The sequence below is a fragment of the Hydrogenovibrio thermophilus genome (genome assembly GCF_004028275.1).
Classification (GTDB): domain Bacteria; phylum Pseudomonadota; class Gammaproteobacteria; order Thiomicrospirales; family Thiomicrospiraceae; genus Hydrogenovibrio; species Hydrogenovibrio thermophilus.
Window position 1 is genome coordinate 1 of sequence record NZ_CP035033.1, and the last position, 461,373, is coordinate 461,373.

The 461,373-nt window shown below is 50.8% G+C and carries 422 protein-coding genes, 4 tRNA genes, 5 pseudogenes and 1 riboswitch (1 of these 432 only partly in view); of the genes and pseudogenes, 252 read left to right on the plus strand and 179 right to left on the minus strand.

The window, feature by feature from the left end; all coding sequences use genetic code 11:
* The first annotated feature begins 453 nt into the window (after positions 1 to 453).
* The 14 genes from dnaA (at position 454) to EPV75_RS00070 (ending at position 18,913) form a co-directional block, all read left to right on the plus strand.
* Positions 454 to 1,854, plus strand: coding sequence for a chromosomal replication initiator protein DnaA (dnaA, locus tag EPV75_RS00005; protein ID WP_029939211.1), 1,401 nt, complete (start codon positions 454 to 456; stop codon positions 1,852 to 1,854).
* Positions 1,855 to 2,006: 152 nt separating this feature from the next.
* A complete protein-coding gene (gene dnaN / locus EPV75_RS00010; protein ID WP_029939212.1) occupies positions 2,007 to 3,113 on the plus strand; it encodes a DNA polymerase III subunit beta in 1,107 nt (368 codons plus the stop codon).
* A gap of 83 nt (positions 3,114 to 3,196) precedes the next feature.
* Entirely contained in the window at positions 3,197 to 4,291 is a 1,095-nt protein-coding gene (recF, locus tag EPV75_RS00015) for a DNA replication/repair protein RecF (RefSeq protein WP_128384030.1), read from the plus strand.
* A 150-nt stretch (positions 4,292 to 4,441) separates the two neighbouring features.
* A complete protein-coding gene (locus tag EPV75_RS00020; protein ID WP_127119035.1) occupies positions 4,442 to 5,116 on the plus strand; it encodes a response regulator transcription factor in 675 nt (224 codons plus the stop codon).
* Positions 5,113 to 6,432, plus strand: coding sequence for a sensor histidine kinase (locus EPV75_RS00025; protein WP_128384031.1), 1,320 nt, complete (start codon positions 5,113 to 5,115; stop codon positions 6,430 to 6,432). The genes EPV75_RS00020 and EPV75_RS00025 overlap by 4 nt, the downstream gene beginning before the upstream one ends.
* An 87-nt stretch (positions 6,433 to 6,519) precedes the next feature.
* On the plus strand, positions 6,520 to 7,398 hold the full coding sequence (locus EPV75_RS00030) for an HDOD domain-containing protein (RefSeq protein ID WP_051673480.1): 879 nt from the start codon (positions 6,520 to 6,522) through the stop codon (positions 7,396 to 7,398).
* Between the two features lie 174 nt (positions 7,399 to 7,572).
* Positions 7,573 to 8,766: a TolC family protein gene (locus EPV75_RS00035; protein ID WP_128384032.1), complete on the plus strand. Its 1,194-nt coding sequence runs from the start codon at positions 7,573 to 7,575 to the stop codon at positions 8,764 to 8,766.
* The gene (locus EPV75_RS00040) at positions 8,763 to 9,905 is read left to right on the plus strand and encodes an efflux RND transporter periplasmic adaptor subunit (RefSeq protein WP_128384033.1); all 1,143 of its coding nucleotides are present in this window, start codon (positions 8,763 to 8,765) and stop codon (positions 9,903 to 9,905) included. The genes EPV75_RS00035 and EPV75_RS00040 overlap by 4 nt, the downstream gene beginning before the upstream one ends.
* Entirely contained in the window at positions 9,906 to 12,989 is a 3,084-nt protein-coding gene (locus EPV75_RS00045; protein ID WP_128384034.1) for an efflux RND transporter permease subunit, read from the plus strand.
* Positions 12,986 to 13,315, plus strand: coding sequence for a DUF3240 family protein (locus tag EPV75_RS00050; protein ID WP_128384035.1), 330 nt, complete (start codon positions 12,986 to 12,988; stop codon positions 13,313 to 13,315). Before EPV75_RS00045 ends, EPV75_RS00050 begins: the two co-directional genes overlap by 4 nt.
* 173 nt (positions 13,316 to 13,488) lie before the next feature.
* A complete protein-coding gene (locus EPV75_RS00055; RefSeq protein WP_128384036.1) occupies positions 13,489 to 14,055 on the plus strand; it encodes a lipid-binding SYLF domain-containing protein in 567 nt (188 codons plus the stop codon).
* Between the two features lie 7 nt (positions 14,056 to 14,062).
* Positions 14,063 to 15,094 (plus strand): ChaN family lipoprotein, encoded by a 1,032-nt coding sequence (locus tag EPV75_RS00060; protein WP_128384037.1) that lies wholly within the window; start codon positions 14,063 to 14,065, stop codon positions 15,092 to 15,094.
* A 275-nt stretch (positions 15,095 to 15,369) separates the two neighbouring features.
* Complete coding sequence (gene gyrB, locus EPV75_RS00065) at positions 15,370 to 17,814, plus strand: DNA topoisomerase (ATP-hydrolyzing) subunit B (protein ID WP_128384038.1); 2,445 nt, start codon at positions 15,370 to 15,372, stop codon at positions 17,812 to 17,814.
* Between the two features lie 157 nt (positions 17,815 to 17,971).
* Entirely contained in the window at positions 17,972 to 18,913 is a 942-nt protein-coding gene (locus tag EPV75_RS00070) for a phosphoribulokinase (RefSeq protein WP_029939224.1), read from the plus strand.
* Positions 18,914 to 18,967: 54 nt separating this feature from the next.
* Here EPV75_RS00070 and EPV75_RS00075 read toward each other — a convergent pair whose 3' ends face one another.
* Positions 18,968 to 20,845 carry a DUF389 domain-containing protein gene (locus tag EPV75_RS00075; protein WP_128384039.1) on the minus strand — a complete coding sequence of 626 codons (1,878 nt, stop codon included), beginning with the start codon at positions 20,843 to 20,845 and terminating at the stop codon, positions 18,968 to 18,970.
* A gap of 115 nt (positions 20,846 to 20,960) precedes the next feature.
* On the opposite strand from EPV75_RS00075, the gene EPV75_RS00080 reads away from it, so the two are divergent.
* The 16 genes from EPV75_RS00080 to EPV75_RS00155 all read left to right on the plus strand — a co-directional run bounded on the left by EPV75_RS00080 (position 20,961) and on the right by EPV75_RS00155 (position 34,981).
* Entirely contained in the window at positions 20,961 to 21,806 is an 846-nt protein-coding gene (locus tag EPV75_RS00080; protein WP_128384040.1) for a MipA/OmpV family protein, read from the plus strand.
* Entirely contained in the window at positions 21,807 to 22,310 is a 504-nt protein-coding gene (locus EPV75_RS00085) for a COG4648 family protein (protein WP_029939227.1), read from the plus strand. It abuts the gene before it with no gap.
* 112 nt (positions 22,311 to 22,422) lie between these two features.
* Positions 22,423 to 23,646: a beta-ketoacyl-[acyl-carrier-protein] synthase family protein gene (locus EPV75_RS00090; RefSeq protein WP_128384041.1), complete on the plus strand. Its 1,224-nt coding sequence runs from the start codon at positions 22,423 to 22,425 to the stop codon at positions 23,644 to 23,646.
* The gene (locus EPV75_RS00095) at positions 23,643 to 24,431 is read left to right on the plus strand and encodes a beta-ketoacyl synthase chain length factor (protein WP_128384042.1); all 789 of its coding nucleotides are present in this window, start codon (positions 23,643 to 23,645) and stop codon (positions 24,429 to 24,431) included. Before EPV75_RS00090 ends, EPV75_RS00095 begins: the two co-directional genes overlap by 4 nt.
* Before the next feature lie 10 nt (positions 24,432 to 24,441).
* Positions 24,442 to 24,906: an ApeP family dehydratase gene (locus EPV75_RS00100; RefSeq protein WP_128384043.1), complete on the plus strand. Its 465-nt coding sequence runs from the start codon at positions 24,442 to 24,444 to the stop codon at positions 24,904 to 24,906.
* Positions 24,907 to 24,909: 3 nt separating this feature from the next.
* Complete coding sequence (gene fabG / locus EPV75_RS00105) at positions 24,910 to 25,638, plus strand: 3-oxoacyl-ACP reductase FabG (RefSeq protein WP_128384044.1); 729 nt, start codon at positions 24,910 to 24,912, stop codon at positions 25,636 to 25,638.
* 153 nt (positions 25,639 to 25,791) lie between these two features.
* Entirely contained in the window at positions 25,792 to 26,196 is a 405-nt protein-coding gene (locus EPV75_RS00110; RefSeq protein WP_128384045.1) for a hypothetical protein, read from the plus strand.
* A 9-nt stretch (positions 26,197 to 26,205) separates the two neighbouring features.
* Entirely contained in the window at positions 26,206 to 26,883 is a 678-nt protein-coding gene (locus EPV75_RS00115) for a YdcF family protein (RefSeq protein ID WP_128384046.1), read from the plus strand.
* A gap of 5 nt (positions 26,884 to 26,888) precedes the next feature.
* Positions 26,889 to 27,644, plus strand: coding sequence for a glycosyltransferase family 2 protein (locus EPV75_RS00120; RefSeq protein WP_128384047.1), 756 nt, complete (start codon positions 26,889 to 26,891; stop codon positions 27,642 to 27,644).
* Positions 27,645 to 27,745: 101 nt separating this feature from the next.
* On the plus strand, positions 27,746 to 28,693 hold the full coding sequence (locus EPV75_RS00125) for a dialkylrecorsinol condensing enzyme (RefSeq protein WP_128384048.1): 948 nt from the start codon (positions 27,746 to 27,748) through the stop codon (positions 28,691 to 28,693).
* A complete protein-coding gene (locus tag EPV75_RS00130) occupies positions 28,684 to 29,859 on the plus strand; it encodes a beta-ketoacyl-ACP synthase III (RefSeq protein WP_128384049.1) in 1,176 nt (391 codons plus the stop codon). The genes EPV75_RS00125 and EPV75_RS00130 overlap by 10 nt, the downstream gene beginning before the upstream one ends.
* A gap of 17 nt (positions 29,860 to 29,876) precedes the next feature.
* Positions 29,877 to 30,302 (plus strand): hypothetical protein, encoded by a 426-nt coding sequence (locus EPV75_RS00135; RefSeq protein WP_128384050.1) that lies wholly within the window; start codon positions 29,877 to 29,879, stop codon positions 30,300 to 30,302.
* Between the two features lie 23 nt (positions 30,303 to 30,325).
* Positions 30,326 to 31,339, plus strand: a complete 1,014-nt coding sequence (locus EPV75_RS00140; RefSeq protein ID WP_128384051.1) for a BtrH N-terminal domain-containing protein — start codon at positions 30,326 to 30,328, stop codon at positions 31,337 to 31,339.
* 127 nt (positions 31,340 to 31,466) lie between these two features.
* On the plus strand, positions 31,467 to 32,105 hold the full coding sequence (locus EPV75_RS00145) for a LysE family translocator (protein WP_128384052.1): 639 nt from the start codon (positions 31,467 to 31,469) through the stop codon (positions 32,103 to 32,105).
* A complete protein-coding gene (locus tag EPV75_RS00150) occupies positions 32,102 to 32,782 on the plus strand; it encodes a class I SAM-dependent methyltransferase (protein ID WP_128384053.1) in 681 nt (226 codons plus the stop codon). Before EPV75_RS00145 ends, EPV75_RS00150 begins: the two co-directional genes overlap by 4 nt.
* Positions 32,783 to 32,965: 183 nt before the next feature.
* A complete protein-coding gene (locus tag EPV75_RS00155; protein ID WP_128384054.1) occupies positions 32,966 to 34,981 on the plus strand; it encodes an NHL repeat-containing protein in 2,016 nt (671 codons plus the stop codon).
* Here the strand turns inward: EPV75_RS00155 and EPV75_RS00160 are convergent.
* On the minus strand, positions 34,975 to 36,222 hold the full coding sequence (locus EPV75_RS00160) for an ABC transporter permease (RefSeq protein ID WP_128384055.1): 1,248 nt from the start codon (positions 36,220 to 36,222) through the stop codon (positions 34,975 to 34,977). The two genes, EPV75_RS00155 and EPV75_RS00160, sit on opposite strands and share 7 nt — an antisense overlap.
* Entirely contained in the window at positions 36,215 to 37,216 is a 1,002-nt protein-coding gene (locus EPV75_RS00165) for an ABC transporter ATP-binding protein (protein ID WP_128384056.1), read from the minus strand. The genes EPV75_RS00160 and EPV75_RS00165 overlap by 8 nt, the downstream gene beginning before the upstream one ends.
* Before the next feature lie 122 nt (positions 37,217 to 37,338).
* Here EPV75_RS00165 and EPV75_RS00170 point away from each other — a divergent pair, with 122 nt between their 5' ends.
* On the plus strand, positions 37,339 to 38,568 hold the full coding sequence (locus EPV75_RS00170) for an NAD(P)/FAD-dependent oxidoreductase (RefSeq protein WP_128384057.1): 1,230 nt from the start codon (positions 37,339 to 37,341) through the stop codon (positions 38,566 to 38,568).
* Positions 38,569 to 38,782: 214 nt separating this feature from the next.
* Here the strand turns inward: EPV75_RS00170 and EPV75_RS00175 are convergent, their stop codons facing one another.
* The 8 genes from EPV75_RS00175 to hemF form a co-directional block, all read right to left on the minus strand.
* Positions 38,783 to 41,140, minus strand: coding sequence for an MMPL family transporter (locus tag EPV75_RS00175; protein WP_128384058.1), 2,358 nt, complete (start codon positions 41,138 to 41,140; stop codon positions 38,783 to 38,785).
* Between the two features lie 3 nt (positions 41,141 to 41,143).
* Positions 41,144 to 41,740: a LolA-related protein gene (locus EPV75_RS00180; protein WP_128384059.1), complete on the minus strand. Its 597-nt coding sequence runs from the start codon at positions 41,738 to 41,740 to the stop codon at positions 41,144 to 41,146.
* A gap of 5 nt (positions 41,741 to 41,745) precedes the next feature.
* On the minus strand, positions 41,746 to 42,645 hold the full coding sequence (locus EPV75_RS00185) for an LpxL/LpxP family acyltransferase (protein WP_128384060.1): 900 nt from the start codon (positions 42,643 to 42,645) through the stop codon (positions 41,746 to 41,748).
* Positions 42,642 to 43,013: an ACP dehydratase gene (locus EPV75_RS00190; RefSeq protein ID WP_128384061.1), complete on the minus strand. Its 372-nt coding sequence runs from the start codon at positions 43,011 to 43,013 to the stop codon at positions 42,642 to 42,644. The genes EPV75_RS00185 and EPV75_RS00190 overlap by 4 nt, the downstream gene beginning before the upstream one ends.
* Positions 43,000 to 44,388, minus strand: a complete 1,389-nt coding sequence (locus EPV75_RS00195; RefSeq protein ID WP_128384062.1) for an AMP-binding protein — start codon at positions 44,386 to 44,388, stop codon at positions 43,000 to 43,002. The genes EPV75_RS00190 and EPV75_RS00195 overlap by 14 nt, the downstream gene beginning before the upstream one ends.
* Before the next feature lie 3 nt (positions 44,389 to 44,391).
* Positions 44,392 to 44,652: a phosphopantetheine-binding protein gene (locus EPV75_RS00200; RefSeq protein ID WP_029939249.1), complete on the minus strand. Its 261-nt coding sequence runs from the start codon at positions 44,650 to 44,652 to the stop codon at positions 44,392 to 44,394.
* A gap of 128 nt (positions 44,653 to 44,780) precedes the next feature.
* A complete protein-coding gene (locus EPV75_RS00205) occupies positions 44,781 to 45,155 on the minus strand; it encodes an RNA-binding S4 domain-containing protein (protein ID WP_068646694.1) in 375 nt (124 codons plus the stop codon).
* 2 nt (positions 45,156 to 45,157) lie between these two features.
* On the minus strand, positions 45,158 to 46,126 hold the full coding sequence (gene hemF / locus EPV75_RS00210; RefSeq protein ID WP_128384063.1) for an oxygen-dependent coproporphyrinogen oxidase: 969 nt from the start codon (positions 46,124 to 46,126) through the stop codon (positions 45,158 to 45,160).
* 100 nt (positions 46,127 to 46,226) lie between these two features.
* Here hemF and EPV75_RS00215 point away from each other — a divergent pair, with 100 nt between their 5' ends.
* Positions 46,227 to 47,084: a M48 family metallopeptidase gene (locus EPV75_RS00215; RefSeq protein WP_128384064.1), complete on the plus strand. Its 858-nt coding sequence runs from the start codon at positions 46,227 to 46,229 to the stop codon at positions 47,082 to 47,084.
* A gap of 10 nt (positions 47,085 to 47,094) precedes the next feature.
* Here EPV75_RS00215 and EPV75_RS00220 read toward each other — a convergent pair whose 3' ends face one another.
* Positions 47,095 to 47,652, minus strand: a complete 558-nt coding sequence (locus tag EPV75_RS00220) for an L-threonylcarbamoyladenylate synthase (protein WP_128384065.1) — start codon at positions 47,650 to 47,652, stop codon at positions 47,095 to 47,097.
* A gap of 222 nt (positions 47,653 to 47,874) precedes the next feature.
* Between EPV75_RS00220 and EPV75_RS00225 the strand changes: the two genes are divergently transcribed.
* The 11 genes from EPV75_RS00225 (at position 47,875) to EPV75_RS00275 (ending at position 60,187) form a co-directional block, all read left to right on the plus strand.
* Positions 47,875 to 48,918, plus strand: coding sequence for an HlyD family efflux transporter periplasmic adaptor subunit (locus tag EPV75_RS00225; protein ID WP_225972436.1), 1,044 nt, complete (start codon positions 47,875 to 47,877; stop codon positions 48,916 to 48,918).
* A 5-nt stretch (positions 48,919 to 48,923) separates the two neighbouring features.
* Positions 48,924 to 50,726, plus strand: a complete 1,803-nt coding sequence (locus tag EPV75_RS00230; RefSeq protein WP_225972340.1) for an ATP-binding cassette domain-containing protein — start codon at positions 48,924 to 48,926, stop codon at positions 50,724 to 50,726.
* Positions 50,723 to 51,859, plus strand: a complete 1,137-nt coding sequence (locus EPV75_RS00235; protein WP_225972341.1) for an ABC transporter permease — start codon at positions 50,723 to 50,725, stop codon at positions 51,857 to 51,859. The genes EPV75_RS00230 and EPV75_RS00235 overlap by 4 nt, the downstream gene beginning before the upstream one ends.
* Positions 51,859 to 52,980, plus strand: a complete 1,122-nt coding sequence (locus EPV75_RS00240; protein ID WP_128384067.1) for an ABC transporter permease — start codon at positions 51,859 to 51,861, stop codon at positions 52,978 to 52,980. The genes EPV75_RS00235 and EPV75_RS00240 overlap by 1 nt, the downstream gene beginning before the upstream one ends.
* Positions 52,981 to 53,125: 145 nt before the next feature.
* Positions 53,126 to 54,289, plus strand: a complete 1,164-nt coding sequence (locus tag EPV75_RS00245; protein ID WP_128384068.1) for a polysaccharide deacetylase family protein — start codon at positions 53,126 to 53,128, stop codon at positions 54,287 to 54,289.
* Positions 54,290 to 54,382: 93 nt separating this feature from the next.
* Complete coding sequence (locus EPV75_RS00250) at positions 54,383 to 55,642, plus strand: diguanylate cyclase (protein WP_127118995.1); 1,260 nt, start codon at positions 54,383 to 54,385, stop codon at positions 55,640 to 55,642.
* Positions 55,643 to 55,647: 5 nt separating this feature from the next.
* Complete coding sequence (locus EPV75_RS00255) at positions 55,648 to 56,331, plus strand: LysE family translocator (protein WP_225972342.1); 684 nt, start codon at positions 55,648 to 55,650, stop codon at positions 56,329 to 56,331.
* A gap of 67 nt (positions 56,332 to 56,398) precedes the next feature.
* Entirely contained in the window at positions 56,399 to 57,802 is a 1,404-nt protein-coding gene (locus tag EPV75_RS00260; RefSeq protein WP_127118994.1) for an MBL fold metallo-hydrolase RNA specificity domain-containing protein, read from the plus strand.
* A gap of 12 nt (positions 57,803 to 57,814) precedes the next feature.
* A complete protein-coding gene (locus EPV75_RS00265; RefSeq protein WP_128384069.1) occupies positions 57,815 to 58,033 on the plus strand; it encodes a lipopolysaccharide assembly protein LapA domain-containing protein in 219 nt (72 codons plus the stop codon).
* 46 nt (positions 58,034 to 58,079) lie between these two features.
* Complete coding sequence (locus EPV75_RS00270; protein ID WP_225972343.1) at positions 58,080 to 58,814, plus strand: VIT1/CCC1 transporter family protein; 735 nt, start codon at positions 58,080 to 58,082, stop codon at positions 58,812 to 58,814.
* Positions 58,815 to 58,870: 56 nt separating this feature from the next.
* Entirely contained in the window at positions 58,871 to 60,187 is a 1,317-nt protein-coding gene (locus EPV75_RS00275; protein ID WP_128384070.1) for an MFS transporter, read from the plus strand.
* Between the two features lie 7 nt (positions 60,188 to 60,194).
* Here the strand turns inward: EPV75_RS00275 and EPV75_RS00280 are convergent, their stop codons facing one another.
* Complete coding sequence (locus EPV75_RS00280) at positions 60,195 to 60,848, minus strand: tRNA-uridine aminocarboxypropyltransferase (RefSeq protein ID WP_128384071.1); 654 nt, start codon at positions 60,846 to 60,848, stop codon at positions 60,195 to 60,197.
* Here EPV75_RS00280 and EPV75_RS00285 point away from each other — a divergent pair.
* A complete protein-coding gene (locus EPV75_RS00285; protein ID WP_164730705.1) occupies positions 60,848 to 61,291 on the plus strand; it encodes a GNAT family N-acetyltransferase in 444 nt (147 codons plus the stop codon). The two genes, EPV75_RS00280 and EPV75_RS00285, sit on opposite strands and share 1 nt — an antisense overlap.
* 56 nt (positions 61,292 to 61,347) lie before the next feature.
* Here EPV75_RS00285 and EPV75_RS00290 read toward each other — a convergent pair whose 3' ends face one another.
* The 3 genes from EPV75_RS00290 to EPV75_RS00300 all read right to left on the minus strand — a co-directional run bounded on the left by EPV75_RS00290 (position 61,348) and on the right by EPV75_RS00300 (position 66,675).
* Positions 61,348 to 64,182: a sensor domain-containing protein gene (locus tag EPV75_RS00290; protein ID WP_128384072.1), complete on the minus strand. Its 2,835-nt coding sequence runs from the start codon at positions 64,180 to 64,182 to the stop codon at positions 61,348 to 61,350.
* Between the two features lie 69 nt (positions 64,183 to 64,251).
* The gene (locus EPV75_RS00295; protein ID WP_192894004.1) at positions 64,252 to 66,450 is read right to left on the minus strand and encodes a methyl-accepting chemotaxis protein; all 2,199 of its coding nucleotides are present in this window, start codon (positions 66,448 to 66,450) and stop codon (positions 64,252 to 64,254) included.
* 39 nt (positions 66,451 to 66,489) lie between these two features.
* Entirely contained in the window at positions 66,490 to 66,675 is a 186-nt protein-coding gene (locus tag EPV75_RS00300) for a hypothetical protein (RefSeq protein WP_128384074.1), read from the minus strand.
* Between the two features lie 170 nt (positions 66,676 to 66,845).
* Here EPV75_RS00300 and EPV75_RS00305 point away from each other — a divergent pair, with 170 nt between their 5' ends.
* The 5 genes from EPV75_RS00305 to EPV75_RS00325 all read left to right on the plus strand — a co-directional run bounded on the left by EPV75_RS00305 (position 66,846) and on the right by EPV75_RS00325 (position 72,832).
* Complete coding sequence (locus EPV75_RS00305) at positions 66,846 to 68,198, plus strand: SLC13 family permease (protein ID WP_225972344.1); 1,353 nt, start codon at positions 66,846 to 66,848, stop codon at positions 68,196 to 68,198.
* Between the two features lie 218 nt (positions 68,199 to 68,416).
* Positions 68,417 to 69,661, plus strand: a complete 1,245-nt coding sequence (locus tag EPV75_RS00310) for a hypothetical protein (protein ID WP_128384075.1) — start codon at positions 68,417 to 68,419, stop codon at positions 69,659 to 69,661.
* A 270-nt stretch (positions 69,662 to 69,931) separates the two neighbouring features.
* Entirely contained in the window at positions 69,932 to 70,720 is a 789-nt protein-coding gene (locus EPV75_RS00315; protein ID WP_029939270.1) for an ABC transporter ATP-binding protein, read from the plus strand.
* A gap of 28 nt (positions 70,721 to 70,748) precedes the next feature.
* Complete coding sequence (locus tag EPV75_RS00320; protein ID WP_029939271.1) at positions 70,749 to 72,005, plus strand: ABC transporter substrate-binding protein; 1,257 nt, start codon at positions 70,749 to 70,751, stop codon at positions 72,003 to 72,005.
* A complete protein-coding gene (locus EPV75_RS00325; protein ID WP_128384076.1) occupies positions 72,002 to 72,832 on the plus strand; it encodes an ABC transporter permease in 831 nt (276 codons plus the stop codon). The genes EPV75_RS00320 and EPV75_RS00325 overlap by 4 nt, the downstream gene beginning before the upstream one ends.
* A 40-nt stretch (positions 72,833 to 72,872) precedes the next feature.
* On the opposite strand, the gene EPV75_RS00330 is transcribed toward EPV75_RS00325, so the two are convergent.
* Positions 72,873 to 73,106, minus strand: a complete 234-nt coding sequence (locus tag EPV75_RS00330; RefSeq protein WP_128384077.1) for a Rho-binding antiterminator — start codon at positions 73,104 to 73,106, stop codon at positions 72,873 to 72,875.
* Between the two features lie 66 nt (positions 73,107 to 73,172).
* On the opposite strand from EPV75_RS00330, the gene EPV75_RS00335 reads away from it, so the two are divergent.
* The 3 genes from EPV75_RS00335 to EPV75_RS00345 all read left to right on the plus strand — a co-directional run bounded on the left by EPV75_RS00335 (position 73,173) and on the right by EPV75_RS00345 (position 76,633).
* Positions 73,173 to 74,861: a sigma-54 interaction domain-containing protein gene (locus EPV75_RS00335; protein ID WP_128384078.1), complete on the plus strand. Its 1,689-nt coding sequence runs from the start codon at positions 73,173 to 73,175 to the stop codon at positions 74,859 to 74,861.
* Positions 74,862 to 74,940: 79 nt separating this feature from the next.
* Complete coding sequence (locus EPV75_RS00340; protein WP_128384079.1) at positions 74,941 to 75,594, plus strand: histidine phosphatase family protein; 654 nt, start codon at positions 74,941 to 74,943, stop codon at positions 75,592 to 75,594.
* Positions 75,595 to 75,688: 94 nt separating this feature from the next.
* Positions 75,689 to 76,633 (plus strand): AEC family transporter, encoded by a 945-nt coding sequence (locus EPV75_RS00345; protein ID WP_128384080.1) that lies wholly within the window; start codon positions 75,689 to 75,691, stop codon positions 76,631 to 76,633.
* 74 nt (positions 76,634 to 76,707) lie between these two features.
* Here EPV75_RS00345 and rsgA read toward each other — a convergent pair whose 3' ends face one another.
* The 6 genes from rsgA to EPV75_RS00375 all read right to left on the minus strand — a co-directional run bounded on the left by rsgA (position 76,708) and on the right by EPV75_RS00375 (position 82,300).
* Positions 76,708 to 77,739 (minus strand): ribosome small subunit-dependent GTPase A, encoded by a 1,032-nt coding sequence (rsgA, locus tag EPV75_RS00350; RefSeq protein ID WP_225972345.1) that lies wholly within the window; start codon positions 77,737 to 77,739, stop codon positions 76,708 to 76,710.
* A gap of 335 nt (positions 77,740 to 78,074) precedes the next feature.
* Positions 78,075 to 78,488: a hypothetical protein gene (locus tag EPV75_RS00355; RefSeq protein ID WP_128384081.1), complete on the minus strand. Its 414-nt coding sequence runs from the start codon at positions 78,486 to 78,488 to the stop codon at positions 78,075 to 78,077.
* A 42-nt stretch (positions 78,489 to 78,530) separates the two neighbouring features.
* On the minus strand, positions 78,531 to 78,995 hold the full coding sequence (locus EPV75_RS00360) for a hypothetical protein (protein ID WP_128384082.1): 465 nt from the start codon (positions 78,993 to 78,995) through the stop codon (positions 78,531 to 78,533).
* A 246-nt stretch (positions 78,996 to 79,241) separates the two neighbouring features.
* Complete coding sequence (locus tag EPV75_RS00365; RefSeq protein WP_128384083.1) at positions 79,242 to 80,609, minus strand: FAD-dependent oxidoreductase; 1,368 nt, start codon at positions 80,607 to 80,609, stop codon at positions 79,242 to 79,244.
* A 9-nt stretch (positions 80,610 to 80,618) separates the two neighbouring features.
* The gene (locus tag EPV75_RS00370) at positions 80,619 to 81,701 is read right to left on the minus strand and encodes an acyl-CoA dehydrogenase family protein (RefSeq protein WP_128384084.1); all 1,083 of its coding nucleotides are present in this window, start codon (positions 81,699 to 81,701) and stop codon (positions 80,619 to 80,621) included.
* A gap of 59 nt (positions 81,702 to 81,760) precedes the next feature.
* Positions 81,761 to 82,300, minus strand: coding sequence for an OsmC family protein (locus EPV75_RS00375; RefSeq protein ID WP_128384085.1), 540 nt, complete (start codon positions 82,298 to 82,300; stop codon positions 81,761 to 81,763).
* A 508-nt stretch (positions 82,301 to 82,808) separates the two neighbouring features.
* Between EPV75_RS00375 and cynS the strand changes: the two genes are divergently transcribed.
* On the plus strand, positions 82,809 to 83,252 hold the full coding sequence (gene cynS / locus EPV75_RS00380) for a cyanase (protein ID WP_068646751.1): 444 nt from the start codon (positions 82,809 to 82,811) through the stop codon (positions 83,250 to 83,252).
* A gap of 154 nt (positions 83,253 to 83,406) precedes the next feature.
* On the plus strand, positions 83,407 to 84,051 hold the full coding sequence (locus EPV75_RS00385; protein ID WP_128384086.1) for a 2OG-Fe(II) oxygenase: 645 nt from the start codon (positions 83,407 to 83,409) through the stop codon (positions 84,049 to 84,051).
* Between the two features lie 84 nt (positions 84,052 to 84,135).
* Here EPV75_RS00385 and EPV75_RS00390 read toward each other — a convergent pair whose 3' ends face one another.
* Positions 84,136 to 84,885 carry a DUF4395 domain-containing protein gene (locus EPV75_RS00390; protein WP_128384087.1) on the minus strand — a complete coding sequence of 250 codons (750 nt, stop codon included), beginning with the start codon at positions 84,883 to 84,885 and terminating at the stop codon, positions 84,136 to 84,138.
* A 218-nt stretch (positions 84,886 to 85,103) separates the two neighbouring features.
* Entirely contained in the window at positions 85,104 to 86,027 is a 924-nt protein-coding gene (locus tag EPV75_RS00395) for a homoserine kinase (protein ID WP_128384088.1), read from the minus strand.
* A 109-nt stretch (positions 86,028 to 86,136) separates the two neighbouring features.
* Between EPV75_RS00395 and polA the strand changes: the two genes are divergently transcribed.
* The 3 genes from polA to EPV75_RS00410 all read left to right on the plus strand — a co-directional run bounded on the left by polA (position 86,137) and on the right by EPV75_RS00410 (position 91,209).
* Entirely contained in the window at positions 86,137 to 88,977 is a 2,841-nt protein-coding gene (gene polA, locus EPV75_RS00400; protein ID WP_128384089.1) for a DNA polymerase I, read from the plus strand.
* Between the two features lie 128 nt (positions 88,978 to 89,105).
* Positions 89,106 to 90,386, plus strand: coding sequence for a conjugal transfer protein TraF (gene traF / locus EPV75_RS00405; RefSeq protein WP_128384090.1), 1,281 nt, complete (start codon positions 89,106 to 89,108; stop codon positions 90,384 to 90,386).
* Between the two features lie 94 nt (positions 90,387 to 90,480).
* Positions 90,481 to 91,209 (plus strand): hypothetical protein, encoded by a 729-nt coding sequence (locus tag EPV75_RS00410; RefSeq protein WP_128384091.1) that lies wholly within the window; start codon positions 90,481 to 90,483, stop codon positions 91,207 to 91,209.
* Positions 91,210 to 91,271: 62 nt separating this feature from the next.
* Here the strand turns inward: EPV75_RS00410 and yihA are convergent, their stop codons facing one another.
* Positions 91,272 to 91,904 (minus strand): ribosome biogenesis GTP-binding protein YihA/YsxC, encoded by a 633-nt coding sequence (yihA, locus tag EPV75_RS00415; protein ID WP_128384092.1) that lies wholly within the window; start codon positions 91,902 to 91,904, stop codon positions 91,272 to 91,274.
* A gap of 181 nt (positions 91,905 to 92,085) precedes the next feature.
* Here yihA and EPV75_RS00420 point away from each other — a divergent pair, with 181 nt between their 5' ends.
* The 5 genes from EPV75_RS00420 to EPV75_RS00440 all read left to right on the plus strand — a co-directional run bounded on the left by EPV75_RS00420 (position 92,086) and on the right by EPV75_RS00440 (position 98,052).
* Positions 92,086 to 94,005 (plus strand): cytochrome c biogenesis protein ResB, encoded by a 1,920-nt coding sequence (locus EPV75_RS00420; protein ID WP_225972346.1) that lies wholly within the window; start codon positions 92,086 to 92,088, stop codon positions 94,003 to 94,005.
* Positions 94,002 to 95,177: a c-type cytochrome biogenesis protein CcsB gene (gene ccsB, locus EPV75_RS00425; protein WP_128384094.1), complete on the plus strand. Its 1,176-nt coding sequence runs from the start codon at positions 94,002 to 94,004 to the stop codon at positions 95,175 to 95,177. The genes EPV75_RS00420 and ccsB overlap by 4 nt, the downstream gene beginning before the upstream one ends.
* A 12-nt stretch (positions 95,178 to 95,189) precedes the next feature.
* Positions 95,190 to 95,813, plus strand: a complete 624-nt coding sequence (locus EPV75_RS00430; protein WP_128384095.1) for a thiol:disulfide interchange protein DsbA/DsbL — start codon at positions 95,190 to 95,192, stop codon at positions 95,811 to 95,813.
* A gap of 163 nt (positions 95,814 to 95,976) precedes the next feature.
* Positions 95,977 to 97,620, plus strand: coding sequence for an acetolactate synthase large subunit (locus tag EPV75_RS00435; protein WP_128384096.1), 1,644 nt, complete (start codon positions 95,977 to 95,979; stop codon positions 97,618 to 97,620).
* 93 nt (positions 97,621 to 97,713) lie between these two features.
* Positions 97,714 to 98,052: a hypothetical protein gene (locus EPV75_RS00440; RefSeq protein WP_029939295.1), complete on the plus strand. Its 339-nt coding sequence runs from the start codon at positions 97,714 to 97,716 to the stop codon at positions 98,050 to 98,052.
* A gap of 20 nt (positions 98,053 to 98,072) precedes the next feature.
* Here the strand turns inward: EPV75_RS00440 and EPV75_RS00445 are convergent, their stop codons facing one another.
* Entirely contained in the window at positions 98,073 to 98,639 is a 567-nt protein-coding gene (locus EPV75_RS00445; protein ID WP_128384097.1) for a nitroreductase family protein, read from the minus strand.
* A gap of 281 nt (positions 98,640 to 98,920) precedes the next feature.
* On the opposite strand from EPV75_RS00445, the gene EPV75_RS00450 reads away from it, so the two are divergent.
* The 4 genes from EPV75_RS00450 to EPV75_RS00465 are packed head-to-tail and all read left to right on the plus strand — an operon-like array spanning position 98,921 to position 104,771.
* Complete coding sequence (locus EPV75_RS00450; protein ID WP_128384098.1) at positions 98,921 to 99,847, plus strand: hydrogen peroxide-inducible genes activator; 927 nt, start codon at positions 98,921 to 98,923, stop codon at positions 99,845 to 99,847.
* Between the two features lie 50 nt (positions 99,848 to 99,897).
* Entirely contained in the window at positions 99,898 to 100,617 is a 720-nt protein-coding gene (locus EPV75_RS00455) for an MlaA family lipoprotein (protein WP_128384099.1), read from the plus strand.
* A gap of 13 nt (positions 100,618 to 100,630) precedes the next feature.
* Positions 100,631 to 101,707 carry an efflux RND transporter periplasmic adaptor subunit gene (locus EPV75_RS00460; protein ID WP_029939299.1) on the plus strand — a complete coding sequence of 359 codons (1,077 nt, stop codon included), beginning with the start codon at positions 100,631 to 100,633 and terminating at the stop codon, positions 101,705 to 101,707.
* 10 nt (positions 101,708 to 101,717) lie between these two features.
* Complete coding sequence (locus EPV75_RS00465; RefSeq protein WP_128384100.1) at positions 101,718 to 104,771, plus strand: efflux RND transporter permease subunit; 3,054 nt, start codon at positions 101,718 to 101,720, stop codon at positions 104,769 to 104,771.
* Between the two features lie 69 nt (positions 104,772 to 104,840).
* Here the strand turns inward: EPV75_RS00465 and EPV75_RS00470 are convergent, their stop codons facing one another.
* The 6 genes from EPV75_RS00470 to EPV75_RS00495 are packed head-to-tail and all read right to left on the minus strand — an operon-like array spanning position 104,841 to position 110,712.
* On the minus strand, positions 104,841 to 105,158 hold the full coding sequence (locus EPV75_RS00470) for a Na+/H+ antiporter subunit G (protein WP_128384101.1): 318 nt from the start codon (positions 105,156 to 105,158) through the stop codon (positions 104,841 to 104,843).
* Positions 105,159 to 105,168: 10 nt separating this feature from the next.
* Positions 105,169 to 105,438 carry a K+/H+ antiporter subunit F gene (locus tag EPV75_RS00475; RefSeq protein WP_029939302.1) on the minus strand — a complete coding sequence of 90 codons (270 nt, stop codon included), beginning with the start codon at positions 105,436 to 105,438 and terminating at the stop codon, positions 105,169 to 105,171.
* A complete protein-coding gene (locus EPV75_RS00480) occupies positions 105,432 to 105,929 on the minus strand; it encodes a Na+/H+ antiporter subunit E (protein ID WP_128384102.1) in 498 nt (165 codons plus the stop codon). The genes EPV75_RS00475 and EPV75_RS00480 overlap by 7 nt, the downstream gene beginning before the upstream one ends.
* Before the next feature lie 12 nt (positions 105,930 to 105,941).
* Positions 105,942 to 107,459, minus strand: a complete 1,518-nt coding sequence (locus EPV75_RS00485; RefSeq protein WP_128384103.1) for a monovalent cation/H+ antiporter subunit D — start codon at positions 107,457 to 107,459, stop codon at positions 105,942 to 105,944.
* The gene (locus EPV75_RS00490) at positions 107,456 to 107,872 is read right to left on the minus strand and encodes a Na+/H+ antiporter subunit C (protein WP_029939305.1); all 417 of its coding nucleotides are present in this window, start codon (positions 107,870 to 107,872) and stop codon (positions 107,456 to 107,458) included. Before EPV75_RS00490 ends, EPV75_RS00485 begins: the two co-directional genes overlap by 4 nt.
* Positions 107,872 to 110,712, minus strand: coding sequence for a monovalent cation/H+ antiporter subunit A (locus tag EPV75_RS00495; protein ID WP_128384104.1), 2,841 nt, complete (start codon positions 110,710 to 110,712; stop codon positions 107,872 to 107,874). The genes EPV75_RS00490 and EPV75_RS00495 overlap by 1 nt, the downstream gene beginning before the upstream one ends.
* Before the next feature lie 196 nt (positions 110,713 to 110,908).
* Between EPV75_RS00495 and EPV75_RS00500 the strand changes: the two genes are divergently transcribed.
* Positions 110,909 to 112,699, plus strand: coding sequence for a Na/Pi cotransporter family protein (locus EPV75_RS00500; protein WP_051673604.1), 1,791 nt, complete (start codon positions 110,909 to 110,911; stop codon positions 112,697 to 112,699).
* A gap of 29 nt (positions 112,700 to 112,728) precedes the next feature.
* Positions 112,729 to 112,977 (plus strand): hypothetical protein, encoded by a 249-nt coding sequence (locus tag EPV75_RS00505; protein WP_128384105.1) that lies wholly within the window; start codon positions 112,729 to 112,731, stop codon positions 112,975 to 112,977.
* A gap of 7 nt (positions 112,978 to 112,984) precedes the next feature.
* On the opposite strand, the gene EPV75_RS00510 is transcribed toward EPV75_RS00505, so the two are convergent.
* Both EPV75_RS00510 and EPV75_RS00515 read right to left on the minus strand, forming a co-directional pair.
* Entirely contained in the window at positions 112,985 to 113,221 is a 237-nt protein-coding gene (locus EPV75_RS00510) for a hypothetical protein (RefSeq protein WP_128384106.1), read from the minus strand.
* A gap of 5 nt (positions 113,222 to 113,226) precedes the next feature.
* On the minus strand, positions 113,227 to 113,646 hold the full coding sequence (locus tag EPV75_RS00515) for a secondary thiamine-phosphate synthase enzyme YjbQ (protein ID WP_128384107.1): 420 nt from the start codon (positions 113,644 to 113,646) through the stop codon (positions 113,227 to 113,229).
* Between the two features lie 153 nt (positions 113,647 to 113,799).
* On the opposite strand from EPV75_RS00515, the gene EPV75_RS00520 reads away from it, so the two are divergent.
* Both EPV75_RS00520 and EPV75_RS00525 read left to right on the plus strand, forming a co-directional pair.
* Positions 113,800 to 115,839 carry a M3 family metallopeptidase gene (locus EPV75_RS00520; RefSeq protein WP_128384108.1) on the plus strand — a complete coding sequence of 680 codons (2,040 nt, stop codon included), beginning with the start codon at positions 113,800 to 113,802 and terminating at the stop codon, positions 115,837 to 115,839.
* Between the two features lie 62 nt (positions 115,840 to 115,901).
* Entirely contained in the window at positions 115,902 to 116,108 is a 207-nt protein-coding gene (locus EPV75_RS00525) for a DUF2905 domain-containing protein (protein WP_128384109.1), read from the plus strand.
* Positions 116,109 to 116,149: 41 nt separating this feature from the next.
* Here the strand turns inward: EPV75_RS00525 and EPV75_RS00530 are convergent, their stop codons facing one another.
* From EPV75_RS00530 to EPV75_RS00550, 5 genes are all read right to left on the minus strand, one after another.
* On the minus strand, positions 116,150 to 118,564 hold the full coding sequence (locus tag EPV75_RS00530; RefSeq protein ID WP_128384110.1) for a PepSY domain-containing protein: 2,415 nt from the start codon (positions 118,562 to 118,564) through the stop codon (positions 116,150 to 116,152).
* Between the two features lie 47 nt (positions 118,565 to 118,611).
* Positions 118,612 to 119,274 carry a DUF4198 domain-containing protein gene (locus EPV75_RS00535; RefSeq protein ID WP_128384111.1) on the minus strand — a complete coding sequence of 221 codons (663 nt, stop codon included), beginning with the start codon at positions 119,272 to 119,274 and terminating at the stop codon, positions 118,612 to 118,614.
* A 101-nt stretch (positions 119,275 to 119,375) separates the two neighbouring features.
* Positions 119,376 to 121,655 (minus strand): TonB-dependent receptor, encoded by a 2,280-nt coding sequence (locus EPV75_RS00540; protein WP_128384112.1) that lies wholly within the window; start codon positions 121,653 to 121,655, stop codon positions 119,376 to 119,378.
* Positions 121,656 to 121,756: 101 nt separating this feature from the next.
* Positions 121,757 to 122,722 (minus strand): FecR domain-containing protein, encoded by a 966-nt coding sequence (locus EPV75_RS00545; protein ID WP_128384113.1) that lies wholly within the window; start codon positions 122,720 to 122,722, stop codon positions 121,757 to 121,759.
* Positions 122,715 to 123,236: a sigma-70 family RNA polymerase sigma factor gene (locus EPV75_RS00550; protein WP_128384114.1), complete on the minus strand. Its 522-nt coding sequence runs from the start codon at positions 123,234 to 123,236 to the stop codon at positions 122,715 to 122,717. The genes EPV75_RS00545 and EPV75_RS00550 overlap by 8 nt, the downstream gene beginning before the upstream one ends.
* A 248-nt stretch (positions 123,237 to 123,484) precedes the next feature.
* Here EPV75_RS00550 and EPV75_RS00555 point away from each other — a divergent pair, with 248 nt between their 5' ends.
* The gene (locus tag EPV75_RS00555) at positions 123,485 to 125,620 is read left to right on the plus strand and encodes a TonB-dependent receptor (protein ID WP_192894005.1); all 2,136 of its coding nucleotides are present in this window, start codon (positions 123,485 to 123,487) and stop codon (positions 125,618 to 125,620) included.
* A gap of 11 nt (positions 125,621 to 125,631) precedes the next feature.
* Positions 125,632 to 126,987, plus strand: a complete 1,356-nt coding sequence (locus EPV75_RS00560; protein WP_128384116.1) for a 4Fe-4S binding protein — start codon at positions 125,632 to 125,634, stop codon at positions 126,985 to 126,987.
* Positions 126,988 to 127,014: 27 nt separating this feature from the next.
* On the opposite strand, the gene EPV75_RS00565 is transcribed toward EPV75_RS00560, so the two are convergent.
* The 5 genes from EPV75_RS00565 to EPV75_RS00585 form a co-directional block, all read right to left on the minus strand.
* Complete coding sequence (locus tag EPV75_RS00565; protein ID WP_128384117.1) at positions 127,015 to 127,578, minus strand: response regulator transcription factor; 564 nt, start codon at positions 127,576 to 127,578, stop codon at positions 127,015 to 127,017.
* Positions 127,571 to 128,845, minus strand: coding sequence for a sensor histidine kinase (locus tag EPV75_RS00570; protein WP_128384118.1), 1,275 nt, complete (start codon positions 128,843 to 128,845; stop codon positions 127,571 to 127,573). Before EPV75_RS00570 ends, EPV75_RS00565 begins: the two co-directional genes overlap by 8 nt.
* Positions 128,846 to 128,990: 145 nt before the next feature.
* Positions 128,991 to 130,259, minus strand: a complete 1,269-nt coding sequence (locus EPV75_RS00575) for an anaerobic sulfatase maturase (RefSeq protein ID WP_128384119.1) — start codon at positions 130,257 to 130,259, stop codon at positions 128,991 to 128,993.
* Between the two features lie 153 nt (positions 130,260 to 130,412).
* Complete coding sequence (locus EPV75_RS00580) at positions 130,413 to 132,071, minus strand: arylsulfatase (protein WP_029939332.1); 1,659 nt, start codon at positions 132,069 to 132,071, stop codon at positions 130,413 to 130,415.
* Between the two features lie 74 nt (positions 132,072 to 132,145).
* Positions 132,146 to 133,153, minus strand: coding sequence for an HAD family hydrolase (locus tag EPV75_RS00585; RefSeq protein ID WP_128384120.1), 1,008 nt, complete (start codon positions 133,151 to 133,153; stop codon positions 132,146 to 132,148).
* Positions 133,154 to 133,560: 407 nt separating this feature from the next.
* Here EPV75_RS00585 and EPV75_RS00590 point away from each other — a divergent pair, with 407 nt between their 5' ends.
* Together EPV75_RS00590 and EPV75_RS00595 are read left to right on the plus strand one after the other, a co-directional pair.
* Positions 133,561 to 134,850 (plus strand): MFS transporter, encoded by a 1,290-nt coding sequence (locus tag EPV75_RS00590; protein WP_128384121.1) that lies wholly within the window; start codon positions 133,561 to 133,563, stop codon positions 134,848 to 134,850.
* Between the two features lie 49 nt (positions 134,851 to 134,899).
* Entirely contained in the window at positions 134,900 to 137,056 is a 2,157-nt protein-coding gene (locus tag EPV75_RS00595) for an AMP-binding protein (RefSeq protein WP_192894006.1), read from the plus strand.
* Positions 137,057 to 137,083: 27 nt separating this feature from the next.
* Here EPV75_RS00595 and EPV75_RS00600 read toward each other — a convergent pair whose 3' ends face one another.
* From EPV75_RS00600 to EPV75_RS00665, 14 genes are all read right to left on the minus strand, one after another.
* Complete coding sequence (locus EPV75_RS00600; RefSeq protein ID WP_128384122.1) at positions 137,084 to 138,763, minus strand: BatD family protein; 1,680 nt, start codon at positions 138,761 to 138,763, stop codon at positions 137,084 to 137,086.
* Between the two features lie 34 nt (positions 138,764 to 138,797).
* Complete coding sequence (locus tag EPV75_RS00605; RefSeq protein ID WP_192894007.1) at positions 138,798 to 140,810, minus strand: VWA domain-containing protein; 2,013 nt, start codon at positions 140,808 to 140,810, stop codon at positions 138,798 to 138,800.
* Entirely contained in the window at positions 140,810 to 141,880 is a 1,071-nt protein-coding gene (locus tag EPV75_RS00610) for a VWA domain-containing protein (protein WP_127118943.1), read from the minus strand. Before EPV75_RS00610 ends, EPV75_RS00605 begins: the two co-directional genes overlap by 1 nt.
* Positions 141,877 to 142,356 (minus strand): DUF4381 domain-containing protein, encoded by a 480-nt coding sequence (locus EPV75_RS00615; RefSeq protein ID WP_128384124.1) that lies wholly within the window; start codon positions 142,354 to 142,356, stop codon positions 141,877 to 141,879. The genes EPV75_RS00610 and EPV75_RS00615 overlap by 4 nt, the downstream gene beginning before the upstream one ends.
* Positions 142,356 to 143,270, minus strand: a complete 915-nt coding sequence (locus tag EPV75_RS00620) for a DUF58 domain-containing protein (RefSeq protein ID WP_128384125.1) — start codon at positions 143,268 to 143,270, stop codon at positions 142,356 to 142,358. The genes EPV75_RS00615 and EPV75_RS00620 overlap by 1 nt, the downstream gene beginning before the upstream one ends.
* Positions 143,271 to 143,290: 20 nt before the next feature.
* Positions 143,291 to 144,274, minus strand: a complete 984-nt coding sequence (locus EPV75_RS00625) for an AAA family ATPase (protein ID WP_449768857.1) — start codon at positions 144,272 to 144,274, stop codon at positions 143,291 to 143,293.
* A 238-nt stretch (positions 144,275 to 144,512) separates the two neighbouring features.
* Complete coding sequence (locus tag EPV75_RS00630; protein ID WP_128384126.1) at positions 144,513 to 146,804, minus strand: hybrid sensor histidine kinase/response regulator; 2,292 nt, start codon at positions 146,802 to 146,804, stop codon at positions 144,513 to 144,515.
* A complete protein-coding gene (locus EPV75_RS00635) occupies positions 146,801 to 147,706 on the minus strand; it encodes a substrate-binding domain-containing protein (protein WP_128384127.1) in 906 nt (301 codons plus the stop codon). The genes EPV75_RS00630 and EPV75_RS00635 overlap by 4 nt, the downstream gene beginning before the upstream one ends.
* A gap of 34 nt (positions 147,707 to 147,740) precedes the next feature.
* Entirely contained in the window at positions 147,741 to 148,739 is a 999-nt protein-coding gene (cmoB, locus tag EPV75_RS00640) for a tRNA 5-methoxyuridine(34)/uridine 5-oxyacetic acid(34) synthase CmoB (protein ID WP_128384128.1), read from the minus strand.
* Positions 148,740 to 148,774: 35 nt separating this feature from the next.
* Positions 148,775 to 149,500, minus strand: coding sequence for a carboxy-S-adenosyl-L-methionine synthase CmoA (gene cmoA / locus EPV75_RS00645; protein ID WP_128384129.1), 726 nt, complete (start codon positions 149,498 to 149,500; stop codon positions 148,775 to 148,777).
* 213 nt (positions 149,501 to 149,713) lie between these two features.
* Positions 149,714 to 150,541, minus strand: coding sequence for a TIGR02391 family protein (locus tag EPV75_RS00650; RefSeq protein ID WP_128384130.1), 828 nt, complete (start codon positions 150,539 to 150,541; stop codon positions 149,714 to 149,716).
* 133 nt (positions 150,542 to 150,674) lie between these two features.
* Entirely contained in the window at positions 150,675 to 151,808 is a 1,134-nt protein-coding gene (locus EPV75_RS00655; protein ID WP_128384131.1) for a transglycosylase SLT domain-containing protein, read from the minus strand.
* 31 nt (positions 151,809 to 151,839) lie between these two features.
* Positions 151,840 to 152,760 carry a DNA/RNA non-specific endonuclease gene (locus EPV75_RS00660; protein ID WP_128384132.1) on the minus strand — a complete coding sequence of 307 codons (921 nt, stop codon included), beginning with the start codon at positions 152,758 to 152,760 and terminating at the stop codon, positions 151,840 to 151,842.
* Positions 152,757 to 153,596 carry a methyltransferase domain-containing protein gene (locus tag EPV75_RS00665; protein ID WP_128384133.1) on the minus strand — a complete coding sequence of 280 codons (840 nt, stop codon included), beginning with the start codon at positions 153,594 to 153,596 and terminating at the stop codon, positions 152,757 to 152,759. Before EPV75_RS00665 ends, EPV75_RS00660 begins: the two co-directional genes overlap by 4 nt.
* 158 nt (positions 153,597 to 153,754) lie before the next feature.
* Between EPV75_RS00665 and EPV75_RS00670 the strand changes: the two genes are divergently transcribed.
* The gene (locus EPV75_RS00670) at positions 153,755 to 155,062 is read left to right on the plus strand and encodes a sensor domain-containing diguanylate cyclase (protein WP_225972347.1); all 1,308 of its coding nucleotides are present in this window, start codon (positions 153,755 to 153,757) and stop codon (positions 155,060 to 155,062) included.
* 92 nt (positions 155,063 to 155,154) lie between these two features.
* Here EPV75_RS00670 and EPV75_RS00675 read toward each other — a convergent pair whose 3' ends face one another.
* Together EPV75_RS00675 and EPV75_RS00680 are read right to left on the minus strand one after the other, a co-directional pair.
* Positions 155,155 to 156,078, minus strand: coding sequence for an alpha/beta hydrolase (locus EPV75_RS00675; RefSeq protein ID WP_128384134.1), 924 nt, complete (start codon positions 156,076 to 156,078; stop codon positions 155,155 to 155,157).
* 282 nt (positions 156,079 to 156,360) lie between these two features.
* Entirely contained in the window at positions 156,361 to 157,035 is a 675-nt protein-coding gene (locus EPV75_RS00680) for an ArsR/SmtB family transcription factor (protein WP_029939353.1), read from the minus strand.
* A gap of 224 nt (positions 157,036 to 157,259) precedes the next feature.
* On the opposite strand from EPV75_RS00680, the gene EPV75_RS00685 reads away from it, so the two are divergent.
* The 7 genes from EPV75_RS00685 to EPV75_RS00715 all read left to right on the plus strand — a co-directional run bounded on the left by EPV75_RS00685 (position 157,260) and on the right by EPV75_RS00715 (position 165,781).
* Positions 157,260 to 158,558 carry an MFS transporter gene (locus EPV75_RS00685; protein WP_128384135.1) on the plus strand — a complete coding sequence of 433 codons (1,299 nt, stop codon included), beginning with the start codon at positions 157,260 to 157,262 and terminating at the stop codon, positions 158,556 to 158,558.
* Positions 158,559 to 158,702: 144 nt separating this feature from the next.
* Complete coding sequence (locus EPV75_RS00690; RefSeq protein WP_029939355.1) at positions 158,703 to 159,704, plus strand: AAA family ATPase; 1,002 nt, start codon at positions 158,703 to 158,705, stop codon at positions 159,702 to 159,704.
* Between the two features lie 10 nt (positions 159,705 to 159,714).
* Positions 159,715 to 160,701 carry a DUF58 domain-containing protein gene (locus EPV75_RS00695; protein WP_225972348.1) on the plus strand — a complete coding sequence of 329 codons (987 nt, stop codon included), beginning with the start codon at positions 159,715 to 159,717 and terminating at the stop codon, positions 160,699 to 160,701.
* Positions 160,694 to 161,221 (plus strand): hypothetical protein, encoded by a 528-nt coding sequence (locus EPV75_RS00700; protein ID WP_128384136.1) that lies wholly within the window; start codon positions 160,694 to 160,696, stop codon positions 161,219 to 161,221. The genes EPV75_RS00695 and EPV75_RS00700 overlap by 8 nt, the downstream gene beginning before the upstream one ends.
* On the plus strand, positions 161,218 to 162,309 hold the full coding sequence (locus EPV75_RS00705; RefSeq protein WP_128384137.1) for a vWA domain-containing protein: 1,092 nt from the start codon (positions 161,218 to 161,220) through the stop codon (positions 162,307 to 162,309). Before EPV75_RS00700 ends, EPV75_RS00705 begins: the two co-directional genes overlap by 4 nt.
* Positions 162,309 to 164,303: a vWA domain-containing protein gene (locus EPV75_RS00710; protein WP_029939359.1), complete on the plus strand. Its 1,995-nt coding sequence runs from the start codon at positions 162,309 to 162,311 to the stop codon at positions 164,301 to 164,303. Before EPV75_RS00705 ends, EPV75_RS00710 begins: the two co-directional genes overlap by 1 nt.
* On the plus strand, positions 164,297 to 165,781 hold the full coding sequence (locus EPV75_RS00715) for a BatD family protein (RefSeq protein ID WP_128384139.1): 1,485 nt from the start codon (positions 164,297 to 164,299) through the stop codon (positions 165,779 to 165,781). Before EPV75_RS00710 ends, EPV75_RS00715 begins: the two co-directional genes overlap by 7 nt.
* On the opposite strand, the gene EPV75_RS00720 is transcribed toward EPV75_RS00715, so the two are convergent.
* The 4 genes from EPV75_RS00720 to EPV75_RS00735 all read right to left on the minus strand — a co-directional run bounded on the left by EPV75_RS00720 (position 165,759) and on the right by EPV75_RS00735 (position 167,669).
* On the minus strand, positions 165,759 to 166,016 hold the full coding sequence (locus EPV75_RS00720; RefSeq protein WP_029939361.1) for a hypothetical protein: 258 nt from the start codon (positions 166,014 to 166,016) through the stop codon (positions 165,759 to 165,761). The two genes, EPV75_RS00715 and EPV75_RS00720, sit on opposite strands and share 23 nt — an antisense overlap.
* 33 nt (positions 166,017 to 166,049) lie before the next feature.
* Positions 166,050 to 166,472 (minus strand): thioredoxin TrxC, encoded by a 423-nt coding sequence (gene trxC / locus EPV75_RS00725; protein WP_128384140.1) that lies wholly within the window; start codon positions 166,470 to 166,472, stop codon positions 166,050 to 166,052.
* 89 nt (positions 166,473 to 166,561) lie between these two features.
* A complete protein-coding gene (locus tag EPV75_RS00730) occupies positions 166,562 to 167,017 on the minus strand; it encodes a hypothetical protein (protein ID WP_128384141.1) in 456 nt (151 codons plus the stop codon).
* A 316-nt stretch (positions 167,018 to 167,333) separates the two neighbouring features.
* Positions 167,334 to 167,669 (minus strand): hypothetical protein, encoded by a 336-nt coding sequence (locus EPV75_RS00735; RefSeq protein WP_127118922.1) that lies wholly within the window; start codon positions 167,667 to 167,669, stop codon positions 167,334 to 167,336.
* A 218-nt stretch (positions 167,670 to 167,887) separates the two neighbouring features.
* Between EPV75_RS00735 and EPV75_RS12360 the strand changes: the two are divergent.
* From EPV75_RS12360 to EPV75_RS00765, 6 genes and pseudogenes are all read left to right on the plus strand, one after another.
* Positions 167,888 to 169,768 (plus strand): annotated as a pseudogene (locus EPV75_RS12360) (retention module-containing protein); the annotation flags it as partial.
* An 89-nt stretch (positions 169,769 to 169,857) separates the two neighbouring features.
* Entirely contained in the window at positions 169,858 to 172,581 is a 2,724-nt protein-coding gene (locus EPV75_RS12365; protein WP_128384143.1) for a cadherin-like domain-containing protein, read from the plus strand.
* A complete protein-coding gene (locus EPV75_RS12370; protein WP_128384144.1) occupies positions 172,496 to 173,551 on the plus strand; it encodes a cadherin-like domain-containing protein in 1,056 nt (351 codons plus the stop codon). The genes EPV75_RS12365 and EPV75_RS12370 overlap by 86 nt, the downstream gene beginning before the upstream one ends.
* A pseudogene (locus EPV75_RS12375) lies at positions 173,493 to 173,807 on the plus strand (cadherin-like domain-containing protein); the annotation flags it as partial. The gene EPV75_RS12370 and the pseudogene EPV75_RS12375, both read left to right, overlap by 59 nt.
* Positions 173,808 to 173,893: 86 nt before the next feature.
* Positions 173,894 to 182,599: a cadherin-like domain-containing protein gene (locus tag EPV75_RS12380; protein ID WP_128384146.1), complete on the plus strand. Its 8,706-nt coding sequence runs from the start codon at positions 173,894 to 173,896 to the stop codon at positions 182,597 to 182,599.
* Between the two features lie 126 nt (positions 182,600 to 182,725).
* The gene (locus EPV75_RS00765; RefSeq protein ID WP_127120335.1) at positions 182,726 to 184,099 is read left to right on the plus strand and encodes a Sel1-like repeat-containing protein kinase family protein; all 1,374 of its coding nucleotides are present in this window, start codon (positions 182,726 to 182,728) and stop codon (positions 184,097 to 184,099) included.
* A 2-nt stretch (positions 184,100 to 184,101) separates the two neighbouring features.
* Here the strand turns inward: EPV75_RS00765 and EPV75_RS00770 are convergent, their stop codons facing one another.
* Entirely contained in the window at positions 184,102 to 184,560 is a 459-nt protein-coding gene (locus EPV75_RS00770; protein WP_128384147.1) for a hypothetical protein, read from the minus strand.
* Between the two features lie 139 nt (positions 184,561 to 184,699).
* Between EPV75_RS00770 and EPV75_RS00775 the strand changes: the two genes are divergently transcribed.
* Positions 184,700 to 185,218 (plus strand): adenine phosphoribosyltransferase, encoded by a 519-nt coding sequence (locus EPV75_RS00775; protein ID WP_029939369.1) that lies wholly within the window; start codon positions 184,700 to 184,702, stop codon positions 185,216 to 185,218.
* Between the two features lie 117 nt (positions 185,219 to 185,335).
* Here EPV75_RS00775 and argH read toward each other — a convergent pair whose 3' ends face one another.
* Positions 185,336 to 186,724, minus strand: a complete 1,389-nt coding sequence (argH, locus tag EPV75_RS00780) for an argininosuccinate lyase (protein WP_128384148.1) — start codon at positions 186,722 to 186,724, stop codon at positions 185,336 to 185,338.
* Between the two features lie 207 nt (positions 186,725 to 186,931).
* Entirely contained in the window at positions 186,932 to 187,462 is a 531-nt protein-coding gene (locus EPV75_RS00785) for a thioredoxin family protein (RefSeq protein WP_225972349.1), read from the minus strand.
* A gap of 178 nt (positions 187,463 to 187,640) precedes the next feature.
* On the opposite strand from EPV75_RS00785, the gene hemC reads away from it, so the two are divergent.
* Genes hemC through EPV75_RS00805 form a run of 4 tightly spaced genes read left to right on the plus strand, consistent with a single transcriptional unit; the run spans position 187,641 to position 191,961 of the window.
* Positions 187,641 to 188,570, plus strand: a complete 930-nt coding sequence (gene hemC / locus EPV75_RS00790; protein ID WP_127120332.1) for a hydroxymethylbilane synthase — start codon at positions 187,641 to 187,643, stop codon at positions 188,568 to 188,570.
* Positions 188,557 to 189,363, plus strand: coding sequence for a uroporphyrinogen-III synthase (locus tag EPV75_RS00795; RefSeq protein WP_128384149.1), 807 nt, complete (start codon positions 188,557 to 188,559; stop codon positions 189,361 to 189,363). Before hemC ends, EPV75_RS00795 begins: the two co-directional genes overlap by 14 nt.
* A gap of 27 nt (positions 189,364 to 189,390) precedes the next feature.
* The gene (locus EPV75_RS00800; protein WP_128384150.1) at positions 189,391 to 190,779 is read left to right on the plus strand and encodes a hypothetical protein; all 1,389 of its coding nucleotides are present in this window, start codon (positions 189,391 to 189,393) and stop codon (positions 190,777 to 190,779) included.
* A gap of 3 nt (positions 190,780 to 190,782) precedes the next feature.
* Positions 190,783 to 191,961: a heme biosynthesis HemY N-terminal domain-containing protein gene (locus EPV75_RS00805; RefSeq protein WP_225972350.1), complete on the plus strand. Its 1,179-nt coding sequence runs from the start codon at positions 190,783 to 190,785 to the stop codon at positions 191,959 to 191,961.
* Here EPV75_RS00805 and EPV75_RS00810 read toward each other — a convergent pair whose 3' ends face one another.
* Positions 191,962 to 193,245 (minus strand): GGDEF domain-containing protein, encoded by a 1,284-nt coding sequence (locus tag EPV75_RS00810; protein WP_128384151.1) that lies wholly within the window; start codon positions 193,243 to 193,245, stop codon positions 191,962 to 191,964.
* A 121-nt stretch (positions 193,246 to 193,366) separates the two neighbouring features.
* On the opposite strand from EPV75_RS00810, the gene EPV75_RS00815 reads away from it, so the two are divergent.
* From EPV75_RS00815 to EPV75_RS00825, 3 genes are all read left to right on the plus strand, one after another.
* Complete coding sequence (locus EPV75_RS00815; protein ID WP_192894008.1) at positions 193,367 to 195,688, plus strand: fatty acid cis/trans isomerase; 2,322 nt, start codon at positions 193,367 to 193,369, stop codon at positions 195,686 to 195,688.
* A gap of 14 nt (positions 195,689 to 195,702) precedes the next feature.
* Positions 195,703 to 197,580, plus strand: a complete 1,878-nt coding sequence (locus EPV75_RS00820; RefSeq protein ID WP_128384153.1) for a hypothetical protein — start codon at positions 195,703 to 195,705, stop codon at positions 197,578 to 197,580.
* 87 nt (positions 197,581 to 197,667) lie between these two features.
* Positions 197,668 to 197,877, plus strand: a complete 210-nt coding sequence (locus EPV75_RS00825; RefSeq protein ID WP_128384154.1) for a YjfB family protein — start codon at positions 197,668 to 197,670, stop codon at positions 197,875 to 197,877.
* A gap of 77 nt (positions 197,878 to 197,954) precedes the next feature.
* On the opposite strand, the gene EPV75_RS00830 is transcribed toward EPV75_RS00825, so the two are convergent.
* From EPV75_RS00830 to pta, 4 genes are all read right to left on the minus strand, one after another.
* Complete coding sequence (locus EPV75_RS00830; protein WP_128384155.1) at positions 197,955 to 198,911, minus strand: HlyD family secretion protein; 957 nt, start codon at positions 198,909 to 198,911, stop codon at positions 197,955 to 197,957.
* Positions 198,911 to 199,273, minus strand: coding sequence for a DUF3302 domain-containing protein (locus EPV75_RS00835; protein ID WP_029939380.1), 363 nt, complete (start codon positions 199,271 to 199,273; stop codon positions 198,911 to 198,913). The genes EPV75_RS00830 and EPV75_RS00835 overlap by 1 nt, the downstream gene beginning before the upstream one ends.
* 144 nt (positions 199,274 to 199,417) lie before the next feature.
* Entirely contained in the window at positions 199,418 to 200,557 is a 1,140-nt protein-coding gene (locus tag EPV75_RS00840) for an acetate/propionate family kinase (RefSeq protein WP_128384156.1), read from the minus strand.
* Positions 200,558 to 200,567: 10 nt separating this feature from the next.
* Positions 200,568 to 202,655, minus strand: a complete 2,088-nt coding sequence (pta, locus tag EPV75_RS00845) for a phosphate acetyltransferase (protein ID WP_029939382.1) — start codon at positions 202,653 to 202,655, stop codon at positions 200,568 to 200,570.
* A gap of 105 nt (positions 202,656 to 202,760) precedes the next feature.
* On the opposite strand from pta, the gene hemW reads away from it, so the two are divergent.
* Together hemW and EPV75_RS00855 are read left to right on the plus strand one after the other, a co-directional pair.
* Positions 202,761 to 203,906, plus strand: a complete 1,146-nt coding sequence (gene hemW, locus EPV75_RS00850) for a radical SAM family heme chaperone HemW (RefSeq protein WP_225972351.1) — start codon at positions 202,761 to 202,763, stop codon at positions 203,904 to 203,906.
* Positions 203,907 to 203,939: 33 nt separating this feature from the next.
* Positions 203,940 to 206,207 carry an AsmA family protein gene (locus tag EPV75_RS00855; RefSeq protein ID WP_128384158.1) on the plus strand — a complete coding sequence of 756 codons (2,268 nt, stop codon included), beginning with the start codon at positions 203,940 to 203,942 and terminating at the stop codon, positions 206,205 to 206,207.
* An 82-nt stretch (positions 206,208 to 206,289) separates the two neighbouring features.
* On the opposite strand, the gene trmB is transcribed toward EPV75_RS00855, so the two are convergent.
* Positions 206,290 to 207,033 (minus strand): tRNA (guanosine(46)-N7)-methyltransferase TrmB, encoded by a 744-nt coding sequence (trmB, locus tag EPV75_RS00860; RefSeq protein ID WP_128384159.1) that lies wholly within the window; start codon positions 207,031 to 207,033, stop codon positions 206,290 to 206,292.
* 73 nt (positions 207,034 to 207,106) lie between these two features.
* Between trmB and mutY the strand changes: the two genes are divergently transcribed.
* The 3 genes from mutY to EPV75_RS00875 all read left to right on the plus strand — a co-directional run bounded on the left by mutY (position 207,107) and on the right by EPV75_RS00875 (position 209,823).
* The gene (gene mutY, locus EPV75_RS00865) at positions 207,107 to 208,165 is read left to right on the plus strand and encodes an A/G-specific adenine glycosylase (protein ID WP_128384160.1); all 1,059 of its coding nucleotides are present in this window, start codon (positions 207,107 to 207,109) and stop codon (positions 208,163 to 208,165) included.
* Positions 208,149 to 208,421, plus strand: a complete 273-nt coding sequence (locus EPV75_RS00870) for an oxidative damage protection protein (RefSeq protein WP_128384161.1) — start codon at positions 208,149 to 208,151, stop codon at positions 208,419 to 208,421. Before mutY ends, EPV75_RS00870 begins: the two co-directional genes overlap by 17 nt.
* A gap of 199 nt (positions 208,422 to 208,620) precedes the next feature.
* Positions 208,621 to 209,823 carry an EAL and HDOD domain-containing protein gene (locus EPV75_RS00875; protein WP_029939388.1) on the plus strand — a complete coding sequence of 401 codons (1,203 nt, stop codon included), beginning with the start codon at positions 208,621 to 208,623 and terminating at the stop codon, positions 209,821 to 209,823.
* A 74-nt stretch (positions 209,824 to 209,897) separates the two neighbouring features.
* Here the strand turns inward: EPV75_RS00875 and EPV75_RS00880 are convergent, their stop codons facing one another.
* The 6 genes from EPV75_RS00880 to trxA form a co-directional block, all read right to left on the minus strand.
* Positions 209,898 to 210,245 (minus strand): putative quinol monooxygenase, encoded by a 348-nt coding sequence (locus EPV75_RS00880; RefSeq protein ID WP_128384162.1) that lies wholly within the window; start codon positions 210,243 to 210,245, stop codon positions 209,898 to 209,900.
* Between the two features lie 31 nt (positions 210,246 to 210,276).
* Positions 210,277 to 211,341, minus strand: coding sequence for a uroporphyrinogen decarboxylase (hemE, locus tag EPV75_RS00885; protein ID WP_128384163.1), 1,065 nt, complete (start codon positions 211,339 to 211,341; stop codon positions 210,277 to 210,279).
* Positions 211,342 to 211,510: 169 nt separating this feature from the next.
* A complete protein-coding gene (locus EPV75_RS00890; protein WP_225972352.1) occupies positions 211,511 to 212,344 on the minus strand; it encodes a thermonuclease family protein in 834 nt (277 codons plus the stop codon).
* A gap of 170 nt (positions 212,345 to 212,514) precedes the next feature.
* Positions 212,515 to 212,766 (minus strand): type B 50S ribosomal protein L31, encoded by a 252-nt coding sequence (locus EPV75_RS00895; RefSeq protein WP_011369547.1) that lies wholly within the window; start codon positions 212,764 to 212,766, stop codon positions 212,515 to 212,517.
* 254 nt (positions 212,767 to 213,020) lie between these two features.
* A complete protein-coding gene (gene rho / locus EPV75_RS00900) occupies positions 213,021 to 214,280 on the minus strand; it encodes a transcription termination factor Rho (RefSeq protein WP_029939392.1) in 1,260 nt (419 codons plus the stop codon).
* 131 nt (positions 214,281 to 214,411) lie between these two features.
* On the minus strand, positions 214,412 to 214,738 hold the full coding sequence (gene trxA, locus EPV75_RS00905; protein WP_011369549.1) for a thioredoxin TrxA: 327 nt from the start codon (positions 214,736 to 214,738) through the stop codon (positions 214,412 to 214,414).
* Between the two features lie 365 nt (positions 214,739 to 215,103).
* Between trxA and uvrD the strand changes: the two genes are divergently transcribed.
* Positions 215,104 to 217,317 (plus strand): DNA helicase II, encoded by a 2,214-nt coding sequence (gene uvrD / locus EPV75_RS00910; RefSeq protein WP_128384164.1) that lies wholly within the window; start codon positions 215,104 to 215,106, stop codon positions 217,315 to 217,317.
* Positions 217,317 to 217,928 (plus strand): ABC transporter ATP-binding protein, encoded by a 612-nt coding sequence (locus tag EPV75_RS00915; RefSeq protein WP_128384165.1) that lies wholly within the window; start codon positions 217,317 to 217,319, stop codon positions 217,926 to 217,928. Before uvrD ends, EPV75_RS00915 begins: the two co-directional genes overlap by 1 nt.
* Here EPV75_RS00915 and EPV75_RS00920 read toward each other — a convergent pair.
* Positions 217,925 to 218,305, minus strand: coding sequence for a carboxymuconolactone decarboxylase family protein (locus EPV75_RS00920; protein ID WP_128384166.1), 381 nt, complete (start codon positions 218,303 to 218,305; stop codon positions 217,925 to 217,927). The two genes, EPV75_RS00915 and EPV75_RS00920, sit on opposite strands and share 4 nt — an antisense overlap.
* 227 nt (positions 218,306 to 218,532) lie before the next feature.
* On the opposite strand from EPV75_RS00920, the gene mnmC reads away from it, so the two are divergent.
* The 12 genes from mnmC (at position 218,533) to dmeF (ending at position 232,306) form a co-directional block, all read left to right on the plus strand.
* Positions 218,533 to 220,524 carry a bifunctional tRNA (5-methylaminomethyl-2-thiouridine)(34)-methyltransferase MnmD/FAD-dependent 5-carboxymethylaminomethyl-2-thiouridine(34) oxidoreductase MnmC gene (gene mnmC, locus EPV75_RS00925; RefSeq protein ID WP_128384167.1) on the plus strand — a complete coding sequence of 664 codons (1,992 nt, stop codon included), beginning with the start codon at positions 218,533 to 218,535 and terminating at the stop codon, positions 220,522 to 220,524.
* A gap of 92 nt (positions 220,525 to 220,616) precedes the next feature.
* A complete protein-coding gene (locus EPV75_RS00930; protein WP_128384168.1) occupies positions 220,617 to 221,666 on the plus strand; it encodes a hypothetical protein in 1,050 nt (349 codons plus the stop codon).
* Between the two features lie 12 nt (positions 221,667 to 221,678).
* Complete coding sequence (locus tag EPV75_RS00935) at positions 221,679 to 221,876, plus strand: hypothetical protein (protein ID WP_029939398.1); 198 nt, start codon at positions 221,679 to 221,681, stop codon at positions 221,874 to 221,876.
* Positions 221,877 to 222,476 carry a YfaZ family outer membrane protein gene (locus tag EPV75_RS00940; RefSeq protein ID WP_128384169.1) on the plus strand — a complete coding sequence of 200 codons (600 nt, stop codon included), beginning with the start codon at positions 221,877 to 221,879 and terminating at the stop codon, positions 222,474 to 222,476.
* Between the two features lie 145 nt (positions 222,477 to 222,621).
* The gene (locus tag EPV75_RS00945; RefSeq protein WP_128384170.1) at positions 222,622 to 225,420 is read left to right on the plus strand and encodes a PAS domain S-box protein; all 2,799 of its coding nucleotides are present in this window, start codon (positions 222,622 to 222,624) and stop codon (positions 225,418 to 225,420) included.
* A gap of 33 nt (positions 225,421 to 225,453) precedes the next feature.
* Positions 225,454 to 226,218 carry a competence/damage-inducible protein A gene (locus EPV75_RS00950; protein ID WP_128384171.1) on the plus strand — a complete coding sequence of 255 codons (765 nt, stop codon included), beginning with the start codon at positions 225,454 to 225,456 and terminating at the stop codon, positions 226,216 to 226,218.
* Complete coding sequence (locus EPV75_RS00955; protein ID WP_029939402.1) at positions 226,215 to 227,414, plus strand: BaiN/RdsA family NAD(P)/FAD-dependent oxidoreductase; 1,200 nt, start codon at positions 226,215 to 226,217, stop codon at positions 227,412 to 227,414. The genes EPV75_RS00950 and EPV75_RS00955 overlap by 4 nt, the downstream gene beginning before the upstream one ends.
* Before the next feature lie 68 nt (positions 227,415 to 227,482).
* Positions 227,483 to 227,932, plus strand: coding sequence for a hypothetical protein (locus tag EPV75_RS00960; protein ID WP_029939403.1), 450 nt, complete (start codon positions 227,483 to 227,485; stop codon positions 227,930 to 227,932).
* Positions 227,933 to 228,041: 109 nt separating this feature from the next.
* Positions 228,042 to 228,701, plus strand: coding sequence for an OmpA family protein (locus EPV75_RS00965; protein WP_029939404.1), 660 nt, complete (start codon positions 228,042 to 228,044; stop codon positions 228,699 to 228,701).
* A 209-nt stretch (positions 228,702 to 228,910) separates the two neighbouring features.
* Positions 228,911 to 229,654 (plus strand): glutathione peroxidase, encoded by a 744-nt coding sequence (locus tag EPV75_RS00970; protein ID WP_029939405.1) that lies wholly within the window; start codon positions 228,911 to 228,913, stop codon positions 229,652 to 229,654.
* Between the two features lie 147 nt (positions 229,655 to 229,801).
* Positions 229,802 to 231,172: a glutathione-disulfide reductase gene (gene gorA / locus EPV75_RS00975; RefSeq protein WP_128384172.1), complete on the plus strand. Its 1,371-nt coding sequence runs from the start codon at positions 229,802 to 229,804 to the stop codon at positions 231,170 to 231,172.
* A gap of 159 nt (positions 231,173 to 231,331) precedes the next feature.
* Positions 231,332 to 232,306, plus strand: a complete 975-nt coding sequence (gene dmeF, locus EPV75_RS00980) for a CDF family Co(II)/Ni(II) efflux transporter DmeF (RefSeq protein ID WP_128384173.1) — start codon at positions 231,332 to 231,334, stop codon at positions 232,304 to 232,306.
* A gap of 18 nt (positions 232,307 to 232,324) precedes the next feature.
* Here dmeF and EPV75_RS12310 read toward each other — a convergent pair whose 3' ends face one another.
* From EPV75_RS12310 to EPV75_RS00995, 3 genes are all read right to left on the minus strand, one after another.
* A complete protein-coding gene (locus EPV75_RS12310) occupies positions 232,325 to 232,687 on the minus strand; it encodes a hypothetical protein (protein ID WP_225972353.1) in 363 nt (120 codons plus the stop codon).
* A 1-nt stretch (position 232,688) separates the two neighbouring features.
* The gene (locus EPV75_RS00990) at positions 232,689 to 233,210 is read right to left on the minus strand and encodes a DsrE family protein (RefSeq protein ID WP_128384174.1); all 522 of its coding nucleotides are present in this window, start codon (positions 233,208 to 233,210) and stop codon (positions 232,689 to 232,691) included.
* Positions 233,211 to 233,325: 115 nt separating this feature from the next.
* The gene (locus EPV75_RS00995; RefSeq protein WP_128384175.1) at positions 233,326 to 234,087 is read right to left on the minus strand and encodes a TIGR01458 family HAD-type hydrolase; all 762 of its coding nucleotides are present in this window, start codon (positions 234,085 to 234,087) and stop codon (positions 233,326 to 233,328) included.
* 257 nt (positions 234,088 to 234,344) lie between these two features.
* Here EPV75_RS00995 and cfa point away from each other — a divergent pair, with 257 nt between their 5' ends.
* Entirely contained in the window at positions 234,345 to 235,526 is a 1,182-nt protein-coding gene (gene cfa, locus EPV75_RS01000; RefSeq protein WP_128384176.1) for a cyclopropane fatty acyl phospholipid synthase, read from the plus strand.
* Between the two features lie 24 nt (positions 235,527 to 235,550).
* Here cfa and thiD read toward each other — a convergent pair whose 3' ends face one another.
* From thiD to EPV75_RS12195, 7 genes are all read right to left on the minus strand, one after another.
* On the minus strand, positions 235,551 to 236,435 hold the full coding sequence (gene thiD / locus EPV75_RS01005; protein ID WP_225972354.1) for a bifunctional hydroxymethylpyrimidine kinase/phosphomethylpyrimidine kinase: 885 nt from the start codon (positions 236,433 to 236,435) through the stop codon (positions 235,551 to 235,553).
* Complete coding sequence (gene thiE, locus EPV75_RS01010) at positions 236,413 to 237,108, minus strand: thiamine phosphate synthase (RefSeq protein ID WP_225972355.1); 696 nt, start codon at positions 237,106 to 237,108, stop codon at positions 236,413 to 236,415. The genes thiD and thiE overlap by 23 nt, the downstream gene beginning before the upstream one ends.
* Positions 237,109 to 237,140: 32 nt before the next feature.
* On the minus strand, positions 237,141 to 237,983 hold the full coding sequence (locus EPV75_RS01015; RefSeq protein ID WP_225972356.1) for a thiazole synthase: 843 nt from the start codon (positions 237,981 to 237,983) through the stop codon (positions 237,141 to 237,143).
* Positions 237,984 to 237,985: 2 nt separating this feature from the next.
* Positions 237,986 to 238,186, minus strand: coding sequence for a sulfur carrier protein ThiS (gene thiS / locus EPV75_RS01020; RefSeq protein ID WP_029939415.1), 201 nt, complete (start codon positions 238,184 to 238,186; stop codon positions 237,986 to 237,988).
* Between the two features lie 39 nt (positions 238,187 to 238,225).
* The gene (locus EPV75_RS01025) at positions 238,226 to 239,308 is read right to left on the minus strand and encodes an FAD-dependent oxidoreductase (protein ID WP_128384177.1); all 1,083 of its coding nucleotides are present in this window, start codon (positions 239,306 to 239,308) and stop codon (positions 238,226 to 238,228) included.
* A gap of 12 nt (positions 239,309 to 239,320) precedes the next feature.
* Positions 239,321 to 241,210, minus strand: coding sequence for a phosphomethylpyrimidine synthase ThiC (gene thiC, locus EPV75_RS01030; RefSeq protein WP_128384178.1), 1,890 nt, complete (start codon positions 241,208 to 241,210; stop codon positions 239,321 to 239,323).
* A 79-nt stretch (positions 241,211 to 241,289) separates the two neighbouring features.
* A complete protein-coding gene (locus EPV75_RS12195; RefSeq protein ID WP_185748152.1) occupies positions 241,290 to 241,451 on the minus strand; it encodes a hypothetical protein in 162 nt (53 codons plus the stop codon).
* Positions 241,448 to 241,578: riboswitch (TPP riboswitch) on the minus strand. (Overlaps the previous gene by 4 nt.)
* Positions 241,579 to 241,736: 158 nt before the next feature.
* On the opposite strand from EPV75_RS12195, the gene EPV75_RS01035 reads away from it, so the two are divergent.
* The 3 genes from EPV75_RS01035 (at position 241,737) to EPV75_RS01045 (ending at position 244,850) form a co-directional block, all read left to right on the plus strand.
* Positions 241,737 to 242,201 carry a CopD family protein gene (locus tag EPV75_RS01035; RefSeq protein WP_029939418.1) on the plus strand — a complete coding sequence of 155 codons (465 nt, stop codon included), beginning with the start codon at positions 241,737 to 241,739 and terminating at the stop codon, positions 242,199 to 242,201.
* Between the two features lie 186 nt (positions 242,202 to 242,387).
* Positions 242,388 to 242,930, plus strand: coding sequence for a gamma carbonic anhydrase family protein (locus EPV75_RS01040; protein WP_128384179.1), 543 nt, complete (start codon positions 242,388 to 242,390; stop codon positions 242,928 to 242,930).
* 3 nt (positions 242,931 to 242,933) lie between these two features.
* On the plus strand, positions 242,934 to 244,850 hold the full coding sequence (locus EPV75_RS01045) for a putative bifunctional diguanylate cyclase/phosphodiesterase (protein ID WP_127120295.1): 1,917 nt from the start codon (positions 242,934 to 242,936) through the stop codon (positions 244,848 to 244,850).
* On the opposite strand, the gene aroE is transcribed toward EPV75_RS01045, so the two are convergent.
* Positions 244,847 to 245,686 carry a shikimate dehydrogenase gene (gene aroE / locus EPV75_RS01050; RefSeq protein ID WP_128384180.1) on the minus strand — a complete coding sequence of 280 codons (840 nt, stop codon included), beginning with the start codon at positions 245,684 to 245,686 and terminating at the stop codon, positions 244,847 to 244,849. The two genes, EPV75_RS01045 and aroE, sit on opposite strands and share 4 nt — an antisense overlap.
* Before the next feature lie 36 nt (positions 245,687 to 245,722).
* Positions 245,723 to 246,724: a porphobilinogen synthase gene (gene hemB / locus EPV75_RS01055; protein WP_127120293.1), complete on the minus strand. Its 1,002-nt coding sequence runs from the start codon at positions 246,722 to 246,724 to the stop codon at positions 245,723 to 245,725.
* 114 nt (positions 246,725 to 246,838) lie between these two features.
* On the opposite strand from hemB, the gene EPV75_RS01060 reads away from it, so the two are divergent.
* The 8 genes from EPV75_RS01060 (at position 246,839) to moaC (ending at position 253,668) form a co-directional block, all read left to right on the plus strand.
* Positions 246,839 to 247,285: a hypothetical protein gene (locus EPV75_RS01060; RefSeq protein WP_128384181.1), complete on the plus strand. Its 447-nt coding sequence runs from the start codon at positions 246,839 to 246,841 to the stop codon at positions 247,283 to 247,285.
* A 231-nt stretch (positions 247,286 to 247,516) separates the two neighbouring features.
* Positions 247,517 to 248,878 carry a sulfite dehydrogenase gene (gene soxC, locus EPV75_RS01065; protein WP_029939424.1) on the plus strand — a complete coding sequence of 454 codons (1,362 nt, stop codon included), beginning with the start codon at positions 247,517 to 247,519 and terminating at the stop codon, positions 248,876 to 248,878.
* On the plus strand, positions 248,865 to 249,947 hold the full coding sequence (locus EPV75_RS01070) for a c-type cytochrome (protein WP_029939425.1): 1,083 nt from the start codon (positions 248,865 to 248,867) through the stop codon (positions 249,945 to 249,947). Before soxC ends, EPV75_RS01070 begins: the two co-directional genes overlap by 14 nt.
* Positions 249,948 to 250,141: 194 nt before the next feature.
* Entirely contained in the window at positions 250,142 to 251,137 is a 996-nt protein-coding gene (gene moaA, locus EPV75_RS01075) for a GTP 3',8-cyclase MoaA (protein WP_127120290.1), read from the plus strand.
* A gap of 27 nt (positions 251,138 to 251,164) precedes the next feature.
* Positions 251,165 to 251,416: a molybdopterin converting factor subunit 1 gene (moaD, locus tag EPV75_RS01080; RefSeq protein WP_029939427.1), complete on the plus strand. Its 252-nt coding sequence runs from the start codon at positions 251,165 to 251,167 to the stop codon at positions 251,414 to 251,416.
* Between the two features lies 1 nt (position 251,417).
* Complete coding sequence (gene moaE / locus EPV75_RS01085) at positions 251,418 to 251,885, plus strand: molybdopterin synthase catalytic subunit MoaE (RefSeq protein WP_128384182.1); 468 nt, start codon at positions 251,418 to 251,420, stop codon at positions 251,883 to 251,885.
* 70 nt (positions 251,886 to 251,955) lie between these two features.
* Positions 251,956 to 253,161 carry a molybdopterin molybdotransferase MoeA gene (locus EPV75_RS01090; RefSeq protein WP_128384183.1) on the plus strand — a complete coding sequence of 402 codons (1,206 nt, stop codon included), beginning with the start codon at positions 251,956 to 251,958 and terminating at the stop codon, positions 253,159 to 253,161.
* 18 nt (positions 253,162 to 253,179) lie between these two features.
* Complete coding sequence (moaC, locus tag EPV75_RS01095; RefSeq protein WP_029939430.1) at positions 253,180 to 253,668, plus strand: cyclic pyranopterin monophosphate synthase MoaC; 489 nt, start codon at positions 253,180 to 253,182, stop codon at positions 253,666 to 253,668.
* A 27-nt stretch (positions 253,669 to 253,695) separates the two neighbouring features.
* Here moaC and EPV75_RS01100 read toward each other — a convergent pair whose 3' ends face one another.
* The 11 genes from EPV75_RS01100 to EPV75_RS01150 form a co-directional block, all read right to left on the minus strand.
* Positions 253,696 to 254,343 carry a hypothetical protein gene (locus tag EPV75_RS01100; protein WP_128384184.1) on the minus strand — a complete coding sequence of 216 codons (648 nt, stop codon included), beginning with the start codon at positions 254,341 to 254,343 and terminating at the stop codon, positions 253,696 to 253,698.
* The gene (locus EPV75_RS01105; protein ID WP_029939432.1) at positions 254,340 to 254,951 is read right to left on the minus strand and encodes a hypothetical protein; all 612 of its coding nucleotides are present in this window, start codon (positions 254,949 to 254,951) and stop codon (positions 254,340 to 254,342) included. Before EPV75_RS01105 ends, EPV75_RS01100 begins: the two co-directional genes overlap by 4 nt.
* A 55-nt stretch (positions 254,952 to 255,006) precedes the next feature.
* A complete protein-coding gene (locus EPV75_RS01110; RefSeq protein WP_128384185.1) occupies positions 255,007 to 255,351 on the minus strand; it encodes an Hpt domain-containing protein in 345 nt (114 codons plus the stop codon).
* A gap of 35 nt (positions 255,352 to 255,386) precedes the next feature.
* Positions 255,387 to 257,477: a two-component system response regulator gene (locus EPV75_RS01115; protein WP_128384186.1), complete on the minus strand. Its 2,091-nt coding sequence runs from the start codon at positions 257,475 to 257,477 to the stop codon at positions 255,387 to 255,389.
* 118 nt (positions 257,478 to 257,595) lie between these two features.
* On the minus strand, positions 257,596 to 258,045 hold the full coding sequence (gene dtd, locus EPV75_RS01120) for a D-aminoacyl-tRNA deacylase (RefSeq protein WP_128384187.1): 450 nt from the start codon (positions 258,043 to 258,045) through the stop codon (positions 257,596 to 257,598).
* A gap of 18 nt (positions 258,046 to 258,063) precedes the next feature.
* Positions 258,064 to 259,032 (minus strand): prolyl aminopeptidase, encoded by a 969-nt coding sequence (gene pip / locus EPV75_RS01125; protein WP_128384188.1) that lies wholly within the window; start codon positions 259,030 to 259,032, stop codon positions 258,064 to 258,066.
* A gap of 192 nt (positions 259,033 to 259,224) precedes the next feature.
* Positions 259,225 to 261,048 (minus strand): translational GTPase TypA, encoded by a 1,824-nt coding sequence (gene typA / locus EPV75_RS01130; RefSeq protein ID WP_128384189.1) that lies wholly within the window; start codon positions 261,046 to 261,048, stop codon positions 259,225 to 259,227.
* A 196-nt stretch (positions 261,049 to 261,244) separates the two neighbouring features.
* Positions 261,245 to 261,763, minus strand: coding sequence for a DUF6691 family protein (locus EPV75_RS01135; protein WP_225972357.1), 519 nt, complete (start codon positions 261,761 to 261,763; stop codon positions 261,245 to 261,247).
* A 22-nt stretch (positions 261,764 to 261,785) separates the two neighbouring features.
* A complete protein-coding gene (locus EPV75_RS01140; RefSeq protein ID WP_029939440.1) occupies positions 261,786 to 262,274 on the minus strand; it encodes a YeeE/YedE family protein in 489 nt (162 codons plus the stop codon).
* A gap of 196 nt (positions 262,275 to 262,470) precedes the next feature.
* Positions 262,471 to 263,736, minus strand: a complete 1,266-nt coding sequence (locus tag EPV75_RS01145; RefSeq protein ID WP_128384190.1) for a sensor domain-containing diguanylate cyclase — start codon at positions 263,734 to 263,736, stop codon at positions 262,471 to 262,473.
* Between the two features lie 244 nt (positions 263,737 to 263,980).
* Positions 263,981 to 264,586 (minus strand): DNA-3-methyladenine glycosylase I, encoded by a 606-nt coding sequence (locus EPV75_RS01150; protein ID WP_128384191.1) that lies wholly within the window; start codon positions 264,584 to 264,586, stop codon positions 263,981 to 263,983.
* 120 nt (positions 264,587 to 264,706) lie between these two features.
* On the opposite strand from EPV75_RS01150, the gene EPV75_RS01155 reads away from it, so the two are divergent.
* The 3 genes from EPV75_RS01155 (at position 264,707) to EPV75_RS01165 (ending at position 266,455) form a co-directional block, all read left to right on the plus strand.
* Positions 264,707 to 265,300, plus strand: coding sequence for a cytochrome b (locus EPV75_RS01155; RefSeq protein WP_128384192.1), 594 nt, complete (start codon positions 264,707 to 264,709; stop codon positions 265,298 to 265,300).
* Between the two features lie 114 nt (positions 265,301 to 265,414).
* The gene (locus EPV75_RS01160) at positions 265,415 to 265,771 is read left to right on the plus strand and encodes a MerR family transcriptional regulator (RefSeq protein ID WP_029939443.1); all 357 of its coding nucleotides are present in this window, start codon (positions 265,415 to 265,417) and stop codon (positions 265,769 to 265,771) included.
* 273 nt (positions 265,772 to 266,044) lie between these two features.
* Positions 266,045 to 266,455 carry a carboxymuconolactone decarboxylase family protein gene (locus tag EPV75_RS01165; protein ID WP_128384193.1) on the plus strand — a complete coding sequence of 137 codons (411 nt, stop codon included), beginning with the start codon at positions 266,045 to 266,047 and terminating at the stop codon, positions 266,453 to 266,455.
* A 27-nt stretch (positions 266,456 to 266,482) separates the two neighbouring features.
* Here the strand turns inward: EPV75_RS01165 and EPV75_RS01170 are convergent, their stop codons facing one another.
* From EPV75_RS01170 to metH, 5 genes are all read right to left on the minus strand, one after another.
* Positions 266,483 to 267,583, minus strand: coding sequence for an acyl-CoA dehydrogenase family protein (locus tag EPV75_RS01170; protein WP_128384194.1), 1,101 nt, complete (start codon positions 267,581 to 267,583; stop codon positions 266,483 to 266,485).
* A gap of 60 nt (positions 267,584 to 267,643) precedes the next feature.
* A complete protein-coding gene (locus tag EPV75_RS01175; protein ID WP_029939446.1) occupies positions 267,644 to 267,940 on the minus strand; it encodes a hypothetical protein in 297 nt (98 codons plus the stop codon).
* Positions 267,941 to 268,033: 93 nt separating this feature from the next.
* Entirely contained in the window at positions 268,034 to 268,312 is a 279-nt protein-coding gene (locus EPV75_RS01180; RefSeq protein ID WP_068646993.1) for a hypothetical protein, read from the minus strand.
* A gap of 107 nt (positions 268,313 to 268,419) precedes the next feature.
* Positions 268,420 to 269,166: a hypothetical protein gene (locus tag EPV75_RS01185; protein ID WP_128384195.1), complete on the minus strand. Its 747-nt coding sequence runs from the start codon at positions 269,164 to 269,166 to the stop codon at positions 268,420 to 268,422.
* Positions 269,167 to 269,316: 150 nt separating this feature from the next.
* Positions 269,317 to 273,027, minus strand: a complete 3,711-nt coding sequence (gene metH / locus EPV75_RS01190) for a methionine synthase (RefSeq protein WP_128384196.1) — start codon at positions 273,025 to 273,027, stop codon at positions 269,317 to 269,319.
* A gap of 200 nt (positions 273,028 to 273,227) precedes the next feature.
* Here metH and gluQRS point away from each other — a divergent pair, with 200 nt between their 5' ends.
* Positions 273,228 to 274,187, plus strand: coding sequence for a tRNA glutamyl-Q(34) synthetase GluQRS (gene gluQRS / locus EPV75_RS01195; RefSeq protein ID WP_225972358.1), 960 nt, complete (start codon positions 273,228 to 273,230; stop codon positions 274,185 to 274,187).
* A 54-nt stretch (positions 274,188 to 274,241) separates the two neighbouring features.
* Here the strand turns inward: gluQRS and EPV75_RS01200 are convergent, their stop codons facing one another.
* Positions 274,242 to 275,486, minus strand: coding sequence for a diguanylate cyclase (locus tag EPV75_RS01200; protein ID WP_128384197.1), 1,245 nt, complete (start codon positions 275,484 to 275,486; stop codon positions 274,242 to 274,244).
* A gap of 259 nt (positions 275,487 to 275,745) precedes the next feature.
* On the opposite strand from EPV75_RS01200, the gene trmA reads away from it, so the two are divergent.
* The 3 genes from trmA (at position 275,746) to EPV75_RS01215 (ending at position 278,741) form a co-directional block, all read left to right on the plus strand.
* Complete coding sequence (gene trmA, locus EPV75_RS01205) at positions 275,746 to 276,873, plus strand: tRNA (uridine(54)-C5)-methyltransferase TrmA (RefSeq protein WP_128384198.1); 1,128 nt, start codon at positions 275,746 to 275,748, stop codon at positions 276,871 to 276,873.
* Positions 276,870 to 277,634, plus strand: a complete 765-nt coding sequence (locus EPV75_RS01210; RefSeq protein ID WP_128384199.1) for a sulfite exporter TauE/SafE family protein — start codon at positions 276,870 to 276,872, stop codon at positions 277,632 to 277,634. Before trmA ends, EPV75_RS01210 begins: the two co-directional genes overlap by 4 nt.
* Before the next feature lie 180 nt (positions 277,635 to 277,814).
* The gene (locus EPV75_RS01215; protein ID WP_128384200.1) at positions 277,815 to 278,741 is read left to right on the plus strand and encodes a lipid A deacylase LpxR family protein; all 927 of its coding nucleotides are present in this window, start codon (positions 277,815 to 277,817) and stop codon (positions 278,739 to 278,741) included.
* Between the two features lie 10 nt (positions 278,742 to 278,751).
* On the opposite strand, the gene EPV75_RS01220 is transcribed toward EPV75_RS01215, so the two are convergent.
* From EPV75_RS01220 to EPV75_RS01235, 4 genes are all read right to left on the minus strand, one after another.
* Positions 278,752 to 279,717 (minus strand): DUF3616 domain-containing protein, encoded by a 966-nt coding sequence (locus EPV75_RS01220; protein ID WP_128384201.1) that lies wholly within the window; start codon positions 279,715 to 279,717, stop codon positions 278,752 to 278,754.
* Positions 279,717 to 280,592, minus strand: coding sequence for a cupin-like domain-containing protein (locus tag EPV75_RS01225; RefSeq protein WP_128384202.1), 876 nt, complete (start codon positions 280,590 to 280,592; stop codon positions 279,717 to 279,719). The genes EPV75_RS01220 and EPV75_RS01225 overlap by 1 nt, the downstream gene beginning before the upstream one ends.
* 134 nt (positions 280,593 to 280,726) lie before the next feature.
* Positions 280,727 to 281,227 carry a ferritin gene (locus tag EPV75_RS01230; RefSeq protein WP_068647013.1) on the minus strand — a complete coding sequence of 167 codons (501 nt, stop codon included), beginning with the start codon at positions 281,225 to 281,227 and terminating at the stop codon, positions 280,727 to 280,729.
* A gap of 123 nt (positions 281,228 to 281,350) precedes the next feature.
* Entirely contained in the window at positions 281,351 to 281,890 is a 540-nt protein-coding gene (locus EPV75_RS01235; RefSeq protein WP_029939459.1) for a HugZ family pyridoxamine 5'-phosphate oxidase, read from the minus strand.
* 276 nt (positions 281,891 to 282,166) lie between these two features.
* Here EPV75_RS01235 and EPV75_RS01240 point away from each other — a divergent pair, with 276 nt between their 5' ends.
* The 6 genes from EPV75_RS01240 to EPV75_RS01265 are packed head-to-tail and all read left to right on the plus strand — an operon-like array spanning position 282,167 to position 289,182.
* Positions 282,167 to 284,125 (plus strand): TonB-dependent receptor plug domain-containing protein, encoded by a 1,959-nt coding sequence (locus EPV75_RS01240; RefSeq protein WP_192894009.1) that lies wholly within the window; start codon positions 282,167 to 282,169, stop codon positions 284,123 to 284,125.
* 40 nt (positions 284,126 to 284,165) lie between these two features.
* A complete protein-coding gene (locus EPV75_RS01245) occupies positions 284,166 to 285,359 on the plus strand; it encodes an HmuY family protein (RefSeq protein ID WP_128384204.1) in 1,194 nt (397 codons plus the stop codon).
* Entirely contained in the window at positions 285,359 to 286,396 is a 1,038-nt protein-coding gene (locus tag EPV75_RS01250; RefSeq protein ID WP_128384205.1) for a ChuX/HutX family heme-like substrate-binding protein, read from the plus strand. Before EPV75_RS01245 ends, EPV75_RS01250 begins: the two co-directional genes overlap by 1 nt.
* Complete coding sequence (locus EPV75_RS01255) at positions 286,393 to 287,322, plus strand: heme/hemin ABC transporter substrate-binding protein (RefSeq protein ID WP_128384206.1); 930 nt, start codon at positions 286,393 to 286,395, stop codon at positions 287,320 to 287,322. The genes EPV75_RS01250 and EPV75_RS01255 overlap by 4 nt, the downstream gene beginning before the upstream one ends.
* A 48-nt stretch (positions 287,323 to 287,370) precedes the next feature.
* Positions 287,371 to 288,402 (plus strand): FecCD family ABC transporter permease, encoded by a 1,032-nt coding sequence (locus EPV75_RS01260; RefSeq protein WP_068647026.1) that lies wholly within the window; start codon positions 287,371 to 287,373, stop codon positions 288,400 to 288,402.
* Between the two features lie 9 nt (positions 288,403 to 288,411).
* Positions 288,412 to 289,182: a heme ABC transporter ATP-binding protein gene (locus EPV75_RS01265; protein ID WP_225972359.1), complete on the plus strand. Its 771-nt coding sequence runs from the start codon at positions 288,412 to 288,414 to the stop codon at positions 289,180 to 289,182.
* Here EPV75_RS01265 and EPV75_RS01270 read toward each other — a convergent pair.
* The 3 genes from EPV75_RS01270 to EPV75_RS01280 are packed head-to-tail and all read right to left on the minus strand — an operon-like array spanning position 289,179 to position 291,951.
* On the minus strand, positions 289,179 to 290,426 hold the full coding sequence (locus tag EPV75_RS01270; protein ID WP_128384208.1) for an NnrS family protein: 1,248 nt from the start codon (positions 290,424 to 290,426) through the stop codon (positions 289,179 to 289,181). The two genes, EPV75_RS01265 and EPV75_RS01270, sit on opposite strands and share 4 nt — an antisense overlap.
* Positions 290,423 to 291,181, minus strand: a complete 759-nt coding sequence (locus EPV75_RS01275) for an ABC transporter ATP-binding protein (RefSeq protein WP_128384209.1) — start codon at positions 291,179 to 291,181, stop codon at positions 290,423 to 290,425. Before EPV75_RS01275 ends, EPV75_RS01270 begins: the two co-directional genes overlap by 4 nt.
* Complete coding sequence (locus EPV75_RS01280) at positions 291,169 to 291,951, minus strand: ABC transporter permease (RefSeq protein WP_128384210.1); 783 nt, start codon at positions 291,949 to 291,951, stop codon at positions 291,169 to 291,171. The genes EPV75_RS01275 and EPV75_RS01280 overlap by 13 nt, the downstream gene beginning before the upstream one ends.
* 278 nt (positions 291,952 to 292,229) lie before the next feature.
* Here EPV75_RS01280 and EPV75_RS01285 point away from each other — a divergent pair, with 278 nt between their 5' ends.
* Both EPV75_RS01285 and EPV75_RS01290 read left to right on the plus strand, forming a co-directional pair.
* Entirely contained in the window at positions 292,230 to 294,401 is a 2,172-nt protein-coding gene (locus EPV75_RS01285; RefSeq protein ID WP_192894010.1) for a TonB-dependent receptor plug domain-containing protein, read from the plus strand.
* A 66-nt stretch (positions 294,402 to 294,467) separates the two neighbouring features.
* Positions 294,468 to 295,475, plus strand: coding sequence for an ABC transporter substrate-binding protein (locus EPV75_RS01290; RefSeq protein WP_225972360.1), 1,008 nt, complete (start codon positions 294,468 to 294,470; stop codon positions 295,473 to 295,475).
* Between the two features lie 36 nt (positions 295,476 to 295,511).
* Here EPV75_RS01290 and EPV75_RS01295 read toward each other — a convergent pair whose 3' ends face one another.
* From EPV75_RS01295 to EPV75_RS01305, 3 genes are all read right to left on the minus strand, one after another.
* Complete coding sequence (locus tag EPV75_RS01295; protein ID WP_128384212.1) at positions 295,512 to 296,000, minus strand: hypothetical protein; 489 nt, start codon at positions 295,998 to 296,000, stop codon at positions 295,512 to 295,514.
* A gap of 251 nt (positions 296,001 to 296,251) precedes the next feature.
* Positions 296,252 to 296,695 carry a plastocyanin/azurin family copper-binding protein gene (locus EPV75_RS01300; protein WP_127120253.1) on the minus strand — a complete coding sequence of 148 codons (444 nt, stop codon included), beginning with the start codon at positions 296,693 to 296,695 and terminating at the stop codon, positions 296,252 to 296,254.
* Between the two features lie 220 nt (positions 296,696 to 296,915).
* Entirely contained in the window at positions 296,916 to 298,916 is a 2,001-nt protein-coding gene (locus tag EPV75_RS01305) for an EAL domain-containing protein (RefSeq protein ID WP_128384213.1), read from the minus strand.
* A 256-nt stretch (positions 298,917 to 299,172) separates the two neighbouring features.
* On the opposite strand from EPV75_RS01305, the gene EPV75_RS01310 reads away from it, so the two are divergent.
* The 3 genes from EPV75_RS01310 (at position 299,173) to thpR (ending at position 301,545) form a co-directional block, all read left to right on the plus strand.
* Entirely contained in the window at positions 299,173 to 299,991 is an 819-nt protein-coding gene (locus EPV75_RS01310; RefSeq protein ID WP_128384214.1) for a tRNA 2-thiocytidine biosynthesis TtcA family protein, read from the plus strand.
* 2 nt (positions 299,992 to 299,993) lie between these two features.
* Positions 299,994 to 300,902 carry a lysophospholipid acyltransferase family protein gene (locus EPV75_RS01315; RefSeq protein WP_128384215.1) on the plus strand — a complete coding sequence of 303 codons (909 nt, stop codon included), beginning with the start codon at positions 299,994 to 299,996 and terminating at the stop codon, positions 300,900 to 300,902.
* A gap of 85 nt (positions 300,903 to 300,987) precedes the next feature.
* The gene (thpR, locus tag EPV75_RS01320; RefSeq protein ID WP_192894011.1) at positions 300,988 to 301,545 is read left to right on the plus strand and encodes an RNA 2',3'-cyclic phosphodiesterase; all 558 of its coding nucleotides are present in this window, start codon (positions 300,988 to 300,990) and stop codon (positions 301,543 to 301,545) included.
* Between the two features lie 43 nt (positions 301,546 to 301,588).
* On the opposite strand, the gene EPV75_RS01325 is transcribed toward thpR, so the two are convergent.
* From EPV75_RS01325 to def, 10 genes are all read right to left on the minus strand, one after another.
* Positions 301,589 to 302,524 (minus strand): DMT family transporter, encoded by a 936-nt coding sequence (locus tag EPV75_RS01325; protein ID WP_128384217.1) that lies wholly within the window; start codon positions 302,522 to 302,524, stop codon positions 301,589 to 301,591.
* Positions 302,521 to 303,117, minus strand: a complete 597-nt coding sequence (locus tag EPV75_RS01330; protein ID WP_225972361.1) for a class I SAM-dependent methyltransferase — start codon at positions 303,115 to 303,117, stop codon at positions 302,521 to 302,523. The genes EPV75_RS01325 and EPV75_RS01330 overlap by 4 nt, the downstream gene beginning before the upstream one ends.
* Positions 303,114 to 304,565, minus strand: coding sequence for a TrkH family potassium uptake protein (locus EPV75_RS01335; RefSeq protein ID WP_128384218.1), 1,452 nt, complete (start codon positions 304,563 to 304,565; stop codon positions 303,114 to 303,116). Before EPV75_RS01335 ends, EPV75_RS01330 begins: the two co-directional genes overlap by 4 nt.
* A gap of 23 nt (positions 304,566 to 304,588) precedes the next feature.
* Positions 304,589 to 305,986: a Trk system potassium transporter TrkA gene (gene trkA, locus EPV75_RS01340; RefSeq protein ID WP_029939478.1), complete on the minus strand. Its 1,398-nt coding sequence runs from the start codon at positions 305,984 to 305,986 to the stop codon at positions 304,589 to 304,591.
* 168 nt (positions 305,987 to 306,154) lie between these two features.
* Positions 306,155 to 307,513 carry a sigma-54-dependent transcriptional regulator gene (locus EPV75_RS01345; protein ID WP_127120245.1) on the minus strand — a complete coding sequence of 453 codons (1,359 nt, stop codon included), beginning with the start codon at positions 307,511 to 307,513 and terminating at the stop codon, positions 306,155 to 306,157.
* 21 nt (positions 307,514 to 307,534) lie between these two features.
* Positions 307,535 to 309,760, minus strand: a complete 2,226-nt coding sequence (locus EPV75_RS01350; protein WP_128384219.1) for an ATP-binding protein — start codon at positions 309,758 to 309,760, stop codon at positions 307,535 to 307,537.
* Positions 309,761 to 309,799: 39 nt separating this feature from the next.
* Positions 309,800 to 310,396, minus strand: a complete 597-nt coding sequence (locus tag EPV75_RS01355) for a DUF4390 domain-containing protein (protein ID WP_051673526.1) — start codon at positions 310,394 to 310,396, stop codon at positions 309,800 to 309,802.
* A 26-nt stretch (positions 310,397 to 310,422) separates the two neighbouring features.
* Positions 310,423 to 311,742 carry a 16S rRNA (cytosine(967)-C(5))-methyltransferase RsmB gene (rsmB, locus tag EPV75_RS01360; RefSeq protein WP_128384220.1) on the minus strand — a complete coding sequence of 440 codons (1,320 nt, stop codon included), beginning with the start codon at positions 311,740 to 311,742 and terminating at the stop codon, positions 310,423 to 310,425.
* Between the two features lie 3 nt (positions 311,743 to 311,745).
* A complete protein-coding gene (gene fmt / locus EPV75_RS01365; protein ID WP_128384221.1) occupies positions 311,746 to 312,702 on the minus strand; it encodes a methionyl-tRNA formyltransferase in 957 nt (318 codons plus the stop codon).
* Positions 312,699 to 313,211, minus strand: coding sequence for a peptide deformylase (gene def, locus EPV75_RS01370; protein WP_029939484.1), 513 nt, complete (start codon positions 313,209 to 313,211; stop codon positions 312,699 to 312,701). Before def ends, fmt begins: the two co-directional genes overlap by 4 nt.
* 64 nt (positions 313,212 to 313,275) lie before the next feature.
* Between def and dprA the strand changes: the two genes are divergently transcribed.
* Positions 313,276 to 314,412, plus strand: a complete 1,137-nt coding sequence (gene dprA, locus EPV75_RS01375) for a DNA-processing protein DprA (protein WP_128384222.1) — start codon at positions 313,276 to 313,278, stop codon at positions 314,410 to 314,412.
* Here dprA and EPV75_RS01380 read toward each other — a convergent pair.
* Positions 314,409 to 315,317 carry a response regulator gene (locus EPV75_RS01380; protein WP_128384223.1) on the minus strand — a complete coding sequence of 303 codons (909 nt, stop codon included), beginning with the start codon at positions 315,315 to 315,317 and terminating at the stop codon, positions 314,409 to 314,411. The two genes, dprA and EPV75_RS01380, sit on opposite strands and share 4 nt — an antisense overlap.
* A 228-nt stretch (positions 315,318 to 315,545) precedes the next feature.
* On the opposite strand from EPV75_RS01380, the gene topA reads away from it, so the two are divergent.
* The 3 genes from topA (at position 315,546) to EPV75_RS01395 (ending at position 320,798) form a co-directional block, all read left to right on the plus strand.
* On the plus strand, positions 315,546 to 318,032 hold the full coding sequence (topA, locus tag EPV75_RS01385; RefSeq protein ID WP_128384224.1) for a type I DNA topoisomerase: 2,487 nt from the start codon (positions 315,546 to 315,548) through the stop codon (positions 318,030 to 318,032).
* A 250-nt stretch (positions 318,033 to 318,282) separates the two neighbouring features.
* Complete coding sequence (gene argS, locus EPV75_RS01390; protein WP_128384225.1) at positions 318,283 to 320,049, plus strand: arginine--tRNA ligase; 1,767 nt, start codon at positions 318,283 to 318,285, stop codon at positions 320,047 to 320,049.
* A gap of 44 nt (positions 320,050 to 320,093) precedes the next feature.
* On the plus strand, positions 320,094 to 320,798 hold the full coding sequence (locus EPV75_RS01395; protein ID WP_128384226.1) for an SPOR domain-containing protein: 705 nt from the start codon (positions 320,094 to 320,096) through the stop codon (positions 320,796 to 320,798).
* A 38-nt stretch (positions 320,799 to 320,836) separates the two neighbouring features.
* Here EPV75_RS01395 and EPV75_RS01400 read toward each other — a convergent pair whose 3' ends face one another.
* Entirely contained in the window at positions 320,837 to 321,892 is a 1,056-nt protein-coding gene (locus EPV75_RS01400) for a GGDEF domain-containing protein (protein WP_128384227.1), read from the minus strand.
* 160 nt (positions 321,893 to 322,052) lie between these two features.
* Between EPV75_RS01400 and EPV75_RS01405 the strand changes: the two genes are divergently transcribed.
* From EPV75_RS01405 to EPV75_RS01430, 5 genes are all read left to right on the plus strand, one after another.
* A complete protein-coding gene (locus EPV75_RS01405; protein ID WP_029939491.1) occupies positions 322,053 to 322,307 on the plus strand; it encodes an accessory factor UbiK family protein in 255 nt (84 codons plus the stop codon).
* Between the two features lie 4 nt (positions 322,308 to 322,311).
* On the plus strand, positions 322,312 to 323,262 hold the full coding sequence (locus tag EPV75_RS01410) for a YifB family Mg chelatase-like AAA ATPase (protein WP_128384228.1): 951 nt from the start codon (positions 322,312 to 322,314) through the stop codon (positions 323,260 to 323,262).
* A 134-nt stretch (positions 323,263 to 323,396) separates the two neighbouring features.
* Complete coding sequence (locus EPV75_RS01420; RefSeq protein WP_128384229.1) at positions 323,397 to 324,614, plus strand: MBL fold metallo-hydrolase; 1,218 nt, start codon at positions 323,397 to 323,399, stop codon at positions 324,612 to 324,614.
* A 217-nt stretch (positions 324,615 to 324,831) separates the two neighbouring features.
* Complete coding sequence (locus EPV75_RS01425; protein ID WP_128384230.1) at positions 324,832 to 326,490, plus strand: hypothetical protein; 1,659 nt, start codon at positions 324,832 to 324,834, stop codon at positions 326,488 to 326,490.
* A 695-nt stretch (positions 326,491 to 327,185) separates the two neighbouring features.
* A complete protein-coding gene (locus EPV75_RS01430; RefSeq protein ID WP_128384231.1) occupies positions 327,186 to 327,518 on the plus strand; it encodes a type II toxin-antitoxin system Phd/YefM family antitoxin in 333 nt (110 codons plus the stop codon).
* A 62-nt stretch (positions 327,519 to 327,580) separates the two neighbouring features.
* On the opposite strand, the gene fic is transcribed toward EPV75_RS01430, so the two are convergent.
* Positions 327,581 to 328,687, minus strand: coding sequence for a protein adenylyltransferase Fic (gene fic, locus EPV75_RS01435; protein ID WP_128384232.1), 1,107 nt, complete (start codon positions 328,685 to 328,687; stop codon positions 327,581 to 327,583).
* Between the two features lie 287 nt (positions 328,688 to 328,974).
* Here fic and EPV75_RS01440 point away from each other — a divergent pair.
* The 7 genes and pseudogenes from EPV75_RS01440 to EPV75_RS01465 all read left to right on the plus strand — a co-directional run.
* Positions 328,975 to 329,103: pseudogene (locus EPV75_RS01440) on the plus strand (Txe/YoeB family addiction module toxin); the annotation flags it as partial.
* Positions 329,104 to 329,555: 452 nt separating this feature from the next.
* Complete coding sequence (locus EPV75_RS01445) at positions 329,556 to 331,376, plus strand: hypothetical protein (RefSeq protein ID WP_128384233.1); 1,821 nt, start codon at positions 329,556 to 329,558, stop codon at positions 331,374 to 331,376.
* 21 nt (positions 331,377 to 331,397) lie between these two features.
* Entirely contained in the window at positions 331,398 to 331,709 is a 312-nt protein-coding gene (locus EPV75_RS01450) for a hypothetical protein (RefSeq protein ID WP_128384234.1), read from the plus strand.
* A 74-nt stretch (positions 331,710 to 331,783) separates the two neighbouring features.
* A pseudogene (locus tag EPV75_RS12420) lies at positions 331,784 to 331,906 on the plus strand (DUF2188 domain-containing protein); the annotation flags it as partial.
* A 67-nt stretch (positions 331,907 to 331,973) separates the two neighbouring features.
* The gene (locus tag EPV75_RS12200; protein ID WP_192894012.1) at positions 331,974 to 332,150 is read left to right on the plus strand and encodes a hypothetical protein; all 177 of its coding nucleotides are present in this window, start codon (positions 331,974 to 331,976) and stop codon (positions 332,148 to 332,150) included.
* 293 nt (positions 332,151 to 332,443) lie between these two features.
* Positions 332,444 to 333,451, plus strand: coding sequence for a nucleoid-associated protein (locus tag EPV75_RS01460; protein WP_128384235.1), 1,008 nt, complete (start codon positions 332,444 to 332,446; stop codon positions 333,449 to 333,451).
* Positions 333,452 to 333,458: 7 nt separating this feature from the next.
* On the plus strand, positions 333,459 to 334,664 hold the full coding sequence (locus EPV75_RS01465; RefSeq protein ID WP_128384236.1) for a hypothetical protein: 1,206 nt from the start codon (positions 333,459 to 333,461) through the stop codon (positions 334,662 to 334,664).
* 53 nt (positions 334,665 to 334,717) lie between these two features.
* Here the strand turns inward: EPV75_RS01465 and EPV75_RS01470 are convergent, their stop codons facing one another.
* Complete coding sequence (locus tag EPV75_RS01470; protein ID WP_128384237.1) at positions 334,718 to 335,527, minus strand: WYL domain-containing protein; 810 nt, start codon at positions 335,525 to 335,527, stop codon at positions 334,718 to 334,720.
* A gap of 81 nt (positions 335,528 to 335,608) precedes the next feature.
* Here EPV75_RS01470 and EPV75_RS01475 point away from each other — a divergent pair, with 81 nt between their 5' ends.
* Genes EPV75_RS01475 through EPV75_RS01490 form a run of 4 tightly spaced genes read left to right on the plus strand, consistent with a single transcriptional unit; the run spans position 335,609 to position 342,381 of the window.
* Positions 335,609 to 337,099 (plus strand): Wadjet anti-phage system protein JetA family protein, encoded by a 1,491-nt coding sequence (locus tag EPV75_RS01475; protein WP_128384238.1) that lies wholly within the window; start codon positions 335,609 to 335,611, stop codon positions 337,097 to 337,099.
* Entirely contained in the window at positions 337,089 to 337,727 is a 639-nt protein-coding gene (locus tag EPV75_RS01480) for a DUF4194 domain-containing protein (RefSeq protein WP_128384239.1), read from the plus strand. Before EPV75_RS01475 ends, EPV75_RS01480 begins: the two co-directional genes overlap by 11 nt.
* On the plus strand, positions 337,724 to 341,146 hold the full coding sequence (locus tag EPV75_RS01485; RefSeq protein WP_128384240.1) for an SbcC/MukB-like Walker B domain-containing protein: 3,423 nt from the start codon (positions 337,724 to 337,726) through the stop codon (positions 341,144 to 341,146). The genes EPV75_RS01480 and EPV75_RS01485 overlap by 4 nt, the downstream gene beginning before the upstream one ends.
* A gap of 35 nt (positions 341,147 to 341,181) precedes the next feature.
* The gene (locus tag EPV75_RS01490) at positions 341,182 to 342,381 is read left to right on the plus strand and encodes a Wadjet anti-phage system protein JetD domain-containing protein (RefSeq protein ID WP_225972362.1); all 1,200 of its coding nucleotides are present in this window, start codon (positions 341,182 to 341,184) and stop codon (positions 342,379 to 342,381) included.
* Between the two features lie 195 nt (positions 342,382 to 342,576).
* On the opposite strand, the gene EPV75_RS01495 is transcribed toward EPV75_RS01490, so the two are convergent.
* Positions 342,577 to 342,861, minus strand: a complete 285-nt coding sequence (locus EPV75_RS01495; RefSeq protein WP_128384241.1) for a hypothetical protein — start codon at positions 342,859 to 342,861, stop codon at positions 342,577 to 342,579.
* Positions 342,862 to 342,935: 74 nt separating this feature from the next.
* On the opposite strand from EPV75_RS01495, the pseudogene EPV75_RS01500 reads away from it, so the two are divergent.
* The 3 genes and pseudogenes from EPV75_RS01500 to EPV75_RS01510 all read left to right on the plus strand — a co-directional run.
* Positions 342,936 to 343,064, plus strand: a pseudogene (locus tag EPV75_RS01500) (transposase); the annotation flags it as partial.
* A gap of 475 nt (positions 343,065 to 343,539) precedes the next feature.
* A complete protein-coding gene (locus EPV75_RS01505) occupies positions 343,540 to 345,003 on the plus strand; it encodes an HAD-IA family hydrolase (RefSeq protein ID WP_128384242.1) in 1,464 nt (487 codons plus the stop codon).
* A 2-nt stretch (positions 345,004 to 345,005) separates the two neighbouring features.
* Positions 345,006 to 346,004, plus strand: coding sequence for a DNA-processing protein DprA (locus EPV75_RS01510; RefSeq protein ID WP_128384243.1), 999 nt, complete (start codon positions 345,006 to 345,008; stop codon positions 346,002 to 346,004).
* 58 nt (positions 346,005 to 346,062) lie between these two features.
* On the opposite strand, the gene EPV75_RS01515 is transcribed toward EPV75_RS01510, so the two are convergent.
* The 8 genes from EPV75_RS01515 to EPV75_RS01550 form a co-directional block, all read right to left on the minus strand.
* The gene (locus EPV75_RS01515; RefSeq protein ID WP_128384244.1) at positions 346,063 to 346,770 is read right to left on the minus strand and encodes a hypothetical protein; all 708 of its coding nucleotides are present in this window, start codon (positions 346,768 to 346,770) and stop codon (positions 346,063 to 346,065) included.
* Entirely contained in the window at positions 346,767 to 347,540 is a 774-nt protein-coding gene (locus EPV75_RS01520) for a hypothetical protein (protein ID WP_128384245.1), read from the minus strand. The genes EPV75_RS01515 and EPV75_RS01520 overlap by 4 nt, the downstream gene beginning before the upstream one ends.
* A gap of 170 nt (positions 347,541 to 347,710) precedes the next feature.
* Positions 347,711 to 348,544, minus strand: a complete 834-nt coding sequence (locus EPV75_RS01525; RefSeq protein ID WP_128384246.1) for a hypothetical protein — start codon at positions 348,542 to 348,544, stop codon at positions 347,711 to 347,713.
* 68 nt (positions 348,545 to 348,612) lie between these two features.
* Positions 348,613 to 349,059 (minus strand): hypothetical protein, encoded by a 447-nt coding sequence (locus tag EPV75_RS01530; RefSeq protein WP_128384247.1) that lies wholly within the window; start codon positions 349,057 to 349,059, stop codon positions 348,613 to 348,615.
* 87 nt (positions 349,060 to 349,146) lie between these two features.
* Positions 349,147 to 350,205 (minus strand): TniQ family protein, encoded by a 1,059-nt coding sequence (locus EPV75_RS01535; RefSeq protein WP_128384248.1) that lies wholly within the window; start codon positions 350,203 to 350,205, stop codon positions 349,147 to 349,149.
* Positions 350,198 to 351,127 (minus strand): TniB family NTP-binding protein, encoded by a 930-nt coding sequence (locus tag EPV75_RS01540; protein WP_225972363.1) that lies wholly within the window; start codon positions 351,125 to 351,127, stop codon positions 350,198 to 350,200. The genes EPV75_RS01535 and EPV75_RS01540 overlap by 8 nt, the downstream gene beginning before the upstream one ends.
* Positions 351,128 to 351,144: 17 nt before the next feature.
* Positions 351,145 to 353,016 carry a Mu transposase C-terminal domain-containing protein gene (locus EPV75_RS01545; protein ID WP_192894013.1) on the minus strand — a complete coding sequence of 624 codons (1,872 nt, stop codon included), beginning with the start codon at positions 353,014 to 353,016 and terminating at the stop codon, positions 351,145 to 351,147.
* The gene (locus tag EPV75_RS01550; protein ID WP_128384250.1) at positions 353,006 to 353,728 is read right to left on the minus strand and encodes a TnsA endonuclease N-terminal domain-containing protein; all 723 of its coding nucleotides are present in this window, start codon (positions 353,726 to 353,728) and stop codon (positions 353,006 to 353,008) included. The genes EPV75_RS01545 and EPV75_RS01550 overlap by 11 nt, the downstream gene beginning before the upstream one ends.
* A 133-nt stretch (positions 353,729 to 353,861) precedes the next feature.
* Between EPV75_RS01550 and EPV75_RS01555 the strand changes: the two genes are divergently transcribed.
* Both EPV75_RS01555 and EPV75_RS01560 read left to right on the plus strand, forming a co-directional pair.
* A complete protein-coding gene (locus tag EPV75_RS01555; protein ID WP_225972364.1) occupies positions 353,862 to 354,548 on the plus strand; it encodes an ATP-binding protein in 687 nt (228 codons plus the stop codon).
* Entirely contained in the window at positions 354,549 to 355,241 is a 693-nt protein-coding gene (locus EPV75_RS01560; protein ID WP_128384252.1) for a sulfite exporter TauE/SafE family protein, read from the plus strand.
* A gap of 69 nt (positions 355,242 to 355,310) precedes the next feature.
* On the opposite strand, the gene EPV75_RS01565 is transcribed toward EPV75_RS01560, so the two are convergent.
* From EPV75_RS01565 to rep, 9 genes are all read right to left on the minus strand, one after another.
* Complete coding sequence (locus EPV75_RS01565) at positions 355,311 to 356,591, minus strand: TolC family outer membrane protein (RefSeq protein WP_225972365.1); 1,281 nt, start codon at positions 356,589 to 356,591, stop codon at positions 355,311 to 355,313.
* A 98-nt stretch (positions 356,592 to 356,689) separates the two neighbouring features.
* The gene (locus tag EPV75_RS01570; RefSeq protein WP_192894014.1) at positions 356,690 to 357,298 is read right to left on the minus strand and encodes a response regulator transcription factor; all 609 of its coding nucleotides are present in this window, start codon (positions 357,296 to 357,298) and stop codon (positions 356,690 to 356,692) included.
* Between the two features lie 49 nt (positions 357,299 to 357,347).
* Positions 357,348 to 358,709 (minus strand): HlyD family type I secretion periplasmic adaptor subunit, encoded by a 1,362-nt coding sequence (locus EPV75_RS01575; RefSeq protein ID WP_029939496.1) that lies wholly within the window; start codon positions 358,707 to 358,709, stop codon positions 357,348 to 357,350.
* Between the two features lies 1 nt (position 358,710).
* Positions 358,711 to 360,930 (minus strand): type I secretion system permease/ATPase, encoded by a 2,220-nt coding sequence (locus tag EPV75_RS01580; RefSeq protein WP_225972366.1) that lies wholly within the window; start codon positions 360,928 to 360,930, stop codon positions 358,711 to 358,713.
* A gap of 105 nt (positions 360,931 to 361,035) precedes the next feature.
* Positions 361,036 to 362,973: a bifunctional diguanylate cyclase/phosphodiesterase gene (locus EPV75_RS01585; RefSeq protein ID WP_128384254.1), complete on the minus strand. Its 1,938-nt coding sequence runs from the start codon at positions 362,971 to 362,973 to the stop codon at positions 361,036 to 361,038.
* Positions 362,974 to 363,037: 64 nt separating this feature from the next.
* Positions 363,038 to 363,688: a transglutaminase-like cysteine peptidase gene (locus EPV75_RS01590; protein ID WP_029939499.1), complete on the minus strand. Its 651-nt coding sequence runs from the start codon at positions 363,686 to 363,688 to the stop codon at positions 363,038 to 363,040.
* 28 nt (positions 363,689 to 363,716) lie between these two features.
* Complete coding sequence (locus EPV75_RS01595) at positions 363,717 to 364,664, minus strand: OmpA family protein (RefSeq protein ID WP_128384255.1); 948 nt, start codon at positions 364,662 to 364,664, stop codon at positions 363,717 to 363,719.
* A 126-nt stretch (positions 364,665 to 364,790) separates the two neighbouring features.
* Positions 364,791 to 365,978, minus strand: a complete 1,188-nt coding sequence (locus EPV75_RS01600; protein WP_128384256.1) for an iron-containing alcohol dehydrogenase — start codon at positions 365,976 to 365,978, stop codon at positions 364,791 to 364,793.
* Positions 365,979 to 365,991: 13 nt separating this feature from the next.
* A complete protein-coding gene (gene rep, locus EPV75_RS01605; RefSeq protein WP_128384257.1) occupies positions 365,992 to 368,025 on the minus strand; it encodes a DNA helicase Rep in 2,034 nt (677 codons plus the stop codon).
* Between the two features lie 165 nt (positions 368,026 to 368,190).
* Between rep and EPV75_RS01610 the strand changes: the two genes are divergently transcribed.
* From EPV75_RS01610 to truD, 4 genes are all read left to right on the plus strand, one after another.
* Positions 368,191 to 368,772 (plus strand): class I SAM-dependent methyltransferase, encoded by a 582-nt coding sequence (locus EPV75_RS01610; protein WP_128384258.1) that lies wholly within the window; start codon positions 368,191 to 368,193, stop codon positions 368,770 to 368,772.
* A gap of 109 nt (positions 368,773 to 368,881) precedes the next feature.
* Positions 368,882 to 369,802, plus strand: a complete 921-nt coding sequence (locus EPV75_RS01615; protein WP_225972367.1) for a Tim44 domain-containing protein — start codon at positions 368,882 to 368,884, stop codon at positions 369,800 to 369,802.
* 96 nt (positions 369,803 to 369,898) lie between these two features.
* On the plus strand, positions 369,899 to 370,357 hold the full coding sequence (locus EPV75_RS01620) for a hypothetical protein (RefSeq protein WP_128384259.1): 459 nt from the start codon (positions 369,899 to 369,901) through the stop codon (positions 370,355 to 370,357).
* A gap of 102 nt (positions 370,358 to 370,459) precedes the next feature.
* On the plus strand, positions 370,460 to 371,515 hold the full coding sequence (truD, locus tag EPV75_RS01625) for a tRNA pseudouridine(13) synthase TruD (RefSeq protein ID WP_128384260.1): 1,056 nt from the start codon (positions 370,460 to 370,462) through the stop codon (positions 371,513 to 371,515).
* 35 nt (positions 371,516 to 371,550) lie between these two features.
* Here the strand turns inward: truD and hisI are convergent, their stop codons facing one another.
* Together hisI and EPV75_RS01635 are read right to left on the minus strand one after the other, a co-directional pair.
* Positions 371,551 to 372,012 carry a phosphoribosyl-AMP cyclohydrolase gene (hisI, locus tag EPV75_RS01630; protein WP_128384261.1) on the minus strand — a complete coding sequence of 154 codons (462 nt, stop codon included), beginning with the start codon at positions 372,010 to 372,012 and terminating at the stop codon, positions 371,551 to 371,553.
* A gap of 9 nt (positions 372,013 to 372,021) precedes the next feature.
* On the minus strand, positions 372,022 to 373,101 hold the full coding sequence (locus EPV75_RS01635) for a 3'-5' exonuclease (RefSeq protein ID WP_029939508.1): 1,080 nt from the start codon (positions 373,099 to 373,101) through the stop codon (positions 372,022 to 372,024).
* A gap of 342 nt (positions 373,102 to 373,443) precedes the next feature.
* Here EPV75_RS01635 and doeB2 point away from each other — a divergent pair, with 342 nt between their 5' ends.
* From doeB2 to EPV75_RS01655, 4 genes are all read left to right on the plus strand, one after another.
* On the plus strand, positions 373,444 to 374,616 hold the full coding sequence (gene doeB2 / locus EPV75_RS01640; protein ID WP_128384262.1) for a N(2)-acetyl-L-2,4-diaminobutanoate deacetylase DoeB2: 1,173 nt from the start codon (positions 373,444 to 373,446) through the stop codon (positions 374,614 to 374,616).
* Between the two features lie 82 nt (positions 374,617 to 374,698).
* Positions 374,699 to 375,958, plus strand: a complete 1,260-nt coding sequence (locus tag EPV75_RS01645) for an aspartate aminotransferase family protein (RefSeq protein ID WP_128384263.1) — start codon at positions 374,699 to 374,701, stop codon at positions 375,956 to 375,958.
* Positions 375,955 to 377,229, plus strand: a complete 1,275-nt coding sequence (gene doeA, locus EPV75_RS01650; protein WP_225972368.1) for an ectoine hydrolase — start codon at positions 375,955 to 375,957, stop codon at positions 377,227 to 377,229. The genes EPV75_RS01645 and doeA overlap by 4 nt, the downstream gene beginning before the upstream one ends.
* A gap of 11 nt (positions 377,230 to 377,240) precedes the next feature.
* Positions 377,241 to 378,614 (plus strand): NAD-dependent succinate-semialdehyde dehydrogenase, encoded by a 1,374-nt coding sequence (locus tag EPV75_RS01655; RefSeq protein WP_128384264.1) that lies wholly within the window; start codon positions 377,241 to 377,243, stop codon positions 378,612 to 378,614.
* A 12-nt stretch (positions 378,615 to 378,626) separates the two neighbouring features.
* On the opposite strand, the gene EPV75_RS01660 is transcribed toward EPV75_RS01655, so the two are convergent.
* Positions 378,627 to 379,790 (minus strand): GNAT family N-acetyltransferase, encoded by a 1,164-nt coding sequence (locus EPV75_RS01660; RefSeq protein WP_128384265.1) that lies wholly within the window; start codon positions 379,788 to 379,790, stop codon positions 378,627 to 378,629.
* Positions 379,790 to 381,046, minus strand: a complete 1,257-nt coding sequence (locus EPV75_RS01665; RefSeq protein ID WP_128384266.1) for a DUF3419 family protein — start codon at positions 381,044 to 381,046, stop codon at positions 379,790 to 379,792. Before EPV75_RS01665 ends, EPV75_RS01660 begins: the two co-directional genes overlap by 1 nt.
* A 295-nt stretch (positions 381,047 to 381,341) precedes the next feature.
* Between EPV75_RS01665 and EPV75_RS01670 the strand changes: the two genes are divergently transcribed.
* Positions 381,342 to 382,448 (plus strand): MBL fold metallo-hydrolase, encoded by a 1,107-nt coding sequence (locus EPV75_RS01670; protein ID WP_128384267.1) that lies wholly within the window; start codon positions 381,342 to 381,344, stop codon positions 382,446 to 382,448.
* Between the two features lie 157 nt (positions 382,449 to 382,605).
* Positions 382,606 to 382,785 (plus strand): hypothetical protein, encoded by a 180-nt coding sequence (locus EPV75_RS01675; protein ID WP_128384268.1) that lies wholly within the window; start codon positions 382,606 to 382,608, stop codon positions 382,783 to 382,785.
* Here the strand turns inward: EPV75_RS01675 and EPV75_RS01680 are convergent.
* The 6 genes from EPV75_RS01680 to EPV75_RS01705 form a co-directional block, all read right to left on the minus strand.
* Positions 382,740 to 383,171, minus strand: coding sequence for a YqaA family protein (locus EPV75_RS01680; protein WP_128384269.1), 432 nt, complete (start codon positions 383,169 to 383,171; stop codon positions 382,740 to 382,742). The genes EPV75_RS01675 and EPV75_RS01680 overlap by 46 nt on opposite strands.
* A gap of 14 nt (positions 383,172 to 383,185) precedes the next feature.
* The gene (locus EPV75_RS01685; protein ID WP_128384270.1) at positions 383,186 to 384,301 is read right to left on the minus strand and encodes a PQQ-dependent sugar dehydrogenase; all 1,116 of its coding nucleotides are present in this window, start codon (positions 384,299 to 384,301) and stop codon (positions 383,186 to 383,188) included.
* Between the two features lie 107 nt (positions 384,302 to 384,408).
* A complete protein-coding gene (locus EPV75_RS01690) occupies positions 384,409 to 384,843 on the minus strand; it encodes a methyltransferase (protein ID WP_128384271.1) in 435 nt (144 codons plus the stop codon).
* 1 nt (position 384,844) lies between these two features.
* Entirely contained in the window at positions 384,845 to 385,588 is a 744-nt protein-coding gene (locus tag EPV75_RS01695) for a GNAT family N-acetyltransferase (RefSeq protein WP_128384272.1), read from the minus strand.
* A 3-nt stretch (positions 385,589 to 385,591) separates the two neighbouring features.
* A complete protein-coding gene (locus EPV75_RS01700; RefSeq protein ID WP_029939520.1) occupies positions 385,592 to 386,035 on the minus strand; it encodes a DMT family transporter in 444 nt (147 codons plus the stop codon).
* A 60-nt stretch (positions 386,036 to 386,095) separates the two neighbouring features.
* Complete coding sequence (locus EPV75_RS01705) at positions 386,096 to 386,701, minus strand: Crp/Fnr family transcriptional regulator (protein WP_221173938.1); 606 nt, start codon at positions 386,699 to 386,701, stop codon at positions 386,096 to 386,098.
* 129 nt (positions 386,702 to 386,830) lie between these two features.
* Here EPV75_RS01705 and EPV75_RS01710 point away from each other — a divergent pair, with 129 nt between their 5' ends.
* Positions 386,831 to 387,298: a methylated-DNA--[protein]-cysteine S-methyltransferase gene (locus tag EPV75_RS01710; RefSeq protein WP_128384273.1), complete on the plus strand. Its 468-nt coding sequence runs from the start codon at positions 386,831 to 386,833 to the stop codon at positions 387,296 to 387,298.
* A 44-nt stretch (positions 387,299 to 387,342) separates the two neighbouring features.
* Here EPV75_RS01710 and EPV75_RS01715 read toward each other — a convergent pair whose 3' ends face one another.
* From EPV75_RS01715 to EPV75_RS01725, 3 genes are all read right to left on the minus strand, one after another.
* Positions 387,343 to 387,735 (minus strand): VOC family protein, encoded by a 393-nt coding sequence (locus EPV75_RS01715; RefSeq protein WP_127120205.1) that lies wholly within the window; start codon positions 387,733 to 387,735, stop codon positions 387,343 to 387,345.
* An 81-nt stretch (positions 387,736 to 387,816) separates the two neighbouring features.
* Entirely contained in the window at positions 387,817 to 388,530 is a 714-nt protein-coding gene (locus EPV75_RS01720) for a helix-turn-helix domain-containing protein (protein WP_128384274.1), read from the minus strand.
* 27 nt (positions 388,531 to 388,557) lie between these two features.
* Positions 388,558 to 389,115 (minus strand): thioredoxin family protein, encoded by a 558-nt coding sequence (locus EPV75_RS01725; RefSeq protein ID WP_029939525.1) that lies wholly within the window; start codon positions 389,113 to 389,115, stop codon positions 388,558 to 388,560.
* 189 nt (positions 389,116 to 389,304) lie between these two features.
* Between EPV75_RS01725 and EPV75_RS01730 the strand changes: the two genes are divergently transcribed.
* Positions 389,305 to 389,721, plus strand: coding sequence for a rhodanese-like domain-containing protein (locus tag EPV75_RS01730; protein WP_128384275.1), 417 nt, complete (start codon positions 389,305 to 389,307; stop codon positions 389,719 to 389,721).
* 161 nt (positions 389,722 to 389,882) lie between these two features.
* On the opposite strand, the gene EPV75_RS01735 is transcribed toward EPV75_RS01730, so the two are convergent.
* The 4 genes from EPV75_RS01735 to EPV75_RS01750 all read right to left on the minus strand — a co-directional run bounded on the left by EPV75_RS01735 (position 389,883) and on the right by EPV75_RS01750 (position 393,478).
* Entirely contained in the window at positions 389,883 to 391,340 is a 1,458-nt protein-coding gene (locus EPV75_RS01735; RefSeq protein ID WP_128384276.1) for a DUF5666 domain-containing protein, read from the minus strand.
* A complete protein-coding gene (locus tag EPV75_RS01740; RefSeq protein WP_128384277.1) occupies positions 391,337 to 392,146 on the minus strand; it encodes a DUF6502 family protein in 810 nt (269 codons plus the stop codon). Before EPV75_RS01740 ends, EPV75_RS01735 begins: the two co-directional genes overlap by 4 nt.
* A 218-nt stretch (positions 392,147 to 392,364) precedes the next feature.
* Positions 392,365 to 392,976: a superoxide dismutase gene (locus EPV75_RS01745; protein ID WP_128384278.1), complete on the minus strand. Its 612-nt coding sequence runs from the start codon at positions 392,974 to 392,976 to the stop codon at positions 392,365 to 392,367.
* 208 nt (positions 392,977 to 393,184) lie between these two features.
* On the minus strand, positions 393,185 to 393,478 hold the full coding sequence (locus EPV75_RS01750; protein WP_127120200.1) for a YcgL domain-containing protein: 294 nt from the start codon (positions 393,476 to 393,478) through the stop codon (positions 393,185 to 393,187).
* A gap of 432 nt (positions 393,479 to 393,910) precedes the next feature.
* On the opposite strand from EPV75_RS01750, the gene EPV75_RS01755 reads away from it, so the two are divergent.
* From EPV75_RS01755 to EPV75_RS01765, 3 genes are all read left to right on the plus strand, one after another.
* Positions 393,911 to 394,882, plus strand: a complete 972-nt coding sequence (locus EPV75_RS01755; RefSeq protein WP_128384279.1) for an NAD(P)H-binding protein — start codon at positions 393,911 to 393,913, stop codon at positions 394,880 to 394,882.
* Between the two features lie 88 nt (positions 394,883 to 394,970).
* On the plus strand, positions 394,971 to 396,224 hold the full coding sequence (locus EPV75_RS01760) for a multifunctional CCA addition/repair protein (protein ID WP_128384280.1): 1,254 nt from the start codon (positions 394,971 to 394,973) through the stop codon (positions 396,222 to 396,224).
* A 105-nt stretch (positions 396,225 to 396,329) separates the two neighbouring features.
* The gene (locus EPV75_RS01765; RefSeq protein ID WP_127120197.1) at positions 396,330 to 397,232 is read left to right on the plus strand and encodes a cation diffusion facilitator family transporter; all 903 of its coding nucleotides are present in this window, start codon (positions 396,330 to 396,332) and stop codon (positions 397,230 to 397,232) included.
* A 54-nt stretch (positions 397,233 to 397,286) separates the two neighbouring features.
* Here EPV75_RS01765 and EPV75_RS01770 read toward each other — a convergent pair whose 3' ends face one another.
* Complete coding sequence (locus EPV75_RS01770) at positions 397,287 to 397,844, minus strand: Tll0287-like domain-containing protein (protein ID WP_127120196.1); 558 nt, start codon at positions 397,842 to 397,844, stop codon at positions 397,287 to 397,289.
* A 254-nt stretch (positions 397,845 to 398,098) separates the two neighbouring features.
* Between EPV75_RS01770 and EPV75_RS01775 the strand changes: the two genes are divergently transcribed.
* The gene (locus EPV75_RS01775; RefSeq protein WP_128384281.1) at positions 398,099 to 399,343 is read left to right on the plus strand and encodes an efflux RND transporter periplasmic adaptor subunit; all 1,245 of its coding nucleotides are present in this window, start codon (positions 398,099 to 398,101) and stop codon (positions 399,341 to 399,343) included.
* Positions 399,344 to 402,514 carry an efflux RND transporter permease subunit gene (locus EPV75_RS01780; RefSeq protein ID WP_128384282.1) on the plus strand — a complete coding sequence of 1,057 codons (3,171 nt, stop codon included), beginning with the start codon at positions 399,344 to 399,346 and terminating at the stop codon, positions 402,512 to 402,514.
* Positions 402,515 to 402,537: 23 nt separating this feature from the next.
* Here EPV75_RS01780 and EPV75_RS01785 read toward each other — a convergent pair whose 3' ends face one another.
* Positions 402,538 to 402,978: a rhodanese-like domain-containing protein gene (locus EPV75_RS01785; protein WP_127120193.1), complete on the minus strand. Its 441-nt coding sequence runs from the start codon at positions 402,976 to 402,978 to the stop codon at positions 402,538 to 402,540.
* 372 nt (positions 402,979 to 403,350) lie between these two features.
* Here EPV75_RS01785 and tkt point away from each other — a divergent pair, with 372 nt between their 5' ends.
* The 6 genes from tkt to EPV75_RS01815 all read left to right on the plus strand — a co-directional run bounded on the left by tkt (position 403,351) and on the right by EPV75_RS01815 (position 410,901).
* Positions 403,351 to 405,339 (plus strand): transketolase, encoded by a 1,989-nt coding sequence (tkt, locus tag EPV75_RS01790; protein ID WP_127120192.1) that lies wholly within the window; start codon positions 403,351 to 403,353, stop codon positions 405,337 to 405,339.
* Between the two features lie 70 nt (positions 405,340 to 405,409).
* The gene (gene gap / locus EPV75_RS01795; RefSeq protein WP_029939539.1) at positions 405,410 to 406,411 is read left to right on the plus strand and encodes a type I glyceraldehyde-3-phosphate dehydrogenase; all 1,002 of its coding nucleotides are present in this window, start codon (positions 405,410 to 405,412) and stop codon (positions 406,409 to 406,411) included.
* A 161-nt stretch (positions 406,412 to 406,572) separates the two neighbouring features.
* Entirely contained in the window at positions 406,573 to 407,754 is a 1,182-nt protein-coding gene (locus EPV75_RS01800; RefSeq protein ID WP_029939540.1) for a phosphoglycerate kinase, read from the plus strand.
* Positions 407,755 to 407,966: 212 nt separating this feature from the next.
* Complete coding sequence (pyk, locus tag EPV75_RS01805) at positions 407,967 to 409,409, plus strand: pyruvate kinase (RefSeq protein ID WP_029939541.1); 1,443 nt, start codon at positions 407,967 to 407,969, stop codon at positions 409,407 to 409,409.
* 112 nt (positions 409,410 to 409,521) lie between these two features.
* Positions 409,522 to 410,586, plus strand: coding sequence for a class II fructose-bisphosphate aldolase (gene fba / locus EPV75_RS01810; RefSeq protein WP_127120191.1), 1,065 nt, complete (start codon positions 409,522 to 409,524; stop codon positions 410,584 to 410,586).
* An 84-nt stretch (positions 410,587 to 410,670) separates the two neighbouring features.
* Positions 410,671 to 410,901 carry a hypothetical protein gene (locus EPV75_RS01815; protein WP_128384283.1) on the plus strand — a complete coding sequence of 77 codons (231 nt, stop codon included), beginning with the start codon at positions 410,671 to 410,673 and terminating at the stop codon, positions 410,899 to 410,901.
* Here the strand turns inward: EPV75_RS01815 and bioD are convergent.
* The 3 genes from bioD to EPV75_RS01830 are packed head-to-tail and all read right to left on the minus strand — an operon-like array spanning position 410,898 to position 412,932.
* On the minus strand, positions 410,898 to 411,590 hold the full coding sequence (bioD, locus tag EPV75_RS01820; RefSeq protein WP_128384284.1) for a dethiobiotin synthase: 693 nt from the start codon (positions 411,588 to 411,590) through the stop codon (positions 410,898 to 410,900). The genes EPV75_RS01815 and bioD overlap by 4 nt on opposite strands.
* 16 nt (positions 411,591 to 411,606) lie before the next feature.
* Positions 411,607 to 412,494, minus strand: a complete 888-nt coding sequence (locus EPV75_RS01825; RefSeq protein WP_128384285.1) for a phosphoribosylaminoimidazolesuccinocarboxamide synthase — start codon at positions 412,492 to 412,494, stop codon at positions 411,607 to 411,609.
* Between the two features lie 15 nt (positions 412,495 to 412,509).
* On the minus strand, positions 412,510 to 412,932 hold the full coding sequence (locus EPV75_RS01830) for a phosphate-starvation-inducible PsiE family protein (protein ID WP_127120187.1): 423 nt from the start codon (positions 412,930 to 412,932) through the stop codon (positions 412,510 to 412,512).
* Between the two features lie 260 nt (positions 412,933 to 413,192).
* On the opposite strand from EPV75_RS01830, the gene rpe reads away from it, so the two are divergent.
* From rpe to EPV75_RS01880, 11 genes are all read left to right on the plus strand, one after another.
* Complete coding sequence (rpe, locus tag EPV75_RS01835; RefSeq protein ID WP_029939547.1) at positions 413,193 to 413,897, plus strand: ribulose-phosphate 3-epimerase; 705 nt, start codon at positions 413,193 to 413,195, stop codon at positions 413,895 to 413,897.
* Between the two features lie 145 nt (positions 413,898 to 414,042).
* A complete protein-coding gene (locus tag EPV75_RS01840) occupies positions 414,043 to 414,726 on the plus strand; it encodes a phosphoglycolate phosphatase (protein ID WP_029939548.1) in 684 nt (227 codons plus the stop codon).
* A gap of 25 nt (positions 414,727 to 414,751) precedes the next feature.
* Positions 414,752 to 414,916 carry a hypothetical protein gene (locus tag EPV75_RS12205; protein WP_192894015.1) on the plus strand — a complete coding sequence of 55 codons (165 nt, stop codon included), beginning with the start codon at positions 414,752 to 414,754 and terminating at the stop codon, positions 414,914 to 414,916.
* The gene (trpE, locus tag EPV75_RS01845; protein ID WP_068647210.1) at positions 414,909 to 416,414 is read left to right on the plus strand and encodes an anthranilate synthase component I; all 1,506 of its coding nucleotides are present in this window, start codon (positions 414,909 to 414,911) and stop codon (positions 416,412 to 416,414) included. The genes EPV75_RS12205 and trpE overlap by 8 nt, the downstream gene beginning before the upstream one ends.
* A 20-nt stretch (positions 416,415 to 416,434) precedes the next feature.
* Entirely contained in the window at positions 416,435 to 417,031 is a 597-nt protein-coding gene (locus EPV75_RS01850) for an anthranilate synthase component II (protein ID WP_128384286.1), read from the plus strand.
* Between the two features lie 25 nt (positions 417,032 to 417,056).
* Positions 417,057 to 418,079, plus strand: coding sequence for an anthranilate phosphoribosyltransferase (trpD, locus tag EPV75_RS01855; protein ID WP_128384287.1), 1,023 nt, complete (start codon positions 417,057 to 417,059; stop codon positions 418,077 to 418,079).
* A 127-nt stretch (positions 418,080 to 418,206) separates the two neighbouring features.
* Positions 418,207 to 419,010 (plus strand): indole-3-glycerol phosphate synthase TrpC, encoded by an 804-nt coding sequence (trpC, locus tag EPV75_RS01860; RefSeq protein ID WP_128384288.1) that lies wholly within the window; start codon positions 418,207 to 418,209, stop codon positions 419,008 to 419,010.
* 304 nt (positions 419,011 to 419,314) lie between these two features.
* Positions 419,315 to 419,809, plus strand: coding sequence for an adenosylmethionine decarboxylase (gene speD, locus EPV75_RS01865; protein ID WP_029939553.1), 495 nt, complete (start codon positions 419,315 to 419,317; stop codon positions 419,807 to 419,809).
* Positions 419,802 to 420,659: a polyamine aminopropyltransferase gene (speE, locus tag EPV75_RS01870; RefSeq protein WP_128384289.1), complete on the plus strand. Its 858-nt coding sequence runs from the start codon at positions 419,802 to 419,804 to the stop codon at positions 420,657 to 420,659. Before speD ends, speE begins: the two co-directional genes overlap by 8 nt.
* Before the next feature lie 58 nt (positions 420,660 to 420,717).
* Entirely contained in the window at positions 420,718 to 421,917 is a 1,200-nt protein-coding gene (locus EPV75_RS01875; protein WP_081836881.1) for a type III PLP-dependent enzyme, read from the plus strand.
* A 17-nt stretch (positions 421,918 to 421,934) separates the two neighbouring features.
* Entirely contained in the window at positions 421,935 to 422,351 is a 417-nt protein-coding gene (locus EPV75_RS01880) for an OsmC family protein (RefSeq protein WP_128384290.1), read from the plus strand.
* Between the two features lie 97 nt (positions 422,352 to 422,448).
* On the opposite strand, the gene EPV75_RS01885 is transcribed toward EPV75_RS01880, so the two are convergent.
* From EPV75_RS01885 to EPV75_RS01895, 3 genes are all read right to left on the minus strand, one after another.
* Positions 422,449 to 423,504 carry a peptidase M42 gene (locus EPV75_RS01885; RefSeq protein ID WP_128384291.1) on the minus strand — a complete coding sequence of 352 codons (1,056 nt, stop codon included), beginning with the start codon at positions 423,502 to 423,504 and terminating at the stop codon, positions 422,449 to 422,451.
* Between the two features lie 125 nt (positions 423,505 to 423,629).
* The gene (locus EPV75_RS01890) at positions 423,630 to 424,937 is read right to left on the minus strand and encodes an adenosylmethionine--8-amino-7-oxononanoate transaminase (RefSeq protein WP_128384292.1); all 1,308 of its coding nucleotides are present in this window, start codon (positions 424,935 to 424,937) and stop codon (positions 423,630 to 423,632) included.
* A gap of 131 nt (positions 424,938 to 425,068) precedes the next feature.
* Positions 425,069 to 425,848 (minus strand): pseudouridine synthase, encoded by a 780-nt coding sequence (locus tag EPV75_RS01895; RefSeq protein WP_225972369.1) that lies wholly within the window; start codon positions 425,846 to 425,848, stop codon positions 425,069 to 425,071.
* A 94-nt stretch (positions 425,849 to 425,942) separates the two neighbouring features.
* Between EPV75_RS01895 and EPV75_RS01900 the strand changes: the two genes are divergently transcribed.
* The 48 genes from EPV75_RS01900 (at position 425,943) to EPV75_RS02135 (ending at position 460,094) form a co-directional block, all read left to right on the plus strand.
* Positions 425,943 to 426,455, plus strand: coding sequence for a GlcG/HbpS family heme-binding protein (locus EPV75_RS01900; RefSeq protein WP_225972370.1), 513 nt, complete (start codon positions 425,943 to 425,945; stop codon positions 426,453 to 426,455).
* A gap of 51 nt (positions 426,456 to 426,506) precedes the next feature.
* Positions 426,507 to 426,923 carry a DUF302 domain-containing protein gene (locus tag EPV75_RS01905; RefSeq protein WP_192894016.1) on the plus strand — a complete coding sequence of 139 codons (417 nt, stop codon included), beginning with the start codon at positions 426,507 to 426,509 and terminating at the stop codon, positions 426,921 to 426,923.
* A 227-nt stretch (positions 426,924 to 427,150) separates the two neighbouring features.
* Positions 427,151 to 427,235, plus strand: a tRNA-Tyr gene (locus EPV75_RS01910).
* Positions 427,236 to 427,258: 23 nt separating this feature from the next.
* Positions 427,259 to 427,333, plus strand: a tRNA-Gly gene (locus tag EPV75_RS01915).
* A 64-nt stretch (positions 427,334 to 427,397) separates the two neighbouring features.
* Positions 427,398 to 427,473 (plus strand) — tRNA-Thr (locus EPV75_RS01920).
* A gap of 65 nt (positions 427,474 to 427,538) precedes the next feature.
* Positions 427,539 to 428,729, plus strand: a complete 1,191-nt coding sequence (tuf, locus tag EPV75_RS01925; protein WP_029939562.1) for an elongation factor Tu — start codon at positions 427,539 to 427,541, stop codon at positions 428,727 to 428,729.
* 84 nt (positions 428,730 to 428,813) lie between these two features.
* Positions 428,814 to 428,890: transfer RNA gene (locus EPV75_RS01930), tRNA-Trp, on the plus strand.
* A 60-nt stretch (positions 428,891 to 428,950) separates the two neighbouring features.
* Positions 428,951 to 429,334 carry a preprotein translocase subunit SecE gene (gene secE / locus EPV75_RS01935; RefSeq protein ID WP_029939563.1) on the plus strand — a complete coding sequence of 128 codons (384 nt, stop codon included), beginning with the start codon at positions 428,951 to 428,953 and terminating at the stop codon, positions 429,332 to 429,334.
* Between the two features lies 1 nt (position 429,335).
* Positions 429,336 to 429,869, plus strand: coding sequence for a transcription termination/antitermination protein NusG (gene nusG, locus EPV75_RS01940; RefSeq protein ID WP_029939564.1), 534 nt, complete (start codon positions 429,336 to 429,338; stop codon positions 429,867 to 429,869).
* 74 nt (positions 429,870 to 429,943) lie between these two features.
* The gene (gene rplK, locus EPV75_RS01945) at positions 429,944 to 430,372 is read left to right on the plus strand and encodes a 50S ribosomal protein L11 (RefSeq protein WP_029939565.1); all 429 of its coding nucleotides are present in this window, start codon (positions 429,944 to 429,946) and stop codon (positions 430,370 to 430,372) included.
* Between the two features lie 6 nt (positions 430,373 to 430,378).
* Complete coding sequence (gene rplA / locus EPV75_RS01950) at positions 430,379 to 431,068, plus strand: 50S ribosomal protein L1 (protein ID WP_128384294.1); 690 nt, start codon at positions 430,379 to 430,381, stop codon at positions 431,066 to 431,068.
* A 155-nt stretch (positions 431,069 to 431,223) separates the two neighbouring features.
* Positions 431,224 to 431,721 carry a 50S ribosomal protein L10 gene (gene rplJ / locus EPV75_RS01955; protein WP_029939567.1) on the plus strand — a complete coding sequence of 166 codons (498 nt, stop codon included), beginning with the start codon at positions 431,224 to 431,226 and terminating at the stop codon, positions 431,719 to 431,721.
* Positions 431,722 to 431,758: 37 nt separating this feature from the next.
* A complete protein-coding gene (gene rplL, locus EPV75_RS01960; RefSeq protein ID WP_029939568.1) occupies positions 431,759 to 432,130 on the plus strand; it encodes a 50S ribosomal protein L7/L12 in 372 nt (123 codons plus the stop codon).
* A gap of 185 nt (positions 432,131 to 432,315) precedes the next feature.
* A complete protein-coding gene (rpoB, locus tag EPV75_RS01965; RefSeq protein ID WP_128384295.1) occupies positions 432,316 to 436,374 on the plus strand; it encodes a DNA-directed RNA polymerase subunit beta in 4,059 nt (1,352 codons plus the stop codon).
* On the plus strand, positions 436,374 to 440,588 hold the full coding sequence (rpoC, locus tag EPV75_RS01970) for a DNA-directed RNA polymerase subunit beta' (RefSeq protein WP_128384296.1): 4,215 nt from the start codon (positions 436,374 to 436,376) through the stop codon (positions 440,586 to 440,588). The genes rpoB and rpoC overlap by 1 nt, the downstream gene beginning before the upstream one ends.
* Before the next feature lie 153 nt (positions 440,589 to 440,741).
* Complete coding sequence (gene rpsL, locus EPV75_RS01975) at positions 440,742 to 441,116, plus strand: 30S ribosomal protein S12 (protein WP_029939571.1); 375 nt, start codon at positions 440,742 to 440,744, stop codon at positions 441,114 to 441,116.
* Positions 441,117 to 441,173: 57 nt separating this feature from the next.
* Positions 441,174 to 441,647 carry a 30S ribosomal protein S7 gene (gene rpsG / locus EPV75_RS01980; RefSeq protein WP_128384297.1) on the plus strand — a complete coding sequence of 158 codons (474 nt, stop codon included), beginning with the start codon at positions 441,174 to 441,176 and terminating at the stop codon, positions 441,645 to 441,647.
* A 60-nt stretch (positions 441,648 to 441,707) separates the two neighbouring features.
* Positions 441,708 to 443,810: an elongation factor G gene (gene fusA / locus EPV75_RS01985; protein WP_128384298.1), complete on the plus strand. Its 2,103-nt coding sequence runs from the start codon at positions 441,708 to 441,710 to the stop codon at positions 443,808 to 443,810.
* A 32-nt stretch (positions 443,811 to 443,842) separates the two neighbouring features.
* Positions 443,843 to 445,033, plus strand: coding sequence for an elongation factor Tu (tuf, locus tag EPV75_RS01990; protein ID WP_029939562.1), 1,191 nt, complete (start codon positions 443,843 to 443,845; stop codon positions 445,031 to 445,033).
* 135 nt (positions 445,034 to 445,168) lie between these two features.
* Positions 445,169 to 445,480, plus strand: a complete 312-nt coding sequence (rpsJ, locus tag EPV75_RS01995) for a 30S ribosomal protein S10 (RefSeq protein ID WP_029939574.1) — start codon at positions 445,169 to 445,171, stop codon at positions 445,478 to 445,480.
* A 69-nt stretch (positions 445,481 to 445,549) separates the two neighbouring features.
* Positions 445,550 to 446,188, plus strand: a complete 639-nt coding sequence (rplC, locus tag EPV75_RS02000; RefSeq protein WP_029939575.1) for a 50S ribosomal protein L3 — start codon at positions 445,550 to 445,552, stop codon at positions 446,186 to 446,188.
* A 10-nt stretch (positions 446,189 to 446,198) separates the two neighbouring features.
* Positions 446,199 to 446,819, plus strand: coding sequence for a 50S ribosomal protein L4 (gene rplD, locus EPV75_RS02005; RefSeq protein ID WP_029939576.1), 621 nt, complete (start codon positions 446,199 to 446,201; stop codon positions 446,817 to 446,819).
* Positions 446,816 to 447,112 (plus strand): 50S ribosomal protein L23, encoded by a 297-nt coding sequence (gene rplW, locus EPV75_RS02010; RefSeq protein WP_029939577.1) that lies wholly within the window; start codon positions 446,816 to 446,818, stop codon positions 447,110 to 447,112. Before rplD ends, rplW begins: the two co-directional genes overlap by 4 nt.
* Before the next feature lie 11 nt (positions 447,113 to 447,123).
* Positions 447,124 to 447,951: a 50S ribosomal protein L2 gene (gene rplB, locus EPV75_RS02015; protein ID WP_029939578.1), complete on the plus strand. Its 828-nt coding sequence runs from the start codon at positions 447,124 to 447,126 to the stop codon at positions 447,949 to 447,951.
* 11 nt (positions 447,952 to 447,962) lie between these two features.
* On the plus strand, positions 447,963 to 448,235 hold the full coding sequence (rpsS, locus tag EPV75_RS02020; protein WP_029939579.1) for a 30S ribosomal protein S19: 273 nt from the start codon (positions 447,963 to 447,965) through the stop codon (positions 448,233 to 448,235).
* A gap of 11 nt (positions 448,236 to 448,246) precedes the next feature.
* On the plus strand, positions 448,247 to 448,579 hold the full coding sequence (gene rplV, locus EPV75_RS02025) for a 50S ribosomal protein L22 (protein WP_029939580.1): 333 nt from the start codon (positions 448,247 to 448,249) through the stop codon (positions 448,577 to 448,579).
* Positions 448,580 to 448,590: 11 nt separating this feature from the next.
* Entirely contained in the window at positions 448,591 to 449,277 is a 687-nt protein-coding gene (gene rpsC, locus EPV75_RS02030) for a 30S ribosomal protein S3 (protein ID WP_029939581.1), read from the plus strand.
* A 14-nt stretch (positions 449,278 to 449,291) separates the two neighbouring features.
* Positions 449,292 to 449,705 carry a 50S ribosomal protein L16 gene (gene rplP / locus EPV75_RS02035; protein WP_029939582.1) on the plus strand — a complete coding sequence of 138 codons (414 nt, stop codon included), beginning with the start codon at positions 449,292 to 449,294 and terminating at the stop codon, positions 449,703 to 449,705.
* Positions 449,706 to 449,707: 2 nt separating this feature from the next.
* Complete coding sequence (gene rpmC / locus EPV75_RS02040) at positions 449,708 to 449,896, plus strand: 50S ribosomal protein L29 (protein WP_029939583.1); 189 nt, start codon at positions 449,708 to 449,710, stop codon at positions 449,894 to 449,896.
* Positions 449,897 to 449,898: 2 nt separating this feature from the next.
* Entirely contained in the window at positions 449,899 to 450,162 is a 264-nt protein-coding gene (gene rpsQ / locus EPV75_RS02045; RefSeq protein ID WP_081836882.1) for a 30S ribosomal protein S17, read from the plus strand.
* 134 nt (positions 450,163 to 450,296) lie between these two features.
* A complete protein-coding gene (rplN, locus tag EPV75_RS02050; RefSeq protein WP_029939585.1) occupies positions 450,297 to 450,665 on the plus strand; it encodes a 50S ribosomal protein L14 in 369 nt (122 codons plus the stop codon).
* 10 nt (positions 450,666 to 450,675) lie between these two features.
* Positions 450,676 to 450,990: a 50S ribosomal protein L24 gene (gene rplX / locus EPV75_RS02055; RefSeq protein ID WP_029939586.1), complete on the plus strand. Its 315-nt coding sequence runs from the start codon at positions 450,676 to 450,678 to the stop codon at positions 450,988 to 450,990.
* 12 nt (positions 450,991 to 451,002) lie between these two features.
* Positions 451,003 to 451,542 carry a 50S ribosomal protein L5 gene (gene rplE, locus EPV75_RS02060; RefSeq protein WP_029939587.1) on the plus strand — a complete coding sequence of 180 codons (540 nt, stop codon included), beginning with the start codon at positions 451,003 to 451,005 and terminating at the stop codon, positions 451,540 to 451,542.
* Between the two features lie 14 nt (positions 451,543 to 451,556).
* Positions 451,557 to 451,862: a 30S ribosomal protein S14 gene (gene rpsN, locus EPV75_RS02065; RefSeq protein WP_029939588.1), complete on the plus strand. Its 306-nt coding sequence runs from the start codon at positions 451,557 to 451,559 to the stop codon at positions 451,860 to 451,862.
* Positions 451,863 to 451,874: 12 nt separating this feature from the next.
* The gene (rpsH, locus tag EPV75_RS02070) at positions 451,875 to 452,270 is read left to right on the plus strand and encodes a 30S ribosomal protein S8 (RefSeq protein WP_029939589.1); all 396 of its coding nucleotides are present in this window, start codon (positions 451,875 to 451,877) and stop codon (positions 452,268 to 452,270) included.
* 12 nt (positions 452,271 to 452,282) lie between these two features.
* A complete protein-coding gene (gene rplF, locus EPV75_RS02075; protein WP_029939590.1) occupies positions 452,283 to 452,816 on the plus strand; it encodes a 50S ribosomal protein L6 in 534 nt (177 codons plus the stop codon).
* A 15-nt stretch (positions 452,817 to 452,831) separates the two neighbouring features.
* Positions 452,832 to 453,185 (plus strand): 50S ribosomal protein L18, encoded by a 354-nt coding sequence (gene rplR / locus EPV75_RS02080; RefSeq protein WP_029939591.1) that lies wholly within the window; start codon positions 452,832 to 452,834, stop codon positions 453,183 to 453,185.
* 14 nt (positions 453,186 to 453,199) lie between these two features.
* Positions 453,200 to 453,709 (plus strand): 30S ribosomal protein S5, encoded by a 510-nt coding sequence (gene rpsE, locus EPV75_RS02085; protein WP_029939592.1) that lies wholly within the window; start codon positions 453,200 to 453,202, stop codon positions 453,707 to 453,709.
* 1 nt (position 453,710) lies between these two features.
* Positions 453,711 to 453,899 carry a 50S ribosomal protein L30 gene (gene rpmD / locus EPV75_RS02090; protein ID WP_029939593.1) on the plus strand — a complete coding sequence of 63 codons (189 nt, stop codon included), beginning with the start codon at positions 453,711 to 453,713 and terminating at the stop codon, positions 453,897 to 453,899.
* A gap of 1 nt (position 453,900) precedes the next feature.
* On the plus strand, positions 453,901 to 454,335 hold the full coding sequence (gene rplO / locus EPV75_RS02095) for a 50S ribosomal protein L15 (RefSeq protein WP_128384299.1): 435 nt from the start codon (positions 453,901 to 453,903) through the stop codon (positions 454,333 to 454,335).
* A gap of 2 nt (positions 454,336 to 454,337) precedes the next feature.
* Positions 454,338 to 455,651: a preprotein translocase subunit SecY gene (gene secY, locus EPV75_RS02100; RefSeq protein WP_128384300.1), complete on the plus strand. Its 1,314-nt coding sequence runs from the start codon at positions 454,338 to 454,340 to the stop codon at positions 455,649 to 455,651.
* 98 nt (positions 455,652 to 455,749) lie between these two features.
* On the plus strand, positions 455,750 to 456,106 hold the full coding sequence (gene rpsM, locus EPV75_RS02105; protein WP_029939596.1) for a 30S ribosomal protein S13: 357 nt from the start codon (positions 455,750 to 455,752) through the stop codon (positions 456,104 to 456,106).
* A 21-nt stretch (positions 456,107 to 456,127) separates the two neighbouring features.
* Positions 456,128 to 456,517: a 30S ribosomal protein S11 gene (rpsK, locus tag EPV75_RS02110; RefSeq protein WP_011369738.1), complete on the plus strand. Its 390-nt coding sequence runs from the start codon at positions 456,128 to 456,130 to the stop codon at positions 456,515 to 456,517.
* 16 nt (positions 456,518 to 456,533) lie between these two features.
* A complete protein-coding gene (gene rpsD, locus EPV75_RS02115; protein WP_029939597.1) occupies positions 456,534 to 457,154 on the plus strand; it encodes a 30S ribosomal protein S4 in 621 nt (206 codons plus the stop codon).
* 25 nt (positions 457,155 to 457,179) lie between these two features.
* Positions 457,180 to 458,169, plus strand: a complete 990-nt coding sequence (locus EPV75_RS02120) for a DNA-directed RNA polymerase subunit alpha (protein WP_029939598.1) — start codon at positions 457,180 to 457,182, stop codon at positions 458,167 to 458,169.
* Between the two features lie 17 nt (positions 458,170 to 458,186).
* Positions 458,187 to 458,576, plus strand: a complete 390-nt coding sequence (rplQ, locus tag EPV75_RS02125; RefSeq protein ID WP_029939599.1) for a 50S ribosomal protein L17 — start codon at positions 458,187 to 458,189, stop codon at positions 458,574 to 458,576.
* Between the two features lie 29 nt (positions 458,577 to 458,605).
* Positions 458,606 to 459,397, plus strand: a complete 792-nt coding sequence (locus EPV75_RS02130) for a TatD family hydrolase (RefSeq protein ID WP_128384301.1) — start codon at positions 458,606 to 458,608, stop codon at positions 459,395 to 459,397.
* Complete coding sequence (locus EPV75_RS02135) at positions 459,381 to 460,094, plus strand: tRNA threonylcarbamoyladenosine dehydratase (protein WP_128384302.1); 714 nt, start codon at positions 459,381 to 459,383, stop codon at positions 460,092 to 460,094. Before EPV75_RS02130 ends, EPV75_RS02135 begins: the two co-directional genes overlap by 17 nt.
* Here the strand turns inward: EPV75_RS02135 and EPV75_RS02140 are convergent.
* Both EPV75_RS02140 and uvrA read right to left on the minus strand, forming a co-directional pair.
* Positions 460,091 to 460,885, minus strand: coding sequence for a DUF2927 domain-containing protein (locus EPV75_RS02140; RefSeq protein ID WP_038151841.1), 795 nt, complete (start codon positions 460,883 to 460,885; stop codon positions 460,091 to 460,093). The two genes, EPV75_RS02135 and EPV75_RS02140, sit on opposite strands and share 4 nt — an antisense overlap.
* Before the next feature lie 48 nt (positions 460,886 to 460,933).
* Positions 460,934 to 461,373: the final stretch of an excinuclease ABC subunit UvrA gene (gene uvrA, locus EPV75_RS02145; protein WP_029939603.1), read on the minus strand. Its footprint extends 2,392 nt past the window's final position; the window shows 440 of its 2,832 coding nt (coding positions 2,393–2,832); its start codon lies off the right edge, out of view — the gene reads right to left on this strand; its stop codon occupies positions 460,934 to 460,936.

Below are 461,373 nucleotides of genomic sequence, written 5' to 3' on the forward strand. Positions count from 1 at the left end.
TGCGTTGCGAAGTTTTGCAAGGTCTAAACATTGCTTCAACTTCACGCCTTGATCTGACAAATTTGGCGTTGCCAGAATCCATCGTCGGTTAGTCGAGATGCCCTGACTTCGAATTTTTTTATTTAATTTTAAAAACCATAAAAAATTGAATTATTTCAATAAAATAATATCACTACAACCCGATTTATCCACACCCTTTCTCAACAAGTTATCCACAGGCAACGACTGTTTTTTAAAGTTATTCACAGGTATAATCGCCGTTAGTTTTTTGGCCGCCGAATGGGCGCGCTTTTGCCGCCGGTTTCGGTAAGGTTTCCAACCGGTCGGCCACACTTTCATGAACAAACGTTTTCCGAGCGTTTTAAATGAATCAACCATAATAATGAATAAAATCCGTCCGAGGAAAGGCTCCCCCTTTTTCCATTTTCCTCGGAACGGGGATGGGTACTCGTTTTGACAACACCGCTTTGGCCACAAGTCTTAAAACAACTGGAAGCTGTTCTGAACGAACAGCAGATGCAAACCTGGATCAGCCCGCTGGAAGCCATGGAAGACGCCCGACGTATTCGTCTGGTCGCGCCGTCCGGCTTCATTCTGGACTGGGTGAATAAAAAACTCTTCGGTGAAATCAAACAGGCCGTCGGCCTGGTCGCACCGGTCAATCCACCGGAAGTGACGCTGGAAGTCGGCGATTACGCCCTCGACAGTTTCGACGAACCGGAAGTGAGCTCGGTTCCACAGGCCCTGCGCGAAACCCCGGAAACCAAGCAAGACGTGGAACCGGCCGCCCAAGCCAAGAGCACCCAAGGCGACAGCGGCACCAAAAAATCCATCAAGCACAACCTCAACACCAATTTCACCTTCGACACTTTCGTAGAAGGTAAAGCCAACCAGCTGGCCGCCGCGGCCGCACGCCAAGTGGCCGACAACCCGGGCGGCAGCTACAACCCGTTTTTCATTTACGGCGGCGTAGGCCTGGGTAAAACCCACTTAATGCACGCCATCGGTAATGAATTGATTCGCCGCAACCCCGACTCCCGCGTGGTATATCTGCACTCCGAGCGTTTCGTGGCCGACATGGTCAATGCCTTGCGCCACAATAAAATCGACGAATTCAAACGCTTTTACCGTTCGCTCGACGCCCTATTGATCGATGACATCCAGTTCTTCGCCAAAAAGGAACAGTCGCAGGAAGAGTTTTTTCATACCTTCAACACCCTGTTGGAAGGCAATAAGCAGGTCATCCTCACCAGTGACCGTTTTCCGAAGGAAGTGGACGGTTTGGAAGACCGCTTGAAATCCCGCTTCGGCTGGGGCTTGACCATCGCCGTCGAACCGCCGGAGTTCGAAATGCGCGTCGCCATCCTCATGAAAAAAGCGGCCGAATTCGGTTTCTTGTTGCCGGACGAAGTGGCGTTTTTCATCGCCAAGCGCTTGCGCGGCAACGTCCGTGATTTGGAAGGCGCTTTGAAACGGGTCGGCGCCTTTGCGCAATTCACCCAGCAGATGGTGACCGTCGATCTGGCGAAAGAAGCCTTGAAAGACTTGTTGGCGCTGCAGCAAAAAATGATTACCCTGGAAAACATCCAGAAAACCGTAGCCGACTATTACAAAATTCGCGTCGCCGATTTATTGTCGAAACGCCGCACCCGTAACATCGCCCGTCCGCGTCAAGTGGCGATGGCGATTTCTAAAGAGCTGACCAGCCACAGCCTGCCGGAAATCGGCGATGCGTTCGGTGGACGTGATCACACCACCGTGTTGCACGCGGTGCGCAAAATCAACGAACTGAAAGAAACCGACCACCGCGTGGAAGAGGACTTCAACAGCCTGGTTCGGATTATTACGAACTGAGGCCGTTCACAGACCGGAACACTCGGTCGGCCGAACGCCGTCAAAACATTGGTAAAAATATTTAAAATTTTTCTTGGGTTTCTATACATAAATGTCGGAAATATTGGCATAATTAGACCCAACGTCAAACTTCATATTGCAAAGGTATTGAGATGAAAATCAGTCTTTCCCGCGAGAATCTTTTAAAAGTTCTTCAAACGGTCGGCGGCGTGGTCGAAAAACGTCAAACGATGCCGATTCTGGCCAACATCCTGTTTCAAGTGAACCAGAATACCTTGACCGTGACCGCATCGGATCTGGAAATCGAAACCCGTGCCACGACCGAGCTGGAAAGCAGCGACGGCGATTTCAGCGTCACCCTGCCGGCGGTGAAACTCATCAGCATCGTCCGCTCACTACCGGACGGCCTGACCATCTTGCTGGAGTTTGAAGAAATGCGCTGCCAATTGTCGGCCGGCCGTTCCCGCTTCAAGCTCTCGACCTTACCAGCGGACGATTTCCCAACCATCGATTTGACGCAAACCGAATTGTCCTTCTCCATGGCGCAGAACCAATTGAAACAACTGATTCACAATACCGCTTTCGCCATGGCCAGCCAGGACGTCCGTTTTTACCTGAACGGCATGTTGTTCGACATCAGCAACCAAACCTTACGCGTCGTCGCCACCGACGGCCACCGCTTGTCGACCTGCTCCACCTTATTGGAAACCGAAGGGCTGACCGCCACCCAAGCGATTTTGCCGCGTAAAGGCGTGCTGGAATTGCAAAAACTGATTGGCGACGACGATAACCTGATTGCCTTCGCACTGGCGAAAAACTACCTGACCGTCCAATTCGAAGAAACCGTGTTCACCTGTAAACTGGTGGACGGTCGCTTCCCGGACTTCAAACGCGTCTTGCCGCAACACAACGACCAACTGGTGCAAACCGACCGCGAACTGTTGCGCAGCCTGTTACAGCGTGCCGCCATCCTGTCGAACGACAAGTTCAAAGGCATCCGCCTGGCCTTGACGCAAAACCTGTTGGCGGTACACGCGCAAAACTCCGATCAGGACGAATCCCACGAAGACATGGCGATTGACTATAACGGTACGGAAATGGAAATCGGCTTCAACGTCAACTATCTGTTGGACGTACTGAATTCGATGCACGAAGAAGCCGTCACCCTGTACATGAAAGACGCCAACAGCAGTTGCATGGTCGACACCCAAAACGAAACCTGCCATTGCCAGCACGTCATCATGCCGATGCGTCTCTAGTCTTCCGACCGGCGTCGCCTCCCGGCGCCGGACAATCGCTCAGTCTTATCTTGTTCCAGCCCCCTTTTTCACGAGCGTGAGTCGTGTCGAAAATCCAGCAATTACAACTTCGTCATTTCCGCAATATCGACCAGGCCTGCCTGGCCTTCGGTGACGGTCTGAATGTGATTGTCGGTGACAACGCCGCCGGGAAAACCGCCTTGATCGAAGCCATCTGGGTGCTGGCCTCCGGGCGCTCTTTCCGCACCGCCAAACCGGAACACCTTATCCAACGAGGCCAAACGGAAACCGTGCTGTTTTGCGAAGTTTCCGACGGCGAGCGCGCCCATAAAATCGGCCTGTCGCGTGCCGCCGATAAAGTAACCCTGAAAGTCGACGGCGAAACCCTGCGCAACCAGGCGGAAATGGCCGCCAAACTACCGGTGCAACTCCTCACCCCCGAAAGCCACCGTCTTTTGGAAGAAGGGCCGAAAGCCCGACGCCAATTCATGGACTGGGGCTGTTTTCACCATGACGCCGATTTCATCCACCTTTGGCGCACCTACCGTCGAGCTCTGAAACAACGCAACCACGCCTTGAAACGGAAACTGCCGGCCAATCAGGCCCGTTTGTGGGACCAACAACTCATCGACACCGCCGAGCGAATCGACCGCATCCGCGCGGCCTACATCACCGATCTGACGCCTTATCTGGTGGAATTCTGCCAAGCGCTGATGCCGGAAATCAGCGTCCAGCCGGCCTGCCATTATCAACCCGGTTGGCCGAAAAGCGCCGACAGTTACACCCAATTGCTGGACGAACACTATCCAAAAGATGCCCTGCAGGGCCACACCCAATACGGCAGCCATCGTGCCGACATCAAATTCCGCTTTGACGGACAGGACGCAATGATGACCTTATCCCGCGGCCAACAAAAACTGTTTGTCTGCGCCCTGTTGTTGGCGCAAGCCAGCCTGTACGAAAAACACAGCGGCAAGCCGGTCATTATGCTCATCGACGACCTTCCGGCCGAACTGGACGCCAAGCACCGTGAAACTCTGTTAAAGCTGCTCGACTTACTGCACATTCAGCACATCCTCACCAGCACCGCCGACGACCTGATTCCCATCCTCAATCCGGAAACCGCCCGCCGCTGGCACATCGACAACGGCGGCATCTCCGCCGAAACCAGAACGTAAATTCACCAGGCCTGGCGATTTTTATTCTTCAGAGTCCCGTCAGACATCCTTCGCCATAACACCTCAAAAAGCTTTAGAATAAAAAAGCACTTTATAAATTTGCCTTGTCGGCATCACCCTGAAAACACGCGAAACACCGTGACGGATATTATGGAAAAACTACTGCTCGTTGAAGATGAAGTCCTGTTGGTCGACCGCCTCAAAACCAACCTCAGCCAAGCGGGTTACATTGTGGACGCCGCACTGGATGGAGAGGAAGGGGCCTATCTGCTGGAGGAATACGACTACGACCTCATTATTCTCGACTTGGGGTTGCCGAAAAAGTCGGGGCTGGCGATACTCGAAACCCTGCGCGACGCCCATAACCCGACACCGGTGCTGATTTTGACCGCCCGCAACACTTGGCAAGAGCGCGTGGAAGGATTGAAAAAGGGCGCCGACGATTATCTCGGCAAACCTTTCCATTTCGAAGAATTGCTGGCACGCATCGAAGTGCTCCTGAAACGCCCGGCGCAAACACGTGACGATAAGCTCAAGGTCAACGGCTTTGAATTGGACTTAAACCGACGTGAACTAAAAACCGAGCACGGCACCTTCGCCCTGACCAAAACCGAGTTCGCCCTGTTGAAAACTTTTTTCAACCAACCTTACCGGGTGTTTTCCAAAGACCAGTTGATGCAACGCCTCGGCGACCACAATCACGAACGCGAAAGCAATGTCATTGAAGTCTACATTCGCAAACTGCGTCAATACCTCGGCAAAGAAGCCATTGAGACCCTGCGCGGCCAGGGGTATCGTTTTGTCGGCCAGGGAGACGCGACATGAAATCCATCGAAAAACAACTCAACCTGTCGCTGGCCGCCAGCATCCTGCTGATTTTCCTGATTTTCTGGTGGCTGTCGGTGTTCACCATTCACCACTTGACCGAAGATTACATCCTGACGCGCTTGGAACACGACACCTTGTCGATTGAAAAACACCTCAACCGCAGCGGTCAAGGCAACCAGATGCCGGCAGTCGATTACGACGCCATCAACCCGATTTACGCGCAACCCGACTCCGGACACTACTTTGTCATCCAGCTCGGCGACCATTTACTCAAATCGCTCTCTTTGACCGATTACCCGCTGTACCTCAAAAAAAGCCCGTACGCCATCAGCCATTATGAAACCAAGGGGCCCGCGGAAAGCACCCTTCTGGTCCGGCGGTTCGTCGGCGACTACCAAGGTCAACCGATGATCCTGTACGTCGCCGAAGACCACAGCCCCATTCAGCGCACTTTAAAAGTCTTCGACATTATGGTCGGCCTGTTTGCTTTGATTACATTGGCTTTACTGTATTTGAGTCAACGACATTTACTGCGCAAAGGCTTCAAACGTCTGGAACCGATTCAGGTGGCTCTCGCCAATCTGCAAAAAGGTGAAGCGACACAATTGGACCCGGCCGATTATCCCTCGGAAGTCAGCGAACTGATCAACAGCCTCAATCAGGCCATTCTCAGCGCCAGCACCCAATTGCAGAAATCGCGACAGTCCAATGCCAATCTGGCGCACAGCCTGAAAACGCCGCTGAACCTCATTTACCAGTTATTGGAAGACCCGGCGCTGACGCCGCACGCCGAACTGAAAGCCACCTTGAAAGATCAGGCACAGAAAATCCACGCCCGAATCGAGAGCGAACTGCAAAAAGCCCGCCTTGCCTCGGACACCCTCTCGGTCCAACCCTTTTCGCTGTCCGAGCATCTACCGGATTTGATGGACTCCTTACAGCAGCTGTACCCGCAAACCCGCTTCCAACTCAAGGGGGCGGACACACCCGACGCACATTTACCGATGGAGAAGGAAGACGGCTTCGAACTGCTGGGCAATTTGCTCGATAACGCCGCCAAGTTCGGTCACGGCGAAGTCTTTATCGACATTCACTCCGACATGCAACCGACCGTCATTATCGAAGACAATGGCGACGGCGTGCCCACCGAACAACTCGACGCCATCCAAACCCGCGGTCACCGCTTGGACGAATCGGTGGACGGTCACGGCATTGGGCTGTCCATCGTCAAACAGATTGCCGAGGCTTATAACATTACGACACAGTTCGATACGTCCAAGCACGGCGGCTTGAAAGTCACTTTGACCTTTTAGAGCCGCTTCCGGGCGGCGGTTGGCAATTTTGCTTTGACAGACCATCGGCTTCGGCTATGATGATGCCAGGTGTTGAGGAGAAGCGACATGAAAATCGAAATGAAGCTCGGGATGGATCAGGCCACCCAACTCATCCAGCAAATCAAAGTGGAAACGGTGCCGCCGGAAATCTACCAGCTCGAAGAACTCATGGGCGCCGAGCAACCCAATGCCAGCGACATCGCCCATTTGATTTCCAAACACCCGGAACTGCTCGGCGATTTCCTCAGCCTGACCAACAAGGTTCTGAACCGGCCGCAGGACGATCTTATTCTCGAACCTCTGGCGGCGGTCAACCTGCTGGGCTTGCAGGAAATCCAACACCTGTTTCTCAGCACCTACCTCAAAAAGCAGCTGCCTACCAGCGACCAAGACCGCAAAATCATTCTCCACAGCATGCGCTCCGGCCTGGCCGCGGCAGAACTGTCTTATTGGGTGAATGAAATCGACCGCACCGAAGCCTATTTAGTTGCTTTTATGCAGGACATCGGCGCCATCTTCATCATGCGTCATGACTTCGACCATTATGCCGAAACCTACCTGAACGCCCAGCTCAACGAACCTTTCAGCGGCTACCAGGCCGAATTCGAACATTATCAAACGGCGCATACCTTTGTCGGCAGCGTCATTGCCCGGCGCTGGCACCTCAGCGATTTGCTCAGCAAATCCTTGCTGCTGCATCACCAGAACGAACTGGAAAGCGTACAAGCCTATGCGCCGAACGTCGCCAAAATGGTCGCCCTCATTCAGGTCGCCAACTACCTGGTGTTCAAAACCTTTTCGGACCATTACATGACCGAAGAGCTGCAACAGAGTTTCGAACACGCCCGCACCTTTCTGGCGCTACCGGACAACGCCATCGACGCCGCCGAAGCCGCTTTGAAAAAATGGGGCAACGACGATCACATGCATTTTTCCAGTCATTAAGTAACCTCTTAAGTAACCCCCGATTGAATCGTCAAAATCACCAGGCCTGGCGATTATCGTGATTAAGCCCTTCTTCACCGGGCCGTTGGCTTTTTTGAACTTTTTTCGTTTTTTCAGCTTCAATTCAGTTTCCTTTTCTAAGATAGCGTCATTCAATCAACCATAGGGTGAACTATGAAAGCGTTTTGGTTACTGGTGGGGCTGAGTGCCTACTCCTCTTTCGGCTGGGCGGTGACGTATGGCGAATTGCTGCCCAACGTCATGGCCAAATTGCCGGAAACACAACAACTGAGCGACTATCAAGCCTTGTCGAACGCCAATCGTCAGGCCGCGGACAGCTGGATTCCCGGAGAAGTCGAACTGAACTTGAAGCACGAAAACGACGGTTTGACCGGCGACCAGGGCTTCCGTTCCTGGGAAGGCGGCGCCACCTTCCCGATTTGGTGGCCCGGTCAGTCCGGTCATCAGTCAGCCATCGGCGACGGCTACCAACAGCAAACCCAAGCCGGGCAGGCGCAATTGGCGTTGATGGCTTCCAAGCAACTCCGTCAAGTGGTGTGGCAAGCCAAAAAAGCCGCCATGCGCCTGAAGTTCGGTCGCAAAAACCTGCAACAAACCCAGGCCCTGGTGGATTTGGTGCAACAAAAAGTCGACGCCGGCGAAAGCCCGAAATTCGATTTGCTGCTGGCGCAGAAATCCCTTTATGACGCGGAAAAACGCCTGACGCAATTACAGGCCGATTATGACGTCGCGCTGCAGCATTACCAATTCTGGACACAACAAACCGAGTTGCCCTCGCCTTTGGCAGAAACCTTGGTGGCGTCTGCACCGGAGCTCGACAGCCATCCGGACGTGCAATCCCTGGCCGCTCGTCAGAAAACCGAACAAGCGCGCCTGGATTTGGTTGAAGCCAGCCGCCACAGCAACCCGAATTTGTATTTGGCGGCGAAAAATGAACGCGACGACCAAACCGCCGACAACAATATTCTCATCGCCGAAATTCGCATTCCCATCGGTAGTAATCCAATGGCTCCGACGCGCATTGCCGAACAACGCCAGCAGCTTTCACAAAGCCAAATGGCGCTGGCCCGCGTGAAGCAGCAGCTGGAAATGGATCAATTCCAGGCACGCCAAAGCCTGCAAGCCGCACAAAAAAACGAAACACTGGCCGCCGAGCAAAATGCCTTAGCGGAAGAAGCCATGCGCTTGGCGCAAACGGCCTATCAAGAAGGGGAAACCTCCATCCAGAACCTCTTGCAGATGAAGCAACAGTATTTTGAAGACAAATTGAATTTTAAACTGGCCCGGCTGAACCGCCTGGAAGCCATCGCCAACCTGAATCAAGCCTTGGGAGTTCGCCTGAAATGAAGCCATCCATCCAATCCCTGACATCCGCTTTTCGTACCCTGAGCCTCGGAGCCGTTTCACTCGGCGCCGTGCTGTTCTGGCAAACCGCCTCGGCCGCGTCCATCGAGGTCAGTGCCGAGAAACAAGCCTCGCTCGGTTTTCAATCCGCCGTGGTCGAACAGGTCAGTGCCTATCCGGGCGTGACTTACCCGGGTGAAGCCATCATTCCACCCAACCAGACGTTTTTGGTGACGGCTCCTTTGTCCGGCCTGGTGACCAAAATCATTCACATCCACGGCCCGATTCAGACCGGGGAGGTCATTGCCGAATTGCAAAGCCCGGAGTTGTTGAACGCCCAGAAAAACTACCTCAACACCCTGTCGGACCTGCAAGCGGCGCAGTCGGAACTGAACCGAGCCGCCAAGCTGATGAAGACCGGCGTGGTCTCCGCCAAGAAATACCAGTTGGCGGAAGCGGACCTGAAAAAAATCCGGCAGATTCAACGCCAGCAACGTCAAGATTTGGCTTTACTTGGCATGGCGCCAAACGCCATCGACGCCTTGGAAAAAAGCCATAAATTGCAGCCCGCCGTGGTGCAAATCACCGCGCCGGTGGATGGCGAACTGTTCGATTTGCAAATCCGAGTGGGGCAACGCCTGACCACCAATCAAGCGATTATCTCCATCGGCCAAATCGAACCGATCGTGGTGGAGTCACGCGTGCCGCTTCAAGCCGCCAACCAACTTTCGCTTAAGCAGAAAGCACAACTGGTCTCTTTGGACTTGGTGGGTGAAATCGAATACATCCCCAATTTCAGCGACCCGATGACGCAAACCATGAACGTCCACATCGAGTTCACGAATGAAAACCATCAGTTGCGTCCCGGCCAGTTGGTGACTTTAAGCTTCCTGTTTGAAGCCGAGCCGAATACGCCGCTGTACGTCATCCCGCGCGGTGCCATCAGCCGTTACGACGGCCAGGACGTGGTTTACCTGCACCAAGGCACCCGCATTCAAGTGCTGCCGATTGAGGTGAAAAACATCACCGGTGATCGCTTGTATTTCACCACCGCCGCACCTTTGCCGGCCAATGCCGAACTCTTGATTGAAAGCACCGCGGCCGTCAAAGGGCTTCTGGAAACGGCCGAAGGAGGCGAATAAATGAATCGCATCGTTCAATTTTTCCTCACTCAGCGCATGCTGGTGGTGTTGCTGATTTTCGGCATCGTCTCCGGCGGCTGGATGGCGTTCCAGAAAACGCCCATCGACGCCTTCCCGGACGTCTCGCCGGTACAGGTGAAAATCATTTTGAAAGCGCCGGGCATGACCCCCAATGAAGTGGAGCAACGCATCATCGCACCGCTGGAAATGGAATTGCTCGGCATTCCGAACCAAACCAGCCTGCGCTCGCTGGCGAAATACGCCATTGCCGACATCACACTGGACTTCGAAGAAGGCACCGATGTCTACTGGGCCCGCCAACAGGTCGCGGAACGACTCGGCAATGTCGATTTACCCGCCGGCGTGTCGGGCGGGATTTCTCCCTTGTCGACTCCGTTAAGTGACGTCTTCATGTTCACCATCGACGGTGACACTCTCAACAACCAGGAAAAACGTGGTTTGCTGGATTGGGTAATTCGTCCCGCACTGCGTTCGGTGCCGGGCGTGGCGGACGTCAACTCGCTGGGCGGTTTCGTCAAAGTGTTCAGCGTGCAACCCAACTTTGAAAAACTGCAAGCCTATGAAATCACACTTTCCGAGCTGGCCGACGCCGTGCGTCAAAATAACCAGAACGACGGGGCCGGTCGTCTGAACCAAGGGGAAGAAGTGCTGTTGGTGCGGACCGAAGGCAACTTGACCTCGGTCGAAGACATCGAAAACATCGTGGTTTCCTATCAGAACGAGGTCTCGGTCACGGTCAAAGACCTTGCCGATGTCAAAATCGATTCCCTGTATCGTAACGGGGCCGTCACCACCAATGGTGAAAGTGAAGCGGTTCAAGGCTTGGTCATCGCTCTGCGCGGTGCCAACGCCAAGGACGTCATTCAGGGCGTAACGGATCGGCTTGAAGAACTGAAACCCGCCCTGCCGCAAGGCATCAGCATCAATCCGTTCTACAGCCGAAGCGCTTTGGTGGATCGTGCGATTTACACCGTTTCCAAAGCCTTGGTGGAAGCGGTGATTCTGGTGGTGCTGGTGTTGCTGTTGTTCCTGGGCAATATCCGCGCCGCCGTCACCGTCGCGTTGATTCTACCGCTGTCGGCATTGATGACGTTTATTCTGATGAACCTGTACGGCCTGTCGGCCAACCTTATGTCGTTGGGCGGCTTGGCCATCGCGGTGGGGATGCTGGTCGATGCCGCCGTGGTGGTGGTGGAAAACATCGTCACCACTCAGGAAAAAGACCGCGCCGGTTTGCCGAAACTGCATCTGATTTACCGCGCCTTGCAGGAAGTGATGGTGCCGGTGGTGTCGGGGATTCTGATCATCATGACCGTCTTCCTGCCATTGCTGACACTGGAAGGCTTGGAAGGCAAACTGTTCGTGCCGGTGGCGTTGACCATCATCTTCGCACTCGGCAGTTCCTTGCTGCTTTCCCTGACGGTGATTCCGACTCTGGCTTCATTCATTTTGGGCAAACCGTCCCATCAAGAGCCTTGGTTGATTCGCAAACTGACCGGCGTCTATCGCCCGGCGTTGATGTGGAGTCTGGCCCACGACAAGCTGGTTATCGGTTTGGCCGTCGGTGCCTTGGCGTTCGCTGGCTTTGTCTATACTCAGGTCGGGAAAACCTTCATGCCGCAAATGGACGAAGGCAACATCATTCTGCAAGTCGAAAAAATCCCGTCGATTGGCCTGAAAGAAACGGTGCGTATGGATTTACGCATCCAGAAAAAACTGATGGCCGAAGTCCCGGAAATCACCCGCATCGTCGCGCGCGTCGGCTCGGATGAACTGGGCTTAGACCCGATGAGTTTGAACGACACCGACACCTTTATGGTCCTGAAACCGAAAGACGAGTGGCGCATGGACACCAAAGAAGAACTGATCGACGCGATTCGTACGGTGATGGAACAGCAATTCCCGGGCATTAATTTCGCCTTTACCCAACCGATTCAAATGCGGGTGGACGAAATGCTGACCGGTGCGCGTGGCGACATCGCCATCAAGATTTTCGGCGAATCGCAGGGCACCCTGAACCAACTGGCCGATACGCTGGTGGAGCGCGTCAAGACTTTACCGGGTGCGGTGGACGTTTACACCCCGCGTAATGAAGGGTCGCGTTACCTGCAATTGAAGGTGAATCGTCTGATGGCCGGGCGTTTAGGCCTGACCGTCGCCGATGTCGAAGAATTGCTGCGCACTCAGGTGGAAGGGTTACCGGTGGGCATCATTTACGAAGGCATTCGTCAAACGCCGCTCATTATCCGCGGCCCCGAAACCACCAAGCAATCCAAAATCGAAATGCTGCAACAACCCATCAGTCTGGCCGACGGGCGCACCGTGCTGTTGAATCAGTTGGTCGACGCGGAAGAAATCTCCGGGCCGGTCTCGGTGAGTCGTGAGCAAGGCAAACGCTACGCCACCGTCATCGCCAACGTCTCGGGACGCGATCTGGTCAGTTTTGTGGAAGACGCCAAACTGGAAGCGGCGGCCATGAACGTGCCGGCCGGCTATTACTTCGAGTGGGGCGGTCAGTTCGAGAACCAGCAACGCGCCGCCGCCAAACTCGGCGTGGTGGTGCCCATCGCACTGGTGCTGATTTTCATTATTCTGTTCAGTACCTTCCAGTCGATGACACAAGCCTTGATGGTGTTGGTCAATATTCCGTTCGCTCTGATCGGCGGCATCCTGGCACTGTGGATCACCGGCGAGTATTTGTCGGTCCCGGCCTCGGTCGGTTTCATCGCCCTGCTCGGCATCGCGGTCTTGAACGGCGTGGTGATGATCAGTTATTTCAACCAATTGATTGCCAACGGTTTGGCCATCTCCGAGGCGGTGGTGGAAGGTGCCTTGCGACGACTGCGCCCGGTTCTGATGACCGCCTCCATCGCCGCGCTGGGGTTGGTACCGCTGGTCCTCGCCACCGGCCCCGGCTCGGAAATTCAGCGCCCCTTGGCCATCGTGGTCATCGGCGGCCTGATGACATCCACCCTGTTGACCCTGATGATTCTGCCGATCATCTATCGCCGATTCGGCTTGGGGTCGCTTGATATGAAACCGGCCAAGGAGGTGACGGAATGAACGCCATGACTCACTCGACTCATGCACAGGACGCGGTTCGTCTGCAATTGATCATCGACCGCAAATGGCACCATGATTTGACGGATCAATTATTGACCTATAATCCGGCGGTGCCGTTTCATCTGTATGAGGTGAAATCCTATCACCAGCAGCAAACCTTGCAGAACACCCATGAAAAGGTCTCCGGTTATCAGGTGAAAATGGTGTTGGACATCCAAACCACCCTGGCCGATTACCCGAGTGTTTTGCAACACTTGAAAGAAGCGGTTCCCAGGGTCAAACTGCGCTATGAAGTCATTCCTTGCCATGCGCGGGGATTGATTTAAGTTCTCTGAAAACGCCCAGGCCTGGGCGTTTTTACCCATCTCTCCTGTCTCGTTCCCTGTCACCACCCTATCTCCATAAGGTTTTCAGACTTTCCAGTTGTGTTTCGTCATCGGGATTCGGATAATACCCATAACTGAATAAGAAACGATTTCATCGTTGAAAGGATACCATCATGCGTCATTTTCTAATTCCATTCGTGTTTTTATTAAGCGCATTGGGCGTTTCTGCCCAGGCCTGGGCAGATGAATACCGCGAAACCGTCAATATGTTCCGCGAAGCCGAAGCGCCGCAACCCTATTTCAAAAGCGCCTATGGCTATGCCGTTTTCCCGACCATCGGTAAAGGCGGCTTTATCGTCGGCGGTGCTTACGGCGAAGGGCGTGTGTACAAACACCACAAATACATGGGCACCACCAGCATGGCGCAGGCTTCCGTCGGCTTTCAGCTGGGCGGTCAAGCTTACAGCCAAATCATCTTCTTTGAAGACCAACGTGCCTATGACGAATTCACCAGCGGCAACTTTGAATTCAGCGCGCAAGCCGCGGTGGTGGCCATCACCGCCGGTGCATCGGCCGAAGCCGGCACCAAAGGCACCGGCGCTTCTGTCAGCGGCGGGCAAAACAATGCTCGCACCTCCGCCGACTATTATCGCGGCATGGCGACCTTCATTATCGCCAAAGGCGGGTTGATGTACGAAGCGTCGCTGGCCGGGCAAAAATTCACCTTTACGCCGAAATAGGGTTTCAATGAGCTTTCGCTCAAACGTCTATTCCCTTTTCGTCCTCACCGGCGCGCTGTTGTTGAGCGCTTGCTCAACGTCGGCGCCCAAACCGTCATCCGAGCCAGACACCACCCTGCCGCCGCTGACAACGCTGTATGACTATCAACTCATCGACAGCGCCCGCGGTCAGCCCATTTCGCTTCAGGCTTTGGTGGAATCTCTAAAAGACGTGGATGTGGTCTTTATCGGCGAATTCCACGGCAATCAGGCCTCGCATCTGCTTGAAGCCCAATTGCAAGCGAAGCTGTATCAGCAACGCTCGAATCAGGTGGTGTCGCTGGAACAGTTCAATCGCGACCAACAAACCATATTAAACCGTTATCTGGACGGCGAAATCGGTGAAAAAACCTTGATTGAAGAAGCCCCAGCCTGGTCGAATTACGCCGGCAGTTATCGGCCGATTATCGAATTCGCCAAACAGTATTTCCTGCCGGTTATCGCCGCCAATGCGCCAGCCCAAACCGTCCGTTGCGTGGGACGACAAGGCCAGGCCTATCTCGCCAAGTTGACCGAGGCGGAACGCCAGCAAATTGCCCAACAAGCCTTTTACAGCGACCCGGCCTATGCGGACAAATTCGCGGCGTTTCTGGCAAAATCCCGCCATGGACAATCCGATCAATCGACTGCCGACCCGGAACATAATCCGGCCTATCTGGCGCAGTTGGTGCGCGACAACACCATGGCGGAATCGATTTTCAACGCCTTGCAGCATAATCCCGGTGCCCAGGTCATCCATTTGAACGGCGCCTTCCACAGCGACGAGTTTCTCGGCACCGCCTCGGCGCTGAAACATCTGGATCCGGCTTTGAAAATCGCCGTTGTCAGCCCGGTGGTGGTGGACGACCCGCAAACACCTCAATTTACCCAAGCGGATCGCGCTAAAGGCAATGCCATTTACCTGATTCAAGCGCAACCGGAAGATTACGTGCAAGCCGCCAAGCGTCGCGCCGCCTTCAAGAAAATGTTCGACAAAGCCGACGCCAAACCCTGTCGTTAAGTTTTAAACCCACGGGCATGTTTCACATGAAACCCGTTAGGCCAAAACGCCCAGGCCTGGGCGTTTTTCACTTTTCACTCCGCTGAATATCCCAACTCAATCCGTTGCCGAAAGTCGTTTTTTTCAGCCTTTTTATTTATCTAATAAATCAACCACTTAAATCGCAAAACGGCCGCCTCTCTTAAGCGCTACAAAAAAACACAATTTGTGGTAAAATTGCTTGGCTAATTTTGCACCTTAACCCCATAAAAACAACAATGTGAAGATACTCATTTATGACTCAAGAAGCTGAAAATCCGATTCAACCAGCAGAATACGATTCTTCCTCGATCAAAGTCCTGAAAGGACTGGATGCGGTTCGTAAGCGTCCGGGGATGTACATCGGCGATACAGACGATGGAACCGGTTTGCACCACATGGTGTTCGAGGTGGTCGACAATGGGATCGATGAGGCCTTGGCCGGACACTGTGACAAGGTCATCGTCACCATCCACACCGACGGCTCGGTCTCCGTATCCGATAACGGACGAGGGATTCCGGTCGGCTTGCACGAAGAAGAAGGTGTTTCAGCGGCCGAAGTCATTATGACCGTGCTTCACGCCGGGGGTAAATTCGACGACAACTCCTATAAGGTTTCCGGTGGTCTGCACGGGGTTGGGGTCTCCGTGGTCAACGCCTTGTCCGAAGAATTGCATTTGACCATCAAACGCGAAGGCCATGTTTGGAAACAGACCTATCGCCACGGGGTGCCGGACGCACCGCTTGAAGCGGTGGAAGATACCAGCGAGACCGGTACCGAAATCCGCTTCCTGCCAAGCAAAGAAACCTTCACTCAAACCGAATTCAGCTTCGATTACCTGTTAAAACGTTTGCGCGAGCTGTCGTTCCTGAACTCCGGCGTTCACATCGAATTGATCGACAAACGTGATGACCGCCATGAAACCTTCCAATTCGACGGCGGCATCCAGGCGTTTGTCGACTACATCAACACCAACAAAACGCCGATCAACGAAAGAGTGTTCTATTTCTCCACCGTCAAAGACGACATCACGGTGGAAGTGGCGATGCAGTGGTCCGAAGCCTATCAGGAAGCCATTTACTGCTTTACCAACAACATTCCGCAACGCGACGGCGGGACGCACTTATCCGGTTTCCGTGCCGCTTTGACTCGGACATTGAACCAATATGCCGAGAAAGAAGGCTTGACCAAGAAATACAAGATGAACGTTTCCGGTGACGATGCCCGTGAAGGCCTGGCCGCGGTGATTTCGGTCAAAGTGCCCGATCCGAAATTCTCATCTCAAACCAAAGATAAGTTGGTGTCTTCCGAAGTGAAGTCCGCGGTGGAAACCGCCATGAATGAGAAGCTGGCCGAATACCTGTTGGAAAACCCGAAAGACGCCCAGTCGGTTTTCGCCAAAATCGTCGACGCGGCCCGCGCCCGTGAAGCGGCGCGTAAAGCCCGTGAAATGACTCGCCGTAAAGGCGCTTTGGACATCGCCGGTCTGCCAGGCAAACTGGCCGACTGTCAGGAAAAAGACCCAGCGAAGTCGGAACTGTATCTGGTGGAGGGTGACTCCGCCGGCGGTTCCGCCAAGCAAGGGCGCGATCGACGCACCCAAGCCATTTTGCCGTTGAAAGGGAAAATCCTCAACGTTGAAAAGGCCCGTTTCGACAAGATGCTGGCCTCCGCTGAGGTCGGCACCTTGATTACCGCTTTGGGCTGCGGGATCGGTCATGAAGACTATAACCCGGACAAACTCCGCTACCATCGCATCATCATCATGACGGATGCCGACGTCGATGGTTCCCACATCCGCACCCTGCTGTTGACGTTTTTCTATCGTCAAATGCCGGAGTTGGTGGAGCGCGGTTACATTTACATCGCCCAGCCGCCCCTCTACAAAGTCAAGAAAGGCAAACAGGAAGCCTACTTGAAAGACGATGCGGAACTGGAAAACTACCTGCTGCAATCGGCATTAGACGGTGCGGCGCTGTACACCGCGAAAGACGCTCCGGGGATTCAAGGACTGGCGCTGGAAAACCTGGCGAAAAGCTTCCTGCAGACCAATCGTATCATCGACCGTTTAGCCAGACGTTTCAGCAAAACCTTCCTGGAATTGATGCTGGATCTGGAGTCGGTCAATGTCGCCATGCTGAACGACCATGCCGCCTGTGAAAAATGGGTAGCCGAAGCCTTGCCGCGCTTGAAAGCCATCGGCGAGAACCAGAAAGTCGAATACCAACTGCAAGTTGAACCGGCTTTACAAGGCGAAACGAAATTTCAATTGAGACTGCAACAACGTGAGCACGGCACACTGAGTTCGCAGATATATGACGAGGACTTCTTTGCCGCGGCGGAATATGAACAGATTGCGAAGGTGGCCACCGAACTGAAAGGGCTACTGAGCGATACGGCTTATATTCAACGCGGCGAAAAACAAGAAGCGGTTTCACACTTCAAAGATGCCATGGATTGGCTACTCGCTGAGGCAAAACGCGGCCAAAGCATTCAACGTTACAAAGGTCTGGGTGAAATGAACCCGGAGCAGCTATGGGAAACGACGATGAATGCCGAAGCACGACGACTCTTGCAAGTGACAATTTCTGATGCGATTCAGGCTGACCAGGTATTTACCACCTTAATGGGGGATGAAGTGGAACCCCGACGTGAATTCATCGAATCCAATGCCCTTCAGGCAGAGAATATCGACGTTTAACCCGATTCTTTGAATGTCACAAAACGGTCAAAATTTCATCTTTAACAAAACGGTATAAATCGTTTTTAATAGCCGAAATTTATTTTTAAACTTTAGAAAGACCCTAAAAAGGGTCGATTTACACGACTGTGTAAATAAAACAATAGGAGACACATCAATGTCAGTAGAGCATCCAATTGTTACAGTGACCGGTTCTTCAGGAGCCGGAACATCATTTGTAAAACGCGCTGTGGAAAAAATCTTTGAGCGTGAAAAATTGAATGTGGCGATTGTGGAAGGCGACAGCTACCACAAATACAACCGTGCCGAGATGAAAGAAAAAGTGGCGGAATCCAAAGCCAATGGCGGTCCGGTCTTGACACACTTTTCCGAAAAAGCCAACGAATTCGGCGAACTGGAAGCTTTGTTCAAAGAATACAAAGAAAACGGTACCGGTAAACGTCGTTACTACATCCACAGCGATGAAGAAGCGGACGAGCACAATGCACGCCTGGGCACCAACTTCTCTTCCGGTGAATTCACCCCTTGGGAACCGATTCCGGAAGGCACAGACATCCTGTTCTACGAAGGCCTGCACGGCATGGTCAAGCGTATGGATCACGGTCCGGAAGAAGGCATGCACAATGTCGCGCAATACGTTGACTTGGGCATCGGTGTGGCACCATCCATCAACATCGAATGGATGCAGAAAATCTACCGTGACACGTCCGAGCGTCCATACTCGGTTGAGCAAGTTCGCAACATCATTTTAGAGCGTATGCCGGATTACATCGAAACCATCGTGCCACAATTCCACCGTACACACATCAACTTCCACCGTGTACCGTTGATCGATACCTCCGATCCGTTCTCCACCATGTCGGACGATGCGCCGATGGGACCGGCTCCTGAAGATTCCTTGATCATCTGCCACGTCAGACACCAAGACGTCGATTTGAATGCCATCAAGGACAAAATCCCGGGCGCGTTCCTACAGAACGACACTACTTTGGTGTGCAACGGTTCTCACATGGTACAAGCCATGGACTTGATGATGTCTCCAATCATCCACAACTTGATTGAGAAAAAGCGTAAAGCCTTGGCCGCCCAAAACGGCTAAGACGTTCGTTTCATCATCCAATAAAAAACCTGCCTCGCGCAGGTTTTTTTATGTCTACTTCACCACCGCCGTAATCGCTTCTAACTGAATTTCCGTGCCCAACCGAGTTTCGATTTCCCGTTTTACCGCTTCGATTTGCGCATCCCGCAATGAATGATCCGACACCAGTTTGGCCGACACCAACATCGGCTCGCCACTGCGAATTTTGACATCTTTCAAGACAATGCCTTCCATCTGAAAATCTTTCAGCGCCGAAGCCACCTGCTGCTCCTGCACCAAACTACTGAAGGCAAACACCAATGGAATACTCACCATCGCCACAAATGCCAGCGACAGCAACAAGCCTTTTTTCGCCAATTGAAACGGACTGAACCCCAACACCAAAAAGGTCGCAGCCGCCGCCAAAACGATACCCGCCAAGTTGGTCATGAACAGTAGGAAAGCACCCCAGAACACCGGCCAATCCCACCAACCGATGCCGATAGACGACACCGCCAACGGCGGCACCAAGGCCACGGCGATGGCCACACCGGCCAAACTTTTCGCCACTTCGGAACGAGCATTGGCATAAGCCGCGGCAATACCGGAAATGATAGCGACACCCAAATCCAACAAGGTCGGGCTCAGACGTGCACTGATTTCATGATTCACGCTACTGAGCGGGGTAATCACCGTCAGCAGCGTGCCGAAAAACAGCGCCAATAAAATCCCCACGCCCAGTGTTTTGGCGCTTTCGGTCACCAAATCGACATTCTGGCGCAGCACGCCCATCGACAGGGAAATAATCGGCGCCATCAACGGCGCCAGAATCATCGCGCCGATGATGACCGGGGCCGAATTCGCGAACAGCCCCACCGTGGCCAGCAAGGTCGCCAGGACCATCAACACTTTATAGGATTCCGAGGCCTGGGCGTTTTCGCGCAAGGTCAAAAAGACCTCCTTAATTTCCTCCTGATCCGCATGGTGGATCAGGGGAAACGGTCGATTCGCAAGGGCTTTGACCGCCTCGCCTTTCGGCAGACGCGCCACCCGCACCGATTCTTTCAAGTCCTTATGGCTGATTTTTTCCGGCAAATGGCTGCTGAGAATCTGCAACGCATCCGGTTCCACCACCACATCCACTTTCTCCGCATTGAAATATTGTCCGTCGATACTGAAATCCAATTGACCGGAACCGGACAGACTGATGCTTTCGGTTTTAATATGCCCCAAATACCCGGCGAGCACACCTTTCGACACCACCCGCTTCGGCAAGACTTTGGTCAGCAGAAAATGCAGTACCTCCGACATGCTACGCGGTGCCAGTATGACCGCATTCAGCGTGGCTTCGTCTTGCTCGGTTTCCCCCACCACCCGTTTGGTGAACTCACTGGCACTCGGCCGGTACACCACGGAAATGCCCAAAGCCGCGGTATTGACCACCGTCTCTTTAGCCGTGACCATCTTATAGGGTAACAGGCACATTTTTTTCAGGCTGAACACCAGCAACAACAAATTTTTGAGCTTACACCAAACGCTTTCATCCACCAGCGCCGCCGGTTTCATCATATCGGGGTTGCCAAGCATCACCGAGTTCAAAACCAGATGGTGGTTGCAATACATCAAATCCGCCGACACCGGCACTTCCACTGACAGAATGTCTTCCACAGCTTCCGCCGGATTTTTCGGAATCGAGAAACTGCGGTGAATGCGGTTCATTTCCGGATGAGGAATGAACCCGATGGTCCAGCCCTGCTTCGAGGCCAAGGGTAATAATTGATAAAGGGCGTCGTCACTCAACCAGAACAACACGGGGGAGTCGGGCTGGTAATCATCCAGTCGTTGACCGTCATAAGCCACAAACTCACAGGATTCAACCGGCAGCAGAGCCTTGATGTCCGATTCGAACAACTCCGCCCGCTCGGCATCGTAAAAAATGACGTATTGGTTCACTCAAGCTTCCTTTGCACGGTTCATATATTGCTCTCGATTCTAATCGACCCCGAAATAAATGCAACTGCCGGATGATTGTCTTTTTTCTTGCCTCGTTTATGGGCATAATAAGCCCATGCTGAAACCGCTTTCCATTCGTCTCCTTGCCTGTGCCTTCCTGAGCGCTTTACTGTTGCCCGTCCACGCACAGCAACAAACCCTGCCCAAATGGGAAATCGGCTTAGGGCCTGGCCTGGTCAGTTATCCGGATTACCCCGGTTCCAAAGAACAAAACAACCTGATTGTGCCGTTTCCGTACATCACCTACCGCAGCGACGCCTTTACCATCGACCAGCGCGAAATCAAAAAACCGTTGTACGAATACCGCAACCTGGAGTTCGACCTGAGTGTTTCCGGCACCATTCCGGTGTCGAGCAAAGACAACAAAGCCCGTGAAGGCATGGATGACCTGGACGGCTCCATTGGTATCGGCCCGGTGGTCAAGGCCCGGTTGTACCGCAATGACCTCAACGAATTCAAATTCGAATGGCCGGTGCGCTGGGTCTTGGCCTCGGACTTTCAGTCCATCCACGAGGAAGGCTTTTTCTCCTCGCCCGGCTTCTATTATTATTTTCGACAAGGCTTCAGCGCACGGGAACGCTTGAAAATCACCCTGGGCGCACGCGCCGACTTCGCCACCGCCCGCAACAACAATTATTTTTACGGCGTGGACGACGATGAAGCCACTGCGGTCCGTCCGGCTTACAAATCCACCGGCGGCTTCGCCGGCCTGGCGTATGTTTTCAGCCTGAACTGGCACGTCAACGACTTCTGGCTGGGCGGTTTTTACCGCCTTCGCGATCTTTCGGGCAGCGTTTACGAAAACAGTCCCTTGATGGAAACCACCCGTTCGGAAACCTTCGGCTTCGCCATTACCTGGAACTTCTATCAATCCGACGAAACGGTTCAAGGACTGGAATAAATGAAAACCCTATTCTTTCCCGCACTGGTACTCACCGCCATCTTGGGCATTTTGCTGTTTGCCGACGGTTGGTTACGGTACAGCGTCCAAACCGCTTCGATTCTGTTGTTCCTGTTCATCTACGGCCTCTTCATCCAAAGCTTACGACCCGGTCAAACGCCGCTGATCACCCGTTACGCCATCCTAATGCAGGCGGAGTTGACCCCACGCGACCGGCACTATACCCGTGGCGTCACCTGGGCTTGGGTGATTTTATTAAGCCTGATTTTGCTCGCCAAGCTGTGGAGTGGGTTATTCGACGGGCGCTGGATACTGCTGGGGCACGACCTCACCGATTACATCGAAGTGGGCTTTTTTCTCGGTTCCACCGCCTTATTCGTTGGCGAACTCTACCTGCGCCGCTGGGTGTTCCCGGAAAAACCGCCGGAAACCCTGTTGCAATTCATCGGCAAAACCTCACAGGTTTCCCTGAAAGACATCTGGCAATTCAAGCCAACAAAATAGCCTCCGAACGGCGTCAACAAGCCCTAAATGATACATGGGTGAGCCATTAAAAACGCCACAAAAACCCCTGAATGCTTTATACTTTTGGCAATTCGTTTTTTGAAAAAGCTCTATGCGTTATCCAATCCAAATTTCCGCTTCAACCCTTGTCTCCGGCATGGGCGTCGGCCTAAAGGCACACCGCCACGCGCTTGAAAATGAGACCACCGGCTTAAAGCTCAACACCCAAACCCTGGAAACCAAACTGGCAACCTACTACGGCGAAGTGACCGACTTACCAGCCTTACCGCCCCATTTAAGCGATTACGACTGCCGCAACAATCGTCTGGCCTGGCAAGCGTTGATCACCGACGGGTTCGCCGAGCAAGTTTCGGAAATGGTTAACCGCTTCGGCGCACATCGCATCGGTTTGGCGCTTGGCACCAGTACTTCGGGTATTTTGGAAACCGAACAGGTATTGGCTTATCGCGAACAGAACGGACAATTCTCCGACGATTATCATTACGAAACCACGCACCGCATGAATTCCCTGGCGGATTTCTGTGCCGACGCCCTGTCGCTGCAAGGCCCTCGCCTGATTATTTCCACGGCCTGTTCTTCCAGCGCTAAAGTGTTCGCGACCGCCTCGCGGTGGCTGGATCACGATTTGGTCGATGCAGTGCTGGTCGGCGGTGTCGACACCTTGTGCCTGACCACCATCCACGGCTTCAATGCGCTGGGCTTGGTGAGTCACGACATCGTGCGACCATTGGACGCGCGCCGTGATGGCATCAATATCGGCGAAGCCGGCGGCTTCATGTTGTTGGAAAAAACCTCGGAAACCGCCAGGCTTAGCGAAAACCCCATTCAACTCACCGGCTTTGGCGAAACCAGCGATGCCTATCACATTTCCACGCCACACCCCGACGGCCAGGGCGCCCACGACGCCATGGCACAAGCGCTGAACATGGCCGGACTCACGCCCGCAGACATTGATTATCTCAACCTACACGGCACCGGCACGCCCAGTAATGACCTCGCCGAGTCCAAGGCCGTCAACACCTTGTTTGGTGACAAGACTCCGCTGCTCAGCTCCACCAAAGGGTTCACCGGCCATACGCTCGGCGCGGCGGGCATCACCGAGGCAATTTTCTGCCAACTGGCGCTTGAATCCCAGCAGGCCTGGGCGAATTTGAACTGCGAACAGCTCGACGACGCCTTATCGCTGACACCGGTTTTAAAGACGCAGTCGGCCGCATTACGCCATTGCATGAGCAATTCCTTCGGTTTCGGCGGCAACAATGCCTGCCTGATTTTCAGCCAAACCGACAACGCCAAAACCGGAGGGCCGGTATGAAAGCGTACATCGAACACATCGGCTTACAAGCGCCCGGCTTGGAAGGCTGGGAAGCCTCTCAAATCATTCTGACCGGCGACACGCCGTATCAATCCGAACCGCTGTCGAAATACAGCCCGCAGTTTTTACCCGCCAATGAACGGCGCCGCACCACGCCAACCATTAAACTGGCGTTACGCACCGCGGAAGAGACGGTTTCCGGCTATGCACCGGAAGCCATCGCCGCCATGCCAACGCTGTTTGCCTGCGTCGACGGCGACACCGAAATTTCCGCGAAAATGACCAGTGCGATTTTGCAGGACGAGCCGATGATTTCGCCGATTCATTTCCACAATTCGGTGCACAATGCCTCCGCCGGTTACTGGATGATCGGTCAGCACAACCAACAAGCGGCCTCCGCCATTTCCGCCGGGGAATACCAAATCGCCAACAGCTTTATCGAAGCCCTATCGCAATTGTCGGATACGCATCCGAAAGTACTGCTGGTTGTGTACGATTTACCGATTGACCCGATTATCGAAAGTTACCAACCGGCGATGCAACCTTTCGCGTTCGGTTTGGTGCTGTCACATCAACCCAACGACCGGACTCTGGCCGAACTGTCTTTGTCACTCGCACCGGGCCAGGTTCAAGCCGTCAAACACAATTGGTTCGGCGACAATGTCGCGGCCGAGGCTCTGCCGCTGTTGCAACGCCTCGCGCAAAAACAAGCCGGGCAATTCGCTTTTCCGGTGTCGTCACAATTGACGGCCAACCTGACGTTAACTCCGGTTCAACGCGATTGAGATGAGACGGATGAACGACGAGCTCTTTGATTTCGACACCCTGCACCGTCTGATTCCGCATTCGGACAAAATGTGCCTGTGGGAAGCCGTCACCGCATTTGACGACGACAGTGTACAATGCCGCACCACCCGTCATCTCGACCTGGACCATCCGCTGAAACGCGACGGTCGATTGTCGAAACTCCACCTGATTGAATTCGGCGCGCAAACCATCGCCATTCACGGCGGTTTAAAGGCGCAAGCCGAAGCCGAAAACACGGCGTCGCCATTCGCGAAAACGCCCAGGCCTGGTTATTTGGCAAGTGTTAAAAACATTACCTTCGGCGACTTCAACCCACAAACCGCCGTACTGACCGGCCAGGCCACACAGCTCATGGCGGATGACGCCTCAAAACTCTATCAATTCGAACTGCAAGACCAGAACGGCCAAACCGTTTGCAGCGGCCGAGCGCTGGTCATACACCCGGAAGACTGATTTATGGACAAACTCAAACGTGCGCTCATCACCGGCGGCAGCGGCGACATCGGTTCCGCCATCGCCAAACAACTCGCCGAAGACGGTTTTCACGTCATCGTGCACGCCAACCACAATCTGGCCAAAGCCGAGTCCATCGTCGCCGATTTAACCGCACAAAACTTGTCGGCTGAAGCCGTCCAGTTCGACATCACTCAGGCCGACGCCGTGGAAACCGCACTGAATGCCCTGTTGGAACTAGGGCCGATTCAAGTCATCGTCAACAACGCCGGGATTCACGACGATGCCGTGATGGCGGGCATGACAGCAGAACAATGGCAGTCGGTCATTGACGTGTCTCTGAACGGCTTTTTCAACGTCACCCAACCGTTGCTGATGCCGATGATTCGAACCCGCTGGGGCCGCATCATCAATATCGCCTCCATTGCCGGCGTGGCCGGGAACCGCGGTCAAACCAATTACGCTGCGGCCAAAGCCGGCTTGATTGGCGCCAGCAAATCGCTGGCATTGGAACTGGCCTCACGCAAAATCACCGTCAATGTCATCGCTCCCGGCATTATCGAAGGCGATATGACACAGGATGTTTTCCCGCCGGACGTCATCAAAAAAGCCGTTCCGATGCAACGCGCCGGGCAACCGGATGACATCGCCCACGCCGTCAGTTACCTCGCCTCCGACAAAGCCGGTTACATCACCCGACAGGTGCTGAATATCAACGGCGGCATGATTTGATATCGACTCTCCAAATGGATGCCAAAGCCAGATCAGATTAAGCAAATATACGAAATTGGCTTTACCAAATCCCCTATTAATGGTACTTTAATGGGGTTTTCCATTTTTAGAAACACACCATTTATTGCGATCGATTCAGGAGGATAAACACAAATGAAATTCATGGTTCAAAAATTGATTTTAGGTCTATCGGTACTAGGCTTAGTCGCCACCTTAACGGCTTGCGGAACAGGCCAGCCAATCCGTAATATGGAATCACAACCGGTTCCATCCAACATCAAAACCGCCGAGCAGGTCAAAAAGGCCATCCGTACAGCCGGTGCCGGCCTGGGCTGGATTATCAGCGACGACGGTGCGGGCAAACTGAAAGGCACTTTGAACTTGAGAACCCACCAAGCGATTATTTCCATTCCATATTCCGCGAAAGAATACAGCTTGATTTATGTCTCCAGCGTCAACCTAGACTATGATTCGACTAAAGGCACCATCCATAAAAACTACAACAGCTGGATTCAGAACCTGAACAACCGCATCCAAGTGCAGTTGATCGGACTTTAAGGCGTTGGCATGCGCTTAACCTCAAGCGCATCCCAGCAAGGGGTCGATTGGGACGGGCTGCTCATGCTCGTCTTGTCGACCTTATTCATCCTCACCACCCTTGGCCTTTCCTGGCTTTGGCTCATCTTCAAAACCTACCGAACCGCACAGCAAGCGCCCACACCGTCCCAAATTCAACGCCCGTTGATCGTGTTTGGCAAACAGCTGCGCCATAACCAAATCGACAACGATTATCGCGCCCGTTTACAGCGTGTGCTCGCCTTGCAGACCGACCAGCCCATTTTTGTGCTCGGCGGCATCACCGCGCCCAATTCGGTGTCCGAAGCCAAGGCCGGCGAAACTTTTTTACGGCAACACCAACCCGATCTGAAACCGCAATTGATATTGGAAGAAGCCTCCCGCAACACCCTGGAAAACCTGAAACAGGCCCGGCTGTTTTTGACCCGACAAGACAACCCGCTCCAAGTCGCTTTATTGTCCAACCGCTATCACCTTTACCGCTGTCAGGCACTGGCGCAGGGGCTGGGGTTCGACGTCACGCTGGTGGCCGCCGAAGACCGTTTTGACGGCCACTGGACAAACTGTTATAAAATTTTCATGGAAGCTTTTTTCAGCCATTGGTATCATACCGGCGCACGGGTCAGCCGATGGCTTAACAACAAACGCATGCTTGCCAAAATTCACTGAGTTCTATGACACCTTCCACTTTCGCCATTTTGATTCCCGCTTACAACGAAGCCTTGACCATCACCGATGTCATTGATTCCGCACTGGCCATCACCCCGAACGTTCTGGTCGTCAACGACGCTTCCCAAGACAATACCGCCGAACTGGTTCGCCAAACCCCGGCTTTGCTGTTGGAGCACGAACACAATCGCGGCAAGGCCAGTGCCTTATTGACCGGCTTTGCCAAAGCGCTTGAACTCGGTGTGGACTGCGTCATTACATTGGACGGCGATGGCCAACATGACCCACAGCAAATCCCGCAACTGCTCGCGGCCTTTGCAGAAACCCCTCAAAACATGGTCATCGCCGCACGTTTACAAAACCGCGAAAATGCGCCCAAAGCGCGCCTGATCGCCAATAAAATCGCCGATTTTTGGGTCGGCTGGGCCGCCTCCAGCCCGATTGCCGACAGCCAATCCGGTTTCCGTCTCTACCCCATCGACTTGATCCGCAACCTGAAGACCAATGCCGTCAATCCTTCCGGCTTTGTCTTTGAAAGTGAAGTGTTGATTGACGCTTCCGCCGCCGGATTTGGGTTCACCTTCGTGCCCATCGCCTCTTGTTACCCGGAAGAACGCCGGGCCAGCCATTTCCGGCCCGGTTTCGACATCACCCAAATCACCTTAATGGTGGCCGGTAAACTGCTCCGTAAAGGCCTGAATCTGCCAGGCCTGGTCAAATCCCTGACAAAACAGCCTCATATCGCCAACGGCAACCCGTAAAATCGGCCTGGTAAAACCTAGGCTGCCCAACTGTTTTTTTCAAAAAAACGTCATTTCAAGGTAAAATAACCCCATTATTAAATTATTTTATAAAAGCCCGCATGCCGAAAAAAATTCTGATTCTGGGATACAGCCAAACCGGCCAACTCAACGCCGTTTTGGACGCTATTGAACAACCGCTTTCCGACAGCAACGCTGTGACTGTTTCACGCCGTACGCTCACGCCGAAACAGCCTTATCCGTTCCCTTGGTCGTTTTTCCGGTTTTTCGATATTTTTCCAGAATGCGTGTACTTGGACGCCCCCGACAATCAACCGCTGGATTTGGACGAGCACTACGATCTGGTGATTCTCGGTTACCAACCCTGGTTTTTATCACCCTCCCTGCCGACCACCGCGTTTCTCAAATCGGAACAGGGCAAAGCCATTTTAAAAGACACTCCGGTCATCACCGTCATTGGTTGCCGCAATATGTGGGGGCAGGCGCAATTAAAAGTCAAAGCCTTGCTGGAAGCCGCCAATGCCAAGCTCATCGATAATGTGGTGCTGACCGACCAGGGGTCATCCCTAGCCACCTTCATCACCACGCCGGTCTGGCTGCTGACCGGTCGCAAAAGCGGCGTTCTCAATTTGCCCGATGCCGGCATTGCCCCCGACGAAATCCGCCAGGCCTGCCGTTTCGGATACGCGATTCGCCAAACACTGGAAAACCAGGACGTCATCACAGACGCGCCCATGCTGACCGGGCTGGAAGCGGTGAAAGCCGATGCCAGCTTGCTGCAGTCGGAAAAAATCGGCGCCCGCAGTTTTCACATCTGGGGCAAACTGTTGCGCGCCGTCGGCCCCGGCGGAAGCTGGCAACGGAAACCCGTTCTGGTGATTTACATTCTGTTTTTGGTGCTGATGATCATCACGGTGGTGCCCCTCACGATGCTGCTGCGCAAGCTGTTCAAACCGTTATTGAAAAATCGCCTGGATCGGCTTGAAGCCGACTTTGAAACGCCGTCTGGCTCCGGCTCCGAGCGCTTGAAGGATTTTCCATGTCCCTAGCGCACCATACATCGAATGCCCGGCCGGAAGCCTACATCACCCTGACCGCCGCCGAAATGCCCAATGCGCCGGTCGATAACGACCACATTGAATCCGTGCTCGGCATGATCAACGGCAAGCCGTCCCGTGCCAAACGTATTATTCTGCGCAACAACGGTATTCAATCGCGTCATTATGTTCTGGATCCGAACACTCAGGAACCGGTTTGCAATAATGCGCAACTCACCGCGCAGGCCGTGCGCAACTTATTTGCATCAAAAAATGAATTGAATCAAATCGATTTACTGGCCTGCGGCACCACCATGCCCGACCAAATCGCGCCCGGTCATGCGGTGATGGTGCACGGCGAGCTAGCTAGCCCGCCGTGTGAAACCGTGTCCACCGCCAGCATCTGCATCAGCGGTCTGATGGCGTTGAAATACGCCTATCTAGCAGTGCGGAACGGCGATAGCCGCAAGGCCGTCGCCACCGGATCGGAAACCGCCTCCATCCTGTTGCGCGCTCGCAATTACGAAGCCGAGACCCAAGCCAAGCTGGAACAGCTTGAAACCCGCCCGGAAATCGGTTTCGACAAAGACTTCCTGCGCTGGATGCTGTCGGATGGAGCCGGTGCGGTCTGCATCGAACCGCAACCGCGCACCGATACCACCAGCCTGAAAATTCACTGGATCAAAACCCTGTCTTATGCCAACGAACTGGAAACCTGTATGTATGCCGGGGCCACCAAGCAAGCTAACGGCGACCTGATTGGTTGGAATCGTTACGAGGGGGCTGCCTTGATGAAAGAAAGCGTGCTGGCCATCAAACAAGACGTCAAGCTCCTCAACGACAATATCGTGCCTTACGCCATCACCAAAACCCTCGACAGGCTGGTCGCGGAAACCGGATTACAGGCCGACGACATCGATTATTTCCTGCCACATATCTCGTCGATGTATTTTTACCACAAGGTCGCCGATGCTTTGGCGGACATGCATTTCGTCATTCCGCAGGAAAAATGGTTCACGAATCTGACCACCAAAGGCAACACCGGCTCGGCCTCGATTTTCATTATGCTGGACGAACTGGTCAAATCCGGCCGCTTGAAAAGCGGCAACAAGCTGCTCTGCTTCGTACCGGAAAGCGGCCGCTTCTCCAGCGGGTTCATGTTGCTGGAAGTCGTCTAACCTCGCAAGGAGCGCCTATGAAAATCGATGAAGTGCCCCAACAAGCCGACGACATCTACGAAGGCGAAACCAAAGTGGTCTACGCCGTCGGCCAGGACGGCAAACTCGCCACCGCCTCCACCCAGGGTTGGGAAGCGGAAATCGAGGCCTTGAAAGATGCGGTCGATGAAATCGAACAGCAGGCTCGTGAGGCCTGGCAGCGCGCCCGAAACGGCGAGACTTCCCCGCTGGAGTACCACATGCTTCACCAACGATTGGATGTGCCGATGCTGGCGCAGGCGATGGGCAAATTCCAATGGCAAATCCGACGTCACTTCAAACCCAACGTCTTTAACCGTCTGTCGGACAAACGCCTGCAACAATATGCCAAAGTCATGGGGTTGTCCGTCGAAACCCTAAAGCGCCTGCCGGACACCCTCGAACCCGGCGAGCCCCAACCTTAACTTTTCCAAACAACCGATTTTCTATGCCTGATTTATCTCAATTCCAACATCAACAAGCCGCCCACTGCGAAACCGGCGCCGCCGCCGGTTTATTCCGCGCCCACGGGCTCGATTTATCCGAAGCGATGGTCTTCGGTCTGGCCAGCGGCTTGACCTATGCGTATCTGCCGTTCGTCAAAATCAACGGTTTGCCGTTGATGGCCTATCGCATGCCGCCACGCATGATTTTGAAGATGTTATCGTGGCGCATCAAAGGCTTGAAGATTCGCTTTAAAACCTTCAAAAACGAAGCCGACGGCCAAGCCTTCCTCGACCAAAAACTGGCCGAAGGCGAATTGGTCGGTTGTCAGACCTCGGTGTTCTTTCTACCCTATTTCCCGAAAGAAATGCGGTTTCATTTCAACGCCCACAACCTATTGGTTTTCGGTAAAGAAACCGTGGACGGCGAATCGCAATACCACATCAGCGACCCGGTGTTTTCACACACCGTCACCACCGATGCCGCCAGCCTGAACGAAGCACGCTTCGCCAAAGGCGCACTGGCACCGAACGGCCGTTTGTATTACTTCGAGTCGGTGCCGGAGAGCATCGATTATGACACCTTGATTCCCAAAGCCATTCGCTTTACCGGCAAGGCCAACGGCAAACGCAACATCACGCCGATTTCCGGCGTGGGCGGCATGAAACTGGTGGCGAAACGCATCGAAAAATTGGAAAAGGACAGCAAACGTTACCGCCAGTTGTTTCTCGGCCACATTGTACGAATGCAGGAAGAAATCGGCACCGGCGGCGCCGGTTTTCGCTATATGTACGCCGCCTTTTTGCAGGAAGCCGCCGAGAAACTCCAGCGTCCGGAACTGCATGAATGGGCCGATGCCTTTGTCGCCATCGGTGATGAGTGGCGCGAGTTTGCCTTATTGTGCGCCCGCATCAGCAAAGGACGCGGAAACCACACCTTAAAAGAAGCCGCCGACTTCCTGCGTCGCATTGCCGACCAGGAACAGGTCCTCTACAATCAAATGGCGAAATTCAAATAACATCCAAGTAAACCGACACCCCACCAGGCCTGGCGGTTTTCAGGGTAAGGTGGGTTCGCCGCGGATAGCACTTTTGGCTTAAAACCGTCATAATGGAAACCTTCCATTTTCGGATCGGGGCTTGGTCATGACATTCCAACTAACGTTCGATATCTGGCTGGCGATGGGCGCGGTATTGCTCATCATGGCGTTGATGCCCAGCCTCAGCGTGCTACTGGTCACCAGTCGCAGCAGCCTGTTCGGGATGCGTCATGGTTTGGCGACGGCCGCCGGCATTGTCAGCGCCGACCTGCTGTTCACACTGGTGGCGCTTTTCGGGTTGAAATGGCTGGCAGACCACTTTGAGCTCGGCTTTAGGTTGTTGACGTATCTCGGCGGCGGCTACCTCATCTGGCTCGGTGTGCAATTGCTGCGCCGTCCCCCGGAACAGAAACCGGTGACGCAAACCACCCACGCCACCCTCACCGCCAGCTTTGGATTAGGCTTATTGTTTACCCTCGGCGACCAAAAAGCCATACTATTCTATTTCGGGTTTTTCCCTGCTTTCGTCCCCATGGAACAACTTGAAACCGGCGATATCTTATTGATTCTATTCCTCACACTGGTGACCGTCGGCGGTGCCAAGGCCTTGTATGCCGTCAGTGCGGCGCGAGCAACGATATTGCTTCGCCCTCGCCGTCAGGATTTGATTCGACGCACCGCCGCCAGCGTGTTTCTCCTCATCGGCGTGTACCTCATTATCGCCACCACATTGGAGTGGCGATGACGGTGTCGCAACGCATTTTGGACGCTTGGGACAACAATGCCCAGGCCTGGGCCAAAACCATACGGGAAAACGCCTTGGCCTCTCGTCGGCTGGTGACCGACGCCGCCATCGTTGAACAATTATTATCGGAACCCGATTGGTCGTCGCTTCTCGATGTGGGCTGCGGCGAAGGTTGGTTGATTCGCGCCCTGAAATCCGAACGCCCCGATGCGCACTTCACCGGCTTCGACGGCTGCGCGGCCTTAATCGACACCGCTCGCGCAGACGATCGCGATGGCGATTACCGACACCTCACCTATCAGCAAATACACCGCGACCGTTTTTCAGGACCTTTCGATCGCATTGTCTGCAATTTTTCATTATTCGAAGACGAATCCGTCGTGGAACTATTGCAGCGATTACGCGATTGCCTCACGCCGCAGAACGGCCGGCTAGCAATTCAAACCCTGTATTCAGACGCGCCAAAAAGCGAATGGGAGGCCGATTCCTGGGCCGGCTTGCCGGACAGCTTCCGGGAACCACACCCCTGGTTCAAACGTTGCGAAGCCGATTGGTTCGAATTATTCACCCGAATGGGGTTGGAAATGGCGTCTGTACATTACCCGGCTTATCCGGACAGCGACCGAATCGCATCGGTGATTTTCGTGTTGAAAACAGGCGATCGCCACCCTCAATGATCCGGCCGGGTCAAGGCAAACACACTTTGAAGTTCCGACGTTCCACGCTTCCAGCTGTCGATTCGGCCGCACAAGCCTTCCAAAGCACACCCCAAACTTACCAAAACAACTTTACAGTATCGCAAGAAGTTGCTATGGTGATTTGATTAGTATTTTTAATGATTTTAAATAAGGAATTTTTTAATGGGTATGTTATCCAACTTAAGCGTTTTCCCGTTGAGTATATTGCTGCTTGCCGCTACTTTGGTTGGATGCGATTTTTCAGACGACGATAACTCCGATCAGACCAAAATTTCGGGTGTTGTGCAAACCGGCTGCGGCTCGACATCACTGAAAACCGGCGCTTTCTCGCAAGTGGAATTGTATAAAAGCACGGGGGAAAATGCGGAATTGATCGGAGCCAGTTCGGCCGATGATCAGGGCCATTTTTGGATCGGATTTGACGATGATGAAAACCCCGGAATTTATTTCCTCAAAGCTCGACTGGATAATCAAATAGACTTGATGGCGGTTTTAGGAACCGAAATGACTTCAAATGTCGTCATCAATGAATTAACAACCGTCGCGGCGGCCTACTCATATGCCCGGTTTTTTGATTTCCAGACAGATTTGATTGCAGGAAGTGGTGACCTTCTGCCTCTTCAAATCGCGGCTGGAATGAATGCCAATCTCGCCGATGCCCAAAGCGGTTGCCCCTCAACGGTCATGCTGAACACTCCGAATGCCGATCAAACCAATTCACTTAGATCTTTACGCAGCTTGGCGAATCTTGCTTCATACTGCGTGGCAGATGCTACGGTATGTTTACCCCAACTTCAAAACTATGTATCGAGTGACAGCAATCAACAACCGACAGGCTTGCTTGATTCTCTGGTACTGCTTGCGCGTAATCCCGCAGGCGACGTGTCCGGAATATATGACTTATCGAGGAAACAGGACGTTTACGAACCTGACCTTGAAAGAATACCGGATGCTTGGACGTTGGCCGTCAAAGTAAATGACACCGGTAGCGCGCAATACACCTTTGGGGGGGCTGCCAACACTGTTTTTGACGAACGCGGCTATGCCTGGATCAACAATAATGTTGTGCAGGGAGATACCGTTTCGTCAAATGTCATTGTCGTACTGAAACCGGATGGCTCCCCTTCAGACGGTAAAAATGGAACGCCCCTTTCACCCGTAACGGGTGGCGGTATCCTCGGTCCAGGGCTGGGCATTACCTATAACAAGGTGTCAGACACCATCTGGCTGGGCGATTTTGGATGGGGTGGTGTGAATCCAAGCGACTCCGGGAATGGGTCGGTTTCGGAAATCGCTCTCGATGGCCAACCGATTTCCCCGGACAGTGCCTACGATGGGGGAACCGACCGGGTTCAGGGAATTTTGGTTGATAATCAAGGCAATGTCTGGTCGGCCAATTACGGCAATGACAAGGTGATTGTATTTCCCGGTGGCGATCCACAGCAAGCCGTCGAAATCGGTATTAGCTGTCAGCCATTTGGCCTGGCCCACAATCCGCAGGATGATACGGTTTGGGTAGCGACGGTAGGTTGTCAAGAAGGTGTGGCGGACAGCGTCGTTGCTCACTATTCCTTGCAAAACGGTGTAATCACGCAACTGTCCTCGACAACAGTCGGCGATGTATTAAAAGGATTGGATGTTGATTTCGACGGTTCGGTATGGGTCGCATCGGGTAGCGACAGTTCGGTGTATCACCTGAGTGCTGACGGTGATGTCTTAGACCGCATTACCGGGGTGACCGGATTAGCGTCACCTTGGAATGTGCGGATAGATGATGCGGGAAATGTCTGGGTCTCGAACTTTGGTTCCATGGACCCCTTCGACCTTGACAACATATATTCAAACGCGGCTGTTTCCGTATTGGCAGGTGCACGCTCGGAATCCGGCAAACCGGCTGGTACGCCGCTCTCACCGTCCACGGGGTACACCCTTCCCAGTGCGGGAGAGGAAGTTATATTGTTTGATGGTACGCCTCTCAGCCAGACAGGAACAAATCAACCGAAATTTACGCCAATGATGCGTTCAGTGAGCGCCGTGCCCGATCGAGCCGGCAATCTATGGGTCTCAAATAACTGGAAACCAAACTTCCACACCGATTTAACCCATAATCCTGGAGGAGACGGGATGATCATTTTTGTTGGGCTGGCTGAACCGACCACTCCCGGCCGAACTCAATGATCCGGCTGGGTCAGGCGTTTTTGCAAACGCCAATAGGCCGCTAAAAAGAGCACCAGCGCCAGGCCGAGCAGTTGCAGGATATAGGGCCATACCGATTGAAAATCGCCCTGGCGTAACAGAATTTCCAAAAAGGCTTCCAAGCCCCAGTTCATCGGTGAAAAAGCGGCGAGCTTCTGCATGGCGTCCGGCATCACGAACACCGGCACCATCACCCCGCCCATCGCGCCCATCAGCAAATTACTGACACCGCCAACGGTCGAAGCCTGTTCGTGGGTTTTCACCCAAACCGCAATCAACAACGCAAAACTGATGGCGGTCAAACTCAACGCCAACGACACCGGCAACAATAACCAGGCATTGCTGCTCAATTGCAACGCTTCTCCGCCCAATAACGGCACCAAAAATACGCCCGTGAGAAACATCAGCCCTGTTTGCAGCAAATTAATCAGCATATAAGGCAACAGCTTCCCTAACAGAATCCATTGTTTGGCAATCGGAAAGGTGTTGAGCCGTTCCAGCGTACCGTTATTCAACTCCACCAACAAGGTCGCCGAAAACGGAATCACAATAAAGAACATCGCGAACACCAACCAGGCGGGCACACTTTGTTGCACCGAGGTCGGCGTCACTTGGGTCGTACCATAGGACAAATTATCTTCGCTCAACACGGTCGGCCCCAGGAATTTGCGGATATCCAGCTCCGGAACCTCTTGCTGGCGGCTTGCCGAGCGGGAACCGGCTGCGAAGGTCACGGCAATTTTCTTTTCCACCAGTTTGCGCATCAACGCCGCTTTCAACAAGGAACGGGCATAACTCGGTGCCACCGGAGAATAGTCGATTTGAATCGGTGTCTGAATCGGCTCGCCGCGTTTAAGCTTTTTCACCAGATCCGTCGGCACCTGTATCAAGGCCAAACGCTCCCCGCTCAACGTCGCTTGCCGGGCATCGGCGATGGCTTGCGGACTGTTTTCAATCGGCAGGACATCAAAACTTTCCAGGTTCAGAAAGTCGTTCTGCCAGGCCTGGGAGATTTTATCGTCGAACACCGCAAAGATTTTCAAGCCACCGGATGCGGAAGCGCTCGAATTCTTGGCGTCCGTGGCCTGTTTGTCGGAAAACACTTCCTGCAAACTCATCGACATAATGACCACAAACACCACCGGCATCAAAAACAGCACCAATAAGGCATAGACATCCCGCAAAATCAAACATGCTTCTTTCTGCAACAAGGCCTTAAACATGGTTCACATCCTCAAGCGCCACATCCGACTGCGAAGCATGTTTCAAGGCAGCCAATACGTCCGGTTGCACGGATTCGAAAAACAGCGTCTCCATATCCAGCGGTTGCATCGACAAGCGTTGCAGTTTCGCGCCCGGCAGGTGGTTTAAAAACGCCATCACTTGCCGGTCAATCAACGCCAAATCAGTATCGGACGGCAATCTTCCGGACACCTTATTTCCGTCAACGACAAACCCGTTTTGTTGGCAAAAGTCGTCAAAAGCGGGTAAATGATTTAAATTTGACCAGGCCTGGTCGATTTCAACTTCCAGCTTGACCCCGCTTTCTCGCCGCCAGGCATCCAATTCTCCCTGGAAACGCACTTCACCTTGATGCAACAACGCCACCTGGTCGCACAGCAATTCGATTTCCTGCATGTGGTGCGAGGTATAGACAATCGCGACACCTTGGTCGCGCAATTGACGAATCGCCTTGAGAATGAAATCACGGGAAATGGGGTCGATACCCACCGTCGGCTCGTCGAGAAACAACAATTTCGGACGGTTGACCAAACCGATAGCCAGGTTCAAGCGGCGCTTCAGGCCACCGGACAACCGGTCGGCGGTTTGCTGGCGGTGCGCTTCCAACTGACAAAACGCGATGGCGTCCTCGACACGTTGCGTCCGTTCCCCCAAATCCGCCCGCAAGTCGGCAAAAAACTGCAGGTTTTCCAGCACCGTCAGGGTCGGGTAAAACGCATAGCCTTGCGGTACCAACGCAATCTGTCGCAGGATGTCGGTGCGATGCGTTGCATAATCCAACCCCAACACCGTCAAGTCGCCGGATTGCTTTTTGAGCTGACCGGTCAGCAAACCAATCAAGGTGCTTTTTCCGGCGCCGTTGATACCCAACAGCCCCAAAATTCCGCTTGGTTTCATCTGCAAGTTGAGCGCTTTCAGCACCGGTTGACCCGGTTGGTATTGGTAGGAAAGGTCTTGGATATCGAGGGTGTTCACGAGGTGAAAAGGGTTCCGGTGAAAATTGCACAAACTTTCTCACAAAAGCGCTGGAAACACAACCGATTGGCGGTTTTTTTGATAGACTTAACGCTTCTCGTTCGCTTGCAAAGGAAACAGGTTTGAAACACTGTGATGTCTTCATTATCGGGGGTGGTCCGGCCGGCTCCATCGCCGCCGCGAAATTGGTCCAAGCCGGTTATGACGTCAAGCTGGTGGAGCGCCAGGTCTTCCCGCGTTTTGTCATCGGCGAATCCTTGTTGCCACGCTGCAACCAACTGCTGAACGACGCCAATATGCTCGACAGCATCGAAGCGGCCGGGTTCCAATTCAAAGGCGGTGTCGCCTTCCAGACCGGCCGGGAATTCGAGATTTTCCATTTTGACAACAACCTCGGCGAGCCCTTCAACAGTTCCTTTCAAGTGAAACGCGAGCTCTTCGACCATGAACTGTTGAAAGACGCGGAACGCAAAGGCACGGATGTGGAATTCGAATCCGAAGTCACCGCTTACGATCCGGATGCCAACATCGTCACCGTCAAAACCAAACAGGGCGACATCGAAACCTATCAAGCGAAAAAAGTCATCGACGCCTCCGGCTATGGCCGTGTTTTGCCGCGTTTACTGAATCTGGACGCTAAACCGAAACTGGCCTTGAGACGCGCCACTTTCTGCCGAGTGCAAAATGACGTGCGCCCCACCGACGGCACCGACGGCTACATTTACGTCGACGTTTACGGTGACAACGATGCCTGGATTTGGAACATCCCGTTTAACGACGGCATCACCTCGGTCGGCATTGTCTGTACCGAAGCATTTTTCCAATCGTTCAATATGACCGACGACGCTTTTTGGGATCACATTGTCCACACCCATCCATGCGCCAAAGAACGCTACAAAAACGCCTCCAAAATCAATGACGTCGGTTCTTTGAGCGGTTATTCGGCCGCGGTGAAAAAACTGTACGGCGACAATTTCGTCTTGGTCGGCAACGCCTCCGAATTCCTTGACCCGGTTTTCAGCTCCGGCGTGACCTTGGCCTTGGAATCCGGGTCGGTTGCCGCGGATTTAACGCTGCGAGAATTGCAGGGCGACACCGTGGACTGGCAAACCGAATATGAAGATTACATGATGCGCGGCATCAATGTGTTTCGCGAATTCGTGGAATCCTGGTACGACGGCCGTCTGCAAACGATTTTCTTCACCGAGCACAAAGACGAACGCATCAAACAATCCATCACCTCGGTTCTGAGCGGTTACGTCTGGAACCCGAAAAACTATTTCGTCAAATCGCCCACCGCCGCGGTGAATACGCTGGTGGCCATGATTGAGAGTTCCAAACAACCTGTTTAAAGTACTTCCCCAGACTCGGCTCGACTTCTGAATCAAGCGAGGTTACTTCAAGACCTTTGCGCGAGTCAGGACGCGAGATAAAAAAGCAGGAAAATGGGCGGATTCAAGGCAAAAAAAAGCAGGTAATAGCCTGCACTATTGCCAAGTTTTTTAACGCAGAAGCCGCGCATTTTAACCTTTTTTAGCCGTGTCATTGGCTCGTGCACAGGTCTTATCACACCCGATTCTGCCAACGCGCCAGCAGATACACCCAGATGACGCCGACAACCAAGGTTTGGCCGATGGCGACCAGAATCGGGATGGACGTCCACAGCAAACAACCGAACGTCAGAATCGTGGTCATCAATGCAATCGTGACCGACGACATGGCGTCATCCCGTTGAGGCATTTCCTGCGAAGCTTGGGCCTGCTGACGTGCCTGGCGTGCGAACAGGCTGTAATCCAAACCGATCGCCACCACCAGAAAACCGGCCAGTAAATGGAACACCGTCACCGCTTGCCCGAACACCGACAAGCTCGCCAAACTCAAGCCCAGCCCGAACACCACCGGCAGTAAAATCCGCCAGGCCTGGGCAAAACTGGCGGTGGCCAGCCGGAGCCCCAATACAAACACCCACAGCAAGCCGAACAATCCCCACGCCAGTTCCCAACGTAACTGAGCCACCGACTCCGCCACCAACGACCGCTGATTGAAATATAAAACGTCCTGCGCCTCACTCCAGTCTGCCAAACTCGCTGACCGAGTCACGCCTTGCAATAGAATCTTTCCGACCACACCGTTCGCCGTCTCAGTGACCAGAGTCGGCAACAAAGCCTGCTGCCAATCCAGCGCCAGGGTTTCAAATCGCGGCCAATCCAACGGTGGCAAGGTCGAAGACGCTTGCACACTTTGCGCAAACGACTGGAAATGTTTGGGCTGTAACGGGGTGTCGCTTTTTGCCAAAGCCGAATTCAGCGCATCGGCCGATGGCAAGGCCGAAAGGCGTTGCGCTTGGCACTGCAAACTCGGCAACCAATCGGATAGGCCCAACCAGCCTTGAATGATGCCGTCCGTTTTCAACTGCGCCAAACCGGCCGACAAGGCTTCCTGCCGTTGCAATAAGGTTTGCATGGAGTCGGCTGGCACCAGTAAAAACTGGCTGGCTTCCGGCTGGCGGAACGCTTGGCGTAAATCCCCGTCCTGTTGCAATAAGCTGGGCGGCACCGGACTCAAGCTGGCCAAATCGTCCTGCCACACGATGGGTTTCCACCACAGCAGCGCCAAGACCAAAGCCGTCAACCCCATCCATTTCCAACCATCGCGAACGGTTGGTACCGCTTGGTCGCGGCCGTCCATTTTCACAGCCGTTGGAAGGGACGTCACCGGCGACAGCACCCATAGCATCAAACGCGTCATCCCCAACGCCGTCAAAAGGCCGACGGCGGCAAACAGCCCCATCTGCTGCACGCCGGCAATGCCCAGCCACATCAAACTGCCCAAGCCGACCAGGCTGCTCAAGGCGCCCAAACGAATCACCGGCCAATTTCGCCAGGCCTGCTGCGGCGATTGTCGGAGCGCCGCTAGGGCATGAATCGGGTAATCCACCGCCACACCAATCAAGACCACGCCCAAGGCCAGCGTCATCGCTTCAATAGATCCAAACACGGTTTGCACCGCCAGCGTACCGAGCAAGGTGCCCGCCGCCAAAGGCACAAAACTCAGGAACACCCAAAGCGGACGACGAAACGTCCAAAACAGAAAGCCCAATACCAACAAGGTCGCGATGACGGACAACCATTTGACGTCCTGTTCAATGTCGTGGCGCGCTTGTTGGGCAATCCAGGCCACATTGGACACAGCGATTTTCACGCCCGCCCTATCCATTTCGGGAACACCCGATTTCACTAACGCCGCTCGCAAAACCGGTTCGACCGCTTGCAAATGGCTGGCCAGAGCCGCCGGTTTGAATGTCACCAAAAACAGCAATTGCATGGCGTCCGATTGCGTCGATTCGGACGGCACTTCGGGAGCCTTCACTTCGCCCCAAACACCGGAAAGCGTGGGCACCGCCTGCTGAAAACGGGATTGCCCCAAATAACCGAACCATTGCTGGGTCGGGTCACTGAGGGCGGTGGCTTTATCCAACACCAATCCCATTTGCCAGGCTTGCCACAAATCGTCCAGCCGTGACGGTAAGGTTCCCAGGTCAAAATCGGTCAGAAGGTAACGATATTCCCGTAAAGGCACTTGATTCCAGGCGGAGATGGACGACGGAGCATTCCGAACCCCGGCCACCCAGGACTGATCCCGTAACGCCAAGGCCAACGTCTGACTGATGGCGGCCGCGTCATTTGAGGAGATACTCTCGCTCAACGGCAGTTGAACCGACACCATTAACGGTTGCTGCGAACGGTCTTGATTGAGGGATTGTTTCAGGGAATCGAACAACACCGCTTGGTCGGCGGTTTCGGCCGGCGGGAAGAAGGCGGTCAGTTGATTTTGCAGGGTCAGTTTCGGCAGACTCCAAGCGGCCAGCGCACCGAAGACCAGCACCACGGCCAGCAAAACGCCATAACGCGACCGCTGCGCCATCCGTTATGGCTCCATGCGATAACGCCGCCAGTCACCGTTGGCGAAATTCAATTGGATGGTTTGCACCTGGGCTTTTTGATGCTGCCAAACACCCGATACGATGATGTCATGCGTAGTGAGAATCACATTGGCTTTCGGCTGATAAGTCAGTTGCCAACCGTTTTGAGGTAGGGCTTGATAGCGCACATCATACAAATCTTCCAATGCTTTCGGGCGGCCGGATAACAAGGCTTGCAACGGGTTCAGAAACGCCTGAATGTCCGGCACCTGTGCCAACGGCATCTGCCAATGTTTGTCGGGAAAATCGACCTTGACCGAATCGCCGATCATCGACAAGCGGCCTTGAATCGGCTGGTGATACTGCAATGAAAAATGCTGTGGATTCTGATAATGAAAAGTGCCTTGGTAATCGCTGGTGACATCCAGCAAGGTATCGTGCCGGGCTTCGACAAAATCCTGCGTTTTCGGGGTTTTGGCCCAGGCCTGATAGATTTTGGTCTTTTCCGCTTGGCCCGTTTGAACCGCCGTATCGGCGAACGCATGACTGGCGAACAACAACCCAATCGCCATCATCGAAATAAGCCATTTTAAACCGCTCAAGCCATTCACTTTGAAGCGTCCTCGTCGTCCAGCCAATAATGGTAAAAATTGAACCAATTATACGGCGATTGGCAGCACTGTCGCGCCACTTCATCCATATAGGCTTGTGCCATTTCCTGTAAACTGGCACCCGGCTCAAACGTCAGTGCATCACTGTAGACATGATAACGATTGCCACCTTCAAAGCGGCCAAAGAAAACCGTCACCGGAATATCAAAACGTTTCGCCAGTTTGAAACCGGCAATCGGAATCAGCATCTCATCGTCGAAAAAGCGTACCTTGACCGTGGCTTCCTGCCCGACCGGACGGTCCTTCAAAATCGCCACCGATTGCTCGGATTCAATGGTGTCGTGAATGTCAAAAATGGTTTGCAGGCCATTGTATGGAATTACCATGGTTTCCATTTCCGGGTTCAGCTCGTTCAGGAGTTTGACGATGGTTTCGTTTTGATCCACCTTCAACACCACCTTGATTTTGATGTCGTATAAATCCGACGACAAGGCGCGAATGGCATCCAGGCTGCCGAAATGGGCACCGAAATACAATTGCGCCGGATTCTTTTTCATCGATGCCTGCCAGGCTTCAAGGTTGGTATACTCGACCTCAAAGGGTTCAATGCGATTGGTCAGAAAGTAAACTCGATCCAGAATGGTGGTGGCGAACCAAAGAAAGTGTTTGTAAGTGTCCCAAAATCCGGCGGGACGCCCCAACACCTGATTGAGATAATGGCGCGAAGCGGCCTTCTGCTTGCCGGAAATCGGCATATAAAACAGGATAATCGGATGCAATAACGGCTTGACCAGCCAACGCGGAAACAGCAACGCCAAGCCGCGAATCAACTTCAGCCAAAAGCCGGAAGTACGCTCTTTTTGCTGTGTCCAATCGGTTAGTTTCGGTGACGTCATCGTATCCCGTCCTGCCCCTCTTGTGTTTGAATGGCCGCTCGGTTGCGCAAAACCAATTGACCTGTCGCCGCGGGAATCGCTTCCTCGCTTAATGCCAATTTAAACCGGGCCTTAAGCGTTTCCGCATCGGCGTTACCCGTCCATTCAATCTGCAAATCAACCGCCTGTTCCGGCCGCACCAGATGGGTGAATTTGGCCTGTGGAAGCTTAACGATGTCATATTCCGGATAATGTGAAACCAGCACCTGTTCCACCGCCTCCAGCAACACCACCCCCGGCACCACCGGATTGCCCGGAAAGTGGCCGGGCAGGCTCGGATGATTCGCCGGGATGGTAAAGGTTTCTGAAATCGGTTCAAGCACGGACATTTGGGGATTGGGTTCCTTTTTGCATTGTGTTTTGTTTCGCCAATTCGCTCAACTGTTGAAACTGTATTTTACCTAACTCATTGCGCGGAATCTGCTCGACAAAATGAATCGGTCTGGGCAAAAACACCGCATCCATGTCCTGCGCCAACGCCTGTTTGATGTCGTGCGCGTTCAAATCGGACACCACAAATGCCTGAAGCCGTTCGCCATTCGGTGCTTGCCAAAACAGCCCGTCGGAGACGCCGTCAATGGCTTGCAGCTTCTGGTTCAAATACGCCAGGGAACTGCGTTTCCCCGCCACTTTCACCACATCGGAGCGCCGCCCCAAGAGTCGAAACCGATTCGGCTGGCCCGGAATCAATTCGAACTGGTCGTGCAACGGGTGGCTTTCCGCCAAAGGTGCGATGTTCACCTCACACACCGACAGAGACTCTTCACACAACAGGAAATTGTCATCGTACAGCGTCCAGGCGTCACCCGCCAATGTTTCACGTGAAGCAATGGAAGCGGTTTCCGTACTGCCGAACACCTCGAACACGCGCGCATGGAGCGTATCGCTGACCTGCTGAGCCAAGGCTTGCTCCAACGGAGCGGTGGCCGACAAAACGCGCAACGGCAATTGCGGCCAGTCCACATCAAACGGCATCAGTTTTTTCAAATGCAAGGGCGTGGAAGCCAACAACACCGGTCCAGCTTGCGCGGCCAATACGGCCCGTATGTCTTCGGCGAAAATCGGCCGCCCGACCCAGATGGATTGTTTGGAAAACAACGGCCAGAAAATCGTGGTTTCCAGACCGAACATATGCTGACTCGGCACCGTCGCCACCACGTACCCGGGCTGGTTTAACTCGAAACGGGCAATGGCCTGTTGTGCCAGCAACGCCATTTGACGCCAGGTTTTCACCACCCGCTTCGGTTGGCCGGTGGAACCGGACGTGTACAACCAGATATCACTGTTCAACACCCTGTCCCAAATCGGCTGTAAGACCGCTTCATCGACCCAATTGCTCTTGTCCGCCGATAAAAACGACTCCGGCGTCGGCCCGCTTTCCGGCCCTTCCTGCTCGCTGAACCGTTGTACCGTTTGCGTTTGCGACGCTTCCAACTCGGCGGTTAATTCGGTTAGGGTATTGGCCGCGACATTGGGTGGCAAAACCGTTTTGCCACCCCGCATGGCCACCGCCAGCATCACCATCAAAAATACATCGCGGCGGGCATAAAGATTCAGGACAACCGGCGCGTCCGGAAGAGTTTCACTGAAACGATAGGCGGCCGAAAGCAATTGATGGCGGGAGACATTTCCGCCCTCTGAAAGCAGAAAAGGGTCGCTTGACAGCAACCCTTTTAATGGTAAGTCCACCGAGTGGCCGGCCATGAATCAGGCCTGTTTGTTGGCTTGAACGAACTCGGATAAGGCCGCAATCGAAGCAAACACGTCCCCGACATTCTGATCACCGGATTTGATTTTAATGCCGTAACGCTTATTCAATTCCAACGAGATTTCCAGCGCATCGATGGAATCCAAGCCTAGACCGTCATTGAAAATCGGTTCATTCGGATCGATTTCATCCACGGTCACATCTTCCAGGTTGACGGCCTCAATAATCATTTCTGCAATTTCGGTTTGCTCAGGTGTCATGTGTTTTTCCAATTTTGTCGGTTTTTTAAGCAGCGTTTAACGATATTTTCTGAATTCAAAATCAGCGCAAATTATATCAGCCTTCCTTTTTCAATGGTTATAAAACCCCAGAAAAATCGTCAAAAAACTTACTCTCCAAATGTCATTTGTTCGATTTTACGACGGTCGCGCTTGGTCGGCCGCCCCTTGCCTCTTTCGCGATACCCGGCCAAGGCCATTTGCGGTGGTGGCGTTTTTTGATTCAGCATTTCGTGATCGATACGATACAGCGTTTCCGCCACTTGCGCGGAGCCACGCTTATCCGATACCTGCAGCACCGTCACCTCAACCTTACGATGCGGTTGGGTGATTTTCAGAACATCGCCTTCGGACACCGTTTTGCTGGGTTTGGGCTTACTGCCGTTCAACTCGATCTTGCCGCCTTTTACCGCATCCAGCGCTACGCCGCGTGTTTTGAAAAAGCGTGCCGCCCACAACCACTTATCGACCCGAACCTTTTCCATAATCAGCTGCCTTCAAGGTTCAACCAGTCTCGCGGGGCCAAATAATCATACAACTTAGCTTCTTCCGTGCCTGGCTCCGGGTGATAGTCGTATTTCCAGGTCGCCAACGGCGGCATCGACATCAGAATCGATTCGGTGCGGCCGCCGGTCTGCAAACCGAAAATGGTGCCGCGGTCGAAAGCCAGGTTGAATTCGGCATAACGGCCACGACGGTATAATTGGAAGTCACGTTGACGATCCCCGTACGGCACCGATTTACGACGTGCCACAATGGGACGATAAGCTTCAATGTAATGATTCCCGACCGACTGCATAAAACGGAAGCAGGTCTCGAAATCCCAACCGAAGGTGCTTTCGTTTAAATCGTCATAGAACAACCCGCCGACACCGCGGGTTTCATTACGGTGTTTCAAGAAAAAGTATTCATCACACCAATCTTTATACTTGCTGTAAATCTCATCACCGAACGGATCACAAGCGGCTTTGGACTGTAAATGCCAATGCACAACGTCATCGTCAAATGGATAATACGGCGTCAAATCGAACCCGCCGCCAAACCACCAGACCGGCTCTTCGCCGTCTTTTTCCGCCACAAACAAACGTACATTGGCGTGCGATGTCGGGACATAAGGGTTACGCGGATGAATGACCAGCGACACCCCCAGCGCTTGGAAAGAACGGCCCGCCAGTTCCGGGCGGTGCGCGGTGGCCGAGGCCGGCAAGGTTTTGCCGCGCACATGAGAAAAGTTCACGCCCCCTTTTTCAATGACATCACCGCCTTCCAACACCCGGCTGATACCGCCGCCCGTCAAGCCCATCTCACCTTGATCGGGCTCTCTTTCCCATTGATCGACAATGAAATCCTTGGAACCGTCTTCGGCCGCCAATTGTCGGCAAATATCGGCTTGCAGATCGAGCAGGTAAGCCTTAACGGCTTCGATGTCCACGTGATTGGGTTGTGTGTCTGACATAAACATTCCTTCATTCGTTGGGAGCGATTCAGGCGCTATTTTATAGAAAAAGCCCCATCACTTCTTTAAAATATCCATTTCGTCGGATTGGAAAAAGCGCATGAAAAAACGATATTTTTGGACTATCTCCTTACTGATACTGCCTTTGCTCGCCCTTATCGGTTGTAGCGCTCAGACCACCAAACAGGGGTCGGTCGGCATTGAGCGCCAGCAAATGCTATTGGTTTCCGAGCAGGAAATGCAACAGGGTGCCGACCAAGCCTATCGCGAAGTGCTGGCCGAAGCCGAGAAGAACCATGCGCTCAACACCGACCCTAAAGAGCTGAAGCGTTTACGAACCATTGCAAGCCGCTTGGTTCCACAAACCAAAATCTACCGTGAAGATGCACCCGACTGGCAATGGGAGGTCAATTTGCTGAAATCCGACGAGCTAAACGCCTGGTGTATGCCGGGCGGGAAAATCGCCTTTTACACCGGCATTATTGACACACTGCAACTGACCGATGACGAAATCGCCGCCATTATGGGGCACGAGATGGCCCATGCCTTACGGGAACACAGCCGGGAGCGTGCCTCTCAACAAATGGTCAGCCAAGCCGGTTTGACCGCTTTAAGCATCCTCACCGGCATCCAAGGCCCGGCGTTGGACGCCAGCAATCTGGTCATGCAAACCACCTTCCTGTTACCGAACAGCCGCACCCATGAAACCGAAGCCGACCGCATGGGCGTGGAATTGGCGGCCCGCGCCGGATACGATCCGTATGCGGCCGTTTCCGTTTGGGAAAAAATGGGCAAACTCTCCAAGGATGCGCCGCCGGAATTTCTCAGCACCCACCCATCCAACGCCACCCGAGTGGACGATTTGAAAAAATACGCCGCCATGGTCGAACCGCTGTATCAGCAGGCGAAAAAAAATCCACCCAAACCGGCCAAGATTGTTTCGCAACCGAACCCCTAACAAGCCCAGATCAACGTAAACGGCGACCGGTTTCAGCCTCCCATATTTCGGACGGCGTTGCCGCGCCGCTGACCTGACCGATTAACACCGGCACCTCCGGAAACGCCGCCAAACAAGCCGCTTCACTCCGAATCGGCTCCTCACCGCTGACATTGGCACTGGTGGACACCAGTGGTCCACCCAAGGCATCGCACAAGGTTTGCACCTGCGGGTGTCGTGTCACCCGAATCGCCACGGTTTTCCGGCCACCGGTCACCCAATTCGGCACCATTGATTTGGCCGGCAGCACCCACGTCACCGCACGATCCGCCTGCCAGCTTTGCAACACCGATTCGCTCCAAGGGCATTCATAAAGCTCCGCAAGATCCGCCACCTGCTCCACTTGCGAGGCAATCAGAATAACGCCTTTTTCCAAAGGACGGCCTTTCAGAGCCAACAACCGTTGAAACGCGGTTTCATTGAACGGATCGCAGCCCAGACCATACACCGCCTCAGTCGGATAAGCCAACACCCCGCCGTTACGAACCCAATCGGCCGCTTCCGCCGCATTCAACCGTTTTTCCGTCATCTTGTCGCTCCACATTCACGCATCCGGCCATTTTAGCAAAGCCTCCGACCAAAAACACGACCACCCCGAAAACACCCAGGCCTGATGAAAAGCGCTAGAGCACCTTAATTCGAAAAGACTGGGCAAAGCATGAAGGCCATTTCCGAAACCCGGGTTTTGTGTTAACGTTATTCACATAACAATTCGATTCGACAGGCGCTTGGAGGAAAGGCTGTGACAAACATGAAAAAACGCATTCTATTGGGTGTCGTCATTCTGGTTATCCTGTCGGTTTCCGGCTGGTATTTCCTGCAAAAACCCGCCGCTCAAACACCCGGTCAACTGACACTTTATGGCAATGTCGATTTACGCCAGGTCAATCTCGCTTTTCAGGTCACCGGGCAGATTGAACGCATGCAAGTCACCGAAGGCACCCATGTCAAGCCCGGTCAAGAACTGGCCTGTGTCGATCAAACTCGTTACCAAGCCAAGCTGGAACTGGCCCAAGCCAATGTCGCGGCCCTTCAAGCTCATCTCGACAAACTCATCGCGGGCAATCGCCCTCAGGAAATCGCCCAAGCCAAAAACACCTATCTCGCCACGCAAAGCGAAGCCAAGCAAGCCTATAAAACCTACGAACGCTTGAAAGCCCTGTTACCGAAAAAACTCGCGTCACAGGAAGACGTCGATAACGCCGAAGCCAAGGCCAAGGCCCTGCGTCATCAAGAAAAAGCCACCTATGAAGCTTGGCAGGTCGCCATTCTCGGCGCTCGCGACGAAGACATCGCCCAAGTGCGGGCTCAAATCGCGCAAGCCAAGGCCGAAGTCAAACTGGCGGAAAAAAACCTCACCGATACCCAGCTACTTTCCCCCATTGACGGCATCGTCCGCGACCGGGTACTGGAACCGGGCGATCTCGCTCAGCCGCAACAAACCGTCATGACGCTGGCCCTCAACAGCCCGAAATGGGTGCGCGCTTACGTGTCCGAAACCGCCCTCGGACAACTCAAACTCGGCCAGCCGGCTCGCGTCCGAACCGACAGCTACCCCGACAAAGATTACTCCGGCTGGATCGGTTACATCTCACCGACCGCCGAATTCACCCCGAAAACAGTGCAAACCGAAGAACTGCGCACTCAGTTGGTCTACCAGGTTCGCGTCTTCACCTGCGATCCGGACAGCGAACTCCGCCTCGGGATGCCGGCCACCGTCTCCCTCGACCTCCACACCCGGCCATTGAAGAACCCGCAATGCGACGCGCCATCGGATCACCTGGCGGATAACTAAGCATCATGCTGATGGATTCGGCCACCCCCTTATCGATTGAAAACGTCAGCAAGGCGTTCGTACTACCGAATCGCCGAGTGCAAGCCCTTGACGATGTCACCTTTCACATCGAACCCGGCCAAGTCACCGGTTTGATCGGCGTGGATGCCGCGGGAAAAACCACCCTGATGCGTTTGATTGCCGGGTTGCTGACACTGGATGCCGGACGCATCAACGTCCTCGGTTACGATGTCACCGAATCGCCGCTCGCCATTCAATCCGCCATCGGTTACATGCCGCAACAATTCGGCCTCTATCAAGACCTCACCGTCCTCGAAAACCTCCAACTGTATGCCGACTTGCAAGCCTTACCACCCGACCAACGTGACGCCCGGTTCGACCAACTTCTCAACATGACCGGGATGGCACCTTTTCGGGTCCGTTTGGCTGGCAAACTCTCCGGCGGCATGAAACAGAAGCTCGGTCTGGCCTGCACCCTGTTGAAATCGCCGGATTTACTGTTATTGGACGAACCGACCGTCGGCGTCGACCCGGTTTCGCGCCGTGAGCTCTGGGAAATCGTCTATCGAGCCGTAGAAGAAAACGGCATGAGCGTTCTGCTCAGCACTGCCTATCTCGACGAGGCCGAGCGCTGCCGTGACATCAAACTGTTACACGAAGGTCGCCTGCTGTCGGAAGGACCGCCCGACCAGTTCACCCAACCGCTCCAAAACCGAACCTTTCTGGTCAGCAGCAATTCGGACTGCCCCAAACGGCAATTGAAAAAGCAACTCAGCCACCAACCCGGCGTGCGCGATGCCTTGATTTTCGGCGAGACGGTCCGCATTCTCACCGCCGACGCTCAACCCGAACCGGATACATTGCTTGCACCACTGAATTGCCCGAACGCCGACTTGCGCATCGAGCCGGTTGATCCACGTTTTGAGGATGCCTTTGTCGATCAACTCAGCCAGCAGGACGACACCGTTGCCGAACCCTCGCAACCGATGGAAACCGCCGAGTCGACGCCCGACGATGACAAGGCCCCATCTTCCGATCCCGCCATTGATGTCGAAAACCTGGTGTGTCGCTTCGGCGATTTCGTCGCGGTCGACCACCTGTCGTTTCGAGTGCAACGCGGTGAAATCTTCGGCTTGCTGGGCGCCAACGGGGCCGGAAAGACCACCACCTTCCGCATGCTGTGCGGGCTGCTGCCCGCCACCGAAGGCCATTTACACGTCGCCGGGCTCAACCTGCGCAAAGCCCGCGCTCAAGCTCGGGCCCGGCTGGGGTATATGTCACAGAAGTTCTCGCTTTACGGTGTAATGACCGTGGCCCAAAACCTCAACTTTTACAGCAAAGTTTACGGCTTGAGCGGGCGACGCCGCCGGGAACGCATCGATTGGGCCATCGAAATGTTCGAACTGGAAACCTACCTAAACCAGACCAGCCACGACCTGCCGCTCGGCTTCAAGCAACGCCTGGCCATGGCTTGTGCCCTAATGCACGAGCCGGACATTCTGTTTCTGGACGAACCGACTTCCGGCGTCGACCCGATGGGACGACGGGATTTCTGGAACAAAATCAATGCGCTGGCCGAACAGGGCGTGACCATAATGGTCACCACCCATTTCATGGAAGAAGCGGAATACTGCGACCGGATGGCGATTATGGCCAGCGGCCAAATTCTCGCCATCGGTTCACCGGCCGACATCAAACAAAACGCCGGTCAAACCGATATGGAAGAGGCCTTTATCCACATTATCGAACAGCAAAAAACCGAGCCGACAGCGTCTCGCCAGCCTCAGAATTCGGAGGCCGTCGGATGAGTGCGACAACACGTCAAGCCCGCTGGATGCGTATTCGGGGGTTAATTCGCAAGGAATTTCTACAAATCATCCGCGACCCGAGCAGCATCAGCATCGCCTTTATTCTGCCGATTATCCTGTTGCTGATTTTCGGTTACGGTGTCAACCTTGATGCCAAGCACATCAAGCTCGGCGTCGTCCAACAACAACCCTCGGTGGAGTCCCAGAGTTTCGTCAGCCGCTTCCACCGTTCGGAATATTTCAACACCCGCAATTACCTGACCGTCAACGACGGCCAGAACGCCATGCAGACCGGCGACATCCAAGCCCTGTTGATTCTCAAAAGCAATTTCGCGCGGGAGTTCCACCAAACCGACGCCGCACCGGTGCAATTGCTGGTCAATGGGGTGGATTCCAACACCGCCAACCTCATCAACGGTTATGTGCAGGGCACCTGGGCGGAGTGGCTGATCGCTTACGGCGACGCGCGCGGCATCGAATTCAGCCAGCCGGTGGAACAACTCACCCGTATCTGGTTCAACAGTGAGATTAACAGCCGCTATTTTCTGGTGCCGGGCTTGATTGCCATCATCATGACGCTGATCGGCGCTTTGTTGACCTCGCTGGTCATCGCCCGCGAATGGGAGCGCGGCACCATGGAAGCCTTGCTGGTCACGCCCGTATCGATTCAAGAGCTGTTGCTAAGCAAGGTCATTCCGTATTTCGTGCTGGGCATGGGCGGCATGCTGCTTAGTTTGGTGATGGCGCTGTTCCTGTTCGAAGTACCGTTACGCGGCGCTTTGGCCTGGCTGCTGCTGAGCTCGGCGGTGTTTCTGTGGGTGGCGCTGTCAATGGGCATCCTCATCTCCACCGTCGGTAAAACCCAGTTCGTCGCCGGGCAAATCGCCATCATCGTCACCTTTTTGCCCGCCTTTCTGTTGTCCGGTTTTATTTTCGACATCGGCAGTACCCCCCTGTTCATCCAATGGGTCACGCACATCGTCCCGGCACGTTACTTCGTGGCCTTGCTGCAAACCGAATTCCTCGCCGGGGACATTTTATGGGTGATTCTGCCCAATCTCGCCGCTTTGGTTTTAATGGGATTGGTTTTAACGCTGATTGTGTTGAAAAAATCCTATAAGAGGTTGGACTGATGGCTTGGTTATCCTGGGCCCGCATCTGGGCGTTGTCCCTAAAAGAATTCAGCGTGCTGTTTCAAGACAAACGCACCCGCTTCGTAGTCATTGGACCGCCGCTGATTCAGCTGTTCGTCTTCGGTTACGCCGCCACCTTCGATTTGAAACAGGCGCCGGTGGCCATTTTTAACCAGGACCAAGGTATGGTGTCGCAGGAAATTATCGGTCATCTGGCCGGTTCCGACACCTTTGAAATCGTCGCCCACCTCCACAGCAATCGCGAAGTGCCGGACATTATCGACCGCAAACAAGCCATGATTGTGGTCAGTTTTCCGAGCGATTTTTCTTCCCGCCTGATGAGCACCGGAAAAACGCAAATGCAAGTAATCGTCGATGGCCGAAACTCCAACACCGCCTTGCTGGCCCAAAACGATGTCGCCCAGGTGGTGGAAGCTTTCAACCAAGATTGGGCCGAGCGTCATGATCTGCCCAATCCACCGATTGCTCTGGTGCCCCGCAACTGGTTCAACGAAAACCTGGAAAGCAATTGGTTTTTCGTGCCCGGTATCGTGGGCTTGATTGTATTGGTGGTATCCTTGCTGGTCACCGCCTTGTCGGTGGCACGGGAACGCGAGGAAGGCACCTTCGACCAACTGTTGGTCACCCCCGCCTTGCCGGTGGAAATTCTCATCGGCAAATCCCTGCCCGGTTTGCTCATCGGTCTGTTTGAAAGCAACGTCATCGTCCTGCTCGCCATCTTCTGGTTCGATGTGCCCTTCCGCGGCGATTACCTGCTGTTACAGTTCGCGCTGTTCTTCTTCATCCTGTCGGCCATCGGCATCGGACTGATGATTTCGTCCTTCTCCACCACTCAACAGCAGGCCTTATTGGGCGCCTTTATGTTCATGGTTCCGGCGGTCATTCTGTCCGGATTCGCCACGCCGATCGAAAACATGCCGGACGTGATTCAGTGGCTGACGTACCTCGACCCGATGCGCTATTTCCTCGTCGTGGTGCGCGGTGTTTTCCTGCAGGATATGTCTTTTGACAGCCTCTGGCCGCAAATCTGGCCAATGATGATCATCGCGCTGGTCACGCTGTCGATGGCCGGCTGGTTGTTTAGACATCGCACCGATTGATGTGGTAAATTGGTCTCGATTCCACGGCACTCGAGATAAAAACGAAATAAAAAACCTTCAGGCCAACAGGCAAAACAATAAAAACCGCCAGGCCTGGCAACTTGCGAGTCACAACACAACTAAACGGTGATTGAGGAGTCACATCATGCCAAACCCGCCCCGAAAATCGAAACGCCTTTTATCGCACCCAATCGGGTATGGATTGATGTTATTGGCTGGGGTGATAATCGTCGGCTTAATCACCTGGCCGCCGCAACCGCCGGAAGCCTCCTCAGCGCCGGTGGCGGCCACAGCACCACCAGCACCGGCAGCGGTGGATAACAGCGCGGTAATTCTGATTTACCACCATTTCGGCAAAGATTCCGTGCCCAGCACCAATATCCGTTTGGCGCAATTTGACGACCAACTCGATTATCTGGCGGAAAACGATTTCCATGTCTGGTCACTGTCCCAACTGGTCACGGCGTTCCAAAACCAAACGCCGATTCCCGACAAAACCGTGGTGTTTACCGTAGACGACGCCTGGATCAGCGTTTATCAGGAAGCGATTCCCCGTTTCAAAGCCCGCGGCTGGCCGATGACGGTGTTCGTCAATACCGACGCCATCGACCAAGGCTATCGCTCCAGCATGACTTGGGAACAAATGCGCGAAGTGCAGGGCGACGGCATCGAGTTCGTCAACCATTCCCGTTCCCACGACCCGCTGATTCGTCGAACCGACGAATCCGACCAGGCCTGGCGAAAACGGGTTCGCGAGGAAGTCAGTGGCGCACAACAACGTTTACAGGCCGAACTGGGCGCCGAGACCAACCAGACCCAATTGCTGTCCTATCCCTATGGCGAATTTTCCGAAGCCCTCGCCAATCTGGTCAAAGAAATGGGCTATGTCGGCATCGCCCAAAATTCCGGCGCCGTCAACCGCCACTCCGACTTACGCGCCTTGATGCGTTTTCCGATGAGCGAAGCTTTTGCCGATATGGAAGCCTTTAAACAAAAGGTCAACGCGGTGGTTCTGCCGGTGGAAAACATTGACCCTTTCGACCCGATTATCCGTGATAACCCGCCACACTTGACGCTGTCGTTCACGGAACCGCCCGGCCGCAACATCCAATGCTTCAACCCGCAAGGCGATCGCTTGCAACAGCAATGGCTGGACGACACCACTCTGGAAATCTGGGACGAAAACCCGATTCCACCGCCCCGCAGCCGCTACGCTTGCACCCAACCCACCCAAGACGGACGCTGGCGCTGGTTCAGTCACAGCTGGGTGGTGCCCAAAGCCGCTTCTTCCGGGCTTCAGGACGATTAAACGGTGTTATTTCAAAAAGTTACCCTATTTTTACGTAGATACGCTAAAATGGATTGTTACTGATTTTTACAAACCCGAAACCTCGATAACCCCATGACGCGAAAAAAGTTTTTCAATGCGGACAACCTACTGATCGCCATCGCTTTGACGTCGATTATCGTATTGGTTTTCACACTGGTTTCGGTGTCCAAAAAAATGACCACGGAAACCCTCGATGAGGCGTCCCATGTCATCAACACCCAATATCAAAAACTGCATAACCTGCTCAACCTGCAACTCTACGGCCAGAAACGCAATATCAACCTCAGCCTGATGCTGTTGCTGGACGATGCTTTCGCCAGAGACGAAGCGATGATGGCGTTTTATCAGGACGGCTCCAACTATGTCAAATACCGTGACCAGCTGGCCAAACTCATCGGCCAGAACGAACAGGAATGGTATCAAGGCATTCAATCCCTCGCCCGAGCGGCCGACCCGTTACAGGAATCCATCGCCGAACTGGCGCTGGAAGGGCAAATCGAAAAAGGTAAGGACATTCTCGCCAACGAAGGCATGCAGCAGCTGTCGGAATTCGGCCAACGCATCAATGACTTTTCACGCTTTCAGTCCCAGCAAACCCAAAAACTCATTTCGCAATCGCGCCGCAACATCGACCAAACCATGCACCAAATCGTGCTGGTCGCCACGTTGCTGGTGCTGGTAAGCTTTTTCTTCGCTTACCTGATGGCACGGCGCTTCCATATGATGAACCTGCGCCTCAAAGTGGCCAACGATTCCTTGGAGAAAAAAGTCAAACACCGCACCCAGCGCTTGACCGAAGCTCAATCCGACCTGCTGGAAAAAAACCGGATATTGGAACGTCTCTCCACCACCGATGCCTTGACCCAATTGCATAACCGCCTGAAAATCGAACGCATACTGGAAACCCTGCAAACCCGTTACGAAACCAATCAACGGCTCTACACCATCCTGTTCATCGACATCGATTTTTTCAAAAGCATCAACGACTCCTTCGGCCATCACTCCGGCGATTTGGTGCTGAAAGACATGGCACGCTGCCTGCGCAACACCTTTACCGAAAAAAGCCACATCGGCCGTTGGGGCGGCGAAGAGTTCATCGTCATTCTCGAAGAAATCGATGCCCACCAGGCGGTTCTACTGGCGGAAGAATGCCGTCAAAAAGTCCAGGCCCACGAGTTTCCGGTCAGCCGCCCCATTACGGTCAGCATCGGCCTGGCCACCATCGAACACGGCGAAACCACCTCCGAAGTCATTCACTTGGCGGATATGGCGCTTTATGATTCCAAACACGCCGGTCGCAACCGCGTAACCGTCTATTCCAAAGAGGCCTGACGTGCTTGACCCAAAACGCCCAGGCCTGGTCATTTTTGATTCCACCTGTCGACACTATGCCCGCACTTGATACCTTACTGCCCTTCACCGGTTTGATGATTCTGCTTGCGTTGTCGCCCGGGCCCGACAACCTCTTTGTCTTGATGCAGTCGGTGGTGCACGGCAAAACGGCGGGGCTTTGGGTCACTCTGGGGCTCTGCACCGGGCTGGTCGGTCACACGCTGGCCGTCGCCTTCGGGTTGGCGCTGGTGCTGAAAACCTCCCCTTGGCTGTTTTCCGCCATCCAGACCCTCGGTGCGGTCTATCTGTTGTATTTGGCCTGGCAAAGCTACCGTGCCGCCAATTGCCATGTCAGTCAGCAGTTGCCCAAACTCAGTGCCGGACAACTCTATCGCCGCGGCGTAGTCATGAACATCACCAACCCGAAAGTGACCCTGTTCTTTCTGGCCTTTCTGCCGCAGTTCGTCGCCCGCGAAACCGAACACTTCGCGTCGCAAATACTGGTGCTGGGCGGTCTGGCCATTCTCGCCACTTTGTTGGTGTTCGGAAGCATCGCCCTGTTCGCGGGTGCCTTGAAAATCCTCAATCAATCGGACTCGGCGCAACGGCGCCTCCACCTCATCACCGCCGGCCTACTCGCTCTATTGGGTTTGAAGCTGTTTTTTGATCTGGCGCAATCACTTTATTAAGCGCTTTTTTACGTAATTCCTGTAAAATGAAATCGTCTTTGAGCGATTACCATTCGAGGGGTGCACTATGACACCGATTCAATCCTACGGAGCAGCCGAAACCGTCACCGGTTCCTGCCATTATTTACAACTAAAACAAGGCCCGCAAATCCTGGTGGACTGCGGGATGTTTCAAGGCCGCGCCACCAAACAGGCCAATGACGATTTCGGCTTCAACCCGGCGGACATCGACCTGTTGCTCATCACCCATGCCCACCTCGACCACGTCGGACGCATTCCCAAACTGGTCAATGAAGGTTTCAGCGGTCGCATCGTTTGTCTGCGCGCCACCTACGATCTCATGCAGGTCATCTTGATGGACAGCGCGAAAATCATGCGCGAAGACTATAAGACCGACCTGAAAAAAGCCCAGCGTCGCGGCGAGGAAGACAAAGTCCGTCCACCGCTCTACACCATGGACGATGTCCAAGCAGTGTTCGACTTAAGCATTCAATACGCCGAATACGACCAACCAGCAAAATTAACACAGGGCGTCTCCGCTACTTTCCGCAATGCCGGGCACATTCTCGGTTCCGCCAGCATTCAAATCGACTTTCAGGAAGACGACCAACCGAAAACGGTGGTGTTTTCCGGCGATCTCGGCAACCACAAAGACGTCGCCATGCCGCCGCCAGCCTATGTCGAGCACGCTGATGCCCTGTACATCGAATCCACTTACGGTGATCGCAATCACCGCCCGCTGGAAGGCAGTATTTCCGAATTCAAACAAGCCATCGTCACCACCCTGATGAACCAGGGTAATGTGTTGATTCCGTCGTTCGCCATCGAGCGCTCGCAGGAAATCCTGCTGTTGTTGAAACAGATGTATTACGACAACGAATTGCCGACCTGCAAAGTCTTTCTCGACTCGCCAATGGCGATTCGCGCCACCGAAATTTACAACCAGTATCACACCGATTTGAACGAAAATGCCGAAGCCTTACACGCCAAAGGCGACTCGGTATTCGATTTTCCCTATCTGGAATATTCGATTAAAGGCAGCGATTCCATGCGCATCAATGACGAAGAAAGCGGCTGCATCATCATCGCCGGCAGCGGCATGTGTACCGGCGGACGCATTTTGCACCACTTCAAACACCGCTTGTGGAACGCCCGCAACGCGGTGCTGTTCGTCGGGTACCAGGCCGTCGGCACACTGGGGCGCTTACTGGTGGACGGCGCCGAGGAAATCCGCATTTACCGGGAAAAAATCAAAGTCCGCGCGAAAATCCATATGATCAACGGCTTTTCGGCTCACGCCGATCAGGACGAACTGCTCGATTGGATGGCGCATTTCCACCAACTGGATAAAATCTTTTTGATCCACGGCGAACGCGACAAACAAGAAATCTTCAAAACCGCCATCGAAGAAAAATTCCACCATCGCAAACCGGTGCACATCGTGGAATACGCCGAAGAAGTCTGGATTTAAGAGGAGGACAAGATGCAAAATCTGACATTCAAATCAATTCTTTCCTGGGCACTGATCGCCCTCTCGATTATCTTCATCCTGCAAAACCTGGTGACGGTGGAAGTCAAATTCCTGATGTGGAGCCTCAGTGTGCCGCGCGCCGTTTTGGTAGCGGTGATGATTGGCGTCGGTTTCGTCATCGGCTGGTTTTTTTCACAACATCATCATCAAAAAGACACAGAATCGTCTTAAAAGGTGGCTAGAATTTTCAGAATTTGGTTTGAAAATAGGTCGCCCGATGGAACAAGGATACGATATGGTTCGCTTCACCCCCGAAATGCTCGAACACCACCTCACGAAAGAACACTTCAGCCACCGCATGGGTTGGCTGCGAGCCGCCGTCCTCGGTGCCAATGACGGTATTATTTCCGTGGTCAGCTTGCTGGTGGGGGTCATCGCTTCCGGGGCGGATAAAGAAAGCATTTTACTGGTGGCGGTGGCCGCTCTGGTGGCCGGTGCGCTGTCGATGGCCGCCGGGGAATACGTCTCGGTCAGCTCGCAGGCCGATACCGAAAAGGCCGACCTGGAAAAAGAACGCATCATGCTGGAAGAAAACTGGGAAGTCGAACACGCCGAACTGGCGCTGATTTACCGCCAACGCGGCGTCAGTGACGCCACCGCCATGCAGGTCGCCAAGGAATTGATGGCACACGACGCGCTCGGCGCCCACGCCAAAGACGAACTCGGACTGTCGGAAATCCACACTGCCCGCCCGATGCAAGCCGCGTTTGCTTCCGCCGCCTCCTTTGTTTCCGGTGCCGCGATACCGGTATTGCTGGTGGTTTTGCTGCCAATGGAAAACCTCGGCCTCATCATTGCGGCCTGTTCGCTGGCGCTCTTAGCGGTTCTGGGGGCCATTGCCGCCAAAACCGGCGGCGCGCCGATGCTGAAAGGCGCCATGCGCATGACCACCTGGGGCTTTCTGGCGATGGCACTCACCACCTATGTCGGCCTGATGTTCGATATCCATTAAGCCGATAACGCCCAGGCCTGGTGATTTTTAACCTTTAGAGACCTTTTCACGAAACAATGCCACAACACGACAAATCCCGGCTCGACAAAGCCTACGACCTCATCAATAACGAAGAAGACGCCCGCGTCTGTAAAGACATCCCCGATGCGGCCTGCCACCACCAACCGAAAAATTTCTTCGCGTACCTCATCGCCAATTTTCTCGGTAAAATCGCCGACGAGCTCGCCAGCGCGAAGCTGACGTTGCCTTGGTTGTTGGGCGCTTTGGGTACCCCGGCGGTGTTCACCGGCTTTCTGGTACCGATTCGCGAAGCCGGTGTCTTATTACCGCAACTGTTCGTGGCCGCGGCCGTGCGTCATCTGCCGGTGCGCAAAGGCGTTTGGTTGCTGGGCGCGGCTTTATCGGCCATCGCGCTCGCCGTCATGGCGTTGACCGCAGGCTGGGTCAGTGGTGTCGCAGCCGGTTGGGCCATTATTGTCTCGCTGGTGGTGTTCAGTCTGGCGCGCGGGCTCTGCTCCGTTTCCGCCAAAGACGTCCTCGGCAAAACCATTTCCAAAGGACGGCGCGGAAATCTGATGGGCATCAGCTCCGGCATTGCCGGGGTCGCCACCTTAGGCGTTGGGGTCTATATCGAGTTTTTCAGCCAGAATCCCTCATCGGATTTACTGGCGGGCTTGCTGTGGGTTGGCGCCATTCTCTGGGCCATCGCTTTTGTCGTGTTCGCGCAAATTGAAGAACACCCCGGTGCGACCGAAGGCGGCGGCAATGCGTTTGCCGCGGCGTTTAAAAGCTTCGCGTTGTTGAAGACCGACCGACCTTTCCGCCAATACGTCATCGGCCGGGCTTTGTTACTGAGCACGGCACTCGCACCGCCGTTTTATGTGTTATTGGCCCAACAATACAGCGAAAACGACCTCAGCGGCTTGGGGATGTTGATTATCGCCAGCGGCATTGCCGGTGCCATCAGCGCGCCGGTATGGGGAAAAATGGGCGACCGTTCCAGTCGATTCGTAATGATATTGGCTTCTCTGTCGGCGGGAATATTGGGCATCGTACTGTTCGCGTTGGCGGAAAGCGACAGTCCGTGGCTGTCGAACCCACTGGTGCATGCCGGTTTCTTCCTGCTGTTGACGGTATTTTACAGCGGCGTACGTTTGGGGCGTAAAGTCTATCTGGTGGATTTGGCCAATGCCGACAATCGCGCGACCTACGTCGCCTTGAGCAATACGGTCATCGGCCTGGCCATGCTGGCCGGCGGGGCCATCGGTTTATTGGCCGACATCCTGTCAATTCAGGTGGTGATTCTGGTATTGAGTGTGATTGCGGTGCTGGCGGCCCTTTGGATTGCGCGTTTGCCGGAAGTCAGCGACTAAACACCTTTCACCGCTTTTCGCCAGGCCTGGTGGAATCGTCGCTTCCGTTCACAAACGCCTGGCGCTGGGCCACAAAATCGTCCAACGCCAGCGATAAGCCGTCGAACTGAGACGGTTCCCCTTCCAGCTCACACAACACCGCATGAATCGCTTCCAGCGTCGATAAACTCTGGGCATTCGGTGCTTTACGAATGGCATAGGCAGACCGCCATTCGCCGCTCAACTGCAAACTCGGTAAGGCCTGCAACGCCGGATTGGTCTGCAACAATTTATAGGCTTTGCGCCAGGTACCATCCAGCAGCAATACCTGCATTTCGGATACGGGTGTGTCCAGTGTATCGGCGCTGTACACGACCTTTTTCGACACGCTATCAACGCCCTTATCCTCCGGATCGGGAAACAGCAACAGCGTCGGCTTAGCCTGCAACCAGGCCTGTAATTCCGGCAACGCATCAACCGATTCCCCCACCCAAATCGGACAGTCCTGCAAACACAAATGCGCCAGACGCGCCGTGCCTTTCGCCTGATGCTGCTCGGACGGATGCTGTAAAATACCCAGACCCAAGCGGTGTGCGACCGGTCGCACCGAAGCACAAATGCAACTGCGCGACGGTAAGCCGCAACGCGCGCAATAGGTTCTTTTTGCGGATGGTATGGTCAATGTCTTCTCTACTGTGTGTTAAAGCCGATGCGTCGCATCAAGCGCGTCTGAAACATTTTCACAAGCAAAACCGGCTCAGCCAGCCCTTACAGACTGATACTGTCTGGCTGGCCGAACTGGACGGCCGAATCATCGGCGTCGCGCGCCTGGTGCCGATCGATCAACCCGAAACAACGGAATTTGACCAGGCCTGGTGGTTACGCGGCTTATTCATCCGCCCCGAACACCGCCAACAAGGCTTTGGCCATCATTTGATTCACGCCCTGCAAACCGGCACCGACGGTGCACTTTACGCCTTCGCGTTGCCGCATCTCGACGCATTTTACCATCGGCTGGACTTCCAGCCCATCACAGCCGATGAACTGCCGGAATCGCTGCAAACCCGGCTGACCAACTACCAACAAAGCAAATCCGCTTTGCAGGCTTATCGATATCACCGCTGAATTAGGATGGGAAACCACCAGGCCTGGTGGTTTGTGTGAATGGCTTGATTGCCGAATTAAAGCGTCGGGTGGGTTTGCAATAAGGCTTCAAACTCGGAAGCCGGCATAGGGCGGCTCAATAAAAACCCTTGAAAACGGTCGGCGCCGGAAGCCCGTAAAAAATCCAACTGTTCTTCCCGTTCCACGCCTTCGGCCACCGCGATGAGGTTGAAGCTTTTTGCCAGCGCCAACATCGCTTCGACAATCGCCATGTCGTCTTTGTCTTCCGGAATGTCACGAATAAACGACAGGTCGATTTTCAGGGTATTTAACGGCATCTGTTTGAGATACGACAATGAGGAATATTCAATCCCGAAATCATCAATCGCAAAGGCCACACCACTGCTGTGAATTTCATTCAACACCTGCAGGGTTTGCTCCGGTGAATTCATCACAAACCGTTCGATGATTTCCAGCTCCAGCCATTTGGGTTTGCAGTCGGTTTCCTGCAGCACCCGCTGTACGGTGGCACTGAGGTCGTGCTTGGTGATCTGGCGCCCGGAGACATTCACGGCCACCCGGCCGGATTTCAGGCCCATGCGGTGCCATTTGGCGTTCTGGATACAGGCTTCCCGTAGCACCCATTCGCCGAGTTCGATAATCAAATCGCTTTTTTCGGCTTCGGCAATGAACTGACCGGGCAACAGCATGCCGCGCGTCGGATGTTGCCAGCGAATCAAGGCTTCAGAACCGACAATGCGTTTGCTTTCACACTCGTATTTGGGCTGATAATACACCTCGAATTCATTTTCTTGCAAGGCGCGTCGCAATTCGGATTCGAGTTGAATGTGCTGAAACGCGATCTGCGTGAGTTCGTCGGTGTAAAAAGCGTAGGTGTTGCGGTCATTATCCTTGGCACGATACATGGCGGCGTCGGCATTGCGCAATAAGATATCGGAGGTTTCGCCATTATCGGGGTAAATGCTGATGCCGATACTGGCACCAATATACAACTTATGACTTTCCACCAAAAACGGCTTCTCTAAGGCTTTTAGCACCTTTTGCGCCACCACTTGGGCATCTTCCGGATGTTTGAGGTCACGCATCAAAAAGGCGAACTCGTCGCCACCGAGACGGGCGATGGTATCGGACTTGCGACCGGTGGTTTGCAACTGTTTACCGACTTGCTCCAATACCTGGTCTCCGATTTGGTGGCCCAGGGAATCGTTAATTTGCTTGAAATGATCCAGATCGATGAACAAAATCGCCAGTTTTTCCCGATGGCGCTCACTGTGAGCAACGGCTTGATCCAGCAGGCTGGTAAACAGGTGACGGTTCGCCAGACCGGTCAAATCGTCGTGGTGCGCGAGATAATACAGTTTTTCTTCGGCTTTTTTGCGCGCGGTGATGTCCCGGCTGACCCCGACCAAACCGTACACATTGCCGTCTTCGCCGTAAAACGGTGTTTTTAAGGTATCCACCAATACTTCTTTGCCATCCGGGTAGGTCAACCATTCCTCGTTTTGGCGAGCCTTCCCACTGTCGAACATGGCGTAATCCTGCTGGCGGAAAAAATCGGCCACCTCCCAGTCGAACAAATCGTAATCGGTTTTGCCGATGATTTCCGCTTCGGTTTTATCGGTAAATCGCTCAAAGGCCGGATTACATCCCTGATAAACCCCCATCGCATCCTTGATGAAAATTAAATCGGTGGTGGCATTGATGACCGAACGCAACAGGGTTTTCTGTTTTTCCAATGCCTGCTGCGCCATATATTGGTTGGTGACGTCCTGCAAGGTGCCGACAATACGGGTCGGCGAATGCTCGACATCATAACGGGTAATACCACGCTGTTCGATATAACGGATTTCCCCGGACGACCGCACGATGCGATAGATGGAAACCTGTTCTTCATCGGATGCCAAACTCCGTTCGAATTCAGTTTCAACCGATTCGCGGTCTTCCTCATGCACCAGTGCAATGAAGTCTTCGTAGACGACGTCCATACCCGGCGACAACCCGAGAATGGCATAACACCCATCCGACAGAATGATTTTTTCCGACGTGATTTCATATTCCCAAGAACCAATCTGTGCGATGGTTTCCGCCTCTTTCAGCAGCGCCTGTTTTTCCACCAATTGCTGTTTGGCCATGTGATAAGCGGTGATGTCCTGCACGGTGCCGCTCGACATCAACGCCCGGCCGTCGGTATCAAAGTCGGATACCCCTTCTTCCAGTACATGCTTGACACGGCCGTCCGGCATCAATAATCGATGCTCCACCTGGTAGGGCTTTCGGGTTTCCAGTGAATGATAATAGGCGTTGTTAAGCTTGTCACGATCGGCCGGATGCGTCCGTTCCAACAGCAATTCATAGGAGGGCTTGGTCTGCGTCGGATCCAACTCGAAAATTCGGAAAACTTCCTGGGACCAGTACAATTCCTGAGTACCGAGATTCAATTCCCAACTGCCAACCTTTGCCATGTTTTCGGCTCGCTGGAAACGCTGTGTTTGCAATTCCAATTGCTGCAGAGTCCGTTTATAGTCGGTGATGTCGGTGGCCAAACCGTGGACGGCCACAACTTCATGCCGATCGTTCCGGACACCAAACTCCTGAACCTGCAACCAACGCGTACCACCCTGACTGTGGTGAATCTCCACCGTATAGACCGGCACTTTACGCCCGCTTAAAGCCGTGGCGACATTGCTGTCCACCAAGCTGTTTTTAGGATGATCGGTCAGGAATTGACTGTAATGAACGAGAAACTGCTCGGGCGAATAACCGAGCACTTTGGTGATGGAAGGGCTGACATAGAAGAAAACCCCTTTGGCGTCGCGAGCGTAGAAGAAACTCTTGTCACCCAGGCATTCTTCATACTGTTCAAGCGTCACACTGTCGCGATATTGACTCATCTAATGGAACCTTTAGGAACCTGCCGGCACCCAAACAGACGATGCGGGCGCCAATAACGTTTGGGAGCGTTAGAAATCCTCCCATTCATCGCCGCCACCCAGATTCTGGGTTACCGGCTTCTCTTGTTTTATGTCTTTTTTCTTTTCATTATGCGAAACTTTGTGGGAAACGTCCAGCTTTGGCTGCGATTTGACGACCGTCGGTTGGGTGTCCGAATGATGAATTCTCAAATCCGCTTCGGCCTGCTGCATAAAGTGCCCGGCGATGGTGAACTGACGCATACGATTCACCAACTCTTTGGAACGCCCGGAAATCATTTCCGCACTGTTGGCCGACAACTCCACCAGCCGAGCATTTTCCTGCGTATTCCGATCCAACGAGACGATGGTCTGGTTTAACTGCTCAATCCCTTGCGATTGTTGTAAGGAAGACGTGGCGATTTCACTGACCCGTTCCGTCACCTGACGAATGGACAAGTTAATTTCATCCAAAGACGCACCGGACTGTTCGGCCAGCTGTGTGCCGTTTTCCACTTGCGAAACCGACTGTTCAATCAAGGTTTTGATTTCCCGCGCGGCATCCGCCGACTTACCGGCCAGATTACGGACTTCACCGGCCACCACCGCAAACCCACGGCCATGGTCTCCGGCGCGAGCGGCTTCCACCGCCGCGTTCAAAGCCAGCAGGTTTGTCTGGAATGCAATGGAGTCAATCAGGCCGATAATCTGTTCGATTTGATCACTGGACGCTTTAATGCCCTGCATGGCTTGAATGGTCTGTTGCATGATGTGTGCCCCTTCGGCCATTTTATCGCTGGCTTGAACGGTCAAATCATTGGCTTGCTGCGCGTTTTGGGCGTTGTTACGCACGGCAGCCGTCATCTCTTTCATGGTCGCGGCGGTTTCTTCAATAGACGCCGCCTGTTCCTGCAAGCGTGACGATACGTTGGTGTTACGTTCTGTGGTGGCTTGTATGTCTTCGGCAATTTCCCGAACGGAAACGTTCACTTGCGCCATTATCAACGACAAATTATCCAACGATTGATTAATGGCGGCCTGCATGGCGCCCAGGTCCGCTTCGTAATCGCCTTCCACCCGTGGTGTTAAATCACCTTTGGAAAGGTGAACGATCACATCGGAGATTTTTTTATTGGCGACATGAATGGCATTGGACATGGTGTTGATTTGCTCACCCAAGTCACGGATAAAACCGTCCAGTGCCGAAACATCAATTTGCGCGCCGATGTGGCCTTTGGCAGCTTTTTCCACCATGGTTTTCAGGTTTTGTTCCACGGCTTCCTGCATCTTCTCCAGCTTGACGGTTTCGGTGATGTCTTTCCACTCGGTCACAAAGCCGACCCGTTCCCCGTCCGGCCCCCAAATCGGGTTGACGATGATGTCGAGGTGTAATTCGCCCAATGTCAGTTTCGCCACATAGGTATCGGTCAATTCGGCCAACAACTGACGTTGATGGGATGGCTTCACGTGGAACACATCGATGTTCTGCCCCACCAGGTTTTCAGTGGAAAACTGCGGCAACATCTTTTGAATGTCCTTTTCCACCTTTTTCAAGGTATTGACAATCGATTTGTTCATGTAGGTGATCACCAGGTCTTTATCGGCGAGCATGATGTTGGCGGTGCTTTGGTCCACCACCGTTTTGACCGAGTTCATTTTGGCCACTTCGTTCTGGATGCGTTGCAACATACCGTTGATGTATTGGCCCAAACGCCGGGTTTCGCGTGCCCCTTCCACGCAAATGTCGGCGTGGATATCCAAATCGCCTTCGGCATCACACACTCGGGTCAATTGTTGGTTGATATGTGAAACCGGCTTAACCAGTGCGCGACGCACCAGCCATTCAAACGCCAGCCAAGTCAACAATAAGGAAATTCCGAAAATCACCGCCAACTGTATCAGTTCATTACGGTCCGCTTCCGCGTGCAGTGCAGCAATGCGTTGCGTGGCATCCGCTTTGAGAAATTTTGACCAGGCCTGCAACGCCTCCATTGCCGGACGGTCGTCCACCACGATTTGCTGGTCGATGGCTTCCACACTCAACCCCAGCGATTTCAGCTCGCGTACCTTATCGGCCATCTTCTGATACTGCGCCACCACCGCTTCGATGGCTTTCAAACCGTTGGTTTCCGGCGGTTGCAAATCCGGAAAACGTCGATATGCCTCGATATCGGATCGGATTTGCTTTAAGTTGGTTTGCAACTGTTGGGAATAGCTGCTGGAACGGTAATCACGTTCACCGCGAATCACTAAATTCTTGAAATTATGAATGAACTGACCGTAACCCATTTACGCTTGAATGTCTTCAAACAGGGTCACTTCATGATTGATTTGCTGCTTCAGGTCTTCCAAAGCCAGATTCGACTGGGTTTTGAAATGGGAAAAGGCCGCGAAACCGCCCCCGTAAACCAAAACCAACACAATAAAAAACAAACCGATGTTTTGAACGGTCGTACGACCTTGGGAAGCATTCATCTTAGAATTCGCTCACTGAAACATTTAACAAAAAGAAGGGCGACAACCATACAATAATTTGCGTAAGAAAGCAGGTCGCTTGCATCGGTTGCATATTTGTTCCATTATATCGCTATCGCCGTCGATTAGGCTGTTTACCGCCACTTTTTTCGACCGAAAAAGGAAAAAACTTGATTGAAAAATCCCAACAAATTAAAGGGTTAATCTGGGCCATTCTGTCAGGCCTGGTGGTTTTTGCGGTTTTAACCCCTTTTCTCCCCGGCATTCAAGCGACCTTGCTCGGCATCGTCGTGACCATGGTGTTTTTATGGAGCAATGAAGCCTTGCCATTGGGCTGGGTGGCGTTATTACCCATCGTCCTGTTTCCGCTGTTCGGCATCACCCACACCAATGAAGTGGCGCCCAACTATGCCCAATCGATTATTTTCCTGTTCATTGGCGGCTTTATGCTCGCCATCGCCATTGAAAAAACCGAATTGCATCATGTGATTTCCCAGAAAATGCTGGCCATATTTCCCGCCACACCGAAAGGGATGATTTACGCCCTATCCATCACTTCCGGCGGTTTGAGTGCTTTTTTATCCAACACCACCACGGCCTTGCTGTTAATGCCGTTGGCGCTGTTTTTGACCGAGCGACGCGAACTGCAAATGCGCTTCGCACTCGCCATCGCCTACGGCGCAAGTGTCGGCGGCATTCTCACTCCGATCGGCACCCCGCCGAATCTGATTCTGTTCGGGTTTTTCGACCAACATTTGATTCCGGGCATCAGTTTCGCCCACTGGGTGCTGATGGTGCTGCCGTTGGTGGCGGCGATGTTCGTTGTGGTGGGCTGGGTCCTGGCGCTGGGCACCGTCAACGAAACCCTGAAAACCGACTTCAAACCGCAACCCCTCAACTCCGGCCAGAAAAAAGTGCTTTATTTGGTCTCGGCTTTGGTAGCGATTTTGGTCATCAATGCCTTGGCGACGTCGTTACTCGGCTGGAGCGGGTTCAATGAAAAAGGGCTTTTACTCGGTTTCGGACTTTTGCTGTTTTTACCGCCCTTCGACATTCTCAATTGGCAGGACACCAAAAAAATCCCTTATGAAATCATCTTTCTGTTCGGCGCCGGGTTTGCCATTGCCGGGGCTTTCACCACCACCGGTCTGGCGGATCAACTCGCCTGGCTGTTACAACACATCGCGGTGTTTCCCACCTGGTTGGTCATCGCCATCATTGCCTTTCTGGTGACGTTCAGCACCGTCATCACCAGCAACACCGCTTTGATTGCAATGGTGCTCCCTATTTTACTGGCGGTGTGTGAACAAAGCGGACTCGACAGCCGTTTGTTGATGATGGTCGCCACCGTCTGCGCCAGTTACGCCTTTATGTTACCCATTTCCACGCCCCCAAATGCCATTGCCATGAGCAGCGGCGCCGTGTCGGTGAAAACCATGGCCACTTATGGTTTGGCGTTTAACTTGCTCGGTATCACTTTCGTGACACTCACCGCCAATCTCTTTTGGCAACATTTGTTGTAAGCCATGTCTTGAAAACGCCCAGGCCTGGCGGTTTTCCTCCTTTCCGTTTTACCTTGATTTTGTTAACAATTCCGAACAATTTGTCGGTGATTGAACTGTATTGTCAACCGCATTAAACAAAATTTTGGGTGCATATAAATATAATCTATTGATTTTATTCACTTTGTTTGTGCTGGCACATCCGATGCAATACGGAAGGCTCAGACAAGGAGATCATTATGAAAAAAACGGTTCTATCACGCTCTATCCAGAGCATCCTAGCGAGCTCGGCCATCGCGGTATCCAGCATGGCGGTTTCGCAAACAGCACAAGCAGACCAATTCACCGACGCCCTAACCGGTGGTAAAGTGAATGTCGATGTCCGCGTTCGTTACGAAGGCGTTGAACAAACAGGCAAAAAAGACGCGACCGCCATTACCGAAAGAACCCGTATCGGTTACACAACGGGTGACCTATACGGCTTCAACGGTATGGTCGAAATGTCCGGTACCGAATCATTGGGTAGCCGTAAAGATTACTTCGTAGGCGCGGGACCAGGAGCCGGTGGAGACAGTAACAGAGCCGTTATTTTAGATCCTACCATCACCGTATTGAACCAGGCTTGGGTCGGTTACAAATACAAAGAGACAGCCGCGAAAGTCGGTCAACAACGTATTATTTTCGACAACCGTTTCTTGGGGAACGTGGGTTGGCGTCAAACGGAACAGGTTTACACCGCCGCCAGCTTGAAAACCAAAGCCATTCCATACACCGAAATCGACTATGCGTACCTCATGAACGTTCGCAACCCGGTCGGTGTTAACCAAACCATGACGTCCAATGCGATCCAAGCCAAATTCACCGGCATCCCGTTCGGCACCATCACCGGTTACGGTTACCTTTTGGATTACGATCTGCAAAACTTGACCGACAGTGAAACCTACGGTGCCCGCTTCGCCGGTAAAGCGAAAATGACAGATACCTTAAAACTGTTCTACCACGCTGAATACGCGACTCAGGGCAAATACGCCAACACCAAAGGTGACGTGGGCGGTGATTACACCCGTTTCGAATTGGGTGTCGGCGTCGGTCCCGCTAAGATTTTAGCCGGTCAGGAAAAACTGGGCGGTGACGGCAAGAGTTCCTTCCAAACACCATTGGGTACGGTTCACTCGTTCAACGGTTGGGCGGATATGTTCATCGGACCGGCCGGTGGTACACCAATCAACGGTTTGGTGGATAACTACCTGAGCGTTTCCGGTAAAGCATTGGGCTTGAAACTGGCTGCGATTTACCATGACTTCAGCGCCGACACAGGTGGAGACGACTACGGTTCGGAATACGATTTGTTGGTGGCCAAGAAATTCGCCAAAATCTACACGGTAGGTGTGAAATACGCCAACTATACAGCGAAAGATTCTTCTGCGAACAACAACCTGGTCGACACCACAAAACTGTGGGTCTGGGGTGAAGTTAAGTTTTAACAGAAAACCATTTTGACTGATAAAAATCACTTGGCCCGCTGACGCGGGCCTTTCTTTTTCTGAAAGCCGTTTGAAGCGGACATTTCAGCCATACGCACCAAAAAACAACAAAGTGCTACAAATTGTTAACAATTGTTAACAAACCAATTCATTTTCAGCCGAAGTTTGTCATAAAATTTAATTAAGCTATTGATTTAATTAAACTTATATTTGTTGGCACCACCTAAGCTATACCATTAATAAATTTAATTGATAAAAGAAGATTCGATTATGACAGCAAAAGGCTCCAATGTATGGATTTCAGAATTATCCCATACATTTAAAAAACAAACCAAACCCACTCTGAAGAACATCAACCTGACCATTCCGAAAGGCCAGCTGACGGCGTTGATCGGACGAAGCGGCTGTGGTAAATCCACCCTGTTGCAAATGATTGCCGGTCTGTTGATTCCATCCGACGGTGCGGTGCGTATCAACGCCCACACCGTTACCAAACCCAGCGCAAAATGGAACATGATGTTCCAGAAACCGTCGCTGTACCCTTGGATGACGGTTCGTGAAAACGCCGCTTTGGGTCTGGTGTTCTCCGGCACCTATAACGACAAAAAAGACCGCGTGGAAGAATTGTTGGACATGGTCGGCCTGGCCGAGCACAAAGACAAAAACGTACAGCAATTGTCCGGCGGGCAACAGCAACGTGTCGCACTGGCACGCTCTCTGGCGACGGAGCCGGAAATCCTGCTGTTGGACGAACCTTTTTCCGCATTGGATGCCTTTACCCGCTCCCAATTGCAAAACGAGGTTTCCGAAATCTGCCACAACCAGGGCATCACCATGATTCTGGTCACGCACGATATCGAAGAGGCCGTGGCCATGGCCGACAACGTTGTCATCATGAGCCAAAACCCTGGGGAAATCGTCGGTGAAATGGAAGTCAAGCTCGACTACCCGCGCGACCGCTCATTGGAAGAGTTCAATACCCTGAAAGAAAACCTATTTAACGAATTCGAAAAAATTGACTTGGCCAAGCAGCGAAGTGTCGCCGAATCGAATGCTTAATATTCCATCGCTTTAAAGGAGAACCAACATGTGTCAATACTGCAATTGCGATAACGAATTATCCAAACACGACTATACATTTAATCCGACCAAAGGCCGTCGTGAGTTCATTCTCGACAGCATGGCCGCCACCGGTGGCTTGGCCGCCGCCATGAGTTTACCATCCACACAGGCGTTCGCCAACATGACGCCTCCGGAAGACGAAGTCGTCCGTATCGGTTATTTGCCGATCACCGACGCCAGTGCACTTTTGGTCGCACACGGCATGGGCTTCTTTGAAGAAGAAGGCCTGAAAGTGGAAAAACCGACCTTGATTCGCGGTTGGTCGCCATTGATCGAAGGCTTCGCGGCGCACAAATTCAACCTGGTGCATTTCCTGAAACCGATTCCAATCTGGATGCGTTACAACAACAACTTCCCGGTCAAAATCACCGGTTGGGCACACACCAACGGTTCCGGCCTGGTTGTCGGGAAACACACAGGTGTTGAGTCGTTTGCGGAATTGGGCGGCATGCAAGTGGCCGTGCCTTATTGGTACTCCATGCACAACATCGTATTGCAGATGGCACTGAAAAATGCTGGTTTGGAGCCGGTTATCCAGGATCAGACCGATCCGTTGAAACCAAACCAAGTCAACCTGCAAATCATGCCACCACCGGATATGCCACCGGCTTTGGCGGCGAAGAAAATCGACGCTTACATCGTGGCGGAACCGTTCAACGCGGCGGGTGAAGTCCTGGCTGGCGCGAAAATGTTGCGCTTCACCGGCGACATCTGGGAAAACCATCCTTGCTGCGTTGTCTGTATGCACGATGACGACGTCAACAAGCGTCCGGAATGGTCACAAAAAGTCATGAACGCGGTGGTCCGAGGCGGTCTATACGCTCAGGAAAACAAAGAAGAAGTCGCGAAAATGCTGTCACGTGAAGGTAAGCGTTACCTGCCGATGAAAGCCAAGGTAGTGGAAAAAGCGATGACGGATTATTCGCCTGCGGATTATCAAGATCCAAAAGCGATCAAACACCCGGATTGGGACATCGGTCGTATCGACTTCAACCCTTATCCATATCCATCCGCGACCAAATTCTTGATGGAACAATTGAAAGAAACTTTGGTGACCGGGGACAAAACCTTCCTGGACAACCTGGATATCGACTATGCGCTGAAAGACCTAGTCAATTACGACTACGTCACCAACGCCATGAACAAATACGACGTTTGGGACAAGGTACCGGGTGTCAACCCAGCTGACCCAACGAACCGTAAAGAGGTATTTGAACTATGAGTAACACGGCTGCAACAACAAAGTTGTCGTTCGGCCAAGCATTGGCGGGCTTTAAAAGCCTGCCGGGCTGGATGCAAAGCATCATCAACGCAAGTGTGGGGATGGGAATTCTTCTCTTGGTCTGGTGGGTCGGCGGTCTGTTAATCGCGTCCAATCCGGACACGCAAGCCTTTGCGGATTTCGCACCTGGGCCGACTTTCTCAGCGCTGTGGTATCTGGTTGAAACCGGCACCATCTGGGAAACCATTTATTCCAGCTTGTACCGCATTGTATACGGTCTTTTTTGGGGGATTGTGATTGGGGTGCCGACCGGGATTTTGGTGGGTTACTTTTTAATGGTGCGTCAAATCGCCAATATGCCGTTCCAATTTCTGCGAATGATCAGCCCGCTGGCCTGGATGCCGATTGCTGTACTGGCTTTCGAAACCTGGGATGCGGCCATCATCTTCCTGCTGGCCATGGCAACCATCTGGCCCATCGTATTCGGTACCGCACACGGCGTGCAACGTATCGACCCTAACTGGTTCCAAGTGGCGAGAAACCTGGGCGCCGACGGCTACCAGATGCTGCGCCGCGTGATCATGCCAGCCATCGCACAAGATGTTTTCGCCGGGATTCGTCTCGCCATCGGTGTCGCCTGGGTGGTTCTGGTTCCCGCGGAATACCTTGGGGTGACCTCCGGACTGGGTTATGCCATCAATGATGCGCGTGACACCCTTGACTATGCAGCCTTGGCAGCCATCGTTGTGGTCATCGGGATTATCGGTTACCTACTGGATTTCATTGCCGTGACCTTAATCAAACGTTATTCATGGCATGTTGAGTAATGCAGTGACTTTTTGCAGGGGCGTTCCATTCCCTGCCTTTTTATTTCGTGTCCTTGAGTATCTCAATGGACACCAAACCTTCCAACGGCCATACCGGGTTCTCCCGGTCGCCGTTTTTTGCTTTAAAGAACTCCTCACCGTTGCGGCTGAACAAGTCTGTAATCACCCCTTCGAAAATCGTTTCGGAATGCGGTGGTTCAAACCTCAGTCGCACCTTCTGCTTCCGCATGGCGGCCACTTCCAATTGGTCGTACAGATGGCAGGAAATCGGCATGAGGGTTCTCCATTTTTTGTAACAAAATGCTAATATGAAAGCTCTTGAGCTTTAAGGGTAGGTTCTGTGAAACACGTTGAACATTTAGATATTGCCAACCAGTCGGAATATATTGTCATAAAGGAAGCGGCTGAGCAAATCGAAAAGGCCTACGAGCCTGAAAAAGCGATTCACACCATCCTGAGCCTGATTTCGCGTCAAATGGGGCTGAACCGCGGCCGTGTCCTGTTGCAGGAAAGCAGCTCCGGCTACCTGCACACCGCTTATGCCTATGGCTTGACCAAAGAAGAAATCGCCCAAGGGCGTTTCGCCATCAGCGAAGGGATTTCCGGGAAAGTCATGCACTCCGGCAGCCCCATTATCGTCGCCGACATCGACCGTGAAGACGACTACCTGTTCCGGACCGTCGACCGCTCCACACTTCCGCAGGAAACCGTGGCTTTCATCGCTACGCCGATTGTCCGAAACGGCACCACCGTCGGCGTTTTAGCGGTTAACCGTTTGAGCAAACGCCCCCGTTCGCTGGACCGCGATTTGGGCATTCTCAAACTGATGTCGCTGTTCATCAGTGAAATTCTGGCAGTGAATGCCATGATTGAACAGCAAACCCAATTGCTGAAAGAAGAGAACGAGCAGTTGCGCGCCATGGCGCTTGGCCAAGGCAGCCAATACGGCATCATCGGCGAAAGTGCGGCCTTGCGCGCCGCCTTGAATAAAGTCAGCCGCGCCACCAACACCGCCGTCACCGTCATGCTGAAAGGCGAATCCGGGACGGGGAAAGAGCGCTTTTCACGAATGCTGCATCTGGCGTCGCACCGTCAAGACGGCCCGTTTATTGCCATCAACTGTGCCGCCATTCCGCCGGATCTGCTGGAATCCGAATTGTTCGGGCATGAAAAAGGCGCTTTTACCGGCGCCACCCAAACCAAGCAAGGCAAAATCGAACTCGCCAACAACGGCACCCTATTCCTCGATGAAATCGGGGACTTGGATTTTGGCCTGCAAGCCAAACTGTTACGCGTGCTGGAAGAACGCTGCGTGACCCGCGTCGGCGCCACCAAGCCGATTCATGTCGACACCCGCATCATAGTCGCTTCCCACAAAGATTTGCACGAAGCCGTCAACCAAGGGCGCTTCCGCCTGGATTTGTTCTACCGTTTGAACGTCTTCCCGATCGAACTGCCGGCGCTGCGTGAACGCGAGGGCGATATTCGCCTGTTGGCGCGTCATTTCCTCAACCAGGCCAATCAGGAATACCACACCAGCGCCATTTACGACCAAGGCGCCATGGCGTTTTTGGAAGGCTATGAATGGCCGGGTAACATCCGACAATTGGAAAACGTGGTGAAACGTGCTGTGCTGATGGCCGACAAAGGCCGTCTGATTTCCGCCCGGTTAATTGAAAAAATCATTCAGGAAGAAAGCGCGATTATCCACGGCGGTCATGTCAAACCGCTGGAAAACGAACTTCAACCGGTCAGCCCGAACCTTGAAGCGTTCTCGCAAGAACCGCAAGTGGTGAACGGCCAAGCGACCGCTAACGGGTTCGCGCCCCATGCCAACAACGGCCTGGCGTTTCCGAACGGCCAAACCGCCATGGACGACAAGCGCGCTTACTGGCGGGTGTCGGAAGACGAGTCCGAACAACTCAAACAGGCTCTGGAAATGGCGCGCGGCAACAAAACCCGCGCCGCCCTGCTGCTGAACATGACACCGCGTCAATTCAGTTATCGCTTGAAAAAACTCGGGTTATAAAAGCGACAGAAATCCCCGCACGGAGGATAAAATACGGTTACGATTAACCGTATTGACACCCTCGCGTTAAGGAGCCGCCATGGCCAAGTTCTTCATTCAGTTCGCTACTATCTGTTTGCTTTTATCCGGCATCGGCCATGTGGCCGCTTCAGAACCCGCCCTATGCACCGCCTCGGAAACCCCGGCTCAAAATCTGACGCTCATAATTGCACGGCATGGGGAAAAACCACGCCCCATCGCCAATGACCGCGGCGTCCTCAACTGTCGCGGTGAAAACCGGGCACTGCGCCTTCCGCAAGTCATGCAAAACCGATTCAAAACCATCGATGCGGTCTTTACCCCTTCGCCGCACTTCACCACCAAATACGGTGCCGACGGAAAAGGCGCTTTCTCCTTGAGACCCTTTCAAACCGCTTTACCGACCGCGACCTTCTTTAACACCGGCGTCAACCTGTGTGTGGCCGTGGACAAACCCAAAGCCATCGCCCAGCTCGCCACCTCATCGCAGTACGAAGGCAAAACCGCGCTCATCGTCTGGCAACACACCCGAATTAAAGACATTGCCAAACACGTCAACGACGCCTACGGCGCCAGCTACGATTTCGGCAAATGGCACGGCAGCGACTTTGACACCCTGTATGTTTTTACCGTCAAAAACGGCCAACTGACGTTTGAAAAATCCGCGGAAGGGCTTAACAAGATTCTCTCCGATCAATGCCCGAATATCCAATAACCGCCAGGCCTGGCGGTTTTGGCCACTCAGCCTGTCTTTAGACCGGCAGGCTGGCTATACTAACGCTTTTACATCACTGACATAACCCGTTTTCATGCTTGGAACCCTTTCAATTCTGTTACCCATTTTCGGCCTGATCGCCGCCGGATTCATCAGCCGCAAAACCGGCGTGATGGGTCAAACCGCCGCCAGCGAGCTGAACCGTTTCGTGGTGTGGCTGGCGCTGCCGGCTTTGCTGTTCGACATCATGGCCAACAGCAACTGGTCGGCACTCTATTTGCCCGATTTCATTCTGGTGTATCTCATCGGTTCGGTTGGCCTGTTTGTGTTGGTGCTCATCTGGCGCCTCAAACAAGGCGTGCCGCTGGCCGATGCCAGCATCGACAGTGTTTCCGCCGCTTATTCCAATACCGGTTATGTCGGTTTTCCACTGCTGTTTCTGGTGTTCGGCGCATCCAGTCAGGTACCGACCACCATTGCCAGCATTATCGTGGTCAGTATCGTCTTTGCGATGGCGATTATCCTGATTGAAACCGGCCTGCAAGCGGAAGCCAGTTTGCGCCTTAAAATCAAAAACGTACTCAAAGCCGTGTTTCTCAACCCGCTGATTGTCTCGCCCATCGCCGGGATGTTGTTTGCCCTGAGCTCCTGGCAACTGCCGCAAGGCGTGGAAACCTTTTTAACCCTGTTGGGCGGTGCCGCCAGCCCGGCCGCTCTGATCAGCTTGGGGCTTTTTCTGGCGGATGCGGTGGCGTCTTCCAATGACAACACCACCGCGGCACGCAAAACCGCCTGGCAACTGACCGCCATCAAACTGATTGCCCAACCATTACTGGTGGCATGGTTAGCCTTAAGTGTGTTTGAAATGGATTATGAACTGGCGATGATGGCCATCCTGTTAGCCGCCTTGCCGACCGGCACCGGGCCGTTCATGTTGGCCGAATACTATCGACGCGAAGCGGTCACCACCGCCCAAACGGTACTCTTTTCCACCGTGCTGTCGCTTGTAACCCTGACACTATTACTGAGCTTTATGTAATTCGCTTGGTACACAGAAAGTAAAAAACCACCAGGCCTGGTGGTTTTTGAGATGAACCGTAAAACGGCTTTAAGTTATCGTTGCTTGAGGTGTTTGGCGGATTTGACCATTTTGCTGAAGCGCTTATCTTGCGCGCGTTTTTCCGCCAAAGTCACGGCGTTAAACGCTTGCTCCTTCATCAGCTTGTGATAGTTCACCAAACGGCGTTCCGCCAACTGACCGGATTCAATCGCCGCCCGAACCGCACATCCGGGTTCCGATTGATGCTGACAATCGGAAAACTTACACTGCTCCGCCAAAGTGGCGATGTCCGCAAAGGTTTCCTCCACGCCCTGTTCGCAATCCGCCAATTGCAATTCACGCATCCCCGGCGTATCCAGCAACAACACGCCGGATGCCGTCAAATGCAACGAACGCGCCGTGGTGGTATGGCGCCCTCGGCTGTCGTCTTCGCGAATCCGATTGGTTTCCTGAACGTCACCGCCCAACAGCGTGTTCACCAACGTCGATTTGCCCACGCCGGACGACCCCAAGAAAGCCAGCGTATGGCCGGGCGACAACCAGAGTTCCAACGCCTGTAAAGTCGCCGAATCATGGGCATTGACCGCAAACACCGGCAGCATCTTATCCAGCGCCTGAACCGCTTCCACAAACGATTCGGGCTCATCGCACAAATCGGCTTTGGTGAGCACAACAATCGGCTCCACACCAGCTTCATGCGCCAACGCCAAATAGCGCTCAATGCGGTTCAAATTAAAATCGTTGTTCAAAGAACTGACAATCAAAACCGAGTCCACATTGGCGGAAATCAATTGGCGATCAACCCGTGTGCCCGCCGCCTTTCGCGAAAACAACGACGCTCGATCCAACAAGCGAACAAAGCGATGCTCGGCATCGATTAAAACCCAGTCGCCCACCGCCAGATTAGGAATGGATTGTGTCATCGCCATGGACAACGGACCTTCCGTGGTCAATAGCTGAATAATCGAACGTTCGACGCCGAAGACGCGCGCCGGAATCAAGGTTTCCAACTCATCAAGTGACAGTTGGTGTTGAAAAAAGGGTTTCCACCCTAATTGATGAAGAGAATAATGTGATGTCATCATAAGCCCCATAACGCTTAAGCGTTGTAAGAAATCAAATTCTGGGGCTGAAAAGGCCCCGGTACACTGACCGGGTAGCGAAGAATAAATCTACGAAAAAACTACCCGGAGGCTTTTAACAACAATCATCAATATCCTCCGTTTGAAATAGAAATATAAGTTGGTTTTTATTATAGCAAATTAAAGAGTAGCGCCCAATTTTTCCAGACTGGCAATGGTAAAACTCTATTTGTTAAACACTAAAGTTCCTGATTATTTCAAATAACTTCTAAAGGATTTTAAACTTATAGTAAGCTACTGTTTTTATAATATTTTTTAGTCTAAAACCTTTTATTAAATCATTTTTCAAAATATGGTTCATACAATAAATGTAAGTGTGACTCTAAAGCGTAAGCTAGAGGTTTACTAAAATTATTAAAAACAACATTTATACGGTAAGTGTTGTTTTTTATCCATAATTTTGCATCATTCTGACACATACCAGAATTAAGTAATGATTTCGCTAAATTAGAATTCGCGGAATTTTCATTGTAATGCTGGCTTGAAAACCTGGCTGAACTATTAGGGCCGGCAACTCCAATTTTCAATGCTAAGTCGTTTTCATTAAGCCAAAAAGAGTAAATATGCCATTTTCCAGGCCTAAACTTTTGGATATGATCCATGTCCGTAAAACATTCTATTAACTCAACATCATAGCCTTTAGTTTCCTTGATGAATTTGGCCCATTGCTTAATTGACTCTTCCATTTTCATTTTTATCCCTCATAAAATTGATGATAACTTATATGAGTGACATTACTCAAAATATCGCTTGACCTTATATGCAGCCATATTCCAAGACCCAAACTGAACTAATGCCCTAGCAACTATCCGATTTACAGTGTCTTCACCGTATTGCTCACGATAATACATAACATCCTTTATTCCCTCAATTTCTTGATTTAAACAATGTGCCATCATCCTTGTATCTGAAATTCCTCTCTTAGTCCATTTGTCACGGCAATATGGAAATGCCGTTTCTGAATAAAAGCTTTGATTTGCATATTGATGCAAATATTTGAGTTCTTTATAACCATCCATTTGCCCTTCCATGCAATGTTTGTACATCCTGCTATTAAGTTCACCCCGCTTGTTCCACTTTTGGTAACAAATTTGTTGAGAGTCTTTCTCGTAAGATTCTTTAGACTTCAAATCTATTGAGCCAGCAGATGTTGGCATTGAAATGATATAAAGTAATACAGCAATGAAATATTTTTTCATTCATGCAACTCCTTTTAACGAGGTTATTTCAGTTAAAAGACTACTTTAAAAACAGTTTATTGACCATATTAAATACGTAATTTTATAAATATTAAATTTATTTTTTGAATTAACGGCTTTCACCAGGCCTAGTCGTTTTAGAGATTCCCATTCATTTTTATCAAAGCATAAAAAAAGGCCACCGAAGTGACCTTTTATGACGTTTAACGCTTTTGGGCGTTGTTTTGGGTACAGATTAATGCTGAATTACGCGCTGAACAGCTCTTGGTAAAGAGCGTTGGCGCTGGTGACCAGGTCGCCGCTGAGGGCGAAACCGGAGACATCTTCGCCTTCTTTGTAAAGCAGGCGTTGGTTGTCCCCGACCATCATGGTTTGCTCCCACTGCCCGTGCGTGGCGTGCAATGGCGGGCTGATCATAATGGGCAAGCTTGGTGTTTTGGTTTTGATCAAGCTTGGCAGCACTTGGAACTGGTCGGTGTCTTCGCCTTTCAGGTGCGCGGCAATAGCCTTGGCCTGGCGACGAATCGGTTCCAGATACGCTTGCAACACGCCACCGGCTTCGGCACAGTCGCCAATCGCGAAGATATCCGGGTCGGAGGTTTGGCAAGCGCCGTTAATGCAAATACCGCGATTGGTTTCCAGCTTGGCTTTTTTAGCCAATTCCAAATTCGGTGCCAGGCCGATGGCGGCGACCACGACACCTGTTTCGATGTATTCACCTTGGTCGGTGTTCAGCCTATACCCGTTTTCGGCTTGGTTCATGTCCACCAGTTCGGAATTTTTGTACAGCTTGACGCCTTTGCTTTGCAGCTTTTCTTCCAACGACTGGGAAATGGCTTGCGGCAGAATCTGGCTCATCAAATGCGCACCGCGCACCACCATATTGACTTCGATGTCTTGTGAACTGAGGTCTTCGGCCAGCTCGGTGGCAATCAAACCGCCGCCGATAAGGGTGACGGATTTTTTGCCTTCCAGGGCTTTATGGAAACGTCGGTAATCCGGCAGGTCGTTGATGGTCATGATGTCCTGAGCGGCATTGCCGTCCACGGTTGGCGACAAGGCTTTGGCACCGGTCGCAAGAATCAGTTTGTCGTATTGAAAGCTGCCGGAGGTGGTCATGACCTTTTTACGCTTGGTGTTGATGGACATGACTTTGGTACGGGTTTTAACACCCATATTCAGTTCGGCGGCTTTGGCTTCGGCGGTCATTTCTTTTAAGTCGTCCGGCGTACGCCCTTGGCTTAAGGCCATGGACAGGGACGGTTTCGGATAGACGGTTCCGTCACAGGCGGTGAGCAAGCTGATTTCGGCGTCCGGCATGGCTTGACGAACGTTTTCAGCGGCTTGCCAACCGGCGTAACCGGCGCCGATAATCAAGACGTCGGCATGGGTGCTGGCTTTGCGCTTAGGCGCACCATCCGGTGAAGATTTCGCCTTCGCTTCGTCCAGTGGAATGAAATCCGATTTACTCACCAGGCACAAAGGGCAGTACCAGTCATCCGGGATGTCTTCGAAACGCGTGCCCGGCGCCAATCCGGAATCCGGATCGCCCAGCTCTTCGTCGTAAATCAAACCGCATGTCTTACAAATATACTTTTTAAAATCTTCACTCATCTTGGTCTCCTATGCCGCTTCGATGCGGTCAATTTCCTTACGAAGATGCTTGATGGATGGCGTGACGATAATCACGAAATACGCTTCACGCAGTTTACGTTGCGGTGCGGCATCCACCAGATAGCCTTTGGCTCCGGCGTGCTGCATGACCGAATCGGCCGCGCGTTTACAGATTTCCGCGCCCAGCAAACGGGCTTCCAATACCGACTTGATGTATTCTTGGCCCGGTGTGAAAGGGTCTTCGCACAGCGCTTCGATCAAATCGATGGCATCTTCCAAATCTTCGGTTATTTCTTCCGGCGAATCGTCCAGATATTCGTTGATCTCGGACAAAGTCAGATTCGCTTTTTCCATTTCGTTGACGGCGCCTTTAATGACTCCGGCGGCCATTCCGGTTTGCAATAAGATGAATCCGGCTTTGATTCTTTCCAAATAGGGTTTCAACGGGTCGGCCAACAGGTATTTCTTAGGCAAGAAGGCGTTGTCGAACAACAGGGAATAGGTTCCCGTGCCTTCCATCCCGACGAATTCGGCCATTTGTTTCATGGTCAAGCCTTCCAAATCACATGGAATCAGGGCCATGACATCTTTTTCATAGTTTTTGTCGTGGTCGTGCACACTGAAAATCGAGCCGAAGAAGTGCTTGTCGGAGCCTTCCAACAGGTTGGATACCCAAGGCAAGGTGCCGTTGATGATGTAACCGTCTTCGGTTTCTTCCGCGGACAATTTCAGGTCTTCAATGCCGGCAAAATACTTCATCGGGTTCGACAAAGCCGTGGCACCGAAATATTCGCCATCCACCATTTTCGGCAGGATGTCGGACTTCAACCATTCGTTTTCAGAGTTTTCGATGTACCAGGTACAAACGGACTGCGCCCACATCATAAAACCGGTCGACATACATTCTTCGGACACGGTCGCCATATCCTGAATAGTTCCGAACAGGTTCAAATCGCCATTGTTCAGGGATGGAATGTGGTGACGAAACGCGCCGGCTTGGCCAACTTTCGATAAAATTTCGGTCGTGTACTGTCCATGATCAATGGCCACTGTTAACGGCTTCAGATCTTTTTGAACAATTTGACTAATCATGGTCATTCTCCTTCAAAGTGGGAAAACCTGGCGGAAACCGCCAGGCCTGGACAGTGTGATTAACCGACTAACTTACCGGACAGATCCACCGCATTCATATAGGTGTTGGCTACTGGCGACCATTTGATGGCGTGCGCCACCAAAGCTTCCAAATCTTCTTTTGGTGTACCTGGTGATTCGATGGTGAACATGGCACGCACTTCGGTAACACCCAATTTTTTGTTTGGATCCACGTCACCGGTACCCCAAACAGCGGTGATGTTGATGTCACCTTCCAATTCGATTTCCAATTTGGTTAAACTAATACCACGGGCTGTCGCATTGGCTTGAACCCCAACAGACAAACATGACCCCAAAGACAACAAAGCCATTTCAGATGGGTTTGGGGCCGTGTCTTCACCCAACAAGACAGGTGGCTCGTCCACAACAACCGGGTCCAAGTCACGGATGTAGTTCAAGTTTTTGAACTGACCTTCCAATACGGTTTTGGACTTCAATGTTTTGATGGTATCCGGTGCGGCTTTCCCTGCTTCGGCCAATTTATTCAAACCATCGTTATCGATTGGACGGATACATGAAGGGATATAGACTTCGCTCATTTGAGACTCCTCGTAAATTTTTAAAGTGAATAATTTCGACTTCTTCGAAACTTACCCCTGACATAGCGTGAAGGATGCCACAATTTAACAAAACATTATTTTTCAAATATTTATATAATATTGTTTATAATTTAGATTAATAAATTAACGGAAAATGTCTACAAATTACTTACAAAGTTTTACATTTGGTAATATTTGTTAACAATTGTAGACAAAAAGAAAAGCCCGAAACGCCAAAAAATAGATAATATACAATTAAATCAACTACTTAATAAATTGGCACAAGCCTTGCATTATGGTCATTGCTTTTTAATTAACTTAGGGCACCTTGACTCACTCAGATGGATTCTGGCAACGCCAAATGCGTCATATCGAGGCGTGAACTTTGAACAATGTCTAGGCCTTGTAAAAGTTCACAACAATGAGATGGCGTATTTGGCTAAGCCCTTTAAGTCCCGCAGAATCTCACCTGAGTGAGTCAAGGTGCCCTTTATTGGAGACAAAGACTATGATGTCAAAAGTAGAAATGACCGAAGCAATTATCCTGGCGAAAGCGGAAAAATCCGTCGGGTGGAGTGATATTGCGGCGGCCGCAGGATTGAGTGAAGTCTATACCACATCCGCTTGTTTGGGGATGAACCACTTGGACGCCGAGCCGGCTTCGAAAGTGGCCGCTTTCTTGGGATTGGGCGCGGATATTGAAGCTGCTTTGCAAGCCTACCCGCACAAATCATGGGAAAAAGCTGTGCCAACCGATCCATTGATTTATCGTTTGTACGAAATTGTCGGTGTTTACGGTCCAACCATGAAAGAATTGATCCACGAAAAATTCGGCGACGGCATCATGAGTGCCATCGATTTCTCAATGGACATCGATAAAGAAGAAAACCCGGCCGGCGACCGCGTTGTCGTCACCATGAACGGTAAATTCCTTCCGTACAAAGCCTGGTAATCCAACCGGCTTTCCATTGCTTGGCGACGACATTCGTTCGGCGCCGGCAACCCGCTTTCCCTCCCACTTTCGTTATGTCACCTTAAGCCAATCTTTTCATTGCCAAAATTTCGTTTTCAGCGCATAATTCTTCGTCTTGCCTCTGGAGGCGCTCATGCCGCTGAAACTCACCCCCAATACCCTGAATGAACTGCTGGATGCTTTAGTCGAACAAGGCTGGTACGAATGGCCGAATGCCGTGACCGATTCCTTGTGCGAACAATTGCTGGCCGAAGTCGAAACCTACGATGCCCAAGGCGATTTGCAGAAAGCGGGCATCGGGCGTGGCGACATTCATCAAATCAACGAATCGATTCGGCGAGACCAAATCAAATGGCTCAATGGCGCCACCGATGCCCAACAACTGTATTTGGCGCAAATGGCGGAATTACGCTGCCAATTGAATCGTGCCTTGTTTTTAGGGCTGTTCGAATACGAATGTCATTTCGCGCTTTATAAACGCGGCGATTTCTATAAAAAACACTTCGACAGTTTTCGCGGCCGCGCCAATCGCATGGTGACCACGGTGTTGTACCTGAACCCGAACTGGCAACCGAACTGGGGTGGGGAATTGGTACTCTACGCCGAAGAAGGCGACGAAAAGCTGGCGGTGATTCTGCCGGAAATGGGCAAAATGGCGGTGTTTATGAGTGAATGGATTCCGCACGAAGTGTTGCCCGCGCAACATGAACGCGTCAGCATCGCCGGTTGGTTCCGTTGCAACACCAGTATCGGCGGCTACGTCGACCCGGCGAAATAATACCCGCTGCAAAATCGGCCTTCCGAAAACAAAAAACCGCCAGGCCTGGCGGTTTTTCATTCACTTCAAAACATGATTAAAACATTAAGAATTGCCTTGCGCGGCTTCCTGCGCTTGGCGTTCCGCATGTTTGCGGGCGATTTCGTCCCAGTCGATGTTGTTACAGGCTTCACATTCTTCTTTAAAGATGCCGACTTTCACCAACAGAGCGTGTACTTTACAACCCACACAGAACCCGAGAATCGCTTCCAGCCACATAAAGCCGAAACACACCCAAACCAGAATCAATGGGATCCAGTTGGACATATAGTTTTCCGTGGTCGGTAACAGCTTGCTGCTGAAAATCGCATTCACCCAGTTCGCGAACACATCCGGATTAAAGAAAATCAAACAGACGGTGATGAAAGACGCGCCAATCGTCCAGGCAAACCGTTTCGGCACCAGCGGTTTCCAGTTCGGTTTTTGCGTTTTCGCCAGAAAGGATGCGATGTAGATGGTCGGCGACAAACGCGAGGTGGTGACGAACATCCCGGCAATCATTTCAAACAAGCCATAGAACAATACCCAGGTTTGGATGGTGTAATCATACACCCGCTGAGTGGCCTGAACTTGATAGATGGTGTGCCAGTTCCAATCGGTTTCCAAGGTATCGATCATGGTGGTGTTTTCCATCACCGACCAGCTGGAACCGAACACCACGTCAATCAAGGTGTAGGTCATGTAAATCGGAATGATCAACAACATCCCGGCACGGATTTTCACGGCGTTATCGTTGATGAAAGTCGGTTTTTCCTTTGGGTCTCGAAACCAAAGGTTTTTGAAAACTGAGTGCATACAACCCCCTTCTTTGGACAGCTTGGGCTTTACCCCTGAACGCATCATGGGTATCAATTTATTAGAATATAATGAAGCAGTGATATAGTGTTACATCAATATAACAATTGAGACCGGAAGCGCCAGCAAAAGTTACTGATTTTTCGATAGAATTTTTTAATTCCGGGGAAATAACAGGGTTGGATTTTCAGAAAATTTAGAGAGTTTTGATGCCAAAATCAATGCGAACGATGGGCCAGAAGCAGGCTTTTGAACACGTTAGGGTCTTTGATTTGCGTCATTTCGCCTTCTCTCGGCAGATGCTTGTCTTTCAAACGCGACAGGAAAAAACGCAACGCGCCCATTCGCAACGCGGCCGGCCAGGTTTGCTGCTCCAGTTCGGTCATCGGGCGCACTTGCTGATACGCCGCCAACACCGCCGCGGTTTTCTCCTCGCACAAGGTTAAATCCGGCAGTCGGCACCAATCATTCGCCATCACCGCCAAATCGTACAGCATGGTGGAATTGCACGCATAATACAGGTCGATGATTCCGGACAGTTCATCCCCATTGAATAAGGCATTGTCACAGAAAAGATCGGCGTGGATCACACTTTTCGGCAAGTGCGTCCAATCCTGTTGCGACTGAAAAGCGATTTCGGATTCGATCAAGTCGACCTCGTCCTGCGGCAAATGGGACCGAATCAATTCGAACGTCGATTGCATCCAATCCAAGCCTCGGTCGTTGGCGCGGAAAGCGTCATAATCCTGCCCGGCCAAATGAAACTTGGCCAAATACGTCGCCATCACTTCGCATTGTTTCAAGGTCGGGTGTTCCACGCCGGAACCGGTCAAACGCTCCACCAGCGCCGCCGGCTTGCCTTTCAGTTCCTTGAGATAAGAACCGTCACGCGTCGGTTTAGGGTGCGCGGTGGGAATGGCGTGCTCCGCCATAAACGCCATGATGTCGAGGAAATACGGCAATTCGTCAAAGCTGTGGTGTTCGAAAATGGTGAGGACAAAACGCCCGGCCGTGGTATCGACAAAATAATTGGTGTTCTCGATGCCGGCACTGATGCCTTCAAACGCAACCAGCGTTCCTTGGTCAAAATCCGCCAAAAACGCTTCCAAATCCGCTTGATTAACGACAGTGTAAACAGACATCCCAAACCGCCCTGAGAAAAGGTTAAAATTACGACAACTCAATCTTAACGGAACCCGGTTCCGCTAAACGGCGACATTTTAGCATAATCCTTTAGAGGCAACGCATTCAATGACTCAGATCCTACCCAAATTCAACCCCGACAGCCCTTTCATTCTGGTGGACGGTTCCTCCTACCTGTTTCGTGCTTTCCACGCCATGCCACCGTTGACCAACAGTGAAGGGCATGCCACCGGGGCGATTTTCGGGGTCATCAATATGATTGGGAAACTGCTGGAACAATACCAGCCTGAGCGCATTGCCGTTGTGTTCGACGCCAAAGGCAAGAACTTCCGCCACGACCTCTACAGCGAATACAAGGCGCACCGCCCGCCCATGCCGGACGAATTGCGCATTCAAATCGAACCGATTCACGACATCATCAAAGCGCTGGGCATTCCGTTACTGGTCATTGACGGTGTTGAGGCGGACGATGTGATGGGCACCCTGGCCCACCACGCCACCCAAGCGAAAATGGACGCTTTGCTTTCCACCGGCGATAAAGATATGGCGCAGTTGGTCAACCAGCACATCACGCTGGTCAACACCATGACCGACACCTTGATGACCCCGGAAAAAGTTGAAGAAAAGTTCCACGTGAAACCCGACCAGATTATCGACTATCTGGCGCTGATGGGCGACAGCAGTGACAACATTCCCGGGATTCCGAAATGCGGCCCGAAAACCGCTGCGAAATGGCTGGCGGAATACGGCGACATCGACAATCTCATCGCGCACGCCGACGAGATCAAAGGCAAAATCGGCGAGAACCTACGCGCCAACCTCGACCAATTAAAACTTTCCCGCGAACTGACCACCATCCGCATTGATTGCGATTTGCCGATCGCCTTGGCCGACATCAAACGCCATGAAGCCGATATGGACGCTTTGGAAACCCTGTTCGCGCGCTTTGATTTGCGTAACTGGTTGTCACGGGTGTTGAAGGGCGACCTGCCTTTCAGCCAGAGCAGTGGCCGTAAAGCCCACTCCGAGACCGTTACCAATGGCCATTCCCAAAAATCCGCCGCCACGGAAACCGATGGTGTGACCATTGAATCCGAACCCTATGCCACGATTTTGGACATGGCCGAACTGGACCAATGGCTGAAAAAACTCGAAAGCGCCGAGGTGTTTGCCATCGACACCGAAACCACCTCGCTCAACGCGATGCAGGCCAAAATCGTCGGCATCAGTTTCGCTTATGCAGAACCGGCCGAAAAAGCCGATAACGCCAAAAACAGCCAGGCCTGGCGAAATTTCGCGGCCTATGTGCCTTTAACCCACGATTACGACGGTGCCCCGACACAACTGCCTTACGACGAAGTCATCGCCAAATTGAAGCCGATTCTGGAAAATCCGGCCATTCAAAAAATCGGGCAAAACTTCAAATACGACTGGCACCTCTTTCAAAATGCCGGTATCGACGTGCAAGGCATCGCTTTCGACACCATGCTGGAATCCTACTGTTTCAACAGTGTCGCCACCCGCCACAATATGGACGATTTGGCACTGAAATACCTGAACCATTCCACCATTCATTTCGAAGACATCGCCGGTAAAGGGAAAAAACAGAAAACCTTCAATGAAATCGATATTGAAACCGCCGCGCCTTACGCCGCCGAAGACGCCGACATCACCCTGCAATTGCACCAAACCCTGATGCCGAAACTGCAAGCCGAGCCCAAACTGGAAAGCGTTTTCCGCGACATTGAAATGCCATTAGTGCCGGTATTGGCGAAAATGGAACACACCGGCGTCCGCATCGACCGCCAGATGCTGGCCGATCAATCTTATGAACTGGGTGAAAAACTCACGGCACTGGAACAAAAAGCCCATTTGATTGCCGGCAGCCCTTTCAACTTGAACTCTTCCAAGCAATTGCAGGAAATCTTGTTCGAAAAGCTGGATTTACCGATCATTAAAAAAACCCCGAAAGGCCAACCGTCCACCGCTGAACCGGTGCTGGTGCAACTGGCCGAAGACGGCCATGAAATGCCGAATCTGATTCTGGAATACCGCAGTCTGGCCAAGCTGAAATCCACTTACACCGATTCATTACCCAAGCAAATCAATCCGAACACCGGGCGGGTACACACCTCCTACCAACAGGCTGTGGCCTCGACCGGGCGTTTATCATCCACCGAACCCAACTTGCAGAATATTCCGATTCGCACCCCCGAAGGCCGCCGCATTCGACAAGCCTTCATCGCCGATGACGGGCACCAACTGCTGGCGGCGGATTATTCGCAAATCGAACTGCGGATTATGGCGCATTTATCGGGCGATGCCAGTTTGTTAAAAGCCTTTGCCGAAGGCAAAGACATTCACCAGGCGACCGCGGCGGAAATTTTCAATATGCCGTTGGAAGAAGTGACGTCCGAACAACGCCGTAGCGCCAAGGCCGTCAACTTCGGTTTGATTTACGGTATGTCCGCCTTCGGCTTGGCCAAGCAATTAAACATTTCGCGTGGCCTAGCGCAGGAATACATCAACCTCTATTTTTCTCGTTATCCGGGCGTGGCGGATTATATGGAAAACACCAAACAAAATGCCAAGCAGACGGGTTATGTCGAAACCCTGATGGGCCGTCGCTTATATCTGCCCGACATCAATGCCAAAAACGGGCAATTGCGTCAATACGCCGAGCGCACCGCCATCAACGCGCCTATGCAAGGCACCGCCGCCGACATCATTAAAACCGCGATGGTGAAAATGCAGGCCTGGCTGAATGAGACAAAGCTCGACATCAAAATGCTGATGCAGGTGCACGATGAATTGGTGTTTGAAGTCGCCGAGCAAGATATCGAATCGGCCAAAGCGGAAATCAAAACCATAATGGAATCCGCCTTAGCACTCGACGTGCCGTTGATTGTGGAAATCGGTCAAGGCAAGAATTGGGACGAAGCGCATTAAAACGGACTAAACAAGTGGTTTTTTGGTTTTTTTTCAGTAGAATCCTAACAGAGTAAAGAAAATTAACTGTATATACCAATAAACAAAAATACAGAAAACTTAAAAACTGTCTTTGGAGAATTTTAAACATGATCAAGCGTACCCCTCTGGCCGGCGCCATTCTGATGGCCACGGCGATGTCGGTTCAGGCCGCACCGAGTTCTTATACCCCAATTGCGTCCAATATCGGCTATGGTGATGCCTCCAACCCGAACACCCTTTACAGCCCATTGGCCAACCCGGCCAATAATGCGCTGACCGCGGCGGACATGGAAGGCTCTCGTTTCGGTTTGGGTGCCACGGTTCAAATTCAAGCGGAATTCGACGGCCTTGAAGGTTCCAAGGATTTCCTGGATGACAAGATTAAACCCATCCTGGATAAAGGAACTTATACTCCTCAAGATGCCATCGATCTTCAGAACCTGACCAATGAATTTTTAACCAAATACAACCACGGTAATTTCAGCACCATCGCTGGTGCCACCGTACCCTTAGTGGTCAAACACAGCTTTTTGGGCGGCGGCCTGTCCTTTGACTACACCCGTCAAGTCGGGGCCAAAGGCTACGTCATCAAACAAAATGACGTTTCCGCTTACGATAATGGCGGTAACTTAGCCATCTCCTCAGGCGATGCCGCTTTGGGTGTCGGCTATAAACAACTGGATGAATTCGCTGTCAGTTACGGTTTTGATGTATTGAAATCCGACAGTGGCGCCCTGTCACTCGGTATCACCGCCCGTTATTTGAACTTGATGTCCAATGTGAAACTGGTCGATTTCAGTGAAATTGCCGACGACAACCTGGGTAACAGCAGCAAAAATACCGACGACTACATTAAGGACATCGATTCCGGTTCCAGCGACAGCAACTTCACCGCGGACATCGGACTTAACTGGACCGGGCAGAATTACATGATCGGGGTGGTCGGGATGAACCTGACATCGCCTAAATTCGATATCAACAACAAGTCTGCGGCCGCAACTTCCGCCAGCTTCAGCAGTTACATCGATTCCAAATTCGAATTGAAGCCACAATATCGTATCGGCGCGCAAATTTTCTCCCAGAACCGTAAATGGACCTTGGCCGGGAGTTACGATTTAAACAAAGCCAACGATTTGAATAACGAAGACACCCAATGGTGGACCACCAGTGTCAGCTACGCCACCAATTCCGCCTGGTATATTCCGGATGTCCGTTTGGGTCTGCGCGGTAATATGGTCGGCACCGAATACACTTACGGTACGGCCGGTTTAACCTTTGGCTTCCTGACATTGGACGTGGCCTCAACAACGACCGATTTCAGCGGCATTTCGGATAAACAGAAAGATGCCGGTGCCATGGCGTCAGTAGGCGTTGAATTCGACTTCTAAACATATCGTTTATTAAGAAAGTCTGAACCCCTCTTCAAGATTCCCTTGAATGAGGGGTTTTTTGTTTATAATGCTCGAAAACGGAGTCAGACATATGTTGAAGAAAACCCTACCCTTTCTGTTGGCGATTCCCTCGGTCGGATTCGCTTCCGGCGCCAAAATCGATTTTTTGAATTTCGACAGTCAAACACAATTTCAGGACTTCGCTAAGGATTTGACCGGCGCTTTGTCGACCAAAACCCTCGAACCGGCCGAGCCGCTAGGTTTACCGGGGTTCGACATCGGCATTTCCTATAATATGTCCAATCTGAAAAACGATTCGATGGACCATGTCTCCAATAACGGCGGAAAAAGCATTGACACGATTACACTTCATGCGGTCAAAGGGCTGCCATTTGATTTGAATTTCGGTTTGGATTATTCCCAGGCGCTCAACAGTAATATCCAGGTTTGGGGGGCCAAACTCAGTTACGCGTTGATTGAAGGCGGGACTTTGTATCCAGCCGTTAATATCAGTGCGAATTACACCCAAACCACCGGCATTGATGCCCTAACCTTCAACGGTTATGGTGCTGAAGTCGGGGTTTCCAAAGGCTTTGCTAATTTCACCCCTTATGCCTCTTTGGGCATGGTCACGGGAAATGTTAAAGCGCGGGAAGACAATACCGGCGCGGCCGGACCGGATTTGCAAGACGAAACCGTCTCTATGCCGAAAGCGGCTATCGGGGTGAATATCAATCTATTGGTAATGGATGTCCTGGTGGCCTTCAACCAAATCGGTGAAGTCTCCACCTATTCAATAAAAGCCGGATATCGTTTCTAATCCAAAATATCCATTGAATATTGCCAGGCCTGGGCGTTTTTAAGATTCAGACAGTGAATCTATTAGGACGGCTCGGCCTTGGATTTCACCGGACGTTCGTATTCCATCCATTCATCCAGTTTCGACCAGACCTGCTCCAACCCTTGACGTTTCAAAGACGAAAACAATTGGACCGTGGCATGCGGATACTGTTCTTTCAATAATTGTTTGAATTTCAATAGGCTATTCTGTGCCGGGCCTTTTTTCAACTTATCACTCTTGGTGAGCAACACGTGCACCGGCAATTCCAACGATAAGGTCCAATCCAGCATCGTCAAATCGATTTCCGTCGGGGGCATCCGCGAATCCACCAATAAAATCAGACCTTTCAATGCATGACGGGTTTCAATGTATTCAGACAGGCTCTGTTCCCACGCCCGTTTGGTGTTCACATTCACTTTGGCATAACCATAACCGGGTAAATCCACCAGTTTGCGTTCGTCATCACACCGGAAAAAATTGATGAGCTGAGTCCGCCCCGGCGTTTTACTGGTTTTGGCCAAGCCTCGCTGGGAAGTGATGACATTCAAAGCGCTGGATTTACCGGCATTGGAACGACCGGCAAACGCTACTTCAAAGCCACTGTCTTCCGGGCAATGGTTAACATTCGGTGCAGAAATTAAATAACTGGCTTGTTGGTAAAGTGGGTGCTGCATAAAACTTCGATTATCCGTGCTGTTGGGCGTTCATTCTTTATCAATGGTTTGAATCGGTATATACTTTACAATCTTTTGTCTAACTGCATACAGAATATTGTTTATTATGGCCGATTTATCGAGTAATTCCAGCCCTTCAAGGAAGAAGAACCCCGGGGTTTTCATTCAATTTTTAGGTTCCATGAACCTGGCGGTCACCCTGCTGATGATGTTGGCGATTGCGTCCGTTATCGGGACGGTTCTGCAACAAAACCAAGCCTTTCAGGACTACATCATCAAATTCGGCCCTTTCTGGACCCAGGTGTTCAATCAGCTCGGCCTGTTCCATGTTTACGGTGCCGCCTGGTTTATTTTGGTCCTGTTGTTCTTGCTGGTCTCGACCGCCGTTTGCGTCAGCCGTAACGGGCCTTCGTTCATTAAAGACATGAAGCAATACAGCGAAACGCTGTCGTTAAACGCCTATAAACACCAACCGCATAACCTCACCTATACGCCGGAACATTTTGACACCGAAACCGCAGAAGCGGTCTTGAAAGAACAAGGCTTCAAAACCAAAATCCATCAACGCGACGACGGTGTTACCGTTGCCGGTCTGAAAGGCCGATGGAACCGTCTCGGCTACATTTTCACCCACGTTTCCATCATCATTATCTGTATCGGCGCCCTGTTCGACAGCAACTTGATGTTGAAATACCGTGAACTGACCGGTCAATTGGCTCCGGAAACCCGTTCGGTGCCACTGAGTCAAATTCCGCAGAAATCCTGGGTCGGACCGGAAAACTTCTCGTTCCGCGGCACCGTCAACATCGCCGAAGGCCAAAAATCGGATGTGCTTTTCTTACCGTACGAACGCGGTTTTCTGGTGCAAAAACTGCCTTTCACTCTGGAAGTGAAAGATTTCCGAATTGAATATTACGACACGGGTATGCCGAAATCCTTTGAATCGGATTTAATTTTGACGGCACCGGATCTGGATGAACCGATTGAAAAAACCATTGCCGTCAACCACCCGCTGTTCTATAAAAATTACGCCATCTACCAATCGTCATTTGGCGACGGCGGCAGTCTATTGAAATTGGAAGTCCATCCATTGTTGGCGCCGGAAAACAAACCATTGATTCTGGATACGGCCGTCGACAAAGTGGAACCGTTGAAAACGCCGATCGGCACTTTCCGAGTCGAATTGAACGATTTCAAGATGTTCAATATCGTCCCGGCCACCGAAGAAGAAAAAGCCAAAACCGGCAAGAAAATGCATAACAACGGTCCAAGCATCATTTTCAAAGTCCGTAACGATCAAGGAAAGGCTTGGGAATACGAAAATTACATGCAACCAAGCTTGCAGGATGACCGTTGGTTCTTTATGACCGGCATGCGCACCAGCCAGGCCGAACCTTTCCGTTATCTGTTTATTCCAGCGGACGAAAAACGTGGTAAAGAACGTTTCTTCAACTTCCTGGCGTTAATCAACAACAAAACCGAAACCACCAAGGTATTGGAAAATGCCTTCCCGAAACTGGACGGAATCGACGAACGCACTTATGAATTGCAAATTCGTCTGTTGAATCAGTTGATGGTGCTGTTCCGCCAAAAAGGCTTCAGCGGCATCACCCAATTCGTTCAGCAAAATGTGCCGGAAAAAGACCGGGAAAAAGTCGAAGAATATTACATCAACCAAACCAGTATCGCCCTGCAAACCTTGTATTTGTCAATTCTGGAAAAGGAAGACGTCAAGGAATTGGCCGATATCTCCGATTTCAACAAACAATGGTTTGAAGATGCCATCACCGTCATCAACAGTTTACCGAGCTACGGTCCACCGCTGTTTTTCGACTTGGCATCCTTTAAACAAATCGAGTCGACCGGTCTGCAAATCACCAAATCCCCTGGAAAAGATATCGTTTATTTCGGGAGTGCATTACTTATAATTGGGGTATTCTTTTTATTCTACGTTCGACAAAAACGGATTTGGTTGGTCTATTCGGAAACGGATAAAAAACTGACCATCGCCGGAAAAGATACCAAAGAGCTGCCTGAAGTGGCTAAAGAATTTGAACACGTTGTACAGGCGGTACAATCTAAACTACAGGTGAAATCATGAATACTATGAATTCTTCCGTTAATATGGAAATCTCGAAGCGAACGGTTTCAATCAGCGATTGGGTATGGGCCATCCTGGTCATCGGCGGGTCCTTTTATGCCTGGCAAGTCTTCGGACGACTCATGGATAACTATGAAATCGGCATTCTGATCGGTTCCGCCATCGGTTTGATCGCACTGGGACGTTTTTGGCAAAGTATCAAACCCCTGACCTACTCGGTCGCGGCCTTGAGCTTACTTGCGGTTTGGACTTACCAGACCCACGGTAATCAAATTGCCATTAACGAACAGGCATTTTTCCTGAAATTCCTGGTGTCCAGCCAATCCGCCATTATGTGGATGAGTGCCTTGTTTGTCTTAGCCACCGTCGCCTATTTCCTAGCCTTGTTCTCCAAATCGGATTATGTCGGTAAAGTGGCCTCCTTCCTGGCTTGGGCCGGTTCCACTTTCGGCTTGGTCGGAATGATGGTTCGCTGGCGCGAATCTTATCTCATCAACCCGGACTACGGCCACATTCCAGTCAGCAGTCTATATGAAGTCTTTATCCTATTCGCGGTATTGACGACATTGATTTACCTGTATTACGAGCAAAAGATGCGCACTCGATCCATGGGTGGTTTCGTTATGCTGATCGTCAGTGCATCCGTCGCTTTCCTGCTTTGGTATACGTTTGATCGTCAAGCTCATGTCATCCAACCATTGGTACCAGCCCTGAAAAGTTACTGGATGAAAATCCACGTACCGGCTAACTTCATTGGTTACGGCGCTTTCTCCATCGCGGCCATGGTTGGTTTGGCTTATCTGTTGACCGATAACATCAAACAGAAAAACCCGGATTCGTCCTTCCTTAAAACCATGCCGAGCTTGGAAAAAATGGACGACCTGATGTACAAAACCATTGCACTGGGCTTTGCTTTCTTCACCATCGCCACCGTTTTGGGTGCAATGTGGGCCGCGGAAGCCTGGGGCGGTTACTGGTCTTGGGACCCGAAAGAAACCTGGGCTCTCATCGTCTGGTTGAACTATGCCGCCTGGTTGCACATTCGCATGTCGAAAGGCTGGCGCGGTCGTCCAATGGCCTGGTGGGCTTTAGTCGGCTTGTTGGTCACCACCTTCGCTTTCCTGGGCGTGAATATGTTCCTGTCCGGTCTGCATTCCTACGGTGAGCTGTAAGTGAGGTTTTTCATGACAAAAGGATTCGTCACTTATGCCTTCTTCCTGCTTACCCTGGCGTTTCAGCCAGTGCAAGCCAATACCGACATGGGCATTGTTGAAGGCGTCGAATACAAGAAAGTGCCCAACCCGCAATCCATTGCACCGCATAAAAAATCGGTGGTGGAAGTCTTTTATTACGGTTGTTCGCATTGCTACAATCTGGAACCCAGCCTGCACAAATGGCTGGAAACCAAACCGAAAGACGTTCATTTCGAACGCATGCCGGCGGTGTTGAACAACCCGAATTGGGTCTTTATGGCGCGGGTGTATTACACGGCAAAGCTTCTCGGCATTGAAACGCAATTTCACAATCGGTATTTCGACGCCATCCAGCGCGATCGTAAACCGATTTTCAATGTCGATGCCTTGGCGAAATTCGTCGAACCGATGGGTGTGAAACCGGAGGACTACAAGAAAATGTTCAACAGTTTCCAAGTCAACAGCGCCATCGCCAAAGCGAAACAAAAAACACAGGATTACGGCATTGACGGTGTTCCGGCGGTTATCGTCAACGGAAAATACCTGACCGATGTACCCATGGCGTCTTCCCGTGAAGGGCTTTGGAAAGTGGTCAATACCCTCGTCAACAAATAATCTCTATCCGTTTGGAATGCTCGTAATCGGGCATTCTGCCCCCCCTCTCTTAGCTGAATTTTGCGCTTCTCCTGTTTTTACGTTTATAATCGTTAGAAACACAAAATTATTCAGAAATCACCAGGCCTGGTGATTTTTAACCATTTACAAAACGGAACCGTCAATGAAAGCCTCCAAACTCTTCGTGCAATGTCTTGAAAACGAACAAGTTGAATACGTATTCGGAATTCCCGGCGAAGAGAATATGGACATGATGGATGCCCTGTTGGACTCCAAAATCCGTTTCATTACCTGCCGTCATGAACAGGGTGCGGCTTTTATGGCGGACGTTTACGGCCGTTTAACCGGCAAGGCCGGTGTTTGTCTTTCCACCCTTGGCCCAGGTGCCACCAACCTGGTCACCGGCGTCGCCGATGCCAATATGGACAATTCACCCGTCGTAGCCATTGCCGGTCAGGCCGCCACCACCCGATTGCATAAAGAATCGCATCAGGTCGTGGATTTGGTCAATTTATTCAAACCCATCACCAAATACGCCACTCAGGTATTGGAACCGGAAATTTTGCCGGAAGTGGTTCGTAAAGCCTTTAAATTGGCGCAAGCGGAAAAACCGGGTGCGGCCTTTATCGATTTTCCGGAAAACGTCAGTGAAATGACCACACCAGAAAAACCTCTCCCGGTTGTGGAAACACGACTCAGTTTAGCAGATCATAAACTCATCGATAAAGTCGCCAACATTATTCAAAAAGCATCAAAACCTATGATTCTGGTCGGCAACGGTGCCGTTCGTGCCAAAGCCACTTCACAACTAGAAGCCTTTTCCAATCATTACCAGATTCCATTGGTGAATACTTTTATGGCCAAAGGTGCTGTGCCTCACTACAAAAATCCGTTGTCGGTCGGCACCGCCGGATTGCAAAAAGGCGACTATGAAAACGCCGGTTTTGCCGAATCGGATTTGGTGATTTGTGTGGGGTTTGATATGGTCGAATACCACCCACATCTCTGGAACCCGAACCGCGAACACACGATCATTCACATCGACACTTTCCCCGCAGAAGTCGATTACAGCTACATTCCCGATGTGGAATTAATCGGAAACATCGGTCGAAACCTCAAGGCTTTGACCGAAAGACTGCCGAAAAAAGAATCGGTTCCCACCCCTTTTCCATTACGCGAATCGATGATTCAGGAAATGAATCGCATGGGCGACAGCGATGCTTGGCCCATGAAGCCGCAAAAAATTATCTGGGATCTGCGGACAGCGATGCATAAAGAAGACATTGCCATTTGCGATGTCGGCGCTCATAAAATGTGGATGGCGCGTTTTTTCCGTTCCGAAGTGCCCAATACCTGTATTATTTCCAATGGGTTTGCCAGCATGGGAATCGCCGTTCCCGGAGCCATCGGAGCTAAACTGGCTTTTCCCGAAAAAGCGATTGTCGCTGTCACCGGTGATGCCGGTTTTATGATGAATGCCCAGGAAATCGAAACCGCACTGCGTTGTGAAACCCCAATAGTGGTCCTAATTTGGAATGATAGCCAATATGGTTTGATTAACTGGAAACAAAACCGTCGTTACGGCCGGCCCGCTTACATTGATTTCAAAAATCCGGATTTCGTCAAATACGCTGAATCCTTTGGTGCCACCGGTGTTCGAATCAACGCGGCCAATGAATTGCTCCCTGCGTTAAAAACCGCCTTAAATAACCATACGGTAACCATCATTGACTGCCCGGTGGATTATTCGGAAAACAGCCGTTTAACAGAACTGCTTGGAAATGTCATTTCGGAAATTGAATCTTGATGGCTGAAAAAAGTTAATAAGATTTTTTACTCATGAAAAATCCAAAAGGAACCTCTATACTAGGGTTTTCCATTCCAGTATTGCGGATATTCTATGATTTACATTAAATGCGATGCCCAAAACCAAATCCAAGACATCACCTTTTCCGAAACCGAGGGTTACATCGAATCAAGTGTGTTTGACCCGCAAGTCAAAGCGTTTTTACAAAATACCCAGAACGAAGAACTCATTAAAGAAGTCCTTAACAAGCTCGATTTGGATATGGTTCGTGTCATTGAAGATATGGTCGATTTGATGATTGAAAAACGCTTGATTCTGTTCACGGATCTACCGCAACCGGTTCAGAATAAACTCTTGTTCAAACGCTCCTTACGAGAATCCTTGAACCCGGAAATCAGTCTGATCGACGACGAAGAAACCCTGAATTTCTAAACCATGAAATTTTGGCGTTTTCAATCCAGATATGTTGTCACCTTTTCAACCGGTTTACGGCCGGATTCCCCGACACAAGCCGGTTTACCCATGTACAAAGCCCCAATCAATTCCACCTGATTAGAATCGATTTGTAAGGCATTAAACGTCCTTTCATCCTGAATAACCGGCCCGGTACTCCACTGCACACCCAGGCCTAATTCCCAAGCCGCCAACTGAAAATTTTGAATGGCGCAGCTACAGGCGGCGTAATCCTCTTTGCACATAACCGGATCGGCGTTTAAAACCTGCCCTACCAAAACAATTTTGGGAATGGCTTGAAATTTAAAAACCGCTTTATCATAAATTTCGTTAAAGGCATCGGTTTTTGGATCGGCTCGCTTCTTCGCACGGCTGTCCGCATAGATATGCGCCAAAGTCGCTTGCATGTCGGATCCCAGTACCCAAAAGCGCCAGGGTTCCGTAACTTTATGATTGGGTGCCCAAATAGCGGCTTCCAGGCACTGATCAATCCATTTCGCTTTGACTGGAGCTGAAGTGAACTGATAAACACTGCGACGTGATTTAATTGTCTGTAAGATTGACATAGAATAACTCATGAATAACTATAGTATTTAGACTTGGATAAACTGTAACAAATTGTGAATAAAATCTTGAGTAAAGTTTATTCAAGCGGTTATCCACAATTCTTTCACATCTCATACAGTAAAAAATAGTCCAATTCTTATTAGGGTTATAAACAGGCTAACAAATTGAATTCAAAATCAAAATACAACTTATCCTTGTTATTGGGCCTCACTAAGAGAAATAAAAAGAACAAAACAAAATAAAGAATACATAAATATATACTTAAGTGTGAATAATCAGAATGACATTAAACGAACTGAAATATTTAGTGGAATTGGCAAAAGAAAAACATTTTCGAAAAGCATCGGAAAATTGTTTCGTCAGTCAGCCAACCCTGAGTATCGCCATTAAAAAACTTGAAGACGAATTGAATGTAAATTTGTTTGAAAGACGCAAAAACGATGTCTTAATCACGCCAATTGGCCAGCAAGTGGTCGATTTGGCAGAAGAAATCATTCAAAAAACCAAAACCATCAAGCAAATTACCCAAGATGAACAGTCTCAAACCACTGAATTAAAATTAGGTGTGATTTATACCATTGGGCCTTACCTGTTACCTTACCTGATTTCTGAATTTCATCAGAAAGCGCAAAACATTCGTTTATCCATTGAAGAAAATTACACTCACGAGCTGGCTAAAAAATTGCACAGTGGTGAATTGGACATTATTATTGTCTCCTTGCCCTTTTCGGAACCGAATACCGAAGTGTTTCCACTTTACGAAGAAAATTTTGTCGTGGCCATGCCGAAAGATCATCCATTGGCTGAAAGGAATGAAATTGCTTTAGAAGAAGTGCATAACGAAACCGTTTTGCTATTGGGGGCCGGTCATTGTTTTCGCGATCAAGTGATAGAAGCCTACCCGAGTTTGATGCATTTGAATTATCAAAGTAATCCATTACAAAAAACACTTGAAGGCAGCTCATTGGAAACCATTCGTTATATGGTGGCTTCAGGAGCCGGTATTACCGTGTTACCCTGTACCGCCTGTCAAAATCAGGACGATTTGCTGGTGTACAAGCCGCTTAAAACACCTATTGCAAAACGGGAAGTGGTCATGGCCTGGCGAAAAAGCTTTCCAAGACATAAAGTGTTACAAACCTTTAAAGAAACCTTCGATGGTATTAAGTTACCCTGTACTCTTAAACCGGATTTGAAAGAAGAATAAGTACTGTGATTCAATTAAAAAACACCCTATTTGCTGTCTGTTTAAGTTTGATGACGGTTACAATTCAAGCCGATGACGATATTCTCAAAGATTATGAATTTCCGACTCAACCGGCCATGAACACACAAGACCCTTATGAAAACTATAACCGGGCGGTTTATCAGTTTAATATGGCGTTTAACGATGCCATTGGAGAACCCGTCGCAGGTGCTTATAACCGTTATGTTCCGAGCCCTGCGCGAACCGGTATCGGGAATTTTTTCCGGAATTTAAAAGAACCTTTGAATACCGTTAATGCGTTTTTTCAGGGAAATGTTGAAGCCGGATTAACCAGTTTTATGCGGTTAGCGATCAATTCCACTTTCGGGTTATTTGGGATATTGGACATCGCCACACCGGCCGGGTTGACTTACGAAAAAGAAGATTTAGGACAAACCCTTTATAAATGGGGCGTCTGGTCGGAAGCTTCTTTTTTCATGGTACCGATTCTCGGGCCTTATACCACGCGGGAATTGGTCGGTGGCGGTATCGATGCGGTCTATAACCCGACTTATCCGTATTTGATTGAAACCGATGATGTCGGTCGTATCATGCTCTTCCTGGGCGAGAAATTCGTCGATTACACGCAAGTCGTCACTCTGATGGGTGAAGTCCGTTCACAACCCGATCCATACATTTTCATGCGTGAAAGCTATATGCAATATCGTATGAATTTGATCTATAACGGCAATCCACCGGCACCGAATCTGGATGATTTCAACTTTGAATAGGATTTGAAAAATCATGAAACGTTTACTGATGTTATGTTTATTGCCAGGCCTGGTGCTTTTGGCAGGATGTGAATCTCAACAACAACAGGATTCGGAAACGGAAAACAGCATCAGGCCAGTGAAATACACTATCGTTTCCGAGCCCACCCTCTTGACGCAGCGCGAATTTCCCGGGGTATTGCAAGCCAAAGACCGGGTCGATTTGTCTTTCCAGGTGTCGGGAAAACTCAAAAAACTGCCGATTAAAGAAGGTCAAATCATCCAAAAAGACGATTTGATCGGTCAATTGGATCAACGCGATTACCAAGCCAAATACGATTCGGCGGTGGCCGATTTTGAAAACGCCCAAGCCGACTATGAGCGGGCGAAAAAACTCATCAAAAAAGAGTTTATATCCCAATCGGATTTTGACAAACTCCGCGCCAAAAAGGATATGACCGACGCCAATGTCCGTTTGGCTAAAAAAGCGCTTGAAGACACCGTTTTAAAAGCGCCTTTTTCCGGAACCATTGCCAAGCAATACGTTCGAAATTTCACCGATATCCAGGCCAAGGAACCCATCGCCAGTTTGCAGAATAACGACGAATTGGAAATTGTGGTTTCGGTTCCGGAATATCTGATGGTGATGAATGATGAAGACAAGCGTCAGGGCAGCTTTGACCTTAAAGCGGTGTTTCAGAACATTCCCAAAGAAACCTTCGATTTGAAAGTGAATGAATTCGCCACCGAAGCCGATTCCTCCACCCGAACCTACAAAGTGACCTTAGGCATTCTGGATAAAAAAGGTTACAACCTCTATCCGGGGATGACCGCCAATGTCTATATTTCCGGAAAAGCGGGCAAAAAAGTCAATTTGGTTCCGGTTAATGCCGTGTTCGCCGATCCGGACGGTAAGCGGGCTTCTGTGGTCTGGAAAATCGATTCGGACAACCGGGTGCATCAGCATCCGGTTGAAATCGGCCAGTTGAAAGGTGACCAAATCGAAATCCTCAGCGGTTTGGAAACCGATGACAAAATCGTCACCGCTGGTGTGCATCATCTGGTTGAAAATCAGCCGGTGAAATTGCTTCCGGCTTCTCAAACCCCTTGAGGAGACGGTTATGAATATCGCGGAATACGCCATTCGAAAAAGAACCGTCACCCTTATTTTGACGCTTTTTGTGATTGTTGGCGGTTTATTTTCCTACGAAAACATGGGCCGTTTGGAAGACCCGGAATTCACCATCAAGGAAGCGGTGATCATCACTTTCTATCCTGGCGCGTCGGCTCAACAAGTTGCGGAAGAAGTCTCCGATAAACTGGAAACCAAAATTCAAGAACTGGGCGAAGTCAAAGAAATCCGCTCGCTCAATAAACGCGGTTCCTCGGTGATTACCGTTCAGATGAAAGATAAATACGGTAAACAGGATTTACCGTTAATCTGGCAGAAATTACGTTCCAAAGTGAACGATATCACGCCGAGTTTACCGCCCGGCGTGTCGAAACCCATCGTCAAAGACGATTACGGGGATGTCTACGGTATTTTATTCGCCATGACCGGGGACGGTTTCTCTTACGCGGAAATCAAGGAATACGCCAAACTGTTGCGTAAGGAACTGTTGTTGGTGCCGGACGTTGCCAAAGTGGAAATGACCGGCGTTCAGGATGAAACCATTTACATCCAATTGGATCGCAGCCAAATGGTGTCGTTGGGAATCGGCATTGATGAAATCGTTGATAATCTGCACAACAAAAACACCATTTTGTCGGCCGGGGCGGTAAAGGTCGGGCCGGAATACATTACCTTGAACCCCACCGGTAAAGTCGATGCCATTGAAGACATTAAAAACCTGGTCATCGGTTCTCATTCGAGTGGTTCGGACGGTCGAACCAATCTGATTTACCTCAAAGATATCGCCAATATTTACCGCGGTTATGAAGATCCGCCGAGCGAGATGATTCGCTATAACGGCTTTCCGGCGATTGTTTTGGGAATTTCGACGGTGCAGGGCGGTAATGTCGTCAAGATGGGCGAGGCCATTGAAGCACGCCTGGCGGAAATCGAAACTCAGATTCCGGTCGGTATCGAATTGAACGCCATTTCCATGCAATCCGACAGAGTGACCGAATCCATCAATGCGTTCATTATCAACCTGATTGAAGCGGTCTTGATTGTGGTGGCGGTGCTGGTGATTTTCATGGGCTTCCGCAGCGCTTTGATTATCGGAACCGCCTTGTTTGTGACAGTAATGGCCACCTTTATTCTGATGAAAACCCAGGGCATTCTGCTGGAGCGGATTTCCTTGGGGGCGTTGATCATCGCTTTGGGGATGTTGGTCGATAACGCCATCGTCATCATCGACGGCATGTTGGTGCGAATTCAAAAAGGCCTGGAACGGGTTCAAGCGGCGCGGGAAGTGGTCAAACAAAATCTTTGGCCGTTATTGGGTGCCACCTCGGTGGCGATTCTGGCGTTTGGCGCCATCGGCCTGTCTCAAGACAGCACGGGGGAATACACCCGTTCGTTGTTTTACGTGATTCTGTATTCGTTATTGCTGAGCTGGTTGGTGGCGATTACCGTGGTGCCGTTATTGGGCGTGATGTTCATCAAGGTTTCGGAACAGCAAGGTGACCCTTTCGCGAGCCGCTTTTATCGCGGTTTGAAATCGGTGCTGATTGTCCTTCTCAAACATCGTTGGGTCACCGTGGTGGTGATGCTGGGGCTGCTTTACAGTTCCTTTCTGGCGTTTGCGCAACTCAAGGACAGTTTTTTCCCGTCTTCCACTCGGGATCAGTTCATGTTCCACATGTATTTTCCGGAAGGAACCGATATCCGTGTGGTCAGTGAAGTCAGTCATGAATTTGAACAAGTCTTGCTGAAAGACGACGAAATCAAAGATGTGTCCACCTTCGTCGGCAGTGGCGCGCCGAGATTTCTATTGACCTATTCGCCGGAAAAAGACCCGTCCGCCTATGCTTACATGGTCATCACCGTCAAAGATTATCAGACCATTCCGGCGTTGATGAAAAAATATTACGACTATGTCGAAGCGCATTATCCATCGGTTTTGCCGCGGCCGGAAGCTTTCGCGCTCGGGCCGACCAAGCCGGCGGTGGAAGCGGTGATTTACGGTGAAAATGCCGATACGCTTCGCCACATTGGCCATCAAATCGAAGACATCATGCGTGAAAACGGCGCCACCGCCATCCGTTCCGAATGGCGTGAACGCGTTAAGGAAGTCATTCCGGTGTTTGACGAAGTGCGTGCCCGTGAACTGGGTGTGAGCCGCGAGGATTTCAATCAGACGCTCGACATCACGTTTAAAGGTTTAGCCGTGGGTCATTATCGTGAAAAGGATGAAATGATCCCTATGGTCATCAGAAGCGACGAGAAAGACCGTTCTGATATCGATCAGCTGAACAATATTCAGGTTTGGAGCAGCGGGGCGCGTAAATACGTGCCAATCAATCAGGTGGTCAAAGACATCAAAGTCGAATTCGTGGACGCCGCTTCGCATCGAAAAAACCGAAAACGGATTTATAAAGTGATGTGCGATCCGGCCATCGGCGCCTTGAAAAGTTCCATTTTCAAAAAGGTGCGCGAACCGATTGAAGCACTGCCGTTGCCGGAAGGCTATCATCTGGAATGGGAAGGTGAGTTCAAGTCCTCGAACGATGCACGAGCCGGTCTGATGGCGTCGATTCCGATGTTCCTGATATTGATGATTTTGATTGTCATCGCCTTGTTCAACTCGATTCGTGAACCGTTGATTATCTGGTTGACGGTGCCTTTGGCGTTAGTTGGGGTCGGGTTTGGTTTGTATATCGCCGACCAGCCTTTCGATTTCATGGCCCTGCTGGGTTTCCTCAGTCTGTCGGGGATGTTGATCAAAAACTCGATTGTTCTGATTGATGAAATTAATTTGGAATTGTCGCTAGGGCGTGAAAAATTCGACGCCGTCATCCATTCGGTTTTGTCGAGAACCCGTCCGGTGAGTATGGGCGCTTTGACCACGGTGCTGGGGATGATTCCACTGTTGTCGGATGCGTTTTTCGTTGCCATGGCGGTGGCGATCATGGCCGGTTTGGCGTTCGCGACCGTTCTGACGTTATTGTTCGTACCGGTACTCTATGCGATTTTCCACGGCGTTAAAGTGCCGGAAAACGTTAAATAATGTTATTCAAATACAAAAAACGCCCAGGCCTGGGCGTTTGTTAATTAATGTAATTCCATGAAAAGCGTTTCAATCGATAGAGTTTCGGGTTTTGTCGATCTGTTTGATTTTGATGTGTAAAGCCGCTTTGGCCATCAAATGCGCGCTGACCGGCGCGGTGATGAACAAAAAGAAGGTCACCAGAATTTCGTGCAGGCTCACGCCGTCCTTATCCAGGCTAAAATACAGCGCAGAGGCCAATAAAATCGCGCCCACGCCCAAAGTGGTGGCTTTGGTCGGTCCATGCAGACGCATGAAGAAATCCGGCAGTTTGAACAGCCCGATGGAACCCACCAGCGTGAAGAAAGCGCCGATGAGAATCAGCGCGGCTAAAAGATATTCCAACATGATGCTCACCTTATTCCATGATGTCGCCGCGAAGCAGGTATTTGCTTAAGGCGACGGTGCCGACAAACCCCATCACTGCAATCAAGAGCGCCGCTTCGAAATACAGCGGACTGCCCAGATACAATCCGAACAGAATCAATAAAGCGATGGAATTGATGTACAGCGTGTCCAACGCCAGAATGCGGTCGGGAATGTCCGGCCCTTTCAATAATCGGTAAAAACTCAACACCAACGCCAGACTCACCATGACGAAAGCGATTTCCAAAACGGTTTCTAACATGACTCAAAAATCTCCATTAACGGTCGCTCATAGCGTTGTTTGATTTCCTGAATGGTTTCGGCCGGGTTTTCGACATGCAGCGCGTGTACCAGCAATTGCTTGCGGTCTTCCGACAAATCGCAGGAAACCGTGCCCGGCGTCAGGGAAATGGTATTGGCCAGAAAACTGATCCCAAGCGGATGTTGGATGTCCAGATCGATGGTGATGAACCCAGGTTGCAAATGGTCTTTCGGCCCCAGAATCAGTTTGGCGACCGCCACGTTGGCCACCAAAATATCCCACAGCACAATACCGAAAAACCGTAATTGGGTCCAGGGACGGCTCAAACAGACCTTTTCCTGCCAGAAAACCGCCGTGATCATCGGAATGACCAAAGCCAGCACCAAGCCGAGTACCATGTGTCCGGCGCTGAAATTATTGTTCAATAATAACCAGATCAGCCATAAGAACAGGCTCAATACCGGATGGGGCAATAGTGTCTTTAATCGCATCGTCTCTTCTCCCTATCCTGTCACCGCTGGGGTGCCGAGCACCGTTTCGATATACAGCATCGGCTGCTGCAACTGCTGGGCGATCGAGTCGGTCAAAGCCGTCACCGGCGTGGCGAAAATCACCAGCAGTGGACTGACGGCCAATAAAAATGCGACCGCGACATAAGCGTTGCGGTTACAGCGTTCGCCATCCGATTCAATGTGCGGTTGGGTGTGATAGAACAGCAGGGAACCGGAGCGCGCCAAGGCGATGATCATCAATAAACCGGAAACCAGTACCGTGGCCAGAATCCACCCGAACCAATCGGATGTCAGGGCCGCCGACAGAATCAAGACTTTCCCGAAGAAGCCGGATAACGGTGGCACGCCGGTCATGGCGACGGCGACGAACATGAAAGTACCGCCCAGCAAGACCGCGCGGTGCATCATCGGGCCGGAATCGAAACGGTCATGGAAGTGGCCGCGCCCACGGGCAATCATATCCGCCAGCAAGAAGAAACCACCGGCCATTAGCGTGGAATGAATCAGGTAATACAAGGTCGCGGAAAGTCCGGCTTCGGTGTTTAAACCGATCCCGATCAATAGCGTCGCCACCGAGGTCAACACCAGATAAGCCACTTGTTCGCGCAAACCGCGGGAGGCCATGACGCCCAGGGCGGCGAGCAGCATGGTGACCAGTCCGAAGCCCAATATCCAAGGAATGTAATAGAAAGCCAAATCCTGTGCGGTTTCCCCGAAAACGGTGCCGTGCACGCGGATAATCGCATAAAGCCCGACTTTGGTCATAATCGCAAAAAGTGCGGCGACCGGCGCCGAGGCATTGGCGTAAGCCTGCGGCAACCACAGATACAACGGGAAAATCGCCGCTTTGATGCCGAAAACCAACAAGAGTAATAAACCGGCGGCGGCGACGACCGCGTGCTCGCTTTCCGGTAATTGCGACACTTTCACCGCCATATCGGCAATGTTCAAAGTGCCGAGAATGCCGTAAAGCGCGCCGACCGCGAACAGGAATAAAGTGGAACCGATCAGATTGATGACCACATACTGCAAGCCGGCTTTGGTGCGGAGACGGCCGCTGCCGTGCAACATTAATCCATAGGAAGCCAACAACAAGACTTCAAAGAAGACGAACAGGTTGAAGACGTCGCCGGTCATGAAAGCGCCGTTCAGACCGAACAACTGAATCTGGAACAATACATGGAAATGCGACCCTTTGGCGTCCATTCCCGTGCTCATCGCATACCAAAGCGCGCCGATGGCAAGAACCGACGTCATCAACACCATCAAGGCGGATAATTGATCCAGCACCAGAACGATGCCATAAGGGGCCACCCAGTTTCCTAAAGCATAAACCTGAGGTGAGTTGTCCATGGCGGTCTGCAACAACAAAACCGCAATAAACACCAGGCCTGACGTCAACAGGAAGCTTAAGGCGCGTTGCAATTTGAGGCCGCCGAAACGCGCCAACAGAAGCAGTACGCCGCCAATCAATGGCAACAGCAGCGGATAAATCGTTAAAGGCATCATGGCGTTCCGTCCTCTTGGTTAGGGGAATCGGAACCGTTTTTATGCAGTTTCGGTGGCACGGTATTTTCCAGAGAATCTTCGTCCGGCGCCAAATGCAGACCGTCGACATGGTCGTTGCCCAATTCGGCGCGGGCTTTGAGGGATAAAACAATCAAAAAGGCGGTCATCCCGAAGGCGATAACGATCGCGGTCAGCACCAACGCCTGCGGTAACGGGTCGGTATAACCGCCTTGTTCCGGGTCGATGACGGCTGGTAAACCGATGGTCAAACGGCCCATGGTGAACAGGAAGACATTCACCGCGTAAGACAGCAAAGTGATACCCAATACCACCGGAAAGGTTCGGGCGCGGAGGGTCAAAAAGACGCCGCTCGCGGTCAGAACACCAATGACCAAAGCCACGAGAATTTCCATTATTTCACCTCCTGACTGACGGGATTCGCCGTTGGATCATTCGGATGATGCGAGGCGTAACTGAGTTTACCGAGTTGCACCAGGCTCATGACCGTGGCGCCGACGACGACCAGGAAAACGCCCAGGTCAAACGCAATGGCGCTGGCCACTTCGAATTCACCGACCACCGGCCAATGCAGATGCGTAAAGGCGGATGTCAGGAACGGATAACCCAGTCCCATCGCCACCAGGCCGGTGGAAATGGCAATCAGCAATCCGACGCCGATGGACCAATGCATGTCCACCTTGATGCGCTGGCTGGTCCATTGAATGCCGTTGGCCAGGTATTGGACGATCAGCGCCACCGAGGCAATCAAACCGGCGATAAAGCCGCCGCCCGGCAGGTTGTGGCCGCGCAGGAAGATAAACACCGCCACCAGCAACATCAGCGGCAAGAGCAGGCGGGTCAGGGTTTGCATGATTAATGGATGCTTGTCGCTGTTCCATAAACGGCCCTCGATATCGTTTTTCGGAGCCGGCAGTTTCATGCCTTCCAGCATAGCAAAAACGCCCAGGCCTGCCAGCGCCAATACCACGATTTCACCCAAGGTATCGAAGCCACGGAAATCCACCAGTATGACATTGACGACATTGGTGCCGCCGCCGCCCGGGACACTGTTGGCGAGGAAATATTCGGCGATGGTGCTGTAATCGCGTGTCAATACCGACAAGGTAAAGAGAGTGACACCGATACCGGCAAAAGCCGCCAGCAAACCGTCACGCCACAGACGAATCCGTCCGGCTTGTTTTGGGGTGTATTGCGGCAGGAAATACAGCGCCAGCAATAACAGAACAATGGTGACCACTTCCACCGACAATTGCGTCAACGCCAAATCCGGCGCGGAGAATTTCACAAAGCCGAGTGAAATCACCAGCCCGATGACGCCGATGACTATCAGAGTCAACAGTCGTTGACGGTGCCAGACCATGGTGAGAAGGCTGATAATCATCAAGCCGAGGGCGACCACCAAGGTCACGCCGTCCAGTGGCAGCAAGGCCCGGTCGCCGAGCAAGGCGCCTGGATACGCCAGGAAACCATAGGCGCCAATCACCAGCGAGGCCCCGATAATCCAAGCCGAAGCGTTCTGCAAGGAACCTTTATCGAAGCTTCGGGTAACGCGAATCGACGCATTGAATAATTTCTGTAACCAGAAGTTGAAGTACCGTTTGGCATTGATGCGGCGGAAATAACGTTTGTAGAAGGCAAAGAACCGCTCGCGGCGGAAATACACCAGCACCCCGACGGCCATGGCGATAAAGCTCATCATCAACGGATAGTTAAAGCCGTGCCAGATGGCCAGACTGTACGCCGGGGCCGTTGTCTGTAAGGTGCCCATGACCGCCACCTGCAGAATCGGTGCAACGGTGTAAGCTGGGAAAATACCCACGGCCAGACAAACAATAACCAAAATATCGACGGGAATTTTCATAAAACGCGGCGGTTCGTGCGGCGTTTTGGTCAAACCAATCGGTTCGCCGTTGAAGAAAACATCGTGAATGAATCGAATCGAATAGGCCACCGAGAAAACGCCACCGATGGTGACCAGAACCGGAATCATCCAGGCCATGGAATCGGCATTCGACATTTCCACGGCCTGCTGGAAGAACATTTCCTTACTCAGGAAACCGTTCATCAGCGGCACACCGGCCATGGCGGCCGAAGCGATGATTGCCAGCGCGGCGGTGTGCGGCATGTATTTAATCAGACCGTTGAGTTTACGCATATCGCGGGTGCCGGCTTCGTGGTCAATAATGCCCGCCACCATGAACAATGAGGCCTTAAAGGTGGCGTGGTTGATGATGTGGAAAATCGCCGCGACGGCCGCCAATTGCGTGCCGAAACCGAACAACAGAGTAATCAGGCCCAGATGACTGATGGTGGAATAGGCCAGCAGACCTTTTAAATCGTTCTTGAACAGGGCGGTGTAACCGCCGAGCAGGAAGGTGATTAACCCGGCACCACCGACCAACCAGGACCATTCCGGTGTGCCCGATAAAACCGGGAAAAAACGCGCCAGAAGGAAAATCCCGGCTTTGACCATGGTGGCCGAGTGCAAATAGGCCGATACCGGGGTCGGTGCGGCCATGGCATGCGGCAACCAGAAATGGAATGGAAATTGGGCCGACTTGGTGAAAACACCCAATAGAATCAATATCAAAATCGGCAAATACAAAGGGCTGTTACGAATGACTTCGCCAGCTTGCAACACGTCGGTCAGCTGGTAGCTGCCGACGACGTTCCCCAGCAATAATACGCCCCCGAGCAAGGCCAAGCCGCCGCCGCCGGTGATGGCTAAGGACATGCGCGCGCCCTGACGGGCGTCTTTACGTTGCTGCCAATAACTGATCAGCAGGAAAGAGGTGATGGACGTCAATTCCCAGAATACCACCAATTGAATCAGGTTTTCCGACAGCACTATCCCGAGCATGGAGCCCATGAACATCAGCAGGTAGGAGAAGAAGCGCCCCATGGAGTCTTTGGCGGCGAGGTAATAACGGGCATAAAAGATGACCAGTAACCCGATGATCAGAATCAATAAGGCAAACAGTAGGGCGAGGCCATCGAGGCGGAAAGCGAAGTGCAGTCCGATGGAATCAATCCAAGGCCAACTTTGAATCAGGGTTTCACCTTGAAACGGCAAGGAAGCCGATGGCATCAGAAACGCCAATGAAAGGAGGGCAACACCGCCGCTGGTCCAAGCCGCCGCCAGACGGTTCAGCTTGGAAGCCCACGCCGCCAAAATGGCGCCGAAAAAGGGAAGGAGCACCACGATGGGAAGATTAAAGGCCAATAGATTCATAATAATCGGATTCACTATAAAAGCAGTTTATAACCTGAAAAGGTTACCATAAAGCGCCAGCGAGTCAATGTTTTAGCGGTTTTTCTGCCAATTTTAATCCTGTCAGGAGAAAAAATTTTCAATGGGGTTTCGTAAGTTGGTTTACTTTGCTGAAAATTCGGATAGGATTGGAGTTTTCAAGCCGGAAAACCGCGTCATGAACCCGATTGAACTGTCTTCGAACGCCCGACAACATTTGAAAACCCTGGTTTTGTTTACCCTGTTACTCAGTGTGACCGGTTGGGTTATGGCAGCGGACGATTACGTTGTGAAACTGGACTGGCCGACCATGATCATGTCGTTGCTCGGTGGGTTGGCGTTGTTTCTGTTCGGTTTGGATTTGATGATTAAAGGCTTGTTGGCGGTGGCCGGTGAACGCATGAAACAATTGCTGGAAAAACTCACCGTCAACCGGGTGACCGGCGCGCTTTCCGGAACCTTGGTCACCGCGGTGATTCAATCGTCGTCGGTGACGACGGTTTTGGTGGTGGGGTTTGTTTCCGCCGGATTGATGACGGTGAGTCAGGCCGCTGGGGTCATTATGGGAGCCAACCTCGGGACCACCATCACCGCGCAAATCGTAGCGTTTAAAATCACCAATCTGGCGTTATTGATGATTGCGGTCGGGTTTGTGATTCAGTTCGTCGGCCAGCTGAGTCGAACCCGCCATTTGGGGGAATTGATTCTCGGGCTAGGTTTGATTTTCTTCGGCATGAACGTTATGAGCGATGCCATGTACCCATTGCGCAGCTACGAACCCTTTTTGAATCTGATGGTGGAAATGCAGAATCCGTTTTATGGCATTCTGGTCGGGTTGGTGTTTACCGCGCTGGTGCAATCGTCGTCCGCGACCATCGGGATCGTGATTGTCATGGCCAGTAACGGCTTTTTGACCTTACCGGCGGGCATCGCCTTGTCGATGGGGGCGGATATCGGCACTTGTGTGACCGCGATGTTGGCCGCCATCGGCAAATCGCGGGATGCGGTGCGTTCCGCCATGATTCATGTCGGTTTCAATGTGCTTGGGGTGTTGATCTGGCTGCCGTTCATTTCCGTATTGGCGTATCTTTCGGTATCGATTTCACCGTCGGTGACGCCGGACATCATCACCATGGAAACCTTGGCGGAAAACACCCCGCGTGAAATCGCCAACGCCAACACCATCTTTAAGTTCTCCGCCTTATTGCTGTTTTTGCCGATGGTGCCGTTGTTTGTCTGGGCGGTCTATAAGCTGTATCCGGTGGTGGAAGACGAAACCAACCAGCGTGAAATCAAACCCAAGTTTCTCGACAAAGGGCTTTTGACCGCGCCAACCATGGCTTTGGATGCGGTGGAAATGGAGATCGACAGCTTCCGGCAACGCTTGAACAGTCTTTTCAATCATGCCGTACAGGCCGATTCAATCACGCTGGATAAATTGACCTTTGAAGATAAATACGTGGAACGGTTGAAGAACTATCAGCATCAGATATTGTTGTATCTGGGTAAAATCAGTGAAGCGGACTTGGATGAAGCCTTGCAAAACCGTTATCTGAAATTGATTACGGTGGTGAATATTCTCGAATCTATGGTGGAAACCATCGATAACGGTATTGTGCAGGCCAAGCACAAAGCCTTTGAGAACAAGTTCAAACCGAGCGAAACCATGACCAATCTGCTCGGTAACCTGGCTAAGGAAGTCGGGAAAGGGGTGGATAATGCGTTATTGTCGCTCACCGAAAAAAGTGAAGACAAAGCCATGCTGGTATTGTCGGTTAAATCGACCATCGACCACCTGATTCAGGAAGCCCTGAAGCATCAGGCACGATACCTGAAAGCCGATGCGCAACGGATGATGATTTTCCGCCTAGAAATGCAATTGGTGGATGCGTTCAAACGCATGCATACCTTGTCGAAACGCATCGCACGGTATCAAATGACAACGCCATCCGGAAACGATAAAAGTTGATAATTCATTAAAATAAAAGGGGAATTCTTATGGAGCGTGTAATTTTAATTGGCTTGGCCGCATTGGTACTAAGCGCCTGTGGCAATAAACAGTTTGTGAAAAAGCCCGAGCAGAGCCAAGACCAATTTCGCAATGACATGAATTATTGTAAAGGCGAAGCGCTGGGCGCTTGGGACGACCGAAACGGTGTGTCGCAAATTAACCTGCGCAGTCAGACCTCCGGACAAATGTCCTACGAAGACTGCATGCTGCAAATGGGTTACGAACAGGCCAGATAACGCTGTTTTATAAATCCTGTTTGACGTAATGGATGAGATTTTCCGGTTGCGTCATTTCCGAGTTGGCGTGGTCGCTGGCGTGGATTTCGTATTCGGTGAAATGGCCGTCTTCCTGCTCCAGCAACTGTTCCGCGACTTTTTTCAGATAGTCTTTGTCATTGTGTTTGGTTTTAAACACCAAACCGTGTTTTCCGGTCACTTTCAACACATAATGCGTTGCATTGACGGCGGGTTCCTTAATCATGGTTTTCAATCTCCCTGAAGCGTGACCACCACCTGGCGATTAAAACGCCCGGTACGGTGTTCGTATAAAAAAAGGCCCTGCCAGGTGCCCATATTCAACCGACCGTTGGTGATTGGGATGGTATGGCTGGTTTCCGTTAAAAGAGTGCGGATGTGGCCCGACATGTCGTCGTCGCCTTCGTAATTGTGGCGGTAATTGGCATCGCCGTCGACAATGTGTTTTTGCATCCAGTATTCGATGTCTTCGCGGACCGTCGGGTCGGCGTTTTCGGTGATGATCAACGACGCCGAGGTGTGTTGGCAAAACACATGGCACAAGCCGACATTCAGCCCTGATTTCTCAACCACCTGATTGATGTCCGGGGTGATATTGAAGGTGCCGCGGTTCGGGCTGTTGAAGGTCAAAGTGGTTTGGTAGGTTTTCATAAATCCGTTCTGTGTTCGTGCGTTTTCGATACGTTAAATTTAGCACAGAAGCCGTTTAACGCCTAGGGTAAAAAAATAATGGGGTTTTTCATCGGTTTCGTGGCTTGTATAATTCGGTAAACTATTTTGACTATAAAGAACATCGGACCTGTTATGAACCCATTATTGCAAATCGATCAATTGCCGGACTTTCAAGCGTTTCACGTGGAACACATCCAACCGGCGGTGGAAACCCTTTTGGCGGAAAATTTGGACGCCATCGACGCTTTGGTGCAGGATACCGCCACGCCTACGTGGGAAAATTTCGTGGAGCCTTTGGAAGCCTTAAGCAATCGTCTGGAACGCGTCTGGGGGCCGGTCGGGCACTTGGATGCGGTGAAAAACAGCGATGACTGGCACGCGGCTTACACCGGTTGTCTGGAAAGCATTACCGATTACTACACGCAAGTAGGTCAAAACCAAGGTTTGTTCAAAAAATTCGAGCAGGTCGCCCAGTCCGAAGCATTTGAATCCTATTCATTGGCACAGAAAAAAGTGGTGGAAAACGCCCTGCGCGATTTTCGTTTGTCCGGCATCGACTTGCCGAAAGACAAACAAGCGGAGTACAAACGTTTGTCTCAGGAGTTGTCTCAACTGAGCAGCCAGTTCGGCAACAACGTTTTGAAAAGTACCCAGGCCTGGTCGAAATCGGTGGAAGACGAAGCCGAGTTGGCCGGTTTGCCGGAGAATGCGCTGGGCTTGCTGCAACAATTGGCGCAGCAAAAAGAACAATCCGGTTGGTTGGTGACCTTGGATTTCCCATCGTATCTGGCGGTGATGACCCATGCCGACAACCGTGATTTGCGCGAAGAAGTCTATCGTGCTTTTGCCACACGCGCTTCCGAACAGGCCGCCGATCCGCAATACGACAATTCCGACAATATCCGTAAGATTCTCCAGTTGCGTCACGAAAAAGCCCAGTTATTGGGCTTCAACGATTACGCCGAGCTGTCGCTGGCGACCAAAATGGCCGATTCCAGTGAGCAGGTCATCGGTTTTCTGCGTGACCTGGCGGCCAAATCGAAACCGCAAGCGGAGCAGGAATTGGCCACGCTGGCGGATTTTGCCCGTCGTGAACTCGGACTGGACGACTTGCAGCCTTGGGACGTGACCTATGCGTCGGAAAAATTCAAAAACGCCACTCTGTCCTTATCTCAGGAAAAACTGCGTCCGTATTTTCCGGTCACCAAAGTACTGGACGGTTTGTTCAAAATCACTCAAACCTTGTTCGATGTAAAGGTCGTGGAAAAGCAAACGGTACCGGTCTGGCACGACGATGTGCGTTATTTCGAGATTTTGAATGTCACCGGCGAGCCCATCGCGGCCTTTTATCTGGACTTGTACGCGCGTGAAAACAAGCGCGGCGGGGCCTGGATGGATTCGGCCATCAGCCGTTGGCGCCACCCGAAAGGCGATTTACAGGCACCGGTGGCCTATCTGGTGTGTAATTTCACTCCGCCGGTCGGTGACAAACCGGCCTGCTTGACGCACGACGAAGTCACGACCCTGTTCCACGAATTCGGCCACGGTCTGCATCACATGTTGACGGAAATGGAGCATTTCGATGTGTCCGGCATCAACGGTGTGCCGTGGGACGCGGTGGAGTTACCGTCGCAGTTTATGGAAAACTTCTGTTGGGAGCGGGAAGGCATTGACGAAATCACCGCGCACATCGACAGCGGCGAGACCTTGCCGTCCGATTTGTTCGAGGCCTTGCAGCAAAGCCGTGGTTTCCAGTCGGCGATGATGATGGTGCGCCAGTTGGAATTCGCCCTGTTCGATTTCCTCGCTCATGCCGATTATCAACCGGACGCGCCACAGCCGATTTTAGAATTGGCCAAGCAGGTGCGCGATGAAGTAGCGGTGGTTCAACCGCCGGCGTATCATCGTTTCCCGCAGAGCTTCAGCCATATTTTCGCGGGCGGTTATGCGGCCGGTTACTTCAGTTACAAATGGGCGGAAGTCTTGTCGTCCGATGCGTTCAGCCTGTTTGAGGAAAAAGGCGTGCTGAATCCGGAAATCGGCGTGAAGTTCCGCAACACCATTTTGTCGGCCGGCGGTTCGGTGCATCCGATGACGTTGTTCAAAGCTTTCCGCGGCCGGGAACCGCAAATTGATGCTTTGTTGCGTCATTCCGGTATCAAAGCGGCGTAAGAAAATGTGTGAAAACGCCCAGGCCTGGGCGTTTTCAGATAATCAACTCCGGGGAGGTGCAGATGGTAAAGTGGCTGATTATGGTTGGCGCTTTATTGCTGGTCATCGGCGTGCTGTGGCATTTCGTTCCTGGGTTGTTCAGTTGGTTCGGTAAATTGCCGGGCGACATCGATCACCAAACCGAAAACGGTCGGGTGTTTATTCCCATTACTTCCATGATTCTGATCAGCCTGGTGCTGACCGTTCTATTGAATCTGTTTAACCGTTAATCACGGCTAAACAGTTATTTGGAAGGTCATACCGTTCGATATCAATAAATGTCGCGCAAGTAGCGGTTATGCTCCAAAAGCGTTTGATAATCAGTAGGGGACAAGATGTTTTGCAAGGCATCGTCGACGGCTTTAGCCATGGTATCGGCGCTGCCACACACCAAAATCACCGCACCTTGCTGGACCCAGCTTTTAATCTCTTCCCCGGCCTCGCGCAGCTTATCTTGAACATAACCTTCCTGCTCGCGGGAAAAGGCCGTGGTCAGTTTTTCAAGCTGACCGTTTTTTAGCCAGCCATTCAACTCGTCTTGATAATAGAAATCAGAGGCTTGGTTGCGTTCGCCGAATAATAACCAGTTTCGATAATGGCCGTGCTGGACGCGTTGTTGCAGATGAGCACGCAAACCGGCCAGTCCGGTGCCGTTCCCGATTAAAATCAAAGGGCCGGAATGGTTGGTATCGAGATGAAACGCGCTGTGGGACTGAATGGTCAGATAGGCGGTTTGGCCGAGCGTGAGTGAATCCGTGAGAAAACCGGACCCTTTTCCAAGTGTATTGTTTTCAAAACGCACTTGACGTACCAAAAGCTGTAAGCCGCCGGTTTCCGGAATGGAGGCGATGGAGTACTGACGCGTCGCGGTGGTTTGGTTGTCTTTCAGAGTAAGTTCAACCAAATCGCCCGCTTGCCAATCAACGGTTTTTGCATTGACCGGTTCAAAACACAAATGGTAGGTCGGCATGCCTTGGCTGCCGGGGTTGAGTAAAGTGCGTTCGGTTAAGCGCCATTCATCCGGTTCCGCGATTAAGGATACTTCGCGATTTCCGCCGAGCTGAATCAGCAAATTCTGCCAGGCCTGGAGGTTTTTCGGATTTAATTTATCGACCGTCGTACAAGGTTGAAGGGCGGTTGCCCCGCTTTGGCGCATCCAGTTATCCAAAGCCAAACCAAAGGTACAGAAATGCTCGTAATGGCTGTCACCTAATGCCAGTACGGCAAATTGAAGGTCGGGTTTGAAGTCGACCACGGTTTCAAGGTGTTTGGCAAAACGTCGGGCGCTGTCCGGCGCTTCGCCTTCTCCAAAGGTGGAGGCAATTAATAAAACCAGGGACTTGTCGGCCAGTTGTTCGGGGGTTAATTCCCCCAAACCGGTCAGGGCGGTTGCTCGGTCGGTGCCTTGTAATATTTGCCCGGTCAACCAGGCCAGTCGTTCGGCACTGCCGTTTTGGCTGGCATAGACAATCACCGTGTCCGCCTGTGCCAGTGGGACGGTTTTGAGGTTGGCTTGTTGCTTGGCTTCACGACGCAGTTTGGCGGTTTTTCGACGATCCATATACAGCATGAAGCCGGTAATGCCGAATAACAACAAGGATAAAGAGGCGATGAACAGCAAGATACGCCCGATGATGCCAAAGTATTCACCGGTGTGAAGCGGTAGCATGCTTGACATGAGTTTTTCGTTCAAGGCTTTGTCTTCATAGCGGCTGTGCTCGATGGCTTCGCCGGTTTCGGCGGAAACCGTCATACGGTTTCTGGCCCGAGGGTGTTGTGGGTCAGGGTCGAAATAAGTGAAGGCGTAATCGCCGCCGTTTTTGGGTAATCGCAGAGTGGCGGTGGAATAACCGAATTCCTTGACGTGTTGTTCGAACGCCTGCCATGCATGACCGGCCAAATTAAAACTGGAATCGGTTTCACGTGAAACGGTGTCGGACAGATCATTACTTTGTTTTTGAGGGGCGCGTGGCCCGCCTTTGCGAACGGGTTGCGGTACGCCGCTGATGGCATAAAGCCCGGCGCGATACCAGTCATAAGACCAATATAATCCGGTGAAAGAGACCAAAAGCAAGAAAATCATCATCCAGGTGCCGATAACGGCATGCAGGCTGGACACAAAACTGCGCCCGGTTTTTTGCACGTTGAAGGTAAACCAGGTCTTTAGACTGTGCCAGGTTTTCGGCCATCTTAGATAGAGGCCGGACAAGACCAGGATGATCAGAGCAATTGTCGAAGCGCCGACAATTTGTTTGCCGGGTTGGTCCAACAGCAGTCGTCGGTGCAGATGCAAAACGGTGCGGAAAAAGGACTTTCCTTTTACGTCCTGCCATCGCACATTGCCGGTATAAGGGTCGACATAGCGTGTTTCGCCTTTGCGGGCGCGTTTTCCGGTGCCTTCAAGGGCAAAGTTGACCCTTGCGGCTTCAAAGGGGTTATTCGATAAAGTGAGTGCATTGATTGTTCGTTCCGGGTATTTGGCCTGGATGCGCCTTAGAAGTTTTTCCGGTGCGAGTGCAACAGCATTCTTGGCCGGTTGTACTTCCATTAAATCGGTGTTGATGGCACGGAGGATTTCCCGCTCAAACGATAAGATGCCGCCAGTGGTGCCAACCACCATCAAAACCAACCCGGCGGTGATCCCTAGAATCCAATGGAGCTGGAACCAAATATTTTTAAATGTCATGTTCTTTCCTTCCTACGCGAGGATGTGTGCAAATGGTGCTTGTGGGTTCAGTTCGCGTTATTCCAGGGAATGCCTTGTGACGTTCGAAAAGTGAGCGTCAGATTGTATTCCGTTTGGTCATAGGGTTTTTGGCCGACTTTTCCCGGCCGATTGTCGATGTATTTGGCTTTTAACAGGTAGAAGCCTTTCCAGGGCGTTTGGATGGTGATTTGCCCATTTTGGTCGGTTTTAAAGGATTTTTGCCAGCGGTTGGGTGCCATTACGGTGACACGGCTTTTGGCTAGAGGTTTGCCTTGATAGGTTAAGGTAAAGGTTTGGCTGTCTTTTACGGTAGGTGTTAAGTCAAATTCAAGCCATGATTGAGTGTGATTGCGGCCGGTGCGGGCCAATAAAACATGGCGTACCGAATCGGTACGGTTTTTCTTGATGCGCGGGGATTGGGCCTCGGTGATGGCGAAATCACCCGGTTGTTTGAGGTGTATGGCGATATGATCGTGTTGTCGGTCAATTGATTGAACGTGTGTTGAAGGGGTAATGTTATTGGCCTGAATCCGGGACAGACGCCCGTCTTCGGTTTCCACTTCACCATTATGCCATTCGCCAAAATACAGGTTGGCTTGGTTAGGGCTTTCCGGTTCAATCCAAATATAATGACCGAACGCGGAACAACTGGTCAGGCTCAAGGCCAGTGTGATTAGCATTGTTTTCATTTCTCTCTCCTGGTATTAAATGCTAAGAAACCTCTGAGGTTCGCAGAGGTTTACTCTAAAAATTTACGGTGATTTAAAATGTGCGGGCACAGAAGCTTCGGCTAAAAATCAACGGAAACCCTTAGGTTGAATCGACGACCATCCAATGTTTTGCCATAGGTTTCCGTATTGATTTGTTTGTCGAAAAGGTTATAGACTCCGCCAAAAATGTTGATGTATTTCAAAGCCTGGTAATTCACCCCGGCATCGACAATGGTATAAGACGGTATACGCTGTTCGTCATCGATGGTTTCGCTCTTATAGTTGACCGAGGTCCAAAGATTCCACAGGCTGGTCGGGTCCCAATTGATGGATAAATTGGCCATGTGCTTCGGCAGGTTGTTAAATGGTTCGCCGACCTTTTCCGGTGCCTGCTCCGATTTGGTTATTTCACTTTGTGAGTAGGTGTAGTTGGTTGCGAAATTCACGGTTTTCCCGATCGGCATTTCAAAAGAGGCTTCGACACCATTCAGTTCCGCCGCATCGTTATTGATGTATTGGTTAATGTATTGGCGGGATTCGCCGTTTACCGTACAGTTATAGGCCGGGCGGGAGTCACAGATGATCTTTTTGCCGATTTGGTCTTTGAAATCGGTGTGATAAGCGGTCAAACCGAAATTGATACCGTTGGATCCATTCCAAATGAAGCCGAGTTCGTAGTTGACGCTGGTTTCGGGTTTCAGGTTACTGTTACCTTGGTCGAACGCCCGGCTGCGTGCCGCATTCTCGACGATGTTTTCATCGGACTGTTTCAGGGTCGGAGCCTTAAAGCCTCCGCCCACACCGCCTTTAACGGTGAACTGTTCGGTCAGGTTATAAACACCGTACAAACGGGGTGTGACAAAGCTGCCGAAATCTTCGTTTTCATCAAATCGTACCCCGCCGGTGACGGTGAACTTGTCGGTCAGAAAGTACTCGTCTTCCAGAAAAACGGCGGCCTGCCAGCGAGATAGGTTCAGGTCCCCATTGGGGCCGTAAAAACGATCCTGATCGTGATTGGTTTGTTCTAATTTATAGTCCAGGCCAACGGTGAGGTAGTTGGAATCGAAAGACATAATGGTTTTGGTATTGGCAATGGTCGCCATATATTTCGATAGGTTATCGCCATTTTCAATATCCACATCTTCATAGGTCAGATAAGTCAGGGTTGAGGTTGGAATCTCGGTTTCCCAATCAATGTCGTGTACCAACGCATAATTTTGCCGTTCGTTGTTCATCGAGTTTTCACTGCCGTCCCCACTCTTATCGGCGGTACGTTTGTTATCGTGTCCGGACAGTCCGGCTTCGATTTCAACGGTTTGGTTGTCGGTTGGTGTCCATGTGAATTTTGCGGTGTTGTCGATGCGGTCTTTTTCCGCGAAGCCATCAACGATGTCGTCCTCGTCGCGATGGTATCTGGAACCGTATAGGGTTAAAGACAAGGTATCTTTAATCAAAGGGCCATTTAAATAGTAGCGTGCTTGTTTGGCGGAACCGGATTTAGAGTTGGCTGGAATAACGGTATCGACCGAAATGTTGCCGTTCCATGTATTGGCACCTTTTTTGGTGATGACGTTGATGACGCCGCCCAATGCGCTGGAGCCGTAAAGGGATGACATTGGACCGCGAATCACTTCAATGCGTTCAATGGACGACAGGGGCGGTAGCCAGCCAATCTGAGTCGCTCGACCGTAACCGTTATAGTAAGCTTCACCTGATGCCCCCAGAGGACGACCGTCGACCAGGAAGAGAACATAATCCTCTCCCATGCCGCGGATGGTGACCTCGGTGGATTCAATCTTGCCGCCGCCGCCGCCCTCGATTGAGATGCCGGGCACGTTTTTCAGAACGTCGGTAACGTCACGGTAGCTTTTTCCTTTGAGTTCTTCTTGGGTGATGATTGAGATGGATGCGGAGGCATTGGTTTCGACTTGCTCATAACCGGATGCAGACGTGACCAGAACCGGCGCCGTTTGAGTGGAGCCATGTTGATCGTGTTTTGGAACGGCCACAATTCTAACGCTGTTATCTTTGCCAAATTTTGCCGTCAGCCCGCTGCCTCGTAACAGTTTTTGCAAGGCCTGGGATGTTGAGAAATCGCCTTTAAGCCCCGAAGTGGTTTTGTTTTTGAGAATATCGCCATCAACGCTTAAAAGCACGCCCGATGTATTGGCAAAACGGGTCAGCGCCGTGGATAATTTTCCGGCGGGAATGTGATAGTTTTGAGTGCTTATTGATTCGGCTTGGGCCGGTGTGGTTAACACCGCATTAATCGGCATTTGCAGAATCAGTGCCAGCAAGAGTGGCTTTAAAAGATAGACACCTGTTCGGTTCACAGGTCGGCGATTGGCCGGGAACAACATACAATTTCCTTTTTGAATCTCGTTTAAATTTCGTTTTCACTTTCTATACCGAGCGAAAACGAAAAAAGGGAACCGTTACAGGAAATTTTTTTGATGAATGGTTATGCGGAACCGATAAACCAGTTCTGTTCGTGCCGTTGGTAAACTCGCACGTTTAACGTGTTTTGAATGGCCCGTAGGGTTTGCGGAATGTCTTCAATGGAAAAGGAGCCCACCAGACGGCGTTTCGATAATGTCGGGTCGAGATTGATTTCACCGTCGTAATATCGGCCGAGTTCTTGGATGAACTCATCCAGACGCCAATTGTCCACAAGCAAGATACCGTTCACCCAAGTGGCTCGGAATTTTTCAGCCGCTTGTCGTGGACCGATGGTTTTTGCATTGAATCTGGCCTGTTGACCCTTCTGGATTTGTTGTTTTTGTCCATCCAGAGTTTCGATTTCAACCGTGCCGTCAAATACGGTCAGGAGGGTGTCTTGAAATTGACTTCGTACCGTAAAGCGTGTGCCGCGTGCTGTCATCCTGCCATGGGCGGAGTCGATTAACAAAGGAGGCTGTTGGGAGGTGTGATCTCTTTTGACAAAGATTTCCCCGTTTCTCAAGTAGAGTGTATGGGAGTGTCCGTTTGGGTTAATGTCGAGTGATGAACCGGTATTCACCCATATTTGGTCGGTCGTGGCCATTTCAATATGACGGCGTTCGCCGATTTTGGTTTGGTATTCGGCGGATAACGCGAGTACTTGAAAAGACAGTTGTTTGGCAAAATGTGATTGTGCCAAATAGCCGGCACCAAACAGGCCGAGCAGGCCAACGGACAGCTTTTTCAATGCCGCTCGTCTCCCCATGCCTTTGGGCGCGTTTAATGCGGCTCTGGCCAGGGTTGGGTCGAGACCTGACAGGTGTCTTCCGGCTTGCTCAACCCGTTGCCAAGCTTGGCCGTGCTTTGGGGATTGATTCAACCAATGGTGCCAGTCATTTTTGTCTTTTTCGCTGACCGACTCGTCGTTTAAAATGGCGTACCATTCGCAGGCAGAGGCCAGAACGTGGTGTTCGTGTTCTTTATTCAACGGCTTTCTCCTCGTCCGCAGCGAGAATACAAGCCATCATGGCCTGAGCCATGTATTTCTTGACCATGCGTTCGCTGACGTCCAGCTTGACGGCGATTTCACGGTATTTCAAACCGTCGAACTGCGCCATCATGAAAGCCCGGCGGGGTTTTTCCGCTAAGCTCGATAAGGCTTGATCGATTTTGAGCAGGGTTTCGATGATTTCATTGAGGTGTTCACTTGACGGGGCCGTGGGTTCCGGCATGGCCGAGATGGCATCCAAATAGGCTTTTTCAATTTCCTCACGTCGCCATTTATCGATTAAAAGGCCTTTGGCAATGGCTGTCAGATAGGCCCGGGGTTCTTTGCATTTCAGACACTGGCCGGACTTTCTCAAAATTCGGACGAATGTATCCTGTGTCAGGTCTTCTGCGGTATGTGGGCAACCGGCACGATGGCAAATCCAGCCTTGCAGCCAGCTTTGGTGCTCAGTGTATAACGTGATGACGGGAATGCGGTTCAGTTCTTCGCTCATGGTGGAAAATTCTGGGGTAAATTTTATTTAAAGCAAATGATAACACATATCATTATTATTTTGGTTATTGAAATATTGACGGTTGCATAATTTAAGGAATCTACAATTCAAACAATGACCAGGCCTGGTCAGTTTTGACTTTCATGCTTTGCAATCGGTTGCAGGTGCGACAATTTGTCACATTGTCATTTTCGGCGGGACGCTTAATATTTTGGCCTTTCAAAACGTCACGAAGCAGGAGCGTAATTGTGAGGCCTTCCATTGTCTTTCGTGCCAAAGATTGGCACTTTTCCCCTATATCATTTTTTGTGTTGAGCTCGGCGGTTTGGGCGCCGTTACCGGCTTCCGCCGAAGTCGTTCTGGACGGCATCACCGTCACCGCCTCGAAAGAAGAGCGTCAGGCCTTGGATGTGTCGCAAAGCGTGGACGTGGTGCCGAGAAAAGTGATCGAGGACAAGAATGCGCGCAATATTAACGATGTGGTGAAAACCCTGCCCGGCGTCATCGCGGTGAGCGAAAACGGCGGCTACGATTCGCGTTTGATTATCCGCGGTGCCGGTTTGAAGGCGCGGTATGGGGTGCGTGAAATCATGGTGATGCGCGACGGCGTGCCGATGACCGACCCGGACAGTTTCACCCGTTTCGATTTCGTGGACATCGACGACATCGACTCGGTCGAGGTGTTTAAAGGGCCGGGGTCGATTGAAGCGGCCAATGCCAGCGGCGGGGTGATTTCGGTCCGATCGCAGTCGGTGTTCGATGCATCGCAGGATTACATCAAACTGGGCGGCGGATCGGAAAGCAGCGCCAACGCCGCTTTGCACAAAACCTGGCAGGCGGGGCCGGACGATAACTTTTCGGTGCAATTGTCGCGCCGCCAATCCAACAATAATTGGCGCGAGCACAACCATTTCGACACCACACAATTTTCCGTCAAGCAGGGTCATTTCTTCAGCGACGACAGCACCTTGGAATCGGAGTTGAGCTATCAGGAATCGAACCTGCAATTGCCGGGTTCTTTGAACCAGGACGGTTACGAATATTATAAGCAAACCGGGCGCACCTTGAACGATCCGGCGAATACCGGCTCGGCCTGGACGCAAAGCGCGCGCGACAGTAAAACCTTGTTTTTCAATACCCGCTACAAAACCGATTTGGGCAATGGCGTCAGTTTCAAACCGCAGTTTTACATCAATAAATGGGAGCATTTCCACCCGGTCACCGGTTTCATCAACGATTCCAAGGACAACTATGTGGTGGGAACCGATTTGATGTTCAACCATCGTCATACCTTGTTCGGACTGCCGGCCAGTCAAGTGTTCGGGGTCACGGTACGGGGCGACATTCGCGATAACAGTAAGAAATACACTTACGCCGATACGGTGACGATTCCGTCCGGGCGCATCATTAATGTCACGTCGGACCAGAAAGGCGATTTGGCGCAGGTGGAAGACGCCAACAGCCAGTTGAGTGGAGCCTATTTCCAGCAAACTTTCTCTCCGGCCGAGAAATGGACCTTGGAAGCCGGGTTGCGTTATGACCATTTGAATATGGACATTTCCGGTGACGAATATTACGCCTACAGCTATTCGACCGGGAAGTATGTGTCGGGCGGCGGTAAATATTCCTATAAAGCCAGTTACGATCTGTTTGCACCGAAAGCGTCGGTGAATTATGCGTTGACCGATAACAGCCGGACCTATTTTTCCGTCAGTGGCGCGCAACAGGCCCCCACCGACAGCGAAGTGAGCGCCAACCAATCCTATGACCAGGCCAATGACTTAAAAGCCTCGACAGCGGTGCAGTACGAATTGGGTTATAAATTGGACGGTAGCCGTTTCTCGACCGCGGTGGCGCTTTATCAAATCGATCTGACCGATGAAATCGTCTCGGTGCAAGACAATTACGTGACCTATTACGTCAATGCCGGTAAGACTCGTAAACGCGGCGCGGAATTCAGCGTGTCTTATCGCCTCAATGCCTCGGTGGCCGTCGGCGGAAATCTGGCTTTGCAGGATTATGAATATCTGCAGTATGAAGACGGCGGAAACGATTATTCCGGTAACAAGGTGCGTTTCATTCCGGAGCAGCAGTACAACGTTTTCATCGGTTATCAGGCCAAGGGCTTGCAGGCGCGGATTGAGGCTTTGGGCTTCGGCCGTTATTACATCGACGACGCCAACACCGAGAAATACGACGGTTACCAGATGGTGTCGAACCTGATGATGGGGTACAGCCTCGGGCATCATAAGCTTCAGTTGAACGTCAATAACGTCTTCGACATGCGTTATGCGGAAGAGGTCTCCAAAGACACCCGCGGCAATTACAGCTACACGCCGGGTGCGCCGAGAAACTTCCAGATCAATTACCGTTATAAATTGTAAGGAGGCGAGTGATGACGATGAAAAACATCTTGTCCTGGCCATTGGTCGGCGGTTTGCTGACGCACCCGATGAGTTTGAATGTGTTGCGTTCTCTGGTATTGGTGCTGTTTGCCAGCGCGATTTATTTCGGGCTGACCTATCCGGATGAAATCGATAACCCTTATACGCCGGCGATTTTCTGGTCTCTGTTTTGGCCGTTCTTTCTGGTGGTGTCGATGGTGACCTTCGGACCGGTGTTTTGCACCGTGTGTCCGCACAGTTTCATCGGCAAATACCTCAATAAAATCGGCCCTCAGAAGTTGATGCCAAACTGGCTGCGCAACCGTTGGTGGGGGCTGGGGTTGTTGGTGGTGAGTTACTGGGTGCCGGTGTATGTGTTTCCGGATTTTCTGAAAATACCCTACGTCAGCGCAATGTATTTTCTGGTGTTGACCGCGGTGGCATTTGTCGGTTTTTACCTGTATCGCAATATGGATTATTGTCGTTATGGCTGTCCGATCGGGTCGGTGATTAAGTCCTATGGCAAAGTCAGCTTCACTCAACTGCAAACCGACCGTTCGGCCTGTCAAACCTGCCGCAGTTTCGATTGTGTGAAAGCCTGCCAGTGGAACCTGCGCCCGTATTTGTTCGAGAAGAAGAACAATATGCAGGATTGTACCCTTTGTATGGATTGTGCCCAGGCCTGCGACTCGGTGGAGTGGAAAGTCACGCGCTTTGCGAAACAGGTCATCGAGCCGGTGAAGCAACTGGACCGGATGACGGTGTGGGCTTTCATCACCTTGCTGGCCGTCATCACCATGGCGATGCGCTTTCATCATGCGTTGGGTCACAGTCCGTTGAAGGAATCTTTGCCCTGGTATCAAATCGGTTCCTGGTTGGAGATGGTGATGCCTGCGGTGCCGATGATGGATTGGGTCGGTTTGGTGGCTTTGTTGATGGCGGTGGCCATGACCTTTACATTGACGCTGGGCGGTTTATGGCTGGCGAGCCGTGTTTCCAAAATCGACTTTTGGACGCTGTTCGAAACCGCCGGTCTAGCGTTTGGCGCCTTGATGTTGGTGGGAGCGCTGAGTCACATCGGTAGTTTCTTCTTCCTGCATTATGCGCCGGATTTGGTCAATGCCTATTATTGGTTGATGGACTCGGATTCGGTGATGAAGCCCTTGGCCAGCCATCGTGACGGTTGGATACACTTGTTCAACCTGTTCAATTTCCTGGCGGTCATCATCAGTGCGGCGGTATTGTATCGCAAGGTGGGGCAGTTAAAGCTGTCTGGCACAGCCTTCTGGCAGACTTATGCGCTATCAGGCCTAGTCATTTGGGTGTATTTGGGCTTGGTGATCCTGACCCTTTGGGCGCGTTTCTAATCGGTTGAGATGAGCCCGTCCAAAAGGTCATTTATGGACCGGCTTCTTTTGCAATTTACGTTGCAGTGTGCGTCGGTGCATGTTGAGGGCGCGGGCGGTGGCGGAAATATTGCCGTCGTGTTCCATCAAGGTGCGTTGAATGTGTTCCCATTCGATGCGTTTGGGTGACATGGTGTCGTAATGGGCCGATGGTATAGGGTCGGCTTCTTCCACTTCGGTTTCCGTTTCGTCACCGTCCAGTTCGAGGGATTTGAGAATATCGGTGAGCGAGGCCGGTTTGCATAGATAATCACAGGCCCCGTGTTTCATGGCTTCCACCGTGGTGGCGATGCTGGCGTAGCCGGTCAGAATCACCACCCGGCACGCCGGTTGCCGCTCTACCAGATACGTCAGCAATTTCAAACCGCTGTCGCCTTGCAGGTTCAGGTCGAGAATCGCGCGTGAGAAACGCGTGGTGTCGATCAAATCTTGAGCCGCACTCACGGTATCGGCGGCATGGATTGGATGGCCCTGGCGCTGCATCATGCGCGTCAGCGTCGTTAAAAAAGCGCTGTCGTCGTCCACAATCAAAATATCGATCGTTTCATTCATGAGTGGGAGCCTCCATGACGCTTTTGGAGAGTCGGATTTCCGCACGGGTCTCGTTTTCGGCGCGTTCGAAATGCAATTGTCCTTGATAACGTTCGACAATCATTTGAGTCAGATACAGCCCGATGCCTTCGCCGTCGGACTGATCAAGCGGACGTTTGCCGAGTTGTGACAGTTCGGTGTCGCGCAGCCCTTGACCATGATCGATGACTTGGAAAACCAAGCCATCGTCATTTGATTCACACCGTAACGCCACGTAATCCGGGCTGTAACGGGCCGCGTTTTCCAGCAGGTTCAACACCGCCAGAGACAGGCTGTTGTCGATGTGCAGGGTGATCGGCGTGTCGGGCAGGGTGATCGGCAATTCGTGCATCGGGTGCAGTAGGGTAAATTCTTCTTTCACCTCGGCGATGAAATCGGACAAGGCACATGAAAAACGCCCAGGCCTGGCGGATTGGTCAGCTTTGCGGCGGATATTGCTCAGCGCTTTCTGACAGACATTGAGCTGGTCCGCCATGATGTCGAGGTCCTGTTGTGCCTGCGATGACGGGCAGGTTTGCCGCAAACTGCTTTCAATCAGGGACAGGGTGTTCAAGGGCGTGCCGAGGCGGTGGGCGGATGAGGCCGCAAACGTCGCCAAGGCCAGCAAGTATTCGTGTTGCAGGGCTTGTTTCTGGTTTTTCAACAAATCCTGTTGCTGGGCGTCCAGTTTTTGGCGCAACGGGAAGACAATCATCATTACCAGCACCGAAATGCCGAGAAAAACCGCGGCGGAACCGCTCAAATGCCAGTCGAAGAACGCATTGAGGCTGGGGATTTTCATGCTCATAATCGGTACATAAAAGCGATTGAGCAGGAAATAAATGGCGGTGGTCAGTAGAATCAGAATGAAAGCGGGCTGGCGCGAGAAAATGACCAGGCCGATGGCGATGGGGGCGATTAAAATGTGAATCAGCGGATTGATCGCCCCGCCGCTGTCGTACAGATAGCCGGCCAACACCAGCAAGGAAAACACAAACAAAGCCAATACCTGGCCTTGGGACAGGCTTTTGAACCTCGGCAAGACGAGATACAGCAAAAAGGTGCCGATCAGTTGCAGCGGCAGCCACAAAAGGTACATGCGGTCGGGCAAATGGATGTGATAGACCCAATGAAACCAGGATAGAGCCAACACCAGCACACAGGACAGGAACAGCATGTAATGGGCGAAAAATTGCAGTTGGTGGGCTTGCATCGGCGTGCGCCACCAGCCGGGCAGTGAAATCGACATGGGTTTCAATCGGGTATTCTTGGAATAGGCTATTGTAGCCACTGCCCCGAATGCGAGCCTGAGGGGAGTTTGACAAAATCCTTAAGAAATAATGGAAAAGCGAAGCTATCGCCGCCTGGTACGGCGGTTTGGGTTTGCAAAAGGTTCAGCGCATGCCCATGCGTTTGGCTAAGGCACTCTTTTCCGTAGTGGCTTTTTTGTAAAAGGCTTTTAAACCGGCGCACAGGTACTGCAAACCGTCTTCGCCGTCTGGGGTTTTCAAAAAGCGGTCTTTCGGGCAGTTGCCCCAGCATAGGTTCAAATAATCGCATTGCTTGCAATAATCTGGCAGCGTTTTGTATTTGTCAAAGCCGAATGCTTGTTGTTGTTCGGAAAACGCCATATCGCCTTCGTGGGTTTCCAGGATATTGCCGAGCCGGTATTCGGGATAGACGAAATGATCGCAGGAAAAGACATCGCCATTATGCTCAACCGCCAGGGCTTTTCCGCAGATTTGTGCCGTCACGCATTTTTGGCTGCCATAGCCGAACATCATCGACACCACGTTTTCGAATTGGTCGATAAACAGGTCGCCGAAGTCTTTTTTAATCCATTCGTCCCACACCCGGTTGAGGAAATAGCCCCAGTCTTCCGGAAGCACCGACCATTCAGTCACAAGGGCACTGTCGCCACTGGCGTCTTGTTTGGGGTTAAATTGGACCGGAATCTGTTGGGTATTCCAGGTGCCGGGCGCCACGGTTGTGAAATCCGCTTTTTCCACGCAGGGAATGAATTGGATTTGTTTGGCTTTGACTTCGTCACGTAAAAATCGATAGACGTCGATGGGGCGGCGAGCATTGTCGCGGTTGACGACGCAGAGAGCGGCAAAGGGAATGTCGTGTTTGTGCAACAGCGAAACCGCTCGCATGACACGTTCGTGTGTCGGCTGACCGCCTTTGCTGACTCGGTGAATATCGTGTAAATTCGCTGGGCCGTCGATGGAAATACCGACAAGAAAATCATGCTTTTTCAAAAAGCGACACCATTCTTCGTTGAGCATAATGCCATTGGTTTGTAAATCGTTACCAATGCGTTGATTTTCTTTTCGATACTTTTGTTGAAAGCTCACGACCTTTTCAAAAAATTCCAGTCCCATAAGCGTGGGTTCACCACCTTGCCAGCTGAAAATGACTTCGTCACCGGTTTGCGCTTCGATGTATTGTCGGATGTGTTCTTCCAGAACTTCATCGCTCATGCGTGGCATTTTCGGTTGGTCTAATAAACCTTCTTTGTGTAAATAAAAACAATAGGAACATTCGATATTACATTGTGAGCCACTGGGTTTCACCATGGTGTGAAAGCGGAAGGTGTCATTTGTTGAATCGATTGGAAACTGCAGTTCGGGGTGATGATGGCTGTCTTGTGAGGGTGTCATAACGTACCTTAAATTAAATGCCAAATGGCGGATTTTCCAGCGTGTTTTTCTAGAGAGTTCAAGCAAACCGTTTTTAGAATAAACCGCTCGTTTAAAAAAGAAAAGCCATCTGGCGAACCAAATGGCTTTTTCAGTTAACCAACAAAAATCGGATTAATTTCCGGTTGGCATTGGCAGTGAAACGCCCTCTTTTTCCAACTGTTCACGGATGTGTTTAAACCGTTGATAACCACTCAGCGTTATCGGCCCAGTGTACACCTCACTTTGCAGTTTGCGTGGTGGGTATTTCACATAGGTTTTAATGAGTTTTTCCATTTCCTCATTGATGGTGACCAGGGTCCAAGTCCGTTCGGTGAAATTATTCATAAAGAGGTCATAACGTTCCTGCGGATCTTGCCAAAGGTCGAAAATTTGCGGCACCGTCGCAACATAACTTTCTGGCCCTTTCCAACCAATGTTGGAATCAACCGCTAAGCCACCGGTTTTGGCGCCGTCACCACCGCGCAAGTTGAATACCGCTTTGTAGTTGCCGGCACGTACCGCACCTGGAGACAGTTCATTTTCGGTGAAGTAGAACCAAGAAGTCCGTTCCGATTTACCTTTGCCGGTTAGAATCGGCGTCATGTCATAACTGTCGAAAATGATCGGCTTGCCTTCGCGGTCTTTTTTCGGCAACTTCACATCGGCCACCGAAGCGAACGTGGCCATTAAGTCCAGACCACCGACAATGTCGTGGTTTTTGGTATTTGGCTTGATTTTACCAGGCCAGACCGCAATCGCCGGAACACGGTTACCGCCTTCACGAACCGTTCCTTTTGTGCCTCGGAAAGGGGTATAACCCGCATCCGGGTAAACGTCCTGCCAAGCCCCGTTATCGGTGGTGTAAACCACCAAGGTATTTTTATCCAGCTTCAACTCTTTCAGCTTGTCCATGATTCGGCCGATTCGGGCATCCAATTCCACCACCGAGTCGGCGTATTTGCTCTTCGACATCGATTTGTGTTTATAGTCCGGGTCCGGCATGTTCGGTTGATGGTTCTTCATGAAGTTGACGTTGATGTAAAACGGCTTGCCTTTTTTATGCTTGGCGGAGTCTTCCAAAAATTCGACCGCGGCTTTTTCAACGTAACGATCGAAATATGGAATCCCGACCACGCCTTTTTCCGGCGTGTTGACGTACTGGCCGTTAATCTTGAAGTCTTCGTGGACTTTTTCACCGGCTTTGCCGGACAAAGAGCCTTTGGTCACCTTCTGGAACATTTTCCGTAATTTCGGATCCATGTCCGGGAACCAGGTCGGATCGGCATAGGTGTAAGCGTTCAGATGGTACAGACCGACGTATTTCATTTCGTCGTAACCCTGGGCATTCGGTAAGGCATAGTCGGCTTCACCCAAGTGCCATTTCCCGGTGAAATAGGTGTTATAACCGCCTTTTTTCAGGACGGAGCCCAGTGTCCATTCCGCTTTCGGCAAGCCGCCACCCTGGCCTTGGAAGGCCACGGTCGTCATACCGCTTCGGTTGGGAATGCGCCCGGTTTGCATGGCTGCACGGCCGGGCGTGCTGCTCGGTTGAGCGTAAAATGAGAAGAAGGTCATCCCTTCTTCGGCCATTTTGTCGATGTTCGGGGTCGGCATACCGCGACCGACACCGCCCCCGTAAGGCCCCAAATCACCGTAGCCGGTATCGTCCGATACAATCAGCAGGATATTGGGCTTATCGGGGTCGGTGGACGCCGCTTGCGCCGACGGCATGGTGGCCGGCAACGCAAGTGCGCCTGCGATGGCCACATTGAGTAGGTTTTTTTTCAACATATTGATGGTCTCCTAGGACGAGATATTATGTAAAACGTCTTGTGTACAATGCCGAACGGAAATGGTTGAAGTGCTCAGAAATCCGGGTAAATGGTTTTCCAATCGCTTTTCATGTCCACAACGGTCCAGCCTTGTTTGGTTGCCATATCCAGCGCTTTGTCCAGATGGCCGAATGTCGATTTTCGGTCGTAAGCCCATTCCCGTTTTGCATCGGTGTGGTGAACGAGCAAGCCGAAACGTTTGCCTTTACCGGAGGTGGTCCATTGCAGCATTTCCAAATCGCCGTCGGAATTCCCGAAGGCCGCAATGGGCTGACGCCCGATGTGTTGGTTGATGCCAATGGGTTTACCGGCTTTATCATCGATGAAGTTAATTCCCGCCTCGCGAACAATGACCGGTTGACCGTTCATGACTTTGTATTGGGTTTTCACGCTGCTGCCCACCACTTGTTCCGGTGGAATGCCATAGACTTGTTCCGTCCAGGGGCGCATGAACGCGATGCCGCCACCCGAAACGATAAAGGTTTTGAAGCCATTGGCACGTAGGTAAGTCAGTAACTCCAGCATGGGTTGATAGACCATTTTGGTGAAGGGACGGCCGGTGGTTGGGTGTTTGGCGGTGGCGATCCATTCTTTGACGATGTTTGAAAAGTCTTCGGAGGTCATGCCGGCATGGGTGGCCATGACCAACTCGATAAGCGCTTTTTTCCCTTCGGCCGTGGTGGCGCCTTTGAGGTCACCGTTTAAAATCGATTTAAAAGGTTCTTTTTGTTTCCATTCCGGATGCTTAGGCGCCAGGGCTTTCAAGCGGTCAATGGCGAAAAATAATTGCGCGTACATCGGTTGTTCGGCCCAGAGAGTGCCATCATTATCAAAAGTGGCGATGCGTTCCGGCACGGGAACGAAGTTGGGGGATTTGGGGTCAGTGATGTCTTCGACAAAGGCGATAATGGCTTGTTTGGTGGGCGTATTTTGCCAGGAAGGTAATGGGCCATCCGCTGTGGATACAGCAGAGTATGAAAATAGGAGCGTGGCCAAGAGGATGGCATTTACGAATTTGTTTAGCCTTAAAGCCTGTCGCATAACGGGTACCTGTTTTTTGTTTTTATTGTGGGGCTGCTGCGCTCAGGCGCGGTATGTTACTTAGATTACCTAGATAAATTACGTAATACAAGCAATTTTTGTAATGTTAAAAAATTTTTACTCCCTTGATTTTATTGAAATTTTTATAAACCTGTTTTTGGAACCAATCGTTTCCGGTTTTGTTCGTCATGCAGTCGATTTGGCTTAACGGTTGGTCCCGGTTATAAATGGCTTCTGGCGGTTGATAACCAGAATTGAATGGGCAAGCCGGATGGGCACCTTTATAATGCGGCGGGTTTTGAAAGAAAACAGCACTGGGTGAAAAGATTGCAATCGGTTGCTGACTTGTGTCAAATGAAACTTTCTGAAACCCAAATGTCGAATCGGTGAAGGCCAAAGGATGACGAGTGAATAACGGATTTTTTCTGACAAGACGGTTTTTTCCGCTGTTTTGGGTGCAGTTTTTAGGCGCCTTTAACGACAATCTGTTCAAAAACGCTTTGGTGATGCTGATTACCTTTCGCCTGGCGGAAAGCCCGGAGCAGGCCGGACTCTTGATTACGCTGGCGGCGGGCATTTTCATTCTGCCGTTTTTCCTGTTCTCGGCGTTTGCCGGGCAGTTGGCGGATAAATACGAGAAGACCGCGCTGATTCGAAAAATCAAGCTGGCGGAAATTCTCATTATGCTACTCGGTGCCATGGCTTTGATGACTCAGAGCGTCGAGCTGTTGTTTGCGGTGCTGTTTTTGATGGGGGTGCAGTCGGCATTTTTCGGCCCGATCAAATACGCCGTCTTACCGGAACATTTGGCCGATCAAGAGTTGTTGGATGGCAACGGTTGGTTCAGCGCCTCCACGTTTGTGGCGATTCTGTTGGGGACGATTGCCGGCGGTTGGGTGGTGTTGACGGACGGTGGAGAAACCGGCATGGCGGCGGCCATTTTGGTGGTGGCGGTGCTGGGCTATGTCGCCAGCCGGTTTGTGCCGACCAGTGCGGCGGGAGACGCATCCTTGACGGTGCAATGGAATCTGTGGCGTAACACCCGTCAGGAAATGGCGTTGCGCCATGATTTCCCACAAGCGTTTTTCGCGGTGTTGGCGATTTCGTGGTTCTGGTTTCTGGGGGCGACCTATTTGAGTCAAATTCCGGTGCTGGTGGCCGACCAGCTTGGTGGCGATGACAAAGTGGTTTTATTGTTTCTGACGGTGTTTTCCGTCGGGATTGCGTTGGGTGCCTGGTTGGCGGGGTGCTACCAAAAGCCGGTGCGCAGTCTGACCAATGTGCGTTGGTTAGTGTGGCTGTTGATGGCGATTTCAGTGGTGATTCTGATTGGAAACCTGGCCATGAACCAGGTGGTGTTGGCGGATGACCTTGTCGGTATTTCGATGTTTTTGACCCAATGGCCGTCGGTGGTGGTGTTATTGACAATGCTGTTGATCGCCACTTTCGGCGGTTTGTTTACGGTGCCGCTTTACACGTTGCTGCAAGTGAAGACACCGCATCATTTCCGTTCGCGAATGGTGGCGGTCAATAACATCACCAATGCGTTGCTGATGGTGGTGTCGTCCGTCTTCATTATGGCGTTGTATGCATTTGAATTCGATTTGACGCAAATTTTATACAGTGTGGCACTGTTGAATCTATTGGTTGCCTTCTGGTATCTGAAACGCGGGCGTGTGTTGACACAACCTTCGTAAGCCGGGCGGATCGGTCGATTTTGTTCATCTTAAAAAAAGGAAAACAATAATGGTGAGCCTGATTATCAAATTTTTATTGAAAGTCTTCTACCGGGTGGAAATCACCGGATTGGAGCATTACCATCGGCTGGATCAATCCGGCGAACCGATGTTGATTGTCGCCAACCATACCTCGCTGTTGGACGGCGTGCTCATCAGTACTTATCTGCCGGGCGACACCGCTTTTATGATTGACGAAACTCACACTCGAAAATGGTATGAACGGTTTTTGCTGAGTTTTGTCGATCACTTTAAAGTCGAATTCCATAACCCTTATGCCACCAAAAAAGTCATTCAAGAGTTGAAGAACGGCAAACACTGCATGATTTTCCCGGAAGGGCGCATCACCACCACCGGCAGTTTGATGAAAATCTACGAAGGCACCGGCTTGGTGGCGCATAAAGCCAAAGCCAAAATTCTGCCGATTTACATTCAAGGGGCGCAAAAAACCCATTTCTCCTATTTGGACGGCATGAAGATGGCGTATATGAAACGCCAGTGGTTGCCGAAAATCACTTTAAAGGTCTTGCCACCGGAAACCATTGAATTGCCAGCCGGTTTGAAAGGGCGTCAAAAACACCAATTTTTTAAAAATCGTGTTTTCACGCTGATGCGCGACAATCAGTTCCACGCTAATTACACACCTAAATCTTTGTATCGGGCCTTGGTGGATTCGGCGCGGGAATATTCCGCGTCCGATATTTGCGTTGAAGACATCAACGAAGTGGCCTTGTCGCGTAAAAAACTGCTGTTGGCGTCGCGTATTCTGGGTAAAAAATTGCACCGGATTTTGAAGGACGAAAAACGGGTGGCGGTGTTATTGCCGAATGTCAGCGGCATGCCGACCACCTTTTTCGCGCTGCAGGCTTACGGCTATGTGCCGGCCATGTTGAATTTCACCGCTGGCTTGGGGCCGATGAAATCGGCCTGTGAAACGGCGGAAATTCAAACCGTGCTGACATCGCGGAAATTTGTGGACGCTTATGAGTTGCATGCCACGGTCGAGGCCTTGTCCGAACAGGTACGCTTCCTGTATCTGGAAGACATTCGCGCCACGGTGGGGCTGGGCGATAAATTGGCCGCTTTACTGAGCCGCGCTTCGGCGGTGCCGGGGTACAGTTTGTCGCCGGATGAAGAAGGTGCGGTGTTATTCACTTCCGGTTCGGAAGGCGCGCCGAAAGGCGTGGTCCTGTCGCATAACAACCTGTACAGCAATGTCGAGCAGATTTCCGCGATGCTGACCTTATTGCCGGGCGAGCAGTTGTTCAATGCCTTACCGACCTTCCACAGCTTCGGCTTGACCGCCGGATTGTTGTGGCCGTTGTTGAAAGGCGGCAAGGTGTTTTTGTATCCGTCGCCGCTGCATTACGGGGTGATTCCGGAATACGTTTACAACTTGAACGTGAAAATTCTGTTCGGTTCCGATACCTTCTTCAGTGGCTACGCCAAGAAAGCCGACCCATACGACTTTTACAGTGTGCGTTATTTGGTGGCGGGGGCGGAAAAACTGCGCCCGGAAACCCGTCGTTTGTATGCCGATGAATTCTTGACGCCGATTCTGGAAGGTTACGGCGTGACCGAAACCTCACCGGTTTTGGCGGTGAACATTCCGCTCAGCTTCAAAAACGGCACCGTCGGACAACTGGTACCGGGCGTCGATTATCGGTTACGTAAAATCGACGGTATTCAAGAGGGTGGCAGTTTGGTGGTGAAAGGCCCGAATATCATGATGGGCTATTTGATGCCGGACCAGCCGGGTGTGCTGCAATCGCCGAAGGACGGCTGGCACGATACCGGTGATGTGGTGGACGTGGACGAAGACGGCTTTATCAGCATTAAAGGGCGCGCCAAACGCTTTGCCAAAATCGGCGGGGAAATGATTTCGTTGGCAGCGGTGGAAAGTTACATTAATAAAGCCAGCCCGGAAGGTCATCACGTGGTGGTGGCCGTGGCGGATGAACGTAAAGGCGAGCAGTTGATTCTGGTCACCAATGACGAGTCCCTGAGCCGCCATACCGTCAAGGAAGCCGCCAAAGCCGCACAGGTGTCGGAAATCATGGTGCCGAGAACTGTGATTCTGGTTGAGGAAATGCCGGTACTGGGTACCGGAAAAACCAATTATCCGGCGGTGCAGAAAATCGCTGACGGTCACTTCAAAAGCGATTGATTCCGACCGACCCGGCGGTTCGTTGTCTTAAGATTCGTTTGGATAAATCGGTTCCAGATTTTGGCCGGAACCGGTTTTGGCAGGCGCGTTTTGCGCTTGGCGTTGCAGATGTTGGATTTCCGCACAAATGTCGGCCAGCGTCTGCGGTGCCAGCGGTTCCTGATGATACAGATGCGCCTTGAGGCGCTGTAAGTCCGTTAACAAACGTTTACTGCTCTCAATGGATGCCTGTTGTTGCCAGGCCAAAACGGCGCGGTACAGTGATTTGGCGTCCAATTCCGTTTCATCACAGACCGTGTCCATTTCCGGCGATTTTGACCAGGCCTGGTCGTTTTTCAGATTCGCGGTTTCCGTTGGTTCTCTCGGTAAATTTTGCAGTGCCCGACGCCATTTCAGCGCATACCAAAGCGTTATCAACCACAGTCCCAGTAGCAGAACGCTGAACCAGGAAACCGACCAAGTGGTTGAATCCGTTGTGGATGTTTCACGTGAAACGGTTTCATGGGTTTCCGGCAAAGTTGCGGTATCAAAGGTGTTGCTTTGAGATGTCAGCGCCGGTAACACCGTCAGGGTTTTGGACGGCAGGGTAATGGTTTCCAAGGTGTTTTGTTCGGTGTTCCACCAGTGCAGAGTCAGTTCCGGCAATACGATGTCACCCGGTTCGGTCGGAACGATGGCGAGCTTTTCCACCTTCTGACTTTGCATGCCGTTTTCGGTGGCTTGATTATTGGTGTGGGGCTGATCCGGATAAATGTGGAAATGGGCCTGCTCTTTGAACTGGAAATCCGGCAGTTGCGAGGCCAGGAGCCCATCCGCTTGCAGGGTCAGGGTTCGGGTAATGGAGTCGCCGACCCGAATCGGATTCGGCGTTTGCCAGTCTTCGGTGAGGCGAACCTCTTTGGCTGGTAACCAGGCGGATTGCACCGGATAGGTGTCCGGTTGCGGTTGTACATTCAACTCAATCGGTTGGGTTTTATCCTGCACCAGTTTCAGCACGCCGCGGTATTGAATCCGGCCATTAAAGCTTTGCGGCGGAATGGTCATGGCACCGCTTTTTTGCGGGTAGAAAGCCCAGGTCCATTCGTAGACTTCGTACAGTTTCCCGCCGATACGCTTTTGGTAATTGAACTGGTTGCGGATGTTCTGGGTGATGGCGTGGTCGAAACTCGGCGGGCGGATATTACCGTTGAGGAACTGACCGAGATGATAAAACCGCAGGGTGAACAGCACTTCTTGCTGCACATAGGGTTCTGTGATGTTCACGCTGGATTCGAGAAAGCTGCTGCCCAGTTCACGAGGGTCGGCTTTCGGCGCTTCCGAAACATGCAGCACGATTGGGTCGCTGAGCTCGCCGTCGACATTGAATGGGGGAATCACCAGGTCGCCGGCTTGTTTCGGCGTAAGGCGCACGTCCCAGCGGGAATAAGCCTGATAGTTACCGTTGACGATTTGAATCTGACTGCTGCGCTGGCTGCCCAGCACTTCGAACTGGTCGTCCAGGCTGTGGAAGTCGGGCGAGTCGAAGGTTTGGAAATCGGTTTTCACCACCAGAGTGATGATGTCGCCCATTTCGGCGTCCTGATGGTCGATTTGCGCGGTTACACCGCGGGCAAACGCCTGGCTGGTCACCAACAGGATGAGAATCAGTGCCAGGGTAATCAGAATCACCCTTTTCAAGTATCGGCGAGTGTGTGCTTGTGTCATCATGCGTTACCGTTTCGTTTTTCAGTCGTGTTGGGCGTTACCACATTTTATCCTCATATTTCGGATTGGACGAGCCGCCTTGTTGCTGGTATTGGTATTCGAATTTGCGTTTCAGGAACAGAGCCGGTTCGTCGGGAATCTGTTTCAGCCAGTTTTGGCGCGCCTGTTCCTCTTCGGATTGTTGGGCGGTCAGCGCTTTGCCGTCGCCGTTGGGGCCGGCGTCGGATTCGGACAGTCCTTGCCCCAATTCCTGGCCGGGTTTTTTGGGTTGCTTCGGTTGTTCGCCGCCTTCTTTCGATTGTAAATCGCCGTCACGCGGTTCCGCATTTTCATCGTTTTCGCCCAGGCCTGGTGATTTTGGCTCCTGTGCCTTTTCCGAAGGCTTGGGTTGATAAGGCTCGTTTAAATCGTTGTTTTGCGACTGACCATTGGGTTGTGTTTGCCCGTTTTCGCCACTTTGGCCGCTTTCGCCGTTTTGATTCGACTGGGCGTTGGACGACGGTTGGTTGTTGTCGGAGGACTGATCACCGTCCTGCGGTTTGGGTTGACCTTGTTGATCCGGTTGCTGTTTATCGGGGCCTTGGCGTTCCTTGTCGCCGGATTCCTGAGCGTTTTGTTGCTTTTGCACCTCGAGAATCTGGTCCATTAAATCGAGATTTTTTTGGGCGTCCGTGAGTTTTGGATCGACTTTCAGCGCCTTTTCATATTGTTCTTTGGCGTCTTCAAACTGGCCGAGTTTGGCCAGTGCATTACCCCGGTTGTAATGCCCTTGGGCGCTTTCGTCCAGACTGAATTGTTTGGCGGCTTCTTTGTATTTGCCTTGTCGATACAAGCTGGCGCCGCGCCAGAGAGGGTCTTCGAATCGGTCCAACGCCGTGTCGTAATCCTGTTTCAGCCATTTTTCATAGCCTTGTTGGTCGGGCGATTTGAATACGTCTAGCAAGGTAACGCTGGTGTTGTCATCGGTTTTGACCTCTTTCGCCCAGGCCGGAGACGGTGAAATGAGGCCGCCGGAAAGCATTAAGCCCAGCAGACCGACGCTTAACCAGGAAAACGCCCAGCCGCGTCGGTACGCCAACGCGCCCAGCGGCACCAGCAACCACAGCAGGTACACGCCTTCGTCCAGCCAGTTCGACAGGGTTTTATCGGATGAGGGTTGATTGTCCGAGTCGAATCCGCTCAAACTGTCCGGCAGCAATTGGGTGGTGTCGACGTCTTGCATGGATAAAGTCGAGAGGGTGGCATCGGTTTGTTGCGCCAAGGATTGGAAGCGTTGGAAAGGCACTTTCGCCATGACGATTTTGCCGTTTTCGTCCTTGATGAGCCCGTAATTCGGCACCTGAATCGGCCCGCCGTTCGGTGTGCCGACCACCAGAATGCTGAGTTGCAAATGGTGTTGTTTGACCTGTTCGGTGATGGCGGCGAGCTCCGACGCTTCGACATCGTCGGTGACCCACAGGATGTGCCCCTGTTTGACATGGGCGCCTTTGAATAAGGTTTGGGCCTGTTCGAAACCGGCCACGGCATTGGCGCCGAAACTTGGCATAATCAAAGGACTGAGATTGGGCGTCAGCGCCAGCAAGGTCTGGTTGTCTTCGGAAATCGGCGCGATGGTGTGCGCGGTGCCGGCATACGCCACCATGCCGACATTCAATTCCGGATGGGCTTTCAGTAGGTCGAGCACTTTATAGCGGGCGCGACTCAAACGGTTGGGTTTGAGGTCGTCCGACAACATCGACAGTGATAAGTCGAACAAAATGACCGTGCCCTGACGGTTCTTTTCCGCCGGGACATCGACTTGTTTCCAGCTCGGGCCGGACAGGGCGATGATAGCGATGCTCCACAGAATCGCCAAACCGAGCACTGGCCAGGGGAAGACGCTTTCTTCGGATTTCTCGCCCAGCAGGACCGGTTTGAAACGCGGTGAGATAATCGCGTTCCAGGCGCCTTGTCGTCCGCTTTGTTTCCAAAGTTTCCAGACCAGCCAGAACGCCGGAATCAAGGCCAACAGCCATTCGGGGCGGAGGAAGTGCAAAGTGGCGTTTTCCATCAGTGACGCCCTCCGGTTTTGGGAGCGGTTGGGCGACGTCGCCAGCGATTCGGATGCCATTGCGGATAGACCCGAAGCATCACCACCAGCAAACTCAGCAGCATCGCCAGCCCCAGTGGCCAATGGAACAGTTCGTCGCGCAGGCGATAGCTGTTGACGTCGTGTTCACTGGATTCCAGTTGGTTGATGAGGGTGTAAATCTCATTGAGTTTGTCGGTATCGGTGGCGAGGAAAAACTGGCCGCCGGTCAGTTTGGCGACTTGTTGCAGCGTGCGGGTGTCCATATTATGACCGCGGCCGAACAGGAAGTCGTCGATGGCGGCGGGGTCTTTTTGGCCGATGCCGATGGTGTAGATTTTCAAACCCATTTTTTCCGCCTGCTTGGCGGCATCCAACGGGCGAACCGCACCGGCGGTGTTGGAGCCGTCGGTGAGCAGAATCAAGACGGCGTTTTCCTGTTTGGCTTTGTGCAGGTGTTTGAGAGCGATGCCGATGGCATCACCAATGGCGGTGTTGTTGCCCGCCATGCCGATTTCGGTTTCCTTGAGCAGGGTTTCCACGGTATTGAGGTCATAGGTCAACGGGCTTTGCAGAAACGCCTGGGAACCGAATACCACCAACCCCATCCGGTCGCCTTGGCGGTTCTGGATGAAATCTTTCACCACGTGTTTGACGGCGGTCAGCCGGTCGACACGGTGGCCACCGAGCATCATATCGTCCTTTTCCATACTGCCGGACAGGTCCACGGCCAGCATCAGGTCTTTACCGCTCGCTTGAAAAGGCGTGGTGTTTAGAAACCACACCGGGCGCATGGCGGCCAGAATCAACAGTATCCATAACAGCAGCGCCCAAGGCGGCAACCGATACGGGTGGGCCTTGTGTTGCAGCAGGGTGCTTTTTCGTGCACTTTCCAGCCGTTGCATTAAATGCGGGGCCAGTAATGGAATCTGTCGTTTCGCGGCCGGTTTCAACACCAGGCGAATCACCCAGGGCAAGGGCAGAAACGCCAGCATCCACGGCCAGAGAAAATCGAATTGTTGCCACAGCGCGGTCCAGTCGTTAAAGGTCATTTGTGGTGTCCTTTAATCCAGTTGCGGGCGTAATCCAGTGTGTCACGGATGGCGGCTTCCGATTGAATCGGGTTGGGCCGATAAGCCGATTCCAGACAGGCTTGCAGGTGTTCCGGCTGGTCGATGTAGAGCGCGGTCTGATGCAGGAAATTCACCCAGGCCTGGCCGCTGAGTTCGGCCACCTGGCGACGGCCATAGTTGGTGATGGCGACCTGTTTGAGCAGTTTATTGGCCAATTGCAGTTGCTGTTGTGGGGTGTCTGCTTGGGTGACTTGCTGGTCGAACAGGTTCAAGGCTTCTTCGCGGTAGCGGTTATTGCGTTTTTGGGTCAGGTAATACCAGGTTAAGCCAATCAGAATCCCACCGATGCCGACGAACAGGCCGATCAGCGTCTGTGACAGCGGCCACCAGCCGACCGGGTCGGGGACGGCGATGTCGTTCATCTGAGCCAGCAATTGTTCGATTTTCGGATCCATTATCGAAGAATTCCTTGTGCCATCAGGCCTTTGACCGGGTCTTCGTCGGTGGCGATGTCCACCAACGGTAAATGCCAGGGCGCGAGCTGTTGATGCAGGGTTTGCCAAGCGCTTTCATACAGTTCGGTGTATTGTTCGCGAAAGGCGTCATCCAGCGTATTGAGGGCCATTTCATGATCGCCGTCGGTCAGCTTCAGTTGCCCTAAGGTCGGCAGATGAATTTCCAGCGGGTCGTAGACATGCAGTAGTGTGATGTCGGCATGGCGCTTCAGTTGGGTCAATTTTTCGATGAAGGCGTCGCTGCTGTTCAGGAAATCGCCAATCAGAAACACGCGGGTGCCGGGCCGCAAATGTTTTTGCAGTTGCGACAGTTGTGTTACCCACTGTTCCGAAGACGAGGTGCCGGGTGAGCTGAGTTGTTGTTGCAGCGCCAGGCTTTGATGCAAAAACTGCATCACCGAAGTTTGATGGTGGCGTGGCTCGACCCATTGATGCCCGAGGTGGTTAAAGGCCAATCCGCCGAAACGGTCGCCTTGTTGCAGAGTGACCCAGCCCAGAGCGGCGAGCAGTTGCAAGGCCATATCGGCTTTGAAGCGCGTGCGGGAACCGAAAAACAGTTTCGGGGTTTGCTCCAGCACGCAGACCACCGGTTTTTCCAGTTCTTCGGTAAAGACTTTGGTGTGGGTTTTCTGGGTGCGGGCGCTGACTTTCCAGTCGATGTGGCGCACGTCGTCTCCGGCGGTGTATTCGCGCACTTCGCTGAATTCCATGCCGCGGCCTTTACGGATGGCCTGGTGGTAACCGCCTTTTTCGGAAATGAGTTTTTGCTGTTGCGCCAGACGTCGCGGTTTCACGTGAAACCGTAAAGCGATCAAATCGTCCATTTGCGTGTAAGGGCTGGCGGCGTGTGACATGGTGAAATCCTTGCGGTGGTTTAAATCACCGGCACCAGTTTCAAAAGGTCGTCGACCAGGCTGTCGCTGGTTTTGCCGTTGGCTTCGGCTTCGAAGCTGACCAGCAAACGGTGGCGGAACACATCGTGCACCACGGCTTGCACTTCTTCCGGTGAAACGAAGTCTTGGCCTTTCAGCCAGGCCAGCGCACGGGCGGTGCGCGACAGTGCGACGGTGGCACGGGGGCTGACACCGTAGTCAATGTAACGCGCCAATTCGGCATCGTATTTTTCCGCCTGACGAGTCGCCATGACCAGTTCGACGATGTAGGTTTTGGTTTCTTCAGACAGGTACAGGTTGAGGATTTCGTCACGCGCGCTGAACAGTTCGTCTTGCGACATCATTTCCGGAGTGGTGGTCATATCATCACGCGCTTCGCGTTCCACCAAATCGAGAATCAATTTTTCCGCCGCCGAATTGGGGTAGTCGATTTTGACGTGCATCATAAACCGGTCAAGTTGCGCTTCCGGCAGCGGATAGGTGCCTTCCTGCTCGATGGGGTTTTGCGTGGCCATGACCATAAATAACCGTTCCAACGGCAGACTGTGTTTGCCGACCGTGACCTGTTCTTCGGCCATGGCTTCCAAAAGCGCGGATTGCACCTTGGCCGGGGCGCGGTTGATTTCGTCGGCGAGAATCAGGTTATGGAAAATCGGGCCTCTTTGCAGTGCGAAGTCACCGGTTTCTTGGCGGTAAATTTCGGTGCCGGTGATGTCGGACGGCAGTAAATCCGGCGTGAACTGGATACGATGGTAGTTGCCTTCGATGAGACTGGCGAGGGTTTTAATCGCTTTGGTTTTCGCCAGGCCTGGCGGCCCTTCCACCAGCAAATGCCCGTCGGCCAGCAGGGCGATGAGCATGCGTTGTGTCAGATGGGATTGACCAATAATCTGCTGATCGAGCGTGTCGAGCAGTTGCTGGGCTTTTTGTTGTAGGGCGGTTGTCGCAGTCGTCATGGCGGTCATTGGGCGTTCCATTTGATAACAGGGTTGTGATTCGGTTTTGTCGCCGTTCCGGTGGGGTTCGCACCCGCGCTTGGTCGGCGTTTCAGTCTTTTATGATTCGCGCGCTTTATTATAGGAGGATAAACGAATTTCTCAATTGAGAAAAGAGTAAAAGCCTAAGCAATCTTGGAGGAATCTTGACCATCGGTTTTGCCCAGGCCTGGCGGTTTTCGGTTTACGGCGTCGTTAGTGTGGGCGGTCACTCTTGGAGAAATTTGCGCAGCACGCGTTTCAGTTCTCGAAGGTTGAGCGGTTTGGCCAGGTATTCGTTCATGCCGGCGCGCAGGAAACGCTCACGGTCGCCGGTCATGGCGTTGGCGGTCAAGGCGATAATCGGCAGGGATTCACCGATATAGGCCAATTTTCGGATGTGTCGAGTGGCTTCGATGCCGTTCATATTCGGCATGTTTTCGTCCATCAACACCAAGTCGTATTCTTTGTGCTGAACCGCTTCCACGGCTTCCACACCGTCGCGGGCGATGTCGAATGTCAGCCCTTGTTTCTTGAGGATGGCGGACATCAGCATCTGGTTGGTCTGGTTGTCTTCCACCAGCAGGATATGCCCCTGGAAGGGTTGGGCTTTGTCCGACGGCTCCGGTGTGGATTGATTCAGTTGCACCACTTCGGCTGGAATACTGAAGGAGAAGGTGCTTCCTTTTCCGAGTTCGGATTTCAGTTGCAGGTGACCGCCGAGCATTTCCACCAGTTTGACGCTGATGGTCAAGCCGAGGCCGGTGCCGCCGTATTTGCGGGTGGTGGAGGTTTCCGCCTGGGAAAAGGCTTCGAAAATGCGTTGCTGGGCGTCTTCGGACATGCCGATGCCCTGGTCTTTGACGGCGCAGAACAGAAAGCCGTCCTGATAGTCGATATCCAATGAAATGCTTTTTTCCGGGTCGGTGAATTTCACGGCGTTCGACAACAGGTTGGTGAGCACTTGTTTGACGCGCAGGATGTCGGTTTTCAATCCGGAAGGCAAGTTGGAAGACAGGTTCACGGAAAAGGAAATGTTCTTTTCGCTACAGCGCGCCTTGAAAAGATCGGCGGTGCTGTTGAACTCGACGCGTGGGTCGAATTCGACCGGGTCGTATTCCAGTTTACCGCTTTCGATTTTGCTGAAATCCAGAATGTCGTTGATGATGCCGAGCAGCGAATGGCCGGATTTATCGATGGTGTCTAGGTATTTTTTGGCTTCTTCATCCAACGGCTTGTCTTTCAGCAAGCCGATGAAGCCGAGGATAGCGTTGAGCGGAGTGCGGATTTCATGCGACATATTGGCGAGGAATTCACCCTTCGCCTGGGTGGCGGCGAGGGCTTTGTTTTTCTGCTCTTTCAAGTCTTGGTTGATGCGCTCGTTGTCGGAAATATCGAACATCGAAATGATGAAACGCTGGTATTTATAAGACTTGACCGCGGAGACCTGGAAGATGGTGGTTTTGCCCTTGTAGTCCACTTTCGCTTTATGGGTCAAGTGCGGGTTGTTGATGAGGTATTCAATCCAGTTTTCGTCGTCTTTTTTGTAAATGTAACCCTCTTCCTGTACGAACAGGTCGCAGATGCAGTCGTAGTCTTTGGCGAACGCTTCCAGAGAGTCGTAATCCGGGAAGAACTGATAGAAACCGCCACTGGCGTCAATGATGCGCGTGCCGTCGTTGACGATGATGATATTGGTCTGTGAATCGAGGATGTCCTGAGTGTAGTCCTGGTTGATTTCGATTTGGCGGGTGGTGTTGCTGATGTTGCGGCTCAATGCCCAGAAACCGAGTAAGCCGAGAATCAACGCCGATAACGACAGTAGAATTTGCAGGTTGCGGTATTCTTTTTTCTGTTCGTCGACTTCTTTTTGGATTTGCTGGAAGTTCAACGTATTGCGATAGAAGATGCGGTTGGCGTCTTCTTTGATGCGATGGAAAATCGGTTTGAAGAATTTGACTTCGAGCTTCAGCTCCGTCAGGACCTCGGCCAGTCTCGGGTCGTTGTTCAGGCGCATCTGGTCGAGTCGGTCCAAGTGTTCGGTCAGGTCGTTGAGTTTGTCGTTGATGATTCGGAATTTCGGCAGAATGTCGGCGCGGGCAAAGGAAAAGTGGTCTTTCACGCGGGGTATGTACTGAAAAATTTCGAACTGTTCTTCGGTGTTGGGTAAGTTCAGATCCAGACGGTGCCGGTAAATGCCGCCTTCGTTGAGGATGGTCAGGGAATGTTCGATTTCGCGTTGCTGTTCGAGAATGTCGCGGGTCAGGATTTTGCGGAGGTGTTTGTTCGGAAACGCCGCCATCTGGAAGAAATCGGATTCGATTTTATGGATTTCCAGAATGATTTCCTGGCCGATGAGGTTTTCCACTTCGGAGTTTTTGACTTTCATGTCCAGCTCGTGAATGAAGTTGGACACACTTAAGTTCAAAATGGCCTGGGAGCCGAACCCGAAAATGAACACCATCAGCAACAGGAAGAGATTGCGTGGGGTTTTGTTGAATTTTTGTTTGATGCGATTCATTGGCGAGCCTTATGCGGTTCGATTTCTTCCGCTGGTGGTAAGGCCGCGATGGCGTGTTGTAATTCGTCCGGCGTCAGAAAGCCGTATTGAGCAAAGGTTTCCAAACCGTGTTTCGAGCTGGCAAATGCCATGAATTCTTTGGCGAGTTCCGGTTCGGTGGAAAACGATAGTAAGTTCAGTTCCAGTAGCTTAGGCGGTGCCAGCGATTTGGGCAACAGGATGGCATCGACATACAATTCGGTTTCCGGCCATTTGGTGGTGGCGTACCAGTTCAACGCCAAATCGGCGTGCCCGTCTTTAATGGCGGTGAAAATGCGGTGCGAATCGGTGGTGAAGTAGGTGACGTTGTCATACACCTTGTCGGTGATGCCGACTTTGTCGAGCAGCGCCTTGGCGTTTTTGCCCACCGCTCCGGATTCGGGCGAGGACAGTACCACGGAAATATCCGGGTCGTAGAGTTGATTCAGATTGTCGGTCAGATGTTTGGGGTTGCCTTCCGGCACCACCAGTGCGATGCGGTTGTAGCCCACGAAAACATGGTCTTTCAGCAGGCCTTCGGCTTGGTGTTTGATGCGGTAGGAGTCGGAACCGGGAAAGAAGATATCGCCTTTGCGTTCCACCTTCAAAGTGCGGTACAAATAGCCGCTGGCGCCTTGTTTGATGGTGACGTCGACATCATGAATGGCCTCGAACTCGTAAGCCAGCTGCTGTAAGGGGCGCACCATGGTGATGCCGCTGTAGATGACCAGTTCCGGTTTGTCGCTTTTATCGTCCGAGCCGAGATTCAGCAAAGAGCCATCCTGAGAGTCGCACCCCAATAACAGCAGGCTAAGCAATAGTACGGACACTAGGCGGAAAGGGTTCATCATCAGGTATTTCCGGTCAATCTCGAGTCCTTTCATTCTACCCCAAATCCACCCGGGAAAGCGGGTGAATTTATTTGGGCTTATCTGCCAGCATCACGGCGCGTAATGGCGCAGGATAGCCTTCGACCGTTTTATTATGGTCATTCGGGTCAAGGAAGTCTTCAAGCGATTTCCAATCCATCCATTCGGTGGAGCGCTGTTCTTCCAGTGAGGTTTGGTTGAGGTCCACGCAACGGACGTTTTTGAACCCGCACTTTTCCAACCACAGTTGCAACTCGTCTACCGACGGAATGAACCAAACGTTATTCATCTGCGCATAGCGTTCTCTCGGCACCAGTAATTGACCGAAATCGTCCGGCACCACCAGCGTTTCCAGCACCAATTCGCCGCCTGGGCGCAGCTGACGTTTCAAGTCGAGAATGTGGTCGATGGGCGAACGACGATGGTACAGCACGCCCATGGAAAAGACGGTGTCGAACACATCGGACTGCTGGCTGGCCGGAAGCTGTTCCAGTGTCAGCGGTAGGAAATAGGCCGGTAAGTCCTCTCCGAGGAAATGCTTGATGGCGAGAAACTGGGTCATGAACAGCATACTGGGGTCAACGCCGACCGCCAGAGACGCGCCGTCGCCCAACATGCGCCATAAGTGGTAGCCGCTGCCGCAACCGATGTCCAGTACCTTGCGGCCTTCCAGCGGGGCCAGATGCGGTGCGACGCGATCCCATTTCCAGTCCGAACGCCATTCGGTGTCGATGGCGATGTTTTCAATCTCAAACGGCCCTTTACGCCAAGGGATAAAAGCGCGTAAGGCTTCGGTCAGCTCCACGCAGTCGGCCTCGGAAAACCCTTCCGAACGGGCGGTGATGGCGCTTTGATTCAGCCAGGCCTGGTCGGAAGTGGGGAATTGCATAATGCGGTCCAACGCCGGTAGCCAGCGCGGCAAATTGCCGTTGGCATCGGCGTCCAGCGCCATATCCAACGCCGGTGGCAAGCTGGTCAACCAGTGATTGAGACGAAACTTTTCTAATTGGGGCCAGAAGTTGGCGTAATGTTGGTGATGGTGTTTCACATGGAACCTTTATAGTGTCGATTCAAGTCGTTCAATTATTTGATGGCCAGAAAGGACGCGAAATTATACGCCTGAAACCAGATATTGGCGTGTTCGAAACCGGCTTGTTTCATGCGGTCCAAATGCGTGGCTTCGGTGTCGCTGATGAGCACGTTTTCCAAAGACGCGCGTTTCTGGCCGATTTCCAATTCGGAATAACCGTTGGCGCGTTTGAATTGCAAATGCAGGTGCTCGATGGTCTGTTGCATCGGTTCGGAATTGAAATGGATTTTTTCCGATAAAATCAAAATGCCGCCCGGCCGCAATCCTTGATAAATTCGATTAACCAATAACTGGCGCGCCTCCGGTTCAATGAACTGCAAGGTGAAATTGATGACCACCACCGACGCGTTTTCGATGACGGTCTCGGTCATGTCTTCGCACTGCAAGGTCACCGGAATGTCGGAATGAAACCCTTCAATATGCTCCCGAGCGCGGTCGATCATCGGCTGGGACGTATCCACGGCGATAATGCGGCAACCGGTCAGCGCTTTACGGCGCATGGTCAAGCTGGCCGCACCCAGCGAACAACCCAAATCGTAAAGCTGGGAATCGGGTTGGGCATATTGCGCCGTCAGCTCCCCGATGCCGGTCAAAATGGTTTGATAACCCGGCACCGAGCGCTGAATCATATCCGGAAAGACGGCCACGACCGATTCGTCGAACTGAAATTCGCCGACGGCTTCATGTGGCTGGGCATAAATAGTGTCTTTCACAGTCATCCGGTCCTATGGGTTGCTTTATGGTGGCTTATTATAAAAGATTTGTGGGAAACAGTGATAGTTGTGATGTTGGGTTGGTTTCAGGGAGTGGCGCAATGAATTTACCCAGGCCTGGTCGTTTTGAGTTAAAAATGAAACTGTAAAATAGAGTTTTAAGGATTAATTAAGTTTACTTCCATTGATTAGCGGTGACGAACCGGCTGAAGCGACTGATTATATTTTTCCTTCATATATTTTCTTTGCTTCAATTGCTTTATCAAGACGTCTATGCACAAGCGATACCATAGATAATATATCAAGAGCATCCTGCTCTTCGATTTCCCAAGTTATCTTTGGCGCATGAGCAGTAGTATTTCTAAAGGTACCAAATAAACCCTTAAGTAGATTCATAAAACCTTTTTGCTCGTTTTTCTCACTTTCAGATTGAAGTGAGTTAAAGGCTAAGTGTGGCACTTCTCTGAATGAGAATGCATCATCAACTAGTGCAGCTCCGTCACTAACTAGGCCGGTCTTCATTCTTATTTTCTCAGCAACGCTTTTAGTTGCTTCAAATACAGCATGAAAGTAATTATCTACCACTAGCTCTTCCCGACAAAAAGTGATGATGTCAGGGTGAACATTTCTGGCAAGTAAATGCTCTTTCAGCTTACACGCTTTCGAGGCTGCTTCACTGATAGTTTCCGCTTTTGAAGAGTAATTGGCTTTTCCATTCTCTCCAATTGCCAACCCTTCAAAGCTCAGAATCTTGTTAATTTTGTAACGAGTATCATTAAACCACTCAGGATTGTCGTAATGTCTTGCTGGGCTCAGTGCATGCTGGATGAAGGCAATGACATTATTCGCACAGCCATCAACTTGCTGTTTATTGGCAAGGGCGTTATTTAATCTTTTCCATTTGGTATTACCTGAGTCAATGTCATCAATTCTACATTCATGCAACAGCTTTCCTATCTCAGTTCCGGTTAATCCATCTGTGGTGTTTCCAAGAACTTTAGAGATTGACTCCAAGACGTTTAAATCAAATTGTGTGATTTTACCCATAGCTTCTCAAATATAACATTTAGTTTAAGGCTCTTTTACCTTGTTATTTTATATTGAATTTCTTTTCAGAATTTTTTTGATAATACACTAAATATTTTTGCGTAGCCAGTTGGTGCGTGTTAAACCGTCTTACTCAAACGTAAGCGCGTTTTTTCTGGGTGACTTTATAGAGGTAATTGCGGGCTTCTTCGTATTTGAGGTTTTTGCGCAGGTGGCTGTACACCGCTGAGGCGCTCATGGCGTTGATTTTGGAAAAGGCGCGGTCGCGGTTGGAATCGAAGGCGTTGAGCACATTGCCGCTGCCGGTGTTGTAAGCGGCGATGCAGCAGTATTCGCGTGCTTTGGCGTTTTTGACGTTCGACAGATAACGGGTGAACAAAATGTGCAGATAGGCGGTGCCCATTTCGATGTTGTTGCCCGCTTTGAACAGATAATCCTTGGTGGGGGTGCCGTCTTTTTTGTACAGAAAACGGTAGGCATCGCGCCCGGCGGATTGCGGCACGATTTGCATTAACCCGTAAGCCGGAATGTGGCTCATGGCGTAAGGGTTGAAGGAGCTTTCGGTTTCGATAATGGCGTAAATCAAGGCCGAATCCACGCCGAAGCGTTTGCTTTGGCGGTTGACGTAACTGGCGTAATGTTTCTGTTGGGCCTGATTGTGGTCCTGAATCATGTCGAAGGTGACGTAACGGCGTTTTTTGCCGTTGTAGGTATCGACGTGATAGGTGTGTTTCATCAGGTATTCGGCGTAACGATTGGCGCGCCATTGGGTGCCGACGGGCTTTTTGTCCTGATCGACGACCAGGTCGTATAAAAACGGGGTTTGCCCGGTTTTGACGGCTTTATCGGACAGTAAATCGACCTTGGACGGGTTTTCCGGCGTCAGCAAGGTGCTGATAATGGCGGCTTTCAAGGCAGCATCGGGCTTTTTCTCGTCCACGGTTTCCACGCGGATGCGGCCGGTGTTGAAATTGACGATGGCGCGGCTTTTGTATTGGTCGGTGTATTTGACGTATTCTTTCGGGGTGGCGACCTTTTCATCGCCCCAGGTTTTAGCGAGTTCCTGAATCATGCTTTTCAGTTGCTTGCGCACCAATTGGTCCAGCGGCGCCACGCCGGTGGAGGGAATCTGCGCACTCAGGGCGGACGGTACGTCGCCGTTCGACAACTGCTGAGCGGAGGCCAGGCTGCGCCGGATTTCGTTCCCCGTGCAGCCTGACAGCAAGCCGGTGGCGGTCAGCAGGGTGAGAAATTGGCGGCGTTTCATGGCGTCTCCTCGGTTGGTCGCGTGGACCGGGTCAATATCGGCTCGGCAAATTGGCCACTTGCGATAATGACCAGGCCTGGGGGGTTTGGCTGGATTCCAGCGAATGCTCAATAGCATCGTCCAATTGCCAGAAAAAATCAATCCCGGTTTGCACTTCCACGGCGTCGATGGTGGTGACGTATTTCAGCAAACTGTCTTTCGGTTTCGCGGTTTGCGGTAGGATAAACGCCAGCGCCACCGGGGCTTTGCCATCATCCGACGGGCGGATGAAAATTTTGTAGAAGGCTTTGGGGATGGCGATGGGCGCTTTTTGGAAGCGTTTCGGGTCGGCGTCGAAAATCGGCCCGGTCACCACCCAGAAATCGCCGAATTGTTTGGAAAAGAAATCGGCGCTGACTTCTTCCAGCCGTTGCCAGATCTTCTGATTGAACTGCGGTTTTTGCGGGGTGATGTTGGTCATCAGAAAGGTTTCTTTTTGCGCGGCGAAGCCGTAACGGCTGGCGATGACGTAATTCGGTGCCATGTGGCCGCGGTCGTAACCGCTGCCGGTGTAGTCGGAATGGCGGATGTGCGCCAGCGAGCGCCAGTCGGCTTCAAAGCGCGGCCGTTTGCCGTAAGGCACGGTGTCGGGGGTGACCTTGTAAGTCACCCAAACCGGATTGGCCAGCGCTTCGGAATAGGCCAGCATGAAACCGTCGTTGCGCAGAACGTGGGTTAAGGTCTGCAAATCGTTTTGGGTTTTCGGCACGCCCATATAGGCCATATTCGGCCGCGCGACTTCGACTTCGTAAACGTATTTCAAACCGCCGATGAGCAGTAACAGACCGAAGAGCGTTGGTATCCAGAAAAAACTCAGTTGCAGCAGTTTGGGCTGTTTCGACAGCTCGGAAAACAGGGTGTTGAGCAGGCGTTTTTGCGACGCTTTGTGTGAACGGCTGGAAAATCGGGTCATGAATCGGTGTCCGGTTTGTAAGCTAAAAAGTGAACATAACGCCCCATGTGGCGATAAGTGGCTTGGCGGCAGTAACGGTATTCCAATGCCAGCAGTTCGTCCAGGTCGCTGTCGGCCAGCACTTGCGGCGTGAGGTAATCGTGAAATACGCGGATGCCGGTTTGCTGGCGAATTTCGAAACCGAGCGCTTCGAGTTGTTCGATCATGTCTTCCGGGTATTGCGGATTGGGCGGCGTGAGTTTTTTGCCCTTGCCAATATAGGCGTCGGACAAAATATGCTCCCAGCGCCAGCTGCCTTTGAGCACATTGTTGTAGACGAACGCATTGCGGTTATAGAACAGCAATGACAAATATCCGCCAGGCCTGACCTTGTCGGCCACGGTTTGCAATCCGGTTTTCGGGTCGGCCAGCCATTCGATGACGGCGTGGAACAGCACTAAATCGAAGGCGGGCAATTCCGGTGCCAGGCTTTGTGCCGAACCGTGCAGGAAGGTGGCTTCCAGTTGCTGGTCGGCGAAGTTCTGTTGGGCGCGCGCCAGCATTTTGCGTGACAAGTCGCACAGCGTCAAGTCGTGCCCGGCTTCGGCAAACCATTGGCCCATTTGCGCGAAACCGCACCCGGCATCCCAGATGGATAATGGTGTGGAGAACGGCGTTTGAGCCGAATTACCCAGGCCTGGCGAATTGTGTGAGGCTTCACCATCGCGTAAAAAGCCCAGGTCTTCTTTCAGCAGTTTGAGGCGCCAATCGCCTTTGACGGTGTCGTAAACCCGTTTTTCGAACTTGTCGATCAGACTGTCGAAATTGCGGTCGGTTTGCACGGTTTTCTTGGGCATGGGGCCGTTGGATTCCGGTGGTTTGAAAGTCGATATTATAGGCCATTTCAGTCCACGTCTGAAACGGGATTCAACGCCGATAAGGCGGGCTTATCAAGAAATCGAGTCGCCCATATAAAAAACTTATAAAAAGTAATGATTATTTGTTTTAAGATGGCGTGATTGAGGTTGAACCCATTACCTTTGCGATTAATCACCCTTTTCGGGTGTTCGACACCGGGAGCCGACTCTTGCAGCAAAAAATCATCGATTTGATTAACAACAGTGAAACCGTGGTGTTTTATTGCGAGTATGCGCCCAAATGGCCGGTGCGTTATCTCACCGATAATTTCGCGGCGTTCGGCTACGACCCGGAGGCGTTGTATCGGCAGGAATTGTGTTATCAGGATTTGATTCACCCCAAGGATTTGGCGCCGTTGGAACAGGAAGTCGCGGCCAAGGCGCGTGACGGCGATTCGCATCTGGCGAAAACCATCCGTTTGCGCAAACCGGACGGCGATTATGCCTGGGTGGACATTCGCTTGACCTTCGAGCGGAATGCGGCGGGTGACGTCACCCATTTGCTGGGTAAAATCGTTGATGTGACCGATAAGGTGCAGGCCGAGGAGCGCCTGAAAATTTTCGCTAAGGTCATCGAGCAAACCGCCGATTTCGTCAAAATTACCGACCGGGACGGCCGATTGGTGTTCGTCAATCAGGCGTTGCTCGACAAAACCGGTTACACCGAAGACGAGCTGTTAGGCAAAACGCCGGGCATGTTGAAATCCGAGATGCAGGATCAGACGAAAGCCAAGGCGCTGTGGGATAAGATTCTCTCCGGACAGGTGTACCAGAATCGCATTATGAACCGTTGCAAAGACGGTTCTACCTACCATGAAGACACTACCATCAGCCCGATTTTCAATGCCGACGGCGACATCGAATATTTCGTGTCCACGGGCAAGGATGTTTCCGAACAGGTCAAGATGCAACAGGCGCTGAATGAGATGGCGATGAAGGATGTGTTGACCGGGCTGTGCAATCGGCGTCATTTGACCGGAGTGATTGAAACGGAAATGCGGCAACGGATGCAGAACGGTCAGACGTTCAGCCTGATTTTGTTCGATGTGGATCATTTCAAACAAATCAACGACGATTACGGGCACGATGTCGGTGATGAAATTCTGATTGAAATTGCGCGTTTGGCGAAACGTTTGAGTCCGGACATCGACCATGTCGGCCGTTGGGGCGGTGAAGAGTTTTTATTGTTGGGGTTGGATTTGGAGCTGCCGTCGGCATTGGGATTGGCGGAAGTGTTGCGGGACGAAGTGGCCTGTTTCGATTTTCCGACCGTTGGACGGGTGACCGTGAGTGTCGGCGTGACCTTGTGCCGGGAGGAGGATACCGAAGCGGATTTATTCAAGCGGGCCGATCAGGCGCTGTATCAAGCCAAGCATAATGGGCGTAATCGGGTGGAAGTCTTTTGACATCAAGGTCGGGAGGGTGATAAAAAAGTGGCCGGATAAACCGGCCACAGGGGAAACATCAAGGTTTCTTAACGTTTCAAGGGGGAAGTCGATTATTCGCCTTTGATGAATTCGGCGGCGTTATCGGCCAGGTCTTCGGCGAAGAAGTCGCGGAAGAAGTGTCCGGCTCCGTCTACAACGGTTACGGTGACTTGTTCGCTTTCAACACCGTTCATTTTCTCTTCCAGGTCGGTGACCACCGTGTCGGCGGAACCGATAACGACCAGCGTCGGTTTCTTGGCGTCTTTCAACAAGGTCGGTGTGTCCATGCGCGGCTCGTTTTTGTAGTAACTGACCACGGCATTGGCCGTTGCGGACGTGTCTTTACAGTAAATGAAGTTGATGTTTTTGATCAGCGTATCGCCTTTACCTTCGGCCACCAGCTTCTCGGCTTTGGCCAGAATCGGCTCGATGGATTGACCGTATTTTTTCTTGTAGTCGGCTTTTTCGGCATCATAGTTCCAAGTGGCCGGGGCAATCAGCACAACGCGTTTGACGGCTGGGTCATCCTGTTCAACACTGAACCAGGCGGTTTGGTTGCCGCCGCGTGAGTGGCCCATCAAGGTGATGTCGCTCGCGCCTTGTTTTTTCAGCCAGTTCAACCAGAAACCGATTTCACCGACAGCGTCTTCATGGCGATGACGGTGCGGGGTTTTACAATCGTATTCACCGTGACGGTCGTCAAGGCCCAAACTCAAGTTAATGGCCAGAGAGCTGATGCCGCGGTCGGCCAACAGTTGTTGAAGATTGGCGTAGGTGCTGCGCCCGGCATGCGTCAGCGTGCCGTGGGTCAGTAGAACCATACCGTCCTGATAGCTTTTGCCGTCCGCCATCAGCAAGTTGGCGTTGACGGTCAAGCTGTTGTATTTCTGTTTGATTTCTTTGCTCTCGGCCGCTTGCGCGGTCAAGGTGAATACCGACAACAGCAAGGCGACCAGCATAAGTGGCAGTCGGTTGAAGCGAGTCATTGTGTTCATGGGAGGTATCCTCTTATTATTGAGGCCTTCACACAGGATGGATACACGGATAAAAATGGTTAAAATTTGTCCGTATCTTCGTTGAAAAACTGGCTAATAGCTCGCTATTAGCGGCGTCTTCCGCCTTGATACGAAAAATTTTTCCTCATTTTTCTCTCGCGTCCCACCTGTGTAAAGGTCTCAGTTGATTTTTCGGATTAAAGTTTAATGTGATTCAAACGCTGAAATGTGGATTAATTATGATTTTAGAAGCGGCTGATATGGTGATGCCGGGAAGCGGGTTTATTCGACTTCGCAGCTTTCGTACGGCAGCCCGGCCGCTTTCCATTCCGGGAACCCTTCCGAAAGTCGCCAGGCCAGGCGACCGGCGGCCTGCAACTGTTCCACCATCTGATAAGAGTAAACACAATAAGGCCCGCGGCAATAGGCGACGATGGTGTCGGTTTCGTCCGCTTCCGGCAGTTTCGCCAGGGTGGTGTCGATGTTTTCCGGCAAGACGTTGATGGCGCCTTTAATGTGCCCTTGCTGGAATTCCTTGGCGGGGCGGACATCCAGAATCAGCACCTTTTCCTGATCGAGTTGTTCGGCCAGCGCTTGGCTGGAAATGACCGGCGTTTGGCTTTTACCGGGCATGATGGCGTCCATCAAACGATCCACTTCCGCCAGATGGGTTTCGGCGGTTTGACGGAGATGATGAACCAGTTGCACCACATCCGAACCGGCCAGTTGGTACAAGCGGTTTTTGCCTTGTTTGCGAACCGCGACCAACCCGGCTTGTTTCAGTTGCTGAAGGTGTCGAGAGGTGTTGGCCAGGCTGAGCCCGGTCAATTGACTGAGTTCTTCGACACTGCGTTCCGCCTGCGCCAAATAATCCATCAGCTCGATGCGCTGCGGCGAGGAAAGGCTGCGTCCGATGAGTGCGAGTTGTTCGAAAAGTTGTTTTTTAACGGTCGACACGGTTTGTCTCCGATGGTTAAAAAGGCTTGTTCGGTTCAGTTTAAGATACTTAGAGCCGTTTTCACAATTCTTGTCATATTTTTCCAAGTGACACAGCGTATCTTATCCAAGACAGGGTTCGGCTGTAAAGGCTTTAATTTAACATTCAATTGATTAATTGAATGTTAAGGAGCGACTCGATATAATACGGCGACTATCCGTTGATTAACAATAGGTCGCCTCTTATGGAACCGCGCCATTCACCCAACCGAACAGACATTGAACACGGCATTTTCGTGAATCGCCACCAGTTTGGTTTGCATCTGTTGCAAATCTTTATGGTGGGGCTGACCATCGGCATGATTCGCGTGGTGGTGCCAGGCCTGGCGGAAACCGAGTTTGGGCTGGCCGATCAGGCATTTTTTCTGCTGACGTCGTTTGTGGTGGTGTTCGGCATCATCAAAGCGGTCATGAATTTATTCGCCGGGCGTTTGAGCGAACAGTACGGTCGAAAATCGGTCTTGGTCTGGGGCTGGTTGGTCGCGCTGCCGGTGCCTTTTTTGCTGTTGTACGCCAACAGTTGGGGCTGGGTGATTGCGGCGACCGTTTTGCTCGGCTTTAACCAGGGGTTAGCCTGGTCGATGGCGCTCAACAGTAAACTGGATTTGGCCAAGCCGTCGCAAAAAGGACTGGTCAACGGCGTGAATGAATTTTCCGGCTATGTTGCGGTCGGGCTGGCGGGCGTGATGACGGCGTATTTCGTGGACTGGTTCGGCGCGCGCGAAGGGCTGTTCATTTTCAGTCTGGCGGTGATTTTGTTGGGATTGGTTTTGGCGGAGTGGACGATTGTGGAAACCCTGCCTTGGGCGGCACGTCATCAGGCCTTGGTGGAAAGCCCGGATGCCGAGCCGGACAGTCGCTCGTTCAAACAATTGTTTCGTTTGGCCAGCCGAGACAATACCGCTTTGGTCGCCATCAATCAGGCCGGCTTGGTGGAAAAATTTACCGATGCGTTGGTGTGGATTTTCCTGCCGGTGTATTTTCTGGCGCAAGGGCTGACCTTGGTGGAAGCCGGAGCGATTATCGCGGTGTACGGCCTGGTCTGGGGCGGCGGTCAATTGGTGACCGGGCCTTTGTCGGATAAGATTGGCCGCAAGGGCTTGATTGTCTGGGGCATGTGGTTATGTGGCGCGGGCGTTTTGGCGATTCCGTTGTCGCAGGGTGTGGTCTGGTGGAGCTTGGAAGCGGGGCTGGTCGGGCTGGGCATGGCCATGTTGTATCCGAATCTGGGCGCGGCCGCCGGGGATTTTGCGCCGGTGGCCCACCGTGCCAGTGTCATCGGCATTTACCGTTTTTGGCGCGATTCCGGTTACGCTTTCGGTGCTTTGGCAATGGGCTTGGCGGCGCAAATTTCGCAGGATTTACAAACGCCTTTTTGGTTGGTTGCGGTGTCGATGGGGCTGTCGGGCATTTGGGTCGCACTGAAAGTGCATTATTCGGATGACAAGGACCCGCCAACCACTGCGAGTGAAAAACGGGGTTAATTCGCCGATAAATTTTTTCAAACCGCTTTTGGGGAGATGAAAGAATGCCCATGGCGGTTTTCTTTTATACTGAACATCAAATAAGGATTTTCTGATGGGTTTCGCATTGGGACGTCCGCAACCTCACGGAGCAAAGGAATCATTATGACTGCAACCGCCACGACCTCTCAGGCCGACTTCACTGTTCTGAAAACGCATTTGCAAAAAGTCATCGTCGGGCAGGAGGATTTGCTGGACAGGATGATGATTGCCATGCTCACCGGCGGTCACTTGTTGTTGGAAGGGCCGCCAGGCCTGGCGAAAACCACGGCAGTGAAAACCTTGGCGGATGCGGTGAAAGCCTCTTTTCAACGTATCCAGTTTACCCCGGATTTAATGCCGGGCGATGTCATGGGCTCCGATATCCTTGATCCGAATACCGGGCAACTGACCTTTGTAAAAGGCCCGGTATTCAATGAAATTCTGCTGGCGGACGAAATCAACCGTGCGCCGCCGAAAGTGCAGTCCGCTTTGCTGGAAGCCATGGCGGAGAAACAAGTCACCGCCGGTGGACTGACGCGTGAATTGCCGGAGCTGTTCATTGTGATGGCCACGCAGAACCCGTTGGAACAAAGCGGGACTTATCCGTTGCCGGAAGCCCAGCTCGACCGCTTCATGCTGCACGTGGTATTGGATTACCCGGATGAAGTGGAAGAATTGGAAATTCTGCGCCGTGATCGCGCCCATCATTTCGGTGAGGACAAAGAGAAATTGTCGGCGTTCTTAACGCCGGAAAAAGTCATGGCGGCGCGCCATCAAATTGCCGAACAATATGTCTCCGAAGCGGTGGAAAAATACATGGTGGCGCTGGTCGGCGCCACACGTCGTTTGGCGCAATGGGACGCGGACATGGCCGAGGTATTGGAAATCGGCGCTTCGCCGCGCGCGACCTTATCGTTGTTGCACGCTGCCAGCGCCAAAGCCTGGTTGGAACAGCGCGATTTTGTGACGCCGGACGATGCCATTGCCTTGTTGCCGGATGTATTACGCCACCGTATTCGAGTCAGTTTTGCCGGTCGCGCGCAGCAGTGGACCGAAGACGCTGTTATCGAGCGCATTATCGAATTGGTGCCGGTCCCGGTTGCAACGGAAGCGCAGCCGGGTTAAGGGGACGTCTGTGCTTCGTTGGATGCAATCGGCCTTTGCCAACTGGTTTCCCGGCTTGAAGCCGGGAGCCGGCGTGCCCGAAACCGCTCGTCTGACCGACCCGATTCTGTCGGCGCGCGCCATTCATGCCTTAGCCGATGAGGTGGCGCAATTGGGCGACAAAATCGGCGTCAATCCGAAAGCCAGTGATGCCCGCAAACAGGGCGAACAAACCAGTCGTTATCTGGGTTCGGGCATGGAGTACGAAGAAAGTCGCGCGTATCAACCCGGCGATGATGTCCGTCATCTCAACTGGCGTTTAATGGCACGGACTGGTCAGGCTTATACCAAATTGTTTCAGGAAGAACGTCAGGAAAGTTGGACGGTGATTGTCGATCAGCGCCAGTCGATGCGTTTCGGCACGCAATCACGATTGAAGGTGGTGCAAGCGGCCAGGGCGGCCGGTTTATTCGCCTGGTTGGCGGAACAAAATGCCCGTCCGTTGGAAGGGGTCGCCCTGGCGGAAGGTGCGCGTACGTCGCCGATTTTCGAAGGGCGCGGTACTTTCGAACGGTTTATGGAATTTGTCTCGGTGCCTTGTCCGCCATTGCGAAACGTCACCGAATCACGATTGTCGGATGAACTGTTGGCGTGTTTGAGTCGGTTGCAGTCCGGCTCGCGGTTGGTGATTTTGAGCGATTTTGCCGATCTGGACGACGCCAGTCTGCGGGTGTTGGCCGCGCTCAGTGAAAAAGTGATGGTGCAGGCGGTGTTGTTGGAAGATCCGGTGGAGCGGAATCTGCCAAAACTGCCCGGTTTGAAACTGCAGTCGCTGAACGGCGGGTTTGAATTGGACCATTTGTCGGAACGCCAGCACCACAGTTATCAGCAATGGGCGCAACATTATTTTGACGAAAAAATACACCGGCTGGCAGGCCTGGGCATTTCGGCGGTGTCGTTATCGACAGTCGATTCACTGGCGCATTTGACGGAAGCGTTGGGAGAACAATATGGCTGATACCCAAGCGATGCAAATGGCGGAAAACACCTTAATCGACATTGAAGTGCCCATGCCGCCGGGGATTGACTGGCTAGGCGGTTTGTTGATGTTGGGCTGGGGCTTGCTGGCTGTGTTGGTTGTGCTGTTGTTGGGCACGATGGTCTGGTTTGTTTGGCGCCGGGCTCAGTTGTATTGGCGTTTGGAGCGTCTCAAGCGTGCGCTTGCGAAATCATCTTCTGAACATGGCGCAGTGCAGTTGTATCAAGCGCTGCAAACCGCCAAACGCCATGATTTATTGACTTCTGACGCCGAAGCGCCGCTCAAGCAGGCAATCGATCAGGCCTGCTTCGGGCCGAAAACCGTTTCACGTGAAACCTTGTCTTCTTTGATTCAAACCTTTCAAGCGGAATTGAAAGCCGCAGCGCCTTCAATGGGCGACGCTGTACGCGCCTTGCCGACGATTGTGCGCACCGGTCTGAAGCGGTTAGGCCTTGGGCGCGCAAACGCCGAACAAACCCTGCGAGGCAATCACAAATGACTTGGGAAGCCTTGATTGATGCTTTGAAATCCTGGCACGAAGTGACCTTTCAAATGCCGTGGGCGTTTGCCGCGTTGATTCCGGTCGGTTTGCTATGGGCATGGCATGTCTGGCGGCCAGCGCGTTCCGATTGGGATCAGACGGTGATCGCGCAGTCGTTATTGTTCCGCCATTCGTTGATTGACCGGCTCGGGTACGATGCGGCCAAACCGCGTTCCCATAAAAGCTTGCGTTGGCTGTTGAATGGTTTGCGGGTATTGATTTTTTTAGCGTTGGTGACGGCGCTGGCGCAGCCGGTCAAGAAAGTGCCGTTACCACCGGAACCGCAAACCAAAACCGTGCGCGACATCGTGTTCGTGGTGGAAACCTCGGTCAGTATGGTGTTGGAGGATTATCAGCTCGGCGGTGAATCGAAAAGCCGAATTGAGGTGATTCGAAATGTGCTGGATCGGTTTATTTCCGGTTTGGCCGGGAATCGCTTTGGCTTTATTTTGTATGCCGATGAGGCCTTTACCTTGATGCCGTTGACGTCCGACGGCACGACGGCGCGTTTGATGTTGAAACGATTGGAACCTTATCTGGCGGGCCGTACCGATGAGGGTACCGGTGCGGCTTTGGGCTTGGCGTTGCAACAGGTCGAGCAGGGCACCGACACCACGGAAAACCGGGTCATCGTCTTGATCTCCGACGGTTCGACCCGCGACAGCGCCATCCCGATTTCGGAAGCGATTAATTATGCGCAAGGTTTGAACGTGCCGATTTACACGGTCGGTATCGGTTCGCGCTCCGACGACGCCGACCAGCGCGAATTCCGCGGGTTGTTGTATGAACCGCTGGAATCCGGGTCTTTGAAACAAATCGCGGCGGAAACCGGCGGGCGTTATCATCAAGTGGGCAGCGGCGCCGATTTACAACAGGTGTTGCAGGCGATTGACCAGACCGAAGGCGTGAGCATTGACGTGCCGCGTCCGAAATTTCGTGAAATCGCCCTGTATCCGTATTTCGTCGCCTTGGCGTTGGCGCTGTTTATTGTGTATTTTGCCTCGGTGCAGTTGCTGGCCGGACGTTTGCAGCAGGAGGCCGCGTGATGGATGCCTGGTTGCAATGGGAGTGGCGCGACGCGACGACGCTGTGGTTTTTATTGGCGCCATTGGTGTGGGGACTGGTTTCGACTTGGTTGCGACGCCGCCAAACCGCGCAATACGCCGAAAGCCATTTACTGCCTTGGGTGAAGGTCACGCCGGAGGCGTTATTGGCCGAAGCGGCACAGGTGGAACAGACCACACAAAGACGCAAACTGGCCAGGCCTGGGCGTTTTGTGCGCGGCCTGTGGCGATTTGTAGCTGGGTTATTCCAACCGAAATGGTTGCTGTCGTTGGCGTGGATGTGTTTGATTATCGCCTTGGCGGGGCCGCGCACCTTGGTGCCGTCGCCACAGGAATCGACGCGCGCCGGTGTCGATATTCTGGTGGCGTTGGACACTTCGCGTTCCATGCTGGTTCAAGATGTGGCGCCGAACCGTTTCTTGCAAGCCCGTGCCTTGGTGGAGTCGTTGGCCAATCGTTTGGAACCGGATGACCGTTTGGGACTGATGGTGTTTGCCGGTCGGCCGCATTTGGTGGCGCCTTTGTCATTTGACCGAGCCTTGTTCGAGCATTATCTGAACTTGGTGCGTCCCGGCATTTTGCCGACGCGCGGTTCCGATGAAGAAGCTGCCGTGGCGTTTGGTTTGGAACACCTCCAACAGACAGCCGGCCCCGCCAAGGTGCTGTTGATGTTTACCAATGGTCAGCCGGCTCCGGAGTCGCTGGAAGCGGTTTCCGAGCGATTGAAAGCGGCGGTGGCTTCGGTCAAGGAAAGTCAAACCCAGGTGGTGTTGGTTGGTGTCGGACGTGAAACCCCCAGCCCGATACCGTCAATGAATCACCCCAGTGGCACCGTGTATGTGCATGGTCGTCAGGTGCGTTCCCAGCTGGAAAGCGCGGAATTGAGCAAACTGGCAGCGCAGTTGGGCGGGGATTATGTGACGGCGAACCGTTCCGGTGATTTTTTGGAACAACTGTTGAATTTGGTGGCACAACAGGCGGAAAAACGTACTTTCCAAGCCTCTCAGCCGGTGTGGCAGGATCATGCGGAAGGCTTTCTTTGGGCGGCGTTTTTCGCGTTATTGTGGAGTTTTTTCCCGGTCAAACGACGTTTTGTCGATCAACGCTTTTCAGCAAAAAGCAGCTCGAAAGCCAACCTAACGGTTGGGCTGGCGGTGGTTGGCGTCGCTTTGATGAGCGGGCTTCAACCGAAGCCGGTGTGGGCGGACACTCAGGTGGGCACCGCTCAAAAGGCGTATGAGGCGTTTCAATCACAGGATTACGATACGGCTCAGGAAACTTATAACGAATTATCGACGTATCAAGGCCTGTTCGGCGCCGGTGCGGCTGCTTACCGCAATAAAGACTTCGAATCTTCGGTGGCGTATTTTCGTGACGCCGCGGTGTTGGGGTTAACCGATTCCGAACGGGCTCAAGCCTTGTTCAATTTGGGGAACAGTTATTATCAGGCCGGTCTATTGCCACAGGCGATTGAAGCCTATGAACAGGCGTTGGTGTATCAGTCGGATTACGATAAAGCCAAACATAATTTAGCCTTGGCAAAGCGTCAACGACAACGGCAAAGTGGCCAGCAACAAAATGAAGAACAAGGCGACGGTCAGGGCGAAGGCACCACCAGCCGCGATGCCGATGGCGCGTTTTACGGCGGACAGCGCCCGAACCCGGATGAAGTGGGCGAAGGGGCGTCCGGTGACGCGCCGGAAGGCGAAAAGGATGGTCGGGAATTCATTTTGCCGGATCAGCCGGAAGGCACGGATTTTTCATTGGAGTCAGGGTCTCAAATGCAATTGAACGACACCGCCAATGCGATTTTGGACCAGCAACAGCGGGTGCGCCGTATTGAACAATTTGAGCACGATATGCAGAAAGTGGACGATAATCAGTCGTTATTATTGAAAAACCTGTTTGAGCGAGAGGAAGGCTTCCAGGCCTCGCAGGACGAACCGCATCCATTGCCGGGGGTGAAACCATGGTAAACCTTTGGCGGCGTTTTGGGGTTCTCATCGGGTTCGGGTTATTTTTACCAGGCCTGGTGTTGGCGGACAGCCGTATGTACCCCGAAGAAGTGGTGCTTGGGAATCCGGTGACCTGGATTATCAGTGGCGAGCAGGTAGAAAACGATTTCGAACAGCTTGATTTAAGCGTGTTGAAACAACATTTTGTCATTCATGATATTGAAGGGGGCTCCAGCCGCTTACGCCTTCGACTCTACCCATATGAAGCCGGGGTGTTTCAATTACCGGCCATGCATCATGGCGGGCTCCACGTGAAACCCATCACCATTCATGTGCAGGAAAACCCGGAAGTTTCCGTTACTTGGCAGGCACCACAAAAACAGGCCTATCCGGACGAAGTGCTGTATTGGCGCGCCGATGTTTCGGCCAAAGGGGAGAATATTCCGATCCGTGTTTTAGCGACGGAGAATGACCCGAATCAGGTGTATCAATGGCTGGGGACGGCGGAGCCGAAGGCCGACCACACCTTGTTTGAAAACCATGTGCGTTTAATTTCCGCGGTGCGTTTTCTGAAACCGGGCGCCTATTCCTTGCCGTCACCGGGGGTGCGAGTGGATTCATCGGCATATCGTCATGAATTGTTCTTTGCGCCGCCACAAGCGGTTCAAGTAAGGCCGATGCCCTCCTATTTACCGGCTGTGTTGCCGGTTGGTCAGGTCTCGTTAAGCGCCGATTTCAACCCATTTTGGGTGGTGACAGGGGATTTGTACCACTGGGTTTGGCACTTGAACGGTCAGAATGTCACCGACGAGCAATTGCCGAATCTGGCCTCGCAATTGACCGATACCGACGGGTTTGAATGGTTGATGCCGACGGTGGAGCGGACTCAGGCGGTGACCGAGTCCGGTTTGATGAGCCGGGCGGAAATCGACCAGCCATTTCGGATTTTGGAATACGGCTGGGTGCGTTTGCCGGCGTTGCGTGTGACCTATTTCAATCCGCAAAGCGGTCGTTTGGAGGATGTGGTTTTCCCGGCGCAGTCGATGGTGGCCTTGCCGGGCGCGGTGATCGTGTTCGGGCAATTCTTATTGGCGCTCTTGGCCCTTGTGAGCTTAAGAGTGATTTGGTTGGGGCTGCGGGAAGCGTTTTTGAAGTGGCGTTTGCTGGCCGGTTTGAAGCAAGCCGATAGTGTGCTTCAGGTTTGGCAATCTGTGGATGCTTGGTCGCGTCGCCAGCTGAGTCATCGACAAAATGGCCAGGCCTGGCCGGTTCCGGTTATATCAAAAGACGTTTCCGGTTCGCGGCAACCGAGCCTGGGAAGCTGGTTGCAAGTGTTTGAATCCGAGTACGGTGACAATGCACAGGCGCGGACGCTGGTGGACAGATTGAACGAACAGTTGTATTCAGAACGCCATCCGGCGGTGAAGTTGGCGGCCCTGGACTGGGCCAAGTCGTTACCGCTGTTTAAAGTATCGTTCAGTCGTTTGCGCCGTTTTTGAGGGCGCCGAAGGTCTGGCGGTATTTTTTATAAGCAATCGCTAAGGCGTAAATCAGCGCGATCCAGATAATGGTTTGTCCGGCATAAGATAGACCGATGGAAAAGGTGTTTTCACGGATAAAACTGGGCACCATCAGCAGAACGCCGAGTACCCAGCCCAGAAAAATGGTTTTCAAGGCGATTTTCAAAATGCCTTTCATTAACAGTTGTTTGTGTTCTTTGGAACCGATTTCCATAGTCTTTCCTTGCCGTTGGAAGAAGTGACCCGATTATAGAGCACTTTTGACCCAATTCACAAAACTTCCCAAATCCATCGCACCGGATTGGCGGGTGACTTCCTGGCCATTTTCAAAAATGGCCAAGGTCGGGATGGAACGAATATTGAACTGAGCGGCCACCTGTTGTTCATTTTCGGTATTGATTTTCACCAAGCGGGCATGGGGTTCCAATTGGGCCGCAGCCTGAGAAAAGGTGGGTGCGAACATTTTGCACGGGCCGCACCAGGGCGCCCAGAAATCGACCACCAACGGTTGGTCGGTTTTTTGCAAAGCGCGCAGGAATTGCTGGCCGGTCATTTCCACCGGTTGGCCAGTGAAGACGGGTTGTTTGCATTTTCCGCAATTGGGCGATTCAGAGAGTTTTTCGTCTGGAATGCGGTTAAGTCCGCCGCAGTGTGGGCACATGATAATCATCGTTGGGTTCCTCTAAAAAAGTTCGCTTAAGCGCGCTCGATAAGGTTAATTTCTCATTTAATAGGGACGATGACGCGCCTTTCAAGCGTTTATTTCAACCAGTCCGGTTTGGGACTTTCCCGTTTGCCGGCTTCAAACCCTTCGTCAACAAAACCGTGCAAGGTAAGATCGTGGCTGTGAATCAGCTCGATTAATTTTGGGTCGTCGGCGGTCAGTTTCGCTTCCACACCGTTTTCAATCGCGCGATATTCCATTCGGATCTGATCTTTATATTCGAATAAGGCCGCGAACAGCGGATCCCAGGAGCGGATGGCGCGCCCCATGCCAAAGCGTTTTTCCATGCCTTGAACATGCGCCTGTAATACTTTCGCCAGTTCCGGGTCATCGCTGGTGGTGCGGGCAATAATGCCGTTTTCCAGCCGTTCGGTTTCGCGGGATAAGGCTTGGTGGTGTTCCAAGAGTTTTGAGAAGAGGGCTTGGTCTTGGCGATGTTGTTCATCGGTGCCGTGCCCGTGACGATAAGGTTTTCCGTTAACCGTTTTCATAAGCAATGCCTCGTTGAAAAGGGAGGTGAGGGTTTATTTTAGACAAAAAAAAGCGCGATAGGGTCAATATCGCGCTTCGTTCTATCTGAGGAGCGGATTCAAAAAGCTGAGGAGACCATTTTGAATCACAATTAATTTTGAGGTTTTAAGGGTAAAACCAACTTAACGTCGTCCTTTTCATTAAGCTTGAGTTCAGTGTATTGGTTTCAATGGAGTTGGTCAATTCGATAAGCTTGAAGGAGTATGAAGGACTCTTGAAGGAAGTGTGTCCACTATGAAAAACCGCCAGGCCTGGCGGTTTTCGGTTTGATTTCGGTTAAACCGGAATCTCGTCTTGTGAGGCCATGTAGTTGGCGCGCAATTGTAAGTCGGATGCGGAACTCAAGTTGTTAGTGGCTTGGTTCGCGTCGATTGGCGCGTCTTCGACCGATTGCATATCGTTCACCGTCTGGCTTTTCACCAAATCACGGTAATCGACGGCTTGTGCTTTCGATTGATCCGACAAAGTCACCGTCGTGTTATTGGCGGAAGATGTTTCGGCCGTGGTTTTATCAGTCACTTTCGGCTCTTTCGCCAAAACGTCCGTCAAGCCGTTCGACTGCGTATAAAGCGCTTGAGTCGCCGAGGCGAGTGCGGGGTTGACGTTGTTCATAATGACCTCCTTAAATCCATTAAGGGTGTTCGATAAAGTAACTCTTTGATTTCATTATAGTTAAAAAACAGAAAAAGTCCAGTAAGTATTTGTTTCGTTAGGAAATTAACATATTTGGATAAATATGACCCTAGGTACAGTATGTTTTCCGGCTTAAATCGCTTACTCTATGGTCAGAAAAATATATATAGAAACAAAAATCATCAAGGATTTGCGCTATGGCTGAACAAAATTTGACGAGCATCGTGGGTGTGGTGGAGTCTGTGGAAGGCAACGTTGTCATTCAACAAAGCGACGGTGGGCAGAACACACCTGTGTCAGAAGGGATGCAGCTTGCCGCCAATCAAATTATTCAGACCGGCCCGCAAGGCGCCGTCCTTATCAATCTGGCGAATGGGCAAACCCTGTCGTTAGGGCGTAACACCACGCTGAAACTGGACGAAGACGTCACCGGAATTGCGGCGATTGAAGACGCTCAAGCCACGGATGAAGACGTTCAGCAGGTCATCGAGAAAGTATTGGCCGGCAACTTTGATGACATTGAAGAGACGGCGGCCGGTGAGGAAACCGGCATCAGTTCATCCAGCCAGGAAGCCGACATTGTTCAGCATGAACTGGTGACTGGGGACGTCACATCCGGATTTGATACTCAAACAACCGGTCAGGAAACGACAGGCGTGTCGTTCCGTGAGGCGGCTACCGATAATACTTATGAAGTGCCGGTTATTCTCGATATCGACAGAATTACGTCTGACTCCGTTGTGAATATGACAGAAGCGAGCGGCATTATTACTGTGACAGGGAGCGTTGCTGCACCCAATATCGCATCTGGAAACATCACACTAACCGTCAACGGAAATGAATATTACGGCGTGATTGACGGTAATGGAAACTATGCCATCGATATTCCAGGTTCCGAATTTACCGCCGATAGCGATCACAGAATCGAAGCTTCCGCTACGGTCACCGATAATAATGGTATGCAAGGGACAGCGACTTCTACGGAGTTTTACTTTGTGGATACGCAGGCCGGTTCCGATAACAGTGCGCCGGTGGTCACCATTACAGAAGATGCTGACAATGATGGACGCATTACGACAGCAGAGCTCAGTGGTGATATTAATGTTGCTATTGGTCTGCCAAATGGAGCAGTGGCCGGTGATACCATCTCCGTTTCAGATGGGGTTTCCAGTGCGGATATCGTGTTGACATCCTCCGATATTGCCAATGGTCAGGTCTTGACCAGTTTCGCTAACCCCGGAGAAGGCGAAAATATTACCGTCGAAGCGGTTTTAAAAGATCAGTTTGGAAACGTTTCTAATACGGGGCAAGACAGCGCATTAATCAATGCCGTTCCAGTAGCGGTCGATGACAGCGCCAGCACCACAGAAGACACCGCCTTAACGATCAGTGCGGCGGACATGCTGAGCAACGACAGCGATATCGATGGTGATACGCTGAGCATCGACAGCTTCACCCAGCCAGCGAACGGCACCTTAGTGGACAATGGCGATGGCACCTTCAGCTACACGCCAAATGCGGACTACAACGGAACTGACAGCTTCACCTACACGGTCAGTGACGGCAATGGCGGCACGGATACGGCGACGGTGAACCTGACGGTCACCCCAGACAACGACATGCCGGTAGCGGTCGATGACAGCGCCAGCACCACAGAAGACACCGCCTTAACGATCAGTGCGGCGGACATGCTGAGCAACGACAGCGATATCGATGGTGATACGCTGAGCATCGACAGCTTCACCCAGCCAGCGAACGGCACCTTAGTGGACAATGGCGATGGCACCTTCAGCTACACGCCAAATGCGGACTACAACGGAACTGACAGCTTCACCTACACGGTCAGTGACGGCAATGGCGGCACGGATACGGCGACGGTGAACCTGACGGTCACCCCAGACAACGACATGCCGGTAGCGGTCGATGACAGCGCCAGCACCACAGAAGACACCGCCTTAACGATCAGTGCGGCGGACATGCTGAGCAACGACAGCGATATCGATGGTGATACGCTGAGCATCGACAGCTTCACCCAGCCAGCGAACGGCACCTTAGTGGACAATGGCGATGGCACCTTTCAGCTTACACGCCAAATGCGGACTACAACGGAACTGACAGCTTCACCTACACGGTCAGTGACGGCAATGGCGGCACGGATACGGCGACGGTGAACCTGACGGTCACCCCAGACAACGACATGCCGGTAGCGGTCGATGACAGCGCCAGCACCACAGAAGACACCGCCTTAACGATCAGTGCGGCGGACATGCTGAGCAACGACAGCGATATCGATGGTGATACGCTGAGCATCGACAGCTTCACCCAGCCAGCGAACGGCACCTTAGTGGACAATGGCGATGGCACCTTCAGCTACACGCCAAATGCGGACTACAACGGAACTGACAGCTTCACCTACACGGTCAGTGACGGCAATGGCGGCACGGATACGGCGACGGTGAACCTGACGGTCACCCCAGACAACGACATGCCGGTAGCGGTCGATGACAGCGCCAGCACCACAGAAGACACCGCCTTAACGATCAGTGCGGCGGACATGCTGAGCAACGACAGCGATATCGATGGTGATACGCTGAGCATCGACAGCTTCACCCAGCCAGCGAACGGCACCTTAGTGGACAATGGCGATGGCACCTTCAGCTACACGCCAAATGCGGACTACAACGGAACTGACAGCTTCACCTACACGGTCAGTGACGGCAATGGCGGCACGGATACGGCGACGGTGAACCTGACGGTCACCCCAGACAACGACATGCCGGTAGCGGTCGATGACAGCGCCAGCACCACAGAAGACACCGCCTTAACGATCAGTGCGGCGGACATGCTGAGCAACGACAGCGATATCGATGGTGATACGCTGAGCATCGACAGCTTCACCCAGCCAGCGAACGGCACCTTAGTGGACAATGGCGATGGCACCTTCAGCTACACGCCAAATGCGGACTACAACGGAACTGACAGCTTCACCTACACGGTCAGTGACGGCAATGGCGGCACGGATACGGCGACGGTGAACCTGACGGTCACCCCAGACAACGACATGCCGGTAGCGGTCGATGACAGCGCCAGCACCACAGAAGACACCGCCTTAACGATCAGTGCGGCGGACATGCTGAGCAACGACAGCGATATCGATGGTGATACGCTGAGCATCGACAGCTTCACCCAGCCAGCGAACGGCACCTTAGTGGACAATGGCGATGGCACCTTCAGCTACACGCCAAATGCGGACTACAACGGAACTGACAGCTTCACCTACACGGTCAGTGACGGCAATGGCGGCACGGATACGGCGACGGTGAACCTGACGGTCACCCCAGACAACGACATGCCGGTAGCGGTCGATGACAGCGCCAGCACCACAGAAGACACCGCCTTAACGATCAGTGCGGCGGACATGCTGAGCAACGACAGCGATATCGATGGTGATACGCTGAGCATCGACAGCTTCACCCAGCCAGCGAACGGCACCTTAGTGGACAATGGCGATGGCACCTTCAGCTACACGCCAAATGCGGACTACAACGGAACTGACAGCTTCACCTACACGGTCAGTGACGGCAATGGCGGCACGGATACGGCGACGGTGAACCTGACGGTCACCCCAGACAACGACATGCCGGTAGCGGTCGATGACAGCGCCAGCACCACAGAAGACACCGCCTTAACGATCAGTGCGGCGGACATGCTGAGCAACGACAGCGATATCGATGGTGATACGCTGAGCATCGACAGCTTCACCCAGCCAGCGAACGGCACCTTAGTGGACAATGGCGATGGCACCTTCAGCTACACGCCAAATGCGGACTACAACGGAACTGACAGCTTCACCTACACGGTCAGTGACGGCAATGGCGGCACGGATACGGCGACGGTGAACCTGACGGTCACCCCAGACAACGACATGCCGGTAGCGGTCGATGACAGCGCCAGCACCACAGAAGACACCGCCTTAACGATCAGTGCGGCGGACATGCTGAGCAACGACAGCGATATCGATGGTGATACGCTGAGCATCGACAGCTTCACCCAGCCAGCGAACGGCACCTTAGTGGACAATGGCGATGGCACCTTCAGCTACACGCCAAATGCGGACTACAACGGAACTGACAGCTTCACCTACACGGTCAGTGACGGCAATGGCGGCACGGATACGGCGACGGTGAACCTGACGGTCACCCCAGACAACGACATGCCGGTAGCGGTCGATGACAGCGCCAGCACCACAGAAGACACCGCCTTAACGATCAGTGCGGCGGACATGCTGAGCAACGACAGCGATATCGATGGTGATACGCTGAGCATCGACAGCTTCACCCAGCCAGCGAACGGCACCTTAGTGGACAATGGCGATGGCACCTTCAGCTACACGCCAAATGCGGACTACAACGGAACTGACAGCTTCACCTACACGGTCAGTGACGGCAATGGCGGCACGGATACGGCGACGGTGAACCTGACGGTCACCCCAGACAACGACATGCCGGTAGCGGTCGATGACAGCGCCAGCACCACAGAAGACACCGCCTTAACGATCAGTGCGGCGGACATGCTGAGCAACGACAGCGATATCGATGGTGATACGCTGAGCATCGACAGCTTCACCCAGCCAGCGAACGGCACCTTAGTGGACAATGGCGATGGCACCTTCAGCTACACGCCAAATGCGGACTACAACGGAACTGACAGCTTCACCTACACGGTCAGTGACGGCAATGGCGGCACGGATACGGCGACGGTGAACCTGACGGTCACCCCAGACAACGACATGCCGGTAGCGGTCGATGACAGCGCCAGCACCACAGAAGACACCGCCTTTAACGATCAGTGCGGCGGACATGCTGAGCAACGACAGCGATATCGATGGTGATACGCTGAGCATCGACAGCTTCACCCAGCCAGCGAACGGCACCTTAGTGGACAATGGCGATGGCACCTTCAGCTACACGCCAAATGCGGACTACAACGGAACTGACAGCTTCACCTACACGGTCAGTGACGGCAATGGCGGCACGGATACGGCGACGGTGAACCTGACGGTCACCCCAGACAACGACATGCCGGTAGCGGTCGATGACAGCGCCAGCACCACAGAAGACACCGCCTTAACGATCAGTGCGGCGGACATGCTGAGCAACGACAGCGATATCGATGGTGATACGCTGAGCATCGACAGCTTCACCCAGCCAGCGAACGGCACCTTAGTGGACAATGGCGATGGCACCTTCAGCTACACGCCAAATGCGGACTACAACGGAACTGACAGCTTCACCTACACGGTCAGTGACGGCAATGGCGGCACGGATACGGCGACGGTGAACCTGACGGTCACCCCAGACAACGACATGCCGGTAGCGGTCGATGACAGCGCCAGCACCACAGAAGACACCGCCTTAACGATCAGTGCGGCGGACATGCTGAGCAACGACAGCGATATCGATGGTGATACGCTGAGCATCGACAGCTTCACCCAGCCAGCGAACGGCACCTTAGTGGACAATGGCGATGGCACCTTCAGCTACACGCCAAATGCGGACTACAACGGAACTGACAGCTTCACCTACACGGTCAGTGACGGCAATGGCGGCACGGATACGGCGACGGTGAACCTGACGGTCACCCCAGACAACGACATGCCGGTAGCGGTCGATGACAGCGCCAGCACCACAGAAGACACCGCCTTAACGATCAGTGCGGCGGACATGCTGAGCAACGACAGCGATATCGATGGTGATACGCTGAGCATCGACAGCTTTCACCCAGCCAGCGAACGGCACCTTAGTGGACAATGGCGATGGCACCTTCAGCTACACGCCAAATGCGGACTACAACGGAACTGACAGCTTCACCTACACGGTCAGTGACGGCAATGGCGGCACGGATACGGCGACGGTGAACCTGACGGTCACCCCAGACAACGACATGCCGGTAGCGGTCGATGACAGCGCCAGCACCACAGAAGACACCGCCTTAACGATCAGTGCGGCGGACATGCTGAGCAACGACAGCGATATCGATGGTGATACGCTGAGCATCGACAGCTTCACCCAGCCAGCGAACGGCACCTTAGTGGACAATGGCGATGGCACCTTTCAGCTTACACGCCAAATGCGGACTACAACGGAACTGACAGCTTCACCTACACGGTCAGTGACGGCAATGGCGGCACGGATACGGCGACGGTGAACCTGACGGTCACCCCAGACAACGACATGCCGGTAGCGGTCGATGACAGCGCCAGCACCACAGAAGACACCGCCTTAACGATCAGTGCGGCGGACATGCTGAGCAACGACAGCGATATCGATGGTGATACGCTGAGCATCGACAGCTTCACCCAGCCAGCGAACGGCACCTTAGTGGACAATGGCGATGGCACCTTCAGCTACACGCCAAATGCGGACTACAACGGAACTGACAGCTTCACCTACACGGTCAGTGACGGCAATGGCGGCACGGATACGGCGACGGTGAACCTGACGGTCACCCCAGACAACGACATGCCGGTAGCGGTCGATGACAGCGCCAGCACCACAGAAGACACCGCCTTAACGATCAGTGCGGCGGACATGCTGAGCAACGACAGCGATATCGATGGTGATACGCTGAGCATCGACAGCTTCACCCAGCCAGCGAACGGCACCTTAGTGGACAATGGCGATGGCACCTTCAGCTACACGCCAAATGCGGACTACAACGGAACTGACAGCTTCACCTACACGGTCAGTGACGGCAATGGCGGCACGGATACGGCGACGGTGAACCTGACGGTCACCCCAGACAACGACATGCCGGTAGCGGTCGATGACAGCGCCAGCACCACAGAAGACACCGCCTTAACGATCAGTGCGGCGGACATGCTGAGCAACGACAGCGATATCGATGGTGATACGCTGAGCATCGACAGCTTCACCCAGCCAGCGAACGGCACCTTAGTGGACAATGGCGATGGCACCTTCAGCTACACGCCAAATGCGGACTACAACGGAACTGACAGCTTCACCTACACGGTCAGTGACGGCAATGGCGGCACGGATACGGCGACGGTGAACCTGACGGTCACCCCAGACAACGACATGCCGGTAGCGGTCGATGACAGCGCCAGCACCACAGAAGACACCGCCTTAACGATCAGTGCGGCGGACATGCTGAGCAACGACAGCGATATCGATGGTGATACGCTGAGCATCGACAGCTTCACCCAGCCAGCGAACGGCACCTTAGTGGACAATGGCGATGGCACCTTCAGCTACACGCCAAATGCGGACTACAACGGAACTGACAGCTTCACCTACACGGTCAGTGACGGCAATGGCGGCACGGATACGGCGACGGTGAACCTGACGGTCACCCCAGACAACGACATGCCGGTAGCGGTCGATGACAGCGCCAGCACCACAGAAGACACCGCCTTAACGATCAGTGCGGCGGACATGCTGAGCAACGACAGCGATATCGATGGTGATACGCTGAGCATCGACAGCTTCACCCAGCCAGCGAACGGCACCTTAGTGGACAATGGCGATGGCACCTTCAGCTACACGCCAAATGCGGACTACAACGGAACTGACAGCTTCACCTACACGGTCAGTGACGGCAATGGCGGCACGGATACGGCGACGGTGAACCTGACGGTCACCCCAGACAACGACATGCCGGTAGCGGTCGATGACAGCGCCAGCACCACAGAAGACACCGCCTTAACGATCAGTGCGGCGGACATGCTGAGCAACGACAGCGATATCGATGGTGATACGCTGAGCATCGACAGCTTCACCCAGCCAGCGAACGGCACCTTAGTGGACAATGGCGATGGCACCTTCAGCTACACGCCAAATGCGGACTACAACGGAACTGACAGCTTCACCTACACGGTCAGTGACGGCAATGGCGGCACGGATACGGCGACGGTGAACCTGACGGTCACCCCAGACAACGACATGCCGGTAGCGGTCGATGACAGCGCCAGCACCACAGAAGACACCGCCTTAACGATCAGTGCGGCGGACATGCTGAGCAACGACAGCGATATCGATGGTGATACGCTGAGCATCGACAGCTTCACCCAGCCAGCGAACGGCACCTTAGTGGACAATGGCGATGGCACCTTCAGCTACACGCCAAATGCGGACTACAACGGAACTGACAGCTTCACCTACACGGTCAGTGACGGCAATGGCGGCACGGATACGGCGACGGTGAACCTGACGGTCACCCCAGACAACGACATGCCGGTAGCGGTCGATGACAGCGCCAGCACCACAGAAGACACCGCCTTAACGATCAGTGCGGCGGACATGCTGAGCAACGACAGCGATATCGATGGTGATACGCTGAGCATCGACAGCTTCACCCAGCCAGCGAACGGCACCTTAGTGGACAATGGCGATGGCACCTTCAGCTACACGCCAAATGCGGACTACAACGGAACTGACAGCTTCACCTACACGGTCAGTGACGGCAATGGCGGCACGGATACGGCGACGGTGAACCTGACGGTCACCCCAGACAACGACATGCCGGTAGCGGTCGATGACAGCGCCAGCACCACAGAAGACACCGCCTTAACGATCAGTGCGGCGGACATGCTGAGCAACGACAGCGATATCGATGGTGATACGCTGAGCATCGACAGCTTCACCCAGCCAGCGAACGGCACCTTAGTGGACAATGGCGATGGCACCTTCAGCTACACGCCAAATGCGGACTACAACGGAACTGACAGCTTCACCTACACGGTCAGTGACGGCAATGGCGGCACGGATACGGCGACGGTGAACCTGACGGTCACCCCAGACAACGACATGCCGGTAGCGGTCGATGACAGCGCCAGCACCACAGAAGACACCGCCTTAACGATCAGTGCGGCGGACATGCTGAGCAACGACAGCGATATCGATGGTGATACGCTGAGCATCGACAGCTTCACCCAGCCAGCGAACGGCACCTTAGTGGACAATGGCGATGGCACCTTCAGCTACACGCCAAATGCGGACTACAACGGAACTGACAGCTTCACCTACACGGTCAGTGACGGCAATGGCGGCACGGATACGGCGACGGTGAACCTGACGGTCACCCCAGACAACGACATGCCGGTAGCGGTCGATGACAGCGCCAGCACCACAGAAGACACCGCCTTAACGATCAGTGCGGCGGACATGCTGAGCAACGACAGCGATATCGATGGTGATACGCTGAGCATCGACAGCTTCACCCAGCCAGCGAACGGCACCTTAGTGGACAATGGCGATGGCACCTTCAGCTACACGCCAAATGCGGACTACAACGGAACTGACAGCTTCACCTACACGGTCAGTGACGGCAATGGCGGCACGGATACGGCGACGGTGAACCTGACGGTCACCCCAGACAACGACATGCCGGTAGCGGTCGATGACAGCGCCAGCACCACAGAAGACACCGCCTTAACGATCAGTGCGGCGGACATGCTGAGCAACGACAGCGATATCGATGGTGATACGCTGAGCATCGACAGCTTCACCCAGCCAGCGAACGGCACCTTAGTGGACAATGGCGATGGCACCTTCAGCTACACGCCAAATGCGGACTACAACGGAACTGACAGCTTCACCTACACGGTCAGTGACGGCAATGGCGGCACGGATACGGCGACGGTGAACCTGACGGTCACCCCAGACAACGACATGCCGGTAGCGGTCGATGACACAGTGACGTTAAATGAAGACGCTGTGATTACGGGGCAAATGGATGCGACGGATGTGGATCTACCGCTAGGTGAGAACCTAACATTCAGCACGACTGCCGATGTGGAAGGTTTGACTTTTAATAGTGATGGTTCTTATACCTTTGATGCATCTAGTTATGACGATTTAGATCAGGGTGAAACACAACAGATTATTATTCCTGTGACGGTTACAGACGATCAAGGGGCAACAGCTGATGCAACATTGACCATTAACGTGGAAGGTTTGAACAATGATCTGACCTATGTTTCTGAAGCGGCCAGCTACCATAATGTTGTTGGCTATTTTGAAGTCGATGAAAATGGTCTCCCGGTCGGAGAGGGAACAGTTGTTATTGATAACCAAAATGGCATGACAGGCGGTACTCACTTGGCCGATTTGGACCCAAGTAAAGAGTACGGTTTCTTTATCATTTCGAATGCGGCGAATGACGTTAGCGGAAATAGCACGATTACATTTGATGTATCGGGCGATACCCCTGTATTGCTAATTGATGGTGCTGAAGCGACACAACCTGTTTACTATGATACGCCGTCTTTTAATCCAGATGGAAAAGATCATTTCATCTTGGAAAATGATGGACAGGGCGGAACGACCATATCAATTGAAGATTTGAATTTAGGGGATGCAGACTTTAATGATATTGTTATGCACACAAATTTTGAACTTCAAAATAAAATTGATGTGACAGCGGATTTAGCGGCTTCGAGTGATACAGGTGACAGTTCTACCGACGATTTGACGAAGGATAATACGCCTTTGATTACAGGGATGACCGAATCAGGAGCCTCTGTAGTGATTACAGATTCGTCCGATAATGTTGTCGGTCAGGGTGTGGCAGACCAATATGGAAATTATTCTATAACGACCACTGCGCTACCGGATGGCGAGCAGACGTTAACCGTGACGGCAACCGATGTGAATGGAAATGAAGCCGTAACGACTCAAACCGTCACAATCGATACAGTCGCCGAAGCCGGTGTGGTGACGGTGAACAGCATTACCGACGATGATGTGGTGAATGCAACCGAAAGTGGTCAGATCATCACCGTTTCGGGTACGGCAACGGGTGGTGACATCAGTTCGGGTGACCTGGTCGTCATGACGATTAATGGAACCGATTATTCAACCAGTGTCGATGGCGACGGAAATTGGCATGTCGATGTGAGTGGTGCTGATTTGGCCAGCGATACGGCTTTTGACGTTAATGTGGTATCGAACGATGCGGCCGGTAACAGCGTGACGACCACTGGAAATTCAACGCATACCGTTGATACCCAGGCCTGGGCACATATCGATGTATTGACCATTTCGCCCGACAATGTGATCAGTTCGTCGGAACTTTCACAGAATATTCCAGTAATCGGTTATGTTAAATGGGATGCGAAGCCTGGTGATCCAATCAAATTGTATTTGGATGGAGAAATGATTGCCGAAGGTACGGTTTCCAGTGACACAAATGACCAAGGTTTCTATACCTTTAGCATTGATGTTCCAGGTTCTGTCCTGGCTCAAACCGATCAAATCATACCGGAGTTGACAGCTGTCGTCACTGCGACAGATTCAGCCGGTAATTCTTTCACAGCCAGTACCACGGAAGTATATGGTGTTGATACCGAAGCAACGCCGGGTACGGTCACCATTGATAGCGTGACCGGGGACAACGCAGTGGACACGGATGAAAGTACTCAAATGGTCCCTATTTCAGGAACCGCCAATGGTGGAGACATCCAAGCCGGTGATGAAGTGACCGTTACCGTCAATGATCAGGAATATTCCACAACAGTTGGCAGCGATGGGCGTTGGAGTATTGATGTCAGCGGAAGCGATTTGGTCGCTGATGCCGACTTGACAATCACTGCAAATGTGCTTTCTTCGGATGCATATGGTAACCAAGTGGAGAGCGAAGGCAGTCGAACGTACGATCTAATCGAAAACACCGCTCCGGATGCCCAGGATGACGGTGCGATTTCATCTTCTTTGTTCTTTGGCCTACAGGGTGAATACTTTGGTACCAATACGCAGTTGTCCAATATTTCTCAGTTTAGGGAGTTGGTTGAGAACAACACGCCGGATGCGACCTTTAAAGCCCAAAATATTGATTACCAATATGGTTCGGGCGACGTTGGGCGTGGCACCAACCTGCAAACTTTCCTGGGAAGTGATGCTGATAGCTTGAGCAACGATCCGGGTAATACGTCAGATGCGGGTATCCATTTGTATGGATCGATTTATCTTGAAGCTGGCACCTACAACTTTAAAGTCAATGCCGACGATGGTTATCAGATCATGATTGACGGTAATGCGGTGGCTGAAGTCGACTATAACCAGTCTTCGACAACTCAAACGCACGCCGCCTTCACCATCACGGAAAGCGGTTACCATTCCATTGATATGATTTGGTGGGATCAAGGCGGCAGCTATGTCTTCCAGCCTGAGTTAAGCTCGGATGGTGGTCATACTTATTCGACGTTGGATCCGTCCAGTCTACTGTCTTCAGAAAATGCGTCAGATGGACTGATTGTCGCTGAAGATAATACTTTGGAGATTGCGCCAGAGCAGTTGTTGGCGAATGATACGGACGCCGATGGCGATAGCTTGTCCATTACGGATGTCAGTAATGCCCAAAACGGCCAGGTGGTGTTAAACGGAGATGGTTCCGTGACCTTTACACCGGCACCGGACTTCTTTGGAGCAGCATCGTTTGATTACACCATCAGTGATGGAAATGGCGGGACGGATACCGCGACAGTAACCGTTAATGTCTTGCCGGTTAATGATGTGCCGGTGGCCCATGATGAAACGGTTGAGATGGACTTTGAAGCCGCTTCATCGAACCCCGGTTCTGGAGACGGAAGTACGACAACATCGATTACGACAAATGTCGTGATTGCGTTGGATATCTCCGGCAGTATGGACAGCGATAACCGTCTAGAATTGGCGAAAGATGCACTGGAAAACATGATCAATGCTTATGATGGCCAAGGCAGTGTTAATGTAAAACTGGTGACCTTCAATTCGTCTGGCGAAGTGCAGACCAATACCCAAAGTGAAGTTTGGATGACCGCGGAAGAAGCGATCAATGTCATTGAAAGCTTGGATGCGAATGGTTACACCAACTATGAAGATGCGGTGTACGAGACATATCATAATTATTCCGAACCGCAAGCGGATCAAACCGTCGCCTACTTTATCTCCGATGGCGAACCGACAACTGAACGATCCGGCGATGGCGATTACGATTACTTGAGCTCGTGGGCGCAAGATGGTTGGAATGCTTTCGTCGGCCAGTATGTGGACAGCTTGAATGTCGTGGCCTTAGGTGATGGTATTTCGGACTTGTCTTATCTGGAAACCTTAGCCGGTGCCGGCAACGATGTTTCAGAGGTCATTGAAGTGCGAAACGCATCCGAACTGGATGAGGCATTAACCCCTGCCGGAACAACTTTGTCCGTGACCGGTGACCTGACGGATAATGTCACGGATCAGGAAGGCGATGTGTCCTTTACGTCCATCAGTGTTGGAGGTGTGGCTTACACCGCATCCGACTTTGCGAATGGACAGACCATTGCATTGGATGGCGATGGTCAATTAAGTGTCGATTTTGCAAACGGAACCTATACCTACACTGCTTCGGCTTCCGAATTTGATTCGGATGTTGTCAAAACCTTTACGGTCAATGCGCAGGATGAAGATGGGGCGACGGTCAGCTTTAATGTCAACATTGACGTCAATGTTGACGATCAGGCTTCCGCGCCGAACGTGTCATTGAACATCGGTGATGCGGTTGAAGTTCAGGAGCCGGTTTCGAACCAAAATGTCTGGCAAGGGTTTGATAGCAAATCGGATGTCATTACGAATCCGACTTACTCAACTTACAATTACAACCATTCGAGAAATTTCTCGGACGACAGTGATCAAATCGACATCGGGAATAAATCAAACCAATGGATTGAAACTGAAGGCGGTGACGATGCCGTTTACATCGGCAACGATGACAATGGCGGAATCAACACTGGCGACGGTGATGATCGTGTTCTGATCGGTGACGATGCCAACGCGACCATTGAATTGGAAGGCGGGAACGATCAGCTGGATATCCGCGGGGACGCCGATTACATCAATGCCGGCAGCGGCAACGATCAAGTCCACATTGGAGACGATGCCACGGGTACGATTGAACTTGGTGCGGGCGATGATGAACTGAATATCGGCGATGATTCCGACTACATCAATGCCGGTGAGGGCAATGACCGAGTCTACATCGGTGATGAAGTTAAAGGTACCATCGATATGGGCAGCGGGAACGATTACCTGTTTGTTGGTGGGCGACTGAATGGTTATATCTACGGTCAATCCGGTACCGATTCCTTGGTTCTGGACCATTACTCCTTGGCGGACTATCAAAATAATGTCGATGGCTTACGCTGGAAAGTGAACGGTTTTGAAAACATTCTGTTTGGAGATGGTGAGGTCATCGGTGACAGCAGTGCTTTCGCTTCTGGAGAAGCGACTTCATACCACTATGCATTGGACGTCTCGGCGAGTCTGACCGATCAGGACGGTTCCGAAACCTTATCGGATGTCACCATTAACGGTTTGCCTGCGGACAATTCCGTCAGCTTGCAAGGCACGGGTGTGTTCGATAACGGTGACGGAACCTATCGTATTGAATTGCAAGAAGACGGTTCCATTGCCGATGACGTCACTATGGTGTCTTCGCGTGAATTGACCGAATCGGAACTGTCGGATGTGCATGCCGCGGTCACTGCGACGGAAGCCGCCGGTGGCGATACGGCGACCACTGAGGTCAATGAAGACGAGGTACACTTCCTATACGGTGACGATAATGAAGCCGAGCACTTTGTCATCCATGACGAGGCTCAAAGCGTCGAAATCGAAAACTTCGATATCGAACACGATACCTTGGACTTGAGCGAAGTCATTGACGATACACCGGTGGATGCCGACGACCTAAGCAATTATCTGAATATGATTGATAATGGCGACGGCACCACGACAGTCAATATCGATTCTGATGGTGACGGAGACTCTAGTACCGGTGAGCAGACACAGGTAGTGCTGGATACTTATGTCGACACGAACACCGACTTGAACATTCAAATTGACGATCAGAACATCGATTATCAAAATGAGTGAGATAAGGCACCGTCAGGTGCCTTTTTTATTCGAGTGTCAGGAACTAGGTTGTCAGCAAAAACTTAATTCGTTGTTTCATTTTTTTGATAATATGAATTTTCATAAAACTGCGTAGGTTCGTTTGTTATGTCTCAGACCCGGTCTGTCAAAAATCCGATTTACATTCAGGATGATTTATCGGACATCAAGTTGCTTTGTGAAGAAGGTTCCTTATCGGTATTCACCGCCAAGCAAACTTCTGAAAGCGGAGACAGCAAACAAACCGTGCGGGTGTTGACGGACATTCACAATCACTATGCACTGAAGCGCGAAAAAGACCTGCTGCATTATCTCAACAAATTTTCTGATGATTTTCCCAAGTTCAACGAAATCCGAAAGGAAGGCTTCAGTTACCTGAAGTTTTTCGATTTTGTCGGTAAAAAAAGCTTAAAAGACGTTGTTAAGAAAAAAGGCGTTTTGTCACCGGAAGAAGCCAAAAAACTTCTGGAACACATGGTTTCCGCGCTTGATAAGGTGCACGGCGTCGGGTTTGTGCACACGCGCATCCGCCCGGAAAACATCATCGCCGGAAAAGACCATTATTATCTGGTCGACTGGGGCGGCGCGATTCCCGCCTTGTCGTCGTTTGAAACCGAAGTCCTGCTCGGCGACCAAAAATATTGCCCGCCGGAGCGTTTAAACGGTGAATACGATGCCGCCGGCGACATTTATCTTTTGGGGTGTGTTCTGTATTTTGCCTTGACCGGCAAACACATTTATCGCCTGAATAAGGTGGAGCATTACTTCGACCAATTGTATGCCCATGCGTTCCATACGCCGCGTAAGCTGAATGCGTTGCCGGTGTTTTGGCGACAATTGATTGTCTGGATGACGCAAAAATCGCCCAAAGATCGGCCAGGCCTGGTCGATTTACAACAATGGTTGAAAGATGAAAGTGTGCCGAAAGAAATCCGTCAACAAAAACCGGAAACCGTTAAAGGCTTTCCGGAAGACAGTTTGGCGGTGCTGGCCGACTCGCATTATCTGTACGCGTTGTTCAAAAAGGCCACATTGCACGATGCTTCCGGCGACGTTGAATCGGCCTTTAATCTCTATGAAACCTGCGCTTTCCGAGGCTATACCCGAGCGGAAAACAACCTCGGGCTGATGTATGAAAAAGGTAAGGTTGTGCGTCAGTCTTACATCAAAGCGATGAATATGTTTTATCAGGCTTATGAAAAGGGTAACCCTTATGGCGCTTACAATCTGGGCTATATTTTTGAAAAAGGCTGGGGCGTCGACGTTAATTTAGCCAAAGCGTATCAGCTTTATAAATACGCCGCCATGCGCGGTCATCTTGCGGCGCAGAACCGGTTGGGTGAATGTTACCTGGACGGCAAAGGGGTGGATGTCGACGTGGTTCAGGCCCGTTTCTGGTTCGGTATGGCGGCACACTACGGCAATGAGATGGCCTCTCAAAATATCCGTCGGTTGCTGACCGAAACCCGCCGCGCGGTCTGACATCAAAGGTCGGTGTCGGATGTTGCTTTCGGCTTGTCGCCGGTTTTGAATAAAGCGCTGTTCTCTTTTAAATCCGCCGTCAGACGTTTCAACCATTGATTCAAGACCGGCATTTCGTGATGGGTGATTTCCAACACATCCGCCAAACGGTAAGACGATAATGGATAACCGGCACTCATACAGGCCGCTTTAATCAAAAATAAGCGCTCTTCCTGGCGAAATTCCGAGTTGGGAATGAAGTAGGTGCATTTCGCCAATAAAGTCGCTTTGAGGATGGGTTCCCAGTAGCTGGACGGGACTTTTTTGCGTTGCAGTAATTCTTTATCCGGTTCATTGGTTTGCAGAGCCATCAAGAGTTCGCCCAATGAATAGGTGCCCATGAAGTCCAGCGCAATGTCGCGGGCATGGGGCGGCAACTCATGAAGCAAGGCTTGCTCGAATTCGTTTTCGATTAAAGGCATGGAAAAAGTCTTGTATAATGCAAAAAGTTCAAATCAATAAGCCTATTTTACCAATTCACAACTCGGTAAGATAACTTTAAAAAATAACGTCAAATCAAGCCGAATAGACTGAAAACCAACCTACTGAAGACAGGTCATTATGAGCCAGCACCCTCTTGCACAATACTTAGATGCCGTGCCCGATTTCCCGAAGCAGGGTATCTTGTTTCAAGATATTTCACCGTTGTTGAAAACCCATTTCAAGGAAACCATCGACGCCATGTCCGGCCTTTTTACCGAAGCGGAATGGGCCGAAGTCGATTATCTGGTCGGCATCGAATCCCGCGGGTTTATTTTCGCCTCCGCGCTGGCCTACAAGCACGATAAAGGTTTTATCAAAGTGCGCAAGCCGGGCAAATTGCCGAATGTGCATTCTTCAATGGAGTACGGTTTGGAATACGGCTCCGATAAGCTGGAAATGCAAAAAGGCGATGGCAAAAAAGTGTTTTTATTCGATGACCTGGTCGCGACCGGCGGCTCTTTGCAAGCCACGATGAAACTATGTGAAAAAGTCGGCTATGAAGTGATCGGCATCGGTTGTCTGGTGGACTTGAAAGCCCTGAACAGCTTCGAATACAACGGTATGAAAGCCCGCTCATTGATTCAGTTTGACGACTGACGTTCCTCTATTTCAAGCCATTCTAAATATGAAAAACGCCCAGGCCTGGGCGTTTTTTTGTATGGGACGAAAAGACGTGAAAAGCCGCGACGTGAAAAACCGCTATGGGTGGGCGCATTAGAGTTCGGATTTGGCGCGTGCAATCGCCGCCTTAACCTGTTCCGGTGCCGTGCCGCCCAAATGGCTTCGAGCCGACACCGATCCTTCCAACGTCAATACCTCAAAGACATCATCCGTGATGCTGCCGTGGAAGCCTTGCAAGGTTTCCAGCGACATTTCCGATAAATCCTGCCCGGTTTTCAAACCATGCGCCACGGCCAGCCCGACCACTTCGTGCGCATCGCGGAACGGCAACCCTTTATTGACCAGATAATCCGCCAAATCGGTGGCGGTTGAGAAGCCGCGTTTGGCCGCCTTATAGGTCACGTCACGATTGACGATAATGGCCGGCACCATGTCGGCAAACGCTCGCAAGCTGCCGCGTACGGTATCGACGGTGTCGAACAAGGGTTCCTTATCTTCCTGATTGTCCTTGTTGTACGCCAGCGGTTGGGACTTCATCAGCGTCAGCAAGCTGATCAGGTGGCCGTAAACGCGACCGGTTTTGCCGCGCACCAGCTCCGGTACATCCGGGTTCTTCTTTTGCGGCATGATGGACGAACCGGTACAGAAACGGTCCGGCAAATCGATGAAATTGAATTGCGCAGACGACCACAGCACTAGTTCTTCCGAAAAGCGCGATAAATGCATGAGGAAGGTGGCGGCAAAAGCCGTGAACTCGATGGCGAAATCGCGGTCGGAGACACCGTCCAAGGAATTTTGCGAAATCCGTTCGAAGCCCAGCAATTCGGCGGTCATCTCGCGGTCAATCGGGTAGGTGGTGCCGGCCAGTGCCGCGGAGCCCAGCGGCATGGTGTTGACGCGCTTGCGGCAGTCTTCCAAACGTTCGACGTCGCGCTTGACCATTTCAAACCAAGCCATCATATGGTGGCCGAAAGTGACCGGCTGGGCGGTTTGCAAGTGGGTAAAGCCCGGCATAATGGTGTCGGCTTCTTTTTCCGCCAGAGACAGGATGCCGTGTTGTAAACGCGTCATTTCCGGCAGAATGGCGTCAATCTCGTCTCGGATATAAAGGCGGATGTCGGTGGCGACCTGGTCGTTGCGGGAACGGCCGGTGTGCAATTTCTTACCGGTGATGCCGATCAGGTCGGTCAAACGCGCCTCGATATTCATGTGAATGTCTTCTTGCTTGATCGACCATTCCATTTTGCCGCTTTCGATGTCGGCCTGAACCTGTCCGAGTCCCTGGATAATGTCTTCCCGCTCCTGTTCGGTCAGCAGGCCGACTTTGCATAACATGGTGGCATGAGCAATCGACCCTTGGATGTCCTGACGGTACATGCGTTTGTCGAATTGAATCGAGGCGGTGAACTCTTCGACGAAGGCGTCGGTGGCTTCACTGAAACGGGCACTGGACAGTTTTTCTTGGTTGTGTTGATTGCTCATAGTCTTTTCTTTGTGATATGCGTTTTAAAGGTTCAAATCTCTGAATGTATTTGGCGCCTATTATAAAGATTTCTGAACGCACTTGCGGCACTCAATTTGCCTCACGACGGTCGCTGCCTCTCGTGGTGTGGAGGCGCCCACCGATTTTGCGCGTTTTCGGCGGCTTGGCGGGTGGTATCAGAAGGGCCGAATAGGTCGCTAAAGCGGCTATTGTCCGGGCATGGCGTCCAGGCGTAACGGGTTACCCATCTTTTCATAGGCCTGATTCAGATGTTTATGAATCAAGGTGGTGTAGAGTTCGATATTGGCAATGCCGACGATGTTCGCGGCTACTTTTTGCCCCTGACCGTCAATGAAAATCACCGTCGGCGTCAGGTCGGCCTTGTAACGACGTGCCAGTTCATCTTTGCGAATCGGTTGGCCGTTCATGTCGGGGATCGGTTGGTGTTCGTCGATGCTCAAATAGCGCATGAACACCACTTTGCCGTCATAATCACCGCCCAAGGCCATGGGGTCGAGCACTTCTTCGCGCAGGATGTGGCAGAATTCACACCATTCGGCCCCGACGGTCAGCATAATCGGCAGATTGCGTTCCCGTGCCTCAGCGGCCAGCTCTTGCAGGTTGGTCAGTTCTTTCAGCTTCGAATTCGCGGCGTAACCGGAGGCATTGGCCGCTTTATCGCAGCCGGCCAGAAACAGAATGGCCGTCAGCGCTGTGGCCAGTAATTTCAAATTCAAATTGCTTCTCCTTCCTCGCCAAAGCCAGGCATTTACTCAGACCTCCATTTTATCGAAAAAACGGCCGTCATTTTGAGTAAAATGGGGAACAATCATGCACAAACACAGACTGTTTTCAGGGAAATTAATCGATTGAAAACGTTGTGCGACCATTCATATTCAATTTTCGGAAGGATCCATGAAGAAAACCCTCAGAATCGCAACGCGAAAAAGCCCGCTGGCCATGTGGCAGGCCGAATTTGTCAAAGCCGAACTCGAAAAGGCGCATCCCGGATTGACCGTGGAATTGCTGCCGATGTCGACCAAGGGCGACAAGATTCTCGACGTGCCGTTGGCGAAAATCGGCGGGAAAGGGCTGTTCACCAAGGAACTGGAAGATCGCATGATTGCGGGGGAAGCCGATATCGCCGTGCATTCGATGAAAGACGTGCCGATGGAATTGCCGGAAGGGTTTGCGTTGGGCGCCATTTTGGAGCGTCACGAACCGACCGATGCCTTTGTGTCCAATCATTATGAACGTTTTGACGATTTACCGCAGGGTGCGGTTTTGGGGACGTCCAGCCTGCGTCGCAAAGCGCAGTTGATGGCCGCTCGTCCCGATTTGGTGGTCAAGGATTTGCGCGGCAATGTCGGCACGCGTCTGGGCAAGTTGGATGCCGGTGAATACGATGCCATCGTTTTGGCCACTTCGGGTTTGAAACGTTTGGAACTGGATGAGCGAATTCGTCACGAATTGGCGCCGGAAACCTGTTTGCCGGCCGTGTCGCAAGGCACCTTGGGCATTGAATATTTTGAAAAAGAGGACGATGTTTTGGCCTTGATTCAAGTGCTGAATCATCGTGACACCGAAATCCGCACCCGTGCGGAACGGGCCATGAACCACCGTTTGGAAGGTGGGTGTCAGGTGCCGATCGGTGTGTACGCCGAGTTGGAAGGCGACGAGATTTATTTGCGCGGCCTAGTCGGTGCGTTGGACGGTTCCGAAATTATTCGAGCCGAAGCTACCGGGCCGCAAACCGATCCGGAAACCTTGGGTGTCGGCGTGGCGGAAGATTTGCTGGCACAAGGCGCCGGCGCCATCTTGCAAGAAGTGTATGGTCAAGCCTGATGCGTTGACGCTGCTCAACACCCGGCCTCAGCACCAAGCGGCGCATTTGACGCGTTTGGCGGAACATGCCGGGGTTGAGGTGCTGGCGTGCCCGACCATCGAAATCGAACCGCAAGCTCTTCCTGAGTCCGCGGCCACCTGTTTTAAGCGGTTTGATAAAATCGTATTTGTCAGCCGCAATGCGGTGTCGGTGTTGCAGCAATTGTTTCAAGCGAAAGGCTTGGCGTCGCCGCCGTTTGGCGAATCGGCGCAGTGTTTCGCCATCGGTCAGGCCACGCAACAGGCGTTGCAGGCACAAGGTTGGCCGTTAGCCTCTCTGGACATCAAGCGGTTTGTCAGCGAGGACTTACTGGCCACCGAAGCGTTACAGGATTTGCAGGGGCAACGTTGCCTTATCGTGAAAGGCGAAGGCGGCCGTCCGACATTGAAGGCCGGTTTGGAGAACGCCGGAGCGGATGTTGAAGAATGGTTGATTTATCGTCGTCGCCCGGCCGCATTTTGTGCCCAGGCCTGGTCGAAATTTCAATCGGTCGCGCATCCGGTCGTGCTGGCCAGCAGTTTGCAGGCCTGGTCGAATTTAGTGGCGATGGTCACGGAAACCGAGACCGATTCCCGGGAAACGCATCCGAAAAACGCCCAGGCCTGGTTGTTTTTACAAGATATTATTGTGTTCAGTGAGCGTATTGAAAGTGCGATTCGTGAACAAGGTTGGCGGGGTCGAATTTTTGTGGTGCCCCAACAAAGTGATGACGGCGTACTGAGCGCGCTGAAACAGATCTCAATGCAGAGTTAATGCGGCAAAGCCGTAAAAGGATACGATATGGTAACGTCTGAAGAACCGATTACCCCAAAAGCCGATCAGCGCGTGATTGACGGGGAAGTGGTGAACGGTGGTCACGCCAAATCCGAACAGAAAAATCGCCAAACCTCGTCCGATGACGACAAGCCTTTGAAAGCCAAACGCGATTGGTCTGGCTGGTGGCCGCAAACCTTCATGCAGAAAATGGCGTTATTACTCGTGCTGCTGTTGGTTGGCATCATCACCTATCTGGCGATGAAAACCAATCAGCAGGACTGGCAGATTGAAAAAATCAATCAATTGCAAAGCGAAGTCGGCCAGTTGAAAACCGAAACCAAAACCCTCAAAAGCAGTCAGAACGAATTGAAAGAGGCGTTGACCGCGAAACTGGCTTCACCGGAAAATCAACCGGCCATCAGTCAAGCGGATGTCGACGCGGTGAAAACCGAATTGGAAACCTTTAAGACCAATGTGCAGGACAAGTTGTCCGAGGTAACCGAGCAGTTAAAAGGCATGTCGCAGCAGGCTGGTGAGGCCACCCAAAAGCTGGGCGAAGCCGTCAAGCCGTCACCGGAGTTTCAGGCCAAGGCCGAAGCCTTGGGCGATGAAATGAAAAACCAATTGCAGCAAATGGGGCAACAGTTGTCCGAACTGTTCGATTTCAAACAAGAACAGCAAGAACGTAACGAATGGCAAAAACAACAGGATTCCAAGCTGGAAAACGCCACGGAAACGGCGGCTTCGGCGGTGGAACCGTTGTCGGCGCAGCAAATTCGTCAGTGGGCGTTGGAGGTCAATACTCAATGGCTGTTGACTGGCAATGTCGCGCAAACCCGTCACCACTTGCTGGCGTTGGAAAAAGCGGTTGGCGCCAGTGCCATGGACGGCAAAAACGATTTCATCCGTCGTATCGGTCAGGATTTGGCGCGCATTGATGCCAGACCTCCCCAGTCAAGTGCGGATGCCCAGCCGGTGATGGAGGCACTTCGTGAGCAGATTCGAAACCTGCCGCCCGCGAAAAAGGTTTCACATGAAACACCGATCGAAACACCGGGCACAACGGCTGAAACCTCCGAAACGGCCACCGATTCGGCTTGGCAGAAGTTGCAGACCAAACTGGAAGCCTTGTTTTCGGTGCGCAAACGTGAATCGGCGGAACAGCTGACGCAAGTGGAAAGTCTGATGATGCATGATGTGTTGATTCAGCGTGGATTGCTGTTGGCTGACCGTGTGCAATGGGCGCTGGATTCGGAGTCGAAACCGCTGTTGGATAAAGCGATTCAAGCGCTTAACGACTTTATGGCCGCGCATTTTCCGGAACAGGCCGAGTCGGTGAAAACGACCTTGGCGCCGTTGCAGCAAATCGATTTTGAGCCGAGACAACCACTGGACATTGCGGAAGGGGCATAACCGATGATTTCACGGATTTTGAAATGGTCGATTTTTCTGGTCATTGCCACCGGTTTGACCGCTTTGGCGTTGAACGACAACGGCCAAGTGTCGATGGTGTGGCACGATTGGGTCATCGAAACCAGTCTGACATTCGCTTTGGCGGCCGCCGTCATTGGGTTCAGTGCTTTGTATCTTCTGATGCGCTTGGTCATCAATCTGTGGCATTTTCCGGCCTATTGGCGTAATCGCCGTCAACTGAAGCGTTACAGTAAAGCCGAAAGTTCCATGGCAAAAGGGATGATTGCCTTGGAGTACGGTGATTGGCAGTTGGCGGAAAAACAGTTGGTTAAAATGGCCAAGCATTCCGATTCCGGTTTGGTGCATTATCTGACCGCCGCCAAAATGGCGCATAACCAGCAGGCGTTCAGTCGTCGAGATCAATACCTGGCCGAAGCGCGACAACGTTTCCCGACAGACAGTGTCACCATTGGTTTGGTGGAGGCACGTTTGTTAATGGATTCGGAACCGGATGTGTCGTTGGTGATTTTGAACGAATTGCATCAACAAAGCCCTAAAAACAAGACGATTCTGGCCGAGTACGCGCATTTGTTGGTGAAGCAGGAATATTGGTCGCGCCTGGAAGAGATTCTTGGCGAGGTCAAGCGGTTCAGAGCCCTCGATAAAGCGGAAATTCAGTCCCTGGAAGTGCAACTGCTGGCCGGTAAGGTTGCCCGTGCGGAAAACCCGGAGGCCTTGGAACAACTTTGGCAATCGCTTTCCGGGCGTCAGCAACTGAAACCGGCGATTTTGGCGGAGTTTGTGGAACAGCGCATGGGTTGGGGCAAAGAACAAGGGCTGGCGGAACTCATCGCCAAAAGTCTGTCCAAACAATGGGATGACCGATTGGCCTATCAATATGGCCGCATTGAATTGGGTCCGGCGTATGAACGTCTGAAAAAAGCCGAGAAATGGTTGTCGAACCAACCCGATAATCCGGTTTTATTGCTGACGCTGGGCCGTTTGGCCTGTATGAGCCAGTTGTGGGGGCAAGCGCGGCATTATTTCCAGGAAAGCCTGAAGTTACAGCCGGAATTGGAAACTTTCCACGCACTGGCTAAATGTTATGAGTCGGAAGGGCTGGAAACCCAGGCGGCGTTGACGTATAAAGAAGCCATTCTGCAATTGGAAAAGAAAGGCTGATTAAGCCGTTTCGGAATCGGATGATGCCGGTTTTTCCGGGGTTTCTTCGGCTTCGGTTTGATGCATCCGTTCAATGGCCAACGCCGTCAATTCCTTGATGTTTTGGGTATCGTAATTGTAGGTGGCGTAACCGATTTGCACGTCGAACTTATACCTATCCTCACCGTCTTCGCGGTCCTGTGCGAAGCGCTTCCGCAATACTTGTGACATGACCGGCACTTCTTGTTCGGTCATTTCCGGCATGATAATCAAAAATAAACGTTCGCCGATGCGAAATGGCATGTCAATATTTCGGGTATGTTCATTGATGGTTTCGGCAAATAGATGGATTTGTTCAGCGGTATCGGGGTTTTTTTCGGCTTGCTTGGACTCGACTTTGAGTAGTTTGATGACTAAGATCGAAAAAGGTCGATGATAGCGATCGGAACGGTACACCTCAAATTGCAAGGCTTCCTTGAAACGATCCTGATGGAAAAAGCCGCTTTGGTGTTCCGTGACCATTAAGGCGTCCAGTTTGACGTAAATGGATTTGAGAGTCTGGATGTTCTCGGTAATCAATTGATCAATCAAGTCAATCTCGGCGATTTCCTGCTCTTTGCGCTCCCAGAGGATATCGTCTTCTTCCAGCCGGATATGGTGCATGCGTTCACTGAGGTCTCGTATCGGTTGGATAAAGTCTTTTTCCAGTGCCCGAGTCATCATATAGACGCCGATGATAAAGAAACTCACCATGAAAATAATGAAAAAAGCCCATAAGGTTCCGAAGGTCAGCAGAGGGCTGGTCAATGGAAGCTGGAACAGTAGGGTGCCCATGTAACGGCCTTGTGTCGCCAAAATGTTGCAGGTGTCGCAGCCGGGTTGGAAATAAACCGGCAGTCCGCCATTCACTTCGGCCGATAGAATATCCAGTTGGTGCGTCAATTGGTTGGCCTGCTTGGCCGCCTTGAGGTTTTGTTGTTGGGTGTCCGTTAATGCCAAGGGGGTGTTACGAATGTCGGAAGCCGGAATGAAGTTAAAGTCGTTTTGCAGGTTTTTGCGCTGTATTTGGGCTAAAATGATGTCGGCTTGCTCGACCGGATTCTCGGCGGCGGCCAAACCGGAGAAGGTTTGCTGTAACCGATCCGGCAAGTTCGAAACGGTTTTGTGGTAAACGACCGCGACAAAAGTGCCGCTGACCAGCGTTGTGATGGTCAAAGAGGCCAATAAGGCGAAGATCGAGACCCACATGAACTTTTTGAATGCGAAGACCCGAAAACCCACGGGGTGCGTCTTGCGTTGGTTCATAGACTCATTCCTATATGCTTGATATTTCTATCCTACGCTCTTATATGGGAGCACTCAAGATTTAATTGAGCGATTATTTAAGCAATATAACGAATGAACGATGCCAATCAGACGGATAAAAATGGACATGTTTAACGCTTACATCATACGCCTCGCCATCGCCCTAATTGCGGCGGTTCTCGCTTTGCCTGCCAGTGCACAAACCAGTACGCCAGTGCAAATACAATCGGACCTCCCGGATTATGACGTGGTTAAACCGATTCTCGAAAAACGCTGCATTGTGTGCCATGGTTGTTACGATGCGCCTTGCCAGCTTAAGTTGTCTTCTTACACCGGTACGGCACGGGGAGGCAGCAAGGAAAAAGTGTATGACGGCGAACGCATTACCGCAGCCCAGCCCTCCCGACTGTTCATGGACGCGCAAACCATTCAGGAGTGGCGCGAAAAAGGGTTCTATTCACTGATTACCCAGCAGCAGGACGGCGAACCGTCGGTGCTTTATCGGATGCTACAGCTGAAAGACGAGCACCCGCAACCGGTGACCGGGCGTTTGCCGAGTAGCTATACTTTGGGCTTGAATCGTGAAGACGTTTGCCCGAAAGCCGATGAATTCGATGACTTCGCCTTGAATCACCCGAATTGGGGCATGCCGTATGCCATGCCGAATTTGCCGCGTGATGAATATCTGACGTTGCTGAACTGGGCCAAATACGGCGCGCCGGGAACCTTGGAAAATTTGGATTCGGTGGAACTGTCCGAGCAAGCCAGTTTCTATGAAAAGTATCTCAATATCGATACCTTCAAACACCGTTTGATGGCACGCTATATTTACGAACACCTGTTTTTGGCGCATTTACACTTCGCCGATAATTCACCGCGCACCTTTTACCAGTTGGTGCGTTCCAAAACCCCGCCGGGGGTGCCGATTGAAGTGATTCACACCACGCGCCCGTATGATGACCCGGGCGTGGACCGGGTGTATTACCGGTTGCGTGCAGTCAAATCAAGTATCGTCGACAAAGACCATCTGGTGTATCACGTCGATGGCGATACTTACAAAAAGTACCAGGCCTGGTTTATTTTCCCGGATTATCAAATCAAAAAATTGCCTGGCTACGACCCGAAAACTTCGGCCAACCCGTTTAAAACTTTTGCCGACATGCCGGCAGACGGTCGATATCGTTTCCTGCTCGATCAGGCACAATTCATTATCGAAGGCTTTATTAAAGGGCCGGTGTGTCGTGGGCAAGTGGCTCTCAACGTGATTGAAGAACAATTCTGGGTGATGTTTTTCGACCCGGATGTGGATGTCGTCAGCAACGATACCGAATTTCTCGCCCAGCAAGCCGGTAATCTGGCTTTGCCTTCCGCCGAAGGTGTGGAAACCTTCCGAATGCTGGCCACGGCCACCACGTATCAAAACAAACAGCGTCTCTATCTGGATGCCAAACAGAAACTGTTGCACTCCAAGAAAGAACGGAAGATCAAGCACGGGTTCAATATGATTTGGGACGGCGACGGTCATAACCGTAATGCGTTGTTGACCGTTTTCCGGAATCAGGATTCCGCCACGGTATTGAAAGGCTTCCACGGCAAAGTGCCGAAAACCGCCTGGGTGATTGATTACCCGTTGCTGGAACGTATCCAGTATTTGCTGGTGTCCGGTTTTGATGTCTACGGCAATGTCGGCCATCAGCTGAATACCCGGCTTTACATGGATTTTCTGCGTATGGAAGGGGAAAACAATTTCCTGAGCTTCCTGCCGGAAGACACTCGTGAAAAGCTGCGCAACTACTGGTATCGCAAAACCTCGGAAGAAAGCATTAAAACCGATTTAACACCGACGAAAACCGGCATTGATTATGTGACAAAACACCCGAAACAGGAATTTTTCGATCGTGTGGTGCAGTTGGAGCAGTTCCGTGATGTGTTGAATTCCGATCCGATTAATCGTCCGAAAATGCCGTTCAAAGACGGTGACCCGGATGCCCGAATCCAGAATTTCCTGCAGCAGCTGGCTGACTTGAAAGGCGAGAAAATCGAAGGGTGGCCGGAAGTGTCGTTCCTCAGGGTGACACGATACAACGGTGACGAATCTTGGTACACACTGTTTCTGAATCGCGGTTATTACAATGTGTCGTCCCTGCTGTTCGACAAATACAATCGGGCGCCGAAGGAGAATTCGGTCACGGTGGTGGAAGGTCTGCAGACCAGTTATCCGGGGATGTTTTTCGATTTGGGCGAGCAGGACGTGAATGTTTTCCTGGCGCTGGCGTCCCGCGTGAAGGACAAGTCGCAGTTGCAACGCTGGGTGAAAGCGTATGGCGTGCGCCGTACCGCACCGGCGTTTTGGGATTTCTCCGACGACTTGCTGTTTTATCAACAGAAAGCGGAACCGGTGACTTGGGGCATTTTCGATTTGAACCGTTATCTGAATGATTAAAGTGTTTTAATTCAATGAATACAAAAATTCAATATTTTAAAGATTTTTGGGATGATTTTATGCACTCTTCAAATAGTATTGAAAGAGAGCTTATTCATTCAATTAACTATAGTCCAAGGGTTTTGGTTAAAGAATTCATTGAAGAAATAGATCGTAATTCGCTATCAAATCAAAAAAATAAACGATTTTTTATTGATAGTTTTAATGCTTTTGCTGAGATAGATGTGCAAGCAGTAAAAAATTTATCACCAATTATCACTTTAATCCAACGTCAATTTTCAAATAAACAAAATTATGGTTACTTAATCCATCTTTTAAATTTATTAGTAGCAGATTTATCTGACTTTAAATTGGCTAGGGACTCTATTAAAGAGCTAGCTAAAATACTTACTGACGAGCAATATGCATTAGACAAAGAAAGAGTTAAAAATTTAACAAAACTGATTATTAACGAGTTAATTTATAAAGGCTATTCTTCAACTGGTATCCAAAAAATAATTCATTCTATATTTAAAGGATATCGAGTTTTGGATGCTGGTGCTTTGATAACAGACTTTCCTCATGGATTTGAACTTCCAGATACTGATACAAATAGTCATAAATATAAAGAATACTGCAAGGACGTTACCACCTATATTGATAACTTAACTGATAAACAAAGAATTTTAGTTATTGAGAAGTACTTTGATATTGAATCGGAAAAGCGAAAATTTATTTTTCAAATAAAAGGGTTTAAAGGTGAAGGTATCAATTTTTCATTAGGTGATGTTCAGTTTTATGACCCTTTTAGAGTAAACCTAATAAAAAGTTTGTCTTTAGATTCTCGAGATGATGAAACCTTTGGAGCTAAGGAAGAGCAATATTTCGATAATCACTATTACTGTAATGCAGCAGTATCCGTTGATTTCATTGATTATGAATTTGCTAAAGTTAAAGCTATTGAAAAACTTGAGCAAGTAATCGACCTGCTTACTTCGCGTTATTCATCTTATAAAGTTCCCGTTTCAATTAATACCGAGGAATATTACATAATAGATGATGAAGGTAATGATATCGGTTCGGGTTTTTCTAACTTTGAGTTTCAAGAATGGTCTGATTCTATTGAGTTAAACAATAAGCATGAACATATAGAACTATCGCAATACTTGTTAAACAATCTGTCGAATAAAGAGCTTTTAGTTATAGACAAAAAAATTATCAAGTCAATGCATTGGAATAGAAAAGCGATTGAGTCTAAAGGGCTAAATGAAAAATTATTATGGCATTGGGTGGCATTGGAGAATGTTTTTGAGTTAAAAGGTGAAAGCAGTACAGTTGATTCTATATTGAATATTGTTCCAAAGTTGATGGCTAAAAGACAGTTGTATCGTTTTGCTTGGATGCATTTTTATAAATTTGAAGAAAGTTGTTATAAAAGGAATGTTGATATACCCAGAAAGTTAAAATCGGATATAGGGTTTAATAGGCAAAAAGGTACGAAAATTTTTTTAGGCGATTTTATTAAGAGAATCGATGAGCTTAAAGAGTGTATAGAGCCAGGAACATTGCTAGATGACCAAATGACTTGGCTATCAAAAATATTTCAAAGTAAAAGTGAATGCTTAGAATTGCTTGAAGATTTAGAAAAAATTGCTTATGAAAAGTTACTTTATGTTTATCGAGCTAGAAATAAAGTTGTTCATAATGCTTATGTTGAGACATCAGCAGTAACGAGTTTTTATACAAGATTTATTGGGATTACTACAACTTCTGTTATTAATACGTTTTTGAAAACTAGAAAAGAACAGCAGATTCACACTCTTTCAGAAGCAGTTTTTAATATTAATTATGAATATGATAAGTTAAAGTTAGATTTAAAAAAGAAAGGGACTGGTATCCTTTTAAAAAAATAAAATTATTTAATTTTAGTGCCATAGCTCAAGTTTCATTTTGTTTAGCCGATAACGTTTTTGAACCCATCTATTTTCAAGGAGGCTCGAATGGATGTTTCGGCCAACGGCGCGGTGAACGCGGCGATGCAACAGCAACAGGTTTACGCTCAGCAGGAAGCGCAGATTTCCATGTTGAAGAAAGCGATGGACGTACAAACCCAGGGCGCACTGTCCTTGATTGAATCTTTGCCGACTCCGGCGCCATCCACGCAAGGACTGCCGCCAAATCTAGGCAATAATATCAATGTGACCGCCTGATTCAGATCACGAATTGCCCAAACAAAAAAACCGCCAGGACTGGCGGTTTTTTATTTTCGGGCATTTAAAAACGTCCGTCAGTCAATCGGGAAAATGTAGTTCATCCAAGACGCCATGCGTAACAGCACTTTCCGGATAATGGACAAGTCCTCGAATTTATCCGAGTAAACCGCCGCTTGAGCGTAAGAACCGCCAGGTAGCTGATCGCGGTATTCCGCAAACGCCGGGTCGGTGATTTTCAGTTTGACCGGCACCATGCCGCTGATACGATTGTTATCCGTCAACAAGACACCATTGGGTTGCATCTGGCCTTCCGCCATATAAGGTTGGACCCCGAAGACTTTGGCCTTGAAGACACGGCCGGGAATGGCATCAAACGCGACTTCGGCCTCGAAGCCGGGCTTCACGCGCATCAGGTTGTTTTGTCGGAACCAACCGACGAATAAATCCTGCTGCTGGGTAATGAATACCATCACCGGTCGCAGCGGAATCGGCACCGCAATCATGCCCGGTTTCAGGAAAAGCTGTGTCACGGAACCATCGGTCGGTGCGCGGACAATGGTTTGATCCAAGTCGAACTCAGACTTGGCCAGTTCGGCCTGCAAGGCATCCACCCGTGACTGGGTCTGGTCGACGTCCAATTGGCGGCCCAGGTTTTTACGCATCATTTCCTGATAACGTCCCAGGTTCTTTTTCGCTTCCTTCAGTCTGGCCGTGAGTTCATCCACTTTGTCCTGGAAGGGCTTTGGGTCGATTTTAAACAAAACATCCCCGGCTTTGAGCGGTGTGTTCGGCTCGACCGGCACGTCAATGACACGGCCTCTCACTGTCGGCGAGATGGGCGTGGCGTAAAAATATTCCCGAGCTTGGCTGGAATAAGGATGGCTGTAGTTCATAACACCGTAAATGCCGCCCAGCAAAAAGGCACCACCGAGTGCGGCGGTCGGCACCGTCCATTTGTTGACGGGCACTCTGAAAAGCTTGAAAAGTACGATGCAAATCGCGGTATAGGTCAGGATGAGTAACATGTCCATCAGTCTTGACCTCCGTTGGCGGTGTCGCCTTTCAGGCTACGCACTTCATTTTGCAAGGCGCTGAGTTCAGATTGCAGTTGCGCCAGGCTGGCTTCGTTCGGATTGGAAGCGGGTGTGTTGGACTGAAAGCCCCAGCCGCGTTCTTCCCGGTAAGTCATGGCCCAAATCCATAAAAACGGCCAGAGAACATGCAGCATAAACAGGCTCACCCAGCCGGCGGCTTCGATGGCATCCTGGTGCGGGTGGTTGCGTTTTTTTGCGATTTTATAGGGGATGTCGTGAATGGCGATGATGCCGTAAAAAAGTACGACGACCACGAAAAACAGCAGAAACAGTGAAAAATAATTTAAAAACTCGTGCATGAGGTATCCAAAGTGCTTATTTAAAAACGATTACGATTTATGCTTATTTTATACGAAACCGAAAGGCTGAAAAGAAACTTATTATTGAGTTGTTGAGCCGCATGCATTGAGGTGACATGCGGCTGAGCATTTGACCGTATGCATTCAGGTGTCCGACAGCAACGCCAACGTCTGTTGAGCAATTTCTTTTTCCTCATCGGTGGGAATCACCCAGGCCGGAATCCGGCTGGTTGGTCGGGTGATGCAGCTTTCGCCCTGGGCTTTGACATTGGCGACCGGGTCGATTTCAAACCCAAACGCCTTGGAAAAATCATTGACCACGCGGTAGCGGATTTTATCGGCATGTTCGCCGATGCCGCCGGTAAACACGATGGCATCCAAATCGTCCATAATCGCCATGTAACTGCCCGCCACTTTAATCAAACGGTAGATGAAAATCTTCAGCGCCAGCCCGGCGTTTTCGTCACCGGCGTAGGCCATCTGCATCAATTCACGCATATCGTTCTGCCCGGCCAGCCCCAATAAACCACTTTCTTTATTGAGCAGATGGTCGACCTGCTCGGCGCTGTAACCCAGTTCGCGCATCATATACAGCGGAATCGACGGGTCAAGGTCGCCGCAACGCGTGCCCATGACCAGGCCTTCCAGCGGGGTGAAGCCCATGCTGGTGTCCATGCTTTTGCCGTATTGGATGGCGCAGACGCTGGCGCCGTTGCCGAGGTGCATGGAGATGATATTGAGTTGGTTTAACGGCTTGCCGAGCAGAGTCGCCGCGCGTTTGGCAATGTATTGGTGCGAGGTACCGTGGAAGCCGTAGCGGCGAATCAGATGGTCGTCGTAAAGGTGTTTGGGAATGGCGTAGTGGTATACATAGGCCGGCATGCTCTGGTGAAAGGCGGTGTCGAAGACCGCCGTTTGCACCAGGCCTGGGTGTTTTTCGGCCAATAGCCGCATCGGGGCCAGATTGGCGGGGTTGTGCAACGGTGCCAGTTCCGACAACCGGTCGATGGTGTCCATGACCGATTCGGTAACGATGACCGGTTGTTGGAAATCCTCGCCGCCGTGGACCACGCGGTGGCCGACGGCATCGCAGTCGCCAAGATGTTCAATCAGGCCATGCTGTTGCAGTTCGCTTTCCACCTGGCGTAACGCGAATGCCACGTCGCGTTCCGGTGTTTCGCCGATGTGTTCCACCAAGCCGTGCGCGATTTGGTGAGAGTCTTCGCCGTTGAACAGACTGTATTTCATTGAGGAACTGCCGGCATTCAAAACCAATATCTTCATGATGCCGTCCTCATTGGTCGTTGGCTTGTGCCTGAATCGCGGTAATCGCGACGGTGTTGACGATGTCGGCCACACTGCAGCCCCGACTCAAGTCGTTGACCGGTTTGCGCAATCCTTGCAGTACCGGGCCGATAGCGATGGCACCGGAAGCACGTTGCACCGCTTTATAGGTGTTGTTGCCGGTGTTGAGGTCCGGGAAGATGAACACCGTGGCTTGTCCGGCCACGTCGCTGTCGGGCATTTTCTGTCGGGCGACGGTTGGGTCGATGGCGGCATCGTATTGCAAAGGCCCTTCCAGCAGCAGGTCTGGCCGTTTTTGGTGTGCCAGTTGGGCAGCCTGTCGAACCTTTTCGACCTCGGAACCGTGGCCGGATTCGCCGGTGGAATAGGATAACAGCGCCACTTTCGGGTCGATGCCGAAATGCCGTGCGGTTTCGGCCGAGCCGATGGCGATTTCCGCCAGTTGCTCGGCCGTCGGGTTTTGGTTGACGGCACAGTCGCCGTAGACCAGCACACGGGTGTCGAAACACATGAAAAATACGCTGGAGACCAGCGAGGTATCCGGTTGGGTTTTGATGATTTGCAGGGCGGGGCGCACCGTGTCCGCCGTGGTATGGGTGGCGCCGGAGACCATGCCGTCGGCATAGCCGAGATGCACCATCATGGTGGCGAAATAGCTTACATGGGAGATGGAGTCTTTCGCCAAATCCTGGGTCATGCCTTTGTGTTGGCGCATTTCAAACAGTTGGTCGATGAAATGCGATTTCCAGGGACTGGTTTCCGGGTCGATGATTTGCGCGCCTTCCAGGTTCAGGCCGAGTAAATTGGCTTGATAGAGCACTTCGTCCGGGCGCCCGAGCAGAATCGGGTTAACGACCTTGCGCTGTAACAGCACGTCGCAAGCGCGCAGAATGCGTTCGTCGGACGCTTCGGGTAACACGATGGTTTTGAGGCGCTGGCGTGCTGTTTCGAACAGGCGGTATTCGAACATAATGGGGGTGGTGATGTCGCGGCTGTGGTCGCTGGCGCGTTGCAGGATGCGTTCCATCAGGCCGTCGCGGTCGACATGACGGTCGAACAACCCGAGCGCTAAATGGGTTTTGCGGCTGTTGTTGGCGTTGAGTTTGGCGCGTACGCGGCCCACGTCCATCGCCGACGGATAGGTGTCGGTTTGAACGGAGACAATGGGCAGGTCACGTCCTTCGAAATTGATGATTAGGTCCTGAATCACCGGCTTGGGCACCAGACCGCCGGTGAGCAGGATGCCGGCGATATTGGGCATGTTGCGTGCAAACAGGCTCATGACGGACGCGATGAGAATGTCGCTGCGATCGCCCGGCACCACAATCAAATCGCCTTCATTGACGCGCGGCAGATAGTTCTCGATGGTCATGGCCGCGACAATGGGCGCTTTTACCAAGCGGTTCCAGCCTTGTTTTTTGGGCGTCAGAAATTCGCCGTGTAAGGCGTCGGCGACTTCTTTGATGGTCGGGGTGTTGAGGTCGTCCAGTTCCGGCAGGTAAAACACCGGCAGGCCTGGGTGTTTTTTGAAGTCTTCACTGTCGTCGTGTAAGGCCGGTGCCATGCGGTTGACGAAGAATGCAAACGGGTCGTGGTCGGCACTGGCGTGCAATTCCATCTCGATTTCGGTTTCGATCTCGGAGCGGGTTTTGTCCTGTCCGTTCAGCACCGGCACGTAAGGGCTGTTGAAGTGCTTCGCCAATGCCAAGTTGATGTCGAACTCGATACCGCTGGCGTGGCGGGTCATCTCCATGCCGTGCACCAGCACAAAATCGTATTCCTGTTGCAGGGTCTGGTATTGCGCCACCAGTTGTTCGAAGAGTTCGTGCTTGTGGCCGTCGCTGAGTTTTTGGGTCGCTTCCGCCAAGGTGAGCCCGGTCATTTGCGCCATCGGAATGTCGAGTTGGAAGAAGTCGTGGATAAAACGGCTGTCCGGGTCGTCTGCCTCGCTGACCAGCGGGCGGAAAAAAGCGATTTTTTCAAACCGTTGTCGCAGCAGCGACATCAAACCGAGTGAGACCAGCAAACTGCCAGCGTGACGTTCGCGAGGGGCAATGAAGAGACTGTTGGGTTCCATCACAGTGACCATTTAAATAAGGTGGTTGAATTACATGCAAGCTTAACACTTGCGTATGTAATTTCCATTAAAATAATGGTTTTCCATCGACAGGCGCCGATTATTTTGCAGTTCACCCAACCCGTTCCGCTCAGTTTGTATGTGCATTACCCCTGGTGCATCCAAAAATGCCCTTATTGCGATTTCAATTCGCATACGTTGGGCGCAGACCAAGAAGCCGTTTATCTCGACGCGCTGATTCAACAATTGGAACAGACCCTGCCGATGGTCTGGGGACGACCGATTCAGTCGATTTTCTTTGGCGGCGGCACGCCGAGCTTGATGTCCGAAGCCGGGTTGGACAGTTTCTTGTCTCGCGCCAGAGCCTTGTTGGGGTTTCAACCGGACATTGAAATCACCTTGGAAGCGAACCCCGGCACGGTCGATTTTGAAAAATTCGCCGGGTTTCGCCAGGCCGGCGTGAACCGTTTGTCGATGGGCATTCAAAGTTTTGACGACGAAAAGCTACACGCCCTGGGGCGGATTCATTCGGCCGACGAAGCCTATCGCGCCGTGGAAGCGGCCAAAAGCGCCGGGTTCGACAACTTCAATCTCGATTTGATGTTTGCCCTGCCGAATCAAAATCTGGAGCAGGCTTTGCACGATGTCGACACCGCCATTGAGTTGCGTCCGCCGCATTTATCGCATTATCAGCTCACGCTGGAACCCAACACCCCGTTTTATAAGCAACCGCCGGAATTGCCGGAAGACGACCAGGCCTGGGAGATGCAGCTGGCTTGCCAGCAACGTTTGGCGGAGGCCGGCTATCATCATTATGAAGTGTCGGCCTATGCGCAAAACGGCCAGGCCTGCCGCCACAACCTGAATTACTGGCAATTCGGTGATTACATCGGGCTAGGCGCGGGCGCGCACGGCAAAATCACCGACCCGCCGCAAGGGGTGATTTGGCGCACCCAAATGCCGGCTTCGCCGGGCGGCTATATGAACATGATAGCCGAGGGCAAGCGCGGACGGCTGGAAAAGGTGGGTGACAGCGATGCTGTGTTTGAGTTCATGCTCAATGCCATGCGTTTGCAGGATGGCTTCGAGTTAAGTTTGTTTACTTTGCGTACCGGCCTGCCATTGCATACAATTGAGCCCATCTTGCAGGATTTGGCGGACAAAGGCTGGTTGACGCTTGACGGCGAAACGGTGTGTCTGACCCGCACCGGCCAAACCTATTTAAACGACGTGTTGCAGGCATTTTTATAACGCCGCCCAGGTTGTAACGGAAAAGGAAAGATTATGGAATCCAAAAAAGACCCATTACCGCATGCCACTCCGGAAGATGCCGCCAGCATTGAGGAGGCCTTGAATCCGGAAAAACGGGTGTATTCCGACGACCATGTGTGTCCGATCAAAGAGGCGCGTATGGCGAAAAAACGCCGTCCACCCGCGCATCCGGCCGTGAAATGGACCAGTCGTTTGGTAATGGGCTTGGCGGTGATTCCCATCATTGTAGTGTTGGCCTTCATCGGTGCCATCACCTTTATGGATTTCAACCAGTACAAAACCACCATCGAAAGTGAATTTCAGGCTCGCACCGGTTATCCGTTAAACATCGAAGGCGAGCTGGATGTCTCGGTCTGGCCGTTTGCGTTGGAAGCCAGTCAGGTGGCGATGCAGGACAAAACCGATCCAGAGCGCCCAGACCTGGCGAAAATCGACAGTATTCAGGTGGAGTTCTCCCTGTGGGATTTGTTTGTGAATCGCAAGCTGGACATTCTTGGCGTGGAACTGGAAGGCGCGCATCTGTACCTCGAAACCGACAAGAACGGGCGCAGCAACTGGCACGGCATGCCGATGCTGTCGCATTTTCTGCCGGAACCGAAAGCGACTTTTCGAACCGTCGCTTATCAACCGGTGGTGAACAGTGCGGAAAGCCGCCAGGGCAATCCGCCGAGTTTCCACTGGCGTTTGAACAGTTTCGTGTCGCAAAACGCCGTGCTGGAATGGCGTAATGAAGAAAACGGTCATACCTTCCTGCTGGACGATTTCGACCTGATGGCGTTCGATATCGCGCCGGACGAACCGTTCAAATTACTGACCAATTTCGCCTATCAAACTAATGTGGTCAAAAGCCGTTTCCACGTCAATCTATCGACCGAATTGACGGTGAATGAAGCCTTGAAACAATGGCAATTGGCCGATTGGAACGGCAATATCCGTATGATTCTGCCGAAGGAAACAAAAGTGCCGGAAGTGCGGGTGGAAACCACTGGCAAAGCGTTTAAGCTCGATATGGAGCAGAAGACGTTCCACGTGGAGCAGGTCAAGTTGAGTTCGTTGAAAACCCAAATCGAAACCTCTCTACAGGGCCAGTATGGTGCGCATCCGCAAACCGAAGGCGAAGTGAAGGCCGAGCACATTCGTTTGCGCAAATGGTTCCGCCACTCCGGCATCGAGTACCCGCATTTCGTCAATCGTAAGGTATTGAGGGATGTGTCGGCGGCGTTCCGTTGGAAACAGACGGCACGTCAGTTGAATATCGACGATTTGGAAATGCTGGTGGACGGCGCCAAAATCGCCGGCCATATTCAACGCCAAAAACAGGCGGGCCGACCGGATCAATACCGTTTCGACATTGCGGTATCCGAATTGGACATGGATCAATACGAAGCCTATGTGAATCCGCCACCGAAAAAACGGCGCTCTGCGGAAACGGCGGCTCAGCCCAAGCCAACGGCACCGGTTCAAACCGCCTCGGGTAAAAAGCCGGAAACCTATCTGCCGATTGCCTTGCCGGTCAATACCTTGAAAGAGCTGGATGCCGAAGGGCGCTTGACCATCGGGCAGTTGAAAGCTTGGCAGATGGTGTTCACCCACTTCGATTTGACCCTGGCGGCGAAGGACGGCCAGTTGAATCTGGCGCCGTTAAACGCCGATTTGTACCAAGGCAAGCTGCGTTCCGAGCTGGCTGTGGACGTCACCGGCAAAACTCCGGCATATGACTGGAAGGGCACGATGAACGCGATTCAGCTGAAACCGTTCCTGGCCGACGGTTGGCAGTATCACCAGTTGGACGGCGCTTACAGTGGTGGTTTTGATTTGCAGACGCGTGGCGTCAACAGTTACTTGCTGCGCCAGAATATGAACGGGCGCATCACGGCTAAGGTGAGCGACGGCGCCTTTGTGGGCATGGATTTGAACAAGTTATTGGCCGGGCAGAAAACCCAGCCGCAGGACGCCACGCAGTTCAGTCAATTGAGTCTGACGGGAAATATTCAGAAAGGCATTCTGAAAACCAAGGACTTCAAGGTGAAAAGCCGGCGTTTTTCCGCCACGGGACTGGGGTCATTGGAATTGACCTCGACTTTGCTCGACAGCACTTTGTACACGGTGTATCAGAACCCGCCGAAGTCGTTACGGTCCTTGAAGGGCATGAAAGTGCCGGTCTATTTGAAAGGGCCGCTGGATCAATTGAAATGGTCGGTGGACATGAAGGCTTTATTGAACAATCCGGATAACCAGCAGAAGCTGCTGCAAGGTTTGCAGCAGTTGTTTCAATCCTGATTCGTTGTATTGATAAAAAACCACCAGGCCTGGTGGTTTTTGGGGGTTACGAGTGTTCGTGCCCAATGGGCACTTGTTCGAGTTAAGCCTTGCGCTCGAAAATCAAATCCCATACGCCGTGACCGAGTTTATGACCGCGTTGCTCGAATTTGGTCAAAGGACGATAATCCGGACGCGGTGTAAACTGGCCTTCACCGGCGGTGTTGCTGTAATCCGGCGCCGCACTCATCACGTCCATCATTTGCTCGGCATAATCCTCCCAGTCGGTCGCCATGTGGAAGTGGCCACCGGGTTTGAGGTGTTGGGCAATGGTGTGCGCGAATTCCGCCTGCAGAATACGGCGTTTTTTGTGCTTTTTCTTGTGCCAAGGGTCGGGGAAGAACAGATACACCGCCGACAGGCTGTCTTTGGGAATCTGTTTATTCAATACTTCGATGGCATCGTCGTTGAAAACACGCACATTGGTGAGGCCCTTTTCCTGAACCAGTTTCAACAAGGCGCCGACGCCGGGGCGATGCACTTCGATACCGATGTAATTGTTTTCCGGATGTGCTTCCGCCATGGCTGCCAGACTGGTGCCCATGCCGAAACCGATTTCGACAATGGTCGGCGCATCGCGGCCGAACAGCTCGGTGAGGTCCAAGAGTTTATCTTCCAGTTCCAGTCCATAGCTTGGCCACATGGCGTCCAGCGCGTTTTGTTGTGCCTTGGAAAGGCGTCCTTGGCGCAGAACAAAGCTTTTGATACGACGTTTTTCGGCTGGGATGTCCGCCGGTATTTCCGAGGACGGTTGGGTTTGGGCGGTTTCGGTTGTTTTTTCGGTCATGGGGTCTAGTACAATAGGTGTTCAAATTTTTGACTTATTATAACGGAAAAGCGAATTGGATAAACGACAGGCAATGACCGAACCTTGTTTTTCACAGGCCTTGCTGGATTGGTTCGATGTTTCGGGCCGCCATGATTTGCCTTGGCAGCAGGACAAGACCCCTTATCGCGTTTGGGTGTCGGAAATCATGTTGCAGCAAACTCAGGTGCAGACGGTTATTCCGTATTATGAGCGATTTATGACGTCTTTCCCGACGGTCGAAGCCTTGGCCCAATCTACGGAAGAAGCGGTGTTGGCGCATTGGTCGGGGCTGGGGTATTACGCTCGGGGGCGCAATTTGCTGAAAGCGGCGAAAGTGGTGGTGGATGAATTGGATGGCGCTTTTCCGTCGGATTTGGAAGGCATGATGGCCTTACCGGGCATTGGCCGTTCCACAGCGGGTGCGATTCTGTCGATTGCCTGTGGGCAGCGGCATCCGATTTTGGACGGTAATGTCAAACGGGTGCTGTGCCGTTACGATGCGGTGGAAAGCTGGTCGGGTGAAAAGCAAACCGAAGCCAAACTTTGGCTACGGGCCGAGGCACTGACACCGGAAGCGCGATTTGAGGATTACACCCAGGCGATTATGGATTTGGGGGCGACCTTATGCACCCGCAGCAAGCCGAAGTGTGATGAGTGCCCGGTCAGCGAAAACTGCCAGGCCTGGCAGCAGGGCCGCGTCACCGAGTTTCCATATTCCAAGCCGAAAACCAAAAAGCCGACGCGAGAGGTGGCGATGTTGCTGTTTCGGAAGCCGTCCGGTGATATTTTATTGGAAAAACGTCCTGCAAACGGTATTTGGGGCGGGCTTTGGAGCCTGCCGGAATCGCCGGAACCGGCGGTACAAAACCTGATAAAAAACAAGGTTGAAACCGTCTGTGAGGGCGCAGGGGATTTGGTAAAATGGCCCCTTCTGAAACACACTTTCAGTCATTATCACCTGATGATTCAACCGATTCTGGTGGACCGGGTGCGCTCGACCGATCTGGAGGGCGAATGGCTGCCGGTGGCGGAAGCCTTGACGCGAGGCGTGCCGGCACCGATTCGAAAACTCATCAAACAACTGGAGAGTCACAATGGCGAGAATGGTTAACTGTGTCAAAATGGGCGAAGAAATGGAAGGCTTGGACTTCCCACCTTTTCCGGGCGAATTGGGACAAAAGGTGTTTGATAATGTGTCTAAAGAGGCCTGGAAACAATGGTTGGCGCAACAGACGATTTTGATTAACGAATACCGTTTGTCCAGCCTGGACCCGAAAGCGCAAAATTTTCTGAAAGACGAAATGCAAAAATTCCTGTTCGGCGGTGAAGACATCGAAATGCCGGATGAGTTCAACGCTGTTGATTAATCGATACCTAGCTTTATAACGCCAGTGTAGAGGCCGTGTCCTGTGATGGTTTTTTCGGTATTATCGGAGAAACTTATCATTGGGATAGAGACGATTGATTCGGCCGTAAATCGGGCTGTGCTAAAATGAAAATGGGTGCCGGAAAAGGCCGAAATGGCTTGCCGGGCACCGATTTTCAGCGATTAAAATAGAGATAATCATGTCGCAATTAGTGGATATCTACATCGGCCGCCAGCCGATTTTCGACGCGTCCGTGCGCGTTCATGCCTATGAACTGTTGTTCCGTTCCGGTTCCGAAGACAACCATGCCCGCATTCTCGGTGGCGACCATGCCACGGCTCAGGTGATGATGAACCTGTTCGGTGACATGGGGTTTCAGGAAGTGGTCGGTCGTCATAAAGCTTTTATCAATTTCACAGAAGGGTTGTTGCTGAGTGAGAACAAGCCTTTTTTCCCGCCGAAGCAAATCGCCATCGAAGTACTGGAAAACGTCCATGTAACGCCTAAGATCATCGAGGCCTTGAACGCTTTGCGTGCGAAAGGGTATGAGGTGGCGCTGGATGATTACATTTTCAATCCGAAATTGGCCGAACTGGAAGCCTGTGCGGATATCATCAAGGTCGATATCCTACAAGTCGGGCCCAAGAAAATGCTGGAACATGTGGGCCGCCTGAAAGAAAAAGGCATTCGTTTGTTGGCCGAAAAGGTCGAGACTCGTGAGCAATTCGAATTCTGTCAAAAAATCGGTTTCGATTATTTTCAGGGCTATTTCTTTTCCAAACCCAAGATTCTGCAAGGGCGTAGTCTGCCGTCCAATAAGTTATCGACGATGAAATTGCTGGCCAATGTCTATGATCCGGATATTGATATGGCGATTCTCAGCAACATCATTCGTCAGGATGTGGCACTGAGCCAGAAGTTGTTACGCTTTGTGGCCACGGCGGGCGGCAATCACAAGATTACGTCGATTCACGATGCGGTGTTGCGTTTCGGCCTGAAGCGATTGCAAAGCTGGTCGAGCATGATGGTGCTGTCGGGGGTGGATGATAAGCCGCGTGAGCTATTCCACACGTCTTTGATTCGCGCCAAGTTCTGTGAATTGGTCGGTGAGCAGGTGGGGGATTTTTCCAAGGACAGCTATTTTACCGTGGGGCTTTTCTCGACACTGGATGCGGTGATGGACGCGTCTCTGGAGGAGTTGCTGGCGCAATTGAACTTCGACCCGAAAATCAAACAGGCACTGGTGGCCTCTCACGGTTCTCTAGGCGTCGCATTGGCGGCGGTCAAGGGGATGGAGCAGGGCCGAACCGATTTCGAGCTTCCTGAAGGGCTGACACCGTCAGAGCTGTCGAAACTGTATCTGGAAGCGATGGAGTTCGCCAATAAGGTCGATTTGGGTTAATCGGAAGGGGTTGTTTCGGATTATAAAAAACCGCCACACCCTAAAGAGTATAAAGGCCTGGCGGTTTTTTGGTTTTACAGAACCGGGGCGTCGTAGTCCTCGGGTTCATCCGAATAGACGCAGACATTCCAATCGGCGACCAATCCCGTTTCGGCTTGGCATTGGGTTTCGAAAAACTCGACGATTTCCCGGCGCTGGCAATGCGCTTCGAAACTGGGCATGTCTCGCCAGATTTCGTTAAACGCGATTGGCATGCTTTTTCCGTCGGCAAAGGGGCTTTGAATTTGACGGGTGACACGGTATTGAAGGCAGCCGTCTTCACGTAAAGTATTCGGCTCCAGTGCCTGGAGCACTTTGAACAGCGCAGATGTCTGTCCCGGTTTCGGTTGGAATTGCGCAATGCAATAAACGCGTTGAGACATTTTCGGGTTCCTTTCTGGTGGCCGTGGCGTTTTAACCGTGGTATTTCGGACTCAGCTCGGTGACCGCTTGAATGAAAGCGCCGGCGTGTTCCGGGTTGACTTCCGGGTGGATGCCGTGGCCCAAGTTGAAAACATGCCCTGTGCCATGACCGTATTTTTCTAAAATGGTCGCCACTTCTTCGCGAATGCGCGCCGGTGAGGCGTAAAGAATGCTTGGGTCCATATTGCCTTGCAAAGCGACTTTGTCGCCGACACGGGCGCGAGCGTCGTCGATGTCGGTGGTCCAATCCAGGCCTAGAGCATCACAACCGGTTTCGGCCATTTTCTCCAGCCATTGCCCGCCGCCTTTGGTGAACAGGATGACCGGCACTTTGCGACCATCGTTTTCACGCTTCAAACCGTCGACGATTTTCGCCATATAGCGCAGCGAGAATTCCTGATAGTCGCGTGGCGTCAGAACGCCGCCCCAAGTGTCGAAAATCTGCACCGCTTGGGCACCGGCTTCGATTTGTGCATTCAGGTAAGCGATGACGGAGTCCGCCAACACATCCAGAATGTGATGCAAGGTGGCCGGTTCGTCGTACATCATCGCTTTGATTTTGGAATAGGTTTTACTGGAGCCGCCTTCGACCATGTAAGTAGCCAGCGTCCAAGGGCTGCCGGAGAAGCCAATGAGTGGCACACGACCATCCAAGGCTTTGCGGATGGTGCTGACCGCATCCATGACGTAGCCTAGGTCGGAGTCCATGTCCGGCACAAACAGCTTTTTCGCGTCCGATAAGGAACGCACCGGCTTATCGAAAATTGGCCCTTCGCCGGTGGCAAAACGCAATTCCAACCCCATGGCATCCGGAATGGTGAGGATGTCGGAGAAGAGGATGGCGGCATCCAGCGGGAAACGCTCCAATGGCTGCAAGGTCACTTCACAGGCCAGTTCTTTGTTACGGCATAAGTCCATAAAGGAACCGGCTTCCTTGCGGGTTTCGCGATATTCTGGCAGATAACGACCGGCTTGACGCATCATCCACACGGGGGTGCGATCCACGGGTTCTTTTAAAAGTGCGCGTAAAAAACGGTCGTTTTGTAGTTCCGCCATCGGAAATCCTTTTTGTGTCATTTGAATCGAAAGAGCTATTTTAACGGCGAGACGCCCAAATGTCACAAAAAAACCGGTTTTCAATCCGTTTAGGAATCAAAGTGTTAGCGAAAGGGTTGGAAAAAGGCTAAGACCCCTAGGGCGAGCGCTCGAAAGCGCCGAGCCGGGGTCATTCGTTAACCGGGTTCAGGCGGTCGATGGCAAAGGGAGAACGCACCTTGACGAACATGGAGCCACCGTACAGGAATCCGAACCCGCGGGCTTCGATTACTTTGCCTTCCAGTGTTTTCAGTCTGTCGTAATCGAAGCGCTCCCAGTCGGCTTTGCGGATGCGGATGCCGGTCGTGTCCATGTTGAGGATGTAATTGTTGGAGCTTTTATCGACCTTGACGATTTTGCCTTTGAAGATGTGATAGCCCTCGTCTTCAGTGTTGATTTCCGAAGAGGGGGCAATCGGATAATGCAGGTCTGGCCGTTTTTCCGCCAAACTCCACAGCGCAATCTTGGCTTCCCGAGCGGTTTTTTCCGCCTGGTAATAGCACTTTTGGTGTTTCATGTTAGGCGGTTCCGATTTCGCCAATACCAGGCCGCTTTCCAGCATCAGTTTTTGCAGATTGACGATGCGGCCGTCCTGCTTGATGTACAGGTGGGCGTAATTACGGTAGAAATCGTCGATTTTCAGTTCATCGTATTCCACGCCGACTTGCAAATCGTGGTTGGCCAGCAGTTGATTGAGTTTGGTTTGCGACTCTTTCGCGAACGGTTGGCCGCGGGTATAGAATTTTTGTTTTTTCTGGATTTGTGGCGCCTCGATGCCAATGAGACGGAACTCATTGTTTTGAATGATGATGGTATCACCACTCAAGGCAAAGCTGGCCTTGACCCAGACATCGATTTTCTGAGGGGCACAGTCGTCGGCCTGAGACGCAAAAGCAATGGGCAGCAGGCAGAGCGGTAGCCATTTAGCACAGGATTTCAAAGCGGCAATCGATAATTTCATCATAGGAGTCGGTGTCTTGGGTTGAACTGGATGAGAAAGATTGTAGCAAAGGCCAAGCCAAGAGCGTGAAGAAAATCGAAGGGACGTCAGGGAATCGTAGAAATAAAAAAGGCCGTTTGAAACGGCCTTTTTCAGGATATTTTGTTTTGCAACAAAATAACAGTGTGAAGTGCTTACTTGCGCATACCGTATTTTTGACGGAATTTTTCAACACGTCCTTCTGTATCGACCAGTGATTGCTTACCAGTGAAGAAAGGATGTGAAGCACTAGAAACTTCGATACGAACTAGTGGGTATTCTTTGCCGTCTAAAGTAATGGTGTCGCCAGAAGTCTTTTCAATCGTAGAACGAGTTAAAAAGGTTTCACCAGTCGAGATGTCCTGGAAAACCACTTCATTGTATTCTGGATGAATGCCTGCTTGCATGATGACGGTCCATTTTATTTATGCAGTGCTCAATTTGTCTTTTTCGTTTGGCCGATTCATTGTCTTTGGCGTGAAACCAAAACAAATTGTCAGGGCACAGACAAAGCTGATACACCACTATGTTTAAAAAAAGAAAGCGAAATTATAGAACTAAAAAACAAAATTGCAAGTAAAAACCGCATTTAATGGATGAAATACTTGCAATTTTTCGGTTTTGGGTCGGCTCGCTCTCCGGATTGTCGGCGGGAAGCGGCTTAGCGCTTCATCGCCGTGAACAGTTCGTCGTTGGTTTTGGTGACCTTCATTTGGTCGATCAACGTCTCGATGGCATCCACCTCGTTGTTGAGGCCTTGCAGGAAGCGACGCAGAATCCAAATGTTCTGATACTCTTCCGGCGTGGTGAGCAACTCTTCCTTACGCGTACCGGACTTCTCGATGTTGATGGCCGGGAAGGTGCGTTTTTCGGCGATGCTGCGTGATAGATGCAGTTCCATGTTACCGGTGCCTTTGAACTCTTCGAAGATGACTTCGTCCATTTTCGAACCGGTGTCCACCAACGCTGTGGCGATGATGGTCAGGGAGCCGCCTTCTTCGATATTACGTGCGGCACCGAAGAAACGTTTCGGGCGGTGCAAGGCGTTGGCGTCCACACCCCCGGTCAAAATCTTGCCGGAAGACGGTACGACCGTGTTGTAAGCACGCGCCAAACGGGTGATGGAGTCCAGCAGAATGACCACGTCGGTTTTATGTTCGACCAAACGCTTGGCTTTTTCGATGACCATTTCCGCAACCTGAACGTGGCGGGTAGCCGGCTCGTCAAAGGTGGAAGAAATGACTTCGCCCTTAACGGTACGCTGCATTTCGGTCACCTCTTCCGGACGTTCGTCGATCAATAGCACGATCAAATAGGCTTCCGGGTGGTTTTCGGCGATGGATTGAGCAATTTGTTGCAGAATCACGGTTTTACCGGATTTCGGTGGTGCCACAATCAAACCACGCTGCCCTTTACCAAACGGTGCGGCAATGTCGATGATACGGGTGGTGATGTCTTCCGTGCTGCCGTTGCCTAGCTCCATTTTCAAACGCTCTTGCGCGTGTAATGGGGTCAGGTTTTCGAAAGCGATTTTCTTACGGGCGACATCCGGGTCTTCGAAGTTGATTTTTTCAACTTTCAGCAAGGCAAAATAGCGTTCGCCGTCTTTCGGTGGGCGAATTTTGCCTTGAATGGTATCCCCTTTACGCAGACCGAAGCGACGAATCTGGCTCGGCGAAACGTAAAGATCGTCCGGTCCGGCCAAGTAAGAACCGTCGCCGGAACGCAGGAAGCCGAAGCCATCCGGTAGGATTTCAAGCACCCCTTCACCGTAAATGTCTTCACCGCTTTTGGCATGCGCTTTCAGAATGGCGAAAATGATGTCTTGTTTTTTCAGACGGGCCAGGTTTTCCAGGCCTTTTTCCGCGGCGATGTCCAGCAAAGCGGCCGCAGACATTTTTTTAAGATCGTTTAAGTTCATATGGTTATAACTGTCTTTGAGTAAGGTTGAACGGGGTAGTTGGAAGTTTAAATGTTTGGGGGATGATCGAGTGATTGTGAATCTAAGCCGCCCATTGACGTCGGGCAGCTTTGAACGGGAAGTCCGTGAAGTTATAGGTTACCGTCTAAGAATGCACACAGTTGAGACTTAGAAAGCGCGCCGACTTGCGTGGCGTCCACTTCACCGTTTTTGAATAGAACCAATGTCGGAATACCGCGCACGCCATATTTTGGCGGCGTCGCTGGGTTTTCGTCGATGTTCAATTTAGCGACTTTGATTTTCCCTGCGTATTCACCGGCAACCTCGTCCAAAATTGGCGCGATCATTTTACAAGGACCACACCATTCGGCCCAGAAATCCACCAAAACAGGAACGTCGGACTGTAGTACTTCACTGTCAAAGTTTGCATCAGAGGTTGCAATCATGTTGTCACTCATTAGGTAACTCCTTACGTTTTAAGTATCTCGATTTTGATGCTTACACGCATCCCCAATTGGTTGTGGAGAAAGTCGTATGGGAAGCTATCGGGGTCGAGATAAGAATTATCATCCAAGTCTTTGTTTGGGTTTTCCGTTGCGGCGGAACCCGTTTATGTATGCGTTGGATGAAGATTGAATTTTTGAAATTTGGATAATTATTACATTGTTTCCGTTTTCAATGCAAGCAAAATCTGAAATGTTTTTCATTTGGCGATTGGCGGGGGTGAATAAAAGATGCTGAAAGCGCCAAAATCCCTTAGGATATGCGCATTACCTGTCCCTTTTCACGATTGATACGATTTTGGTTTTCGACTTTAGTTTTTATGGATATTTCACACATATTAAATGATTTAAATGACGCCCAGCGAGAAGCGGTGACGGTGGATGACCGTCATGCCTTGATTCTCGCCGGCGCCGGCAGTGGTAAAACCCGAGTGCTGGTGCATCGCATCGCTTGGTTGACGGAGGTGATGGGCTTTTCGGCATATAACATTCTCGCCGTGACCTTCACCAATAAAGCCGCCAGTGAAATGCGCGGTCGGGTGGAAGCGTTGATCGGCAATCAGTCGCAAGGCATTACCATGGGCACGTTTCACGGCATTGCCTATCGTTTGCTGCGCACCCATTATCAGGAAGCCGGGTTGCCACAAGCCTTTCAGATTCTGGATGCCGATGACCAGAAACGTGTGATCAAGCGGTTATTGAAAGCGTTGGAACTGGACGAAGCGCAATGGCCGCATAAACAGGTGCAGGCGTTTATCAACGGTGAGAAAGAAGAAGGTCGCCGTCCGCATCACATTGATGCCGGGCACAATCCGTATGTGCGTAAGATGGTGCAGATTTATCAAGCTTACGAGGAACAGTGCAAACGGGCAGGCCTGGTGGATTTTGCCGAATTACTGTTGCGCGCCCACGAACTGTGGCTGAAGAATCCCCAAGTGCTGGCGCATTATCAAAATCGTTACCGTCATATTCTGGTGGACGAATTTCAAGACACCAATACCTTGCAATACGCCTGGTTGCGGGTGTTGGCGGGCGCCACGGGCAAATTGTTTATCGTCGGTGACGACGACCAATCCATTTACGGTTGGCGTGGGGCGAAAATCGAGAACATACGCCGTTTCGACGAGGATTTTTCCGATGTGAAAACCGTTCGTCTGGAGCAGAACTACCGTTCCACCAATGTGATTTTGAAAGCCGCCAATGCGTTGATTGCACACAACCAGGACCGGATGGGGAAAAACCTTTGGAGTGCCGGCGAAGACGGCGAACCGATTCAAATTTACGAAGCCTTCAATGAGCAGGACGAAGCGCGCTACATTTGTAATCAGATTGAAGCCTGGTGCGAACAGGGCGGCAGCCGTTCGGAAATTGCGGTGTTGTATCGTTCCAACGCCCAGTCGCGCGTGATGGAGCAGGCGCTGTTGCAAGCGCAGATTCCGTATCGGGTGTATGGCGGTTTGCGGTTTTACGATCGTGCCGAAATCAAGGATGTGTTGGCTTATCTGCGCCTGTTGATCAGTCGCGAAGACGATGCCGCCTTCGAACGGGTGTATAACCATCCGCCGCGCGGCATCGGCAATAAAACCGCCGATCAAATCCGCGAAGTGGCACGAATGGAGGAAATTTCGCTCTGGCAAGCGGCCAATCAGTTGGTGGAAGCCGGTTTAACGGCGCGTGCCAAAACGTCGGTCAATGGTTTTTTGACCTTGATTGAAGCATTGGATCAAAGCACCGACGGACTCGATTTACAGGATCAGGTCATGCAGGTGGTGTCGCGCTCCGGCTTGCAGCTGCATTTTGAAAAGGACACCTCCGAGCAAGGCCAAAGCCGTTTGGAAAACATCGACGAATTGATTAACGCTGTCAGTCAATTCAAGCCGATGCGCACAAACGAAAGTGTGGCTGATTTGCCGAGTGATGCGTTTGATGAACCGAATTTCGATAATCCTCTGGCGGAGTTTTTGGCGCAGGCGGCGTTGGAGGCCGGTGAGCAACAGGCTGATCATTGGGAGTCGTCGGTGCAGTTGATGACGTTGCACGCCGCCAAAGGGTTGGAGTTTCCGCTGGTGTTTATGATTGGTTTGGAAGAAGGGCTCTTCCCGTCTCAACAATCGCAGGAAGACCCTTATCGATTGGAGGAGGAACGTCGTCTGGCCTATGTCGGGATCACGCGGGCAGAAAAGCAGTTGATGATTTCCTATGCCAATCGCCGCCGGATGCACGGTTCGGAGTTTTATCCGTTGCCGTCGCGCTTTTTAAAAGAAGTGCCTGAGGATTGTGTGCAGCATGTGCGGTTAAAAGGATCGGCACAGGCGACCACGTCGTCGTATGGCGGCGGATTTGGCGCCGGCGCGTCGGCCACCTTGAATGAAAGCGGTTACCAGGCCGGTGAACGGGTGTTTCATCAGAAGTTCGGGGAGGGCATGGTGTTGGCGACCGAAGGTGCCGGTGACCATGCGCGCATTCAGGTGAATTTCAATCATGCCGGCACCAAGTGGCTGGTGGCGGCCTTTGCCAAACTGGAGAAATTGTGATGTTTCGAGTGGAAGAGCTCGCCATTGACGCCTTGCTGGCTCCGGTATCTTTTGCACTGGCCGAGCAGGAGGTCTTGATGGTGTCCGGCGTATCCGGTTCCGGCAAATCGCTTTTGTTGCGTGCTTTAGCGGACTTGGAACCCCATTCCGGCCAGGCCTGGTTGAATGCCGAGAAACAGTCGGCGTTTCCGCCGCCGGTGTGGCGTCGTCAAGTGATGTGGTTTCCGGCCGAAACCGCTTGGTGGGACGATTCGGTTGAAGCGCATTACCCGGATGCTGTGACCGAGAAGGATTCGGATCGGTTGGTTTCCGGTTTGGCCGCGCTGGGATTGCCGAAGTCGATTTTAAAACAACCGGTCACGGCCTTGTCGAGCGGCGAAAAACAGCGATTGGCTTTGTTGCGGGGCTTGGCGTTCCAGCCGAAAGTGTTGTTGTTGGATGAGGTGACGGCGAACCTGGATCCGGACTCCACCTTGGCGGTTGAGGCATTGGTTCAATCTTATTTGGCCGAACAACAAGCCTGCGCGGTGTGGGTCTCGCATGACCCGGCGCAGGCGGAACGACTCGCGTCCCAGCAGTTGGTGTTGTCGAAAGGCTCGACGACGCTCTAAGCTTTAATATGGATTGACGTAAAACGCGAATCGGATTTGACGGAATTATTTGTCGAAGTATTTATCCAGCTCCTCGTACAGAATCTCCATATACATTTTAATTTCGGTCCGCCACCCATGACGACCGCCATCATCGCGGCTTCCAGCATTTCTTCCTTGGTGGCCTTGGCCTCGACGCAATCTTTGGCGTGGACGGCGATACACCAAGCGCACTGGAAGGCGATGGCCAGCGATAACAGAATCAAATGTTTGCTTTTGGCGTCCATCGCGCCGTCCTTCTCGGCGATTTTGATAAAGGCGCTGAACTCTTTGAGTTGGTCCGGCATATCCTGCATCAAGCGACCCATCAATTGTCCGGTTTCTTGCAATCTTTCCATGGCTTCTCTCTCCTCTGGTTGCCGCTTTTTCAGGATGCTGAAAAAGCGGGCAAGTAGTTTTACTTAGACAGACAGTTCAAATCTTACCGCAAAAGCGTTTGGGTGTGTCTCGGTTTTTGGATGAAATTTTTTTGACTCGTCGCTTGCGGCATACAAAGTGTTCAGATGAGGTTCGGAAATAAAAATGGTCAGGGTGTTTGTCCCAATTTTTGGTTTAAAATAATGGCATGACAGACGATAAACGCCTCATTTCAAGCGCACAAATCGAATGGACGCCGGAGCAGGTGCCTAAAGCGACGCATTTCGATGATATCTATTATTCGGTCAGCGATGGCTTGGCCGAATCCGATTACGTGTTTGTGCAGCAAAACCAACTGCCGGAACGGTTTGCCGCTTTGCGGGCAGGCGAGGTCTTCACGGTGGCGGAAACCGGTTTCGGTACCGGGTTGAATTTTTTGCAAACACTGCGTGCCTGGTTTGAATGTGCGCCGAAAAGCGCCGAACTGCAATTTATTTCATTTGAAAAGTTTCCTTTGAGCGGTGAAGACCTTTCAAAAGCCCATGGCGCGTTTGCGGAATTAGGGACGTTGTCACAAGCATTATGTGCGGTTTATCCGCTCCGGTTGCCGGGTTGGCATGAAATGTCGTTATTTGATGGAAAAGTGCGTTTAATTGTTTGGTTCGGCGATCTTTTGCTGGGATTGCCTGAATTTGAGTGCTCGGTGGACGCTTGGTTTTTGGACGGTTTTGCGCCGAGTAAAAACCCGGATATGTGGCAACCGGCTCTCTATACGCAGATGGCGCGTTTGAGTCATGTTCAAACCACGTTTGCCACCTTTACAGCCGTTGGCGAGGTGCGCCGTGGGTTGCAAAAGGCTGGGTTCGCGGTGGAAAAAATGCCCGGTTTTGGACGCAAACGGGAAATGTGTCGGGGGCAATTGTCGCAAGAGCGTGCTTTCTCATCGAAGGCGCCCTGGTTTGCGTCGCCGGATCCGATCAAACCAGTCAAGCAGCGCGCTGTGGTCATTGGCGCCGGGCTGGCCGGCGCAACGGTGGCACGCCAATTGGCGGAGCAGGGCTGGACGGTCAGAGTGTTGGAGGCGGGGGCGCAACCGGGGCAACAGGCATCCGGCAATCTGGCCGGCGCGATTCACCCGTTGGTGACCGCGGATTGGAATCTGCGCAGTCAGTTTTATTTGAGAGGTTTCGAGACCACCTTGAAATGGCTCGAGCCTTGGCTCGACAATCGTCAAATCGTCGGTGAACTCAATGGACTGATGCAGTTGGCGGTGACCGATACGTTGGATAAACGTCTGAAAGACAGTTTGCAACGGGTTGGCTTGCCGCCGGAGTTCGCGGTTTGGTGTGATGCCGAACAGGCCAGTGCGCGAATCGGTCAAACAACGGAATTTGAAGGGTTGTTCTTTCCAAAAGGCGGTTGGGTGCGCCCGTCGACGGTGGTGGACACCTGTTTAGCGCATGAAAACATCGAATTGCGTTTGCATGAGACGGTGACGGATTTGGTGAAAAATGACCGGGCCTGGTCAATTGTGACTAATCAGACCCAGCACGAAGCTGAAGTGGTGGTGGTGGCCACGGGTGCTTTGGATGAAGCGTTGAACCGTCAGTTGGGGTTGCCGATTCGCCCGGTGAAGGGGCAGGTCAGTCATTTGCCAGCCACGGCTATCCAAGCACCGTTGCATTGCACTGTGACGCACCGAGGCTATACGGTCACGGGCAATTTGGGGGAGGATGCACCTTATGAGGGGGTGACTGGAGCCACGTTTGAAGCGCCGGATACAGCTACGGAGCTGTCGGAAGCGGCGCAATCGGAAAACCGTGAGATGGTTTCCGAGGCTTTGCCGAACTGGTGGAATCACGAAGCCGGGTTGCATGGCAAAATCGGTTTTCGCCCGACGACGCCGGATCACCTGCCGTTGATTGGCGCGGTGCCGCCGCCGGAATGGATGGCGGAGGCTTATTTGTCGCAACCGCATAGCCAAGTTCCGCATCGTTATCCGCCGCAGCGGTATCAAACCGGGCTGTTTGTCAGTAACGGTCATGGAGCGCGGGGCTTGATGTCGGTTTTTCTCGGTGCGGAAATCATCGGGCGGATGGTGGCCGGTGAAATGGCCGTCATGCCCCAGCATCTCTACCACGCGGTACACCCTTCGCGCTTTGCGATTCGAGCTTGGCGAAGCGGTAAAAAGTCATACTAATTCACTTCTATCTCTACGTTAAATCGAGTATCATGATGGCCGTCAGTTGCATAAAAAATAATGTTAATAATTTAAAACAAGTGGTTGTTATTATGAAAAAAGCACTCTTTCTATTTGTGTTGTCAGTGTGGGGTTTGTCCGGTTGTACGCAATCGATGGTAAATGAAAATGAAGCGTCTCTAAAAAAGGTCGCGCCATCGTGGATTGTGTCCACTCAGGATGAAGACAGTGAATATTTATACGCCAAAGGCCAAGCGCCTTTGGATGAAGGTCAGGCCGACGCGACGGAGCAGGCCAAAGCCAGTGCCAAACAAAATTTGGCGGCCTTGGTGAATGGCCGGATGCAGACAATGCCGTCCACCAAGCAAATCGCGGTGGAAGAAGAAACGCCGTTTGAAAGCAAGTTGCGGAAAGCCATTCGCGCCGAAGTGAAGGGCTATCAAATTACCGTGCCGGATGCGGACACCGTTTATGTCGATGACGAAGCGAATACGGTATTTGCGTTGGCGAAAATTCCGAAAGCCGCCATTGACGACGCAATGATGGAGCGTTTGCAGGCTTTGGATAATCAATTGACGGATTATCTGCACGTGAGTGGCAAAGGGTCCAAATTGAACCAGTTGCTGTCGATTCTGCCGGCCATGCCGACGATTGAAGCGCGCGCGGACCTGAAAGCGCATTTGGAAAATTTTAAGGGTGAGTCTATTACCTTACCGCACGACCAATTGGCGGAATTACTACAGAAGCGTATGAACACTTTGGTGGATCAAATCGTCATCAATCTGGATGCCAGTACTCAGGAAACGGCGGCTTTTGAAACCGCTTTCCGTAAAGCATTGGCATCGGAAGGCTTCAATATGACGGCGAGAAAGCCGGATTTGACCTTCAAGTATTTCATCGAAGCGAATGAGTCGAAAGAAGAGACCCTGTACAAAGTCAGTTTGATTGGTGATTTGGAAATGATCAATGACTTAGGGGTCACTGTGGCGACGGTGAGTAACGAATATCAAGGTATGAACGAAATGAAACCGGAAGCGACCGGCGCGGCTCTGATGGCGTTTGCTGATGAAGCGACCGATACCATCGTCAAGACATCGGTCGACTATATGAATAAGGTCAATCAACTGAATTACAATCGCTAAGGGTGTGATGACATGAAAAAACTGTGGCTGGTGTTGCTGGTGGTCGTGTTTGCGGTTTTGGCCGTGATGTTCGATTGGTTTGGCAGTCGTGATGTGGCGCAGAGCGGTGTCGAGGCGACACAGGGCGCGGTGGATAAAATTCAGGAGACGGGAGATGCCATCTCCCAGACCATTCAACAATTAAATGAAACGAAAAAGGAAGCGAATTAAATGATGTTATGGAAGCGGTTGCGTAAAAGCATTTTGGTTGCTGGATTGATTGGATTGTCTTCAACGGCGACTGCCGCCATTGATGGAAATGCCGGGTTGGATTTGTCTTTATCCAATGACACCGCTAATGTCGGTCTGTATTCTTTGCGTGAGACACCGCAGGAACTGACCAACCTCGGCATCGATTTCATGTTCAACAATGATGGCGACCGTGTGTTGGACCTGTTCGGCAGCATTGCCCGCAAAGGTTTGATGGGCAACCAAAACCTGGAGTTGGGCCTGAAAGGCAAAGTCTTCTATCTGGATGAAGATAAGGACGGCAACAATGGCTATGGCCTGATGTTGGGGGCCTTGGGGCGCTATTGGTTACCGACGTCTGTACCGTCGGCGATTGCAGCGGAGTATATCTATGCGCCGTCCATCGTCACCTTCGGTGATGCCGACAACGCTTACGAGTTCAATGTCCGTGCCGAAATGCGCATTCTGCCAAGCGCGGTGGCGTACATCGGCTTCCGCCAGTTCCAGGTGAAATTCCCGAAAACCGGCTATCATGAAGTGGATGGCAACGCCCATATCGGTGTGCGCATCGCTTTCTATTAAGCGCATCGTATAAGCATGTTTGGAAAGGGCCTTCGGGCCCTTTTTTGTTGCCCTTAACGATTTTTGACAAAAGGTTTCGGCAAGGGAAAGATCTGGAGGTGTGAAATGGTCGTGCCTCGGGTTCGGAATTGAGTAAAATAATCACATGAAACCTACAAGCGATCTGTTTGCCACGTCTTACTTCTTTCCGCTGTTGGCGCTTTCTCTGCTAACAGGGATTGGCTTCGTCTTCTGGCAGAACTACGAAGAGCATCAACAGGTCAGTCAAGAAATCGCGTTGGAAGATGCACGGAATTTTTCCATTTCCGTGGTCGAGTTCCGAAATTATTACGCGAAAAAAATTCTACCTTCTCTGGTGAAGCGCGGTGTGCCGGTCATGCATGATTTCGAAAATCATCCAGACGGCGCGGCACCCTTGCCAGCCACCTTTGCCAAGGATTTTGGGCGTTATCTATCGTCGGATGGCGACGGTTATAAAGTGAAACTTTACAGCGACCAACCCTTTGTCTGGAGTCAGGACAGTCAGCACTTGGATGCATTCGAGGCCGACGCGATGGCGTATTTACGCCAACACCCCGACCAGCCGTATTGGAAAATTGTGCATCAGGACGGTCGTAAGGTGTTGCGCTATGCTCGCGCGGATGTTTTGAAAGAGAGTTGCGTCGGGTGCCATAATACCTATCCGGGTACCCCGAAAACCGATTGGAAAGCCGGTGATGTACGCGGTGTTTTGGAGGTTCAGCGACCGCTGAGTTATGGGGTGGCGGATGAGAAGCACGCTTGGCGGTCTTTTCTGTTCATGGTCGGTTTGGCGCTGATTACCCTGTTCTTGCTGGCGGTGATGATGCGTCGTTTGAAACTGTCTTTGCGTGAGTCTCGTCAGCTGCTGGAAGAGCAATCCGCTGCCAACGAACAGTTGAATACCGAAGCCGGTCATCGGCGCCAGTTGACCGAAGAACTGGTGATGAGCCAAAACAAAACCCGCGCGGTCATGAACTCCGTGACCGATGTGATTATCGTCATCGATTCCAAGGGGATTGTCATTGAGGTCAATCGCGCGATTGAGAAGATGTTCGGCTATGCAATGGATGACATTCTGGGACAAAATATCAGTGTCTTGATGCCGAATCCGTATCGTGATGCTCATGACGGTTATCTCGAGACCTATTTGAAAACGCGTCAGAAGAACGTTATCGGTCGCACCCGTCGGGTGGAAGGGATGAAGAAGTCCGGCGAGTGTTTTCCGGTTGATTTGTCGGTCAGTGAAGTGCAGCTCAACGACACTGTGGTCTTCACCGGCGTGATTCGGGATATCACCGAACAGGTCGCGGTGGAGGAAACCATGGCGCAAGCACGGGATCAAGCCATTCAGTCGGCTCAGTTGAAATCGGAATTCCTCGCCAATATGAGTCACGAAATTCGAACGCCGATGAATGGCGTGATGGGGATGACCAGTCTCTTGCTGGATACGCCCTTGTCCAAAGAACAACGCGCCTTGGCGGAGACGGTGTCATCCAGCGCCTCGGCATTGTTGCAGATTATCAACGATATCCTCGATTTCTCGAAAATCGAAGCCGGAAAATTAAAGGTGCATGCCGAACCTTGTGCGCTTTTGCCGACCATTGAAGGTGCCATGAGCGTAGTGGCGGATTTGGCCTTCGCTAAAGGGTTGCGGTTCGATTATTTTGTCGATCCGACTTTGCCGGATCAGGTGTTGATGGACGATGTGCGGGTCCGTCAGGTACTGGTCAATTTGTTGGGTAACGCGATTAAGTTCACCGATCTCGGTTATGTGGTCTTACGGGTGTATGCACAGGAACGGAAAAACCAACCGGAATTGGTATTTGAAGTCGAAGATACCGGCATCGGAATTGCCGAAGAGGCTCAGGCCCGTTTGTTCAAGGCGTTTTCGCAAGTGGATGGTTCCACCACCCGTTTGCACGGCGGGACCGGCTTGGGGTTGGCCATTTCACAGCAGTTGGTGAGTTTGATGGGAGGACGTATCCGGCTGAGCAGTCAGGTTGGTCAAGGTTCACATTTCTTTTTCTGTCTGCCCCTGAAACCGGTCGGAAAAGAGGCCTGCCTGGAAGCCTTCGCCAATCCGATGCGGGGCATTTTCCTCTCGGATGCCGATCGAGTGACCGATTTGATCGTTCAGCAAATGGCTGATTTGAATTTCGAATTGACGCCTTTTGATACGTTTGACGCGTTTTACGAGGCGATTGAACGGTCAGCGCCTGAAACCTTGATTGGGGTCGATGTATCGAGGCTGGAAGACGTTTTTCCCGATAAGGCCGTTCGTGTGCAAAAAATGCAGGCCTTGATTGATACGGGGCGGCAACTGATATGGAACGTGACCCGACAGCAGCGTCAGGATTCAGCCTATCACCCATATCTGGAAAACGACCAGGCCTATTGCCTGATGAAACCGGTGAAAATTTCCTTTTTGCATCGTAATGCCCATCTGATTGAATCGGGGGAACTGGATAAAGTGGAGCGTGAAATTTATCACAGCCTCGAACCGGACGACAACAGCGCCGAATCGGACTCATCCGTACCTTCCGGCGAACAACGCATTTTGCTGGTAGAAGACAATGTCGTGAACCAAAAGCTGGCGTTGGCGATTCTGGCGAAAGCCGGTTACGAAGCCGATTTGGCCGCCAATGGTCAGGAAGCACTGGACAGGCTTCAGTCCGCCACTTATGATTTAATATTGATGGATTGCCAAATGCCGGTCAAAGACGGTTATCAAGCCACGCGTGAGATTCGCGCATTGGAAACAACCACCGGCACGCATATCCCGATTATCGCCATGACCGCGAACGCGATGAAAGGCGATGATGAAAAATGTTACGCCGTCGGCATGGACGATTACATGACCAAGCCGATCAATCCGAAAAAGCTGGCGGAAAAAGTGGCGTTTTATTTAAAACCGCACGATTAACTCAACCCCGTAACGTAATAGGTACACGACACCATGGCATCACACAACGCAACACTGAAAAAAATCGGGCTCCTGATTATCGGAGACGAAGTGTTGTCCGGTAAGCGGCAAGATAAGCATCTGGTGCAGGCCAACAGCCTATTGCGCCCGAGAGGCTTGGCGATTTCCTGGGTGCGGATTTTAGGGGATGAGCCGCGATTTCTGACCGAAACCTTAAAGGAAACCTTTGCCAGTGGTGACATCGTGTTTTCGTTCGGCGGAATTGGCGCCACACCGGATGATCGCACCCGTCAGTCGGCCGCCAAAGCGTTGGGGGTACCGATCGAACGCCACCCGGATGCGGTTCGCGAAATTGAAGCCCAATTCGGAGAAGACGCTTATCCGCAGCGTATTCACATGGGCGAATACCCGCAAGGCGCCAGCATTATTCCGAACGCTTATAACCGGGTGCCGGGCTTTTCGATTCAAGACCACCACTTTATGCCCGGGTTCCCGATGATGGCGAAACCCATGATGGAGTGGGTACTGAACACCTATTATGCCGAGATGACATTCGAACCGAAAGTCGAGAAGACCATCCGTTTGATGGACGGTCAGGAATCGGAATGGATTACCTTTATGGAAGATTTCGAGGCGCGTTTTCCCGATTTGCGCCTGTTCAGCCTGCCGAGTATTTCGTCCAGCGGGGAGCGCACCATTGAGTTGGGTGTGGAAGGCTTTGAAGCCCAGGCCGAAGCGGGGTTGCGAGTTTTGATTGCCGAAGCGGAAAAACGTCGCGCGACGTTTGAGGTCCTTTGAAGTCGCGTACCACCGATGTGCTGGTGTTGGGCGCCGGCGCAGCCGGTTTGATGTGCGCGGCCACCGCCGGTTATCGTGGCCGCCGGGTCGAGGTGCTGGATCATGCGCCGAAGGCGGCCGCCAAAATTCGCATTTCCGGCGGCGGAAAGTGCAACTTCACCAATCTGACGGTTCGTCCGGACCATTATCTGTGCGGGAACCCGCATTTCGTTAAAAGTGCTTTGGCGCGTTATCAACCGCAGGATTTCATCGACTTGGTCGACCGCCATGGCTTGGTGTATGAAACGCGCGAGCTGGGCAAATTATTCTGCCAGAATCGCGCGGGGGATTTGATTCAAATCCTGCGCACCGAGTGTGATTGGGCGGGTGTCGAATTTCACTTGAATACGCGAGTCGAACAAGTCGAAGCCTTGGATGAGTCCCATCAGCCATTGCGGTTTCGTGTTGTCACCAATTATGAAGTCATCGAGTGTGAGTCGCTGGTGGTGGCGACGGGTGGCTTATCGTTTCCGAAGTTGAAAGCCAGCGGATTCGGTTATCGTCTGGCAGAACAGTTTGGTTTGGCGGTGATCGAAAAACGCCCAGGCCTGGTGCCTTTGGTGTTTGACGGCAAGCTGCGCGATTTTTGTGCCGCCATGGCCGGAGTATCTCTGGATGTGACCATCCGTAACCAAGACGACACACAATCCTTCTCGGAGGCCTTATTGTTTACCCATCAAGGCATCAGTGGACCGGGTGTTTTGCAGATTTCCAATTACTGGCGGCCGGGCGAGGCGATCCGGGTGAATCTGTTGCCCGACATAGATGTCGTTGAGGCCTTGTTAAAATTGAAGCAAGAAAATGCTGGCCTGAAAAAATGGTTAAACGGTTTCTGGCCTAAGAAATTCACCCAGGCCTGGTTGGAAAAATATCCTTTGTCCGAACCGCTGGCGGAACTGCCCGACGAACGCCTGCGGCAGTATGCCGAACAGCTCACTGCCTGGACGCTTTACCCGTCCGACACCGCCGGTTACGATAAGGCGGAAGTCACACTGGGCGGCATCGACACAAATGCGATTTCCTCGAAAACGCTGGAGGTCAAAACCACGCCGGGGTTGTATTTTATCGGTGAGGTGCTGGACGTCACCGGTCAACTGGGCGGGTATAATTTCCAGTGGGCTTGGGCGTCTGGCTTCGCCGCCGGGCAATCGGCTTGACCAAGAGAAGGGCTCAATGCCGTATAATAGCGTTATTCAGAAACCAAACGAGAGCGAACAACCGTTTTATGAACCTACTTAATCTACCCGAAGACACGCGTGCGCCTTTTTCCAAAACCGTTCAGACGTTGATTCAAAAGCATAAAATCGACCCGAACGAAATTTTTATGAATGTGTTGGAAAGCGAAGAAGCGCCGGAAATGAACTATTGGATGATGAAAGTCCTGATTCAAGAGCATTTCGTGTCGCCACAACAGGAAGTGGCCAAGGACGCGGCGGGCGAAACCGTCAAACCCTTGCAAGCGGCGTGTTTGTTGAATAATGTCGGCGCGCTGGCGGCGTTGTTGGAAGCCAACGCCTTTCAGGGTGGCGTGACGGATCGTGAATTTCAATTGGCGGCGCGGATTGCCTCCCGTCAGGAAGACCAAGGTGCCTTGGGCGTGATTATGAAATACGCACAGGAAGTCGGTAACTTGGAAACCTTTATGCGCGAGTTGCAGGATGCGCCCATTCAATAAACAGAATAAACCAGTCAGTTAAGTTTACTCTTTGCCTGTGGCGTACAAAGCCTTATAGTTAGAGCATACTCCCCAATTTAATGTTCAATTTAACTTAAGGTGAAGCACAATGACGTTACGTTTACCCTTCCTGTTTATTTCCGCCACTTTGATCGCCACCGGTGCGCAGGCGTTTGAAGACATTCCCCATCAACAAAACAACGCTTATGTTTGGGATTCCTACGGCAATATCGTCCGTGATCGAGACGGTAATTGCGTGAGAACCATCCATTGGAAAGAAGATACCGTACCTTGCGGCGGTGAGCCGAAAGCCGTGGTCAATGCCGAAGCGCCGATGCCGAAAAAAGCCGAACCGGTCGCCGAGTCCGCTAAAGCGGTTGAAGAACCGGTTGTCGAAGAAGTGGCCGCTGCGGTTGCGGTGGTGGAAGTCGCCAAGCCGGCGGATTTCAACGGCTTTTTCAAAACCGACAGTTTTGAGCTGACCGACGAAGCCAAATCCAAGCTGGATGGTTATGCCGAATATTTGCAAGCCAACCCGGACACGACTTTGCAAATTCGTGGTTTTACCGACAGTCATGGTTCCGCGGCCTATAACCAGAAGTTATCGCAAAAGCGTGCGGATTCCGTTAAAAACTATCTGGAAAGCAAAGATGTGGATGCAAAACGCATGGAATCGATTGGCGAGGGTGAAAAATATCCAGTGGCCGATAATGCTACGTCCGCTGGACGCGCCAAAAACCGCCGTGTCGAGTTGACGGTCACCGAATAATTCGCAAACGATCTTCCTTTTTAAGCGGCGAAAGCCGCTTTTTTTGTACGTTAATAATAGCTAATTACTATTGTGTTATTAAAAACAATTAATTTTACTTAATTAAAGAATCTTTCTACAATAAGAACCGTATTCAAAAGGAATTCATTTTTTAAGCTGTTGTAGTGCGATAAGATAAGAACTGCAATCACTAAACCAAGGAGAAAAAGATGTCTCAAGCTATGGAAAATCGTGAAGGAAAGACGGTCCCAAGTGTGGTCTGGCCAACGCGTCAGAATAACGAATGGGTAAACATTAACAGTGATGATATTTTCAAAGGTCGTACGGTTGTCGTTTTCTCGCTTCCGGGTGCCTTTACCCCAACATGTTCTTCAACTCACTTGCCTCGCTACAACGAGCTTGCACCGGTATTCTTTGAAAACGGTGTCGACGAAATCGTTTGTCTGTCCGTAAACGATACCTTCGTTATGAACGAATGGGCGAAGGACCAAGAGTCTAACAACGTGACCTTGATTCCAGACGGAAACGGTGAGTTCACCGAAGGCATGGGCATGTTGGTCGATAAAAACGACCTTGGTTTCGGTAAGCGTTCATGGCGTTATTCCATGTTGGTGAAAGACGGTGTCGTTGAGAAAATGTTCATCGAGCCGAATGTACCGGGTGACCCGTTTGAAGTGTCCGATGCCGATACCATGCTGAACTACATCAATCCGAATGCACAAGCGGCGAAAGTGGCGACCATTTTCACCAAGCCGGGCTGTCCTTTCTGTGCCAAAGCGAAAGCGGCAATGGAAGATGCCGGCATCGAGTATGAAGAAATCGGTATTTCCAATCACGGTGTGACGTCGCGTACGCTTCGTGCGGTGGCGAATGCGGATACGGTTCCGCAAATCTTCATCGAAGGTGAATACATCGGTGGTTCCGACGATCTTGAAACCTATTTGGCCAAATAATCCAAACAGGTAGATGGATGCAAAAAACCACCAGGCCTGGTGGTTTTTTGCCTTTTAAGGCCCGGAAAGCCTTATAACAGAATTATAAGAATGCCTATTTATGGATTCGAATAGATAGACATTTTTTCAGGAAGAGGAAAACGCAAGATGCAATATGATTACGATTTGATCGCCATCGGTGGCGGTAGCGGCGGCTTGTCCGTCGTGGAGCGCGCCGTCGAGTACGGTAAGAAATGTGCCGTGGTGGAAGCCAAAAAAATGGGCGGAACCTGTGTGAACATCGGGTGCGTGCCTAAGAAAGTAATGTGGTTTGGTGCTCATATTGCAGAAGCGCTCCGTGACGCGCCGGATTTCGGGTTCCACGTGGAACGCAAAGGGTTCGACTGGGCGGAATTGGTGAAACGTCGTGAAAACTACATTTCCAATATCACCACCTGGTACGGCGGTTACATGAAGGATTTGGGCATTGATGTCCTGGAAGGTTGGGGCAGCTTTGTCGATGCGCACACTGTGTCGGTGGACGGAAAACTTGTTACCGCCGAAACCATTGTGATTGCACCGGGTGGCACGCCGTTGATTCCGAATGAAACCGAGAATGCCGAATTGGGCATTACGTCGGACGGTTTTTTTGCCTTACAGGAGCAGCCGAAAAAAGTGGCGGTCATTGGCAGCGGTTACATCGCCGTGGAAATTGCCGGGGTCTTGCAGGCGCTGGGCACCGACACCACCTTAATCAGCCGTAAGGATTTGGTGTTGCGCGGTTTCGACGACATGGTGCGTGAAACTTTGACCGATGCGATGATCGAAAGCGGCATTCATAAGGAGTACCACTTCAAGGTTAAGAAGCTGATCAAAGCGGACGACGGGACCTTGATTATCGAATCGGAAGACGGTCAGCACTTGGAAGGCTTTGATGAAATCATCTGGGCCGTCGGACGCCAGACCTTGACCGAGCCGTTGGCCTTGGACAAGGTCGGGTTGGAAGTCAACGGACGTGGATTTATCGACGTTAACGACTATCACCAGACCGATGTGCCGAATATCTATGCCATCGGTGATGTCACCGGGCAGGCGCAGTTGACGCCGGTGGCCATCCGTGCCGGGCGTTATCTGGCAGAACGGTTGTACAACAACCAGCCGCAGTTGAAAATGGATTTGTCCAAAGTGCCGACGGTGGTGTTTTCGCATCCGCCGGTCGGGACCATTGGGTTGGCCGAACATGATGCGCGCCGTGAATACGGTCACGACAATGTTCAGGTCTATTCATCGGTGTTTACACCGATGCGTTATGCCTTTACCGGTCATCAGATCAAAACGGCTTTGAAGTTGGTTTGTGTTGGTGAAGAGCAAAAAGTGGTCGGCATTCACATCGTCGGTGACGGCGCGGATGAAATGCTGCAAGGATTCGCGGTGGCCGTGCAAATGGGCGCGACCAAAGCGGATTTGGATGCGACCATCGCCATTCACCCGAGTTCCTCGGAAGAGTTGGTGACCATGCGTCCAATGATTTTGAAGTAGTTTCCCCTTAAGTTAAGTTTTGGGCGTGGTTGCCTCAGTGCCACGCCCTTTTTTCTGCCTGCCTTTCCGGTTCGTTTCCTGAGCCTTGAAATCTCTATTGCGTCTGCCTGCCGGTTTCCGGTAAGCTAAAACGATTCTGTCTATTCTTTGAGGCCTGTTATGTCGACGTCTTCATCCACCTGGGAAACCCAGTGCCCGGTCATCCAGCACACCACTCATCCGCATGACTTCGGTCAGGGGCAATTGCAGCGGGCCGAAAAACGCGCTTGGAGCGTCGCCTTTTTGACCTTGGTGGTGATGGTGGCGGAAGTCGTGGCGGGCTTGTTGACCGGGTCCATGGCGCTGTTGGCGGACGGCATTCACATGGGGGGGCACGCTATTGCATTGGGTTTGGCCGCTGGCGCCTATTTTCTGGCGCGGCGCTATGCGCAAGACCGGCGATTGAGTTTCGGCAGCGGCAAAATCAAAGACTTGGCCGCTTACACCAGTGCACTGCTGTTGGGGGTATCGTCGATTTGGTTGGTGGTGGAGTCGGTGCATCGACTGTTGGCACCGGAACCGCTTTATGCGTTTGAAGCCATGGTGGTTGCGATTATCGGTTTAGTGGTTAATGTGGCATCGATTTTCATGCTGTCCGGCGCGCATGAGCATCATCACGACCACGGTCATGAACACCACCATCACCCTGAAGCTGACAATAATATCAAAGCGGCATTATTTCATGTCATGGCCGATGCGGTCACTTCGGTGGCGGCCATCGCCGGGTTGGCCGCGGCGTGGTTGTGGGGCTGGCAGTGGCTGGATCCGGCCATTGCCTTGCTGGCCGCGGTGTTGATTGTGCGTTGGTCGTGGGGCTTGCTGAAAAACACCGGCGCGATTCTGTTGGATGCCGAAGCACCGACGGAATTGCGGGAGCGTATCCGTCAGCGTTTGGAATCCCTGCCGGAAACCAAAGTGCTGGATCTGCACCTGTGGTCGGTCGGGCAGGGTTCCTGGACGCTGGTCGCATCGGTGGTCAGCCATCATGATGCCTCGCCCAATCAGTACAAAGCCGCTTTGGCCGATATGGACGGCTTGCATCATCCGATTATCGAAGTGCATCTATGTCATTGCTGTGAAGAAAGCCAGGCCTGACGGTGTCGCCTTGACTGCTTAGGAAGGCGGAGGTGCGTCCGGTGAGATGCGTCGCAGCGTGCCGAGATTGGTCACCGCCGTGTCCGGGCCGGTGAGCGTATAGTGCATGGTCATACCTTTGGCTATGCCTTCCAAGTAAGTGACGAGCACGGTTTTGTCGCGGACTTCGTAACGCACTTTTTCCACGATGCCGTTGGCTTCGGTTTCACTGTCCCGAAAGGTGATGACCATGTCGGCATGACCGGTCAGTTGCCAGGTGCCCGCCAAAGGGCCGGGGTTGGAGTGAGACGTGCAGGCGATGAGGCTGAAGACGAATAAGCTCAGGATCAAACCGATGAAAGTCGTACGCATGGGAATGCCTCCATAAACGGTTGCGGTCATACTAATACACCGGCACCAACGAATAACCTTGCGCTTGCCAGCCCATTACCGATAGAAACCCAGAGCGCACCGGCACGATGCCTGGGAGCAAGGTATCGTTGTCCACATTGAAATAGGCCGTCGCGGTCGAGCAGGCTTCCATCTTCACGCCGATGTCTTTCAAGCGGGCAATCTGATTGGCAATGCTTTTCAGGGTGTCGCCGTATTCCATTTCAATGTTGTCGGCCGGTTTGGTGGTAATGAACTGCACCGCCGATGAAATAAAGATAATTCGAAGGTGCGGTTTCACCTTCTCTTTTAGCAGATTGTTGTAATTGGATTCAATCCCCTTTAAGTAAGATAGCATGACATTTGGATTAGCTTTGCGCACATCATAGAGGGTGTAAATCTCGGAAATACCCTTCAGAGCCGCCTGATTGTTGAGGTTGGCGTCTCCGGCCTGGGCCGTCAGGGTATGAAAACTCAGCAAGCTGAGCGCGGAACCGATTAATAGTGTTTTAAGGGTTTGGGTTGGGAATGGCATGGTTTCCTCCTGCAAGGTGGGTTGTGGTTCATTTCATTTTAGAGGGGCTTAGGGTGCCATAATGCGTAAAAATCGTGCAATCAGTGTTTGCTAATTCGATTTTCACCAGGCCTGGTCAAAATTGTAAGTCGGCGATGCTGTGGAGAATGTGGGCGTTTTCGGGTAAAAGAGCTTCATCGCTGGGTTTGTATTTCCCGGTGCGCACCAGGCTGGCTTGCAGCCCGGCATCAATCGCGCCTTGTACGTCGCCGATGACATCGTCGCCAATCATCAAACATTCTTCCGACTGAAACCCGGTGGAAGCCACCACCTGTTCGAAAAAGGCCCGGTCCGGTTTGCCCGTAATAATGGCTTCGACGCCGCTGGCCCATTCCAGCCCATGAATGAATACACCGGCATCAAGTTTGAAGCCTTCGGCATCTTTGTAATATTTGTTCTTGCCGATGCCGATTAACGGAAAACCCGCTTCCACCAAATTGAAAGCTTGGTTGAGGGTGTGATAATTCAGCCCGTCTTGCGCATCGCCCAACAGTACGCAATTAGGGTCGGTTTGGTCGATGTCGGTGAATTCGGTTTTCAGATTCGGGTGAATCAGGCAATAAGGCCGCAGTTGGTGCTGTTGGATATACGCTTTGGCGGCTTTGGGTGCCGTGAACAGTTCCGAGGGCGAAAAGTCGAACCCGAGGGTGTGCAGCTGTTGCAGAATCATCTCCGACGATTGACTGGCGGTGTTGGTGACGAAACGCAGAGTGTAACCTTGTTCGCGTGCTCGGCGGATGGCGTCTACGGCGCCCGGGATGGCTTGGGTGCCGATGTACAGCACGCCGCTGAGGTCGAAAAGAATGGCTTTGAGTGCGGGCGAAAATCGAGCGGTCATAGACACCTCCGGTTGGATGGTTTCTTTAAGTTTTTATGGTACCAAAGTGTCCGCTATAAAAAAGTTTTTTACTGCTATTTCAAGGCATTGTCATAGTTTCCGCTTGAAAAAAATATCATTTTCATTAATCTGTTAAAACTGTTTGTATTGTTTTTTATACGATTGTTTACGTAACTCAAGGCATTTCTCAAAGACGAGAGCACCGATAAAGGTATCCATTGGTTGATAAGCCGTTTTGGCTTTCATAGGAGGCAAGCATGCGTCACTCGACTGTCTTGGCCGACAAGGAAGTTCGTGCTGGTACTTTGGTTTCCGGCCGCTTAGGAAAAGCGGCGGATTTTCTCGAATCTCAACTGGCGAAAGCCGGTCTCACCGTGAACGGTTCCAACCCCTGGGACCCGCAAATCCATAATGCCCAAACCTACTGGCGGGTGTTGCGCGACGGCACGCTCGGGGCCGGGGAAAGTTACATGGATCACTGGTGGGACTGCGAACAACTGGACGAAATGATTACCCGCGCCATGACCGCCAAACTGGACGAATCCTTGACCGGGCGCTGGATCTTCATCAAACATTGGCTGATGGCGCGTTTGACGAATATGCAATCGGAAAAGCGCGCCTATCAAGTTGGTGAGCAACATTATGACGTCGGCAATGACCTCTACGAAGCCATGCTGGACCCGACTATGGCCTATTCCTGCGGTTATTGGAAAAACGCCGACAGCCTGCATCAGGCCCAAGAAGCCAAGTTGGACTTGATTTGCCAGAAACTGGAGTTGCAACCCAATGAAACGGTGCTTGATATTGGGTGTGGTTGGGGCAGTTTCGCCGAATTGGCGGCGCGCAAATATGGGGTGCACGTCACCGGTTTGACCATTTCGCGTGAACAGCAACAGCTCGCCGAACAGCGTTGCAAAGACTTGCCGGTAACCATTGAACTCAAAGACTACCGTAAAATGGAAGGCACGTTCGACAAGCTGGTGTCCATCGGCATGTTCGAGCACGTCGGGCCAAAAAATTACGACACCTACATGCGCACCGCTTACGACTTGATGAAAGACGACGGGATTTTCGTACTGCACACCATCGGCAGCGACAAGTCGTTTTACGTCACCAATCCGTGGATTCACAAATACATTTTCCCGAACGGTTCGATTCCGTCGTTGGCGCAAATCAATAAGGCGGCGGAACCCTATTTTGTGGTGGAAGACGTGCACAATTTCGGGCCGGATTACGACCGCACCTTGATGGCGTGGCAACGCAATTTCGACCAGGCCTGGCCGGATTTGCAAGACCGTTACGACAGCCGTTTTTATCGGATGTGGAATTATTATCTGAAAATTTCCGCCGGGGCTTTCCGAAGCCGTTCCCTACAGTTGTATCAAGTGGTGCTGCGTAAACGTCTGACGCCGCTGGATCCCTATCACAGCAAACGCTGAAGAAGGTTGGAGCCTAATCGGGCCTCAAACATGACGAATGTCGCGAATGTGTATTGGCTCTCGGCGCTTTGCCGTGGATGAGTCATGGTAATGGAAATAAAGGGCCTCGGACTGGCTCAGCCAAGCGGTTAGATAACGCTTGGCGTTGCCGACGGCCTCTTCCAGTGTTCTTCCTTGGGCCAGCTCGGTGGCGATGGCGGATGAAAACACGCAGCCGGTACCGTGGGTGTGGGTGGTGGACACCCGCGGGCTGGAGAAGCGTTTCGGTTCGGACTTAACGCCGCGGGTTGGCTGAATCAAAATGTCGGCTGCCGCATCGGTTTCCCCGCTGTGGCCGCCTTTGAGCACGGCCGCTTGAACGCCCATCTCACACAACGCCTTTTCGATTTCAACCAGATCATCGGCCGGCGTTTCCGGCGCACGGTCCAACAGGTGATTCAACTCCGGTAAATTGGGGGTGATGACGTCGGCCAGCGGAAACAATTTTTCCACTAGAATGCTGACGGCGTCGGCGGCCAACAACGGGTGCCCGCTGGAGCTGACCAGCACCGTATCCAGCACCACGGCACTGGTTGGGTGACGTTGCAACGTCGTGGCGACCACGTCAATCAATTCCGCATTGGCGAGCATGCCGATTTTGACGGCGTCGATTTGCACATCCTCGAACAAGGCCTGCAATTGGTGGTGTAACGTTTCTGCCGCTAAAGCTTCCACCTGTTGTACGCCCTGCGAATTTTGCGCTGTCACCGCGGTAAGGGCGCTGAAACCGTAACCGCCCAAAGCGTGGATGGTTTTCAAATCGGCTTGAATGCCGGCACCGCCGTAAGGGTCGGAACCCGCAATGGTCAAAACGGTTGGTGTGGTGGGGCGCATAAAGGATTTTTCCTTATCGAAAGGTTGTCTCGTCATTGGGCCTTTTCGACCAGGCCTGGTAGTTTTCGGCAAACCGGGTTTGCAGGGTGTTGAGGTGTTCGGCGCCGTCGGCTTGATGCAATTGTAACCCTTGAATCATTGCCACGCCATTGGCGCCGGCGCGCACCACGGCGCCCAGTTGTTCCAATCCAATCCCGCCGATGGCAACCACCGGTATTGGCAGCGAACGGTTCCAATGGCTTAGATTGTCCAGCCCGACCGCTGGATAGTCGAGTTGTTTGCTTTGGGTGCCGAAAATCGGGCCGATGGCGAGATACGACGGTTGCAACGGCAAGGCGGTTTCGATTTCCGACGGATTATGGGTGCTGACGCCAAGCCGTAAACCGGCTTGAAACAGTGATTGGGCATCGGCGGTGTGCAAATCTTCCTGGCCGAGATGCACGCCGTAAGCGCCCAATTCGATGGCGATTTGCCAGTAATCGTTGATGAACAAACGGGCATTGTAGGTTTCCGCCAAGCGCACGGTGGCGGCGAGTTCTTGGCGCAAAGCCTTGCCCTGCAAATCCTTAATGCGGACTTGCAGGGTGGTGATACCGTTTTGGAACAACAAAGCGGCGTCTTCGGCGCGGTTGACCAACGGATAAAGCCCCAGCGGTTGCTCGGGCGTTTGGCAAGATGGAAACTGCATTTTGACCAGACCTGCTTTCATTAGGATGACACTAGAACGACACTAGAACAGCACTAGGTCGAAGAGTTTTCTTGATGCCAGAAAGGCGTGCCGACCACCGGAGTGGACGGCACCGCCAGGTTGCGTTCCGGCATGGTGCCGGCCTGGCGGCCGTAAAAACCAGCTTCCACCGCAGACTTGAAAGCGCGGGCCATCTTTTCCGGTTGCGGCGACAGCGCCACGGCGGAATTGAGTAAAACACCGTCGTAACCCATTTCCAGCGCTTGAACCGCATGGGACGGTTTGCCGATACCGGCGTCCACAATCAGGTTCAACTCCGGAAAGCGTTCCCGCAAAATGCCCAGGTTGTAAGGGTTCATCAGCCCTTTGCCCGACCCGATGGGCGAGCCCCACGGCATGAGAATTCGGCAACCGGCATCGACCAGTTTTTGCGCCAGCACCAAATCGTCAGTGGTGTAAGGGAAGACCTCGAAACCGTCCTTAACCAGCGCTTCCGCCGCTTTGACCAGTTCGAAAGGGTCGGGTTGCAGTGTGTATTGGTCGCCGATGACTTCCAGTTTCACCCAGTGGGTCTGAAAGACTTCGCGTGCCATTTGCGCGGTGGTGATGGCTTCTTTGGCGGAGTGACAACCGGCGGTATTCGGCAGAACCTTGACGTTCAGGGCTTGAATTCGCTGCCAGAAATCCTGACCGGCCGCATCGCCCGCCGCCTGACGGCGCAGCGAGACCGTGACGATTTCCGAACCGGAAGCGTGCACGGAGGCTTGCATCGCCTGAGGTGACGAATACAGGGCGGAGCCGATCAACAAGCGGCTGTTCAGGGTTTCGCCGCCGATGTGCCAAGTCATGTCGTTTTGTGCGGAAGGGGTGTGTGTTGAAGTTGTTTGTGCCGGCATATTCAACCTCCTTGCATCGGCGCGACGATTTCAATGCGGTCGCCGTCTTGTAAAGCCGTTTCCCGGTATTGACCGCGCGGAACGAAGGTTTCGTTGACCGCCACGGCAAACTGGTTCGGTTGGTAGCCGAGTTGTTCCAGTAACGCTTGCAAATTCGGCAAAGTGTCGAAAGCCTGCGGTTGATCGTTAATCAAAAGTGTCATAGTCGTTTCCTATTCTGTGCGTTTTGGCCGTCGATATCATTAAGCGGCATCGGCGGTGGCAAAACCGCTTTCCATCAATGCCTGCTCCACCACCGCGGGCGTCAGTAGATAACCGTGACGATACAGGCCGTTGATTCGAGTGACTTGTGGTTCATGCCGAATCGACGGCAGGTTATCGTCCAATGCCGGGCGGCAGTTGGTCAGGCTGTTGACGATGCGTGCTTCGCCGAAACCGGGGTGCAAACTGTAGGCCGCCGACAGCAGTTCCAGACTGGAACGTACCGACATGGAGCTCATGTCATCGCTTTCGATTTCGGTGGCGCCGATGACGTAACGGTGCGGCGTATCGGCGGACGGGCGCGGTACGATGTAAATGCGGTAACGCGGGTGCATCAAACGCACCGGTCGGGTCAGTTTGACATCGGGAGCATCCAACCAGAAGACTTCGCCGCGTACGCCGCGCAAGTCGGTGACGTCTTTTTTGGCACCGAGCCCTCGGGTGTCGAACGCCCAATCGAATGTGAAGGGATTCGAACCGACGTGAATGCATCCGTCTTTCAGGTCGGTGACTTCGGCGTGGGTGTGCCAAATGACCTCTGGGTGTTCGCGCAGGTAGCTTCGGCTTCGATCCATAAAGCGTTGGGCATTGACCTGACCTTCGCTCGGTAGGAAAAAGCCACGCGAATGATGGCTTAAATCCGGTTCCAGTTGCTGAAGGGCATTTGGGTCCAGCGCTTGAATCGATTCGGCCGCATCGGGCGATTTGGCTTTGGCGCGTAGTTGCGCCATAAACCGTTCCAATTCCGCCATGTCCGCCGGGTGAGCGGTGATGACGCTGCCGGCCTGTTGCAGGGCGTCGGGAATGCCGAGTTGCTCCAGCAGGCCTGGCCAAATTTGGATGGAACGCTGTCCGAGATCGAAAATATCCGATTCGGCGGTTTCCAGTTCCGCAAACGGCGCCAGCATGCCCGCAGCGACCCGTGCAGCCGCGTTTTCCGATTCATCGGAATCCTTTTCGAACAAGGTCACGCGGTGGCCTTGCGCCAACAGTTTCAGCGCCAGCATCCGGCCGACGAGGCCGGCCCCGGCGATGCCGAGGTGTTGCTTGGTGACGTGTTTCATGACGACCTCTGCTTAACTGGACAAAGTGATGTCTTCGACATTCACATAGACTTCGCTGCCGTTTTCCTTGAAGGTCTGCGACATTTCCGCCATGCCTTGTTCCACCGCTTTCTGATGTGAAAGGCCTTGTTGTTCGGCGTAGTCTCGCACTTCCTGCGAAATTTTCATCGAGCAGAATTTCGGCCCGCACATGGAGCAGAAATGCGCCACTTTGGCGGAATCGCGCGGCAGGGTTTCGTCGTGAAAGGCGCGTGCCTTTTCCGGGTCGAGGCCGAGGTTGAACTGGTCTTCCCAGCGGAATTCGAATCGGGCTTTGGAAAGGGCATCATCACGTGCACGCGCTCCGGGGTGCCCCTTGGCGACGTCGGCGGCGTGGGCGGCCAGTTTGTACGTGATGAGGCCTTCCTTGACGTCGTCGCGATTTGGCAAGCCCAGATGCTCTTTCGGGGTGACGTAACACAGCATGGCGGTGCCGAACCAGCCGATCATGGCCGCGCCGATGCCGGACGTGATGTGGTCGTAACCCGGTGCAATGTCGGTGGTCAAAGGCCCCAGCGTGTAGAAAGGCGCTTCGTGGCAATATTCCAATTGCTTGTCCATGTTTTCCTTGATCATGTGCATCGGTACGTGGCCCGGGCCTTCGATAATGACCTGGACATCATGCTTCCAGGCAATTTTCGTCAGTTCCCCGAGGGTTTCGAGTTCCGCCAGTTGCGCTTCATCGTTGGCATCCGCCAGCGAGCCAGGGCGCAAGCCGTCACCCAGTGAGAAGGAAACGTCGTACTGCTTCATGATTTCGCAGATGTCTTCGAAATGGGTGTAAAGGAAGCTTTCCTGATGGTGTGCGATACACCATTTAGCCATAATCGAGCCGCCGCGGGAAACGATGCCGGTGACGCGTTTGGTGGTCATCGGTACGTAACGCAGCAAGACACCGGCGTGGATAGTGAAGTAGTCCACACCTTGCTCGGCCTGTTCGATGAGGGTGTCGCGGAAAATTTCCCAGGTCAGGTCTTCGGCGACACCGTTGACCTTTTCCAGTGCCTGATAAATCGGTACCGTGCCGATGGGCACCGGTGAGTTACGCAGAATCCAGTCGCGGGTGGTGTGGATGTTTTTGCCGGTGGACAAGTCCATGACGGTGTCGGCGCCCCAGCGGGTGGACCAGACCATTTTTTCGACTTCTTCGGCAATCGACGAGGTGGTGGCGGAGTTGCCGATATTAGCGTTGACCTTGACCAGAAAGTTGCGGCCGATAATCATCGGTTCGGATTCCGGGTGGTTGATGTTGCATGGAATCACGGCGCGTCCGGCGGCGACTTCGTCGCGGACGAATTCCGGTGTGATGTCTTCCGGCAAATTGGCGCCGAAATGTTCGCCTTTCAAGCGGTGTTCGCGCTCGGCGTCGTTGAGGTAACGACGGGTGAGTTCACGGCGTTGATTTTCGCGGATGGCGATGAATTCCATTTCCGGTGTGATAATGCCTTGGCGGGCATAATGCAGTTGGGTGACGTTTTGCCCGGTCTTGGCGCGCAGCGGTTGGCGCATCAAGCTGGAGGCACCGGCAATGGCGGTTTCCATTTGGCTGCGGTTGGTGTAACCGTTGTCCTTCGGGTCGATGATGCGGCCGTCATAGGCTTCGGTGTCCTGACGGGCGTCAATCCAAGGTTTGCGGATGGCGGGAATGCCTTGGGCGACGTCAATCTCGATGGTCGGGTCGGTATAAGGGCCGGAGGTATCGTACACGGTGACGGTTTCACCGTTGGTGAGTTGGATGGCTCGCATCGGCACACGGATGTCCGGGTGGATGTCGCCGGGAATATAGGTTTTTTGGGAGGCCGGTAACGGCTCTCGGGTCAGAATGTCATTGGACGCCGGTAGGGCGTGTTTAAATGCAGTCATGTTTTCCTCGCTTTTGTTGCGTTCAAAGGGGGAAAAACACAGCGTAATCAGGCGTGAAACCGTCACAGCAAAAGCCGTTTCAGCAGACACGATTCAACAAGATGTTTTGCTCGGAGTGAGGTCGGAAGCCGGGATCGGCCGGTCGGACAATTGCTTTGGCGACACGGGGACGATTCGGACAGTCCGACGCAGGCTCCAAAGCAATCAAAGGGCGCACGTCCGCCAAGGCGGTCGTTCCCAAAGAAATCTTCTCTTCCCTACGCTGGCTTTAACCAGATCAAGTTCAACGGGCCCGACAGCCGGGAGGGGCGATTTGCCCTTTCCACTCAGTCGTCTCAGCACTTAGGTGTGCACCCCGAGAGATGAAACGCCATTGTATCAGAAGCGAATGCAAATGCGAGTGAAATTAAAAATGCCTGTTTAATCATGTGGTTAAACGTTATTGCACAAAGTCCGGGGGTGTGGATAATGGAGACGTATTATAAAAGTGACTCATAATAAAAAAAGTTTAAGAGGAAGGGTGTAAATGGGGACGATTGTTGCGACCTCGCTGCATACGGTGGCAGCGGTTTTGTGGGTGGGGGGTATTTTCCTGGCTTATCGGGTGCTGCGGCCGGCGGCGATGGCACTGGAGCCGCCACAGCGTTTGACGCTGTGGGCCGATGTGTTCGGACGTTTTTTCCCGTGGGTGTGGGGGTTTATCGTTCTGTTGGTGATTTCCGGTTACTGGGATTGGATGACGCGCTTCGGTGATTTGACCGCCGTGCCGTTGTACTTGCATGCCATGCAGTGGGTGGGTTGGCTGATGATCGGTTTGTTCGCCTGGTTGTATTTCGGCCCCTTCAAAACCTTTCGAAACCATGTAAAGGCGGGGCAGTTTGCCGAAGCCGGACAGGTGATGAACGCTAAAATGCGTCCGGTGATTGCCATCAACCTGTCGTTGGGTGTATTGGAGGCGGTGATTGGCGCTTCCGGGCCTTACTGGGGATAAGCCCGGGTTTAAAGCAAAATGCCCAGGCCTGGGCATTTTTATATCGTTATGATTTTATTGAAACTTTGTAATACCCTTGATAACCGGATAAAAATTTTCTTAAAACAAGCGATTTGAAAAGGCTTGAAAACCCGTTATAGTGTTAGCCAATTGAGATTAATTACGTAGTTTGGAGTCGAAAGATTTATGTCGATTCGTCGTTATCAGAATCATACCCCCAGCCTTGACGAAAGCGCCTGGGTTGATCCCTCCGCGGTGGTCATCGGGCAATGTACCCTGGCCGAGGACGTCGGTATCTGGCCCAATGCAACCTTGCGCGGTGATGTCAACGCCATTGAAATCGGGCCTCGCAGTAATATTCAAGACGGCACCGTTTGCCACACCACGCATGATTCGCCCATCACTAAAGGGTCGCGTTGCATTGTCGGTGCTGATGTGACGGTGGGGCATAATGCGGTCTTGCATGGCTGTATCATCGAGGACGAATGTTTGATTGGCATGGGCGCGGTGGTGCTGGACAATGCCGTGGTGCAAAAGCACGTGCTGGTGGGGGCGAACAGTTTGGTGCCGGCCGGTAAGGTGCTGGAGTCCGGCCATTTGTATGTCGGGTCTCCGGTGAAGAAGCTGCGGCCGTTGACCGATGACGAAAAAGCGTTTTTCAAATATTCCGCCGAACATTATGTGAAGCTGAAAAACGATTTCCAACAGGCGGGCTGCGACGAACTCTGAATCATGAATGCATCCCTGAATGGTAAATTAGGTCATCCGAATGCTTGGCGGGCCGACCTTGGTGTCTATTTCCGTTATATCGTCATGGGATGGCTGGTGGTCATTCTGCTGGCGGCCATTCAGCTCGATTTTCTGTATGAAGCGCCTTTCCGCCCTCGTTTTTTAATCATTCCCAGTTTAGTGGGCATGGTGGCTGGTTTTTTCATCGCCCGTCAACGCATTCTCAGTGACGAAGTGCGCGCCAAGAACATGACGTTCGCATCCCTGGTGGAAATGGCTGAAGAAGCCGCCTATCTTCAAAACCTTGATCGCAGTTATCGCTATATCTCATCCGCCATTACCGATATGACCGGTTATGACGTCAAAACCTTTTACCAAACCCCGAACCTGTTTGCCGACCTGGTGTACGAAGAGGACTTCCCGAAATGGTTGTCTTATGAAAAATCGGTCGCGGCCGGTCGAACGCCGGATGCGATTGAAGTGCGCTTGACCACCAAACATAAAGGGCTGATTTGGGTGCGTCATGTCACCCGCCCGATTTTCGACGGCAAAAAAATCATCGGCTACAGCTCGACCAATGCCGAGATTACCGACCAGGTGAATCAAGCGACGGCCATGAAGGAATTGGCGTTGAAAGATCCTTTGACCGGTTTGCCGAACCGTCGACACCTCAGCTCGGAGGCCGACCGTTTGCTGAAAAAAGGCTCGGATTTCTGTCTGGTGATGATGGATCTCGACCGTTTTAAGACCATCAATGACTCGCTGGGCCATTCGGTTGGCGACTTGATGCTGAAAAAGGTGCGTGACCGTCTGGAGTTGATCGCGCCTTACGGGTCGCTGATTTCCCGATTCGGCGGGGACGAATTTGTGGTGATTCTGCCGGAAGTGGCCGACGAAAAGAAAGTGGAAGGTTTGATTGAAAGCTTCCTGAGTGCGGTGGAAAGGCCGATGAAGTTGAACGGTCTGAATTTGCATGTCTCGGCATCGTTTGGCTGGGTGTTTGCCCCAGAAGACGGCCGGGATGTGGAGACCTTGATTCGTTATGCCGATGCCGCCATGCACATGGCGAAACAGAAACAAGGGGTTTCCTGTTTACGTTACGCCGGGCATGTGGACGATCACCATCAACGTTTGTTGCTTCTGGAAAACCGTTTGCGAAAAGCGGTCGAAGAGCGCCGTATCAAGCCGTTTTATCAGCCATTGTTCTGTGCTCGGTCTGGCCAGCTGATGGGGGTGGAGTGTCTGGCGCGCTGGCATGACGAAGAGTTGGGCTGGGTGTCGCCGGATGAGTTCATTCCATTGGCGGAAACGGCGAACCTGATCGGCAAACTCGGCGACTCCATTTTGGAGCATGCCATTATCGTCGCGCAGGCGTTGCATCAAAATTGCGATCAGAAAGACGTGTATTTTTCGGTCAATGCGTCGCCGTATCAATTATCGGAAATCGGTTTTGTCGACAATATGAAAGCCTTGCTGGAACGGCATCAGCTGCCGCCGAGGTTGTTGAAAATCGAAGTGACCGAGTCACTGTTCATTGGCGGTAACCTGCAAGCCATCAATGTCTTGACGGAGCTGCGTAACCTGGGTGTCGGAGTGGCGTTGGACGACTTCGGGACCGGCTATTCGGCCTTTGCCGTCTTGAAGGAAGGGTGCATCGATATGCTGAAAGTCGATAAATCCTTTGTGCAGAACATCGCTGAAAACGACCAGGAAAAAGCCTTGATGACGGAAATCATCCAGATGGCGCATATCATGAATTTACAAGTAGTGGCCGAAGGGGTGGAAACCGAGGAGCAAAAAGCAGTGTTGGTCGGGGCGGAGTGCGATATCCTGCAGGGTTACCTGCTGGCCAAACCGATGTCGGAAGCGGACTTTTGCCCGTATATGAATTGTAACGGGCTGAAAGAAGAACGCGATTAAGCGTTCATTAAACGCCGCACTTCGTTGATGACGCTGGCGGTTTCCGGGCGGACGCCGCGCCATAGATAAAACGCTTCGGCCGCCTGGCCGACCAGCATGCCCAGTCCGTCTCGTGTCCTGCATTCCGGTTGCAAGTCTTTCGCCCAATCCATAAACACAGTCGGTTCCGTGCCGTACATCATGTCGTACACCAAGCTGTCTGCCCCAACGACGTCTCCGTTTACCGGCGGCAACTTGCCTTCCAAACTGGCCGAGGTGCCGTTGATAATGATGTCGTAACCGCCGGGTGGGCAAGGAATGTCTTCCCAGCCGCTGGCGGTGATGGGAATGTCGGTATCGAAGCGCTGTCCCAGAACTTCGGCTCGCTTGGCGGTGCGATTGGCAATATGCACCAGGCCTGGCCGTTTTTCCAGAATGGGTTGCAGTATGCCTTGCACGGCGCCGCCGGCCCCGAGAATCAAAACCTGCTTGCCTTCAAACGGGCAGGTGGCATTGATTTCAATGTCCATCACCAAGCCGACGCCGTCGGTGTTGTCGCCGAGGGTTTTCCCGTCTTGAAATTGAAAGGTGTTGACCGCATGGGCCACCTGCGCGCGTTCCGTCAGTTCATCGGCGTATTCGAAAGCATCCAGTTTATAGGGCACGGTAATGTTGAGGCCTTTATAGCCTTGTGTTTTCAGATCTGCCATGGCCCACTGAAAAGTGGTGTCTTCGGTATCGACGCGAATGGCTTCGTACACCAAGTCTTGATGGGTTTGCTCGGCAAACAGCCGGTGAATTAATGGGGATTTGGAGTGGGCGATGGGGTCGCCCACCACGGCGTAATAATCGGTCATAAGCAATCGGTCATCCGTTCGGTTCAGTGGCAGTGATTATTTTTCCGCCAGCCATTGCGCGGCCACTTTGGCGTAATAGGTCAAAATGCCGTCGGCACCGGCGCGCTTGCAGCTCAGCAGGGTTTCCAACACGACTTCACGTTCATTGATCCAACCGTTCAATGCGGCGGCTTTCAGCATGGCGTATTCGCCGCTGACGTGATACACGAATGTCGGGGCTTTGAATTCTTGCTTGACGCGGTAAACGATGTCTAAATATGGAACCCCCGGCTTCACCATGACCATGTCGGCCCCTTCATTAATGTCCATTGCCACTTCATGTAACGCTTCGTCGCTGTTGGCCGGATCCATCTGGTAGGTTTTTTTGTCGGCTTTCCCGAGGTTGCCCGCCGAGCCGACAGCATCGCGGAAGGGCCCGTAGTAAGCCGACGCGTATTTGGCGGAATAGGCCATGATGCGGGTGTGGATGTGCCCGTGTTCTTCCAGCAGTTCGCGAATCTCGATGATACGGCCGTCCATCATGTCGGACGGGGCGACAACATCGGCGCCGGCTTCCGCATGGGAAAGCGCCTGTTTCATCAAAACGTCGATGGTGTCGTCATTCAATACGTAACCGTCTTCGTCGATGATGCCGTCTTGGCCATGTGTGGTATAAGGGTCCAGCGCGACGTCCGTCATGACGCCCATTTCCGGTACGGCTTCTTTAACGGCGCGAACCGCGCGTTGCACCAAACCATCTGGGTTATAAGCTTCGGTGGCTTCCAGTGTTTTGGTGTCCGGGTTCGGTACCGGGAAAAGGGCAATCATCGGAATGCCGAGTTCAAATAATGCTTGAGCTTCCAAGATTAAAAGGTCTATACTCAATCGCTCGATATCCGGCATGGATTTGACCGGTTCCCGTTGATTATGGCCTTCAATCACGAACATCGGATAGATAAGATCCTGAGTGGTGAGGACATTTTCACTCATCAGGCGGCGTGAAAAAGCGTCTTTACGCATACGGCGCATACGCGTGATCGGGAACTGACGTTCGATCATGGAGAACTCCTGCTCATTAAAGGGTGACTCGAAATGATACTCCTGTCGGTTGAAAAAATAAAGCCAGCGCCGATTGAGAGGGCGTTCCGGCTGATGGAGTGATAAGGAAACGCCATGTTAGACAATTTTGAATACACCTTTTTCGACGAACTCATTGCCAAACGTTTTTGCGAGGCCGTTGAGGGACAGGGTTTAACCGCTCAAATCGCTCGTGAAGAGGAGGGCAACGGTGAAGTGTCGTTTTCGGTGTCGATTGACGGTGAGTTGAGCGATGCGATGGCCGAAGAATTGGAAACCCTGTATTCCGATTTGCTGTTCGGCGACCAGGCCGCGCAAATTGAAGGCAATGAAGAAGGTGCGGTGGCGGATGCTTGTGGGGTTCAGATCAAACTCGCGTCGGGCGAGTTCACCACCGTCGCGATTCACCCAACCATTATGAATAAGATTCTTTCGGTATTGAGCATCGACGAAGTGCAAAAGTGCCTGGCGCAAGTGGCCGAAGACATTGAAAATCCGAAAGCCGGACCGATTTGTCGACGTGAAAATCTGCCCGGACTTTGAAAAAGCATAGAATTTCGCCAGCGACCCATAAAAAAATTATATAAGCAAATCCTAATTTTTCGGGGGCGAAAAGGTTGCAGTCAAAAGCCATAAAACATATTATTACACGTTAGCAAAACTGTGCTTGGCTATGCTTGTGCAGTCGAGCACATAGATATATAAGCTACTATAAATGGTTAAACTCTTGAATCTGAGGCGTTTTTTACTTAAATGCCAATCAAGGAGCAATAAATGACAGATAAAATCGTTGAAAAGGTTGCAGTTCAGTCTGATGATAGCCGCAACCAAGGCCGTCGTGCCTTCCTAAAGGGAAGTGCGGCTGTTGCAGGGGGCGTTCTGTTTACGAAAGCCGCTTCTGCAGCTGAGGCTGGTAAATATGATCCTGCGAAAGCGGTTGCGCCTTACGCTGGAAAAGAAGAAATTACACAGGTGCTTGAAGATGGCCCGGCCCGTAAGTCTCTAGGGTTTGGTGTTCGTAAGTACCCATACGGGATGCCTTCTCCATACGAGAAAGAAGTTCAGCGTCGTACATTGGAATGGTTGACGCCGGATTCCATGGCTTCCATCACGATGACTCCGCTACAGAGCTTGAACGGTATCATCACGCCTAACGGTCTTCACTTTGAACGTTTCCACGGTGGTGTACCGACCATCGATCCAGCTAACCACCGTTTGGTTATCCACGGTTTGGTTGAGCGCCCATTGATCTTCACGGTTGATGACTTGAAGCGTTTCCCATCCATTTCCCGTATTCACTTCATCGAATGTCCTGCGAACGGCGCGATGGAATGGAAAGGGGTTCAGTTGAACTCGGTTCAATGGACACACGGTATGATGTCTTGTGTGGAATACACAGGTGTTCGTCTGTCTGACCTGTTGAAAGAAGCCGGTATCAAGCCAGAAGGTAAGTGGTTGATTCCTGAAGGGGCTGACGCCGCTGGTTTGACTCGTTCGATTCCAATCGATTTGGCGATGGATGACTGTTTCGTAGCTTACGCTCAGAACGGTGAAGCGCTACGTCGTGAACAAGGTTACCCAATCCGTTTGGTTGTGCCTGGTTGTGAAGCGAACATGTGGGTTAAATACCTACGTCGTATCCAAGTACATGATGTACCAGCTCAACACCGTGAAGAAACCTCTAAATACACTGAATTGATGCCGGATGGTACCGCTCAGCGTTTCTCTTGGTACATGGAAGCCAACTCGGTTATCACTTACCCATCACCTGACTTCAAGATGCAAGGACCTGGTAAATACTTCGTCCGTGGTCTGGCTTGGTCTGGTCGCGGTAAAGTTTCCCACGTTGACGTTTCGTTCGACGGCGGTAAAAACTGGAAAGAAGCACACTTCACTTCACCGGTTCTGGACAAAGCTTGGACTCGTTTCGAAGTTGAGTGGGACTGGGATGGTTCTGAAGCCTTTATGATGAGCCGTGTAACCGATGAAACCGGTTACGTTCAGCCACCTATGCCTCAAATGCGTAAATTGGAAGGTACGAACAACGTTTACCACCGTACAGCGATGGTTACTTGGCGTATTCACGCTTGGGATAACGGCAAAAACGGAGGTATGATTGAAAATGTTCAGTACTAAGAAAACAATCCTAGCCGGTGCGGTTGCATTGGTTGCGGCCAGCACGGCTTATGCAATGAGTGGCAACTCCGGTAGCAACAGCGGTGACGCTGGTAAAATCGACGGTAAATACGCTGCTAACTACGTTGAAATCATCAAAGAAAATGATGGTAAATACCTAGATGCGAAAGTCATCGAAGCGATTTTGGGTAAAGATGCGACTTACGGTCGTGCCGGTTTGGAAGGGAAACTAGACCCGAACAACCCTTACTCGTTTGAAGTTGACGACAGCATCGACGGTGGTAACCACGGTAACGCTCAATGTAAAGTTCCGGCGGCCTTCGTTGAAGTTCACGAAAGTGTTGCGAAAAACTACTATGACGACGGTAGCTTTGTGGCTTATGGATTCGGTACGCCGATTTCCGAAGCGGCTATGTCTAAGTGGAACATCGTTGTAGACGGTGACGGTAACGGCTTGCCGGATCCTTCTGTCGGTATGACAGTTGAAGAAGGTGCGCGTGTTTACGTTCAGTTTTGTGCAATGTGTCACGGTGAATTCGGTGAAGGTGCGAAAGGTTACCTACCGCTAGCGGTAGAGGAAAACCTAGTGACTTCTGACTTCCGTGATCCAGCGCCGATGAAGACTGTTGGTAACTACTGGCCGTATGCGGTAACCTTCTTCGATTATGTTCGTCGTACAATGCCTTTCTGGACGCCAAACGCACCGTTCATCGGTGATGCAGGTTACATGGGTATTACCGGTTACATCATGCAGTCGAACTACATTCCAATCGGTATCGACGAAAACGGTGAAAAAATCGAGCTTGAAGATGATGCTTTCTACAACGCTGATTTGTTGATGAAGCAAAACAAGTTCATGAAGAACCAAGGTAACTTCTTCTGTGACCACCGTCCGGTTGTTCATAACGAACGTTGCATGAAAGACTGTCCTGACTACATGGTTGGTGACGGTAAAGGTAATGTTCAAAACTACGTACAAGCACGTCGCCTACCTGACGGGACGCCTCAGTATAACGTTCCTCAGCGTATGCACGAAGACCCACCAGGTGTTGGTCACGCAGGTATGTAATCTGATGTCGGACTTCGTCTGACACTAAGATAAAAAAGCCCGCTTTTTAGCGGGCTTTTTTATTGCGTCTTTTAGCGCATAAAGCCTTTAAAAACAAAGGGTTTTATGCCTTAAAAAATGCTTTTTCCGCTTGCTATCCCATTAAATTCCAGTAGAATATAGCGTTCTTCCCACAAAGAAATAACGAAGTTTTTATGGCGTTGATTGACCCGTTTAACCGCAAAATCGAATACTTAAGAGTTTCCGTGACCGATAAGTGCAATTATCGGTGCGGTTACTGCATGCCGGAACAGGGTGCGCACCCGGAAGGGCGTCACACCGAATACCTGGATTTCGACGAGCTGGCTCGCATTATCAAAGCCTTTGTTGAATTGGGTGTCACTAAGGTACGCCTGACCGGCGGTGAGCCGTTGGTACGCAAAGGGCTGGCGGATTTCGTTTCCGACATCAGTCCTTATGAGGGTTTGAAAGAGATTGCGCTTTCGACCAACGCACACCATTTGGCCAAGCATGCCGTGGCATTGAAAGAAGCGGGTGTGACACGCGCCAACATTTCCATCGATTCCTTGAAGCCGGATCTCTTTCATCAAATCACCCGAGGCGGAGATTTGCAAAAAGTACTGGCCGGTGTGGATGCTGGGCTGGAAGCCGGGTTGAACCCAATTAAATTCAATATGGTGGTCATGAAAGGCACCAATGACGGTGAAATCGAGTCTATGGTCGATTACGGTATCGAAAAGGGCGTGGAAGTACGCTTTATCGAAACCATGCCGATTGGTGAAGCGGGCATTAGCCTGATGGACCAGCATTATCCGATGGATAAAATCATGGCGCGCATCAAAGCGCATGTCGGCACCGATTTGATTCCGTCCACAGGCAAAAGCCACGACGGCCCCTCCAAAAATTTCTGGATTAAAGGGACCGATACCCGCGTAGGCGTGATTTCGGCGGTCTCCCAGCATTTTTGTGAGTCTTGTAACCGAGTGCGCTTAACGGCGCGTGGCGTACTGGCGCTATGCTTGGGGCAGGAAGATTCGGTCGATTTACGCACACCGATCCGTGACGGCATTTCAGATGACGAACTCAAGCAATTGATTGTTAAAGCCATGGAAAAGAAACCGGAACGTCACTTCTTCAATGAAAACGTTCATAACATCGAATTCAGACAAATGGTCTCGTTAGGCGGCTGAGCCGTCGGCATTTTTAGGAGTCAGATTATGTTAGAGATTTTGTACTTCGCCAGCTTTCGCGAAACGCTTGGTAAAAGTCAGGAACAGCTACCGTTGGAGTCTTATAAGACGGTGGATTGCGTGTTGAATGCACTGGCGGAACGCGGTGAAATTTGGCAACAGGCGTTGAAGGATAACCTTAACCTGCAAATTGCGGTCAATCATGATGTCGCCGACCGTAAAACCGAGTTGAAACCTGGTGACGAAGTGGCGTTTTTCCCACCGGTGACGGGAGGCTGAGTTGAACGACTTTCCGTTTGTTCGAATCCAACAAGAGGATTTCGACCTCACCGAAGAGATTAACACCATTCGTGCCGGGCACAAGGACATCGGTGCCGTGGTGTCCTTTACCGGAACGGTTCGTGACATCAATGAAGGCGATGATATTTCCGTTCTGGAGTTGGAACATTATCCGGGCATGACGGAAAAAGCGCTGGAAAAAATTCGTCTGGAAGCGCACGAACGCTGGCCCTTGCAGAGCAGTTTGATCATTCACCGCATCGGTCAGATGATGCCGTGCGATCAGATCGTGCTGGTAGCGGTGACTTCCCGTCATCGAGAAGCCGCTTTCGAGGCGGCACATTTTATTATGGATTACCTCAAAACCAATGCGCCTTTCTGGAAAAAAGAGACGTTCCCGAATGGCGAAACCCGTTGGGTGGATGCACGGGTTTCCGATAAGGAAGCCGAGCAGCGTTGGTTGCAATAACCTTTTTTAACGAACATACTATCTGTCAGATTTCCCCGCCGACGCGGGGATTTTTTTAAGAGAAAACACCATGAAGACATTTGATGAAGCGCTGTCGTATCTTGTCAGCCAAGCCAAGAAAACCCGTCAAACCGAAACCGTAGCCATTGCCGAGGCCATGGGGCGCGTGCTGGCCGAGCCAGTGGTTTCCAGTGTCATGGTTCCGCCACACGATAACAGTGAAATGGACGGTTATGCCATTGACCGTATGGACTTGACTCACGAAGACACTTTCCGAGTCAGTCAGCGCATTCCGGCCGGCGCCACGCCGGAACCGCTGGAAGTCGGCACGGTCGCGCGCATCTTTACCGGCGCACCGATTCCAAAAGGCGCCAATGCCGTCATCATGCAAGAAGAGACGGAGATGGTTGGTGACAAGGTACGGATTACCGCCAAATCCACCAGGCCTGGTCAAAGTATCCGTAAAACCGGTGAGGACATTGAAGCCGGTACCGCGATTTTGGAAAAAGGTCATCGTTTGCGCTCGCAGGATTTAGGATTGATTGCCTCCATCGGCATTGACGAAGTCACCGTGTACCGACCGCTTAAAATCGCCACCTTCACGACGGGTGACGAACTGTTGGAACCGGGCGAAACACCGCAACCGGGCAAAATTTTCAATGCCAACCGCTATGTGTTGGCGGGTGCCTTGCCGAAACTGGGCTTTGAGCTGATTGATCTTGGACACGTCAAAGACACCCTGGAAGAAACCATTGACGTCATGAAGCAAGCGGCGGAGCTAGCCGATGTGGTGATGACAACCGGCGGCGTCTCCGTTGGGGAAGAAGACCATATCAAACCGGCAATCGAGTCGCTGGGCTCGCTGGAAATGTGGAAAGTGAAAATGAAGCCTGGGAAACCCTTAGCGTTTGGTCAGATTCAAGGCACGCCGTTTATCGGTTTGCCGGGGAATCCGGTGTCGGCCTTTGCCACCTTTAACCTGTTTGCACGGCCGTATTTGATGCAGATGCAGGGTGTAAAAAACATTTGTATCACGCCGATTTGGTTGGAAGCCGATTTCGATTGGCCGAACGCCAATTTCCGCCGTGAGTTTGCTCGTGCCCGGATTACGGTTCCGGAAGGCGAACAGAAAACCGTGGCGCAGGTTTATCCGAAACAAGGTTCCGGTGTATTGACCTCAACGGTCTGGGCGGAAGGCTTTGTGGTGATTCCCGAAGATCAAACGGTCTCCAAAGGCGATCGAGTCAAATTCTATCCGTTCGCGGAAATGGTTTAACAATAACAGGGGACGGAGATGTCGAAAGAACTCGAATTAACGCATTTGGACGCCAAAGGCCAGGCGCGTATGGTGGATGTCAGCGAGAAGGACAATACGGCGCGGGAAGCACGTGCCATGGCGGTCATTAAGATGTTACCGGAAACCTTGCAGATGATTCTGGAAGGCAAGCACAAGAAAGGCGACGTCATGGCCACGGCCCGCATTGCCGGCATTATGGCAGCCAAACGCACGCCGGATTTGATTCCGATGTGCCATCCGTTGATGCTGACCTCGGTAAAGGTGGAACTGATTCCCGACGAAGAGAAGAGTTGCGTGGAAATTTACGCCACGTGCAAGTTGGTCGGTCAGACCGGGGTGGAAATGGAAGCCCTGACCGCGGCTTCGACGGCGGCTTTAACGTTATACGACATGTGTAAAGCCGTCGATAAAGGCATGGTGATCGATCAGGTGCAGTTATTGGAAAAGAAAGGCGGTAAGAGCGGTCATTGGAAAAAAGAAACTTAAGCCGTTCGGCTTAAGTTCTTTCGATTATTACTGGATGCTCGGTCCATATTGCAGTGCATCCGGTCCTTCTTCATCATAAAGCACTTCCAGGCCTTTATCCGGGTAGAACCAGTGCTCGAGGCCATCGGATTGCTTTTCAACGCGCTGAGGCTGACCGAAGCGCATTTCAATCGCACGTTTGGTCAGGTTCTTTCTTGGAATCAGTGTCACCAGCTTAATGGGCTTCGCCATCAATTTTTCGATGTTTTCACTGTTCGGGGTGACCTGGCGATTGCCGGTTTGGGTGACCGTCGTCTGAACGCCTTGTGAGTAATAGCGATTCAGTTCCTCTTTAGATACATCCAAGCTTAAGGCCATGGCACCACGAATGGTGGCGATGTTCATGGATGGGAAATAGACTTCCGCCGCTTTACCGGACTCATCCTTTTTCGAGAAAATTTTCACTTCCACATCGTTACCAAACAGCTTTTTGGCATCGTTGGGCGTACTTTGGTTCAGTACCAAGCCGAGGGCTTCAAGCTGGTTGGCCTGGTTGTAATGGCTGTTCCACGGTAGCAGTTTGTCCGACACTTCTTCACGGTTCGGCGGAATCAGAATGAACACCGCCGTCAGGCCGACGGCGGCCAGCAAGACAATCAGAAAAGTCGGGAAACGGCGTTGTTTGCTTTGACTCATGATTGATCGCTTTCCGAAGAAGACATGTGTTTTTGGCCCTCGTGACGGACTTCATCATCGCCTTCCCCTAACTCGGCGTTGGCGTCGTCCCCGCGCGGCAGAAATTTTTCGATTTTCGGGTCGATAATCCCTTTACCGGCATCGTACACCGAAATTCCGGTTTGCATGAAGGTAATCAATACCGCCACGAAAATCACGACGGCGGCAAAGCGTATGGTGATGATTTCGCCCAGGTTGGTTTGTGAGCCTTCATCCGAAAAGTCATTCATCGAGAAGCCGCCCGGAAAAACCAAATCGATCAGTAGGTAGACCGCGACCATCAAAATGGCAATGGCGTAGCTGAGCAACAGGATACGGCAACGGCGCCAAGCCAGCTCCCAGTGAGCCGAAACGAACCAGGAACCGCGTTCACGTACCTCTTTTCGGTGGCGGTAAATATAGGCAATCACCAGACTCGAAATCACCGGCACCGCGAGGAGCATGGGGGTGCTGCCGATTTCCAAGACAATCATCGAAATGAACAAGTGGGTGATGATGATGTTGATGTTGAAAATGTGGTGTGGGTTTTTGGCTAGATGCGTTTCTTCAGGGGTTACTTGATAATGCATTTTATCGTGTCTCTTAGAGTGTGAAGATCAATCCGCCGGTCGCGTATCGACCGGATTAAAAGGCATCGAGATACTGTTGCAGGAACGCAGATACCTTGTCGTTTTCGGCTTCAACGGCGGACAGGTCCGCCGTCAATCCGTCGGTGATGCCGTCTTTGCCTTTGTCTTCCAGTACCAGGCATAAAGGAGGCAGTTCGGTGGCACCGATGTTCGCGGAACTGCCCTTGAGAGTATGGGCGTGCAGTCTCAAGCCGTCGGCATCGCCGTTCGCAATGGCCTGTTTGATATTCGACAGGGTGGCGGGTGCGACGTCCAGATAGCTTTGCAAAATGTCCTTCAAGTCATCTCCGATGACTTCCTTGAGCATTTCCAAATTGTCGGTATCCACAGGTTGAGACATGCCAATTCCTTTTGCGAAAGCTTTATTATAGCCGATTAAGGGGTGTTGTGACTTTTAAGATATTGTTGAAACTCGTCCGCCGGCATGGGCTTGCCGAACTTAAAGCCCTGGAAAACGTCACAGTTTTTGTTCTGTAAGAAGGAAACATGGAATTCGTCTTCAATCCCTTCGGCCACCACTTTCAACTTCAAGCTTTCCGCCATTGCCAAAACGGTTCGGACAATGGCCTGACCTTCCTGGGTTTCCAGGTTTTTGATAAAGGAGCGGTCGATTTTTATGGCGTCGATCGGAAAGCTGTGCAGATACGCCAGAGAGGAATACCCGGTACCGAAGTCGTCGATGGACAGTGTAACCCCCATGGCTTTCAAGCCTTTGAGAATGCTGATGTTATGGTCGGCGTTGCTCATGGCTAGACTTTCGGTGATTTCCAAATCCAGATACTGCGCCGGTAACGGGGAGTTTTGCAAGACGCTTTGAACGTCTTTCATCAGGTTGGAACTGGAGAACTGCCGGCCGGACAGGTTGATGCCGATGTGAATCTCATAGCCGTCGGCATGCCATTTTTCCGCTTCCTGCACGGCGCTTTGCAGAACGTATTGACCGATTTCGACAATCATCCCGTTGTTTTCCGCGATAGGGATAAAGACCGCGGGTGACACCAGGCCTTCGGACGGATGGTGCCAGCGCACCAGGGCTTCGGCCCCGTAAGGTTTCAGGGTCTGGCCGTCCACTTGCGGTTGGAAATAGACTTCGATTTCATTGCGATCCAAGGCTTTGCGCAAATCGTTTTCCAGCAACAACTGTTCTTTGGATTCCGCATTCATATCGGTTTGGTAGAACAGGAATTGGTTACCGCCTTGCTGCTTGGCTTCGCTGCGGGCGATGTTGGCATGGGCGATCAGTTCGCTGGCTTTGGTGCCGTCCTGACGGATGATACTCACCCCGATGGAGAAGGTGATGAACAGCTCTTGATTGCGGATGGTGAAGGCTTTGGAAATGTCGTGAAAAATTCGGCTCAAGGATAAATTCAGTTCTTGTGCGTCCTCGGCATTTTTAATCAAAATGGCGAATTCGTCACTGCCCAGTCGGGCGACGAAGTCGTCTTCACGCGTGACTTTTTTCAAGCGTTGCGCCACGGTGCGAAGTAAAGCATCGCCGTTTTCCTGACCGAGGTTGTCGTTGATTTTCTTGAAGCGGTCGATGTCGAGGATGACGGTGGCGCTGAATTTTTTCGGATTGGCTTCCTTGATGAAGCTCGCCAGTGTCTTGCTGAAAAAGGAACGGTTCGCCAAATCGGTCAATTTATCGTGACTGGCCTGGTAATCGATCAGGGTTTCGGCTTTGTGTAGGCGACTGATGTCCTGCGCCGAACCGGTGATTTTCAATATCTCGCCGTCCTGGTCGAAGCTGACCTCGCCCAGACAGTCGATGTGCGACATGGAGCCGTCGTGATGCAACACCCGGAAGCTGACTTGAATGTCGTTGTAGCCTTGGGTGGCATCGGCAATCGCCTGTTGAATCAACGGCAGGTCTTTGGGGATGATGTTGGAGAAAAACTGTTCCAGTGTGACATCGGCTTGATTCGGGATGCCGAATAATTCAAACGCCGAACTGGAGCCGGTGACACGGTCCGAGGCGGCATCCCATTCCCAATACCCCAGTTTGGCGAGCTTTTGGGCGTAAATCAATTGCGACTGGCTCATGCGAAGCTGGTCTTCAATCAACGACGATTTGATGGCGTATTTCACGCGCTGGCTCAGCAACGACCAGTTGATGGGTTTGGTGATAAAGTCGGTGGCGCCGATGTCGAAGGCCTGGTCGATGGAGCTGATGTCGTCCAGCGCGGTCAACATCAGAATCGGCACGGCGCGGTCTTTTTCGTAGTTACGAATCGCTTCGGTGGCGGCATAGCCGTCCATGACCGGCATCATCACGTCCATCAGAATCAGGTCTGGCGCTTCTTTGATGAACATTGAAAAACCGTCTTGACCGTTGTTGGCTTCAATCACGCGAAAACCGGATTTCGACAGCACCTTGCTTAAGGTCAGGCGGGTGACATCATCGTCCTCGACCACCAGAATAAGGGCCGATTCCTGTTTGTTCGTTTGTAGGTCCGAGAGCACCATCCGAAGTCCGTTTTCTGGAGTTATTATGAATTCTAGTGTAGCCGCTTTTGGGGGAAATGAAAACCTTTATCCCCTGGATGAAATGCGGTTTTTACGGGATGGGAAAACGCGGGGAAAGTTAATTCTCCAGCCAGAAGGTCACCGGCCCGTCGTTGGTCAGCGAAACCTGCATGTCGGCGCCGAAGCGGCCGGTCTGCGGTGGGCGGTAAGCTTCGGTGATTTCTTGAACGAATTGCTCAAACAGCGCTTCGGCCTGCGCTGGCGGGGCCGACGTGTGGAAGCTGGGGCGTAAGCCTTTACGGGTGTCCGCCGGTAACGTGAATTGCGGCACCAGTAATACGTCGCCGCCTTCGCCTTGCTGGGTTTGCTGCACATTGAGGTTCATCTTGTCGTTGTCGTCGGCAAACACACGATAATGCAGCAGTTTGTGCGCCATGCGTTTCAGGGAATCGGTGTCATCGTGCGGCTGGAATCCGCACAAAACCGCCAGGCCTGGTGAAATCTGCCCAATGACCTCGCCGCCGACACGGACTTCAGCTTGGGTGACGCGTTGCAATAAACAAATCATAGGGGCTTCACGGCAGGGTTACGCATCGAGCTCAATGCTCTGATAGGTTCGGTTGGCCGCTTCCACCAACTGTTCGGCGATTTCCGGCTCGAAAGCGGAATGTCCGGCGTGGTCGCACACAATCAAATCCGCTTTCGGCATGGCTTTCGCCAAGGCATAGGCCTGATTGAACGGGCAGACCATGTCATAGCGTCCTTGCACGATGGTGGTCGGAATCGTTTGAATGTAACCGATGTTATCGAGAATCTGGTTGGGTTCGATAAACGCATGGTGGCGGAAATAGTGGCATTCGATGCGCGCCATGGCCAGCGCGTGGAAAGGGTCTCCGAAGTGGTCGACCAGATCGGCGTCGGTTTTCAAGGTTGAGGTGCGGCCCTCCCAAATCGACCAGGCTTCGGCGGCGCTCATGCGGGCGATTTCGTTTTCGCTGGTCAGCAATTCGTAATAGGCTTCTATCATGTCGTCGCGTTTGTCTTCCGGCACCGGCGCGATGAAATCCCGCCAATAATCCGGGTAAAAACGGTCGGCGCCTTGCTGGTAAAACCAGCGAGTGTCTTCGTCACGGCATAGGAAAATGCCGCGCAGAATCATTGCCAGCACCCGTTCCGGATAGGCTTCCGCATACAACAAGCTCAAGGTCGAGCCCCAGGAGCCGCCGAACAACACCCAGCGGTCGATATTGAGGTGACGGCGAATTTTTTCGATATCCTCAATCAGATGGGCGGTGGTGTTGTTTGTCAGACAGGCGTGCGGTCGGGATTTGCCGCAACCGCGCTGGTCGAACAGAATGATACGGTAATGGTCCGGGTGGAAAAAGCGCCGTTGTGTCGGCGAACAACCGCCACCCGGCCCGCCATGGATAAACAGCACCGGCAAGCCGAGCGGATTCCCGCTTTCTTCAACGTGCAAGGTATGGGTGTTGTCCACCTGCAAGCTGTGTTCGGCGTAAGGTTTGAGGTTCGGGTAGAGTAGATGTTCCAAGTTCATGCTAGTGTCGAGTCCTAGATTTTTTGACATTTTAGCGAGTCAGGAAAATGTTCTCTGCTAGGCGCGGCCCGCAGTGAATGGCGTGCCCTTTACAAGGGACTACACTACTGATTTTAGCGGAACAGGAAAAAAGAGGGAAATAAAAAACGCCCAGGCCTGGGCGTTTTTGGAAAAACGGAGTCGGGCGGGCGGTTAGCCTTTGCCGCGGCCTGCTTTTTTACGTTCGTTTTCCGTCAACAGTTTTTTACGGATACGAACGCTGTTTGGCGTGACTTCGACCAGTTCGTCGTCGTCGATGAATTCCAACGCCTGTTCCAGCGAGAAACGAATCGGCGGCGTCAAGGTCAGAGCTTCGTCGGTCCCGGCGGCACGCATGTTGGTCAACTGCTTACCTTTCAACGGGTTGACCGTCAAGTCGTTGGCGCGGCTGTGCAGACCGATGATCATGCCTTCGTATACTTCTTCACCGTGACCGATGTAGAGACGGCCGCGGTCTTGCAGGTTAAACAAAGCGAAGGCCAAGGCTTTCCCTTGCCCCAGAGAGATCAATACGCCGTTGTTGCGCTCGCCCAGGGTGCCGGCGAATTTCGGTCCGTAATGCGAGAAGCTGGAGAAAATCAAACCGTTCCCTTGGGTGGCGGTCATGAACTCGGTACGGAAGCCGATCAAGCCACGTGATGGGATGATGAAGTCGATACGTACGCGACCGTGCCCGTCCGGAACCATGTCTTGCATTTCGGCTTTACGCTCGCCCAGTTTTTCCATAATGGAACCTTGCGCGTCTTCCGGAATGTCCACCGTCAGGTTTTCATACGGTTCCAAGGTTTCGCCGTTTTCTTCTTTGAAGATAACTTCCGGACGGGAAATCCCCATCTCGAAGCCTTCGCGACGCATGGTTTCGATCAGAACCGACAAGTGCAGTTCACCACGACCGGAAACACGGAATTTGTTGGCGTCTTCGGTGTCTTCGACACGCAAAGCCACGTTGGTCAACAATTCTTTGTCCAAACGCTCGCGGATTTGGCGAGAGGTCAGCAACTTACCGTCCTGACCGACGAATGGCGAGTCGTTGACCTGGAAAGTCATGCTTACGGTCGGCTCGTCCACCGTCAACGGCGGCAGGGCTTCAACGTGGTTCGGATCACACAAGGTGTCGGAAATGTTCAATGGGTCCAACCCGGTAAAGGCCACGATGTCACCGGCGTGGGCTTCGTCCACGCTGACACGCTCCAAGCCGTGATACCCGAAGATTTCACCGACTTTCCCTTTACGCTCTTTGCCTTCGGCGTCGATGATGGTGATGGCCATGCCGACTTCCACGGAACCACGCTTGATACGGCCGGTGCCGATCACGCCTTTATAAGTGTCGTAGTCCAGAGAGATACATTGCAACTGAAAAGGTCCGCCCAAATCAACGTCCGGTGCCGGTACGTTTTGAGTGATGATTTCAAAGACCGGCGTCATGTCGCCTTCACGAACGTCTTCATCCAGTCCGGCGAAACCGTTCAGGCCGGAAGCGTAAATCACGTCGAAGTCCATTTGCTCGTCGGTGGCGCCCAAACGGTCGAACAAGTCGAAGGTTTGATCCAGTACCCAATCCGGACGCGCGCCCGGACGGTCGATTTTGTTGATGACCACAATCGGTTTCAAACCTTGTTTCAAGGCTTTTTCGGTTACGAAACGCGTTTGCGGCATCGGCCCTTCCACAGAGTCCACCAACAACAAGACCGAGTCCACCATCGACAAGATACGTTCCACTTCACCACCGAAGTCGGCGTGACCCGGGGTGTCCACGATGTTGATGCGGTAGTCGTTCCAGTTGACCGCCGTGTTTTTCGACAGGATGGTGATGCCCCGTTCTTTTTCCAGATCATTGGAATCCATGACACGGTCGCCCATGTCTTTACGGATTTCGTCAAACGTGCCGGATTGCCGTAGAAGCTGGTCTACCAGGGTGGTTTTACCGTGGTCAACGTGCGCAATGATGGCAATGTTGCGAATATGATCTGTACTCATGGAGGGACTCTCTTAACTTTCAAAAAAAGCGTATTATACTGAAAAGGCAGGACGAGTTTGTGTAATCTGCTGAAATGATTGGAAAATATCACCAATCGCGGCTGTGAAACCGCTCTCGGGGGAAAAGAGCGGTTGGCAAGTGAAATGCGCGGGCCGAAAAATCGGCCCGAAACGCCCGCATTTGCTGGAAATTCGGTTATTGACCAGGCCTGGTCGAATCCGTTGTTTGGTTCTGACTTTGCGCCTTTTCCAGACGGATGTAACTTTGCAGAATTCCGTACGCCATCGTGCCGAGCAATAGGCCGAGCAGCGCAAAGAGCCCGGCGATTTTGCCTTCGCCGATCATCGCCGGAATGGTACCGGGGCAGGAAGCGGTCATCCCCCAGCCGATGCCGAACAGCATGGCGCCGATCATCAAACCTTTTTGGTAGGGTTTTTTCACGAAATCCACTTCGGCCCCGGTGGCGATGGCACGTACTTTGAAGCGTTTGAGCAAAAACACCCCGATCATCGCAATCGCCACGGCGGTAACAATGACAATCATCAACTGAAAGTCCTCGAACAGGAACATCTTGGCGTGGTAATCGTAAGTGGTCGCCCCGGCGTGGCTCATCAGAAAGCCGAAGGTGATGCCCATCAGAAAACCGAAAATGTTGTTGCGGTACACATACATGAACGAGATGATGTACAGGCGGATGCTTTTCAAAGGTGGCATTTTATGTTCCATCATCGACTCCTCAGGTTCCGAACAGCAGGTGCGTGGTCACGAACGCACTCATAAAGAAAATGACCCCCGCCAACAGGCTCGGCGGGTTCAGCATGGCGCCGCCCACCAGAGCGTGCCCGGTGGTGCAAGCCCCGGCCAAACGTGCGCCGAAGCCCAGCAACGCGCCGCCGAAAATCAGCCAGATGGCTTTCCCAGCCAGCGTTTGCGGCAGGATGTCGTTGTACATCCCCATGTCAAAACTGAAATGCCACGGCTCCGGCGCTTGCAGCGCGCTCAACAGCCCGCCGATGGGAATGCCCAGCAGGAACCACAAACGCGAGTTATTGATGTTTTTGTATTCGCCGGTGCGGAAATATTCCACCCGTTTGAACATCATGCCGCAGAAATTACCGTAACCGGTTGAGCAGCCGGCGGGTTTCCCCATTAACCAGAAGTGGAAAACCACAAACAATCCCATCGAGATGCCGGCAATCCACGCGCTCCAAACAATGACTTCCATCGCTTATCCTAGAATAAATTCGTTTGATTGGACATATTTTCAAAGAATGTTCCAAGCGAGTCAAAGAGAGGTTTTTTGCGTGCGGATAAAATTAATTTATGATGCATTAAGAATGTAAATAGTTGTTGTTTTAATATGGAAAAACGACCAGGCCTGGGCGTTTTCAGGCCTAGAAATTGGATACGTTTGTGGGGGCTTAAAAAAACTCGATGTCGTCGCGGGAACCGGAAACGTTGACGCGGTTACGACCTTGGTTTTTAGCCTCATAGAGTGCTTGGTCGGCCATTTTGTAGAGTTCGTTACTGTCGGCCAAATGGTTTGCGTCGACGAAGGCAACGCCGGAGGAAATGGTCACGACCCGATGCGGGTTCCCGGTGTGAGGAAGTTGCAGGGCTTCGACCTGTTCACGGGTGATGTTGGCCAAAGTTTCGGCATCTTGGGATTGGGTGACATTGCAAATGACGCCAAACTCTTCCCCTCCCAGGCGGAAGACATAATCGCCTTTGCGCCGGAAGCATTCTCGAAGGGTTTTCGCGACCCGCGTTAAGGTGATGTCGCCGGCATGATGTCCGTAAGTGTCGTTGTATTTTTTGAAATTGTCGATGTCGATGATGATGAAGGCAACGATTTCCTGATAACGCACCGCATGGTCGATTTCCCTGGAAAAAATTTCATTAAAATACCGACGGTTGTAGAGCCCGGTCAGGTCATCGGTGATGGAGCGCAGTTCGGCCTTTTTTAAGTCGGTGATGTTTTCGTATAAATGGTATTGGCCGTGTTTTTCGCCCATAAAATCGAAGTTGAACACTTGATTGGAACGAAGCCAGACGGGTGTGCCACTTGGGGAGGCGAATTTGATGACTTTGCCTTTGGTGTCATTTTCGATCAATGCGTGGGGGAAAAGGCGGCTTTCCCGTTCACCAATCACCGTTTGTTTATTGACGCCGAGTTCGTCGGAAAGCGCTTGGCTGACATTGGTGATGTGTCCGTCCGGATCGGTTTCATAGCTGAGCAGATGTTCGTTGATGACGCGTATTTTGCGGTTCAGCCGCTGTTCGTTAATCATGGTGTTTAATTTGAGGCTAACTTCCAATCCGATTTGGGCCAGTTCAACTTGTTTGGCTTGGAGAACTTTTTCCGTAACTTTCTGCAAAGCAATGACACCAATAAGTGAGGTGCCGACCGACAGCGGAATGAAAAGCTGGTCATTATTTAAGCAAAGCTGGCCGATTTTTAAATCGGAAGTCGGCGAAAAACTGGCGTTTTCGGTTACAAAAACTTGCTTCAATGTCTGCGATTCCGTCATTTTCAAAAAAATGCCGCAGGTATTCGCGCTTAACGAGGTTATTAGGTATTGACTAAGGTGATCGCAAAAATCCCGAAGCTGGGTTTCTGCATTGATGAGGGTTTGGATTTCGTTCCAATGAGTGTTCATTGGCAGAATCAAGGTTGAATCCGACATAAAAGTTTTGGCTCGTTTGGTCGCCTATATTTTTTTATATTTCTAAGCGGTTTATTCAGAGTGACGTTTCGGGCGTGCTTACCCGAAATATTTTATTAATATTTTATTTTCTAGGTGTCTTGTTAACCGTCGGTCCCTCAGCCTTTCACCGGGTTAATTGCCAAGCCCTATTTATCACTTCCAGTATAACATTCTTTTTATGGTGGCGACGGGCTCGAAAGGCCTTTCGGGTAACGGTTTTTCGCTAAGGGCGTTGGAAGTTTTTACGGGCCTCGGCGACTTTTGGGCGGGTGATGCAGGTTTCCACATGGTTGTTGATGAGCCCCATGGCTTCCATAAAGGCGTACACGGTGGTGGGCCCCACGAATTTCCAGCCCATTTTCTTCAAGGCTTTCGACAAGGCCACCGATTCCGGTGAGGTGGTGACGCTTTGCGGCGGCGGCAAAGTGGCTTCGTCCGGTTCGTATTGCCAGAAAAACCCCGCCAGTGAACCGTGTTGCACCACCAGTTCCTGCGCGCGCTGGGCATTGTTGATGACCGCTTCGATTTTGCCGCGATGCCGCACGATGCTCGCATCCTGTAACAGGCGTTCCACATCTTGTTCGGTGAACTGGGCCACCTTGCGGAAGTCGAAGTGGTCAAAGGCGCGGCGAAAATTCTCGCGCTTATCGAGAATGGTGCGCCAACTCAAGCCGGATTGAAAACTTTCCAGACACAGTTTTTCAAACAAACGAATGTCATCCGCCACCGGAAAGCCCCATTCCCGGTCGTGGTAATCGAAAAACGCCTCCACCTGGCCGCACCAGGCGCAACGCGGCAGATTGTCCGGGCCGGGAACGGTCTGGCTCATGGAATATCCTTTTTTACATAATTGATTCAAATTGTGCAGCGATTAAATCGATAGTATTTTACCGTACAACATCAGGCTAAGAAAACGAAACAAAACCGCACTTAATTTTGGGAGAGCAAAATGGCATTACGCAACAGTCAAATCGCCTACGGCACGGTAGCGAAAACCCTGCATTGGGCAACGGCGCTTTTATTCCTGCTGGCCTATGTGGCCGTCTATTATCGGCAGTGGTTTACCGAACGGGATACGCCGGAAAACATCATCGCCATTCAACTGCATTTTTCAATCGGTATCAGCATCGGGGTGATTTTGATTTTACGCCTGCTTTGGGTGTTGTATGACCGTAAACCCGATCCGGTTCCCGGTTCCGCTTTTGCACATTTGGCCGCCAAATCCGGGCACTGGCTGTTGTATTTGATGATTGCGGTGATGGTGGTGACCGGCTATATGGGCACCGGCGCCAACACGCAATTCTTCTATTTGTTTGAGATTCCAAAATTTTCCGATACCTGGTTGTATACGAATGTGATTGAAGAATACTGGTTCGGCATCACCTTTAAAGAGTTTGAGAAACCGTTCGATTTTATTCATAAGGATATTGGTGGCGCACTGTTAGTGTGGATGCTGATTCTGGGTCACGCTTTGGCCGCGTTGTATCATCATTACGTGAAAAAAGACGATACGTTGAAGCGTATGACAACGCTGAAAAGTTGAATGAAATCAACTAGAGTATTCGTAAGCGATCATGGCATCGTTAAATCAGAAAAGGCCGCGCGATGAGCGGCTTTTTTACTGGGTTTTTGTGTTGTTGGTTTATTGAGTGAATCCATGAATATCAAAGAATTTTCCCTGCAAGTCGGAGTCTGTCCGCATACCATTCGGTTTTATGAAAAAAACGGCGTGCTGTCCTCGGTGCAACGTTTGGCGAATGGTCACCGTCATTTCACCGACAAAGATGTCCGTTGGATGGAATTTGTACTGCGTCTAAAACACACCGGTATGCCGTTGGATAAAATCCGTCACTATGCGGCGTTGAGGGAGCAAGGTAAAGACACCGTCGCACAGCGTCAGGCCCTGCTTGAAGAGCACGCACAAGACCTGTCCGAAAATATTGAACAGTTGCATACGCATTTGCAAAAACTCAACGACAAAATTGATTTGTACAAGCAAGACCTTGTGGATTGAATTCCAGCTTACCCGCCCAAAAAATACTGTTCTATTAACGTTTTAATCACGCTTTTTTTCGCTTGACTTAGAGTTAACTCTAAGTTGTAGACTGCTTGTGAACCCGACATCAGGAGCTTCACGATGCCAGTCAAACCATCCATTCATGCCGTTACATTCAGTCGGCGTCATTTCATTCAATTGTCTGCGCTGGGCTGCGCATTTAGCGGCCCCGTTTCGTCTGTTTTCGCAGCCGAAAAAACCATTATTTCAAAACCGAAAGGAGAACAAACCATGACAACAACCGATACCGAACGCTTTCAACGCGGGCTTAAAAAACTGAAAGAAATCGACGGCCAAGCCGGCGAAAACGTTATCCGCTCTTTGCAACAGGTAGCGCCCGATTTGGCGCGTTATACGATTGAATATCCCTTCGGAGACGTTTACAGCCGTCCCGGTTTGGATTTGAAATCACGGGAAATCGCCACCGTCGCCGCCTTAACGGCGATGGGAAATGCGGCACCCCAGCTCAAAGTGCACATTCATGCCGCGCTGAACGTGGGGTGTACCGTGACCGAGGTTATGGAAATCATTATCCAAATGTCGGTGTACGCCGGTTTTCCGGCCGCCTTGAATGGTGCCTTTGCGGCCGAAGAAGTGTTTTTGGAGCGAGGGTTGATTGAAAAGCCATCGTCCGAAACGTAAGCCTTAAAAATATTTCAAGCGCAAAGGTTAATCCTGTGGTGGCGATAAAATCACATGCTGGCTTAACACATGCAAATCCCGCCAGGCCAGGCCAAATTCGGAGGTGTCGAACACCGCCATCATTCCGGCGCGGGCTTTCAGGCTGTCGGCGGCGTGCAGGCAATTTTGTACCAGCGTGACGCACTCGGTTTGCACTTGGGTGCGTAACGCTTCGTCAGGCGTCTGGCCGTGCTCGCAGGCTTGCCAAACCGCGTCGGCCAAGTCATACAATTGCGTGCGAGCGTGTTCAATTTGGGTTTGGGCTTGCTCAATGCATTGTTGAATGGCCGGTTGCTCCGCCAGCACGCCGTCTTGGCCGTAGATGGTTTTGTGTTGCGCAAAGGCTTGATAGGCCTCCAGAGCATGTTGGGCGATGCCGACGGCGACACTGCCAAACGTTACGCTGGCGAGGGTTTCCAGCGGACAATGGAAAATCGGGTCATTCAAAATGGGGGTGTCTGCCAGCGAAAAGGTGAAATCGCGTGGTACGGTCACCTTTTCCACGCTGAAATCGTGGCTGCCGGTGGCTTTCATGCCGAAGGCCGACCAGGTGGAATGCACGGCCACCTCGGCGGCGGGAACGGCAATGGCGAGAATGTCTTCGGTGTCGTCCACTTTGCAATTGGCGGTGAACCAACTGGCATGGTGCGCGCCGCTGGCATAAGCCCAGCGGCCGGAGGCTTCAAAACCGTCTTTCATAAAACCGTTTTCTGCGGTTTTCGCCAGGCCTGACGGCATGCCGGAACCGGCGATGACCGCGTTTTCCGGTTCAAAAATTTCCCGCGCCGCCGCTTCCGCCATAAAGCCGGAAAACAAACCGCCGCCCGCGCCGATCATTACCAGCCAACCGGTGGCTCCGTCCGCGTAAGCGATTCGCTCAAACACCTTCAAAGCCGTTGGCAAGTCGGTCGCTTCGCCTTGATAGCATTTGGGAATAAACAAGCGGAAAAGGCGTTGTTTGAATAAGGCGGCCAAAACCGCGTCGGTGAGATGGCCCTGCCGTTCCGCGGTGGGCGCGTCGGCGCGAATCAGCGGCAGAAGCGTTTCAACCTGATTCAATAAGGCTTGAGCGTTTGGGTGTTTGCGCATGTTGGTTTGGCCGGTGTTTGACTCAAATGGAAAAATCACCAGGCCTGGTGATTTTGAAGATTATTTCGGCGCGTCTTCATTGCGGTTGCGCCACAGCTTGGACACCGCTTTGTCGCTGCCGAGAAACGCCACCACCAGGCAAATCAAGCCGATGACGGAAAACAGAATCACCGGAAACATGCCCGCAATTTGGTTGGCGAGAATGGAAAAGTACAAACCGACAACGCCCAGTGTGATAAACAAAAAGCCCATTATCTTTAACACTTTGCGGTGCGATGGACTGTATTCATAATGCCCATCCGCGTTTTCCAATGGATTGAGAATGGGGGAGAAGAGTTTTAGCAATAAATTTTTCATGAGGTTGAGTTTAACGATTCGTGTAAAGCATGTCGATTGATTTTATTCGGCCATGTTCTTTTTTGACTAGGTTTGCCATCAGTCGTAAGCGTTTTATTTTAAAGAATAAGTGGTCTCGCCCTCTTTTTTACGAGCGATGACGACAATATCGTCCACTTCTTGGTAACTGCTTTGAATCCCCTGTTCACTGGTAAAGGTTTCCGTTTTGTAGGCAATACGGTGCCGGACTTCTTGTACGATGTAGTCATCAAAATCAATATTGACAGTGTGATTCACCGAAGGCAAAGCCAGTGCATTTCTAATTTTGATGGTTTTTAGAAGGTGCGGGGGTTCTTGGTTATCAAATGTTTGGATGGTGTAATGGATGGTCATTGAGCATGCCTTGCTTTATCCCAAAGGATTAAGAATAGGAGAGGAGAGTTTTAGGAAGAAATTTTTCATACTATTGAACTTAACTAGTCTGATTTAGCTTGTCATTGTTAATTTAAATATTTAAGGACTTTGTATTTAAGTCCAGTATTAGAAGCATCGATGATTTCAAAAATTGCCCCCTTGTAGCCTATTTTCTTATCAGACGATATGTCATACGTAATTGTTTGGTTAAAGGCTGGACGAATATAATCTTTATTAAACTCTCGATATTCTAGCTGAATAGAACTACCACTTTTCCCAACATATATTAATTCTCGCCTAAAATCATTAGGCACTTTGTTTTTGATAGTTATTTTTTCGTATTTTATTTTTTTACCTATTGGTTCAACGATAGTTTTGGTTGATATAAAAAACAGCGAATCCCCTTTAGATTTGTTTGGAGAAATAACAACTCCACCGTCATATGTGCCTGCGTGTCCACTAGCAGAGACCCATTGGCTTACAGAGTTGTTTCGAATGTAATATATTCCATCTAGCCCGCTACCATAAATTTTGAACTCACCAGGATGAATTGTGTAGTTTTGGACAAAACCGTTGTACCTGCCATTAATATTTATTTTATCGGATAGTTTTATACCTTTGGTTTCTTCAACTTTATAAGAATGTATCAGTGAATCTCCGACACTAATTTGTGTGACCTCGCCTAAATGAGGTAAGTTCACCTTATCAGCTTTATTATTTTTCCCAATCGTATAGCTTATGACAGCTTCTTTGCCGGTGTCTTTTACTCCGGAAAGGCAGCCTGATAAGGAAAAACTCATCACAAGAATTAATAATAGTGGTGATAGGTTCATGTTAATTCCCTTAAAAATAGATAAAAATACTAATATAAAACAAAAATATATCAAATTTTTCCAGTTCTTGGCTAAAGGGTTTTAACCATTCAATATTTCGCTTTCGATTTGATGATAGAGCTTGATATAAAGAGTGTTTAAATCATCTTTTTAATTCGCAAAATCCTCGGGGTCATACCCCAAATTCGGGGCCAACCATTTTTCCGTTTCTTCGATGCTCCAGCCTTTGCGGTGGGCGTAGTCTTCTACTTGGTCGCGGCCGAGTGAGCCGACGCCGAAGTAGCGGCTTTCCGGGTGCGCGAAGTAGGTGCCGGAAACGGCGGCCGTTGGCGTCATGGCAAAGCTTTCGGTAATGTCCAGCCCGATGGTTTCGTCCGGTTTCAGCAGTTCCCAAAGGGTGCCTTTTTCGGTGTGGTCCGGGCAGGCCGGGTAACCGGCGGCGGGGCGAATGCCTTGGTAACGTTCTTTAATCAGGTCTTCGTTGTCGAGGTTTTCGTCCGGCGCGTAGCCCCAATCGTCCTTACGCACGATTTCATGCAGGGTTTCGGCAAAGGCTTCGGCAAAGCGGTCGGCCAGGGCTTTGAGCATAATGGCGTGATAGTCGTCGTGGTCTTTTTCAAAGCGTTCCACGTGTTCGTCAATGCCGATGCCGGCGGTGACGGCGAAGAAGCCGATGTAGTCCGGTACGCGGCTTTCTTTGCTGGCGATGAAGTCCGACAGGCAGTTGTTGGCGCCGCCACGCTTTTTCTCGGCCTGCTGGCGCAGGTGATGGAAAGTGTACAGCACTTGGTTTCGGCTTTCGTCGGCATAGACTTCAATGTCGTCGCCGACGCGGTTGGCCGGATAGAAACCGTACACGGCTTTGGCGGTGAGCCATTTTTCGTCGATGATTTGCTTGAGCATGGTTTGGGCGTCGGCAAACACTTTGCGGGCTTCTTCGCCGACGACTTTGTCGTCGAGAATGCGCGGGTATTTTCCGTGTAATTCCCAGGCCTGGAAGAAAGGCGACCAGTCAAAGCGTTCGACCAGTTTTTCCAGCGGGAAGTTGTCCAGCACTTTAGTGCCGAGGAATTTGGGACGCACCGGAGTGAATTCCTGCCAGGCTTGGTCGGTTAAGGCGGGATTGGTGCGCGCTTGTTTGATTGGGATGCGCTTGACCTGCTGGGCGCGGGCTTTGCGTTCTTCCCGAACCTGTTCGTATTCGGCGCGGATTTTGGCGGCGAAATCGACTTTCAGGTCGTTGGAAATGAGGCTTTGCGCCACGCCGACGGCACGGGAGGCGTCTTTGACGTACACCACCGGATGGTCGTATTGCGGTTCGATTTTCACGGCGGTGTGCGCTTTGGAGGTGGTGGCGCCGCCGATGAGCAACGGCAAGTCCATGCCGCGTTCTTTCATCAGTTTGGCGACATTGACCATTTCTTCCAGTGATGGCGTAATCAGGCCGGACAGCCCGATGACATTGGCCCCTTGTTCGACGGCGGTGTCGAGAATTTTCTCAGCGGGCACCATGACACCCAAATCAATCACTTCGAAATTATTACACTGCAACACCACGCCGACGATGTTTTTGCCGATGTCGTGAACGTCGCCTTTGACCGTGGCCATGACGATTTTGCCCTGTTGCTGACCTTCGGTCTTGGCGGCCAGCAGGTATGGATCCAGATAGGCGACGGCGCGTTTCATGACGCGGGCGGATTTGACCACTTGCGGCAGGAACATTTTGCCGGAGCCGAACAGGTCGCCGACCACGTTCATGCCGTCCATCAGCGGGCCTTCGATGACGTGCAGGCCGGAGCCGAGTTTTTGGTAAGCTTCTTCGGTGTCGGCTTCGATGTAGTCGGTAATGCCTTTGACCAGCGCGTGTTCCAGACGTTTTTCCACGCTTTGTTCGCGCCAGGCGGTGTCGGCGACTTTGCTGGCGGCTTGGCCGTCGCCACGGAATTCTTCGGCCACTTCCAATAAACGTTCGCCGGCTTCCGGGTCTTTATTGAGGATGACGTCTTCCACGGCTTGACGGAGTTTTTCCGGCAGGTCGTCGTAAATCGCCATTTGCCCGGCGTTGACGATGCCCATGTCCATGCCTTCTTTGATGGCGTAATAGAGGAACACGGAGTGGATGGCTTCGCGCACGGGGTTGTTGCCGCGGAAGGAGAAGGAGACGTTGGACACCCCGCCGGAAATCTTGGCGTGTGGCAGGTTGGCTTTAATCCAGGTGACGGCGTTGATGAAATCGAGGCCGTAATTGTTGTGTTCCTCGATACCGGTGGCGACGGCGAAAATGTTCGGGTCGAAAATAATGTCCTGCGGCGGGAAGCCGACTTTTTGGGTCAGGACCTCGTAGGAGCGTTTACAGATTTCGATTTTGCGTTCCAAGGTGTCGGCTTGGCCGGTTTCGTCAAAGGCCATGACAATCGCCGCCGCGCCGTACTGCTTGACCAGTTTGGCCTGGCGGATAAAAGCGTCTTCACCTTCTTTCAGGGAAATGGAGTTGACCACGCCTTTGCCCTGAATGCACTTCAAGCCGGCTTCGATGACCTCCCATTTGGAGGAGTCGATCATGATCGGCACGCGGGAGGCTTCCGGCTCGGAGGCCAGCAAGTTGAGGAATTTGACCATGCAGGCTTTGGCGTCCAGCATGCCTTCGTCCATATTGACGTCGATAATCTGCGCGCCGTCTTCCACTTGTTTGACGGCAATGTCGATGGCTTCGCCGTAGTTTTCTTCGATAATCAGGCGTTTGAATTTGGCGGAACCGGTGACGTTGTTACGTTCGCCGACATTGACGAACAGAGAGTCTTCGTCGATGTTCAGCGGTTCCAGGCCGGACAAACGGCAGGCCGGGGCGATTTCCGGCAAGGCGCGGGTGGCGTGGCGCAAGGCGACATCGGCCATGGCTTTGACGTGGTCCGGCGTGGTGCCGCAGCAACCGCCGATGATATTAATCCAACCTTTTTCCGCCCAGACGGCGATTTCCGCCGCCATTTGTTCCGGGGTTTCGTCGTATTCGCCGAATTCGTTCGGCAGACCGGCGTTGGGGTGAACGGACACGTAGGTCTCGCACACGCGGCTGAGTTCGGCCACGTAAGGGCGCAGCTCTTCCGGCCCCAAGGCGCAGTTCAAGCCGACCGACAGCGGTTGTGCGTGAGCAACGGCGTTATAGAAGGCTTCGGTCGTCTGGCCGGAAAGGGTTCGGCCTGAAGCATCGGTGATGGTGCCGGACAGCATAATCGGCACTTCGTAACCGACAGCGGCTTCCACTTCTTTCACCGCGAAAATGGCGGCCTTGGCGTTCAAGGTATCGAAAATGGTTTCAATCAGAATAACGTCCGCGCCGCCTTCCAACAGGCCGTGCGTGGCTTGTGTGTAAGCGGTGACCAGTTCGTCGAAATCGGTGTTGCGTTTGCCGGGGTCGTTGACGTCCGGCGAGATCGAAGCAGTGCGGTTGGTTGGCCCCAAGACACCGGCGACAAAACGCGGCTGGCCGTCTTTCTGTTCGGCCAGGTCGCAGGCTTCGCGCGCCACTTGCGCGGCGGCGATGTTCAGCTCGGTGACGATGTCCTGCATGTCGTAATCGGCCTGCGCGATGGTGGTGGCGTTGAAGGAATTGGTTTCGACGATATCGACGCCGCGATTGAGGAACGACAAGTGGATGTCACGAATCAGGTGCGGCTGGGTCATGGCCAGAATGTCGTTGTTGCCTTTGATGTCCATGTGGTAATCGGCAAAACGTTCGCCACGGAAGTCGTCTTCACTGAGCTGCAAGGATTGCACCATTGTCCCCATGGCACCGTCGAGGATGACAATGCGTTCCGCCAAAAGCGATTTGAGTTGTGAAATCCGAGTTGCGCGATCCGTCATAGATAAAACCATTCTGTCTGTCAAAAATATAAGAACCGTGTATTTTAACTCAATAAGCCGTTGACATCAGGCGTAATTTTGGCGGGTTAAACCTTGAGTAAAAATGCTCAGGCCTGGTGGTTTTCAGGTTTTTCGAGGGCGGGCGTCACGCGGAACGATAGAACATTCACTTGCCGGGAATCGTCGGTTAAGATAACGGTATGAGTATCGACCCAACTTCCACAACATCGAAATCGCCCACGGCACCGCAAAAAATGCAAAAAGTGGTGGGGCGCTTTGCGCCGACGCCCAGCGGGCCGTTGCATTTCGGTTCTTTGATTGCGGCGACGGCGAGTTATTTGAATGCCAAATCGCAGGGTGGTGAGTGGCGTTTGCGGATTGACGATATCGATGGGCCGCGCGTGGCGCCCGGCGCGTGTGAAAGCATTGTCAAAACACTGGAAGCTTATGGTTTTGAATGGGACGGCCCGGAAGTCTATCAGTCCGAACGGGATGCGATTTACCAGCAGGCATTGGATGCGTTGAACGAATCGGGGCGGTTGTATGTGTGCGGTTGTAGCCGCAAACAGTTGCAGAAACGGCAGCCGGAAACGCCGTGGTTATACGATGCTTATTGTCGCCACGACGCTGTGAAACCGGATGTTGAGGCCATGCAGCCGGAAGCTGCCTGGCGGTTTCAACCGGATGGCGGACGTTTGTGTTTTGACGATGCCGTGCAAGGGCCGCAGTGTTTGGAAGTGGCCGCCGAGTTGGGCGATTTTGTGGTCAAGCGGGCGGATGGCGTGATCGGTTACCATCTGGCCTGCGCGGTGGACGACATTGAAATGGGCATGACCGAAGTGGTGCGGGGAGCGGATTTGCTCACCAGCAGCTTTGCCCAACAATCCATTATGCTGGCGTTAGGGCACGAACCGCCGCATTATGCACATCACCCGTTGGTGACCAATCGCGAAGGCATTAAACTCAGCAAAAAAAGCCGCGCGCCGGCGATCCGAAGAGACGAGGCCGCCGAAACCCTACGCGCCGCCCTGACGTTTTTGAACCATTCCCCACCGAAAGAACTGAACACCCTGATTCCGCTTTGGGATTGGGCGGTGGAGAACTGGCGGTTATTAAAGGTCAAAGACGTCGTGTCACAAAAGAACGGTTTACAAGATTAGATCCAATCATCGGAAATGACCAGGCCTGGCCATTTCCCGTTATGGTCATTTCCTTTAAAACGCCACCGACAGTTTGTTTCGTCCGCTTTCCTTGGATTGGTATAGGGCTTTGTCGGCTTGGCTGATGGCGTCGTCGAGGGTGTCGCCGGAGTAGGTGATGCCTTGGCTGATGGTGAAACGTACGCCGGTTTGGTTTTCGGATTCGGTTTCGATGGTTTGGCGCAGGGTTTCACAGAGGGCTTCGATTTCGCTGGTGTCTTCCACCTGGCCCAGTACACAGAATTCTTCCCCGCCGAAACGGGCGACCAAATAATCGGAGAAGGTGTCTTGGATGCAATTGGCGGTGAAGATAATCGCTTCATCGCCTTTTTGGTGCCCGTAGGTGTCGTTGACGTTTTTGAAGTGATCAATGTCACCCATTAGGGTGAAGAAATATTGGCCTTGGGCTTTGATGTCGGTGAACTGTTGGCCGCCCTTGTGGAAAAAGAAGCGGCGGTTATAGAGCCCGGTTAGGCCGTCGGTTTGGGAGATGTGTTCGATTTCCTTGAAGGTTTCGGCCTGTTCGATGTTCTGGTTGACGCGCACGTAGAATTCTTCGGGGGTGAAGTTGGTGTTGAAGAAGTCGTTGACGCCGTATTTCATCAATTTGATGGCGGAGGAGATGTTTTCGCTGTCTTCGCAGGAAATAATCGGCAACTGGCTTTGCGAATAACGGTTGCGGATGTTTTTGGTGAAGTCGAAGGTGTTGTTGTTGATGACGTTTTGGGCGCTGTCCAGCAGAATCAGACTGGGTAAGGCTTCTTTCAGGTCGGCGTCCATCTCCGAGCAGCTTTCGTAAAGCCGCACTTGAAAGCGGTGGTTGCGAAGCATGCCAAGCAGTTTGGAGCTGTAACGCGATCCGCAGCTAAGCATCCATACCATGCGCTGGGCGTTTTTATACAGCCGGTCGGTAATTTGTACCGCATAGCGGATGGAGGACAAACTGTCTTTGATGACGTAGTCCGCGACCTTGAGGCGGAACATTTCTTCGCGGGTTTCTTCTTTATACGAGGCGGTGAGCACTACGGTGGTGATGTGGTGGTGCTTTAAGTATTCGATGACTTCGCCATTGTAGGAGTCGGGCAATTGCAAATCGCTTAAACAGACGGCGACCTCGATTCCGCTTTCAATCAAGTCTTTGGCTTCCGCCAGCGAGTGGCAGGTGTGGATGGTCAGCGGTGTCAGTTTTTGAAGTTCGGTTTTCAATAAACTCGCCATTGAGGGTTGATCCTCAATGATCAGGAAACATTCGTTCGTCATGGTGGTTGAGTGCAAAAGTTGTTTAATATCATTATTGTATTTGTGCGTATGAAACCTTACATGATTTTTTTGTGACGGGGTAAGTTTTTTTGAATAAATAACCACTTTGAGTGTGACTATTTGATTAAGGCATTGTTTCAGGGCCGCTTTTAAGGGCGATTGGTGATATACTTCGCAAAAAAATCATTTATTAAACACCTTCTACAAAGAAGGGAGTGATTTTGACATTTCTATTTTTGAATGCCCTGGATAACCCTGAATGCTCTGCGATGTTTTTCCCGAACGCTACCAAACGCAGCTGGACGAAAAAGTTGACCGTTTAACGGCGTTATTGCCAAAATCCGAACCGATGACGGTGTTTGCGTCCCGCCCGGCCAATTACCGTGCCCGTGCCGAATTCCGCGTGTGGCATGAAGGCGACCGCACCGATTACATCATGTTCGATCCCGACACCAAGGAAAAGGTGGCGATTGAATCCTGCCCGATGGCGCTGGAAAGCATTGCCAATTTAATGCCGCGCCTGATGGCGGAAATCGTGCGGCAGCCTGCCTTGCGGACCAAGTTGTTTCAAGTCGATTTTCTGGCCACTTTGAGTGGCGAAATGCTGGTGACCTTGATTTACCGCCGGCCGTTACAGCAAAAAAACGGGGGTCAGACGAAAACCGACCAGGCCTGGCTGGAAGCGGCGCAAGCCCTGCGAAAAACCTTGCCGATTACGCATATTATCGGCCGGGCACGGAAGCAAAAGGTGTGCTTGGATCAGGACTTCGTTATCGAACGTTTGCAGGTGGATGAACAGTCGTTTGTTTATCAGCAGGTGGAAAACAGTTTTACTCAGCCGAACGCCGAAATGGCGCAAAATATGTTGCATTGGGGGCGCAAAATGGCCGCGCTGGCCAACCCGGACCAATCCAAAGATTTGATCGAGTTGTATTGCGGTAACGGGCATTTTTCGATTGCGCTGGCGTCGCATTTCAATCAAGTGTTGGCGACGGAGATTTCCAAAACTTCGGTGGCGTCGGCGGAATTCAATATTGACGCGAACCGCACGGACAATGTGCGGGTTGTGAAAATGGCGGCGGAAGAAATTTCCGCCGCACTGGAAGGCCAGCGGGCCTTTTTTCGTCTTAAGGATGTGGATTTGAAGTCGTATGACTTTAATACCATTTTCGTGGACCCGCCGCGATCGGGGCTGGACGATTTGACGCGCAAAATGGTGACGGAGTTTGAGCATATTCTGTATATCTCCTGCAACCCGGAAACCCTGGCGCGGGATTTGGCGGACATTGGCCGTACTCATGACGTGGTCGAAACCGCTCTGTTTGATCAATTCCCTTACACCCATCATATTGAAAGCGGTGTATATCTAAAAAGGAAAGCCAAATGATACTAGCTTGGATAGGTGCATTACTGATTGGTGTGAGTTTGGGGCTGCTCGGTTCGGGTGGTTCGATTTTGACCGTGCCGGTACTGATATATCTGGTGGGGCAGGATCCGAAGGTCGCCATTGCCGGTTCTTTGATGATTGTCGGGATTATCAGTGTCTTCTCCGCCTTGCCTTATGCGCGCCAAGGTTTGGTGAAATGGCGAACCGTAGTGGTGTTTGGTTTGCCGGGGATGTTGGGGGCTTACCTGGGTGCCTATGGTGCACATTATGTTTCCGATGCGGTGCAAATGTTGATTTTCTCTGTGTTGTTATTGACGGCGGCGTATTTGATGTTCCGCCCGGTCAAACTTGAAGACGACACCCCGACACAGGAACGCGCGGTGTATAAAATTGCGATTGACGGTTTGCTGGTCGGCGGAGTGACCGGTCTGGTCGGTGTCGGCGGCGGCTTTTTGATTATTCCGGCATTGGTGCTGCTCGGCGGCTTGTCGATGCGTCTGGCGGTGGGCACCAGTTTGGTGATTATTGCCGCCAAGTCGTTTGTCGGTTTCTACGAATATCTGAATGTGCTAAGTGCGTTGCAGTTAAGCATTGATTGGCACGTCATTGGTTTATTCTCGCTCATCGGGATTGTCGGAGGCTGGTTGGGGCACAAGGTCAGTAGCCGAGTTGACCAGGGATTGCTGAAGCAAATTTTCTCGGTGTTCCTGGTGTTGATCGGGCTGTTTATTCTGTACAAAAATTTACCGAATTTGCTGTAAAGCCATTCCGGTATCGAGGGTGAAAGTCTTTCGGTACTGGAGTAATGGGTGTTACAATTTAGTAACATTTTTTTTATTGGGGGGACGCTTCTCTTGGCTAGGAACGCTCGTCTGGATTATTCGGTGTGTGCATCAAAACGCTGTTTGAAGCGTTTGAGATTCCCTCTGTTCGGTTTTTCAATGTTGATGGCGGCTCTGCCGGTATTGGCTTCGGAGTTATCATTTCAAGCGGATAACGACATTGTCTATGGTACCGATCGGCAATATACCGGCGGCTTGAATGTCCGGTGGACGGATGAAAACGGCATTGGCCTGGTGAACTGGTTGATTGAGCCGATTGAAAAAGCCGCTTTGCCCAAAAAGGATGAACGGCTCTTTCAGCAGACCGATCAACTGGAACTTTCCACTCAAATTTTTACGTTGGAAAAACGCACCGATTCGGGATTGGAAAGCGCGGGGAACACCGCTTGGACCCATTTCGATTGGCGGCGATTTTATCATTACGACCGTCATCAATCTTTGTTGAGCTTCAGTGTCGGCTGGTTGGGCCCGGCCAGTGGCGGACGCGAAATCCAGGACGGCATTCACTCCGTTATCGGTAATTCCAATGCCTCCGGTTGGGATAATCAACTGCCCGATCAGCCGACCTTGCAAATCAGCTTCGATAATCAGCGTTTTTTGTTTGATCCTCAATTGGAACCAGATTTTCAGATGTACCGTTCCTTATCCATCATGGTCGGCTCTCCGGAAACGGCGTTGAATGCCGGTGTGGGAGCCTATTATGGCGATGGTGCTCGGCCGGTGATGAGCTTCAATACTTTTAATCATGTGATGAATACCGGCAAGGGCTTTGGTTGGTTTGTGTTTGCTGATATCTCAGCTCAATATCAAATCTATAATGTTTTGCGTGACGGTCGTTTGTTTACCAAGGATGACACCGGTTTGAAACCGGCCAATGAAGTGATTCCATCCGGACAATACGGCGGGGCCATGACGTGGAATGGTTTCTATGTGCTGTTTGCCGGTTCGGTGTTCGGACAATTTTATCGTGATCAGCCCGAGGAAGCCTTTCGTTTCGCTTCCTTGGTGGTCGGGTTCGAGCTCTAACAGTTTCGATTTATTTCAGCGTTGATTCGTAGCGCTTCAAGCCACCGTTCAATACACCGTCTTGCACAATGAAAATCACCAGGCCTGGCGATTTTGACTGTTTCTGCACCACCAGACCTTCCGGTTTGCCTTTTGGGTTCTCCAGCGTTAACAGCGGCGGCCAGGCCGAAAAATGGGGTTTGCCGTTCCAGGCATGTACTTGATAGCGGTTCGGCACTTCATTGACCGGGCCGGACAGCAGGTAAAGTTGGGTGTCGTCGGCCATCATGTCTCGAATCCCCAGACCGTTTAAATTCACCAGCCGCAATTTCGGGTCGGTCAGCTCAAAGGTGTTTTCGACCAAATCCAACTTCAAGACGGCGGCCAGGTTGCCGCGAAACACCGGGCCGCGAAAGCCGACGTAGAGATGTTTTTTCGTGACGGCGAGGCCTTCAATGTCAATGCCGTTTTCCTTGCTGGGCAGTGTGATGAAGGGGGCGAGCATTTTGTTATGTTGAATAATGGGGATAAGCGAACGTTTTCGGATGGCGGTGACCTGTAACGCCTCGTTGAGCTGAATTTGAAAGAGCACATTGCGGGACGGTTCGTCATGAATGGGGGTGAGGCGTTTCAGGTTCTTTTTGTCCGAGGCGCCGGGTTTGATTTTCTTGCGTTTTTTGGAATGGGAACCGATGGCGTACAGATACGGTTTTCGCCAGGCCAGGCCTTCCAAGTCGAGTTCATCGGGCGTGTCGGTCAAGGTGATTTTGCCGGAGGGTTCGGCGTGGTAGACGCCGTTTCGTTTCGGCAGGATTTGAAGGGCGGTGCCTTCGTCGGTGGCCAAGGCCATAAAGCGGTCGGTGATGACCAAGCCACTGATATTGTCCGGGTCAATCGACAGTTGGCCTTGGATTTGAGGCGTATCCGCCCAGGCTTTTAAACTGATGAGGATAAAGCTGAAGACAACCAGTAATTGACCGATGTGTGTGGTGCGCATTAGCGTAATCCTTTTTTCGCAAGATAACGATGGGTGTTCTGCACGGCGCGTTTTTCATTGCGGTCGTTCCAGGCTTGGCCGACGGTCTTGCGCATCAGGCCTTCGATGCTGCGGGTCCATAAGAGGTTTTTCAGCATGGTGGCGAGGTTTTTCGGACGGCGCGGAAAGGCGCGTAACGCCATGGAAAAACTCAGTTCTTCGTATTCGATGTAATGCCACCAGCCGGGCGGAATATACAGAATGTCGCCGTGGTTCAAGTCGGTTTCATAACCTTCCAGGTATTGCAGCGCCGGGTATTTTTCGAGGTCCGGTGTGCGGTAGTTGACGTCGAACAGGCTGCTGAATGAAAAAGGCACTTTGTACATCAAGGGCGTCTGGTCGGGTGGAAACAGCATGACCTTCTTTTTGCCGCCGAAATGACACAGGAAAATGTCCGCCAAATCGATGTCGTAGTGCATTTGCACTTTCGCGCCGGTCCCGCCCATGAACAGCACCGGCAGTTTGCGGAAAAAAGGCAGGCCAATGTCCGGGTAGTCGAAATCCTGGGTCAGTTCCGGTACTTCTTGCAGGATATTGTAAAAAAACAGGCGCAAATCGTTTTCCCCGGCTTGCAGTCTGTCCAGGTAGTCGGTCAACGGCATCTGTGCGGCGGGCGCATGTTGGTGTTTGCGGTTTTTGGAGGGTTGGCTGTCGTATAACGGCACGATGCGATCACCGGCTACGTCTTTGAAGTAGTTGATGGACCACTTTTTGCGGGCGGGCCAGTCGTCGGTGAGGTGTTCGAATTTAACGGGCATCTCCGGCCGTTTAAAGCGGGTGAGGAAGTCGTTTTTCGACAGGGTATCAACGGTGGTAATCGAACGTAGGCTTTTCATGACGGATCGGATGTTGTTGTCAATGCAGACAGTATAGCGGAAACCGGCGGGGCGGCGTAATGGTGTCGGGCGGAAAATGATGTGGCGCAAAGACAAAAACGGCCAGGCCTGGCCGTTTTGGCGTTAGCTGCGGTTTATTCTTTGATGAAACGCAGATAGTTGTCCATGATGTGCAATTGCTGGCCCGGCTGGCCGGTGAAGCCCAGCATTTCCGCTTTGGACAGGATTTTACCGAACAGGACTTCTTCTTCGTGTTGTTCGGCAATGAACCATTCGATGAAGTTGAAAGTGGTGTAATCCTTGATGTCGAAGGCCGCATTGGCGATGTCGTGAATCATGGCGGTGACTTTCAATTCGTGCTGGTAAGCCGCGTTGATGACGTCCATCAGATTGTCGAAGCTGTTCGGCGGGGCCGGAATGGCTTCCAACGTCACCGGTGCGCTGCACTCGGCCATGTAATCGAAAATCTTATCCATGTGGGTGCGTTCTTCCAGACTGTGGCCGCGGAAAAACTGGGCGGAGCCTTCCAGCCCGTGGTCTTCGCACCAGGCACTTAATTGCAGGTAAATATTGGATGCATAGAATTCGGCATTGACCTGCTTGTTGAGCAGGTTGGCAATTTCAGGTTTTAACATGATGCTCTCTCCCGGTTTTTCGATATTGTTTTGAATGCGTTACGTTTTTCATTCTAGATAAGTGTGGATACGAACGCAAATCGAAAAACATTAACTTATTGATTTTTCAATGATTTAATCTTTTCAAGATTCGTTATCATTCTTTTTACTTTTTCCGTGCCCGCCTTCGCTGAGGTGGGTGACGTCGGAGAGGTCTTCGCCTTCCAGCTTATACGCCTGTGCGAAACCACGCACATACCCGGCGGAAAGCGGGGTCAATTCAAACAGGTGGAAATCTTCCAGCGGCTTAAGCATCTGGATGATCTCACCGAATTTCTCTTCCAATTTATCCATCGTGCTTTCCCACTCGGCGGCCGAGCGTTGAATGTGTTTAGCCGTGGCTTTCAGGGTGGCGCGTTTGCGGGCGAACAGGTGTTTGGCGTCGTTTTCGGGTTCGATGAACAGCAAACTGGCTTGCGGGTCTTCCATCAGGTTAAAGGTGTGGTTGGACAGTTCCGAGATGTAAACGTAAAAACGGCCGTCGTGACGCATGACCGGAGCATAACTGGCTTCCGGTTCCGCCGCTTTATTGATGGTGGCCATGACCACGCTTTGGTGGCTATCGATGAATTGGTTGAATTCATTGTAGATGTTGCTTAACGGTTTCTTTGTTTCTGTGCTCATCGTCTTCTCCGCATTAAATTTTGATTGTCGCTTAGTGACGCGTCAGCCTTGCCTGATGGACATTGTGCAATCAGTCGTCTGAAAAATCACTCAAATTTTTTATCAATTTCATCTTGACAGTTCGCTAATTATAAAGAGAATGAAAATAGTTATCAATAACGACATGGATATTATTTAAGTTTAATTCCAAAACAAGAAGTTTGAAATCCAATGATGAAATTCAATCAATGCACTCGCTCATTTTTCCATAAAACCGCGGTTCGAACCGGCGGTTTGATGTTTCCCGTGATCTGTTTGTCTGCGTTTTCGCAGGCTGTTTGGGCGGAACCGACAAAGTCATCCGATGAAACCAGTCTGGAGACCGTTCAGGTGACAACGGCCACCAAAACACCAAGACGCTTGGACGAGGTGCCGGTTCAAACTACGGTGGTGACGCGGGATGATATCGAGAAAACCCATGCTCAAAATCTGGCGGAAGCCCTGAAGTATGTGCCCGGCGTTCAACTCAAACCCATTCATGGCAAGACGGGCGAGGGTGTTTGGATTCAAGGGTTCGATCCGGACCGGGTTCTGATTCTGGTGGACGGCAATCCGGTGTCTCCTAGCACGGGCTCCACGGTGGATGTCACTCAGGTGGCGATTGGCGACGTGGAGCGCATTGAAATCATTAAAGGCGCGACCTCCGCTTTATACGGCACTTCTGCGATGGGCGGGGTGGTCAATGTCATTACCCGAGAACCGACGGCGAATTTCCGCGTGAGTGCGGATGTGTCCGGCGGCAACTGGGGAGAGCAAAGCGAAAAGGATAATCCGCTTGCGAAAAAACACGGCAATTTTGAAGTGTCGACCAAACAAGACAAATGGTATGGCCAGGTCATTGCCGACTTGACCGAGTCGGACGGTTTTAAAGCGCCCGACACCGCAGGCGAGTCGACTCAAGGCTGGAATGGGCATAAAAACACGGTTTCCGGCAAGTTTCAATACGCTTTTGACAACGATTTGAAAGTGACGTTGATGCCGCGCTATTTCGATGAAGATGCCGCCACTTTGGAAGATGTCGCGGTGCCCGGTTTCGGTAATCGTACCGAAGAGTACCGTGATAAAACCCAAGTGACCAATATCGCCACAGTGGTTGAACAACGTCTGAAAAATGACTGGAATTGGAAGATTCGGGCGATGTGGGAAGGGTTCGACAACGACTCCAATAAAGCCTCTCATCGTAAAACCTTTACCGACCATTCCGAGGCTGCAGCGCAATTGGACATGCCACTTGGGGATTCGCACTTGGTCACCGTCGGGGCCGAGTTTCAATACGACTATATGGACGTCAAAAACCTTTCGACCGGTACTCAGGAAGTTGCAGATGAGACCAAAGAATCGACGTCGGTGTTTGCTCAGGACAGTTGGTTTGTGACCCCGAACCTTGAGGTGTTGCCCGGTGCCCGTTTTCACAATGACTCCCGTGACGGTTCGCATCTCGCGCCGATGTTGAACGCCATGTACAGCCGCCAAGACTGGTTGCCCGGCCGGGTCAATATTCGAGCCGGTGTCGGTAACGGTTACCGCACCCCGAACCTCAAAGAACTCTATTACCTGTTCGACCACAGTCAACTTGGCTATGTCGTACAAGGAAACAAGGATTTAAAACCGGAAAGTTCGATCAGTTATCAATTGGGGCTGGAGTGGGTGTTTCCCGACGACGGTAGTTTAGGGGTCAGTCTGTTCCACAATGATATTGATGATCTGATTGCCGAAGCGCTGAACCCGAATAAGGTCGGCCCGAATGGCGCGGCGGTTTACGAATATCAAAATATCGAAAAAGCCATGACGGAAGGCGTCGAAGTGGTGTTCAGAAAGCCGTTGGGTTCTTACTTCCGCTTGGACGCCAGTTACAACTACCTCAATGCACGCGATGTGGATACGAAGAAAGTGTTGGTTGAGCGCCCCGAGCACGAAGCGAAGCTGGGGTTGGATACCTATTTATGGAAGGTGGTGACGGTGACCGTGAAGATGAATTACGAGTCCGACCAGTATCTGGATGAAGCCAATGACACGGTTTCGCCAGGCTACACAACCTGGGATGCCATTGTGAATTACGACATTAATCAGGATTGGCGGCTGTACGGTGGGGTGAATAACGTTACCGATGTGCAGCGCAAATTCGATGGAACCGACTTCCGACCGGAAGCCGGGCGTTACGTTTATTTAGGGGTCCGTTTTCAGTATGAAGACTGACCGTTCGCGAAAGACAGTGAAATGAAAAAGGAGTTTTAAAATGCAATATACAAAAACAGGTTTATCCATTCTCGCTACCATGGCGTTGACTTTGACGGGCTGCGGCGGCGGTTCTTCATCCAGCTCCTCGGATGGTGGAACCCCTTCCTCTGCTCCGGATACGGCGACTTATACGACGGTTGACGCGAGCTCCACGAGTGCTTGGGCTCATATGGATTTCTCGTCCGGGTCTTCCAATGCCACAGTCAACGATATCTGGCAAGTTGGGTTCCAGCGCTATAACGGTATGAGTAATAGCGGCATTTCCGCGACTGGGTCGGGGCCGAATGCGGATGATGTCAGCGTGTGTGTGGCCTATAAATTCGATGGGCTGTACGACGGTGACGGCAACCCAGTTTTATCGGAATTTGAAAAACTCAATTTGAATAATACGTTGGAAGCCTTTAATTCGGTGACGAAAGCCTCTTGTGCCAGCGGTGATTATTTGACCGACACACTTTCGACACAGATTAAAAGCGATGACTGGATGGAGGCTTCAACGCCTTATCCAACGATCAGTTATCAAGCGGAGACAACCGACAATAACGGCTGGATTATCCAGTCGGCGGATGGCAACAGTTACGCCCGTGTGAAGGTGTCGGATGTGGACATTACCTATAATGGAGCCACCGATCACAGCATCAGTCCGGCCCGTATCAAGTTGTCGTCCGAAAAGTGGAATGGCACAAGCTGGGACGCGGCGTTGGACTCCGGTTGGCTGGATTTTGAAGCCGGTGCGGTGTACTGGGACTTGGAAACCAACACGACTGTCACGCAAGCGGACCAGTGGGACTTGAATGTTCAGCTTTCCGGCCGTGATTTTCAGATTCGTGTTAATGGCGGTGCGTCCGGTGATGGTAACGGCGGTGTCGGTTTGGTCATTGCCGGTGACGGTTATGCGAAGGATGTCACAGATCCGACGGCCACTGGCTACAGCGCGACCAGTCAAATCAGTTCTTACAATGGCGATGGTGTTTCCGGTGCCTTTACCCAGGTGGATTCGAACTACGGGTTCTTTACCTATAATGGAACCGATCACAAGATGTATCCGCACTTTACGGTTTACTTGGTAAAAGATGGGACGGACGACGCCACGGCTAAATACTATAAGCTTCAAGCCATCAGTTATTACGGCGAAACTGGTACCGGTGACAGTGGCAATGTTTATATCCGTTATGAAGAGGTGCTCGAGTAATGTCTGACTTAGCGGAATTACAACGCAAAAAATCCGAGCTCTTGGCGGGCGATAAACCGCCAAGAGCGCGGGAAGCGGCCAAGCGGCTGGGCGTTAGTGAAGCGGAATATGTGGCGTTATCTTGTGGAGACACTTCGGTGATGTTGGATCGGGATGCGTTCGTCTCGATTTTGCAGGCGTTGCATCGTGCCAGCGAAGTCATGGCGTTGACGCGTAATGACGCAGTGGTGCTGGAGCATCACGGTGTCTATCGCAACCCGGTAATTAAGCACAGTCATGTGATTTTCACCGATCCGGACATGGATTTGCGTTTGAAAGTGACGGCTTGGAAATACGGTTTCGCGGTGTATGAAAACGGGCGTCGGAGTTTTCAATTTTTCGATGCCTACGGCCAAGCGGCCCACAAAATCTACATGACCGACGCGTCCGACCAGACGGTTTACGACGATTTGGTGGCGGAATATCGCACGGAGGACGGTTTTGAGCAGATGACGGTTCGCACCAAACCGTCTTCCGAGCCGTCGGCCATGCCGAAAGTCGAAACAAAAGCGATTCAGAAAGATTGGCAAGCGTTGGAAAACGCCCACCACGTCAATGCCTTGCTGAAAGCCTACGGCCTGACGCGGCCGCAGGCTTATCGCCACTTGGGCGACAGTGCCATGGCCCTGCAGAAGGATGCCTTGAAACCCTTGCTTGAGCAAGCCGCCGAGGAAAGTTGGCCGTTATTGATGTTCGTGCCGAATGGCAGTGCCACGCAAATTCACAATGGTACCGTGCATAAATTGATGGAAATGGGTCCTTGGTTCAATGTACTGGACTCCAAGTTCAATATGCACGCCAATCTGGAACTGGTGACCGAGGCCTGGTTGGTTTACAAGCAAACCGATGCCAAGCCGGTGGCCTCGTTGGAGTTGTTCGATGCCGACGATAAAGCGGTGATGATGGTGTATTTACACCCTGAAGCGCGCTCGGCTCAGATGACCGGACACTGGGAAAGCTTTTTGAAATCCTTGAAACTGGAAGAGGTGGCGGTATGAAACCACAAATGTTCTCACGTGTGGCAATGGCGGAAAACCGCCAGGCCTGGCCGTTTTTGGTATTGGGTGGTGTGTTCGCCGCTTACGCCATGCTGGCCTTGTTGTGGCTGATAAGCGGCACTGCTCATGCGGCCGAAAAGCCGCGTGTGGTGGCGATTGACGGCTCCATTTCCGAAATCGTCTATGCATTGGGAAAAGGGGACTTAATGGTGGGGCGCGACATCACCACCACTTATCCAGAAGAGGCGGCCAAACTGCCGAGTGTCGGTTACATGCGTCAGTTGTCGGCGGAAGGGATTTTGTCGTTGAAGCCGACGCTGGTGTTGGCGACGAAAGATGCCAAACCGCAAAATGTCCTGACCCGCTTGCAAGACGCCGGGGTGCATGTTGAAATCATCGAGAACGTCTATACGCCGGAAGGTGTGGAGGCGAAAATCGAACAGATTGCGAAAGTGCTCGACGCTCAGGACGCTGGCAAGAAATTGGCCGAACAAGTTCGACAATCGGTGAATCAAGCGAAAGTCTTTGCGGAAAACGCCATTCAGCAACAAGGTAAATCGGCCAAAGCGATTTTCGTGCTCAATGTGCGCGGCGGGAACATGATGGTCGCCGGAAAGCACAGCCGGGCGGACAAGATGATGCAATTGGCCGGTATCGAGAACCCGGCAGCCGAACAGTTCAACGGTTACAAGCCGCTGACGGCGGAAGCGGCAATACAGTATAATCCGGATTATCTGCTGACCATGCAACACGGTGTGGGATCGGCCGGTGGCAAGGAAGCCATTCTCAATACCCCGGCGATTCGGATGACTCAAGCCGGCAAAAACGGTCGGTTGCTGGTGATGGACGACAGCTTTTTAACGTTTGGCCCGCGGCTCGGCGAAGCGATTGAATCCTTAGTGAAACAGGTTTATGTGGCGAACTAACGTGAACGAATCCAACAAAACTACAGCACGACCGGACCGGGAGGCGACATGCGGCTAACGCATTCGCCGCTACTGGCGTTGTCGATTCTGGCGCTGATCACCTTATTGGTGAGTCTGTATTCCCTCAGCGTGGGGGCGATTTCGATTGATACGGCCCAAGTCTTGTCGGCTTTGTTTGGCGCGGATGTCGCCATGCAAACCGACTTGGTGGTCAATGAAATCCGTTTGCCGCGTTTGTTGCTGGGCATTCTGGTCGGTGCAGGCCTGGCGGTTTCCGGTGCGGCCATGCAAGGCCTGTTTCGCAACCCATTGGCGGACCCCGGTTTGGTCGGAGTGTCCAGCGGTGCGGCCTTGGCCGCGGTGACGGTGATTGTCCTCGGCAGCTCCTTTCTGAGTCAGTGGGTGGTTTTCTGGGGCTTTTTCGCTTTGCCGTTTGCAGCCTTTCTCGGCGGTCTGTTTGTCACCTGGCTGATTTACCGCGTGGCGACCAAAAACGGTCGCACCGATGTCGGTCTGATGCTGTTAACGGGGATTGCTATCAACGCCATTGCCGGTTCCGCCACCGGCATTCTGACCTACTTCGCAACGGATGAAGAGTTACGCACCCTGACGTTCTGGACCATGGGCTCCATCGCCAGCGCTTCCTGGCAGGATTTGGCGGTCGCCACCGTACCGATTTTGGTGGCGGTGTTTTTGTTGCCGTATTTCGCCCGCCCGCTGAACGCCTTTTTGATGGGCGAAGCGGTGACGTCGCACATGGGCTTCAATGTGAAACAATTGAAGTGGGGCGTCATCGCTCTCACCGCCTTATCAGTCGGCGCGGCGGTGTCGGTCAGTGGCGTGATCGGTTTCGTTGGCCTGGTGGCGCCGCACATCGTACGCTTGATTTTAGGGCCAGATCACCGTTGGGTGTTGCCCGGCAGTGCGTTGGTCGGCGCGATTCTGGTGGTGGCGTCGGACATGTTCGCGCGCACGGTCTTGTCGCCGGCGGAACTGCCGATTGGCATTGTGATGTCCGCCATTGGTGGGCCTTTCTTCCTATGGTTGTTGATTCAGCGCCGCTCGCGCGTCGGGTTTTAAAGGACGATTATGCTGATTACCGAACATTTAAACATTGCTTTGCAAGGACAGTCGATTCTCAAACACATCGATTTGATGATCGAACCCGGCGCCATCGTATCGATTTTGGGGCCGAACGGCGCGGGGAAATCCACCTTGATGAAAAGCCTGAGCGGCGACATCCCGGATGGCTTGCATCAAGTCACGCTGGAAGGGCGCAAACTGAAAGAATATTCGGTACCGGAGCTCGCCAAGTATCGGGCGGTCATGCCGCAATCGGTTCAATTGGACTTTCCGTTTCTGGTGTCGGAAGTCATTGAAATGAGTTTGCTCACCGCGGTGTCGCATTACGAACGCGCCGCTTATGTTGAACGCGCCTTGGCGATGTTCGACGTGAGCCATTTGAAAGACCGCAATTATCTGACGCTGTCCGGCGGTGAGCAGCAACGCGTGCAATTGGCGCGGGTTATTGCTCAGATTACCCATAAAGCCGACGACCGCAATCGTTATCTGTTTCTGGACGAATGCACGTCCAGTCTGGATTTGGCGCATCAGCATCAGGTGTTTGAAGTCGTGACCGAGGTGGTGAAAACGCATCGCATCGCCGCGATTATGGTGTTGCACGATTTGAATCTGGCCTCACAGTATTCGGGCCGTTTGGTGTTGATGAATCAGGGGGAAATCGTTAGTCAGGGAACGGTGGATGAGGTGCTGCAGGAAGAACGCATCACCGATGTCTATGGTTATCCGGTGAAAGTCACGCCCCACCCGAAAGGCTGGCCGATGGTGATCCCGGCTTAACCCGGCAGGCCGTCGGCTCTGGGGTGGGTGAGCCAAGTGTGATAACGCCACCAATAGCCGATAAAGGCGCCAGTCCAAAGTAATCCCGCCAGTACGTACAGCCCGTTTTGCATCTCAGGAAACGCCGGAATCACGAGGCCGCGAATCAGCGTGGCGGCGGTAATCAGTACGACGCCCATTTTCAGCCAACCGAGCCGGGTGAGCGGACGGCCAGTGTGAATGTGGCTGACAACCATTAAAACAATAAAGTAAGCCAGCCCCAACGCGCCCATAGTAAGAAAATGTCGGAAATGAGCGGATATTTGAACGTTTTCTTGCAATGCATCCCATCCCATAAGACCGTATCCGGCACCAAATAACGTCAATAAAATCATAATCGGCCAAACCGTCGGGAATTTGAGAATGAAGGTATCGGTTCGGAAAAAATCATTCAAGGTGTTGAACAGAGCGGCCATGACCGCCAAATTCAGCCAGGCCTGGGCGGAATTGCCGGGAAACAACAGTTCCGTTAAGGTCGCGACCGCGAGGCTGAAAACGGCCAGGTTGTAAGCGGGCGGTCTGGCCAAGAAGCGGGCGTCAATGTGCTCCTGTTCGAACCATTCGTTAATGGATTGGGTGGCGATGCGACGCACGGCGACCAAGACCAAAATCATAAACGCGCCGACGGAGGCTTGCAGGACGGCGAAACTGGACAGCGGAACCCATTCCGCTTCGGCGGCAAAAAACAGGGCCTGACAGAACACGATTAATCCGTAGGCAAGCGCAAGCCCCCATTGGCGTTTCAGAGGGTCTGTGAAAATTGGTTTTCCGACCAGCCAAAGCACAGAGGGTAAAAAAGCCAGATGAATAATGGCGACGCCATAGACACCAATGACATCAATTCCCCAAAAAGCCAGGCGCCCGGCCAGCCAGAGTGCGACGAGTCCGAATAAGGTTCGGCCGTTCACGGGCGGCGTGCCTTCGAAAAACTCCGGCACGGCCGTCATGATGAAAGCGGCCATCATGCCGGAAGTGATGCCGAACAAAAGTTCATAAATATGCCAATTCAGCGGCGAAGACGGAAACGACACCGGCCACCAGCCGGTCCAGAACGCTACCCACAGGAAGACATTGACGGTCAGCACCCAGGGAATCAACCAGAAAAATGGCCGAAAACCGTAGGCGAAAACCGCTTTGGAATGGTTTTTCGGTCCGGTCAGGCTGGTGAGTAAGTCATTGAAAGGGGAAGCGGAAAGCCAGTTCATGCGGTTTGTTTCCCTCGCTGGGTGATGTTGAGTTCAAAGGTGTCGATAATGCACGGATCGGCCAGCAATTGACGCAGTTCGTTGTGGATGTCGTGATCGGTGCGTTCGGTCAAGGGGGTGGTCAGTTCGATTTGGCGGACAATGCGACCTGGTGAATGACCCAGGACCAGTATGCGGTGACTGAGTTTAAGGGCTTCCGTTAAATCGTGAGTGACGAACAGAACCGACAGGTTGTGTTGGGTGACTTGCTCAATCAGAATCGATTGCAGTTCTTGCTTCAAGCCAATGTCGAGCGCGGAAAAGGGTTCGTCCAAGAATAGAATTTCCGGTTTCAGCACCAAGGCGCGGGCAAAGGAGACGCGTTGGCGCATGCCGCCGCTGAGGTCTTTCGGGAATTTGTCCAGGTCGCTGATTTTTAAGCCGAACTCCAATGCGATGCGACGCGCTTTTTCATAACGTTCTTGCCGCGAAACACCGCGGGCTTTCAAACCGAAGGCGATGTTGTCTAAAGTGGTTTTCCAGGGTAGTAGGCGGGCTTCCTGAAAGGCAAAGGCCTGGGAGGAAAATTCATTGTCAATGCGGCCGTTTTCCACTTCCAATAAGCCGCTGCAAAGATGCAATAGAGTGGTTTTGCCGCCACCGCTCGGGCCGACAATCGAAACCACTTCGCCCTGCTGTAACGAGAAGTGGATGTCGGCCAGAATGTCGGTCGGGCCGAAGCGGTGGCTGAGGTGGGATACGTTCAGTTGCGCCATTGTTCCACCTCTCGTTTAATCGGTTCCAGCAACAAATATTCGACGACCAGTAATACCAGCACCATCACGGTAATCAACGCCATGGCATCGGCAGAGTTGAAATGGCTGCGTGCCACCGCCAGGTCCGCACCGATGCCGTCCGGTGTGGTGAGTAGTTCGGCCATGACGACAATTTTCCAACTCATGCCCAAAGCCGAAATCCAAGCCGGAAATACATAGGAAAACAGGTGCGGAAAGACCAGGTCGGTGAGTTTCATCCAAAACGGCGGTTGAAAGCTGTCGCTCATTTCCAATAAATCGCCTTCCAGTGTCCGTGTGCCTTGTAATGCGCCGATGAAGATAATCGGGAAGGCCGCGATGACGACGGTGAAAATGACGCTTTCATCGGTCATGCCGAACCAGAGCATCGCCAAGACAATCCAGGCAATCGGCGGGACGCCCATGATAATGGTAATCAAAGGGCGACTCATCATGGCAGCCGTGACAAAAGTGCCGGCCAGCATCCCGAATGACGTGCCCAGCAATAAGGCGATGCCAAAGCCCCAAAGGGCGCGTTGAACGGTAATCCAGAGCGACTGCCAAAGTTCGGGCGACTGCAGCATTTGCCACAGGGTGAGAAGCGTTTCTTTCGGAGAAGGCAGAATCAGGCTGCCGTTGAATTGATGGCCGATATCCCAAAGTGCCAGAAACAGAAAGATACTTGCCAGTGCGCCCCAACCGCTCCATAGGTAACGGGGAAATTCTTTTAAGATTTGTGCAAATGCGTTCATGATGCGGCTTTCGTAACGGGAATGGCGAAAATATTAGCATACCTGTAAACGTGGGTAGCTGTCATTTAAAAACTAAATAGGTGGAGTATAACAATCTTAATGATAATAATTATTGTTTATAGTTATGTTATATAATAGAATGCTGATATTGGTTCGGCAGCCGATTTTTCGGCGCCATTGACATTCAAACCGAATAAACCCCATTTCAGGCATCGTTCGCGAATTAAAAGGAATTGATGAGGTTGGTCTGCCTGGTGAAAGTTAAATTAGGAAGCAAAATGAAACTGAAAGAACAGACGATTTTACTTTCTTCAGCCATGTGGGCGGCGTATGCGACCCCTGTGTGGGCTGAAGAACGCTCAAAGGCCGAGACAAAGCTTGAAACCGTGGTCATTTCCGCGACGAAAACCGAGAAGTCGATTGATAAAGTCACGGCGTCGGTGGACGTTATTACCCAGGACGACATCGAGAAGATGGGTGCCATTACCTTGAAAGACGTGTTCCAAAATACACCAGGCCTGGTGTTGCAATATGGCACTTTCCCGTCCGGCAGTTCGACATCGAAAAGTTCGGTGAATATTCGCGGCCTAGGCACGACCGGGACGCTTTGGTTGTTGGATGGGCGTCGACTGGCGGGCGAAGTCAGTAACCCATATGATATGGATCGTTTTCCGGCCTCTATGATTGAACGCATTGAAATCGTCAAAGGGCCCATGTCGGCATTGTATGGTGCAGATGCCGTCGGCGGGGTTATCAATATCATCACCAAACGGCCGGATGACAAGTTTGTGGCGGATGTGAGTGTGTCCGGTGGTGCCAATGCGGAAGGTGAAGGCTCCAATAAACAGGTCAGTGCCAATGTGCGCGGCGGTATTGGCGATTTTCGCGGTAAATTCTTTATGTCGGTCACCGATTCCGGCGCGTACTATGAGCAGGAGCAGACCGATACCACCGTTACCGGAAACCAGGTCAAGCCGTCCACACGCCCGGCACCATTGAATAATATTCAGGACAGTTACGACGTTGATGTCAGTTATCGTGAGAATGCGACCGTCAAGACCGTGGGGGGGCGAGGTGAGTATGATATCTCAAACGATTTGACCGTTGGGGCGGAAGTGTATTGGATGGACGAAGAACGCGACGGTTCGTATCGCGGTACCTATCATCCGACGGCATACACCATGATGGGCAACCGGGTGCCGGCTTATGACGTACCGGTGAACTCCAAAGACGAAAACGAACGTTATGATATGGCGGTGGATGCCCAGTATTTCGTCAACGACGATTTGGACATCGATTTCCGTGTTTATCGCTCTTATTACACCAAACGCAATACCACGACGTTGCAGCACTATCAGGATTTCGGTTATGCCAGCAAATCGGCGTCGGCTTCCAATGGGATGAATGCCAATGTGGACGTCACCTCTTATGAATTGAGCTCGAATTGGGCACCGGTGGAGAATCATTTATTGACCGGCGGGGTCGAATATCGTCAGGAAAAGCGTGAAGCGACCGTCTTCACTCAATCCAACGATATGGACACGCGCCGAGTGTCGTCCCAAGCGATTTATCTGCAGGACGATTTTACCCTGGGTGATACCTGGTCTTTGACCATCGGTGGACGCTATGACCAATATGACCAGGCCGCTTACACCGATCAAAATGGTCTGGATCATGACAGTTCAACCGATTCCGAAAGTACTTTCCGCGTTGGCGTTTTGAAAAACTTTCACCCGCTCTTGAATGCACGCGTGAATGTGGCGCAAGGTTTCCGGGTGCCGGATATTCGTGAACTTTACATCCAAAAGCAAACCCCGGGCGGCTTGTTGCTAGGGGCGCAGACGGTGGATACCGCACAAGGCAAGGACGCTTATGACTTGAAGCCGGAAAAAACCTTAAGTTATGAGTTGGGGGTCAACGGTGCCACCAGCGAGTTCTCATACAGCGTCACGGCCTTCCTGAACCAGATAAACGATAAAATCCAGCAGGTGAGTGTGGCTGGAAACATGACGGATTATTATACTTTCCAGAATGTGAGCGATGCCGAAACCAAAGGGATGGAATTGAATCTCGGTTACCAGTTCCTGAACAATTTAAAAGGACGCTTTTTCTGGACCGAGCTGCGTACCGAAAACAAAGATACCGGTAAGCAATTGGAGTTTAACTCGGATCGGGTCGTTGAATTGGGATTGGATTGGGATGTCACCAGCCTTTTCCGATTAGGCGCTTATGCCGTCTATACAGGTGAACAATATTATGTTGAAGACACTCAGGGCCATTACACCGACCCTTATACTTTGACGAATTTGACCGGCGGCTACCGCTTCGGTGAAAACAAACAAATCGATTTGTACGGCGGCATCAACAACGTGTTCGACCAAAAAGTCGATAAAGTCATTGGTTCCAATGTCGGCACCTATTACTTTGCCGGCGTGCGAGTCGGCTTTTAACCTCTGCATTGATGATAAACACGCCGGCGAAGCATATCGCCGGCTTATTGAAAAGGAACAAAGCATATGATGTTCAAAAGCTGGGTACGTTGGCCGCTCACTTTATTGTTGGTGGCAGCTTCCATGATGACGATGGCCGCGGAAAAATTGCCGAAGCTGGTGTTGTCCGGCCCCTTCGCCGGGGTGTCCAACCCTTTGATTCACATGGTGGAAACCGGCGCCTTAAAAGAGTTTGCCGACGTGGTGGAATTTAAACCCTGGAACGGTGCGGATCAGTTGAAGTTGATGGCGTTGGGCAAAGGGAATTTTCAAGCCGATTTCATTGCCATGCCTTCCAATGTGGCCGCTAACCTCTACAACCGTGGGGTGGACCTGAAACTGATGAATATCTCGGTGTGGGGCATTTTATGGATGGTGTCACGTGATGATAGTCTCAAGACCTTGGCCGATTTCAAAGGCAAGGAAATTGCCATGCCGTTTCGCGGTGATATGCCGGATATTCTGTTTGAGCAACTGGTGAAAGCGGAAGGCTTGGACCCTAAAAAAGATTTTAAACTGCGTTATACACCGCACCCATTGGATGCGATGCAGTTGTTGATCATGCGTCGGGTGGATCACGCTCTCTTGCCGGAGCCGGCCATTTCCATGGCGTTACGGAAGACGAAATCGTTTCCCATCAGTGTGATTGCGCCCGATCTGTATCGCAGTGTCGATTTGCAGGCGGAGTGGGGCCGGGTATTTAAGCGCAAAGCGCAGGTTCCCGAAGCCGGGATGACGGCGATGCCAAGTGTGCTTGATAATCCAGCGTTGCTGGAACGGTTTAATGAAGCCTACGCCGAGTCCATGCAATGGTGTCTGGATAATCCGAAAGCGGCGGGTGAGATGGTGGCGAAACACATTGCGCTACTGGCGCCGGAAGCGGTAGCGGATTCAATCGAAATCACGAAGTTTGACGTGGTGCCGGCTTTACAGGCGAAAGCGGAGTTGGAGTTCTTTTACCGGCAGTTGATGCAAAATTTACCAGACCTGGTCGGCGGCAAGTTGCCGGATAACGGCTTCTACTACACGCCTTAACGCCAGTTTTCATTTCATATCTTTTTTGCCATCCAATCAGGATGGCGTCACTTCGATTTCGATGTGCGACAGCTTTTCCTGCAACAGTTGGGGGGAGCTGTTTTCCACGGTTCTCAACGGCTTATTGAATACGGTGCAACTGGAACGCGCGGCGTGACAGAGTGCTTGGTTCGGACAGTCGTCCGGGCAAAAGACTTCGTCGGCTTGCTGAACGGCGTCGCAGACCGCTTCAATCCGGTCGCTTTCGGGGGTGATGAGTTCGCCGTGATAATGTTGCACGATGGCTTTATAAGCTTTGATGAGTTCGGGCGATGCGCCGACATAGGCGATTTTGCGGCCCTTCAGGTTCGGCGGTTGTTGGCTATCCAGCACGTGCAGGTAATCTTCTTCCAAGGCTTGATATTGCGCCTTTAATTCCGCAATGGTGTGTTTCGCGGCCTGCAATTCCTGTTTCAATCGACGGTTTTCGCTCAACAGGTGTTTGGGTTGATTGGGGTGTGTCGGGAAAACGTGCGTGTTTGTCATGGTGAATCACCTCGCTTTTCAATCTGTCATGCGGGCTGGAGATTACGGTCTCAGGCCCAGGTTAGGAATAGATGGATATAGTAGTAGAGCACCACATAAAACAACATGAAGACTCCTTTAAACCATTGTGAAGGTTAAAAAATGAGTAGCGTGAGGAGCGCTACTCTAAGCGGAGGAGCAAGAAAAATTTAAGCCGGCAAAGCTTAGGAGAGAGATAGGTGAATGCCGGCTTAAAAACGGTTGACTCAGATTTATTTGACCTGTGCCATGTATTGTTTTAAACGGCCTTGGTTCATCGCGAACCCGGCTTCCAGGGTGTCGGCTTGTTTCATGGCGTCGTCTTTGTTGACGGCTTGTCCGACCTGAATGACGCCGACCATCGCCATGGATTTATGCGGCAGACAGTAATAAATATTGACGCCTTCCTGTTCGAATTTGACTTTACCGCCATCGAATCCGACTTCCCATTTCGAGCCGTCCGGCGTGACTTCGGAAACCGCATTATGACCGGTGTCCGTGGCAACGAAGTTCACAGTATCGCCCGGTGCGATTTTCAAATAACCCGGTTCAAACACCATAATGCCGTCGGTGCCGGCGTTGAGCATTTTCACTTCGTGTTCGGCGGCGTGCACCATGGAAGCGGTGGTTAAAAGCGCCGTACCGACACAAAGTTTTAAAAAGAGATTGCGTGTCATGTGTCTTCCTCTTGAATCAAAGACGTGGTTGATAAAAGGAGAAAACGGTGTCTCGGATGACTTCGTTTTCGTGATTTGAAATAAATAGTATCATTAATGATAATTGTTATCAATATTATTTAATAAAAAATGACGCTCAATTGTTTGGATGGGTTTTGGATGGGGGTAGAAAACCGGGGTTGGCTATGAAAAAAACCGCCAGGTCTGGCGGTTTTGAAGACTAAAGTTCGGGTGCATCCATTGGGGCCTTGGCGGGTTCACCAATGAAATACCCTTGCGCGAAGTCGATGTCGAGGCGTTTCACGGCGTCGAGAATGTCGGCACTGCTGACGAATTCGGCAATGGTTTGGATGTCTTTTTTCTTGGCGAAGGAGACGATGGACTCGACGATGTCGTAGGCGTCTTGGTTTTCCGCCAGCTGTTTGATGAGTGAGCCGTCGATTTTGATGAAGTCGGCGTGCAGTTTCAGCAGGTTTTCGAAATTGGCGTAACCGGCTCCGAAATCGTCGATGGCGATTTTACAGCCGAGCCCACGCAGTTGATCGATGAATTTCTCCACCTTGACGAAGTCGGTGATTTCTTCGGATTCAAGAATTTCCAGGGTGATACGTTCCGGGTGACTGAATTGCTCAACGTGTTTGAGCAGGTAATCGACGTAATCCGGATTGGTCATGTCGGTGGCGGAAATATTGATGGAAAAAGCTTGTTCCGAGCGCTTGAATGCTTGGAAGGCCTTGGCGACGACCCGTTTCGACAGTATCGGGTATTTTTTGGTCTGCTGGGAGACTTCCAAAAAGAAAAACGGGGAAATCACCTTGTCATCCGGTTCGATCATCCGCACTAGGGCTTCGTGTTTTTCGATGCGGCCGCTGCGCAAGTTCAGAATCGGTTGGAAGAAGGTGGTGATGCGGTCTTCCAGTAAGGCCTGGTTCAGTTTTTCCGACCACATGAGGTTGTCGGCACGCTGTTGATAGGTGTCGATGGCCGACGAATAGACCAAAACGTCCTGATGGGTATTTTTGGCATGGCGCATCGCCACCTCGAGCGAGTTGAGCAGGTTTTCCTTCGGCTCGAAACTCAGGGCCAGGGTTTGGTTGATGTAGATGTCCTGCGACTGCACCGTGATTTTATGGTTCGACAAACGGTTTCGCAGTTGAATCATCTGCTGCTCGAAGCGCTGGGCGTCCGGTTCCTCCGAGGTCAGCACCAATTGGTCGGAACCGAGGTGATAGACGCGGGTGTCGAGTGGTTTGTAGAGGAAAAGGTGCAGCAGCGTGCTGATGAGCATCTGGTCGCCGAACTGGTGGCCGAAATACTCGTTGACCTGCTTGAAGTTGTCCAAATCGAACAACGCCAGTTGCGGGTGTTCCAGGGTCTCAATGGCTTCCAGCAAGGCCACGCGGTTCGGAATGTTGAGCAATCGCGACGTTTTGACGGCGGTTTCCAAGTCCATCTGTTTGGTGATGAGCCCGGTGACTTCGTGGCGGATGGCGAGGTATTCGATGAATCGGCCCTGGTCGTCCACCAGCGGCACCAAGGTCATTTCCACATAGTAGGGTTCGCCGTTTTTCTTCCGGTTTTTCAATGTGCCTTTCCAGACCCGGTTGGACTGGATGGTCTGCCACATTTCTTTGAAAACATTGGTCGGCGTATCCGGATGGCGCAGGATGTTGTGGGGTTGACCGATGAGTTCGTCGCGCGAGTAACCGGTGAGGTTCAACAGGTTATTGTTGACGTAGGTGATGTTGCCGTATTGATCCGAGCGGGAAATGAGGTTGCTCTGATCCAGGGCATTGTTCATCTGGTCGTTGATTTGCTGCGTCGCTTTTGCCTGGGCTTTATAGGCGAGGAAGTCGGTCAGGTCTTCGAGGAAACCGTAGTATTCGATGACGCGGCCTTGGTCGTCTCGGATGATTTGGGTGTAATCCTTGATCCAAATCCAGCGGTCGTCCTGTGTCTTCAGGCGATAAGGTGCGTGGACAATGCTTTCCAAGCCTTTTTCAGCGGCCTCGGTCAGTTCGTCGATGACCAGTTGTTTGTCTTCCGGGTGGACGATGTCGGCGTATTGAACTTTTCCTGTCGTCCAGTCCGAGACGGCGTAACCCAACAGGCGATCTGCGGCTTCCGAAGCATAGATGACCGGCCAGTTTTCGGTGTTCTGCCATCGAAAAAACGCATAGGGCGCTTGATTCAGATAGGCTTCGAAACTCAGTGGTGACATGGAAAGTTCCAGTAAGGGCGGCCTTGTCGTTAAGGCCGCATTCAATTAGCTAATGCTGGCATTTTATCCCATGCCATGGGTAGAGTAAAATAATCCGCTTTAAACATAAGGGTTTGCGGTGTTTTAACGCAGTAAGCCGACGACACCTTGTTGAGTGGAATTCGCGCCAAGTTTAGCCACAGGGTAAAAGTGAGGGTGTAAAATAACCACCAGACTAAATTGTTACTTATTTGCAAAACTTACAGACCGTTTTATCATGTCCGACACCGAAACAACGCCAACCGAATCCGCCCCGAAAAAAGCCAAAAAGGATTGGATTAAGCCGCCCAAGTCCATTTTGAAACTGGTCGGGCGCGCCATTGCGCAATACCAGATGATACGCGAAGGCGACCGCATTTTATTGGGGCTGTCGGGCGGCAAGGATTCATTGGCTTTGTTGGTGATTCTCAAGCATTTGCAGCGCCATTCGCCCATTAAATTCGAGTTGGCGGCCTGCACCATCGACCCGGAAATCCCGGGGTTCGATCCGTCGCCATTGAAAGAGTGGGTCGCGTCGATGGAAATTCCCTATTTTTATGAATCCGAAGATTTGGTGGCTTTAGCCGACGCGCACATGAAAGGCAATTCCTTTTGCAGCTTTTGCGCACGCCAGAAGCGCGGCAAGCTTTATACCGTTTGCCGACGCGAAGGCTATAACGTTTTGGCCTTGGCGCAGCATCTGGACGATTTGGCGGAAAGCCTGTTGATGTCGGCGTTCAATGCCGGAGAGTTGCGCACGATGAAAGCGCATTACCTCAATAACGAAAAAGACATCCGCATTATCCGGCCGCTGGTGCGGGTGCGCGAAAACCAAACACGGGATTTTTCCGAATCCGCCGGCTTGCCGATTATTCCCGACAATTGCCCGGCCTGTTACGCCAAACCGCAGGAGCGACAGCGTATGAAAGAGTTGCTGCTGGAGCAGGAAAAACACAATAAACACCTGTACGCCAACCTTTGGCACGCCATGCAACCGCTGGTGGCGGACGACAACCATGCCGGGTTGGCGCAGTTAATGGATGAAGAAGAGGGCTGACGATGGCGGAGACTCCGAAACAGGACTGGCGTGGCCGGTTGTTTATCGGTCTGTTACGATTTTTCGCTTGGTGGCCATTGCGCGTCAATCATGCGATGGGCACCGCCATCGGTTACCTGCTATGGTGGCTACCGAATTCGCCGAAACGCATTTCGGCCATTAACCTGAAAATCGCTTTTCCGGACGCGTCCGAAACCGAGCACCGCGCCTTGCTGAAGCAAAGTCTCATCGAGTTGGGCAAAACCACCACGGAGCTGGGGCCGCTGTGGCTGTGGTCGAACCAAAAGGTGCTGAACCTGATCCAGGAAGTGGAGGGTGAAGAGCTGGTGCAAGCCGCGTTTGATAAAGGCAAAGGCGTGATTGTGCTGTCGCCGCACATCGGGGCCTGGGAAGCGATGGGCTTTTATTGGTCGAGCAAATACCCGATTACCAGCTTGTATCGTCCGCCGAATTTACCGTCGATTGAAACCTTTATGCGTGAAGTACGGGAAAGAGGCAGTGCCAAGCTGGTACCCACCGATTTGTCGGGCGTGAAGGCGCTGCGCAAAGCCTTGAACCAGAATGAAATGGTCGGTATTCTGCCCGATCAGGATCCGGGTAAAAGCGGCGGTGTCTATGCGCCGTTTTTCGGGAACCCGGCGCGGACCATGGTGTTGGTGTCGCGCTTGGCGGCTAAAGCGCAGTGCGATGTATTGTTTACCTTTGCCGAGCGGTTGCCAAAAGGGCGCGGTTATCGTCTCAATATTCTGCCCGCCGAAGTGGCGGTGGCCGCTCGTGACGAACAAACGGCGGCCGAGGCCTTGAATCGCGGTGTGGAGGTCTGCGCCCGGCGCGTTCCGGCGCAGTATCAGTGGAACTACAAGCGCTACAAGCATCCGCCGGAAGGCGTGGTGGATGTTTACAAAAAATAGCTAGCAGCCTGTCGGACTTAAGCCAACCGGCTGCCAGGCTTGGGCGTTTTGTTGAATGCGGGTGACAGTCAAGAGGAGGATTGGGATGCGACTCTTTTTAGCGATTCCAGTCGATGCAGCCTGTTCGGAACAGCTCAAAACGCGGCTGTCGGCCTTTCAAACCCGCCCGGAAATAGCGGCGATGAAATGGACGCCGTCGCCGAACTGGCATTTAACCTTGTCGTTTCTCGGTGAGGTGTCGGAGGCGGATTATCAAGCGATTCGGGAGTCGATGTCGGATTGGTTCGCGGAAGGGATGAGCTATTTTGAGGCCGACCTGCTGACGCTGGGTGGTTTCCCCAACCTCAAAACCGGCCCTTTCTGGGCGGCGAAGCTGGATGCGACCTTGATGATGCAATCGTTGGTTCGGGAAATCGACGACCATTTGAGACCACTGGGCTTTGCCAAGCGCAAACATGCCTTCCGTCCGCACATCACACTGGGTAAATGGAAAGGCGCGTCCGACGACTTTCCGACAATCGACGAGCCGTTGGAGCCGATTCAATTGCGGGTGGACCGCTTAAACCTTTACCAGAGCGTCTTGACGCCGTCTTCGCCACCGGAATATCGCCTTTTAAATAGCTTACCTTTAGAGACCTATTGAACCTAATTGAACCTAATTGAACCTACTAACGTTGTGATGTCTGTCAGGAGGACGTTTTCTGTCCTTTATTGACCGTCAGCACCAGCACGCCGGCAATCACCAGCGAGATGCCGATGGCGTGATAGATGCTGAAAGGTTCGCCCAGCAACCAAACCGCCAGCCCGATGGTGACGATGGGGCCTAAAGTGCCGATGATGCCGGTTTGCGCCGGCCCGATCAGCGCTATGGCTTCGGCAATCATAAAACTGGGGATGACGGTGCTGAAAATCGCCAGCAGAATCAGCCACAACCAGGCCGTGGGCGTGACATTCAAATGCTCGAAACCGATGAGTCCGGCAAAATACGCCAGCACGAACAGGCTGGAGACACTCATCGCCAAACTGGTAAACCAGAGACTGCCGACCTGATGAATGATCTTTTTGCTGATGAGCACATAGAAGGAGAAGCTGAGCGCTGCCAAGAACACCAGCAAGGTGCCCAGCCACGTATCGTCGCTTCCCAGTTTTTCGGCCAAAGATTGTTCCTGATGAAACACTAGCCAAAGGCCGCCGTAGGTAATCAGCAGTGACAGGAAAATTTTGCGCGTGATGGGCGTCTTGAAAAACAAGGCGCCGAGCACGGCCACCAGAATCGGATAAGTGAATAGCGTGAGGCGCTCCAATTGCGCGGAAATCATTTCCAAACCTTTCAAGTCCAGCCAGGACGACAGAAAATACCCGATAAAGCCAAGAAAGAAAATCCAGCCGAATTTTTCCCAACGGTTGTCCGGGTGACGGCCCGGCGTTCGCGCCAGCCAAACTAGAATGGCTAGGTAAATCGGCAGGGCAATCGCCATGCGTAACATCAACACACTGTCGGTGTTCAGGCCTTCGGCATACGCCAGCTTGATGAGAATGGACTTCAGCGAAAACAGGGCCGTGCCGAAGACGGCGAGAAAAAATCCGAACCAGAGCGGCGACTGGGCAAGCGGCCGCATCATGACGCGGATTTGGTGGCGATCAGCCAGGCATAACGGTGGGATTCATCGCCGTCCGTCAGCCAGCCTTCGCCTTGAATGTCGACCTTGAAATTCGACCAGGCCTGGCCGTTTTCGGTTAACTTGACCAGTTCACCCGGGGCCAGATAAAAATCCGGATTCTGCGGGCCATTGGCTTGCACCGGGCTTAAAAAGGTTTGCACAAACACTTTTCCGCCCGGTTTGAGAGCCTGGGCGATTTGTGGCCAGAGTGAACGGTTCAGGTAACGGCTGAGGATGATGACGTCGTACTGTTGGTACGGAAACAGCATCTGGTCGAAATCGCTGATGGTACAGTGAATCGGCAGGCGATGCACGGCGGCCCAGTTATTGAGGTGCGTCAGAGCCACATCGGAAATGTCCCAGGCATCCACCGTCAAGCCGCACTGTGCCATCAGGCGGGCATTGCCGCCCAAACCGCAGGCCAAATCCAGTGCGCGGCCTTTCAGGGGCAGTTTTTTGAGATGCTGCTGTAATACCCAGGCCGGGCGAACCGGCTGTTTCGGGTCCGATTCGGCGTATTTGCGATCCCATTTTTTGGCGGTTTCCGACATCATTTTCTCCAGAAAGACGCCGTGAACAGCACCAGTAACGTAAAGATTTCCAAACGGCCCAGCAGCATCGCAAAGGTCAGAATCCATTTAGCCGGATCGGATAAGCTTTGGTAGTTGGCCGAGGCCTGACCAAGCGCCGGGCCGAGGTTATTGATGGTGGCCGCCACGGTGGAGAAGGCGGTAATCTGGTCGAGCCCGAGCGCCATCAGCAGCAGCATGATGATAATGAACGACACTACGTACAGCGAAAAGAAGCCCCAGACCGCGGCAATGACCCGATCCGGAATCGCTTTGCCGTGCAGTTTTACCGGCATCAAAGCATTGGGGTGCAGTAACCGGCGAATCTCACGGCTGCCCTGTTTGGCGAGCAGGATGAAACGGATGACTTTCATCCCCCCCGCGGTGGAACCGGCCGAACCGCCGATAAACGTCATCATAATCAGCATTACCGGCACAAACGCGGGCCAGACGGTGAAGTCGGTGTTGGCGAAACCGGTGGTGGTGGCAATCGAGACTGTCTGGAAAGCGCCGTAACGTAGGGCGTCTTCCCAGGATAAATAGACTTCGCGGTACAGCAGATAACCGCTGCTGATCAGGATGCCGATGACAATCAACAGCGCATAGATTTTGAATTCCGGATCGCCGAAATAAGGGCGGGCCGAGAGATTTCGGAAAGCGGAAAAGTGCAGGGCGAAGTTGATGCCCGCCAAGAACATGAACACCATGGCGATCAGCTCGATTTCGACGCTGTCGAAATGGCCGATGCTGGCGTCATGCGTCGAGAAGCCGCCGATGGCGACGGTGGAAAAACTGTGCGCGAAAGCATCGAACCAATCCATGCCCGCCAACCAGTATCCTAAGGCACACGCCAGCGTGAGTCCCAGATAGATGTACCACAGCGCTTTGGCCGTTTCGGAAATGCGCGGTGCGAGTTTGGTGTCCTTCATCGGACCGGGCATTTCGGCACGGTAGAGCTGCATTCCCCCGATGCCGAGCATCGGCAGGATGGCGACGGCCAAGACGATGATCCCCATACCGCCCAGCCATTGCAGTTGCTGGCGATACCAGAGCATGGAGTGTGGTAAGGCGTCGAGGCCATTGATAACCGTGGCTCCGGTGGTGGTCAAGCCGGAAAAGGATTCGAAAATGGCGTCGGTCAGGGAAATGTAGATATTGGACGCGAAATACATCGGAATCGCCCCGGCAAAGCCAAGCACCGTCCAGAACATCACCACAATCAAAAAGCCGTCGCGAATTTTTAAATCATGGCGTTCGCGTCGGTTCGGCAGCCACAGTAACAGGCCAAGTGAAAAAAGTCCCAGGCCTGAGAAAGCGAAGTCCGACGAGCCGCCGTCATGATAAATCAATGAAATGATGAACGGTGGAATCAGCGTCAAGCTGAACACCATCAATAGGATTCCCAGAACTTTTAAAATGATTTTCGTGTGCATAGCCTACTCGAATTCAACCTCGCCTAAAACCAGGTCTTTTTCTCTTTCGGGGTGAAGAGTTCGGTGACTTCCGCCGCCTGACTCGGGTCGTTCAGGAAGAGAATGACGTGGTCTTCCGCCTCGATGGTCAGGTCGCGATGCGAAAAGTGCACGGCGTTTTCGCGCACGATGCAACCGATGGTGATGCTGCTCGGCCATTGAATTTCACCGATGGTTTTGCCGATGAGTTCCGACGAGTTTTCACTGCCGTGGACAATGACTTCCATGGCTTCCGCCGCACCGCGGCGAAGGGTGAAGGCCTTGACCGTATCGCCCTGGCGCATGAAGTGCAGCAGGCGGCTGGTGGTGATTTGGTCGGCGGAGATGGCGACGTCGATGCTGTTGAGTTGAATCAAATCGACGTAGGATTGGTTGTTGACCAGCGCGATGACGCGGCGCACGCCGAGTTTTTTCGCCAACATGCCGGAAATGATATTGGCTTCGTCGGAGTTGGTCAGCGCCAGGAACAAATCGATTTCGTCGATGTTTTCTTCGATCAATAAGGATTTGTCGGCCACGTCGCCGCGGATGACGATGGCGTGTTTCAGTTGTTCCGAAATTTGCCGGGCCTGGGTGATGTTATGGTCGATGATTTTGACCTGATGTTGTTTTTCCAGTTCTTTGGCCAGGTTGAATCCGATGTTGCCCCCGCCGGCAATCATGATGTTGCGCGAGGGTCGCAATTTGTGGCGTCGCAGCTCCTGAACGATTTTGGGGATATTGAAGGGTTCGGCCAGGAAGAACACTTCGTCGCCGACCTGAATGGTGACGTCGCCGGTCGGGATGACGATTTCATCGCGGCGATAGATGGCGACGATGCGATGTTGCACGCCATCCGGCATGTACTGTTTGATTTCGCGGATTTTCTTGCCGACAATCATGCCGCCGGAATAGGCGCGAATCGCCACCAGTCGTACTTTACCATCGGCAAAATCCACCACTTGCAGGGAACCGGGGTACTCAATCAGCTGCAGAATATAGTCTTTTACTAGAGTTTCAGGGCTGATGAGTACATCAATCGGGATGGCGTTAGTGTTCTGATAACGGTCAAACAGTTCGGGGTGGTTCAGGTAGCTGGGGCTGCGAACCCGGGCGATTTTGGTCGGCGTTTTGTACATGATGTGCGCCAACTGACAGGCCACGATGTTGGTGTCGTCCACCTGAGTGGCGGCGATGAGCATATCGGCTTCTTCCAACCCGGCCTGTACCAGAACGTCGGGGTTGGAGGCGTGGCCGTCGACGGTCCGGATGTCGAGACGGTCTTGCAGTCGCTGAAGGTGGGTGCGGTCAAGGTCAACGACCGTGACGTCATTGTTTTCGGTGGCGAGTAGCTCGGCCAGAGAGGTTCCAACTTGTCCTGCGCCAAGAATAATAATGTTCATATGACGTTATCTAAATTGTGCCCGCAGCCTCGTGGGCGGGCTTTGCAATTACACCGCACACTTTTGGCCTGCGGTAGATTTGGGGTGTTTGGTTACTATTCTACGCCGGATTGACGCGGAAATTAACCTTTATTACGCTTTATTCTCCGCCCGATGCGACCAGTCGCATTATTTGGGGTTTTTCGGATCGATGTTCAGAGCTTTGAGCTTGCGATACAGGTTCGTCCGTTCCACGCCCGACAAGCGAGCGGTTTCAGTGACGTTACCACCGGTTTCGCGCAGTAGCTGGCTCAAATAAGCGGCTTCGAAGCGTTCCTTGGCCTGCTTGAGATTGACCGAGGTGTCGATGCCGCTCATCGAGACGTCTTCACTGCGTTTGCTGCTTTCCAGTGCACGGCGGATTTCGTCATCGGTCACTTCGCCTTCGCCGAGAATCAGCAGTCGCTGAATCAGGTTTTGCAATTCGCGATAATTGCCCGGCCAACTGTACTGGCGCAGTACATTGATGGCGCCGACATCGAATTCACGATATTCCAGTCCTTCGTGGGTAAGGAAATAGTCCAGGAAATAATCGATCAAGTCGGGAATGTCTTCGGTGTGTTGTCGTAAGGACGGCACATCCAGCGGCATGACATTGAGGCGTTGTAGCAAATCTTCTCGGAACTGGTTGTTTTTGGCCATGTCTTCCAGCCCGCCTTTGGTCAGGGCGATGATGCGCATGTCGACGGCAATTTTCTTATTGGAACCCGGGCGGATGAATGCGCCGTCGAACATCAGTTGGGCCAGGAAATTCTGGCCTTTGGTGCTGAGTTGTTCCAAGTCGGAAATCATCAGGGTGCCGCCGGTGGCGTGAATCAGTTCGCCCGGAGATGTACCGGTGTCGGTTTCTTCGCCTAAAATCAAGGTTTCCTGGTCGTCGAAATCGGCACCGTGGATTTGGAAGAAGGTGTTTTCCTTGCGATCGCTGAGTTTGTGAATGGCCTCCGCGACGCGATGTTTACCGGTTCCCGGTTCGCCTTTCACCAGGATCGGCATGGAATATTTCGCCAAACGCTTGATGGAGTCGCGCAGCTCGGCGATGAGTTTGCTCTTACCGACCGGCAAAATCTGGTCGGGCAGTTTTTGTTTCAGATGACGGTTTTCATGGTGCAGTTGCAGGTGTTCCATGGCTCGTTCGGCGGTGATGAGCAACTTGGCGAGCGACAGGGGTTTTTCCAGATAATCGTAAGCGCCGAGCTTGGTGGCTTCAATCGCGGTTTCAATGGTGCCGTGCCCTGACATCATAATGACGCAACTGTGTTGCAAGACGTTTTCTTCGATCATTTCCTTCAGCAGGGAAATTCCGTCGATGTCAGGCATCCAGATGTCGAGGAAAATCAAGTCGGGCGCCATGTCCCGCCAGATGGTTTGGGCTTGTTGACCGTTGGCGGCCACCATAACGTCGTAACCTTCTTCGGAAAAGATTTCTTCCATCAGGTTACGGATGTCTTTTTCATCATCAACGATTAAGAGTTTACCGGGTTTCATAGATGTGTTCGATTTCGATCTTTACGTGCTCGTGTCCGTTAAAAGGGCCGATGGTTTCGGTTCGTTCAATTCGTTCAGATTCGGTTGCGGTAACTGTACCAAAAAGCATGTACCTTGTTCAGGTTCTGATTCTACCCGAATTTGTCCCTGGTGTTCATCGACAATTTTCTTGACGATGGCCAAGCCGAGTCCGGTGCCCTTGGGTTTGTCCGTGGAATAAGGCTCGAAAATCCAGTTTCGGGCTTTCTCCGGAATGCCGGGACCGTTGTCGCAAATCGCCAATTCGACCTGCTGGTTTTCATAGTCAGTGCTGACTTTGATCTGGGTGTCGGGCCGGTCTTCACAGGCTTCAATGGCGTTTTTGATGAGATTGTGCAGCAGTTGTCGCAGTTTGGAGGCGTCGGCGGTGATAACCGGGCAATCCGGATCGATATCGTAACTGACTTTCCAGGTGACTTTCGGGGTCTGGTACATGCTGACCACATCTTTCACCAAGGTGTTGAGATTGACTTGATGCAGTTCGATTTCCGGTGTGTCGGCGTATTCGGTGAAGGCTTGCACCAGATTTTGCATGGTCGTGACCTGTTCGATGATCGTGTCGGTCATGCGGTTCAGTAGTTTTTGATCCGCTTTTTCGAGTTTGTCGGACAGTTTGTAGTTCAAACGTTCCGCCGAGAGCTGAATCGGCGTCAGCGGGTTTTTGATTTCATGGGCCAGGCGTTGGGCGACATCGCTCCAGGCAGCATGCAATTGAGCTTGGACCAGCTGGGTGATGTCTTCGATGACGATGACGAATCCGCCGATTTTTTGGTCGAGGCTCGGCAGGGTGGAGCCGTGTACCAGCAGGATTTTCTGACCTTCTTTACAGTCGAAGGTGAATTGTTCGCTCCAGGGTTTCGATTCGCTTTTGAATAACGGGAAAATCGCGTCGAAAAACGGCTTGAGGCGCTGGGTGTCCGGTTGTTTGAGGACTTCGTCCAAGGGTTTGCCGAGTTGACGGAACAAATCGGTGTTGAGAATGCTGTTGGTGGCGTCGTTGATGGTTTTTAGGCGCAGGTTCATGTCGAAGGTGATGACCCCGCTGTTGAGGTTTTTGATAATCGCCTGCAGGTAAAGTTTCTGCATTTCGGTTTGTTGGTGTCCGAACTTGATGTCGTTACGCGCTTTGGCGATTTGCTGAATCATATCGTTGAAAGACTCGATGAGCTGCCCCATTTCGTCGTCTTGAATGACCGGCATCGAAATGGCGTAATCCCCCTTTGCTACCGCCTTGGTGCCTTTTGCCAGGGTTCGAATCGGGCGGGTCATGTTTTGGATGGTTTGGATGGTGAACAGTACCGCGCTGATTAAGGTCAGCAAGAGAACCATGCTCAAAATCACGGTGAAACTGGTTTTCAGCGGGCCTTTCAAATAGGACAGTTCCTGATATTGGCCGGCGGAAACGCGCACGGTATTGGCCAGGGCGGTGAGCTGTTCGGGAATCGGAAAAACGGCTTGCAGGGCATAGAGCTTATTGCTCTGGATGTCGGTGACCGGCAGCATGATACGGATAATCTGATAGGCGCTGTTCAAACCGGCTTTGGTTTCCACGGCGGCGTAACTGATTTTTTTACGGATTTGCTGGAACAGTCGTAATTCCGGTGATTTGGGGAGAATATTGACGTTTTCCTGACTGCTGTAGGCGATAAGCTGGCCGTCGCTGCGATACAGTGAGACTTCGCGGGTGTTGAGCTGTTCGCCGATTTGATTCAAGGTCAGCACCGGGGTGATGAACAGCGTGTCCTGATTCATCGCCAACGCTTTTTGGGTGGCGTTGAGGTTGCGGCGAGTCTGGTCGTCGAGGGTGATCTGCACCAGTTTGACGGCGTTTTCCAGAGCGGTTTCGGTTTTGACGTCAAACCATTGGTCGATGCCCTGGTGGACGAAACTCATCGAGAAATAAAAGATAATGGCGAGTGGGACGCCGAGAATCAAACTGAGGATGCCGGTCAGTCGGGCGGTGATTTTCGAACCGGGCAGGCGGTTGCGGTAATTGTTGCGCAGCTTCAGCAGGGTGCGCACCAGCATGGTCAACAGCCAAACCATCCCGACAAAGGAGACCAACAGCAGAGTGGAATAGGTTTGCGCGAATTGCGCGGCATTTTGCAGAATCTGACTCATCACGATCAAGGCGATGAGCACCAGACTGGAAAGCAGGATCAACCAACCGTATTGTTTGATGAATCTGGAATGTTTCAGCGATAACATGCGCTCGGTTCCGTCCTGGTTTCCTGTTCGAGAGTTCGTTTATAGCCAGCTTTTCGGCGATTGGATTTCGATACTACGCCAGTCGCTGTCCAATTGCCAGTCCGACGACCATAACGTATCAATAATCAAGGGCGTCGGCAATTGCCATTGGTCGAGCGAAATCCGCATTTTGACCGCATAGAGCGTGTCCGGATGTAGGTCCGCCAAATCGGCGATGCGGAAGTTGGATAAGGTGCCGAGTGTTTTCATGGCTTCTTTCAAACTGTCGAAACTCTGAACCTTTTGGTTCCGTTTGTTGGCAATGACATAGGTACGATTGTAGCCGATGTATTGCAACTCGGTCCGGTAGACGATTTGCGTTCGGTTTCGGGAGAAAGGGATGCCCAATAACGTGCGGATCTCGTTCAGCTCGATTTCGGTGGTGAAAGTCAGTGGGATTTCATGGTGGATGGCGCTGAGCACTTTGGGTGGAAAGTGGAATTTGGCACTGGCATCCACCACCAATTGCTGGTCTTCCTGATAGTCGTTGAGATATAGGATGTGAATGCCGGGGGTGTCCGCCGCGACCGAACAAGAGAGGAGAAAGCCCAGGCCGGCAAATCCGAGTGTGGATATGGCGCGTTGCCAAGTTGTCATATCGCTTTACTCCATCTCTATTGTGGTCATTCGGACGAGATTTTTTCAATCAAACAATAATAGAATCCGTCCATTCCGTCCAGGCCTGGCAGAATCTGGCGTCCGGGGGCGCCCTCAATGGTCAGGCCCCAGTCGGCTTCGATGGGGATTTCCCGGGCATCGTCGGTGGCTTGCAAAAAAGCGCTCATCTGGTTGCGGTTTTCATCCGGCAGCACCGAACAGGTGGCATACAGCAAACGCCCGCCCGGTTTGAGTAACGGCCAAAGCGCTTTGAGAATGGCGGCTTGCGTCGTCACCAGAGCGTCGATGTCTTCCGGCGTGCGGTGCCATTTGATGTCCGGGTGGCGGCGGATGATGCCGGTGGCGGAACAAGGCGCGTCCAGCAAAATTTTATCGAACGCGGCGCCATTCCACCAGTCGTCGGGTTGTGCGGCATCCCCGACGTCCAGATCGGCATGTAAATCCAGGCGGAACAGGTTTTCCGATAGGCGTTCCATGCGTTCCGGTTCTTTTTCCAGCGCGAATACGTTGGCCTGGTCGTCGCTCAGCTCCAGTAAATGGGTGGTTTTCCCACCGGGCGCGGCGCAGGCGTCCAAAATATGTTCGCCCGCTTGCGGGGCCAATAAGGTGCCGGCTTGTTGGGCGGCGGCGTCTTGCACGCTGAACCCGCCGTCGTCGTAGCTGGGGAGGTGGGTGACATCCTGGCTTTGGGTGAGCACCACGCCGAACGGTGCCTTCGGGTGGGCGCTGGCGTCAATTTCGTTATCGGCCAGGCTGGCTAGGAAGGCCTCGCGGGTTTGCACGCGTGGGTTCACGCGTAACGTCAAGGGGGCCGGTTCGTTATTGGCGGCGAGAATCTGTTCCCAATGCTCCGGGTAGGCTTTGCGCATGGCTTTGGTGAACCATTGCGGGTGGGCGAAACGATAGGCCGGTTTTTTGTCGACTTCCGCGCAAATCGCGTCTTTTTCACGCAAAAACGATCGCAAAACGCCGTTGATCAGACCGCGCGCCCAAGGTTTTTTCAACGATTTGGTGAGGTTGACGGTTTCCGATACCGCCGCGTGTTCGGGGGTATCCATATACAGAATTTGATAGAGTCCGAGCAAAATCAACTGGTTGACGTCTTCGTCCTTGGCTTTGAGCGGTTTTTTGAGCAAATGGCTGCGAATCGCTTCCAGGCGTTCCTGCCAGCGCAGAGTGCCGAAGACCAGGTTTTGGGCAAAAGCGCGTTCACGCCGGTCGTCGAATTGGGCCAACCCTTCGGCCAGTGCTTGGCTTAAGGAGCGACCTTGTTCAATGACGGTGAGGCAGATTTTCAAGGCGATGTAGCGACTGTTGACGACCATGGCTTATCGCGCCTGTTCCGTGCCCAGCCTCTGCCCGGTGAGTTGGCGTGCTTGGGCAAAATCATAGGCGGCCATGGCTTTTTTGCCGGCCGGTTGTAGTTGTTCTAGGATGAGCGATCCTTTTCCCGTGGCGACCTCAACACCGTCTTTGGTGACGGAAATCACCAGGCCTGGTGGTTTTTCGGAAACCGTTTCCTGGCCCATTTTTGCGCGCCAAAGTCGCAGCGGTTGACCGTCGTATTGGGTAAAGGCCACCGGCCAGGGGTTAAAGGCCTGAATCAGGCGCACCAACGTGTTGGCCGGTTGCGACCAGTCGATTTCCGCTTCGGCTTTATTGAGTTTCTCAGCGTAGGTGGCCTCGGCGTCGTTTTGCTTGACGGGATTCAAGCGCTCGGCCTGTAAATCATCCAAGGTTTGCATCAGCGCGTCGCAGCCGAGTTGGCTGAGGCGGTCGTGCAAGCTTTGGGCGGTGTCGTCCGCCGTAATCGGGGTTTTCAGAATGGTGAGCATGTCGCCGGTGTCCAGACCGACATCCATTTGCATAATGGTCACGCCGGTTTCGGCATCGCCCATTTGAATGGCGCGTTGAATCGGCGCCGCGCCGCGCCAGCGCGGCAATAAGGACGCATGGATATTGAAGCAACCGTAGGTCGGCATGTCCAACACGGCTTTCGGCAAAATCAGGCCATAGGCGACCACCACCATGACGTCGGCGTTCAAAGTGCTGAGTTCGGCTTGTGCGTCGGGGTCTTTGAGCGAGACCGGTTGAAATACCGGCAGGTCGTGTTGTTGTGCCAACTGTTTGACCGGACTGGCGGTCAATTTACGGCCGCGACCGGCCGGGCGGTCCGGTTGGGTGTAAACCGCCACCACCTCATGCGGGGAGTCTAGCAGGCGTTGCAACGGCGGCACGGAAAAATCCGGCGTCCCGGCGAAAATGATTCGAAGCGGTTGTGTCATGCGTCTGCCTGCTGTTGCGCGAGTTCTTTCTTGTATTTTTGCAGGGCGCGGGTGCGCTTCAAGCCGGACAGGTGATCGATGAACAGTTTTCCGTTCAAATGGTCGATTTCATGTTGAATGCACACGGCCAACAACTCGTCGGCTTCGAATTCGATCATTTTGCCGTCACGGTCCATGCCGCGTACCAGTATCTCGGACGGGCGATTGACCTTGGCGTAGACACCTGGAATCGATAAACAGCCTTCTTCCCAGGTGATTTTACCGGCACTTTTGACCACTTCCGGGTTCAAGAGTGCAATCGGCTGATCTTTGGTTTCGGAAATGTCCACGACAATCAAACGTTGTTGTACCGCCACTTGCGGCGCGGCCAGGCCGATGCCCGGGGCGTCGTACATGGTGTAGAACATGTCGTCGATGAGTTTGTCGAGTTCGTCGGTCATTTCCGGAATCGGTTGGCAGACGTCGCGAAGGCCTTCGTCCGGGTAGAGAACAATATCGAGTTTATCCATAATACAAGGTATACTTTTTGAAATTTGAAACGATGACCTTAAATTATAGCGGATTGTAGTCTTTATGTCTGATTTAGACCGTTTAACACCTTGGCTGACATTGCATTTTGCTCGCGTCGGCGCCAAGCAGTTATCGGACGTTGAAGCCGTTTTCGGCAGTTTGGAACAGTCGGTGTCGGCGCCGGAATCGGCCTGGCGAGCGGCTCAGGTGTTGAAAGAGAAACAGTTGGACTTGTTGTTCGACCCAGGCCTGGCCGAAAAGGTCGCTCAGGCGCTGGAGTGGGCCGAGCAGCCGAATCAGCATTTGTTGACGCTGGCGAGTGATGATTATCCGCCGTTATTGAAGCAGATCGCCGACCCGCCGCCGGTGCTGTATGTGCGCGGTCAAGTGGCTTTGTTGTCCGATCCGCAATTGGCGATTGTCGGTAGCCGTAACGCTTCCAAGCAAGGACGATTGATGGCGGAAGATTTCGCCCAGTATCTGGCCGGTGTCGGTTTGACCATTACCAGCGGTTTGGCCTCCGGCATTGATAAGGCCGCACATGAAGGCGCCTTGAAAGCCGAAACCAAAGCCGGCGGACCACAAGGTACGACGGTGGCGGTGGTGGCGACCGGGTTGGATCGGGTGTATCCGGCGGCGAACCGCGAATTGGCGCACCGTATTGTCGATACCGGTGCCATGGTGTCGGAGTACCCGTTGGGGACGCAGCCATTGGCGCACTTTTTTCCGCAGCGAAACCGGATTATTTCCGGGTTGAGTTTGGGCACCTTGGTGGTGGAAGCGGCCTTGAAAAGCGGTTCCCTGATTACGGCGCGCACCGCCTCGGAACAAGGGCGGGAAGTGTTTGCGGTACCCGGTTCCATCAATAATCCGCAGGTGAAAGGGTGTCATCAATTGATACGTCAGGGCGCGAAACTGGTGGAGTCCGGTCAGGATATTCTCGAAGAACTGTCACCCATGTTGCAACCTTCGCTGTTCGCCGAGGAGGCCTTTTCAAGCCTTGCAACGGAATCTTCGGCGCCGAAAAACGATGTTAAAAAAGGCTTGTTGAAGTTCATTGAGTTCGAGCCCATCGGTTTGGACGAGTTGGCGGTGCTGAGTAAATTGCCGGTATCGGATATTCAAAGCCAGTTGTTGATGTTGGAATTGAGCGGCGACATTGAAGCCTTGTCCGCCGGGCGCTGGCGACGTTTGCGTTAAGCCGGGCGCTTGAGTTTTCGGGTCAGGCAACGGACTTGACGCCCGCCGTCGAGGTAGGTGAGTTCATCGAAGCTCAATTTATTGGCCATCATAATGCCTCGGCCGTGGTTGTCCATGGCCCGTTCCAGTGAGAATTCCAGATAGTTTTCAAAATCGAACCCATTCCCCATATCGGTGATGGTGACCACCAGGGTTTCGTCATTATGCCTTAAATCGACGGCCACGAACTTGCAGCGGTTTTCCGGTAACGCCAGCCGCCGGTTGATTTCCTCCGACAGTTGGCTGTCGCGAATCAATTGGGTTTTTTCATCATAGGTGATGCCGAGATTGCCGTGTTCGACCGCATTGACCATCAATTCCAGAAAGCCGATGCCGATGCTGTTGGGGTCGGTGGTCAACAAGGCGATGAAGCTCGACAGGTGTTTGGCTTCATCGATGGTGCGTACCTCGAAACGACCGTCGGTAATCAGGGGGAACGCCTTATGGATGCCTTTGAGGGTGGTGAGGATATCCTTATGATTTTGGAAGTCTTTTAGCGCGGCATTGACAACCGAAATCAAGGTTTCCTTGGTAATTGGTTTGATTAGGTAGTAGAATGCGCCAGCATTAATCCCCCGTTGAATTTCCGCTTCACTATTGGCGGTGGTTTGCAGGATGAAAGGGATTTTTTTGTACTCGGCGTGCTGTTTGAGCTCTTCGAGCAATTGGATGCCGTCTTTATTGGGCATCAGGTAGTCGGAAATGATGCAGTGGAAAAAATCGTGCGGTTTCTGACGGATGAGTTGTGATGCCTCTTCGCCGTCGTTGGCCAGGAATAGGTTGAAGTCCTCGTTTTTGAGAAAACTTTGGAGTAGTTTTTGACTGACCAGGTCGTCTTCAACGATCAGCAGGTTGGCTTTGTTCATGGTACAGGCCTTGAGTCTGAGTCCTTGTCCGGTTGGCGAATATAACTTAAATGGCACTTCAATCGCTTTTAGCTTAACACTTTTCGGGTGAAATCGACCAGCGATAAATCGGTCGTATTTAGACGTAGTGATAAATAAGAGTTTGAGAACATTCAAATAAAAGATTGCAATTATTAGGCTTTTTTTGCACTCTTAAAAAAATAACGTGACTGAAAACAGAGAAAAAATATGACGAATTTGGTGATAGTGGAGTCTCCCGCTAAAGCTAAGACAATTGAGAAATATCTGGGCAAAGGCTTTACCGTCCGCTCCAGTTATGGCCATATCCGTGACATCCAGAAAAAAGGGATGGGCATCGATATCGAGAACGGTTTTCTGCCGAATTATGAAATTTCACCGGACAAGAAAAAAACCGTTACCGAATTGCGCAAATTGACCAAAGACGCGGAAGCGGTCTGGCTGGCGACGGATGAGGACCGCGAGGGGGAGGCGATTGCCTGGCACCTTGCGGAAGCCTTAAAACTGGATGTTAGCAGCACCAAGCGTATCGTGTTTCATGAAATCACCAAGACGGCCATCCAGAAAGCGATTGCCGAACCGCGCACAGTGGATATGGACTTGGTGGAAGCTCAGCAGGCCCGACGTATTCTGGATCGTATCGTGGGCTTTGAGCTCTCGCCGATTTTATGGAAGAAAATTCGGACCGGTTTGTCGGCCGGGCGAGTGCAATCGGTCGCAGTGCGCCTGATTGTCGAACGTGAACGTGAAATCGATGCCTTTGAATCGGATTTCGTTTACCGTCTGGCGGGTGAGTTGACGATTTTGGACGACAACCAACAGGCCGTCGGAACGGTTGAGGTCAAGCGCAGTGCCGCTTTCAAAACCGAGGACGAAGCGAAAGCCTACCTGGAGCAGGTGAAGCTGGCCGCGTTGTCGGTCGGGCAATTGGAAGAAAAACCGGCCAAGAAATCGCCGAAAGCGCCGTTCACCACGTCGACCTTGCAGCAGGAAGCGTCCTCAAAGCTCGGTTTTTCGGTCAAACAGACCATGATGATTGCACAACGCCTGTACGAATCCGGGAAAATCACCTACATGCGTACCGATTCGGTCAACCTGTCCGAAGAGGCGATTTCCAAAGCACAGCAGACGATTACCGGCGACTACGGCGCAGATTATTCCATGCCGCGTCGTTACAAGACCAAAAACGCCGACGCCCAGGAAGCGCATGAGGCGATTCGTCCGACCGATTTTTCCGTGAAAGACGTGACGGGCGAACGTAATGAACAGCGTTTGTATCAGTTGATTTGGCGCCGTGCGATTGCTTCGCAAATGGCGGATGCGCAACTGAAACGGACTAATGTGGATATTCAAATTTCCAACCTGCCGGACGAAAAGCTGACGGCGAAAGGTGAAGTGATTACCTTCGACGGTTTTTTGAAAGTCTATAACCTGGACGATGACGCCAAAGAAGGTCAGCTGCCGCCGTTGAGCATCGGCCAGGCGTTGGCGTTGGGACAACTGTCGGTTCGCCAGAGCTTTTCCCGTCCACCAGCGCGTTATAACGAAGCCAGTCTGGTCCGCACCTTGGAAGAAATGGGCATCGGGCGGCCGTCGACTTACGCGCCGACCATTGACACCATCCAGCAGCGTGGTTATGTGGTGAAAGAAGACCGCGAAGGCCGTCAACGCGATTATCGACAATTGACCTTGTCGGCGGATGGCATCGTGGCGGAAAATTTGACTGAAACCACCGGTACCGAGAAAAACAAATTGTTCCCGACCGACATTGCCGGCATTGTCACCGACTTTTTGGTGAAGCATTTCGGCGATGTGCTGGATTACCAGTTCACCGCTTTGGTGGAGTCCGAATTCGATACCATCGCGCAGGGCAAAGAATCCTGGCAGGAAATGCTCACCAAGTTTTACCAGCAGTTCCACCCGCGTGTCGATGCGGCGGAAGACGTGTCGCGTGAAGAGGCCGGGCAATCCCGCGCTTTGGGAACCGATCCGAAAACCGGTAAGCCGATGTTCGTTAAAATCGGTCGTTTCGGGCCTTACGTGCAATTGGGCGATGGCGAGAACGACGAAAAGCCGACGTTTGCCAGTTTGATGCCGGGCCAGAAAATGGACACCTTGAAGCTGGAAGAGGCGTTGGAATTGTTCAAGCTGCCGCGCGAGGTCGGTGAAATGCCGGAATCCTTCTCGGCCAAAGCGGTGGACGGAACCGAATTTTCAGTGCAAAAAGGGCAGATGTTGATTGCCAAGCAAGGGCCTTTCGGTCCCTATTTGGAATACGGCCCGAAACAATATGCGCCCATCAAAGGCTTTGATCCGCTAAGCATTACGTTGGAAGACGCCGCCGCTTTGGTGGAAGCAAAAATCCAGGCTGAAGCGGATAAAATTGTGAAGGTCTTCCCGGACACGGATGTGAAAATCCTGAAAGGTCGCTGGGGGCCGTATATCACCGATGTGTCGACCAAAAAGAACGCCAAGATTCAAAAAGACGAAGATGCGTTGGCATTGACCTTGGAAGAGTGTCAAAAACGTCTGGACGAAGCGCCGGAACCGAAAAAACGGGGCCGTGGCGGTGCGAAAAAAGCACCGGCGAAAAAGGCCGCTGCAAAGAAAGCCACCACCAAGAAAACGGCGACGAAAAAAACCACTGCCAAGAAGGCGCCGGCCAAAAAGACGACCAAGACCACGGCCAAAAAATAGCCGTTCCGAATAGAGCCGTTTCCCACGGTTCCGTTCGGTTCGTTCAAATATCCAAAACCGACCAGGCCTGGTCGGTTTTGGTGTTTTTACGGCCGGGGTTTTCGCGTCCGGATCGCCGATGGCGATGACAGCCGTTAAAACGATTATGGGATGAAACTCTGGAAGAGTGTTAGGAATCTTCCGATTGTGGTGTCGATTACAGTAAAATACTTCCATTAATTTTCAAGCGTAACGAAGAGAATAAAAGAGCATGAAGCAACAGGTTGCAGAAATTTTGTCGAAGGTGATTGAGCAGTTGAAACAGGACGGTGTGCTGGAAGCCGATGCCCAGCCTCGCTTGACGGTCGAAAACACCCGAGACAAATCGCACGGCGATTTTGCGACCAACCTGGCGATGATGCTCACCAAACTGGTCGGCAAGCCGCCGCGAGACGTGGCGCAGATGATTATCGACCGTCTACCGGCATCCGATTTCGTCGAAAAAGTCGAAATCGCCGGACCCGGCTTCATCAATTTCTTCGTGCAGGACGCCGCCAAGTTCGATGTGGTCGAAACCGTGTTGAAAGACGCGGACGCTTATGGGCAATGCAACGTCGGTCAAGGCCGCTCGGTGCTGGTGGAATATGTGTCCGCCAACCCGACCGGGCCGTTGCACGTCGGTCATGGTCGTGGCGCGGCTTACGGGGCTTGCGTGGCGAATTTGCTGTCGGTGGCCGGGTTCAATGTCTCCAAAGAATATTACGTCAACGACGCCGGACGTCAAATGGATATCCTGGCGGCGTCCACCTGGCTGCGGTATTTGCAAGCCTGCGGTGAAGAGTTGACCTTCCCGAGTAATGGTTATCAGGGTGATTACATCAATGAAATCGCCCAGACGGTGAAAGACGCCGACGGTGACCGTTATCGCCGTGCGGCCGAGGAGGCCTTTGCCGGTGTGCCGGCCGATGAAGGCGCGGTGGAAGATGGTGACAAAGAAAAGCACATTGACGGCTTGATCCAAAACGCGAAAATTCTGTTAGGGGAAGACGATTATCGCGCGGTGTTCGAAGTGGCGTTGAATCGTATCCTTGGCGACATTCGCGACGACTTGTCGGAGTTCGGCGTCGAGTTCGATAACTGGTTCTCGGAGCGCTCTTTGATGGATTCCGGCGTGATTGACGCCGCCATCGAAAAATTGCAACAAGCCGGTAAGATTTACGAACAGAACGGCGCCTTGTGGTTCCGTTCCACCGATTACGGTGACGAAAAAGACCGTGTGGTGGTGCGTGAAAACGGGCTGAAAACTTATTTTGCGTCCGACATCGCTTATCACTTCAATAAGCTGGAACGCGGCTTTGATGTGTTGATCGATATTTGGGGCGCGGATCACCACGGTTATGTGCCACGGGTCAAAGCGGCCATGCAGGCGCTGGACACCAATCCGGAAGCGCTGGAAGTCTTGTTGGTACAATTCGCGATTCTGTATCGCGGCGGCGAGAAGTTGGCGATGTCGACCCGTTCTGGTCAGTTTGTGACCTTACGCGAATTGCGTGACGAAGTCGGCTCGGATGCGGCGCGTTTCTTCTATGTGCAGCGTAAGTCGGAACAGCACATGGATTTCGATTTGGACTTGGCAAAATCGCAGTCCAATGAGAACCCGGTGTATTACATTCAGTACGCCCACGCTCGGATTTGTCAGGTCATGGCCTCCTCCGAGGAGCGCGGTTACACTTATGACCAATCCGCAGGCCTGGCCAATTTATCGCAATTGACCTCGGAAGCGGAAGCCGACTTGGCGACGCAATTGGCCAAGTATCCGGAAATCATCGGCCGGGCGGCTCAGGTCTATGAACCACACCAAATCGCCTATTATTTGAAGGATTTGGCGCACGGATTGCATTCTTACTATAACGCCACGCCGTTTATCGTCGAAGAAGCCGACGTTCGAAACGCGCGTTTGACGTTGATTCTGGCGGTGCGCCAGGTATTGCGGAACGGTTTGGCCCTGTTGGGGGTCTCCGCGCCGGAAAAAATGTAAGTAGCATGCCTGCATTTTTGCGAACGACGACAGGATAAACGGTTATGAGGCAATACACCCGGGATTATCGTCATGGTCACAGTCAGCCGCGTCAGACGTATCAACGGAAATCCCAGATGGCCGAACCGGAAACGGAAGCGCCGCAAAGTTCGTCGCGATGGGTGTGGGGCCTGGCCTTGTTGCTGTCCTTGGCGCTGTTTGGCGGATTTTTCGTGGTGCAACATTTCGCGCACCATGGCGTGAAATCCACGCCTCTGGCGGCTGAAACGGCGGAATCCGTGACGGAGACAGTATTGGTTGAAGATGCGGCAAATACCGCCGTGGACGTAGTCGATAACACCACCGAGGACGAGCCGAAAAAACCGCTGGTGGTAGAAAGCCTGCCGATGGCGAAAGCGCAAACCGAGGCGGAAAAACCGCTGCAATATACCTTTTACGATGGCTTGGCGAAAACCGAAGTGGTTGTGGACGTCGAGCCGATTTCCGTGAAGTTGAATGCGCCTTATTTTATTCAGGCCGGCACCTTCGGGTCGCGAGATGTGGCGGAGAAGGAGCAAGCGCGTTTGAAGTCGCACGGTCAGGAATTGACGATTTCCACCGTCACTTGGAAGGGGCGGGTGTATTACCGTCTTCGAGTCGGGCCTTATGACGACCGCTTGGAAATGAACAAAAAACGCAATGAACTGCGTTCGCTCGGTGTCGATACCTTGTTGATTAAATCCCGTCCAAAAAACGATACCGCCGGGTAATTGTAATTCCGGTGGCTTTCAGCAAGATGCTTTTCTTGTCAGTCTTGTGGAGTGCCTTCCAAATCCCGTTCGGTGACCACTTGGTTACGGCCTAGCGTTTTGGCTTTGTAGAGAGCGTCATCGGCGCGTTTGATCCATTCTTCAATCGTTTCCTGTGCTTCTCCGCGATAAGCCGCGACGCCGAATGAGGCGGTGATTTGCCCGAGGTTTTTTTCCGAATCCTTGCGTTTCAGTTTGGCGTTTTCAATGTCGTGACGAATCGTCTCCGCACGTTGTTCGGCCTGTTCGATGTCTGTGTGGGACAGTAGGATGGCGAATTCTTCACCGCCGTAACGGCACAGGGTTTCGGTGTCGCCCTTGGTTTTTTTCATCAGATTGGCGTAGTAACGCAGGACACTGTCGCCCACCAAGTGACCGAAGCTGTCGTTGAAGCGTTTGAAGTGGTCGATGTCGGTGAGAATCAACACCAGCTGTTCCGGGGATTCCTGCATCTCGTCGACCAGGTCGCGGATTGCGTTATTGAACGCTTTTCGGTTGCCGATTTCGGTCAGTTCGTCGGTGAGGGTTTCGGCTCTGGCTTCGATGAGTTCTTGGCGCAGGCGCAGGATTTCATCGTTGCTGTCCATCATTTCACGATGAAATTCCTCGCTGGATTTTTTCATCGATGACGCGGTATTGAGAACCGAGTGGGTCAGTTCTTTCAGTGTCTCGGCGTCCATATCCTGTGTGGACAGGGTGTTGGTGTAATGGTCGAGTTCTTGCGTATGCTGCTCGAGTTTATCGCTCCAGGCATTCATGCGCTTGACGACGAGATTGATCAGGCGCTTGAAAGCTCGGTCGAAATCGTTGCCGCTGTCATCGTCGGCAAAGTATTCGTCGTAAAGGCGACGGCCTAAACGGTCGTTGTAACCGAAAGGATCCTGTAAGGCATTGTCCATTTCCTGACGGAATTTAGGATGGTCCCCTTTGTAGTACTGATACCAGATGAAGTAGTTGAGCGGGGTCGGATTGATGCCTTGTTCTTCGAAGATATCAATGAGCTGAACGAAAATGCGTTGAGCTTTTTCGGGGGCGTCTTTAATGTCTAGCAACATCCTGAAATTCCTACCAATCAACTTTGTGGTTTGAAAAGCGTTTGCTTATGCCTGAAGGGTCATTTTACACCAGAATTCCCGCCGGGTTCATAGAAAAAAAGGGACGGATGGAGTATAGTAATTTTTACATATTTGCGGTCAAAACGCCGAGGAGAAAAGCATGATCAACCCGAAACAAATTGAGTCGCTGGTGGACAGCATTAGCGGCATTTTACCGCCAGGCCTGGGTGAATTGCCCGAAAATGCCAAGCAGAATTTGAAGCAAACGCTGGCGAGTGCGTTTGAGAAAATGGATTTGGTCTCGCGTCAGGAGTTTGAGATTCAAGCGGGCGTCTTGGCGAAAACCCGCGCCAAATTGGAGGCGTTGGAAAAGCAGGTGGCTGAGCTGGAAGCAAAACAATCGGTGGATTCTTAGTCGAATGTCGGTGACGGGCCAATACGCCACATTGTTATCCCGCGGTTTGTCCGGTGTGCAGGCGCCGGAAGTGCAAATCGAGGTGCATGCCACGAATGGCTTGCCGAGTTTATCGATTGTCGGTTTGCCGGAAGCCTCGGTTAAGGAAAGTAAAGACCGTGTGCGCAGCGCCGTGATGAGCGCCGGCTTCCAGTTGCCACCAAAGCGGATGACCATCAACCTGGCGCCGGCCGATATTCCTAAGCAAGGGGGACGTTACGATTTACCGATTGCTTTGGGTATTCTAGTGGCGACGGGCCAATTGATTCCGGTGCGCGATCTGAACCGCATCGAATGGTTTGGCGAGGTGGGATTGAATGGGGCTTTGCGCCCCGTTCCCGGGATTTTGCCGGCCGTGATGCAAGCGGCGCAGGCCGGCCGAACGGTGGTGGTGCCCATGGCGAATCTAGCCGAAGCCAGTTTGGTGACGGGTGCGCAAGTGTTTGGGGCTGAGAACTTGCTGTCGGTGGCCCGTTATTTGGTGGATGAAACCGCGACATTGGTTGAACCGGAAGCGGTGGCCTTTACCGGCGCGTCTTATGCCGAAGACATGGCCGATATCCGTGGTCAGCAGCAGGCGAAACGATTGCTGGAAGTCTGTGCCAGTGGGGGGCATTCCTTGTTGATGGTCGGCCCGCCCGGCTCGGGCAAAAGTATGCTGGCGTCGCGTTTGGTGACCTTGTTACCGGATTTGCCGCTGGAACACGCCATCGAGGTGGCGTCCGTGCATTCGGTTGCCGGTAAGGAGGTGGCCGTCGAGCGTTTCCAGCAGCGGCAACTGGTTCAGCCACATCATACCGCCACGGCCGCAGCGATGGTCGGGGGCGGTTGTCAGTTTTCATTAAATGCGCTACTTTTTCATAAAAAGTGCTACAGATTTGGCCAATCAAAAGTATTATTCTGTACTATTTTATAGAAGTTTTAGAAGTTTTAGAAGTTTTAGAAGTTTTAGAAGTTTTAGAAGTTTTAGAAGTTTTAGAAGTTTTAGAAGTTTTCTTGATCTGCTAAAAGCAAAAAGACTGAATATCATTAACTATATGTGGAGCTTTTATGTTGGTACAACGCACTTTTCATCCTGTTGGGCAAGGAGCTTTTTATACTGAAGAACATCTAAAGCCAAGAACTGATATAGAATTCAGAGTTGTTTATGATTGCGGTGGTTCTTCAGGCAAAATAGTAAAGGATGAAATTGATAGAAAATATAGAAAAAATGAACAAATAGACGCTGTGTTTATTTCTCATTTTCACCAAGATCATATTAATGGCCTTGAGTATTTACTTAGTCGTTGTGATGTTAAAAAAGTCTTCATTCCAAGTTTAACAGATTCTTTGAAGGCACTATATGTGGCCCAGAACGAATTAGAAGGTAGTGCAGGGTTTTACAATACTCTAATTTTATCCCCTGAAGAGGTTTTAGATACTGAAGTTTGTACCGTTGAAGAATTTAATCCTGAAGAAGAATTGACAGAAGAGGAACTCTCTTTAGTTGAAGGGGAGTTTCCTAAAAGCATAAAAAGCGGAGTTAAATTAACCGCAACAACTTGTGGTTGGGTATATGTTCCTTTTCAGATAGCTAACTATAAAGTCGCAGATGAGTTTATGGAACAGCTTAATTTATTAGGGGTTAATGTTGATAATATAGTTAATAAGCTGAAAGAAAAGGATAAGAGGCAGGCAATTATTAGGGCCTATAAAGAGGTATTAAAATTCAACAGAGCGTCCAATCTTAATGCTAATTCTTTGTGTGTTTATTCCGGCCTTGGTGTTGGTGATAAACGTGGCGGCTTGATTTCAATCCAAAATAAAAGCTTTGATATTTCGGATAGGTGCGGTTGTCTATATACTGGTGATTTTGAAGCGAACAATACACAAAATTTGCAATCTTTACTAAAAGGTTATTTGCCTTACTGGGATTTAATTTCCACCGTTCAAATTCCTCATCATGGGTCAAAAGAAAATTATTCTGATCAATTAATCAGCAAAGACGTTATATCATTGGTTTCAGCAGAGCCTGGAGCAAAATATTACCACCCTGATGGTCAAGTGGTAAAGGCATTGGCTGATATGGGTTCGAAGCTTCACTTGGTGACTCTGGATCGAGATACAGAAGTAAAACAATATATTTCATATAATCGACTGCGAGCATTAAGCTCTATATCACTTCGCTACGAAAAAGTATTAGCACGAATGTTTCCAGAATATGTTGTTAGAACTCTTTTAAATAGTTATTTTCTTTTTACAAAGAAGACAATAACTGAAAATTATTAATATCATAACCCTTCTTTAATGCAAGAAAGCAGGTCGCGTGTTGAATTTTTTTGTATAGCTTGAACTTTTATTGTAATAACTTCAGGGCCTGGCTTTTAATAGTTGGGCTTTTTTATTTATAGTGGAAATATCCTATATTTTTTGTAACTTTATTTCGATGTTGACTTTTTCATGTAAGTTGCTACAACTTTATTGAAAAGTTTATGGAGAAGTAGAGTTGAGCAAAGTTTATAGCCTTGAAGGGATACCCGAGGATGGCGTTAAGAGAGTTGTTAGGTCATATGGCCAAATAATTCAAAATACTAGTGATCGATCTAATCCTTTAGTTGAGGTAGCTTTTAGAAAAGTGAATCAGCTAGGTAAAAAAGAGCGATTGGATGAAGGGGTTGAGTACTTTAAGATAGGTGTTAGCTATTTAACCTTAGCTAGAATTGGGTCTATTTGGCATGGAAATAAACATAAAAAAGGTACATATTGGGGGGGAGATCATTTAAAAGAGCAAGATTTCAAGTTTGATTTTTCGCAATCCTCTATAAATTTTCTATCATTATCTGAACTCTTTCCCGAATATCTTCCAGAATCCAAAGTCGGAAAAACAAGAGTTGCTCAACTAACATCTGTAGATGGCCAGGTTGTATACATTCAGTCTTTAGAAATATTGACCACTATCAATACACCTATGCATAAAAAAACTAGGCAAAGATTGCTTCTTGAAGATATTGATTCTGTCGTTGATCATATGATTAGAAGCCCTTCTGAAAAAGGTTTAAGGGACGGTCAATATATTGTTTCTACAAGATATAAAAAAATAACGGCTACATTTTTAGCGTATTTAAAAAATAATGCTATTAGTCGGACTAGACTTCGAACAATTCGAAATCAGATTAATTCTAACCAAACATATATTGATGTTTATCCTTATCATCCTAGATTTTTAGTCTGTAGCATTAAAGGTGTAATGAAAAATGAATGTTTTTTTGCCCATAGAGTTAGTTCTGTTGTTTCTCCTACAGATTATCCACAAATAGAGGTGAAAGAAAAAAGTATCAAAAAAGCTAAGAGTGAGAATAAAAAATATGGAAATAAGCCAAAGGAGGTGCATGGAAGAAAGGAAATTCATGTTGCTCATAGTGGCGCTCCAAGCCAAGGAGCGCAAAGACAGTATGTTCCTTCTGGGGTGAAAGTAATTGATAAGAATTTAGTTACGACCGTAGTGATTGATACAGATTACGAAACAATTAACAACCCCAACCAAAAAGATAGACCGGAGAATTTTTCTTCTGGCAGTGAGTTTTCTGAAAACGAAAATATTGGTTCTCTTATGATTGGTGACGATGATGAAAATGAGGACTCAGAGACTGTAAAAAATTATATAGAAGCCCTCAACGAACTTCTAGATGATGAAAACTCTGATTTGCAAGGATATGAAATATTAGAAAGTGCTAACGGAGCATTGTGTGTTAGTGAATTTTTTTGGGGGTTGGACTTTTTTTCAGAGATTGGGGAAGGGGAATATATTAAGTATAGAAGATGGGAGCATGATTATTTTAAAAGGCCGACTATTAATAATAAATATGCAGAGTATACGTTTAGAAGGGCGGCGCTTATAAAAGTGGACTATTATTACCAGGAACTTTATTTTTTAGAAATAGAAAGTTTAGATTCGAGTCGGTTTAAAGGACTACTGTTTAGTGCAGAACACCTATCTTATGACTTAATAAATAAGATTCTAGCTACAATTAGAGACTCGAAAGGTCGTTTAGGAAAAGCTGAAAGCAAGTTAAATAAATGGGTTCCCGGCGCTAAAGTTTTTAATCATTCTAAAAATATGTCTCAGAGACTTAATTCTGTTTTACAAGAGTTTGTAAATGAGTAGCGCTTTTCTTAATTTCAATTCTGCTTGATTGTTTTGCTAATGCAAATTGATGCAAAAAAATAGAGCCGTCAGATTACGCTAATTATTATATTGCAGAGTCTGCATTGGATTATGTTGTACGCATTTAATGACTGTTTGTCTGGTAGTGTTATAAAAACTATGTGGCATGTATTAATTGTTAAATACAAAATTATTTGATAATTACAAAATTAAATGATAATGAAGTTATGTAACGCCGTATTCGCGGTAAATCCCTCTATTTGAGCTTGAAAACATATTTATACGTTAAATAAAGTCGGTACAAAAATTTGTGTTTTATTAAAATTCAATCTAGACTAAATTAGTTAGACATTTGCACAACTGACGGATTCTTTGGAGTTCGGCAAATGCCCCACCTAGAAATAGGTTCGCAGCTATGCTGGTATAATCAAGCGGAGTAGTGAGGAAAAATTAAAAGCCCTGAAATTCAGGGCTTTTTTATCTGCACTATCATAACTATGGTCGCGCGTCTCTTGCACGTTTACCCTCTTCTCTCAAACCTATTAGTTCAAACGTTTTTAAAGATTATTTTCGTGCAAATATTGCACGTTTTATAATGAGATTAGTTTAGGTTGCGAAAAAACCGCATCAACACAGTTGTGTACAACTTACTGTTCATGTTGTGGTAAAAATAGAAACAATCGTGAGGTAAGTTTATGCAAGTTGTAAGTTATACAGAAGCAAGAAATGGTTTAAAACGTGTTTTAGATGACGTTGTTGATAATGCAGATTTCACCGTCATTACGCGCAGAGACTCTGAAAACGCAGTGGTTATGTCGCAGGATTACTTTAACAGTCTAATGGAAACGGTTCACCTGCTAAAATCTCCTGCAAATGTTGTTCACCTAAATCAGTCAATTGAGCAGTATAGAGCAGGAAAAACTATTAATGCTCCTGATCTTGCAAACCATAGGTCTTGCGCTCCAGAAAAGGCGAAGAAATATGAAAACATTGACCAGACAAAAGCAAGAATCAACAACCAACATTAGGTATTCTTTCCACAATTTTCGGTCTAGCATGATATTTTCAACTCTGTTATGTCATAGTTATATTAAAAATATAGTGGGAAATCGTTAGATTCTTGAGTTAATAATCTAAGTAGTTTTGGGTGTAAAAATAACTTGTCTCTCCCCATGTTTATTTCTTGCAAGACACCAATTTTGCAAAGTTCTTGTAAGTAGTTTGATGCTGTTTGTCTTTGTGCGATTTCGGCATCTATGAGGTTTTGTATTCTGCAATATGGCTGGTTGAACAGAATCTCTAGAAGTTCATAGCTATATTGTTTTGGCATTTGAGCTTTTATATATTTCTTTGTGTGCAACATTAATTTATCGATTGCATTGATTTTTTCTAGAGTCCAATTAGAGGTGTCTTCTACGGCACCAAGCATGAATAAAATCCATTCTTCCCAGTTGTGGTCTTTAGTAACAGATAGTAATAACCTGTAGTAGTCGTCTTTGTGCTCAATTATGTACCTACTTAGGTATAAAATTGGTAAATCAATGAGTTTTTCTTGTAGCAAGAATAAACTGTTTATGACCCTTCCTGAACGACCATTTCCATCACTAAAAGGGTGAATTGCTTCGAACTGGTAGTGCGAAATCGCCAGTTTTATCAATGGATCTAAGTCTATGTCTGAATGTATAAACTTCTCCCAGTTTGATAGTAGCTCTCGTATTACAGCTTCGCCTTCTGGAGGTGTATAAATGGTTTCTCCTGTTCGGTTATTTGCTAAAACCGTACCAGGCAGTTTTCTAACCCCCATGTCTTGATCTTTTATGATGCTACAAATTTTCATTGCAGTATTTGCAGTGAGAGGCCTTTCATTTATATTTTCATAACCCTGAAATAATGCTGTTCTATATCTCAGAGCTTCCTTGGTTGCCGGGTCAGCGCTGTTATAGTTGTCTGAGAATTGGAATAGGCTATCTTTCGTAGTTACAATATTTTCTATTTCAGAAGAGGACTGAGCTTCTAATAGAGGCAGGGTATTGATTAGAACCGGCTGGTTTGGCATTTGTTTAGCGGATTGGTTTAACTGTGCTAAAGCAGTTCTGGCAGACGTTACTTTTTTTAGAATGGCCTTAGTTTCTATATCGTGTGTTACTACAGGCAATGTAGGGATATCGTTATATGGAATTTCAGGGTTCCAAGCCATATTTTGTACCTCAGCATTTAGGTGTTTAGTATATTGGTGAGGTTATTATGTTTATATTTTTATGTTTTGTAAACATATTTTAATTTTATGTTTATAAAATTAAAATATATAAACACATCTGAGCAATATGTTTATATAATCACTATATAGTAAGAATATGTTTACTAAGTTTAGTTTTCTAAACATATTTACACTATATGTTTATACAATCACTACATAGTAAGATATAAGAATGTTAACTAAATCATAATAAAAACAATATATTATGTTGATTTTATGAATTACGGTGTAAGCCTGAACCATTAAAAGAAAATCTCTCTGGCTTTTGGTCAAGACGCATAGACGAATCGAATAGACTTGTTTATGCGGTTGATGATAACCAGATAACGATAATCGCTTGCCGATATCTCTATTAAAAGTAATAGTTCACTTTGGCTAGCTAATAGTTCAGGTATCCCGTTATTGCTTTAAAATTTCTTCAAAGTGAATATCGATTGTTTCCTTTCTGGTCTTCGACCGTTTCTTGATTAATCGACCATGTAATCGCTTTCAACGTATACCTCCAGCCCCTTTGTTTAGAGTATCTTTTCGTTCGAAAAAAATTCTATAGACTCTCTTTTGATCCTTAACTGTTTTTCTTGTGTGCTAATTGATGTGATACATTTTTAGGTGAAGGCCTGTTTATAAAGCGATTTGAAAACAATATCCTGTTATGATTTTTCTAAATACAAGCAATTTACTTGTATTGAATGCAAGCAGTTTGCTTGTATTGAACGCAAGCAATTTACTTGTATTGGCGCAAGCGTTTTGCTTGCGAAACGCTTTTTGCCTGTTGATAAGGGTGTTTTAGGTAAAGGAGAAAGTTTGAGTGGCGGGGGCTTTTACTCTTAAAAATTTTGCAGAACAGTGTCAACCTGACAAGTTTTATCGGCTTGATATTATTAGGGGTGTTTCATTCGAAAAAGCTTACGACCCTACGATGCCCTTCCAGTCAGTCATTGTTAATTTCTCTTGTTATTCCAGTGAATATCAGTCGCTCGACAAAATAAGATCCATTCCAGCTAAAGACATTTTCAAGTCTTGCTACATCGACAAAACAGCCAACCTGGCCATTGATGTTGATGTAACTAATCTGATTTTTTTAAAACCTGGCACCGTCTGGATAAATGGCGCCTCAATGTGGGAGTCGACTGAATTAACCAATGTCTGCATCAATCAATCTGAAGCAAGCATGGTTTCTTCTTATAGTGAAAGTAAACTTGGAACTAAAATGCCCTTCCTCTATGGTAGAAAAAATGTCCAGTTTCTGAAATTTCCCAATTCAAAAGTCAAGGACAAGACGATCACTGTTTTGATCCCTTCGACTGAAATCATCCGTTATTATTTTTCGGGTTCAACCTATTTCACGAGAGAGTTGTTTAATGGTGCGCTGAAAAGCTTTAATAACTCTGGTGAAGCCAATAGACTTTTCTTTAAATATGAGTTCGATGAAGCTGACGAAAGTGTTTATATTTGGTTAAAAAGGAATTGTTTCGATTCGGATGCTTTCATGATTGCCCGCGGTTTGGCTGATGAAGTCGCAATGAATGCAATGAGCTATATCTACGCTTCTCTGGTACATGCAAAAACAAATTTTAAAACTAAGGATGGCGACATAATTCCAGAAGTCTGCCCAAGAACAAGTCTTCCATTCTCCGGAGCAACCAATCTTGAAGTTCTGGGGCAGTGGCTACCACGAAAAGATGGTGAAACGGAATTCACAGAATATATGGTCAGAACTATCGAGGATTGCGATCACCCACTACCTTTCAAGAAAATCAGAATTGAATCGGTTGATTCTTATCAATCCAGTGGAGAGGTTAATGAGGATGAAGATCCGAAGCCATCAAAGCCAAGAAGAAAACGTGATGAAGATAGTGAGCCTAGGCCACCAAACTATACCGAGGGCGAAAGGCCGACCGATGGTATTGCTCCTGAAGAGTTGAAGTTCATGATGCAGCGGTTCAGCCACCTAGAGGATGTTCTGGTTGAAAAGGTCGAGAAGGTATCTGAAAAGGAAAAGCAACGCCATTATCAGCAGGAAAAAGAATCCAATTCAGATGATGGAAGTACTTTGCCTGGCGACTACCGAAAAGATAACGATCTTCAGCCTTGGAATAACAGAGCGATAGATTCTGAACCGATCCCGATTTCAGAAAGGTTAGTCACGGTATCAAATGCAGTGGCAACTGTTCTTGAAAAGGAGACTGGTTGGTTTGCTGAGGCGTTACCTGTCAATTGTGTCGATGATACCTTACCTTTTGGGCTTTACAGTTTTGAGCGGCCGACAGGTAAAAATGCTCGATATGATTGGAATATGGTTGGAGAAAGAAATCGGAGAACCTTGTTTTTAGCAATCTCGAATCAAAGTGGCCAAACGGTTTACTTGTTGGAGATTGAAGGCAAAGGAGGGGTCAGCTTTTCGTTGTTTCTTTTTAGAGCAGATCAATATGAGGGTCTTGATTATTTCGGCGGTGCCAGGTCGTTGATGTTTGAAATAGCAGATTCTTCAGGTTCTAAGATTAAAGATGGGATCCTAGAGGACTTTGTTGTGACTAGTATGAAGCATACCGAAAGCGATAATGATAGCTTTGTGGATCGGTTGCATCGTGCTATTGATGGGGTGTTTAAAGACGATGAGGATGCTTAAAAATGATTAGAGGGTGGTTTGATGCCGGCTAAAGAGATTGCTATCGCAGCTTTGATTGCAACCAGTGGTGTTACGGATGCTGAGTCACCTAAAGAAAAAATCCTATTTGGCGGTGATATGGCTCTAGTCGCTACCGAGCGTTGTGTCGCGGACGGTCGGGATATTTATAAAGGGTTTACTCTTATCTCGGATTATCAGAATGGGTACTTTAAGGTTAATTGTCAGATATTGGAAACAACTACGGGTGATTACTATGCTTCCAAGGGAGTTTATTATGAGAATTCGGAAATGCTTGATCTTCTGATTGATTTATTTGATAGGCGTGTAGATTAATAATTCAAGCAAACGGAAAAGCACACATGTGGCACCCAATAAAGAGGGACATTCGCTAGTCTGGCTCGGAGAGGTTTTCTGCGCATTTTGATACCAAAAAGGAAGCGGAGTTTCATGCTAGAGAAAGCAGCCAAAATCAGGAAACCGAATTGCTGATTCATAACAGGCATGGGAAAAGTGTTGCCTTCAAACTTTAAAATATGGAATTTCTATTGTGTCGAAGTTCCATAGAAGTCATTGGTTGCTGGAAAGAAAGGAGTTGATATGTTTGGATTATTTAGGTATTTCTTTGCTTTGGTTGTTTTGAGCTTGGGAGTATTTGGTATATCTGTTGCCGATGACCGGAATTTCGGCGCTGTTGTTGTAGATGAGGTAACTAGCATTTATGACGGTGATACTTTTCGAGTCAATATCAATGATTGGCTGGCGATTATTGGGTAAAGGATTCCTATTCGGGTTAAAGGTATTGATACACCAGAACTTCGAGGTAAATGTTAGAAAGAAAAAGAGTTGGCAAGAAAAGCTAAACGGCACATTGTTCAGCTGATTCGGGGTGCCAAAATAATTCAATTACAAAATATTGACAGGGGAAAATATTTTCGCATCCTTATGGATGTATCGGTTTGATGGTTTGAGACTTGGGAGAAAGTCTTATTTTGAATGGTTTTGCTGTAAGGTAATGACGGTGGAGCTAAGGTTGATTGGTGCGAATTAGTAATAAATTAGGGTTGAGTATGCAAATAAATCACGCGATTGTTCATAAGTTACAAAAAGAGCTTCATCAAGAGTCAAATGTTCTTCCTCGCCAAACGCCGCTCGAGGTAAACGAAAACCTCGAGCAGTTAGTTGGCTACATTATCACTTTGTATAATGAAAAAACCGGGCGAGGTTATGGCAAGTTTTACAGTGATAATGTCAGCTATCCATTTAGCAAATTACTGTCAGATTTTCAGAGTGAGGAAGTTGACACTGATTTTATTGCGTTTACCTTCTCTGCTATGGATTTATTAAAGTCCAGAATTGATGGTGAGGGCCTAGCGACTGGTGGATATATCTTATTTATTGAATACGAACACCGCCAAAGCAAAATTGTTTTAGTTGTATCACTTAAAGACAAAGACGGGTTTATCTTTGATGATAATCTGGATTTGGATAATCAGCCGCATATTGATTTAGAACATTTGCATGAAATGGCTCGTATTGATACCACTAAGTGGCACTTAGGAAATGAAGGTCGTTATCTTTCATTTGCGAAAAAACGACAAAATGCAGACAGAAGCTTTAGTCGCTATTTTAGAGAGTTTATTGGGTGTGATGAATTCGAAGAGGAAAATCAACTCACTCAAGAAGTCGTGAGCGCATGTAAGGCTTATGCAAAGTTTGGTCCCCTAAGTGAAGAGCGCAAGCTTGAGATATTGGAAATTACGCATAACTATATGGAAGAAATTTATAAATCGAATGGCGTTTTTAAAGTCCATGACCTAGCAACTAGACTAGATCCGGAAACTCCTGATAGGTTTACCTCTTACATGTATGCTCAAGAAATTGAATTATCTGACGGCTTTAAACCTAACAAAAGTGCCTACAGAGGTTTGAAGAGACGTACCATAAGAGATGGAACAATTGCCTTGTCATTTAATGCAAGCGATTTAGGTAAGTCTGTAACTCATACTGAGGGCGAGGAATTTATTCGTGTTAAACTCTCCCCAGAAAAAATCAAAGAACTCACTGAAGCCAACTAAATAAATTATGTCTGAGTCAAGCATACAGGTAACTTGTAAAGATGAAATCAAGGCGATTCTTGATGTTATCGCTTGTATGCAAAACCCAGAATATGAAAACGATTATGTAGAAGGTGAGGTTTCAAATTCGCCCGAAAATGATAAGAAAATCCAGGCGCTCATTGCTATTAATTCGGATCGTTATTCATTTGGTTCACTAAGTCGTTGCCCAGAAATATCTATTCAACTGCCTAAAAGACAGGACTGCTTTTTTGCTCAAAATATTAATGATTTATTGGCTAAAGACTTTTCACAAGAAAAGCAGCCCAGTTGTTGGTATTTACAAGATAAAGGTTTGTTTTTTCCTGATGAAGTAGATCAATGTGGTGATCAACAAGTCAAAAATTATTTGGCGTTAATTGATTTAATTGATGTGCTTAAGAGTATTGCTGACCATACTAGCACTAACTCACTCATTTTTCTTCAGGGTGAAAAGTTAGAAATCACTATTGAATACGATGTTGAAGATTTAACAGAGCTAAGCGAGGTAGATGAATTTAAAAATCACCTTTCGGATAAATTGCATCTAGAGCAGAGAAAAGCAATTTTCAAAAAAGTGTTATTGGATCAATTATCACGAACGCAAAAGAAAGGCCGTTTTAAAAAACTTATAAACCAGTTTGATCAGATTTATGACCGCTATCTTGAAAATTATAAGGTTTATGTATCCGAGTTCTCTGTAGAAAGCGTCATGGATGAGTTGCATGAAAAAAAGATTGAATTCGTCAGTAAGTTTAGCGATACCTTATCAAATATACAAAATCAATTATTAACAATACCTGTTGCGGTAATTCTTATAGCGAGCCAACTTCAAAAAACAGGATTATCCCTTAAGAATGTTGCAGTATTAATTGCCGGACTGATATTTTTTGGCTTCATGCGGATGTTAGTTTCCAATCAACGCTCCATCCTTGAGTATTTGCATACCGAACTGCAACACACCAGAGAGCAGTTTAAAAAGAAGTATGATGATTCACTTTCGAATCAGCTTGATAAGGTTTTTAATGACCTTGAGTGTCGATATATCAAACAAAAAAAATTGCTTAAAATTGTAATGAAATCAATCTGGTTTATTCTTGTCACTGTAATTATTATGTTTACGATTCAGAGCCAAGATATAAGTTTGGATTCTTTCATAGTTTGGTTTACTAGGTTATTTGATCCTTGTGAATAATCCATAATAGATTATGGATTTGGATCGCAACATATTGGGCATACAGCTCTCACTCACTGCTCCTTTCGCAGTGATTTTGTTCGGAATAGATAAATTTGAAACTCTGGTGGGTGTTGAGTTTCAGGGTTTTCCGCAGCTTCTAAGTCTCTCAAGACATATCTTATTAAGGCACGCCGAGTTGTAATACGCCTCCCAACGGTGCCTTTGAACAACTCATCTCGAATCAGTTTTTCTTGTCCCTCGGTCAATGATGGATGTGGTCGAAACTCAAGTTGGACCTTTTCTTCCCATTCGACATCAGTAGGGGTGTCTACACCCTTAGAAGCTGACCCCGCATGCGATATTCGAGCAAGATTGAAATCGCGGTGCTGTTCGGTGAGTTCATCGAACCCCCTTACATGCCATCTTCTCCCAGCGAAGACAAAAGCCTTGGGATGGACGACGCGTTCAATGCCCTCTGGATTATTCATAGACCTGTAGAAAATTCTGGTAGCTGAACACTGATCCATAGCTGAATGAATTACTCGAAATAAGGCGGGATCAACGTTGGTAAAGTCTCTCTGGGTGTCCTCAACTTTGACATGAGTTACTTGGTCCTTCACCGACCGAAAATAGGCTTCGATAGTAAGATCGGCGATTTCAGGCTTGAATCGAGCCGTGGGAACATAGCGCCCACGGCCCTGCCCTTTTAGCGTTTTCGTATTGTACGGGAATGCATCCCGATAGGAAGCCAATACCCGTGAGGCCTGCACGCTGGTTACGCCAAACTTTTCTCTAAGGCGTTGATTAGTTATCTCGCCTTCGTATGCTAGTAACATCTCTATGAACTCAAACTGCAGTCGCGTTCGGTTGCCCAATGTCATAACTCTCTACTGGATTTCTATTAACATAAGTGTTAATTTAACATTAATGTTAACTAATAGTCTAGATGGATTAGGTGAACAATGCCTGAAGAACCGGACAACTTGTTTGATCGTTTACCGGAGCACATTTTCAGACCGCTTGGGGCTCATGAGCACGCGCGTCGCAATTGGTCGCTTCTAAATCACCTGTATAACGATTTTTTTGCCCCTGAGGCTGACCCACCGGAAGGTGAAGGCTGGTCACAAAAACGCGTGGTGGCTTCGATTGAGCGATTTTTAGTTCGATGGGATGATGAGCATGAAACTAATTTTGAGCAACGAGGGGCTCCTGTAAACGTACGCGCACATGATGCTCTTTCAAGCTTTCTGGATAGTGGTTGGCTTACCATTGATCGAGTTGGTTTTACACAATTTGTGATTATGCGCCCAACTGTCCAAAGCCTCTTTGAGTTGCTCAAAACATTTGCTGAGCAAGGACCCGAGTTTATTGGTGGGCGTGTGCAATCGGTCCGGAATAACTTGCTGCAGGTAAAGGCAGACCCTGAAAAGAACGCTGCTGTATTTCAAGTTGCTGCCAAAGAATGCTCTGCGCTTCTTCAAATGTTGAACACCACTCGCATGCGGGTTCGCGAGGCCAGCGAATATTTGCGTACCCAGGAATCAGCAAACCTATTCCTAGAGAAATTCTTTGGAGATTACATCTCTAGTCTCTATATCGGAGATTATTCAGACCTCTTTTCCCGTAATCATCCACTCGCATCACGCTGGGATATCGTTGATCTCGCTTCCCGAATTACCGAAGAACCAGAAAGTCGGGAGCAATTGCGTCGATGGTATCGCAAAAACCTACGTTGCCGCTCTAACGAGGAAGCGGATGCATGGATTGAAAGTGATACTTCTCGCGTATTGGCATTGCGCGAAGTCGACCGATTGCTCGCACGTCTGAAAGATGCAGTAACCCGCGCAAATGACCAAGCCCTTGGCTATCTCCAGTATAAAGTACGTTCTCAGGGTAATTTCGATATTAAGACCGATCAGGTCATAAAAGCAGTTGTGCGGGCTGCTGATTCTTGGCCTAACGACGAACCTTTATCTTTACCGATAGGCTGGTCGCAAGGAAGGCTCTTGAGTGAGGGAGCATTGAAGATGCCGACCAAGAAGCCGAAAAAACGCAAAGGAGCAGTCATCCAGAAACGTCAGTTATCACCAGAGGAAAGAGTTCGACGTTTGGTCCGCCAAATTATGAATGGCAACCGGGAAGTTTCCGAAACGCGGATTATTCAGTACATTGACCATCACGTAGACCCCGGAGGGGTTCTAGAAAGCAGTTCTATGGAAGTGGGTAGCATCAACGATCTATGCATCTTGGCAGCATTCACTCGACTGGGGTTGATAGCTGAACGAACGCAAAGGAATACACGCCAAGGTATTTTACGCCCGAAATTATTTGAGGAACTCAGCGAACATATTGAGATTGAGCTCACAGGTGAACGCTTTGAAAACGAATACTTAGAAGCGCCTGTAGTAAGGATACGCCGCCGGAAAAAAGGGAGTCCAAACAATGCCTATTAGTTGGAAACGTATTGCAGAACAAGACGAAGCTTACACTGTTCGGGATTTTCAAAAAGCGGCGCAACGCCTGATTGTTGACCAAGTATTGTACCAAGCAAACCCGAAGCAGAGAGCAGATTATGATTTGGTGGCGACACATGAAATTGTCTTTGCAGAAGCGCTGGATCTATTTGGCTGCATGCTTGATCTCAATGTTCAAGAGCGATACGCAGCTTGCGTTCCAACGGTCACCGAGGTGAGCAAGATTCCTCTGATGCACACTTTGTTAGCTTTAGTATTGCGAAAACTTTATGACCATCACATGAATAGTGGGTCACTTCACGCAGGCATTGCTGGAGTTAGCTTGCCTGAACTCGAAGCGGCATTCCAGGAATCAACAGGGCGAGAATTGCCAATGAAGCCCCAATCGGAGCTGCTAGGGATGATGGACGCGATGAAGAGGTGGGGGATAGCTCGCTTGGTCAGAACTGAGAACTTAGGAGAGGCAGCATGGTTTGCAGAGATTCTTCCTGGAATTCAGAGCCTGATCAACGAGAGAACTCTCGTCATGCTGAAATCACATGCCGAATTTCTGTATGAGCCTGATGGATTGGATGATAAAGAACAACAAAAGGAGAGCTCTTTATGAAACAGCTCAAACGCATCTCATTGGTTCAATTCTATCTCCATGAAGCAGTTGATATCGAGGTAGAAGGAGCAACTGCCTTCTTGGGACCAAATGGCTCAGGTAAATCGTCGACACTTGATGCTATACAGATCGCTATGCTTGGAGGCAATCAGCAGTATATCCGGTTTAATACTCAGTCAGTATCAGCGAAGCAGCGGCGTAGCTTAGCTGGATACTGCCTTGGTATGCTTCGCAATCCAGAGAAAGATAGTGAAGTGATTGGACGGGCGCGTGACGAGGCTCGGACCTACATCGTTTTAGTCTTTGGCAACGATATGGAGACTGAATGGGTTTCTGCTGGAATCTGCATTGAAGCTGATTCAGAAACTGATGAGCATGAGGTTAAAGGCCTTTTTGTACTTCCGGGGATAGCTCTGAAGGCTGACGACTGTATTGTTTATGATGGTAGTGATCAGCGCCCTATTCCATTTGCAGACTTTCGAGAAAATGCACGCGAGCAAGCTCGGAAGAGCGGGCGAACTCCTATCTTTACGGATAAGTCGAGTGAATATGTCCAGGAGTTGCTATATTCGCTGAATGGCGAAAGAATGCCCAATTCCCGACAGTTTATGTCGTCTTTTGTGAAGTCGATGACTCTGAAGAATGTCGATTCGATTGATCAATTTGTCCGAGATTACGTCGTTGAATCTAATCCAGTTGATATTGCGACGTTTCGCAAGCAGGTCGAGCAATTTATCGCTTTACGTGATCTGATCATGAGAACAAAGGCAAGAATTTCACAGCTTGAAGGTATCATTACTGACTTTGATAGAGCACAGCAGGCAGAATGTCGAATCGCAACTCTTGAAGCCATAAAGGCGGTCTTCAATGTCGAATGGTTAGGAGAGAAGATTGACAATATTGAAACCCAGATTGATACACTCAAATTCCAGATAAAAACTGCAGAAGGCCTTGCAGCTTATGCGAAGGAACAGCGAGATCTCAAACAAGATGAAATTACCCAACTGAAGGTTCGCTTGGAGAGCGACCACAAAGAGCAACTTCGGCAACGTCTTGAAGATCAGATTAGCTCCCAGCGCGAACTAATCACTGCCTACCAACATCCGGAGATATCTCGGGCCAACCGCCTTATCAGTTCGTTAAGAGAATTGATCGACGAACCGAGTTTTTCTGCTATTCGCAGTCTTATGAGTACAGTGGTTGATGCGTTGGTAGAGGCTCGGGGAAGCGAAGACCCGGGAAGCGCGTTGAGCAAATCAATTTGGAAGCACGACGGAAACCTTTCACAAATTCGCATCTTTTCCCAGTCTAATCTGACTACGATCCAAAAAAAGCAAAATGAACTGACCGAGGAACGTGATGCAATTCGACGTCGGATTTCAGCGGCAGCTCAAACAGGACGCTTGTTGAATGATGGTGCAGCGCGGTTACTAGATATACTTAATCACGCCGGTATGGAGGCTAAGCCTCTGTCGGCGTTACTACGTATTTCGGATCCAAGCTGGGCTCCGGCATTGGAGGCTTATTTAGGTGGCGACCGTGATGCTCTGATTATCACGGAAGGAAATACCCGTGAGGCGGTCAAACTCTTACGCCAGGCGAGGCAGAGTGGCATTCAGGTAAGCGGTGCGGCAATCATCCAGCCATTTCATCTCCGCAATATTGACACTTCCGCTAAAGGTGAGGAATTCGCATTGGGTGTTTTTGAGACAGATGACGAAACGGCGCGCCGTTTCGTTTGGCAGAAGTTCGGAAGCATGCGTTTAGTCGATACGGAACTGGAGCTCGAAACTCATCCAAGAGCAATTACCCGTGACGGAATGCTGAGTCAGGGAGGTTTGACCAAATCCATCCGTATCGCACCTATTAGTGATCTTCGTATAGGTAAGGAAGTCCAGGACACATCTCTGTTAACGAGACATGCATCGGAGCTCCAGGGAGAGCTGGAACAGTTTGAAAAGCACAGGAAACGTGTGGAAGGGCTCGAACAAGCTCTTTTTACCAACGCCAACGATGACGGACAAGGTGTCACTGAGAAACTTGCTGAAGCTAATGAGGTGATTAACCTGGCAAACCAGAAACTCAAGAGTCTAGATGTTTCACACCTAGACGAGTTGAAGTCTCTTCTTAATACTGCTGTCTCGAAACATTCAGAGTATGACAAACAATATACGGAGCACGATCGACTTGCAGCAGGATTAAAAGAGCAAATAGGGCAATGTTGGGAACGGAAAAAGCAACAGGAACGACAGTTCCCAGCAATACGCCAAGCTGAACATGAAGCTGTAACCAACGCTTTGGTCAATAAAGAGTGGCTGGACAGTATGAAAGACGAGATTGAGCGCGCCGAAACCAGCTATGATTTGCGACTTAAAGAGGTGGATAGGAAACTTGACTATCACACTCCTCGCTTGAGGAATGCCGAGGAAAAAGCCTCTCTTGAGCTTGCCCGTTATGTTCAGGACGAGCGTCTAGATGTTCAAGTTGCAGATATGGAATGGCATGAACGTTACGACTGGGTTCTAGAGGAGAAAATGAAGCTTTTTGATACGGAATTGCATCGGTACGAAGAGGAAGCTGAGCTAGCCCGTCAGGCGTCTGAGGAAACGCTGCGCTCGGACATCGCCATGTCTCTCCATGATAGATTCAAAGAAATGGAGTTGGAGCGCCGGGAGAGAAACAAAATACTTGAGTCTTGTCCTTCATTCACTGGCGGAGAACGTTACAAGTTTACGGCTAAGGTTGTGCCACAATATGAAGCATTGGTGCGATATATCAACCAAATTGCTCAAGACGACAACAATTTTTCTTTGTTTGCAGAAAATCCCGATGAGATTAATGAAACACTTCGCGATCTCGTAGAAGCCGCAGCTGACTCAGGTAACGCAAGTGGGGTTCTAGATTATCGACAGTTTTATACTTTTGATTTAGACATCCTAGTCGATGGTAAAAGAGTCGATCGAATGAGTAACCGGCAAGGGGCGGGATCCAATGGTGAACATATAGCACCTATGTATGTTGCTGCGGGCGCAGCTCTTGCAAAGGCTTATCGGCTCCACAGTAACAAAGGGAAGCAACGCGGTATTGGACTTATTTGCCTTGATGAGGCTTTTCATGGCATGGACACAATCAACGCTATAGCTACAGCACGTTTCCTACAAAGCATTGGCTTGCAGCTCATTATGGCGGGGCCGGAGCTTGAACGCACTAAGCTGGCACCTGTAACTCAGACTATCTATGACCTGGATCGAGAAGGTTTGGATCTACAAATGGAACGGACCAAGTTCAAGGAGGCAGCCAACAAGCTGATGGTAAGTGATATGCCTGACGAGAACCCTGAAATTATGAAAGGTGCGTATCAGCAACTCGGACTTGAACAGCCAACAGAATATGCACTTTCCAATGATGGTGGACAATGATGTTGGGCTCAGGAGGGGATGCATGTGATAAGAGTATGCGTCGTCTTATCAAAAAGGCTGCGCGTGCTATTTTCGCAGATGGCGCACTGGAACCATCAGTGGAAAAGTTTTCGGTGAGTTTGCCAGCAACGAAATCGAGCTTGCAGGAGTACTATCGTCTTGAGCGCTTTGCAGATAGAGAGGAGTATCACGCGCGACTTCAGATCTACTCAAAGGTAAAAGCGATAGCGGTAGATTGGGACCTCGGTGCAGGAGATAGAGGCCAGCTTGCTAGAGTAACGCTACTCGACCCTAAAGCAGTAGTGAATATCCTTGGTGAAGAATTACCTTGGGAAGTCGCATCGCGGGCCATTGCAAAAATAGAATCTGTCGCTAGAGAAGGGCTTCCTAATGTTGACCGGATTGTTGATGACTGGCGTCGTGGGAAGGCCCCTGCCGGAGTGGCAGCCGAGCGTGCGAATCAACTGGTCGATAGCATGAATATCATTGATGCGGCGCAGAAACTTTCTGAAGGTGGACAAGATGTTTTGCTCCGGAAGCTGAGCGCCAGACTATTCCACGATAGTAAAAGGATAGAAGCGCTCTCTCGTCAGCTTGCTTTTCTTCTTGGAGAACCTACAGAAAGCGAACAAGAGGATGTTTTTGCAAGGTTGGGTTTGGTAAAACATCCTCAACCTATGCTTCTGAGTGGTCCAACGGGTTGCAAAATTCAAATTGATGGGGAGGCCATTCCACTGGCGTACCCTTATCTAGGCGTCAGGCCGGACAATATTAGAGGTCTGATTTGTTCAAGTGATCGTATTCGGCGTGTTCTTACCATTGAGAATCTTGCTAGCTTCAACGAAGCAGCTGACAGCTCAGAAAACGCGAAGGATTTGCTGATCGTTTATCTTGCTGGTAACCCTACACCATCTTTTCTTGCTGCATACAATCGAATACTTGGATCGTTAGAACCCACGAAAATACTGCACTGGGGCGACATTGACCTAGGAGGGTTTAGGATTGCGGCAAGGTTGGCCGATAGCGTCAAAACTATGGGCTACACTCTTGATCTTTGGCGAATGAATCCCTTAGAGGTAGTTACAGGCCAGCAAAAAACCGCTCCACAAAAGAAAATCGAAGAAGTATCAACAATATGTAAGAACTACGGATGGAGCAAGGAAGCCGAAGGACTGCAGAATTCCCCAGTTTTTCAGGAGCAAGAATTCATCGACTGGGTTTCTCCGAATGATTAAATGGGAGGGTGTGAAGATTCTGAGCACTCTCGATTGATCCCCTTTATATTGTTGTTTCATTCAAGATAGATTGAACAGTAAGAATGTTCAATCCTTCCCAAAAACCAGTTCGGCTGCTTCATGTTTAAACTTAATAGAAAATGTACGTCTTTGTCTTTTCGTGGAATACCTTATTGTTGGTTTCATCTAGATATTTTAATCAAGTGCCCGACTCCTCTCCTCAAAATAATAAGCCAAGTATCGCCGTACCTGCTCCGGCCTGATCTTTTTCTGCAATCGCTTATCGAAAAAATTAACAATATTCGATTTCTCTTTATCACAAGCAGAATATTTGTACTTTTGAATTCGAAAGAATAACGCATCCTCCACCCAATACGGAAACTCCAAATAAGGCGTTTTAATCATATAGCTAAACGTATTAGTGACTTGACAGGCCTTCACAAAGATTTCCGGCCAGCCCTGCAATAAATGATAAAGCATTGTAACCCTCCCTTAAAATAGGGGCATATTAAATTAGAGTTCTCCGGTTTATACTGAGCAAAACGGAGAGCATCATGAAAAAGTCACGTTATAGCGAAACACAGATCGTCAAGATTCTTAAAGAGGTCGAAGCCGGACGGCTGGTCAAAGAGGTTTGTCGGGATTATGGTATCTCGGACGCCACCTACTACAACTGGAAAGCGATTAACTCCAGGTAAAGTATTTTTGAAAAGGCTAAGGTCTTTTCTTCAAAACCAACAACATTCCTTTTTTATTGCTTCCGGAAGTGACGCCAGCATATTAAATCTGTTTAGTGAGTATCACGAACCTTTTTTTAAAGCGGCTATTCAGTTAAAGGTTGATGTTAATGAAGAGCTGAAGCATCTGAATTGCTACTAATTTAGTAAGTTCACTGGAGGAATTGCAAAAATACACCTCCGTTATGAAAATTTTTACTACTCAAAAAAAATGGCGACAATACTCTATTCGGTTATGTCAAAGTTTATTAAAAATTAATAGCTTTGGACATTAGAATTATGTACGAAATAACCTAGTAGAGCCCGGAGAAAAGAAATTAATGCTCCCAAATACTTTTATAATTAAATGGTGCGATTTGAAAAGTTTTGAAGATGAGTGATTTAAAGTCTGGTTTTTTAAAAGGCATATAAGGTTAATTTTATGAGAAGCATCGGAGCCGTAATATTTGATTTAGATGATACTTTAGTAGCTACTAGCACACTGGAGGACTATAGAGTAAAAGGCGATAGGCAGGGCTTAGATGCAAATATACATAAATCTGTATTATTTAAGCCAGTGAAAGGAATGCTTCAAGCAATAAAAGACCGTGGTTTACCTTTAGGACTGGTCACTAACTCTCCTAGATGGTATGCAGAAAAGTTATTAAGGTATCATGAGATTGATATTTTTGATGCAGTGGTTTGCTATGACGATGTTGGTCAGGTTGGCATGAAACCATCACCTAATGGAATTAAGTTAGCTTTAGAAAAATTAGGTTTTGAGCATGGAGATAGGGCTGTCTATATAGGAGACCACGATAATGACTTCGTGGCCGCTTACGAAGCTGGAATAAAACCCCTGGCCCCTTCATGGGCAAAAAGAAATCCAATTTCAAAAATACCGGCGGTGATTATTAGCTCTTCTACTCTCATTGATAATTTAAGCGATTATGAAGAATTAAAGCTGATTGCCGATAGAACAGCGAAGCACAAGGCGTTTGATTTCCCTAAGAAACAAATGAATTTCATGCCGTTAAATGAAGATGGTAATCTTGTGCCAATTGAAAAAAATAAAATCAAGCTTATTACCTTTGGAAGGTACTTCAGCCAAAAATCAGCCTTAACCGCAAAATTACATGAAAGTCATCAGTTATCAAAGGATATTGTTGCAAAGGAAGAAAGTGAGACATATGTTATTCCTCAATATTATGTGAATTTAATTGCAAGGGTGGTAGAGCAATTACCATTGTATTTGTTCAGGGGAACGGGAAAAGTTTTTGATATAGTTACAGTTGTACCAGCCAAAAAAGAAAAGAATCCTAGGCTTGAAAATATGCTCAAAAGGGTTGCTAAATTGAATAGCTCAGAATCGATTTTTATTGAGGATTTATTTGAGTTTTCGAAAGGTGCACCGAGTTTAAAAACTTTGGGAGCAAAAGCAAATCGAGAAAGAGCACTTCACGAAACGCTAAGCATAAAACAAAAGCATATTGGTTTGGTGAATGGAAAATCTATTCTGATTATTGACGATGTTATTACAACTGGCGCTACATTTAGCCATATATTTTCTCTTCTTGAAGGGGCAGGGGTAAGTTTTACCTTCGGAGCATGTTTAGCAAAGACGGTTAGTACATATGAAGACGCTCCTATTTGTCCGAAGTGCGGCAGGCAGATGCGAGTTAGAAAGCGCAAAGATGGATCTGGTATTCATTTTTATGGTTGTACTGGCTATTTTGAAGCAGAAAATAAGTGTAGTCACACAGAGTCCATAAAGGTTAAAGATTGTCCCAGTTGTGGAAGGAAGATGGCCAAACAATATAACTCAAAAGAAAACAAGGTGTTTCTTGGGTGCGAGGGATTTAGGGACAAAACAAACCCGTGTTCATATGTTGAGAGTTATAGGTAAATATGGCTTCAAAAAATACGGAATCCCTCCTCGCATTGCGGTTTTTGAAGGGCGTTGGGAAAAAGTATCTAAATCAGATATCTTTATCGGCTGAGATAGCAGGCATTTCAGTAGAAAGCGCTTTTTTTTCCAGTAAATTGGGGCAAGGTAAATTTGATGCTACTGAAGTGCAAGAGGCTTATGAGAAAGCTAAAGAGCAGATACGTATAGCAGAGGAAATGGGGCACAACATTATATCTAAGCTTGATGATGTGTATCCAGATTCACTGAAAGAGTTGTCAGATGCTCCACCTGTATTATTTTGTGCAGGAAATTTATCTATCCTAAAAGAAAATATTGTCACTGTTATTGGAACGAGGTCTCCTACCGAACATGGGAAATATATTGCAAAAAAAGTGACTGATTGGTTTGTAGAAAATAACTGGGTAATTGCTAGTGGGCTCGCGAAAGGGATAGACACAATTGCGCATAAATCATGCTTAGAACGAGGCGGAAAGACAATTTCAGTGTTAGCTCATGGTTTGGAAAAAATATATCCAGCAGAAAACAGAGCGTTAGCTGAAGAAATTATTTCGTCAAATGGACTTTTAGTAACGGAATACGGGTATAACTCGTATGTTGGCAAATCCAATTTTGTTGAGAGAGATCGTATCCAAGCTGCCCTAGCAAAAGCAGTTCTGCTTGTTCAGTCCGGTTTAAATGGTGGGAGTTTGCATGCCTCAAGATCGATAATTAATTATGGTAGATATTTAGTTGTAGTTGGGCAGTCAAAAACCGATGTTGCTAATCAAGAACCAAATATTATGGCTAATGAATTACTGATAAATGGGGAAAAAAGTCAAAGGTTAAAACTGTTGCAAACTGATGAGTTGGGACTAAAAAAAGTACTTTATTTAAAAGATAAGACACTTTTTGATAAGGTTGATAGCATTATTTTGCGAGGGCCTCTTTATGGTGAGTACGGCGTTGAGTCTCAATATTTGAATAAAGAGCTTTTTTAGGGAATAGAGTTTAGGTTGCGAGGAAGATATTTCAAAGTAAAAACTTATTATTTATTGTTTAAGTTATTGTTTCTTCTATCAAAGACCTGAAATCATGTAGGAGACTATTTTCAGGTGCTCCTCCATAAACAAGCCAACTGAAATGATCATCCAGTATTTCCAAAGCTTCATCTGATAGTTTGTATCCCGTAAATTCATACGACATTGAGTGAGCACCGATTGCTTGGGTGTGATCCAGTCTTAAAATCGATGATTCCCCATTTTTTATCGGAAGGTGATCCCACTGAAACTGTGGATATTCGCAATGCTTAACTCTTTCTACAAATGCTTCTGAATAGCCAGCCCTTGAGTCTTTTTTTGAGGCACCATAATACGGTGAAACTAAAACGGTTGGAGAGGTGGAATGGTTTGGCTTGCCTTGTGTTAGTTTTTTATCAATATCTACTGGATTGGCATTTCCTATAACCAAACAATACCTTCTTTTAGCTCTATATGCAGCCCAAATCTCTGAGTCAGGTTTTGTCATTGCAGCAACAGGTAAAGAGGAAGCTTTAAATTTTTGTCCTACAGATAAGGGCTTAATAACAATGTCAGCCCCACTGTGATCAGTAGCGTTTGTTCTTCCAATGGGTTCAAAGGAGTATGGTCTATGATCTACATGAGGGATGAAAGCCTTGATTAGTGCCCCCCTAACTAAATTTTTCTCTGGGTGATCAATCCACCAGTTGTTTGATAGATTTTGTATACAGTCATCAGGATAAGTCATTGCTTCCCTTTTCTCGTATCTGAACCCCAGACATCTGTAGAAAACTGAGCTTTTAGTCTGCCTGTAGGGAACTCTTCTCCAGCTAAAGTATCTAGCCAGTTTATTCCATCATTATAAATTTCATCATGCCTTGGTATTGTGACCGGAATTAATTTTTTCTTGCCGAATGTTCTAGCTAACTTTAGTGCTTTTATTTTCTGACTAAAAGCTTTCTTTTTTTTATTTGAAATTTGTTCAAATCTTAGCATGACCTTTTCTATAGGAACCTTATCTTGGTCAGTGTAAATGGAAAAGTCGATATAGTCATTTGGAGCAGTGTTTAACATAGGTTCAGTTTGATAAACGAAACCAAGAAGCCCCTCAGTATCAGAAGAATATTTTCTAATATTGTTTTTTAATTTGATGGTAATTTCAGAAGGAACCTCTCTAGACATTCTTTTTAATAAGTCATCGTCGGATATCTCCCAACGGACTACGTCTTCATCTTTAAAGTGAGAATCAAATGAGTGTCTATTAGCTAGTATTGCTGAAGTCGCAGCATCTATTCTATTGTTTACTTGGAATGACCATGGCCCAAAGTGAAAGAATTGCCAATTAATTCCTGTAAATGAGGTTCCATTGTGTTTTTGGGCATAATAAAGGTCTGCAAGATATACATACTTAATTAAATGTATAGGTCCCAGTCTTCGAGAAAGATAATCATCACCCTGCCCAGCAGTTAATAAGGCATATTGGATTATTAAATCTATATTCTTTTCGTTATACGACAAAGTTTTTTAGACCTTTAAAATTAAAAATTTGAAGGATTTTACTTTAACAAAAAACGTACTGCAACTCACTATGTCTTTATCGACTAATTTTCTGTTTTTATTAAAAATTTAAATATTGTTTTGAGCATATTGCACAAATCTTATTGAGTTTTTTTAAATTAAATTTAGAGTTAATCCATAAAGGTAAAAATATCGTTAGGGATGTAAAGCTTTTGGCCTGCGATATGTAAATGTTGGGTCTGAAAAGTTTTTTTACTGCAAGTGATTATTGTGTAGTTTGGCACTTTAATCAGATGAAGATATTCAACTGCTCTTTTTAACAAAGTCTGAATGTATTGCTCGGATTTGGTAGGAAACCTGAGTGTAGAAATAAGTTTTTGTTTTAGGTGTTTGTTACTTTCTAGCGGGCGGGATAGTTTTATTTTTTTGTCGATGCCTTCTAGTTTAATGGAGCAAGAATGATTTTTGTTTAGAAAATGGACAAAGCCGGTTATAGCTGACTTTTGTCCAGGCGAAGCCCACAGGTACCCGTCTAAAATGTCTTGTGTAGGATTTTCAAAGCAGAAGTACTGGCAATTCTTTAAAAGATGAAATGCCGGCGTTAAAGCAAGCCTTAATGATTTTAGGGTGATGTGTTTTTGCTTTAAGAATACATAGTAATCATTGATTAACGAATGCCAAGTTGTTTCGGCCTCGAAGTAGGTTATGTATTTCTCAATGGTATTTAAGTGAGAATATTGTTCTTTGACTTCAGGCTTTAATTTAACGATTTCTAACTCATCTAAGAATTTAGTGACAAGTAAATATTTACGGGTTTTTTTAACACTAAACTGGTGCAGTATTTGTTGATAGCTAGGAAATCTTTTGATTTCAAGAGTAAATTGATCCAGCTGGAAAAAGTACTCAAAGTATCTCTTAATACTAGTAGCAGCAAAGTTAGTACCTCTTCTTTTGACTAGCCACTCTGCAAAATCTAGAAAGTGCTGTTGAAAATAGTCTGACAAGAGCGGTTTGTAGAATTTAACCCGCTTACTTAAAGTACGTCTAAAGCTGCATTTTTCACACACTTTACCTATGCCGGCCGGAATGTTTTTTTTGCAGTCAGTACATTGTCGATTTTTAATTTGAGTGCATTGCTTGCAGTAAGCTCGTTGGTCAAAGTCATAATAAAAAGGGTTACGTTTTTTGTGGCACTTGTTGCAAGTGCAATATGCGATTTTGTTGTAGCAACTACAGCATAGTTGACCAACCTTCTTTCCATTGATTCGACGGTTGGAGACATGGTATTTAAACTGAGAACATGTGTTGCACTGTTTGTATTCTCGAAAGTACTTCGCGCAGGATTTGCATACTGAACCATGCACAGTAAGTTTGCCTGGTAGATAGTCTGTTTTTTTACACCTAATACATGGTTTATTTTGCAAAAGGCATTTCTTACAGATAGGTGGTGAAAGGCCTTTTCGTATTTTCTTGTTATGTCCGCATTTAGAGCATTTTTTGGTACTGAAGAGTCGATCATAACACTTTCGACAATAGTGCCGCCCTTGGTATCGGTAATCCCAGTTTGTGAGTTTATTTGAACAATTTGAGCAATATGTGTTGGGTGTTACAAAAAACATCTAATTTCATCCATGAGTTTTTCGACTTCATCTTTGCTTCTAGGGTGTATTTCTTGAGATGATTTTTGATAGTTGGGCTTTTCGTATGTTTTATATGAAGGTAGCTGTTGCTTTATGGTTTTGATTGTTTGAGATGAGTAGCCGTGAAGAGTAGGTCTTAAACTACTTCGGAACACTTTTGCATCTTTCAGCAATTTGATGAGTTCATCAAGTTGTAGAGAAAACATTCTAAAACAGCATCGCACCGTGAGTTGCCGTTCTTTGAGGCTTGAATTTGAGAAAGATGTTTGGCTATTCAGTATGGAATCGTTGATATCTAAGTACTGGAACAAATGTTTTGATTGCGAAGATCTCGTTTTTTGAATAAAAGAAGTAAGACTGTTTAGTGTTGCAAAGAATTCGGTTTTGCTTTTAATTTTCCATGGATATTCTGGTGTGTTGTCTGATAGGAATCGGTTTAATTGGCCTTGAAAATAAACTATTTCGGGATCCACTTCTTTTTGAACGACTGCGCGCAAATCCAAACCACAATGAACACAGCAACAAAAATCTGGTTTGTCATAAGTGACCAAATGCGGAGAAAATGCGGTATTGCATTTTGGGCATCCAAGCCGAAAATTTAATTCATGATCCGTACAACAGGTGTTCCATGAAATTCTCCAGTCTCGTTTGAAGTAAACATCTTTTTCTCTTAGGCATTCTGGGCAGAAGTGTAATCCGTTCGTGTGAACCCTGTTTCGGTGAGCTAATGGAATTACCCATGGCCAGACGGCATTATTTTTAGACTTGGGGGTAAGAATGCTTGATAGATGGTTTTCCAGAGTGAGTTTGGTTAGGGCAGAGATAGGAATGCCTGATATGTTAGACAGAGCTTTAAGGAATTCAACGTTAAGAGATTTATCAAAATCTCTTGACCAGACTCTTTGGGAAGGAAAAATAGCTCCAGATAGGCTTAATGGGTCAGTACCATTTGCTAAAGCCAGTCGAACAATCCATGAGCTGAGTAGTTCATCCTTGAATGGAGTTACTTTTATAGGACTAAGCATTTTGCATAATTAGTTCTCTAGGTCTTTTTCCATCGGTCGGCTTTAGCCATTTAAAATGATTAATGATGTCTACCGTAATTTCTTCTACATCGTTGTCAATGGCATAGATACAGCACTCGTTCAATAAGCGATGAAGGTTTCCAATATTTCCGCCTGATATAGCTAACAGCAAAGGTGCCTTTTCTTTGCTATGTAAATGGGATGGTTTCTTTAATGGAAGCCGTTTTTCGAAAGCAGCTAATAGTCCCCGAAAGTTCTTATCCATTTCCCATCTAGGAATAACGACTGTGTCAAATCGGCTGGCATGTTGAGGGTCAGTGGTTAATACTAATGCTGCATCATGCGTGCCAACGCCTACGATTGGAATCTTTAACTCGTTGCTAAGGCTTTTGATGATATTCATCATTTTTCGTTGTTTGACAGGTGTTGTGCCTAACAAGTTATGCAGCTCATCAAGGATGAGCATTTTGACATGGCATTCTCTCATCATATGCATGACTTGATGCCTTAGTTTCGCATTGGTATCTGTTGGCCTAAATGCTGTCCAAAACTGTTCAAGGATGGATATGTACAACCCTTTTTCATCTGCTGAGGCTGGAGATTCAGCAATAATGACTGGTTTTACGGCATAACTGATTTGTTGTTCTTCATCATCAACCATGTAGTCGGAATGCATTTTTGCGAATTGGCTAATCAAAGAGGTTTTACCCATGTTGGATTCGGCAATCAGCAGAATGCTTTGCATACGTAGTTTTTGTGGGCGGTTAATCAGATTGTTTAGTAGCTTTAATATTTCATTTGAGACATGGTGGTTAATCCAGAGTGGTTGGTCTAGATATTCTACGCGTTGCTTTTTTGAACCGGTTTTAACTAAAGGCACAATTGGTTCATGTAGGTGATTGTATGCTTCTGCTTCACTCATAAGGGGTGTCCATATTATTAGTTAAAAACGGGAATATCATCATTCCACAGTTCGTCGTCATCTGGCGTTTGTATATGTTGAAATTGTGGAGTGATTTGCTGTAAATTTGTCTTGTTGATTTGTTTCTTTTGTTGATTTCTACGAATCTTTCTAGTTTTTTTAGCGGCTTCCTCCGCCATTTCGTTTAATTCCTGCAAGGTATCTAAAAGCACATGTTCCGAAAAAGTATATCCGTATTCCTGTATTCGTTTTTTAGCCTCCCGGAACTCCCAAATACTCATAGGAGGAATGGTGGTGTTAGCTAATGGAATTTTGAAGTATGTTTGATTGTTTGCTTCATAAAACCAGATGTAGCTTATGTCTCGAGGGTCACGTCGGAAAACAAACTTTTTCTTTTTGTTTGTTTCTTCGTTCATCGCATGAAGAAACGGGCGTAGTACGTTATCGAAGTAATTCAAACCATCAATATTTACACCATTGGATTGAATGGTTCGCTCGATAATAGGGAGAAAGTCTTTATAAATCGTGTCAGGATTATTCGGCTTAGGAGGATATCCAATTCCTTCAGAATGAAGATTCCCAAATATGCCTTGGTGCCATTTGTCTTCAGGGGATACGCCGAGGCTTGAATGACGATTCTTGTGGTAATACTTCGTGATGTAAGTCAGGATATATTTATCAAACTCATCGAAAGTGAAAACGGCATTACCATCAGAATCATACTCTGCTCTTTCCTCTATGTTGGAAAAAGTAGTTCCAGGTAAGTTATGGACCTTTTTCATAACCGTCCCGATTAGACGCTCTATATGGGAGCCATATTGAGGCTGGTTAATGGGACGAAAATCCAAATTAATATCATGTATCAAACATGATCTTTTCAGCGTATCAGACCTGAATTCACCTGCATTATCGACATGGATCGTCTCCATAAAGCCCCATACTGGCCAAGTTGATTCAACTTTGTTTAATAAAAGTAGCTCATCTTTGGGGTTGATTGAATTACCAATACACATAGCAACCGACGTTGTGCTTGGAGCATCTAAGCTTAGCCAGTATCCTACAATCATGCGACTGTAAATGCAGATTGCGAATGTTATATAGGGCCTTCCGATAGGCAGTCTGTATTCATCATCTACTAAAATAAGATCCACGGGCGTATGGTCAATTTGAACAACCTGTAAAGGGTAAGTTGCCTCAAAGGAACCTGGAGCAGGCTCATATTTTTTTGCTTTGTTTTTTTTATTTCTACGTTTGAGGCGCTGATATTCACTAATCGTACTGATTCTTCGTCTGATTGTGCTATCGCTCGGCGCTTCTATGTTTTGGTGTTTACAAGCTATTTTAATGGCATCAAGAGTTGCTTTAATGGTCGGCCGTTGTTTTGAAAGATAGTACTCATCGACAATTTTAGAGATGATATTTTCTACTTGAGATTCTGTTTTTATGGTGCCCTTATTGATTCCCTTCTTCTTTGGGAGCAGGCCAAGCAAACTACCAGTTGCATGATAATGGCGCACCCAGCGGTACAGTGTCGTGAAGTGAGTGCCGTGCTGAGTCGCATGTAGCTCGATTTCTGAGCGTGATGCATTTTTGAGAATAGGTTGTATTAAAGAAAATCTACGCTCAATTTCTTTCCAGTTATCGTCAGAGACATCAGCGAGGTCTCTGTGAATATGTCCGTTGTTTCGCTCAAGGTTATCATCAAGTTTTGCAATCTCAAGTGAGATGATGAGTAAGCGTTCTGAGCGTCCAGTTTTGATGTCAACGCCAATGGCTTCCTCGAAGTTTATCAAATTGGTTAACTGGTATATTTTGTTTTGATGAGAAACAAATTCACCTGTTTTAAAAACTATCTTACGCCTGTCTGCTTTTTGTACATTAGCTCCCATATTGTGAAACTCCCTCATGGTTAGACTCTTCTCTGTTTAGCCAAATAACGCTGCATAGGCTTAGTTTTTTTCCGATGTCGCAACTAATTTTCTTAGTGACAAGCATGTGCCATATCTGTCCTAAGGCAACGCCTTGTTCTTCTTTTGTTACAAATAAGGTACAAAGCAAATGATCAACGGTTGTGTGTCCAATATTGTTTAGGTGCTCAAGGATTCTCATTTCATTTTCAGTATCGTAGTCTCTCTTTTTGTATCTGCTGAGGAACTCTATGTTTTCGAATTCTTGGGTATAAATCCTCGATTCGTCATAAATACGGAAGTTCATGTCATTTTCATTTGCGAACCGGAGTCCTGTTTTAAATTTAGGCTTTAGTTTTTGGAACTCGGTTTGGATTTTATTTCGCGGCTTAACTTCAATAATTAGGGGTTTAGGATAGGGTAGATGTGATATTGTGGAAGGAAGTGCTTTAAAGCGGACTAAAAAATCTGGCGTATAGGTTGTCATCCTGCCTTTTTGGTTTCGATATTCTAGTGTGAATGGCTGTTCTTCTACATCAATAACAGATTCATTGAATTCGAGTATTTGTAGTAAGTTCTTTTCGAGTTTAGACTCAAAAGCGATGCTTTTATCACCACGAAATGAAAATATTCCTGACAAGCTACCGTATGTATAACCTATCTTTCTATTTTTATGAGAGAATTTGATACTCATTCAAATGTTAACCTTGTAGTTCGTTCTATGACTAAACAGTAAGCTTGTAGTACTTATTATGATATTTTTAGCACTTATTTTGAAAAAACACCTCTTTAAGTTATTGTTTTTTTCAGAAAATGTAGCATTTTTTTTGAAATCTGTCAGCGGTTCGGGCTCGAACCCAAAACCGGGTGCTGTGTCGTTGGCGCATCGCTCCATTCTGTTTTTAGACGAATTACCGGAATTTAATCGAACCGTGCTGGAAGCCTTGCGAGAACCGTTGGAAACCGGTCATGTCGAGATTGCCCGGGTGAATCAACAGGTGACCTATCCGGCCCGGGTGCAACTGGTGTGTGCGATGAACCCAACGCCGTCCGGTTTTTTCCCCGATGATGCTCTGGGGCGCTGTTCCGACACGCCAGAACAAATCAGTCGTTATCGCCAGAAAATTTCCGGGCCTTTGCTGGACCGCATTGATTGCCATTTGGAAGTGCCACCGGTGGATTTTGAAGCCTTAAGCGGCAAGCCGGAAGCGGGCGCTGAAACCAGTGCGCGAATTCGGGCAAGAGTCGAGCAATGTCAGGCTTTGCAGTATGACCGTCAAGGTTGCTTAAATACCGCGCTGACCTCTAAGCAGTTGGAGGCGCTGGTAGTATTAGATTCCGATTCCAAGCAGCTTTTGGAACAAGCGATGAATCGTTTGGGGCTTTCAGCACGTGGGTACCACCGAATTTTAAGAGTGGCCAGAACCCTGGCCGACATGATCGGGCAAGAGGCTGTGCAAACGGTCCAGCTGGCTGAAGCGATTTCTTACCGCAGCATGGACAAAACGCAATAAATGACCGAATCGATTTATTTAACGGCGCTAATCGTCGGATTGTTGGGCGGCGTCCATTGCTTAGGCATGTGCGGCGGCGTGGTGGGGGCTTTGACGTTCAACCTGAAGCCGGAAGTGCAACTGAGTTGGTGGCGCATGTTGCCGTATCAAGTGAGCTATAACCTGGGACGTATTAGCAGTTATGTTTTGATTGGCGCCTTGTTCGGCTTTCTCGGCAGTTCCTTGGTGTCGCTGGCGACATTCTTGCCGTTGCAACAAACCCTGCAAGTCGTGGCCGGGGTGTTTATGGTGGTGCTTGGCTTGTATTTAGGCGGCTGGTGGAACGGTCTAGTGGTCATTGAAAAAAGCGGCCAGGGTATTTGGAAGCGGTTGGCGCCGTTGACCCAGAAAATGATGCCGATTCGCACAATTGGCCAGGCCTGGTTGTATGGCATGGTGTGGGGTTGGTTGCCGTGCGGTTTGGTCTACAGTATGTTGATTATGGCATTGAGTGCCGGTGGCGCGTTGGAAGGCGGTTTGGTGATGCTGGCGTTTGGTTTGGGTACTTTGCCGAATCTCTTGCTGATGGGTACCTTTGTGTTTTTCTTCACCCGACTGGCGAGGAATAACCTGGTACGTAAAGTGGCCGGTGGTTTAGTGATGGTGATGGGGTTCGGGCAACTGTATTTAGCCTACAGCGTTCAAGTGGCCTAGCTTTTTGACCAGAAACTGACGCTCATAAAAAAAGCCCCGATTCGGGGCTTTTTTTATGATGTTGTCGGACTATTCGTCGGTATGTTCTTCTTCCGCTTCGATGAAGCTGTACTTAATGCCCAACTCGTCAAGCAGGTGGCCGGTTCCCGCCAGAATACGATATTTGGCGTTTAACTGGTCTGCTTCATTGGTAATCAACGTCCGCATGGCTGAAATGTATTCGTTTTCGGTGTTGAGCAAATCGAGTAGGGAACGGCGCCCTAGGCTGAATTGTTTACGGTAACCGAGCAGGGTTTCATGCGTCAGTTTGATGTGCTGGTTGACGTATTCCAACTGATTGCCGATGTATTCATTGGCGTTCCAGGCGTAGCGAAGGTTTTCAATAATCTGGCGGCGGGTATTGTTACGGATTTCCGTCGCTTGATGGTATTGGCTGGACGTCTGTTTACGGGTGGCGGCATCGCGTCCACCGTTGTAAAGGTTATAAGACATGACGACCATGGCCTGTAGGTTATTGTTTTCGCCCTCAATCCCGTCAATATTATGGTCCAGTCGTTGTCCTACTTCCAAATCAATTTTCGGATAATAGTTTTTTCCGGACGCTTCGTATTGCATGCGTGCCTCGGCGATGTCGGCATTGGCCGATTTCATCGTTGGGTGATCCAATAATGCGGTATTGGTGGCCTCATCGATGTTTTTCGGCATCTTGGCCCGGAAAGAGGGTTTAATCAAATCGTTGTCCGGCTGACGCCCTAAAACGCGACGGAATTTGGCGCGGGCGTCGTAGAAGTTGTTTTCCGCCGCGCCGTAATTTGATTGCGCCAATGCAAGGCGTGCTTGGGCTTGGTCAACTTCCACTTGGTTACCGATGCCGGCTTCGGCACGCTTTTTAATCTGGTCGAAGATTTTCAAGTGGGTGTCCAGGTTGCTTTGCGCCAAGTCCAAAAGCTCTTGCTCTTTCAGAAGATTGACATAGGCCTGAGCCATTTCCAAGGCAATGTCGTTGGCCTTGGCAATGGTTTTGTAAGCCTGAGCATCCAAACGGTATTTCTGACGGGCGACTTCGTCTTGGGTGCCAAAGCCTTCGAAAAGGTTTTGGGTCAGCAAGATTTGCGCTTCGCGCCGCATCAGCCCATCGCCCTGGTTGTTTAGACCCGGTTTGTCGACTTCCTCATATCCGTAGCCGGCGTAAATGTCGAGCTTTGGATAATAACCGCCTTGAGCGCCTCTGACTTCAGCTTCAATCGCACGGTAACCTTTGACTTCCTGACGGAAGTCCGGGTTGTGGATGATGGCGTCTTCAATCGCTTCCTTGATGGTAATCGCTTGAATTTGCGGGGATAGGCTCATGAGTACCACACTGAGAGCCGATATCCGAATAGAGTGTTTATATTTCTGGATCATAGTCGTCATTCTTTATCTTTTTTAAGTTTAAAGTGCATTATTTTTCAATTGGGCCAATTCTGGAGTTTGATCACCAGATTCAAACGGTCCTTGGCTTCTAGTTTTTCAAGAATACTGTGCATATGTGCTTTGACCGTGCGTTCACTGATATGCATAAGCTCGGCAATCTCTTGATTGGTTTTGCCGAGCAGTACCGACTCCGCTGTTTCGATTTCGCGGTCCGACAGTTGCTCTTTCCAAGAGGTGTCTTTCCGGTTTACCGGGTTGGAAACGGCTTGAATCAGGGACTGCATCACGCCTTGCCCCAACCAGATATTACCCGCCAAAACGGTCTCGACTGCTTGGTTGATGCGTTCCGTCTGGGCAAAGGTGTTTAAGTAGCCTTTGATGCCTTTTTGGAACCATTGCACGCCTTCTTGTGGCGACGGCATATTGGAAAACAATATGACGGTAAAGCCATGGCGAATCATGGTTTCAATTTTTTGTTGTTCCGTTTCCGACTCGGGCAACTGCACGAGCAAAAGCGCCGAATCGGTGCTGTATTCCGCTTGGTCAATGTCCAGTGTATACAGAATCTTTTTGGTCAAGTCGGTGGCCTGCGACCAATTCTTTAACGCATGCGGATCTTGTACATAGAGTAGCAACTGCTTCATGAGAGTCTCTGGCCTCATTCATTCTTATATTTTTTAGGTTTCTGACTTCTTAGGATTCTCTTAAAGCCAAATCTTTTGCTTTGATAATCGGTTTCATCAGGTATTCCAAAATCGTATGTTTGCCGACGACAACGTCAACGGTTGCGGTCATGCCCGGTAACAGATAAAGCGGGTCTTTTTCGGTTCCTAAGTAGTTCTTGTCCGTTTTGATTCGTGCGATGTAGAAGCTGTTGCCCTCTTCATCCTGAATGGTATCGGCGGAGATTTTTTCCACTGTGCCTTCCAAGCCGCCGTAAATCGCAAAATCATAGGCCGTGAATTTCACTTTAGCTTTCAGGCCTGGGTAAACAAAGCCGATGTCGGCGGGCAGAATTTTGGTTTCCAGAACCAAAGAATCATCACGTGGAACGATTTTGACGATGTCGCTACCCGGTTGCACCACTTCGCCGATGGTGGTGACCAGCAATTCGCTGATGGTGCCGTTAACCGGTGAAGTGATGTTGGTTCGACGCACCCGGTCTTCCAGCGCGGTTTTCGAGCTTTCCAATTGTGCAAGTTTGGCGAGTACCGTATTCAATTCCTGCTGGGCGTCGTTGCGGAATTTTTGTTCGGCTTCTTTACGCTTATTGATGGATTCCTCGATAATCGACTTGAGTCGGGGAATCGAGTTTTCCGTAGTCTGCAATTTGGAGTAAGCTTCGGTGGCTTCACGTTGTGTTTTAAGTAAGTCGACTTCGGAGGCAATGCCGTCTTTGACCAGCGGCTGCATGATTTCGATTTCTTTTTTCAACAAATCATAGGACTTGGAAAGTTGTGTGAATTGGTTGTAGGCTTCTTGCAAGTCGGAGCGGTTCTGTTTGATTTTTTCCGCCAGGATGTGTTTGGTGGTTTCCAAGTGTTGCAATTGATTTTCATACAGTTGCTGTTCCCGCTCGAACATTTTGATGACCTCTGGGTCGTTCGTTCGAGGTTCCAGTTTGAACTCTTTACCGAATGCCTGGGCAGACAAGCGAGCGGCTTGAGCCTGTAAATCATAGAGTTGCGATTCGGTTTCGTCGTAGGAACTCGAGAACTGGGTATTGTCGAGCTTGAGCAAAATCTGGTCTTTCTGAACAGCATCGCCGGAGTGGACGAAAATATTTTCAACAATGCCGCCTTCCAGGTTCTGCACGACTTGGATTTTAGTGGACGGCACGACTTTGCCTTCGCCACGAACGATTTTGTCGAGTTCGGCATAATTGGCCCAGATAATCAGCCAGATGATGACCAAAAACATCACCCAGACAATCATTTGTGACTTGATGGTCGGCTTTTCCAGCGCGGCCTGACTCAAGCTCGACATGAACGCCAAATCCGCATCGGATACCTGCGGCGGATGATTCTGTGAATGGTTACGTTGCTTTTCTGTCATGTTAATTTTGCTTGTTTATACGCCCTGTTTTCAGAGCCTCCAGTACGCTCGCCTTCGAACCGTCGGCGATGACTTTTCCGTTGTCCATGACGATTAACCGGTCCACCAGTTGCAAGAGACTCATTTTGTGGGTCACGACAATGCTGGTGTTTTTGATGGTGCCTTTCTTCAAACGGTCAATCATGGTTTGTTCGGTTTTGGCATCCATGGCATTAGTCGGTTCGTCGAACAGGTAAATCGGGCTTTGCAGCAATAAAGCTCGAGCCACGCCGATGCTTTGGCGCTGTCCGCCGGACAGTGAACTGCCGCCTTCGTTGATTTTCAAACTGTAACCGGAAGGATGGGTTTTAATGAAATCGTCCACGCCTGCCAGACGGGCGGCTTTCAGAATTTGGTCGTCTTCGACATAGGGAGCGCGATAGGCAATGTTTTCGCGCACATCACCACTGAACAGCGTGACGTCCTGAGGTACGTAATTGATGTTGCGTCGCAGTTCGGCCGGGTCAAGCTGGGTGATGTCAATGCCGTCAATCAGGATGGAACCGGAGTCCGGGTGGTAAAACCCTAAAATCAGTTTTTCGATGGTGGATTTACCCGAGCCGATGCGTCCGATAATGCCGACTTTTTCACCAGGCTCGATTTTAAATGAGACGTTGTTCAGTGCCTGTTTGCTTTCGCCCGGATAAGTGAAGGAGACGTCAACGAACTCGATGCTGCCGTCAAACACCGGGTGTTGGATGAAGCGTTTTTCCAACGGGCGTTCGATTTCTTTTTTCATTAATTCGTTCAGGGAATCCAACGCCGTTTTGGTCTGGTGGTAAGAGGACGTCAAGTTGGCGAACTGTCCCATGGGGCCAATGGCGCGCTGGCTCAGCATCACCGCGGCAATCAGGCCACCCATGGTCATGTCACCGTCTTTGATGAAATACACGCCGGCCAGAATCACCAAAACGGTGCTCATTTGTTGCAGGAATCCGGTCATACGTCCGATGGAGCTTTGCAGCATTTTGGATTTCAAACTGGCACGGGCGATTTCCCCGACGGCTTGTTCCCATTTCCATTGGGAGTGAGCTTCCACCCCTAAGGATTTGATCGTTTCGATTGCGGTCAATGTTTCAATCAGAACCGCGTTTTTTTGTGCGGAGGCTTCATAGGTAGCTTCGACGCTTTTACGAATCGGCCCTTTCATCAACAGGCTGTATATCAGGATGAAAGCGATAATGGCAATCGGCACCAGAACGATGGTACCGGCAATGTAGAAGATGACCAGTAGGAAAATAATCACGAAGGGCAAATCCACCAGAGAGGCGATGGTGCCGGAGGTGAAAAAGTTACGGATGCTGTCGAATTCTTTCAGGTTGTTTGCGAAGGCACCGATGGAACCTTGCCGGTTGGCCATGGTCAGCCCCAGGGTTTGTTCGAAGAGCTTGGACGACATGATGACGTCGCTTTTCTTGCCGGCGATTTCCAGGAAGTACGACCGCAGGAATTTCAGCAAGATGTCGAACATGTAGACCACACTGATCCCGATGGCCAGCACCCATAACGATTCCACGGCATTGTTGGGGACGATGCGGTCGTAGACGTTCATGACGAACAAAGGGTTGGCCAGCACGAACAGGTTGATGATGACCGAGGCAATCAGAACGTCGCGGTAAATGCCTTTGTTTTCCCAGAAGGTGTGCCAGAACCAGTGGCCTTTGTTGGCGTGTACCAGGTTTTCTTTTTTGGAGGCCTGTTGGAATTTTTCGGTGAAATAAACCGCGTAGCCCAGATAATCTTCATTCAGTTTGTCGAGCGCGACGTGGCGACGACCGTCCGGGGCTTCCGATAGAATGATGGTGGCTTGTTCGGTTTCGTAGTCTATCTTTTCCAGCAGGCAGGCCTGGTTGTTTTTCAATGTCAGGATACAGGGCAGTACCAGATTCGGAATGTCCGTCAAGGCGCGTTGTTTGAAACTTGCGATAATGTTGGCGCGTTCCGCGGCACGGATGAACAATTCCGGGGTCAGGCGCTCCTTGTCGGCAATGGGTAAGCCCGACAACAGCGCATCTTTGGAGAAAGGGCGACGGTTGAGTTTGGTGTAAAGCACCAAACACTCCAGTAGCGGGTCTTTGAAATCGACGCCATTCGTTGCTTGCGAGGCCTGGTTTTGCTCCGGGGCCACGCGCGCTTCTTCCGCTGGTGTATTCGTCGTCTGTTGTGAGGTTTTGTCTACCACGTTAATTTAAGGTTCCTGTACCCAAGTCTATTCCGGATTATAGATAAGTTATTCGTTTTGAATAGAGTATAGTTTTTTTACTTAATTTGCCATCAAAATCGTTGATTATAAAGGTTTTGGTGCACCATAGTAATATCCTTGGAAGTGCTGGATTCCCAGTTCGTTGAATGCGGAAATCTGCGCTTCGTTTTCCACCGACATGGCGATGATCTGAATATCCAGACTGTGACACATTTCACACAAGCTGGAAACGTAGTTTTGAGTCTGTTCGTCCCGCTCGATAGCTTTGGTGAAAGCGGCGTCCAGCTTGATGTAGTTTGGCCGCAACTCCTGTAGGTAGTTCATATTGGTGAAGTGACTGCCGAAGTGGTCGATGCCGAAGGAGAAAGACAGGTTTTTCAGTTTTTCGATTAACGGCCAGGTCTGGGCTTTATTGTGACTGATCATGGTTTCGGTCATTTCGAACGCCAGCGTATTCGGGCGCACACCTTTTAGAATGGTCAACAACCATTGCTGGAAAGTGTCGTTTTCAATCACCGATTCGGTCAGGTTGATGGCCAGACAGCCCAAGTCGGATTGAGGACGTTTTTGCAGGTGCTGCAAGGCCAGCTCGATGACCAGGCGGTCAATGCTTTCCATCAGGTTCAATTCCGCGACGGCCGGCATGAAGTAGCCAGCTGAATGGATGTGTCCATTGGTGTCTTTCAAACGAATCAATAATTCCTGATCGTGTACCTGGCGATTGGCATCGTAAGCGGATTGCTGGAAAAGCACAAAACGCTGTTCGTTGATGGCGGACGTTAAAATGTCGTTCCAGGCCTCGCCGTGTTGGTCAACCTCGTTTTCTTCGTGGCCGTAGAAACACACACCGAGTTGCTTATCGTGTCCCTCGGAAATGGCGAAATCGAGCCTGGACAGTAGTTGGCCGCGCTGGTCGCCCGGTTGGTAATCCACCAGGCCTGCCAACAGCGTTACCGGGGCATCATCCGCTTTGAGTTCCGCCAGAATTTCCGGCAAGCTGGCTTGTACCGCTTCCGCTGGGGCTTTAACGTTTTTGCCGGCCAGTGAAGGGAGGACAGCAATCAATTCGGTGCCGTTCAAACGGGCATACAGCGCTTCCTTGCTGTGGAGTTCGGCGCGCATTTTATCGGCCAGCATTTTGACCAGTTTATCCCCGATCAGATAACCGAAACGGTCGTTCAATTCTTTCAAGCCGTCGATGCGCAATAGAAAAATTGCTCCGGCCGTGGCTTCGGTCTGGTCATCCAGCAGGGCATCGACATTCATTTCGAAGTGCAGGCGGTTACTCATGCCGGTCACGCTGTCCTGATACGCCATTTTTTGCAGTTTTTCGGCGTTTTGGGCATCGCGCTCGAACACTTCTTTCATTTTATGGACCATGGCGTTCATCGCGGAAACGACCCGCTTAAATTCGATGGTGGAGGGCAAGGTGTCTTGTAACAGGTATTCTTTTCGGACGATGGCTTCGGCTTGTTTCTCCATTTTCTTCAGCGGTTTCAGCATTACTTTCAGAGCATAAATGGCCAGGCCTGTCGCAATCAGGGTAGCCAAACCGAACCAGATCAATAAATTAATGGCGGTTTTCCACAGTTCGATGTAGGCGTAGCCGGGATGGCTTTGCACGGTCAGGGTGCCCACCGGAATCCAGCCGGATTGAATCAGAGCGGTGGCATCCGGCGCTTTGATGGAAATCAGCTGGATGAACCACTGCGGAATGCCTTCGATTTCTTGCGGGTTGGCGCGTTCGTAAATGAGTTGCTCGTCGACATCAATCAAGGTGATGTGGGAATAGTAACCGCGGTCGAAAACGGCATTGATCATGGTTTCCATGCTGGATGGGTCTTCCGGGTCGGCGACCGAGCTTAAGGATAAGCCGAGTGATGTGGCGGTGTCTTGAGCGTGTGATTGTAGCTGCGCTTCCAAAAAAGAACGGGTGTTGTTCAGGTTGAGTAAGAAGGTACCCAGCAAGACGATCACCAGCATGGAGGCGATAAAAATAATCATCTGTTTACTTAAGCTCATGAATCTTTCCTTTTTTGAAGGCCGTTTGCATTCGGTTTGTTTTTCGGAGAAGGGGATAATAATTTCATCGCATCTTCTCCAGCAGTGAGTTCCAGTTTTTCAATTTATCGGTGCCGCCATCGACGGACTTTCCTTTGCCACGTTGTTTCGACAGCCAGAGGCCGTCACCGTTGAAGCTGTATATCGGAATCAAGTCCCGGCGTTGGCTGGCTTTCATGATGCGGTCGTTGATATTGTCGAGTACCAGCGGTTCCGATTTGGGGGTTTTGAAATAGGTTAACACCATGTGGGCCTGTTTCAGGCGGATGGCTTTAACGTAAGTCAGGTAGAGCTTTTCTTCCGGAACGCCCATCGCCTTGAGCGTGAAGTATTTGGCAATGACGAAATCTTCACAGTCACCGGCATCGGTGCCCAGAAATTCGGTGGGCGTGGCCCAGTAGTCGTCCTGTTTCCAATGTTTTTTATCGGTGGTGAAGGTGGCGCCATTGAAGAAATCGTTCACCCGTTGCAGTTTGAGTCGCTCCGGCTTGTTGATGTTGTTTTCCACCAGTTTTTGCCAGGCCTCAAGGCGGCGGGCGGCCAGAGGGCCGTATTTTTCTTTGGCTTTTTCGATTTCGGCCGGGGTGATGACAGTTGGCGATGTGGAGGGAGCGGCCCAAGACAAGCTCATAATGCCGAAGATAATGGGAATTATCAGCTTGAATCTGGGCAGCATTGCAATCCTATCGTCCGGAAAACGGAAGCTATTGTTGATAGCGGTTATAGTGCTTCATTTTCTCCGGAAGTTCAAGCTTGGCGCCTTTTGGAATCAAGCGCTTATCCATGATCTTGAACTCGATGCGACGGTTTTTCTGGCGACCGGCTGCGGTGGCATTCGAAGCCACTGGACTGGCTTCCCCCTGACCGTCAAGGAGAATCACGTTGTCCGGATAATTGAAGTTTTTCACCAGGTAATGCTTGGTCGAATTGGCACGATTCCAGGACAGCTTGATGTTGCTGGCCGCGCTGCCTTGGCTATCCGTGTAACCGGTAATCAACACGATTTCATTGCTGTCCAGCGCACGCAGACGGCTGATGTCCTTATCGAGAATCGGCTTCTGGTCGGCGCGGATTTCATAAGAACCGGTGTTGAACACGATGTTCGTGACCACCAGCGTTTCCGGTTTACAGCCGTATTTGTTGACGATACTGCCTGGCGGTGAATTCGGGCATTGGTCTTCCTGGTCGATGACGCCATCGCCATCGGCATCGTTGTTCACCTTACAGCCGACTTTGTCGACTTTCGTGCCCAAAGGGGTGCCCGGACACTGATCTTGGCTATCCAGTACCTTGTCCTTATCGGCATCGCCTTCACACCCTAGGAAGTTGACCTTGATGCCTTTCGGTGTATTCGGGCACTGGTCGGTGCGGTCGTAGACACCGTCACCGTCGGAATCCAGTTCACAACCCAGCTCATTGACCTTATAACCGAATTCGGTATTCGGGCATTGGTCGAGTTGGTCCGGTACGCCGTCCTGGTCCAGGTCCTTGTAATAGGTTTTGACTTGCTTGGAGGCGTCTTCATCCTGTTCGATGGTGGTGATGGCGTGCGGTGTTTCATCGGACGATTGAGTGTCTTCGGCCAAAGCATGCGGCATCCAGAATGCCGACGCCAACGTCAGATAAAACGCGGGAGAAAAATGGGATTTCATGGTGTTGTGCAACCTTTAATGAATTTTTATTATTTCGTATTTTCCAAGATTCTATCTTAATGCCTGCGTAAAAAAAAGGGTAAAAGAAGTTCAAAAAAGCCTGGGTTGTTCCAGGTCAATTTTTGGTTAGAGTGCTGTGTTTAACGCTTCTTTCAAAGCTTGGTCCGATAATGTCAGCGGATTGCCCAGCATGCTACCGGAACGGCAGTTTTGTAATATCGGGTCCAGGTTGTCCTTCGTCAGTCCGTAATGGCTTAAACCGTCCGGGCTATAGGTCGCCGCCAGTCGGTTTAAATTGTCGATTAAATCTTGCAGCTGCTCAGGTTGGCTGTCGGCACTGGAACCGTACAGGATCGCAATCGCGGCGTACTTCGCCAAAACGGCTGGGGCATGCGGTTCATTCGACGCTTGCAAGGCTTCAATGTTGGCTTGGGTGATGGGGGCGAGTAGCCGCGCGCAAACCGCGCCGTGCGGGGCTTCGAAGAAAGCGCCGGTCGGTCCCGCCAAACCGTGCACGGCACCGAGCCCGGCATTCGCCAAGGTGATGCCGGACAAGCTGGCGGCCAGCATCAGGTTTCCGTAAGCGGTTTGGCGTTCGGTTTCCGAACCGGTTTCGAGGGCCTCGAAAGCGCCTTTGAACAAGGTCATGCCCTGCCAGGCCAGCGCATCGGTAATGGGGTTGGCTTTCAGCGTGGTGTAGGATTCCAGCAGTTGGGTGAAAGCGTCCAGACCGGTGGTGTACAGAAGGTGTTTGGGGCAGGTTGCCAGAAAGCTCGGATCCAGCCAAACGTCCCGGGCGAGTAGCTTTTCACTGCGAAAGGATTTTTTGAATTCGCCCAGTCGCGACAAGACTGCATTTTTGGTGGTTTCGCTGCCGGTGCCAGCGGTGGTGGGCATGGCGATAAACGGCAGGGTGTCGCCTTCCAAGGGCAGCCCTTGGCCCACGCCTTCCAAGTAATTCATTACCGAGGTACGGCTGGGGATCAACCCGGCCACGGCCTTGGCGGCGTCGAGCACACTGCCGCCGCCCACGCCCAATACCGCTTGCGCATTGCTCGGGCAGGCCTGGACGATTTCATCCACCAGCTCCGGTGAAGGTTCGCCGGAGACCGTGAAGGCCGACACGCGGATGTTTTCGGCTTGCAATTGTCGAATCAAGTCATCCGCATATTCGCCAGGCCTGGTCAAAAACCGCCCGGAAATCAATACCACCGATTGGAAACCCTGTTCGGCGATGGCGGCCGCGAATTGGTCGCGAAGGCCCCAGCCAAAACGAATTTTCGGAAGGTTGGCGATTTGAAAGTCGGCGATCATGGTGTTGTCCTGTTTATCCGGGGTTTAGCATGGCTTTGAGGTTGTCCAAATGGGCGTTGCCGGTGATTTTCTGCTCTTCGGGGGACAGTTCCACACCGGGCTTGCCTTCCCACTGTAACAGTTCCGGCGGCAGTTCTTCCAGGAAACGGCTCGGTTCACACTTGGTTTCCTCGCCGTATTTCTTGCGTTTCTTGGCGTAGGTCATGGTCAGGCTGCGCTTGGCACGGGTAATACCGACGTAGGCCAGACGACGTTCTTCTTCCAAGCCGGGCGATTCCAAATTCTGTTTGTGGGGCAGTAATTCCTCTTCCATGCCGATGAGGAATACATGCGGGAACTCCAGCCCTTTGGAGGCGTGCAGGGTCATTAAGGTGACCATATTGGGTTCGGTGTCTTCCTCGTTGCGCTCCATCATGTCCATCAACGTCATGTGGGTGACGATTTTTTCCAACTTGAGTTCGTCGCCGTCCTCTTCGAATGCCTTGTCGATAATGCGCTCAATCCACAGCAACAGGTCGCGCACGTTTTCAATGCGTTTTTCGGCGGCGCGTGGCGTGTTGCTGGTTTCGTGCAGCCAGTTGTCGTATTCCAGTTTTTCAATCAACTGGCGTACAAAAGAGGTGACTTCCTTGCCTTGCAAGGCATCGGCTTCCTGCGCCCAGGACAGCAACAGGTTGCCGAAATGCTGCACCCGTTGCAACGCTTTGTCGCTCAGGGCCGTGCTGAGGCCGAGTTCTTGAGTGGCGTCAAACAGGCTGACGTCACGCTTGGTGGCGTAACCGGCAAGCTTTTCCAACGTGGAAGCGCCGATTTCGCGGCGCGGCGTATTGACGATGCGCAGGAAGGCGGCATCGTCGTCCGGGTTGACGATGAGTTTCAGGTAACTCATGACGTCCTTGATTTCCGCCTTGTCAAAAAAGGATTGGCCGCCGGATAGCTTGTAGGGAATGTTCTGTTCCCGCAGGGCACGTTCGAACAGGCGCGATTGGAAGTTGCCGCGATAAAGGATGGCGTAATCCTTGAATTGGGTCTTGTGCTTGAATTTGTGCACGATGATTTCGGAAATCACCCGTTCCGCTTCGTGGTTTTCGTCGTTGCAGGCCAGTACGCGCAGCATGTCACCCATGCCCATTTCCGACCACAGCGATTTTTCGAACACGTGCGGGTTGTTGGCAATCAAGGCGTTGGCCGCTTGCAGGATGCGGTTGCTGGAACGGTAGTTCTGTTCCAGCTTGATGACTTCCAGACTCGGGAAGTCTTCTTTCAATAACACCAGGTTTTCCGGCTGGGCACCGCGCCAGGCGTAGATGGATTGGTCGTCGTCGCCCACCACTGTGAATTTGGCGCGCACGCCGACCAGCTGTTTCACCAGCTCGTACTGTGCGGCATTGGTGTCCTGGTATTCGTCCACCAGCAGATAACGCACGCGGTTTTGCCATTTATCGAGAATGTCCGGGTTGTCATTGAATAACCGCACCGGTAGCCCGATCAAGTCGTCGAAATCCACCGAATTATAGGCATGCAATTGCTTTTGGTAATAGTCGTAGAGAATGGCGCGGGCCTGTTGCAGGTTGTCTTCCGCCAACTCCAGCGCCTGTTGCGGATTGATGTGGGCGTTTTTCCAATTGGAAATGTCCCATTGCACGCCGTCCAGTTCCTCTTCGCTGAGCTGCTGTTTTTTCATCAGCTCTTTGAGGATCTGCTTGGTGTCGGTGGCGTCCATAATCGAAAAGTTCGATTTGTACCCCAGCGCCTTGTATTCCTGGCGAATGATATTCAAGCCGAGGTTGTGGAAGGTCGATACGTTCAAGCCTTTGCTCGGGTCGTTTTTCAACAGCTTGCTGACCCGTTCTTTCATCTCTTTCGCGGCCTTGTTGGTGAAGGTCAGGGCGTAGATGTGATGTGGTTGAACGTCGTGCTTGCGAATCAGGTGTGCGATTTTCTCGGTGATGACGCGCGTTTTGCCCGAACCGGCCCCGGCCAACACCAACGCCGGGGTCTCCACATGCATGACGCCTTTCAATTGTCTGTCGTTCAATCCAAACATCGGGGAAAATCGATTCTCTTGCCGTAAAAAAGATACAATATGATACCAGAATGCCGCCGTGTGCTCGGGTGAGAAATGCGCTCGGCGCGGATAATTTTATGCAAAGTGTTTCCGAAAGCCATCGCCGCCGCGACGGCCGGAATCGGGACTGGATGGACAACCGGAATGAGTAGCATCGAACAGCTCAAGCAAGACATTGTTTTTGAAACGGAATTGAAAGGCAAACCCTTGACGTTTCACACCACCTGGGGCATTTTCAGTCCGCGGGAAATTGACGCCGGGACCTTGTTGCTGTTGAAACATCTCGATTTGCAGCCGCAGGAAACCGCGTTGGACATCGGTTGCGGTTACGGCCCGATTGGGTTGGCGATTGCCGCCAATGCCAGCGGTGAGGTGCATATGGTGGACAAGGATTTTGTTGCGGTGGAGTACGCGAATCAAAACGCGCAACGCAACGGTTTAACGCACGCCAAGGCCTATTTGTCGAATGGCTTGAGCGCCGTGCCGAAGGACTTGCAGTTCACCACGGTGGTGTCGAATATTCCGGCCAAGGTCGGTAAGGAAATGCTCAGCATTCTGTTGCACGACGTGCATCGGCAACTGGCGCCGGGCGGCCAATTCGTGGTGGTGACCATCAACGGCTTGCGACAATACATGAAGCGCAATTTCATGGAGGTGTTCGGCAACTACGACAAGGTCAAGCAAGGTAAGGATTACACCATCTCGCGTTGCGTGAAACCGTCATAATTCATCAATACCGCCGGGCGTTTTGCTAATATCCCTTGGTTTGATGGCTTTATTTTTAATGCATTACCGATACAATCAACAGCAGATTCAACGAAAACAGGTTTAGACCATGAAAAAATTCACTCTTTGGTTGTCGATGATGACCTTTTCCTTTTTTGCCACCATGCAAACCGCGGAAGCGAAGCGCTTTGGCGGGGGCGGCAGTTTTGGTTACTCCAAAAAAGTCGCACCTAAGCAATACAATACTGCGCCGAAACCGGCTTCCAAACCGTCGGCGGCCAATACCACGACGGCCGCAGGGGCGAAAACATCCGGCGCTTCGCGCTTTTTGGGGCCTTTGGCGGGCATCGCGGCGGGCGGTTTGTTGGCGGCCATGCTGTTCGGCGACGGCTTCGAGGGAATTCAGTTGCTGGATATTCTGCTGATTGCGTTATTGGTCTTTATGTTGATTAGCCTGTTGCGCCGTCGTGCGGGTGCACACCAAGCCGCCTACTCCGGTCACAGCGGACAAGGACCGTCGTCTTATGACTCGACCCCGTCTCCGTATCAAACCCGTGAAGCTGCTACTATGGACTATTCGTCGCACACTCATCAAACCGGTGAAAGTATCATCGGTTCCGGGCTGTCGGACGATGCCGAACCGGTGTTGGTCAAGCCCGATTGGTTCGACGAAGCCTGTTTTGTGGAAGACGCCAAATCGCATTTCGTCGCGGTGCAAAACGCTTGGGATGCGTTGGACGCTAAAGAGTTACAGGATTACTGTACGCCGGAACTCTATAACGCCTTGAAGGTGGAAATGGCGCAATTGCAAGTGGGCACAAACCATACCGAAGTGGATGAGTTGAATGCCGATATCGCGGATTTGGCCATTGATGGCGATTATTTCATCGTCAGCGTACGCTTCAGCGGCTTTATCAAAGAAGACGCGGACGGCTTTGCCCATGCCTTCAATGAACTCTGGCACATTCGCCGTTTGGCGGAAGGGCGCGGACCTTGGCAAATTGCCGGGATTCAGCAAAACGAGCTGTAAGCCGTGGCTGGGTAAGTCCCTGAAAAATGAAGGGGTTTGCCAAAGTCGGCGGCATTGAGTATAGTGGCACGGAATCTTATTGAGGAGGAAAATAAGGTGTCGGGATGGAATCTTGTAAAACGCCCAGGCCTGGTCGTAATCGGGTTGCTGGTGCTGCTATTGAGCGCTTGCTCCAAACCGCCGGTGGAATTGACCACGGTGAAGATTGTCGATAATCTGGATCGCGGGTCGGGCAACTTCGACCGCATGTTGCAGATTTGCTTTACCGAGCCGTTGCGTGCCGATTATTACCACCATGCGGTGCTGATTTCCAATCAGGGGTTCAAAATCGAGGGTGGCAGTATGCTGCGCCCTCTGGCCTCCGACCCGGACAATAAGTGCCAGCTGCGTAACCTCTATAATTACGTCGGTAAGGATTCGCCGCCGGGCGTGCGTGAAATGATTAAAGAGTTCATGGTGCCGGGTAATGTGAATCAGGTGTTGATTCAGATTTATGACGAGCAGCCGACCGGTAATGAACTGCCGATTGAAGAAAAGTTGTTTCGAAATATTTAACGACCAATGACCTCTCGTTTGCGTTTGGAAGTCTAAGAAGTCTAAGAAGTCTAATTTAAAAAACCGCCAGGCCTGGCGGTTTTTGTTTTTTGAGAGAAGCCCATGTCCGACCCGCTTTACCCGACCGATTTACACGCTTTGGCCTATGTGGATGGCCTGCCACCGGCGCGTGCCGTCCTGAAAGCCGATCCGGCCGATTTTGTGGTCGAAGAGCAACTGGCGTATTCCCTGAGCGGGGAAGGCGAGCACCTGTGGGTGTGGGTGGAAAAAATCGGCCAGAACACGGATTGGGTGGCGAAGCAGCTGGCGAAATGGGCCAGCATTGCGCCGAAAAACGTTGGCGTGGCCGGTAAGAAAGACCGTCAGGCGGTGACCTATCAGTGGATGAGTCTGCACCTGCCGGGGCAAGCCGATCCGGCGGTCGAGACGCTGGCGATTCCGGGCGTCCGCATACTGAAAACACAGCGCCATCATCGTAAGCTGCAAACCGGCGGCTTGTCCGGTAACCGTTTTACACTGACGTTGCGCAAGGTGACGGGGGAGGCCGCTGAATTAGAGACGCGCTTGCAGCGTATTCGTGAGCAGGGCGTGCCGAATTATTTTGGTGAACAACGGTTCGGCAATGGCTTTCAGAACCTGCCAAAAGCGACGCAATTGTTTCAGGGGCAGCTCAAAGCGCCGAAGCGCCATCAAAAAAGCCTGTACATTTCCGCGGCGCGTTCCTGGATATTCAATGAAATTCTCAGCCGTCGAATTGAACAAGGCTGTTGGAATCGCGCCTTGCCGGGCGATGTGTTTCAGTTGCAAGGGTCGCAAAAATGGTTTGCCGATGACGGCGATCCGTCGCTGGCGGAACGCGTTGAAGCCATGGATTTACACCCCACCGGCGCGTTGACCGGACGCGGGGTTTTGCCGACGCAAGGCGAGGCGTTTCAGTTGGAACAAACGGTGATGGCGCGACATCCGATTTGGCAAGCCGGTTTGGAAAAACTCGGTTTGAAACAGGAACGCCGTGCTCTGCGGGTGTGGCCGAAAGCATTGACCTGGCAATGGCCGGATGCCGAAACGCTGGCCGTATCGTTCGAGTTGCCCGCCGGCAGCTACGCGACCATGGTGGTGCGGGAGCTGGTGCAGTTGGAAACCGATTTGGGCAGTTGAACCGGTTCCGCTTTCAATGCGGGCGCTATTTTTTGTTACTTTTTATATAAGTCGTTCGGATCGATGAGCGGATTGGTCAGGATTTCCGCTTCGCCGTCGTGTACGGCGGTGTAGAAACAGCTTTTGCGTCCGGTGTGGCAAGCGGGCCCGGTTTGGTCGACCAACAGCAGGATGGCATCGCCGTCGCAATCGAAACGCAATTCTTTCAAAACCTGAATCTGACCGGATTCTTCGCCCTTGCGCCAATAGGCCTGACGCGAACGCGACCAATAACAGACACGACCGGTTTTCAAGGTTTCCTGTAAAGACGCTTCATTCATCCAAGCCATCATCAACACGTCTTTGGTATCGAACTGTTGAGCAATGGCCGGAATCAGGCCGTCTTCGTTGTATTTGACTTGCTGCTTGACCGCGTCCCAATCGAACGTATCGCCTTGGCGGGCTTTTTCCAATTGCTTAAAGGTGGGCGCGCTGTTCGGTGTTTCGGTCGATTCCATGACGTGTCCTTAACGTTTACGTTTCGCCGCGGCAAAGGCCTGGGCGAACGGGTTGTTGGAAATTTCTTCTTTGACCGGTTCCGGTTTTTTCACTTTTACTTGCGATTTACGGCCGCGCAACAGCATGGCTTTGAACAGCTCGGCGGTCGCCTGGGCATCGGCCAAGGCGTCGTGGGCATCTCCCGGGAACGGCTGGCCCATGATTTTTTCATAAGCGTCGGTCAATTTCGGGGTCTTGTAGAACCAGTACATTTTTTCCGACTGCCAGCGCAGCGCGCCGACCAAATCTTTCGACAGCTCCGCCACATCCAGCCAGTCGTTATAGTCCAGCTCGAACGTCAGCATTTTCTTTTCCGCGCTTTTCTGCAGATAGGCGAAGTCGGATTCGGTGCTGTACGCCAACACCGTGTCGGCTTCCGCTAAGGCCGTATGAATCTGTTCCCAGGCTTCGGTCAGATAAGGCGCATCCTGAACCATCTCGGTACAGATGTTGTGCTTATCGTTTTCCGGAATGTCGTAACCCGGGTTAATCAGTTGGTTCATCACTTCGTTGCCGTCCAAGTCACAGATGGACACCTGGATGATGTCGGCATTGTCTTTGGTGCAAATGTCGGTGGCTTCGATGTCGATGCACACCACTTTGCGGCCTTTGATGGCCTGGTCATGTTCTTTCAGCTTGAACAGGGCGTCGTTACGGCGCTCCTGAATCAGGTTGATGACTTCGGAGCGGGTGAATTCGTTGATGAGGTCGGTCAGTTTGACGCGTAGTTTCTTGACCGATTTGCTTAATGCCTTGCGCACCTCTTCATCGTCGCTGGCTTTTTCAATCAGCTGTTTGACGGTGAGGGTCTCATTGCCCACCACCATTTGGTCGAGAATGACGTCGACGATTTTGGCGGTGTCGAATTGATGATCTTCCAAAGGCGGAATGCGCAACGTCGCGCTGATCAGGGCTTTTTCCCCTTTGGCCGGGGAAGCAATCACTTGGATGCCTTTAATGTCGAGTCCGTCGGAAGCCGCTACGGCGACAATGTATTCTTTAATCGGCTGATTGCGTTTATCGATGAAGATCAGTTGGGCGTTGCTCATAATGAAAAATAGGCGTTTTTTAAAAAATGACCGTCATTTTAGCAGGTTGTGGCTTGGGGTGGATGAAAAGTGGTCGGCTTGGCGGATTTCCGGCCAGAAAAACACACTGACGAAAATTCAGGTTTTTTTGGTGCGATTTGAAACTTTTTGGTGATTTTAATGAAAATTGTCCTCATGGGAGCTGGTGTTGTCGAGGTGATAAATATATTTAATTTGTTGAAAATAAAATATTTATTGTATGTTGGTGTTAATTTCTCTTAGGGTGTCATCATAAGCAATCTTTGAAGAGAGGTTCTTTTTTGGGGCAGATTTCCTGTCTCAAACATCTTGAAGGGAGCGGTTATGACTCGCAGTTGGCAGGACATCCTGACAGGTACCATCGAAACGCGCCACTGGTTGCATCGCAACCCGGAGTTGACCTGGGAGGAAGAAAAGACCGCCGACTTCATTCGAGAACGTCTCTCGTCTTTAAATATCCCTTGGCGCGTCTGCGCCACCCATGGCACGGTCGCCACCTTAGCGCCTCAGGCCAGCGGACCGCATCGTGCGTTCCGCGCCGATATGGATGCCTTGCCCATTGAAGAGGCGTCCGGCGTCGATTATGTTTCCTGTCAAACCGGCAAAATGCATGCCTGCGGTCATGATGGCCACACCGCCGCGCTTTTGGCGTGTGCGGAATGGTTTAAGCAGCACGAAGCGGCCTTACCCGGCCCGGTCTCACTGGTGTTTCAACCGGCTGAAGAAGGCGGGCACGGCGCCAAAAAAATGATTGAAGATGGCGCTTTGGACGGTGTGGAAGAAATTTTTGGCTGGCATAACTGGCCGGCCATCGAATTTGGCCAGGCCTGCTGTCCGGACGGCGCGGTGATGTCCGGCAACGGCACCTTTGAAATTCATTTAAAAGGTCGGGGCGGACATGCCTCCCAGCCCGAAGCCGCCCGAGACCCGGTATTGGCCGCCGCGGCCGTCACCTTGAACCTGCAACAAATCGTCAGCCGCCGTTTGCCGCCGCAAGCGGATGCCGTGGTCAGCGTGACTTCCATTGACGCCATCAGCAATGTCACCGTCATTCCAGAAAACGTCACCTTAGCGGGCAGCATCCGCTTGTCCAGCCCGCAATGGCGCGCCCCTATCAATCAAGCGATTCAAGAAATCGCCGAGCAGACCGCCGCGAGCTACGGCGTTGTCGCCGAGGTCATTACTCGGCCACGTTATGAAGCCACTCTGAATCATCCACCATCCGCCGGCGCGGTGCGACGCACACTTGAAACCGAATTGGGGCCGGCTTACCCGGCCCAAAACATCATGATGCCGCTCATGGCATCGGAAGACTTCAGTTATTACTTGAATGAAATTCCAGGGGCTTTTGCGCTGATCGGCATGGCCGAAGGTGCGGAAGGCGAACGGCGGTTTGATAAGCCGTGTCATAGCCCCGAATATGTGTTTAATGACCGTGTTTTGGAAACGGTTGTTAAAGTGTTCAGTCGTTTGGCGGGCGCCCCCGTCCCCGGTTAAGGCCGGAAGTGTTTTGAGGCCCTTGTGCGGGTCAGGGCTGCTGGTTCGTGCAAAGACCTCTTAGTTATTGAAGGAGAGGAAGATGGATTGGTTTGAACGTTATGAATCGGATATTCGTGCCTATGCACGCGCGTATCCAGCTGTGTTCGTTAAGGCGGAAAACGCCATCCAGACGGATGAAAACGGTAAGGAATACATTGATTTTTACGCCGGGGCGGGGGTATTGAATTTCGGGCATAATCATCCGAAACTCAAGGCCGCGATTTTGAAATACATTGAAGCGGATGGCGTGTTGCACAGTCTGGACATGATGACCGGCGCCAAGCGTGACTTCATTCAAGGGTTTGTGGAAACCATTCTGCAACCGCGTGGCATGGATTACAAATTGCAGTTCATGGGACCGACCGGAACCAATGCGGTGGAAGCAGCACTGAAATTGGCGCGTAAAGTCACCAGCCGCAGTCAGGTGGTGGCCTTTACGCAAGGGTTCCACGGCATGACGTTGGGTGCGTTGGCCTGCACTGCCAATGAAGTGTTCCGCAATGTGTCCGGTGTTTCGTTGGACAACGTCATGCACTGGCCGTTCGAAACCCATGAAGGCGGTGGGCTGGAGAGCTTGGAAACCTTGGCGGCCATGTTCCGCAACACCTCCAGCGGGTTGGATAAACCGGCCGCCTTTATTGTCGAACCGATTCAGGCGGAAGGCGGTGTGAACGTGGCCAGCGAAGCTTGGCTTCAAGCCTTGCAAGCCTTGGCGAAAGAAACCGGCGCCTTGCTGATTCTCGACGACATCCAAGCCGGTTGTGGCCGGACCGGGCAGTATTTCAGTTTCGAAGGCATGGGCCTGGAACCGGACATCGTGACGCTTGCCAAGGGCATCGGCGGTTTGGGCACGCCCATGGCGATGAACTTGGTGAAACCGGAGCACGATAAGCATTGGAAGCCGGGCGAGCACACCGGTACCTTCCGCGGGCAGAACCTGTCTTTTGTCGCCGGGCGTGAAGCTTTGCGCTTTTTCGAAGACGATGCGCTGATGTCGGGAACCCGTGCCAAAGGCGATACCATGCGTCGCGCACTGGAAGCCATTGCGACAAAATACCAAGGTAAAGGGTTCAGTGTTCGCGGCAAAGGCATGATGCAAGCGCTGGACGTTCAGGACGGCGCTTTGGCTAAAGCCATTGCACAGGATTGTTTTGAACACGGTATGTTATTCGGTCCCTGCGGTGTTGGGGGCCAGGTATTGAAACTGATTCCACCTTTGACCATTCCAACGGAGGAGCTGGACGCGGGATTGGACATCTTGACTCAGGCGGTTGACCGCCAAGTGGAGGCGATGCAATGAGAGAACGCGATGACATGACTTTTCCTTTTTCGGAGTACGAGCGCCGGATTCATGAATTGAGACAGCGGATGGAAAAACGCTTGCTGGATGCGGTGATTATTTCCGACCCAGAAAACCTGATGTATTTGACCGATTACCAAACCACCGGTTATTCCTTTTTCCAAGCGCTGGTGGTGCCGTTGGAATCGGAACCCTTTATGGTGACGCGAAAATTGGAGGAATCCAATGTCATCGCCCGGACTTGGGTTGAAGTGACTCGGCCTTATCCCGACACCGGCGACGCGATTCAGATGTTGATTTCGGCCTTGGTCGAGTTCGGGTTGGCGGGCAAATCCATCGGTTATGAACGAAATTCTTATTTCTTCCCCGCCTATCACCAGGATACCTTTCACACCACTTTCACCAAAAGTCGCCTGATGGACTGTTTCGGCATTGTCGAACAAGGGCGGGTGTGTAAATCCAGTTATGAGTTGGACGTGATGCGCAAGGCGGCCTTAGCCACCAAAGCCGGGATGCAAGCCGGGATTGACGCCTGTGCGCCGGGCGTGACCGAGAATGAAATCGGTGCGGCCATCAGCCAAGGCATGTTTGCCGCCGGTGGCGAGATTCCGGCGGTCATGCCGTATGTGACTTCCGGGCCGCGCACCATGATCGGCCACGCCTCCTGGGAAGGGCGTGAAGTCCAGCCGGGCGAGCATGTGTTTTTGGAAGTGGCGGGCTCTTACCGACGTTACCACACCGCCATGATGCGTACGGTGATGTGCGGCGACTTGCCTGACAGCATGTATAAGGCGCAGGAAATCATGAAAACCGCCTTGCTGCACACCCGCAAAATGCTGCGGCCCGGCATGACGGTGTCGGATGTGGATAACATGATTCGAAATATTATTTCCGACAACGAAATCGGGGCCAAGCTGATTACCCGTTCCGGTTATTCCATCGGCATCGCTTTTCCGCCGAGCTGGGATGAGGGCTATATTCTTAGCCTGTTCCAAGGCGACAGTTCGGTGTTGGAGCCGGGCATGACGTTCCACGTCATTCCCTGGATGTGGGGCATCGACGGCGATAAAACCTGCGGGATTTCCGATACCTTCTACATTACTGAAGACGGTTGTGGCTCGTTCTTCGACGACGTGCCGCAGGATTTCACCGTCAAACCGGACCAGGGAAAGGTGCAGGCCGCCAATGAAAAGATTCCGACGCCGCCCGCACCCGTCGGCGGCAAAAAAGATAAGAAAGTCAAAAAACGCAAAGCGTCCGGCGACAGCTAAGGAGAAGGATTATGTTTACTGCAACCAACCCGACGACGGGCGAAGTGATTCACCAATACCCAACGCACACGTCGGAAGAGTTTTCGACGGCGATTGACGATGCTCAATCGGCCTTCCAGGCCTGGCGAAAAACCACCTTTGCCGAACGTGCCGCGCTGATGAATAAAGTGGCCGATTTAATGGCCGAGGACGAAGAACGCCTGGCGCGTTTGATGACCGTGGAAATGGGCAAGCCGATTCGTGAAGCCTACGGCGAAGTGCAAAAAGCCGCTTGGTGTGCGCGCCATTACGCCGAGCAGGCAGAGGGCTATTTGGCACCTCAGGAGCTGGCGTCGGATGCCAGTTTGAGTTATGTGCAACACTTGCCATTGGGACCTTTGTTGGGGATTTTGCCGTGGAACGCGCCCTTTTGGCTGGCGTTCCGTTTTTGCGCCCCGGCCTTGATGGCGGGCAACACCTGCTTGATGAAGCACGATTCGCATGTTCCGGCTTGCGCCGAAGCGATTGGGGAATTGTTCGTCAAGGCGGGCGCGCCGAAAGGGCTGATGCAAAATCTACGGCTGCACAACGACCAGGTGGCGCAAGTCATTACCCATCCGGCGGTGCAGGCGGTGTCCTTGACCGGCTCCAGTTTTGCCGGCAGTCAGGTGGCGTCGTTGGCCGCCCAACACATCAAACCGGCCGTGCTGGAGTTGGGCGGTTCCGACCCGAGTCTGGTATTGGCGGACGCCGACATCGAAAAAGCCGCGGAAGTGCTGGCGTTGTCGCGCATCATCAATGCCGGGCAATCCTGCATCGCCGCGAAGCGAATCATCGTTGAAGCGTCGGTCTATGAAGCGTTTATCGACGCCTTTCATCAGCATCTCGCCAAGCTGAAAATGGGTGATCCGGCCGAGGAAAGCACACAGGTGGGGCCGATTGCGCGGGAAGATTTGCGTGAAGGCTTGCATCGTCAAGTCACCACCACCGTCGAACAGGGCGGGCGCTGTTTGCTGGGCGGTGAAATGCCGGTCGGCAAAGGTTTTTTCTATCCGGTGACCTTGTTGGTGGATGTGACGCCGGAAATGCAGGCGTCCTGTGAAGAAACCTTCGGCCCCATCGCCGTGGTGATGAAGGCCGAATCGGAAGCGGAGGCGATGCGTATCGCCAACGACACCCAATATGGTTTGGCCGCTTCGATCTGGACGGCGGATACCGCTAAAGCGCAACGCATGGCATCGGACATCGAAGCCGGGCAAGTGGCGATCAACGGCATTGTGAAAACCGATCCGCGTTTGCCGAGCGGCGGCATCAAACGTTCCGGTTACGGGCGCGAGTTGGGGCCGCATGGTATCTTGGAGTTCGTCAATGTGCAGCAAGTCTGGGTGGGGCCGGCCAAAACGTAATAATGCGACGCTTTAAAGTTGATGCTTTTCGAACAGCTTTGGTGCCGTTCGATTCACCAAGGCGGCAAATCCCTGCAATAGGCGACGCCGTTTGTTCGGAAGGTGCTCAACGTAAAAGGCGGTGTATTCAAGGTGCGGTTGACCGCCGCGCATGCGTTTGAATTGTGCCGCACCGGAGCTGAGGTTCATCATTTTGCCGCTTTCGTAGGTGTGCTTTAACAGCACCGCCATTAATAAACGGTAGAGCCCGAGCGATTTCGGTAAACGGGTGTCGTAGCCGAGAATCGGCGTGGTGATGATGTCGCGTTGGGTGAATAGGCCGATGGCGGCCACCACTTGACCGGACGAATCCCGAAACGTATGAAAATCCACCAGGCCTGACTTGTGCAGATGGTAGAGAAAATCGGCACTGAACTGCGGATTGTGAATCGAGTGCTTATCGATGAACAGTTGCGTGAAAATCCGTTCGATGTCGGCAAAATCGTCGTATTCCAGCTCCGAAGCCGACGCATATTGCAGAATCGTCTTGCGCAGTAGGCGTTGGTCGTTTTTGCAATTATTGCGTTTCCACCAGTCGGTGTTTTCATTGTCGAACAGATACACCTGCCGGGCCGGAATCAATAACCAGCCTTGGGCTTTCAGTCGGCGCATCATGTCGCCGTCGGTGCGGGCGTTGAGCGAGCGCAGACTCAAACTGTGGTCGGGGTAGCGTTGGGTCAGGTCGGCGACCAGGTTCTGTAAGGTGGCTTCCGACCAATCCGGCACCAAATTGGTGGACACCAACCAGTTGTTCAGCGACACCGTTTGATTGATTTTGGCGTGTTTCAACGCCAGGCTGCCGAGCCCGATGGCGCCCTTCAAGGCTGTTTCCAGAAACACATTGTTCAATAACCCTAATTCGTCCCGGGCATAGGAAATGTAAGCCGTGTAGGGCGAACAGACATAGCTGTTGTCGTATTCCGCCTGGTTGACGGTGACGGGTACCCAATCATCGTCAATCTTTTCCAGCGTCAAACGGGTGGTGACATTGCGAATCGCCTGGTGCACGCCGCCAGCGGCTTGAATGGCTTCGAGATAGCGGTGCGTGGCCGACTGGCCAAAGGCTTTGGCGGCCGGCGGGTATGTTGAACCGTATACGGGGTTATGCGTCAAGGCATCCGTTCCTTGTTGAATCATTATTCGGCGTGGTGGCTGTACACATGCACCCCGCCGTAAATGGCGGAACGGTCCTGGCGCGTCCAGTCGCGATTGGCTTGGGAGTTGGTTTTCCAATGAGCCAAAAGCGCTCCCGGCAATTTATCTTCCAGCGGCGAGGTTTCGCCGGCGGTGCGAAATACCACTTTGGCCCCCGGCATGGCGGTACGGTTTGCTTCTTCCCAGAGTTCGGCCAACTGGGTTTCATTCATCCAATCCTGAGCGTCCAGAAACAGATAAGCGTTCAAACTGTTGGCCGGCATGGCTTTCAAACGTTCGGTCATGGATTGATGGTGTACCTGAATGCGGTCGATGTTCTGCTTCAAACCCTCGAAATAGGTCTGTTTGAGATAACGTGGCACCGCTTGACGATGTTTGATGTCGTATTCGCGATTGAAGGCTTGCCAGGCGAAATAATTGTCTTCCAATGGGAAATCGCAAGCCAGTCGGCGGGCGCGTTCTTTCAGCAGGTCGTGCATGCCATGCTGCGCCTGTTTGGATTCCTTGTCCATTTCGTCGAACTGCGCCGGGGGAATGCCCAAGCTGTACATGACCACGGCACGGTTGCAGAGAAATTTCATCAAACGGGTGTCGAACACCGGTGCAACGTGTTCGTCGAACAAGCGTTGCTGTTCCTCGGGCGTGCGGGCCAGCATGACCTGACGGATGTCGTAACCGAGGCGTTTGCTGACCCAGTGAATCGACCCGATAAAGCGCCCCAGCAACCCGTGGCGGTAAAAGCCGTCGGTGAAGTATTCGATGCGACGCGGTCCCCAGAAGGTTTCGCGGCCTTCCCAGTAGTCGATGGTCTTCTCGTCCAGATGCGGTTTGATGTGGATTTCATAGGCATCCAGGTTTTTGGAACGGTCGGCGCGGCCGAAAAAGTCGAAAAAGGATTCATGATCCGGCAGGTGTTTCAGGGCGGCCTTTTTCAACTTGATGAGCGCGATGTGGGCTTCGTTCAAGTCCACCACTGTAATCGAATTGGGTTCCACGGTCAGGTAATTGAGTGCATTGCAGCCACCGGACGAGATGGTGAACACCCGTGAGTGTTGGTCCAGTTCCAAGGCGCGAATATCGACTTCTGGGTCTTCCCAGATTTGCGGGTAGACCAAGCGGTCGAACCATTTGGTGAACAGGCGGTCGAGAAAGCCTTTGCGGGTGAACAAATGGGTGTTGTTGACGGCGGAGTTGAGTAAATCCTTGGTGGCCGGTTGAGTGGTCGCAGGTGTGGTCATGGTCTCGTGTGCTCATTTTTTGAATATTCCGGCTATGCTAGCCCGAAAAAATGACGCCAGAGTGACCGTAATGTAAAACTTATTTGATGAAAATATGACCGTTTTTCAATGGGTTTCAATCCGCGTTGCTTGTTGAAAAAATGACCAGGCCTGGTGGTTTTTGGCGCGGGGTTGAGACAGGCGCGGAACTCCTATTTTATTGCATAGTGTGGCTGAACCGCTTTGTTAAAATTTACTTAAACGGATCCGTAGAATCCGCTCGAATCAAACGAACTTAAGGAGTCGTTGGAATTTTATGAAACGCAAACCTTCCCTCTGGTTGACGGCCGCTTTGTCGATGGCTGCATCGACCGCTTTCGCGTCAGGCTCGCAGGACGCTTACGTCGCCAGTTTTGAAACCTATGCTAAAGAAGTGCAAGCCTTGCAAGGCGACCATTCGGCCGATAACGCCATTCAAACTTACGCCCAGGAAGTGGCCGCCGTTGAAAAACGGGCCGGTTACATCGGCGATGAACTGCCGATTCCGAAAGCCACCAAAGTCATGGACGGTGTGTATACGGTGGTGGGCAGCTTTATCTGGGGCACGCGCGAGAACTTCGGTTTGAACAACAACCTCAGCGCAATCATCTTCCCGGATGGTGTCTTTGTCTATAATGCCGGGCCGAACGAGGCCGTGGCTTACAGCTTTCATCAACAAATTAAACGGTTGACCGACAAGCCGGTGAAATGGCTAGCCGTGGAAAATGACCAGGGCCATGCCTATTTGGGTGCCAGTTATTGGTGGGATGTGGGCGTGAAAAACCTTTACTCGGAAAAAACCGCCAATGAACGGTGGCATCGAAAATTTGCCGGTAATAAAGAACGCTATGCCGCCGGACGCGGGCGCGTGATTACCGAGCCGGCTTACGATGTCACCGACCATTTCACCACTTTTGAAGGCAAGAAAACCGTGGATGTCGGTGGCGGTGAGACCGTGGAGCTGATTAATTTCGGCGGCGGGCATACGCCGAGCATGACGGGCATGTATGTGCCGTCGAAAAATCTGCTGTTCACCGGCGATTTAGGCTTCAATGAACGTTTGCCGGGACTGCTGCACGACAGTCATTACAAAGACTGGATGGCGTCGTTCGATAAGATGGTGTCGATGGTGCCGGACGATGTGGTGGTGGTGCCCGGTCACGGCACACCGACCGATCTGGCGACGTTAAAACGCCAAACCTACGATTACTTTGCGTATCTGGAAGAACAGGTGCGTGCGATTGTCGACGCGGGCGGTTCTCTGGAAGAGGTGGATGCCATCGACCAATCGCAATATCAGGATCGTCCGGTCTTCGAACAGTTGGCCAAGCCCAATGCCCGTCATATGTATGAAGATATGACATTGGAAAAATCGAAAAACTGAGTCGGTTCGCTGATTTTTTAAAAGTGTTAAAACCGCCAGGCCTGGCGGTTTTTGCGTTTTCAGGGGCAAAAGTTGATGCCGGACAAGTTTTGCGTCGTCCGCACTTTACCTGAGAACGAAAATCCTTAGCATGACATCAAAACCGCTGAGGAGGCGAATGATGAAATCCGCAACACAGGCTCACTTGAAGCCTTATGGCCTGAAACGTTATTGGTTACTTTTCTTTGCGTGTTTGCTGGTGGCTCGTCCGGCCATTGCCGCTGAAAGCATGGGCGACAGTGTGGCGACGAATTACGCCCAGCCGAACCAGCCCATCAGCCCCAACAAGATGGCGTAACGCACGCCTTTTCCCGTCACCACCAACACCACAAACCAAACGAACTTAACCCGCATCACCCCGGCCACCAAGGTCAAGGCATCGCCAAAAATCGGCGCCCAAGCCAGCAACAACGACCAGGTACCATAACGCTGAAACCAGTGCTGGGTTTTGGCTAAGGCCTCGGGTTTGACCGGAAACCAGCGGCGGTCTTGAAAATGCAGCAGGTATCGCCCTAAACCATAATTCACGATGGACCCCAAACTGTTACCGGCGGTGGCCCACACCCAAAGGGTGAACGGGTCTTTTCCGGCGGCGGCCAAACTGACCAACAGCACTTCCGACCCGGCCGGAAACAAGGTTGCGGCCAGAAACGATAAGGCAAAGAGTGATAAATAAGCGTCCATCTGGGCGACGAATGCTATTTCGGACTCAGGCGATAGATTTTGCCCGAGTCCGTCGCCACATACAGGTGGCCTTGTGTATCTTGTGCCAGGCTGCGGATGCGTTGGTTCAAGTCTTTCAATAAGCGGTGTTCGGCGATGGCTTTGCCTTCCGGTGACAGCATCACCTGGTTCAAATGTCGCAGCACCAAGGAACCGGCAAACAGGTTGCCGCGCCATTGCGGAAACGCATCGCCGTCGTACAGTAACAGGCTGCTCGGTGCGATGGACGGAATGTAGACTTTCACCGGCTCTATCATCCCGGCTTGATGCGGTTTGCCCACCGGTTCGCCGCTGTCGTATTCCTTGCCGCGGGAGACAATCGGCCAACCGTAGTTTTGGCCCTTCTGGATGAGGTTGATTTCGTCGCCGCCGCGTGGACCGTGTTCGATTTCCCAAAGGCGTTGATGTTGGACGTCATAGGCTAAGCCTTGCGGGTTGCGGTGGCCGTAACTCCAGATTTCCGGTAAGGTGCCGGGCTGGCCGACAAACGGGTTGTCCTTCGGAATGCCACCATCGAGTGTCAGGCGCAGAATGGAACCGGCGTGATTGTCTTGCTGTTGCGCTTTATGACGACGCCCGCGGTCGCCGACGCTGAAAAACACATGGCCGCGGTGGTCAAAAGCAATGCGGCTGCCGAAATGGATGTTGCGGTAAGATTCGGATTTGGTGACCATCAGGTCTTCCCAGTTCACCAGTTCGTCGCCTTGGATTTTGGCACGGGCCAAGGCGGTGATGGCGGTGGTCGGCAGCGGTTTGCTGTAAGTGAAATAGATCCAACCGGTTTGCTTGAAATTGGGTGACGGTTTGACGTCCAGCAAGCCGCCTTGGCCGGTGTTGTGCACGAATGGCACGCCTTTCAACCAGGTGATGTCACCATTGCGGACATCCAATATGCCCGCCTTGCCGGCGCGTTGGGTGAAAATCAATCGGTTGCCGTCCAGAAATGCCATACCCCACGGAATGCCCAAGCCTTTGATCACTTCGGTGACGTTAAATTCAGTCGAATCGGCCTGCGTGGGCAAACTGCTCCATCCAAGGCAAAGCGCCAGTAAGCTGTTCAGCCATAGTGTCCGTATTTTTCGTAACCTCATCCGCGGCCTCCCACCGTTTTCGTCCGGTCAGTTTAGAACCCTTGTCACGGCTTTGCAACGATTCGAGTCTGTTTCAACATTTTTTGCGCAATCGGTTTGAATGCGCTTTAAACCCAGCGCCGGACGCGTTGTTGGTAACGCCGATAACGCTGCCCGAAGCGTTCTTGAAAATGTGTTTCCAAGGCTTTTAGGTGGCAGCGATCCAGCCACAGCACAAAAGCGGCGACCAGCAACCAAGCGCTCCAGTGGTTTCCGGTCAGCCAGGCTTCGCCGACTAAAATCAAGGTGGCGCCGAGGTGAAACGGATGGCGAACATGTTTGAAGACGCCCAGCGTCACCAGTTCGCCGTCACCTTGGTTGAGCCAGGAGCGGCCGGTGCTTTGTTTGTAAAAACGCGCACCGCACCCCAGCAACCCCAGGCCGAGGATCAGCGGGATGAAACCGAGCCCGGCATAGGCAGACAGGGCGGGGGAGAAATAAACATGCGACACGGCGATTAAGCCGGCCACGGTTGTGAAAGCGGTTAATAGCGTGGTGGGCATATCAGTTCCTTTGGTAATTTCGAATCGCAAACACGGTTTGAAAGCCGAGTTTGCGGTACAGCGGTTCGCCCATCGACGATGCCTGTAACACCATATGACGGTGATTGTGGCGGTGACGTTGCATTAAAAACGCCATCATTTCCCGTGCCAAGCCGCGTCCGCGAAAACAGGGTTGAACGCCCATTTGATGCACGCCGACGGTGGCGCCGGTGCTCAAGGTCAAGGAGGAGGCCGCGGCGTGACGCCCTTGCCAGGCCAGCCAGAGTTCAATTTGGTCATCCCATAGCAGGCGCTGGATGACCGAAAGGTCGATCTCGTATTGAAAGGCCGCGGACGCCACGGTCACCCATTTCTGCGCATCCCGTTCGGAAGTGACTTGCCGGATGACAAGCGTTTCGTCCAAAGTGATTTCAGGCATTTGGGTGAAATCCAGATTCATGGCGGTTTGCGGAAGGCGCATGTCAAAGCCATTCGCAATCAGCGCACTTTCCAATGGCCGAGTTTCCTGATGCGCGACTTCCCAAATCGGGACAATCGGGTTGGGGCTCAGCGCTGCCAGCGATTCAGCGGTGGTATCCGGTGAAAACTCGGTCATGGCACCTTCCGTCCAAGCGCGGTAAGGCCACTGATTGCAAATTTGAAAATCCGCCAGGCCTGGTCGATTGTCGGATTTGGCGCCCATGCGTCGCCATAATTCGGTCAGGTTCTGCAAATTGATTTGTGAAGCGAACACACTGTCGGACATGGTTTATTCCTTGTTGATGAGAATCACGCCAACCAATAAGGCGACGATGCCCAGCCATCGACTGGGCGTTAACGGTTTTTGCGGCATATCGAACCAGCCGAAATGGCTGGCGATGACCGCCATGAGTAATTGGCCGCTCAAGGCGAAGGCCATCATCTGGCCGATGCCCATTTTCGGAATCAAAAAATAGAACATCGAAATCGCAAAGGCGCTCAGCACACCACCGGAAAACCACAAATACCACGGTACGGCGCGGACGGCTTCCCAACTCGGATACTCCCGTGTGGTCACCAACACCGACAGGCCAATCACCATCAAGCTGGCGGCAAACGCCACCACCGTGGCCAGAAACGGGTTCTTCAGCCAGACGCCCAGCTGGGCATTCAAGCCCGCTTGAGCGGCAATGGCGGCGCCGGAAAAAAATGCGATGAGCGATAAACTGTTCATGGGCCAAGCATAAAGGACTTGGCCCACCGGTTTCATTTACATAGGTTGATGAAAACGCAATTAATTCAGTTTTTTGCGGATGCGGCTCAATTGAGTGGGGGTGATGCCTAAATGGGAGGCGATGTGATATTGCGGAATGCGTTCGCTCATGTCGGCAAAATCGGTGAGGAAGCGCTGATAACGCTGAGTGGCGTTTTCCTGGATGATTTCCACTTCGCGGGCGTCTTTGGCCAGCAGCCAGTTTTTTTCCAAATAAGCGATTTGGAAGACCATCAAATCCTGGGATTGGAACAACAGTTGGCGATAGGCGGCGAAATCAATCAACAGCACCTCGGAGGCTTCCAAAGCCTCGAAGGCGAATTGAGACGGCGTCTCGGTCAGTAACGCCGCCATAGAACCGGGGAACATGCCTTCGTCGAAAAAGTTTTTGTTGTATTCCCGGCCGTCGGTATCAAGTGCATAGACCCGAAAGAGTCCTCTGTAGACGAAAGCAAAAGAAGTCGGGCGTTCGCCGGTGGCATAGAGGGTTTCGCCTTTGGCGAGCGTTCGTGTCGTGCAGAGCGCTCGCAACCGCTGCCAGGTCGCTTCTGAAATCGGCGCATAACTTTCCAGCCGGGCTTTTAAAGCGGCCAGTTTGGGTTCGATGTCATTGTGATGTGAGGTCACGATGGGTCCTTTTCTCGTTGTCGCCAAAAGCCAGTCGAATTTATTATACGAACCTCAAATGTAAAAGAATGTTTTTTCATTCGTGGTAGAGTTTATTCTGTAAAAGCCTCTTTATTTGGAGAGATGAACATGAACTATATTACGTTTGATACCGCGGTGGGACGGATGCGTTTGATTGGTGATTCGCAAGGCATTCGAGAATTGCATTTGAAAGCGGACGAAACCCCGTTTGCACCACTGGAAGATTGGCGCGAAAGCGATGAATGGCTAGCGGATGCGGTGCAGCAATTACAGGCTTATGCCGAAGGCAAACTGCAACGATTCGATGTTCGGCTCAATCCGCAGGGAACCGATTTTCAGAAGCGGGTTTGGCAGGCCCTGTCGGAGATTCCGTTCGGTGAAGTACGCTCTTATCAAGACATCGCGGCTGCCATCGGTAACCCGAAAGCGGTTCGAGCCGTCGGTGGTGCCAACGGCAAAAACCCGATTCCGGTGATTGTGCCGTGCCACCGCGTCATCGGCGCCGATGGCTCCCTGACCGGTTTCAGCTCGGGGTTGCCGTTGAAAAAACGGCTGTTGGCACTCGAAGGCATTTGACAGGCTCGAATTGCGTTCCGGTTGGAACCTGGATTCAGGTATTTTTAACCCTTTGCAAGTTCTTTGGCCAGTTCAATCAAGTGGCCGTCCGGGTCTTGCAGAATGGCGACTTCGAAATTCCACGGCTTGACCTCCGGTTCGGCACGAATGGTGGCACCTGCGGCCACCGCCGCCTCGAAAGCGGATTTGACCGAATCCGGTTCCAGAGTAATCTGACTGGCAATGGGCTGGTTTGGGTGAGCGTGCTGATAAGGTTGTCTGATAATTTGTTCGGCAAGCTCATGGGCGCAAAAAGCCAGTGTAGTATCTCCGGTTTCCATTTCGGCATAATCGCCGCCTTCGTGTAAAAAGCGCGGTTCGATACCGAAAGCTTTTTGATAAAAATCCATCGACCGTTTGACGTCTTCGACGTACAAAATGCTATAGCTTAATTTCATGTGTCTCTCCTGTGCTGAGTTCAAATGGAGTGTACGCCATCCCGAAAAGAAAGGATTGTACGTTTGGGACATGTCATCATTTCACGTCTGGTTTAACCAATCTCTTGGTGTGAGTCCGGTCAGCTGCTTGACGTCTCGATTCATGTGAGCTTGATCGTAATAACCGGCTTCCAGCGTTGCTTCAAGTAAAGCATCTCCCTGTTGTAAACGTTCATTCAAACGATTGAAGCGTTGCACCTTGCCATAAAAGCGTGGTGAGTAACCGAAAGCATGTGTGAACAGGCGGTGGAAGTGGCGTCTCGAAATGTGGAGATGGTCAGCGAGCTGTTGAATATTGCCTTCGGCGGCTTGGGCGAAATAGGTCAGCCGACGATGGTTGTCCGAGGTTAAACGAGAAGTGCTGTTTAACAGCGCGGTGGAAAGCCGCTCTGCAAAGGCGGGTAAGTCAAGTTCCGGAGTGGAAAGCTGTGCTTTAAGAGAATTCGAAAATGGGAACAGTTCATTTAAGTCGCAACGCTGGTTGGTGAGCGGCTGCATGGGCATGGCTGTCAATAAACTCAAAGCACCGGGACGGAAGCGGACGCCGAAGAAGGTTTTGCTTCCAATCACTCGAACACTTTGAGCCTCGGTCATGCTGCCGATGAGAAAGGCGTCGGTCGTGTGTTCCGTACGTTCAAAAACCCAGTCTTGGCAACCATCCGGCACAATCAACTGGGCCTGAGTGTGCATTTCCGCTTGCCAGAAGCAATCCACTACTTGAGATAAGGCGAACGGTGGTAGCTGTTCTTGATACATATTTGACGCTTCCGAATCAACGGAAAATCAATCTTTCCACTTGATCGAGCAGCCCATGCTGGGAATTTGTTCGGCGGGGCCTTGTCCGGTTTCGGCGACTTGAATCATCGCGTCCAACAGGTCGCGCTTAACGTCTTCCGGCGCGGTTTCCTTGCGCGAGGCATCCAGGCGACCGCGGTACTGTAAGCCCAGATCGGCGTTGTAACCGAAAAAGTCCGGGGTGCAGACCGCGCCATAGGCTTTGGCCACTTCCTGCGTTTCGTCCATGACATACGGGAACGGAAAATCGAATGTTTCGGCGATGCGTTTCATATTGTCGAAAGAATCCTCAGCGTATTCCGTCGGGTCGTTCGACATAATGGCGATGCTGTTGAGGCCGTAGTCGTCACGCAGAATGCGGGCGTCATTCGCCAAGCGCGTCTGGATGGCTTTGACATAAGGGCAGTGGTTGCAGATGAACATCACCAACAGGCCGTTCGGCCCTTTGGCTTTTTCCAGCGTCCAGTTCTGACCGTCCACGCCGGGCAGGTTGAAATCAATTGCCGGTTGTCCGAAATCGCACACTGGTGTGGTTAAACTGACCATAATATTTCCTTATTTTTTGTCGGATGCAAGTTAAAATGGGGCCTGTGAATCATTATAGGAGAGATTTGCACGAGATGGATACACGGCTAAAAATTTTATCTCATTTTTTCCTCGCGTCTCACTCGTGCAAAGTTCTCATAGAAAACTAAATCTTAAAGAACCATTGGGAGAAAACAATTGAAAAGTTTGATGGATTATATCGAAGCGGCCAAGCAAGTGATTCAAGAAGTGTCTCAGGAAGACGGTCGTGCGTTGGTTGAAAAGGGTGTGAAGGTCCTGGACGTGCGTGAGCCGGGCGAATACCTGGCGGGCGCGATTAACGGCGCGATCAATGTGCCGAGAGGCGTTTTGGAACCGGCGGCGGATTTGAATTACCCGGGCGCGAATCCGGCGTTGCGCGACCACCGTGACGACGCTTGGTTGGTGGTGTGTAAATCCGGCGGGCGCGCGGCGTTGGCCACTCAAACTTTATCCGAAATGGGCTTTAAGAATGTGACCAATCTGGTTGGCGGGATGGACGGTTGGCAAGCGGCCGGTTTCCCGATGGCGATTCCGTCGGACGAGAACATGACGGTGGTTTTGAAAGAACCTTGCCGTATCGACTGAATGACGCTTGAATGCCGATAGTGAAAATCCACCAGGCCTGGTAAGTTTTGATTGGAGTGTTGTTGTATAAGATAGCCTATGCTCAAGCCGATCCTGTCGATGTTTTAAAAGATAAAAAAAGCCGCATTAAAGCGGCTTTTTTAGTGGGTAGAAAAAATGTTTTAAAGTGACTCTATCTCGATGGTGTCGGCTGTGCCATTCGTCGTTACTTTATCCTCGATTTTGACAACGCTTTGACCGAGCGTGACAGCATTGAAAAACTCCGTCTGGATCATGCTGGTACCATCGGTGTTTTCAAAAGACGTTTCAGCCGGGGTGCTTATTTGGAATTCGACCCCCAGCACTTTGATAGTGGTGCCTGATCCTGTCCCAGCTTCAATCACCCCTTGTACAACGATGTCGCTGACTTCCTTGACTTTGACTTCCGTCGCGAACACGTTGCCGTCACCATTGTCATAGCCTTCGATTTCAACAAAATCCGTGGCTGGGTTTAAATCGTTTACGGAGAAACTGTCGGTATCCAACAAATCGTTTTCCATTTCCGTTTCGGTACCGACATGAACGGTAATGGCCGGTTGGCCGGATACCGGCGAGATGGTGAAGGTATTATTGGCGGCATCAACCGCACTGACAGTTGCTTTGATTTTGATTTCACCGCTGCGCAGTTTCAGCTCGCTGGCGATTAAAGTGCCGTTGACAACCTGGCCTTCGGCTTCGACCTGCATGTTGTCTTCCAATGTTAAGCTCGGCGGCGACAAGGTAGCGTTGCTGGCGTCCACTGGAATTTGATTCACTTTAAAGTCGGCGAGCCCTGCATAGCCTGACACATAGCCTTCCACTTCAAATTCATCGGTATCTTCAATGCTGTCGTCTTTTCCTTCCACTTTCGAGGCGATGATAGTGTCAACGCCATTATAAGTCCCTTTGGCTTCGACATAGGCACCTTCCGTTAAACCATTTGGTAAGTCGCTGAGTTCCGCTGCAGAGGCATCGATGTTAACTCCGTTAAGTGTAAAGGCGGTGCCTGTTAAGCCGGTAATGGTGCCTTTCAGTTCTACCTCACTGGTGTTGTCAAAGGTCACGTCTTTGAGCTCAATGCGTGTCGCAATTAATTGATTGCTGGCATTATAGAAGCCGCTGACTTCGACATTGTTATTGTTGGCCAGCGTGGTGAAATCAAAGTTGGTGCCGTCATAAGACGTTGTGTTGATGTCCGCAATGACGGTTGTGCCGAGTACGGTAAAGGATTTTTGGTCAGGGGACAAAGACGTCAATCCCGAGACGGGTCCTTGAATGTCGTCGTCGTAGCTGATGCTGGTTGCCGTCCCGGTGATACCGTCAGCATTGATGCTGCCGTTGACTTTAACGACCATGCCAATCGCTAAATCACCCTGGGTTCCAGAGACGCCTTCAATGTCAAAACTGGACGAATCCGTTTCAAATTCGACCCCATTGACAAAGACACTTCCGAACCCGGTGATGGTGCCGGAGGAAACGTAACCGGTTCCGCCGATGCCCGCAGTGGTCGAACTGCTATCCGATGAGCTGCCACCACCACAGCCGTAAAGAGCCAATGCCAAGGCGGTTGGAAGTGTGGCGAGCATTAATCTTTTTTTCATGGGAGTTCTCCATTCGAATCTTTTTGATAAAAATAAATACCAAGACTGACATATTGACTGTCTTCGTCATGTTTTGCTTCGTGTTGGGATAACCAATGATCAAGCTCTTCAAGCAGTGCTTGAGATTTTTCATTTGCCAACTGTTCAAATTGTGGAAGGGCTTCACTGTCCAGAGCGGCACTCGAAACCTTTCGTTGGAATCGTTTGTTATTGTGTTTAGAGGATAGGTTGTGATTGATTGTTTCAATCAACTCTTGCGTATCGGTGCCCAGAATGCCAATCATCTGTGGCGAATCGCTGCCGGGCACGTAAGCCGGGTTGATTAAGTGAATGGTATCGCCCGTTTGTTTTATGCATTCGGCATCCATCAACAGTTGATACATGGCTTTAGGGGTAATATCGCCACTGTATTTTTTAACTAATCTGTTGAACGAGTGTCCATCTCCATCGATGCTCAAAGGAAGCGGGGTATTACAAGAAGACAAAAATTCTTTGTCATTGGTCCATCCGCTTAACACCCGAATCGCGCGATTGTATTTTTGATTGTTTTCGGAGTAGTTGATGGCTTCGAGTTCATTGAGCCGTTTGACCTCTTTACGAGACAGCCCTGTGATTGCAGAAACCGAGGATACGGTGGCTTTGTTATGGGTCTCTTTCGAAAGTTTAAAGCCTTCGTCCACATAGGCTTTGCGTACGATTTCTTCAAAGCTACCACAAGAAACCCCGTTCCGGAGCATGATGCGAACCAGAGGTCTTAAAATTTTTGAGGCGCTTTTAACCAAAGCTTGTTGTATTGTTGCATTCATAATTTGGGATTATATTCCCAAAAATTAGGAAGACAATAAAAGTAATGTTAAGTTTTTATGACAGGCTGGCGAGAAGGGTTGGTCGAATTAAAGAAAAAACGTTTAGCTTATGAGAGTGATGAGGTGGTGTGTTTTGGGTAGAAGAAAGGTGCAATGACGTGTGTGGCAGAGAATAAAAAGCCCCGCGTTGCGGGGCTTTTTAGAAAGTGCGAGTCGAATTACGCTTTTGCGGCGGTGTACAACTCGGAAACTTTATTCCAGTTCACCACATCCCACCAAGCTTGCATGTAAGCCGGACGCAGGTTTTGGTAACGCAGGTAGTAAGCGTGTTCCCAAACGTCCAAACCTAGGATTGGCGTACCTTTGACTTCGGCAACGTCCATCAACGGGTTGTCTTGGTTTGGTGTGGAAGAGATTTCCAATTTGCCGTCGGCAGACACCGTCAACCAAGCCCAACCGGAGCCGAAGCGCGTAGCACCGGCGGTGTTGAATTTTTCTTTCATGGCGTCCAAGCTGCCGAAAGTGGCGTTGATGTCGTCGGCCAAAGCGCCGTTTGGCGCCCCCATGCTGTCGCCGGTCATTACTTCCCAGAAGAAAGAGTGGTTCCAGTGACCACCACCGTTGTTACGAACCGCAGGTGAAATCGAACCGGCATTGGCGATCAATTCGTCCAATGACTTGTCTTCGTTTTCGGTGCCGGCGATGGCGTTGTTCAGGTTGGTGATGTAAGTGTTATGGTGTTTGGTGTGGTGGATTTCCATGGTACGGGCATCGATGGAAACTTCCAAAGCGTCGTAATCATAAGGTAAATCTGGAAGAGTGAAAGCCATATTTGCATTCCTTTAAGTTTAATCGTTGAAACGGTTTGAAATTCGTACGTGATGTCGGTTCGCCCTGCGAAGAAATGTCGCGAGAGAAACCGAATAGGTTGTGTCGTTCTATTTTAACGAGAAAACCGGAATTATCAATACCCGACTGAAACAATCGGGTATTTAAACGGATGGTCGAGAATTGCGGGGTTGGTTGTCGTGAACCGGTTTAAAAAATATTGTCGAGATGCTCCGGCGGCGCGGGCATGTCACCCATCTTTTCCACTTCGGACGGTGGCATCTGCATGAAATAGCCTTTGCTTTCGATCGACAGGCGCACTTCTTCCGCATCCACCCGAGCCATTTTACGCTCGGCGGTCAGTTCAAAATCGATAACATGGGTGGGTTCGCCAAACATTACCAGCAATTCGTTCGGCAGTTTTTCCAGTCCGTCTTCTTTGGGGACGAACAGATAAAGTTCTTCTTTTTTCGGGCTTTTGAAAGCGGATAAGGTTAATGACATCGGCATGTCCTTTATTGAAAACGGGTGACTGTAAAATCGCGCTATTTTAACAAAATCTTCTTTTAAAGCGAGCTGGATTCTCAGGGAACCTCTGGTTGAGTCCGTTTGGATTCTGGCAACGCCAACTTTTCGCCTTCAAGGCATTATTTTGAAGTGCCATCTGGATACCTCGAAAAATGATAACGCAGAAGTCGGAAATTTGGCTAAGCCCCTTCGGGCGAGGCTTAAAGCCCTCTTCTTCGTTGTTGTGCCTCTTGGCCTTAGAATGACTAAGTTCGGCGAGCCTCGCCTAGAATAAGCGGGCTTTAAGTCACGCAGAATTTCAAACGGACTCAATCAGAGGTTCCGTTGTTAAATTCTTGACCTCAAGGGGGAATTTCTTTATTCTTACCGGCTGTTTTCACTTCCGATCAATTAAAAATGGGAAAGGTTATGACGGGCAATAAAGTAGTTGTACTGGGCGGGACCGGTTTTGTCGGGCGTTCCGTTGTGAACGAATTATCAAAAAACGGCTATGAGATTTCCGTCGTGGTTCGACGTCCGGAGCGTTTCCGTGAGTTTTTGCTTTTTCCAAAGACCCGTTTGGTGCAACTGGATAGTTTGCTACAGACCGATGGTTTAAAAGCCATTCTGAAAGGGGCGGATATTGTGGTCAATCTGACCGCAGACATGACCGCTAAGACCGAGGCCGTGGTCGACAAGGAATTGGTTCAGGTCAATCAGCAAATCAAAAAAGCGGTTGAGTCCGCCGGCGTGAAGCGTGTGCTGTCGCTTTCCCAAATCGGCGCCGATGCAGGGAATGCCCGTCATGACTGGTTGTATAAGCTGGGTGAAGCGGATGCGATTATGCATACGATCGCATCGGCGAAAGTGACCATCTTGCGTGCCGGTCTGTTGCTGGGCGACGGTGATGAAGTCACTAGCCGCTTCAAGGCGCAATTGGAATGGTTGCCGGTGTTGCCGGTCGCCAATGCCGGGCGTGCGGTGCAGCCGCTATCGGTCAAGGATTTTGCCAAGGCGTTGGTCATGTGTATTGATGATAAAGCCGCGTTCGGTGCGAAAATCGAATTGGTCGGTGAAGAGCGCATGACCCTGAAAGATTTGGCGGTTCTGGTGCGAGACATGATGATGAAAGAAGATGCCATTGTTTTGCCGATGTGTTCCTTGAATGCGCGTTTTATGAGCACCTTAGGGCCTTTGGCGCCTTTCCGTTCCGTGTCCAAGGTGCAGTTGCAGCTGATGCAGTCGGATTTAACGTCGGAAAACGATTTCGAAACGCGTTTCGGCTTTATGCCGACCAGTGTCGACCATACGCTGGCGCCTTATATCGCGCCGAGTAACTTGCGTGAACGTTATCACTTTTATCGTCAGGAAGCCGGTCGAGACGCCGACGAATTGTTGTAATCCGGTTCTGAACCCTTTCAAGAAAAGCCGTCATTCGACGGCTTTTTTGTTTTATGATGTGCGCAGGATTGAATGTAATGAGGACACTATGGAAACCTATCTAGTCGGCGGGGCAGTGCGAGATGCGTTACTCGGTATTCCGGTCTATGACCACGATTGGGTGGTGGTGGGCGCGACGCCGTCGGCTATGCTAGCACAAGGTTTCGATCAGGTCGGCAAGGATTTTCCGGTGTTTTTGCACCCCAAAACCAAAGAAGAATATGCTCTGGCCCGAATGGAGCGCAAAGTGGGGCAAGGGTATCACGGTTTTGAGATGTCGTACGACCCGACGGTGACGCTGGATGAAGATTTAATTCGCCGTGATTTGACCATTAATGCGATGGCGCAGGATTCAGACGGGACGATTATCGATCCTTATGGCGGGCAGAAAGATTTAGAGGATAAGGTGTTGCGTCATGTGTCGGATGCCTTTGAAGAAGATCCGTTACGGGTGTTGCGTGTGGCGCGGTTTGCCGCCAAATTGGCACCTTTCGATTTCACACTGGCGCCGGAAACCGCGGAGCTGATGCAACGCATGTCAGCGTCGGGTGAATTGTCTGCTTTGACGCCGGAACGGGTCTGGCAAGAAGTGGTCAAAGCCTTAAACACCGACACGCCGAGTGTGTTTTTCGAAACGTTGGACAGCGTTGACGCGACCGCGGTTTTGTTCCCGGAATTAAACGCCTTGCACGGCGTGACCCAGCCGGAGAAGTACCATCCGGAAGGCGATGTGTGGATTCATACCTTGATGGTGCTGGATGCCTCGGCTCAACTGTCGGACGATTTGTCAGTCCGTCTCGGGGCCTTGCTGCACGACTTGGGCAAAGGCGTGACGCCGCCGGCGCTTTGGCCGAAACACCACGGCCATGAACAGGCTGGCGTGCCGTTGGTGAAAGCTTTTTGTGAACGGTATCGTGTGCCGAAAAAGCAGCAGCAGTTCGCGGAAAAAGTGACCGAATTCCATGGTTTGATTCATAAAGGCCTGGACAGTGACGGTCACCCTGCCTTGAAACCAAAAACCTATTTGAAAGCCTTGACCGCTTGCGGGGCCTTGAAAGATTTGGCGACCTTTGAAAAGCTGTTGACCGCTTGCGAAGCCGATGCCAAAGGACGCTTGGGATTTGAGCAGAAACCGTATCCTCAGAAACCATTTTGGTTGGCGTTGGCGCAGGCCGCCAACCGGGTTGACAATCAAGCCATACTCGCGACCGGTGTGCAAGGCGCCGACATCGGCCGGGCGATTGATGCGGAAAGACACCACTTAATTCAGGATTTTATTTCCGACCAAGATGCGGTAAGCTGATTCCTGTCTGAATTGATAATCATTTTTATTGTTCGTTTTGATTGTTTCAGTTGAATTGTTTCAAAATCACCAGGCCTGGTGGTTTTTCGGTATGAGGATGACTTCTTGAGTGCATTGAGACTCACACGTTACGCGACCTATGTGTCGGTTTTCGTGGCGTTGGTATTGCTGGTGACAAAAGCGTTTGCCTGGTGGGAAACCCGTTCCGTCGGTGTTTTGGCGTCCATGCTGGATTCGGCCGTGGATGTGGTGGCCTCGATGATGATTTTATTCGCGGTGCACGTCGCACAAATGCCGGCCGACAACGAACACCGGCTCGGGCACGGTAAAGCGGAACCCTTGGCGTCTCTGGCGCAAAGTGTGTTCATTGCCGGTTCGGCCTTGTACCTGGTGTTGCACGCGTTGGATCGGTTGTTTTTCCCGGAAGCGGTGCGCGAAGCCGATTTGGGCGTTTGGGTGATGTTGTTTTCCATGGCGCTCACGTTGGCGCTGGTGATGTTCCAGCGTTATGTGATTCGTAAAACCCATTCCACCGCCATTGAGTCCGATTCGCTGCATTATCTGTCCGATTTGGGGGCCAATTTCGCCGTAATGGTGGGCCTGTTGCTGTCGGCCTGGCTGTGGGTGGATGCGACGTTAGGGTTGCTGATCGGGCTTTGGATCGGTTGGCAAGCGGTGAAGCTGGCGGTGGCGTCGGGTAATCAGTTGTTGGACCGCGAGTTGCCGGACAGTATGCGCGACGAAATTCGCGATATTGTGTTGAGTCATCCGCAGGTACGCGGGTTTAATGATTTACGGACTTTCCGTTCGGGGCCGACGGTGTTCATTCAGTTGGATTTGGAGCTGGATGATCATCTTTCGTTATGGATGGGGCATCAAATCGCCGAAGAGGTGACGGAAAAGCTACGCCGCAATTTCGATAATGCCGATGTGATGATTCATCAGGAGCCGGTCAGCTTCCGAAACAAGCCGGGGCATCATCAATGGGAAGTGGAGTCGAAATCGTAAAAAACGGGGTTGAAAGTGAAAACCGACCAGGCCTGGCCGGTTTTGCAATGCCGGTTACAGCGCTTTGGTGAAGCTGAAAGCACCGCGGATTTGGCCTTTTGAGTAGCCGACCGCTTGATCGTCCGGATAGTATTCGCTGATGGCTTTTTTGACGGCCGGTTGTACGTCCGTGCCGTGGCAGTTCAAACAGACCGCCGCCGTCGGGATGGCTTTCATGTAACGGTATTGTTTTTCACCGTTCATGATGATGACTTGTGAAAATTCCATTTCTTTAATCGGCTTGCCTTCCGCTAGTTGGGTGTCAAAACGTTCCAGAACGGTTTTTTCCCAAGCGTCCGGCTTGGCGTTCACGGCACGTGGCTTCAAGCTGACACGGTTGATTTTCCAGCCGCTTTTCTGAGTTAGGTCATGTGCGATTTGTGGCGCTTTGGTGTGGCAGACGTCAATCGAGTTCACCGGGCCGCCTTCTTTCATGCTTTTCATCAGGGCCGGTTTCAACTGGCTCATGTAATCTTTGACCAGGCCGCGCGCTTCGGCTTCGCTAGGCTGGTTGGCTTGAGCGGTCAAAGCCACTCCCGTGAGCAATGCAATGCTGAGTACTGACTTTTTCATACCTATCTCTCCTATAAAAAATAAGGTTATTGAAAATAATAATCTCTTAATAAATTCTATTTATATATAGAGTGGGTGCAAGCCCTGGCGTCGCGATTTTTTGAATGACTAGTGATTAGTATTTTTTATTGAGACGATGTCGCATGGGTTACGTATTTCAAAATGGATACATTATAATCTGGACTCTTGTTTGCTTAAGAAATCCGGCAAGCCCTGTGTGGTGGGCGTGAATGTCGAGGATGAAAGAGGACCCTATGGCGGTATTACAAAAACTGAAAACAATGCGAAAAGGGTTGATGCCGTTATTGATTGTGCTGGGCGCAATCGCCTTATTTGCGATTTTAAAAATGACCAAGCCGGCCCAACCGCCGGTGCAGGTGCAGCAGAAAGTCTGGCCGGTGACGGCGATGACGGTGCAGGCCGAGACGCTGGCGCCGGTGATTTCGTTGTACGGTACCGTGGAATCCAATGCGTTGGTGACGGCGGCGGCACCGGTAGCCGGTGTGGTTGCCAGCTTGCCGGTGAAAGAAGGGCAGGCGTTTCAAAAAGGTGACCCCTTGGTGGCGTTGGCGCAAGCCGATATTGAATTGCCGTATCAAATTGCCAAGGCGGATGTGGCGGATACCGAAGCCGAATTGCGCATTCAGGGGTTGTTGTATGAAGCGAATCGCAAGCGGTTGGATAAGGAAAAGCGCGTTTTGAAAATCAAACAAGATGATGTGAAGCGCAACGGGCAACTGATTAAAAAAGATTTGGTGTCCAAATCGACATTGGATGCTTCCAAAGAGGCGATGGTGCGACAGGAATACACCGTTGTGGGGGCGCAATTGGCGGTGGAAGAAAATAAAGCCAAAGTGGCACAGTTGGAAGCGCGCCTGGAAAAGGCCAAGGCCAATTTGGCGCAGGCCGAAATCAACCGTGAGCGCGGCAACGTTATTGCGCCTTACGATGGCCGGATAGCGAAAGTCTCAGTGGCGGAAGGCGACCGAGTCGCCGCCAATGCCGCAATGGTCACTTTCTACGGTTTGGATTCACTGGAATTGCGGGCCAAGATTCCGGGCTTCCAGTTGGATAAAGTCTACGACGCCATCGAAGACGGCGTTACGTTGGCAGCGGAGCTGAAACTCAATGGTCATGCTTATAAACTGCCGTTGAAACGTTTGGCCGGGGAAGCGACGCCAAGCGGATTGGATGCCTTTTTTGCGGTACCGGCCACGGCCAAAACCGCCAGGCCTGGTGATTTGTGGCAAGTGAATCTGTACGGTCAGCCGGTGCCGAATGTGATGGCGGTGCCTTATTCTGCGTTGTACGGTGCGGACCGTGTCTACATCGTCGTTGACGGGCAGTTGAAAAGCGTGACCATTCAAAACGTCGGCGAAGTCATGGTGGACGGTCAGGTTTGGGCGATGGTGCGCGGCGATTTGCCGGACGGTGCTCAGGTCGCCACCACGCATTTACCGAATGCCGTCAATGGCCTGAAAGTATCGGTGGTGGAATAGATGTCTCACATTGTTCGTCCGGACCAGCACCCGCAAGATTACGAGGGATATCATCCCGAAAAAACGTCGTTTAAATCTCATGGTTTCATCGGGCTTTTCGCCCGCCATAAAGTGGCCCCCAATCTGATGATGATGGTCATGATTCTGTTGGGCTTGGTGGCACTGATGAAGCTCAATGTGCAATTTTTCCCGAATTTCGAACTCGATTACGCCACGGTCAAGGTGGTTTGGCCGGGCGCGAATGCCGAGGATGTGGAAACTTCCATCACCGATCCGATCGAGCGCGTCATTCGCAATATCGACAATCTGGATGAAATGACGTCCACCTCAGCGCTGGGGATTTCGTCGATTACGTTGAAGTTCAAGGAAGGCACCAATATGATCGAGGCGGTCGATCAGGTGAAGCAGAAGATCGATGAATTGCGGAACCTGCCGCAGGACTCCGAAACCCCGATGATCAGTCGGGTGATTCGTTACGAGATGGTGGCGCGTTTGTTGTTGATCAGCGATAACGGCGATTTGAAAGAATTGCGTCACTTGGCACGGCAGTTTGAGCGTCAGTTGCTGGATCAAGGCATTGATAAGGTCGATTACGTCGGCATGCCGGAAGAGGAAATGGCGGTGGAAGTGCCGCAACAGGCGTTGGAGAATTACGGCCTGACGTTGCAGGATGTGTCGAATCAGTTGGCGGGCATGAGTCGTGATTTTCCGGCCGGTTCGGTGGGGGACGACGACAGTGTGCGCGATTTGCGGGCCATCAAACAGGGACGCAATGAAGTGGACTTCGAACGGTTGCCGTTGGTGGTGTCCGATACCCAGAATGTGCTGTTGGGCGACATCGCCAATATCGAGCGCCGCCCGAAAAAGAACGCGCCCATTATTATGGTGGAGGGGCATCCGGCGATTGAGATGAAACTGCAACGCGCCGAATCCGGCGATACGTTGAAGTCCTCGAAAATCATGCAGGACTGGCTGGCGAAAACCGAGCCGACCTTGCCGAGCGGCATTCAATTGAAAGTGTATGACGAAATATGGGCGCTGGTGAACGAGCGGATCATGCTGTTGTTGAACAACGGTGTGGGCGGTTTGATTCTGGTAATCCTGATTCTGTATTTGTTTATGAACGGTCGGGTCGCCTTCTGGGTGGCGGTCGGGATTCCGATTTCCTTTATGGCGACGCTGATGATTATGTATCTGCTGGGCGGCAGCATCAACATGATCAGTCTGTTCGCGTTGATTATGGCCTTGGGGATTATTGTCGATGATGCCATTGTGGTCGGTGAAGACGCGCTGGCCCATTATGAAATGGGCGAGCCGGCGCTGGAAGCGGCTGAAGGCGGCGCGCATCGGATGCTGGCGCCGGTGACGGCGTCGTCCATTACCACGGTGGCGGCGTTTGTGCCTTTGATGTTGATCGGGGCGGAAATCGGGAACATTCTGTTTGCGATTCCGCTGGTCATTATCGCGGTGATTATGGCGTCTTTGTTGGAGAGTTTCGCAGTGTTGCCGGGGCATTTGCGCCATGCATTCAAAAACATCAAGCCGCCGGAAGAGGGGTCGGTTCGTTATCGGCTGGACAACGCCATCGATCATTTCCGGGAAGTGCAGTTCCGTCGTTTGACGCGTTGGGTGTTGTCGCACCGTGCCATTACCTTGGCGTCGACATTGGCGTTGATGATTTTTGCCATCGGTCTTTTGGCCGGAGGGCGAATTGCCTTTGTGTTTTTCCCGTCGCCGGAATCGACTCGTTTGCTGGCGGATGTGCGTTTTGTCGCGGGCACGCCGCCGGAAGTGACGACGCGTTACGTTGATCAGCTTTATCAAGCCTTGCTGGAAACCGAAAAAAACCTTGAGCCGGGCATTGTCAAAACGGCGGTGGTGCATCATAACGAAACCAATAATGGGGAAACCGGGGCCAACTTCGGGGGCATTAATATCGAGCTGGTGGAGTCGGACCAGCGTGAAACCCGAAATGCCGAGTTCATCCAGATGTGGCATGAAAAAGCCGGAAAAGTCCCAGGCCTGGACGTTTTGTCGATTGAAGCGCCACGTAACGGACCGCCTGGCAGCGACATCGATATTCGTTTGTGGGGCGCGGAGCCGGGCGTGTTGAAACAGGCGTCTCTGGATTTACAACAGGTGTTGTCGCAAATTCCCGGTGTATCGGGGGTGAAGGACGATTTGCCGTACGGGCGGGATCAGCTGGTGTATGAATTGACGCCGCAAGGTCAAGCGTTGGGCTTTACCTATGCCTCGCTTGGGCAGCAACTGGCGGATGCGTTTTCCGGGCGGTTGGCACAAATTTTCACCGATGGCGAAGATGAAGTGGAGGTGCGGGTGCAGTATCCGCGCGACGAACAGGCCAAACTGGCCACGCTCGGCAGCATGCAGGTGATGACGCCGGACGGGCAAAGTGTGCCGCTGAGTTCGGTGGCGAAATGGAAAAACCAGCAAGGCTTTGATGCCGTGCGTCATGTGGACGGCCGTTTGACCATTACCGTCAAGGCGGAAGTGGATAAGAGCGTCAATAACGCCAATCGTATTTTGGCCCAGCTTCAGGAAACGACCTTGAAGGCGTTGGTGGCGCAATACGGATTGAGTTATTCACTGGAAGGTCAGAGCGCCAATCAGGCGGAAACCATCGGCGATATGAAAATCGGGCTGCTGATTGGCTTGGCGACCATTTACATTGTGCTGGCCTGGGTGTTTGCGTCCTATGGCTGGCCGTTGGTGGTGATGATGGCGATTCCGTTCGGCTTGATCGGTGCGATTATGGGGCATTGGGTGCTGGGTATCGATATGACAATTCTGTCGTTGTTCGGTTTCTTCGGTTTGTCCGGCATCGTGGTCAACGATTCCATTATCTTGGTGAGTTTCTACAAACGGCTTCGTGAAGAAGGGATGGCGATTAACCAGGCGTTGGAAGAAGCGGTGGTGCAACGGGTGCGCGCGGTATTCTTAACCTCTTTGACCACCATTGCCGGTTTGACGCCGTTGCTGTTTGAAACCTCCTTGCAGGCGCAGTTCCTGATTCCGATGGCGGCGTCCATTGCCTTCGGGTTGATGTTCTCGACCTTATTGATTCTGTTGGTGATTCCGGCGACCTTGTCGCTGTATGAAAATTTCCATGATCGGTTACAGGCCAGAAAGCAGGCCGCTGAAGCGGCCTAAATAACCTCCTTCTAAGGTCAGGGTTACTCGCCTTGGAACCCCGGGTTCCAAGGGTGGTCGCAACGGATCAGGCCGTCTTCGATCGGCGGGGTTTCAATCGGTCCGCCGAAGGCTTTCCAGGCATTGAACCCGCCGGCGAGATTAATCACATTTGTATAGCCCATCTGTTTCATGGTGTAAGCGGCCAGTGCGCCGCGTCCACCGGCCTGGCAGAAAATGATCCAAGGCTGGTTCAGATCCGACAGTTCCGATTCGTGCCCTTCAAAGCACATGTCGCATTTGGGTTCCAGAATGCCTCTGGGGATATGAAGTGACATGGGGATGGTGCCGTCGAGGTATTCCGCCGCTTCGCGGACATCGAGGGTTTTGTAACCTTGCGCCTGGTAGTCTTCCACCTGGTCGCAAGTGATTTCATCAATATTGGCTTTGGCCGTTTTTACGAGGTCTTTCAGTCTAAGTGGCATAGCGAACTCCTTGTCTGGAAAGGGAAAACGTCAAGCCATTCCGATTCTAGCATAGATTTTGAGGAATTTATTTCATCCTGCCGTTGCCTTTCATAAAACCTTCAAATAATGCGTGAAAATGAAAAGCATCATATACCCCGAGCGGCTTGAACCGCTGTTTTCGATTTGATTTTCATCAGGATAATCGCGAAAAAATCCAATTTTTCCCAGTGGTTATTTCACGATAGAAAGATAAGAAAACTTGATGATTTTGTCATTTTGAGAGAAAATGTTCGTCCAATTTTGCACTTGTCACTTTCAAAATGGGTCAAAAAGGCCAAAAAATTAAAGTGGATAAGACACCGAATTTTTATAACTTGAGGGAAGTTGCCAATGTCAACTCGTAGAGAACTAGCCAATGCGATCCGTGTGTTGAGCATGGATGCCGTCCAAAAAGCCAAGTCTGGTCACCCAGGCGCGCCGATGGGGATGGCTGATATCGCCGAAGTCCTGTGGAATGACCACATGAAATTCAACCCGACTAATGCAAACTGGGCCGATCGCGATCGTTTTGTTTTGTCGAACGGTCACGGCTCCATGCTGATTTATTCGTTGTTGCATTTGACTGGGTTCGACCTAGGAATGGAAGACATCAAGCAGTTCCGTCAATTGCATGCGAAAACCGCAGGTCACCCGGAATACGGTTATGCCGACGGTATCGAAACCACGACCGGGCCGTTGGGGCAAGGGATCACCAACGCGGTTGGTATGGCGATTGCCGAGCGTACTTTGGCGGCGCAATTCAACAAACAAAACCACGACATCGTTAACCACTACACTTATGTCTTCATGGGTGACGGTTGTTTGATGGAAGGCCTGTCTCATGAATCAGCGGCCATGGCCGGTACTTTGGGTCTTGGTAAATTGGTCGCTTTCTGGGATGACAACGATATTTCCATCGATGGTCACATCTCCGACTGGATGGAACGTGACGTTGCCGGACGTTTCGAATCGTATGACTGGCACGTCATTCGCGACGTTGACGGTCATGATGCCGACGCGATTGATAAAGCGATCCGTGAAGCCAAGTCCGTTAACGACAAGCCTTCTTTGATTTGTACACGTACGACAATCGGTTTCGGTTCTCCGAACCTGTGCGGTACCCACGATTGTCACGGCGCTCCATTGGGTGACGAAGAAATCAAATTGACGCGTGAAAACCTGGGCTGGGAATACGAGCCGTTTGTGATTCCGGAAGAAGTTTACGAAGGTTGGGATCATAAAGAGCAAGGTGCGAAAGACGAAGCCGAGTGGAACGCTAAGTTTGAAGCTTACCGCGCTGAATACCCAGAGTTGGCGGCGGAATTCGAACGTCGTATGGCGGGTGAATTGCCGGCGAACTTTGAAATGGAAATGGATAAGTTCATTGCGAAAACACAAGACGAAATGCCAAATATCGCCTCTCGTAAAGCGTCTCAAAACGCAATCGAAGCCATGGGGCCATTGTTGCCGGAAATGTTCGGCGGGTCGGCTGACTTGACCGGATCTAACCTGACCAACTGGTCCGGTACGGTGAAAGTGAATCATGCGAATCCAAACGGTAACTACCTGTCTTGGGGTGTGCGTGAATTCGGTATGGCACACATGATGAACGGGATGGTTCTGCACGGCGGCTTCAAAGTCTACGGCGGTACTTTCTTCATGTTCATGGAATTCATGCGTAATGCTTTGCGTATGTCCGCCTTGATGAAAATCGGTACGATTTATGTCTTTACGCACGATTCCATCGGTTTGGGTGAAGATGGTCCGACACACCAACCGGTCGAGCAAATGGCGACCATGCGTGTGATTCCAAACTTCCAAACTTGGCGCGCGTGTGACGCGGTTGAGTCTGCGGTCGCGTGGAAGCTGGCGGTTATGCGCGGTGACGCACCGACAGCTTTGGTCTTCTCTCGTCAAAACTTGACGCCGATGGAACGTACGGCCGAGCAAGTGAAGAACATCGAGAAGGGTGGTTACATCCTGAAAGATTGTGACGGTACGCCGGACATCATCTTCATCGCGACCGGTTCTGAAGTTGGTTTGGCGGTTGAGTCCGCTGAAGCGATGGACGCGAAAGTCCGTGTGGTTTCCATGCCGTCTACCGATGCCTTTGATGAGCAGGATCAAGCCTACCGTGATTCCGTATTGATCCCAGGCGTTAAGCGTGTTGCGATCGAAGCCGGTGTGGCCGAGTCTTGGTACAAGTATGTTGGCTTGGACGGTGATTGCGTTTGCATGAAGTCCTTCGGTGAGTCTGCACCCGCCGGTGAATTGTTCAAGGAGTTCGGCTTCACTGTTGAGAACGTGGTGGCGACGGCGAACAAGGTACTTGGTAAATAACCCATTTCATTTTTTACCAGGCCTGGCCGGTTTACCGGTTGGGTCTGGCGTATTTTAGGAGTAAATAAGAATGACAGTTAAAGTTGGTATTAACGGTTTTGGCCGTATCGGTCGTATGGCGTTTCGTGCGGCTGCAAAAGACTTCAAAAACATTGAAGTAGTTGCCATCAACGATTTGTTGGACCCTGAATATTTGGCATACATGCTGAAGTACGATTCCGTACACGGTCGTTTCGACGGTGACGTCGAAGTGAAAGACGGTAACTTGGTTGTGAACGGTAAAACCATCCGCATCACCGCTGAACGTAACCCGGCTGACCTTAAGTGGGACGAAGTGGGTGCCGACCTGGTCATCGAATGTACTGGTTTCTTCCTGACCGAAGAAACGTGTCAAGCGCACATCGACGCGGGTGCGAAGAAAGTGGTTCAGTCTGCGCCTTCTAAAGATCACACGCCAATGTTCGTTTACGGTGTTAACCATAACGAATACGCGGGTCAAGCGATTGTTTCTGCCGCTTCTTGTACCACAAACGGTTTGGCGCCGGTTGCGAAGGTATTGAACGACAACTTCGGTATCAAGCGTGGTTTGATGTCGACTGTTCACGCGGCGACCGCCACTCAGAAAACCGTTGACGGTCCTTCCATGAAAGACTGGCGCGGTGGTCGCGGTATCCTTGAGAACATCATCCCATCTTCAACCGGTGCGGCGAAAGCGGTTGGTAAAGTATTGCCAGCGTTGAACGGCAAGTTGACGGGTATGGCTTTCCGTGTACCGACATCTGACGTTTCCGTTGTTGACTTGACGGTTGAGTTGGAAAAAGAAGCGTCTTACGACGACATCTGTGCGGCGATGAAAAAAGCGTCTGAAGGTGAGTTGGCAGGCGTTCTGGGTTACACCGAAGAAGCCAATGTTTCGACTGACTTCCGTGGTGACTCTCACCCATCCATCTTCGACGCGAAAGCCGGTATCGCTTTGGATCCGACCTTCGTTAAGATCGTGGCTTGGTATGACAACGAGTATGGTTACACTTGTAACATGATGCGCGTTGTTGAGCACGTTGGAACGCACTAAGCGTTTCCGGTGATCGCAAAGGCCGGGTTGTTTGACCCGGTCTTTGATTGATTTTTCTTGTCGGTATTGGCTCAGTGCCGAAAAGAAAAATGAATTTTTAACAATCGAATGCGCTTTTCCATTGTGAAAAGTGTTTTTAAACTTTAAAAAAAGGACTGAGTATGTCTGTAATTAAAATGTCTGACTTGGACTTGGCTGGAAAGCGAGTATTGATCCGTGAAGATTTGAACGTTCCGGTTAAGGATGGGAAAGTGACCTCAGATGCACGTATCCGTGCCTCTTTGCCAACCATTAAAATGGCGGCGGAAGCCGGTGCGAAAGTCATGTTGATGTCTCACTTGGGGCGTCCGACAGAAGGTGAGTACGCGGAAGAGTTTTCGTTGGCACCGGTCGCGGCCGACTTGTCTGCAAAGCTAGGCAAAGAAGTGCGTTTGGTTAAAGACTACCTGGACGGTGGTTTTGACATTGCGGAAGGCGAAGTCGTATTGTTGGAAAACGTGCGTTTCAATGTCGGTGAAAAGAAAAACGACGAAGCGTTGTCTCAAAAATACGCGGCTTTGTGTGACGTTTACGTCATGGATGCTTTTGGTACGGCTCACCGTGCGCAAGCATCTACACACGGTGCGGGCGCTTTCGCCGGTACCGCATGTGCCGGTCCTTTGTTGGCGGCCGAATTGGACGCCCTTGGTAAGGCTTTGAATAACCCGGCTCGTCCGATGGTGGCGATCGTGGGTGGTTCCAAAGTATCCACTAAGTTGACGGTGTTGGAATCTTTGTCTGAAAAAGTCGACCAATTGGTAGTGGGTGGCGGTATCGCCAATACCTTCATCGAAGCGGCTGGCTACAATGTTGGTAAGTCTTTGTCTGAAAGCGACTTGGTCCCGACCTGTAAAAAATTGAACGAAATCATGGAAGGGCGTGGCGCGGCCATTCCTTTAGCTTCTGACGTGGTTTGCGGGAAAGAATTCTCCGAATCGGCTGCGGCCGAAACCAAAGCGGTTGCGGATGTCGCCGACGACGACATGATTTTCGATATCGGCCCGGATTCAGCGGCTGAATTGGCGAACATCATCAAAAACGCCGGTACGGTTGTTTGGAACGGCCCGGTTGGTGTCTTTGAATTCGATCAGTTCGGTGAAGGCACCAAAGCGATTTCCATGGCGATTGCCGAATCGTCAGCGTTCTCCATCGCGGGTGGTGGTGATACCTTGGCGGCAATCGACAAGTATGACATCGCGGATAAAGTCTCTTATATCTCAACCGGCGGCGGTGCTTTCCTAGAGTTCTTGGAAGGCAAGAAACTACCGGCTGTTGAAATGTTGGAAAAAGCGGCGCAAAAATAAGCCGAAAATCTTTTAGGCCAAGCAAAGCCGCTTGGCCTTTTTATGTTACTTAATATTAACCATTCATTGACGTTTCGTAATTGAAAGGTGAGAGGATGCCTCGGTAAATGAATTTCGATTCGGGAACGATTCCCGATCAGGGAAGTTTATTTCGCGAGTCATCTTGCTTTCTGTCGAACCGCAATGAGACCGTTTGAGGGATGAAAAAGTTTATGGCATCGAGTTTAAGAAGAACAAAAATCGTTGCGACCTTAGGGCCGGCTACGGATCGTGAAGGTGAACTGGAGCGTATGATCCAGTGCGGCGTGGACGTTGTGCGCATCAATATGTCGCACGGCAACGCCGAAGATCACATTCAGCGCGCTAAAAAAGTCCGCGAATTGTCCGCCAAAATGGACCGAGAAGTTGGTGTTTTGGTGGATTTGCAAGGGCCGAAGATTCGTATTGCACGTTTCTCCGAAGGCAGCATTTACCTGGAGCCAGGCGACAAGTTTGCATTGGATAATGATGTGGACCCAATGGCCGGTAACCAGAAAGAAGTCGGCTTGACATACAAAAGCCTGCCATACGACGTCAAAGCCGGCGACCGCTTATTGCTGGACGACGGACGTGTGGTGCTGGACGTGGAAAGCGTCGAAGGCGAACGTGTTAATTGTGTTGTTGTTGTGGGCGGTAAGCTGTCGAACAACAAAGGCATTAACCTATTGGGCGGTGGTTTGTCTGCGTCGGCCCTGACCGAAAAAGATAAAGAAGACATTTTGACGGCCGCTGAAATCCAATGTGATTATTTGGCACTGTCCTTCCCGAGAAGTGCTGAAGATGTCGAGTATTGCCGTTCCCTGGCGGAAAAAGCCGGTTTAGTGTGCAGTATTGTCTCGAAAGTCGAGCGCGCCGAAGCCGTCAATGACGACTTCACCTTGGACAGCATTATTCTGGCTTCCGACGTCATCATGATCGCTCGTGGCGACTTGGGTGTCGAAGTCGGTGACGCTCAATTGCCGGCTCTGCAGAAGAAAATGATCAAGCGCGCCCGTCAGTTGAACCGTATTACCATCACAGCGACGCAGATGATGGAAACCATGATCGAAAACGCGATTCCGACGCGTGCGGAAGTCTTCGACGTCGCGAACGCGGTCATGGACGGAACCGATGCGGTCATGTTGTCGGGTGAGACGGCGACAGGGCATTCGCCAAGTCTGGTCATCAAAACCATGTCGGACATCGCGCATGAAGCCGAGAAATCACGCAGTGCGCGTGAGTCAACGCACCGTATCGATGAATCCTTTACGGCGATTGACGAGACCATCGCCATGGCGGCGATGTATGCGGCGAACCATTTCGGCGTGAAGTGCATCGCGGCCTTGACCGAATCCGGTAATACACCGTTGCTGATGTCTCGCATCAGTTCCGGGATTCCGATCATTGCCTTGACGCCGCACTTGGAAACACGCCGTAAAGTGACGCTTTACCGCGGCGTTTATCCGACCAGTGTCGATTACAGCGACTTGTCGGATGATGAAGTCAAAAACGAAATTCTGGATGAGTTGAAGCAGAAAGGTGTGGCGAAAACGGGTGATTTGATTATCGTGACCCGTGGTCAATCCCGTGGATTGATGGGCGGCACCAACCAGATGGAAATCGTTAAAATTCCATAACATAAAACAATAGAAAACGTTAAAAACCAAAACTTTATTAAGCTTTTTAAAGAAAAGAAAGCTTGTTAGAATACATCGATTGATTTTTTAAACTAATAGAGGAGTCTCGCACATGGCGATGATTACACTTCGTGAACTAATGGACTACGCGGCAGAAAACAACTTCGGTATGCCGGCGTTTAACGTAAACAACATGGAACAAGTACGTGCAATCATGCGTGCGGCGGACAAATGTAACTCGCCAGTTATCCTGCAAGGTTCTGCGGGTGCGCGTAAGTATGCCGGTGAGCCAATGTTGCGCCACCTGATTGAAGGTGCGGTTGAAATGTTCCCGCATATTCCGGTTGTTATGCACCAGGATCACGGTTCTGATGAAGGTGTTTGTTTGCGCGCGATTCAGTCTGGCTTCACTTCCGTTATGATGGACGGTTCTTTGATGTCTGACATGAAGACTCCAGCGTCTTATGAATATAACCGTGACATCACGGCGGCCGTTGTTAAAATGGCTCACGCTGGTGGTGTTACCGTTGAGGGTGAGCTAGGGTGCCTAGGGTCTCTTGAAACCGGTATGATGGGTGAAGAAGACGGTCACGGTTCCGATGAAAAGCTTGACGCAGACGCTTTGTTGACCGATCCGGAAGAAGCGGCACAGTTCGTTAAAGAAACCAATGTTGACTGTCTAGCGGTTGCTGTTGGTACGTCTCACGGTGCTTACAAGTTTACGTCTAAGCCTTCCGATGACGTGCTACGTATCGACCGTATCAAAGAAATCCACGAGCGCATCCCTGACACGCATATCGTTATGCACGGTTCTTCTTCTGTACCGGAAGAGTGGTTGGAAATCATCAACAACTACGGTGGTGACATGGGCCAAACTTACGGTGTACCAGTGGATGCAATCGTTGAAGGCATCAAATACGGTGTGCGTAAAGTAAACATCGATACGGATTTGCGTATGGCTTCTACCGGTGCGGTACGTCGTCACCTGGAAGAAAACAAATCAAACTTCGACCCTCGTAAGTTCTTGAAAGCGGCTGAAGATGCCATGATGGGTATCTGTGAAGCGCGTTTCGAAGCGTTCGGTTGTGCCGGTCACGCCGATAAGATCAAGTCTCTTGGTCTGGAAGAAATGCAAGCTCGCTATGCAAGCGGTTCTTTGGATCAGCGCGTTAAGTAATCGACGCTCTGGATTCAAATCCGAGAAAGCCCGGCCTTGGTCGGGCTTTTTTTATGTCGGTTAAAAAGTGAAAGGAGGTCAACCATGTGTATCGGAATTGGGTTGGCATTGGCGTTTTTGCTGTGGTTCTACAGTGATGCGCTGTTATCGGAATACGGTTTGACGGAACAGATTGGTGCGACGTCTATTGTCGTGGCCGATCATTGGGGAATTGTTTGGGCACTGTGGCCGCTGGCGTTGCTGTTTATGGTGCTCGGCGGGGTAATGGTCTTGCTGTTCTTGAAGGTTCGAAGAAGGCTGACAGAAGGACGTTAAAGCTGTCCTTGGTAGCCATGATAAGGTGTGTGGACGCATGGATAAGGAACCAGCGATTGGAGGTCGGTGAAGTTTTCCGGGTCGGCGTTGTCGGACAGGTCATTGAGTACGATTAAGGCGATCGGCTGCTTGGCCGTTTCCAAGGCTCGGATTGTCAGTAGAGCGTGATTCAGACAGCCAAGCTTGTTGCCAACGACGAGAACAACCGGTAACCCTAGGCGTTGAATCAAATCCAGATTGTCAGCGTCGGGCGTGAGCGGTGAATAAAGCCCTCCTGCACCCTCCACCAGTCGAAACCGGTCTTGTGGTGCCTGGCAAGCTTCGACCAGCTCGTTTAACCGAATATCAGCACCCGCTTGAGCAATGGCGCGAGCCGGTGAAATCGGGAGCTTAAAACGATAAGGGCAAATTGTTTCCAAGTCGTCGGGGGTTTGGCTGGCACTGTGCACCGAGTCAGCGTCTTCCGATAGCAGGCGACCGTCCGGTTGTAGAAGGCAGCCGGACGCAATGGGTTTTCTGGGCGAAATGACCAGGCCTGGTCGTTTTTGCAATAGGTATTCAGCGATGCGGCAGGTGGTGTAAGACTTACCGGTTTCCGTGTCGGTACCGGTGATGAAGAAACCGTTCGGCGTGGCCGAGTCGGTTGCATTCAAAAAGGTATCGACAGTGGGAAGCAGTTCGTCGAACATAAATGAGCCTTTGCGGTTAGGAGTTTTCCATCAGGCGTGCCTGAGCTTCTTGGTATTTTTCCAGGGTCATATCGACGACTTCTTGTGGTAGTTCCGGCCCCGGTGCGGTTTTGTTCCAATCCAGGGATTCCAAGTAATCGCGAATGTATTGCTTATCAAAGCTGTCCGGATTTTTGCCGACTTGATAGGTTTTGGCCGGCCAGAAACGTGAGCTGTCCGGCGTCAGGGCTTCGTCGATCAAATGAATGACGCCGTTTTCGTCTTCCCCGAACTCGAATTTGGTGTCGGCGATGATGATGCCGCGCTCTAAAGCGAATTCCGCCGCCATTTGATACAGCGCCAAACTGTACTGTTTGACTTGGCGGGCTTTGTCTTCTCCGATCAGTTTCACCACTTCTTCGTAAGAGATGTTTTCATCGTGTTCACCGATTTCCGCTTTGGTGGACGGCGTGAATAGCGGTTCCGGTAATTGTTCGGCTTTTTTTAAACCGGCCGGTAATTCGATGCCGCAAACGGTTTGAGTTTTCTTGTATTCCTTCCAGCCGGAGCCGACCAAGTAGCCGCGCACAATGGCTTCCACCGGTAGAGGTTTCAATTTACGCACCACCATGCCGCGGCCGTCCAGTTGTTTCAGTTCCTCGGGTGTGAGGATGTCGGCCAATTGGACGTCGTCCGCCATTTGGTTCGGCAGAATGTCGGTGGCCTTGTTCATCCAGAACTGAGCGGTTTCCGTCAGGATTCGGCCTTTTCCCGGAATCGGCGTTGGCAGCACCACGTCGAAAGCGGAAATGCGGTCGGTGGTGACGATCAGCAGGTGACGGTCGTCCACGTCGTAGAGGTCACGAACTTTCCCTTTGTTGATTAAGGGGAGGCTGGTCAGGTTTGACTCGTAAAGTGGTTGCATAAGCATTCTTCCAGTTTATTTTTTCAAATTCTCTTCCAACTGCTGTCGGTCGGTGTACGGCAGTTTCAAGTGGCCGTAGCGGATGATGATGACGGCAAAGGCGATCATTAGCATGGTCGCGGCCACGGCAATCATCTGCCACTCGGTGAGGTTTTTCATGTCCAGAATCAGGTAACGCGCCAGGGCGATGATGGCGATGTACATCGGAAACCGAATCGGCAGTTTGCCGGAATCCAAATAGATAGCCACCATGGCCAGTACTTCCAGATAAAGGAAAAGCAACAGCAAATCGCCGAGGGTGACCTTCATGTTCTGCACCATGACGATCACTTCCTGAATGCCGGCGATGATGGTGGCCAGCGCAATGATAATCAGCCCGATGACTTCGGTGATGCGAATGCTGCGTTTTAGTGATTTTAAAGCCGGGAAGTGATCCATGACATCTCCTCGTGACGCATGTGGTTGTGTCGTGGTTATCCGTTAAGGGATAACCGTTGTCTTTTGTGGGTGATTTTATCCCAAATCAACGGAATTATCAGAGAGTTTTGCATGGCGGTTTTTTGGCCGTCAAGCGGTTCGACATTTTTCGTAAAATCAAACGATTGGCCAGGCCTGGTAAGATAATGTTTTCTTTTTTAAAATCGGCGAGTCTGGTAAAATGCCCGCAATTTCAATTTCATTCTCAAAAGGATTACGACATGGCTAAGAAAGAAAACTGGATTGCGCCATCGATTTTGTCGGCTGATTTTGCCCAACTTGGAACGGACGTTAAAGACGTTATTGCCTCCGGTGCGGATGTGGTGCACTTCGATGTAATGGATAACCATTATGTGCCAAACCTAACCATTGGGCCGTTGGTGTGCGAGTCTTTGAAAAAATTCATGGACAACGAAGGTGTTAAAGCGCCAATCGACGTGCACTTGATGGTGAAGCCGGTGGATCGCATTATTCCGGACTTCGCCAGCGCCGGTGCGGATTACATCACCTTCCACCCGGAAGCGTCCGAGCACATCGACCGCTCTTTGCAGTTGATCAAAGGGGAAGGCTGTAAAGCCGGTTTGGTTTTTAACCCGGCCACGTCTTTGAGCTACTTGGAGCACGTCATGGACAAAATCGATATGATTTTGATCATGTCGGTGAACCCTGGTTTCGGCGGGCAAGCGTTTATTCCAGAAGCGTTGGAAAAATTGAAAGCTGCACGCAAACTGATCGACGAATCCGGTCGTGATATCCGTTTGGAAATCGACGGTGGTGTGAAAGTGGAAAACATTGCGGAAGTCGCGGCAGCCGGTTGTGATACCTTCGTGTCCGGTTCCGGCATTTTCGGCAAAGCCAACGCGGGCGATGCAAACCGTTATGACACGGTCATCCAACAGATGCGTGATGAATTGGCTAAAGCGTAATTTATTAGCCCAACATCACGGATAGCGCGGTACGGAACGCCAGCTCTGTCTGGCGTTTTGTCGTTTTAAACGGCTGACATAGCCGTCGGGCGAATATATTCTGCGCTGTAAAACAATAACAATTCGAATTATTTGGAAACCTTTAATGAGCCAACAAAAAATTAAACCGGGCTTCATCCTGATCGATTTGGATGGGACTTTGATTGACAGTGTGCCGGATCTGGCCTACTGCGTAGATGAAATGATGAAACAACTGGACATGCCTGTTCGCGGTGAAGACGCGGTGCGTGACTGGGTTGGAAATGGCGTACAGCGTTTGACCGAACGCGCGCTGATTAATTCGGTGGACGGCATGCCGGAACCGGAGTTGATGGAAAAAGCCTATCCGATTTTCCTGGATTTGTATAAAGACAACACTTCCAAGCGTAGCTGTGTGTATGAAGGCGTTGTGGAAGGCATTGAGTGGATGAAGGCACAAGGTTACCGTGTGGCCTGCGTGACCAACAAAGCCGAAGCCTTTACGGTACCGTTGTTGAAAGACAAAGGCCTTTACGATTATTTTGAAGTCGTGGTGTCAGGTGATACCTGTGAAGAGAAAAAACCGCATCCGATGCCGTTGCTGCATGCCGCGGAGCAATTGGGTGTGGCACCGGAAAACGCCTTGATGATCGGTGACTCTAAGTCCGACGTGAAAGCGGCGCGCGCCGCTGGTTTTCACATTTTCTGCATGACTTACGGTTATAATCATGGGGAAGATATTCGAAACTACGAGCCGGATGCGGTGATGGATTCCTTTATGGAATTGCCGAACTATCTGGAAGCCAAATAATCCGAACCGACACGGGTTTGAAACGATGAAGCACCGACTGCTTGAACTGTATCGCTACCTGAAAGCCTTTTTCCTGGTGTTGACCAAGCCGTTCTGGTGCTCGTTTTCCGGACTGTATCGAACCTATTTGTTTAAAAAGCTCGAAAGAGCCGAACGTTCAAATCAAAAAGAGTCAGCTATCAATGAGTGATGCCCACTTCCGCAACTTATCTCAGCAGGGCTATAAAACCGCCCCGGTGATGCGGACGATCTTATCCGATTACGACACGCCCTTGAGTGTCTATCATAAGGTTGCCGCCCAGCCCCAAACCTACCTTCTGGAATCGGTGCAGGGTGGAGATAAGTGGGGTCGCTACTCGATTATCGGGTTGCCGTGCCGCAAGCGATTAGAAGTCAGTGGTCATCAAATCACCCTGTTCGATGGCGATGATGCGGTTGAGCAGCAGGTGTCCGATGATCCGCTGGCGTGGATTGAAGCCTATCAAGCCCGTTATCAGGTGTTCCCGCAGGCCGGTTTGCCGGCGTTCACCGGTGGATTGGTCGGGTATTTCGGCTACGATACGGTGCGTTATGTCGAAGAGCGTTTGCGTGACAGCGAACCGGCGCAGGATGACATTCAGGCACCGGATATTCAATTGTTGGTGTCCGAAGAAATTGTGGTGTTCGATAACCTCAGCGGTCAGGTGCATGTCATTGTGCATGCCGATTTGTCGCAGGACAACGCCTATTCCCAAGCGGAAGCCCGCATCGAAGAAATCGTCACCATGATCAACCAGCCGATGCCGGTGCCGAACGACGTGCCGCGCGATTTCATTCCGGAAGAAGCCGATTTCCAATCCAGCTTCGGCGAAGGGCCTTTCAAAGACGCCGTGGCGAAAATTAAAGAGTACATTTTGTCCGGCGACGCCATGCAGATTGTCATTTCACAGCAGATGTCGATTGATTACGGCGCCGCGCCGATTGATTTGTACCGCGCCTTGCGTTATCTGAATCCGTCGCCGTATATGTTCTTTTTGGATTTCGGTGATCTGCAAGTGGTCGGTTCGTCGCCGGAAATTCTGGTGCGTTTGGAAGACAACACCGTCACGGTGCGGCCGATTGCCGGTACGCGCCGTCGTGGTTTAACGCCCGAAAAAGACAAAGAATTGGAAATCGATTTGCTGTCCGACCCGAAAGAGGTGGCCGAGCATTTGATGTTGATTGATTTGGGTCGTAACGATGTCGGACGGATTTCCGATATCGGTTCGGTGGAATTGACCGAAAAAATGGTGGTGGAACGCTATTCGCACGTCATGCACATCGTCTCTAACGTAAATGGCCGTGCCAAAGCGGGCATGACACCCATTGACGTGTTGCGTGCCACCTTCCCGGCGGGCACTGTGTCCGGCGCGCCGAAAATTCGCGCCATGGAAATCATCGATGAATTGGAACCGGTCAAGCGCGGCATTTATGCCGGTGCGGTCGGTTACCTGGGTTGGCACGGCAATATGGACACCGCCATCGCAATTCGTACGGCGGTGATTAAAGATCAACGTCTGTTCGTGCAGGCTGGTGCCGGTATCGTCGCCGATTCGGTGCCGCAATCCGAATGGGACGAAACCATGAATAAAGGCCGCGCCATCTTTAAGGCGGTGGAATTCGTTTCCAAAGGGCTGAAAACCGACAATCCCGATGTCGGACATCGATAGTGTCGAAGGCAGAATAAATTATGTTGTTGATGATTGATAATTACGATTCGTTTACCTATAACCTGGTGCAATACTTCGGTGAACTCGGCCAGCATGTCGATGTGCATCGCAACGACCAGATCAATTTGGAAACGATCGAGACATTGCACCCGGATTATCTGGTGATTTCTCCAGGCCCGTGTACACCGAACGAAGCCGGTATTTCGGTGGAAGCAATTAAACACTTCGCCGGTAAGGTGCCGATTTTAGGCGTTTGCCTTGGGCACCAAAGTATCGGTCAGGCCTTTGGCGGGAACATCGTTCGCGCTAAGGAAGTGATGCATGGCAAGACCTCGCCGGTGTATCACCATAATATCGGCGTGTTCAATGGATTACCGAATCCGGTGGAAACCACGCGTTACCATTCGCTGGTGATTGATCAAGCCACCTTGCCGGATTGTCTGGAAATCACGGCCTGGACCCAGGACGAACAAGGCCAGATGGATGAAATCATGGGCGTACGTCACAAGACCTTGCCGATTGAAGGGGTACAGTTTCATCCGGAATCGATTTTGACGGAGCAGGGTCATGCGATGTTGAAGAATTTTCTCGAACAAAAGGATCAGAAAACGGCCTGAAAACCAGGACGATGAGGGGTGAGTTATGCAGTTGAAAGAGGCATTAGAACGTTTATTGGATCGTCAGGATCTGTCTTCCGAGCAAATGGTTTCCGTGATGCGGCATATCATGTCCGGCGAAGCCAGCCCCGCTCAAATCGGCGCCTTTTTAATGGCCCTGAGAATGAAAGGCGAATCCATTGATGAAATCGCCGCGGCCGCACAAGTAATGCGCGAGCTAGCGACGCCGGTTCAGGTTCCGGACAAAAATCATCTTGTCGATACCTGCGGTACCGGCGGTGACGGCGCCAACACCTTTAATATCTCAACAGCTTCCGCTTTCGTAGTGGCCGCCGCCGGCGGTAAAGTCGCCAAGCACGGTAACCGTTCCATTTCCAGTAAGTCCGGCAGTGCAGACGTGTTGGAAGCCGCCGAAGCCAATCTGAATCTGAATGCCGAACAAGTCGCTGAATGCGTCGAATCCGTCGGTGTCGGCTTTATGTTTGCGCCGCTGCACCACAGTGCCATGAAGCACATGGTTAATGTCCGTAAAGAAATCGGGGTGCGGACGGTGTTCAATCTGCTGGGGCCGTTGACCAACCCGGCCGAAGCGCCGGCCCAAGTGCTGGGTGTGTACGACAAAGCGTTGTTGAGACCCTTTGCCGAAGTGTTGCAAAAGCTGGGCGCTCACCACGTGATGGTGGTGCACGCCGATGACGGCTTGGATGAAATCAGCATCGCCAGTCTGACCCAGGTAGCCGAATTGAAAAACGGTGAAATCACCGAATGGACCATCGACCCTTACGATTATGATATGGATCATCCGGATTTGGCCGACTTGGCGGTGGATTCGGCACAGGACAGTTTGAACATCATTCATGCGGTGTTCGCCAACGATCACAGTGCGGCGGAAGATATTGTGTGTCTGAACGCCGGCGCAGCCATTTACGTGGCCGGAATGGCGCCGTCCTACCAGGAAGGCGTTGAGCGCGCGAAACTGGTGATTGCCGAAGGCAAAGCCCGTCAGAAACTGAACGAATTCATTCAAAAAACCCAAAGCTTCTTATAAGCGCCTTTAAACGAAAACGCCCAGGCCTGGCCGGTTTTATGATGACCGTTCGCGGCCGATGTGCGGTTCGGATCGCATTGAAGCCGCCAGACAAACCGATAAAAAGAATACAGTAAGAATAGAACCTATGAGCCAGACACCGGACATCCTGAAAAAAATCATTTTACGCAAGCTTGAAGAAATCCAAGCCGGTTGCGACCGCATTCCGCTTCGGGAAATGAAGCAAAAAGCCTTGATGATGACCACTTCGCCGACACGAGGCTTTGCCGATGCGATGCAAGCCAAGTTGGACGCCGGTCAGTCGGCGGTGATTGCCGAAATCAAAAAAGCTTCGCCGAGCAAAGGTGTGTTGCGCGACCCGTTCAACCCGGTGGAGATTGCCCAGAGTTATGCCGAGCACGGCGCGGCCTGTTTGTCGGTGTTGACAGACCAGGATTTTTTCCAGGGGGCGAATGCCTATTTGCAGCAAGTGCATGAAGCGGTGGATTTGCCGATTATCCGTAAAGATTTCATCGTTGACGATTATCAGGTGTACGAAGCACGCGTCATTGGCGCTGACTGTATCTTGTTGATTGCCGCCGCCATCGGCGATGCCCAGATGTATGAACTGACCGAAACCGCGCTGCAACTTGGGTTGGACGTTCTGGTGGAAGTGCACAATGAAGCGGAAATGGAACGGGCGTTGCGTTTGCCGCTGCCGATGATCGGCATCAATAATCGCGACCTGCACACCTTTGATGTGTCGCTGGACACCACCATCCGCATGTTGGAGATGATTCCGGATGATCGCATCGTGATTACCGAAAGCGGAATCTTGGGGCCAGAGGATGTGCAAACCATGCGCGACCATCAGGTCAACAGCTTCTTGGTAGGCGAGGCCTTTATGCGCGCCGAAAATCCGGGCGAAAAACTGGCGGAATTGTTCCGTTGACACCCTTTCAGGCGGTGCCGTCCGGGACCGCCAAATACGTCATGAAAAATTTATGAATTTTCCGATAAAAAGCTTGCAACTTTTTGAAAAAGCGGAATAATACGCTCTTCCTTTTTCACACAGAAACCTTCAGTTCGCTGCGCGAATTTTTAGGCAACAGAAAGAAAAATGGTTATTGCCTCACGTGCGTGTTGCACGTGGCTGGGATTTACTGAACTCAGCCTTTGTTCAGTAAATTATATTTAATCATTCATCCGGGCCGCATGCCTCCTTTGGCCGGGTGTTTTAATAAGGTACTCCTTACATGCCTCATTCAGAAAACGTACTGGTCACAAGTAACGACCATTTTGAAGTGATTGAAAAAACTGCGGTCATCAATGACTCCTGGCCGACACATGACCAGGCCATCGAAGATCAGACGCTGGATCATTTTATTTGCCGTGACGGCAAGACCTTTGCCGGCACACATTTGATTGCCGATTTTTGGGGGGCATCGCGCCTCGACGATTTGGAATTGATGGAAAAAGCCCTGCGTGAAGGGGTTGAAAAAGCCAAAGCGACTTTGCTGCATATTCATTTGCATCACTTTACACCGAACGGCGGCATTTCCGGTGTGGCGGTGTTGGCCGAATCGCACATCAGTGTACACAGCTGGCCGGAGCGTAACTATGCGGCTTTTGACGTCTTTATGTGTGGTGATTCCGAGCCGGAAAAAGCCATCGATGTTTTGAAAGCGGCCTTTACGCCGGAAAGAGTCGGGCTGGAAAATATTCTCAGGGGGGAAGTGACCGATGCCTAAAAGCGCTCAGACCTATTTGGAAACCCTTTATCCGAGTTGGGGACAGCAGTTCGTGATGGATGAAGTGTTGTTTGAAGTCGATACCGGTCACCAGCATTTGGTGATTTTCAACAATGCGCAGTGGGGCACCGTGATGGCGTTGGACGGCGTGATTCAAACCACCGAGAAGGATGAGTTTATTTACCATGAAATGATGACGCACGTGCCGATGTTGGCGCATGGTGCCGCCAAAAAAGTGCTGATCATCGGCGGCGGTGACGGCGGCATCTTGCGTGAAGTGTTGAAGCACGACACGGTCGAGTCGGTCACCCAAGTGGAAATCGATCAACAGGTCATTGATATGTGTGTGCAATATTTGCCGAACCATTCGGCCGGCGCTTTTTCGAACCCGAAAGCGAATATCGTGATTGCCGACGGCGTGGATTTCGTGACCGAGTGTACTGAAAAATTCGATGTCATCATTTCCGATTCCACCGACCCGATTGGGCCGGGTGAAGTGTTGTTCACCTCGCGTTTTTACCAGGGCATCCAAAACTGCCTAAACGATGGTGGGGTGTTTGTGGCGCAGAACGGCGTGAGCTTTATGCAAACCGATGAAGTGACCACCACTTACAAACGCTTGTCGCCGCTGTTTGCCGAAGCGACGTTTTATTCGGCAGCGGTGCCGACCTATGTGGGCGGCATAATGACCTTCGCTTGGGCGACGGATCGTACCGATTTGAACACGCAAAGCGTGGCCGTTTTGCAGCAGCGTTACGACGCCGCCAATTTGAATACCTGTTTTTACACACCGGCGTTACACGCCGGCGCTTTTGCCCTGCCGAAATACGTGCAGGACGCCATGGTTTAACGTTGGTTAAACCGATTTTATGACTCGGCCCGCGGGCCATTAGGAGATAAAACAGACCTTGAACACAGACGCACTTGTCCAACATTTTGCGGAACAAACGCACCCGGATGAACTCGAACAATTCGACCGCTCGACGCTGAGCCAGTTGTTGAAGGAACACGAGACGCCATTTTTGGTGCTGGACTTGCAGGAAGTCGAATACCAGTATCACGCTTTGCAAAACGCTTTGCCGGGCGTGTCGCTTTTTTACGCCATTAAATCCCTGGCGCATCCGGCGGTGATTCGCCGTTTGAAAAAACTCGGCGGCCAGTTCGACCTGGCCACGGCAGGCGAAGTGGATTTGGTAAAAGGTTTGGGCGTGGCCGGCGAACAGTGCATTCACACCCATCCGATTAAAAAGGATAAGGAAATCCGTCACGCGCTGGAATTCGGTTGCCGGCGGTTTGTGGTGGATAACCCGGCCGAAGTGATTAAGTTTGTACCTTATAAAGACGACGTGGAATTGATCATTCGCGTCAGTTTCCGCAGTCAGGACGCCACGGTGGATTTGTCCCGCAAGTTCGGTTGCGCCTTGGAAGAATTGCCAGGCCTGGTGGATTTGGCGATGAGCAATGGCATGACCGTGTCCGGTTTGTCTTTCCATGTGGGGTCGCAATCCCTGTCGCCGTTTGCCCAGGTGAATGCGATTCAGGCGTCGTTGGCGGCGATGAAGGAAATGGCGCATGTGTCCTGGAAGTGGTTGGACATCGGCGGCAGTTTCCCGGTGTCTTATCAAGGGCCGGTGATGCCGATTGACGATTTCTGTGCGCCGATTCGCGAGGCTTTGTTGGACGTGCCGGAGGGGATTGAAGTCTTCGCCGAGCCGGGTCGGTTTATTTCCGCGCCGTCGATGATCGAAGTCCTGCGCATTGTCGGTAAAGCCAAGCGCGGTGCGCGGACTTGGTATTATCTGGATGACGGTGTTTACGGTGCCTTGAGTGGGCAGATGTATGACCATGCGCAATATCCGATTACCCCGTTAAAACCGTTCGACCCGACCGGCGATTTCTTCCCGAGCGTGTTGGCAGGACCGACGTGTGACAGTGTGGACGTCATCGACGAAGACATTGAATTGCCGGATTTGGCGGTGGGCGATGTGCTGGTGGCGAAACAAATGGGGGCTTACACCATTGCGTCCGCCTCGGAATTTAACTATTATCCTAAACCCAAAGTGGTGGTGGTCGAAGATTTGATCGAACACCCGGAAGACGAATCGTAAACATTCCAGGAGGATTTATGGCCACAGTAGTGAAATGGCAGGGCGGCATGGCCTTTAAAGGCACAACCGAAAGCGGGCACGACGTCCTGATGGACGCGGCGCCGGAAGTCGGTGGTGAAAACAAAGGCGCTCGTCCGATGGAAATGGTGCTGCTGGGGCTGGGCGGTTGTACCAGCATCGATGTGATGATGATGTTGCAGAAAAGCCAGCAGGACGTCACCGATTGCGAAGTGGCAATAGAGTCCGAACGCTCCGATTCCATTCCCAAGGTGTTCACCAAGATTCATGTCCACTTCAAGGTGAGCGGACATGGCTTGAACCCGAAGAAGGTCGAGCGGGCCGTGAACCTATCGGCGGAAAAATACTGCTCGGTGTCGAAAATGCTCGAGCATTCCGTTGAGATGAGTCACGACTTCGAAATCATTGAGGTGTAAAGTTGGGGTTGCGCGGCTACCGCGCACCCGAAACGCATAACCGTTCTTTAAAAACGCCCAGGCCTGGGCGTTTTTTCGTTTCAGCTCTCTGACAAAATCAATCCAGTTTCGCCACTTTTTTCAAGACGGTCAAGAACGCCTGGCAGGCTTCGATGGAAGCGGTTTCGTCCATGGTGTGATAACCGGTGGTCGGAATCTGCAAGGTGGTGCCGTGCACCAGGCCGTTGGCATTGGCCGTGATGCGGCCCAGTTCCGTACGCCCAATGCTTTGTTTCGGCTGACCGTTCAACTTGGCCTGCTGATTGAGTTGCTCGATGTATTCGTCCTTGAAGCCGTAAGGAATGTCCAGTTCGTAACAGAGTTGTGCCAGTTGCCGGGTGGCTTCCGCATTGAACTCGGCGTTTTCGTCGCGGTTTCGCAACACCACCAACTGTTTATCGGCTTCAGTTCGGTTTTTGTACGGACTGGTGTCGAGCACATAAAGCTGGTTGGTGGGGTTGCCGAAACGGCGAAACCATTCCAGTAGGTAGCGCCAGCTCCCGCCGGACTCTTCTTCTGCGGTGAAAAACGCCGTGCCTTGGTACCCCAGACTGAACAGGTGCACCAGCATGGCGGCGGTGAGCACGTTATCGAGCTGACCGGACAGCAGGCCTTGTTGAATTTTCAATTTGTCCTGAAAGCCGACCGGCGTGCCGGCGACCAAATGTTCCAAGCCATTCACTTCAAAAATCAGGTTGTTGCGGAATTCACAGATATAAGCGTTATCGATGGTGCCGGAACCACGGTAGGCGCCCGACCAGGGTTCATACGCGAGTACCGGCGTGTTTTCGAAACGGTTCATCAGCGTCATTTTTAGCTCGTCACTGACATCGTTGCCGTGCAAAGTGGTCATGCGTCCGGCGATAAAAGCGGCGAATTGGAATTCGTTGGGGCCGGTGCAAATCAATCCGTGGCGATCAATGTGGCTGGACAAAAAGGTGCTGTCAGGCCGCTCGCCCTGAGCGACTAATAGGCCTTCATACCAGGTGACTCGTGCACCGCGCTCTTCCAGTTCGCGTTGCAGAACGCGGAAAAAAGAATGTTCGGCGCCGACCACACTGGGTTGTCGAATCAGGGATTTAAGTAGGTCGATAAACTCGTTGAAGCTGTCCATGGGCGGGGTCTCAAATGGAAAATCAGAGGGTTTTTCCAACCATTTTAAGGGAAGTTTTACCCGAACGTCATCGTTTTTGAACGCTTTTTAAACGGGTTCAGCCGCCGTTGAGTTTGAGTCAGCGTTTAGGCGTTTTGGATGGCGGATTGTACGGCGGTTTTGACCGCCTGAGTCAGCCCGTTTGTCAGTTGGTTCAGCTGCGCTTGCGGGATGTTATACGCCGGCATGGTATAAATCAGTTTGCCGAAAGGGCGTACCCAAATACCTTTTTCAATGCCGACGGCTTGGATGTGTGGGCCTAAGTCGCCGCGTTCCAGTTCAATGACGCCGATGGCGCCGAGCACACGGGTGTCGGCGATGCCGTCTTGCGTTTTCAGCGGTAACAAGGTGTCATTGAACTGGTCTTCAATGCGTTGAATGTTGTCTTGCCAAGGTGAATCCAGCAGGACATCGATGTTGGCGATGGCAGCGCGGCAGGCCAGCGGGTTGCCCATAAAGGTCGGACCGTGGGCGAGGATGCCCGGCTGGCCTTGGCTGATGGTGTCGCTGATGTCAGTGGTGGCGAGTGTGGCGGCGAGCGTGATGTGACCGCCGGTGAGGGTTTTGCCGAGCGCCATGATGTCCGGGCGGATGTCGGCCCATTCGCAGGCGAAAAGCTTACCGGTGCGGCCGAAGCCGGTGGCGATTTCGTCGGCAATCAACAGGACGTTGAATTCGTCGCACAAGCTGCGCAGTTGGCGCAGGAAGTCCGGGCGGTAAAAACGCATGCCGCCGGCGCCTTGCACAATCGGTTCGATGGTGACGGCGGCGATGTCGTCATGGTGCTGTTCCAGAAGCTGGCGAACGGCGGCAATGTCGCTGTCGTCGGAATTGATATCGAAGCCCATTTGCGGGGCGGGGGCGAAGAAATGTTGTGGCAACACTTGTGAAAACAAACTGTGCATGCCATTGACCGGGTCGCAGATGGCCATGGTGGCGAAGGTGTCGCCGTGGTAGCCGTGTTCGAAACTGAGCAGTTTGTTTTTATTCGGTTGCTCACGGCTGATCCAATATTGCATGGCCATTTTGATGGCGACTTCCATGGCGACGGAACCGGAATCGACCAGAAAGACTTTTTCCAACCCGTCCGGTGTCAGTTTGACCAGGCGTTTGGCGAGCTCGATGGCGGGTTCGTGGGTGAAGCCGCCGAACATGATGTGCGGCATGGTGTCGATTTGCTCGTGCATGGCTTGCTGGATTTTCGGGTGGTTGTAACCGTGCATGGCGGCCCACCAGGAGCTCATGCCGTCGACCAGTTCGGTGCCGTCCGCCAAGGTGATGATTGCCCCCTGGGTTTTGGCGACGCCGATGGCTGGAATGCCGGCGGGCATTTTGGCGTAAGGATGCCAGATGTGGTTTTGGTCGAAATCCAGGAGTGTTGGCCAGTCCGTCATAAGTGCCCCGTTCGGTTGTGGGTGAAAATTGCAATCGGTCAGACGGGCATTATACAAATCCCGCCGTTGGAAATCGAACTCTGCACGAATATCGAAATTGACCAGGCCTGGCAGCCTGCTAGCCCAAAACCTTAATCGTCCAGGCCTGGCGAGTTTTGCCAGTTCAAGGCGTTGAGCGCCGTTTGAAAAGAGGTTTCCGGTTCGGCCGTCAAATGCAGGTGTTCGCCGGTGACAGGGTGCGTGAAGATGAGGTCGGTGGCGGCGAGGTAGAGTCGGTGCTGTCCCAGCCAGTCGTGAAAGAAATGGTTGTGGTGTCGGTCGCCGTATTGCACGTCGCCGATGATTGGGTGGTTGATGTGGTTGAGGTGACGGCGAAGTTGATGCTTGCGGCCAGTCTGCGGCATGAGTTTCAACAGTGAGTAACGCTGGTGGTCGTAACGGCCCATCCGGTGTGTGACTTCCGCGATGGCGAGGCGCTGAAACCGGGTGACGGCTTCTTGAGGTGGTTTGTCCTGGCGAGCGTGCTTGTCGGCGATTTTATCGAGCTTATGTTTCAGGGCATGATCGATTTCGCCGCTTTCAGGTGTCCAGCCGCGGCAAATGGCTTGGTAATGTTTTGCAATCTGGTGGGCTTCAAATTGTTCGCCCATGCGTTGGGCGGTGTCGCGGTCCAGTGCAAACAGTAACAGACCGGAAGTGGCTTTATCCAAACGATGCAGGGTGTGAACCGGTTGGCCGATGGCATCTCGCGTCATTTGCAAGGCGAAACGGGTTTCGTGTTTATCGATGGGGGAGCGGTGTACCAATAGCCCGGCCGGTTTGTGGATGGCGACCAAATGGTCGTCCTGATAGATAATTTTGAATTGGTCGAGCTGACAGTCGGTATGCATAATAATAAGTGGCGGTGCCATCCGGTTTCGGTTTCACAGTGGTTGCATATTGTAAACAAAACCCTGTGCTGAAATAAGAGGCGATGTATTTGTGCACATAAATAAGGAGCAAAACATGATGGTATTCAAACGATTAGCTGATTTAGGTGGTTGGATTGCGTTGGGATTGTTTGCCGGGATGGCGCCGGTTCAAGCGGCGGATGTGGTGACGACCAAGAACATCGGTTTGGAATTGGCGAACCAGATTGCCATGGCGAGTGTGGAAGCATGCCGTAAAGACGGTTATCAGGTCAGCGCCGTGGTGGTCGATCGCAACGGCAATTTACGTTCCGCCATGCGCGATGATTTGGCGGCGCGATTTACATTGCAAATCGCTCAGGAAAAAGCGAATATGGTGGTGATGTCCGGGTTGAAATCCGGCGAGTTTCGAAAACTGCGAGCGGATATTCGTCCGGAGCTGAATCACATTGATGGTTTGATTGTCATGGAAGGTGGTGTGCCGATTACGGCGGCCGGTGCGCGAATCGGGGCGATTGGCGTCAGCGGTGCACCGGGCGGCGACAAAGATGAGGTCTGCGCCATGAAGGCACTGGAATCGGTTCAGGATCGGTTGGATTTCGCGGAGTAAAACACAGGAGTCATTATGCGGAAGCTGGCTTGTTTAATAGGAGGTTTGGTGATGGCGTTGTCCATGTCGGCGAAGGCCGAGTTGATTGAGGTGCAAAGCGAAAATGATTTTCAACAGACGGTGACGAAGCTGAAAAGCGCCATCGAAGTGGAAGGGATGACGATTTTCGCCACCGTCGATCATGCAGCGGGTGCGCAAAAGGTCGATTTGTTTCTGGCGCCGAATACGATGGTGATGTTTGGTAACCCGAAAGTCGGCACCAAGCTGATGCAATGCGATTCGCAAGTCGGTATTGAGTTGCCGTTGAAAATGCTAGTGACGCAGGACCTGAATCATAAGGTTTGGGTGACCTACGAAAACCCGGAGGCTTTGGCGAAGCGGTTTGACTTGTCGAAATGTCAGCCGACTTTAAGCAAGGTGGCGGATGTGTTGCAATCCTTGGCGTCGGTGGCCGGAAAATCGGAATAAATCTTTCGTAACAAGGACTTGAAATGGTGGGGCAGGTGTTTTTAAATGAAGCCTCGCTTTTATGCGGTTGGGTAAGGGGTGATTTGAATCCGAAATTGTCGCGGTTCATCGTTGAAAAACACAGTCAAAATCGGCAAAAAAAGGCCTTCCGGAGAAAATAGAAAAATTCCGGTTTTTTTCTTGACACCCAGTATTTTTCCTTTAAAATACGCCCATCAATTTGATTGGGAGGGTTTCCCGAGCGGCCAAAGGGGGCAGACTGTAAATCTGCTGGCTATGCCTTCAGTAGTTCGAATCTACTACCCTCCACCATTTTCAATTGAGTTTTACATTATGCGGGTATCGTATATTGGCTATTACCTCGGCCTTCCAAGCCGATGAGGGGGGTTCGATTCCCCCTACCCGCTCCAATTCAAGGCTCTCTTTGTTGGTCTGCATGAAGGTGGATTAATGGCGAGGGCCTTTTTAATATTTGCTCTCATAGCTCAGTAGGTAGAGCGCATCCATGGTAAGGATGAGGTCACCAGTTCGATCCTGGTTGAGAGCTCCATTTTTCATTTAATATAGGCGGGCGTGCCTTTAGAGGTTTGTCGCTGTTTTAACGGAGTTTGCATCATGGCAAAGGAAAAGTTTGAACGTAGTAAGCCGCACGTAAACGTTGGTACGATTGGTCACGTTGACCATGGTAAGACAACTCTTACAGCGGCTCTAACAATCGTACAAGGTAAGAAGTTTGGTGGGGAGTCAAAAGACTATTCCGCTATCGATAACGCACCGGAAGAAAGAGAGCGTGGTATCACGATCTCTACGGCTCACGTAGAGTACGAATCAGAAACGCGTCACTACGCGCACGTAGACTGCCCAGGGCACGCCGACTATGTTAAAAACATGATTACCGGTGCCGCTCAAATGGACGGCGCGATCCTGGTTTGTTCTGCCGCAGATGGCCCAATGCCACAAACACGTGAGCACATCCTTCTATCTCGTCAGGTAGGTGTACCGTACATCGTAGTATTCCTAAACAAAGCCGACATGGTTGACGACGAAGAACTTCTAGAGTTGGTTGAAATGGAAGTGCGTGAACTTCTAGACACCTACGATTTTCCAGGTGATGACACGCCAGTTATCATGGGGTCTGCCCTTAAAGCCATCGAAGGTGACCAATCTGAAATCGGTGAACCAGCGATCGGTCGTTTGGTTGAGGCGTTGGATACTTACATCCCAACACCAGAGCGTGACACTGACAAGCCATTCTTGATGCCAGTAGAAGACATCTTCTCCATCCAAGGTCGTGGTACGGTTGCCACCGGTCGTGTTGAAACAGGTGTTGTAAAAGTTGGTGAAGAAATCGAAATCGTCGGTATTCGCCCAACGACTACTACAACGGTTACTGGTGTTGAAATGTTCCGTAAGCTTCTGGATCAGGGTGAAGCCGGTGACAACGTAGGTATCCTATTGCGTGGTACTAAGCGTGAAGACATTGAGCGTGGTCAAGTATTGGCGCACAAAGGTACGGTTACACCGCATACCAAGTTCGAAGCCGAAGTTTATGTACTATCCAAAGACGAAGGTGGTCGTCACACACCATTCTTCCAAGGTTACCGTCCACAGTTCTACTTCCGTACAACGGACGTAACAGGTGCGTGTGAATTGCCAGCCGGAACTGAAATGGTTATGCCTGGTGATAACGTACAAATGACTGTAGAGTTGATTGCGCCAATCGCAATGAACGAAGGTCTGCGCTTCGCGATTCGTGAAGGTGGACGTACAGTTGGTGCAGGTGTTGTAGCTAAAATTATTGAATAATAATAGCGACTACTTGCTAAACAAAAAAGGGGGATGTATAATCCCCTTTTTTTTCGAAAGCCGAAATTAAATGTTTTCGGTTACAGGGGTATAGCTCCAATTGGTAGAGCACCGGATTCCAAATCCGGGTGTTGGGGGTTCGAATCCCTCTACCCCTGCCATATTTTATAGCGGCTTGTCGGTTGGACAGGTCGTTTTTATTTCAGAATATAGTTAATTATATGAGTCAAAAAGCAGAAAATCACTCAAGTGCCAAGGCGATGGAAACGATGAAGGTACTCGTTTCGCTTGCATTGCTTTTGTTGAGTTTAGCCGGTTATTACATTTATTCGGATGTCCATGCTGTAGTAAGAGTGCTTGGGTTGATTGGTGGTCTTGTTGTCGCCGGTTTGGTTTTTTATCAGTCTGAGAAAGGTAAGGCGTGGTTCAGTTATCTTTCTCATGCGCAGAAAGAAGTGAAGCAAGTAATTTGGCCAACGCGGCAGGAAACGGTTCAGATGACCCTGATTGTTTTTGTGGTGGTGATTCTGATGAGTATTTTCTTGTGGTTGGTGGATATGTTCTTTTTGTGGGCTGTTCAAATCTTAACAGGACAAGGTGGTTAGTATGGCTCAGAGATGGTATGTCGTTCATGCGTATTCAGGGTATGAAAACAAAGTTAAGAAGAGCTTAGCGGAATACGTTGAACGTGCGGGCTTGGAAGATAGCTTTGGGCAGATTCTCGTGCCTTCGGAAGAAGTGGTTGAAATTCGAGAAGGCAAGAAACGTACGTCTGAGCGCAAGTTCTTCCCGGGCTATGTTCTGGTTCAAATGGAAATGAATGAGGAAACCTGGCATTTGGTTAAGAGTGTTCCTCAGGTGATGGGCTTTATTGGTGGAACCTCGGACCGTCCGGCACCAATCACACAAAAAGAAGTCGACCGTATTCTTCAGAAAGTGGAAGACGGTGTGGATAAGCCGAAGCCAAAAGTGATTTACGAACCTGGCGAAATGGTTCGTGTTATCGACGGTCCTTTCAATGACTTTGAAGCGGTTGTTGAAGAAGTGGATTACGATAAAAACAAGCTACAGGTGTCTGTGCTTATTTTCGGGCGTTCCACGCCGGTTGAGCTTGAGTTTACTCAGGTCGAAAAGAATTAATGTCCGGCGCTGGAAGGCGCTGGAGTTTTTAACCCTGGGAAGTCGAAAGACGTTATACCCACAAGGAGAAGAAAATGGCTAAGAAGATTGAAGCCTATATCAAGTTGCAGGTCCCTGCCGGGAATGCAAACCCAAGTCCGCCGGTTGGTCCTGCTCTGGGTCAGCATGGTGTGAACATCATGGAGTTCTGTAAAGCGTTTAACGCACAGACTCAATCCCTTGAGAAAAACTTGCCGGTTCCGGTTGTTATCACTGTGTATAACGATCGTAGCTTTACGTTCATTACCAAAACGCCTCCTGCGTCTATTCTGTTGAAGAAAGCCGCTGGTGTCGCTAAGGGTTCCGGTGTGCCTAACATGGATAAGGTTGGGACGGTAACGCGCGCGCAGTTGGAAGAAATTGCGAACGCTAAAATGGCCGATTTGAATGCGAACGATTTGGATGCTGCAGTGAAAATCATTGCCGGTTCCGCTCGTAGCATGGGCTTGAATGTAGAGGGGTAATCGAACATGGCAAAGTTGACAAAAAAACAAAAGCTTTACGCTGAAAAAGTTGATGCCCTAAAAGCTTATGATGCTTTGGAAGGTTTCTCATTGGTATCCGAGTTGGCGACGTCTAAGTTTGTTGAGTCGGTAGATGTTTCCATTAAGTTGGGTATCGATCCGCGTAAATCCGATCAGGTTGTGCGTGGTGCGACAGTAATGCCAAACGGAACGGGTAAAGATGTGCGTGTCGCAGTCTTTACGGGTGAAGGAAATGCCGAAGCGGCGAAAGGAGCCGGTGCGGATTTCGTTGGTATGGATGAATTGGCGGCTGAAATCAAAGGCGGTATGATGGATTTCGACGTGGTTATCGCGTCCCCTGATGCGATGCGCGTCGTTGGTATGTTGGGTCAGGTTTTGGGGCCAAGAGGCTTGATGCCAAACCCGAAAACCGGAACCGTTACGCCTGATGTTGTGAGTGCAATCAAAAACGCTAAGTCCGGTCAGGTTCGTTTCCGTGCCGACAAAGCCGGTATTGTTCATGCATCCATCGGTAAAGTGGATTTTGCGCCTGAAAAATTGAAAGAAAATTTGAATGCGTTGATTGAAGATCTAAACAAGGCTAAGCCAGCCGCTGCGAAAGGGACTTACATGAAAAAAGTCAGTGTTTCCAGCACAATGGGACCAGGCCTGGTTATTGATCAGTCAACACTGTAAGAATTTCTGCGTAATGCAGAAGTGCGAATTGGGACTCCTTAAGTTAAGCGAGTGCCCATCGCAGACCGTAGGCGAATGTGAAGCACATTCTTAATAGATTTAAGCCTACGTAGATGGAGGAGTTTGGTTTCTGACCAAACTGTTTTGGAGGTTATATGGCACTCAAAATCGAAGATAAAAAAGCCGTTGTTGAAGAAGTTTCCGCGATTGCTGCGGAAGCGGGTTCACTGGTTGCGGCTGAATATCGCGGATTGACTGTTGAGCAATTAACCGAACTTCGTTCTAAAGCGCGCGAAGCCAATGTATCGATCCGAGTTGTGAAAAATACATTGATTCGCCGTGCTGTTGCCGGTACGAAATTTGAAGACATGGCCGAAACCTTTTCCGGCCCGTTGATTTTTGCCTTCTCTGGTGAAGAGCTAGGGAATGCAGCGCGTGTTTTCAAAGATTTTGCTAAGACGAATGAAGCTTTGGTTGTTAAGTCACTATCTATTGGTGATGGTGTTCTGGATGCCAGTCAGTTGTCTGCTATCGCAGCGCTACCGACTTACGACGAAGCCTTGAGCAAATTGTTGTATGTCATGAAAGAGCCTGTGGCTAAATTGGCTCGCGGTCTTGTTGCTGTTAAAGAGCAAAAAGAAGAAGCGGCCTAATCGCTTGATTCGAAATTATTAATTTAAGGAAATAAAAATGGCTATTACAAAAGAAGATATTTTAGAAGCTGTTGCTAACATGTCAGTAATGGAAGTTGTTGAACTTGTTGAAGCAATGGAAGAAAAATTCGGTGTATCTGCAGCAGCGGTTGCAGTTGCTGGTCCAGCAGGTGAAGCTGGTGGTGCGGCAGAAGAGAAAACAGAATTTGATGTTGTTCTTACTGGCGCTGGCGACAACAAAGTTGCAGCAATCAAAGCCGTTCGTGGCGCAACAGGTCTTGGTCTTAAAGAAGCCAAAGAAGCTGTTGAGAACGCTCCGTTCACGCTTAAAGAAGGTGTTTCTAAAGAAGAAGCTGAAACACTGGCTAACGAGCTTAAAGAAGCTGGAATTGAAGTCGAAGTTAAGTAAGACTTTCAATTCCGCTCTTGTAGCATGAAAAATGGCTGGCGCATTGCGTCGGCCTTTTGTTGTTTATAGTAGTGTGTAAAAGTGTAATCAATAGAATGGCTGTTTCAGTCGGCTGTTATTACAGTTTTGTGCATTTTTTGGGAAGAATTCTCTTCCTTTAATTTAGTCGAATGTTGGGGTAATTGATGGCCTATTCTTTAACTGAAAAGAAACGTATTCGTAAAGATTTTGCGACACGACCTTCTATTCTAGAAGTTCCATATCTTCTTTCTTTGCAAAAAGAGTCTTTCAAAGAGTTTTTGCAGATTGATAAGAAGCCACTTGAAAGAGATCCGGTAGGTTTGCATGCTGCCTTTTCTTCTGTCTTTCCGATTAATGGTGTTGCCGGAACGGCGGACTTGGAATACGTCAGTTATACCATGGGTCAGCCTGAGTTTGATGTAAAAGAATGTAAGCAGCGCGGTGTGACTTATTCCTCGCCACTACGCGTTAAGATGCGTTTGGTGCTGTTTGATAAGGATGCACCGGCCGGTAAGCGCCCTGTAAAAGACGTTAAAGAACAAGAAGTGTATCTGGGTGACGTTCCGTTGATGACGGAAAACGGGACTTTTGTTATTAACGGTACCGAGCGTGTTATCGTGACACAATTGCACCGTTCGCCTGGCGTAATTTTCGACAGTGACCGTGGTAAGTCTCACTCCTCCGGTAAAGTCTTGTTCAATGCGCGCATCATTCCGTATCGTGGTTCCTGGTTGGATTTTGAATTCGATCACAACGATTGTGTGTTCGTTCGTATCGACCGTCGTCGTAAATTGCCGGTTTCGGTTATTTTCCGCGCAATGGGCTTCTCGACCGAAGAAGTGTTGGATACCTTCTTTGATCATTCTGAGATTTCTTATAAGTCCGGCAAGTATGTGATGAAGTTTGAACCGGAGCAGTTGAAAGGCCAAACGGCCGCATTCGACATTACTGACGGTAAAGAAGTGTATGTGAAGGCCGGTAAGAAAATCACGGCCCGTACCATCAAGCAGCTGCAGGAAGCGAAAGTTAAAACCATTGTAGTGCCGGACGAGTTCTTGGTCGGTAAGGTATTGTCCGCCGGTATTATGAACCAAGAAACCGGTGAATTGGTTGCGCGTGCGAATGAAGTCATGACGGCAGACCTGGTCGAAAACATCAAAGCGATTAAAGGCTTGTCCTTCAAGGTTCTGTTCATCGATGACTTGGAAAACGGTGCCTATATTTCCGATACGCTGAACTTGGATACAACCACCTCACAGTTGGAAGCGCAGATTGAAATCTATCGTATGATGCGTCCAGGTGAACCGCCTACGAAAGAATCTTCTGAAGCCTTGTTTAACAGCCTGTTCTTCGATGATTCACGTTATGACTTGTCTTCAGTCGGGCGTATGAAGTTGAACCGTCGTTTGGGTCGTAAAGACAACGACGGTAGCCTGGTGCTTGAGAATCAAGACATTGTCGATGTGGTTAAAGAGTTGTTGAACATCCGTAATGGTTTGAGCACCATCGATGATATCGATACGTTGGGTAACCGTCGTATTCGTGCCGTTGGTGAAATGGCTGAAAACGCTTTCCGTGTTGGTTTGGTGCGTGTGGAGCGTGCCGTTAAAGAACGTTTGAACCAAGCGGAAACCGATGGTTTGTTGCCTCAAGATCTTATTAATGCCAAGCCTGTTTCGGCGGCCATTAAAGAGTTTTTCGGTTCCAGCCAGTTGTCTCAGTTTATGGATCAGGTGAACCCATTGTCCGAAGTCACGCATAAGCGTCGTGTTTCGGCATTGGGGCCTGGTGGTCTGACGCGTGAACGTGCCGGCTTTGAGGTTCGTGACGTTCACCCTACTCACTATGGTCGTGTGTGTCCAATTGAAACGCCTGAAGGGCCAAACATCGGTTTGATCAACACCTTGGCGATTTACGCGAAAACCAACAAGTATGGTTTCTTGGAAACGCCATATCGCAAAGTGGTTGACGGTCAAGTCACCGATGAAGTGGAATACGTTTCAGCCATCGACGAAGCGCAATTTGTCATCGCGCAGGCCAGTGCCGCAACCGATGATAAAAACAACTTGATGGATGAGTTGGTTACGGCGAGACATAAGAACGAAACCATTTTGGCGTCATCAAAAGACGTGGATTACATGGACGTTTCGCCGAAGCAAATCGTTTCGGTCGCGGCTTCACTGATTCCATTCCTAGAGCACGATGATGCGAACCGTGCTTTGATGGGCTCGAACATGCAACGTCAGGCCGTGCCGACTTTGCGTGCGGATAAGCCATTAGTTGGAACCGGGATTGAAAAAACCGTTGCGATTGACTCCGGTGTGACTGTGATTGCAAACCGTGGCGGTGAAGTGGTTTCTGCCGATGCGGCGCGTATTGTGGTGCGTGCGAATCAGGACGAAATTGCCGTGGGTGAAACCGGTGTGGATATCTATAATCTGATTAAATATCAGCGCTCCAACCAAAATACCTGTATCAATCAGAAGCCGATTGTGAAAGCGGGTGATACGGTTTCACGCGGTGATGTATTGGCGGATGGTCCTTCCACCGATTTGGGTGAGTTGGCGATTGGTCAAAACATGCGTATCGCATTCATGCCTTGGAACGGGTATAACTTCGAGGATTCCATTCTGGTTTCCGAACGAGTGGTTCAGGAAGATCGTTATACGTCCATTCACATCGAAGAGTTGACCTGTTTAGCGCGTGACACCAAGCTTGGGCCGGAAGAAGTGACGTCGGATATTCCGAATGTTGGTGAAGCCGCACTGTCTCGTCTGGATGAGTCCGGTATCGTGTATGTCGGTGCTGAAGTCAAACAAGGCGATATCCTGGTCGGTAAAGTGACGCCGAAAGGCGAGACGCAGTTGACGCCGGAAGAAAAGCTTCTGCGTGCGATTTTCGGTGAAAAAGCCTCTGATGTTAAAGATACCTCTTTGCGTGTTGGTAAAGGCGTTGAAGGGACGGTTATCGACGTTCAAGTCTTCACACGTGAAGGTGTCAAGAAAGATGCCCGTGCAATGGCGATCCAAGAGGACGAGTTGCAACATGTTCGTAAAGACATCGATGAGCAATATAAGATTCTTGAAGTCGACACTTTGAGCCGTATCGAGCAAATGTTGGTCGGTCAAAAGCTGGTTGACGGTAAAACGGTAACTGCTGAAATGTTGGCGGACTTGCCAAGCCAGAAATGGTTCGGTCTGAACTTGAAAGATGAAGAATTGGTCAACCATTTGGAAGCACTTGAAAAGCAACTGGTGCTGAAAAAAGAAGAATTGAACAATGCATTCGAAGAGAAAAAGAAAAAACTGACGCAAGGCGATGATTTGCAGCCGGGTGTTTCCAAAATGGTGAAAGTGTACGTTGCGGTTAAGCGTCGTATTCAGCCAGGGGATAAAATGGCCGGTCGTCACGGGAACAAGGGTGTTATCTCCCGAATCTGTCCTGTGGAAGATATGCCTTACGATGAAACCGGTCGTCCGGTGGACATCTGCTTGAACCCTCTGGGGGTTCCGTCACGTATGAACGTGGGTCAGATTCTGGAAACTCACCTCGGTTTGGCTGCGGCAGGCCTGGGCGAAAAGATCAATGCCATGTTGGAGCAGCAAGCCGACATTAAGGAATTGAAAGGTTTCTTGCATAAGGTCTATAACGAAACACAAGGTCAAAGCGTGGACTTTGATAGTTTGAGCGATGCTGAAATTATTGAGTTGGCCGGTAACCTGCGTAAAGGTGTGCCAATGGCTTCGCCAGTCTTCGATGGTGCTTCGGAAGATCAAATTAAAGCATTGTTGCGCTTGGCCGATCTGCCGGAGTCCGGTCAGATGACGTTGTTTGACGGAATTTCCGGACAGAAGTTCGATCGCCCGGTTACGGTTGGTTACATGTATTACTTGAAACTGAACCACTTGGTCGACGATAAGATGCATGCGCGTTCAACCGGGCCTTATAGCCTGGTAACTCAGCAACCATTGGGTGGTAAAGCGCAGTTCGGTGGGCAGCGTTTCGGTGAAATGGAAGTATGGGCACTGGAAGCCTACGGTGCCGCCTTTACCTTGCAAGAAATGTTGACGGTGAAATCGGATGACTTGAACGGCCGTACCAAAATGTATAAGAACATTGTCGATGGTAACGAGTATATGGAACCTGGTATTCCAGAGTCGTTTAGCGTATTGCGCAAAGAAATTCGCGCTTTGGGTATTGATATTGAGTTGGAGCAAGAATAATGAAAGATTTGTTAGGATTCCTGAAAAAACAAAATGTATCGAACGAGTTCGATACGATTAAAGTTACACTTGCTTCACCGGAAAAGATTCGTTCTTGGTCTTATGGCGAAGTCAAAAAGCCGGAAACCATCAACTACCGTACATTCAAGCCGGAAAGAGACGGGCTTTTCTGTGCCAAGATTTTTGGCCCGATTCGTGATTACGAATGCTTGTGCGGTAAATATAAGCGTTTGAAGCATCGCGGTGTTATTTGTGAGAAGTGTGGTGTTGAAGTCACGCAATCCAAAGTGCGTCGTGAGCGTATGGGGCACATCGATTTGGCGACTTCCGTTGCTCATATCTGGTTCTTGAAGTCATTGCCATCCCGCATCGGTTTGATGTTGGACATGACATTGAAAGAAATTGAAGCGGTGTTGTATTTTGAAGCATTCATGGTTGTGGATCCTGGTTTGACGCCATTGGAACCATGGCAGCTTTTGAGCGAAGAAGAATACCTGGACGCTATGGATGAGTATGGCGATGAGTTTGAAGCGCAAATGGGTGCGGAAGCCATTAAGAAAATGCTTCAGTCCATCGATTTGGATGCCGAGGCGACTCGCCTGCGTGAAGAAATGGATGCTACCAGCTCTGAAACCAAACAGAAAAAGATTTCGAAGCGTTTGAAGTTGATCGATTCCTTCATTCAATCCGGCAATAAGCCTGAGTGGATGATTCTGGACGTGCTGCCTGTATTGCCGCCAGAGTTGAGACCGTTGGTACCTTTGGACGGTGGTCGTTTCGCGACTTCCGACTTGAATGACTTGTACCGTCGTGTGATTAACCGTAATAACCGTTTGAAGCGTCTGTTGGATTTGATGGCGCCGGACATTATCGTTCGTAACGAAAAACGTATGCTTCAAGAATCGGTTGATTCTATGTTGGATAACGGTCGTCGCGGTCGTGCGGTAACCGGTACGAATAAGCGCCAGTTGAAGTCTTTGGCCGACATGATCAAAGGGAAACAAGGGCGTTTCCGTCAAAACCTGCTTGGTAAGCGTGTTGACTATTCCGGTCGTTCGGTCATCGTTGTTGGGCCGTCTTTGCGTCTGCATCAGTGTGGTCTACCGAAGAAAATGGCGTTGGAACTGTTCAAGCCATTTATTTTCAGTAAATTGCAAAAACGTGGTCTGGCAACGACTATCAAAGCGGCTAAGAAAATGGTGGAACAAGGTTTGCCGGAAGTTTGGGATGTTCTGGACGAAGTCATTCGCGAACACCCGGTTCTGCTGAACCGTGCTCCAACGCTGCATAGATTGGGGATTCAGGCTTTCGAACCGGTTTTGATTGAAGGTAAAGCGATTAACTTGCACCCATTGGTGTGTTCCGCCTTTAACGCCGACTTCGATGGTGACCAAATGGCCGTGCACGTACCATTGTCTTTGGAAGCTCAGTTGGAAGCGCGTACATTGATGATGTCAACGAATAACTTGCTGTCACCTGCCAACGGTGACCCGATTATTGTGCCATCACAGGACGTTGTATTGGGCTTGTATTACATTACCCGTGAAAGCGTGAATGCGATTGGCGAAGGGAAAGCTTTCTCCAACTGGATGGAAGTTCAAAGAGCGCTTGAAGCGGATGCCGTTCACGTGCATACCAAAATCAAACTGAAGGTGGAAGAAACTGTCATTGATGATGCCGGTGTCGAGTCAGTGAAAAAAGGCTTGATTGACACTACGGCGGGCCGTGCGTTGCTGCTCAGCATTCTACCGAAGGGATTAAGTTTTGACTTGTTGAACTTAAACCTGACGAAAAAGAATATCTCGAAAGCACTGAATACTTGCTACCGTTTGTTGGGACCGAAGGAAACCGTTATCTTCGCTGACCAATTGATGTATGCCGGTTTCAAATGGTCAACTTTGGCGGGTCTGTCGTTCTGTTCGGATGATATGTTGATTCCGGATGATAAGGCTTCGATTATCGAACGCGCTGACGATCAGGTCGCGGAAATTCAAAAGCAGTTCGCACAAGGTTTGGTCACCGAAGGTGAACGTTACAACAAGGTTGTTGATATTTGGTCGCATACGAATGAGTTGGTCACCAAGTCGATGATGGATGAGTTGCAGTTCGAAACGGTAAAAGATGCGGAAGGTAAGGATGTTCAGCAAACTTCCTTTAACTCCGTCTATATGATGGCGGACTCCGGGGCGCGTGGTTCCGTTGCTCAGATGCGTCAGTTGGGAGGTATGCGTGGCTTGATGGCGAAGCCGGATGGTTCGATCATCGAAACACCGATTACGGCCAACTTCCGCGAAGGCCTGAACGTTCTGCAATACTTTATTTCGACACACGGTGCACGTAAAGGTTTGGCCGATACCGCTCTGAAAACCGCGAACTCGGGTTATTTGACACGACGCTTGGTGGATGTTGCCCAGGATGTGGTAGTGACCGAAGCGGACTGTGGAACCGAGGCGGGTATCATCATGACGCCGCATGTTGAAGGTGGTGAAGTCGTTGAGGAATTGAAAGAACGTATTCTTGGGCGCGTGGTCGCCGAAGACGTGGTTGGCATGGACGGCAATGTGATTGTCGAGAATGGTACTTTGTTGGATGAACGCCTAGTCAAGTTGATTGACGAGTCAGGTGTGGATTCTGTAAAAGTCCGTTCCCCAATTACCTGTGAAACCAAATTTGGTATTTGTCAAAAATGTTATGGACGTGATTTGGCCAGAGGGCATATGGTGAACCTGGGTGAAGCGGTTGGTGTTATGGCTGCACAGTCCATCGGTGAACCGGGCACTCAGTTGACCATGCGTACTTTCCATATCGGTGGTACCGCATCGGCGTCTACGGCTCAGAGCCAGGTTGAGGTCAAGCACGAAGGTAAGGTGAAGTTTGATAACCTGAAAACCGTGCAAAACTCAGAGAAACAAGTGGTGGTCACGTCACGTTCCGGCGAAATCTCCATTTTGGATTCCATGGGGCGTGAAAAAGAGCGCTATAAAATTCCATATGGTTCTGTACTGAACGTGGAAGATGGTGCAGATGCGTCTTCTGGAAAAGTATTGGCGACTTGGGATGCGCATACGCATCCGGTCATCACGGAAGCAGAAGGTGTGATTCAATTTGGGAACTTTGAAGGCGCCGTTGAAGAGCATACCGACGAGTTGACCGGTTTGACCACGCACGTTGTTAAGAGTGCTAAGGAAAGATCTTCAGCCAGCAAAGAAGTCAGACCGTATATTCAGTTGGTTGATGATGCCGGTGAGGTTGTGCCTTTCCCGGGAACGCAAACCCCAGCTATCTATTATTTGCCAGAAAACTCGATTGTGGTAGTGAATCAAGCGGATAAAGTGGGTGCCGGTGATATTTTGGCCAGAATTCCACAGGAATCCTCCAAGACAAAAGACATCACGGGTGGTCTGCCTCGCGTTGCCGATTTGTTCGAAGCGCGTGTGCCGAAAGAGCCAGCCATTATGGCGGAGGTTTCCGGTGTAGTTGGTTTCGGTAAGGAAACTAAAGGTAAGCAACGCTTGGTCATTACGCAAGACAGTGGCGAGCAGCATGAAACGTTGATTCCGAAATGGCGTTCAGTCGATGTATTTGAAGGTGAGCGTGTTGAAAAAGGTGATGTCATTGTTGACGGTAATCCAAATCCTCACGACATTCTTCGATTACTTGGTGTTGAACAGTTGACGAAGTATATCGTTGATGAAGTGCAGGACGTTTATCGTCTGCAAGGTGTTCGCATCAATGACAAGCATATCGAAACGGTTGTTCGTCAAATGCTGCGCAAAGTTGAGATCAGAACATCGGGTGATACCGGTTTGATCAAAGGTGAGCAGGCTGAGTTTGCAAGAGTGCTCGAGTTGAATGAATCGGCGATGACTGAAGGAAATGTAGAAGCCAGTTTCCAACGTGTATTGTTGGGTATTACGAAGGCTTCTTTGGCGACGGAATCTTTTATTTCGGCCGCTTCTTTCCAAGAGACGACGCGCGTTCTGACCGAGGCCGCTGTCAGCGGTAAGGAAGATAAGCTGGTCGGCTTGAAAGAAAACGTTATTGTTGGTCGATTGATCCCTGCGGGTACGGGCTTTGCCTATCACCAGGCTCGAAGAGCGGCTAATGAAAAAACGCAACAAGAGTTGACGGCTTTCATGGATGCCCAGGATGATGAAGCGGTGCAACCAGAGATGGTTGACGAAGAATCGTCTGTAACAGAAGTGTCGGAATAAGTTTGAAATTCATTGAATAAATTCATGAACTTATACTTGACAATGTAACGTGGGGTCTCTAAAATCCCACAACCTTATTCGTGGCGTTTTTATGCTGCGATAATTTTTGATAATTTAAGATGTTTTAAAAGTCTTAATATGGAGTGAGAAGTAATGGCTACTATTAACCAGTTGGTGCGTAAGCCGCGTAAGGATAAAGCGAAAAAATCAAACGTCCCTGCGTTGGAGGCCTGTCCTCAGCGTCGTGGTGTCTGTACGCGTGTTTATACAACAACCCCTAAAAAGCCTAACTCTGCCCTACGTAAAGTTGCACGTGTGCGCTTGACTAACGGATATGAAGTTTCTAGTTATATCGGTGGTGAAGGTCACAATCTGCAAGAACACTCCGTGATTCTAATTCGCGGTGGTCGTGTAAAAGACTTACCTGGTGTGCGTTATCATACCGTTCGTGGTTCCCTGGACTGCGCGGGCGTTGATGGTCGTAAACAAGGTCGTTCTAAGTACGGTGCGAAGCGTCCTAAGGGGTAAGCCCTTAAACATACGTTTTGCAATTGTTTAGTGTAAATTTATACCGGAAGAGTAAGAATGGCAAGAAGAAGAGAAATACCTAAAAGACAAGTATTACCAGATCCAAAGTTTGGTGATACCACTTTGACCAAGTTTGTAAACATGATTATGGTGAGCGGTAAAAAAGCCGTTGCTGAAAAGATTGTTTATGACGCACTGGATGTTGTGGTCGATCGAAAAAAAGGCGGAGAGCATGCCGGGCTTTTAAGAGAAGCATTGGAGAATGTTGGGCCAATGGTTGAAGTAAAGTCACGCCGAGTAGGTGGTGCTACCTACCAAGTTCCAGTTGAAGTAAGACCGGAACGTAAGACGGCTTTGGCAATGAGATGGATTGTTGAAGCGGCCAGAAAGCGCAGTGAGAAAGGCATGATGTTGCGCCTGGCGGGTGAGTTATCGGACGCTTTGGAAAATCGCGGCTCAGCGATTAAGAAGAAAGAGGATACCCATCGAATGGCGGAAGCAAACAAAGCTTTCTCGCATTTCCGCTGGTAATCTAAATTGGGCCCGTAAGTGGGCCTTTATTATTTATATTCAAACAAAAGGTTTATTAAAGTGGCACGTAAAACCCCCTTAGACAGATACCGTAACATTGGTATCATGGCGCATATTGATGCTGGTAAAACAACAACGACAGAACGTATTTTGTTTTACACAGGTGTTTCTCATAAGATTGGTGAAGTCCATGACGGTGGTGCGGCCATGGACTGGATGGAACAAGAGCAGGAAAGAGGGATTACAATCACTTCCGCTGCCACGACCACTTTCTGGAGTGGTATGGCTCAACAGTACCCTGAACACCGTGTTAATATTATCGATACTCCGGGGCACGTTGACTTCACAATCGAAGTCGAACGTTCCTTGCGTGTATTGGATGGTGCGGTAACCTGTTTCTGTTCAGTTGGTGGGGTTGAACCTCAGTCTGAAACAGTTTGGCGTCAAGCGGATAAGTATGGCGTGCCACGTATGGGCTTTGTCAATAAAATGGACCGTTCCGGAGCAAACTTTTTCAACGTTGTTGAGCAAGTTAAGACTCGCTTGGGAGCAATGCCGGTTCCGATGCAATTGCCTATCGGTGCAGAAGACGAGTTTAAGGGCGTTATTGATCTGGTCAAAATGAAAGCGATTTACTGGAAAGAAGAAAACATGGGGATGGAATTTACCTATGAAGACATTCCAGCAGAGTTGCAGGATCAAGCAGAAGAATACCGTGAAGCCATGATTGAAGCTGCGGCAGAGTCTTCTGAAGAATTGATGGATAAATACCTGGAAGAAGGTGAGCTGTCTGAAGAAGAAATTAAGGCCGGTATTCGTCAGCGTTGTATTGATGTCGAAATCGTTCCAATGTTCTGTGGGACGGCCTTTAAAAACAAAGGGGTTCAAGCCCTTTTGGATGCGGTTATCGATTATATGCCTGCACCATCTGATGTGCCTGCGATTGAAGGTGAGTTGGAAAATGGCGAAAAAGCGACTCGTAAGTCTTCCGATGATGAGCCGTTCGCAGCTCTTGCCTTTAAAATTATGACAGACCCTTATGTAGGGACTTTGACGTTCTTCCGTGTTTATTCTGGTGTTTTGGCAGCTGGTAGTCCGGTTTTCAACACTGTTAAGACCAAGCGCGAACGTGTGGGTCGTATCTTGCAAATGCATGCGAACTCTCGTGAAGAAATCAAAGAAGTGCGTGCTGGCGATATCGCTTGTGCCGTTGGTTTGAAAGATACAACGACTGGTGACACTTTGTGTGATCCGGATAATAAGATTATCCTTGAGCGTATGGAGTTTCCAGAGCCTGTTATTTCGATCGCTGTTGAGCCGAAAACCAAAGCAGACCAAGAGAAAATGGGTATTGCTTTGCAGAAGTTGGCGGCAGAAGATCCATCTTTCCGCGTGCATACAGACGAGGAAACTGGTCAGACAATTATGGCTGGTATGGGTGAGTTGCACTTGGATATCCTGGTCGATCGTATGAAACGAGAGTTTAATGTAGAAGCGAATGTTGGTGCGCCGCAGGTTTCTTATCGTGAGACGATTAAATCATCGGTTGAAGCTGAAGGTAAATTTGTGCGTCAGTCTGGTGGTCGTGGTCAATACGGTCATGTCGTATTGAGAATCGAGCCTCAGGAAGCCGGCGAAGGTTTCGAATTCGTCAACGAAATCGTTGGTGGTGTGGTTCCAAGAGAATACATTCCTGCGGTTGAAAAAGGTTGTCAGGAACAGCTTGAGAACGGTGTTATTGCAGGTTACCCAATGGTTGATGTTAAGGTTAGCCTGTTTGACGGTTCTTACCATGATGTTGACTCGAATGAAACTGCCTTCCGTGTTGCGGCCAGTATGGGGATTAAAAACGGGGTGGTTAAAGCCAATCCTGTGATTCTTGAGCCAATGATGGCGGTTGAAGTGACCACTCCTGAAGAGTATATGGGCGATGTTATGGGTGATTTGAACCGCCGCCGTGGCTTGGTTCAAAGCATGGAAGATATTCCAACTGGTAAAAAGTTGAAGGCGGAAGTGCCTTTGGCGGAAATGTTTGGTTATGCGACTCAGTTGCGTTCTTTGACGCAAGGGCGTGCTTCTTATAGCATGGTGTTTGATAAGTACTCTGATGCGCCTGCCAATATTCAGGAAGAGATCATTGCTAAGGCCAAAAAAGGCGAATAATTTAACGTATTTAATTTAATAGGACTTTAAAAATGGCAAAGGAAAAGTTTGAACGTAGTAAGCCGCACGTAAACGTTGGTACGATTGGTCACGTTGACCATGGTAAGACAACTCTTACAGCGGCTCTAACAATCGTACAAGGTAAGAAGTTTGGTGGGGAGTCAAAAGACTATTCCGCTATCGATAACGCACCGGAAGAAAGAGAGCGTGGTATCACGATCTCTACGGCTCACGTAGAGTACGAATCAGAAACGCGTCACTACGCGCACGTAGACTGCCCAGGGCACGCCGACTATGTTAAAAACATGATTACCGGTGCCGCTCAAATGGACGGCGCGATCCTGGTTTGTTCTGCCGCAGATGGCCCAATGCCACAAACACGTGAGCACATCCTTCTATCTCGTCAGGTAGGTGTACCGTACATCGTAGTATTCCTAAACAAAGCCGACATGGTTGACGACGAAGAACTTCTAGAGTTGGTTGAAATGGAAGTGCGTGAACTTCTAGACACCTACGATTTTCCAGGTGATGACACGCCAGTTATCATGGGGTCTGCCCTTAAAGCCATCGAAGGTGACCAATCTGAAATCGGTGAACCAGCGATCGGTCGTTTGGTTGAGGCGTTGGATACTTACATCCCAACACCAGAGCGTGACACTGACAAGCCATTCTTGATGCCAGTAGAAGACATCTTCTCCATCCAAGGTCGTGGTACGGTTGCCACCGGTCGTGTTGAAACAGGTGTTGTAAAAGTTGGTGAAGAAATCGAAATCGTCGGTATTCGCCCAACGACTACTACAACGGTTACTGGTGTTGAAATGTTCCGTAAGCTTCTGGATCAGGGTGAAGCCGGTGACAACGTAGGTATCCTATTGCGTGGTACTAAGCGTGAAGACATTGAGCGTGGTCAAGTATTGGCGCACAAAGGTACGGTTACACCGCATACCAAGTTCGAAGCCGAAGTTTATGTACTATCCAAAGACGAAGGTGGTCGTCACACACCATTCTTCCAAGGTTACCGTCCACAGTTCTACTTCCGTACAACGGACGTAACAGGTGCGTGTGAATTGCCAGCCGGAACTGAAATGGTTATGCCTGGTGATAACGTACAAATGACTGTAGAGTTGATTGCGCCAATCGCAATGAACGAAGGTCTGCGCTTCGCGATTCGTGAAGGTGGACGTACAGTTGGTGCGGGTGTTGTAGCTAAAATTATTGAATAATAAAATTTAATTCAGGCAGTTGAATAATTGCTTGATATTAAATTGGATTATTGTTACAATCCGCATCCTTAGTGAGCAGTGGCCTGTTTATTACACCACTGCTTTTCTTTTTTTGTAATATGAGAAAAAGATGTTATGGCGACTCAAAATATTCGAATTCGCTTGAAGGCATTTGACCATCGTTTGATTGATCAGTCTGCCCGTGAAATCACGGAAACTGCAAAAAGAACCGGTGCTCAAGTTAAGGGTCCAATTCCTATGCCTACTCGAAAAGAGCGTTTTACAGTACTGATTTCTCCGCATGTTAATAAAGATGCCAGGGATCAATATGAAATTCGTACGCACAAGCGTTTGCTAGACATTGTCGATCCAACGGATAAAACCGTTGACGCATTGATGAAGTTGGATTTGGCAGCAGGTGTGGACGTTCAGCTGGAGCTAAGATAAGGCTTTATCTTGGTTGGCATTAGCCATCAATCGTAATGGTTAATGAGTAAATAATAATGAGGTAACGATATGGGTATTGGTGTTGTAGGTACCAAAATTGGTATGACTCGTATTTTTAACGAGGATGGTGTATCGACTCCAGTGACGGTTGTTGAGGTAACTCCAAACCGTGTTACACAGATCAAAAATGACTTGTCTGACGGTTATGATGCTGTTCAGGTAACATTTGGTTCTAAGCACGCAGGTCGTGTGAATAAGCCAACGGCAGGGCATTTTGCAAAAGCCGGTGTTGAAGCTGGTGTTGGTCTGTGGGAGTTTAGATTGGAAGATGTTTCAGAAGCGGAAGGTCTTGAGCCTGGTTCTGAAATCACAGTAGAGAAATTTTCAGAAGTCTCTTTGGTGGACGTTACCGGCACAACAAAAGGTAAAGGTTTCCAAGGTGGTGTAAAGCGTCATAACTTTAGAATGCAAGACGCGACTCACGGTAACTCTATTTCTCACCGCGCTCCTGGTTCGATTGGTCAAAACCAGACTCCTGGACGAGTCTTTAAAGGTAAGAAAATGGCTGGTCACATGGGTAATGTCAAGCAAACTACTCAGAATTTAGAGTTGGTGAAGGTTGATGTTGAAAATTCATTGCTAATGATTAAAGGTGCTTTGCCAGGTGCAAAAGGCAGCACAGTAATTGTTCGCAAGGCAATTAAGTAAGGTGGGCACGATGGATTTGAAATTAATAGAGTTAGCCAGTGGAAAAGAAGCAGGGGCCGTCAAGGTTTCTGATGACGTTTTCGGTGTTGAATTTAATGAATCTCTTGTTCACCAGGTTGTAAATGCTTATATGGCTGGTGCCCGTTCAGGCACAAAAGGTCAGAAGAACCGTTCAGCCGTAAGTGGTGGTGGTGCGAAGCCGTGGGCTCAAAAAGGCTCCGGTCGCGCTCGTGCCGGTACAACTCGCAGCCCAGTGTGGGTTGGTGGCGGTCGTGCCTTCCCGGGACACAATCGCGATTTTTCACAAAAAGTGAACAAGAAAATGTATCGCGGTGCCATGAAATCAATTTTTTCTGAGTTGGTTCGCACAGATCGATTGGTTGTTGTGGATGACTTTAAAGTTGAAGCACCAAAGACAAAAGAATTTGTTGCTAAGTTGGCCACGCTTGATTTGAAAGATGCTTTGGTTATCACGGAAGGTTTTGATGAGTACCTATATCTTTCTGCACGTAATTTGTATCATGCAGATGTTTGTGATGTGGCTTCCATTGACCCGGTCAGCTTGGTTGGATTTAAGTCAATTGTCGTAACGCAAGGTGCCGTTAAGCAGCTTGAGGAGAAGTTAGGATGAGTAAAGAACGTTTGCTGAAAGTATTAGTGGCTCCTCATGTTTCAGAAAAATCTGCGTTGATGGCGGATTCTTCTGAGCAATATGTGTTTAAAGTCATGCCAGGTGCGACAAAGCCTGAAGTTAAACAAGCCGTAGAAGAATTGTTTGATGTTAAGGTTCAGTCGGTCAATGTGATCAATATTAAAGGCAAGACAAAAGTCTTTAGAGGCCGGGTAGGGAAACGTAATGGTTTGCGTAAAGCGATCGTTCGTTTGGTGCCGGGTCAAGAAATTGACTTTGTTGGCGCAGAATAAGAGAGGTTGTCATGGCAATTATTAAGAAATCAAAACCTACTTCGCCTGGCCGTCGTTTTGTTGTAAGTGTTGTTGAGCCGGATTTGCATAAAGGCAAGCCGCATGCAGCCCTGCTTGAAAAGAAATCGAAATCAGGTGGTAGAAACTCGAATGGACGAATTACTGTAAGACACCAAGGTGGTGGTCACAAGCAGCATTATCGTCAAGTAGACTTTAAGCGTAACAAAGATGGTGTTGCAGCTGTTGTTGAGCGTTTGGAATATGATCCAAACCGTACAGCGCACATTGCTTTGTTGAAGTACGCGGATGGTGAGAGACGTTATATTCTAGCGCCTAGACATGTTAAAGCGGGTGATGCAATTGAATCTGGTGAGCATGTTTCAATTAAAGCGGGTAATGCGCTGCCATTGAGAAATATTCCGGTCGGTACCATTGTGCATGCCCTAGAAATGAGACCTGGTAAAGGTGCTCAAATTGCACGTAGTGCGGGTGCCTATGCACAGATCGCAGGTCGAGATGGTGCTTATGTTTTGGTTAAACTTCGTTCCGGTGAGATGCGTAAGATTCTGGCAGACTGCCGCGCAACAATCGGCGAGGTTGGAAACCAAGAGCACTCCCTGAGAAAGCTTGGTAAAGCGGGTGCAAAACGTTGGAAAGGTGTTAGACCGACGGTTCGTGGTGTGGCCATGAACCCAGTAGATCACCCTCATGGTGGTGGTGAAGGTCGTACTTCTGGTGGTCGTAACCCTGTTACGCCATGGGGTGTTCCGACGAAAGGTAAGAAAACTCGTAGTAATAAGCGTACAGATAAAATGATCGTACGCCGTAGAAACAAATAAGGAAGGACCCTATGCCACGTTCAGTTAAAAAAGGACCTTTTGTAGATCATCACTTGTTGAAGAAAGTGATCGAGGCACAAGAATCTGGTAATAAACGTCCAATAAAAACATGGTCAAGAAGATCAATGATTCTTCCTGATATGATTGGTTTGACGATTGCAGTTCATAACGGTAAAGAGCATATCCCGGTTTATGTTTCAGAAAACATGGTCGGTCATAAGCTTGGTGAATTTTCGATGACGCGTACTTATCGCGGTCATGCAGCAGACAAGAAATCTAGATAAGGAGAAATATTATGCAAGTAAGTGCTACTCATAGATTTGCCCGCATTTCTCCTCAGAAAGCGCGTCTGGTTGCAGATCTGATTCGCGGTAAAGATGTTGAAACCGCTGTAAATATTTTGGCTTTCAGCGACAAAAAAGCTTCTCAATTGATTGGGAAGGTTTTGAACTCGGCGATTGCAAATGCTGAAAACAATGAAGGTGCGGATATTGACGAGTTGAAGGTGACGGAAGCTTATGTCAATGAAGGTCCTATCATGAAGCGTATGCGCGCACGAGCAAAAGGTCGTGGAAATCGAATCTTAAAACGCATCAGTCATATCACTGTGACTGTTGGCGATAAGTAAGGAGAGTCAGAATGGGACAAAAAGTTCATCCGGTTGGAATCCGTCTAGGGATTACAAGAGATTGGAACGCACGCTGGTACGCAGATAGCAAAAACTACTCTGATTTCCTTATCAGTGATGTAGAAATTCGTAAAGAATTGCATGAAAAATTGAAGCACGCTTCAGTTAGCCAAATCAACATCGAGCGTGTGGCTAACGGTGTGCGTGTTACGGTACATACGGCCAGACCTGGTGTTGTTATCGGTAAGAAAGGTGAAGATATTGAGAAGCTTAAGCAAGCATTGATTGCGAAAACAGGCTTACCGGTCAATATCAATATCGAAGAAATCAAGAAGCCGGAATTGGATGCAAAATTGGTTGCGGAGAGTATTGCTCAGCAACTTGAAAAACGTATTCAGTTCCGTCGCGCGATGAAGCGTGCGGTCAGCAATGCAATGCGTTTGGGTGCCGAAGGTATCAAGGTAAACGTTTCCGGACGTTTGAATGGCGCTGAAATTGCACGTGCCGAATGGTACCGCGAAGGTCGTGTGCCATTGCATACATTGCGTGCGGACATCGACTATGCCACTTTCGAAGCGGACACCACTTACGGAAAAATTGGGGTAAAAGTTTGGATCTTTAAAGGTGAAAAACTGGAAAAAATCTCAATGGTAAATGATGACAAGAAGCAGTCGAAAGGCAAGAAAGGCCGTAAATAAGAGGAATAGTTGTTATGTTAATGCCAAAACGTACAAAATTCAGAAAAGTACATAAAGGACGTAACCGCGGTCTTGCAAATGTCGGTAACAAAATCAGCTTTGGTGAGTTTGGTCTGAAAGCGATGGAACGTGGACGTATGACTTCGCGTCAAATCGAGGCTGCTCGTCGAGTGATGACGCGTAAAGTAAAGCGTGGTGCAAAGATTTGGATTCGTGTTTTCCCGGATAAGCCAATTACCAATAAGCCACTTGAAGTGCGTATGGGTAAAGGTAAGGGTAGTGTTGAATACTGGGTTGCTCAGGTTCAGCCAGGACGTGTCCTTTATGAAATGCAAGGTGTGGATGAAGCTGTTGCGCGCGAAGCCTTCGAATTGGCTGCGGCAAAGCTACCATTTAAAACACAATTTGTTACAAGAACGGTGATGTGATTATGACTGCAGAATTGAAAGAAAAGTCTGTAGAAGAACTGAGAAAAGATTTGTTGGATCTTCTGCAAGAACAGTTTAACTTGAGAATGCAACATGCAACAGGCCAGTTGTCAAATACTGCTCAACTACGTACTGTGCGTCGTTCCGTTGCTCGAGTTAAAACCATCATTCGTCAAAAAGTGAGTAAATAAGAATGGCTGGTATGGAAAAGAAAGCACGTACAATGCAAGGTGTAGTGGTCAGCAATGGCATGGATAAGTCAATCGTTGTGTTGACGGATCGTTATATCAAGCACCCTAAGTATAAAAAATTCGTGAGAAAGTCCACAAAGGTTATGGCGCATGACGCAGATAATGCTTGTGGTGTTGGGGATCGAGTCACTATTTCTGAGTGCACTCCAATTTCCAAAAGAAAGTCTTGGTCTTTGGTATCAGTAGACGAAAAAGCGAAGCTGTAATTAACAGTAGACTTTTGAGTATTATTTGATATAATTGCCCAAATTTTTTACCGTCTTAACAACCAAGCCTGTGATGGGAACTAGTTGTTTTGGCGGTTTTTGTGTTATTTAAATTTTATGGATGGAGTTCCATCATGATTCAAATGCAAACTGTGCTTGATGTTGCTGACAACAGTGGCGCGCGTAAAGTTCAATGTATCAAAGTGTTGGGCGGTTCCAAGCGTCGTTACGCAAGTGTTGGTGATGTTATTAAAGTAGCTGTGAAAGAAGCGGCTCCGCGTGGAAAGGTCAAAAAAGGTGACGTTTTTGATGCGGTTGTAGTGCGTACGGCGCAAGGTGTAAGACGTCCAGATGGTTCTAAGATCAAATTCGACGGGAATGCGGCAGTAATCCTGAACTCGAAACTTGAGCCGATTGGCACGCGTATTTTTGGCCCAGTAACACGTGAGCTTCGTAACGATAAATTTATGAAAATCGTTTCGTTGGCTCCAGAAGTTTTATAAGGAACGGATAATGAATCGTCTAAAAAAAGGTGATGAGGTTATCGTTATTGCTGGTAAAGATAAGGGTAAACGTGGCTCTGTTTCCCTTGTTATGCAAAATGGTAAGCTAATAGTAGATGGAATTAATTTGGCAAAGAAGCACGTTAAGCCTAACCCTATGACGGGAGAGCAAGGTGGTATCGTTTCAAAAGAAATGCCAATTGATGCTTCTAATGTTGCTTTATACAATCCTGAAACAAAGAAAGCAGACCGAGTCGGTGTTCGAGAAGAAGACGGTGTTAAAAAACGTTTCTTCAAGTCTAACGGCAATTTGGTAGACGCTTAAGTAGGTTGAGATATGGCAAGATTACAAAAAATTTATAACGACCAAGTTGTCCCTGCCCTGGTGGAGAAATTTGGTTATAAGTCTGTAATGCAGGCTCCTAAGTTGTCGAAGATTACGATTAATATGGGTGTTGGTGAAGCGATTGCTGACAAAAAAGTATTGGATAATGCTGTGTCAGACATGGAAGCTATTACCGGCCAAAAAGCAGTTCGTACATTGGCTCGTCGTTCAGTTGCAAGCTTTAAAGTGCGTGACGGTTATCCGTTGGGCTGTAAAGTAACGTTGCGTGGCGCCAGAATGTATGAGTTTTTGGATCGACTGATTAATGTTGCTTTACCTCGAGTCAGAGACTTTCAAGGTGTGAAAGCGAACGCTTTTGACGGTCGTGGTAACTACAATCTAGGTATCAAAGAGCAGATCATTTTCCCAGAGATTGAGTTTGAGAAGGTTGATAAGATCCGAGGTATGGATATCAGCTTTACGACGACTGCGTCGACGAATGATGAAGCGAAAGCTCTTTTAGAAGCCTTTAATTTCCCATTTAAGAAGTAAGGTAGAGGTTTCCCATGGCAAAGCAATCAATGATTGAAAGAGAAAAGAAAAGAGCAAAGACAGTTGCTAAGTATGCAGCCAAAAGAGCGGAGTTGAAAAAAGCTTCGGTTGATATGTCTTTGAGCTTTGAAGAACGTATGGATGCAATGGAAAAACTGGCGAAGCTACCACGAAATGCATCGCCTGTAAGACAGCAAAATCGTTGTCGTTTGACAGGGCGCCCGCACGGTGTTTATAGAAAGTTTGGATTGTCACGTAACATGCTAAGAGAATTAGCCATGCAAGGTGATGTACCTGGTTTAAGAAAAGCAAGTTGGTAAGGATAAATATTTATGAGTATGTCTGATCCAATAGCTGATATGCTAACTCGTATTCGCAATGGCCAAATTGCTGGTCATGCAAATGTTGTTATGCCTTCTTCCAAAGTTAAGGTTGCAGTTGCAAAAGTTTTGGCTGGTGAAGGGTATGTTAGCGCATACAGCGTAAGTGATAAGAACGGTAAGTCAGAATTGTCGGTCGATTTGAAGTATTTCGAAGGTAAGCCGGTTATTGAAATGTTGAAGCGTGTAAGCCGACCAGGTTTGCGTGTTTATAAAAACAAAAATGAGTTGCCGAAAGTAATTGGTGGTTTAGGGGTGGCCGTTGTGTCGACTTCTAAAGGAATTATGTCTGATCGTGATGCCCGCACAGCTGGTATCGGCGGTGAGATTATTTGTTACGTAGCGTAAGGGGAGATCACAATGTCTAGAATTGCAAAGTCTCCTATCACAGTACCATCAGGTGTGGAAGTCTCTGTTCAGGGTTCCGATGTGTCGGTCAAGGGTTCGAAAGGTGCACTTTCAAACACGTTCAACCCAATGGTGGCAATCTCACTGGAAGATGGTGTGGTGACCGTTGCTCCTAAGAGCAACAGTAAAAATGCATGGGCTCAAGCTGGAACGGTAAGATCCATTATCAATAACATGGTTGTCGGTGTTTCTGAAGGTTTTGAGAAAAAATTGCAACTGGTTGGTGTTGGTTACCGTGCTCAAGCTCAAGGAAAAGTTTTGAACCTGACGCTTGGTTTTTCTCATCCGGTCAATCATGAGTTGCCAGAAGGCATTACTGTTGAGACGCCAAGCCAAACGGAAATCGTAGTGAAAGGTGCAGATAAGCAAGTTGTTGGACAAGTTGCTGCTGAAATCCGTGGTTATCGTCCGCCAGAGCCTTATAAAGGCAAAGGTGTTAAGTACGCGGATGAATATATCTTGCGCAAAGAAGCTAAGAAAAAATAAAGGTTGGGATTATACATGGATAAGAAAGCTACCCGACTACGTAGAGCGAAAAAAACGCGAGCAAAATTGGCTTCACAGGATAAAGCACGTCTTTGTGTGCACAGAACTCCTAAGCACATTTATGCTCAGATTATCTCATCAGATGGTTCATCTGTTGTTGCTTCAAGCTCTACAGTCCAAGCAGAAATTAAAAAGCAAGTTGCCTTTGGTGGAAACAAAGAAGCAGCGAAGCTTGTTGGTAAGTCAATAGCGGAAAAAGCTAAGGCTGCGGGCATTGAGTCTGTTGCATTTGACCGTTCTGGTTTTAAATATCATGGTCGTGTTCAAGTTCTAGCAGATTCTGCTCGAGAAAACGGTCTTCAGTTTTAAAAGAAGGGATAACAATGTCTTCAAAAGAATTACAAGAAGGTCAAGACGGACTTATTGAAAAATTGGTTTCAGTTCGCCGAGTTGCAAAAGTTGTGAAAGGTGGACGTGTCTTCGGTTTTTCAGCACTAACCGTTGTTGGTGATGGTGAGGGTCGTGTTGGCTACGGAAGTGGTAAGGCAAACGAAGTTCCAGTTGCGATTAAGAAGGCAATGGAAAAAGCGCGCCGTAACATGAAAGATGTCCACCTGAATGGCGGTACATTGCAATATCCGATCAATTTCAAGCAAGGTGCAGCCAACATCGTATTGCTACCGGCTTCTGACGGTACTGGAATCATCGCCGGTGGTGCGATGCGTGCCGTACTGGAAGCTGCGGGCGTTAAAGATGTCTTGGCAAAGTGTGTTGGAACAACACGTCCAGTAAACGTGGTTCGTTCAACTGTTAACGCTTTGACTGGAATGAGTAGCCCGGAATCAATTGCGGCCAAGCGCGGTAAGTCCGTCGAAGAAATTTTAGGTGAATAAAATGTCAGATAAGAAATTAGTCAATGTTACTTTGGTTAAAAGCACAATCGGACGACTGCCTGCTCATAAAGCGTGTGTTGCAGGACTTGGGTTACGAAAAATGCACCAAACTGTAGCGGTTGTTGATACTCCTGAAAACAGAGGGATGATCAATAAAGTTTCCTATTTGCTTAAAGTAGAGGAAGCATAATATGCATTTAAATACTTTAAAGCCAGCTGAAGGCGCAAAGAAACTTGCTAAACGTAAAGGTCGCGGTCAAGGTTCCGGCAACGGTAAAATGGCTGGACGCGGGCATAAAGGTCAAAAATCACGTTCCGGCGGTATGCCAAAAATCGGTTTTGAAGGTGGTCAAATGCCTTTGCAACGTCGCTTGCCAAAGGTTGGTTTTACCTCTCGCAAGGCTGCGTTTACAGCTGAAATCCGTTTGGATACACTGTCTTCAATGGATTCAGATGTCATTGATCTGCAAGCATTGAAAGCCGCGGATTTGGTTTCAGATAAAATCAAAACCGTTAAAGTGATTAATAGTGGTGAATTGACAAAAGCTGTCAAACTGTCTGGTTTGAAGGTTACAGCTGGCGCCAAGGCTGCTATTGAAGCTGCTGGTGGATCCGTAGAAGCTTGATTATGAAAAGTCAGTCAATTGAAAATTCAGGTACAAGTGGTCTAAGTCAAAAAATCTTTTTTGTCTTAGGAGCCCTAATCGTTTATCGACTAGGGACTCATATTCCGGTCCCTTTGATTGATCCAGTTGCGCTGGCTGCGATGTTTGAGCAGCAGAAGGGCACAATCCTGGACATGTTCAACATGTTCTCAGGTGGCGCTTTGGAGCGACTGTCCATTCTGGCTCTCGGAATCATGCCTTATATTTCGGCTTCGATCATTATGCAATTGCTGACGGTTGTTTCTCCGACGCTTGAGCAGTTGAAGAAAGACGGTGAGGCTGGTCGGCGCAAAATTACTCAATACACTCGCTATGGGACGGTGGTTTTGGCTACCTTCCAAGCATTGGGTGTTGCCATCGCCTTGGAGTCCCAAAATATCAATGGGATGTCCGTCGTGGTAGAACCAGGTTTCTTGTTTAAGGTCATTGCAGTCACAACGCTGGTCAGCGGCACCATTTTCTTGATGTGGTTGGGTGAGCAAATTACTGAACGAGGTATCGGGAACGGTATTTCCTTGATCATTTTTGCAGGTATCGTTGCAGGATTGCCATCGGCACTTGGTGGAACGTTTGAACAAGTCAATACCGGTGCCATGCATGCGATTACCGCATTTGTCCTTTTGGGGCTGGTGTTTTTGGTCATTGCATTCGTTGTCTTCGTCGAGAGAGGCCAAAGACGCATTCCGATTCATTATGCGCAGCGCATGAGAGGTCGAAAGCTGTATGGCGGTCAAGAAGGGCATTTGCCATTGAAATTAAACATGGCGGGTGTGATTCCACCGATTTTTGCATCAAGCATTATTCTATTTCCTGCAACCCTAGGCGGTTGGTTTGGAACAGCTGAAAATATGGGGTGGTTGAAAGATATTGCAACGACAATGTCGCCTGGCCAGCCTTTGTATATTTTATTTTATGCAATGGCCATTATTTTCTTCTGTTTCTTCTATACAGCCATCGTTTTTAATCCAAACGAAACGGCGGATAACCTGAGAAAATCAGGGGCTTATATCCCAGGAATCAGACCAGGTCAACAAACGGCTCGTCGCATTGACACGATTATGAGTCGACTAACTTTGGCAGGTGCGATTTACATCACGCTTGTATGTTTGTTGCCTGAATTTTTAATTTTGTATTGGAATGTTCCTTTTTATTTTGGTGGAACATCATTGCTGATTATCGTTATCGTGGTTATGGATTTTATGACAAACATCCAGGCCCATATGCAATCAGGTCAATACGAAAGTATGATGAGAAAAGCTAACTTAAAAGGGCGGTAATTTTAATTGACTAAAAATTAAGATTGCTACTAGTAATTAATCCTAGAAATGAGTATAATCGCTCGTTTTTCGGTAGATGGATAGTTAAGGAGCGCAAAATGGCTCGTATTGCCGGCGTAAACATTCCAGTTAACAAACATATCGTTATTGGATTGAGATCGATCTACGGTGTTGGACAGACAACAGCGCAAAATATTTGTGCGAGCACAAAAATTGATCCAACAACGAAAGTTCGTGAACTAACTGAAGAACAGTTAGAAGCACTTCGTTCCGAAGTGACTAAGTACAAAATCGAAGGTGATCTTCGTCGTGATGTGACCATGAACATCAAACGTTTGATGGATATGGGTTGCTACAGAGGAATTCGTCACCGTAGAAGTCTTCCGTTGCGAGGACAACGTACCAAAAATAATGCTCGCACTCGTAAAGGGCCTAAAAAGCCTATTAAGCGTTAAGCATAAATTTAGAGATTAGATATGGCAAAAGCAAATTCACGTGTTAAGAAGAAAGCAAAACAAGTCGTAACGGACGCCGTTGCGCATGTTCACGCTACTTTTAATAACACCATCGTGACGATTACGGATCGCCAAGGTAATGCACTTTGCTGGGCCACTTCCGGTGGAAGTGGTTTCCGCGGTTCTCGTAAGAGTACACCTTTCGCAGCCCAGGTCGCCGCAGAGCGCGCTGGCCAAATGGCTACGGAATATGGTGTTAAAAATATGGATGTTATGGTTAAAGGTCCTGGACCCGGCCGTGATTCAGCTGTTAGAGGATTGAACAGTGTTGGTTTTAAAATTACATCGATCTCCGATGTGACACCAATCCCGCATAACGGTTGCCGTCCGCCTAAAAAACGTCGCGTTTAATATTCAGAGGTAGAAGATGGCTAGATATATTGGTCCAAAATGTAAACTATCACGTCGTGAAGGAACTGATCTATTTTTGAAGAGCGGTGTTCGTAGCATCGAATCAAAATGTAAAATTGATCAGTTGCCAGGTCAGCATGGAGCCGGCCGCAAACGTGTGACTGAATATGGTTTACAGTTAAGAGAAAAACAAAAAGTACGTCGTATTTACGGAGTTCTAGAGAAGAAATTCCGTTTGTACTATAAAGAAGCCGACCGTCGTAAAGGGTCAACCGGTGTAAACCTTCTGCAATTGCTTGAAAGCAGATTGGATAACGTCGTTTACCGTATGGGGTTTGCCTCGACTCGTGCAGAAGCAAGACAATTGGTTTCGCATAAAGCGATTCATGTTAACGGTCAATCAGTAAACATCCCTTCTTATGAAGTGTCTGCTGGTGACGTTGTGAGCATTAGAGAGAAGTCTCGTAGCCAATCTCGTATTGCAACTGCACTTGAGTTGAGTAATCAAGCTGGCAATGTAAGCTGGGTAGAAGTTGATCCTTCTAAATTTGAAGGTGTATTCAAATCTGTACCGGATCGTTCAGACTTATCTGCGGATATTTCAGAAAACCTAATTGTCGAGCTTTACTCTAAGTAACCCTTTGAAACGGAGATAACTTCTAATGCAAGAGATGTTAGAGCAGCTACTAACTCCACGTTTAGTAGATATTAAAACGGTTGGCGGTTTTAATAGCCGTGTAACTCTTGAGCCTCTAGAGCGTGGTTTTGGGCATACTCTAGGGAATGCTTTAAGAAGAATCTTATTATCTTCAATGCCGGGTGCGGCGATTGTTGAAGCTCAGATTGACGGTGTGTTGCACGAGTATTCGGCAATCGAAGGGGTTCGCGAAGATGTTTTGGAAATCTTGCTGAACTTGAAAGAGGTTGCCATTAAATTGAATGAAACCTCGGAAGCCGAATTGACCTTGTCGAAAAAAGGGCCAGCGGTCGTAACAGCAGGTGACATTCAGTTGAATCATGATACTGAAATCATGAACCCAGACTTGATCATCGCTCACTTGAGCGAAGGCGCCGAACTTTCCATGAAACTGAAAGTGGAAAAAGGCATCGGGTACCGTGCAGCGGTTCAAACGGATGAATCCGAATCAGCGAATATCGGTGTTCTGAAATTGGATGCCAGTTTCAGCCCTGTTAAAACCGTTAGCTATGAAGTTCAAAACGCTCGTGTTGAGCAAAGAACGGACTTGGATAAGCTGATTTTGAATGTCGTGACTGATGGAACTTTGGATCCGGAAGATGCGATCAAACAAGCGGCAACGGTGTTGCATTATCAACTGATTGCGTTTGTGGATTTGAAGCACAAAGAGATTGTGGTTCAGGAAGAAGAAGAGAACGAATTCGATCCAATCTTCTTGCAGCCGGTAGACGATTTGGAGTTAACGGTTCGTTCTGCAAACTGCTTGAAAGCCGAACAAATCTACTATATTGGTGATTTGGTTCAGCGCGCCGAGTCCAGCTTGTTGAAGACACCGAACTTAGGTAAAAAATCGTTACAAGAAATCAAAGACGTTCTTGCGCAAAGAGGTCTTGGTTTGGGTACAAAACTTGAAAACTGGCCGCCATCAAGCCTGGTGAGTAAAGAGTCAGCATAATTTAAAGGAAAGCTACCATGCGTCATCGTAAAAGTGGTCGTAAATTAAATCGTAATAGCTCACATCGTAAAGCGATGTTCAGAAACATGTCAGCATCTTTGATCGAACATGAAGTGATCAAAACGACTGTGGCTAAAGCGAAAGAATTGCGTGGTGTTGCCGAACCGCTAATCACATTAGCGAAGCAAGACAGCGTTCACAACCGTCGTGTCGCTTTTTCACGTTTACGTGATAAAGCTGCAGTCGGTAAACTTTTTTCGGAATTAGGTCCTCGTTATGAGTCTCGTCCGGGTGGGTACATTCGCATTTTGAAATGCGGATTCCGTCCGGGAGACAATGCGCCGATGGCCTATGTTGAGTTGGTTGACCGCCCTCAAGCGGAAGCAGCCGAGTCTTCTGAAGACTAAGTTCTAAGCCAGCGAAAGCTGGCTTTTTTATGTCCTGCTTTTTTGATACACATTGTCATTTAGCGGATGCTAATTTTTCGTCCGACTTCCTTAGCCAGTGTCTGGCATCTCAATCACGCCCATCATCAGCTCAAAAACACTATTATCTCGCGGTTTCGACTTCACCTGAAGACTGGTTGAAAACCGTCGAACTAGGCCGTCAATATCCACACGTTTTTCCAGCCATTGGATTGCATCCATGGTTTGTCCAGGACGGTTATCTTCAGCAACTGTCTGCCCTAGATGATTTTTTGTCCGTACACCGTGATGCGATTTTTGCCATCGGTGAAATCGGATTGGATAAAGGGGCCGGTCGGCCTTCCATGGTGTGGCAAGAAGTGGTTTTTGAGCATCAGATTCAACTGGCGGAGCGTTATGATTTACCGGTTTCAATTCATTGCACCAAAGCGTTTAATCCAATGTTGACGCATTTACGTGATTCAAACGTGGCGGGCGTCATGCATGGATTTACGGGCGGTGCAGTGATGGCCAAGCAATTTGTTGAAGCCGGAATGCTGATAGGTGTCAATTCGGTGTTATTGAATGAAAATGCTCGTCGGTATCATGAGCTCGTTCAGACCATTGGGTTGGACGCGTTGGTCTTGGAGTCGGATGCCCCTTTTGGTCAGAATCTTCCGGTTTCAAACCCGCTGTCAGGTCTGGGCGATTTATCGGTTAAAATAGCCGCATTATTGCAGGTGAGTGAAGAAACGGTGTTGGAGCACAGCTGCGAGAATGCAAAACGATTATTTTTAAAGGGCAGAGATGGAAGCATTATTTGAACGAAGCCGTCTGGTGTTTGACGATGAGGGGATTGAACGCTTGAAAGGCAGTCATGTACTGGTGGCCGGTGTGGGCGGTGTTGGCGGGTTTGTTATTGAAGCCTTAGCGAGAGCAGGGGTTGGACGGCTGACGATTGTCGATCACGACCAGGTCTCACCGTCGAATTTGAACCGTCAGATCATCGCGCTGGAATCAACCTTAGGGAAAAATAAGGCACTGGTCATGCAGGCGCGTATTCAAGATATTAATCCGGAGTGTGAGGTGGTGACGATTCAGCGTTTTTTAAAGCCGGACGATATGGACGAATTACTGCAGAGTGATTTTGATTATGTGGTCGATGCCATCGATAGCCTGAATTGTAAAGTGGCGTTGGTGGCAACGGCTTTCCAAAAAGGTTTCAAAGTAGTTTCGAGTATGGGGGCCGGGCGGCGGATTGACCCGTCAAAAATTCAGATTACCGATGTGTCGAAGACCCATACATGCGGTCTAGCGCGTAATATGCGGCAGCGCTTGAAAAAACAACGTATTCATAAAGGAATCACGGTGGTCTTTTCGACCGAACTTCCAAAAGATCCAGGTCCAATGGAAGAAATTGAAGGCGCACGCGGGCGAGTGGTGAATGGGACAGCCAGTTACATGCCTGGCCTTTTCGGTTTAATGCTGGCCGGGGTGGTGATTAAGGATTTGGCCGGTTAATTCAGCAGCGGATACAGCCCGGCTTTATTGACGAGGTGTCCTGCCTTACGTATCAGGCCATTGCGCTGATAAAATTGCAGTTCGCGGCGAACAATCGGTTGGATGTCGTTTTGATTCATGCCGGCTTTGACGTCGGGTGAATATAGTAGCTTCAACATGATGTAATCCAAGCCGGTCAGTAGGTCGATGCGACTTTTATCGTTGGCGATGCTGGGATTGACCCAGTCCGAATCATTCGGCAGTCCCATGACTTGTGTAATTTCCTCCACGATGCAGGCCGGTAGCAGGCCTCGGCTCATGGCATGGTCTACCGGAATGATGATGGCGGCGTGAACGATTTCGTGTTGTTTGTTCAGGTGGTAAGTTCCCATACAATGACTTTCCCGGGACAAGTTTTTCACATCCGAAGGGGCGAAGGTATCAATGGCCATTTGGTAGTAACGGTCCTTGGTGAAAATGATTTTGAAGTTTGCCGGGTGGACAGTATTGCTGTTTTGGATCGGATGTTTTGTGATGTTTTTCAGTTGTGCGAGATGGGCGTCGGTCAGGCGAGTGACCAAATCGTTTTTCGGAAGAAAGTAATACTGGTATTGATAGTAGATGGGCTGTTGCCATTTGATGACTCGGCCATCCGTTTGACGGTATTCATTTTTCAGCGCGATTTCCGAAAAGGCTTTTTCAATGTAAGCGGGGGACTGCCAGTCGTTTGTCAGGCTATTGGCCCAAGTGGCGGCCGTGATAGACGTTAGCGTGATCACGAGCCAGATGGATCGAAGCGGTGTACTCAACATGATGTTGCCCTCCCTGGACAAAGTTAAAAACCACCAGGCCTGGTGGTTTTAGCCGCTTCTACGCCGGCCGGCGTCAAGAATTTTTTTCAAATAATGGCCGGTGTAGGAGTGTTTGTTTTTCGCCACGTCTTCCGGTGTCCCGGTGGCGATGATCTCACCGCCTCCAGACCCGCCTTCGGGTCCGAGGTCCACAATCCAATCCGCTGTTTTGATCACGTCCAGATTGTGTTCGATAATGACGATGGTATTGCCTTGGTCGCGCAGATTTTGAATGACTTTCAATAATAGCTCAATGTCGTGGAAATGCAAGCCGGTTGTCGGTTCATCCAAAATGTAAAGGGTGTTGCCGGTATCGCGTTTTGACAGTTCTTTTGCCAGTTTGACGCGCTGGGCTTCACCGCCGGAGAGAGTGGTCGCGCTCTGTCCGAGTTTGATGTAACCGAGCCCGACTTCCATCAGCATTTGTAATTTACGGGCAATCACCGGAA

Bases quoted from the DNA above. Each gene is read 5' to 3' on its own strand.
- dnaN (WP_029939212.1), top strand. From the start codon at position 2,007: ATGAAAATCAGTCTTTCCCGCGAGAATCTTTTAAAAGTTCTTCAAACG.
- EPV75_RS00020 (WP_127119035.1), top strand. From the start codon at position 4,442: ATGGAAAAACTACTGCTCGTTGAAGATGAAGTCCTGTTGGTCGACCGC.
- EPV75_RS00025 (WP_128384031.1), top strand. From the start codon at position 5,113: ATGAAATCCATCGAAAAACAACTCAACCTGTCGCTGGCCGCCAGCATC.
- EPV75_RS00030 (WP_051673480.1), top strand. From the start codon at position 6,520: ATGAAAATCGAAATGAAGCTCGGGATGGATCAGGCCACCCAACTCATC.
- EPV75_RS00035 (WP_128384032.1), top strand. From the start codon at position 7,573: ATGAAAGCGTTTTGGTTACTGGTGGGGCTGAGTGCCTACTCCTCTTTC.
- EPV75_RS00040 (WP_128384033.1), top strand. From the start codon at position 8,763: ATGAAGCCATCCATCCAATCCCTGACATCCGCTTTTCGTACCCTGAGC.
- EPV75_RS00045 (WP_128384034.1), top strand. From the start codon at position 9,906: ATGAATCGCATCGTTCAATTTTTCCTCACTCAGCGCATGCTGGTGGTG.
- EPV75_RS00050 (WP_128384035.1), top strand. From the start codon at position 12,986: ATGAACGCCATGACTCACTCGACTCATGCACAGGACGCGGTTCGTCTG.
- EPV75_RS00055 (WP_128384036.1), top strand. From the start codon at position 13,489: ATGCGTCATTTTCTAATTCCATTCGTGTTTTTATTAAGCGCATTGGGC.
- EPV75_RS00060 (WP_128384037.1), top strand. From the start codon at position 14,063: ATGAGCTTTCGCTCAAACGTCTATTCCCTTTTCGTCCTCACCGGCGCG.
- gyrB (WP_128384038.1), top strand. From the start codon at position 15,370: ATGACTCAAGAAGCTGAAAATCCGATTCAACCAGCAGAATACGATTCT.
- EPV75_RS00070 (WP_029939224.1), top strand. From the start codon at position 17,972: ATGTCAGTAGAGCATCCAATTGTTACAGTGACCGGTTCTTCAGGAGCC.
- EPV75_RS00080 (WP_128384040.1), top strand. From the start codon at position 20,961: ATGCTGAAACCGCTTTCCATTCGTCTCCTTGCCTGTGCCTTCCTGAGC.
- EPV75_RS00085 (WP_029939227.1), top strand. From the start codon at position 21,807: ATGAAAACCCTATTCTTTCCCGCACTGGTACTCACCGCCATCTTGGGC.
- EPV75_RS00090 (WP_128384041.1), top strand. From the start codon at position 22,423: ATGCGTTATCCAATCCAAATTTCCGCTTCAACCCTTGTCTCCGGCATG.
- EPV75_RS00095 (WP_128384042.1), top strand. From the start codon at position 23,643: ATGAAAGCGTACATCGAACACATCGGCTTACAAGCGCCCGGCTTGGAA.
- EPV75_RS00100 (WP_128384043.1), top strand. From the start codon at position 24,442: ATGAACGACGAGCTCTTTGATTTCGACACCCTGCACCGTCTGATTCCG.
- fabG (WP_128384044.1), top strand. From the start codon at position 24,910: ATGGACAAACTCAAACGTGCGCTCATCACCGGCGGCAGCGGCGACATC.
- EPV75_RS00110 (WP_128384045.1), top strand. From the start codon at position 25,792: ATGAAATTCATGGTTCAAAAATTGATTTTAGGTCTATCGGTACTAGGC.
- EPV75_RS00115 (WP_128384046.1), top strand. From the start codon at position 26,206: ATGCGCTTAACCTCAAGCGCATCCCAGCAAGGGGTCGATTGGGACGGG.
- EPV75_RS00120 (WP_128384047.1), top strand. From the start codon at position 26,889: ATGACACCTTCCACTTTCGCCATTTTGATTCCCGCTTACAACGAAGCC.
- EPV75_RS00125 (WP_128384048.1), top strand. From the start codon at position 27,746: ATGCCGAAAAAAATTCTGATTCTGGGATACAGCCAAACCGGCCAACTC.
- EPV75_RS00130 (WP_128384049.1), top strand. From the start codon at position 28,684: ATGTCCCTAGCGCACCATACATCGAATGCCCGGCCGGAAGCCTACATC.
- EPV75_RS00135 (WP_128384050.1), top strand. From the start codon at position 29,877: ATGAAAATCGATGAAGTGCCCCAACAAGCCGACGACATCTACGAAGGC.
- EPV75_RS00140 (WP_128384051.1), top strand. From the start codon at position 30,326: ATGCCTGATTTATCTCAATTCCAACATCAACAAGCCGCCCACTGCGAA.
- EPV75_RS00145 (WP_128384052.1), top strand. From the start codon at position 31,467: ATGACATTCCAACTAACGTTCGATATCTGGCTGGCGATGGGCGCGGTA.
- EPV75_RS00150 (WP_128384053.1), top strand. From the start codon at position 32,102: ATGACGGTGTCGCAACGCATTTTGGACGCTTGGGACAACAATGCCCAG.
- EPV75_RS00155 (WP_128384054.1), top strand. From the start codon at position 32,966: ATGGGTATGTTATCCAACTTAAGCGTTTTCCCGTTGAGTATATTGCTG.
- EPV75_RS00160 (WP_128384055.1), bottom strand. From the start codon at position 36,222: ATGTTTAAGGCCTTGTTGCAGAAAGAAGCATGTTTGATTTTGCGGGAT.
- EPV75_RS00175 (WP_128384058.1), bottom strand. From the start codon at position 41,140: ATGGCGCAGCGGTCGCGTTATGGCGTTTTGCTGGCCGTGGTGCTGGTC.
- EPV75_RS00185 (WP_128384060.1), bottom strand. From the start codon at position 42,645: ATGACGTCACCGAAACTAACCGATTGGACACAGCAAAAAGAGCGTACT.
- EPV75_RS00190 (WP_128384061.1), bottom strand. From the start codon at position 43,013: ATGTCCGTGCTTGAACCGATTTCAGAAACCTTTACCATCCCGGCGAAT.
- EPV75_RS00195 (WP_128384062.1), bottom strand. From the start codon at position 44,388: ATGGCCGGCCACTCGGTGGACTTACCATTAAAAGGGTTGCTGTCAAGC.
- EPV75_RS00200 (WP_029939249.1), bottom strand. From the start codon at position 44,652: ATGACACCTGAGCAAACCGAAATTGCAGAAATGATTATTGAGGCCGTC.
- EPV75_RS00205 (WP_068646694.1), bottom strand. From the start codon at position 45,155: ATGGAAAAGGTTCGGGTCGATAAGTGGTTGTGGGCGGCACGCTTTTTC.
- hemF (WP_128384063.1), bottom strand. From the start codon at position 46,126: ATGTCAGACACACAACCCAATCACGTGGACATCGAAGCCGTTAAGGCT.
- EPV75_RS00215 (WP_128384064.1), top strand. From the start codon at position 46,227: ATGAAAAAACGATATTTTTGGACTATCTCCTTACTGATACTGCCTTTG.
- EPV75_RS00220 (WP_128384065.1), bottom strand. From the start codon at position 47,652: ATGACGGAAAAACGGTTGAATGCGGCGGAAGCGGCCGATTGGGTTCGT.
- EPV75_RS00225 (WP_225972436.1), top strand. From the start codon at position 47,875: ATGAAAAAACGCATTCTATTGGGTGTCGTCATTCTGGTTATCCTGTCG.
- EPV75_RS00230 (WP_225972340.1), top strand. From the start codon at position 48,924: ATGCTGATGGATTCGGCCACCCCCTTATCGATTGAAAACGTCAGCAAG.
- EPV75_RS00235 (WP_225972341.1), top strand. From the start codon at position 50,723: ATGAGTGCGACAACACGTCAAGCCCGCTGGATGCGTATTCGGGGGTTA.
- EPV75_RS00240 (WP_128384067.1), top strand. From the start codon at position 51,859: ATGGCTTGGTTATCCTGGGCCCGCATCTGGGCGTTGTCCCTAAAAGAA.
- EPV75_RS00245 (WP_128384068.1), top strand. From the start codon at position 53,126: ATGCCAAACCCGCCCCGAAAATCGAAACGCCTTTTATCGCACCCAATC.
- EPV75_RS00250 (WP_127118995.1), top strand. From the start codon at position 54,383: ATGACGCGAAAAAAGTTTTTCAATGCGGACAACCTACTGATCGCCATC.
- EPV75_RS00260 (WP_127118994.1), top strand. From the start codon at position 56,399: ATGACACCGATTCAATCCTACGGAGCAGCCGAAACCGTCACCGGTTCC.
- EPV75_RS00265 (WP_128384069.1), top strand. From the start codon at position 57,815: ATGCAAAATCTGACATTCAAATCAATTCTTTCCTGGGCACTGATCGCC.
- EPV75_RS00270 (WP_225972343.1), top strand. From the start codon at position 58,080: ATGGAACAAGGATACGATATGGTTCGCTTCACCCCCGAAATGCTCGAA.
- EPV75_RS00275 (WP_128384070.1), top strand. From the start codon at position 58,871: ATGCCACAACACGACAAATCCCGGCTCGACAAAGCCTACGACCTCATC.
- EPV75_RS00285 (WP_164730705.1), top strand. From the start codon at position 60,848: ATGTCTTCTCTACTGTGTGTTAAAGCCGATGCGTCGCATCAAGCGCGT.
- EPV75_RS00290 (WP_128384072.1), bottom strand. From the start codon at position 64,182: ATGAGTCAATATCGCGACAGTGTGACGCTTGAACAGTATGAAGAATGC.
- EPV75_RS00300 (WP_128384074.1), bottom strand. From the start codon at position 66,675: ATGAATGCTTCCCAAGGTCGTACGACCGTTCAAAACATCGGTTTGTTT.
- EPV75_RS00310 (WP_128384075.1), top strand. From the start codon at position 68,417: ATGAAAAAAACGGTTCTATCACGCTCTATCCAGAGCATCCTAGCGAGC.
- EPV75_RS00315 (WP_029939270.1), top strand. From the start codon at position 69,932: ATGACAGCAAAAGGCTCCAATGTATGGATTTCAGAATTATCCCATACA.
- EPV75_RS00320 (WP_029939271.1), top strand. From the start codon at position 70,749: ATGTGTCAATACTGCAATTGCGATAACGAATTATCCAAACACGACTAT.
- EPV75_RS00325 (WP_128384076.1), top strand. From the start codon at position 72,002: ATGAGTAACACGGCTGCAACAACAAAGTTGTCGTTCGGCCAAGCATTG.
- EPV75_RS00330 (WP_128384077.1), bottom strand. From the start codon at position 73,106: ATGCCGATTTCCTGCCATCTGTACGACCAATTGGAAGTGGCCGCCATG.
- EPV75_RS00340 (WP_128384079.1), top strand. From the start codon at position 74,941: ATGGCCAAGTTCTTCATTCAGTTCGCTACTATCTGTTTGCTTTTATCC.
- EPV75_RS00345 (WP_128384080.1), top strand. From the start codon at position 75,689: ATGCTTGGAACCCTTTCAATTCTGTTACCCATTTTCGGCCTGATCGCC.
- rsgA (WP_225972345.1), bottom strand. From the start codon at position 77,739: ATGATGACATCACATTATTCTCTTCATCAATTAGGGTGGAAACCCTTT.
- EPV75_RS00355 (WP_128384081.1), bottom strand. From the start codon at position 78,488: ATGAAAATGGAAGAGTCAATTAAGCAATGGGCCAAATTCATCAAGGAA.
- EPV75_RS00360 (WP_128384082.1), bottom strand. From the start codon at position 78,995: ATGAAAAAATATTTCATTGCTGTATTACTTTATATCATTTCAATGCCA.
- EPV75_RS00365 (WP_128384083.1), bottom strand. From the start codon at position 80,609: ATGAGTGAAGATTTTAAAAAGTATATTTGTAAGACATGCGGTTTGATT.
- EPV75_RS00370 (WP_128384084.1), bottom strand. From the start codon at position 81,701: ATGATTAGTCAAATTGTTCAAAAAGATCTGAAGCCGTTAACAGTGGCC.
- EPV75_RS00375 (WP_128384085.1), bottom strand. From the start codon at position 82,300: ATGAGCGAAGTCTATATCCCTTCATGTATCCGTCCAATCGATAACGAT.
- cynS (WP_068646751.1), top strand. From the start codon at position 82,809: ATGATGTCAAAAGTAGAAATGACCGAAGCAATTATCCTGGCGAAAGCG.
- EPV75_RS00385 (WP_128384086.1), top strand. From the start codon at position 83,407: ATGCCGCTGAAACTCACCCCCAATACCCTGAATGAACTGCTGGATGCT.
- EPV75_RS00390 (WP_128384087.1), bottom strand. From the start codon at position 84,885: ATGCACTCAGTTTTCAAAAACCTTTGGTTTCGAGACCCAAAGGAAAAA.
- EPV75_RS00395 (WP_128384088.1), bottom strand. From the start codon at position 86,027: ATGTCTGTTTACACTGTCGTTAATCAAGCGGATTTGGAAGCGTTTTTG.
- polA (WP_128384089.1), top strand. From the start codon at position 86,137: ATGACTCAGATCCTACCCAAATTCAACCCCGACAGCCCTTTCATTCTG.
- traF (WP_128384090.1), top strand. From the start codon at position 89,106: ATGATCAAGCGTACCCCTCTGGCCGGCGCCATTCTGATGGCCACGGCG.
- EPV75_RS00410 (WP_128384091.1), top strand. From the start codon at position 90,481: ATGTTGAAGAAAACCCTACCCTTTCTGTTGGCGATTCCCTCGGTCGGA.
- yihA (WP_128384092.1), bottom strand. From the start codon at position 91,904: ATGCAGCACCCACTTTACCAACAAGCCAGTTATTTAATTTCTGCACCG.
- EPV75_RS00420 (WP_225972346.1), top strand. From the start codon at position 92,086: ATGAACCTGGCGGTCACCCTGCTGATGATGTTGGCGATTGCGTCCGTT.
- ccsB (WP_128384094.1), top strand. From the start codon at position 94,002: ATGAATACTATGAATTCTTCCGTTAATATGGAAATCTCGAAGCGAACG.
- EPV75_RS00430 (WP_128384095.1), top strand. From the start codon at position 95,190: ATGACAAAAGGATTCGTCACTTATGCCTTCTTCCTGCTTACCCTGGCG.
- EPV75_RS00435 (WP_128384096.1), top strand. From the start codon at position 95,977: ATGAAAGCCTCCAAACTCTTCGTGCAATGTCTTGAAAACGAACAAGTT.
- EPV75_RS00440 (WP_029939295.1), top strand. From the start codon at position 97,714: ATGATTTACATTAAATGCGATGCCCAAAACCAAATCCAAGACATCACC.
- EPV75_RS00445 (WP_128384097.1), bottom strand. From the start codon at position 98,639: ATGTCAATCTTACAGACAATTAAATCACGTCGCAGTGTTTATCAGTTC.
- EPV75_RS00450 (WP_128384098.1), top strand. From the start codon at position 98,921: ATGACATTAAACGAACTGAAATATTTAGTGGAATTGGCAAAAGAAAAA.
- EPV75_RS00455 (WP_128384099.1), top strand. From the start codon at position 99,898: ATGACGGTTACAATTCAAGCCGATGACGATATTCTCAAAGATTATGAA.
- EPV75_RS00460 (WP_029939299.1), top strand. From the start codon at position 100,631: ATGAAACGTTTACTGATGTTATGTTTATTGCCAGGCCTGGTGCTTTTG.
- EPV75_RS00465 (WP_128384100.1), top strand. From the start codon at position 101,718: ATGAATATCGCGGAATACGCCATTCGAAAAAGAACCGTCACCCTTATT.
- EPV75_RS00470 (WP_128384101.1), bottom strand. From the start codon at position 105,158: ATGTTGGAATATCTTTTAGCCGCGCTGATTCTCATCGGCGCTTTCTTC.
- EPV75_RS00475 (WP_029939302.1), bottom strand. From the start codon at position 105,438: ATGTTAGAAACCGTTTTGGAAATCGCTTTCGTCATGGTGAGTCTGGCG.
- EPV75_RS00480 (WP_128384102.1), bottom strand. From the start codon at position 105,929: ATGCGATTAAAGACACTATTGCCCCATCCGGTATTGAGCCTGTTCTTA.
- EPV75_RS00485 (WP_128384103.1), bottom strand. From the start codon at position 107,459: ATGATGCCTTTAACGATTTATCCGCTGCTGTTGCCATTGATTGGCGGC.
- EPV75_RS00490 (WP_029939305.1), bottom strand. From the start codon at position 107,872: ATGGAAATTCTCGTGGCTTTGGTCATTGGTGTTCTGACCGCGAGCGGC.
- EPV75_RS00495 (WP_128384104.1), bottom strand. From the start codon at position 110,712: ATGAATCTATTGGCCTTTAATCTTCCCATCGTGGTGCTCCTTCCCTTT.
- EPV75_RS00500 (WP_051673604.1), top strand. From the start codon at position 110,909: ATGAACCCGATTGAACTGTCTTCGAACGCCCGACAACATTTGAAAACC.
- EPV75_RS00505 (WP_128384105.1), top strand. From the start codon at position 112,729: ATGGAGCGTGTAATTTTAATTGGCTTGGCCGCATTGGTACTAAGCGCC.
- EPV75_RS00510 (WP_128384106.1), bottom strand. From the start codon at position 113,221: ATGATTAAGGAACCCGCCGTCAATGCAACGCATTATGTGTTGAAAGTG.
- EPV75_RS00515 (WP_128384107.1), bottom strand. From the start codon at position 113,646: ATGAAAACCTACCAAACCACTTTGACCTTCAACAGCCCGAACCGCGGC.
- EPV75_RS00520 (WP_128384108.1), top strand. From the start codon at position 113,800: ATGAACCCATTATTGCAAATCGATCAATTGCCGGACTTTCAAGCGTTT.
- EPV75_RS00525 (WP_128384109.1), top strand. From the start codon at position 115,902: ATGGTAAAGTGGCTGATTATGGTTGGCGCTTTATTGCTGGTCATCGGC.
- EPV75_RS00530 (WP_128384110.1), bottom strand. From the start codon at position 118,564: ATGACATTTAAAAATATTTGGTTCCAGCTCCATTGGATTCTAGGGATC.
- EPV75_RS00535 (WP_128384111.1), bottom strand. From the start codon at position 119,274: ATGAAAACAATGCTAATCACACTGGCCTTGAGCCTGACCAGTTGTTCC.
- EPV75_RS00540 (WP_128384112.1), bottom strand. From the start codon at position 121,655: ATGTTGTTCCCGGCCAATCGCCGACCTGTGAACCGAACAGGTGTCTAT.
- EPV75_RS00550 (WP_128384114.1), bottom strand. From the start codon at position 123,236: ATGAGCGAAGAACTGAACCGCATTCCCGTCATCACGTTATACACTGAG.
- EPV75_RS00560 (WP_128384116.1), top strand. From the start codon at position 125,632: ATGACGATGAAAAACATCTTGTCCTGGCCATTGGTCGGCGGTTTGCTG.
- EPV75_RS00565 (WP_128384117.1), bottom strand. From the start codon at position 127,578: ATGAATGAAACGATCGATATTTTGATTGTGGACGACGACAGCGCTTTT.
- EPV75_RS00570 (WP_128384118.1), bottom strand. From the start codon at position 128,845: ATGTCGATTTCACTGCCCGGCTGGTGGCGCACGCCGATGCAAGCCCAC.
- EPV75_RS00575 (WP_128384119.1), bottom strand. From the start codon at position 130,259: ATGACACCCTCACAAGACAGCCATCATCACCCCGAACTGCAGTTTCCA.
- EPV75_RS00580 (WP_029939332.1), bottom strand. From the start codon at position 132,071: ATGTTGAAAAAAAACCTACTCAATGTGGCCATCGCAGGCGCACTTGCG.
- EPV75_RS00585 (WP_128384120.1), bottom strand. From the start codon at position 133,153: ATGCGACAGGCTTTAAGGCTAAACAAATTCGTAAATGCCATCCTCTTG.
- EPV75_RS00595 (WP_192894006.1), top strand. From the start codon at position 134,900: ATGGTGAGCCTGATTATCAAATTTTTATTGAAAGTCTTCTACCGGGTG.
- EPV75_RS00600 (WP_128384122.1), bottom strand. From the start codon at position 138,763: ATGATGACACAAGCACACACTCGCCGATACTTGAAAAGGGTGATTCTG.
- EPV75_RS00605 (WP_192894007.1), bottom strand. From the start codon at position 140,810: ATGGAAAACGCCACTTTGCACTTCCTCCGCCCCGAATGGCTGTTGGCC.
- EPV75_RS00610 (WP_127118943.1), bottom strand. From the start codon at position 141,880: ATGACCTTTAACGACTGGACCGCGCTGTGGCAACAATTCGATTTTCTC.
- EPV75_RS00615 (WP_128384124.1), bottom strand. From the start codon at position 142,356: ATGGATCCGAAAATCGAACAATTGCTGGCTCAGATGAACGACATCGCC.
- EPV75_RS00620 (WP_128384125.1), bottom strand. From the start codon at position 143,270: ATGTCACACGCCGCCAGCCCTTACACGCAAATGGACGATTTGATCGCT.
- EPV75_RS00625 (WP_449768857.1), bottom strand. From the start codon at position 144,274: ATGACCGCCATGACGACTGCGACAACCGCCCTACAACAAAAAGCCCAG.
- EPV75_RS00630 (WP_128384126.1), bottom strand. From the start codon at position 146,804: ATGAATCGCATCAAACAAAAATTCAACAAAACCCCACGCAATCTCTTC.
- EPV75_RS00635 (WP_128384127.1), bottom strand. From the start codon at position 147,706: ATGAAAGGACTCGAGATTGACCGGAAATACCTGATGATGAACCCTTTC.
- cmoA (WP_128384129.1), bottom strand. From the start codon at position 149,500: ATGACTGTGAAAGACACTATTTATGCCCAGCCACATGAAGCCGTCGGC.
- EPV75_RS00650 (WP_128384130.1), bottom strand. From the start codon at position 150,541: ATGGGTAAAATCACACAATTTGATTTAAACGTCTTGGAGTCAATCTCT.
- EPV75_RS00655 (WP_128384131.1), bottom strand. From the start codon at position 151,808: ATGAAACGCCGCCAATTTCTCACCCTGCTGACCGCCACCGGCTTGCTG.
- EPV75_RS00660 (WP_128384132.1), bottom strand. From the start codon at position 152,760: ATGACCCGATTTTCCAGCCGTTCACACAAAGCGTCGCAAAAACGCCTG.
- EPV75_RS00665 (WP_128384133.1), bottom strand. From the start codon at position 153,596: ATGCCCAAGAAAACCGTGCAAACCGACCGCAATTTCGACAGTCTGATC.
- EPV75_RS00675 (WP_128384134.1), bottom strand. From the start codon at position 156,078: ATGAACACAATGACTCGCTTCAACCGACTGCCACTTATGCTGGTCGCC.
- EPV75_RS00685 (WP_128384135.1), top strand. From the start codon at position 157,260: ATGGAACCGCGCCATTCACCCAACCGAACAGACATTGAACACGGCATT.
- EPV75_RS00690 (WP_029939355.1), top strand. From the start codon at position 158,703: ATGACTGCAACCGCCACGACCTCTCAGGCCGACTTCACTGTTCTGAAA.
- EPV75_RS00700 (WP_128384136.1), top strand. From the start codon at position 160,694: ATGGCTGATACCCAAGCGATGCAAATGGCGGAAAACACCTTAATCGAC.
- EPV75_RS00705 (WP_128384137.1), top strand. From the start codon at position 161,218: ATGACTTGGGAAGCCTTGATTGATGCTTTGAAATCCTGGCACGAAGTG.
- EPV75_RS00710 (WP_029939359.1), top strand. From the start codon at position 162,309: ATGGATGCCTGGTTGCAATGGGAGTGGCGCGACGCGACGACGCTGTGG.
- EPV75_RS00715 (WP_128384139.1), top strand. From the start codon at position 164,297: ATGGTAAACCTTTGGCGGCGTTTTGGGGTTCTCATCGGGTTCGGGTTA.
- EPV75_RS00720 (WP_029939361.1), bottom strand. From the start codon at position 166,016: ATGGAAATCGGTTCCAAAGAACACAAACAACTGTTAATGAAAGGCATT.
- trxC (WP_128384140.1), bottom strand. From the start codon at position 166,472: ATGATTATCATGTGCCCACACTGCGGCGGACTTAACCGCATTCCAGAC.
- EPV75_RS00730 (WP_128384141.1), bottom strand. From the start codon at position 167,017: ATGAAAACGGTTAACGGAAAACCTTATCGTCACGGGCACGGCACCGAT.
- EPV75_RS00735 (WP_127118922.1), bottom strand. From the start codon at position 167,669: ATGAACAACGTCAACCCCGCACTCGCCTCGGCGACTCAAGCGCTTTAT.
- EPV75_RS12370 (WP_128384144.1), top strand. From the start codon at position 172,496: ATGACAGCGCCAGCACCACAGAAGACACCGCCTTTAACGATCAGTGCG.
- EPV75_RS00765 (WP_127120335.1), top strand. From the start codon at position 182,726: ATGTCTCAGACCCGGTCTGTCAAAAATCCGATTTACATTCAGGATGAT.
- EPV75_RS00770 (WP_128384147.1), bottom strand. From the start codon at position 184,560: ATGCCTTTAATCGAAAACGAATTCGAGCAAGCCTTGCTTCATGAGTTG.
- EPV75_RS00775 (WP_029939369.1), top strand. From the start codon at position 184,700: ATGAGCCAGCACCCTCTTGCACAATACTTAGATGCCGTGCCCGATTTC.
- argH (WP_128384148.1), bottom strand. From the start codon at position 186,724: ATGAGCAATCAACACAACCAAGAAAAACTGTCCAGTGCCCGTTTCAGT.
- hemC (WP_127120332.1), top strand. From the start codon at position 187,641: ATGAAGAAAACCCTCAGAATCGCAACGCGAAAAAGCCCGCTGGCCATG.
- EPV75_RS00795 (WP_128384149.1), top strand. From the start codon at position 188,557: ATGGTCAAGCCTGATGCGTTGACGCTGCTCAACACCCGGCCTCAGCAC.
- EPV75_RS00800 (WP_128384150.1), top strand. From the start codon at position 189,391: ATGGTAACGTCTGAAGAACCGATTACCCCAAAAGCCGATCAGCGCGTG.
- EPV75_RS00805 (WP_225972350.1), top strand. From the start codon at position 190,783: ATGATTTCACGGATTTTGAAATGGTCGATTTTTCTGGTCATTGCCACC.
- EPV75_RS00810 (WP_128384151.1), bottom strand. From the start codon at position 193,245: ATGAACCAACGCAAGACGCACCCCGTGGGTTTTCGGGTCTTCGCATTC.
- EPV75_RS00815 (WP_192894008.1), top strand. From the start codon at position 193,367: ATGGACATGTTTAACGCTTACATCATACGCCTCGCCATCGCCCTAATT.
- EPV75_RS00820 (WP_128384153.1), top strand. From the start codon at position 195,703: ATGAATACAAAAATTCAATATTTTAAAGATTTTTGGGATGATTTTATG.
- EPV75_RS00825 (WP_128384154.1), top strand. From the start codon at position 197,668: ATGGATGTTTCGGCCAACGGCGCGGTGAACGCGGCGATGCAACAGCAA.
- EPV75_RS00830 (WP_128384155.1), bottom strand. From the start codon at position 198,911: ATGGACATGTTACTCATCCTGACCTATACCGCGATTTGCATCGTACTT.
- EPV75_RS00835 (WP_029939380.1), bottom strand. From the start codon at position 199,273: ATGCACGAGTTTTTAAATTATTTTTCACTGTTTCTGCTGTTTTTCGTG.
- EPV75_RS00840 (WP_128384156.1), bottom strand. From the start codon at position 200,557: ATGAAGATATTGGTTTTGAATGCCGGCAGTTCCTCAATGAAATACAGT.
- pta (WP_029939382.1), bottom strand. From the start codon at position 202,655: ATGGAACCCAACAGTCTCTTCATTGCCCCTCGCGAACGTCACGCTGGC.
- EPV75_RS00855 (WP_128384158.1), top strand. From the start codon at position 203,940: ATGGAATCCAAAAAAGACCCATTACCGCATGCCACTCCGGAAGATGCC.
- trmB (WP_128384159.1), bottom strand. From the start codon at position 207,033: ATGACCGAAAAAACAACCGAAACCGCCCAAACCCAACCGTCCTCGGAA.
- mutY (WP_128384160.1), top strand. From the start codon at position 207,107: ATGACCGAACCTTGTTTTTCACAGGCCTTGCTGGATTGGTTCGATGTT.
- EPV75_RS00870 (WP_128384161.1), top strand. From the start codon at position 208,149: ATGGCGAGAATGGTTAACTGTGTCAAAATGGGCGAAGAAATGGAAGGC.
- EPV75_RS00875 (WP_029939388.1), top strand. From the start codon at position 208,621: ATGTCGCAATTAGTGGATATCTACATCGGCCGCCAGCCGATTTTCGAC.
- EPV75_RS00880 (WP_128384162.1), bottom strand. From the start codon at position 210,245: ATGTCTCAACGCGTTTATTGCATTGCGCAATTCCAACCGAAACCGGGA.
- hemE (WP_128384163.1), bottom strand. From the start codon at position 211,341: ATGGCGGAACTACAAAACGACCGTTTTTTACGCGCACTTTTAAAAGAA.
- EPV75_RS00890 (WP_225972352.1), bottom strand. From the start codon at position 212,344: ATGATGAAATTATCGATTGCCGCTTTGAAATCCTGTGCTAAATGGCTA.
- EPV75_RS00895 (WP_011369547.1), bottom strand. From the start codon at position 212,766: ATGCAAGCAGGCATTCATCCAGAATACAATGAAGTGGTTTTCCAGGAC.
- rho (WP_029939392.1), bottom strand. From the start codon at position 214,280: ATGAACTTAAACGATCTTAAAAAAATGTCTGCGGCCGCTTTGCTGGAC.
- trxA (WP_011369549.1), bottom strand. From the start codon at position 214,738: ATGAGTGACAACATGATTGCAACCTCTGATGCAAACTTTGACAGTGAA.
- uvrD (WP_128384164.1), top strand. From the start codon at position 215,104: ATGGATATTTCACACATATTAAATGATTTAAATGACGCCCAGCGAGAA.
- EPV75_RS00915 (WP_128384165.1), top strand. From the start codon at position 217,317: ATGTTTCGAGTGGAAGAGCTCGCCATTGACGCCTTGCTGGCTCCGGTA.
- EPV75_RS00920 (WP_128384166.1), bottom strand. From the start codon at position 218,305: ATGGAAAGATTGCAAGAAACCGGACAATTGATGGGTCGCTTGATGCAG.
- mnmC (WP_128384167.1), top strand. From the start codon at position 218,533: ATGACAGACGATAAACGCCTCATTTCAAGCGCACAAATCGAATGGACG.
- EPV75_RS00930 (WP_128384168.1), top strand. From the start codon at position 220,617: ATGAAAAAAGCACTCTTTCTATTTGTGTTGTCAGTGTGGGGTTTGTCC.
- EPV75_RS00935 (WP_029939398.1), top strand. From the start codon at position 221,679: ATGAAAAAACTGTGGCTGGTGTTGCTGGTGGTCGTGTTTGCGGTTTTG.
- EPV75_RS00940 (WP_128384169.1), top strand. From the start codon at position 221,877: ATGATGTTATGGAAGCGGTTGCGTAAAAGCATTTTGGTTGCTGGATTG.
- EPV75_RS00945 (WP_128384170.1), top strand. From the start codon at position 222,622: ATGAAACCTACAAGCGATCTGTTTGCCACGTCTTACTTCTTTCCGCTG.
- EPV75_RS00950 (WP_128384171.1), top strand. From the start codon at position 225,454: ATGGCATCACACAACGCAACACTGAAAAAAATCGGGCTCCTGATTATC.
- EPV75_RS00960 (WP_029939403.1), top strand. From the start codon at position 227,483: ATGAACCTACTTAATCTACCCGAAGACACGCGTGCGCCTTTTTCCAAA.
- EPV75_RS00965 (WP_029939404.1), top strand. From the start codon at position 228,042: ATGACGTTACGTTTACCCTTCCTGTTTATTTCCGCCACTTTGATCGCC.
- EPV75_RS00970 (WP_029939405.1), top strand. From the start codon at position 228,911: ATGTCTCAAGCTATGGAAAATCGTGAAGGAAAGACGGTCCCAAGTGTG.
- gorA (WP_128384172.1), top strand. From the start codon at position 229,802: ATGCAATATGATTACGATTTGATCGCCATCGGTGGCGGTAGCGGCGGC.
- dmeF (WP_128384173.1), top strand. From the start codon at position 231,332: ATGTCGACGTCTTCATCCACCTGGGAAACCCAGTGCCCGGTCATCCAG.
- EPV75_RS12310 (WP_225972353.1), bottom strand. From the start codon at position 232,687: ATGACCGCAACCGTTTATGGAGGCATTCCCATGCGTACGACTTTCATC.
- EPV75_RS00990 (WP_128384174.1), bottom strand. From the start codon at position 233,210: ATGCCATTCCCAACCCAAACCCTTAAAACACTATTAATCGGTTCCGCG.
- EPV75_RS00995 (WP_128384175.1), bottom strand. From the start codon at position 234,087: ATGACCGCTCGATTTTCGCCCGCACTCAAAGCCATTCTTTTCGACCTC.
- cfa (WP_128384176.1), top strand. From the start codon at position 234,345: ATGCGTCACTCGACTGTCTTGGCCGACAAGGAAGTTCGTGCTGGTACT.
- thiD (WP_225972354.1), bottom strand. From the start codon at position 236,435: ATGACGAGACAACCTTTCGATAAGGAAAAATCCTTTATGCGCCCCACC.
- thiE (WP_225972355.1), bottom strand. From the start codon at position 237,108: ATGAAAGCAGGTCTGGTCAAAATGCAGTTTCCATCTTGCCAAACGCCC.
- EPV75_RS01015 (WP_225972356.1), bottom strand. From the start codon at position 237,983: ATGCCGGCACAAACAACTTCAACACACACCCCTTCCGCACAAAACGAC.
- thiS (WP_029939415.1), bottom strand. From the start codon at position 238,186: ATGACACTTTTGATTAACGATCAACCGCAGGCTTTCGACACTTTGCCG.
- EPV75_RS01025 (WP_128384177.1), bottom strand. From the start codon at position 239,308: ATGAAACACGTCACCAAGCAACACCTCGGCATCGCCGGGGCCGGCCTC.
- thiC (WP_128384178.1), bottom strand. From the start codon at position 241,210: ATGACTGCATTTAAACACGCCCTACCGGCGTCCAATGACATTCTGACC.
- EPV75_RS01035 (WP_029939418.1), top strand. From the start codon at position 241,737: ATGGGGACGATTGTTGCGACCTCGCTGCATACGGTGGCAGCGGTTTTG.
- EPV75_RS01040 (WP_128384179.1), top strand. From the start codon at position 242,388: ATGTCGATTCGTCGTTATCAGAATCATACCCCCAGCCTTGACGAAAGC.
- EPV75_RS01045 (WP_127120295.1), top strand. From the start codon at position 242,934: ATGAATGCATCCCTGAATGGTAAATTAGGTCATCCGAATGCTTGGCGG.
- aroE (WP_128384180.1), bottom strand. From the start codon at position 245,686: ATGACCGATTATTACGCCGTGGTGGGCGACCCCATCGCCCACTCCAAA.
- hemB (WP_127120293.1), bottom strand. From the start codon at position 246,724: ATGATCGAACGTCAGTTCCCGATCACGCGTATGCGCCGTATGCGTAAA.
- EPV75_RS01060 (WP_128384181.1), top strand. From the start codon at position 246,839: ATGTTAGACAATTTTGAATACACCTTTTTCGACGAACTCATTGCCAAA.
- soxC (WP_029939424.1), top strand. From the start codon at position 247,517: ATGACAGATAAAATCGTTGAAAAGGTTGCAGTTCAGTCTGATGATAGC.
- EPV75_RS01070 (WP_029939425.1), top strand. From the start codon at position 248,865: ATGTTCAGTACTAAGAAAACAATCCTAGCCGGTGCGGTTGCATTGGTT.
- moaA (WP_127120290.1), top strand. From the start codon at position 250,142: ATGGCGTTGATTGACCCGTTTAACCGCAAAATCGAATACTTAAGAGTT.
- moaD (WP_029939427.1), top strand. From the start codon at position 251,165: ATGTTAGAGATTTTGTACTTCGCCAGCTTTCGCGAAACGCTTGGTAAA.
- EPV75_RS01090 (WP_128384183.1), top strand. From the start codon at position 251,956: ATGAAGACATTTGATGAAGCGCTGTCGTATCTTGTCAGCCAAGCCAAG.
- moaC (WP_029939430.1), top strand. From the start codon at position 253,180: ATGTCGAAAGAACTCGAATTAACGCATTTGGACGCCAAAGGCCAGGCG.
- EPV75_RS01100 (WP_128384184.1), bottom strand. From the start codon at position 254,343: ATGAGTCAAAGCAAACAACGCCGTTTCCCGACTTTTCTGATTGTCTTG.
- EPV75_RS01105 (WP_029939432.1), bottom strand. From the start codon at position 254,951: ATGCATTATCAAGTAACCCCTGAAGAAACGCATCTAGCCAAAAACCCA.
- EPV75_RS01110 (WP_128384185.1), bottom strand. From the start codon at position 255,351: ATGTCTCAACCTGTGGATACCGACAATTTGGAAATGCTCAAGGAAGTC.
- EPV75_RS01115 (WP_128384186.1), bottom strand. From the start codon at position 257,477: ATGGTGCTCTCGGACCTACAAACGAACAAACAGGAATCGGCCCTTATT.
- dtd (WP_128384187.1), bottom strand. From the start codon at position 258,045: ATGATTTGTTTATTGCAACGCGTCACCCAAGCTGAAGTCCGTGTCGGC.
- pip (WP_128384188.1), bottom strand. From the start codon at position 259,032: ATGAACTTGGAACATCTACTCTACCCGAACCTCAAACCTTACGCCGAA.
- typA (WP_128384189.1), bottom strand. From the start codon at position 261,048: ATGAGTACAGATCATATTCGCAACATTGCCATCATTGCGCACGTTGAC.
- EPV75_RS01135 (WP_225972357.1), bottom strand. From the start codon at position 261,763: ATGCCACCTTTGAAAAGCATCCGCCTGTACATCATCTCGTTCATGTAT.
- EPV75_RS01140 (WP_029939440.1), bottom strand. From the start codon at position 262,274: ATGGAAGTCATTGTTTGGAGCGCGTGGATTGCCGGCATCTCGATGGGA.
- EPV75_RS01145 (WP_128384190.1), bottom strand. From the start codon at position 263,736: ATGTCGGATTCAACCTTGATTCTGCCAATGAACACTCATTGGAACGAA.
- EPV75_RS01150 (WP_128384191.1), bottom strand. From the start codon at position 264,586: ATGAGCCAGACCGTTCCCGGCCCGGACAATCTGCCGCGTTGCGCCTGG.
- EPV75_RS01155 (WP_128384192.1), top strand. From the start codon at position 264,707: ATGGCATTACGCAACAGTCAAATCGCCTACGGCACGGTAGCGAAAACC.
- EPV75_RS01160 (WP_029939443.1), top strand. From the start codon at position 265,415: ATGAATATCAAAGAATTTTCCCTGCAAGTCGGAGTCTGTCCGCATACC.
- EPV75_RS01165 (WP_128384193.1), top strand. From the start codon at position 266,045: ATGACAACAACCGATACCGAACGCTTTCAACGCGGGCTTAAAAAACTG.
- EPV75_RS01170 (WP_128384194.1), bottom strand. From the start codon at position 267,583: ATGCGCAAACACCCAAACGCTCAAGCCTTATTGAATCAGGTTGAAACG.
- EPV75_RS01175 (WP_029939446.1), bottom strand. From the start codon at position 267,940: ATGAAAAATTTATTGCTAAAACTCTTCTCCCCCATTCTCAATCCATTG.
- EPV75_RS01180 (WP_068646993.1), bottom strand. From the start codon at position 268,312: ATGACCATCCATTACACCATCCAAACATTTGATAACCAAGAACCCCCG.
- EPV75_RS01185 (WP_128384195.1), bottom strand. From the start codon at position 269,166: ATGAACCTATCACCACTATTATTAATTCTTGTGATGAGTTTTTCCTTA.
- metH (WP_128384196.1), bottom strand. From the start codon at position 273,027: ATGACGGATCGCGCAACTCGGATTTCACAACTCAAATCGCTTTTGGCG.
- gluQRS (WP_225972358.1), top strand. From the start codon at position 273,228: ATGAGTATCGACCCAACTTCCACAACATCGAAATCGCCCACGGCACCG.
- EPV75_RS01200 (WP_128384197.1), bottom strand. From the start codon at position 275,486: ATGACGAACGAATGTTTCCTGATCATTGAGGATCAACCCTCAATGGCG.
- trmA (WP_128384198.1), top strand. From the start codon at position 275,746: ATGCTCTGCGATGTTTTTCCCGAACGCTACCAAACGCAGCTGGACGAA.
- EPV75_RS01210 (WP_128384199.1), top strand. From the start codon at position 276,870: ATGATACTAGCTTGGATAGGTGCATTACTGATTGGTGTGAGTTTGGGG.
- EPV75_RS01215 (WP_128384200.1), top strand. From the start codon at position 277,815: ATGTTGATGGCGGCTCTGCCGGTATTGGCTTCGGAGTTATCATTTCAA.
- EPV75_RS01220 (WP_128384201.1), bottom strand. From the start codon at position 279,717: ATGCGCACCACACACATCGGTCAATTACTGGTTGTCTTCAGCTTTATC.
- EPV75_RS01225 (WP_128384202.1), bottom strand. From the start codon at position 280,592: ATGAAAAGCCTACGTTCGATTACCACCGTTGATACCCTGTCGAAAAAC.
- EPV75_RS01230 (WP_068647013.1), bottom strand. From the start codon at position 281,227: ATGTTAAAACCTGAAATTGCCAACCTGCTCAACAAGCAGGTCAATGCC.
- EPV75_RS01235 (WP_029939459.1), bottom strand. From the start codon at position 281,890: ATGAGCACAGAAACAAAGAAACCGTTAAGCAACATCTACAATGAATTC.
- EPV75_RS01240 (WP_192894009.1), top strand. From the start codon at position 282,167: ATGTTTCCCGTGATCTGTTTGTCTGCGTTTTCGCAGGCTGTTTGGGCG.
- EPV75_RS01245 (WP_128384204.1), top strand. From the start codon at position 284,166: ATGCAATATACAAAAACAGGTTTATCCATTCTCGCTACCATGGCGTTG.
- EPV75_RS01250 (WP_128384205.1), top strand. From the start codon at position 285,359: ATGTCTGACTTAGCGGAATTACAACGCAAAAAATCCGAGCTCTTGGCG.
- EPV75_RS01255 (WP_128384206.1), top strand. From the start codon at position 286,393: ATGAAACCACAAATGTTCTCACGTGTGGCAATGGCGGAAAACCGCCAG.
- EPV75_RS01260 (WP_068647026.1), top strand. From the start codon at position 287,371: ATGCGGCTAACGCATTCGCCGCTACTGGCGTTGTCGATTCTGGCGCTG.
- EPV75_RS01265 (WP_225972359.1), top strand. From the start codon at position 288,412: ATGCTGATTACCGAACATTTAAACATTGCTTTGCAAGGACAGTCGATT.
- EPV75_RS01270 (WP_128384208.1), bottom strand. From the start codon at position 290,426: ATGAACTGGCTTTCCGCTTCCCCTTTCAATGACTTACTCACCAGCCTG.
- EPV75_RS01275 (WP_128384209.1), bottom strand. From the start codon at position 291,181: ATGGCGCAACTGAACGTATCCCACCTCAGCCACCGCTTCGGCCCGACC.
- EPV75_RS01280 (WP_128384210.1), bottom strand. From the start codon at position 291,951: ATGAACGCATTTGCACAAATCTTAAAAGAATTTCCCCGTTACCTATGG.
- EPV75_RS01285 (WP_192894010.1), top strand. From the start codon at position 292,230: ATGAAACTGAAAGAACAGACGATTTTACTTTCTTCAGCCATGTGGGCG.
- EPV75_RS01290 (WP_225972360.1), top strand. From the start codon at position 294,468: ATGATGTTCAAAAGCTGGGTACGTTGGCCGCTCACTTTATTGTTGGTG.
- EPV75_RS01295 (WP_128384212.1), bottom strand. From the start codon at position 296,000: ATGACAAACACGCACGTTTTCCCGACACACCCCAATCAACCCAAACAC.
- EPV75_RS01300 (WP_127120253.1), bottom strand. From the start codon at position 296,695: ATGACACGCAATCTCTTTTTAAAACTTTGTGTCGGTACGGCGCTTTTA.
- EPV75_RS01305 (WP_128384213.1), bottom strand. From the start codon at position 298,916: ATGTCACCACTGAGTTTCGAAGCCTATCTGAATCAAGCGCCCTATGCG.
- EPV75_RS01310 (WP_128384214.1), top strand. From the start codon at position 299,173: ATGTCCGACACCGAAACAACGCCAACCGAATCCGCCCCGAAAAAAGCC.
- EPV75_RS01315 (WP_128384215.1), top strand. From the start codon at position 299,994: ATGGCGGAGACTCCGAAACAGGACTGGCGTGGCCGGTTGTTTATCGGT.
- thpR (WP_192894011.1), top strand. From the start codon at position 300,988: ATGCGACTCTTTTTAGCGATTCCAGTCGATGCAGCCTGTTCGGAACAG.
- EPV75_RS01325 (WP_128384217.1), bottom strand. From the start codon at position 302,524: ATGATGCGGCCGCTTGCCCAGTCGCCGCTCTGGTTCGGATTTTTTCTC.
- EPV75_RS01330 (WP_225972361.1), bottom strand. From the start codon at position 303,117: ATGATGTCGGAAACCGCCAAAAAATGGGATCGCAAATACGCCGAATCG.
- EPV75_RS01335 (WP_128384218.1), bottom strand. From the start codon at position 304,565: ATGCACACGAAAATCATTTTAAAAGTTCTGGGAATCCTATTGATGGTG.
- trkA (WP_029939478.1), bottom strand. From the start codon at position 305,986: ATGAACATTATTATTCTTGGCGCAGGACAAGTTGGAACCTCTCTGGCC.
- EPV75_RS01345 (WP_127120245.1), bottom strand. From the start codon at position 307,513: ATGAAACCCGGTAAACTCTTAATCGTTGATGATGAAAAAGACATCCGT.
- EPV75_RS01350 (WP_128384219.1), bottom strand. From the start codon at position 309,760: ATGTTATCGCTGAAACATTCCAGATTCATCAAACAATACGGTTGGTTG.
- EPV75_RS01355 (WP_051673526.1), bottom strand. From the start codon at position 310,396: ATGACAACTTGGCAACGCGCCATATCCACACTCGGATTTGCCGGCCTG.
- rsmB (WP_128384220.1), bottom strand. From the start codon at position 311,742: ATGGTCGTCAACAGTCGCTACATCGCCTTGAAAATCTGCCTCACCGTC.
- fmt (WP_128384221.1), bottom strand. From the start codon at position 312,702: ATGACACAACCGCTTCGAATCATTTTCGCCGGGACGCCGGATTTTTCC.
- def (WP_029939484.1), bottom strand. From the start codon at position 313,211: ATGGATAAACTCGATATTGTTCTCTACCCGGACGAAGGCCTTCGCGAC.
- dprA (WP_128384222.1), top strand. From the start codon at position 313,276: ATGTCTGATTTAGACCGTTTAACACCTTGGCTGACATTGCATTTTGCT.
- EPV75_RS01380 (WP_128384223.1), bottom strand. From the start codon at position 315,317: ATGAACAAAGCCAACCTGCTGATCGTTGAAGACGACCTGGTCAGTCAA.
- topA (WP_128384224.1), top strand. From the start codon at position 315,546: ATGACGAATTTGGTGATAGTGGAGTCTCCCGCTAAAGCTAAGACAATT.
- argS (WP_128384225.1), top strand. From the start codon at position 318,283: ATGAAGCAACAGGTTGCAGAAATTTTGTCGAAGGTGATTGAGCAGTTG.
- EPV75_RS01395 (WP_128384226.1), top strand. From the start codon at position 320,094: ATGAGGCAATACACCCGGGATTATCGTCATGGTCACAGTCAGCCGCGT.
- EPV75_RS01400 (WP_128384227.1), bottom strand. From the start codon at position 321,892: ATGTTGCTAGACATTAAAGACGCCCCCGAAAAAGCTCAACGCATTTTC.
- EPV75_RS01405 (WP_029939491.1), top strand. From the start codon at position 322,053: ATGATCAACCCGAAACAAATTGAGTCGCTGGTGGACAGCATTAGCGGC.
- EPV75_RS01410 (WP_128384228.1), top strand. From the start codon at position 322,312: ATGTCGGTGACGGGCCAATACGCCACATTGTTATCCCGCGGTTTGTCC.
- EPV75_RS01420 (WP_128384229.1), top strand. From the start codon at position 323,397: ATGTTGGTACAACGCACTTTTCATCCTGTTGGGCAAGGAGCTTTTTAT.
- EPV75_RS01430 (WP_128384231.1), top strand. From the start codon at position 327,186: ATGCAAGTTGTAAGTTATACAGAAGCAAGAAATGGTTTAAAACGTGTT.
- fic (WP_128384232.1), bottom strand. From the start codon at position 328,687: ATGGCTTGGAACCCTGAAATTCCATATAACGATATCCCTACATTGCCT.
- EPV75_RS01450 (WP_128384234.1), top strand. From the start codon at position 331,398: ATGCCGGCTAAAGAGATTGCTATCGCAGCTTTGATTGCAACCAGTGGT.
- EPV75_RS12200 (WP_192894012.1), top strand. From the start codon at position 331,974: ATGTTTGGATTATTTAGGTATTTCTTTGCTTTGGTTGTTTTGAGCTTG.
- EPV75_RS01460 (WP_128384235.1), top strand. From the start codon at position 332,444: ATGCAAATAAATCACGCGATTGTTCATAAGTTACAAAAAGAGCTTCAT.
- EPV75_RS01465 (WP_128384236.1), top strand. From the start codon at position 333,459: ATGTCTGAGTCAAGCATACAGGTAACTTGTAAAGATGAAATCAAGGCG.
- EPV75_RS01470 (WP_128384237.1), bottom strand. From the start codon at position 335,527: ATGACATTGGGCAACCGAACGCGACTGCAGTTTGAGTTCATAGAGATG.
- EPV75_RS01475 (WP_128384238.1), top strand. From the start codon at position 335,609: ATGCCTGAAGAACCGGACAACTTGTTTGATCGTTTACCGGAGCACATT.
- EPV75_RS01480 (WP_128384239.1), top strand. From the start codon at position 337,089: ATGCCTATTAGTTGGAAACGTATTGCAGAACAAGACGAAGCTTACACT.
- EPV75_RS01485 (WP_128384240.1), top strand. From the start codon at position 337,724: ATGAAACAGCTCAAACGCATCTCATTGGTTCAATTCTATCTCCATGAA.
- EPV75_RS01490 (WP_225972362.1), top strand. From the start codon at position 341,182: ATGCGTCGTCTTATCAAAAAGGCTGCGCGTGCTATTTTCGCAGATGGC.
- EPV75_RS01495 (WP_128384241.1), bottom strand. From the start codon at position 342,861: ATGCTTTATCATTTATTGCAGGGCTGGCCGGAAATCTTTGTGAAGGCC.
- EPV75_RS01505 (WP_128384242.1), top strand. From the start codon at position 343,540: ATGAGAAGCATCGGAGCCGTAATATTTGATTTAGATGATACTTTAGTA.
- EPV75_RS01510 (WP_128384243.1), top strand. From the start codon at position 345,006: ATGGCTTCAAAAAATACGGAATCCCTCCTCGCATTGCGGTTTTTGAAG.
- EPV75_RS01515 (WP_128384244.1), bottom strand. From the start codon at position 346,770: ATGACTTATCCTGATGACTGTATACAAAATCTATCAAACAACTGGTGG.
- EPV75_RS01530 (WP_128384247.1), bottom strand. From the start codon at position 349,059: ATGATCGACTCTTCAGTACCAAAAAATGCTCTAAATGCGGACATAACA.
- EPV75_RS01535 (WP_128384248.1), bottom strand. From the start codon at position 350,205: ATGCTTAGTCCTATAAAAGTAACTCCATTCAAGGATGAACTACTCAGC.
- EPV75_RS01540 (WP_225972363.1), bottom strand. From the start codon at position 351,127: ATGAGTGAAGCAGAAGCATACAATCACCTACATGAACCAATTGTGCCT.
- EPV75_RS01545 (WP_192894013.1), bottom strand. From the start codon at position 353,016: ATGGGAGCTAATGTACAAAAAGCAGACAGGCGTAAGATAGTTTTTAAA.
- EPV75_RS01550 (WP_128384250.1), bottom strand. From the start codon at position 353,728: ATGAGTATCAAATTCTCTCATAAAAATAGAAAGATAGGTTATACATAC.
- EPV75_RS01560 (WP_128384252.1), top strand. From the start codon at position 354,549: ATGACCGAATCGATTTATTTAACGGCGCTAATCGTCGGATTGTTGGGC.
- EPV75_RS01565 (WP_225972365.1), bottom strand. From the start codon at position 356,591: ATGAGCCTATCCCCGCAAATTCAAGCGATTACCATCAAGGAAGCGATT.
- EPV75_RS01570 (WP_192894014.1), bottom strand. From the start codon at position 357,298: ATGAAGCAGTTGCTACTCTATGTACAAGATCCGCATGCGTTAAAGAAT.
- EPV75_RS01575 (WP_029939496.1), bottom strand. From the start codon at position 358,709: ATGACAGAAAAGCAACGTAACCATTCACAGAATCATCCGCCGCAGGTA.
- EPV75_RS01585 (WP_128384254.1), bottom strand. From the start codon at position 362,973: ATGAGCTTAAGTAAACAGATGATTATTTTTATCGCCTCCATGCTGGTG.
- EPV75_RS01590 (WP_029939499.1), bottom strand. From the start codon at position 363,688: ATGCTGCCCAGATTCAAGCTGATAATTCCCATTATCTTCGGCATTATG.
- EPV75_RS01595 (WP_128384255.1), bottom strand. From the start codon at position 364,664: ATGAAATCCCATTTTTCTCCCGCGTTTTATCTGACGTTGGCGTCGGCA.
- EPV75_RS01600 (WP_128384256.1), bottom strand. From the start codon at position 365,978: ATGATCGCCGACTTTCAAATCGCCAACCTTCCGAAAATTCGTTTTGGC.
- rep (WP_128384257.1), bottom strand. From the start codon at position 368,025: ATGTTTGGATTGAACGACAGACAATTGAAAGGCGTCATGCATGTGGAG.
- EPV75_RS01610 (WP_128384258.1), top strand. From the start codon at position 368,191: ATGAGTAGCATCGAACAGCTCAAGCAAGACATTGTTTTTGAAACGGAA.
- EPV75_RS01615 (WP_225972367.1), top strand. From the start codon at position 368,882: ATGAAAAAATTCACTCTTTGGTTGTCGATGATGACCTTTTCCTTTTTT.
- truD (WP_128384260.1), top strand. From the start codon at position 370,460: ATGTCCGACCCGCTTTACCCGACCGATTTACACGCTTTGGCCTATGTG.
- hisI (WP_128384261.1), bottom strand. From the start codon at position 372,012: ATGGAATCGACCGAAACACCGAACAGCGCGCCCACCTTTAAGCAATTG.
- EPV75_RS01635 (WP_029939508.1), bottom strand. From the start codon at position 373,101: ATGAGCAACGCCCAACTGATCTTCATCGATAAACGCAATCAGCCGATT.
- doeB2 (WP_128384262.1), top strand. From the start codon at position 373,444: ATGACTCGCAGTTGGCAGGACATCCTGACAGGTACCATCGAAACGCGC.
- EPV75_RS01645 (WP_128384263.1), top strand. From the start codon at position 374,699: ATGGATTGGTTTGAACGTTATGAATCGGATATTCGTGCCTATGCACGC.
- doeA (WP_225972368.1), top strand. From the start codon at position 375,955: ATGAGAGAACGCGATGACATGACTTTTCCTTTTTCGGAGTACGAGCGC.
- EPV75_RS01655 (WP_128384264.1), top strand. From the start codon at position 377,241: ATGTTTACTGCAACCAACCCGACGACGGGCGAAGTGATTCACCAATAC.
- EPV75_RS01660 (WP_128384265.1), bottom strand. From the start codon at position 379,790: ATGATTCAACAAGGAACGGATGCCTTGACGCATAACCCCGTATACGGT.
- EPV75_RS01665 (WP_128384266.1), bottom strand. From the start codon at position 381,046: ATGACCACACCTGCGACCACTCAACCGGCCACCAAGGATTTACTCAAC.
- EPV75_RS01670 (WP_128384267.1), top strand. From the start codon at position 381,342: ATGAAACGCAAACCTTCCCTCTGGTTGACGGCCGCTTTGTCGATGGCT.
- EPV75_RS01675 (WP_128384268.1), top strand. From the start codon at position 382,606: ATGATGAAATCCGCAACACAGGCTCACTTGAAGCCTTATGGCCTGAAA.
- EPV75_RS01680 (WP_128384269.1), bottom strand. From the start codon at position 383,171: ATGGACGCTTATTTATCACTCTTTGCCTTATCGTTTCTGGCCGCAACC.
- EPV75_RS01685 (WP_128384270.1), bottom strand. From the start codon at position 384,301: ATGAGGTTACGAAAAATACGGACACTATGGCTGAACAGCTTACTGGCG.
- EPV75_RS01690 (WP_128384271.1), bottom strand. From the start codon at position 384,843: ATGCCCACCACGCTATTAACCGCTTTCACAACCGTGGCCGGCTTAATC.
- EPV75_RS01695 (WP_128384272.1), bottom strand. From the start codon at position 385,588: ATGTCCGACAGTGTGTTCGCTTCACAAATCAATTTGCAGAACCTGACC.
- EPV75_RS01700 (WP_029939520.1), bottom strand. From the start codon at position 386,035: ATGAACAGTTTATCGCTCATCGCATTTTTTTCCGGCGCCGCCATTGCC.
- EPV75_RS01710 (WP_128384273.1), top strand. From the start codon at position 386,831: ATGAACTATATTACGTTTGATACCGCGGTGGGACGGATGCGTTTGATT.
- EPV75_RS01715 (WP_127120205.1), bottom strand. From the start codon at position 387,735: ATGAAATTAAGCTATAGCATTTTGTACGTCGAAGACGTCAAACGGTCG.
- EPV75_RS01720 (WP_128384274.1), bottom strand. From the start codon at position 388,530: ATGTATCAAGAACAGCTACCACCGTTCGCCTTATCTCAAGTAGTGGAT.
- EPV75_RS01725 (WP_029939525.1), bottom strand. From the start codon at position 389,115: ATGGTCAGTTTAACCACACCAGTGTGCGATTTCGGACAACCGGCAATT.
- EPV75_RS01730 (WP_128384275.1), top strand. From the start codon at position 389,305: ATGGATTATATCGAAGCGGCCAAGCAAGTGATTCAAGAAGTGTCTCAG.
- EPV75_RS01735 (WP_128384276.1), bottom strand. From the start codon at position 391,340: ATGAAAAAAAGATTAATGCTCGCCACACTTCCAACCGCCTTGGCATTG.
- EPV75_RS01740 (WP_128384277.1), bottom strand. From the start codon at position 392,146: ATGAATGCAACAATACAACAAGCTTTGGTTAAAAGCGCCTCAAAAATT.
- EPV75_RS01745 (WP_128384278.1), bottom strand. From the start codon at position 392,976: ATGGCTTTCACTCTTCCAGATTTACCTTATGATTACGACGCTTTGGAA.
- EPV75_RS01750 (WP_127120200.1), bottom strand. From the start codon at position 393,478: ATGTCATTAACCTTATCCGCTTTCAAAAGCCCGAAAAAAGAAGAACTT.
- EPV75_RS01755 (WP_128384279.1), top strand. From the start codon at position 393,911: ATGACGGGCAATAAAGTAGTTGTACTGGGCGGGACCGGTTTTGTCGGG.
- EPV75_RS01760 (WP_128384280.1), top strand. From the start codon at position 394,971: ATGGAAACCTATCTAGTCGGCGGGGCAGTGCGAGATGCGTTACTCGGT.
- EPV75_RS01770 (WP_127120196.1), bottom strand. From the start codon at position 397,844: ATGAAAAAGTCAGTACTCAGCATTGCATTGCTCACGGGAGTGGCTTTG.
- EPV75_RS01775 (WP_128384281.1), top strand. From the start codon at position 398,099: ATGGCGGTATTACAAAAACTGAAAACAATGCGAAAAGGGTTGATGCCG.
- EPV75_RS01780 (WP_128384282.1), top strand. From the start codon at position 399,344: ATGTCTCACATTGTTCGTCCGGACCAGCACCCGCAAGATTACGAGGGA.
- EPV75_RS01785 (WP_127120193.1), bottom strand. From the start codon at position 402,978: ATGCCACTTAGACTGAAAGACCTCGTAAAAACGGCCAAAGCCAATATT.
- tkt (WP_127120192.1), top strand. From the start codon at position 403,351: ATGTCAACTCGTAGAGAACTAGCCAATGCGATCCGTGTGTTGAGCATG.
- gap (WP_029939539.1), top strand. From the start codon at position 405,410: ATGACAGTTAAAGTTGGTATTAACGGTTTTGGCCGTATCGGTCGTATG.
- EPV75_RS01800 (WP_029939540.1), top strand. From the start codon at position 406,573: ATGTCTGTAATTAAAATGTCTGACTTGGACTTGGCTGGAAAGCGAGTA.
- pyk (WP_029939541.1), top strand. From the start codon at position 407,967: ATGGCATCGAGTTTAAGAAGAACAAAAATCGTTGCGACCTTAGGGCCG.
- fba (WP_127120191.1), top strand. From the start codon at position 409,522: ATGGCGATGATTACACTTCGTGAACTAATGGACTACGCGGCAGAAAAC.
- EPV75_RS01815 (WP_128384283.1), top strand. From the start codon at position 410,671: ATGTGTATCGGAATTGGGTTGGCATTGGCGTTTTTGCTGTGGTTCTAC.
- bioD (WP_128384284.1), bottom strand. From the start codon at position 411,590: ATGTTCGACGAACTGCTTCCCACTGTCGATACCTTTTTGAATGCAACC.
- EPV75_RS01825 (WP_128384285.1), bottom strand. From the start codon at position 412,494: ATGCAACCACTTTACGAGTCAAACCTGACCAGCCTCCCCTTAATCAAC.
- EPV75_RS01830 (WP_127120187.1), bottom strand. From the start codon at position 412,932: ATGGATCACTTCCCGGCTTTAAAATCACTAAAACGCAGCATTCGCATC.
- rpe (WP_029939547.1), top strand. From the start codon at position 413,193: ATGGCTAAGAAAGAAAACTGGATTGCGCCATCGATTTTGTCGGCTGAT.
- EPV75_RS01840 (WP_029939548.1), top strand. From the start codon at position 414,043: ATGAGCCAACAAAAAATTAAACCGGGCTTCATCCTGATCGATTTGGAT.
- EPV75_RS12205 (WP_192894015.1), top strand. From the start codon at position 414,752: ATGAAGCACCGACTGCTTGAACTGTATCGCTACCTGAAAGCCTTTTTC.
- trpE (WP_068647210.1), top strand. From the start codon at position 414,909: ATGAGTGATGCCCACTTCCGCAACTTATCTCAGCAGGGCTATAAAACC.
- EPV75_RS01850 (WP_128384286.1), top strand. From the start codon at position 416,435: ATGTTGTTGATGATTGATAATTACGATTCGTTTACCTATAACCTGGTG.
- trpD (WP_128384287.1), top strand. From the start codon at position 417,057: ATGCAGTTGAAAGAGGCATTAGAACGTTTATTGGATCGTCAGGATCTG.
- trpC (WP_128384288.1), top strand. From the start codon at position 418,207: ATGAGCCAGACACCGGACATCCTGAAAAAAATCATTTTACGCAAGCTT.
- speD (WP_029939553.1), top strand. From the start codon at position 419,315: ATGCCTCATTCAGAAAACGTACTGGTCACAAGTAACGACCATTTTGAA.
- speE (WP_128384289.1), top strand. From the start codon at position 419,802: ATGCCTAAAAGCGCTCAGACCTATTTGGAAACCCTTTATCCGAGTTGG.
- EPV75_RS01880 (WP_128384290.1), top strand. From the start codon at position 421,935: ATGGCCACAGTAGTGAAATGGCAGGGCGGCATGGCCTTTAAAGGCACA.
- EPV75_RS01885 (WP_128384291.1), bottom strand. From the start codon at position 423,504: ATGGACAGCTTCAACGAGTTTATCGACCTACTTAAATCCCTGATTCGA.
- EPV75_RS01890 (WP_128384292.1), bottom strand. From the start codon at position 424,937: ATGACGGACTGGCCAACACTCCTGGATTTCGACCAAAACCACATCTGG.
- EPV75_RS01895 (WP_225972369.1), bottom strand. From the start codon at position 425,848: ATGGCACCGCCACTTATTATTATGCATACCGACTGTCAGCTCGACCAA.
- EPV75_RS01900 (WP_225972370.1), top strand. From the start codon at position 425,943: ATGATGGTATTCAAACGATTAGCTGATTTAGGTGGTTGGATTGCGTTG.
- EPV75_RS01905 (WP_192894016.1), top strand. From the start codon at position 426,507: ATGGCGTTGTCCATGTCGGCGAAGGCCGAGTTGATTGAGGTGCAAAGC.
- tuf (WP_029939562.1), top strand. From the start codon at position 427,539: ATGGCAAAGGAAAAGTTTGAACGTAGTAAGCCGCACGTAAACGTTGGT.
- secE (WP_029939563.1), top strand. From the start codon at position 428,951: ATGAGTCAAAAAGCAGAAAATCACTCAAGTGCCAAGGCGATGGAAACG.
- nusG (WP_029939564.1), top strand. From the start codon at position 429,336: ATGGCTCAGAGATGGTATGTCGTTCATGCGTATTCAGGGTATGAAAAC.
- rplK (WP_029939565.1), top strand. From the start codon at position 429,944: ATGGCTAAGAAGATTGAAGCCTATATCAAGTTGCAGGTCCCTGCCGGG.
- rplA (WP_128384294.1), top strand. From the start codon at position 430,379: ATGGCAAAGTTGACAAAAAAACAAAAGCTTTACGCTGAAAAAGTTGAT.
- rplJ (WP_029939567.1), top strand. From the start codon at position 431,224: ATGGCACTCAAAATCGAAGATAAAAAAGCCGTTGTTGAAGAAGTTTCC.
- rplL (WP_029939568.1), top strand. From the start codon at position 431,759: ATGGCTATTACAAAAGAAGATATTTTAGAAGCTGTTGCTAACATGTCA.
- rpoB (WP_128384295.1), top strand. From the start codon at position 432,316: ATGGCCTATTCTTTAACTGAAAAGAAACGTATTCGTAAAGATTTTGCG.
- rpoC (WP_128384296.1), top strand. From the start codon at position 436,374: ATGAAAGATTTGTTAGGATTCCTGAAAAAACAAAATGTATCGAACGAG.
- rpsL (WP_029939571.1), top strand. From the start codon at position 440,742: ATGGCTACTATTAACCAGTTGGTGCGTAAGCCGCGTAAGGATAAAGCG.
- rpsG (WP_128384297.1), top strand. From the start codon at position 441,174: ATGGCAAGAAGAAGAGAAATACCTAAAAGACAAGTATTACCAGATCCA.
- tuf (WP_029939562.1), top strand. From the start codon at position 443,843: ATGGCAAAGGAAAAGTTTGAACGTAGTAAGCCGCACGTAAACGTTGGT.
- rpsJ (WP_029939574.1), top strand. From the start codon at position 445,169: ATGGCGACTCAAAATATTCGAATTCGCTTGAAGGCATTTGACCATCGT.
- rplC (WP_029939575.1), top strand. From the start codon at position 445,550: ATGGGTATTGGTGTTGTAGGTACCAAAATTGGTATGACTCGTATTTTT.
- rplD (WP_029939576.1), top strand. From the start codon at position 446,199: ATGGATTTGAAATTAATAGAGTTAGCCAGTGGAAAAGAAGCAGGGGCC.
- rplW (WP_029939577.1), top strand. From the start codon at position 446,816: ATGAGTAAAGAACGTTTGCTGAAAGTATTAGTGGCTCCTCATGTTTCA.
- rplB (WP_029939578.1), top strand. From the start codon at position 447,124: ATGGCAATTATTAAGAAATCAAAACCTACTTCGCCTGGCCGTCGTTTT.
- rpsS (WP_029939579.1), top strand. From the start codon at position 447,963: ATGCCACGTTCAGTTAAAAAAGGACCTTTTGTAGATCATCACTTGTTG.
- rplV (WP_029939580.1), top strand. From the start codon at position 448,247: ATGCAAGTAAGTGCTACTCATAGATTTGCCCGCATTTCTCCTCAGAAA.
- rpsC (WP_029939581.1), top strand. From the start codon at position 448,591: ATGGGACAAAAAGTTCATCCGGTTGGAATCCGTCTAGGGATTACAAGA.
- rplP (WP_029939582.1), top strand. From the start codon at position 449,292: ATGTTAATGCCAAAACGTACAAAATTCAGAAAAGTACATAAAGGACGT.
- rpmC (WP_029939583.1), top strand. From the start codon at position 449,708: ATGACTGCAGAATTGAAAGAAAAGTCTGTAGAAGAACTGAGAAAAGAT.
- rpsQ (WP_081836882.1), top strand. From the start codon at position 449,899: ATGGCTGGTATGGAAAAGAAAGCACGTACAATGCAAGGTGTAGTGGTC.
- rplN (WP_029939585.1), top strand. From the start codon at position 450,297: ATGATTCAAATGCAAACTGTGCTTGATGTTGCTGACAACAGTGGCGCG.
- rplX (WP_029939586.1), top strand. From the start codon at position 450,676: ATGAATCGTCTAAAAAAAGGTGATGAGGTTATCGTTATTGCTGGTAAA.
- rplE (WP_029939587.1), top strand. From the start codon at position 451,003: ATGGCAAGATTACAAAAAATTTATAACGACCAAGTTGTCCCTGCCCTG.
- rpsN (WP_029939588.1), top strand. From the start codon at position 451,557: ATGGCAAAGCAATCAATGATTGAAAGAGAAAAGAAAAGAGCAAAGACA.
- rpsH (WP_029939589.1), top strand. From the start codon at position 451,875: ATGAGTATGTCTGATCCAATAGCTGATATGCTAACTCGTATTCGCAAT.
- rplF (WP_029939590.1), top strand. From the start codon at position 452,283: ATGTCTAGAATTGCAAAGTCTCCTATCACAGTACCATCAGGTGTGGAA.
- rplR (WP_029939591.1), top strand. From the start codon at position 452,832: ATGGATAAGAAAGCTACCCGACTACGTAGAGCGAAAAAAACGCGAGCA.
- rpsE (WP_029939592.1), top strand. From the start codon at position 453,200: ATGTCTTCAAAAGAATTACAAGAAGGTCAAGACGGACTTATTGAAAAA.
- rpmD (WP_029939593.1), top strand. From the start codon at position 453,711: ATGTCAGATAAGAAATTAGTCAATGTTACTTTGGTTAAAAGCACAATC.
- rplO (WP_128384299.1), top strand. From the start codon at position 453,901: ATGCATTTAAATACTTTAAAGCCAGCTGAAGGCGCAAAGAAACTTGCT.
- secY (WP_128384300.1), top strand. From the start codon at position 454,338: ATGAAAAGTCAGTCAATTGAAAATTCAGGTACAAGTGGTCTAAGTCAA.
- rpsM (WP_029939596.1), top strand. From the start codon at position 455,750: ATGGCTCGTATTGCCGGCGTAAACATTCCAGTTAACAAACATATCGTT.
- rpsK (WP_011369738.1), top strand. From the start codon at position 456,128: ATGGCAAAAGCAAATTCACGTGTTAAGAAGAAAGCAAAACAAGTCGTA.
- rpsD (WP_029939597.1), top strand. From the start codon at position 456,534: ATGGCTAGATATATTGGTCCAAAATGTAAACTATCACGTCGTGAAGGA.
- EPV75_RS02120 (WP_029939598.1), top strand. From the start codon at position 457,180: ATGCAAGAGATGTTAGAGCAGCTACTAACTCCACGTTTAGTAGATATT.
- rplQ (WP_029939599.1), top strand. From the start codon at position 458,187: ATGCGTCATCGTAAAAGTGGTCGTAAATTAAATCGTAATAGCTCACAT.
- EPV75_RS02130 (WP_128384301.1), top strand. From the start codon at position 458,606: ATGTCCTGCTTTTTTGATACACATTGTCATTTAGCGGATGCTAATTTT.
- EPV75_RS02135 (WP_128384302.1), top strand. From the start codon at position 459,381: ATGGAAGCATTATTTGAACGAAGCCGTCTGGTGTTTGACGATGAGGGG.
- EPV75_RS02140 (WP_038151841.1), bottom strand. From the start codon at position 460,885: ATGTTGAGTACACCGCTTCGATCCATCTGGCTCGTGATCACGCTAACG.